The organism is Pantoea sp. OXWO6B1, assembly GCF_001641135.1.
GTDB lineage: Bacteria > Pseudomonadota > Gammaproteobacteria > Enterobacterales > Enterobacteriaceae > Pantoea > Pantoea allii.
This window is the reverse complement of record NZ_LWLR01000001.1, coordinates 1,633,104-2,094,476: the sequence shown is the minus strand read 5'-3', so window position 1 is coordinate 2,094,476 and position 461,373 is coordinate 1,633,104. Positions and strand designations below refer to the sequence as shown.

Sequence of the window (461,373 nt, the reverse complement as noted above, 5' to 3'; positions counted from 1 at the left end):
CGCGCGCTGATGATGGAGCCGCAGGTGCTGTTATTTGATGAACCTACCGCCGCGCTTGATCCCGAGATCACCGCACAGATCGTCAGTATCATTCGCGAACTGGCGCAGACCCAGATTACTCAGGTGATCGTCACCCATGAAGTGGAAGTGGCACGTAAAACGGCCAGCCGCGTGGTGTACATGGAAAACGGTCACATTGTGGAACAGGGCGATGCCAGCCGCTTTACACAGCCGCAAACCGAGGCGTTTGCACACTATCTTTCGCACTAAGTCAGGATGCTAACAATGAAAAAAGTCGTACTTGCTGCACTGCTTGCCGGATTAAGCCTGAGCGCTTCCGCTGCCGAAACCATTCGTATTGCTACCGAGGCTTCCTATCCTCCTTTTGAGTTTGTTGATGCGAATAACAAAATTCAGGGCTTTGATGTCGATCTGGCTAATGCGCTGTGTAAAGAGATGGATGCGACCTGTACGTTCACCAATCAGGCGTTCGACAGCCTGATCCCCAGCCTGAAATTTCGCCGTTTTGATGCGGTGATGGCCGGCATGGACATTACGCCTGAACGTGAAAAGCAGGTGCTGTTCAGCAAACCTTACTATGACAATTCTGCCACCTTCGTTGCGCAGAAAGGCAAAGTCGCCAGCATTGAAGCGCTGAAAGGCAAGCGCGTGGGCGTACAGAACGGGACCACCCATCAAAAATACCTGACTGATAAGCATTCGGATATTACCGTGGTGCCCTACGACAGCTACCAGAATGCGGTGCTGGATCTGAAAAATGGCCGCATTGATGCCGTTTTTGGCGACAGCGCGGTCGTCAACGAGTGGCTTAAGCAGAACGCAAACCTGGCCCCGGTGGGTGAGAAAGTGACCGATAAAGACTATTTCGGAACCGGTCTGGGCATTGCCGTTCGTCAGGGAAATACTGAGCTGCAAAGCAAATTCAATGCCGCGCTTGATAAAATCAAAGCCGATGGCACCTACAAAACCATCTACAGCAAATGGTTCCAGCAGTAATTTCTGATGAATGAAATAATCCCGCTTGCAAGCGCCGCCGGTATGACCGTCGGCCTTGCTGTTTGTGCCCTCATCGCTGGCCTGGTGCTGGCGATGATTTTTGCCGGCTGGGAGTCAATGCGGCTGAAGCCGCTGGCATGGATCGGTACCGCTCTGGTCACGCTGATTCGCGGCCTGCCGGAAATCCTGGTCGTGCTGTTTATCTACTTTGGCGCATCACAGGTGTTACTGACCTTATCTGATGGCGTTGTCCTGAACTTCGGCTTTTTCAGGCTGCCGGTTCAGATGCAGATTGAAAATTTTGACGTCAGCCCGTTTCTCTGTGGCGTGATGGCGCTGGCGATGCTCTATGCCGCCTATGCGTCGCAAACGCTGCGCGGCGCGCTGAAAGCCGTGCCGATTGGGCAGTGGGAATCAGGCCAGGCGCTCGGCATGAAAAAGTCAGCGATTTTTGTCCGCCTGATCATGCCGCAAATGTGGCGTCATGCGTTGCCAGGCCTGGGAAACCAGTGGCTGGTGTTGCTGAAAGATACCGCACTGGTGTCGCTGATTAGCGTTAACGACCTTATGTTGCAGACCAAAAGTATCGCGACCCGAACCCAGGAGCCTTTCACCTGGTTTTTAGTGGCGGCGGCCATTTACCTGCTGATCACGCTGTTCAGTCAGGCCGTGCTGCGTCGAATTGAACGGCGCACCACCCGTTTTGAGCGGGGGGACCGCTGATGCTGCACTATCTACCCGAACTGCTGAAAGGGCTGAATACCAGCCTGAGCTTAACCGCCGCTTCCCTCGTGACCGCGCTGCTGCTGTCGCTAATGTTTACCATCGTGCTGGCCTTGAAAACGCCGCTGTTTTCACCGCTGGTAAAAGGCTTTATTACCCTGTTTACCGGCACGCCGCTGCTGGTGCAGATCTTCCTGATCTATTACGGACCGGGGCAGTTTCCTAGCCTGCAAACGGTGCCCTGGTTATGGCACCTGCTGTCGCAGCCATGGCTGTGCGCCATGCTGGCGTTGTCACTCAACAGCGCGGCCTATACGACGCAGCTGTTTTACGGTGCCGTTCGGGCGATTCCTGCTGGTCAGTGGCAGTCCTGTGAAGCGCTGGGCATGACGCCCCGGCAAACCCTGCGTATTCTGCTGCCTTATGCGTTTAAGCGCGCGCTTTCTTCCTACTCCAACGAAGTGGTGCTGGTGTTTAAAGGCACATCCCTGGCGTTTACTATTACGCTGATGGAGGTGATGGGGCATGGTCAACTGCTGTATGGCCGAACCTATGACGTCACGGTTTACGCGGCTGCGGGGCTGATTTACCTGTGTGTTAACGGTCTGCTTACCCTCATGATGCGCCTGATTGAAAAACGCGCCCTGGCGTTTGAACGGCGGAATTAATCCTTTGGCAGGGCAACCTGCCTGATTAATTTTATAATCATATTTATTGCATAAAAATTCATTTACTGGCATCGTGTGGCGCATTCACTTGCTGTGTTATTGATGGCTAACGGGAGCCTGTAATGAAAAAATGGATGATTGCCGCTGTACTGGCAAGCCTGGCGGTAAGCGCCCAGGCGGCTGACAAGATTCGCTTCGCCACCTCTGCTACCTACCCTCCTTTTGAATCGCTGAACAGCGACAACCAGATTGTGGGTTTCGACATTGACCTGGCGAAAGCGCTGTGTGCGCAGATGAAAGCGGAATGCTCATTTACTAATACAGCGTTTGACAGCCTGATCCCTTCGCTCAAGTTCCGCCGCTATGACGCCGTCATTGCGGGTATGGACATCACTGCCGAACGCAGCAAGCAGGTTGATTTCACTCAACCCTATTACGCGAACTCCGCCATCGTGATTGCGCCGAAAGGGAAGTTCAGTTCTGTCGATGCGTTGAAAGGTAAACGAATTGGCGTTGAGAATGGTACGACGCACCAGAAATATCTGCAGGACAAGCACCCAGAAATTACAGTCGTGGCGTATGACAGCTATCAGAATGCCATTCTGGATATGAAAAGCGGTCGCCTTGACGGCGTATTTGGTGACAGCGCAGTCGTCAATCAGTGGTTAAAAAGTAACAGCGAACTGGCCAGCGTCGGTGAGCACGTAACGGATGCCGATTACTTTGGTACCGGCCTGGGCATTGCAGTACGCAAAGGTAATGACCCACTGCGCGATAAATTTAATCAGGCTCTGACGGCGTTAAAAGCGAACGGTAGCTGGCAGAAAATTAATCAGAAATGGTTCCCTGAATAAGTATTATGGGCCAGCGGCGTGTTCTGCTGACCGGTTCTGCACTGTCCTCAGTTCAGCAGATTACCTGACTGGCCCACCCAGCCGTTGATGCGTCAGTAGCGTCAGCACTTCAAAATGCGCCGTATGCGGGAACATATCGAACAGCTGTACCTGAGTCACATCGTAATCGCTCAGCCGGGCAATATCCTGCGCCATCGTCTGCGGATTACAGCTTGAATAGAGCACATAGTCAGGCGCCATCGTGCGAAGATAATCACACAGCCCCTTTCCAATCCCCCGGCGCGGCGGATTCACCAGCACCAGCTGCGGCACCGCATCACGCTCAGTGGCAAAGGCGGTGGAATCGAGTGCGGCAAAACTGACGTTATCCAGACCCAGCATTTGTGCTGAGCGTTGCGCGCAGGCAATGGCTTCAGCACTGATCTCGATCCCGGTCAGCTGTACCTCTGGTGAAGCGCAATGCAGGCCAAATCCTCCCACGCCGCAAAACAGATCCCACATGCTGGTAATCGGAAGCTGACGCACCCAGTCGCGCGCCGTCGCGTACAGCGCACTGGCCACCTGGGGATTGGTCTGGAAAAAACTTTGGGGCCGTATCCACAGCGGAACACCGTTAAAAACGTCGGCCAGCGACTGCGTTGGCGTCAGCGCGATCTCCTCATCCCCTTCCAGAATGGCCATATGAACCGGCTGAATGTTGGCTGAAATCACTCTCAGCTGCGGCAACTGCTGCTGTAGCCAGGGCAGTGCGTTTCGCAGTTGCTCCAGCTTGGTGTGCGATCGCAGAACAAAGCGCAGCATCATCCCGCCCTGGGTACTTTCGGTCAGCAGCAAATACTTGAGTTCACCGCGCTGCCGTTCGATGTTGTAAGGGGTTAAGCCTGCGCGCGCGATAAAGGGTTTTAAGCTCGCCAGTACCGGGGAAAAGCTGTCGGGATAGAGCGGACAGGCGCAAAGATCCGTCGCCTCACCGTTACGCTGTACGATACCGAAAATCGGGCGCTCAACGCTGCCGCTCACCACCATCTTTGCCTTATTACGGAATCCTTGCTGAGCCGATGTGACCGGCGGCAGCCAGTGTTTAACCGGGAACGCGGCCAGCAACTGGGTCAACTGGGACTGTTTCTCATCAAGCTGCTGGGGATAGGGTTTTTCGAGCCACTGGCAAGAGCGGCAACGGTTAGCGTCATAGAGCGCGCAGTGCATGGTAAAGCCTGTGTTAACGGTCGGAAGGGTTGGCGGAGCGCGATTGTATCACCGCTTACGGAAAAATGCGCGGCTGCTGGCGGGGAGAAAAAGCAGCAACAGCACCACCAGATCGGGCAGTTTTTGCAGCAGCGTGCGATGGATAATCTGCAGGTTATTATCCCCTTGAATGCTGAAGATTTCCGGGTAGATCCAGCCGGTGGAAGCCATGAGCATATAAAACAGCACCACGATTTGCGCCACCACGAATCCCCAGCGTCCCCGGTTGCTGCCGCGCATCAGGGTAAAAGCACAACGCAGTTCAAATAAGAAAATGACCTGACTGGCGATAAAGATCAGCGTGGAATCCCATGACTGCGCACTGCGGTGCACAAAGTTAGCTATTTCGGCGTAACCCAGCGCATTCGCCAGCATCAGCACGCTCAGACAGCGCGTGGCAATAATCGCCACGCCAGCCACCGTGACGGGCACCGGGGCAGAGGGTAAAACAGAGCCGTGCTTAAGGGTTTCCGACATGCCTTTTACTCCACCATGACGATAAAGAGGCTGGATTAACCAGCCTCGTCACAGAATGGCAAAAGTCGGCGGTTTTAGCCACGTTTCGCTTTCTGAATATCGCTTATACGCTGCTTTTCTTCATGAGCCATCACGCGCCAGGCAATAAAGCCCACGATGCCCACAACGAACAGGATCAGGGAAGCCAGCGCGTTAATCTCCGGATTCACCCCACGTCGCACCGTGGCGAAAATAGCCATCGGCAAAGTGGTGGCGCCCGGCCCGGTCACAAAGCTGGCAATCACCAGGTCATCCAGTGACAGCGTAAAGGCCAGCAGCCAGCCCGTCACAATCGCTGGCGCAATCATCGGCACCGTAATCACAAAGAAGACTTTCAACGGCGTCGCGCCCAGATCCATCGCCGCCTCTTCGATAGATCGGTCCAGCTCCCGCAGGCGCGAGTTAATCACCACCGCCACATAAGCGGTACAGAACGTCACGTGTGCCAGCCAGATGGTAAGCGTACCGCGTTCCGTTGGCCAGCCCAGCGCATTTCCTAAGCCGACAAACAGCAGTAACAGCGACAGCCCGGTGATCACATCAGGCATCACCAGCGGTGCGGTCAGCATAAAGGCAAAGCCGTTATGACCACGAAAGCGCCCAAACCGCACGATAATCACCGCCGCCATCGTGCCCAACACCACCGCCATCGAGGCTGAAAGCCCGGCAATGGTCAGGCTCAGCAGCACCGCATCGATCATGGCATTGTCCTGAAACAGCACCCGATACCAGTTGAATGAAAAGCCTTCCCAGACCGTCACCAGCTGCGAACTGTTGAAGGAGTAAACCAGCAGCAGCAGCATCGGCGCATAAAGAAACAAAAAGCAGCAGGCTAAAATCGCCGTACGCCAGGGAGAGCGGATCGTTGGCAGATTGTTCATCCCTTCTCTCCCATTTCACGGTTTTGATGTTTGTGGAACCAAATAATCGGCAGAATCAAAATCAGCAAAATGATCACCGCCAGCGCAGAGGCTACAGGCCAGTCACGATTGTTAAAGAACTCCTGCCAAAGAATACGGCCAATCATAATACTGTCCGGACCGCCCAGCAGTTCGGGGATCACGTACTCGCCCACCGCCGGGATGAACACCAGCATGGAACCGGCAATGATACCGCCCTTTGTCAGGGGCACGATCACGCTGAAGAAGGTTTTCAGCGGGCGCGCGCCCAGATCCAGTGAGGCTTCCACCAGCGAATAATCGATTCGCGTCAGCGCGGTATAAATAGGCAGCACCATAAAGGGCAGATAGCAGTAGACAATCCCGATATAGACCGCCGTATTGGTATACAGAATCACTAACGGATGGTCGATCACGCCTGTCCACAGCAAAAAACGGTTAAGAATACCGTTGTTGTTCAGCAGTCCCATCCAGGCATAAACCCGCACCAGAAACGACGTCCACGACGGCAGGATCACCAGTAACAGCAGGACAGAACGCATCGAAGGCTTGCTGTGCGCCACGGCCCACGCCAGCGGATAACCAATCAGCAGGCAGATCACGGTGGAGATAGCCGCCACTTTTAACGACTGTAAATAGGCGTCGATATACAGCGGATCGTCGCTCAGCGTGACATAGTTGCCCAGATTCAGCACCAGGCTGAGTTGATCGTCAGCCCAGTTGACCAGCTCGGTATAAGGCGGAATCGCCCGGGCAATATCCGCGAAGCTGATTTTCAAAACAATCAGGAACGGCAGCAGAAAAAAGAGAATCAGCCACAGGTAAGGTAATGCAATGACGAGCTTGCGCCCGTGCTGCATCTTTATGCGCGTTGCCCAGCGCTGCAACGGCGTACCGAGCAGCTTAGCCGGGGCTTTCGTGCGTTGAAAAATCTGGTTCATCGCGCCTCCTTAAACCGTCAATACCACGCAGCTGTCACTGTCCCAACACAGACGCACTTGATCGCCCCAGGTCGGTAACCCTTTGCGGTAGCGATGTGCATTTTGTAGCTGGGCACTAAGCATCTGGCCGCTGTGCAGGCGAACATGGTAAATGGAGAGATCGCCCAGATAGGCAATGTGGACCACCTCACCGTCAGCAAAGTTACAACCATCGGCAGGCACGTCTTCACACAGCATTACTTTTTCAGGGCGCAGGGCGACGTGAACCGGCACGTTATCCACCACCGATACGTCTGAATCGACTTTAAGAGGATGCTTCAGGCCGGGGCTGTCAATCACCAGACCGTCTTCCTGACGTTCGCGCAGCAGGCCTTCAAACACGTTTACCGAGCCGATAAACTCGGCGCTGTAGCGGCTGGTAGGATGCTCGTAAATCTCTTCCGGCTCACCGATCTGCACGAATTTGCCGCGGTTCATGATGGCAATACGCCCTGCCATCGTCATGGCTTCTTCCTGATCGTGCGTCACCATTACACAGGTCGCCCCAACGCGCTCCAGAATGTCCACCACTTCCAGCTGCATGCGGTCGCGTAGCTTTTTGTCCAGCGCCCCCATAGGTTCATCCAGCAGCAGCAGTTTCGGCCGCTTCGCCAGGCTGCGCGCCAGCGCCACGCGCTGACGTTGACCACCCGAAAGCTGGTGCGGTTTGCGTTTGGCAAATTCCTGCATGTGTACCAGCGACAGCATTTCTTCGACGCGTTGGGTGATTTCCCCTTTTGCCAGTTTGTCCTGCTTCAGGCCAAAAGCAATGTTCTGCTCTACCGTCATATGGGGAAACAGCGCGTAGCTCTGGAACATCATATTAATAGGACGTTGATAGGGCGCGACATGCGACAGATCGTGACCATCCAATACAATCTGGCCGCTGGTGGGCTGTTCAAACCCTGCCAACATGCGTAACAGGGTTGATTTGCCACAGCCGGACGCGCCGAGCAGGGCAAAAATCTCGCCTTTATAAATGGTCAGGCTGACGTCGTCCACGGCATGCTGGCCGTCAAAGGATTTGGTCAGATTACGAATTTCCAGCAGCGGCGTTAACGCTTTTGCTGTTTTATTTTGCGGGCGAGGGATGGCATCGTTCACGAATGTAGTTCTCCGGAGCCAGGCGGAACAACGCGGCAAACAGTGCCGCTAAAAATGGCACAACAGAGGCCTGTACTGCGCCTCTGTTGCTGTTGCATAACATATGCTGTCGAATTACTTACCGCTTTTAACCTTAGTCCATGCACGTGTGCGCACGCGATCCAGTTTCGGGTCCTGAATCTTCAGCACAAACAGTTTGGCCATCGCATCCGGTGTGGGGTAAATACCCGGGTTGTTACGGATATCGGCATTAATTAACGGCAGTGAGGCTTTATTGCCGTTGGCGTAATTCATTTTATTGGATACGTCAGCAATGACTTTCGGATCCATGATGTAGTTCAGCCAGGCGTAAGCCGCATCAATATCTTTTGCGTCTTTAGGAATCGCCATCATATCGAAGAACGCGAGTGCGCCCTCTTTCGGTACGCTGTAACCAATGTTGACGCCATTCTTCGCTTTCTCCGCGCGGTTTTTCGCCTGAAGAATATCGCCCGACCAGCCAATCGCCACACAGATATTGCCGTTCGCCAGGTCGTTAATATATTGCGAAGAGTGGAAGTAACGAATATTGGGACGCAGCTTCAGCAAGAGATCCGTCGCGGCACCGGAATAATCTTTCGCATCGCTGCTGTTAGGATCTTTGCCCAGGTAGTTAAGTACGGTGGCAAAGATCTCTTCGGGCGCATCCAGGAAAGAAACGCCACAGCTTTTCAGTTTTTCCAGGTTTTCTGGCTTCATCACCAGATCCCAACTGTTTACCGGCGCATCAGCGCCCAGCGCGGCTTTAACTTTTTCGACGTTATAACCAATTCCGGTGGTGCCCCACAAATATGGAATGGCATATTTATTATCCGGGTCATGCTGGGCGACTTTCGCCATCAAGGCAGGGTCCAGATTTTTATAGTTTGGCAGTTTGCTTTTATCCAGCGGCTGAAACACGCCAGACTGAAGTTGACGTCCCAGGAAACTCGATGAAGGCACCACGATGTCATAGCCGGTGCTACCAGCCATCAGTTTGCCTTCCAGGACTTCATTGGAATCAAACACGTCATAGACCACTTTAATACCGGTCTGCTTTTCAAAATTAGGCACGGTATCTGGCGAAATATAATCCGACCAGTTATAAACGTGCAGCGTCTTATCTTCCGCCATGGTACTGGCTGAAGCAGCCATCAGCACCCCAGCCACCACACCTGACAACCATTTTTGACGTTGGTTGAACATGCTTTTAATCCTCCTGAGCGGGTTATAACAACGCTGCACATCAGTGATTCGGTTTTGCGTTTAGTGATTAAAAATCAGTTACACAATGAATCATTATTCAGTGGACGTTTAATAGTAAAAACCTATACCTGCACGGCATTCTCACTGTTGTCGCCGCCCCGCAAGCATAGCCCCCCCGTTCAGGGTTAACCAGATCTCAGCGTAAAAAACGCCTGAACTCAATATTTTATGCATGTTTAAGCTATGAGGTTCGGCTTTTATGGCATAAACAACGTCATTAATCTGGCAATTAAGGGCTTAATGCAGAATAAAACATTACGGTTATAAATTAACCTGTGTTGTTCACAATTGATAACATTAAGAATTACAGGCGCTGAACCGCAAAAATCGTCGTTGTGGCGTCAGCCAGGAGGGGAAATACGCGGCAGGTAACAAAGGGCGCGTCGGAAATAAAAAAGCCGTCAATGATGACGGCTTAATCAACGCAGGTGCTTAATGCAGGACAGAATGCATGGCGCTGCTTGCAACATGCTCTTCATCTTCACCTATCATCAGCAAATTATTGGCAAAGGCTTCCATGATGACCATGGAAATCTCTTCTTCACTCTGCTTCATAAAATGCGAGAACTGACCGAAGGTTAACCCGGCCGTGGTCATCATTGACTGGCAAACAATAAGCTTAGGCAGATTGTCATCCTGTATATCGATGAACGCCTTAACCGTCAACGAACTGGCGTTGATTTGCGATAAGTCACCCACCAGCGGAATTAATGCGGTCGGTTTGACTTCCGCCAGTGCTGAAAACAGAATGACGTTATCGACCAGGTCGATTTTAGCGTCAAACACCCCGTCGAAGTTTTGCATATGCGGCAAATGAAGCGCCTGGCAAGCATCACATTCAAACCAAGTGATATTTTGCTGATCCAGCCAACGACGCAGCAGGTCGATATCCGGAACGACAAGAGAATCCATTGTAAAATCCCATGGGGTGATAAATAAGCGACCTAGCTTACGGAAAAACCGGGTGAGATTCCACGAAAACCACTGGAAAACGCGGGTCAACCCGCGGTTTTAGGACGGAGCCCGGGGGTAGCATGCCGTTCAATGTGGTCGATCATCATGCCTGCAATGTCCAGACCGCTTGTGGTTTCAATGCCTTCCAGGCCGGGAGACGCATTTACCTCCATGACCAACGGGCCACGTTTTGAGCGCAGAATATCCACGCCAGCCACATCCAGCCCCAGTACAGCGGCAGCTTTTACCGCCATCTCACGTTCCTGCTCGCTGATGTCAACCGTACAGGCGGTACCGCCTCGATGTAAATTCGAACGGAAATCCCCTTCTTTCGCCTGACGTTCAATGGCTGCCACGACACGATCGCCGATCACCAGGCAACGCACATCGCGCCCACGCGCTTCCTGGATAAACTCCTGCACTAAAATATGTGCATTAAGCCCGCGAAAGGCATCAATGACGCTTTCTGCCGCCTGGCGCGTCTCGGCCAGCACGACGCCAATGCCCTGGGTTCCCTCGACCAGTTTCACCACCAGCGGCGCACCGCCCACCATGGCGATCAGGTCCTGAGTATCATCCGGAGAAGAGGCAAAACCCGTTACCGGCATATCTATCCCGTCCCGGGCCAGCAGTTGCAGGGAACGCAGTTTGTCGCGCGCGCGGGTCACAGCGGCGGATTCGTTTAACGGATAACTGCCGCACATTTCGAACTGGCGTAACACCGCGGTGCCATAAAAGGTAATACCGGTGCCAATGCGCGGAATAACGGCATCGAAATGCCCCAACAGCTCGCCGCGGTAGTGAATACCGGGCGAGGCGGGGTTAATGTTCATATAACACGAGAGAGGATCAATGATCTGCACAAAATGACCGCGCTGTTCGGCGACGTCACGTAAACGGCGACAGGAATAAAGCGTTCCATCGCGCGACAGAATGGCCATTTTCATCCATCAAAATCCTTGCGTTAAATTAGCGTGTTGCCCAGCCCTGCTGATGCAGGTAATCCAGCATAAACGGGCGGGTTTCTTTGATGATCAGGCGCTGAATCAACTGGCTCCAGGTTTCGCTACGCTGATTGCTGTCGCGTTGTTCATAGTAGATCGCCGTACGGCTATCGTAATCAGCCAGCACAGCCGGGTCCACAGGTTGATAACGATTTTCATGTACCAGCATCGACTGCGGAATACGTGGTTTCACATCCGGCACGGATTCAGGATAGCCCAGGCAGAAACCAAACAGCGGCAGCACAAACTTTGGCAGCCCCAGCAGCTCGGTTACCTGGGCGATGTTGTTACGAATACCACCAATAAATACGCCGCCCAGCCCCAGGGATTCTGCTGCTACCATGGCATTCTGCGCCATCAGTGCTGTATCCACACAGCCGAGCAGCAGCTGTTCTGCCCGGCCTAACTGGGCATCCGGGCAGATTTGCAGATGACGATTAAAGTCCGCGCAAAATACCCAAAATTCCGCCGCATCGGCCACCCACGTCTGGCCGCCCGTCAGGGTGACCAGTTGATCGCGTAACGCCGGATCGGTCACGCGTACAATGGATGAGCACTGCAAAAAGCTGGATGTGGACGCCGATTGCGCCGCAGCAATAATCGCGTCACGCTGTTCAGTACTCACCTTCTGGTCAGTGAAAGAACGGATTGAACGGTGGCTGCACAGTAAATCGATAGTCGGTGTCATAAAATCTCCAGCTAATTATCTTTTTTTTCAGATTGGTTGAACAACTGCGGCGCCAGTGCTTTGGCACAGCGCCACATCAACAGCCAGGCGGCAGGTAACATCAGCATAATGCCGATGATAAACAGCGCGGTCGCTAAGTGCTTACTTCCGGCACCGTTGGGCAGGCCAGGTAACCAACGGTTAACCACGACCAGCGCGCCGACAATAAGCAAACCGCCCAGCGCTTCCATTGCCAGTATGGTCTTAGGCAACGTTGCGATGTTCCGCATAGCTTTCTCCTGCCTCAAGGCTAATTGACTCTCAATTATGGATAACATCCCTTAAATTGCACATCAGTGGTTTCAGCTCGCGCCCTGACTCACTTTGTGGATTCATAGGATGCAGGCATCAGACTAACAGGTAAATCCTGCTTTCTTTAAGCGCGACGAGCGGGCATCATTACCGGCTTTCCTGACTTTGTCGTGTGATCATCATCACACAACGTACCTCGCAAGGAGTTCTCAATGATTGCTGTTATTTTTGGTCGTCCCGGCTGCCCTTACTGCGTTCGCGCCAAAGAACTGGCGGATAAACTGCAGGCCGATCGTGATGATTTCAACTACCAGTATGTTGATATTCAGGCGGAAGGCATCACCAAAGCCGATCTCGAAGCCAGTGCGGGCAAACCGGTCAGCACCGTACCGCAGATTTTCCTGGACGATCAGCATATCGGTGGCTACACCGAGTTTGCGGCGTGGACAAAAGAGAATCTGGGATTTGTTGCCTGAGCAACAGAGGCGGTAACCTGAATGTGCGCGCTGGCGTAATGCCAGCCGCGCCTTAATGAAATGGCTGACCTGACTCAACAGGATAACGGGCAGTACATAACCCCGTCTAAGCATTTAACGTCTGGACGCAGCGATCAGTCGCAGCAACCGCACGAGTAGTGCACCGCATCCCGCCCAAAACATGCCACTCAGGCTCCAGATAGCAATATAATCCCATCGGGTAGGCTCAGCGAAAACGCCATGCAATAACAGCGCGGCCAGTAGCGTCCCGGTAAACGCCATAATCAGCGTGCTTTTTAGCGGTGCCTCTTGCTGCATCAGCGCCATTAATGCACCAGGTAGCAAAAAAAGCAGCAGTTCAGGCTGGCTGTGTAACACCTGCTTATCTAACAGCCGGAAATCCTGGGTAAACATAAAGACTAAACAATAAAACACGCCACCTGACAGGCAGGTTGCCCAGAAATAATAACGCTGCGGCATAACTCCCCACTCATTAAAAACTCGCCAAAACATCGTCTGTGACCTTGCTGAGCCCGGTGGAAATAAAAATAAACAGCCGTTTGCCATACGAATGAAAGTCGCCAATGGCTGAGAATGGTTTTTCTGATTAGAATATTGGCCTCGTTACCTTTTCAGAAATCGATGATCGCTGAAGGTAATCTTACGGCTTGCTCAAGATAGCGAAAAACAAGCCTCTCTTCAATAGGTTACAAGTAAACAAGAAGTTAAAATGTTGAATGTTAACATCGCAGAATTGTTAAGAGGTAATGACATTCTGTTATTATTTTTCGTGCTGGCTCTGGGACTTTGTCTGGGGAAATTACGTTTTGGCTCGGTGCAACTCGGCAATTCCATTGGCGTATTAGTGGTTTCGTTATTATTAGGCCAGCAGCACTTCTCGATGAATACGGATGCCCTAAGCCTGGGCTTTATGTTGTTTATTTTTTGTGTGGGTATTGAAGCGGGTCCCAACTTTTTTTCTATTTTCTTTCGGGACGGCAAAAACTATTTCATGCTCGCCATCGTGATGGTGGTCAGCGCCCTGCTGTTGGCCCTGGGATTTGGCAAATTCTTTGGCTGGGATATCGGGCTGACCGCGGGCCTTCTGGCCGGTTCCATGACCTCTACGCCGGTGCTGGTCGGTGCAGGTGATACGTTGCGCCAGAGCATCAGCGATCCTAAACAGCTCAGCATGATGCAGGATCAACTCAGTCTGGGCTATGCCGTTACCTACCTGATAGGGTTAGTCAGCCTGATTTTTGGCGCTCGCTATCTCCCCCGTCTGCAACATCAGGACTTACCCACCAGCGCACAACAGATTGCACGTGAGCGCGGCCTTGACGCAGACAGCCAGCGCAAAGTGTTTCTGCCGGTGATTCGTGCTTATCGTGTGGGGCCGGAGCTGGTGGCATGGAGCGGCGGTAAGAATTTACGCGAACTCGGGATCTATCGCCAGACAGGCTGCTATATCGAGCGTATCCGCCGTAATGGCATCCTCGCCAGTCCGGATGGCGATGCGGTGCTGCAACTGGGGGATGATATTTCGCTGGTGGGCTATCCGGATGCGCACGCGCGACTGGATGCCAGCTTCCGTAACGGAAAAGAAGTCTTTGACCGCGATTTGCTGGATATGCGGATTGTGACCGAAGAGATTGTGGTAAAAAACCACAACGCCGTAAACAAGCGGCTGAGCAAACTCAATCTTACCGATCACGGCTGCTTTTTAAACCGCGTGATTCGCAGCCAGATTGAGATGCCAATTGACGACAATATCATGCTCAATAAAGGCGATGTGTTGCAGGTCAGTGGTGAGGCACGGCGGGTAAAAAGTGTGGCGGATCGCATTGGCTTTATTGCGATTCACAGCCAGATAACCGACCTGCTGGCATTCTGTGCCTTTTTTATCATCGGCCTGATGGTCGGGTTGATTACGTTTCAATTCAGCAACTTCAGTTTTGGCATCGGTAATGCCGCAGGGTTACTGTTTGCCGGCATTATGCTGGGCTTCCTGCGCGCTAACCATCCCACCTTTGGTTATATTCCGCAAGGTGCGCTGACGATGGTTAAAGAGTTTGGGCTGATGGTGTTTATGGCAGGCGTTGGCCTGAGTGCCGGGAGCGGTATCGACCATGGCATATCGGCTAACGGCGCGCTGATGCTCTTGTGCGGTCTGTTGGTCAGCCTGTTACCGGTAGTGATTTGCTACCTGTTTGGCGCTTATGTTTTACGCATGAACCGAGCGCTGCTTTTCGGGGCCATTATGGGTGCACGCACCTGCGCACCGGCTATGGAGATTATCAGCGATACGGCGCGCAGTAATATCCCTGCGCTGGGCTATGCCGGCACCTACGCCATCGCGAACGTTTTGCTGACGCTGGCGGGCACATTAATCGTTATTATCTGGCCGTTACTGTCCTTATAAAATTTTTTTACTGACGTCCAGAACTTTTTTTACCGACCACAGTCTGAATAAGTGCCACTGCTTTTCTTTGAAATCCCCAAATTGTGGAGCCCGCTGGTCTTTTTCCCAGCGGGTTTTTTTATGCCTTGCATCCTGCCCGCCCCACTTCAACATTAAAACTTCACCAAACTTAAACCATTTTGCAACCTTAGTGCAGATTAAGAACCTAGTGATGGACTCTCTGCCCGTCTGCACGCAGGATAGGCAGCTTATTTTGTTAGCAACATGTGCTAGCAGATGCGACAGACTCAATCTGCTTTTGCCCGTTGGCTTAAGCCCTTTTTCCGGGATTGAGAGAATCTGAACATCAGTAAGAGGAACCGACCACGTAATGGAAGAATTGAACCGCACACTATTTATGGCGATTAACGCTACCTCAGACTCACCTCACTGGTTATTGCAGCTTGCCCTCTTCATAGCCAAAGACGTCATTGCCATTGTCCCGCTGCTGATTGTGGCATTGTGGCTGTGGGGACCGCGCGATCAGGTGGCGTCACAGCGAGTGCTGGTGTTAAAAACCGGCATCGCGCTGCTCTATGCATTAGCCATTTCCTGGTGCGTGGGACAACTGTTCCCGCATCCGCGTCCGTTTGCGATCAACTTCGGCCATCAGTTTCTGGCACACGCTGCCGACGACTCGTATCCCAGCGATCACGGCACCACGATTTTCACCTTTGCGCTGGCTTTCCTGTTCTGGCACCGACTCTGGTCGGGCATTATCCTGATGGTGGTCGCCACTGCGATTGCCTGGTCGCGTGTTTATCTTGGCGTGCACTGGCCAATGGATATGCTGGGCGGTTTTCTGGTGGGAATGCTGAGTTGCCTGGCGTCGCACCTTGCCTGGCAGCTGTATGGCGAACGTCTGCTTAATATCATTAACCCGTTCTATCGGGCGCTGTTCGCTTTACCGATACGTAAAGGCTGGACACAAGGTTGACTGGCCCCGGCATAGGTTGACACGTTATGCTTTTTGAAGCGCCTGATGCACTGCATCAGGCGCTTTGTATTTCAGCGACAGGTGGGGGCGCTGACCGTTGCAGATTTTACCGATTCCTCCACGGGCGCTACGCTGCTTTGAAGAGTGCCAGTCAGGTTGGTCATATTTAAGCAGCCAGTTCAGGACGGTGGAGCAATCCTGAAGACCATAGCGTTCCTGAGCCTGAGTGTATGTCATTCCGCCTTTTTCAACCTCCTCAACAACAGTCAGTTTAAAGGACCGAGAGTCGTCCCGTTATATACGTTTAATAAACGCATCACATTCTGCTGAAAACCCAGGGAAACCGTGTCAACGCTATTCAGGACGGTTCAACCGTATAATTTAATCAACGGCATAAAGAACAGAGGTCTGCCTGTGAAACCGAAAATATGCTACGCCAAACCTCACGTTAAGTGTCCGGTAAATGCCATTTTTCCATTAAAAAGACACCATTTTTAGCGTGTTTGTAACTGCCCATAATATTCGTATTTATAGGGGAAAAAAGTTGAGCGTGTGAAATCGTTCAGTTGAGTCTCAAATCCTGTCTATATTCTCTTTAAACTTTCGGCTGTTAGTTATAACTGATAAAGCTGCCCGTCTCTGAAACCAAGATTCTGTCAAATCAATATAAAAAAGTGCAAGTGCATGGATCATTTTACTCGTTGGCTTTACTTCGTTATTCAGCCTCGAAAAAAAGACCCGACCGCCGCCAGTCATAGGCCTGTCATGATGGATAGAACTGATAAATGAATATTTTCTTAACAGGTGTTCAGTTAGTACAGCCGTAACAGTAAGAGAAAATGTTTTCGCAGGGCACATGCGTTTGCCAACGCCAAAAGGTATATAGCAATTGTCAGAGGTACTTATGTTATTCCACCTGTCCGGATCAAATCTTTCAGGATCAGTAAATCCCACTTGATGTAGCTTAACGAAGTCAAAAATTAAATTAGTCCCTTTATCAATCGTTAATCCGTTCACCATAAACTGTTTTTCTTCTGTGACTCTGTTAGTCACGCCGAAGAGAGGATACAACCGCAGAGATTCGTTCAATACATTTTTCATTGATGCTTTGTCAAAGTTTCGCCGTCGTATCTTTTGCTGCTCAACGGGGTTTTGAGCAAGACTCACAATGGTATGTGCAACAAACTCTGCAATCTGTAGCACCCCGGTATGAAAAAACGCCCCCATTAATATTTTGGCGACCTGTTCATTGGTCACATCCTCAGATACTTTGCCGCGCAGGGTAGTGATAATATCAGGTGAAAATTGAGCAGTGATATGTCTGAGGACCTTTGCTCTGAGCTTTTCATCAGGCATTTTAATAAATGAAATACTTTCTTTAAAAGAGATAACATTTTGACTAAGAAAATCACGCTCTTCAGGTGATGGTAACCTGGCGAAGAGTTTAAGATGAAAAAAATCGACCATCAGCATTATTATTTCATTCCTGATAATAGCAAACCCATATTTCTTTTCTGATAACAGGCCAGAACCGCGCTGACGTATAATATTAGTGATACACTCTTCAATATCAGCCCTTGTCATCATTAATTTCGGATAAACTATTTTCAGCAGTTCAGTGTATAATGGCGATTCATCCATATTTTCCACATGCCAGTCTACCGGCATATGAAAGTATTCAATAAGCTTGCGGGTTGTACCTTTTCCTTTATACGAATTATTCTTTAGCAGTAATTTAACCTCATCGCTGCTAATCTCTGAGCAGGGCAGCCGGATGCATTTACTGGATTCAATGAAGACTTTTTCCCTCTCTCTTATAGCCTTATCTTTGATATTTTTGTAAAGCCAATGCATAATAAAAACCCTCAGAATATGATCAATGAAAAGTGAGTCTACAGATTATCAGGCTACATCAGGGGAGAGGCCATACAGGTTCATAATCGTCGAAAAAAGTGTGCAATCCAATTTCGCTCATTTCAAGTGGCGGACGATCATCCTTTATAGGTTTGAATGCCGGAAGTTTGTCACCCCATTCGATAGCACGCTGAATGCATTCTGCTGCCCACTCATAATGTGGTTCGAAATAGGTTCGGCGTGGAATTGCACATCGAATTAATTCGTAGGGTGCTTTGAGCCGACTTGCCGCATCCATGGGTTTACTGACATCAATGCGACCTCGTTGCAGAGAATCCATAGCCGTTGAAGCAAATCCTCCCTCAATAAAAGCCTGGGCAGATAAACACGTTGCTGGTCCCTGCGTATAATCAAGATGAGGAAGGCAGCGACCAGCGTCAATATATACCGCAAAGCAGCTGGCGGGTTCCAGAATATGAATACCTCTTTTTTTACAGGCATTGGCAAAGTAATCGACCTGGCGCTGTCGATCCTGGAGATAATGATCGTTAACCCCTTCAAGCAACCCGACTGCAAGACATTCAAGGTCACGCCCGGCAAGCCCACCATAGGTAATATAACCGTCAGTACGAATAGTTTTAGGGTGCATTTTTTGCCAGTAATATTTGTTTCTTAAGGCAATGAACCCACCCATGTTAACCAGGCCCCCTTTTTTTGCACTCATATGGCAGCCATCAGCATAGGAAAGCATCTCGTTAACAATATCCAGACAACTCCTGTCGCTGTAACCCTCTTCATGCTGTTTTATTATCCATGCATTCTCCGAAATCCTGGCGATATCAAGATATAACTGTGTGTCTCTTTTATTATATTTATCAATGATTTTACGCACCTTTTTAATATTATCCATTGAGACACATTGCCCACCATTAAGATTATTAGGGACAACCAGTTCCACCAGAGGTATTTTTTCAGCATGTTCAATAAAGTACTGTTCAAACTTTTCAAGATCCATATTACCTTTGAACCAGCCATTATTTTTCCGGTCAAGGTAGTCGGGGCAGAGAAAATCGACAGGTTCATCACCTCGCTGAAATGTCCACGCGCTGGTAGTGGTGAAATGAGTGTTCGATGGCACCTTATCACCGGGATTGACAAAAATTTCATAAATTGGCGCTTCTGCTGAACGCCCCTGGTGAGAAGGGATGATATAGGGCATGCCCGTAAAGCGCTGGCATACCTCTTCTAAATGCTCATAGCTCCTGCAGTTAAAATAAGATTCATCACCCTCCATCATTGCTGCCCATTGCCTGTCGCTCAACGCACCTGTTCCGGAATCTGTCACCATATTGATGAACACATATTTTGCAGGTAATAATCTCCCTGAATACCCGTACTGCTGCATGATTTCTTTTCTTTTTTCTCTGGTGGTAGGGATAGAATATTCAATCGTTTTGATTCTGTAAGGAGGAGCCTTATCAAAAGGTAAATCGGTCTGGAGCAGCATGTCTTGCGCACTTATTCTCATTTTATTCTCCGATTAAAAAAGGGATATTAAGGATGATCAAACAGGGGTTCATACTCATCGAAGAAAGCCCGTAGACCGATATCCTTAGGATCTAAAGCGGGTCTGATATCACTCATTTTTTGACGAACATAGGGCGGAATTTTCTCTCCCCAGCACATCGCTTTGTAGAGTGATTCAGCGCACCACTCATAATGCGCATCGGTATAAACCCTTCTGGGAAAGGCGCAGCGAATTAATTCATAAGGCGCCAGCTGTATTTTTTGTGTATTAGTCGGATCTTTACTGTCTTCACGCCCCCGATGCAGCGAGTCCATAGAGGTAAAGCCGACACCGCCTTCAATAAAGGCCTGTACACACAATGCCGTACCCGGCCCATTTTCTTTTCGTATATGCGGCAGGCAATGCTCCGCCATTATCCATACGCCCAGCGTACATGCTGGATTATACGTCGCGACACCTCTGGTCCTGCACGCATTGGCAAACAGGTCACACTGCCTTTGTTTATCCTCCAGATAATAATCATTGACGCCTTCTACCAGCCCAACAGCCAGGGCTTCGAGATCGCGTCCTGCCATGCCGCCATAAGTCATGAACCCATCAATACGTATGAGCTTTGGCTGCAAACGTTGACAGTCCGTCTTATTTCTTAATGAGATGAATCCCCCCGTATTAACGAGCCCTGCTTTCTTCGCGCTCATATGGGCGATATCGGCGTAAGACATCATTTCACGTACAATTTCCTTACAGCTTTTATGCCCAAAACCCTGCTCATGTTTCTTTATTATCCAGGCATTTTCTGATATTCGGGCAGAGTCAAGACATAGCAAAACATCTCTTTTTTTGTACTTATCGATGATATCCCTGACTTCTCTTATATTTTGCATCGAGACAGGTTGCCCTGCACACAAGTTATTTGGCACCACAAGCTCAACCAGGCCAATGCGCTCACCGTGCTCAATAAAAAGGGCTTTCATTTTTTCTGTATCGATATTACCTTTAAACCATGAAGAATTATTCTCATCGAAATATTCAGGGCAGGTTAAATCTACCGGCTCGGCTTCCTGGTAATAGCAATGGGCGCGGGTAGTTGTGAAATGACAGTTTGAGGGTACAAGATCGCCTTTTTTCACAAAGGCCTCGTAAATTATTGCCTCACCAGAGCGTCCCTGATGGCAGGGCATAACAAAATCCATACCTGTAAATTTTTGCAATACATCCTGCAGAGGATACCAGCTCTTTGAGTTGAAATACGACTCATCCGCCAACATCATGGCAGACCACTGGCGATCGCTCATCGCATTCGTACCCGAATCGGTACACATATTCACATACACATACTCAGCAGGCAGATTTGGTACCGACCAGTTGAATTGCTTAATAAGTTCTTTGCGCTGAACTCGGGTCGTTGGAGTAACATATTCAACAACCTTGACTCTCCAGGGCGGGACTTTGTCATATGGGATATCGCTGGGGAACAACATCTCTTCATCTGTTATTTTCATTGCTTATTATTCCATTAAGTTAAGCAGACAAATTAAATTTATCTAAAATGCAAAGCCATGATTCAGTATTTAAACTAGAAACGACGTTGGCCAATACAGGTGAGCATTCCGGGTGAGAGCGTGATGAACTCTCCATTTTTTAACTTAGTTAAAACCTCATCAAAAACACGCTCTTCCAGACTGCTTCCCTGAAGGATATGGTTTCTCAAATCATTTAATGTTAAATACCAGAACTCACTCATTGGCGTGTTGCGACTTATCGGGGGAAAGAATACTTCTTCTTGAATATTGACTATTCCTGACGATTTAAATTGAGACTTAAGGCTTTTGGACCAGTTAACATCGGTTCCAATTGAGTCGATTAAGACTCTCCACATTACGGACATAAGTTGATGGAACGCTGGCTCTTCCGGATCTTCTGCAGGGGCGACAATATCAGAAACAACGAGCCAGCCTCCGGGCTTTAACAATTCGGATATTTCTTTTAAAATTCGCTTCCGCTCGCGCAAATGCATCAATACAAACCTGACATTAATGATATCAAATTTTTCGATATCCATGACCTCGTTAATATCATGCTGGATTACTTTTACTTTATCAGAGAGAATAAATTTCTCTTCAAGTAAATCAACCAAATGATCAACAGCGACAACCTCGCTAACGTTTGGTTGTTCGGCCATCCATTTAACTATACTCCCGCTTCCTGAACCTATATCGAGGCATCGCATTCCCGGACGGGTAGTTATTTTTGAAAGCTGCTTTTTTGTTAAAAAATCATAGGTTTTTGAAACCAACTCAAGGCGATGCATCTCCTTAAGATTATCCTGCCGGAAAACATGCTGACCGTAGTTTCCTTTCATATTTTTGTCCATATAAAATCTGCCTCAGGATATTATCTGCGATTTATATGCGTTGCTGTTAGTGGTATCTATTACAGTTTTAAATGCTAGTTAAGTTTTTTTGTATAATAAAGTGAAAGAACCTACTTTTCTTTATTTCGTGATTAACATCCCAAATCCTCTCTTTAAAACCAATATCACCTGTTACCAATATAAAATATTTTTGTTTATTAAATATAATATAAGTGAAAGAAAAATGTTGCTTTGAGTACCGAGCGAAAAACAGGCGTTAATGGCTACGTTATCAGAATGTCAATATGACGTTCGAATGATTGAGTGACGTGATGGTTATACTTTATCTGGAATTGCAGAAATTTGTTGCTGCTATGTGAGAAATAGCTATCGCAGGCAGGGAACAGGTAGTTATTTACTCACTTTTGCTAACACAGTTTGTTGGCGGCAACGATATAACACCTTATATAGCAATCACTATTTTTAGTTAAAAACAATTAAACTGAGCATAAATATTGATCAACATCAATAAATTATCATTTAAATTTATATTATTCATGCATACGCACTTGATAAGCAATTTGCATATAATTGTTTGTATTTTATTACTAACTTAATATGGCCTTCATTCATACAGTGGGTTATTTCCAGCGTGATGATTTATACAGGTGCAGGCGGTTGCATGTATAGCCGTTGCTCTACGCAACATAACCAATTCATAAGCATCAACTGCATTAATGTAGACTTGCCGCAAAAAAAGGACAGGGCCCTGAAATGTGGTTGTAAGATTTTCGCCGTGATCGCGCGAGCTTAGCGATTTTGTCAATGGTGCTGTACTGGCCGTTTATCAGGGCTCGTACTGAGCACGTCGAACGTCTTTCCATAATCTGACCGGCGGACTTTCATCCGGGTATGAAACAGAAGACATGGAGATTTAAAATGCAGCGTCGGATGTTCCGACTGGCTGCACTATAGGATGTACTGGCGATATCACCTGCGATGAAGACAGATGCCCGGCCAGCGCAACAGGCGCCAGCCGGTCAACCCGTTCTGCCAGGTCCCGCTGATGAAGATGTTTTTACGACCATGTCAGTGCAGCCCTACTGCAGTGTTCTGCGATTGCATCACCCGGAATGACGGTATAACAACAATCAGCGGGAAAGCACTGCTGTAGCGTTTTGCTGCCAGAGCAGGTCCGTAAAACTCACCCAGCCATCGGGTGGAATACGGATTTACCGGTACAGAACAGCACAGATATCATCAATGGCAGTTTCTTATGTCCAGATTCAAGATGCCTCTGCATGGCGGCCACCGCATATCGGATGAGGCGAAATGCCCTGTGTTTATCGAGTGACGACTGATGCGCAATGAGCAGGTGGGCGTAACCATCACCTGCGTTAGCTGAACCACTTCCCGAACCAGCCGTTAAACTTCATCATCACAAAATCAATGATACGGTTGAAGAAGCCGCCTTCCGGCACATCCTGCAGCACCACCAGCGGACGCTGTTCAATCGTTTTGCCGTCCAGTTGAAAATCAATGGTGCCGACCACCTGGTTTTTCTTCAACGGCGCCTCTAGCTGCGGCGATGTCAGGCTGTAGCTGGCTTTCAGGTTTTTCATCTGCCCTTTAGGAATGGTCAGTGCCGCGTCTTTTTCCACGCCAAGGTTGACCTGATTCTGTTCGCCAAACCAGACGCGCTGCTGGGCAAAAGGGGCATCCGCTTTAATTGGGGTCACGGTTTCAAAAAAGCGAAAACCCCACGTCAGTAATTTTTCACTCTCGCGGAAGCGAATGGCATCGCTGGCGGTTCCCAAAACAACCGAGATCAGCCGCATATCGCCTTCGGTGGCGGAGGCCACCAGATTATTACCGGCACCTGAGGTGTGACCGGTTTTGATACCGTCCACCTTCAGATTGCTGCTCCAGAGCAGACGGTTACGGTTTATCTGACGGATGTTGTTAAAGGTAAACTCTTTTTCCTTGTTCAGGGCATACTCTTCCGGCACATCGCGAATCAACGCCTGACCAATCAGCGCCATGTCGCGCGCGGTACTGTACTGCCCCTCGGCATCCAGGCCATGCACCGTCATAAAATGGGTGTTTTTCAGGCCAAGCGCGTTGACATAGTTATTCATCAGACCAATAAAGGAATCCTGACTGCCAGCCACATAGTCCGCGAGTGCGATGCAGGCATCGTTCCCGGACTGGATCACAATGCCTTTGTTCAGCTCATGCACCGGAATGCGGTCACCGGGCTTAAGAAACATCAGCGAAGAACCGCGCAGTTTGGGATTGCCGGTAGCCCAGGCATCCTGCCCCACCGTCACCATATCATCGGGTTTAATTTTGCCGGATTTGATTGCCTGCCCAACCACATAGCTGGTCATCATTTTTGTCAGGCTGGCAGGATCGAGCCGCTGATCGGCATTCGACTCTGTCAGAACTTTACCGCTGGCGTAGTCAATTAAGATCCAGGCCCTGGCATCAATTTGAGGCGCGGCGGGTGCCTGTTCAGCAAAAACAGCCATCGGCGCGATGAGTAACAACGAGGTCGCAGCGATGCGCCGCAGGGGAGATGAAAAGCAAGTATTTGTCATGGGCTTGGCCGGATTGTCCTTAGTAAAACGAAAGTCAAAGGCTTAACACCTTCTGTGAGAACGCTACCCGCTGGCGTCAATGAAAAAAACCGCTTAATCGTAAAGTTTTATAGATTTTAGTAGATTAACCCTGGTCTGAGCGCCGCGCGCCTGCCATTTTCCCTCACGAATGTCGCACATAAAAATGCGCTAAATTCTGATTTTTTAATCAAAAAGTTAAGGCCGTCACAAAACTGGGTTAACCTGACTTTATTCAATCGAGGAGAACCCCCTATGGATTTAGCCCTGTTTGATCTGGATGAAACGCTGATTAGCGAGGACAGTACCGGCCTGTGGCTGCGCTGGCTGGTCTCACAAGGCTTCGCCTCCAGTGACCTGCTTGATGAAGAACAGGAATTAATGCGCCAGTATTACGCCGGAACGCTGTCCATTGACGAGTACATGCGTAAAACCCTCTCCCCTTTAGCCGGGATGGCAACGATGACGGTGGAAGGATGGGTTCGGCGCTTTATTCACCGCGATATTATGCCGCGCGTCTTTCCTGAAGCGCGGGCGCGTCTCGACTGGCATCAGGCGCGCGGAGACAGAATTATCGTCATTTCCGCCAGCGGCGAGCATCTGGTGAATCCAATTGCCAGCCAGCTTGGTGCCTGCGGCGCGCTGGCTATTGGCGTGGAAGTGGTGGATGAGCGCTACAGCGGCAATACCTATGGCACCATGACGTTTCAGCAGGGCAAAGTGAAACGGGTGGAAGAATGGAAGGCTGAACGCCCTGCGGAACAGTACGCACATACCTGGGCCTACAGTGACTCCATGAATGACCTGCCCATGCTGGCGCAGGCCGATTATGCACACGTGATAAACCCGGCCGAGCCGCTGCGCCAGGAAGCCGAAAAACGCGGCTGGCAGGTCTGCCACTGGGTCCGCTAATTTAACCGCGGGACGCGCTGGCGTCCTGCTTCAACCCTACCTTCAGCAATTTACCCTCGGCTTCATCTGTTAAGACATAAAGATAGCCATCTGGCCCCTGGCGGACATCGCGGATGCGTTCATTTCGCCCGTCCAGTAAGCGTTGCTCTTCCACCACTTTCTCGCCGTTAATGTGCAACCGAATCAGGTTCTTCTCTTTCAGCGCCCCGATAAACAGGGAGTTTTTCCACTGCGGGAAACGCGCGCTGTTATAAAACGCCATACCACTGATCGCCGGTGAGACTTTCCAGTAAAACGCGGGCTGTTCCGTGCCCTCAACGTGCGTGCCTTTAGATTCCGGGACCTTACTGCCGTTGTAATCAATACCGTAGGTGGCCAGCGGCCAGCCATAGTTTTTGCCCTTCTGGATGATATTCACCTCATCTCCACCGCGCGGACCGTGTTCACTTTCCCACATCGTCTGCGTCCAGGGATTCAGCGCCAGACCTTGCGGATTGCGCAGGCCATAGGCCCAGATTTCTGGCCGCGCGCCCTGCCTGTCAACGAAAGGATTATCTTTTGGCACGCTGCCGTCCGCGTTCAGGCGCAGCAGTTTGCCCTGAAGTTTATCGAGGTCCTGTGCGGCGCTGCTGACAAAGTTGTCGCCAAAGGCAATCCATAAAAAGCCCTGACGATCAAAGGCCAGTCGGGTCCCGATGTTGTTACCGCTTGAGAGGCGCGGCGTTTGCTGAATTACCGCATGAAAATCGGTTAACTGGCGATTGTCGTTACTGAGTTTGCCGTAGCCCACCACAGCGCCGGCCTTGCCGTTGCTGTCCGCTTCGGTATAGCTGAGCCAGACGCGGCGGCTCTGCGCAAAATCGGGTGCCAGCACCACGTCCAGCAGTCCGCTCTGACGCTGCGCCCAGACCTTCGGCACGCCCTGAATCGGTTCGGACAAGCCGCTGTCTGGCCGCCAGCTGCGCAGCTGACCGGATCGTTCGGTGATCAGCAGGGTTTGATTATCCGGCAAAAACGCCACTGACCAGGGATGATCCAGCTTATCCTGGAGCACCTCAACCTTGAGTTCATCAGCCCACAGCGGGCTGGAAAAGAGTAGCGCGCCACTGAATAACAGCGGGATCGAAACACGGGACATAGCCTTCTCCTCACAGGGTGCAGTGTTGTTAAGCGTAGTCAGCGGGTCGGGGATGCTGTTGAGGATTTACAAAAGATTAAACAAGGTGTTGGCAACAGGATGCGCAATGGCAGGCGCGGGAGAAGCCGACCGAAAAAGGATCGTGAAGAGAAGAGACCGCCCGCAGTAAGATAGCGGGCGGAAGCGGTTATTCGAAACAGGTGTCCGGGTTTTCCGCCAGTGAGATAAACTCTTTACCGCCTGGCGTCAGAGCCAGAATCGTGCCGCTTTCAATATCGTACACCCAGCCGTGCAGCCGCAGTTTACCCTGACGTAACCCGACCGATACCGACGGGTGAGTTTTCATGTTGTTTAGCTGGGCAATCACGTTTTCCTGCACCATTTCGTTGAGTTTTTTCTCAGGCGAATCGTATTCACGCTGCTCAACCACCGCTTTTGCCGCATCGGCATAACGCAGCCAGTGCTCAACGGCTGGCATCGAATCCATGCAGGCACAGGAGGCGATGGCGTTCATTGCGCCACAGTTGGAGTGACCACAGATGATGATGTCAGAAACGCCCAGCGCCATGACCGCGTACTCAATGGTCGCTGACACACCGCCCGGCTCCGGGCCAAAAGAGGGCACAATGTTGCCCGCATTGCGGATAACGAACAGCTGCCCAGGTTCCTGCTGCGTCACCAGTTCCGGCACCAGACGGCTGTCTGAGCAAGAGATAAACAGCGCTTTTGGATTCTGGTTTGATGCCAGACTTTTAAAAAGCGCTTTTCTTTCGGGAAAGACTGTCTGCTGAAAACTCAGAAACCCGTTGATGATCTCTTTCATTATTTCGCTCTCACATTATCCACGTCATGATCTGAAGAAACGGTGCCTTCAGTACTTGTTAAGCGATTCATTATTAATGAAAACAAGCAAATATCAACCGAGAATCTGGGCAAAAGCCCGCCAGTAAAGTCAGGATTGTTAAATATTTATTCCCTCCAGTTATTAGGTGTTTATTGGAATTTCTTTTACAGAACGGTGAGTTAGTGCTTTCCCCCCGCCCGCCTGCTCTGCCGTTTCGTCAACGGCAACCGCGCCTGACCTTTACCGGTTTTTGCGTTACTTTACGCTTAACCAATCCCTTACAGATAACGCTACAATTTTCATCACAACACAGGTAAAATCGCGCGCCATTGCTGTGCTGAACCGGAAACCACCTTATGTCCACTACGAATACACTGCCGCCGCGCGTAGGATTTGTCTCGCTTGGCTGCCCAAAAAACCTTGTCGACTCCGAGCGCATCCTGACGGAACTGCGCACCGAGGGCTATGAGGTGGTGCCACGCTATGACGATGCTGAAATCGTTATCGTCAACACCTGCGGATTTATCGACAGCGCCGTACAGGAATCTCTGGAAGCGATCGGTGAAGCCCTGAACGAAAACGGCAAGGTCATTGTGACCGGCTGTCTGGGCGCTAAAGTCGACCAGATTCGTGAGGTGCATCCAAAGGTGCTGGAGATCACCGGCCCACACAGCTATGAACAAGTGCTGTCGCATGTCCATCGCTACGTGCCAAAACCGCAGCATAACCCGTTTCTGAGCCTGGTGCCGGAACAGGGCGTGAAGCTGACGCCGCGCCATTACGCCTACCTGAAAATTTCTGAAGGCTGTAATCATCGCTGCACCTTCTGCATCATCCCTTCAATGCGTGGCGATCTCGACAGCCGGGCCATTGGTGAAGTGCTGGATGAAGCGAAGCGCCTGGTTGAAGCCGGCGTCAAAGAACTGCTGGTGATTTCGCAGGATACCTCTGCCTATGGGGTGGATGTGAAACACCGTACGGGCTTCTGGAACGGTGCGCCGGTTAAGACCAGCATGGTGAGCCTGTGTGAGCAGTTAGCGAAACTCGGCGTTTGGGTTCGCCTGCACTATGTTTACCCTTATCCGCACGTTGATGACGTCATTCCACTGATGGCGGAAGGCAAAATTCTGCCGTATCTGGATATCCCGTTACAGCATGCCAGCCCGCGCATCCTGAAGCTGATGAAACGCCCTGGCGCGGTAGAACGTACGCTGGAGCGCATTAAGCGCTGGCGTGAAATTTGTCCTGAATTAACGCTGCGCTCAACCTTTATCGTCGGCTTCCCCGGTGAAACCGAAGAAGACTTCCAGATGCTTTTGGACTTTATTAAAGAAGCCCGTCTGGATCGCGTTGGTTGCTTCCAGTACAGCCCGGTTGAGGGCGCAACGGCTAACCAACTGCCCGATCCGGTCGATGAAGCCGTTAAGCAAGCACGTTATGACCGCTTTATGCAGTTGCAGCAGCAGATCTCTGCCGAACGCCTGCAGGAAAAAGTGGGACGTGAAATTATGGTCATCATTGATGAAGTGGATGAAGAAGGCGCGATTGGTCGTAGCATGGCAGATGCGCCTGAAATCGACGGCGCCGTCTACCTGAATGGTGAAAGTAATGTTAAGCCGGGCGACGTCCTGCGCGTGAAGGTTGAACACGCGGACGAATACGATTTGTGGGCCAGCCGCGCTTAACCGTACTTCTGCTGGTGCGCTTTCTTGCGCGCCAGATAGTCATCGTCTGCACGTAACCTGTCCCAGTACGCTTTGAAAATGGCCGCCGCAGCGGCCTTTTCTTCGTCCCTGCCTCGGGGCAGCTCTTTGCCATCCGCAGCGTATTTACGGCCGCCTTTGTGGTTGCTGTAGCGACGGGCGCGGGTATAACCCATCTGGATAAATTTGCGCGCCATGTCCATCCCCACAAAGTCATCCTGCTGGCGATAGGCTTCGAACAACGTCATGATTTCTTCTGCAGACGCTTTCGCCACCTCAACGGTGCGAAAACGCCAGTGCGGTAAGATTTCGTCTTTATAGGGCTGGACCATCAGCACGCCCTGCTCCCCGCGGCCCACCTGATAACGTTCAGGCTGCTTGCGAAAATCGATGGTGCTGAAGTCTTGTTCGTAATCAAAAGGTTTCATGTCTTGAGTTTAGGATCAAGTGCGTCACGTAGCCCGTCACCAAGCAAATTAAACGCTAAAACAGTGAAAAAAATCGCCAGCGCCGGAAAAACCGCCACGTGAGGGGCGATCACCATATCGGCTCGCGCTTCGTTCAGCATCGCGCCCCACTCGGGTGTCGGCGGCTGCGCGCCCAGCCCCAAAAACGACAGGCTCGCCGCCGTGATAATCGAGGTGCCGATGCGCATGGTGAAATACACCACAATGGACGATACCGTGCCGGGTAACAGGTGGCGCAGAATGATCGTCCAGTCGGAGGCGCCAATGCTTCGTGCGGACTCGATATAGGTTTGATGTTTCAACACCAATGTATTGCCGCGCACCAGACGGGCAAAGGCCGGAATGCTGAAGATTGCCACGGCGATAATCACATTGCTGATACCGGTGCCCATAATGGCCACCACAGCAATGGCGAGCAGAATACCGGGGAAGGCAAACAGCACATCGCATACGCGCATGGTTATCCTGTCCCACCAGCCTTCGTAGTAGCCCGCCAGCAGGCCCGCCAGGGTGCCAATAAACGCGCCTATCGCCACGGAAACAAAACCGGCAATCAGCGAAATTCGGGTGCCCACCAACACACGACTAAAGATATCGCGCCCCAGTGAATCCACCCCAAACCAGTGCATCAGCGAAGGGCCGTCGTTCAGGCGGTCATAGTCAAAGTAATTTTCTGCGTCGAACGGCGCAATAGCCGGAGCCGTAAAGGCCAACACAATCAGCACCAGCACGAAGACGCCAGCCAGCAATGCCACGGGTTGATGGCGAAAACGCCGCCAGAATTCCCGCCACGGTGTTCTTACCCGGTTGCCGTTTAACAGCGGCATCGTTTTAAGTGCCGCTTCCCGTCGCCAGTTTTTCATCAGGTGTCCTTAAAGCGAATCGCCGGGTTAATGACGGCATATAACATATCGACAAACAGGTTAATCAGGATAAACTCCAGCGAAAACAGCAGTACCTCCGCCTGAATAACGGGATAGTCGCGCATCTGCACCGAATCCACCAGCAGACGACCCAGCCCCGGCCAGTTGAATACCACCTCGACCACAATCGAGCCGCCAAGCAGGAAACCAAACTGCAGGCCCATCATGGTGACAACCGGAATCATGGCATTACGTAACCCGTGTTTAATCACCACACGCGACTCACGCACTCCTTTGGCTCGCGCGGTGCGCATGTAATCTTCCTGCATCACCTCAACAAACGAGGCGCGGGTAAAGCGCGCCATCACCGCGGCGACCGCGGCACCCAGGGTAACAGACGGCAAAATATAGTGCTGCCAGCTATCGGCACCCACCGTGGGCAACCAGCCCAACTGCACCGAAAACACCTGCATCAGCAACATGCCCAAGGCAAACGCCGGAAAGGAAATGCCCGACACGGCCAGCGTCATTCCCAGGCGATCCGGCCAGCGATTGCGCCATACCGCAGAAACAATGCCAATCGCCATCCCCAGAATCACCGCCCATACCATGCTGACTAATGTCAGCCACAGGGTCGGCATAAAACGCGCGGCAATCTCCGCTGATACCGGCCGTCTTGACACCAGCGACTGACCAAAATCCCCCTGCAGGGCATTCACGATAAAATGCCAGAACTGCAGCGGCAGCGGCTGATCCAGTCCCAGTTCCTGTCGCACCAGCGCCACAACCGTGGCATCCGCGTCCTGACCCGCAATCAGGCGCGCCGGATCGCCCGGCAGCAGGTGCACAAACATAAACACCAGCACCGCCACGATAAGCAGGGTGGGAATCAGTCCCAACAGTCGTTTAAGAAAATAGTTAAACATGTCACATCCTACACAGCAGCCAGCCGTCGTGGCTGACCTGCCCGGTATCGTCAGCGCAGCTTCAGCACGCACTGAAACAGCGGGCATCAAAAAACCCGCTCAGGTTTCAACCCTGGGCAGCGCCCAGTTGTCGACAACCTGAACGGGCGCGCCGGATTACTTCAGCTCGGCATCGTCAAAACTGAATGACGTATCCGGCATCACATAAAAGCCACTCAGGTTTTTGCTGTGGGCTGAAACCAGCTGCTCCACCACCAGTGGAATCCACGGATGATCGTTCCAGATAATATCCTGCGCATCTTTATAGCGTTCGGCTTTTTGCTTGCTGTCGGTGGTTTTCAGCGCATCCGCTAAATCTTTATCCACTTTAGGGTTGCTGTAGAAGGCCGTATTAAAGATCGCCGGTGGCCAGGCAGCCGTGGCAAACAGCGGCGTTAATGCCCAGTCAGCTTCTCCTGTGGAGGCTGACCAGCCGGTATAAAACATGCGTACACCGCTCTCTTTCTGACTTTTGCCTTCCACTTCCGCCGCACGCTGTCCCGCATCCATCGCCGTCACTTTCACCTTAACGCCCACCTGCGCCAGCTGCTGCTGAACAAACTGCAGGACTTTCTGTGCCGTACTGTGATTGTGAGATGACCAGAGCGTGGTGTCGAACCCGTTCGGATAGCCCGCTTCTTTCAGCAAGGCTTTCGCTTTGGCGGGATCGTAAGGAATGGGTGGATAGGTTTGTGCGTACTCAATTGACGGCGGTACCACCCCGGTGGCCGGAGTGGCATAACCGGCAAAGGCGACTTTAACTAATGCCTGACGGTTAATCGCGTATTCCAGCGCTTCTCGCACCTTGGGGTTATCAAACGGTTTTTGCGTCACATTCAGGCTGATATAACGCTGCATGATCGATGGCGTGGTGACAACATCAAGCTTGCTGTTTTTCTCCAGCAGTTTGGCCTGCTCATAAGGCACAGGAAAGGCAAAATTCGCCTCGCCCGTTTGCAACATAGCCGCACGGGTATTGTTATCCACCACCGGACGCCAGGTGATGCTGTCGAGTTTTGGATAGCCTTTTTTCCAGTAGCCATCCCATTTTTTCACCTTAACAAAATCGGTCTGGTTCCAGGTCACAAGCTCAAACGGCCCGGTTCCTACCGGATGGAAACCAATGTCCTTGCCATATTTTTTCAGCGCTGCAGGCGAGATCATCACCGCAGCAGGGTGCGCCAGGTTGTTAATAAAGGCTGAAAAAGGCTGCTTGAGTGTGATTTTCACCGTCGTAGGATCGACAGCTTCAGTGCTGGCGATGTATTTGAACAGGTTATAGCGTTTTAGATGATTATCAGGATTGCTGGCGCGATCGAGGTTGGCTTTAACCGCCTCGGCATTAAAGTCGGTGCCGTCCTGAAATTTCACGCCTGAATGCAGCTTAATCGTATAGATCAGGCCGTCTTCGCTCACCTGGTAGCTGTCGGCCAGCACATTGATGCGCTTCATATCTTTATCGAAGCCGAACAGCCCCTGATAAAAGGATTTCGCTACCGCCTGTGACAAGGTGTCATTGGCATCGTAGGGATCAAGCGTGGTGAAATTAGAGGCAACGGCAATCACTGCATCCTGTGCTGCCCACGCGGGTAACGCCATTGCGCTGCTCAGTACGCCCGCAGCCAGTAACCCTTTACGCATCGTTATCTGCATTGTCTTCTCCTTGTAATCCCTGTCTGATTTGTCGCCGCAGCGACCGCTTAATTATTCAGCTCGCGCTCAGGGCGTGACGCGCCACAAAATGGCCGGGGGCCACTTCCCTGAGCGAAACCGTTTCGGGTTCATCGCCCAATGAACGAATTGGGCTGGGAATCTCATCGACTAATAAACTACGCTCGCGCTGTCGGTGCGCGGGATCGGCAATCGGCACCGCGGCCATAAGCTTTTGGGTATAGGGATGCTGCGGATGTTCAAACACCGCCTGGCGCGGCCCCATCTCGACGATTTGTCCCAGATACATCACCGCCACACGGTGACTGATGCGTTCAACGACCGCCATATCATGGGAAATAAACAGAAAGGCGATGCCAAACTCGCGCTGTAAATCGAGCATCAGGTTGATGATCTGCGCCTGAATGGAGACATCCAGCGCAGAAACCGATTCATCGGCAATCACGACTTTGGGGTTGAGCGCCAGCGCCCGTGCAATGCAAATACGTTGACGCTGACCGCCGGAAAATTCATGGGGATAGCGCCTTGCGTGCTCCGGTAATAATCCCACTTTCTCCAGCAGCCACGCGACGCGCTGTTCCGCCTCACGGCGCGGCATGACCTTGTGCACCAGTAACGGCTCCATAATCGAGAAGCCGACGGTCAGGCGCGGGTCCAGCGACGCATAGGGGTCCTGAAAAATAAACTGAATATCGCGCCGCAGATGCGCCAGCGCGGGGCCTGACAGATCGTTGATACGTTGACCGTTAAAGGTGATGCTGCCGCCCTGGCTGGCAACCAGCTTCAACAGGGAGCGTCCGGTGGTGGATTTACCGCATCCGGATTCCCCCACCAGCGCCAGGGTTTCGCCCGCATAGAGGTCAAAACTGATATTTTCGACCGCGTGTACCCGCCTTGTCACCCGATTCAATAAACCTGAGCGGATATCGAAACGGGTGACCAAATTACGCACCTGTAAAATCGGTGGCTGGTCATGGCGTACGGTATTTTGCGGCTCGTCCGGCTTTTCATCACTGTCAATCAGGGGAAACTTCGCAGGCAGCGGCTGGCCCCGCATCGCCCCCAGCGCCGGGACGGCGGCAAGTAAAGCACGGGTATAAGGCTGCTGCGGCGCGCTGAACAGTTGCACCGTCTCGGCATTCTCGACCACTTCTCCGCGATACATCACCTGCACGCGGTCAGCCATTTCAGCCACCACGCCCATATCATGGGTGATAAAAATCACCCCCATCTGCATCTCTTTTTGCAGTTCACGAATCAGCTGCAGAATCTGCGCCTGAATCGTCACGTCAAGCGCCGTGGTCGGTTCATCAGCAATCAACAGCGCAGGTTTGCACGACAGCGCCATGGCAATCATCACACGCTGACGCATACCGCCTGAGAGCTGGTGAGGAAAACGCCCCAGAATGTTTTGCGCGTCGGGGATGCGCACCCGATCAAGCATGCGCCGCGCTTCTGCCTGCGCCCCGGCGTGGGTTTGGCCTTGATGTAAACGAATGGATTCGGCGATCTGTTCACCCACCGAGAACACCGGATTCAGCGAGGTCATGGGTTCCTGAAAGATCATCGCCATATCGGCCCCGCGCACCTGGCGCATCTGGCCGCGTGGCAGACGCATCAGATCCCGTACCTCGCCGTTGCGGCGGCGCAGCATGATCTCGCCACTCACCTCACCGCCGGCCTGCTCAATCAGGCGCATCAACGCCAGCGAGGTCACGGACTTGCCCGAGCCGGACTCTCCCACCAGAGCCAGTGTCTTTCCCCGGTAAACGTCGAGTGAAAGGTGGCGCACCGCCTCCGTCACGATGCCATCGTTCTGAAAACGCACGTTGAGATCGCGTACGGCCAGTACCTGATCGTCGGTTAACGGTGTTGCGCCGGGCGGCGTGTTCTGGGCGGTCTCGCGGTCAGCTTTCACGGTAAATTGCCACCTCTGCGGCCTCATCTGTGCGGGCGAAAGCCCGGTACATGCCTTCACTGTTGAAGGGCAGCGCCACGTTGCCATCACGATCGATCGCAATCAACCCACCGCTGCCGCCCAACTCCAGCACGCTGTCGTGAATAACATTCACGCTGGCCTGTTGTAACGAGCGCCCGCCATAACGCATTTGTGCCGCCACATCGTAGGCGGCCAGCGTGCGAATAAACACTTCACCGGTGCCGGTACAGGATACGGCCACGCTGTCGTTGCTGGCATAACAACCTGCACCGGGTAACGGCGAGTCGCCAATCCGGCCCACGTGTTTATTGGTCATACCGCCGGTTGAGGTGGCGGCGGCAAGGTTACCCTCATTGTCCAGGGCGACGGCTCCCACCGTGCCGAACTTACGATCCGGATCAAGCGGATCGCCACTTTGCGCCGCGCCATCATGATCCAGCAGCGCGGTGTCGCTGCCGAGCGCGCGCTGCAGCTGCTCCCAGCGTTCGGGCGTAGAAAAGAAATCAGGTTCAACCTGTTCAAGGCCTTGCGCGCGGGCAAAATCTTCAGCGCCCGCCCCCGTTAACAAGACATGAGGGCTGTTATCTAACAGCGCACGCGCCGCCAGTACGGGATTACGAATCCGGGAAACGCCTGCGACGGCTCCGGCCTGTAACGTCCTGCCATCCATGATGCTGGCATCCAGCTCATGCGTCCCCTGCTGCGTAAACACCGCACCTTTACCGGCGTTGAATAATGGGCACTCTTCAAGCCGACGTACCGCCTCCGTCACCGTATCCAGCGCAGATGCGCCTTGAGCCAGCATGTTCTGCCCATGCGTTACAATCTCGTAAAGCGCCTGACGGTATGCCTGCTCTTTTTCTGCGCTCATCGCCGCACGGGTTATTGCCCCCGCACCACCATGAATGGCGATCGCTGCTTTAGCCATAGCGTTACCCTGTGGTTGCATCAGAAGGAAAAACACTGATTTTGAATGGTTTTAAGTCAATTTAGACCATTTTTGAATATAGAAAGCCCGTTAAAGGTTGTAAAGCGGAAACTGACATTGCGCTAATAACCTTTCGTTGTGGCTTATGCCGATGTGACTCTGAAAGGAAAAGTCACCATAATAGACAGCCATTGCAACAGACAGGCTAAGAATAGAATGGAAAGCTTTACTGCCGGACTGATTTCCCTTGAGGACGCGCAACATAAGATGCTGGCGCAGCTGACGCCCATCACAGAGTCGCTTGAGCTGACCCTGCCAGAAGCCGCCGGGCGCATCACAGCCTGCGCCATCACCTCACCGATAGACGTACCGCCCTTTAACAACGCCGCTATGGACGGTTACGCCGTCAGGCTGGCGGAGGTTGCCAGCGGACAGCCTTTGCGGGTGGCCGGTAAGGCTTTTGCCGGCGCGCCGTTTAGCGGAGAGTGGCCAGCGGGAAGCGTCATCAGAATTATGACGGGCGCGCCTGTTCCTGCCGGTTGTGACGCGGTCGTCATGCAGGAGGAAACCCGCCTGCAGGACAATAATATTGTCATCACCGCGCCGGTCAACGCCGGACAAAATATTCGACTGACGGGTGATGATATCCGTGCCGGTCATCAGGTTCTGGCGGCAGGCGTGCGCCTGGGCGCGGCCGAACTGCCCCTGCTGGCTTCGCTGGGCATCGCCACGGTAAAGGTTTTGCGTAAACTGCGCGTCGCTATTTTTTCAACTGGGGACGAGCTGCAACCTGTGGGCCAGCCCTTAGCGGCCGGGCAGATCTACGATACCAACCGCTTTGCGATTTCGCTGATGTTGCACAAGCTGGGATGCGAGGTCATCGATCTCGGCATTATTAAAGACGATCCCACTGCACTGCGTAGCGCCTTTACTGAAGCCGATCGCCAGGCTGATGTGGTCATCAGCACCGGCGGCGTCTCGGTGGGTGAAGCCGACTTTACCAAATCGATGCTGGAAGAGCTGGGGGTGATTAGCTTCTGGAAGCTGGCGATGAAACCCGGTAAACCTTTTGCTTTTGGTCGCCTGGCGAACAGTTGGTTCTGCGGCCTTCCCGGCAATCCGGTTTCTGCCGTCGTGACCTTTTATCAACTGGTGCAACCGCTGCTGGCCACCCTGACGGGGCAAACCGCCTCCGCTCTGCCCGCTCGCCTGCGCGTACGTACGGCGACCGCGTTGAAAAAATCGCCCGGTCGACTGGATTTTCAGCGCGGTGTTCTGCGTCAGAATAGCCAGGGTGAGCCAGAGGTGATCAGCACCGGTGCGCAGGGCTCCCACGTTTACAGTTCTTTTTCTCAGGCCAATTGCTTTATTGTACTGGAACGCGAGCGCGGCCCGGTTGCAGCAGGTGAATGGGTGGACGTCGAACCCTTTAACCCGTTGCTGGAGGGATAATGTTGCCCGAACTGAGCCACGACGAGATGCTGCGCTACAACCGACAGATTGTGTTGCGTGGTTTTGACTTTGACGGTCAGGAAGCCTTAAAGGCCAGCCACGTGCTGGTCGTGGGGCTGGGCGGTTTAGGCTGTGCAGCCTCGCCCTATCTGGCAGCGGCGGGCGTAGGGAATCTTTCGCTACTGGACTTTGATACGGTATCGCTCTCTAATTTGCAGCGACAGATTTTGCATCATGATGCGGATATTGGTCGCAACAAGGTGGAATCGGCCCGTGAAAGCCTGGCGGCCATTAATCCTCACTGTCAGCTGCATCCGGTGCACGGCCAACTGGACGATGAGGCACTCAAGGCGCTTATCGCCCAGCAGCAGGTGGTCGTGGACTGCACGGACAATGTGGTGGTGCGCGAGCAAATCAACCGGTTGTGTTATCAGTTGAAAGTGCCGCTGGTATCGGGTGCGGCGATCCGTATGGAAGGTCAGCTCAGCGTGTTTGACTGGCAACCCGGTGCGCCCTGTTACCGCTGCATCAGCCGTTTGTTTGGATCTCAGGTGCTGAGCTGTGTGGAAGCGGGCGTCATGGCGCCGCTGGTGGGCGTGGTGGGTGCAATGCAGGCGATGGAAACCCTCAAGCTGCTGACGCACTTCGGCTCTCCTGCTCGCTCACGTTTGCTGATGTACGATGCGCTGAGCGCTGAGTTTCGCACCATGAAGGTATCGCAGGACCCCGAGTGTGAAGTGTGCGGTCATCATGATTGAGCCGTTAATTGATAGGGTTCATGCGTAAAGCGGAGGGGGCTACAGGTCAGGTAAAGAAAGGATGTTAAGCCGGATCGTCGCAGGCAATCCCACCTGACGCACAGACCCAAACGATAACGGGGTAGCTATCGCTACCCCGTTATGTTTATACGATGCCCTGACTGCGCAGGTAATCTTCGTAATTACCGGTGAAGTCCACAATACGATCGGCTTTCATCTCTATCACGCGCGTCGCCAGTGAACTCACGAACTCACGGTCGTGAGAAACGAAAATCAACGTTCCTTCATACATTTCCAGCGCCATATTTAATGACTCAATGGATTCCATATCAAGGTGGTTGGTTGGTTCGTCCATAATCAGGATATTGGGCTTTTCCATCATCAGCTTGCCAAACAGCATGCGTCCTTTCTCACCCCCGGACAGCACTTTGGCGGGCTTTTTAATATCGTCCTGTGAAAACAACAGACGGCCAAGGATGCCACGTACGGCCTGCTCATCATCGCCCTGCTGTTTCCACTGGCTCATCCAGTCAAATACCGTCAGGTCGTCGGCAAAATCGTCTGCGTGATCCTGGGCGTAATAACCAATTTTGGCATTTTCAGACCATTTAACGCTGCCGCTTTCCGGCGTCAGTTCGCCGACCAGGGTTTTTAACAGGGTGGATTTACCAATACCGTTAGCCCCTAATATCGCCAGTTTTTCACCGACTTCCAGCAGCAGATTTAAATTTTTAAACAGCGGACCATTATCAAACCCTTTGGTGATCGCTTCGACTTCCAGCGCATTACGGAACAGTTTCTTGTCCTGCTCAAATCGAATAAAAGGGTTCTGACGACTGGAGGCTTTGACCTCTTCCAGTTTTATTTTGTCCATCTGTTTGGCACGTGATGTCGCCTGGCGCGATTTAGAGGCGTTAGCACTAAAACGGCTGACAAAGGATTGCAGATCGGCAATTTGTGCTTTTTTCTTGGCATTGTCCGATAACAGTCGCTCGCGCGCCTGGGTGGCAGCGGTCATATATTCATCATAATTACCAGAATAAACACGCAGCTCACCGTAGTCCAAATCGGCCATGTGGGTACAGACCATATTGAGGAAGTGACGGTCATGCGAAATGATAATCATGGTGCTGTCGCGTTCGTTTAACACCTGCTCCAGCCAACGAATAGTATCGATATCCAGGTTGTTGGTCGGTTCGTCCAGCAGCAAAATATCAGGATTAGAGAACAATGCCTGTGCCAGAAGAACACGTAATTTAAAGCCCGGTGCAATTTCGCTCATCGGGCCATAATGCTGCTCTACCGGAATACCCACACCAAGTAATAACTCACCCGCACGCGGTTCAGCACTGTAACCATCCATTTCACCATACAGGACTTCAAGGTCAGCGACTTTGTAGCCTTCCTCTTCCGTCATCTCGGGTAACGAATAAATACGGTCACGTTCCTGCTTCACTTCCCATAATTCATGGTGCCCCATGATTACCGTATCCAGCACGCTATATTCTTCGAAGGCAAACTGATCCTGGCGTAATTTACCAATACGTTCATTGGGATCGTAAGAGACATTGCCGCCCGATGGCACCAAATCGCCACCCAAAATCTTCATGAAGGTGGATTTTCCGCTGCCGTTCGCACCGATTAAACCGTAACGATTACCGCCGCCAAATTTTACGGAGATATTTTCGAACAGTGGCTTGCTGCCAAACTGCATGGTGATATTGCTGCTAACTAACACGGCATTGACCTTAGTGAAGAGAGTGGATGGAAAAACGGCGGCTATTATGCCAGATGTGACGTAGCGCACGCCAGCCTCCGGCAAGGATTGCCTGAATGCCCCTTGAAAACGCGACGCTTTTAATTATTGCCCCTGCCGATTTTCGCCTGCGCAGCACCGCGCAAACGCAAGCCGCGGTGGCATTCGTTGACGGCGCGGCTTCTGCCTGGCCCAGCAGGCGATTAATTAACAGGCCGATGCCAGAAATAGTCAGAGAGTACAAAGGGGTTTTTTAAATAAAAAAAGCCGGAGACATAAATGTCTCCGGCTACCGCTTACAAGGATTGTGTCGATTAATCGATCAGGAAACTGTCCAGGCTTTTACCTTCATCCAGCGCTTTTTTAATTGCTGCTGGGGTACGGCCCTGGCCGGTCCATGATTTCTTCTCACCGTTTTCATCGGTATAAGAATATTTAGCCGGACGTGGCGCACGCTTAGTGCGTTTTTTACCCTGCTCCAGGGCACCTAATAATTCATTAGGATCGATGCCGTCAGCCAGCAGCATTTCGCGATATTTAGATAACTTCTCTTCTTTTTCACGATTCTGTTGTTCTTCAGCATGAGCTTCTTCACGGCGTTCAGTTACAACGACCGTCAATTTCTCAAGAATTTCTTCCAGATCGCTCAGTGGCAGTTCACGAGCCTGGGCACGTAATGTGCGAATGTTGTTTAGAACTTTAAATGCGTCACTCATCACAATATCCTTGATTAAGGGGGTTTAATTAAACTGTAGCGACAAGATTACCTAATTCAAATAAAAAAATAAATTAATTTATTGCTACAGATAATTCCGATAGGTTTTTTAAATGCTCGTGAAGTATTCAGGATGCTTATGTGGAGAGATTATTAACCACTAATTAACACTAAATAGCGGCTATCCCCGCACAATGTAAACGATTTCATTGATTACGCTTACTGCATGAATCATGCCTCAGATTTTATAACGTTCTTGCCGGCTATTTTTATCATCCTCAACGAATTTGGATTAAATGCCTTGCCCGGCTGCCCGTTTTTCTTGCCGTCGCCAGAGTGAATTCCACTGAAATAGCCAGCGTATAACGGGGGATTTATCCCGTGGCTCGCGGATAATAGCGGGGTTAATTTTTCTAACTACGTTGTTTATGCCGCCCTTCTCTGGCGTGTTGCTGACATAAAAGCACGTGGGCGCGTCAGACAGAAGATAAAGGGCTGGCAGGTCTGGCACTCACACCCGCCGCGCATTTTTTTGCTGGGTAACGTTGTAAAGATAAATAGCAGAGGCTATTTCGGATGCGGGTTATCACGGGACTGCACAGGGAAGTTTGATGATTTTTATTTGACGATGTAACGCATAAATAATACATCGCGGGTATCAGTACGGTTTTTTCCGGCCGTGTCCCGTTACAGGGCCACGGCCGGACCGGTTAATTCACCTGCGTTGCCGGACCAAATACGTCGTACTGCGGCAGTTGCACGTTCTGGTAGGTTTCCCAACCACCGCCTAAGGCTTTGTAGAGGGCGACAAGATCCAGTCCACTTTGCATGCGCGCCTGAGTAGCCTGTTCCTGCGCCTGCGCCAGTTGGCGCTGGGCATCAAGTACCTCAAGGAAAGTCGATAATCCCTGGCGATAGCTGTCACTGGCGAGATCGAAGGTGCGTTGCAGCGCGCCAGTGGTTTCATCCAGTGCGGTGACGCGCTGCTGGTCGGCACGGTAACTGACCAGGGCATTTTCCACATCCTGCAGAGCCGTCAGCACCGTCTGACGATAGTTGAGTGCCGCGTTGGCCTGCTGAGCACGCGCCAGCTTCACGCTTGAAACCAATCTTCCACCCTGGAAAATGGGAATGGATAACGACGGCCCCACGCTGTAGAAATGGCTGCTCCAGTCGTCAAGGTAGCTGACGTCAGTGTTACGGACACCCAACTGACCGGTCAGCGACAGACTGGGGAACAGCTGGGCGACAGAAATGCCAATCTCGGCGGTTTGAGCATGAAGTGTGGCTTCTGCCTGACGAATATCGGGACGACGTCGTGCCAGCGTAGAGGGAATGCCGACAGAGACAAACGCGGGTAATGTGGGCAGCGCTTTCGGCTCACTCAGTTCGGCATCCAGCGCACCCGGCGTTTTACCCAGCAGTACAGCCAGACCGTTCATCGCCTGGCGCGTTTGTGCCTGATACTGCGGCAACTGCGCCTGCAGGCTGCTTAACTGCGCGCGGGCATTTTCCACATTGGTCACCGGTGCCAGGCCGTTACGCTGCTGGCTTTCCGTCAACTGCCAGGTCTGATCGGCCACGGCAATCTGTTGTTGCAGCGTATTTACCGTTGCCTGCGCGCCGCGCAGCTGAAGCCATGCGCGCACCACTTCCGCTTCGAGCGACACCAGTGCGTCGTTGCGCTGCTCTATAGCCGCCTGCTGCTGGGCATTGGCTGACTCCACCTGGCGCCGCACTTTGCCCCACAGATCCAGTTCCCAACTGGCGTCGAAACTGCCCTGATACAAGGTGACCGGTTGCATCAGCCCGTTCAGCTGGCTGGCAACGTTGCTGTCGAGCTGGTCGGCACCGTTCGCTTTCAGCAGCCCTTCCAGCCCCAGTTGCTGTCGTGTGACCTTGGCTGAACCGTTAAGGCTGGGAAATAATCCGCCCTGCGCCTGCGACAGTTGCTCACGCGCGCCGGCAATCCGCAATACCGTCTGTTGTAAGGACAGATTACCTTCGATAGCGCGTGCAATCAGGCTGTCGAGTTGCGGGTCCTTAAAGTTACGCCACCAGCGTGAATCCACCGCTGACGTTTGTGGCTTCGAATTTTCCTGCGAATCCAGGGCGTGATAGCTGCCCGGCATCTGGGGCTTAGGTGCCTGATAGTCGGGGCCGACGCTGCAGCCCGCCAGCGCTAACACCAGCATCAGGTTGAGCGGATTCAGGCGATGCGTACTCATAACTTTCATGTCAGTGTGCTCCTGCACTGCCTTCGCTTTTGACAGGCGACAGCAGCCAACAAAATGGAATCAAAATCAGGGCAACGATACTTAAGCCTGAAAAGACGTCGATATAAGCCAGAATGCGTGACTGGACAATCATCTCTTTATAGAGCTGACCGGTTGCCAACGTGACGGGATCGCCCACCGCAGAGGTGAAGTCGCGGATCGCCTGTGCCCAGTGCTGAACCGTAATATTGAACTGTTCATTCAGCGGCGTCATGTTGTGCACCATATGGGCCGAGCGCGCCTGTTCTCGCTCTGTAATCGCCGCCGTGGACAAGGAGATGCCAATCGACCCCGCGACATTACGGAACATGGTAAACAGCGCCGAGGCGTCCGCGTTTAACCGTTGGGGGATCGTAATAAAGGCAATGGTGGTCAGCGGCACAAACAGGAAACCCAGGCCAATGGATTGTGCACTGCGCATCAGCACCAGCGTGGTGAAGTCCACATTCGGCGTTAAGCTCGCCGAATAGAAAAAGGCTAATGCCAGGCAGCTAAAACCAAAGGCAATAATATAGCGGGTCTGCACCACCGGCATCAGTTTCAAGACCAGCGGAATGGTCAGGACAATCAACACCGCGCCAGGGGACAGCACCAGTCCCGACCAGGTGGCGGTATAACCAAGATCCTGCTGTGCCAACTGCGGCAAGACCACCGAGCTGCCGTACAGTATCATCGCCATCCCGGCCATTAATAAGCCTGCGACCCAGAAATTGCGATCCTTCATCACCAGAATGTCGACCACGGGTTTGCGTGCATACATTAACCAGTAAATAGCCCCGACGATGCCCACAAGCGCCAGCACGGCAAACAAAACGATAAAGTGCGAGGCGAACCAGTCTTCGTCTTCACCGCGATCCAGCATGACCTGCAAACAGCCCAGGCCCAGCGTAATCAGGCTGATGCCGATATAGTCGATCTTGAGTTTACCCTTGGCCCATTTACGCTCCCATGGCGGATCTTCCAGCAAAGGTAAAATGGCCATGATGGTCAGCACGCCGACCGGGATATTGATAAAGAAAACCCAGCGCCAGCTGTAATTATCCGTAATCCAGCCGCCCAGCGTCGGGCCAATAACCGGTGCCACGATGATGGCGATAGAAGAAAGGCCGAAGGCTTTGCCCCGATCTTCCGGTTTGAAATAGTCAAGCAGCACCGACTGTTGTACAGGCTGGAGGCCACCGCCAAAAAAGCCCTGCAGGATGCGAAACAGAATGATCTGCCAGAGTTCAGTGGCGATACCACACAGGAATGAACAGATGGTAAACATCACGATGCAGATTAAAAAAAACTGCTTACGGCCAAACAGACGGCTGAAAAAGGCAGAGATGGGCAGCACGATACCGTTCGCCACCAGATACGACGTCAACACCCAGGTCGATTCATCGTAACTGGAGGAGAGTGAACCCGCGATATGCGGCAGGGCCACGTTTACGATGGTGGTATCGAGAATTTCCATAAATACCGCCAGCGTGACCGTAATGGCCACTAGCCAGGGATTACTGGCGGGTTTCCAGCTCTGCGATTCGCTCATTCCACGGTTACCTTCGGTTCAACCGATAATCCCAGTGGCAGCGGCCGGTTTGGATCCAGTCCTTTATCAATCACGATTTTTACCGGTACGCGCTGAACAATTTTCACGTAGTTCCCGGTGGCATTCTCAGACGGGAAGGTTGAGAAACGCGATCCTGTGCCCATCTGAACGCTGTCGACATGGCCTTCCAGCTTCATATCCGGCCAGGCATCAACGCTGATCGTCACTTTGTCACCCGGATTCATCCGCTCCAACTGCGACTCTTTAAAGTTGGCGGTAATCCAGATATCCGGAGAAACCAGCGAGAACAAGGCGCTGCCTGCCTGCACCAGGGTGCCCATCTGCACGTTGCGCTTCGTCACAAAGCCATCGTAAGGCGCACGAACCTGGGTATAAGAGAGGTTTAGCTCCGCCACGTTGAGCTGGGCTTTTGCCTGCTCAACCTGTTCCTGACGTGCTTCAACATTGGTTTCCTGCTGGCGGATTTGCAGCGCAACCTGCGAGGCAACTTCCACCTGCGCTTTGGCACTCTGCAACTGGGCCTGCGCAGAACGCAACTGAGCAGAAGCCGAGTCAATATTGCGTTGGCTGGTAGCGCGAGGATCAACGCCACGCTGACGACGGTAGTCAGCCTGCGCATTCAGGTAATTTGCTTCGGCTTTTGCCTGGTCTGCCAGAGCCTGATCGCGCTGGGCCGGGTACTGAACACGTGAGAGCGCGAGCTGCGCCTGGGCCTGATGCAGTTGTGCCATTGCCAGACCAAGCTGAGCTTTAGCCTGGGCGCGCTGGGCTTCGTTGTCGCTGGGGTCGATTTCTACCAGTAAATCGCCCTTCTTCACCCGTTGGTTATCTTTCACCAGTAACTTGACGACATAGCCAGACGCTTTAGCGGCGATAGTTACCGCATTGCCTTCAGTGAAAGCATCGTCAGTGGTTTCTTCGTTACGGGTGGTAAACCAAAAGAAAAAGGCCACGATCACCATCACCACCACGATAACGGCCAAAATAATTAACGGTTTTTTACCGGGGCGTTTGCGCGGTTTTTCATCGTTATTACTTGGGTTGTCGTGGGACTGGCTGTTGTTATCCGGCGCGTGTTCTGCGTCTTCCTGATGTGAATCGCGGTTGTTGTTCTCGCTCATAGTTTCCGTCGCTGGCTAAGGCCCTCTATCCTGGGCGTAGAAAGTCCACTAAACATTAGATCGAAAACTGACAAAATCCAGTACAACTTTACGTAACTTGAGAAAGGCAGCACATCCTGCACCGTGGCAGGATGTGTCTGGATCAGGCGACGAGTTTTAGCAACAGCCAGCCGGTGAGCATGGACCAGGCGAGTAAAGGAACGGAGAACAGGTGGAAACGCCACCAGATGGCGCGGTCTTTGGCCATACGTAACGCAATAAGGTTAGCGAGTGAGCCGGGTAACAAACCGAATCCACCGATATTAACCGCCCAGGCGAGCGCTTCCGTTGGCGGCACTTTTTGCAACAGCAGGATCGTCGCAGGGACATTACTGATGATCTGCGACAAGCCGATAGCCAGCAGATAGAGTTCCCCTTTGCCAAGATGGGTAATGGCATCGAAATGTGCCTGCATTACCGGTAAACGCGTCAGCAGGAAGACATCCAGGAACATCACGATGAAGACCACCAGCAGGCTCCAGTCGATATTCAGCAATACCTGACGTGCCATAATCAGGAAACACACCAGAATCAGCAACAGCGCCCAGCCGGTGACATGCCATTCCAGCGCGGCAATAAACAGCAGATACAACACCACACTCACGGCAAACAGGGGTTTATGCCAGCTGTGCTGTTCACTGTTGTCATGCTTTTCAATGGTGCGTTTGGCAAAGCTGAACCAGGTGACGACCAGCAGGCTGAGCAGAAGCCACACCGCCAGCGGTGTCATTTGCAAAATAAAACCGCCCACGCTCAGTGAGCCGTGGCTCCACAACAGAATATTTTGTGGATTGCCCACCGGCGTCAGCAGCGATCCGGCGTTTACCGCCAGGGCTTCAAAGATAATCAAGCGCGAGATAGGTAAATGCGAAAATTTACGTAACGTCAACGTGAGTGGCACCAGAATAAACAGCGCCACATCGTTGGTTAAAAAGGTCGACAGCAGGGCCGCCGCCAGCACCATAAACAGCGCCAGCGTACGTTCATGCTTGAAGCCCGCAATTAATCGGCCACCCAACACATCAAAATAACCGCTGGTTTCCAACCCCTTCGTCAGGATAAGTAATCCACTCAGGGTGATGATGGTATGCCAGTCCACCGCGGCGGGAAGATCAGGCCAGCGATAATCAGCAAGAAACAGCAGAACAACCCCAACAACGACTAACAAGTGCAATATATGGTCATGCAAAAATGAGCGAAGCACGATGGGCATGATGTCCGGCGCCTTAACTGAGGGTTAATTGTTTTCGTAAAATTTCTGGAATACAGCCAGCGTTTCATCACTCACGTGATGTTCAATGCCTTCTGAATCGCGACGGGCCGTTTCCGGACTGATACCAAGCGCTAACAGGAAGGTTTCAACAATATGATGGCGGGCACGGCTCTCTTCAGCCAGCTTTTCCCCCTCACGTGTTAAAAAGACACCGCGATAAGGCACCTGCTCAACCAGTCCGGCAGTACCTAATCGCTTTAACATTTTTGCTACGGTAGGTTGCGAAACACCTAAACGTGCGGCCATATCGACCTGACGTGCTTCACCAAATTCACCAATTAAATCAGAGATTAGCTCAACATAGTCATCAATTAGCTCACGACGATGCGCCTCGCGCACCTGCCGAAAACCTTCGACATGCTCTTCAATATCTTTCAGTGGTCCTTGCGGGGCAGAAACCACGCTTTTGGCACGACGACTCATTCAGCTTCCTCTTTATTTTTTCCACACCAGGCCTGCCATGTGGTTTTAGCTGCGCTCATTGTAAACCAGGCGCAAATAAGCTCAAATTTTTCGTCGTTAGCCTTGGCTAAATGATATAGCCAATGCTATATTTGTCGATAATGTAAACAGAGTGATGCATTAAAGCACGATTAGGCCGCTCTGCTTACCGTTGCGTTAAATTTATTGGGAGGTGATGTTATGAGCACCCTGAAAAGCTGTGTTGACTGCAGCAAATGCTTCCAGGCAGAAAAATCAACATCAGGTATGAAATCCTGGTGGTGCCTGCTGACCCGTTCCCCTTTTACACTGCGCCTGATGTTGATAAACAAACTTCTGGGGAATGAACCGGAAGAACGTCACTGTCAAAAACTGATCTGGCGCGGCTGATAGCTGATATCGCCTTTTGGCTGACCGCCTGAAGGCGCGGGCTTCTTCTGTTGCCGCGCTGACCCCGCCTGCCGTTTATCTGTGCTCCCCTCGTACGTCTGTACTGCTTCCGTCCCCCTGAATCATCCCTTATCTGCGCCCTTTATAACAGGCAGAGACCGTCGCCTGCGGTAGCGCGCCCTTCTCTGGCATCGGCGAAGTCCAGTTGCGGATGACGGTTGCGCCAGCGGCAGATTTCTCCGACGGGGCAGCACTCATGGGCAGGCAATCAGCCACTGTGATGCTGTAGCATCTGTGCGCAGGTCTTTATGCCCTATCGTGCCTCTAAGGCTACAGTGATGCTGTGGCATCTGCACTCAGGTCTTCACACCCTATCTGGCATTGCCCTATGGCTACTCAGATACTCTCTGACGGCTTATTTTTCGTTACCAATAAAAACGGCCCTGAAAAGGGCCGTTTTTTAAAACTCGACTACGCTAACTTAGAAGCTGTAACCTACGCCAGCGATCCAGGTGCCAACGTCAACGCTACGGATGCGGCTCTGCTCATAGCCAACGTCCAGTGCAACGTTTTCCATTGGGTTGAACTGCATACCCGCGCCGTAAGAGAAACCGTAATCGCTGGTGTCTGCTTTGTCGCGTGACGTGGTGTCGTTAGCCTGGTATTTACCGTAGCCAACACCAACCACACCGTAGATGCTTGCCCAGTCATTCAGACGGAATGCTGGACCACCGGTGATACCGTAGTACTGGCCTTTATTGTAGATGCCATCTTCGGTACGATCTTTCTCGGTGTAGGTGAATGAGCCGATCCAACCCAGTGGGTTAGAACCGTCTTCATAACGATATTTCAGGTTGAAGCCGTTTGCTTTGTTAGCAACGCCCTGGTAGTCGCTCTGTGCGTAGCCACCGGTTACGGTGCTCTGTGCCATGGCGGAACCTGTTGCTACTGCTAACACACAGGCTAATGCTGAAAGACATGCAATTTTTTTCATAACCACCTCAAATGTGAAAGTACTTCTCTCCTGACAACGCTGAAAATATAACAAAAAATAGCGAGAAACTCTGCCCGCATTTTGTTGTCTAACACATAGTTTGGTGTAACAGGAAGTTAATGAAGTATCCTATGTCATTCTTTTTTCTTATAAAATACGTCATATGATTGCAACAAACCTCTTAAACAAATTTTCATGCTTTAAGTTAATTCCTAAAAAATCCTGACATTAATTTACTTATCTGCCCGTAATTTTGCTCAAAAACCAACCAAACAGAAAAAATTAAAATCACTTTGCGCCCTCTTTTTGACCTGCATTTCCATTACACTGGTCATCTTGTTAGCTAAATTGATCGGGAAGCGCCTACAGGATGTCAGCCACTTCGTTAAAGTCATTTACGCCAGTCTTCATTCCTGTCGTCGTTCTGCTCATCTCTATGCTGTCACTCCAGGGCGGCGCTTCACTGGCGAAAACCCTGTTTCCCACTGTCGGTGCCACCGGCATTACTGCCCTGCGTCTGGGATTTGGCACGCTCATCCTGTGCGTCATATTTAAACCCTGGCAGTTGCGTTTCAGCCGGGAGCAACGCACGCCACTCATTATTTATGGCTTGTCGCTGGGTGCAATGAACTTCCTGTTTTATCTCTCTATCCGCACTGTCCCGCTGGGCATTGCCGTGGGGCTGGAGTTTGTTGGTCCATTGACGCTGGCGCTGCTCGGCTCACGCCGTGCACTGGACTTTATCTGGGTCATCCTTGCCGTGGCGGGACTCTGGTTTCTGCTGCCGTTTAGCACCGGCATTGCCTCCGTTGATCCGGTGGGCGCGCTGTTTGCGCTGGGTGCGGGTGCCTGTTGGGCGTGCTATATCTTATCGGGACAGCGGGCGGGCGCAGAGCACGGTGCTGCCACCGTTGCTATCGGCTCCTTAATTGCCTCCCTGGTGTTTGTCCCCGTCGGGCTGACATTTGCGGCAAGTGGCATCTGGCAGTGGAGCGTCATTCCCGTCGCGGTTCTGGTGGCGTTTCTTTCCACGGCGCTGCCCTATTCGCTGGAGATGATTGCGCTAACGCGCCTGCCAGCGCGGATCTTTGGCACGCTGATGAGCCTTGAACCCGCAGTGGCGGCCCTGTCGGGCATGATGTATCTGAACGAGAGCCTGTCGGGAACGCAGTGCCTGGCGTTACTGGCAATTATCCTGGCGTCTGCAGGTGCAACCCTGACGATGCGTCCCAGAAAGAGCCAGCTGAATGAGATTGCAGTGACGGATAACGTTAAAAAATAATGCGCGTCACCCTGTTGAAAAACAGGCTAAATAACACTAAAAATCATCCTGATAATTATTTTCATCTAAAATGTAATAGAAAGTTAATATTTAGAACATCTACAACCTGCTCATTGAATAATTATTTAACCTTATGATTTTATAATACTTTTACTTGCTGGTAAATTTAACACTTTATTAACTCGTTTACGCACTGTCTGACCGTTGCGAAGGCGAATACTATTTCAGCCATTGATTAAGCCAATCCTGCAAAGCCCTGAATCACTGCTATACTCAATCTCGTACTTGATTAGGACAACCATTGAAAGAGAGGACCGAAACAATGAGTACCGCTAAACTGGTTAAAACAAAATCTTCTGATCTACTTTACACCCGTAATGACGTGGCAGATGACGAAAAGAGAGCCACCATTGAGGTGCTCAATCGCCTGGTAGTGGAGTTCATTGATCTGTCACTGATCACTAAGCAAGCCCACTGGAACATGCGTGGCGCAAACTTTATCGGTGTGCACGAAATGCTGGACGGCTTCCGCACCGCGATTACCGATCACCAGGATACCATCGCAGAGCGCGTGGTACAGCTGGGTGGCGTCGCACTGGGTACAACCCAGGTGGTGAACGACAAGACGCCACTGAAAAGCTATCCGCTGAATATTCACAGCGTTCAGGATCACCTGAAAGCGCTGGCCGATCGCTACAGCGTTGTCGCTAACGACACGCGCAAAGCCATTTCTGAAGTGAAAGATGAAGATACCGCAGATATTTTCACTGCCGCATCGCGTGACCTTGATAAATTCCTGTGGTTTATCGAGTCCAACATTGAATAATGTCAGACAGTAGACTGTAAACAGGCGGGGAAACCCGCCTTTTTTACGTCTGTGTTATTATAATTTTATGACTTTGTTAACAGTTTTCACTTCCTGCTCTTCCTGTTTTTCCCTTCTGATGCACACTACCTCTGCACCACCGTAGCACTATGCACCACCATGAAGCACTCAATTAGTGCAAACTCACTTCCCCGTGCAGAATCGTGTCAGCGATTTTGTGTCAGGCAGTCGATTTTATGTATTTTGCAAAGTTGGCATATTTTTTTCATATGATAGCTCGCAAACCTGGGCCTTGACGCCTGGTCGTAATAAGGAAAAATGATGAAATCGTTGTTTAACATCTCTGTGGCCGCGCTGGCGCTGGCCTTCTCCCTCTCTGCTACCGCCGCCGAAAAGAAACTCATCGTCGCCACCGATACTGCATTTGTCCCTTTTGAATTTAAACAGGGTGATAAGTATGTTGGTTTTGATGTGGATTTGTGGGATGCAATCGCAAAACAATTGAAACTGGATTATACCCTGAAACCGATGGACTTCAGTGGCATCATCCCTGCACTACAAACGCGCAACGTTGACCTGGCGTTAGCCGGTATCACCATTACGGATGAGCGTAAAAAAGCGATCGAATTTTCTGATGGCTACTATAAAAGTGGTCTGCTGGTAATGGTTCGCAACAATGAAAATGACATCAAAAGCATTAACGACCTGAATGGTAAAGTGGTCGCAGTGAAGAGCGGTACGGGTTCAGTGGATTACGCTAAGAGCCACATCAAAACGAAAGACCTGCGTCAGTTCCCTAATATTGATAACGCCTATATGGAACTGGGTACCAACCGTGCTGACGCGGTACTGCATGATACGCCAAACATCCTTTACTTCATTAATACTGCCGGTAAAGGCCGCTTCAAAGCGGTAGGCGAATCGATTGAAGCACAACAGTACGGTATTGCCTTCCCGAAAGGCAGTGACGAACTGCGTGAAAAAGTAAACGGCGCGCTGAAAACACTGAAAGAAAACGGAACCTACAACACGCTTTATAAAAAGTGGTTTGGCACCGATCCTAAATAATAACTGAGTCTGCGTTCATTTTTCAGCAGGGAATATTTCCCTGCTTTTTTCCATCGCAACACAAGTGGAGTTTCACCATGGAGTTTGACTGGAGCGTCATTTGGCCAGCCATGCCAGCGCTGCTCGAAGGCGCGAAAATGACCTTAATTATTTCCATCATTGGCCTGGTGGGCGGGTTAATTATCGGTCTGGTCGCGGGGTTTGCGCGCGCGTACGGCGGCTGGATAAGCAATCATATTGCCCTGGTCTTTATTGAAATTATTCGCGGCACGCCTATCGTTGTGCAGGTGATGTTTATTTACTTCGCCCTGCCAATGGCCTTCCCGGATTTGCGTATCGATCCTTTCACCGCCGCCGTGGTGACCATCATGATTAACTCTGGCGCTTATATTGCCGAAATTACGCGCGGTGCGGTGCTGTCGATCAATAAAGGTTTTCGCGAAGCCGGACTGGCGCTGGGCCTGTCGAGCCGTGAAACCCTGCGCTATGTGATTATGCCCTTAGCGCTGCGCCGTATGCTGCCCCCGCTTGGCAACCAGTGGATTGTCAGTATTAAAGATACGTCCCTGTTCATTGTGATTGGTGTGGCCGAACTGACGCGTCAGGGCCAGGAAATTATTGCCGGTAACTTCCGTGCACTGGAAATCTGGAGTGCGGTCGCGATTATTTATCTTGTGATTACGCTGGTGTTGAGCTTTGTGCTGCGCCGCATTGAGAAAAGGGTGAAAATCCTGTGATTGAATTTAAAGACGTCTCAAAGCATTTTGGCAAAACCCAGGTGCTACACAATATCGACCTGAATATTAAGCAGGGCGAAGTGGTGGTGATTATTGGTCCATCCGGTTCCGGTAAATCTACCCTGCTGCGCTGTATCAATAAATTAGAAGAGATTACCAGCGGCGAGCTGATTGTTGATGGATTGAAAGTTAACGATCCTAAAGTCGACGACCGTCTGATTCGTCAGGAAGCAGGCATGGTGTTCCAGCAGTTTCACCTCTTCCCACAGATGAGTGCCCTGGATAACGTTGCATTCGGCCCGATTCGGGTGCGCGGTGCCAGCAAAGAAGAGGCGCATAAACTGGCGCAGAGCCTGCTGGCTAAAGTAGGCCTGGCCGAGCGCGCCCATCACTTTCCTTCAGAGCTATCCGGCGGCCAACAGCAGCGTGTGGCGATCGCGCGCGCGCTGGCGGTTAAGCCCAAAATGATGCTGTTCGATGAGCCGACCTCGGCACTGGACCCGGAACTTCGTCATGAAGTATTGAAAGTGATGCAGGACCTGGCTGAAGAAGGCATGACGATGGTTATCGTCACGCATGAAGTCGGCTTTGCGCAGAAAGTGGCATCACGGCTGATCTTTATCGATAAAGGCCGTATTGCCGAAGACGGTGATCCTGACAGCCTGATCAGTCACCCTCCCAGCGAACGTCTGCGCGAATTTTTACAGCACGTCACCTGAGTGATTAACACAGCAGCCCGTTGCGGGCTGCTGTGTTAGCGAGACAGCCGTTGTGCGCGCTGGGCGGCGGGCATAAAGCTCCACGCCAGAAAACGGCTCTGCTTCTGCCCCTGCGCCATATTCACCACGCGCACGACTTCGGTCTCCAGTGCTTTTAGTTGTTTTTCCAGGGCAGGCAAATGCTCTTTACGCGATACCAGCGAGGTAAACCACACCACCTGGTTCGCCATGCCGGCGCTTTCCGCAATCATTTTCCCCACGAAGGCTTTTTCACCGCCTTCACACCACAGCTCATTGTGCTGACCGCCAAAGTTAAGCGGTGCGGCAGGCTGTAAACCCAGATTACGCGATTTGCGCTGTGAACCTGCCGCCGCCTCTTCGGCCGACGCATGAAACGGCGGGTTACAGATGACCGCATGGAAAAACGCATCTTTATTCACCACGCCATTCAGCACCGCCTGCGGATTTTTTTGTCGGCGTAAGCGGATCAGGCGCTGCATACCGGCGTTGGCGGCAACAATTTTACCGGCAGCTTTCAGCGCGGCTTCATCAATTTCGGTCCCGGTAAAACGCCAGCCATATTCAGCGGCCCCAATCAGCGGATAAATGCAGTTTGCCCCGCACCCAATATCCAACACGTCCGCCGAAGGGATCTTGCCTTGGTTATCCAGTGCCAGTAAATCTGCCAGATAATGCAGGTAGTCAGCACGTCCCGGCACGGGTGGACAGAGCGATCCCGGGGCCAGTTGCCAGTCAAGTCCGTAGAAAAGTTTGAGCAGCGCCTGGTTCAGCAACATCACCGCCTCAGGATCGGCAAAATCAACCGACATCACGCCATAACCATTTGGCCGGACTTTTGCGGCCAGCGGCGGATGTGCCGCCGTGAGGGCAGCAAAATCATATTCACCTTGATGGCGGTTTCGGGCGTGGAATAGCGACGGGCTGGCTGACTTTTTCATACGTTCTCTCATGTTTTCAGGCGCGCGTACAATACGCTGTGGCTGGCAGAAAATAAACAGCATTCTCGGCTGCATGAAGACAGGGTGGCGGATAAGTTAATGTGCCCTGTGCGGTGGAATCGCCTGTTTGCGGTATCAATGACAGGGAATAAAAGCGCAGGCAAAGAAGGAAGACGTTAGCTTAGCAATAAAAAATGCGCCACCAGCAAACGTGCTGGTGGCGCATCATAAGCCTGCGGGATTATTTAAAATCGACGCGCATTAAATCCTGGATTGGCATACCTTTCGTGGTTTCTACGCAACGATCGATATAGCTGGTAAAGCCTGGCGGTGAACTCATACCCAGGCGCAGCAATTTGTCGTTAGAGAACACCACATTCAGGCGGGCGAACTCACCGTAAAGGCGCATCGCGCGCAGCATCAGGCGTTCATTACAAGGCCCATAAATCTTTTTGAAGTTCTTGCGCTCTTTAACGATCTCGCTGAAATCAACCTGCAGATAGTTAGGTGCCAGCGGTGCACTTTTTTCTGCTGTGGCAAACGCCGAATCAATTTCAGAGAAGGTATTGCTGCTGCGTTCACCGGCAGAAATGTGATAAACCATCTCTTTGGTACAGCCATGATCCAGCAGGAAAACCAATGATTTAGCACAGTAGTCCACGGGAATCACATCGACGCGGTCGTCAAGTGAGCAGAGGAATTTTTCCAGCTTCATCACCATCTTGAATACCCAGAAAATACTGCCTGACGGCGTACAACCTTCCTGAGAATGGCCAACCACGATGGATGGGCGGGCAATGATCAGCGGCAAATGAGGCAGTTCCTGCTTGATCTTGTTTTCAATGTAGGATTTGGAATAGGTGTAATCGACAATGTGATCTTCACGGGAAGACAGCACCAGATCCTCTTTTACGATTTCACCCTGATCCGGCGCGGAAGACATGGCCGTACCAACGTGGACAAATTTCACGAACGCAGGCAGTGCTGCCATTCTGGCGGCCAGTTTGAAGGTTCCTTCAACGTTAACCCGCCAGATATCGTTATTTTCACCAAATGACGCAATCGCCGCGCAGTTAATGACGTGGCTGACCTGATCGATGCGTGCATCATCCAGAAACAGTTCAGGCGCCAGGAGATCGCCGACCAGAATCTGATCTGCGGTCAGGCGCTGAATAGCCTGTGCCGAACATGAAAACTTAGATAAATTATCTTTAACCCTCTCCAGTCCCTGGGTAGCATCGCTGGCTCTGACAAGCAGCAGCAACTCAACATCCTGGCGCATCAGCAATTCTGCCACGACTGCACCACCAACGAATCCAGAAGATCCTGTAACAAGAATTTTTTTCATATCGACCACGAGAACAATTGATGAGGTTGTATATTGCGCTATTTTCGTTAAACAAATACGAAACCTTTGCTAGCACGAAATGTATAAAATGTACTCGTTTACTTTTCGTTTACTTTTGCACCACCTGTTTTCAGTAGCAAAATCGGTAAATAATATTTAACTAACTGATATAAATAAAAATTCACCCGTTAGCACAGAAAGTAACGGCTGTTATTATTCAGGAATAATCCGGTGCCTGATCGAGGCCTTTTTACAGGTTTGCCACGGCAACAGCCATTTACCCACTACGCTTGAATCAGCTTTTACAGGGAGACAACCATGAACAAACGTTATTCTTATCAGCCTCGCGCCGGACATGGGCTGCCGCACGATCCGCTCAACGCCATTATCGGCCCACGTCCCATTGGCTGGATTAGCTCCATCAGCGCCAAAGGCATCCGCAATCTTGCGCCTTACAGTTTTTTTAACTGTTTCAATTACCAGCCACCCATTATTGGTTTCGCCAGTAGCGGCTGGAAAGACAGTGTACAAAATATTGCTGAAACCAAAGCGTTTGTCTGGAATCTGGCAACCCGGCCGCTGGCTGAAGCCATGAACGAAAGTTCCATTTCTGCACCCGCCGATCAGGATGAGTTTGCCCTTGCCGGTTTAACGCCCCTTGCCGCCTCGCAGGTTGAAGCCAGTCTGGTGCAGGAAAGTCCGGTGAATTTTGAGTGTAAACTGACGCAGCTTATTCAGTTGCAGGATGCGCACGGCAACGCCCTCGACAGCTGGCTGGTGCTGGGTGAAGCCGTCGCCATCCACATTGATGAAACGCTACTGGAAAACGGCATTTATCAGACGGCGAAAGCCGAACCGATTTTGCGCGCTGGCGGCCCCAGCGCTTATTACGGTATCAGTGAGGCGCAGCGCTTTGATTTGGTGCGCCCGGATGCGCGTCGGGGGTAAGCGTCAGAGTGCATCCGCGGGATGCGCGCGGATGACATTTACTGCGCGGGCAATCTCTGGTGCCAGCCAGCGATCGTCCTGCCAGCTCGGCACCACCTGACGCAGTTGGCACCAGGCCTGAAGGGTTCTGCGTGCCAGCTGTTCTTCACCGTGAAACTCCAGCGCCTGGGCGGCCAGCAGGTATTCAATCGCCAGAATTTGATAAACGTTATTCACGGTCTTGAGCAATTTCAGTGCCGCACCGGTCCCCAGACTCAGGTGATCTTCCTGTAGCCCGGACGTAATGTAGTTATCCAGCACGGCGGGCTGCGCCAGCTGGCGGTTCTCAGCACAGAGCGAGGCTGCCACGTATTGCGCAATCATCATGCCGGAGTTGACGCCGGGTTGGGCAACCAGAAAAGGCGGTAAGCCGCTGACCAGTGGATTCACCAGACGGTCCAGACGTCGCTCCGCAATACTGCCCAGCTCTGCCAGCGCAATCGCCAGCAGATCGCAGGCCATGGCAACGGATTCACCATGTGGATTGGCTTGCGAGACCACGCGCCAGGCCTGGGGTGTGCCCAGTACCAGTGGATTATCGGTGCAGGCGTTCAGTTCGGTTTCTATCTGACGCTCTGCATGTGCAAACTGATCGCGACAGGCACCGTGTACCTGCGGCATGGATCGCAGGCTCAGTGCATCCTGCGTCCGAATGCCACTGCTTATCTTTAACAGCGGGCTGTCGCCCAGTAACCGCCGTAACCGCTCGCCACTGCGCTGGATACCCGGGCTGGCTTTCAGGGACAGCACCTCTTCGTCAAAAGCCACCAGTTGCCCTCTTAACGCTTCAAAACTCATGGCCCCCGTGACATCGGCCCAGTCCAGCAAACGCCGCGCATCGTCCAGCGCCAGGCAGGCCAGTCCGGTCATGCACGGCGTACCATTAACCAGGCTGAGTCCCTCTTTTGCTCCGGGTCGATAAGGCGTGAGTCCGGCTCGCGTCAGGGCCTCACTGGCGGGCAGGATCTGCCCTTGGCATTCCGCCTCGCCTACGCCAATCAGCGTCAGGCTAATGTGTGCCATATGAGTCAAATACCCCACCGACCCCTGTGAGGGCACCTGAGGAGTAATGTGCTGGTTCAGCAACGCCAACAGCCGTCGCACCAGTTCAACCGACACGCCGGATTTCCCGTGGCTGTAATTCGCTATCGCGGCGCATACGATGGCGCGGACTTCCTGCTTCGCCAGCAGCGGCCCGACGCCGCAGGCATGACTTAATAAGGTATTGCGTGACAGCTGACTCAATTCTTCTTCCGCCAGCATGATATTGCACAGCGCACCCAGCCCTGTGTTAATGCCGTAGGCTATCTGACCACTCGCGACGATGTGTGTCACAATCTCCCGGCCCTGGGCAATGCGCTGCCAGGCATGCTCGCTCAGCACCAGTTCGGCATCATGGCGGGCCACCGCGACCACCTCCTGCCAGGTTACGGGGGCATCCCCCCAGATAACAACGCGACTCATAACACAGACTCCGGTGTATGGTGGCTGGAGATAAACTGCCTGAAGCGCGCCGAGCCGCCCTCGCCGAACATCTCATCTGGCGTGCCCTGGCAGTCAATGCTGCCCTGATGCATAAACACCACGCGATTAGACACGTGACGGGCAAACCCCATTTCATGCGTCACCACTAACATGGTGCGTCCCTCTTCTGCCAGACTGCGCATGACCTTCAGCACTTCCCCCACCAGCTCCGGGTCAAGCGCCGAGGTCGGCTCATCAAACAGCATCACTTCCGGGTCCATGGCTAGCGCGCGGGCAATGGCGACGCGCTGCTGTTGCCCGCCTGACAGTTGGGCCGGATAAAAGCCTTTGCGATTAAGCAGGCCGACGCGTTCCAGTAATTGCTCGGCCTGAGCGATGCAGGTTTTCTTATCGCGTTTCAGGACATAGTGCGGCCCTTCAATCACATTTTGCAGCACGGTCATATGCGACCAGAGATTAAAGCTCTGAAACACCATGCCAAGGCGTGAGCGCAAACGTTCGACCTGTTTGGGATTAGCGGCCAGTTGATGCCCGCGCGCATGGCGCTTCATTTCAATGGTTTCCCCGCCGACGCTTACCACGCCGGAATCGGGCGTTTCCAACAGGTTAATGCAGCGCAGCAAGGTGCTTTTTCCCGATCCACTGGCCCCGAGAATAGAAATCACATCACCTTTATGGGCCTGTAATGAAATCCCTTTCAGCACCTCCATGGTGCCGAATGATTTATGAATATCGCTGGCGGACAGCGTAACGGTGGATGAATCCTGCATCTCATTCCCCTCCAGTGATGGGCTTAACGGCCGCTAACGGCTTCTTTGCTGGCTGATGAACCGGCGTCAGACGACGCTCCAGCAGGGCATACAGCTGCACGATAATAAAATTAAGGATCAGATAAATCGCGGCGGCACACAGGAACACTTCCATCGTGCGGTAGGTGCGCTGAATAATCTGCTGCGCCACCCCGGTGACATCCCACACGGTGACCAGGCTGGCAAGTGCGGTGGATTTGACCAGCAGAATGGCTTCCGTCGAATAGGCGGGCAAGGCATAGCGCAACATGACCGGTGCAATAATGCGCCTCAGTAGCAGCCAGCGCGACATACCACATGCCATACCGGCTTCCACCTGCCCGGCTGGCACCGCCAGCAACGCACCACGCAATATTTCTGCCGTATACGCTGCGGTACAAAGCGATAGCGCCAGCACGGCACAGCTGAACGGCTCTCGTAAAAATGGCCAGACAAAACTGTGCCGAATCACGCCAAACTGCCCCAGGCCGTAATAGATTAAAAACAGCTGGATCATTAAGGGCGAGCCCCGAAATACCAGAATATAGCCACGGGCAAAACCGCTCAGGATACGCCAGCGGCTCATCCGCAGTGCCAGAATGCCCACCGCCAGCACCCCGCCGCACAGGAATGAACTGATGAACAGGCCGAGCGTGACCGGCAGTGCGGCGCTTAACCTAAGAAAGGTATCAGCAAGAAAGGCAAAATCGATCATGGTGCAGTTCCTTAATGCTGTGCCGCTGTCCGGCTTAACCAGGCACGGCCCAGCCGGGCTTCCGCGCGCAGAAAAGCCCGATTCGACAGTATGGTTAACAACAGATAGCATCCCCCGCCGATCAGGTAAAAGGTGAAGTAGTCACGCGTCGACCCGGCCGCTATCTGACTGGCGCGCATCAGTTCCACGATGCCGGTCACCGAGACCAACGCAGAGTCTTTCAGGCTCATTTGCCAGACATTGGATAAGCCCGGCAGCGCATAGCGCGCCACCTGAGGCAGCAGGATGCGCTGGCGAAGACGCCAGCGTGACATGCCTATCGCCAGCGCCGCTTCCACTTCACCGTGGGAGAGCGCCAGCCGAGCCGCACGATAGACTTCTGCCTGATAGGAACCTGAAATAAGCCCGATCGCCAGAGCACCGATCAGAAACGGCGGCGCTTCAATAAACCCTTCCGCACCGAATAACTGACCGATCTGCGTGATCAGGCCCGATCCACCGAAGTAGAACAGGTAGATCACTAACAGCTCCGGGATGCCGCGAAAAATCACCGAATAGCCCTCGCCTAACCAGCGTAAAGGGCGATGAGACGACAGTTTCGCGGCGGCGATGGCTGAGCCCACGATGGCACCGACCATTAGCGCGACCAGCGACAACAGCAACGTGGTAAGCGTTGCGCTGACAATCAGCCATCCCCAGCCCTCTGCGCCAAAACCCAGCAGGTTCATCATGCTCGACCTCACTTATGGCGTAACGTCAGTTTTAAACCATTTTTCGCTAAGTTCTTTCACCGTGCCGTCAGCCAGCGCAGCCTTAATCGCGTCGTCCAGTTTGGTCTTCAGGTCGTTGTCCGCCATGCGCACACCCATAGCTTCGCCTTCACCCCAGATGGGACCGCCGAGCTGTGGACCGCTGAAGGTCAGGTTGCTGTTGTCTTTACGTGTCAGCATCGATTTGGCAAAGGTCACGTCATCAAACACCGCGTCAATACGTCCGGCCTGCAAATCCAGAATGGCATCGGCGGAGGTGGTGTACTCGCGTATGTCAGCCACGCCCTTGAAATATTTGTCGATAAAAGGCGTATATACCGTGCCGGAAGCAATACCGATGGTTTTGCCTTTCAGCGCGGCTTTTAACGGTGCCAGCGCGGCTTCAATCTCTTTCTCATCGTCATGCAACTTCGTCACGCCCTTGCCCGGCGGCAACAGCGTGCCTTTGACGGTAATAAAGGTCGCGGGTGTGGAGGCGTAAGGCAGGGTGAAGTTGACCACTTTTTTACGATCCGGCGTGATCACGATGGCATCCATGATGACGTCATATTTGCCGGCATTCAGCCCGGCAATCATGCCATCCCAATTCTGAACCACCAGCTTGCACTCCATGCCCATACGTTTGCACAGGTTGGCCATCAGCTCAGGCTCAAAACCCCCAAGTTTGCCGCCGGGCAGCGTCAGGTTCCAGGGTTCATAGCTGCCTTCCGTGGCTATCGTGATCGATTTCCACTCTTTAGCCTGCACCGCAACGGTGCTGAGCAGCAGGCTGGAAAACAGGGTCGTGAGGCAAAAACGGCGAAACGCTACGTGGTGCTTCATACGGCTTCTCCTGGATGAAAAAGGTTTTAACAGCATCGATGTTGTTTTAACAAAAAATTCACAAGATGATGAGTCATGTATATACAAGTTAACGTTATCGAGTTCATTGTCGGCTTGATGTTTTTGTGAGCCAGACACGATAAATAACAACGGGGTTTCGTTCAGAGGTTACTTGTACATACAAGCTAGCAAAGGCCGTGCCAGATTGGTCGTTATTCTCCCCAGCAGCACAAGGGTTGGGTGTTGCAACAGCCGACAGACGGATGCACAACAAACGTGCAAAGGCTGCACGAATTTAGCGCAAAAACCGTCTGGCGGCAGGTTGTGGGTTCATGTTAAGCGGCGCGGATAAGCACCCTGGGTTTCTGTCAGCACTTCTTAGGTTTTTTGGGGAACCGTCTCAGGGTTTAACCTGACCGCTCAGGCCACCCGCCACCTGCGGACAGTACCTGAACGGGCGGTATCCCACGTGCAGCACGCTGTGCTGAGCGTCATCGTTCCGCGTTATCGGGAAAGGCGTAAAAAGCGGCTGCCGGTAGGCGCGCGTCACGCCCGGCGAGGCAATGCCATGACAATGGGACTGGCGTGACAGACACACATCACGCCCGTTAGTCTCATGTCGCCGAAACAACCCGCCTGGCTGTTTCGGTTGCTCGGATTACGTCTCAGCCCATTTTTCCCTGTTCGAGAAAGCTATGCAGCAGCGGCTTTAACACCTTCTTCAGCTGCGCAGCGCGCGCTTCATGCCAGGTAAACGGCGGGCTTTCATCCATATAGTTGATTTGCGACAGCTCCAGCTGCACGGCCTGAACCTGCTGCTGTGGCTGGCCGTAGGCGCGCGTGATATAGCCACCTTTGAAACGACCGTTGACCACCCAACTGAACTGATCCTGCGCACTGCACACCGAGGTCAGCCCGTTAATAACGGCGCTGCTGCAGCTGGCCCCGTCGTTCGTGCCGATATTGAGATCCGGCAGTCGGCCCTCAAACAGACGCGGGATTTCACTGGCAATGGAATGCGCATCAAACAGTAAGGCGTAACCAAACTGCGCTTTCATTTGTGCCAGCGTCTGCTGGATCTGCTGATGGTAAGGCTGCCAGATAGTCTGAACGTAGCCCTGGCGCTGCGCCTGCGTGGGGGTTTTACCTTCAGCAAAGGTGGGCGTACCGTCGAACAGGGTTTCGGGAAAGAGCCCGGTCGTGGCGGTGGTATAGAGCGGTTGATTATCGGAAGGGCGATTGAGGTCGATAACAAATCGTGAGTAGCGGCCAATGATAATACTTGCCCCCATATCACGGACAAAATCATAAAGTTGAGGAATGTGCCAGTCGGTGTCAGGTAAACTGCGGGCGGCCTCGCTCAGTCCGTCCTCAACGTCCGGCGTCAACAGCGTACCGGCATGGGGAATGCTGACCAGTAAGGGAATGCTGCCCTGCGTGAAATGAAAAGGGGTCATTGTGTTTCTCCGCGATAGATGACGGTACAGGGCAGTTCGCCGCCCAGCCAGTAAACGAGTTCCGCCGGACGTGCCAGCGGCCAGTGGACAAAACTGGCCACTTTGCCCGCTTCGAGCGAGCCGTGACTCGCCTCCAGTCCCAGTGCCTTCGCCCCCCACAAGGTGACGCCTGCCAGCGCCTCTTCCGGTGTCATGCCAAACAGGGTGCAGCCCATATTCAGCATTAAACGCAGCGACAGGGCCGGAGAGGTGCCCGGATTGGCATCACTCGCCAGCGCCATGGGCACGCCATAGTGTCGAAACAGCGCCACAGGCGGACGCTGCGTTTCCCGCAACAGGTAAAATGCACCGGGCAACAGCACCGCGACAGTACCCTGTTCAGCCATCGCCTGAACATCCTCTTCGGTGGCATATTCCAGATGATCGGCTGAGAGTGCGCCATAGCGCGCGGCCAGCGCCGCACCACCCAGCGCAGACAACTGCTCCGCGTGAAGCTTTACCGGTATCCCCAGTGCCTTAGCCCGCTCAAACACCTGCGCAACCTGCTGAGGTGAAAAAGCCAGATGTTCGCAAAAGGCATCCACCGCATCAGCCAGGCCTTCGGCTTTGACCTGAGGCAGAAGGCGTTCGCAGATAATTGCGATCCAGCCATCAGGATTCTGTTTAAATTCCGGCGGGAAAGCGTGCGCGGCAAGGCAGGTTGCCTGCACATCTGCGGCCACCGTGTTACGCAACTGACGAATAGCGCGCAGCATGCGTAATTCACTCTCTTTATCCAGACCGTAGCCGGATTTGATCTCGACGGTGGTCACGCCCTCGGCCAGTAAGCGATTCAGCCGCCAGCGGGCCGATGTAACCAGTTCCGCTTCACTGGCTGCGCGCGTGGCCCGAACGGTAGAGAGAATCCCTCCGCCCTGTGCCGCAATGTCCGCATAACTGACTCCGTTGAGACGTTGTTCAAATTCCTGACTGCGGTCCCCACCAAAAACCAGGTGAGTATGGCAATCGACCAGTCCCGGTGTGATGATACCGCCCGCCAGCCGGTGATGTTTTTGCGCGATAAAGGCAGGCATATCGGCTGCGGCCCCTACCCACACCAGCTTGTCTGCCTTCACCGCCAGCGCGCCCTGTTCAATAATCGCGTAGCGGCCGCCGCGCATGGTCACCACATCGGCACCGGTCCACACACTGTCTACCTGGAGTTCTTCTGCCATTCCTGCCTCTCGTTGTTCTCGCCGTTTACAGTCTGTTTTAAAGTATGTATATGTATATACAACTACATCCCTTGAGGATCAACTATGGCAATTTTTTTTGCGCCCCGCGCACTGCTGGCGGATGGCTGGCATAAACAGGTCCGCATCAGCGTCAGTCCCGCTGGATTGATTGATGCCATCACGCCCGACAGTGATGACAGCCAGGCAACACGTCTGGACGGCGAGGTGATCCCCGCTATCGCGAATCTGCACTCCCATGCGTTTCAGCGCGCCATGGCCGGCCTGGCGGAAGTGGCGGGCGATCCGCAGGACAGCTTCTGGACCTGGCGTGATCTAATGTATCGCATGGTACAGCGCCTGACGCCACAACAGGTCGGCGATATTGCCGCCCTGCTGTACATCGATATGTTAAAAGGTGGCTACTGCCAGGTCGCAGAGTTTCACTACCTGCATCACGACGTTAACGGCCAGCCCTATGCGGATGATGCGATGCTGCAGCAGCTGATTGCCGCCGCCGATATCGCAGGGATTGGTCAGACGTTACTCCCGGTGCTTTACAGCTACAGCGGTTTTGGCGCGCAGCCTCCTGTGGCGGGACAGAAACGCTTTATTCAGCAGACCGACCGCTACCTGCAACAGCAGTCGCGCCTGCAGGCGTGGGTGAAAGACAAGCCGCTGCACAACGTGGGCCTCTGTTTCCACTCGCTGCGGGCAGTGAGCGAGGCGCAAATCCACGAGGTGTTAACCGCCAGCGATCGCTCGCTACCGGTTCACATTCACATTGCCGAGCAGGAAAAAGAGGTCAACGACAGCCTGGCCTGGAGCGGCGAGCGTCCGGTGAGCTGGCTGATGAATCGTTTTGAGGTCGATGCACGCTGGTGCCTGATTCACGCCACGCATCTTGATGACAGCGAAATCACGCGCCTCGCTGACAGCGGTGCGGTAGCCGGGTTGTGCCCGACCACCGAAGCCAATCTTGGCGACGGCATTTTCCCGGCGGTGGACTATATCGCCCAGGGCGGCCGCTGGGGAATTGGCTCTGACAGCCATGTTTCGCTCAGCGTCCAGGAGGAGCTGCGCTGGCTTGAATACGCTCAGCGTCTGCGCGACCGCCGCCGCAACCGCATTACGCTGGCAAACCAGCCCTCGGTTGGCGATTTGCTGTGGCAGCAGGCGGCGGCGGGCGGCGCTCAGGCCTGCGGGATTAAGAGTGGTTCCCTGGCCGTCGGGCAGCGCGCCGACTGGCTGGTATTACGTGATGCAGCCTGGCTGGGCAGCGTGGATGAACGCGCCCTGCTCAACCGATGGTTATTTGCGGGCCAGCGCGATCAGATTCGCGACGTGTATGTGGCGGGCAACCGGGTGATTAGCGACGGGCATCATGCTGCAGAAGACGCCTGCGCAGCCCGTTTCGCCCAGGCAATGGCGGCCCTGCGATGAGACGTGTTTTTTCTCTGCAAAGTTTACCCGTTAGCCGCTGGCGCAACGGCGGGGGCGAAACACGCGAAATTATCCGCTTTCCCCCTGATGCCGCCGACTTCGCCTGGCGAGCCAGTATCGCGACCATCGCCTGCGACGGCCCGTTTTCGACCTTCAACGGGGTGGATCGCACTATTACGCTGCTAAACGGCAGCCCGGTCCTGCTTCACGGCGCGACATGCGAACACCGCTTGCTGCCTGAAGTCCCCTGGGCTTTCGCGGGTGAATGGGCGCTGGAGGCCAGTCTGCAAGGCAACGAGCCGAGTCAGGATTTTAACGTGATGACGCGGCGGGGTGAATGGCGGGCGCAGGCCCACGTCGTGACGGAAGCCGTGGTGAGCGAGCACGGCGTGGCATGGGTTTTAGCCGGAAAATGGCACATCGCAGGTGACACGCGGTTAGACGCACAGCAGGGTGCATGGTGGGTGGATCACACCACCCTGTTACAACCCGACAGCAGCGATGCCAGGCTGTTGTTCGTACGCCTTACCCGTGTGCTTTGAAGCGCCCAAGCAGCTTGTAACGCGAGCCTGGATAAAGCAAGCGCGCGTAGGTCACAATCTTATTGTCGCTCCAGGTCTGGCGGCGGATCAGGAGGCACGGCTCATGCTCATCAATCGCCAGGTGTTTACGTTGACGCGCATCTGGCATCACCGCCTCAACAATGTGTTCGCCTGCCGTTAACGGCGCAGCCCGCATCAGGTAGGTATAAGGCGTGAGCGTATGGTAATCCTGGGCCAGATAGTCCGGGGCCAGCTGTGGATTGACCAAACGGTCCTCTAACTGCACCGGCAACTCGTTTTCGTAATGCACGATGAGCGAATGAAACAGCGTTTGCCCGGTGGTCAGCCCCAGCAAAGAGGCCTGCTCAGGATCGGCTTTGTTCTGGCCCATCGTCAGGATTTTGCAACTGTGCTGATGACCGCGCTGGGCAATTTCATCGGCGATGTTGTGGACTTCGAGCATCGCCGTATAGCCTTTCATTTCGGCGACAAACGTCCCCACGCCCTGCATACGCACCAAAAACCCTTCGCTGGTCAGCTCACGTAAAGCACGATTGATGGTCATTCGGCTTACGCCAAGCTCATTGACCAGCTCGCTTTCGGAGGGGACCCGCTGATTGGCTTTCCAGTGTCCTTCACGAATCTGGCTGACGATGGCCTGCTTGACCCGCTGATAAATGGGCGCCGGTTCATCGCTCATGGCGGCCGCCAGTTGTGCAATTGCCGTATGCTCGGCCATAACGTCTTCCTTTCACTGATAATGCTCAGAGTTTACTGCCTGAAGGGCTGGATGTATATACATTCAGGCGCGCCATCAGCACTTTATCCGTGCACCTGTTGCCTGATAAAGGTGCAGGAATAACGGTGATCATTTGTCCTCCCCAGAACTGACGCCCGATCATTTTTGTGATCGGTTTGGCACGCCGCTTGCAACTTGTATAGACAAGAATAGACAGTTATGTTTCACTCGCTTTATTCAGTTGATCAGGGTCAATAAAGATGCCCTGTGGCAACCCAACCCTTGTATAGACAGGAGCAGGTTATGTCAGGTTCGACTCAGGTATTACACCTGGTTCCAGGTAACGTCGATCTCGCGACGTTACGCGCAATTTATCAGGGCAACGTCACCCTCAGCCTTGACGATGATGCCCGCCGCGCCATTGCCGAGGCGCACCGTACCGTCGAAGCGATCGTTGCCTCCGGCAGTGTGGTTTACGGCATTAATACCGGTTTTGGCAAACTGGCACAGACACAAATCCCTGCGGCTCGTCTTGCAGACCTGCAACGTAACCTGGTGCTGTCTCACAGCGTGGGGTTAGGGAATTTACTGCCCGATAGTGTGACGCGGCTGGTTGTGGCCAGTAAAATTATCAGCCTTTCGCGAGGTCATTCCGGCGTGCGCATTGAGCTGGTCGACGCCCTGTTGGCTCTGTTTAATGCCGGCATCATGCCCTGCATTCCGGAAAAGGGCTCGGTGGGCGCCTCGGGCGATCTCGCGCCGCTGGCACATATGTCGCTGATGCTGCTTGGTGAAGGTCAGGTGCGGGTCAAGGGCGAACTGATCCCCGCCACAGAGGGCCTGGCCAGCGTCGGCCTGACGCCTTTTGTACTTGGCCCTAAAGAAGGCCTGGCATTGCTCAACGGCACTCAGGTTTCCACGGCCCTGGCGCTGCGTGGCCTGTTTGAAGCCGAGAACCTGTTTGCCGCAGGCTTAATGGCGGGCGCGCTGTCATTAGAAGCCATCAAGGGGTCGTTAAAGCCTTTCGATGCGCGTATCCATCAGGCGCGCGGCCAGCATGGCCAGATTGCCGTCGCCGCCGCGGTCACCCACCTGATTGAAGGAAGTGAGATCCTGGGATCACATACACACTGTGGCCGCGTACAGGACCCCTACTCTATCCGCTGCGTACCGCAGGTGATGGGCGCCTGCCTGGATAATCTCACACATGCCGCCCGCGTCCTGCAGATTGAAGCCAATGCTGCCTCTGATAATCCGCTGGTTTTCAGCGAAACCGGCGAGGTGATCTCCGGTGGCAACTTCCATGCTGAACCGGTGGCGTTTGCGGCTGACATTATTGCGTTAGCCATTGCCGAGGTTGGGGCGATTTCTGAACGTCGGCTGGCCCTGCTGCTGGATACTGGCCTGTCCGGGCTGCCGCCTTTCCTGGTGCGCGACGGAGGCGTCAACTCCGGCTTTATGATTGCCCAGGTTACCGCAGCGGCGCTGGCATCCGAAAACAAATCGCTGGCCCATCCCGGCAGCGTAGACAGCTTACCGACCTCGGCCAACCAGGAAGATCACGTTTCCATGGCGACCTATGCCGCTCGCCGTCTGGGCGAGATGTGCTTTAACAGCGCCGCCGTGGTGGGCATTGAAGCGATGGCGGCCGCACAGGGCATTGAGTTTCATCGTCCCTTGCAAAGTTCTGCCCTGATAGAGCAGGCCATCGACAGCATCCGCGAACGCGTGGCCTTCCTTGAGGAAGACCGCCTGCTGGCTCCGGACATCGAGGCGATGCGTCAGTGGGCAAGCCGCTGCGACTGGCCGCAGGCACTCACCGCATTGTTACCCAGCATGGGCACACATTCAGTTAAATAAGGAATCCGTAATGAGCGAAACCCTGACAAAAGCGGTGGCACGCGAGATTCGTGCGCCGCGTGGAAATGAACTGCACTGCGCCAACTGGTTAATTGAAGCGGCTTACCGCATGATCCAGAACAACCTGGACCCCGACGTGGCAGAACGCCCGGAAGACCTGGTGGTGTACGGCGGTATCGGTAAAGCCGCGCGCAACTGGGAATGTTTTGAGCAAATTTTACGCTCGCTCCAGCTGCTGCAGCCGGACGAAACCCTGTTGATCCAGTCGGGCAAACCCGTGGGTGTATTCCGTACCCATGCCGATGCGCCCCGCGTCCTGCTGGCCAACTCCAATCTGGTTCCCCACTGGGCCAACTGGGATCACTTCCATGAGCTGGATAAAGCCGGGCTGATGATGTATGGCCAGATGACCGCTGGCTCCTGGATTTACATCGGTGCCCAGGGGATTGTTCAGGGTACTTATGAGACCTTTGTCGAGGCAGGACGGCAGCATTACAACAATGATTTAAGCGGACGCTGGATCCTGACCGCCGGTTTAGGCGGCATGGGCGGCGCACAACCCCTGGCAGGCGTGCTGGCGGGTGCCTGCGTGCTGGCGATAGAGTGCCAGGAGTCGCGTATCGATTTCCGTTTACGTACGCGTTACGTCGATCATAAAGCCACCTCGCTGGATGAGGCGCTGGCCCTGATTGACGCCGCCACCCAAGCGAAAAAAGCGATCTCCGTTGGCCTGCTGGGCAACGCCGCAGAGATTCTGCCAGAACTGGTGAAACGCGCGAAAGCTGGCGGACCTAAGCCCGATATCGTCACCGACCAAACTTCGGCCCACGATCCCATCAATGGCTACCTGCCACTGGGCTGGGACGTTGCACGCTGGCAGCAGGAGCGGGAAACCCATCCCAAAGCCGTAGAAAAGGCCGCTCGCGCGTCCATGGCGGTACATGTACAGGCGATGCTCGACTTTTGTCATATGGGCATTCCTACCGTGGATTACGGCAATAACATTCGCCAGGTCGCGCTGGATGAAGGCGTCAGCAACGCGTTTGACTTCCCCGGCTTTGTGCCTGCCTATATCCGCCCTCTGTTTTGCGAAGGCAAAGGGCCGTTCCGCTGGGTGGCGCTGTCTGGCGATCCTGAAGATATCTACAAAACGGATGCCAAACTCAAAGAACTCTTTCCTGAGCATAAGACGCTGCATCGCTGGCTGGATATGGCGCAGGAACGTATCGCCTTTCAGGGCTTACCGGCTCGCATCTGCTGGCTGGGGCTGGGTGAGCGCCATCTTGCCGCGCTGGCGTTCAATGAAATGGTGCGCACTGGCGAGCTGAAAGCGCCGATCGTGATTGGTCGCGATCACCTGGACTGTGGCTCCGTCGCTTCGCCAAACCGTGAAACCGAGGCCATGAAAGATGGGTCGGATGCGGTGTCAGACTGGCCGCTGCTCAACGCTCTGCTCAATACGGCGGGCGGCGCGACCTGGGTGAGCCTGCATCATGGTGGTGGCGTGGGCATGGGATTCTCACAGCACTCCGGTGTGGTCATTGTGTGCGACGGTACGGAAGCGGCTGATGCCCGCCTTGGCCGCGTACTGTGGAACGATCCCGCGACTGGCGTGATGCGTCATGCCGACGCGGGCTACGAGCTGGCACAGAATTGTGCGACAAAACATGGTCTGAACTTACCCATGCAATAAACCACAACGCCGGTATTTTTAGATACCGTTAAGCTGAAAAACGCTGTTCCGGGGCATGCATGTCCGGAACAGCGGAGTAAAACGCATGAACAGGTTTACTCAGACTTAGCGGAGTTCAGCGTAATACGATCTACAGGCCCGACAATAAAGGTAGGTGGGGAACCAGGTCAGAAAGAACCGGGTAAGTGAGGTTACGCAGAACGGCCCAATATCACCCCCTATCATCATGCGGTTGACACAAACGTTTTTGAACTGGGCCAGCGTGATTTTCTCTGAGACTTTTTTGCCGCCAGCAATCGGCCTGCCATCACCACCATTAGCGTCGATCGGGTGGCTATGGGCCAACGCGCCGCAACCCTGCTGGCTGACCGTATCGAGCAGCGCCCGGTTGAAGAGCATTATTGATATCGGCTTTCATTTAATAAAACGCGCATCGGCATAAAATCTGCCATGCCTGCACGCTTGTTTATTACTTATTCCTTTTTGATTTAGCGCATTGTCCATTTTATCGCTTCTGGCGATAGACGCGCTGTCGCGCGGCCTCTAAAGTGAAGCTTCCTGAATGATATGGAGCGCGATACTGCATGACTCTTTCCTCTGCCCTACTCGATGATGCGCTGCGCTGGCGCCACCAGTTTCACCGCGAACCCGAACTGGGCTATCAGGAACATCAGACCAGCGACAAAGTTGCTCATGAACTTGAGCAGGCGGGCTTACAGGTGTTTCGCGGTCTTGCGGGTACGGGTGTGATTGGCACGCTGGAAAATGGCACCGGGCCGGTTATCGGCCTGCGGGCGGATATGGACGCACTGCCAATTAACGAAAAAGGCGATACCGCCTGGCGCTCGAGTAAACCCGGCGTGATGCATGCCTGCGGGCATGATGGTCACACCGCCATTTTGCTGGCGGCGGCGAAACAACTGGCGGCCACGCGCCAGTTTAGCGGCACAGTTCATTTTATCTTTCAGCCAGCGGAAGAGAACCTTGGCGGTGCCCGCAAGATGGTTGAAGAGGGGTTGTTCACACGTTTCCCTATGGATGCCGTTTACGCCATGCACAACTGGCCGGGCTTACCGCTGGGTTCGCTGGCGGTGAACGCCGGTGCGATGATGGCCTCGCTGGACGCCTTTGAAATTACCCTGAGTGGTAAAAGTTGCCATGCTGCTATGCCGGAAAGCGGCGCCGATCCGATGGTGGTAGCAGCTGAGCTGATCCTGGCCCTGCAAACCATTCCGTCACGTCGCCTGTCGCCGCTGTCTTCTGCCGTGGTGAGCGTCACCCAGATTCACGGCGGCGAAGCGATTAACGTCATTCCAGAACAGATTGTTCTGCGCGGCACCGTGCGTTGTTTGCAAGACGATGTACGCAATCGGGTTCATACGCTTATCGATGATTTTGTGACGACGCTGCCGAAACCCTTTGGCGTTTGCGGGGCGATTCGCTGGCTGCCTGGCTATCCGGTGACCACCAATCATGCCGGCCCGGCTCAGCAGGTGCATGACGTCGCCGTCAGGACTTTGGGCGAAGAACAGGCGCGCTGGCAGGTGAATCCCTCTATGGCTTCGGAAGATTTTGCCTGCATGCTGGAAGCCTGCCCCGGTGCCTATTTCTGGCTTGGCGCAGATGGTGCCACCCCATCCGCACCGCTACACAATGCCCTCTACGATTTCAACGATGCGCTGATTCCCACCGGTATTCGCTTTTGGCAAAACCTGGTGGAACACGCACTGCCGCAGGATCGCAGTTAAAAACCGGCCGCCGTCAGTCTTTCCAGACCCGCGTCCAGCGACGCACACTGAGCGCTGGCGCGCAGGCAGCAGGCAATTTGCAGTCGGAGAGCCTCAGGAAGAGGACGCTGATGATTCAGCACCTCTTGCGTCCAGCGGGCCGTTTCGGCTGCGGATTTGTCAGTTGGCAACGACACAGCGACTTCCGGCTGTCTCTCCACCCAGACTTCGGCCTGCTGCCCGTCGCCACCCACATAGCTGATGGCCGGGCAGCGCTGCGGATTAGCATAAACCTCGCCTTCTGTGCCGTTCAGCAGAATCGCCGGCGCATCAATCGCGCTAAAAAAGGTTGCGACGCGCGGTACATACTCCGGGTGAGACACACTCGACAGGCGCAGTGCCTCGCGTTCAGCAAACGGCGTTGCCAGCTTCGCCAGCGTATGGGCGCTGTTACGTACGCCCATCCGCCAACGTAACGACAGCTGTTTTGCCATGGGCGGACAGAGGTTATCGATGGTGATAAAGACCAGCTCACCGTTGTCGAGTTTTGACTGGGCCTGCTCAGCCGTGGCGACCGGCGCGATGCCCAGCGCCGCAAAGACGGCTTCACTGGTGACACGCGTTGCATCCTCACTCACACCGTGAACCAGCACGGGAAAACCGAGCCTGTTAAGCACCAGCGCCAGTAATGGCGTCAAGTTGCCCTGACGCCGCGCGCCGTTATAGCTGGGGATGACGATAGGCATCGGCCGACCGGCTGGCGCATGCAGGCGCATCACCCGCGACTGCATCGCCTGATAAAACCCGCGCATTTCCGCTTCGCCTTCGCCCTTGATTCGCAGAGCGATTAAAATGCTGCCCATTTCAAGATCCGGCACTTCGCCGTCCAGCATCGCGCCGTAGAGTGCCACAGCACTGTCGAAATCAATATCACGGGCGTGATTCTTACCCCGCCCCACTTCTTTGATAATTTTATTCAGTTCCATCACGCATTTCCGGTCAGTGGCAACGACTTAACGCCGCTTCGCACGCGGTTTACGCGTGCCGGTATGGGGTTTGGTGCTTATGGCCTCGGGTTCGGGCGTTACCGGCTGCTCAATCGAAAACACCGGCAGCGCCGCTAACAGTCGGCTCCCGTAAGCTTTACTCAACAGGCGGCGATCGTAAATAACGATCTCACCGAAACACTGATGGCTGCGGATCAAACGTCCTACCTGCTGAATCAACGTAAAAGAGGCGCTGGGTAAACTTTGCACCTCAAACGGATAACGCTTTAGGCTCTTCAGCCATTCACCCTCGGTTAAAATTACCGGACTGTCTATGGGTGGAAAAGCAATTTTATGAATATGGACCTGGCTAAGCAGCTCGCCTTTTAAATCCAGCCCTTCTGCAAACGACTGCAGGCCGATCAAAATGCTGGTATCGCCCTGTTCTACCCGTTTACGGTGCAGCGCGATCAGGCGGCTGCGCGGCTGATCGCCCTGTACCAGCATCGTCAGACGGAATTCCGGTAGCGCCTCGACAAACTGCTGCATGGCGCGTCCGCTGGCAAACAGTACCAGCACTCCTTTATGCTTTTCAGCCTGCATTTGCTGGCGAAAAAAAGCCGCCATTTCCGCGATATGTTCCGCTTCATTTGCCATCAGAGGTTCGTAGCGCATCTGCGGGATCACCAGCTTGCCTTGATCGACATGGCTAAACGGCGACTCCAGCGCCACAAAACGGTCGCCCGCCTTTTCATTTAGCCCGGACATCTCCTGCAGACGGCTAAAGCTGTTTAATGAGCGCAGCGTGGCGGAGGTCACGACGACGTGAGGGATCTTACGCCAGAGCATTTTTTCCAGCTGATCGCAGACGCGAATCCCCGCGCAGTGGAACAACAGATGTGCCTGACCGTCACGCAGTTCCCGGGTAATCCATTTTGAAACTGGCGCACCAGAGGCTTTTTCCATGGCGGCCAGCCGCCACAGTTTGCTGATGGATTCAAACCAGCCAAAGTGGCGATTAAGCTGTAATAAATTGCGGTGTAAACGCACCAGATCGACGCTCCCGGTTTGTTCACTCAGGGCGTTAATCAGCCCTTCACTCAGCCCGCGTAGCCCGTCGCTCAGCTTGAACAGCCGCGCGCACAGCGCCAGCAGCTCGTCAGGTAATGCGCCCAGGACAAAGCGAAATTCGCCCGGCTGATTGTGCGGCGGGAGTAACGGGTTTAACGCCTCACCGATGGTGGCTAACAGTTCGCGGAGTTCATCGCAATGGGCTTTAAGACGTTCGGGGTTAGCCAGCGGTGGCGGCGATTTAGGCCGCATCTGGCTCATTATCGCCTCCACCAGCTTCACAAACAGATCAAGCTGCAGGCTGGTCCAGCCCGGCGTGATATCTGCGCTCATCTCCAGCGCATCACGCGCCACTTCCGGCAGATGGTGCCCTTCATCCAGGACCAGCATCAGGTTTTTAGCCGGAGGCAGCACCGACTCGTTTTCCATGGCCGCCATCACCAGCGCGTGGTTGGCGACCACCACATCGACCTGTTCGATTTCCCGACGCGCAATGAAGAACGGGCATTCGCGGTACCAGCGGCAGTGCACGCCAAGACAGCTGGCTTTGTCAGTGGACAGACGTTGCCACAGGCTGTCACTGACGTTTTCCTCGCTGTGATCGCGCAGGCCGTCCCACTGGTAGCGGTCCAGTGACTTTTGCAGCCGTCCGCACTGGATCTGTTCTTCTTTGGTGCTGCTGATCGCCTCATCGTCCAGATAGAAAAGCAGGTCGGCCTGCTGATTATCGTCTGCCACCAGCGCAGCCAGATTGCGCGGGCAGACATAGCGCCCGCGCCCAAAGGCCGCAGTAAAGGTTAAATCCGGAATGATTTTCTTGAGCAGCGGCAGATCTTTGCTGAAGATTTGATCCTGCAACGCCACGTTTGCCGTGCTGATTACCAGCCGCTTCTCTTCTGCGCGGCTGACGGCGATGCCGGGAATAAGATACGAAAGGGTTTTGCCCACGCCCGTTGGCGCTTCTACTGCCAGATGGCGGCCGTCATCGCCCGACAGGCATTTCGCGACCTCCGCGATCATCTGCCGCTGGGCCGGGCGAGGAATAAAGTCTGGCACCTGTTGCTGCAGCGCTTTATACCACTGTGCTATCTGGCTTTTTAATGCTGCTGTCAGGGCCATGTTAAGATTACCGCTTTACTAAATGACCTGTATTTTTACACAGTATCGCAGTGCCGTCAGCTTTCAGGTCTGTTTTTTCGTGCTGGCTTCCGAAACGGCGGCGCATGCTATTGGCTAAATGCCAGGATGCACACTGCCGGTGAGCGTTGCCCAGGGCTTCAGACTGCATGAGGCTGACGCACCCGTTCCGCGCGCAGGCTTTTATTGCAGCAGCTTGAACATCACCGTTGTCGCGTCCAGTTCGCCGTGAATGGATTGTGCATAGGATGGAATCGACCCCGCGACCTGCCAGTGCAGGGCACGATAAAGATCGCTGGCGACATCGCCCGTTCGCGTATCCAGTACCAGTAAATTTTTCCCCTGCTGGCGTGCCCGTTGTTCGGCCTGCTGCATTAGCCTGCGCGCAATCCCCTGCCGTCGCGCCTGTGGGTGCACCAGCAGCTTGCTGACTTCGGCCCGATGGCCCCCATTGGGCATGGCGCTGTAGTTGAGCATAACGGTCGCCACGACGCGGTCATGCTGGCGGGCGACCAGCAGTTCACTTTGGCCTTTTTCCAGCCCATCAAGCTGTCTCTGCCAGAAAAGCTGCATGACCGCAGTGTCGTCAGGATCGATAAAACCCACGCTGGCCCCGTCGGCGACACAGGCCTGTAAAACCTGAACCAGTTCGGGTAAGACCTGCAGTGCCTCACCGGCACTGAGTTGCTGATATGTCATCATGATTTACACACCACCAGTAAGTAGCGAGCGCCTTCGGTAAGATGCGCCTGAAAAGCAGACGCGCCGGTCAGATGGAAGCGCAGGCTGTCGCCCGGCCCCAGTAACCAGCTCTGGGCACCCATCGTTATGGTCAGTTGCCCCTGACGCATCCAGATATGTTGCTCCATGCCTTGCAGCGGTGGGGCATCATATTCGATGCGCGCGCCGGGCCGCAGCGTGCCTTCTATAAGTTCACAGCGAAAATTATGGGCGGGCGGTGAAACGTTGCGGCGGCTAAATCCTGTCGCTTCATCGTTCCATACCGGCTGATGTTCACGGGGGATCAGCAGATCGCTGCCCTCTTCGACTTCGCTCAGCAGGCGCGACATCGTCAGGCTATAAGCAACACACAACCGGTTAAGCAGTGCGGCCGTTGGGCTGGTTTCCCCGCGCTCGATACGCGATAATGTTGGCCGGCTAATGCCCGTGGCGGTAGAGAGTTCATCCAGTGACCAGCCCTGTTTGAGACGCAATTCTGCCAGGCGAGCCGCTAACCGCTGTTCCGTATTATCAAAAGACATTCTTATCTCACTTATGAAAATAAAATCTCATAATTGAGATAGAACAACATTTAAGCGCAGCCGTCAAGTTGTACACCTAAAAATTGGTTGTACAACTTAACAGGCTTCGTTATGGTGGTCTCACTCAGGTCAGTGAAAGAGGTAAATATGACCGTATACAGTATCGGCGATGTCGCCGAGCGCTGTGGCATAAACCCGGTTACCTTACGCGCCTGGCAACGACGTTATGGGCTCTTGAAGCCACAACGCACCGAAGGCGGTCATCGACAGTTCGATGAAGAAGATGTTCAGCGTATTCAGGAAATTATGCGCTGGATTGAAAGTGGAGTTCCAGTGGGCAAAGTCAAAGCGCTACTGGAAGGTGGAGATGTTGACGCCCATGATGGCTGGACGGCCATGCAGGACGAACTCATCAGCATACTGCGCCATGTAAGGCCGGCTAAGCTACGCAATAAAATCGCCTTAATTGGTCGCGAATATGCGGTCGATGCCCTAATCGATCATGTTTTTATGCCTATAAGGCAGAAGCTCAGTCTTGATCAAAATACCGCACGCACCATGTGCAGCCTGCTGGACGGCATTTTGATCGACTATGTGGCGTTTTGTCTGGCTTGCAATCGTAAAAAAGCCGGTCAGGAAGCGCTGATTATTGGCTGGGGCATTGAAGATCGTACGCGCATCTGGCTGGAAGGCTGGCGTTTATCCCAGCATGGCTGGCGCATTGATGTGCTCGCAGAACCCCTCGACGTTCCCCGTCCGGAGCTGTTCCCGGGGCTGAATATGTTTGTTTTTACGGGTAAAAGACTGACGCGCCGCCAGCAGGAACAGTTGGCACACTGGCAGGAACAGGGATTCTCTGTGCGTTTGCACGACGTACACTGAGACAAAAACGCACGCTCGGCACTATGACGGCTGCCTTGCGCGCGCTATCATCCCCGCCTCGACGTCATCACCCTCAGGTTATTTATGAACTGGAAAAAAACCTTTTTTGCCACGCTGTTCGCCATTATGGCTATCGGCGGCACCAGTGGACTTATGCTGGTTGGCTATTCACTTATCGTTCATTCACGCTAAAACGGCGCTGGAGCCGCTCAAAAAGCCGATCGCTAACGATGGCCAGCAGCGCCACCAGCAACGCTCCCTGAATCACGTAGGCCGTATTAAAACCACTTAAACCGATGATGATGGGCGAGCCCAGGCTTTTTGCCCCGACCGTGGAGGCAATCGCGGCCGTGCCAATGTTGATAATGACGGCGTTGCGTATCCCCGCAATAATCACCGGCGCCGCCAGCGCAAGTTCCACCTGCCACAAGCGCTGCCAACTGCTCATGCCCACACCGACTGCGATCTCACGGCTGCTGGCTGGGACACCATCAAGCCCCGCTAAGGTTCCGTGCAAAATCGGCAGTAACCCATAAAGCAGTAATGCCACAATAGCAGGCCATGCGCCAAACCCCATGACGGGCACGGCAATCGCCAGGACCGCGACCGGCGGGATCGTCTGTCCGGCAGCGGCAAGGGTTTCCAGCAGCGGCCGGAAAGCCCGCCCCGCATGGCGAGTCACCATTACGCCACTTCCCACGCCGAGCATAATGGCCATCAGGCTGGCGGTCACCACAAGAAACAGGTGCGCCAGGGTGAGCTGCCAGAAGCTATCCTGCTGATAGAGCGGACGGGCAAGATCGGGAAACCAGGCGGCGAACAGCGGACCGCTGTAAGGCATTGCCGCCAGCAGCCCCAGATAGAGCAGCACCAGCCACAGCAGAGGATCGGCTAACCGTCGCATCACTGGCCCTCTGAATGATGAAGCAGGTCGCTAAAGTAGAGAACGCCCAGGGGTTGCTGATGCGCATCCACCACCGGCAGTTTATCCGTGCCGCGGCTGATAAATTGCGATAGCGCCTCACGTAGCGTCAGTTCAGCGGTGACCGGCTCGGCCTCCAGCCATTCCCCACGGCGCACCGCACTTCCCACTTGCCCAAGCGCCAGCCGCCGCAGCCCCATTTCACTGCGCCCCAGAAAATCACGCACAAAGTCATTGCCTGGCTGGGTCAGCAGTTCTATCGGTTTGCCCTGCTGTACAATCTCACCATCGTGCATCAGTACGATGTTATCGGCCAGGATCAGGGCCTCATCGATATCGTGCGTGACCAGCACGATAGTGCACCCTGAGAGATGGTGAATGCGCAGCATCTCCTGTTGCAGGGCACTGCGCGTCACCGGGTCCAGTGCGCCAAAAGGCTCATCCATCAGTAGCACCTCCGGATCGGCCGCCAGCGCCCGCGCGACACCAACGCGCTGCTGCTGTCCACCTGAAAGCTGATGCGGATAGCGGCTGAGTAAGGCAGGATCTAAATTCAGTAGTGCGATCAGCTCGGCAATGCGTTCACGCCGCCGCGCTTTTGACCAGCCCAGCAAAGCGGGCACGGTGGCTATATTCTTTTCAATCGTCCAGTGTGGAAACAGACCAATCGACTGAATGGCATAGCCCATACGACGGCGCAATGCCTGCGCATCCAGTTGGCGAATCGACTGGCCCGCAAAACGGATGTCTCCCTGGTCATACTCCACCAGGCGGTTAATCATTTTCAGTGTGGTCGACTTACCGGAGCCTGAGGTGCCCAGCAGCACGCTAAAGGTGCCCTGTTCGACGGTCAGCGACAGGTTTTTCACCGCGGCTTTACCGGCAAAAAACGTGGTGACGTTATCAAACTGAATCATCTTTTCTCTCCAGCAGGGAAATCAACAGTCGAAATAACGCATCCAGCGTCACCGCCATCGCGATAACCGGTATCACGCCCAGCAGCACTAAATCCAGCGCGTTGCTCAGCAGCCCCTGGAAGATAATCGCGCCGAATCCGCCGGCACCGATAAGGGCTGCCACCACCGCCATGCCCAGCGTCTGCACCACCACCACTCGCACACCTGCCAGCCATACCGGCAGGGCCAGCGGCACATCCACCGCGAAAAACTGTTGTCTGCCAGTCAGCCCCATGCCGCGCGCACTTTCGCGCACCTCCGGCGGCACCTGTTGCAGTCCGGTGACTACGCTGCGTACCAGCGGCAACAGCGCATACAGCACCAGCGCAATCAGCGCGGGCGCCATGCCAATGCCGCTGATTCCCCACGTGCCTGTCCATGGAAAGCGTTTTGCCAGCCCCGCCAGCGGGGCGATTAATAAACCAAACAGCGCCACGGAGGGCACCGTCTGAACCACATTCAGCACGCCGAATACGCTGCTTTGCCAGCCAGGATAGCGGTAAAGTGCACTCCCCAGCGGGAAGGCGATCAGCAAAGCAGGCAGCACGGTCGCGGCTAATAGCGTCAGATGACGCAGTAAGGCCGCATCAAACACCGCCTGGCGATTGGCATACTCTTTCAGTAAGGAAAGATGGGCCAGCTGGCCGCTGAACAGCAGCCAGAGGGGAAGAAGCCATACCAGGAGATTCAGTAACAGCTGCCACACTTTATGACGGGTTAACGCCCGTGCGGTGTCCGTGATCAGCAACAACGTGACGGCACTGGCGCACCACATGCCGCTTGCAAAACGGGTGCGCGCTAACCGGCTGCCCTGTTCGGCCAGTATCCTGGCCTGATCGCCGCTGAGCCAGATCATCGCGGCCAGCAGCAGGGCTGCGCTCATTAACTGCAGCGCAAAACGGACACGCGTTGGTCTGGCCCACACCAGCAACCACAGCAAAGCCAGCAGGGGCAGAATCACCATGCCATGCGCCGTTTGCCAGAACATCAGCGGCTGCCCTGCCACCAGACGATTGGCGGCAAAACTGACAAACGGCAGGCAGCTCAGCATCAGGCTCAGTAACAGAACCAGCACCAGGGCCACCGGCTGTCGCCTTGACCGGTTTAGCGCCTCCCGCGATAGCAACATCGGCTACAGCAGCTTGTTCTGAACTAACCACGCTTTCGCCACGCTGTTGGCATCCTGGCCCTCGACTGCGATTTTGGCGTTCAACTGCTGCAATGTTTTTTCATCCAGCGCGCTGAAAACGGGCTTTAGCCACGCGTCCATTTGGGGGTAAGCCTTGAGGACCGCTTCACGCACGACCGGTGTGGGAGCATAAATGGGCTGAACGCCTTTAGGATCGCTCAGGGTTTTCAGACCCAGCGCGGCAACCGGGCCATCGGTACCGTAAGCCATGGCGGCGTTGACGCCGGAGGTTTGCTGCGCGGCGGCGCCAATAGTGACGGCGGTATCGCCTCCCGCCAGCGACAGCAACTGATCCTGCTTAAGCGTAAAGCCATAGGCTTTTTCGAATGCGGGCAGTGCATCGCCGCGTTCGATAAATTCCGCTGAAGCCGCCAGCTTAAAGGTGCCGCCTTTTTTTAAATAGGCGCTGAGATCGTCCAGGGAGTTAAGCTGGTTTTTCTCGGCTACATCATTGCGCACCGCGATGGTCCAGGTGTTGTTAGCCGGTGCGGGCGTCAACCACACCAGATGGTTTTTCTCGGCATCCAGTTTTTTGACTTTTTCATAGCCTTCCCGGGCATTTTTCCAGGCACTGTCTTTTTCGTCGTTAAAAAAGAAGGCGCCGTTGCCGGTGTATTCCGGATAGATATCCAGCTCTCCTGCGGTAATTGCCCCCCGCACCACCTGAGTGGCACCGAGCTGGATTTTATTGACAGTTTTGACGCCGTGCTTCTCCAGCACCAGCAGAATGACATTGCCCAGCAGGGAACCTTCCGTATCAATCTTGGAGCCCACCCGTACCGGATCGGCAGCGTGCGCCATCCCCAGACTAAGCAGTAAAACGCTGATGCCGACCAAACCGCGCATGTTTGCCATGTTACTTTCCTTATTAAATCATTCACCTGGAGTTGCGGTTGGCCGTGTGAATACCGTAACAGGCGCGCCCACCGTTTTTATTTGCTGCAATAAAAGCGTAGCCTGGCAATCGCATTGCGCGACCTGTTTTGTCCTGAAATCAGATACCGCTAAACCCTGACCGCACTGGTCAGGGTGCGCAGGTTAGGCCGGGAAGTTGAAACGGTCGAGATAGGCAGGAATACGGGGAAACGTATGGAGGAACCAGGGCGTAAACTGCTGCGGCTGCTGCTGCATTTGCTGTGTAATGTCCTGCATCGAGCGATAATCAAATGCGTCCGCCTCTTGCGGATTAAGCTGTGGCAGCTCGTCGCTGACCGCGAAAAACACATGACCGTACTCATGCTCTGTCAGCCCGTTACTGAGCGGCAGGTTATAGCTCAGCTCAAAGATGGGGGAAAGCGACAGCGTCATCCCCATTTCTTCACGCAGGCGACGTTCGGCCGCATCTTTGGTGGATTCATGAGGATAAGGATGTCCACAGCAGGTATTACTCCACAATCCGCCGCAGTGATATTTATCACTGGCGCGACGCTGAAGCAGTAGCTCTTGCCGGGCGTTGAAAACGTACACCGTTACCGCGCGATGCAGTAATCCTTTTTCATGCACTTCCAGCTTTTCCATTTTGCCGGTGGGACGATCAAGATGGTCGACGAGGATAACTTCAATAGCAGACATGAGGATTCCTTGAGTTTATTCCTCATTATTCTGGCACAAGATCGGAGGGGTTGAGGGGATAAAATTGTGCTGTTTATGCACAAATCTGTCAGAGGACGGCCCTGACGGCAGAAAACGTCAGGCCAGCCGAGGCTGGCCTGACTGTCGATTACAGTTTGAAACTCTGTACGACCTGTTCCAGTTGAAGACTCTGCGCTTCCATCGCCTGAGCGGCAGAAGACACCTCTTCCACTAACACGGCGTTCTGCTGAGTCGTCCCGTCAAGCTGTGTGATCGCGACGTTAACCTGCTCGATGCCCATGCTCTGCTCACGGCTGGCGGCCATGATCTCGCTCATCAGCGTCGTCACGCTGCTTACGCCCTGCACCAGTTCGTCCATGGTCTGGCCTGCCTGTTCAACCAGTTGACTGCCTGCATCGATATTAGCGACTGACTCTTCAATCAGTTTTTTAATTTCGCGGGCTGAGTTGGCTGAGCGCTGCGCCAGGTTGCGCACTTCCGATGCGACCACGGCAAAACCCCGGCCTTGTTCGCCAGCACGTGCCGCTTCAACAGCGGCGTTCAGGGCCAGGATATTGGTCTGGAAGGCGATGCTGTCGATGACGCTGATGATATCGACCACCTTACGCGAAGAGTGGTGAATCTCGCCCATGGTCGTTACCACCTGACGGACAACCTCCGTTCCGCGCGCCGCAACCTTCGAAGCCTCACCGGCCAGCTGGTTAGCATGGGTAGCATTGTCGGCGTTCTGGCGGACGGTGCCGGTCAGCTGCTCCATTGAGGCCGCCGTTTCAACAATCGAACTGGCCTGATCTTCCGTTCGTGACGAAAGGTTAGTGTTGCCGCTGGCAATTTCACGCGACGCTGCGGATATGGCCAGCGCACTGCTGCCCACCTGCTGCATTAACCCCTGTAGGTAACTGATAAAGTGGTTAAAGCTCTGCGCTACCGCATTAAACTCCGGGCTGTTACTGGCTGGCAGACGCTGGGTTAAATCGGCACCGCCGGTCGACAAGGCTTCGATATTTTGGTTGAGCATGCTCAAACGCTTCATCATTGCGCGCATAAAACCCAACAGCACCAGCAACAGAATAATGGCCAGTGGGATCTGCACCAGACCCAGGCGCATCAGCATATTGTGAGACTGGGCTTTCAGCAGGCTGGACGATACGCTACTGGCCAGATACCACGGGCTGCCCGGAATGGCCTGCAGAAACAGCGTTTGCTCGCCGTCATTGCCGCTGTAAGTGGATTCGGTTGACTGCGTGCCTGCACTGGCAAGCAGCGCTTTGAGCGGTGCAGCCATGGGGTTTTGCAGGTCGCTCAGGTTTTCGAGTTTTGGCGTGCCGTTAACCAGCGCCGCATTTCCCACGACTTTGCCGTCGGCCTCAACGATCAGTACGTCTCCATGAATCGCCTCGCCCATTTTTTTAGCCAGTTGGTTGAAGAAACCCAGCGTAACGTCGATGGTTGAAACGCCCCAGACGGAGCCGTCGCGGTAGATTGCCATGGCGCAGTTGGTACGCGGCTGTGGGCTGGCGGCGTCCTGATAGGCTTTTGCCCAGGCGCACTGCCCTTTTGGTGCCGCCATACCGTCTTTATACCAGGGCTGCTCCCAGTATTTGTCGGCTGCATCAGAGTTCCAGTAGGTATTAACCTGCAGCTTGTTGCTGGTATCGCGTGCAAAAAAGCTGCTGTCTTTCTCTTTACCCGCCTCCCGACGATTGGGTAAAGGCCAGATCCCGCCGCCGAAGACGTTACTGTCCTGATACTGGTTGACCAATGCTGGTAATAAGGTGTCGATGGCGGCGCTGTCGATCACCGACGCGGCCTCGGTGATGGCACGTTGCTGTGCCTGCACACGGTTCATTTGCTCAACAATGCCCGTTGCCAGGGAATCCACCTGATAGCGAATCAGGCGGCTTTCATTGTCGACCAGTTGCGGTGCGACAAACTGGTTGATCACCCAAACAGTGATCAACACTAGCGCAACAAAGAAGCCGATGAGTGTTGCTGTGAAGCGGGATTGCGTGGTCTTTAACATCATTGTTCCCCTGGACCTTTCGTGGCGCTATTGCCTGATCGGGGTTAACGGCACGGCAAAGGGGAACTTGAGTAGACCAGATCACAAATTTAACAAGTCATTTAACAATAAAGAAATTTAATTACGCCAGGTCAGTAACTTTTTTTTAACCCAGGCGGTATCACCGCCCTGTCTGCGGTGATTATTCTGTCTTCACGACCTGCTCGCGCGGGCGGAATATATGCGTATTCCCGCTGGCGGAGAGCCGCTCACGCAGGTGCTGCCCGCCCTGGGCTTCGCTCTGGGCAAACTGGCGTTCCGCTTCGGTGACTGGCGTGGCCCACAGCAGCGTTGGCCGGTCACCCTCGCGCCGCGGCAACGAAAACTGGGCACTTTCCGGGGCCAGTTCGTTCGCTAACAGGTAACTTTCAAACCCCACCGGTGCCACCTCGGACGCCAGCGTATGTCCCTCACCCAGCCAGGTCAGTCGCGCCCAGGGCAGATGCACAAATTCCGCCAGTGCACTGGCCATCTGTACCGCATTGCTTTCTGTCATCACCTCGCCATCGACCGCCATCGCCAGCTCTGCGCGGCGATACTGTGGTGCCAGCTCATCAAACAGAAAATCGACCTGCGGCATGGGACGAATGCTCATACCCAGCGTCAGGAAATACCAGATTCCCTGGTGATAGTGCTGAGACAGGGCCATGGGCGGCCAGTTACCCTGATCGATAGCATAGTATTTTACCGACTCACCAAACTGCGCCTGATAGCAGCCCAGTAAATCCTGTTGCACCTTGTCCCATTCACTTCCGTCGTGCCATTCACGCCAGAACTGGCGCTGCTGTTCGGCAAGCGCATAGTAATGATTGGTGGAGGCAGACCCGAGCGGTGCGGTAAGGCGGTTCTTTTTGATACAGCCCGCTGAAAAGCTGACCTGTTTATCCTGATACAGGCTCCAGCCTGGGATCACCGCCAGCAGTTGCCCGTAGTACCACAGTGCCGCACCCGCATCGCCCGGTTCCCAGAGTATTTGCAGGCCCGCCGCATCCAGTGGCGGTTCAGCGTCCAGATTACGGCAGTATTCCGCACTCAGCAGAGGGGCAATGCCCTGCTCCATGGCCTGATGATCTTCCTCGACAGGGGCAGGTAGCAGGTTACGTAACCAGCAGCCACGCACCGCAAACTGGCTACGAAACAGATCGGTGGGCCAGATATAGAAATAAGCAGTACGCGCATCCTGTTCGACAATGGCCGTCAGGGTGCGCTGCTGATTGTGGACTTCAGCAATCAGTGGTTGATACGTCATAGCGCCTCGACAATACTTGAGGAATCCATTTTCCCCGAGGTTAGAGCAGGATCACGTCTGTCGCTATGACAGGCAAGGGTAAAACTCTCAAAGTGGATGTGTTCAGGCAGGATGAGAAGCAGAGGTGTAAGAACCGCTCCCCGAAGGGGAAACGGTTCTTACACCTGCAAGGCCAGGGAGGCTGGCCGTGCTGAGGATTACTGGTAGGTAAACTGGGTGTTTTGCGTACGGACAGAGTCCAGACCAATCATCACGTTGAATTTGCCCGGCTCGGCAACCTGCTTCATCTGCTGATTCCAGAACTTGAGCGCATCAACGTCAATCTTGAAGGTGACCTGCTGGGATTCACCCGCTTTCAGCATAATGCGTTTAAAGCCGTGCAACTCTTTTACCGGACGGCTGATGCTGGCAACCGGATCGTTCAGGTAAAGCTGAACTACGGTTGCACCATCCACTTTTCCGCTGTTAGTTACGGTGACGCTGGCATCAATGCTGCCGTTGTGCGCCATCGTTTCTGATGACAGCGTGACCGGCGATACGGTGAACATGGTGTAGCTCAGACCATAACCAAACGGATAAAGCGGGCCGTTTTCCGCATCATAATAGTGTGATGTGTACTTGTTCGGCTTGGCAAAATTGTAAGGACGACCGGTTGGTAAATGGTTGTAATAGATCGGAATCTGTCCCACTGAACGGGGGAAGGACATCGGCAGTTTACCCGATGGGTTGTAATCGCCAAACAGCACATCCGCGATAGCATTGCCCCCTTCCGTGCCGCTGAACCAGGTTTCCAGCATGGCATCGGCCATTCTGTCTTCATCAACCAGCGTCAATGGGCGACCATTCATCAGCACAATCACCAGCGGCTTGCCTGTGGCTTTCAATGCGGCTAACAGCTTCTGTTGCGAAGGTGGGATCATCAGATTACTGCGGCTGGACGCCTCGTGCGCCATGCCCTGCGCTTCCCCTACCGCCGCCACGATCACATCGGCCTGCTTCGCCTTTTCGACGGCCTCATCAATCATGGCCTGCGGCGAACGCGGATCGACGGCTACGGCCGGTTCATACATGTTGAGGAAGTCCTGAATGCCTTTGTTATCTGACACATTGGCACCTTTGGCATACAGCAACGTGGCTTTGCCTTCCGTCGCGTTTTGCATGCCCTGCAGCAGCGAAACTGACTGTTTGGCGACGCCCGCCGCCGACCAGCTTCCCATCACGTCACGCTGGCTGTCGGCAAGCGGTCCGATTAAGGCAATGGTGCCAGATTTCTTCAGCGGTAAGGTATCAAGGCGGTTTTTCAGCAGCACCATACTTTTGCGCGCCACGTCACGGGCTTCAGCACGGTGTAAACGGCTTTCCGCGTTAGTGTCCTGCGGATCGCTCTCTTTCGGTCCAAGGTGACTGTAGGGATCGTTAAATAATCCCATATCGTATTTCACGTTTAATACGTGCCGTGCCGCATCATCGATTTCGGCTTTGCTGACGACGCCACGCTTCACTAAGTCGGGCAAATACTGGCTGTAGTATTCATCGCTCATACTCATATCGACGCCAGATTTAATGGCGATACGTACCGCGTCCTGCGGATCGCTGGCCACACCATGCTTGATCAACTCTTTGATTGCACCGTGGTCGCTGATGGTGATCCCTTTGAATTTCCATTCATGACGCAGCAGATCTTTTAGCAGCCAGCTGTCGGCCGTGGCGGGCACGCCATTAATTGAATTCAGCGCGACCATCACGCCGCCGCTGCCGGCATCCAGCGAGGCTTTATACGGCGGCAGGTAATCCTGGAACATGCGCTGCGGGCTCATATCCACGGTGTTGTAATCCCGTCCGCCTTCCACCGCGCCGTAGAGCGCAAAGTGTTTCACGCTGGTCATAATGTTGTAGCGGTCCGCGGGGCTTTTGCCCTGCATCGCCTGCACCATGGTGCGTCCCATGGCAGAGGTTAAATAAGTATCCTCACCGAAGCCTTCTGAAACCCGGCCCCAGCGTGGTTCCCGGCTGACGTCAACCATCGGTGCCCAGGTCATGTTTAACCCATCGTCCGCCGCTTCATAGGCGGAGATACGGCCCACATCGTGCACGGCGTCGAGATCCCAGCTTGATGCCAGTGCCAGCGGGATAGGGAAAATCGTTCGCTGCCCGTGTACCACGTCATAAGCAAAAAACAAGGGAATTTTCAGGCGACTCAGCTGCATGACCTGATCCTGCATCGCGCGAATATCCTGACGCGTTACGGTATTAAAAATGGCGCCAACCTGACCTTTATGGATCATCTCACGCACGGCTTCTTTTGGCGTATCCGGCCCCACGCTGATTAACCGTAGCTGGCCGATTTTCTCGTCCAGGGTCATTTTTTTCAGCAGGTTGTTCACGTAGGCATCACGCGCCTGTTCAGTCATGGGATGGTGAGCGGTGGGCTCCCCGGCAAATGCAGGTTGCATAGCAAGGGAAACAGCGAGGCTAACAGAGCAAATCCATTTCATCAGGTTGGGTTCTCTTAAGTAACTGCGCAATATCGACTAAATGCAGGATGCCATCTTCAGAGCATAGCATGTAGCCTGCCGCTATCACACTGCGCCCAATGCAACTCACGTGCTACAGTAATGACGCATGCATAAGACAAGGGAATTGCCCATGATGACACCTTCTGCCCTGATCGCCGATCTCCGCCGCCTGGTCGGCTCTGGTAACCTACTTACCGAGGCTGCTCACACCGCCCGCTATCGCAAAGGCTTCCGTTCTGGTGACGGAGATGCTCTGGCCGTGGTCTTTCCTGCGACGCTGCTGGAACTGTGGCGCGTACTGCAAACGCTGGTTAATGCGGATGCCATTATTCTGATGCAGGCAGCCAATACCGGCCTGACTGAAGGATCGACGCCGCAGGGGAACGACTACGACCGCCCGCTGGTGATTATCAGTACTCTGAGGCTGGATAAGCTACAGCTGATCGATAAGGGCAAACAGGTGCTGGCTTTTCCCGGCAGTACGTTGTATCAGCTGGAAAAAATACTTGCGCCGCTGGGCCGTGAACCGCATTCCGTGATTGGATCATCCTGCATTGGCGCGTCGGTGCTGGGCGGCATCTGCAACAACTCCGGCGGTTCGCTGATCAAGCGCGGCCCGGCGTACAGTGAGATGGCGTTGTTTGCCCAAATTGATGCCCAGGGACGGCTGAAGTTAGTCAACCATCTCGGTATCGATCTGGGTACCTCGCCGGAAGAAATTCTGGGACGGCTGGACGATGACCGCTGGCAACCGAACGACGTTTTGCATGACGGCCGCCATGCGTCCGACCACGACTATGCCGAACGCGTGCGCGACGTCCATGCCGATACGCCCGCCCGCTTTAACGCCGATGCCCGCCGCCTGTTTGAAGCGTCCGGCTGCGCAGGTAAGCTGGCGGTGTTTGCGGTGCGCCTGGATACTTTTGCGCGCGAACCTCAGCAGCAGGTGTTTTATATCGGCACCAATGATGCCAGCGTACTGGGCGATCTGCGCTGTCATATGCTGGCGAATTTTAAAAACCTGCCCGTCGCCGCTGAATATATGCATCGGGATATTTACGACATCGCCGAAGTGTATGGCAAAGACACCTTCCTGATGATTGATAAGCTCGGCACCGACAAGATGCCGCTGTTTTTCACGCTCAAAGGCCGGGTTGATGGCTGGTTAAGTAAAGTATCGTTTATCAAACCCCATTTAAGCGATCGACTGCTGCAACGCCTCAGCCGTCTCTTTCCTGTCCATCTTCCCAGGCGCATGAAACAGTACCGTGATAAATACCAACATCATTTGATGCTGAAAATGTCGGGCGACGGCATTGCGGAAGCACGCGACTACCTGCGTGAGTTTTTTCGCGAGGGCGGTGGCGAGTTTTTCGAATGTGAGGGCAAAGAAGGGGCGCACGCCTTCCTGCATCGGTTTGCCGCAGCAGGCGCGGCGGTGCGTTATCACGCGGTTCATGCTGATGAGGTGGAAGATATTCTGGCGCTGGATATTGCTCTGCGTCGTAACGATAAAGCGTGGTTTGAAAACCTGCCTGATGAGATTACCCAGTCATTAAGCCATCGCCTCTATTACGGGCACTTCTTCTGTCATGTCTTCCATCAGGATTACATTGTGAAAAAAGGCGTTGACGTGCATGCGTTAAAAGAAAAGATGTTGGCCATTTTGCATACTCGCGGCGCGGAATATCCGGCAGAGCATAACGTCGGGCATCTTTATGAAGCCCAGCCGCAGCTGGCCTCGTTTTATCGCAAGCTCGATCCGACAAACAGCTTTAATCCGGGAATTGGTAAAACCAGTAAACTGAAAGGCTGGGCGGTAAAGCAGCCCTGATTGCGCAAAAAGCATATCGACACAGAGAAATACGGGCGGCTGGCAAAAACGGCCGCCCGTTTATTTAGCGAGGCTGCTCGTCTGACGTCAGGTCAGAAGCCGCGTCAGCAGCAACCAGCTGGCGGCGCTCAATAATCATGGTTTGCGGCGTAGACAGGACAATGCCCTCTTTGCGTAAGCGGGTCAGAATATCGAACAGCAGATCGCTCTTTGCCCCGGCGATCTGGCGCTGACTGGCGACGTTGCCGGTGACGCTCAGCACAATGCCCTGGGACGTAAGATCTTTGAAAGACACCGAGGGTTCCGGGTTCTCCAGGATGCGCTCGTTTTCCTCATATACCTTCAGCAGGATCTCCCGTACCCGCACCGGATCAATATCCAGCGGGAACGTTAACGTAATGGTCACTACGCCCTGAGCATTGCCCATGGTGGCGTTACGCACGTTCTGAGAGATGAACTGTGAGTTAGGTACGATCACCGTCGATTTATCCCCTAACTGAATTTCGGTGGCACGCACGTTGATGCGGCGAATATCCCCCTCAACCCCGCTGATCGTCACCAAATCCCCGACTTTGACCGGACGTTCGGTCAGCAAAATCAGACCGGAAATAAAGTTTTTAACGATTTCCTGTAGACCGAAACCAATACCTACCGACAGGGCACTGACGATCCAGGCCAGTTTATTCCACTGTAGCCCCATGATTGACAGCGTCAGCAAAATAATCAGGACATAGCCTACGTTGCTGAACAGCGTCACCAATGACATGCGCATGCCGCTGTCCATCGTGGTCTTTGGCAGGAAGTCGTTATCAAGCCAGCGACGTACCGAGCGCAGGATGTAAATGCCGACGATCAGGCACAGCAGCGCGTTAACCAGGTGCGCCGGGACAATATTCAGCGACTCAAGGCCCTTACCGCCCCAAAACTCAATCGCCTTTTGCAGCAGTTCAATCGGGGTTGAGGAGGCAAAGGTGCCGTTCAGCAACGCCAGGGCCACGAACAAGATCAGGAAGGTTTTGCCGATCGCCGCAAGAATGATGGCAACCTGCTGCAGGTGGCGCTCATCAATATTCAGTGAGCCCTGAATGCGCTTGCCCGTGGTGTTATTGACTGAGAACAGGCTTTCACAGCCGTCGTTAATCAGGTGACTGAGTATGTAAAACGAACCAAACAAAATGCCACACCACACCAGCTCGTAGCTTAAAAACCGCGCCAGCGTGACGTAACCAATCACCAGCGACCCCAGAATCGTCAGGGAGGTCAGCGTCAGGGCCATCTGAATCAGCCCGACCAGCGTAGAGCGCGCTTCCGGCGGCGTTCCTTCCTGCGCCAGACGCCGACGTACGCGCTTGGTGCGCATGCTGATTGCCAGCGCCGTGCTGCCGATGAGCAAGGCGGTCAGGCCATTGGCAAAAATACTGGTATTCAGGCTGGTGCCGGCGGTGTAGTTAAAGGACTCCACCGTCTGGAAAATAAACACCAACAGTGCGGTGATCGGCGGGAAAGGTTTCAGGGCCAGCGCCACCTCATTGGAAATGGTGGGTAAACGCCAGCTTGGGCGACGCGTGGACAGGAAGGCACGCCCCAGCCCGGCAATCAAACCGCTATAAACGCTTAATTCGACCAGGCGGTAAATAAAATCCTGCACGTCGCTGGACACTTCATCACGGCGGGTAAAGGCCTGGGACACAAACGCAAAGGTCAGTACCACCGCCGCCAGGCTGGTCAGGGCCACGGCGGTCGCTAAAAAGCTACGGCGCAGGCGTCCTTCCGGCAATTTGTTGATGCTGACCCAGGCTAAAAACTCTTCACCATAGCGGCGTCCCAGCGTCATCACCAGCACGGCGGCCAGCAACCAGCCAATCGTGCCAAGACGCCAGCCCGATTCCCAGGACAACGAGGCGGTATTCTTGAGCTCACTTAAGAAATCGCCAATTTTTTCATCGTCAAGATCCTGGCTGCTAAATACCGGCGACCAGAAACGCGGCCCAAAAATACTGCCGGAGTTAAGTGCCAGTTTGTTTTTTAGCTGATCGCGACGCAGGTTGACGATTTGCGATGACAGCATCAAGGCACTGTTTTTAATGCCTTCCGCCTGCTTAATCTGATCGTCGAGCTTACTTTTCTGACTTTCCAGCGCGCTGCGTTTGCGCGTGACGTCTGCCGTCTCTTTTACGCCACTCTCCGGCTTGGGTGCCGGACCAAGCACCGCCAGCTGAGCTTCGAGCTGCTGACGATCGGGCTGCAAAGCCTGAGCAAGCGTATCGGTATTGCCTGACAGCTCCAGCGCCATTTCATTAAGTCGGCTGAGCTTGTTCTCGTCACTTTCAACGGACACCTGGCTCTTAATTTTGTCGAGGATTTTCTGCATTTTGGGCAGATCGACTGACGCGTTGACCTTGGGCTTGTCATCGGGCTGCTGCGTCGCGGGGGTCGCCTGAGCCGGATCATCCGCGGCAACGCTTAACGCAGGCGCAAGGGTGAACGACGCTAAAAATATCAGAACAATAAACGATCGTAACGTAAGCATATGAATGAGATTCCGGCACAGTAATCAGGCGAATCACCCTCGCCATTTGCGGGTAGTTTAGGTGGTCGCCTGCCATGAAACTATAGGAATACCGATCAATATCGACCGGGCCGCCAGCAACGACCCGGCGAGGTTTTATTCTTCAGTAGAACCGCTGGCGGCGTTGCTGGCAACCTCACCCGCTTTCTGTTTTTTGTAGGCCAGCGCAGCAGCCGGAACCGGCGCAGCTTTGCCCGTTTCCAGCCAGTCACGCAGACGATTAGCATCGGCAAAATGAGTATATTTACCAAATGCGTCCAGTACCACCAGCGCGACCGGCCGGTTTTTAATCATGGTGCGCATGACCAGACAGTGTCCCGCTTCATCGGTGTAGCCCGTTTTGGTCAGCTGAATGTGCCAGCCATTTTTATAAACCAGATGATTGGTGTTACGGAACGGCAACGCATAGCTGGGGTGCGTAAAGACGGCGGTTTCTTCTTTGGTGGTACTCAGTTCGCCCATCAGAGGATACTCGCGCGTGGCTTTTAACAGCTTCACCAAATCCTCTGCGCTGGAAACGTTCTGGATCGACAGACCCGTGGGTTCCACGTAGTGCGTATGGTTCATCCCGAGCGCGCGCGCCTTGGCATTCATCGCCTTAATAAAGGCATTGTATCCGCCGGGATAAGCATGGGCCAGGCTGGCCGCCGCACGGTTTTCTGATGACATCAGCGCCAGCATAAGCATGCTCCGGCGGCTGATCTGGCTGTTCAGCTTCACGCGTGAAAACACCCCGCGCATCTCCGGCGTCTGACTGATATCAACCGTGACCATCTCGTTCATTGGCTGATGCGCATCCAGCACCACCATCGCCGTCATCAGTTTCGTGATCGAGGCAATAGGTCGCACCCGGTCGGGATGACTGGAGAATAAGGTTTTGCCACTCGTCAGATCGACGATCAGGGCACTGCCTGAGGCGATTTGCGGCTGAGCAATGGGGGCCATTTGCGACAGCGTGGTGGTCGCCTGTGCTGGAAGTGAGAAAACCTGCCCGGAAACGAGCAGCGCCAGCGTTAACAGTGAAAAGCGAATTTTTGCAGGCATCGTGGAAAAAAGACCCGGTTAAGATTGTGCGCTGTGAAAACACAGGCCGCCGACGACTGAGCAGGCAGAGCGCGGGCTGGCCGCAGCATCATACGCTGAAGCCGTGAACTTTTCCTGGTGAGATTGTTTCTGAGCGTTAAAAAGATGTTGCCGCTGGTGAAGCGGCAACAGGGTGCTAAAACAGGTTCGGGCCGTAGCCCCACAGAATCACCGTCAAGGCCAGTAAAACTTCAAACACCAGTACGCCGATGGCCAGCGTGGAACTGGAAAACCGCAGGCTCTCATCCCGGTCGATATTCAGAAACAGCGGAATGCCCACGTACAAGAGATAACCGGTATACAGCAACGCCAGCGCGCCCGCAAATACACACAGCCATACCAGTGGATAGAGCGCCACCAGGCCGCTTAAAAACAGCGGTGTCGCCACGTAGCCCGCAAACACGGTACAGCGCTGGACGCCGGGACGCTGAGGATAGTCACGCGCCATCCAGTGGATAACCCGCCCCATCACCGCCACGCCGCCCAAAATCAACAGATAAAACAGAATACCTAAGCCCAATGCTGTCAGCATATTCAGCTGTACATACTGCCCCTCACCCAGGTTCCAGCCTGACTGCGTGGTTCCGATCATGGCGCAGATGACCGGAATGGCCGCCATCAACAGAACGTGGTGAGTGTAATGGTGCGAAACCGTTTCGTTCTCTTGCTTGATAGTGCGCATTTCCTGATTAGGATGCGCTAACAAACCCCAGACATGGTTCATACGCTTACTCCTCTGATGCAGTTGGGCTACCCCGTTCTGATGCAGGAACCACGTAAGGGCAGCATTGCTTACAGTATAAACGGCAAGGCAATTTCTGTGGGCTTTGTGCAAAAAAACGGCAAAAAAGATCGCTTATTAACGCGTAAACGGATGACGTAACAAATCAGGTATAAACTGAAAGAAAATGTCTTCACACAGGGAGTGCATCTTGCATTTGGATATCAACGGATTAATTACGCAGTATGGCTATCTGGCACTGTTTATCGGCTGTATTGCCGAAGGAGAAACATTCTTATTGCTGGGCGGCGTGGCCGCTCATGAGGGGTTACTGCATTATTCCGGCGTGGTGCTGGCGGCAATGGCGGGCGGCATTATGGGCGATCAGCTGCTGTACTGGGTTGGCAGACGCTTTGGTACCCGTATTTTACGGCGCTTTAAAAAGCATCAGGACAAAATTGTTAAAGCCAACCGGTTGATCAAGCGCCGCCCCAGCCTGTTCGTGATTGGCGCGCGCTTTATGTACGGCTTTCGCCTGATTGGCCCGATTATTATTGGTGCAAGCCGCCTTAATCCGCTGAAGTTTCTGGTGCTCAACATCATCGGGGCGGCTATCTGGTCACTGCTGTTTGTCACGCTCGGCTATTTTGCAGGCGGCATTATCGCCCCCTGGCTGCACAAGCTCGATCAGCACTTTAAACACCTTTTATGGCTGGCTGCCGCCGTGGTGTTTGCCTTCGTACTGCGCTGGGCGATTCGCCACTGGAATAACCGTCGAGCTGACGATCAGTAACCCTTGAACTGCGGGTTCGCCAGCATAAAGCCACCGTCAATAATAAAGGACTGACCGGTGGTATAGGTGGCCCATTCGGAGCTAAGCCAGGCTACCATACTGGCAATTTCATGGGTATCACCTGGGTGGCCCGCAGGAATCTCAGGCATTTTGACGTTATGAGCATCGGCATCGGTCATTTTATTCATCGGCGTGGCAATCGCGCCCGGTGCCACCGCATTCACCAGAATATTGTGCGGCAGCAAACTCAACGCCATCGACTTGGTTAATCCGCCTGCCGCATGTTTTGCTGCGGTGTAAGCGACGGAACCCGGCAGCGGCGTATGTTCGTGCACGGAGGTGATATTAATGATGCGTCCGCCCTGCCCCTGCTTAATCATGTTGCGTGCCGCCACCTGCCCGCAGATAAAAACGCCATCCACATCCACGCTAAAGGTCTTACGCCAGTCTTCCCAGGTCACGTCCATAAAGTCGGCTTTGAAATTTGCTCCGGCATTGTTGACCAGAACGTCGATGCGGCCCAGCTTATCGATCAACTGCTGCAGCACCTTGCCTCCGGCGGGTGGATCGGCCAGGTCGAGCTGGATCATCTCGGCGCGTTGCCCACTATCTTCCACCCGTTTTGCCGTTCGCAGTGCGCCTTCTTCGTCCGACCGCCAGGTGATGCCAATATCGAATCCCTGCTCTGCTAACATTTCAGCACAACGACTGCCAATGCCTGAATCCGACGCGGTAACGATTGCCACTTTTCGTTGTGGTGTAGTCATGACGGTCTCCTCTGGAAGTGTATGAAAAGTATATACCGCAATGAAAATTGTGCCCTTAGCGGGCGGAGCAGCGGGCAGGTTAACGATCTGTGCCAGAACGAAGCGGTATGCAGGCGCCCGGCTATAGTTAAGGCTGACACTGACAGGGAGAAACCGATGAGTAAGGTTAAACGTAAGATTGACGATCATGGCGTAATAGGCGATTTACGCACCTGCGCGCTGGTCGCAAACGATGGCACTATTGACTACCTCTGCTGGCCGGAACTGGACAGCCCGTCAGTGTTTTCAGCCTTACTGGACAGCGATGAGGCAGGCCTGTTTTCCCTGGCACCCGACTGGCAAAACGCCCGTCGTCAGCAAATTTATCTTCCTGATACCAACATTTTACAGACCCGCTGGCTGTCTGAAGAAGGCGTGGCCGAAATCACCGATTACATGCCGATCTGCGATCGCGAGGATAAGCTGCCGCGTATCATCCGTCGGGTAAAAATGGTACGCGGCCGGGCGCGCTTTAACATGGTCTGTTCCCCGCGTCATGATTACGCCCGTGCAGACACGCGCGCTGAGGTACAACGTGGCTGTATTGATTTTCACGCCACCGATCAGCCGTCGCTGCGCCTGGCGGCGACGGTGGTGATGACGCTGGAAGGCAATCACGCCACCGCCAGCTTTGAGCTTAAAGCCGGTGAACATGCCGAATTCGAATTTGGCAGCGTACACGATGCCCACATCGAAAAGCTGGCCACCGCTAACTGCTTTGAAGAAACGCTGAGCTACTGGCGTGAATGGAGCAGCCGCAGCACCTATCACGGTCGCTGGCAGGAGATGGTACAACGCTCTGCACTGGTACTTAAACTGTTGACCTCCTGGCAACACGGCTCCATCGCTGCGGCTGCCACCTTTGGCCTGCCCGAGGAACTGGGCGGCGAGCGCAACTGGGATTACCGTGCCTCCTGGATACGCGATGCCTCATTCAGCATGTACGCCTTGATGCGGCTGGGTTACGTGGACGAAGCCAGGCACTTTACGGAATGGGTCGGTCGCTGTGTAGAGAACAGCCACCATGATGAAATGCGGCTGCAGGTGATGTACCGCCTGGACAGCAGTACGGATCTTCAGGAGATGTCGCTGCTTAACCTGTCCGGCTATGCCAACTCCAGTCCGGTGCGCATTGGTAACGGTGCCTGGCGGCAAAAACAGTTAGATATTTATGGCGAACTGATGGATGCCATCTATCTTTCAAATAAATACGGCGAAGCCATTTCTCAACGTGGCTGGAACCATGTGTCAGAGATGCTGGACTGGCTGTGCGATAACTGGCATCAGCCGGATGCGGGGATCTGGGAAATGCGCGGTGAGCCCGAGCACTTCCTTCATTCCCGCTTGATGTGCTGGGTTGCCCTGGATCGTGGCCTGCGCCTTGCGATGAAACGTTCACTGCCGATGCCCTATGAGCGCTGGGACAAAACCCGTCGCGAGATTCGTGATGATATCTGGAAAAATTTCTGGAACAGCGAACGCGGGCATTTTGTTTCTACCCGTCACGGTGAACACCTTGATGCCTCAATGCTGTTGATGCCGTTAGTCCGCTTTGTCGGTGCGACCGATCCCGACTGGATCGCAACGCTGGATGCCATCCAGGTGAACCTGGTGAGCGATGGCATGGTACGCCGTTATAACATCCATGAAACGCCAGCAGATGGGCTGACGGGCGCAGAGGGCTCTTTCGGTGCCTGCTCGTTCTGGTATGTGGAATGTCTGGCGCGTGCCGGACGCATTCGCGAGGCACATTTTGAGTTCGAGAAATTACTGAGCTACGCTAATCCGCTGGGTTTATATGCTGAAGAGTTTGACAGTCATGGCCAGGCATTAGGCAATACGCCCCAGGCGCTGACGCATCTTGCGTTGATCAGTGCCGCGTTTTTTCTCAACCGTAAGCTGAACGGGGACATTACCTTATGGCAACCATAAGGGCCTGTTTCCGCCCAAAATGGTAAAGAACAAAGGCGGATAACGCAGGTGAGTCAGGTAAAGTATTTCAAAGTGGTTAAAATCCTGATTCACAACATCAGTTTAATGAACATATAATGCGCAGCAGGTCATAGTGACCAGCATGGGTTCGATACATTGACAAGCCTGAAACATGGCGATAAAGACTTGTAAAATATGAAAAAAAGCATTCGCGCGTTCGCTTCACTTGCATTGGCTTTGGCGGCATTCAGTCAGTCAGCCCTTGCTGTTGTTTACCCTTTACCGCCGGCTAACAGCCGTCTGACCGGGCAAAACGTTGAAATTACCATTCCTGAGGACAGTAAATTGCCTCTGGAAGCTTTTGCAGCACAGTTTCAAATGGGCCTCAGCAATATGCTGGAAGCCAATCCGGGCGTTGACGTTTATCTGCCTAAACCTGGCAGCAAACTGATCATCCCACAGCAGTTACTGTTACCTGACGCACCGCGTGAAGGCATTGTGATTAACAGTGCTGAAATGCGGCTTTACTACTATCCGAAAGGCAGCAAAACGGTTGTGGTGTTGCCTATCGGTATCGGTGAACTGGGTAAAGACACGCCGCTGAACTGGACAACGACCGTTCAGCGTAAAAAAGATGGTCCAACCTGGACGCCAACGAAAGCGATGCATGCTGAGTACGCGTCTCGGGGTGAGAACCTGCCTGCTGTCTTCCCGGCTGGCCCGGATAACCCAATGGGGCTGTATGCGCTCTATATCGGTCGTCTTTACGCCATTCACGGTACCAACGCCAACTTCGGTATTGGCCTGCGTGTGAGCCACGGCTGCGTGCGTTTACGTGCCGACGATATCAAGTGGTTGTTTGACCACGTGCCGGTTGGCACGCGCGTACAGTTTATCAACCAGCCGGTAAAAGCCTCGGTTGAGCCAGACGGTTCACGTTGGATGGAAGTCCATAATCCACTGTCTACCACGGAAGAGCAGTTTAACTCTCGTGAGCTGGTGCCGATTACGCTGACCCAGGCCGTTGGCAAAGTGCTGGTCGATGGCAGCATCAACCAGTCTCAGGTGGATAAAGCCATTCAGAACCGCTCTGGTATGCCCGTTCAGGTTAACGCACCCGAAAACAACGTCGTGCCCGCGCCCGTTCAGATGACCGAAGGTGAAGATGCCGAGCCGAAGGAAGGGCCAATGACGCCGCTGACGTCACAGCCTGCTAATCCGGCCGCTGTACAGCAGGAACCTGCACCTCAACAGTCGCAGCCTGCCCAGCAACAGCCCGTACAACCGTCGCAACCGGCTCCAGCGGGTAACGGTAGCCTGTAAGGCTGTCCGTCTTCAGGTTGTTAAAAAGCCAGCGCAGGATAATCCGCGCTGGCTTTTTTTATGACGTCACCCCGGCCCGATCTTACGCGCTCAGGCCGCTACGCCGAGGGTCGTCGAAAGGTCAGCCAGCCTGCCAGCAAGGTAAAAACGAATACGATCAGCACCAGCAGTAAAAAACCGTGCGGATTCGAGGCCAGCGGAATCCCGCCCACGTTCATACCAAAAAACCCCGCCACGATATTAATCGGCAGCGCCAGCACCGTAATGACGGTTAACAGGTAAAGCGTCCGGTTACTCTGCTCCATCAGGCGAGCCGCAATCTCTTCCTGCAGAAGCCGGATGCGCTCCATCAGGCTGGCAAGATCGTTAAGCACCACGCTGAACTCTTCCGTAAACGCACGCAGCTCGCGAAGCGTGTCGCGGTTTAGCCAGGCCGGAGGCCGGTTGAGCAAGCGAAACAGTGCCGCCGGTTCCGGTGCCAGAAGACGCTGAATCCGCAAAAGCATACGTCGGTAATGCCCCAGCTCACTGCGGTTAGCTTTAATCGCCGTACTTAATAAGCGCTCTTCTATGCTGTCGACCACCTGACTGATACGCCGCACCACCTGTTCCAGCTGTAACTCCTGCTCGCCAAGAAGATAAAGCAGCAAGGCTTCTGCACTGGGAAAGCTGTGTCGGGTTAACCCCTGCTGCATCTTTTCAATCATCACCGACGGGCGATAACGGGCGCTCACCACCAGATTGCGCCGACACCAGATCCACAGGGTCGCATTTTGCGTACTGCGGTTTTCCTGATTGAGCGTGACATCGTTTAGCACCGCCAGCAACGCGCTACTTTGCTCCGCCAGTCGGGTACGCGGTGAGGCAGAGTGAATTTCGTCGAAGAAGTCATCATCCACCTGGAAGTGACTCTGCACCCAGTTCTGCGCGCGGGCATGATTCAGGTTGATATGCAGCCAGAGAAAGCCGTCGTCAGGCAGCGCCTCCCCGAGTTTGACCGCTTCACGGGCATTCAGGCGGACAGGGAGAGCGTCGGGAGAAAAGAGATAACCATGGATGAGTCCGGCCACATCATCATCAAAATCACGTTTTTGTGGGGGAAGAACAACGTCTGTCGCCATGGCAATCCTGTCAGCATCATCAATAAAGACTCCCAGCCTGCTGCAGTTTTGTTACAGCAAAATGACCTCGCACGGCGTAGATCATTTTTTTGTCACAAAAAGCGGGTATCAAACAGCGTTAACCAGATGTAAATCCGCATCTGCATCCGCTAAGAGGTTTTGCATGAGCGAAAACAGTTTACCCTCTTCAGGTTCGACTCATGGACGCCCTGATTTCAATGGCAAAGGTAGCCGCTTCACAAAAACGATCTTCATTGTTCTGCTGATCGCCGGTCTGGCTTTTGCCGGGTTTAACCTGTTCCACGATGTTGAAAAAACCAATACGCCCGTCACCAGTTATTTGCCGTTCTTTCTGCTAGGCCTGGCGTTGCTGATTGCGCTGGGCTTTGAGTTTGTGAACGGCTTTCACGATACCGCCAATGCGGTCGCCACGGTCATCTATACCCACTCTCTGACGCCCGGTGTTGCCGTGGTCTGGTCAGGGCTGTGTAATTTTCTTGGCGTGATGCTCTCCAGCGGCGTGGTCGCCTTTGGCATTATTTCATTGCTGCCCGTCGAACTGATATTGCAGGCCAGCAGCGGTAACGGCTTTGCCATGATTTATGCCCTGCTGTTCTCGGCGATTATCTGGAACCTGGGGACCTGGTATCTCGGCCTGCCCTCCTCCTCCTCGCACACCTTAATTGGCTCCATTATCGGTGTCGGCGTCGCGAATGCTATGCTGCACGGTCGCAGTGGCTTGAGTGGCGTTGACTGGGAGCAGGCCCTGAAAGTCGGTTATGCCCTTCTGCTGTCGCCGGTGGTGGGATTTGTCTGCGCCGCCCTGCTGCTGTGGACGATGAAGCTGTTTATTCGTAACCGCCAACTTTATCAGGCTCCGCAGAGCAACGAGCCGCCGCCCGTCTGGATTCGTGGACTGCTGATTCTGACCTGTACCGGTGTTTCGTTTGCCCATGGGTCGAACGACGGACAAAAAGGCATGGGACTGATCATGCTGATTCTGGTCGGCACCATGCCGATCGCCTATGCCCTGAACCGTTCTCTGCCGTCCGACCAGATACCCCGCGTTGCCGCACTGACCGAAGTCACGGCACAACAGCTGTTGCATATTCAGCCTGCCGCCACGCCCGCGCCTGTTCCACGCGACGTGTTAACCGCGTTTGTCAGCAGCGGGAAACCCAATCCCAACGTTCTGCCTGCGCTGGCCATGACACTGCACGACGTGGGCGATCAGATTCGCCGTTACGGTTCCATGGAAAATATTCCGGCGCAATCCGTAACCAATACCCGAAATCAAATGTATCTGGCTTCGGAGTCCATTAAGCATTTGCAAACCGCTAACGTCGCCCTACCGGATCAGACGCAACGTAACCTGAAAGCCGTCAAGACCGAGCTGGACAGCGCCACGCGCTTTATTCCGATGTGGGTGAAGGTGGTCGTTGCTATCGCGCTGGGGCTGGGCACCATGGTTGGCTGGCGACGAATTGTGGTCACCGTGGGCGAGCGTATCGGTAAAACACATCTGACTTATGCCCAGGGTGCCAGCGCCGAAATGGTGGCGATGGTGACCATCGGTGCGGCCGACGCATTCGGTTTGCCGGTGTCCACCACGCACGTTCTCTCGTCCGGCGTAGCAGGAACCATGGCGGCAAACCGTTCAGGCCTGCAAATGTCCACGCTGCGGAATCTGGCTGTGGCCTGGGTATTAACGCTGCCGGTTTCCGTCTTACTTTCGGCCCTGCTCTACGGGCTGTTTATCCACATCTGACCAGGTGAATCGTCATGGCAACACACGATAACAGTTTCAACCGCGACGCGTTTAATCAGCGTTTATTGCAGGAGTTCTACGACAGCTACGATGAAGAACTGGAGCTGGAACTCGACGATCTGCGTTTTGGCGATACCACGCCAGCCGGAACGGATGAAAAGGCCTGGCGTCGTCACTATTTTCGCGAACTGCTGCGCCTGCAGGGTGAACTGGTTAAGCTCCAGGACTGGGTGATGCGCACCGGTCACCGCCTGGTTATCCTGTTCGAAGGCCGCGATGCTGCCGGTAAAGGTGGCGTGATTAAACGCATTACGCAGCGCCTGAACCCGCGTACCTGCCGGGTTGCCGCACTGCCAGCGCCTAACGATCGCGAAAAAACGCAATGGTATTTCCAGCGTTACATTGCGCATTTACCTGCTGCGGGCGAAATGGTGCTGTTCGACAGGAGCTGGTACAACCGGGCGGGCGTGGAACGCGTAATGGGCTTTTGTAATGAGGTGGAGGTCGAGGAGTTTTATCGCAGCGTGCCGGAGTTTGAAAAAATGCTGACTCGCAGCGGTATTCAAATCGTCAAATACTGGTTTTCCATTACTGACGAGGAGCAGGAGTTGCGCTTTATGAGCCGCATCCACGATCCGCTCAAACAGTGGAAACTCAGCCCGATGGATCTGGAAAGTCGCCGCCGCTGGGAAGACTATACCGAAGCAAAAGAAGAGATGCTGAGCCGCACCAATATCCCGGATGCGCCCTGGTGGGTCGTTCAGGGCGTGGATAAAAAGCGTGCGCGTCTGAACTGCATCAGCCACCTTTTGCAACAGGTGCCTTATGAAGACTCTCCCCATGATGAAATCGTTCTGCCACCGCGCGAACGGTCTGAGGATTACCGTCGTAACGACGTGCCGGACAATATGATCGTGCCTGAAAAGTATTAATGGTCTGCGCGGCAGGACGCTGCGCTACCCGTTGTTGACGCCACAAAACGCCGCACGATTAATGACAGGTCTGCCCGTGCCATTCGGCATAACGGTCAATCGCTGTGGCAATCTCCTGAGAAGATTTTAACGCGCGAATCTCTCCGAACAGCTCGCCGGCCTCACCGTAGGCTTTGCGCAGATAACCCAACCACTGTTTGATACGTGCCACATGGTACATGCCGGTATCGCCCTGCTTTTCCAGCCGGGTGTACTTTTGCAACAGCGCAACCACCTCCGGCCAGGGCAGCGGGGCTTCATTGTATTTGATGACCCGACTCAGGTTAGGCACGTTGAGCGCACCACGACCAATCATCACGGCATCACAGCCGGTCGTCTGCAGGCAATCCTGGGCCGTTTGCCAGTCCCAAATCTCACCATTGGCGATAACCGGAATACGTAGGCGCTGACGGATTTCCCCGATGGCCTGCCAGTTAATCGCCTCGGCGCGGTAGCCATCTTCTTTGGTACGGCCATGTACCACCAGCTCGCTGGCACCGGCCTGCTGGACCGCATCGGCAATTTCCATGCTGCGTGCGCTGGAATCCCAGCCAAGACGGACTTTCACCGTGACCGGCAAAGCGTCAGGCACAGCGGCGCGCATGGCTTTCGCCGCGCGGTAGATTAAATCGGGATCTTTTAACAACGTGGCACCGCCGCCACTGCCGTTGACCAGCTTTGACGGACAACCACAGTTGAGATCGACGCCCCAGGAACCCAGCGTGACCGCGCGGGCGGCATTTTCCGCCAGCCAGTCAGGATGCTGTCCGAGCAACTGCAGACGGACCAGCGTGCCCGATGGCGTCCGGCTGGCATGGTGCAGTTCTGGACAGAGACGATAGAAGGATTTTACCGGCAGGAGCTGGTCAACGACACGCAGAAACTCTGTAATGCACAGATCGTAGTCGTTGACCTCCGTCAACAGCTGGCGTACCAGGGAATCCAGTACGCCTTCCATTGGTGCCAGCAAAACCCGCATTGTCAGGCGTTTCCGCTACGCTTAGGCGCAGGGCGACGTGGGCGAGCAGCAGGCTTATCAGACTGGCTCGTTGCCGGTCCCTGACGACGCGGCTGGGAACGTTTATCCCCTTGTGAACGCGCACCACCCGCACCCTGTCCACCCTGGCTACGACCACGGGGTTGCTGCGACTGACGGCCATTCACAATAGGCTCAGCTTTGATGCTCGGATCGGGCTCATAGCCAGGCACGGCCAGACGCGGAATCTCACGCTTAAGCAGACGCTCGATATCACGCAGCAGCTTGTGTTCATCCACGCACACCAGTGACAGCGCGACGCCAGTTGCCGCGGCACGACCGGTACGACCAATACGGTGCACATAGTCTTCAGCCACGTTGGGGAGCTCGTAGTTCACGACGTGTGGCAGTTCTTCAATATCCAGGCCACGGGCCGCAATATCGGTAGCAACCAGTACGCGAATCGAACCGGATTTAAAATCGGCCAGTGCGCGCGTACGTGCTCCCTGACTCTTATTACCGTGAATCGCCGCTGCGGTAATGCCGTCTTTACCCAACTGCTCGGCAAGGTGGTTAGCACCATGCTTGGTTCGGGTAAACACCAGTACCTGCTGCCAGTTACCTTCACCGATCAGCTGCGACAGCAATTCCCGTTTGCGTTTCTTATCAACAAAATGCACCTGCTGAGAAACCTGCTCAGAGGCGGTGTTGCGGCGCGCCACTTCCACCTGCTCTGGGTTATGCAGCAGTTTTTCTGCCAGGGTTTTAATCTCATCTGAGAACGTCGCCGAGAACAGCAGGTTCTGACGTTTGGCAGGCAATTTTGCCAGCAGGCGACGAATGTCATGGATAAAGCCCATGTCGAGCATGCGATCGGCTTCATCCAGTACCAGCACTTCGACCTGGGAAAGGTCAACCGCGTTCTGATGGACCAGGTCCAACAAACGGCCTGGCGTTGCCACCAGAATATCGACCCCGCCGCGCAGCTTCATCATCTGCGGGTTAATGCTTACCCCACCGAAAACCACCAGTGAACGAAGCGGTAAATACTTACTGTATTCAACCACGTTTTCACCGACCTGGGCGGCCAGTTCACGGGTTGGCGTCAGGATCAGGGCACGCACAGGACGGCGTCCACGCACCGCGCCCGCATTTGCCGACAGCTTCTGTAATAAAGGCAGCGTAAAACCGGCCGTTTTGCCGGTGCCGGTCTGCGCGCTTGCCAGCAGATCGCGACCGGACAGCACCACAGGAATAGCCTGGCGCTGGATAGGAGTGGGTTCGCTGTAGCCTTGCTCAGCAACCGCACGCAAAATATCGGCACTCAGGCCGAGAGAGTCAAAAGACATGACGAGTATTACTCCGGTCCACTCTGACCGTGTTTCACGGTGTAGTTTTCAGAGGGATAGTGACGCCAGCTGACGCTGACGCGTGAAAAGGGTGCAAACTACGATGCATAAGCGGCGGAGTGTAACAGCTTTAACGTCTCTGTGCGAGATAGCTCACAATTGATTACATAACCCCTAAAACAAGAAAGCCACCTTGCGGTGGCTTTTCATTGGGCGGCTAACTTAGCTGCGTTTTTTCTCAATACGTCGTGCGGGCTCTTTCACCAGCAGAGAAACCAGCGCCGGGCCCAGCAGCATAACCATGCCAAGGCTGGCTAACAGCAGGTTGTTGTGGAAGATGCGCGAGACCAGGAACAGCATCATCATGGCGGCGCCAAAATAGTAGGTGGTGGTCGCCTCTTCCAGGTAATCACCGAGGGTGCGTAAACGGGCACTACGCTGCGTGATCAGCATGGCGATAAACACCCCTGCATACGTCACCACCAGGGTACTGCACACTTCGACCAGTGCTTTATGTTTCCAGCCCCATACCAGCGCGGCAATCACCAACACGTGCATAGCGATGTGGGCCCAGGTTTGACCGGTAATAATTTGAAAGCGATTAGACAATTTCATATTTTTCTCCTGCAGACCTGGCGAGTTGCTCAAATGCAACCGAATCCGGCCAGGGACGGTTTCCTCAATGTAAAGCAAATTTCAGATAACGCCTTAATTATTCCTCTTCTTCACCCTCCATTTGTGACAAAGACTACACTTTGTCGTTAACGAAGATGAAAAGGAGCGCGTCGCGAGTATGCCACAAATTAAGCAAGGATTTTCAATTAAAGTCCTGACGATCAATACCCACAAAGGTTTTGCCCCGTTTAACCGACGCTTCATCTTGCCTGAATTGCGCGACGCGGTACGTGCAACATCGGCAGATATCGTCTTGTTACAGGAGGTGATGGGAACACATGATATCCACCCACTGCAACATGAAAACTGGCCCAATACCTCACATTATGAGTTTCTGGCTGACACCATGTGGAACGATTTCGCCTATGGCCGCAACGCCGTCTATCCGGAAGGACACCACGGCAACGCCGTGCTGTCGCGCTTTCCTATTGCCGACTATGAGAACCGCGATGTCTCTGTTGCCGGGAGTGAAAACCGTGGCATGTTGCACTGCAAAATCGCGCTTCCCGAGCCTTACGGCACGCTGCACGTCATCTGTGTCCATCTCGGCCTGAAAGCGGCCCACCGTCGCGCCCAAATGGCGATGCTGAACGAGATGGTCAAAGCGCTGCCGCCCGATGCTCCGGTTGTGGTGGCCGGCGATTTCAACGACTGGCAAGGCCGGGCCAATAAAATATTGCAAAAAGGGGCGGGACTGAAAGAGGTGTTTAGCCTCAAAAATGGCCGACCGGCGCGCACCTTTCCGGCACGTTTCCCCCTTCTGCGACTGGATCGTATTTACGTCCGCAACGCCACGGTGAGTCATCCCTGGGCGCTGCCGCGTAAACCCTGGTCACACCTTTCCGATCACGCGCCGCTGGCGGTGGAGATCCATCTATGAATTTTGAATGGCAAGAAGGCAACAAACTGCGCTTGCTGGAAAATGGCGATACGTTTTTTCCTCGGGTGTTTGGCGCCATTCAGCGCGCCGAACGCAGCGTGCTGCTGGAAACCTTTATCCTGTTTGAAGATGATGTGGGCAATGCCTTGCACCGTGAACTGCTGGCGGCAGCAGAGCGCGGCGTAAAGGTTGAAATGATGGTGGATGGCTACGGGTCTTCCGAGTTGTCAGACGACTTTGTGAACAGCCTCACCCGGGCAGGCGTCCGCTTTATCTATTACGATCCGCGTCCGCTGGTGATGGGCATGCGCACCAATGTCTTCCGCCGCCTGCATCGAAAAACCGTGGTGGTTGATGGGGTTATCGCGTTTGTCGGTGGTATCAATTTCTCTGCCGAGCACAACACGGATTACGGTCCTGAAGCGAAACAAGACTACACCGTGGAGGTGAAAGGCCCGGTGGTGGCCGATATTACCCGCTACCTGCAAGAAGCGATTGGCAGTGAAGCCACTACGCGCCGCTGGTGGGGACAGCGCTCACATCGCCCGGCGAAAAATGCCCTGCCCGGCGACGCGCAGGTGCTGTTCGTTTATCGCGACAACAATGAGCACCGGGACGATATCGAACAGCACTACCTGGACATGCTGCGCAGTGCCAAACAGGATGTGATCATTGCTAATGCTTACTTTTTCCCCGGCTATCGGTTGCTGCGGGAAATGCGCAATGCCGCGCAGCGCGGGGTTCGGGTCCGTTTAATTGTGCAGGGTGAACCGGATATGCCGATCGTTAAAGTGGGCGCAGAACTGCTCTATAACTATCTGGTGGATGCGGGCGTTGAAGTCTATGAATATTGCCGTCGGCCCCTGCACGGTAAAGTGGCCGTGAAAGATCAGCAGTGGGCGACAGTGGGTTCCAGTAACCTTGATCCCTTAAGTTTGTCGCTGAACCTCGAAGCCAACCTGATCATTCACGATCGCCACTTTAATGAAACATTACGCGACAATCTTGAGCATTTACTGGCAGAAGATTGTCAGCGTGTTCAGGAGGACAAACTGCCGCCGCGCACCTGGTGGCAACTGACCAAAAGCGTGGTCGTGTTCCACTTCCTGCGGCACTTCCCTGCTATCGCCGGATGGCTACCTGCACATACCCCTAAGCTGGCCCAGATCGATCCGCCTGTTCAGCCTGAAATGGAGACGCAAGACCGCGTCGAAACCAATAACGAAGGAGCGAAATCCTGATGGCAAATACGCATCCGCGCTGGAAGCTGGCGAAAAAGATTCTTACCGGCCTGTTCTTTGTTGCCGTCATTGTGCTGCTGGTCATCTATGCACGTAAGGTGAACTGGGGTGACGTTTATGACGTCATCGTTAACTATAACCGCTATGTGGTGCTGACCGCGGCCGCCCTGGTCATTGTCAGTTACCTTGTCTATGGCTGTTACGACCTGATTGGCCGGGCCTACTGCGGCCATAAACTGGCAAAGCGTCAGGTGATGTTGGTGTCGTTTATTTGCTATGCCTTTAACCTGACGCTCAGTACCTGGGTTGGCGGTGTGGCGATGCGTTACCGGCTCTATTCGCGCCTTGGCCTGGACAGCGGCACTATTACGCGCATTTTCTCACTCAGCATCGCCACCAACTGGCTGGGCTATATCCTGCTGGCGGGCGTGGTATTCAGCGCTGGCATGGTTTCTATACCCAGCGGCTGGTTTATTGGCGAAACCACGTTGCGACTGATTGGGGTTGTCCTGCTGGTGCTGGTGGCGTTCTATCTCTGGTCCTGTGCCTTTTCTAAACGTCGCCGCTGGACGGTCAAAGGCCAGACGCTGCAACTGCCTTCATTGCGCATGGCGCTGTTTCAGTTTGCCGTTTCCTGTGCCAACTGGATGGTGATGGGCACCATTATCTGGCTGCTGCTGGGTCAGGATGTCGGCTATCCGATGGTGCTGGGCGTTCTGTTGATCAGCAGCATTGCGGGGGTGATTATTCATATTCCGGCGGGGATTGGCGTGCTTGAAGCGGTGTTTTTAGCGCTGTTGAGCGGCGAAGATCTCTCTCACGGTACGATTATTGCGGCCCTGCTGGCCTACCGGGTGCTCTATTTTATTTTGCCCCTGCTGCTGGCACTGGTGCTGTATCTGGGACTGGAGAGCCGCGCGAAACATATGCGCCATAAAAACGAGCAGAAACTGCAGAAGTCATAACCGAGGAGCGGCTGCTCTGGCAAACCAGAGCAGCCTGTTTTATTAACGGCGGTTACCGAAAATACGCAGCAGCATCAGGAACAGGTTGATGAAATCAAGATAGAGCGTCAGCGCGCCCATGATCGAGTAGCGACGCAGGTTTTCCGTGTCGCGCGCGTCAATCTGCTCACCAATGTTTTTCAGCTTCTGCGTGTCATACGCCGTCAGACCCACAAACACCACCACGCCGATGTAAGTAATCGCCCACATTAACGCCGGGCTTTTCAGCCAGAAGTTCACCAGTGATGCCAGCAGGATACCAATCAGCGCCATAAACAGCAGGCTGCCCAGGCGACTCAAATCGCGTTTCGTGGTGTAGCCGTAGAAACTCATGGCACCAAACATCCCCGCCGTCACAAAGAACGTACTGGCGATAGACGAATAGGTATACACCAGGAAGATACTGGCCATGGTTAACCCGGTCAGCGCCGAGTAAAGCATGAACAACCCGGTCGCCACGGCACCGCTCAGGCGATGCACCATGCCGGAGAGGAAGAACACCAGTGCCAGTTGCACAATGATCAAGCCGAAAAAGGTTATCCGGTTTGCAAAAACCAGCTCCATGACCGCTGGCGTGCGGGCGGCAAACCAGGAAACGAACGCGGTAAGTAATAATCCGCAGGTCATCCAGCCATAAACCTGTGCCATGTAAGCCTGCAACCCGCGAGATGCAGGCTGAACTATTGAATCATTCTGTGGATATCGGTCCATGATGCACCTCTTGTTAAACGAATGGGTTATTCCCCTCACAGGGGAGCCTGGTTAAGTGTGGCACAGCTCTGTTCAACTGCGCCACAACGCCGTGCTTATCGACGTGACATGCACTGCTGATACCGGCTGTCGACGCGCTGTGCGAACCACGCCGTGGTTAAATTGCGGGTGATTTTGGGACTTTCAAGCTTGATTCCCGGCAATATTTCACGCGGCAATCGCCGTCCGGCCATTTTATCCGCCAGCGCAAAGACCTGCTTCCACACGTCGCTGTCGCTGAATTCAGCCTTTTCGCCCAGCTCAAGATCGTCGCGAATTTCGCTGTTGCTCATATCGAGGCGCTTCGCCAGGGTACGCACCGCCAGTTCCGTCGATCCCGCGTTGTCGGAGCCATACTGAATCAGATCGCCATCCAGCGCCAGTTTCATGCCTGTGGCGCGGGACACCGCCGCCTGGAAAGCGGCATTGCGGCTGGCGAACCAGCCCGCGTTATAGTCCGCGAAACGGTAAAGCGGCTTGCTGTAATCGGCGGGATAGCCCAGCAGGTGCATCGTGCCGAAGTAAACCCCGCCATGACGGGTGAACACTTCACGTCGTATCGATCCCTCTACCGGCCACGGATAGCCTTTGGCATGTGCCTCAGCAAAGGCAATACTGACCTGCATCGGCCCGCCGGTGTGCACAGGATTGAGGTTGCCAAACAGCGTTTGCCCCATGGGCACCATCTCAATAAAATCGTCGAAAATATCGCTCAGATCTTTTTCACTTTTCGCTTTATCCAGCCGCGCGGCATAGCTTTCGCCGTTGGTGGACTTAATTAACAGCGCGGTGCGCACTAAAAACGCCGGAACATGGACGTTAGCCGCCCGACGGTCAATCTCATCCCAGGCAATTTTTGACATCCCGGGTACATTCCCACTGGCATCAAAACCTGACTCCTGCCCCGCGACGGCAATAACCGCGCACAGGTTGCTGTCGCTGGCCTCAAGCCCCTGGGTACGGAACGAGGTATAGATATCATCAGCCCAGCCTGATTTGTTGCTGACATTGGCAGGCAGCAGGCGCTGAATCTGTGCTTTCACATCCTCAGGCTGCGTTGCAGGCGCTTCCGGCGTTTTTTTACTGCTACAGCCCGCCAGGATCAGTATGGCGAGCAGCGTCAGACGTTTTGGTAATGAAGTGAATGACATACCTGTCCTCTGAGGGGGAAAAAACCTAGCTTAACACTGCCCCGCTTCGCAGGGCAGGTTTGATTATCTGAACTAAGGTTATCTCTTTTAGCGAAATTAGCGAAAAAGGGATGCTTTATGTCAAAACTCTGGACAGTTACCCTACTCAGCCTGTTACTGGCCGGTTGCGGCGGTAACACAACGCCCGCCCAGGTCCGTTCGCCTGGCGCCCCAACCTCTCCTGGCCTGAAAGCGCTGGACAGCGGTGCCGCCCTGCTGCAATCACGACCGCCGATTGACGCGATCAATGCCTATCTGGATGGTTTTCACTTCTATAACGGCGACAAAAACGGTCAGATGGAAGCGCATCACTATGTCACGGTCTTAAATGATGACGTTATGCAGGCGGTGATTTATGACGGCAACACGCGCGATGCGCGCCTGATGGGCGTAGAATATATCATCAGCGAACGGCTGTACCGGACCTTGCCCAACGAGGAAAAGAAGCTGTGGCACAGCCATCAGTACGAGGTGAAATCCGGTTCGCTGGTCGCACCCGGCCTGCCTGCCGCCGCGGAACATGCGCTGATGACGCGCATCGTCAACACCTACGGTAAAACGTGGCATACCTGGCACACCGACCGTGACAAACAGTTGCCGCTGGGGATTCCGGCGTTGATGATGGGCTTTACCGCCGATGAGCAAATGGACTCGCGCTTACTGGCCGATCGCGATCGCCGTTTTGCTCTCGACAGTCACAAAATTCGTGCTGAACGGGCCGATATTGACGCGCACCCGGTGGTTCCCGGTGCCAACGCCTGGCAGGACGGTGACGTCATTCAGTTGCAACGTGGCAAGGGCGGAGGCGAACACGCACATGGCAAGACCCAGTTTGCCCCCGCAGAACAGCTTTCAACGCCTTAATCCCAGCGCTGAGCGGCCTCGCGATCGCTGTTGCGCGCATCGACCCAGCGATCGCCCTGTCCGGTGGTTTCACGTTTCCAGAACGGCGCGCGGGTTTTCAGGTAATCCATAATGAACTCCGCGGCGGCAAATGCACTGCCGCGGTGTGCACCGGTGACGCCGACAAACACAATTTCATCGCCGGGGAAGAGTTCACCGATGCGGTGAATCACTGAAACGCGCTGCAGCGGCCAGCGCTGGCGTGCCTCATCGACGATTTCCTTGAGTGCCTTTTCCGTCATGCCGGGATAATGTTCCAGCGTCAGGGCGGCGACATCATCACCCAAATTATGGTTGCGCACTTTGCCGGTAAAGGTCACCACGGCGCCATCTTCTTTACATGCCGCCAGCCACTGGTACTCCTGGGCCATATCAAAAGCAGCCGGGCCCACCCGAATTTGCGTTTCCATTTATCCTCCGGTGACCGGTGGGAAAAAGGCCACTTCATCCCCGTCCTGCAAGGGATGACTCATCGCGGTCAGCGTCTGGTTAACGGCGGCGAGTAAACGTTCACTGTCCAGCGCCAGCGCCCAGCGATCGCCCTTCTGCGCCAGCGCAGCGCGCAGCGCAGCCACGTTGGGGTACTCCGCAGCCAGGGTGAGCGAATCGGTTCCCACCAGTTCCCGCACCTGGGCAAAAAACAGCACCTTAATCATGGGCAACCGCCTGAAAATCGCCGCTTTTGCCGCCGCTTTTATGCAGCAAACGCAGTTGATCGATCACGATGTCTTTTTGTACAGCTTTGCACATGTCATAGATTGTCAGTGCCGCTACGGAAGCCGCAGTCAGGGCTTCCATTTCCACGCCGGTTTTCCCGCTGAGCCGACACAGGGACGTAATGCGCACCCGGTTCGATTCCGGTTCCGCCACCAGTGCGATTTCCACTTTGCTCAGCATCAGCGGATGGCAAAGCGGGATCAGCTCCCAGGTGCGTTTTGCTGCCTGAATGCCCGCGATGCGCGCCGTCGCGAACACATCCCCTTTGTGGTGACTGCCCTCGATGATCATCTGTAACGTTTCTGGCTTCATCAGCACCAGCACTTCAGCCTGGGCTTCGCGTACGGTGTCATTTTTAGCGGAAACATCCACCATGTGGGCTTCACCGGCGGCGTTAATGTGTGTGAGTTGTGACATGCTTAACGTTTCTTTAAATGGGTGACAAAGTTGCAGGGACGCGTACGGGCATCCAGTTGATCGGCGATGATGCGCTCCCAGGCACTGGTGCAGGCCGACGTCGAGCCGGGAACGGCAAAAATCAACGTCTGGTTTGCCAGGCCGGCGACCGCACGGGACTGTAAGGTCGATCCGCCAATCTCTTCATAGGAAATCATGCGAAACAGCTCGCCAAAGCCTTCGATTTCCCGATCGAACAGGGGAAGCAGCGCGTCGGGTGTGCTGTTTTTCAGGTTAAAACCGGTTCCGCCGTTAACGATCACCACCTGCACGTCTTCACTGGCGATCCAGCGTGACACAATGGCCCGGATACGGTAGAGATTGTCTGGGACGATGGCGTGGTCGATAACGCTGTGTCCGGCTTCGATCGCGGCTTCACGCAGATAATCACCGGATGTATCGTTGCCGGCATCGCGGCTGTCTGAAACCGTTAACGTAGCAAGCTGTAACGGTTGAAACGCGCTGGCTGGTTTACCCATATTTGCTCCTGCAATTAACCGCCAATATAAGAAAGATTCTGTGTAATACCGGTATTCCCCTGTAACAGGAAATGCGTCTGTTTCTTCTGTCCCAGACTGCTGGCAATACGCGCCTGCAGTTCCTGCTGCTGATCGTCTGACGCGAGCAGATCCCGTAACGGAATCCCGCCGTCACCAAACAGGCAGAGGTGCAGATTGCCCTGCGCGGAAACCCGCAGGCGGTTACAGCTGGCGCAAAAATCTTTGGAATACGGCATGATCAGCCCGATTTCACCCACGTAATCGGGGTGATAAAACACCTGGGCCGGGCCATCGCTGCGACCGCTGATGCGGCGCTGCCAGCCCTGCGCGATCAGCTTATCGCGGATCACCTCGCCGGACACATGCTGCTCGCGAAACAGCGCACCGCCGTCACCGGTTTCCATCAGCTCAATAAAACGCAGCTGAATGGGGCGGGTACGAATCCAGTCAAGAAAGGTCGTCAGATTATGGCTGTTCACATCGCGCATCAGTACGCTATTGACTTTGACCTGGCTGAACCCAGCCTCAAACGCCGCGTCAATGCCCGCCATGACCTGATGGAATTTATCCTGGCCGGTAATGGCGTGAAACTGGCGTGCGTCAAGGCTGTCTACGCTGACGTTAAGGGCGGTAAGCCCGGCATCGCGCCATTGCTTAACGTCACGCGCCAGCCGGTAACCGTTGGTGGTGACGGCGATGTGACGAATCGCCGCGTTTTCCCTGACCGCCGCAATGATGTCGGTAAAGTCGCGGCGCAGGGAAGGTTCGCCACCGGTCAGGCGCACTTTTTCTGTGCCCGCCGCCGCAAAGGCGCGGGTGACCCGACGAATTTCATCCAGCGAGAGAAAGCTTTTATTGCGGATACCATTTGGCTGGTAGCCATCCGGCAGGCAATAGGTACAACGGAAGTTGCAGACATCCGTGACCGACAGGCGCAAATAGTAAAATTTGCGCGAAAATGCATCAGTAAATTGTGACACCAGAACACCTTTCCAGTTCGGGAGATGCAGTCATTTCTTCCTGCACCCTGGCAGCGCGAAGGCTACGGCCTGAATCCCCTATCCGCAGACGTAGGCATTCAGGCTTGAGTGTACGTTAACCGGCTGGTCAACGCGGTCTACAGATGGTAGCGCGATTAGTGATTATGCGCCATCCACGGCTTTTACTCTCTGTGCTCCCGTAACGTTAACTTTCACCGTATTTCGCCCACAGGATAAGTTAACATGGCCGGTAAGCATTGACGTAAATCACCCTCGTCTGCATCAATAGTGCGCATAAGCGCCGCAGACGCGAAAAAGGAGAAGTATGAATCGAACACTGGCGGACCTTGATCGCGTGGTGGCCTTAGGGGGCGGACACGGATTAGGACGCGTGATGTCTGCCCTGTCTCCCCTGGGTTCACGCCTGACAGGCATTGTCACCACCACCGATAACGGCGGCTCCACAGGCCGCATTCGTCGCGCCGAAGGCGGTATTGCCTGGGGCGACTTGCGTAACTGTATTAACCAGTTGATTACCGAGCCGAGCGTGGCATCCGCCATGTTCGAATACCGCTTTACCGGCAACGGTGAACTGGCCGGACACAACCTGGGCAACCTGATACTCAAAGCGCTGGATCACCTTAGCGTACGCCCGCTGGAAGTGGTTAACATCATCCGAAACCTGCTAAAGGTCGACGCCTTTTTAATTCCTATGTCTGAACAGCCGGTTGATTTAGTGGCAACCGATGTCGAGGGCAATGCCGTTTACGGTGAAACCGCCATCGACGAGATGAAACTTCCGCCTCAGGAACTGATGCTGCACCCTGCCGTACAACCCACCCGGGAAGCGCTCGACGCCGTTGCAGAGGCCGATCTGATCCTGATTGGGCCTGGCAGTTTTTACACCAGCCTGATGCCCATTTTGCTCATGAAAGAGATGGCCCAGGCGTTACGGCGCACTCCCGCCAATATGGTGTTTATCGGCAATCTGGGCCGGGAGTTGAGTCCTGCGGCAGCCACACTTACCGTGGCCGATAAACTGGCGATGATGGAACACTACATTGGCAAGCGGGTGATTGACGCCATCGTGGTTGGCCCGTCCACAGATGTCAGCCGGGTGGAAAACCGCCTGATTATTCGTGAACCGCTGGAGGCGGCCGATATCAAGTATCGTCACGACCGCCAGCTGCTCCGCGCAGCGCTGGAACACGCTATTCAGGGGTTTAACTGAATTACGACACCGCAATAAATAACGTGCGCAATTCTTGCAGTTGATCGCGCAGGCCAGCCGCCTGTTCGAACTCCAGGTTTTGCGCATGTTGCTGCATCTGCCCTTCCAGCTCGTGAATCTTTTTCTGCAATGCCTGCGGCGATAACGCCAGGTAATCGGCGTTGCTTTCGGCCGCACCGCGTTTGCTGGGTTTGGCTTTGCCGCGGGTTTTCACCACGTTATTGCCCAGCTCCAGGATATCGGTGATTTTCTTATTCAGGCCCTGCGGCACAATGCCGTTTTCTTCATTGTGGCGCTGCTGCTTTTCACGGCGGCGATCGGTTTCTTCAATCGCCCTCGCCATTGAAGGTGTGATTTTATCGCCATAGAGAATCGCTTTACCGTTGATGTTACGCGCCGCACGACCAATGGTCTGAATCAGCGAGCGTTCCGAACGCAGGAAGCCCTCTTTGTCCGCATCCAGAATCGCCACCAGCGACACTTCGGGCATATCCAGCCCTTCTCGCAACAGGTTAATCCCCACCAATACGTCAAATTTACCCAGACGCAGGTCACGGATGATTTCCATACGTTCCACGGTATCAATATCCGAGTGCAGATAGCGCACTTTTTCGCCGTGCTCTTCCAGGTACTCGGTCAGGTCTTCGGCCATGCGTTTGGTCAGGACGGTAACCAGTACGCGTTCATTGACGGTGACGCGTTTGCGGATCTCTGACAGCAGATCGTCAACCTGGGTCGCGACGGGCCGCACTTCGAGGATCGGGTCCAGCAGGCCGGTCGGTCGCACCACCTGGTCAATCACCTCGTCGCCGGATTTTTCCAGCTCGTATTTGCCTGGCGTCGCCGATACATAAATCGTTTGCGGTGCCAGTGCCTCGAACTCTTCAAACTTCATTGGGCGGTTATCCAGCGCCGAGGGCAGACGGAAACCGTATTCCACCAATGTCTCTTTACGCGCCCGGTCGCCACGGTACATGCCGCCAATTTGCGGAATCGTCACGTGGGACTCATCCACCACCAGCAGGCCATCCGCCGGAAGATAGTCAAACAGGGTCGGCGGCGCTTCTCCAGGCCCACGGCCCGAAAGGTAACGCGAGTAGTTTTCGATGCCGGAGCAGTAGCCCAGCTCCCCCATCATCTCCAGATCAAACTGGGTACGCTGGGTGATACGCTGCTCTTCCAGCAGTTTGTTATTTTCCAGCAGGTTTTTACGCCGGTCGGCCAGCTCGACTTTGATGTCTTCCATGGCCTGTAAAATGCGCTCACGCGGTGTGACATAGTGCGTCTTGGGATAGATCGTAAAGCGCGGCACCACTGACTCAACCTGGCCAGTGAGCGGGTCAAACAGTGACAGGCGCTCCACCTCTTCATCAAATAATTCGATCCGTAGCGCAATGTCGTCGGATTCCGCAGGGAACACATCGATAACCCCGCCGCGCACCCGGAAGGTTCCGCGCTGGAACGCCTGATCGTTGCGGGTGTACTGCAGCTCTGACAGGCGGCGCAGGATGCTGCGTTGATCGATGATCATGCCGCGCGTTAAGTGCAGCATCATTTTCAAATAAAGATCGGGATCGCCCAGGCCATAAATCGCCGACACCGATGCGACGACGATAACATCGCGCCGCTCCAGCAAGGCTTTTGTGGCGGAAAGACGCATTTGCTCAATGTGTTCGTTAACCGAGGCATCCTTTTCGATAAAGGTGTCGGAACTCGGCACATAGGCTTCAGGCTGGTAGTAATCGTAGTAGGAGACAAAAAACTCCACGGCGTTGTCCGGAAAGAACTCTTTCATCTCACCATACAGCTGCGCCGCCAGGGTTTTGTTGGGCGCTAATACCATGGTGGGCCGATTGAGATCGGCGATTACGTTAGCGACGGTAAAGGTTTTACCCGATCCGGTGACGCCTAATAACGTCTGGTGCGCCAGTCCATCTTCCAGTCCGGCTTCCAGACGACGAATCGCTTCCGGCTGATCGCCAGAAGGCTTGAAAGCGGAGTTCAGTTTAAAATCTTTACTCATGAATACGGTTCCTGCAGAAGAAAGACGGCGGGCAGCCCATTATTTTACTCTGCTATGCCGATTTTGCCAGAAAAAAATACTGGATATAATAACAGTAATGATGCACAGTAACGGACATCACTTTCCGCTTGACTCTTTGGCTTTATCCCTTGCTGTCAGCTGTTTTTGTTGCGCCAGGTTATCCCCAAGCCAGGCCCTGATTTAACATTTGTCAAGCATGTGTCATAAAATTGCAGTTTGATGAATCGGCACCAATCCGGCAGGCTTGTTTTTTGATAACCCATTGATTTATAGCCGCTACTTTAAAAAGCCCAGATTCTCATCATCCAGTTACCAGGCCCCGTATTTCCTCGCTTCTAACCTGTTTTCATTATCTAATGCACAAGGTTATCCACAGGAATAGTGGATAACTGATGACAGCCCTTTGCACATCAGCTGTGTATAATTTTTTTCGTCGTCATGGCGGCCCTAAAAAAAATTTTTTTTCGCTTAATTTCTGACACTAACTGGCAGGATTGAGCTACCGCAGCGGCGCTTGCCTTGATCTGCGACAGCCCCTTTTCTTTTTTTATTTTTTGTGGTCTGGCACCTGCCCCATTAGCGAGCAGACGCACTTCATCACGCCTTTCGCCTGCACCGCCGTTGCACCGCGCCTTAAGCTAAGGCTGGTATTGTTCATTTTTCTTTATCTTTAAATGATGGTATTTCCGCAGGTTAAGCCAGCCACAGGGGGCAATAATGACTCTGGCCTGGGAATTGCATAACGTTTTACCAGCGTAGTACAGGCAATAGCGGTGTTGAAGATCCCGCTATCTCATTAGAGCGATTTACCAGAGATGAACGGCGAAAGCATTCAGGTTAATTATCTGGAAGGAGCGCGTCAGATGTTAAGTTTACGGTCGGTGAATCAGTTTTACGGTAAAAATCATATTCTCTGGAATGTGGATCTGGACCTGCCTCCCGGCACCTGCACCGGCATACTGGGACGGCCAGGCATGGGGAAAACCACCCTGGTCAACTGCATTATGGGGAAGCTGCCTATAAACAGCGGGACCATTAGCTGGCAGCAGGATGGTTCGCCGCCTGAAGACCTGTTGTCGCAGCCTGCAGAGCTGCGCGCCCGTCAGGGCATTGGCTATGTTCCGCAGGGGCGACATATTTTTACTCAGATGAGCGTCGAGGATAATTTACTCATTGCTTTACTGGCAGGCGCACAACCGCATGACGGCTATCGGGCTATCCCGGAAATGATATTCGACCTGCTGCCGGCGCTTTATTCGTTGCGTCAACAGCGTAGCGGCGATTTGCCCGTCTATCAGCAGCAGCAACTGGCGCTGGCCCGTGCGCTGGTCTTACAGCCGCGCCTGCTGATTCTGGATGAGCCTGCCGACGGTATGGCACCCTGGCTGGAAGAAGAGATGGGGAATCTGATTCGTCGCCTGAACCGCGACTACGGCCTGACGATTTTGCTGCTTGAACAGCGGGTTTCATTGATTCGCCGTGTGGCTGACAACTTTTTACTGCTGCATCGCGGCCGCAATGTGGCTCAGGGCAACGTCACCCAGTTGGATGACGGTACCCTGGATAAATGGTTAACCGTGGCCTGATTCGCCAGGCAGCGTCAGGTACTGACCACAGTCAGCCTGCTGGTCCTCATCCGTTAACCAGGGAATCACACCCAGACAAGGTGCCGGAAGGCGCTGTGTTAAGGCCGTGAGGTATTCCTGATAGCGCCGACCGGGCGGCTGTACCGTATTGGCGATCCAGCCCGCCAGTCGCAAACCGCGTGCGCGGACAGCATCGGCCGTCAACATGGCATGGTTAATACATCCCAGCTTAACGCCCACCACCAAAATCACCGGCAGTTGCTCCGCCTCTACCCAGTCTGCATAGGTTTGCGTCGCAGAAAGCGGCGTGTACCAGCCGCCTGCTCCCTCGACCAGAATCCACTCGGCCAGCGGCTCAAGTTCACGCAGCCCCGCCGACAGGGTGGCAAACTCAATCGGTCTGCCCTCATCCGCGCTGACGATATGCGGCGAGGTTGGCTCCATAAACGCCAGTGGATTCACCTGCTCGTAGCGCAGCGCGACGTTGCTGTAACGCTGTAACGCCAGCGCATCGCTGTTACGCACGCCTGACGCAGTTAACTCGCAGCCCGAGGCAACAGGTTTATAGCCTGCACAACGATAACCTGCAGCCGTGGCAGCCTGCAGCAGCGCCGCACTGGCCACCGTTTTACCGACTTCGGTGTCGGTGCCGGTCACAAACCAGCGTTTCATGATTTCGTCACTCCAAACATCACATGGTAACTGAGGCGAAAACCCTGCTCATCCCGGGGCCAGTGGGCTTCGAGTTGAGCAAGACGTTGACGCGTCAACAAACAGGCGGATCGCCCGCTATGCAAATGGGTTGCCCCGATGCCTTTCAGAGATCGCATCGCGCTGAGGGCATCGGGGAAATGCAAGATAAAGGTTTGTGCATGGCAGTGCAGATGCTGAGCTTCACAGGCGGCGGCAATCTCCTGTGCGGGCAGGAAGCGATTAGCGTGCAGGCTGCCATCCAGGTGCGACCAGGCCTGATGGACTTCGTGCAGAGAGCCCGCGCTCAGGGTGGAAAACAGCAAACAGCCGCCGGGCTTTAGTACCCGGTTAAACTGCGTTAGCGCCCCCTGCAAATCTTCGCTCCATTGCACCACCAGGTTGCTCCATACCAGGTCAATGCACTGGTTTGCCAACGGCAGCGCATCGATATCCCCTGCCAGATAGTGATGCGCGACGCCATTTTGCCGGGCCTGGTGCAACATCTGCGCCGACAGGTCCAACGCGGTAACCTGTTTGCCCCGCTCGTGCCATATCCGGCTGTACCAGCCGGTCCCACAACCGGCATCCAGCACCTGCAGGCCAGTGTGCGCGGGTGCCCACGCCAGCAGTGCATCACCGCTCAACCGTTGGAGTTCGGCATGGTGATCATACTGGGAGGCCGCGCGACCAAAGGCTCTGGCAACGGCGCGTTTATCAACCTGCAGCGTCATGCAGCGCCTCCATTAAGACGTCAATATCGTCTGGCTGATGGGCGGCCGTCAGCGTAATACGTAAACGCGCTGTACCCGGTGGCACCGTTGGTGGCCGGATCGCACTGACCCAGCAGCCCGCACGGGCTAAGCGCGCAGACAGCGCCAGCGCCTGCCCGTTATCGCCGACGATCAACGGCTGAATCGCGCTGGACGAATCCATGAGCGCCCAGGGCAATGAGGCTGCCCCGCGACGAAAATGGGCGATATTGTGAGCAAGACGTTGGCGATATTCATCGCCCACCTGCACCTGTTTAAGCGCGGCTAACAGCGCGCTGGCCTGGGCCGGCGGCATCGCGGTGGAGTAAATCAGATGGCGGGAAAATTGCTGAAAATAATCGGCGGTAGCCTCATCACACAACAACGCGGCGCCACTGACGCCGAAGGCTTTGCCAAAGGTCACCACCAGCAGGTCAGGTTTAATGCCCTGCGCCCAGCAACTGCCCCGCCCCTGTTCGCCGGTGACACCAATGCCGTGCGCATCATCGACCAGCAACCCCGCGCGGGCCTGTTTCGCCTGAGCAGCAATCGCCTGTAAGGGCGCGCTATCGCCATCCATACTGAAAATGCCTTCGGTGACCACCAGCGTTTGCCCCTCGCAGGGCGCATCCAGCCGGGCAGCCAGGCTCTGTGGATCGTTATGTGCAAAACGGCGCAGCTGCGCCGGGCTGTGGCTGGCGGCCTCCAGCAGCGAAGCATGAGTGAGTTTATCGGCCAGGATGCGGTCATTTTTCTCGGCTAACAGGTGAATGATCGCCTGGTTGGCCGCAAAGCCCGAAATAAACAGCAGTGCGCGCGGATAGCCCAGCCAGTCCGCCAGTTGGGCTTCCAGCTCGGCATGGAGCCGATGATAGCCAGTGACATGGCTTGATGCGCCCGCGCCAGCTCCCGCCTGCGCCGCGCCCTGTTGCCAGCCCGCGATCACGGCAGGATGCTGGCTCAGTCCAAGATAGTCGTTACTGGAAAAGTGGCGATACATCTGACCGGCATGGCGGATCAGGCGCGTTTGGTTCTCCTCAATCACCCGCCGTTCACGCCAGCCATCTTCAGCCCGGCGCTGCGTCAGCGCCTGCTGCATGCGTTGCTGCCAGCTCATTACAGCGCCGCGTTATAGAATTTTTCTGTATCGGCGTGAAGCAGTTGCTCCGTTAGCTGCTGCTGTTGTGCATTGTCGCCGTTGTCAGTCTGGGTATGTTCAGGATTCAGCCCCAGCTTGCGGAACAACAGCATATCTTTATCTTCTTCCGGGTTCGGCGTAGTCAGCAGTTTGCATCCGTAGAAAATGGAGTTCGCACCTGCCATAAAGCACATCGCCTGGGTCTGCTCGCTCATCTGCTCACGGCCCGCCGACAGGCGAACATGCGAGGTCGGCATCATGATACGGGCGACGGCGATGGTGCGGATAAAGTCGAAGGGTTCAACGTCATCATTCTCTGCCAGCGGGGTGCCTTTGACCTTCACCAGCATGTTGATCGGCACGCTTTCCGGCGGCGTAGGCAGGTTCGCCAGTTGCACCAGCAGGCCCGCGCGATCGTTCACCGTTTCACCCAGGCCCACAATCCCGCCGGAACAGACTTTAATGCCCGCCTGGCGCACTTTACCCAGCGTATCCAGGCGTTCCTGATAGCTACGTGTAGTAATGATATTGCCGTAAAACTCCGGCGAGGTATCCAGGTTGTGGTTGTAGAAATCAAGTCCGGCACTGCCTAAACGCTGGGCCTGGCTGTCGCTCAGCGTGCCAAGCGTCATACAGGTTTCCATGCCCATCGCTTTAACGCCTTCCACCATTTTTTCCAGGTAAGGCATATCGCGGTCGCTGGGGTTTTTCCACGCGGCACCCATGCAGAAGCGGCTCGAACCGGCAGCTTTGGCCTTTTGCGCGGAACGCAGTACCTCATCCACTTCCATCAGGCGCTCCGATTCCAGACCGGTCTTGTAACGGGCGCTTTGCGGGCAATATTTGCAGTCTTCAGGGCAGGCCCCGGTTTTGATCGACAGCAGCGTGCTGACCTGAACCTGACGGGGATCGAAGTGCTGGCGATGCACCTGCTGTGCCTCAAACATCAGTTCAAGAAAAGGCCGATCGAACAGCGCCTGTGCCTGGGCTATAGTCCAACGTTGTGACATTACATACTCCAAAAAAGGTGTCATCCCGACAGTTAACGTGGTTATACTTGTAAACTAAATCTTTTTATTTTGGTTTACAACTCCAATGTTTACTCCACAGGACGCTGAATTTGATCGCCAGCATATCTGGCATCCCTATACCTCAATGGCGCAGCCACTGCCCTGCTATCCGGTTGTTGCGGCTCGGGATTACCATCTGCAACTGGCAGATGGTCGCGAGCTGGTGGACGGGATGTCGTCATGGTGGGCGGCGATACATGGCTATAACCATCCGCGCCTGAATCGGGCGCTGCAACAGCAGATGGCGCAGATGTCCCATGTGATGTTCGGCGGCATTACCCATCCTGCCGCCGTGGCCCTTTGCCGCCAGTTAGTCACCATGACGCCAGACGCGCTGGAGTGCGTGTTTCTGGCGGATTCCGGCTCCGTTGCCGTCGAAGTGGCGATGAAGATGGCGCTGCAATACTGGCTGGGGCGAGGAGAAACACGTCAGCAGTTTCTGACGCTCAAACGGGGTTATCACGGCGATACCTTTGCCGCGATGTCGGTATGCGATCCGGATAATTCCATGCACAGCCTGTGGCGCGGCTACCTGCCCGAGCACCATTTCGCTGAAGCACCGCAGTGCGGGTTTGATGATGAGTGGGAGGCGCGCGATGCTGAGGATTTTGTCCGGCTGATCCAGCAACATCAGAGCCAGTTGGCGGCGGTGATTCTGGAACCCGTGGTTCAGGGCGCAGGCGGGATGCGGTTTTATCATCCGCGCTATTTGCAGGTCGTGCGCGAATGCTGTGACCGCTATGGCATCCTGCTGATCGCCGATGAAATCGCCACCGGCTTCGGCCGCACTGGTAAGCTGTTTGCCTGCGAACATGCGGCGATTACGCCGGATATGATGTGTGTCGGAAAAGCCCTGACCGGCGGCACCATGAGCCTGGCCGCCACCCTCACGACGCGGGAGGTGGCCGATACCATCAGCCACAGTCCGGCGGGCTGTTTTATGCACGGCCCCACCTTTATGGCGAACCCGCTGGCCTGCGCTGTCGCAACAGAAAGCCTGGCGATAGTGCAGGAAGGCGACTGGCATCATCAGGTTGCCGCAATAGAACGTCAGCTACGTGACACGCTGCTGCCCCTGCGCCATGCCCCCGAAGTTGCGGATGTTCGCGTGCTGGGAGCCATTGGCGTTGTTGAAACCCATCGCCCGGTCAACATGGCAGCCTTACAGCAATTTTTTGTCAGCCAGGGCGTCTGGATTCGGCCCTTTGGTCGCCTGATTTATCTGATGCCACCTTATATCATCACGCCTGAGGCGCTGAATGCGCTGGTCAATGCGATAGGTGCGGCGCTTGAGAAGCCGGCACACTTTCTTTCTTAATGTTTCAACGGCTGGACGTAAACCGGCTTTTGGTTAAGATGAAAAGGCAGTGACCATTAACGCAAGGAGATGTGATGCGAGTTTACAGCCAGGATTTACATGACGGCGACAAAATGCCGGAAAAACACGTTTTTAACGGAATGGGTTATCAGGGCGATAATCTTTCACCCCACCTGGCCTGGGAAGACGCGCCAGAGGGCACCAAAAGTTTTGTGATCACCTGCTTCGATCCGGATGCGCCTACAGGCTCAGGCTGGTGGCACTGGGTGGTGGCGAATATTCCGGCCGACACGACATCGCTGCCGCAGGGAGCGGGTTCCGGTAAAGCCGCGCTGCCAGCCGGCGCGCTGCAGACACGCACCGATTTTGGCCAGGCTGGCTACGGCGGCGCGGCACCACCCGCCGGTGAAACCCATCGTTATACCTTCAGCGTTCATGCGCTGGATGTGGATAAAATCGAGGTTGATGAGGGTGCCAGCGGCGCGATGGTTGGGTTTAACGTGCACTTTCACGTGTTAGCCAGCGCAGCGTTAACTGTTCATTACGTCTGATCGTCGCCTGACAATGCCGCTTCCGGTTAAACGTCTTACCGGAAGCGGCCATCCTGAACGTTACCCTGCCAGTTGATGAACCACCACCCACATTGGACCTTGTCCAACGGCGTAGCGGCCTACCGGCTTCAGTAATCCCTGTGGCGAGGTAATGTTATACACCTCAATGTGGTGCGACTTCTGCCCTGCCGCCACCAGGTACTGACCCGTATGATCGATATTGAACCCGCGCGGCTGGGTTTCCGTAGGCTGGAACCCTTCCCGCGTCAGAACGGCGCCGTCTTCGCTGATGCTGAACACCGTTAACATGCTGCTGGTGCGATCGCAGGCATACAGGAAACGGCCATCTGGCGTCAGATGAATATCCGCAGCCCAGCGGGTACCGGTAAAATCTGGCGGCATGATATCCAGCGTTTGCACCGACTCGACCTTGCCATGCGCATTGTTCAGCGCCCAGACCTCGACCGTGCTGTTGAGTTCATTGACGCTGTAGGCGTACTGTCCGTTGGCATGAAACGCCATGTGCCGCGGCCCGGCCCCTTCCGCCGTCGTGACCTGCTCTTGTGCATGCGGGGTTAACTGACCGTCAGCGCCAAGATCAAACAGGCAGATGCGATCCTGCTTCAGCGCAGGTACGTACAGCGTGCGATCGGCATTGTCGATATTGGCGGAGTGGCATCCCGCCAGACCGTTAATCACCTGGCTCGGTGCCTGTGGCACGCCGTCTTCGCCTATTGGGCTGATACTGACGCACGCATCGTTATAGGAACCACAAAACAGGAACCGGCCAGCATGGTCGGTGGAGATATGGGTCGGGCTTCCCGGCAGCGGTGCCTGTCCGGCTTCGGTCAGCGTGCCGTCCGGGGCGATGCGAAACGCCAGTACGCGGAAGTCGGGACGCACGCCTACATACAAGAAATCTTTTTTCGGACTCACCACCATAGGCTGAACCTGACCCGCAACGTCCGTAACCTGTAGTAGCGTCAAGGTGCCATCTTCATTCAACTGCCAGACATGGATTTGTTGACTCTCAGGACTGGCGGTGTAGACAACTTGCTTCATGTATTCTCCTTTTTCGCTGACTCATGTTGTTCTGCAGGTCACTGTAGCGCGTTTTTTTCTGTCTCGCAGGAATGATTTGTGCCCTGATTTTTGTTTCCGTACCCAGGTCGGGTGTAGACTTGCTGCTCTGCTAACCCATTCCGATGAGAGGATTAATGAGCTATCGTGTAATCGCCCTCGACCTTGACGGCACGCTGTTGACCCCGACGAAAACCATTCTGCCACAATCCGTGGAAGCGATTACGCAAGCGCGCAAGGCTGGCGTCAAGGTGATTATCGTGACCGGACGTCACCACTGCGCCATTCATCCTTTCTATCAGGCCTTAAATCTGGATACACCCGCCATCTGCTGTAATGGCACCTATCTGTATGACTATCCCGCCAAAAAAGTGCTGGCTTCTGACCCGCTGGATGCGCAGGTTGCGCTACGCGTGATTGAGATGCTGGACGAACATCAGATTCACGGCCTGCTGTATGTGGACGATGCGATGCTGTATCAAACTCCGACCGGTCATGTGATTCGCACGCTGAAGTGGAGTGAGTCGCTCCCGCCGCACCAGCGCCCCGTATTTACGCAGGTGGACAGCCTGGCGCAGGCCGCCAAAGAGGCGCAGTCGATCTGGAAGTTTGCCCTTTCCCACGAGAACACCGCAGAACTGCAGCAGTTTGCCCAGCGCGCAGAAGCCGAACTGGGGCTGGCCTGCGAGTGGTCATGGCACGATCAGGTTGACGTTGCGCGCGGCGGCAACAGCAAAGGGAAGCGCCTGGCGCAGTGGGTCGAGTCTGTGGGGCTGACGATGGACGACGTGATTGCGTTTGGCGATAACTACAACGACCTGAGCATGCTGGAAAACGTCGGGCTGGGCGTGGCAATGGGCAATGCGGACGACGTCATTAAGTCGCGGGCAAAAATGGTGACTGGCACCAACCTTGAAACCGGTATCGCCGACACGCTTTATCAGCACGTCCTGTCATGATGTCTGCCCCGGTGGAACAACATGCCACCGGGCACCTCAGGTCGTGACCGACACGCTTTTAATCTGCGCATACAGCCACTGTTGGGGCCGGATATTAAGCTCGTCGCGCGCCCAGGGCGTGATACGCGCCCACAGCTCACTGATGCCAATACGCAGCTTCACTTCAACCTGATCGCCTACCTCAATAAGCTCGACGACCTGCGCAGGCAGCACATTTCGGATGGAGCTGTTTTGCGCGGGTTGCAGCGTCAGTGAAACATCCGCCGAGGCAATGCGTATCCGCAACGGCGATTTAACCGGCAAATTGACCCGGCTGACCCAGATATGTTGATCGCCCAGAGACAGCGCCGACATGGGATAGTCCGGATGATGCTCCAGTACCTGCACACGCAGCACGCTGGTCAGATCGCTTGCGGGCAGCCATGGCCGCATCGCGCTGCTGCTCCAGACACGTTCCAGGGGACCAAAGGCTTTTACCTTTCCCGCATCCAGCACCAGCACGTTATCCGCCAGCTGCAGTATCTCCTCCAGGCTATGGGAAACATACAACACGGGAATATCGACCTGCTTCGCCAGCGTCTGCAGGTAAGGCATCAGCTCACGCTTACGCGGCAAATCCAGTGACGCCAGCGGCTCATCCATGAGCAGGATGTCGGGTGCGCTGAGCAAGGCGCGTCCGATGGCAACGCGCTGCTTTTCTCCGCCCGAGAGCGACAGCGGGAAACGGTTCAGTAAGGGGTTAAGGCCTAATAACGCCACCAGCGAATCGAACTGGCTTTTCATACTGGCCGAGAGGCCGTAGCGTAAATTGCCCCGCACGCTGTAGTGCGGAAACAGCCGTGCGTCCTGAAAAACATAACCAATGTTGCGCTTTTCCGGCGGCAAGGCGACCTGCTGTTCTGCATCGAACAGTATCCGGTCATTAAGCTGAATGCGTCCACGCTGGGGCCGGGTTAAGCCGCCGATGGCATTAATCAATGAGGTCTTGCCCGCACCGGATACGCCGAATATCGCGGTGATGCCGCTGGCGGGAATCGTCACGTCAATCTCAAGCTGGTGTTCGCCCAGCCGTTGAGCAAAATTAAGCGTCAGCATCAGGAGCCCATCCGTTTCCGGCCCCACTGCGCCAGCCATTCAGAAATCAGTAACGAGGCCAGCGCCAGAACGATCGCGATCACGCACAGACGTGCGGCGGCGCCTTCGGCACCCGGTGTTTCAATCAGCGTATACATGGCCAGGGGAATCGTGCGGGTTTCGCCAGGAATGTTAGACACAAAGGTGATAGTGGCACCAAACTCGCCAAGGGAACGGGCAAAGGCCAGCACCGTACCGACGATGATACCGGGCAGGGTTAAGGGCAGCGTAATGGTAAAAAAAACCCGCCAGCGCCCGGCACCTAACGTCCGCGCCGCCTGCTCCAGCCGGATATCCACCGCCTCCAGCGCCAGACGAATGGCACGCACCATGAGTGGAAAGGCAATCACCGCCGAGGCCAGCGCCGCTCCACGCCAGCTGAACGCGAAGCTAAAGCCAAACCAGTCATACAGTTTTTCACCGATGATACCGCGTCGGCCCAGACCTATCAGCAACAGATAACCCACCACCACCGGTGGCAGCACCAGGGGTAAGTGGATCACACTGTCGAGGATGGCTTTGCCGGGGAAGCGGCAACGTACCAGCACCCATGCCATCAGGATACCGAATGGCAGACTGCACAGCACGGCTATGCCTGACACCTGCAGACTGAGCATGACCGCCTGCCATTCAACATCGCTGAGTATCATTTTTTAGGCGTGAATCCGTATTGTTTGAACACTGCGGCCGCTTCCGGCCCTTTCAGGTAGTTATAGAAAGCCTTAACGGCCGCGTTGTCGCGATCTTTAACAATCGCCACAGGATATTCGACCGGTTTGTGACTGTCTTCCGGAAAGGTGCCCACCACCTGGACTTTTTTACTGGCCACAGCATCTGAGCCGTAAACAATGCCGTACGGGGTTTCATTACGCTCGACCAGTGCCAGTGCGGCACGCACATTATTGGCGCGCGCCAGTGACGGGGACAGGGAAGACCAGGCACCCAGTTTCTGCAGCGCCTCTTTGGCATAGATGCCGGCCGGTACATGATCAGGGTCGCCCACGGCCAGGCGTTCACCTTTCAGCAGGCTTTTCCAGTTGGTGTTATCGTTAATCGTCACCGGCTTGGCACCGTCGCTGCGCGGTGCAATCAGCACCAAATCATTACCCAGCAGCGTATAACGGGTGGTGTCGATCATACTTTTTTTGGCAACGGCATCGTCCATCCACTGCTGATCGGCTGAGATAAACAGATCGGCTGGCGCGCCCTGCTCAATCTGACGCGCCAGCACAGAAGAAGAAGCAAAAGATGACACCACCTCCGTGCCGTGCGCTTTTTTGTACTGTGCGGCTATCTCTTCCAGCGCGTTGGTTAATGAAGCGGCGGCAAAAACAGTAACTTTTTCGGCGGCCAGCGCCTGGCTGCTCAGGGAAACCGTCAATACTGCCGCCATACTCAAACGATAAAATGCGAAACGCATGATTTCTCTCCAGTGATCGTTATATATCGGATAATACAACGCATTATCTGACACCAGGACCAAATTAGCAAAAGCGGAGAGGAGACGTGATGCGGGGTAAAAACCACAACGTCCGCGCTGAGGCGGACGTTGCAGGAGAATTAATGCTGAGAGCGGGTCTTGTTATCGTCGCGGCGACCCGTTTTAGAGATGAGGTTGAACACTTCACCCAGGCCGTAAATCAGGCCTAACATGATTGCCATAACCACAGGTACCATGATCACCGCCACGGCGAGGCTTTTAATAAGTTCCAGCATGGAAAGTCCCACTTTGCGTATAAAGATGGGATTGTAACGGCTCAGTAAAATTTTGCGCAGTCCTTTTCGTGCTTTTACTTTGAGACGGAAAGCTCGCTATCATCTGCCCGATAACGCGATTCACTCTTTGCCGGAGCCACCATGCAAGCCGAACTCACCCTTCATATCCGCCTGCAGCAAAAACTGTTTGCCGATCCACGCCGCATTGAACTGCTAAAACGCGTGCAGCAAACCGGTTCGATCAGCCAGGGGGCGAAACTGGCGGGCATCAGTTACAAGAGCGCCTGGGATGCCATCAACGAGATGAATCAGCTGGCTGAACAGGAAATCGTGGCGCGCGCAACCGGCGGAAAAGGCGGCGGTGGCGCGCAGTTAACCCGCTATGGCGAGCGCCTGGTACAGCTGTTTGGTTTGATGGAAAAGATTCAGCAATATGCCTTTGATGCTTTGCAGCAGGATAGCCTGCCGCTGGACAGCCTGCTGGCCGCTATTGCCCGCGCCTCGTTGCAAACCAGCGCGCGTAATCAACTGTTTGGCACGGTAACAGACAACGACGCACAGCACGTTGTGCAGCACCTGACCATTCTGCTCTCCGACGGCCTAACCCGGCTCAAGGTCGCCCTCACCGAGCGCAGTGCGGAACGCCTGCAGCTCAAGAGCGGTAAAGAGGTGCTGGTGCTGATCAAAGCCCCCTGGATCAGCCTTCATACTCAACCCACTCAGGCGGAGAATCAGCTTGCCGCCACGATAAGCGCTATCGAGCGTGGCGAGCAGGTCAGTGAAGTCCTGATGCGCCTGCCAGGCGGTGAAACGCTGTGCGCCACGCTGGATAACAGTGAAATCGAACGGCGGCAGTGGCAGCCCGGCAACGCCGTGATCGCCAGCTTCAGCGCCAGCCATGCCATCGTCGCGTCGTTGCGTTGATCTGTTATCCTGGTTTGACTTCATCCGATGCAGTGGCTAAAACAACGGTTAACGCTGCAAAAAATGGAACGAATCATGGCTTCATTGCAAATTTCGCAAGGCATATTTCATCTTAATGATACCCGGGTGCTGTCTCTGGCCGATGTTCATCTGCAACGCGGTGAACGCTGGGCCTTTGTTGGGGCCAACGGCAGCGGCAAATCGTCGCTGGCCCGCGCCCTGTCAGGTGAGCTACTGCCGCTGTCAGGTGAGGTTACGCGTGATTTCCAGCGTCCCAGCCGCCTGTCTCTGGAGCAACTTCAACAGCTGGTCGCCGATGAATGGCAACGAAATAATACCGATCTGTTGAGTGAGGGTGAGGATGACACCGGCCGCACCACGGCTGAAATCATTCAGGATGAGGTCAAAGACAGGACGCGCTGTGAACACCTGGCGGCGCAGTTTGGTATCACCGGCCTGCTTAACCGCCGTTTTAAATACCTGTCTACGGGTGAGACGCGTAAAACGTTGCTGTGCCAGGCGTTAATGAAGCAGCCTGACCTGCTGATCCTGGATGAGCCTTTTGACGGTCTGGATGTGGATTCACGCGCCAACCTGACAGCCACCCTGAATAACCTGCAGCAGGCGGATTTTACCCTGGTGCTGGTGCTTAACCGCTTTGACGATATTCCGAATTATGTTGACCAGGTTGGCGTTCTGGCCGAATGCAGCCTGACGCACGTCGGGCCGCGCGAGGCGATTCTGGCGCAGGCGCTGGTCGCACAGCTGGCACGCAGTGAGCAGTTGGACGGGATGGCACTGCCAGAGGCCGATGTCGCGGATGCACTTCCCCAGTTGGCCGATAATGCGCCACGGGTCATCCTGCGTAACGGCGTGGTGTCCTATAACGACCAGCGCATCATTGACGGGCTTAACTGGCAGGTTAATGCTGGTGAGCACTGGCATATTATTGGGCCAAACGGCGCGGGTAAATCGACATTGCTCAGCCTGGTCACCGGCGATCATCCGCAGGGCTACAGCAATGATTTAACTCTGTTCGGCCTTCGCCGTGGCAGTGGGGAAACCATCTGGGATATCAAACAACATATTGGTTATGTCAGCAGCAGCCTGCATCTTGATTACCGGGTGAGCGCCAACGTGCGCACCGTGATTTTATCCGGCTTTTTTGACTCTATTGGGCTTTATCAGGCCGTCTCCGATCGACAAATGGCCCTGGCGCGTCAGTGGCTGGCGCTGCTGGGTATGGATTCAGCGATGGGCGATATGCCCTTCCATGGTTTATCCTGGGGACAACAACGGCTGGTGTTAATCGCCCGGGCGCTGGTTAAACATCCTACCCTGTTAATACTTGATGAACCATTACAGGGATTAGATCCGCTTAATCGTCAGTTAGTGCGACGTTTTGTCGATATCTTAATTGGTGAAGGACGAACCCAGTTGCTGTTCGTGTCCCACCATGCGGAAGATGCCCCCCAATGTATTACTCACCGGCTGCATTTTGTGGCGCAGCCCGAAGGCGGTTATCGCTACCGGCAGGACAGCGTTTGACCTTATCAACGCCGTCACCCCGGCGTTGTTTCCCCTACAATGTAAGCGTTACCATTTAAACCCACTTTTTATGTGCGAAATGTGCCACTTCGCCTTTAAATAAGAATATTCAGCTTGTGTAAACGATACCACTTATCCAGGCTGGATCACGTTTTCAACGCGGCTGATGTGCTACGTTTTAGCGATGCCTTTTTTTATTTTGACGCTGACCAGGATGCAACATGGAAAAATTTAACCCGGCCGATCATCCCCATCGCCGTTACAATCCCCTGACTGACCAGTGGATTTTGGTTTCTCCTCATCGTGCCAAACGTCCCTGGCAGGGTGCTCAGGAAACGCCTGCGGTGAATACGCTGCCGTCGCACGATGCTGACTGTTTTCTGTGTGCGGGCAACACGCGTGTCACAGGTGATGTGAATCCTGATTATCAAGGCACCTACGTTTTTACCAATGACTTCGCGGCCTTGATGACGGATACGCCAGACGCGCCAGAAAGTGATGACATGTTGATGCGCTGCGAAAGCGCGCGCGGTACCAGCCGTGTCATCTGCTTTTCGCCCGATCACAGTAAAACGCTGCCAGAAATGTCCCTGAGCGCACTGGAAGAAGTCGTCCGCACCTGGCAACAACAAACGGCAGAACTGGGTCAGCACTACCCGTGGGTACAGGTCTTTGAGAACAAGGGCGCCGCCATGGGCTGCTCCAATCCCCATCCACATGGACAAGTCTGGGCCAACAGCTTTCTGCCTAATGAAGCCCAGCGTGAAGATGATCTTCAGCGCCGCTACTTTGCCCAAAAGGGCTCGCCGATGCTGATGGATTACAGCGCGCGTGAACAGCAGGATGGCAGCCGTACCGTGGTAGAAACGGACCACTGGCTGGCCGTGGTGCCGTGGTGGGCAGCCTGGCCGTTTGAAACCCTGCTGTTGCCAAAAACCCATGTTAAGCGCCTGACCGATTTGACCGATGCGCAGCGTGACGATCTGGCTAACGCCATCAAGCGCCTGACCAGCCGTTACGACAACCTGTTTCAGTGCTCCTTCCCCTACTCCATGGGCTGGCACGGCGCGCCGTTCAACGGTGAAGACAATGAACACTGGCAGTTGCACGCCCACTTTTATCCCCCGCTGCTGCGTTCAGCAACGGTGCGCAAATTTATGGTCGGCTACGAGATGCTGGCTGAAACCCAACGCGATTTAACCACAGAACAGGCAGCAGAACGCCTGCGTTCCGTGAGCGATATTCATTTCCGTGAGGCACAACAATGAGCTTAAAAACCATCACGCAGCAGGTTTTTACTGAAACCTTTGGCTATGCGCCAACCCACGCGATTCAGGCCCCAGGCCGCGTCAATTTGATTGGCGAGCACACCGACTACAACGACGGTTTCGTGCTGCCTTGTGCCATCGATTACCAAACGGTTATCGCCTGTGCGAAGCGTGACGACCGCCAGGTTCGTGTCGTCGCCGTCGATTACGATCAGGCGCAGGACACCTTTGCGCTGGATGCGCCGATTACCAGCGTAAAAGAACCCATGTGGGCGAACTATGTTCGCGGCGTCGTGAAGCATTTACAGCAACGCGCGCCGGATTTTAGCGGTGTCGATATGGTGATCAGTGGCAACGTGCCACAGGGTGCGGGCCTTAGCTCTTCTGCCTCGCTGGAAGTGGCTGTCGGGACGGTTTTCCAGCAGCTGTTTAACCTGGCGCTGGACGGTGCGGCGATTGCGGTGAACGGTCAGGAAGCCGAAAACCAGTTCGTGGGCTGTAACTGCGGCATCATGGATCAGCTGATTTCCGCGCTGGGTCAAAAAGATCATGCCATGCTGCTGGATTGCCGGACGCTCGGCACCCGGCCGGTTTCTATGCCGGACGATATTGCCGTGGTTATCATTAATTCCAACTTCCGCCGGAGTCTGGTGGGCAGCGAATACAATGTCCGCCGTGAGCAGTGTGAAACCGGCGCGCGCTTCTTTAACAAAAAGGCGCTACGGGATGTCGAACTCGCTGAGTTTAACGCCGCGGAATCTCAGTTAGATCCCCAGGTCGCTAAGCGCGTACGTCATGTCATCACCGAAAATGCCCGTACGCTGGAGGCCGCCGAGGCGCTCTCTCGTGGTGATTTAGCACGCATGGGCGAACTGATGGCCGAATCTCACGCATCAATGCGTGATGACTTTGAAATTACCGTGCCACCGGTCGATACGCTGGTCGAGATTGTTAAAGCCGAGATCGGCGATCGTGGTGGTGTCCGTATGACCGGCGGCGGTTTTGGCGGTTGTATTGTTGCTTTGATGCCGCTTGAGCTGGTGGATCAGGTGCAGGCCGCCGTCGCCAGCCAGTATGAAGCCAAAACGGGCATCAAGGAGACCTTCTACGTTTGTAAAGCATCAGAAGGAGCAGGCCAATGTTAAGCGATGTCAATTCCCATGCGCCGGACGGTCAGCCGTGGCGCATCACCGTGCTGCGCAATGCCAATGGCATGATTGCCACCTTTATGGACTGGGGCGCGACCTGGTTATCGGCGCGGGTGCCGTTGCAGGATGGTCACGTACGTGAAGCATTGCTTGGCTGCGCAACGCCTTCCGATTACCTGCATCAGGATGCCTATCTGGGTGCCACGGTAGGCCGTTATGCTAACCGTATCGCCAGCGCAAAACTGGCTAAAACAGGCCGGCAGTTGGCCGCGAATCAGGGCGACCACCAGCTACACGGTGGCCCTGAGGGGTTTGATAAACGCCGCTGGCAAATCGTCAGCCAGTCAGAAAGTGAAGTGCATTATCGACTCGACTCGCCCGATGGCGATCAGGGCTATCCCGGCAATCTTATTGCTGATTTACGCTATGTCCTGGATGACGATAATTGCCTGTCGATTCACTATCAGGCGCAGTGCGATCAGCCCTGCCCGGTCAATCTGACCAATCATGCTTACTTTAATCTTGACGCGCATCATGGCGATGCACGTCAGCATCGATTACAACTGCACGCCGATCGTTACCTGCCCGTGGATAGCGAGGGGATTCCCAACGGACCACTTAAGGCGGTGGACGGCACCAGTTTCGATTTCCGTCAGGCCAAAAGCATTGAGCAGGATTTTCTTGCCGATGACGACCAGAAGGCGGTTAAAGGCTATGACCATGCTTTCCTGCTCAACAGCGCAGGCGATGACAGTCAGCCTGCTGCTGAGTTGTGGTCGCAGGACGGTAAACTGCAGTTAAGCGTCACCACCTCGGCGCCGGCATTGCAGTTCTACAGCGGTAACTATTTGGCCGGCACGCGCGCCCGGGAGCAGGAACGCTATACTGCGTTTCAGGGGATCGCGCTGGAGAGTGAATTTTTACCGGATTCACCTAATCATCCCGAGTGGCCACAGGATGATTGCTGGTTACAGCCGGGAGATCGTTGGGAATCCGTCACGCGCTATCGCTTTACGCCACGCTGAGCAACCGGGTGAAAAACGCGCAGTGCGTCACAGACAGACTTACGCAGTGCGCTGTTTTCCGCTATGGTAGAACGCAATTGGTCAGCCAACGGGCTGGCGACAGCAGGTTTCCATTATCTCAGAAACATCAAGTATTAAGGAGTTAAGCTATGGCTGTAACTAAGCTGGTTCTGGTGCGACACGGCGAAAGCCAGTGGAACAACGAAAACCGCTTCACCGGATGGTATGATGTAGACCTTTCTGACAAGGGCCGTACCGAAGCTAAAGCAGCCGGACAGCTGCTGAAGAAAGAAGGTTTCGTGTTTGATTTCGCGTACACCTCCGTGCTGAAACGCGCCATTCACACCCTGTGGAATGTGCTGGATGAGCTGGATCAGGCCTGGCTGCCCGTTGAGAAATCCTGGCGTCTGAATGAACGTCACTATGGCGCGCTGCAGGGTCTGGATAAAGCAGAAACCGCCGCCAAATACGGCGACGAGCAGGTAAAACAGTGGCGCCGTGGCTTCGCGGTAACCCCGCCAGAGCTGGATCGTAGCGATGAGCGTTTCCCTGGACACGACCCGCGTTATGCTTCACTGAAGCCTGAGCAGCTGCCGACCACCGAAAGTCTGGCCCTGACCATCGAACGCGTCATTCCTTACTGGAACGAATCCATTCTGCCGCGTATCAAAAGCGGTGAGAAAGTGATTGTTGCTGCACACGGCAACTCACTGCGTGCCCTGGTGAAATACCTGGACAACCTGAGCGAAGATGAGATTCTTGAACTCAATATTCCGACCGGCGTACCGCTGGTTTATGAGTTCGATGAAAACTTCAAACCGATCAAACGCTACTACCTGGGTGATGCTGACGAGATCGCAGCTAAAGCCGCAGCTGTAGCGAATCAGGGTAAAGCGAAGTAAGTTTTGCTTCTCTGTGAAAAGGGCCAGACACTGTCTGGCCCTTTTTTATTGCGCCCTGTTAACCGCGACGCTGTTTGACCGCATGGGCCAGTTGACGCAGGACCTTCTCGGTATCGTCCCAGCCAATACAGGCATCCGTCACGCTCTTGCCGTATACCAGCGGTTCGCCGCTTTCCAGGCTCTGATTCCCTTCAACCAGATGGCTTTCAATCATCACGCCGATAATGCCGCGCTCGCCATTGATCATCTGTTGCGCCACATCATCTGCCACCAGCATCTGTTTCTGAAACTGCTTGCTGCTGTTGGCATGGCTGAAGTCGATCATCACCTGCTGCGGTAAACCGGCTTTTTCCAGACCGGCTTTAACTGCACTGACGTGCGCGGCGCTGTAGTTCGGTTCTTTACCACCACGCAGAATAATATGGCAGTCGCCGTTGCCGCGGGTTTCCACGATCGCAGAGTGCCCGTATTTGGTGACTGACAAGAAACAGTGCGGTGAACTGGCGGAGTTAATGGCATCAATCGCCACTTTGATGGTGCCGTCCGTGCCGTTTTTAAACCCGACCGGGCAGGAAAGACCAGAAGCCAGTTCGCGGTGAACCTGCGATTCGGTGGTGCGTGCGCCGATCGCGCCCCAGCTCATCAGATCGGCAACGTACTGCGGCGTGATCATGTCCAAAAACTCGCCAGCGGCAGGCAGACCAGAATCGTTAATCTCTACCAACAGCTTACGCGCCAGACGCAGGCCGTCGTTCAACTGGAAGGAACCATCCATATAAGGATCGTTGATGAGCCCTTTCCAGCCGACAGTGGTACGCGGTTTTTCGAAGTAAACGCGCATCACGACTTCCAGTTCACCCTTAAGCTGTTCCCGCAGGGTTAACAGACGCGCAGCATAGTCTTGTGCGGCTTCGGTATCATGAATGGAGCAAGGCCCAATCACCACCAGCAGACGATCGTCTTCCCCTTTCAGAATCTGGTGAATCGCCTGGCGAGCCTGCGAAACGGTCTGCGCAGCGCGGTCGGTTGCAGGGAATTTTTCCAGTAAGGCTACGGGTGGCAGGAGTTCTTTGATCGCTTTAATGCGTAAATCATCGTTCTGGTAATTCATACTCATTCCATATAATTTCTGGCCCGGCGCCCGCCGGACACAACCCAGCCAATGTAGCCCGAAGCGCACGGGGTGTAAATTCCTGATGAACGTATAATGTATGCGTGAAATTTGCATAAATGGGTTATGCGTCTAGACTTTTAAAGGTAACCACTGAGGAACGGTGGCTTACTTTTATTAATACCTGTCTTTAAGCTAACCAGCGAAATTTTATTTCGCTCAGGGCGCTTTTTCTCTGAACCAAACATCGCAGCGGGTTAGAGACAGCAAATATCATTTATTAACGGGAGCATAATGATGAATAAGTTTGCAATAATTTTTCTGACGGCAGCAATGACTCTGGGCAGTGGCGCAGCAATGGCTGCTAACGGAAACTCTAACCAGGCCGCCGCCGCAGGCGCAGTAGCTGGCGGTGCTAACGAGAACCTGCCACCGAACAAAGTCGATAACAGCAAAATTAATAACACAGGCACCGAGAAATCGTCTCCGACCGCTGACAGCACGTCCAGCAGCAAACATATGACGGCTGACGAGATTGATAAGAATACCCAGTGTAAAGACGGCAAATGCCCTGATATGAATAAAAAAGTTCATACCAAAAAAGGTGGCGGTCACGTTAATACCAAAACCGACGGCACCACGCAGTAAGACCGGACGGTTGAGTTGATAAGGAGAGCCTGGCTCTCCTTTATTTTATCCTGCCGTAACTTCCGCTATGCTGAGCCTGTTAAATTAACAGGGAAATGTTCATGGCCTCACTGCTTCTGATTGACGATCATCCACTGGTTGAAGTAGCACTTGAAGCTGCGTTGGCTAAATCACCGATTCTCATGCAACTTTTTTCCGCCAGCAGCGAACAGTCCGCCCGCCCTTTTCTGCAATTGCCACCCGATATTATCGTGCTGGACATCGGCTTACCCGATGGTGACGGGCTGGAGATCTTGCGCCGCCTGAAAATCCATTTACCCGACTGCCCGGTTCTGATTTATTCAGCCCAGCAAACCCGCCACTACGTCAGGCGAGCCCAGGCGCTGGGTGCCGCTGGCTATGTGGTGAAGAGCCAGCGCATGGAGCAGTTGCTGAGTGCGATTCTGGCGGTGCTCGGTGGACATGCCACCTTCCCCGACTGTCCCGACGAGCCGGAACTGCCGTTAACCAGTAAAGAACGTCAGATACTGGCTTTGCTGGCCAGTGGATTATCCAACCTGCAAATTGCCGAGCGACTGCATATCAGTAACAAAACCGTCAGCACCCATAAAAAGAACATCCTGGAAAAGACCGGTGCCCACTCTGTGGTTGAGTTAGCCGATTTGTGGAAAGCACAGCAGTGATACGCTGGCTGCTGCTCCTGCTGCTCTTTACCTCGCTGGCCTACGGCGACGTGCGCCCGGTCAGCAGCATCAACTTGCCCATGATGATGCCGGTGAAAGGTGCTGAGCTGATGCAGGGCAAAGTGCTGCGAGTCGGTCTGCTGGAGGAGAATAACGCCCCCTGGACGATGCTGGTCGGTAAAGACCTTTATGGCATCGATGCCGATTACCTGGCGGCGCTGCATCAGTTAACTGGTGCGCAGTTCACGCTCCGTTTATATGCCACTCAGGCAGACTTATTGCGCGCGCTGCACGACGGACAGATTGATTTTGCGTTGGGAATGATAGCCCCGCCTTTAGCCATGAATACGCTGGCCAGTGACAGCTGGTTTAGCAGCCCGTTGCGTATTTATCGTAACCAGCAGAACCAGCGTGCCGTGATGTTCAACAGTCATAATGCCCAACTGGCAATCAGCCAACTCACGCTGGCACAACTGCCACCGGCGCTGGCAGCCCGCCATCAGTGGCGCACCTACGGCAGCGATCTTCAGGCGCTCTATACGTTGCTGAATCAGCAGAACGATTATGTGGTGGCAGATGAAACCAGCGCCGGTTTCTTGCTAAGCCAGTTACAGCAGGGGCAAATTTATCAGATTGCCTCCGGTATCGATGCCGGACAGCTCAACCTGCGCGCCGTCGCACGCGATCCGGCGCTTATCGAATGGCTGAATCAAAGCCTGCGCCAGCTTCCCGCTGAGCTGATGAGCACCCTGCAGGCGCGCTGGAGCAGCAACCTTCCCCGCTATCAGGACACGCAGACCCTGATGCTCAGCGCCAGCGAGCGCGAGTGGATGACGAACCACCCAATCGTTGCCTACGCGGCTGAAGCGGATAACTATCCCTGGAGTTACCGGGACAGTAACGGCACTGCCCGCGGCTACGGGATCGACCTGCTTAACGCCATCGCCCAAAGCACAGGATTACGTTTTACCCCGCGCTGGGTCAGTAACCCTCAGCAGGCTGCCAGCCTGCTGGCTCAGCATCAGGTTATGTTGCAGCTGATGCAGCCGCTTAACGGCGAAACCCAAAGCACCAGCCTGCCCGTCTGGCGCGCGCTGTGGGGCATTTATATCCGCCAGCCAGCTGGCTGGTCGCACTGGAGCGATGTGGCGGGCAAGCGCATAGGTATTCTGCAGGATGACCTGGCGCAACGCCTTATCCCTGAGAATATGCAGGTTCAACGTTATGTTGACCGAAACAGCCTGTACGATGCGCTGGCAGCCGGTCAGATTGACGCCTTAGTCGATAATGTGCTTTCCGCGCGCTGGCGGATTGCCAGTCGTAACGATCCGCAGATTCATCTGGCCTTTGCCGCCAGCGATATTGCCTGGCCCATTGCGGTTGGCATCGCATCCGATCAACCCGTACTGCGTTCACTGCTGGATCGCGCGTTGCAGCAGATCCCCGTTGAGACACAAAATCAGATGCGCGATCGCTGGTCAATGCCACCTCAGCCTGGCAGCGTTACCGCCATGCGCGTCCTGCCGGTAGCCGTTCTGGTGGCGGCCGGTGTTGCCATCATTATTTTGCTACTGCTGCTTGCCCGACGTTACTGGCAGCAGCGGCGCGATCGCCAACAGCGTGAGCAGGCCGAACGCGCCAACGCCATGAAAAGCCAGTTTTTAGCCACGGTCAGTCACGAGCTGCGCACGCCCATGCAGGCGATACTGGGCTTGCTGGAGCTGGAAAAACAGCAGCGATCCAGTGAAAATCTGCAGCTTCTGCACCGTAGCGCGCAGTCACTGATGACGCTGCTTAACGATCTTCAAGATCACGCCCGTATTGAAAATAACAGCTTTACCCTGTCGCCGCGTCCGCTGGCGCTGGCCCCCTGGCTGGCGCAGCAGCGCCATTTTTATCATCCGTTGATGCGCCCGGACGGTCCGCGTCTGCAGGTTGAAGCCCTCACGCCACTGCCTGACGCGGTGATGATGGATGCCGATCGCCTGCAGCAGGTGGTGAACAATCTCATTACCAACGCATTTAAATTTACCCGCCAGGGCCTGATTCGTCTGACGCTATCGGCCACGGACATGCTACAGCTAACCGTCAGCGACAACGGCAGCGGAATCCCGCCGGAGGAGCAGCCTAAACTGTTCGATCCCTGGTATCAGGCACCCTCGGGTAAAACCGTATCGGTCCAGGGCAGCGGTTTAGGGTTGTTTATTTGTCGGGAGATGGTGCAACGCATGGGTGGCGATATTTCCCTGCATTCTGTGCCTGGCAAAGGCACGGAGGTGACCATCACCCTGCCGCTGATCCCCTGCGATCGGCTTCCGGATAGCGATCCAACTGCCCTGCCGGGCTTTCCTGGTCTGCGCGTGGCGGTGGTAGACGATCATCCTACGAACCTGATCGTGATGGAGCAGCAGCTTGCCCGCTTCGCGATTCAGGCGGATTGTTTTGAACAGGGTCGCGACCTGCTGCTGGCCGATGCGCAGCGCCCTTACGACCTGCTGTTTATCGATCAGATGATGCCGCGCCCTGATGGCACGCTCCTGTTGCGCCTGTTGCGTCGTCGCCAGCGTCAGCGCGGCGGCGTGCAGTTACGGGTGCTGTGTTCAGCCGATGCCCAGTTACTTAACGTGCAGTTGGGTGAGCATGAACGCGTGCTGATTAAACCGGTGCAGCTACAGGATATCGGCGAGGTGCTGACGGCCTTTCATGACGATCCACTGGCATCACTGGATGACAACCTGTGGCAGCTGGCGCAGCAAAACGAGAAATTTCTTAACCGCCTGGGCAAAACGTTACGTGATACCCTGGAGAAGGACCTGGCACAACTGCACGCCGCACATCAGGCAGGTGACGCTATGCAGTTAGCCGAGTCAGCACACCGTATGAAAGGAAGCTGGCTTTTGATAGGTATTGAAGAAGGGGCAACGCTTTGTCAGCAGCTGTCGGACAAGGCGAAGCAACATCAGGCTCTCTCCGCTGAGTGGCAATTGCTGATATCATTGACCGACAGGTTATTACTCAAACTGGAAACATATGGCACACACGCACTCTCATAGCGGTCATGACACCAACCGTAAGCGCCTGATGGCGGCCTTTGCCGTGACGGCCCTCTTTATGGTGGCAGAAGTCATTGGCGGCTGGATTTCTGGCTCGCTGGCCCTTCTGGCCGACGCCGGTCATATGCTGACCGATGCCGCTGCGCTGCTGATGGCCTTACTGGCAGTCCAGTTCGCTAAACGCAAACCCAGCGATCGTCATACTTTTGGTCTGCTGCGGCTCACCACACTGGCAGCCTTTGTTAACGCCATTGCCCTGATCCTGATCACCCTGCTGATCGTCTGGGAGGCCATTGAGCGCTTTTCCCATCCGCAGCCAATTACCGGCGGCCTGATGCTGGGCATCGCCATTGGCGGTTTACTGGCTAATATTCTCTCGTTTTGGCTGCTGCATCACGGCAGTGAAGAGAAGAACCTGAACGTGAGGGCGGCAGCCTTACATGTGATGGGCGACCTGCTGGGTTCGGTTGGTGCCATCATTGCCGCGGTGATCATTCTGCTCACGAACTGGACGCCCGCTGACCCCATTTTATCGATTCTGGTGTCACTGCTGATACTGCGTAACGCCTGGGCATTGCTGCGGGAAAGTTTTCACGAGCTGCTGGAAGGCGCACCTGATTCACTGGACGTGAATCAGCTCAGACGCGATCTGAAGCGTCAAATCGCCGAAGTGCGCGATGTTCATCATGTGCACGTCTGGCAGGTAGGCGAGAAGCCGGTATTAACGCTGCACGTGCAGGTTATCCCGCCACGGGATCATGACGGCCTGCTGCGCCGCATTCACACTTACCTGCACGACCATTACCAGATTGAACATGCGACGGTACAGATGGAGTTTCAGCCCTGTGTCGGACCGGATTGCGCACTGAACACGCCGGTAATTGAGGGTGCTCACCACCATCACGAGCACGGTGAGCACGCGCATCATCACTGAGCAGACAGCGCACGAGAACCCTGTTTTCGTGCGCTGATTATCCACATCCTTGAGCCGTTCAGCGCAATCAACGTCAAAATGGCATATTCCAGCGCCATGGCGTAAACCCCCTGGCGGGCAAAAATCATCACGCTAATCACGTTGATAATCACCCACAGCAGCCAGTTCTCCACGTACTTCCGCGTCATCAGCACCATGGCCACAATCGACAGCACCATCAGGCAGGAATCCCAGAACGGAAACGCATCCGGCTGCAGTGTCGGCATGGCCACGGCAAAGCCCGCCGCGTTCATAATGGCGACCGTAATTCGGGTAAGAAATGCAAATACCGGGTCGATATACACCGTCATTAAGGCCACCGCGATGACGCAGCCAACAGCCCAGCCGATGGCTTTTGTCCGCGGCAGCCAGCGTATGGTTAACGCCGCCTGATTGTCAGATGTTTGTCGACTCCAGGCGTACCAGCCATAGACATTGGCCGCGAAGAAAAATAGCTGTAGCAGCAGGCTGGCGTAGAGTTGGATCTGAAAAAAGATCACCGCAAACAGCGTGACGTTGATCAGACCAAAGGCGTAGTTAACGATCTTTTCCAGGCTGGCCAGCCAGATGCACAGCAGGCCAGCGAGCGTTCCGACGGCTTCGATCCATGACAGATCGTACCCCGTGGCGCCAAGAGGGATGTGAACCAAAATATTCTGCGTGCTAAAAAAATCCATATGAGGCACCTGTTAACGACGCGCGTTACGCGTTTCCTTTCACGTTATGTTTAAGGTCTGCTGCAAAGGATAGCATACGGTTAAGCGGCACCAGCGCGGCTTCCCGCAGGGCCGCCTCCACCTGAATCTCATGAGCCTGACCACCCGACTCCAGCGCATCGGCGATGGCTTTCAGGCCGTTCATCGCCATCCAGGGGCAGTGCGCACAGCTGCGGCAGGTGGCGCCCTCACCGGCTGTTGGCGCTTCCAGCAATATTTTGTCGGGCACCGCCTGCTGCATCTTATAAAAAATGCCGCGATCGGTGGCGACGATCATCTGGGGATGGGGCAAGGTTTTGGCGGCCTGAATCAGCTGGCTGGTTGAGCCAACCGCATCGGCCAGATCCACGATGGCCTGGGGTGACTCGGGATGAACCAATACCGCCGCATCGGGATACAGCGCTTTCATCCGCTGGAGTGCCTGGGTTTTGAACTCGTCATGGACAATACAGGCACCCTGCCAGCATAAAACATCGGCGCCGCTTTTCTGGGTGACGTAGCGCCCCAGATGCCGATCGGGTGCCCAAATAATTTTTTCCCCCAGGCTATCCAGATGTTCTATCAATTCCACGGCAATGCTGGAGGTGACCACCCAGTCGGCGCGCGCTTTTACCGCCGCCGAGGTATTGGCATACACCACCACCGTACGATCGGGATGGGCATCACAAAAAGCGTTAAATTCGTCAATCGGGCAGCCCAGATCAAGCGAGCACTCGGCTTCCAGCGTGGGCATCAGTACCGTTTTTTCCGGGCTGAGGATTTTGGCCGTTTCCCCCATAAACCGCACCCCGGCCACCAGCAGCGTACTGGCGGTGTGATGGCTGCCAAAACGCGCCATTTCGAGCGAGTCAGAGACACAGCCGCCGGTTTCTTCTGCCAGGGCCTGAATCTCCGGATCGGTGTAGTAATGCGCTACCATCACGGCATTGCGGGCTTTCAGCAACGCTTTGATTTTTTCCCGATAAAAGGTTTTTTGCTCGTCGTTCAGCCGGGCAGGCTTGGGCGGAAAAGGATAAACCGCGTTTTCAGGATCGAAGATTGTACTCATGACACCGCTCTCGTTCTGTAAAATTAACGAAAATCGCCGGTTATGGCTTAACAGGACGTAAATACTGCCATCGTGTTTTATATGCTAAACACGATAGCGGAAAAGCGGCGGAGTGTCGTGTTTTATTTCGCGGTCATGTTGAAGAGAGCCCCACCAGGCCCGGCTGTGGTGCTTCCAGCTGGAGTAAAAACGCTTTGACCGCCAGCCCGCCTGCAAAGCCGGTCAGTTTGCCGTTGGTCCCAATGACACGATGACAGGGCGCGACAATCGACAACGGGTTTTGACCGTTAGCTGCCCCCACCGCGCGCACCGCGGCAGGATGACCAATCTGCTCGGCAATTTGCCGATAGCTGCGCGTTTCACCAAAAGGAATGTTCAGTAATGCCTGCCACACTTTTATCTGGAATGCCGTGCCGGCGAAATCCAGTGGCAACGTAAAGCGCTGGCGCGTCCCCGCAAAATATTCGCGCAACTGGGTTTCCGTTTCCTGAAGCACCGGATGGTTATCGTCCCGCTCTACGGGCGATAAGCGAGGATGCCTGCGTACTTCGTCTTGCCACAAAATAGCCGCCAGGCCACGATCGCTGGCAATCAGCGTCAGCTCTCCCACCGGGGTTGTTACAGGTTTGCAGTAATACATGCGGTTCCTCCCATCACAATTCTGTCTGGCATTATCGCATTTTTTTAGCGCTAAACTGGCTGTTTTCGGTCATTACAATAAACTGATGTGCTGTCCGAAAACAGCCAGTCAACCCTTTCTGCCAGCGCTACGCTGTCGCTATTTGCCGGAGAGAAACCATGTTTGATCCAGATACGGCTTACCAGGCGCTAACGTCGCGGGATACGCGTTTTGACGGCGTATTTTTTGTTGGCGTAACCTCAACCGGCATTTACTGTCGCCCGATATGTCCGGTTAAGCCGCCGATGAAAAAAAACTGTCTGTTCTTCAGCAGCGCGGAAGCCGCGGAGAAAGCCCGTTTTCGCCCCTGCCTGCGCTGTCGTCCTGAGCTGGCACCGGGCAATGCGCCCGTAGACAATGCGCACAGAGTGGCCGATCGCCTGGTGCAGCGCATCGAAGAAGGTTTGCTGGAAGAGCATACAGGGCTGGACGATATCGCCACCGAGTTTGGCATCAGCGCACGTCAACTGCGCCGGATTGTGCACCAGGAGCTGGGCGTTACCCCGCTGGAGCTTAAACAGACACGTCGCATGTTACTGGCTAAACAGCTGCTGACCGAAACCACCCTGTCGGTGACCGATATTGCCTATGCCAGCGGTTTTGGCAGTTTGCGGCGCTTTAATGACGTGTTCCAGGCCCGCTATCGTATGACGCCGGGTGCTTTACGTAAAACGGCTGCGCAGTCCGTTCAGCAGCCTGGCAATACCATGCAGTTACAGCTCAGCTATCGTCCGCCTTACGACTGGCAGGCGATGCTGGATTTTTTGCAGTTACGGTTGATGAAAGAGATCGAGAGCGTTGAGGGGCAAACCTATCGCCGGACGGTCGTGCTGGGTCAATATCGTGGCTGGGTCAGCGTGTCGAACCTTCCGGCTAAGCAGGCGCTCAAGGTCGAGTTCACCCCGTCTCTGACGCCTGTACTTCCAGCACTATTGCGCCGCCTGCGCGATCTTTTTGACCTGAACGCCCAGCCACAACGCATTGCTGCCCACCTGCAGCAGGACCCGCTGCTGGCACAAAGCCTTCATGACTTTCCCGGCCTGCGCGTGCCCGGTGCGTTCGACAGCGTTGAAATGGGCGTCCGCGCCATTCTGGGCCAGCAGGTCACCGTTAAAGCAGCGACAACCCTCAGCAGCCGGTTTGCCCAGGCGTTTGGTGAGCCTTGCTCGACGCCTTTCGCGGACCTGTCTCGCTACTCTGCCCAACCGCAGCGCATTGCGCAGGCGACGGTCGATGAGATTGCCAGCCTTGGCATTGTCAGCGCACGCGCCAGAGCGATTCTGGCCTTCGCTGACGCCTGTGTGGCGGGCAGCTTACGGTTTAACGCCACGCTCACGCCTGATGACATCATGGCGCGTCTGGTGGCACTTCCGGGCATTGGTCCCTGGACGGCCCATTATATCGCCATGCGCGCTCTGCGCTGGCCGGATGCTTTTCCAAAAGAAGATATCGCCATACGGAATAACCTGGGTGGCCTGACGCCCAAGGCCGCAGAAGCGCGTTCACAGCAATGGCGCCCCTGGCGCAGCTATGCTGTGATGCATATCTGGAAAAGCCTGTGATGATCGCGCAGCGATTTTGCGATTACGCATAATCAGAAAAATAACCGCATCCTCACTAAACTCCTGTGCCGTGCAACCGATAACCAATTTGGCTTAACATCGTTGACATGGGCAGGAGGCAGCAGTCATGGCGTTGCGGTTAGAAAATACAAAAATAGCGCATAAACTCAGTTTGGGATTTGGACTCGTTTTATTGTTAGTCGTGGGATCGGGCAGTATTAGCGTATTACGCTTTAAAAACATCCATGACGTTTATGAACAGAGCAACGTGATTTACGACATCAACATCGATGTATTCCAGGCAAAAATAAACCGGCTGAAACTGCTGTATGGGGATGAAAAAGCGGGAAAAGTCATGGCTGATTACATTGCTCATGCCTCTCTGCTCACCCAGGATGCTCAGCAGTACCCGTGGCAGCCGGAACAGCAAACCCAGCTTCAGGATATCGCCAGCCAACTCAGCCACTTTCAGAGCAGTATCACCGCGATGACGCAAGCCATGCAGGCGCTGGCGGCAACGGGAAAACAGCTTGATCAACGCAACATGCAAAGCCAGTCAACACTGTATGAAGCGTTGATTAAGACCCAGGTGACTGATGCCAGCGTGCTGTTCCAGCAACTTCTTGCCATCAGCCAGTTACGCGACCAGCTTCAGTTACTCCGTTACGATCCCGCTAATGCTGCCGCGCTAGACGTGCAGCTTCAACAGCAATCCAACGCGATTCAGTCCAGCATCACGGCCTTGTTACCGCAGTTGCCGCCAGAAGCACAGACGCAGTTGAATGCATTGTGGAGCGCGACTCTCGACGTCAAGCAACTCAGTGAGCGTTATGCAGCGGGCTTTCGTGCCCTCAACGTGGCGGAGAGCGCGGTTAAAGCAGACGGCGATAAAAGCAGTGCCATTATCAAAAATATTCTGCAGCAGATGAAATCGCAAAACAGCAGCCTGACCAACGGCGCTATCAACCTGACACTACTGACGGTGAGCATTGCGGTGCTGCTGGGCATCCTGATCGCCTGGCTGATTAGCCGCCAGATTACACATCCGGTGAGAAGAAACCTGATGCTGGCAGAGCGCATCGCCAGCGGTGATTTAAGTGCCACTATCACGCCTGGCGGCCGTGATGAGCTGGGCAAACTGGCGGGGGCAATGGGGGCAATGAATCACCGTCTGCGGACGATTATTCAGGAAGTGCGCGACAGCGTCTTCACCGTCTCCCAGGCGGCGAGCAGTATCAACAGCGACAATCACAACCTTTCTTCACGGACTGAGCAACAGGCCGCGGCCGTAGTGCAGACCGCGGCCAGTATGGAGCAGCTGACTGTTACCGTTAAGCACAACGCCGACAACGCCCGCCATGCCAGTCAGATAGCGGCTGAAGCCTCTCTGCAGGCTGAACAAGGCGGTGCCGCGGTCAGCGAAGTCGTGCAAACCATGGGCGACATCTCGGCCAGTTCAAAGAAAATTGCCGAAATCACCGCCGTCATTAACAGCATCGCGTTTCAGACCAACATCCTGGCGCTCAATGCGGCAGTTGAAGCGGCGCGTGCCGGTGAACAGGGACGCGGATTTGCGGTGGTGGCCAGTGAGGTACGCAATCTTTCGCAGCGAAGCGCTCAGGCAGCGAAAGACATTGAACGCCTGATCAGTGAGTCAGTCGGTCAGATTACCGAGGGCAACAATCGTGTGGCGCGTGCGGGTGAAAGAATGGGACAGGTGGTGAATGCCATTTCCCGCGTCAATCACATTGTCGGTGAGATCTCTTCTGCTTCTGACGAGCAAAGCCGCGGTATTGAGCAGATTGCCCGTGCAGTATCGGAGCTGGACAGTACCACGCAGCAAAATGCCACGCTGGTCTCCGCGTCTGCCCTGTCCGCTACGGCGTTGGAAGATCAGGCACTGCGGCTTGAAACGCTGTTAAAACAGTTCAATCTGGAGCCGGGTCAAGCGATACAGCGCTAAGCGACTCGCAGTAACACCACGACTACAGGCGCCCGTTGGGCGCTTTTTTTATGGCATTAACGGTGAGGTCGCCCACTGGTTAAGGCTGACGCATCAGCCTGAATCGCTTTGCGATTCAGTCGACCCTGCACGTTTTACGCATAGCAAAAAGGCGCCTTTAGGGCGCCTTTCAACATTGGTGGGTCGTGCAGGATTGCCTCGGCCCGTCCGGGCCTCGCCCTTCGGGTGATGCTGGCGCATCAGCCTGAATCGCTGCGCGATTCAGTCGACCCTGCAGCAGGTTCTCATCCTGCACGTTTGACTGCGCAGCCTACAAACGAAAAGAGCGCCCAGTGGGCGCTCTTTTCTGTATTGGTGGGTCGTGCAGGATTCGAACCTGCGACCAATTGATTAAAAGTCAACTGCTCTACCAACTGAGCTAACGACCCGCTCGGGGCTTACAACCGCTCAAACACATTCACCAATGATGCCTGAGATTAAGATGGTGGGTCGTGCAGGATTCGAACCTGCGACCAATTGATTAAAAGTCAACTGCTCTACCAACTGAGCTAACGACCCATCTTAATGGTTGTGAAGCAATACTGAAGGTTCTCTTGGGGAACAACGTCCTGCGGGAGATGGTGGGTCGTGCAGGATTCGAACCTGCGACCAATTGATTAAAAGTCAACTGCTCTACCAACTGAGCTAACGACCCATCTTCAGGCTTGCCAGACACATCTGCAATGTGTCCCGGCAACGGCGGCATATATTACTGATTTACCGAGGTAGCGCAACCCTTATTTTCTGTTAAGGGGTTCAATTGCCTACCTTTCATGCGGCAAGACCAGAAATCACACGATATCCGGTCAAACCTGCACAAATTACATACCAGACAAACGTTTTTGCGCCTGCTTAGCAGATTCGGTATCAGGGTAAAGTTTGATCACCTGTTGATAAACGGCTTTGGCTTTCGCCGTGTCGTTTTTCTCCTGCATGATCACGCCAACCTTTAACAACGCTTCAGCAGCCTTGGGGGATTTTGGATACTGCTTCACCACCGTGGCGTAATAATACGCCGCGTCGTCTTTCTTGCCTTTGTTATAAAACAGTTGTCCCAGCCAGTAATTGGCATTCGGCTGATACGTCGAATCCGGGTAGCGCTTCACCCACGCCTGTAGCGCAGTGATCGCCTGGTCGTACTGTTTTTTCTCCAGAATAAGCGCGACAGCAGCATTGTAATCGCTGTTGGCATCGCCGCTCTGGACCGGCGCACTACCACCGGCTGCCGCTGCACCAGACTCCGTGCCAGAGGCTGCAGCACCTGCACCGGCGTTATCGCTGGCACCGGCGGCTGGCTGACTGGCATTGCTGTTGTTGCTGCTCAGACTGTCGATCTGCTGATAGATCTGCTTCTGGCGCTCAACAACCTGGTTCAGCTGATAGGTATTTTGCTGGATTTCCCCACGTAATGAGTCGATATCCCGCTGGTTATCGCTCATCTGCTGCTGCAGTTGCTGCATCAGCTGTGCCTGGGCATTTGAGATTCTTTCAAGACTGGTGACACGGTCTTCGACCGAGCCGGAGCCAACGCTACTGATTGACGCTTGGGCATTAGCGGCCCAGGGGGCCGCTACGCCAATCAGTAACGACAGACTCAACAGGTGATGTCTGAAGTTACTAACCATGTGATTCTCTTAGTATACCAGTACGGCACGACGGTTTTTAGCGTAAGCCGCTTCGTCGTGGCCCAGAACAGCCGGTTTCTCTTTACCGTAAGAAACGATAGACATCTGATCGGCTGACACGCCTTTACCTTGCAGGTACATCTTAACAGCGTTAGCACGACGTTCGCCCAGGGCGATGTTGTACTCTGGCGTACCGCGCTCATCCGCATGACCTTCGATAGTCACTTTGTATGATGGGTTGCTACGCAGGAAGTTAGCGTGCTGATCCAGCATCTGAGCGTAGTCAGACTGCACATCAAATTTGTCCAGGCCGAAGTAAACGATGTTGTTCTGTTGCAGCTGTTGCATCTGCAGACGCGCCTGCTCATCAGAAGACATGTTACCGTTGCCGTTCATGCCTGAGTTCGCACCGTAAGCGCCATCAGCACCTGCGCCAGACTGGTCGTTGTTGTTATTTTTGTGTGAGCTACACGCCGCAACTGCCATGATTGGCAGAGCCAGCATTAAACCCTTCAGTACTTTGTTCAGTTGCATTTGAAAATTCCCATTATTGTTTATTTTTTTGTAATGTCAGAAAGCTCAAACATTACAGGTACGGCGACCAGGCAGGAAATTTGACCTGTCCATCAGTTGCCGGAAGACGCGCTTTGAAACGACCGTCAGTGGAAACCAACTGCAACACAGAACCCATACCCTGAGTAGAGCTGTAGATTACCATGGTGCCATTGGGTGCCATGCTCGGCGTTTCATCCAGGAACGTGTCCGTTAACGTTTGAACGGCTCCCGTTACCAGATCCTGTTTGGCGACGTGTTGAGCACCGCCACTGGTGCTAATCATCACCATTGATTTACCATCGCTGGCCACATCAGCATCCTGGTTTTGAGCACCTTCCCAGGTAATACGCTGTGGTGAACCACCATTGATACCAATCTTATAAATTTGTGGTGCGCCAGCCTGATCAGAGGTGTAAGCCAGGGTCTGGCTATCCGGGAACCAGGTCGGTTCAGTACTGTTGTAGCGACCGTCGGTGATCTGGCGAATCTGACCCGAGCCCAGATCCATCACGTACAGGTTGAGGCTGCCGGTTTTCGATAACGCAAACGCCAGCTTAGTGCCGTCAGGCGAGAACGCCGGTGCACCGTTGTGACGTGGGAATGAGGCAACCTGACGTACCGCGCCGTTAGCGAGCGTCTGGATAACCAGCGCTGACTTACCGCTTTCAAAGGTCACATAGGCCACTTTGCTGCCGTCTGGCGACCAGGCTGGAGACATCAACGGCTGCGGTGAGCGATGCACGACAAACTGGTTATAGCCGTCGTAGTCGGCAACGCGCAGTTCGTAAGGGAACTGACCACCGTTGGTCTGCACGACATAGGCGATACGAGTACGGAACGCACCTTTAATGCCCGTCAGCTTCTGGAACGCTTCATCACTGACGGTATGCGCCGCATAGCGTAGCCACTGTTTAGTGATTTTATAGGAGTTTTGCGCCAGTACGGTGCCCGGTGCACCTGCAGTATCGACCAGTTGATAAGAAACCTGATAGCTGCCGTCGGCGTTTTGCTGAACCTGTCCTACCACGACAGCATCAATACCCAGCGCGCTCCATGCAGCAGGCTGCACTTCCTGGGGGCTGGTCGGCTGCTGTGGCAGACGAGAGCGGTCGAGCGGATTGAATTTACCGCTGTTACGCAGGTCAGCCGCGACGATGCCACCGATATCTTCCGGTGCCGCGCCTGAGCCAACCCACTTGAACGGAACCACACCGATTGGACGCGCGCTGTTTACGCCCTGGGTGATTTCAATGCGAACCTCTGCATGCAGCATCGCTGCCCACAACAGGATAAAAAAGCCTAACGTTACGCGAAGAGCTTGCTTCATTTTATCTCCCTTATCTGAACCTGAGTCCGCGATAATTGGCACTGTTCCTGAAAACCACGAGTACAACTAGAGTACGGCAAGCTAACCATAGATCAACCTGCCGCAGGTTACTGCATTATTGCGGTCTGAAACGCATCGGTGCGTTTTTAAACACTTCGTACACCGCTTGTGAAGGCGGTTTCGGAATACGTGCCTGCTTCGCCGCTGCGATTGCGGCCTGGCAGAGAGCCGGATCGCCCCCTTCTGATTTCACATCAATCAGCATACCGTCAGGCGCTAGTTTAATACGTAAGTCACAGCTTTTACCGCTATAAAGATCCGCATCGTAAAAACGGCTCTGAATAGCACTGGTAATCTGCCCAAGATAGGCATTTACCTCGGCCCCAGAGGCACCCGCTTTTTTCTGGTTGCCCTGTCCGGCTGCTCCACCGGACGCCCCGCTTTTCGGCGCATTCTTACCGGACGCTAAGCCGCCCAGCAGATCATCAACGTCGCTGTCATTGGCTGCATCCGCTGCGGCTTTGGCCTTGGCCTCCGCTTTGGCTTTCGCGTCGGCTTTCGCTTTCGCGGCAGCCTCAGCTTTGGCTTTTGCTGCGGCTTCCGCTTTTTCTTTCGCTGCTTTTTCTTTGGCTTCCTGAGCTGCCGCGGCTTTGGCTTCCGCGGCAGCTTTGGCTTCTGCGGCCTTAGCTTCTTTGGCCGCTTCCGCTTTAGCCTGCTTCGCCGCTTCGGCCTTGGCTTGTTTAGCGGCCTCGGCTGCCTCGGCTTTGGCCTGCTGTTCAGCCTGCTTCTTCGCTTCTGCCGCCGCGGCTTTCGCCTGTTGCTCGGCCTGCTTCTTCGCCTCTGCTGCGGCCTGCTTAGCGTCTTCCTGAGCCTTTATTTTCGCGTCAGCGGCCGCTTTGGCCTGCGCATCGGCTTCCGCTTTAGCATCCGCTTTGGCTTTCGCTGCAGCCGCTTCTGCGGCTTTCTGCTGTGACTCGGCCTGTTTCGCGGCGGCTTCCGCCGCCTTCTGCTGTTCAGCCTGGGCTTTCGCCTGCTGTTTCGCGTCTTCCTGTGCCTGTAAGCGCTCTTTTTCCAGCTCTTTCAGCCGCTGCTGTTCAGCCGCCTGTTTCTGCTGTAGCTCTTCGGCCTGCTGCTGTGACTGTTTCTGGCGCTGCTGTTCGGCGCGCTGACTGTCACTTTGCTGATTCTGCTGACGATTATATTGATCAACCACCGCACCGGGATCGACCATCACCGCCTCGATATCGCTACCGCCGCCACCGCCGCTGGCTTCAATATGCTCATTAAACGAGCTCCATATCAGCAGGGCAATCAGCACGATATGCAGAATCACCGAAATGATTATCGCGCGCTTTAACTTTTCGTTTTGCTCGGTTGCCTTCGACACACTCGGTTCCCAAAAACGGTTCGACTTTAAATCGGCTGCGTCATCAAACCGACAGATTTAACCCCAGCCTGATGCAACAGGTTCAGCGCCTTAATGATTTCATCATAAGGCACCTCTTTCGCACCGCCGATCAGGAAGACGGTTTTCGGATTCGCTTCCAGACGACGTTGCGCTTCACTAATCACCTGTTCCGGTGGTAGCTGCGATAAACGAACGTGATCCACCACCATGCTGTATTGGCCGACACCCGACACTTCTACAATCACGGGAGGATTATCATCGCTGGAAACCGTTTTAGAATCCGTCGCATCCGGCAAATCCACTTCCACGCTTTGGGTTATGATTGGGGCTGTCGCCATAAAGATCAGCAACAACACCAGCAGAACGTCCAGCAGCGGAACAATGTTGATTTCCGACTTTAGCTCGCGGCGACCGCGACCACGCACTCGGGCCATCATTTACCTCTGTTTACTTAGCGCTGTCGCTGGAAAAGGCCTGACGATGCAGGATAGCCGTGAACTCTTCCATGAAGTTGTCATAGCCCTGTTCCAGTTTATTCACGCGCTGGTTCAGTCGGTTATACGCCATCACCGCTGGAATCGCCGCGAACAAACCAATGGCAGTAGCGATCAAGGCTTCTGCGATACCTGGCGCAACCATCTGCAACGTTGCCTGTTTTACTGCTCCGAGGGCAATAAAGGCATGCATGATCCCCCACACCGTACCAAACAGACCGATATACGGGCTGATGGAACCGACGGTGCCAAGGAAAGGAATATGGTTTTCCAGCGCTTCCAGCTCACGATTCATGGAAATGCGCATTGCCCTGCTCGCCCCTTCCACTGCGGCTTCAGGTGCATGGTTGTTGACTCGATGCAGACGCGCAAATTCTTTGAAACCGGCGTAAAAAATTTGCTCTGAGCCTGACAGCTCTTCGCGACGCGCCTGGCTTTCCTGGTAAAGGCGAGAAAGCTCAACGCCGGACCAGAATTTGTCTTCAAAGGCGTCAGCTTCCCTTCCCGCCGCATTCAGAATACGCGTGCGCTGGATGATGATTGCCCATGAAGCAATCGAAAAGCCGATCAAAATCAACATGATAAGTTTGACCAGAAGGCTCGCCTTCAGGAACAAATCAAGAACGTTCATGTCAGTCACTGCTTGAACTCCGCGACAATAGACTTGGGAAGCGCAATCGGCTTCATTAGGTGTGGGTTGATGCAGGCAATCAGGACCTCTGCCTCATTGAGCACTTTGCCTTCTGCATTCACGATACGCTGGGTGAATGTCATCGTCGCCCGGGTCATTGATGTCACTTCGCTCTGAATTTCCAGAAGATCGTCAAGACGCGCCGCCGAAAGATAGTCCACCGTTATGCGCCGTACCACAAAAGCAATCTGCTGTTCTAACAGCGTCTGCTGATTGAAATGATGCTGACGCAACATTTCGGTACGTGCTCGTTCATAAAAAGCGATATAGCTGGCGTGATAAACCACACCACCGGCATCGGTATCTTCATAGTAGACCCGAACCGGCCAGCGAAACAGCGTTGTACTCACTCTACATCCCGGCCTCGTTTTAAACGTTGCTACTATACGCAAGACAATTGGGGTTGGGAATGGGCTGCCAGGGCCAGGAGAAAATAATTATCAGTTGGTTACAACCGGAAGGCTTTAATGGAGGCTTCTTGACCAGACGCTGAAGTAAACTCACGTTTCAGCGCGTTATGCTGCCAGGCAGTCAGAGATAAAACCGGCTCACCCCCCACAAGAGTACCACCAGGGCAGGTAAAGGGGTAAAAAAAGCGCGCCAGCGCAATCGTCGCGGCTGAAACCCGGTGCCGTGAATAACGCCCGTGCACACCGCCCAGATAAGCAACATCCCCTGCCACAGCAGAATGCCGCCTGAGCCACTGGCAAAGCGCGCGGGATTCCATAACAGGCATCCCGCCAGCCAGAGTGCCAGAATCAGTGAAAGGGCCCGAAACAGGCCCTTATCCATCAGACGATACGCCGTCTGAATCAACCGGCCCATCAGGGTTGCCGATCCGACGTCGCGCCATCTTCAATATGCTCTATGGCCAGCGCCGTGATGATACCAAAGGCGCACGCCAGCAAGGTGCCAAGAATCCAGGCAAAATACCACATGTGTTGACTCCTTAATCAGTACAGTGAGTTGCTGTTGCTTTCAACATGCTCTTTGGTGATGCGGCCAAACATCTTCCAGTAACACCAACTGGTGTAGAGCAGGATGATGGGCACAAAAATTATCGCGGCAAAGGTCATGGTTTTCAGCGTCAGCAAACTGGATGTCGCATCCCACATAGTCAGACTGGTGCCCGGTACCGTGCTGGAAGGCATAATGAACGGAAACATGGCAATACCGGCCGTCATGATGACGCAGGCAAGCGTCAGTGAAGAGAACACAAACGCCCATGCGCTTTTGTTCATCCGTGAGCACAGCACCGTCAGCAGGGGCAGCACAACGCCCAGCAGAGGGAACAGCCACAACACAGGATGCTGCTGGAAATTCACCATCCAGGCACCGGCTTCACGCACCACGGTTTTGCCCAGCGGATTAGAAGCGGCATAGTGATCAAGCGTGCTGGTCACCACATAACCCGCAATACCGTACTTCACCCACAGACCAGCCAGCGCAAAACACACCATCATCACCAGCGTGGCGATCTGTGCGGTGGTACGTGAACGCAGATAGAGTTCGCCGGTTGTCCGCATTTGCAGATAGGTTGCTCCCTGCGCCAGTATCATCGCCACGCTGACCACACCGGCCAGCAGGCCAAACGGGTTCAGCAACTGAAAGAAGTTTCCGGTGTAGTAAAGGCGCATATACTCATCGGCGTGAAACGGCACGCCCTGCAACAGGTTGCCAAAAGCCACGCCAATCACCAAAGGCGGCACGAAGCTGCCGATAAAAATGCCCCAGTCCCAGGCCCCGCGCCAGCGCTTGTCTTCAATCTTAGAGCGGTAATCAAAGCCTACCGGACGGAAAAACAGCGAAGCCAGCACCAGGATCATCGCCACATAAAATCCTGAAAACGCGGCGGCATAAACCATCGGCCAGGCAGCAAACAGCGCACCACCTGCAGTAATTAACCAGACCTGGTTACCGTCCCAGTGCGGCGCAATGGTGTTAATCATTACCCGACGCTCGGTATCCGTTCGGCCTAACAGGCGCGTTAACATGCCGACGCCCATATCGAAGCCATCAGTGACGGCAAAGCCTACCAGCAAAATGCCGATCAGCAGCCACCAGACAAAGCGCAGAACTTCATAATCAAACATGGCGGTTCTCCTTATCCACGTACCGGCTGAACATTTTTCGCCATCTGCTCATGGTGATAACGACCCGTTTTCAGGCTGCTTGGCCCCAGGCGGGCAAATTTAAACATCAGATACATCTCGGCCACCAGGAACAGCGTATAGAGGCCGCAAATCAGCCCCATTGAGAACAGAATATCCCCAACGGTGAGCGACGAATTCGCCACGGCCGTAGGCAGCACCTCACCTATCGCCCAGGGTTGACGGCCATATTCTGCGACAAACCACCCTGCCTCAACCGCAATCCACGGCAGCGGAATGCCATACAGCGCGGCTTTAAGTAACCAGCGATTTTTGCCGATGCGATTACGAATGACGCTCCAGAACGACAGCGCGATAACGCCGAGCAACAGCACCCCACAGAGCACCATGATACGGAAAGCAAAATACAGCGGTGCCACGCGCGGAATGGAATCCTGCGTTGCCTGTTTGATTTGCGCCTCGCTGGCATCAGAGACGTTTGGCGTATAGCGCTTCAACAGCAGGCCATAACCCAGATCTTTTTTACTGTGATTAAACGCCTCACGCACGGCCGGGTCGGTATTGCCGCTGCGCAGCGCGTTTAGCAGTGCATAGGCTTTCATGCCGTTTCGAATGCGCACTTCATGTTGGGCCATCAGTTCTTTCAGACCGGTTACGGGCGTATCCGTTGAGCGGGTAGCAATCAGCCCCAACAGATAGGGAATCTGAATGGCGTAATGATTCTGCTGCGATGCCTGATCGGGCAAACCGAACAGGGTAAACGCGGCCGGTGCGGGCTGGGTGTCCCATTCGGCTTCAATGGCAGCCAGCTTGGTTTTCTGAACATCCCCCATCTCGTAACCTGACTCATCACCCAGCACGATGACGGACAGTATGGCTGCCATACCAAAACTGGCGGCGATGGCAAAAGAGCGTTTAGCAAAAGCCAGATCTCGCCCTTTCAGTAAATACCATGCGCTGATGCCCAAAATGAACATCGCACCTGTGGTGTAACCCGACGCGACAGTGTGAACAAATTTCACCTGGGCAACCGGATTTAACACCAGCTCCGAGAAGCTCAGCATCTCCATGCGCATGGTTTCAAAATTAAACTCAGAGGCGATGGGGTTCTGCATCCAGCCGTTTGCTACCAGAATCCACAGTGCAGACATGTTGGAGCCCAGCGCCACCAGCCAGGTGACAGCCAGGTGCTGAACTTTACCCAGACGATCCCAACCGAAAAAGAACAGGCCAACAAAGGTAGACTCAAGAAAGAATGCCATTAATCCTTCAATGGCCAACGGCGCACCAAAAATATCGCCGACATAATGAGAATAGTAAGACCAGTTGGTGCCGAACTGAAACTCCATCGTCAGCCCGGTTGCCACGCCCAGCGCAAAGTTAATACCAAATAACTTGCCCCAGAATTTCGTCATATCCTTATAAATTTGTTTACCGCTCAGCACATAGACCGTTTCCATTATTGCCAGCAAAAACGCCATACCGAGCGTTAATGGGACGAAAAGGAAATGGTACATCGCCGTTAAGGCAAACTGTAAACGCGACAGCTCGACAATATCTAGCATAATGACTCCTTGCTCCTCACCTTAACTCTGTATCCGTACAGACTGAATAAGAGTCAGGAACGACTGATTATTGATTCCAGTTTTGTCATCGACAGGACAGATCTGTGTGCGGCCTGGGATGAGGGCGTAACGGTTAACAGAAACCTGTGAAACACCAATGCAGCAGCGTGGCTCAAACGTTTAACGAGTAATAAATGAAAAATTGATGCTTTCCCGTATTTGTACAAACGTATGAATATTTTTTTAAAAGGCTGGATTGATGCAGCGCAATTTAAGCGCTTAACCGCATCCTTTGCTAGCAGTAAAGTTTGTTATAAATGACAGAAAATTGATTTGGAATAATGAAAAGAGATGAGAAATATGTTCTCACGAAGACTTTGTTAAAAAACTGTCATCGGGCAATTTGCTTTTCTATAAATATTTAACTTTATATCTTATTGAATAACTTTTTTTGCGGCCAGGATGAAATCCTAAGCCAAATTAATAATAGCAAACATCACAGGAATACTTAAGATTATTTTATGTTATTTATGGGCGGTACTAAAATTAAACACGCGGTGCCGTGGATTATTCAATGCAAAGACGTAAAAAAGCCACCCGAAGGTGGCTCTGTGATAATACTCAGGCCTGTTATTTGGCTGGCAGGACGGCTTTAACGGCATCGCCGATATCAGCCAGACTGCGTACGGTTTTCACGCCTGCCGCTTCGAGCGCAGCAAACTTCTCGTCTGCTGTACCTTTACCACCGGCAATGATGGCGCCAGCGTGGCCCATACGTTTGCCTTTCGGGGCCGTTACGCCGGCAATGTAGCCGACAACCGGTTTAGTCACGTGCTCTTTAATAAAAGCAGCGGCTTCTTCTTCAGCGCTACCACCGATTTCACCGATCATGACGATCGCTTCCGTCTGTGGATCGTCCTGGAACATTTTCAGGATGTCGATGAAGTTAGAACCTGGGATCGGGTCACCGCCAATACCAACGCAGGTTGACTGACCGTAACCGATATCGGTGGTCTGCTTAACGGCTTCATAGGTCAGGGTGCCTGAACGCGATACGATACCAACACGGCCCGGCTGATGAATGTGGCCCGGCATGATACCGATCTTACATTCGCCTGGGGTGATCACACCTGGGCAGTTTGGACCGATCATGCGTACGCCCGCTTCATCCAGCTTCATCTTCACGGTCAGCATGTCCAGCGTCGGGATGCCTTCGGTGATGGTGATGATCAGCTTGATACCGGCATCGATGGCTTCCAGGATACCGTCTTTGCAGAACGGTGCCGGAACATAGATGACGGTTGCCGTTGCGCCGGTCGCTTCCACCGCTTCACGTACGGTGTTAAAGACTGGCAGGCCCAGATGCGTGGTGCCGCCTTTGCCTGGCGTAACGCCGCCAACCAGTTGCGTGCCGTATGCCAGCGCCTGCTCAGAGTGGAAAGTCCCTTGTCCGCCGGTGAATCCCTGGCAAATGACTTTGGTGTTTTTGTCGATCAAAATGGACATTATTTACCCTCCGCAGCAGCAACAACACGCTGTGCCGCGTCTGTCAGACTGGTTGCTGCAATGATGTTCAGACCACTGTCCGCCAGTTTCTTAGCGCCCAGTTCAGCGTTGTTACCTTCCAGACGTACCACCACCGGTACGTTAACACCCACTTCTGCTACTGCACCGATGATACCGTCTGCGATCAGGTCGCAACGTACGATGCCGCCGAAGATGTTAACGAATACCGCTTTCACGGCGTCGTCAGACAGGATGATTTTAAAGGCTTCGGTTACGCGCTCTTTGGTCGCGCCGCCGCCCACATCCAGGAAGTTCGCTGGCTGGCCACCGTGGTGCTTAACGATGTCCATGGTACCCATTGCCAGGCCTGCGCCGTTAACCATACAACCGATGTTGCCTTCCAGCGCAACATAGTTCAGTTCCCACTGTGTCGCGTGCGCTTCACGAGGATCTTCCTGGCTTGGATCGCGCATTTCACGCAGCTCTGGCTGACGGAACAGGGCATTGCCATCGGCACCCAGTTTGCCATCCAGACAGATCAGGTCGCCCTGCTTGGTGATCACCAGCGGGTTGATCTCAACCATCGCCAGGTCACGCTCCAGGAACATGGTGGCCAGACCCATGAAAATTTTAGTGAACTGGCTGACTTGCTTACCGGTCAGGCCCAGTTTAAAGGCTAACTCACGGCCCTGATAAGGCTGTGGACCGGTCAAAGGGTCCAGCGCCATTTTGTGGATCAGGTGTGGCGTTTCTTCAGCCACTTTCTCGATTTCCACGCCGCCTTCGGTCGAGGCCATAAAGATGACACGACGCGTCGCACGGTCAACCACGGCGCCCAGGTACAGCTCCTGATCGATATCGGTCGCGGCTTCAACCAGAATCTGGTTTACCGGCTGACCATTGGCGTCAGTTTGGTAGGTTACCAGACGTTTGCCCAGCCAGTTTTCGGCGAAAGCACGGATGTCTTCTTTACTGTTAACCACCTTCACACCGCCCGCTTTACCGCGGCCACCGGCATGAACCTGACATTTAACTACCCACGGGCCTGCACCGATTTTCGATGCTGCTTCTTCTGCTTCACGTGGTGTAGTACAGGCGTAGCCGGTCGGTGCTGGCATGCCATACCGTGCAAACAGCTGTTTAGCCTGGTATTCGTGTAAGTTCATGATGTTCTATCCATTCAGATCTGAAAAGAGTATTGAGGTTGGGCACGCAACGCGTGCCCAGTGATGAATCAGACATCCAGCAGCAGACGCGCCGGATCTTCCAGCATCTCTTTCACTGCGACCAGATAGCCGACAGATTCACGGCCATCGATTAAACGGTGATCGTAGGAGAGAGCCAGGTACATCATTGGCAGGATCACAACCTGACCATTGACCGCCATTGGACGATCTTTGATGGCGTGCATGCCCAGAATCGCGCTCTGTGGCGGGTTGATGATTGGCGTAGACATCAGTGAACCAAACACACCACCGTTGGTGATGGTAAAGTTACCGCCAGTCAGATCCTCAACCGTCAGCTTGCCGTCACGGCCTTTTAGAGCCAGTTCTTTAATTTTCTTCTCGATGTCAGCCATGCTTAACGCATCAACATCACGCAGTACCGGTGTCACCAGGCCACGTGGCGTAGAGACGGCAATGCTCACATCGAAGTAGTTGTGGTAAACCACATCTTCGCCATCGATAGAGGCGTTGACTTCAGGGTAACGCTTCAGCGCTTCCACGACGGCCTTGATGTAGAACGACATAAAGCCCAGACGCACACCGTGACGCTTCTCGAACGCATCGCCGTACTGCTTACGCAGGTCCATAATGGGCTTCATGTTGATTTCGTTGAAGGTCGTCAACATGGCGGTGCTGTTCTTGGCTTCCAGCAGACGCTCCGCAACACGCTTACGCAGACGCGTCATCGGTACACGTTTTTCGCTGCGGTTAGCCACTGGCTGCTGAGCAGCAGGTGCCGCCGCAGGTGCTGCAGTTTTATCTGCCTGCGGTTTGTTCGCCAGATGCTTTTCAACATCTTCACGGGTTAAACGTCCACCCACGCCGGTGCCTTTGATCTGCGAAGCATCAAGATTATGCTCGGCAATCAGGCGGCGGATAGCCGGGCTCAGTGCGTCACTGCTCTCTTCTTCCAGAGAAGCCGTCTGACGCTGAGATGGCGTCGATTCATTGCTTTCCGCTTTGGCACTGCTTTCTTTGCCAGCACTGTTGCCTTCTTTCAGGCGACCCAGGATCTGACGGGAGGTAACCGTTGCCCCTTCGTCTTCCAGCACCGCTTCCAGCACGCCATCGGCAGAAGCTGGCACTTCCAGCACGACTTTGTCAGTTTCAATTTCGACGATGACTTCATCGCGACTTACTGCATCGCCTGGTTTCTTGTGCCAGGTTGCTACTGTGGCATCTGCAACCGATTCAGGCAGGTCGGGAACGAGAATATCTACGCTACTCATTATCTTTCCTTTTAATTAATTGACGTTCAGAGCGTCATTAACCAGGTCTTGCTGCTGTTGTTGGTGTACGGACATATAACCCACGGCCGGTGAAGCCGATGCCGGGCGACCTGCATAGCGCAGCGTGGCACCGAACGGCACGACATCACGGAAATGATGCTGGCTACAGTACCAGGCGCCCTGGTTCAGCGGCTCTTCCTGGCACCAGACAAAATCCTGTACGTGAGAATAAGCTTTTAATGCTTCCTGTACCGCCTGATGCGGGAACGGGTAAAGCTGTTCGATGCGCACGATGGCAACATCGTTTTTCTCGTCTTTACGACGCTGTTCCAGCAGATCGTAGTAAACCTTACCGGAACACATCACGACGCGCTTAACGCCTTGCGGGTCCAGATCGTCGACTTCGCCAATCGCTGGCTGGAAACTGCCATTCGCCAGTTCTTCCAGAGAAGAGATAGCCAGCGGGTGACGTAACAGCGACTTCGGCGACATCACCACCAGCGGACGACGCATACCACGCAGCGCCTGACGACGCAGCATGTGATACACCTGAGCCGGTGTTGATGGGACACAAACCTGCATGTTCTGCTCGGCGCAGAGTTGCAGATAGCGTTCCAGACGTGCAGAGGAGTGCTCCGGGCCCTGACCTTCGTAGCCATGCGGCAGTAACATCACCAGGCCACACATACGGCCCCACTTCTGTTCGCCAGAGCTGATGAACTGGTCAATAACAACCTGAGCACCGTTAGCAAAGTCACCAAACTGCGCTTCCCAGATGGTCAGCACGCGTGGCTCTGCAGTGGCATAGCCATATTCAAACGCCAGCACCGCTTCTTCAGACAGGACCGAGTCCCACACTTTGAACTCGCCCTGGCTGTTATGAATATGATGCAGCGGCGTATAGGTTGAGCCGTTCGCCTGGTTGTGAACAACTGCATGGCGATGGAAGAAGGTACCGCGACCGGAGTCTTCACCCGAGAGGCGAACCGGAATCCCTTCATCAACCAGGGTTGCGTAGGCCAGATTTTCTGCACCGCCCCAGTCGAACGCTTTCTCGCCTTCGGCCATCAGCTTACGATCGTTGTAAATCTTGGCAACGCGTGCCTGTACTTCAATCTGTTCAGGGACCTGGCTGATGCGTAATGCCAGTTCCTTCAGGCGTTTCATGTCAACCTGTGCCGGGTAAGGCTCATCCCACTCGTGGTTCAGGTAAGGCGACCACGTGAACGAATGCAGACTCATTGGACGCCATTCAGGCACCACGCATTCACCCGCATCGAGCGCATCGCGGTACAGATTCACCATTTCGGTGGCATCTTCCTGAGAGGCAACACCTTCACCTTCCAGACGATCGGCGTAGATTTTACGCGGCGTCGGATGCTTTTTGATTTTCTGGTACATCAACGGCTGCGTTGCACTTGGCTCATCCGCTTCGTTGTGACCATGACGGCGATAGCACACCAGATCGATAAACACATCGCGTTTAAAGGTATTGCGATAGTCCAGCGCCAGACGTGTTACAAAAGCCACTGCTTCCGGGTCGTCAGCATTGACGTGGAAAATCGGGGCCAGCACCATTTTGCCGATGTCAGTACAGTACGGGGTTGAACGCGCGTCTTTCGGGTTGGAGGTGGTAAAACCAACCTGGTTGTTAATGACGATGCGAACCGTACCGCCGACTTCATAGCCGCGCGCCTGAGACATGTTCAGCGTTTCCTGAACGACGCCCTGGCCAATAACCGCAGCATCACCGTGAATGGTGATAGGCAGAACTTTATTACTGACCGGCTCAGCCAGACGATCCAGACGAGCACGCACCGATCCCATGACCACCGGGCTGACAATTTCCAGGTGAGACGGGTTAAACGCCAGCGCCAGATGCACCAGGCCGCCTTCGGTTTCAATATCCGAAGAGAAGCCCATGTGATATTTCACATCACCAGTGCCCAGATGCTCTTTGTGCTTGCCAGAGAATTCGTCAAACAGATCCTGTGGCTTTTTACCCAGTACGTTAATCAGTACGTTAAGACGGCCACGGTGCGCCATCCCCAGTACCACTTCACGTGTGCCGTTTTTGCCCGCATGACGAATCATTTCGCGCAGCATGGGCACCAGCGCATCACCGCCTTCCAGCGAGAAGCGTTTCGCACCCGGGAATTTCGCGCCCAGATATTTTTCAAGGCCTTCTGCCGCGGTCAGCTCTTTCAGGAAACCTTTTTTCTCTTCGCCACTGAATGAGGTCTGGCTTGCACCGGATTCAATACGCTGTTGAATCCAGCGTTTCTCTTCGGTGTTATTGATGTGCATGTATTCTGCACCAATAGAGCCACAGTAAGTCTGCTTCAGCGCGTCGAACAGATCGGCCAGCTTCATGGTTTCTTTGCCAATGGCAAAAGAACCTACGTTAAAGCTTTCCTGAAAATCGGCGTCGGTCAGATCGTGAAAGGCGGGATCGAGATCGGCAACACGGTCCTGTTTCCACAGGCCAAGCGGATCGAGATTGGCTTCCTGATGTCCGCGAAAACGAAACGCGTTTATCAGTTGCAGCACTTTCACTTGTTTGGAGTTGGTTGCCGGATCGGTGACTGAGGAGGTGTAACGAGATGCGTCTTTCGCCAGGCGACGGAAATATTCGCGAGTCGCGGAGTGGAACTGCTCAGGTTTCACTCCCGTGCCTGGTAACTGTTGGAACATCGAGCGCCACACTGCATCCACAGAGTCAGGATCGGTCAGGAAATCCTCATAGAGTTGCTCTATGTAAGACTGATTCGCGCCGGCCAGCCAGGAGGAGTCCAGCCAGGGCTTCATCGCGCTGTTCTGCATTGTGATCCCTTAAGCAATGTTATGCTTTTTTGAGGTTTCATTTGTTGCCGCTTTCGCGGTTAGCCGTAGTGAGTTCAGCGATACGAGCACTGTGCGCAGCGCGCGCCCGGCCCGTAAGGGAACCTTTGTAAACGTGGTCGGAACCGCGTTTACAGAGGCTTCCGTAAAACACCGGGAACCTGAGGTTCCCGGTGGTACAACTAGGCGCCGCGTTGCAGCAGCATCGACTTGATATGGCCGATAGCGCGTGTCGGGTTAAGCCCTTTAGGACAAACACTTACACAGTTCATGATGCTGTGACAGCGGAAAACGCTGAAGGCATCACTCAGATTATCCAGACGCGCATCGGTTTCGGTGTCGCGGCTGTCAATCAGGAAACGGTAAGCGGCCAGCAGGCCCGCAGGACCGATGAACTTGTCCGGGTTCCACCAGAACGACGGGCAAGAGGTGGAGCAGCAGGCGCAGAGGATGCACTCATACAATCCATCCAGATGTGCACGCTCGCCCGGCGACTGCAGATGCTCACGCGCTGGCGGGTTTTCACCGTCGTTTAATAAGAAAGGCTTAATTTTCTCATACTGGGCATAAAACTGCCCCATGTCCACCACCAGGTCGCGCACGACAGGCAGGCCCGGCAGAGGACGGATAACGATTTTCTGCTTGCCATTGCCCAGTGCCGAAACCGGCGTGATGCAGGCCAGGCCGTTTTTACCGTTCATGTTCAGACCGTCTGAACCGCACACGCCTTCACGGCATGAGCGACGGAACGCCAGCGTAGGATCTTTCTCTTTCAGGCGGATCAACGCATCCAGCAGCATCATGTCACGGCCGTCTTCCGCTTCCAGGGTATAGTCCTGCATCCGCGGTTTGTCATCGACATCCGGATTGTAACGATAGATCGAAAATTCAAGTCTCATGATGATCTCCGCAATTAGTAGGTACGCGCTTTAGGCGGGAAGGCCGCACGCAGTTTCGGTTGCATGTTCACCTCACGGCGCGTCATGCTTTCCGTTTGCGGAACATAGAGGCTATGGCACAGCCAGTTTGCATCATCACGTTCCGGATAATCGAAACGGCTGTGTGCGCCACGGCTCTCGGTGCGGTAGTTGGCCGCCACAGCAGTGGCGTAAGCCGTTTCCATCAGGTTGTCCAGCTCAAGGCACTCAATACGTTGGGTATTGAAGTCAGGTGAACGGTCATCCAGACGGGCCGACTTCAGACGCTCACGGATCTCTTTCAGCTCAGCAAGCCCTTCACGCATCGCATCGCCTTCGCGGAAGACCGAGAAGTTGTTCTGCATACAGCGCTGCAACGCTTTACGGATTTCAACCGGATCTTCACCCGTCGTGTTGTTTTCCCAGCGATTGAAGCGCGCCATCGCAGCATCAATGTTTTCCTGGTTGGCTTCGCGCAGTTCGCCCTGCTCTTCCAGACACTCAAGCAAATGCACGCCAGCCGCACGGCCAAATACCACCAGGTCCAGCAGCGAGTTACCGCCCAGACGGTTGGCACCGTGTACTGATACGCAGGCGATTTCGCCCACGGCGAACAGGCCCGGGATTACTTCATCTTCGCCCTGCTCGTTAACGCGCAGCGCCTGGCCCGTCACTTTGGTCGGCACGCCGCCCATCATGTAGTGGCAGGTTGGAATGACCGGAATCGGCTCTTTAATTGGGTCAACGTGAGCAAAGGTACGGGACAGCTCAAGGATACCTGGCAGACGGGATTCCAGCACTTCCGCGCCCAGGTGATCAAGTTTCAGCTTGATATGCGGGCCCCATGGACCTTCACAACCGCGACCTTCACGGATTTCCACCATCATCGAACGCGCCACAACGTCACGACCGGCGAGGTCTTTGGCGTTAGGGGCATAGCGCTCCATGAAACGCTCACCGTGTTTGTTGAGCAGATAACCGCCTTCACCACGACAACCTTCTGTTACCAGTACACCTGCACCGGCAATACCGGTCGGGTGAAACTGCCACATTTCCATGTCCTGCACGGGCACGCCAGCGCGCAGCGCCATGCCGACACCGTCGCCGGTATTGATGTGGGCGTTCGTGGTGGACTGATAAATACGTCCTGCACCGCCGGTCGCCAGAATGGTGGCTTTCGCTTTGAAGTAGACCGTTTCACCGGTTTCCATGCAGATTGCCGTACAGCCTACAATCGCACCGTCGTCATTCTTCACCAGATCCAGTGCATACCATTCGGAAAAGATCGTCGTTTTATTTTTCAGGTTCTGCTGATACAGCGTATGCAGCAGAGCGTGGCCAGTACGGTCGGCCGCTGCGGCAGTTCGCGCCGCCTGCTCACCGCCGAAGTTTTTCGACTGACCACCAAACGGACGCTGATACACGCGGCCGTCATCAAGACGGGAGAATGGCAGACCCATATGCTCCAGTTCCAGAATCGCTTCCGGGCCGACGTGACACATGTATTCAATGGCGTCCTGGTCACCGATATAGTCGGAACCTTTGACGGTATCGTACATATGCCATTCCCAGTTATCTTCATGGGTATTACCCAGCGCAACGGTGATACCGCCCTGCGCGGATACCGTATGAGAACGGGTCGGGAAGACTTTAGACAACAGGGCACAGGTCTGGCCCGATTGGGAGATTTGCAGTGCCGCGCGCATACCTGCGCCGCCTGCGCCGATTACCACGGCATCAAATTCTCTGATTGGTAAACTCATTTACACACCCCACACCACAACAAATCCATAAATAGCATATGACAACAGCGCCACTACGATAACCAACTGTAACAGCAGACGCGCCGCCACTGATTTAACGTAGTCCGTTAACACCTGCCACATACCAATCCAGCCGTGGATCAGAATGGAAAACAGCGTCAGGAGCGTGAACACTTTTGTAAATGCAGAAGCGAAGAAGCCACGCCAGATGTCATACGTTAGCGTGTCTGTCATCACCACGAAACCCAGGATGTAGATGATGTAAAGCGTAATGAGGATTGCCGACGCGCGCAGCAACAGCCAGTCCTGAATGCCATTGCGACCCAACGCGGATGCATTGCTTACCATACGAGGACTCCTGCTAAAATTGAAAGCACGACAGTAATACCAAACGTCACCTGCGCAGAAAGCTTGCCCGCTTCCAGCGTTTCGGCCAGATAACCAAAATCCATTAACATATGACGTATCCCGCCCACTGCATGATAGGCCAGCGCAGTTAAAATGCCCCACATGATAAACTTCGCAAAGAAGCCATTCATGATAGACGCTGCGTGCTGGAAACCTTCAGGAGAAGAGAGAGAAAGACCGAGAAGCCATAACAGGATGCCGAGAGCAACCAGAGTGATGACGCCGGAGACGCGATGAAGAATGGACGATATTGCAGTAACGGGAAACCGGATCGTCGAGAGATCCAAGTTGACAGGTCTTTGTTTTTTCACGGTTTTGCCCACACAGCTCTTTTTTATTTTGCTTCCTCCGGACATAAGACCTGAACCGCAACGCTGTTCAGACTTTATCCGTCACCAAAATAGCAACATCCAGTGTTAAATGACGTGGTACAAACGCTGGGTGGCTCCTGGTGTCAGGGTATTCCGGAGACCTGGCCGGAAGTATAGGACGATCACATTCTGATTACAATTCCCCTACAAACTCTTTGGAGAATTTTGGGTAGAACAGTGATCATTCTCACGTTTTTCACAATTCATACAAATTTAATTATCTGATTTGACAATAGTTCAACAATTCAGTTACAAACTAATCCGATAAAATCCTATGATGCACAAAAGTTATGGGGATACACTTTCTCCTAAGCTTAAGTTATGTAACATTGCCAGTAACAGTTTTTAAAACCATCAGGTTATTGGTTACAAAGAAGTTATGTCCTGACCGGATCTTTAACAACCGCGATATGCACATGTCACGGCTTTACATTTCCTGTGGAACGCGCCTCTCACTCTGTACCCTTCACTGCTTATAATGCAGAGTGACACCGTGAAGTACTGCCTAAATGCAACATGCACGCGTTTCAGGTGTCGAAAGATCCTTACCTGCCCAAGGCGCTATGGAGACGAAAATGACAGATAAAAAAGTGACGCTAACCCTACCCGACGAAAAGCCTATTGAACTGAGTGTGTTACAAGGCACGCTGGGCCAGGATGTCGTTGATGTCCGCGAACTGGGTTCTAACGGCCTGTTTACCTTCGATCCTGGTTTCACGTCTACAGCGTCCTGCGAATCAAAAATTACCTTTATCGATGGCGATGAAGGTATCCTGCTTCACCGTGGCTTCCCAATCGACCAGTTGGCAACCCACTCAAACTACCTTGAAGTGTGTTATATCCTGCTGAATGGTGAAGCACCGTCGCAGGAACAGTTCGAAGACTTTAAAGTCACCGTCACCCGCCATACCATGATTCATGAGCAGATTACGCGTCTGTTCCACGGCTTCCGCCGCGATTCGCACCCAATGGCCGTGATGTGCGGCGTGACCGGCGCACTGGCGGCGTTTTACCACGACTCGCTGGACGTGAACATTGAACGCCATCGCGAAATCGCCGCGTTCCGCCTGCTGTCGAAGATGCCTACCATGGCAGCGATGTGTTACAAGTATTCAATCGGTCAGCCGTTCGTTTATCCACGTAACGACCTTTCTTACGCGGGTAACTTCCTGCACATGATGTTTGCGACACCTTGCGAAGAATACAAGGTTAACCCTGTGCTTGAACGCGCCATGGATCGCATTCTGATTCTGCATGCCGATCATGAGCAGAACGCATCCACCTCTACCGTGCGTACCGCCGGTTCGTCTGGCGCTAACCCGTTTGCCTGTATCGCTGCAGGTATCGCCTCCCTGTGGGGACCGGCGCACGGTGGCGCAAACGAAGCCTGTCTGCGCATGCTGGAAGAGATCAGCACCGTTGAGCACATTCCAGAATTCGTACGTCGTGCAAAAGACAAAAACGACTCCTTCCGACTGATGGGCTTTGGTCATCGCGTTTACAAAAACTATGACCCACGCGCAACTGTCATGCGTGAAACCTGTCATGAAGTGCTGAACGAGCTGGGCATGAAAGATGACCTGCTGGAAGTGGCACTGGAGCTGGAACACATTGCGCTGAACGACCCGTACTTCATCGAGCGTAAACTCTATCCAAACGTGGACTTCTACTCCGGTATTATCCTGAAAGCCATGGGCATTCCGTCTTCCATGTTTACCGTGATTTTTGCCATGGCACGTACCGTTGGCTGGATCGCCCACTGGAAAGAGATGCACGACGAAGGCATGAAAATTGCCCGTCCTCGTCAGCTGTATACCGGTTATACCGAGCGCGACTTTACGTCACAGCTGGATAAATAAGCCTGTCGCCTGGGCGAATATCGCACCGGGCCATCGACGACAAAACGGCTATGCTGACAACGCATAGCCGTTTTTTTGTGCCCGAAGGATGCAGGTTCCGTTGAGGACGGACAGGTTTAACCTTATCGCTAAAGATGCTGTCTGATCACGGCACAATGTTACTTTTTCGCGGCTGTTTCGCCAGCCTGAGCCGCTCTGAATTTGCGCCACTCATCCCGCGTCACTTCCCAGAGTTCGGAGTCATGTTCGCCTGAAACATAGCGTTGCTTTCCCGTTCTGATACAACGCATACCGCTTTTAACCGAGATAGCGACCGAACGTTGATTTGGCGCGGCTTTGGGTGTTCTCAGTACCGTTTTTTGCAGCACATTGAACCAGAAATCAGTAACGGCATTGCTGGCCTCAGTCATGTAACCCTGCCCCTGCCATTCCGGTACCAGCCAGAAGCCGCGATGGTTGTCCGGCGTGTCCATCAGGGAGATCGCCCCAATCATCACCTGTTCTTCTTCCCGGCGGCGTAACGTCCAGTACCAGCCCTTTCCCGCGGCGACGGCGGGTAATGCCACATTGGCGATATAGTCTCTGGCGGCCCCGTCCGGATAAGGCCAGGGAACCGAATCGATCAGGTAGCGGACGATTTCCCATCGGGGAAACGTCGCTTGCATCGCGTCAGCGTCCCGCAACGTCAGCGGTTTTAATATCAGTCGTTCAGTCACAATTTCAGGCGTCATCGTGATGTCCTGCAACAGAAACCTGTGAATTAACCTGAGCCATCGTTTTGCTGCCGCGCTGTCGGTCAGAGCCGCCTGGCGTTTACATCTGACAGCCCGGGCACCAGTAAAACGGTCGGGAGGATAACACTCCCTTTTCAATCGTCTCACCGCAGCGCCGACACCGCTTACCCTGACGGTGGAACACCTCAAAGCGAAAGGCCGCTTCGCTGTGATACTTTTTCATTGTCCCGCGCATACGATAGGCATGACGCGGCACAGAGAGCAACGCATCACTGAAGGCAGCAAGCTGTGACCCGGTCAGTGACTGCGCGTTGTGGTGTGGCAGCAGCTGTGCCAGCCAGAGGATTTCCGCACGCAGATAGTTACCCAATCCAGCCAGAAACGCCTGATCCAGTAATAAGCCGCTGAACTGGCGACGACGAAACCGCGCTGAAAGCAGCCGCTGCGTGACGTTCTCCACCGTCAACGCGTGGCTTAACACATCTGGCCCAATGCGATTGAGAAACGGATGGCTGGCCAGCGTTTCCGCATTCAGCAACGCCATATCTGAGGCGCTGTACAACAATATCGCCTGGTCTACTGTCGCCAGACGCACGCGCAACTGTCGCCGGGTCTCTGGCTGCACGTCGGGCGGCACAATGCGCCAGACGCCGTAAAGCTGGTTGTGAGAATAGAGCGTCAGACCGTTGCTGAAGTGTGTCAGCAGCGCTTTACCGCGCGTCTCAATTGACGCCACCTTTTCCCCCACTAATGCTGGCTCGTAGGTTTTTAACGCAGGAAAAGCAAACCAGACGTCGGTTAAAGGCTGACCGACAATGGCAACTTCAAGCTGATCCGCCACGCGGCGGATCTCCGGTCCTTCTGGCATCACTTGTCCTCTTAATGGGTTGCGCCACCCGCTTCCTTGAGATCCTGGGTGGTTTCCAGCGTGGTGTGTACAGCAATTTTCAGCGCCTCGATCACGGTTGCGGCGGCCATGCTGGGTTGGCCTGGATGATGCGCTGCCTGCTCAGGCAGGTAAGGAATATGGATAAATCCCGCCCGTGCCGCACTGCCGTGTTGGTGCAGCCAGGGCAGCAAACCGTACATCACCCGGTTACAGGTGAAGGTGCCGGCGGTTTGCGACACTGAGGCCGGAATTCCGGCTTTGCGCACAGCAGCCACGATGGCTTTGATCGGCAGGCGTGAGAAATAGGCAGCCGGTCCATCCTGCACAATCGGCTCATCCACGGGTTGATGACCCGCGTTATCGGGGATGCGCGCGTCATCAACATTAATGCCAATGCGCTCGACGGTGATATCGCTGCGGCCACCGGCCTGTCCGACGGAAATAATGGCATCCGGCTTAATCTCATCCAGCGCCTGATACAACACGTCCAGCACCTCGCTGAACACGACCGGTAACTGGCGCGTGATAATACGCGCACCGGCAATCTGCTGGCCTTCCAGCGCACTCACCGCCTGCCATGATGGATTAATGGATTCGCCACCAAAGGGTTCAAACGCCGTCATTAATACCGTTCTCATGCTGCCTCACAGAAACATCAGGAAATAGAGTAAAAAAACGTTAACGATTAACAGTAGCACACCGGTCGGGACCTGAGCTTTGATAACCGCATTACGATCTGGCAACTCCAGCAGCGCCGCAGGCACGATATTAAAGTTGGCCGCCATCGGGGTCATTAGCGTACCGCAGTAGCCTGAAAACATACCGATTGCCGCCATCACCGCCGGATTACCACCATGCTGCAGCACCAGAATGGGAATACCGATGCCCGCCGTAATAATCGGGAAGGCAGCAAAGGCGTTCCCCATGATCATTGTCAGCAGCGCCATACCGACCGCGTAAACGGTTACCGCAATGAAGCGGTTGTCCACCGCCAGATACTGTTCGGTAATATGGGAAATGGCACCGCCCACACCTGCAGCAGTAAATAACAGCCCCAGCGTGGCCAGGATTTGCGGTAAAAGAAAGGCCCAGCCCACACAATCCAGCAGGCGTCGGGTTTCCTGCATCGACTGCACCGGCTTTTCATGGGTCAGTTTCATGGCAATCAGCCAACCCAGCAGGCAGCCCACCGTCATGGAAAACAGCGTGACCAGGGTAGAGTGGTTGCCTGGTCCAAATAACCCGCTCTGTAAACCGGGAATATTATTAAAGGCCAGGACGCCAATAACCGTTACGACAGGAATCGCTAAGGCGGGCAGAAAGAGTTTATTTTTGAGGCGTTGTGCGCTGGCCTGCTTTTCCTCTTCGCTGCGCTGATGATAGCGCCCGAGCTTTACGCCCCCACATCCGGCAATCAACCCCATCAGCACGACCGCAACGCCGACGGTAATATGCAGGGTGCGCGTACCGCTCTCTGTTGACCCCATGAGCTGTGACATCCAGCGCGTGGTCCAGTCACCCACCAGAAAAATCAGGCTGTACAGTCCCCAAAACAGTCCGGTAGTAAAACGGCGCGGGTTCGCGCTGTCGCGCCAGGACAACAAGGCCACCACCAGCAAGATAACGCCGGCCAGCCACATCAAATACTGTTGCTGGAACATTAGCGAGCTCCTTTGGCTTTGCTGGTCTGACTGTTAATAGCGCTCAGTTCACGTGCCAGTTGACGATCCAGCCTTAACAGACGCGCGGAGTGAATCAAAAAGGCAGCGACAGCCGTCGGAATACCCCATAAGGCGATATGCAGCGGCTCGGTCTGAATACCGGCGGATTCCTGCATAAAATTGTGCATGAAGATGATGGCACCGAAAGCGACAAAGATGTCCTCGCCAAAGAATAAACCGACGTTATCCGTTGCGGCAGACATGGCTCGCAGGCGGTGGCGTATCTCAGGAGACAGCGCGCCGTACCGGCTTTCGCTGGCACCTTCGGCCATCGGAGCCAGCAATGGCCGCACCATTTGCGGATGCCCACCGAGGCTGGTCAGCCCCAGCGCCGCAGTTATTTCGCGCACAAACAGATAGACGATAAGCAATCGCCCCGCCGTCGCGGTTTTAATCTGAGCAATCCACGTCTGGGCACGCTGTTTCAAACCATGGCGTTCCAGTAAGCCGATCACCGCCAGCGGCAACAGCAGGATAAGCGGCAGATTGCGGGTATTCAGAAAACCTTCACCCAGTTTTTGCAGAATATCGCCCAACGGCATCATGGCGGCAAGTCCGGTGACAAAGCCCGCGACGATCACCACCAGCACCGGATTAAAGCGCAAAACGAAGCCGACTACGATGGCAGCAATGCCCAGGAGTGGCCAGAGATTCACTACGCTATCCATATTTTCCCCTCGTAAGATATGAAAAAAAGCCTGAGCTTATCAGCCCGGCTGTGCCGCTTTATTGACTGGTTACAGCAATATTGTTATTGGCGAAGCTGGCACGTAATCGTTGCGCAAACTGCAGTGCATGTTCCCCATCACCGTGCACACAGACGGTTTGAGCATTGACCGCAACCCACTCACCACTCAGGCTTTTTACCCGCCCCTGCTGCACCATCGCCAGGGTCTGGTCGATAGCCTGCGCTTCCTCTTCAATTAGCGCGCCAGGTTGACCCCGTGGCACCAGGGCACCGCTACTGAGATAACCGCGATCGGCAAACACTTCTTCGCGGGTTTTCAGGCCGTAGTGGGCCGCCGCCCGAATAGATTCGCTGTTCGCCAGCCCCACGACAATCAGTCCGGCATCGACGGCCTTAACGGCGCGGGCAATGGCGTCCGCAAGCACGGCATCGGCGGCAGCCTGGTTGTACAACATTCCATGGGGCTTTACATGGACCAGCGATTGCCCTTCGCTCTCCGCCAGGCTTTTCAGCGCGCCCACCTGGTAGATAATTTGGGCGTAAACGGTTTCGGGCGGCAGTTGCATGGCGCTGCGGCCAAAATTCTCACGGTCAGGAAAGCTGGGATGCGCGCCTATCGCCACACCAAATGCGCTGGCCCAGCGCACGGATTGCAGCATCGTCTGTGCATCGCCCGCGTGAAACCCACAGGCGATATTGGCGGAGCTCACCAGTTGCAACAGCGCACGATCGCTGTCGCCGCCCTCGCCCAGATCGGCGTTTAAGTCAATTTTCATTAGCCAGTCCCCATGCTATTTGATCCAGTGCGTGCTGCTGTTGCCGTTTTGCTGCCCGCGCCTCCTGTGGCGTACAGGGCACAAAATGGATCGGTTCCCCCAGACGGATCTGCGCCAGATGGTAGAGATCGCTCTCTATAATGCAGGCAATGCGCGGATAGCCGCCGGTCGTTTGTGCATCGGCCAGCAATACGATAGGTTGCCCGCTACCCGGCACCTGAATGACGCCCGGCACCAGGCCATGGGATAACAGCTCGCGTGAGGTTTCACGTTGCAAGGCAGGCCCCTGCAAACGGTAGCCCATGCGGTTACTTTGTGGATTGAGTGTCCATGCCGCTCGCCACAGCTTTTGCTGGGCCTCTTCACTGAATTCGTGATATTCCGGCCCCGGCAGCGCGCGAATACGGTTGCCCCACAGCAACTGCTTTACACCTTTTTTATGGGTGAAAGGCTGCCCCGGCTGGCCTAAAGGAAGACGATCGCCATCCTGCAAGGTGCGCCCCTGAAAACCGCCAAATCCGGCTTTCAAATCCGTGCTGCATGAACCCAGCACGTCCGGCACATCGAACCCGCCCTGTATTGCCAGATAACTGCGCATCCCGTGGACCGGTTTCTTTAGCACCAGCACCTGACCTTTTTTGACCGGCAGCCGCCAACCGGTCCAGACGGGCTTGCCATCCAGTTCGGCCTGACAGCCGGCCCCCGTTAAGGCGAACCAGCCATTACGTCTGAATTCTGCTTTGAACTGACCCAGGACAATTTCCAGCACGGCGCTGCCCGGCGGATTACCGACCAGTAAATTTGCCGTGATCATGGCGGGCTGATCCAGAACGCCACTCACGCCGATACCGTATTGCCGCCAGTCATTGCGGCCAAAATCCTGAATACTGGTTGCCAGCCCCGCCCGAAGAATTGTTAACATATGCCTTCCTTTTGCGGAACAAAACGGACTTTATCGCCCGGATGCAGCAACGTGGGTGGCTGCTGCTGTGGCGTGAAGAGCGCCAGCTGGGTTTGACCAATGAGCTGCCAGCCACCGGGCGAAGCTAACGGATAAACCCCCGTTTGACTCCCGCCAATCCCTACCGAACCGGCAGGGACAACAACGCGGGGTTCCGCACGGCGTGGCATGTGCAGACGAGGATCAAGCCCGGCCAGATAGGGAAATCCTGGCTGGAAACCAATAAAAAAAACGTCGTAATCGCGACTGCTGTGTAACTCCACCACCTGTGTTACTGACATGCCGGCGTTTTCCGCCACCAGCGTCAGGTCTGGCCCCACCTCACCGCCGTAGATAACCGGTATCTGCATTACACGGGACTCGATGACCTGTGCCTCACTTTCCTGCCACCAGTCGTTGAGCTGTTCGATCGCCTGCTGCGCATCAGCGGGCGCATCGTGCAGCAGCAAGGTGAGATTGTTCATACCGGGAATCACGTCCCGTATCGCATCATGTGACTGCACGCGGTGGCTCAGGTGCCATATTCGCTGCTGGCTTTCCAGTGAAACCGGCGGCGCCAGTTCCAGCACCACCGCACGTTCGCCCAGCATATAGCATCGTGTTTTTTGCAACACGCACCTCCCGGTAAACTGAATGATTGCGCTCAGGCATCATGCTGGCGTCCAAAAGCAGGCCCTGGTGTTGCGGCCTGAAGAAGGTAGTTATGCGAAAGTGACAGAGATGTGTCAACAGATTTGGGTTCTGTTGCGTTATACAGAACCCACAGGATCAGGCAGGATTAGGGATATCTATAAAGGTCACATCAAGGCCATGTTCTGTCGCCAGCCACTCACCCAGCGCCCGGATGCCGCACCGTTCGGTCGCATGATGACCGGCGGCGAAAAAGTGCAGGCCCTGCTCGCGTGCGCTGTGAATGGTTTGCTCAGACACTTCACCCGTAATAAAAGCATCCACACCAAAGGCAGCCGCACTGTCGATAAACCCTTGACCGCCACCACTGCACCAGGCCACACGGCGGATTTCAGCAGGCGCATTATCGCCGCAGTGCAACGGCTCACGCCCCAGCACCTCGGTAATGCGCTGGGCCAGTTGCTGACCTGTCACTGGCTGGGTAAATTCGCCCCAGGGCACCAGCGGCATGATCTCGCCCATCACCTTGATGTCCAGCAGTTTAGCCAGCTGCGCGTTATTACCCAGTTGAGGGTGCGCATCCAGCGGTAAGTGCCAGCCATAGAGATTAATATCGTTAGTCAACAGGGTACGCAGCCGTTGGCGCTTCATCCCTTTAATAACCGCAGGCTCGTTTTTCCAGAAATAACCGTGATGCACCAGCACCGCATCGGCATGACGGGCCACGGCTTCATCCAGTAACGCCTGGCAGGCGGTGACGCCGGTAATCACCGTTTTTACCTCGGCGCGCCCTTCTACCTGAAGGCCGTTTGGCGCGTAATCGCTGAAGCTGTGGGTGTCCAGCTGCTGGTTGACGATGTTTTCTAACTCATGATGATTCATTTCTGCTCCTTGCCGCCTCAGGCCGCGTTCTTCGCGCGCTCAAAGGCGTCGAGTGTCTTTTTACGTGCGTCTTTATGTTCCACGATTGGCGCTGGATAATCGAGTGTCTTGTTATTTTTCTGCGCCCACTGATGCGGCTGATGAATATCACTATCAGGGACCGCGCTCAGCTCAGGCAGATAGCGGCGGATAAACTCACCCACTTTATCAAAGCGCTCGCCTTGGGTGGTCGGGTTGAAAATGCGGAAATAGGGTGCAGCATCCGTTCCGGTTGAGGCCGCCCACTGCCAGCCGCCATTGTTGGCGGCCAAATCACCGTCTATCAGTTGCTGCATAAAGTAACGCTCGCCTTCCCGCCAGTCGATAAGCAGATCTTTAACCAGAAAACTGGCCGTAATCATACGCAGTCGGTTATGCATCCAGCCAAGCGTATGCATCTGGCGCATGGCCGCATCCACGATGGGATAACCGGTTTTACCCGCTTTCCAGGCCTCGAAATGCGCACTGTTGCGTTGCCACTCCACATTGCGCGTCCAGTGGACAAAGGGCTGATGTTTACACAAACGCGGGTGCGCCACGATGAGATGGCGATAGAATTCACGCCATATCAGTTCATTGATCCATACGGTAGCCGGGCTGTTATCCAGTGCCTTCGGCTGTTCATGGAGGATGCGATGCAGGCATTGCCGTGGCGAGAGCACGCCGACAGCGAGATAGCCCGACAGACGACTGGTACTGTCCAGCGCAGGCAGATCGCGCTGCGTTGAATAATCGAGAACCGCTTTTTTGGCGAACTCACGCAATCGCTTAATCGCCGCCTGTTCACCGGGCGGAAACAGCGACGCGTCAATATCGGCGTGGGGATAATCGAAAGGTGGGATACTTTCTTGTCCGCTAAGCGGCGCACCTGCGCGGGCTTTGGGGGCGGGTACGCACTCAGGTAGCCCCTGCTGTAACCGACGGAGAAAGGCGCGGCTGAACGGCGTAAACACTTTGTACATCTCGCCATCACCGGTTTGAATACTCCCCGGCGACAGCAGTACGCTGTCATCAAAGCCCTGACAAACCACGTCCATTTCATGCAGCCGTTTTTCAGCCCTGGCGTCCCGCTCACGTTCGTTAACTTCGTACTGATAGTTATAAAACAGCCGATCAACCTGCTGCTTTTGGCAGAATTCGACCAGGAACCCGATGCTGGCCGCAAAATCATCACACTGATGAAAATGCAGCGGAATGCCCCGCTCCGCCAGGGAAGACTGAAGTATGCACAGATTCTGGTGAATGAAAGCGGCCTGTCGGGGCGCCATCTCATGTTGTTGCCACTGTCCCGGCGTTGCGATAAACAGCGCAATCACGTTGGCATCCGGTTGATTGCAGGCCGCGTGCAGTGCCAGATTATCGTTAATGCGCAGATCGTTTCGCAGCCAGACTAAATGGGTGGTCATAATGCTCCTGAATCATTGTCCATATCGCAGGCGCAGGGCTTCGGGATAAGGATCGAAGTAACGCTGCTGCGTCAGCCACGGATGTGGGTATTCCGCCATGTAGTGTTTGAGGATGGTGATGGGCGCTAACAGGGGTTGCGTTCCCTGGCGGTAGCAGTCAATCAGCGACGTCAGCTCTTTACGCTGAGGCGAGCTTAACTGACTACGAAAATATCCCTGAACGTGCATCAAAACATTGGTGTGGTTGGTGCGAGAGGCGGGCTGAGACATCAAATCCATCAGCCGGTTGCGGTACTCAGAGGCAAAAGCCTCCAGTGATTCCCACTGGTTCATTGAGGCGACAAAGGGTCCCAGCTCACGGTATTTTTTTTGCGAATGGGCCAGCAGCAGCAGCTTGTAGCGGCTGTGAAAGGCAATCAGGCTGTGGCGCGTCAGGCCCGCTTTCCACATCTGATAAAACTCATGGAGCGCGCAGATGCGACCAATAAAATTTTCGCGTAGCGCCGGATCGTTCAGGCGTCCATCTTCTTCAAGCGGCAACCAGGGCATTTCACGTTGCAGAAATTCGGTAAAAATGCCGGTCCCCGCTTTGCGATTATTGTTCGTGGCCGGTTCATAAATGCGTACGCGTTCCATCCCGCAGCTGGGTGATTTTGCACACAGAATGTAGCCGCAAAGATGATGGAGAGATTTAACCCGGTTTTCGGACCAGTTGCGCATTTTATCGGTGATATCTTCCCCGCCTTCTTTGCTAAAACACAGGTGAAGATCGTCATCATCGCCGGTTTTAACGAGGCGAAGCGCTGGACGCGGCGTAGGAAGGCCGATCGCCATTTCAGGGCAGACAGGTTCAAAACGCACGAATGGGGTAAGTTGCTCAGTGGCGAAAGCCAGGCGTTTGTGGCCGCCATCAAATCTGACGCTCTCACCCAGCAAGCAAGCGCTGATTCCAACCGGAATTTTTTCGCTCATACTTGTACAACCTCCGAAAACTTGTAGAGGTTTAAGTGTAGCTCAAAAAATAACGGAAATCAGCCTTCACCATGAAGCAGAGTGCGATAACGCCTAAAAAAAAGCCCGTTCCCTTCGAGTCGAGCAAGAGAACAGGCCTCTCGGTGAGCAGATGGATGCGGTTAGCGCAGCCTGCTTACCAAAAAATACCGGCTGCGGCCTCAGACTGCGCCAGCCAGACCGGTTTTGCACTGGTTTTACACCACATACGATGCAGATAGCTGTAAAAACGTGCGCGATCCTGGCGAAACAGCATGACCGGCAGTGCCAGCAGGCCCAACAGGATAACCAGCGTACGGCGCAAAATGATTTTATGGCGTGAATAGGTCCGGTACATGGATTCCTCCTGGCGCGAAATCGGGGTTAAATGTGATCTGCGTCTAATATTACGCCTGATTGTGTAATTTTACTACTCATCTGACCACTATATTTGAGCTTTTTTTGTTCTTCCTTCGGCAATTTGAAAATTAGTTACATTTTGGTTAAATAACGGTTGTAGCGATGATCTTTGAGGCAGGTTTATGGCAACACGGACGAACGACTGAAAAGTTGGTACAGTGTGTTTTCCCTTTTCAGGCAATGGCAGGCTTGGTGTGACCACGGTTTTAATCATTGAAGATGAGAAAGAAATTCGCCGCTTCGTGCGCATCGCGCTGGAAAGTGAAGGCCTGAAGGTTTTCGATGCCGAGACGCTGCAGCGCGGGCTGATCGAGGCAGCGACGCGAAAACCCGATCTGGTCATTCTCGATCTCGGGCTGCCTGACGGCGACGGCAAAACCTTTATTGGCGAACTACGCCAGTGGAGCGCGCTGCCCGTGATTGTTCTGTCGGCCCGAATCGACGAGCAGGATAAGATCGATGCGCTGGACGCAGGCGCTGATGATTACCTGACCAAACCCTTTGGCATTGGTGAACTGCTGGCACGAGTGCGCGTTGCTTTGCGTCGCCATGCCGGGCAACATGCCGATCCAAAAGTCAGCTTCGCCGATGTCACCGTGGATATTGCGGCGCGCAGAGTGCTGCGCGGCGGAGAGGAAGTTCATCTCACCCCTATAGAGTTTCGCTTGCTGACGACCCTGCTGAACAACGCGGGTAAAGTGTTGACCCAGCGTCAGCTGTTAAGCCAGGTCTGGGGGCCGAACGCCGTCGAGCACAGCCACTACCTGCGCATCTATATGGGACACCTGCGACAGAAACTGGAGGCGAATCCTACTCAGCCAGTACATCTGTTAACGGAAACCGGCATCGGCTACCGCTTTATGCCATAAAAAAAAGCGCCAGCGGCGCTTTTTTCATTTAACTGACTTATCAGGCGTTTTTCAGCACTTCGCTGACAATCTCTACCGCTTCTTTTTCGATCTGTGCACGGTGCTCTGCGCCCAGGAAACTTTCACAATAGATTTTGTACGCATCTTCGGTGCCCGATGGACGGGCAGCAAACCAGCCGTTTTCCGTCATGACTTTCAATCCGCCGATAGACGCGCCATTACCTGGCGCAGCCGTCAGGCGCGCGGTAATCGGATCGCCCGCTAACGTATCCGCACTGACCATTTCAGGTGACAGCTTAGACAGCGCCGCTTTCTGCGCCGAGCTGGCGGATGCCTGCAGACGGTTATAGCTTGGTGCACCAAAGCGTGCGGCCAGTTCATCATAGTGCTGCTGCGGGTTCTTGCCGGTAACGGCCGTAATTTCCGCAGCCAGCAGGCACATGATGATGCCGTCTTTGTCAGTTGACCATGGCGTACCGTCAAAGCGCAGGAAGGATGCGCCCGCGCTCTCTTCGCCACCAAAGCCAAAACTGCCGTCAAACAGGCCATCCACAAACCACTTAAAGCCAACCGGCACTTCCACCAGCTTGCGGCCTATGTCGTTAACCACGCGGTCAATCATGGCACTGGATACCAGGGTTTTACCCACGGCAACGTCTTTGCCCCACTGTGGACGATGCTGGAACAGATAGTTGATCGCCACCGCCAGATAATGGTTCGGATTCATCAGCCCGGCAGGCGTGACGATACCGTGGCGGTCGTAATCCGGATCGTTACCAAAGGCAAGGTCGAACTTGTCTTTGTACGCCAGCAGGCCCGCCATGGCACATTCGGACGAGCAGTCCATGCGCACCACGCCATCTTTGTCCAGATGCATGAAGCGGAAAGTCTGGTCAACTGCGTCATTCACCAACGTCAGGTCAAGTTTGTAGTGCTCCGCAATACGCTGCCAGTAGGCAATACCGGAACCACCAAGCGGATCGACGCCAATTTTCAGGCCGGCTTTTTGAATCGCCGGAAAATCGATGATCTGTGAAAGCCCTTCAACGTAAGGCTGGATCAAATCTTTCTCGACCACGCGACCGCTGGCCCAGGCCTGGTCCAGTGGCAGACGTTTGACGTCTTTTAAGCCGTCTTTCAACAGCTGATTGGCGCGGTCTTCGACCACTTTGGTGACGTTGGTATCGGCAGGTCCACCGTTCGGCGGATTGTATTTAATCCCACCATCTTCGGGGGGATTGTGCGACGGCGTAATCACAATACCATCCGCGAGCTGACCACCCGATTTGTTGTGCTCAAGGATGGCGTTTGAAATCGCCGGCGTTGGCGTGTAGCCATTGTCCTGCTGAACAATCACGTCCACACCGTTTGCGGCCAGCACTTCCAGCACGGACAGCAGCGCAGGTTCAGAAAGCGCATGCGTGTCTTTGCCTACGTAGCACGGACCGGTGATCCCGTTCTTGCTACGCTCTTCCGCAATCGCCTGGGCAATCGCCAGAATGTGCTTTTCGTTAAAGCTGTGGCGTCCTGCGCTACCGCGATGGCCTGATGTGCCAAATTTCACCGCATGTTCTGGGTTCGCCACATCGGGCTGCAGGACATAATATTGTGAAGTTAATTGTGCAACGTTAATCAAATCGCTCTGCTGGGCAGGCTGCCCGGCACGGGGGTGATTGGCCATTGGCGCTTCTCCCTGACGCTTCAGTTTAAATGGTGCCGCAAACTTTCTCTGTCAGTTCCGAAGGGAACTGCATCGACAGCATGATGTGTTCGACCATGCTGCGTTTACGACCGGTATTGGTATTGGTGATGACCCAGTACGGCGTGCCGGGTACGTGCTTCGGCTTAGTATGGGTACCGCCTTGTAGCAGCGTGTGTTCATCGCCCGCGAAATAGATGCGCGTGCGGCCCTGCAGCGACGTTGTCGCCTCGGCAAACGCCGCCGTATCCAGACGATAGAGCGTTGACAAGATTAGCATAAAGCGATTAACCGCCCGCTTCTGCTCAGCATATTCATCAGAAAGCAGTAATTCACGCACCGCACGTACACGATCCTGGGGACGCGATTCATTACCCGCCGACTGTGCCGCTTTTGATGGTGCCGATGCGGCAACGGGCTGCGCGTCAGTCACAGTCGCTGACTGACCGGCCGTGAACTTCAGCATACGGCGCAGAATATCGGATGCACTTTCGCCAATATGTTGCGTGTGGCTGGCAATATAACGGTAGAGCTCTTCGTCAACTTCGATCGTTTTCATCTTATTCCGTACGGTTTTTTTGCTCACGACAGAACCAGCGATTTTCTGAAAATCCCGACGTGCTCGCAGGCATTTCAGAAAGGGGGCAGGTTCTAACATGAAGATTATAAAGTTAAATTCAGACAGGCTGATAGCATTCAAACGGTTTATGGGCAAAAGTCAGAATATGTCCTAATGCCGCTGGAAGCAGCGCGCCTGAAAAGGTGAAACCATGATAACCTAAGCTCAGGTCTCACACTTAAGAACTTTGCTATGATTTTGAATGCCCGTCTGCAAACTGAACAATCTCCTGCTGATTCCACGCCTGTCCTGCTTATTCACGGTCTGTTTGGCAGTCTCGATAACCTTGGCATACTGGCCCGTGGGCTTAAAGACGATCGCCCCTTAATTCAGGTTGATGTGCGTAATCATGGGTTATCGCCGCGCGCTGACGAGATGAACTACACTGTCATGGCGCAGGATATGCTGGACACACTGGATGCGCAGGGGATCGCTCAGGTTTCAGTCATCGGTCACTCCATGGGCGGTAAAATTGCCATGACGATGAGCGCACTGGCACCGGAGCGCATAGAACAGATGGTGATGATCGATATTGCCCCGGTTGATTACCAGACACGTCGGCACGATGAGATCTTTGCCGCTATCCGTGCGGTCACGGCGGCGGGCGTCACCCTGCGCAGTGAAGCCGCAGAGGTCATGCGTACGTATATCCATGAAGACGGCGTGATTCAGTTCATCCTGAAATCCTTCAGCAACGGCGAATGGCGTTTTAATGTGCCAGTATTGTGGGACAACTATGCGTTGATCGCCGGCTGGCAAGACGTGCCGGCCTGGCCCCATCCTGCGCTGTTTATTCGCGGTGGCGATTCGCCCTATCTGGATAACCAGTACCGTGATGCGATACTCCGGCAGTTTCCCTCCGCCCATGCGCATGTTATCGGCGGTGCCGGGCACTGGGTGCACGCTGAAAAACCGGATGCGGTTTTACGCAGTATTCGACGCTTTTTTGCACTTTAAAACGGCTTAACTGGCTGTAAAAGTTTAAGATTGGCGTCCGTGGTTAGCCTGGAGTATGATGGCGCGCTAAATTTTTGCCGTGGGGCAACTTACCCGCGGGAAGAGTCAATAATTTAATCTGCGCAGCGGAAACGCCTCGTTCGCGCCCATTCAGTTGTATTAAGTCATGGCAAAAGAACACACTGACCGCACCACGCTCGATCTGTTCGCTAACGAGCGTCGCCCTGGTCGCCCCAAAACCAGTCCGCTCACGCGCGATGAACAACTGCGTATCAACAAACGCAATCAACTGAAACGTGACAAAGGGCGCGGGCTTCGCCGTGTCGAACTCAAAATGAACAGCGACGCGGTGGAAGCGCTGAACATGCTGGCTGAACAGCGTAATCTCAGCCGCAGCGAATTAATTGAACAAATGCTGTTGGCACAGCTCAAACTGGACTAACGCGCGTAAACCGCACACAGAAACAAATGTCGCGGCTTTACACGTTCCGCCTGTTTGCCCGGTCTGCTATTATTTGCTGAATAGGCTTCGGCATTCATTCTATCATCAGGATTTAAGAGGTTATTTTACCCATGGCAATCGTAGGCATCTTCTTTGGCAGCGATACCGGTAACACCGAAAACATTGCAAAAATGATCCAGAAACAACTGGGTAAAGACGTTGCAGAAGTTCACGACATCGCGAAAAGCACTAAAGAAGACTTAGAAGCCTTTGACATCCTGCTGCTGGGCATTCCCACCTGGTACTATGGCGAAGCACAGTGCGACTGGGATGACTTCTTCCCTACTCTGGAAGAGATCGACTTCAACGGTAAGCTGGTTGCACTGTTTGGCTGTGGCGATCAGGAAGACTACGCAGAATACTTCTGTGACGCCATGGGCACCATTCGTGACATCATCGAACCTAACGGTGCCATCATCGTGGGTCACTGGCCGACCGAGGGCTACCATTTCGAAGCCTCAAAAGGTCTGGCAGACGATAACCATTTCCTTGGCCTGGCCATTGACGAAGATCGTCAGCCAGAGCTGACAAACGAACGCGTTGAGAAATGGGTGAAGCAGATTTTTGATGAGCTGCAGCTGAAAGAAATTATTGAAGCCTGATCGCGCTGAGCTCAGTGTGGACGCAGGTTCACACTGGGCGAATGTCTTTTCCTATAAAAATAATAGCTACATTTTTGTAACTTTCCCCATTTAATCTGTAGAATACCCGCATCGATCATCTGCTTATTTCCCTGGAACTGAGATGACAAAACGCGAAATGCCAGCATCCGCTCTCCATGCCATGTGCAGCGAACATCGCCGCTGGCGCACCGCAGGAGCATCGGTTTTCATTTCAGCGCATCAGTTCTATAATGAGACGCAAATGAGAATGGCGGTCGATCGACATACAGGCTACGTGCCACAAGAGTGACTAAAGTAACAGGACAATATCCGCATGACTGACAACAATACCGCATTAAAGAAGGCTGGCCTGAAAGTCACATTGCCCAGACTTAAAATTCTGGAAGTGCTTCAGGAACCTGCATGCCATCACGTCAGCGCGGAAGATCTGTATAAACGCCTGCTCGACATGGGCGAAGAGATCGGACTGGCCACGGTTTACCGTGTCCTTAACCAGTTCGATGATGCAGGCATCGTAACCCGCCATAACTTTGAAGGCGGTAAATCGGTGTTTGAGCTGACACAGCAGCACCATCACGATCACTTGATCTGCCTGGATTGCGGTAAAGTGATTGAGTTTAGTGATGAATCTATTGAGACGCGTCAGCGTGAGATCGCGACGCGTCACGGTATTAAGCTCACCAACCACAGCCTGTACCTGTACGGTCACTGTGCACTGGGCGACTGCCGTGAAGACGAAACACTGCACGACAAATAACCTCTTTCCGTTTTGAAGTAAAAAAGCCGATGCTTGCATCGGCTTTTTTATGCCTGTCAGTCAGGCCACCAGCGTTTCCTGCAGATAGCGCCAGCGAGGAACAGAGGTGGTGCAATCCAGAATCGCCAGCGAAATACGGCTTTTGTTTTCTCCGTTCATCATTTGCAATTCACGGTACTGAATCGTCACTTCGTTGGCATGCTCTGAAAGAATCACGTGTTCGCTGGTCGCAATGCGCATCCCCTCCCTTGCCCCCTGCAATCGACGAAACAGATCTTCAACTTCATTCAGATTAAGCTGCTTTCCCTGCGGCGTGACCATGCGAAAGTCAGGATGAAAGTGAGAGAGCAGCAGGTGAAAGCTGTCGCCACTGTCATAACGATGATTAAAAATATGTTCAATGAGCTGATGCAACACGATAACGCTGTGTTTAGCTTCCTGTGCGAAAACCGTCATTTTTTCCTTTTAAACCCGCAAACTGAGACTTCAGAGGGTTAGCGTACCTGAAAAAAAAGAATTAACATCTGGAAATTTATTAAAAAAATTAAACTGAGAGCGGTTCCACAAAAATAAAATTAATGACTGTTGATGTGCTCAGAAGAAATGTCGGCGTTAAAAAAAATATCCATAACAAAAAAGGGCGATAAGTCGCCCTTTTGATTATCCAGTGATGAAAATGACGCGTCGGTTATTCGCCGATTTTCGTCCAGGTATCGCGTAAACCGACGGTACGGTTAAACACTAACTGCGCCGGCGTGGAATACAGGCTGTCGGCACAGAAATAGCCTTCACGCTCGAACTGGTAAGGTGCACTGGCTGCCGCGTCACGCAGGCCGGGCTCAACAAAACCTTGTTTGATTTCCAGCGAATCCGGATTGATTGTGGTCAGAAAATCGTCTGCCGCACCGGGATTGGGCACGCTAAACAGGCGATCGTAGAGACGAAACTCTGCAGGCAGCGCATGTTCAGCAGAAACCCAATGGATAACGCCTTTAACTTTACGGCCGTCAGCCGGATCTTTACTCAGCGTATCCACATCACAGGTGCAATAGATGCAGGTAATATTGCCCTCTTCATCTTTTGCAACGCGCTCAGCACGGATCACGTAGGCATTACGCAGGCGAACCTCTTTACCCAGAACCAGGCGTTTATATTGCTTGTTCGCCTCTTCACGGAAATCGGCCCGATCGATCCAAATCTCACGGCTGAATGGCACTTCACGTGTACCCATTTCAGGTTTGTTCGGATGCTTAGGCATGCTGAGCACTTCGTTATGACCCGCAGGCAGGTTTTCCAGCACCAGCTTTACCGGCTCCAACACCGCCATCGCACGAGGTGCATTTTCATTGAGATCGTCGCGGATACAGGATTCCAGCGAGGCCATTTCAACAATGTTGTCCTGCTTGGTGATGCCAATACGGCGACAAAACTCACGAATCGAAGCCGCGGTATAACCACGGCGACGCAGGCCGGACACCGTTAACATACGCGGATCGTCCCAGCCTTCGACATGCTTTTCACTGACCAGTTGCGTGAGTTTGCGTTTTGACATCACGGCATATTCCAGATTCAGACGCGAAAATTCGTACTGACGCGGATGAACCGGAATCGTGATGTTATCGAGCACCCAGTCATACAGACGGCGGTTATCCTGGAATTCCAGCGTACATAGTGAATGCGTAATGCCTTCCAGCGCATCGGAAATACAGTGGGTAAAATCGTACATCGGGTAGATGCACCACTTGTTGCCGGTTTGATGATGTTCGGCAAACTTGATGCGGTACAGCACCGGATCGCGCATGACGATAAAACTTGAAGCCATGTCGATTTTTGCGCGCAGACAGGCTTTGCCTTCTGCAAATTCACCGTTGCGCATCTTTTCAAACAGGGCGAGGTTTTCTTCCACGCTGCGATCGCGGTAAGGGCTGTTTTTGCCCGGTGCGGTTAAGGTGCCACGGTATTCACGGATTTCTTCCGGGGTCAGTTCATCTACGTAGGCCAGGCCTTTGCCAATCAGTTCCACCGCATAGTGGTAAAGCTGATCAAAATAGTCAGATGAATAACGAACGTCGCCGCTCCATGTAAAACCCAACCACTGCACGTCGCGCTTGATGGATTCAACAAATTCCATATCCTCTTTAACCGGATTGGTATCGTCAAAACGCAGATTGCACTCACCTTGATAATCTTGAGCAATTCCAAAATTCAGGCAGATTGATTTAGCATGACCGATGTGCAGATAACCATTTGGCTCTGGCGGGAAACGGGTGTGCACAGTGCTGTGCTTACCGCTTGCCAGATCCTCGTCAATAATCTGACGAATAAAGTTAGTTGGGCGGGCTTCAGCCTCACTCATCTCAAAATCCTCAACGCGTAGAATGGGTGGTTTATACCACGTAATATCCGGGTATGATCCACAAAGCGTTGCAGAGAAACAACCGTTTGTTGGGCGTTTAAAATAAAAAAGGCAGGAATCGCTTCCTGCCTTTTGTTGTGGATACAGCGAATTAGCCTTTTATTTCATACAGCGGCGTTTCGCCTGCTACGACCTGGCCCTGAGTCAACAGCGTCAAACCCGAGAAGTCTTCGATATTACTGACCACCACCGGACTGATCATCGAGCGGGCATTCGCATTAAGGTAGTCAAGATCCATCTCCAGTACCGGCTGGCCTGCCGTCACCTGAGCGCCCTCTTCCACTAACCGGGTAAAGCCCTGACCGCCGAGCGCAACGGTATCCAGCCCCATGTGCACCACGATTTCTACGCCGTTTTCGCTTTCCAGACAGAAGGCGTGATTGGTGTTGAAGATTTTCACCACCGTACCCGCAATCGGGGCAACGACGCGCTTATCGCTCGGTTTGATCGCTACACCGTCGCCGACCGCTTTGCTGGCGAAGGCGTCATCCGGTACCGCATCCAACAACACGACTTCACCGCTCACGGGTGCCACTAAAGTCGCGATAACGCGTTTTTCGCTGTTCAGTACGGCCTGCGGTTTCACGTCGCTGGTCGCTGCTGGCGCGCTGGCGCTACTGGCTGCTGCTGCCGCGACCGGACCTTTCACCAGCACTTTTTTCATCGCCATAGCAATGCTTTCCGCCTGCGTACCCACGATAATCTGGACACTCTGTTTGTTCAGACGGATTACACCTGACGCGCCGAGGCGTTTTGCCACGCCTTCATTGACCTGGCTGGCATCCTTCACATTCAGGCGCAAACGAGTAATACAGGCATCAATAGCGGTTAAGTTTTCTGAACCGCCCACCGCACCGATATAACGACGCGCCAGCGATTCGGTCGCACTTTCGCCATTATCGGTGGTGTCGACATTCACGTCATAACCATCGGTTTCATCCCCGGCAACCGCCAGCTCACGGCCAGGCGTCATCAGATTGAATTTTTTGATGGTGAAACGGAACACAACGTAATAGATGACGAAGAACACCAGACCTTGCGGAATCAGCATGTACCAGTGGGTTGCAAGTGGGTTCCGGGTAGACAGCACCAAATCCACCAGCCCCGCGCTGAAGCCAAAGCCTGCAATCCAGTGCATGCTGGCCGCAATAAACACGGAAATGCCTGTCAGCACGGCATGAATCACATACAGCACGGGTGCAACGAACATAAAGGAGAATTCCAGCGGCTCGGTAATACCGGTGAAAAACGAGGCGAAGGCCGCAGCCAGCATGATACTCCCGACTTTCACCCGATTTTCAGGACGCGCGCAGTGGTAAATCGCCAGTGCGGCACCAGGCAAACCGAACATCATGATTGGGAAGAAACCTGCCTGATAACGACCGGTGATCCCAGGTATTGCCGTACCATTCGCCAGCGACTGAGCGCCGCCGAGGAACTTAGGAATATCGTTAATCCCTGCCACGTCAAACCAGAAAACGGAGTTCAGCGCATGGTGTAAGCCGACCGGAATTAACAGGCGGTTAAAGAAGGCGTAAACCCCCGCGCCCACCGATCCCAGCTTCTGAATGTGCTCACCAAAATTGACCAGACCATTAAAAATTAATGGCCAGATATACATCAGGATGAACGCCACCAGGATCATCAGGAAAGACACAAGGATGGGCACCAGGCGACGACCACTGAAGAACGAGAACGCTTTCGGCAGTTCAACATGGCTAAAGCGGTTATACACTTCTGCCGACAGTACCCCGACCAGAATACCGACAAACTGGTTACTGATTTTACCGAAGGCAGGCGGTACCTCAGCCACCGGTATTTTCTGGATCATCGCCACAGCAGCAGGTGAACACAGCGTGGTGACCACCAGGAAGCCGACAAAGCCAGTGAGCGCGGCCGCGCCGTCTTTGTCTTTTGACATGCCATACGCCACGCCAATCGCGAACAGAACCGACATGTTTTCGATAATCGCACCACCGGACTTGATCAGCAGTGCGGCAAAGGCATTACCCGCCCCCCAACTGTCCGGATCTATCCAGTAGCCGATCCCCATTAATATTGCTGCAGCAGGCAAAGTGGCGACCGGCACCATTAGCGCCCGCCCCACTCGTTGTAAGTAACTTAACATTGACCCATCCCCCTTTAAACTGACTTTATAGCTTTGCTGCCGCTTAATGTTGTTATGTCAGCAGCAAGCCTCTGACGGCATTACACTCAATGCTGTAGAGTGTAATAATAATTTAATTCGCTTCACAAATTAATAGCTACTATCTGTGACAATTATCACCAAAAATCGATTTTTAAGGACGTTCTTACTGGCTTTAAGGACCGACTTATTTTATGATGCGAAATATCAAGACGCGCTGATTCCTCTGCCTTTGAGCCTGTATTTTAGGCTTCACCCACATGTTTACTGCGCGTCAGATCATTAACTCACATTCGAGGTGCAACATGAGACTGATTCCTTTATCCACACCCACGCAGGTCGGCAAATGGGCAGCGCGCCATATTGTGAATCGTATTAATGCGTTTAATCCGAGCGCTGACAAGCCTTTTATCCTGGGATTGCCAACCGGCGGAACCCCACTTGAAGCCTATAAACACCTGATTGACATGCACAAATCGGGCCAGGTTAGCTTTAGACACGTCGTGACCTTCAATATGGATGAGTACGTTGGCTTGCCTAAAGAGCACCCGGAAAGCTACCACAGTTTTATGTACCGTAATTTCTTTGACCACGTTGATATACAACCAGAAAATATCAACCTGCTGAATGGTAATGCGCCAGATATTGACGCAGAATGTCGCCGTTACGAAGATAAAATTCGGACACTGGGTAAAATTCACCTGTTTATGGGTGGCGTTGGCAATGATGGACATATTGCGTTCAATGAACCGGCCTCCTCTCTGTCTTCCCGGACCCGAATCAAAACCCTGACTCACGATACGCGCGTAGCAAATTCGCGCTTTTTCAACGGTGATGTGGATCAGGTGCCAAAGTACGCGCTTACCGTAGGCGTTGGCACGCTGCTGGATGCCGAAGAAGTGATGATCCTGGTCACGGGTCATGTTAAAGCCCAGGCGCTGCAGGCAGCCGTGGAAGGTAATGTCAACCACATGTGGACGATCAGCTGTCTCCAGCTTCATGCTAAATCCGTGGTGGTCTGTGATGAACCCGCCACCATGGAGTTGAAAGTCAAAACGGTGAAATACTTCCGTGAAATGGAAGCGGAAAACATGCAGGGCGTTTAATACAGTCATTACGTCACCTGCGGTTAGACGCATTAACGGCAGGCAAGCCGGGAGAATAAGATGTACGCATTAGTGAACGGCCGTATCTATAGCGGCGATGACATTTTTGATAATCATGCCGTGGTCATCGCTGACGGCAAAATCGAGCGCGTTTGCCCGCTGGCAGCGTTGCCGCCAGGCATTGAACAGCAGGATGTCGGAGGCGCAATTATCGCGCCCGGCTTTATTGATCTGCAGCTCAACGGCTGCGGAGGTGTGCAGTTTAATGACGACATCGATGCCATTAGCGTGGAAACGCTGGAAACCATGCACCGGGCCAACGTTAAGTCCGGTTGCACCAGTTTTCTGCCGACGCTGATTACCAGCAGTGATGAACTGATGGTGCGCGCCGTGGAAACCATGCGCGCCTTTTTGCAGAAATATCCCCACCATCTGCTGGGATTACATCTGGAAGGTCCCTGGCTGAATGTGGTTAAAAAGGGAACGCACAATCCTGCGCTCATCCGTAAGCCAGATCCGCGAATGGTGGATTTCCTGTGTGACAATGCTGATGTGATTAGTAAGGTTACGCTGGCACCGGAAGTTGTCGGAAGCGCCGTGATTCGTCAACTCAGCGAAGCCGGCATTGTGGTTTCAGCGGGCCATTCCAATGCTACCTTTGAAGAAGCCAAGGCGGGTTTTGCTGCCGGTATTCGCTTTGCCACGCACCTTTATAATGCTATGCCGACCTTTGCAGGACGTGAACCCGGCCTTATCGGTGCGCTGTTTGATGCGCCTGATGTATACTGCGGCATTATTGCAGACGGTTTACATGTCCATTACGCTAACGTTCGTAATGCCAAGCGCATCAAGGGTGACAAGCTGGTTCTGGTGACCGATGCCACTGCCCCCGCAGGTGCCGCAATCGATAAATTTATTTTTGCTGGTAAAACAATATATTATCGTGATGGATTATGCGTTGATGAGCATGGCACGCTAAGCGGTTCAGCATTGACCATGATCGAAGCCGTGCAAAACAGCGTTGAGCATGCCGGCATTCCACTGGATGAAGCGCTGCGTATGGCCTCACTTTATCCGGCACGGGCAATGGGCGTAGAAAAGCAGTCAGGCTCCCTTCAGGCAGGAAAAATCGCCAACCTGACCGTCTTTACACGCGACTTTAAAATTATAAAGACGTTAGTCAATGGAGATAACGTCCTGAGCGAGTAAGCACTGAATGACCACTGGCGGCCAGACACAAATTGGAAATGTCGATCTTGTCAAGCAACTGAACAGCGCAGCCGTCTATCGGTTAATCGATCAACAGGGACCGATTTCACGCATTCAGATTGCGGATCTCAGCCAACTCGCTCCCGCCAGCGTGACGAAAATCACTCGCCAGCTTATTGAGCGCGGCCTGATCAAAGAGGTGGAGCAACAGGCATCCACCGGCGGTCGCCGCGCCATTTCCATCGTCACTGAAACACGTCACTTCCATACCATTGGTGTGCGCCTTGGCCGCAACGATGCGACCTTAACGCTGTTCGATCTGAGCGGTAAATCACTGGCTCAGCAGGATTACCCCCTGCCGCAAACCACGCAGGAAACGCTGGAGCTGGCACTGTTCGAGGCCATCGCGCATTTTATTCAGCAGAGCGAAGCCAAAATTCGTGAGCTGATCGCCATTTCAGTGATCCTGCCAGGCCTGGTCGATCCCCTTAATGGCGTTATTCGCTATATGCCGCACATTAATGTGGATCAGTGGCCCCTGGTGGCAAACCTGAAAAACCGCTTTAACGTTACCAGCTTTGTTGGGCATGATATCCGCAGCCTGGCGTTGGCTGAGCACTATTTTGGGGCAACGCGTGACTGCGCCGACTCGATATTAGTGCGGCTGCATCGGGGAACCGGTGCGGGGATTATTGCCAATGGACAGATTTTTCTGGGCAGTAATGGCAACGTCGGTGAAATCGGTCATATTCAGGTCGATCCGCTGGGCGAGCGCTGTCATTGCGGTAACTTTGGCTGTCTCGAAACCCTCGCGGCTAACGGCGCCATCGAACACCGCGTCAGAGAGTTGCTGAATAAAGGTTATCCCAGTGTACTGACGCAGGACGCCTGCCAGATGCCACAAATCTGTCAGGCGGCTAATCAGGGCGATGCGCTGGCAAGTGAGGTCATTGAGCACGTCGGCCGCTATCTGGGTAAAGCCATTGCCATTGCCATTAACCTGTTTAATCCGCAAAAAATTGTGTTGGCCGGCGAAATCACTGAAGCTGAACGCGTGTTGCTGCCGGCCATTGAAAGTTGCATTAATACGCAGGCACTGGCAGCCTTTCGTAAAAATCTGCCTGTAGTGCGCTCTCAACTTGATCATCGCTCCGCCATCGGGGCATTTGCCCTGGCAAAACGGGCGATGTTAAACGGCATTCTGCTGCAACATCTTTTGGAAGACTAAGCGCAGCCTGACGCATGGCTGCGCGCATCGGAACCCATTTATGACGATTAAAAATGTAATTTGTGACATTGATGGCGTGCTGATGCACGACAATACGGCGGTACCCGGCGCGCAGGAGTTTTTGCAGCGCATTCTGGCGAAAGATATGCCATTGGTGGTGCTGACTAATTATCCTTCACAGACGGCGCGCGATTTAGCGAACCGGTTTTCCTCGGCAGGCATTGAAATACCGGATTCGGTGTTTTACACCTCCGCTATGGCTACGGCTGACTTTCTGCGTCGGCAGGAAGGCAAAAAAGCCTATGTGATTGGCGAGGGCGCGCTGGTACACGAGCTGTATAAAGCCGGTTTTACCATCACTGATGTCAACCCGGACTTCGTGATTGTCGGTGAAACCCGCTCATTTAACTGGGATATGATGCATAAGGCGGCCTTCTTCGTGGCAAACGGTGCGCGTTTCATCGCAACGAACCCGGATACCCACGCCCGGGGCTTCGTGCCAGCCTGCGGCGCACTCTGTGCCGGTATTGAGAAGATCTCCGGTCGCAGGCCGTTTTATGTCGGGAAACCCAGCCCCTATATTATGCGTGCCGCGCTGAACAAGATGCAGGCCCATTCAGAGGAAACGGTCATTGTGGGCGATAATCTTCGCACCGATATCCTGGCCGGTTTTCAGGCCGGTCTGGAAACGATTCTGGTGCTTTCAGGGGTTTCTACCCTTACCGATATCGATGCTATGCCTTTCCGCCCCGACTGGATCTTCCCGTCTGTCGCGGATATCGACCTGTTTTAATGCCTTTCTCTTATGACGCACTGGCAAAACAGGCGGTGCGTCTCCCCTTTCTGGCCCGTTAAAGCCATTACCAGCGTTCAAAAAGCGTGCTGAAATTCCATTTCATTGCCGATCCATCAATAAAAACCTTATTTCATTAGATGAAATTCAATATTAGTCGCTCGCCACCAACATTTTCATCAGCAAAAGACGATTCCTCTTGCATTGAGGGTGGGAAATAACGCATTTTCTTATACATCACGCAGCGACAGGCTGCCGGACAAACGTAAAATTACATCGCCGCAGGTGAGTTCAGGAGTCAGATATGTGTTCTATTTTTGGTGTGCTGGATCTGAAAAGCGATCCCGTTGAGTTACGCAAAAAAGCATTGGAAAGCTCACGTTTGATGCGTCACCGTGGGCCGGACTGGTCAGGCGTTTACGCTGACGATCATGCCATTCTTGCTCATGAGCGCCTCTCAATTGTTGACGTGAACAACGGCGCACAGCCGCTGTATAACGCTGACCACACCCACGTACTGGCAGTGAATGGCGAGATCTATAACCATCAGGCTCTGCGCGCAAAATTAAGCGATCGTTATGCTTTTCAGACCGGATCAGACTGTGAAGTGATTCTGGCGCTGTATCAGGAGAAAGGCGTCGATTTCCTTGACGAGCTGGAAGGCATGTTTGCCTTTATCCTGTATGACAGCGTAAAACGCACCTATCTGATTGGCCGTGACCATATTGGCATCATCCCGCTTTATATGGGCAACGATGAGCACGGTAACCTGTTTGTCGCCTCTGAAATGAAAGCGCTGGTGCCGGTGTGTCGTTCAATCAAAGAATTCCCGCCAGGAAGCTACCTTTCCAGCACCGATGGTGAAATCCGTCGTTACTGGCAGCGTGACTGGATGGAATACCAGAACATTGAAAACAACGTGACTGATGCAGCCGAGCTGAAACATGCGCTGGAAGAATCCGTAAAAAGCCACCTGATGTCAGATGTGCCTTATGGTGTGCTGCTGTCAGGCGGTCTGGACTCCTCCATCATTTCAGCGGTGACCAAGCGTTTTGCCGCTAAGCGAGTGGAAGATCAGGATAAGAGCGATGCCTGGTGGCCGCAGCTGCACTCCTTTGCCGTCGGCCTGGAAGGCTCGCCGGACCTGAAAGCTGCAAAGCTGGTGGCCGAGCATTTAGGTACGGTTCACCATGAAATTCATTTCACGGTGCAGGAAGGCCTTGATGCCATTCGTGACGTGATTTACCACATCGAAACCTATGATGTGACGACGATTCGTGCCTCCACGCCGATGTACCTGATGTCGCGTAAAATCAAAGCGATGGGCATCAAAATGGTGCTGTCAGGCGAAGGTGCTGACGAAGTCTTTGGCGGTTATCTGTACTTCCATAAGGCACCGAACGCGAAAGAGTTCCACGAGGAAAACGTTCGCAAACTGCTGGCCCTGCACATGTTTGACTGCGCACGCGCCAACAAAGCCATGTCGGCCTGGGGCGTTGAAGCCCGCGTGCCTTTCCTGGATAAGAAATTCCTTGATGTGGCTATGCGCATCAACCCACAGGACAAGATGTGCGGCAGTAACGGTAAGATGGAAAAACACATTTTGCGTGAATGCTTCTCGTCCTACCTGCCAGAAAGTGTGGCATGGCGCCAGAAAGAGCAGTTCTCCGACGGCGTTGGCTACAGCTGGATCGACACGCTGAAAGAAGTGGCGGCGAAACAGGTCAGCGATCAGCAGTTGGCGACGGCGCACTTCCGTTTCCCACACAACACGCCGGGCTCAAAAGAAGCCTACCTTTATCGCGAAATCTTTGAAGAACTGTTCCCGTTGCCGAGCGCGGCTGAATGCGTCCCGGGCGGCCCGTCTGTTGCCTGTTCATCGGCGAAAGCCATTGAGTGGGATGAGGCATTCAAAAACATGGATGACCCGTCAGGACGCGCCGTAGGCGTGCACCAGTCCGCTTATAAATAAGTGCTATACTGAGTGCGTAATGGGCCGAATACGGCCCATTTTTTTTGTTATTGGCGTTGTATTCACTGAAAAATTGCCGAATAAAGCATCAGCCTGGTTATAAGCCAGACAAACAGGCGTTTGAAGGCAAAAAACGGCAAAAAACTTGTTGACGCTGTGTAGTCAACTCCGCATAATGCGCCCCGCAACGCCGATGAAGGTTGCGCGAAAAAAAGATGGCTACGTAGCTCAGCTGGTTAGAGCACAGCACTCATAATGCTGGGGTCACAGGTTCGATTCCCGTCGTAGCCACCATCTTTTTTCTGCGGGAGTGGCGAAATTGGTAGACGCACCAGATTTAGGTTCTGGCGCCGCAAGGTGTGCGAGTTCAAGTCTCGCCTCCCGCACCATTTCATGATTCGGCAGCATGGATGGGGTATCGCCAAGCGGTAAGGCACCGGTTTTTGATACCGGCATTCCCTGGTTCGAATCCAGGTACCCCAGCCAATTTCGATGAATCTCGTGGCTGCGAGTGGACGAATGGGATATCGCCAAGCGGTAAGGCACCGGTTTTTGATACCGGCATTCCCTGGTTCGAATCCAGGTATCCCAGCCATCATCGAAAGGCAGTACAATTTGGCTACGTAGCTCAGCTGGTTAGAGCACAGCACTCATAATGCTGGGGTCACAGGTTCGATTCCCGTCGTAGCCACCATTTTTTTGGGGTGTCGCCAAGCGGTAAGGCACTGGTTTCTGATACCAGCATTCCGGGGTTCGAATCCCTGCACCCCAGCCATTTTAAGACAATTTGATTTGACACCATTGGGGTGTCGCCAAGCGGTAAGGCACTGGTTTCTGATACCAGCATTCCGGGGTTCGAATCCCTGCACCCCAGCCAAATTAAGCAACAAAGCCCGCTTTTGCGGGCTTTGTTGTTTTTGGCATCTGGCATCTGGCATCTGGCATCTGGCATCTGGCATCTGGCATTTGCTGATACAGCCACGCATCACCTCAGTGCAACGCGTGGCGAGCGCTTACAATCCTAATGCGTATCGTAATACCTGACGCTTCAGCACGCCCGAATGTTCAGCGGCAATCAATCCCAGATTACGTACCAGCTTTAACGGCCCAATGCGGTTACTGAAGGTAAAATAGAACAGGTCCATCCCGCTCTGCATCAGCAGGTTATCGTTGCGACGCTGGCGCTGATAACGCAGCAGCACCCGTTCCGATGACCAGGCTTCTGCTTTACCACGCGCGTCAATCAGCACATCCATCAGTGCGTCGATATCCCGATAACCCAGGTTCACGCCCTGCCCTGCTAACGGATTAATGGTATGCGCGGCATCGCCCACTAAAGCCAGCCCTGGCAAGACATAGCGTAAGGCGTGACGACGGACCAGTGGAAAGCCTCCTGCTGCGTGCGCCTGAAAACGCCCCAGCCGTGCCGGGAAGTGGCTGGCGATCTCTTTTTCCAACTGCGGCATCGGCATGGCCTGCAACTGACGAATGCGTGCAGCAGAGTCATACCACACCAGAGAAGCATGATGACCAAACAGCGGCAGAAAAGCACGAGGGCCCTGAGGGGTAAAGTGCTGCCAGGTGGCGTCACCCGCAGGATGTTCACAGGTCACACTGATCAGTAAACAGGACTGCGCATAGCGCCAGCCATGAATACCGATGCCGGCCATCTGTCGCACCTGCGAGTTAGCGCCGTCTGCGCCCACCACCAACGCTGCCGTCACCGCGTTCCCATCGCTTAAAGACAACGTCCAGCCACCATTGCAGGGCTGGAGATCGTCCATGGTCGCCGGACAGAGTAACGTAACCCCGCGCTGTTCCATTTCTTCCCACAGGGCGCGTTGCAACACGTTATTTTCAACCATATAGCCCAGTTCAGGCAGCCCCAGCGACTCTGCATCGAAATTGACCTGCGCCGTTTGCCACTCCCAGGTTTCAAGTTTGCGATAAGGCGCACAGCGCATCGCTTCAACACGTTGCCAGACATTCAGTTGCTTCAGGAGTGCCACAGAAGAGGAACCGACAGCGGAGATACGCACATCGGGCAGGCTGTGTGGATCAAAAGGTGGCGGCGTTGCCCGCTCCACGACCGCCACACGGAACTTGTGCTGCATCAGCCCACATGCCAGCGCGGCACCGACCATGCCACCGCCCACAATCACCACATCAAACTGGTTATCCTGCATAACTTGTATCCCTCTCATATGCCGTCACTTTTCAGCGCGGTTGTCTTACTGCAAAGTGTACCGGAAAAATCAGGCACGATCAGAAAAGCCCTCAGGCTGGTCACATCCGCAGCAAAGCATTACAATACGCCCCCAGCACTTCACTGCACTGATTTAATGGCTAGCTCGATGACAAAAAAACTGCATATCAAAACCTGGGGATGTCAGATGAATGAGTACGATTCATCTAAGATGTCTGACCTGCTGAACAGCACGCACGGCTACACCCTGACAGAGGAAGCTGAAGAGGCGGATATTCTGCTGCTCAACACCTGCTCTATCCGCGAGAAAGCGCAGGAGAAGGTTTTCCACCAGTTGGGGCGCTGGAAAAAACTGAAAGAGCGCAACCCGGATTTGATCATCGGCGTTGGCGGCTGCGTCGCGTCGCAGGAAGGGGATCATATTCGCCAGCGTGCGCCTTGCGTGGACATTGTCTTTGGTCCACAAACCTTGCACCGTCTGCCCGAAATGATCAACACCGTGCGCGGCAGCAAAAGTCCGGTTGTCGATATCAGCTTCCCGGAAATCGAAAAATTTGACCGTTTGCCTGAACCGCGCGCCGATGGGCCTACCGCGTTTGTCTCCATCATGGAAGGCTGCAACAAATACTGTACTTTCTGCGTGGTGCCTTACACCCGCGGTGAAGAAGTCAGCCGTCCCTCAGACGATATTCTGCTGGAGATCGCGCAGCTTGCCGCGCAGGGCGTACGCGAAGTCAATCTGTTAGGTCAGAACGTTAACGCCTATCGTGGCGCAACCTTTGATGGCGACGTATGCACCTTTGCTGAACTGTTGCGCCTGGTCGCGGCCATTGATGGCATTGACCGTATTCGCTTCACCACCAGCCATCCGATTGAATTCACTGACGACATCATTGAAGTTTATCGCGATACGCCAGAGTTGGTGAGCTTCCTTCATCTGCCCGTACAGAGCGGCGCTGACCGTATTCTGACGCTGATGAAGCGCGCCCATACCGCGCTGGAATACAAAGCCATCATTCGTAAACTGCGTGCGGCGCGTCCTGATATTGAAATCAGCTCTGACTTTATCATTGGCTTCCCGGGTGAAACCCAGCAGGACTTTGAGCAAACCATGAAGCTGATTGGCGATATCAACTTTGATATGAGCTACAGCTTTATCTACTCAGCGCGCCCTGGCACGCCAGCGGCGGACTTGCCTGACGACGTCAGCGAAGAAGAGAAGAAGCAGCGTCTCTATATTCTGCAGGAACGCATTAACCAGCAGGCGATGGCGATCAGCCGCCGCATGATGGGCAGCGTGCAGCGGATTCTGGTGGAAGGCATCTCACGTAAAAACGTGATGGAGCTGACAGGCCGGACCGAAAACAACCGCGTGGTGAACTTTGAAGGGTCGGTAGAGATGATTGGCAAATTTGCCGACGTCGAAATCGTGGACGTGTATACCAACTCCTTACGTGGGAAGCTGATTCGCACGGAAGATGAACTCGGTTTACGCGTTGCGGAAAGCCCTGCGTCTGTTATTGCCCGTACCCGTAAAGAAAATGACATCGGCGTCGGGGTCTTCCAGCCCTGATCCCTCGTTATGTGCGGCGGCGCAGCACTGGCTGCCGCACATTCTGCTGTTTTGCACTTGGTTTCTGCCTGTGCCGCCCAAATATCACTTCATACGCTTGCGCCCCGGCGCTACCGCATAAATAATTTCGTTACGATGCATCCGCTTAAGGCGTTTGATGCAGCAGCAAACCCTCTCAACTGGCCCTGAGTGACCCAAAGGATTCGTTTGAATATTGAAACCCGTGAAATCGCCCTTGAACCGGCTGATAACCGCCGTCTGATGAGCCTGTGTGGTCCGTTTGATGACAATGTAAAACAGCTGGAACGTCGTCTTGGCATTGAGATTAATCGCCGCGACAACCAGTTCAAACTGGTTGGTCGGGTGCTGTGTGTGAATGCCGCCGTTGATATCCTGAAAACGCTCTATGTCGATACCGCGCCCGTGCGCGGCGCGATCCCGGATATCGAACCTGAACAGATTCATCTGGCCATCAAAGAGAGCCGGGTGCTGGAACAAACAGCGGAAAGCGTGCCGGACTACGGCAAAGCGGTCAACATTAAGACCAAACGTGGCGTGATTAAACCGCGTACGCCGAACCAGGCACAGTACATCGCGAATATCCTCGACCATGACATTACCTTTGGTGTCGGTCCTGCGGGTACCGGTAAAACCTATCTGGCCGTGGCAGCCGCGGTCGATGCGCTGGAACGGCAGGAGATTCGCCGCATCCTTCTGACGCGCCCTGCCGTAGAAGCGGGTGAGAAACTCGGCTTTCTGCCGGGCGACCTGAGCCAGAAAGTGGACCCGTACTTGCGCCCCCTCTACGACGCCCTGTTTGAGATGCTGGGATTCGAAAAGGTTGAGAAACTGATGGAGCGCAACGTGATTGAAGTGGCTCCGCTGGCTTACATGCGTGGTCGTACGCTGAATGACGCGTTTATTATTCTGGATGAAAGCCAGAACACCACCATCGAACAGATGAAGATGTTTCTGACGCGTATTGGCTTCAACTCTAAAGCGGTCATTACCGGTGACGTGACGCAGATCGACCTGCCGCGCCACACCAAGTCCGGTTTACGCCATGCAATAGAGGTGCTGTCCGAGGTTGAAGAGATCAGCTTCAACTTCTTCCACAGCGAAGACGTCGTGCGTCACCCGGTTGTGGCACGTATTGTTACCGCCTATGAAGCCTGGGAAGAAGCCGATCAAAAACGTCGTGATCAGCAAGCTGAAGAGCGTAAACGCGACGCCCTTGCGGCCCAACACAGCGCCCAGGAGAATTCATGAGCGACGTGATCCTCGATCTGCAACTGGCCTGCGAGCAGACCGATAATTTACCGACGGAAAGTCAGTTTCAACACTGGCTGGAAGCGGCAGTCATGCCCTTTCAGCCGGAAAGTGAAGTGACCATTCGTGTGGTGGATGAATCCGAAAGTCATGAGCTTAATTTGACCTACCGTGGCAAAGACAAGCCGACCAACGTGCTGTCATTTCCCTTCGAAGCCCCGCCCGGCATCGAATTACCGCTGCTAGGCGACCTGATCATTTGTCGTCAGGTGGTTGAGCAGGAAGCGCAGGAACAGGGAAAAACCACAGAAGCCCACTGGGCGCACATGGTGATCCATGGCACGCTGCATCTGTTGGGTTATGATCACATTGAAGACGGCGAAGCCGAAGAGATGGAAGGTATTGAGACAGAGATAATGCTTGCTCTTGGTTATCCTGATCCGTACATTTCGGAGAAAGAAAACACCTGAAGCTGTGATTCAGGCCATCCTGCTGCTGGCGAACAGGCCGGCAGCGTAATTTCCTTACCAGAGAGATCTTTAAAAACCGCCATGAGCGACGACCATTCTCAAAACAGCGATGCACCCAGTAGTAAAAAGGGATTTTTTTCCCTACTAATCAACCAACTGTTCCACGGTGAACCTAAAAACCGTGATGAGCTACTGGGTCTTATCCGTGACTCCAATCAAAAAGACCTGATTGATCAGGATACCCGGGACATGCTCGAGGGCGTGCTGGATATTGCAGAACAGCGCGTGCGGGACATCATGATCCCACGCTCCCAGATGATTACGCTAAAACGAAATCAGAACCTGGAAGAGTGCCTGAGTGTAATTATCGATTCAGCACACTCTCGCTTTCCGGTGATCAGCGAAGACAAAGACCATGTTGAAGGCATCCTGATGGCGAAAGATCTGCTGCCGTTTATGAGCAGTGAATCTGAAGCTTTCAGCGTGGAAAAAGTCCTGCGACCGGCGGTGGTTGTCCCTGAGAGCAAGCGTGTTGATCGCATGCTGAAAGAGTTTCGCTCGCAGCGCTATCATATGGCGATTGTGATTGATGAGTTTGGTGGTGTGTCCGGACTGGTCACGATTGAAGATATTCTGGAGCTGATCGTTGGCGAAATCGAAGACGAATATGACGATGAAGAAGATCGTGATATCCGTCAGCTTAACCGTCAGACCTATACCGTTCGTGCACTCACGCCGATTGAAGATTTCAACGAGGTGTTTGGCACCCAGTTCAGCGATGATGAAGTGGACACCATTGGCGGGCTGGTCATGCAGGGCTTTGGTCATCTACCGGCGCGTGGCGAAAGCATCGACATCGATGGTTACCAGTTCAAAGTTGCCATGGCTGACAGCCGTCGTATCATCCAGGTTCATGTAAAAATTCCGGAAAATTCGGCGCTACCTCAACTGGATGACGAATAATTTTATGGCATTAGCCTCACTTTACCAGCGGCAGCGGGTACGTCTGCTGCTGGCTTTACTCAGCGGCGCCTGTGGCACGCTTGCCTTTTCCCCTTATGATTTCTGGCCTGCCGCTCTGCTCTCGCTCTGCGGGTTGCAAATCCTGACCTTAAACCGTACCAGCCCACAAGCCAGCGCCATCGGTTTCAGTTGGGGATTTGGCCTTTTTGGCAGCGGCATCAACTGGGTTTATGTCAGTATTGCCACCTTCGGCGGAATGCCGGGGCCGGTTAACGTATTCCTGGTCGTGCTGCTGGCGGCGTATCTGGCGATTTACCCGGCCCTGTTTGCCGGGGTGCTTAACCGCATTTGGCCACGAACCACCTTGTGGCGGCTGGCACTGGCGGCCCCCGCATTATGGCAGGTAACGGAGTTTTTACGCGGCTGGATATTAACCGGATTTCCGTGGTTACAGTTTGGCTATAGCCAGATCAACGGCCCGTTGAAAGGTATTGCGCCTCTGGCGGGTGTGGAAAGCATCACCTTCCTGATGATGATCGTTGCCGGGTTACTGGTGTACGCCCTGCAGCAGCGCAATATTAAAAGCCTGGTGGGTGCGCTGGCATTACTGGCCCTGTGCTGGCCATTACGCTATCTGCAGTGGTATCAACCACTGCCAGCACGGGCAGTCAATGTGGCGCTGGTGCAGGGCGACATTCCCCAGTCAATGAAGTGGGACCCGCAACAGCTGCTGAATACCCTGCGTATTTACAGCGATCTGAGCCAGCCACTAATGGGCAAAGCCCCCATTATTATCTGGCCGGAGTCGGCCATTACCGATCTGGAAAGTAACCAGAAACCTTTCCTGCGTTCGCTGGATAATGAATTACGCGCGCGCGGCAGTTCGCTGGTCACTGGTATCGTGGATTCGCGTCTGGAGCAGAATCGCTACCATGACTACAACACGGTAATCGTTCTGGGCGGACCGAAGCCTTATAACTACTTCAGCCCCAACCGCTATCAGAAACACCACCTGGTGCCCTTTGGTGAATTCGTTCCCATGGCTGACCTGCTGCGACCGCTGGCCCCTTTCTTTGATTTGCCGATGTCTGCCTTTAGTCGCGGCGCTTATCTGCAGCCTCAGCTCAACGTGGCAAATTATCATCTGACGACGGCCATTTGCTATGAGATCGTTTTAGGGGAACAGGTGCGCGCCAACTTCCGTCCGGATACCAACTTTCTGTTAACCGTCTCGAATGATGCCTGGTTTGGTCACTCGATTGGCCCCTGGCAGCATTTCCAGATGGCGCGCATGCGCGCACTCGAACTGGGCAGGCCACTGCTGCGCGGCACGAATAACGGTGTGACTGCCGTGGTGAATGCCGATGGCGATGTGGAGAAAGTTCTGCCGCAGTTCACCCGGGATGTTTTAGTGGACAAGGTAACGCCCACCCGCGGTGAAACCCCCTATTCCAGAGCCGGTCTCTGGCCGGTATGGTTAGCCACCCTGTTGGCCGGGCTGATCGCCTTTATCAGGCGTCACCGCTAATTCCCTGTGGCGAAGCGCGGCTTCGCCACATCTTCTCTCCCTGCTCTTCCTGCTTCTGCTTCTGCTTCTGCTTCTGCTTCTGCTTCTGCTTCTGCAATAAAACTAACGTTTCACCGGATTGTCATTTTATTTTGGCACGATGATTGCAAAATGTTTCTGTATTCACTGGCATTCAGGCCTGTTAGCGGGCGCGGCGCACCAAAAAGAGTCCTGATGCGCACCCTTTATGTGCATTGGCCTTTATTTGCCTTTTTTTGGTGCGAATGACATCGCAAAAAAGAAACTTTTTTGTTTCATTGAGTTAACAATCCGCTATGTTAGTGAATATTCTCAGCGCTTAAGCGCGAAGGGATAACAAGAAAAGCAGCGCAAAATACACACAACATCACAATCAGTACAGGGGTAGATCCTGTGCAATTTCCACATGAAGGAGTTGGAACATGCAATTACGCAAAGTGGCATTATCTCTTCTGCTGTTAAGCGCAGCAGCGGGAGCGGCCCAGGCGGAAGATCTGAGCGGTACCCTGAAGAAAATCAATGACAATGGCGTCATTGTCATCGGGCATCGTGAATCATCAGTTCCCTTTTCTTATTACGACAACCAGCAAAAAGTGGTTGGTTATTCTCAGGCTTATTCCAATGCCATTGCAGACGCGATTAAAGCCAAACTGAATAAGCCCGATCTGCAAATTAAAATGATCCCTATTACATCGCAAAACCGTATTCCGCTGTTGCAGAACGGCACATACGATTACGAATGCGGTTCCACCACCAATAACCTTGAACGCCAGAAACAGGCGGCATTCTCCGATACCATTTTTGTTATCGGCACCCGTTTGCTGGTCAAGAAAGGCGGTCCGATTAAAGATTTCGACGATCTGAAAGGTAAGACTGTCGTCGTGACCTCAGGCACCACCTCAGAAGTGCTGCTGCACAAACTGAACGACGAGAAAAAAATGGATATGCGCATTATCAGCGCGAAAGACCATGGTGACTCGTTCCGCACGCTGGAAACCGGCCGTGCCGTGGCCTTTATGATGGACGATGCGCTGCTGGCTGGCGAACGTGCCAAAGCGAAAAAGCCTGACGACTGGGAAATCCTGGGTACGCCGCAGTCTAAAGAAGCCTATGGCTGTATGCTGCGCAAAGACGATCCACAGTTCAAAACCCTGGTGGATGACACCATTGCGAAAGCCCAGACCTCAGGCCAGGCAGAAAAATGGTTTGATATCTGGTTTAAGCAGCCTATCCCGCCTAAAAACCTGAACATGAACTTTGAACTGTCTGATGACATGAAAACGCTGTTCAAAACGCCTAATGACAAGGCACTGAATTAACAACGATAACAAGGGCGGCATTGTCGCCCTCTCGATTGCTGAAACTGCGACGTGGACAGACAGCCTGCACGGGTCGTTCCCCCGAATCAGGCGAATTAAGTCGCTCATCAATCTTCAGGGTAGCTCTGCTACCCTTTTTTACCGGAGCTCGTTATGGGTATCGATTGGAACTGGGGCATATTTCTCGAACAGGCCCCGTTCGGTAATACCACCTATCTCGGCTGGTTGTGGTCCGGTTTTCAGGTGACGATAGCCGTCTCCTGCTGTGCCTGGATTATTGCTTTCTGTGTAGGTTCATTTTTTGGCATTCTGCGTACTGTCCCTAATCGCCTGTTATCCACGATAGGAACCTGCTATGTAGAACTGTTTCGTAATATCCCCCTTATCGTTCAGTTCTTCTTTTGGTATCTGGTTGCGCCAGAGCTGGTGGGACAGAATCTCGGTATGTGGTTCAAGTCAGAACTGGACCCTAACCTGCAGTTCTTTATCTCCTCAGTCATCTGTCTGGGCTTGTTCACCGCTGCACGCGTTTGCGAGCAGGTACGTGCCGCCATTCAGTCGCTGCCGCGCGGCCAAAAGAACGCCGGGCTGGCCATGGGGCTGACGCTGCCACAAACCTATCGCTACGTGCTGTTGCCCAATGCTTATCGGGTTATCGTGCCGCCGATGACGTCAGAGATGCTTAACCTGGTTAAAAACTCGGCGATTGCCTCGACGATCGGTCTGGTTGATATGGCGGCACAGGCAGGAAAACTGCTGGACTATTCCGCGCACGCCTATGAATCCTTCACCGCGATTACCCTGGCTTACGTGGCAATTAATCTGGTGATTATGTTGCTGATGGGCCTGGTTGAACGCAAAGTGCGTCTGCCTGGCAACGCGGGAGGCAAATGATGTACGCATTTGACTGGAGTTCTATTCCTCCCAGCCTGCCCTATCTGCTTAGTGGCCTGGTCATCACCTTCAAGATCACCATAACCGCCGTTGTGTTTGGCATCCTCTGGGGCACGCTGCTGGCGGTAATGCGCCTGTCCACCTTCAAGCCCATCAGCTGGTTTGCCAGGCTGTATGTCAACCTGTTCCGCTCGGTGCCGCTTGTGATGGTGCTGCTGTGGTTCTATCTGGTTGTACCCAGCTTTTTACAGCAGGTGTTGGGGATTTCGCCCAAGACCGATATCCGTCTGATCTCAGCCATGGTGGCATTCTCCCTGTTCGAAGCCGCCTATTACTCTGAAATCATTCGTGCCGGGATTATCAGCATCGCACGGGGGCAGTCCAGCGCTGCGCTGGCGCTGGGAATGACGCAGTGGCAGTCGATGAGACTGATTATTTTACCCCAGGCGTTTCGCGCCATGGTTCCGCTGTTACTGACTCAGGGCATCGTGTTGTTCCAGGATACCTCGCTGGTTTATGTCCTGAGTCTGGCTGACTTCTTCCGCACCGCGTCCACTATTGGCGAACGTGACGGTACCCAGGTAGAAATGATTTTGTTTGCTGGTCTGGTCTACTTTGTGATCAGCCTGAGCGCATCACTGTTGGTCAGCTATCTAAAAAGAAAAAGGACGGTTTAAATGATTAACCTGAAAAACGTTTCCAAGTGGTATGGTCAATTTCAGGTGCTGACCGACTGCTCTACCGAGGTACAAAAAGGTGAAGTGGTGGTGGTATGCGGGCCGTCGGGTTCAGGCAAATCAACCCTGATTAAAACCGTCAATGGTCTGGAGCCGATCCAGCAAGGCAGCATTACGGTGAATGGCACCGAAGTGAACAATAAAAAAACCAACCTGGCTACGCTGCGCAGCAAAGTCGGCATGGTGTTTCAGCACTTCGAGCTGTTCCCTCACCTGAGCATTATCGACAACCTGGTACTGGCACAGGTAAAAGTGCTGAAGCGGGATAAGGCGGCTGCCCGCGATAAAGGTCTGAAGCTTCTGACCCGCGTGGGTCTGTCTGCTCATGCCGACAAGTTTCCCGGACAACTCTCGGGAGGTCAGCAACAGCGCGTGGCGATTGCCCGGGCGCTCTGCATGGACCCCATTGCCATGCTGTTTGATGAACCGACATCGGCGCTCGATCCTGAGATGATCAATGAAGTGCTGGACGTCATGGTGGAACTGGCGCAGGAAGGCATGACCATGATGGTCGTCACCCACGAAATGGGCTTTGCTCGTAAGGTGGCGAACCGGGTCATTTTTATGGACGAAGGCAAAATTATCGAAGACACCAAAAAAGAGGACTTCTTTAATAATCCGCAGTCTGAACGGGCGAAGGATTTCCTGGCAAAAATTCTGCACTAAAAACCAGGCGGGCACGGTGCCCGCCTGTTTCTGTCAGGGCTCAAATGGCTGGCGATAAAACTGATCGTGATTGCATTCCGGACAGCGTGACAGGGTTTCCGCCGTATAAATCGCGCGAGTAAAGTGACATTTTTCGCACACCAGATTGCCCAGCCCCACCACCTCACCGCTTTGGTAAACGCCGTGATGTTGTAAATCCTGGAAGACTTCGCGCCACTCCAGCTGGCTTTTATCCGTGATGTCTGCCAGCTCTTTCCAGATACTTTCGCGGATCACGCGCATAAAGACCGAATCCGCCACCGGTTCTTCCGCTTCTGCATAGTTACGACCGAACTCGGCTAAATCGCGACGCACCGAGGCCAGTGCCCGATCGACTTCATCTGGTGTCAGATCTGAGTGCGCACGTAAATGACGACGCCGATCTTCCACCAATGTATCCAGATCGCGATCGCCGTGGCGAAGACGTTCGGTTAATACCGCCAACGAATCGTGATACTCCTGTGCCACTTTATTCATTTTATTCTCCTTTTTGCGCTCAGTACCTGTACTAAGTTTAGCTACTTTGTCACATTTGCCCGGTTCACTGGGTAAGGAATGGTAAAAGAGTGAAAACGCTGACGCTTTAGCGATAAATCGCCCCTGCATAAAGTGGGAAGTGTTGTTGATGTGCGGCCTTATGGGTATGCTATGCGGATCGTAAAGTCAGCAAAGTGTCATTTATTAAGGACCACAGGCAGCCATGCAAGAGCAATACCGCCCGGAAGAGATTGAATCCCGCGTTCAGCAGCAGTGGGATGAAGACGAAACGTTTAAAGTGACTGAGCAGGAAGGCAAAGAGAAATATTATTGTCTGTCCATGTTGCCCTATCCTTCTGGCCGCCTCCATATGGGCCACGTTCGTAACTACACCATCGGCGACGTCATCGCGCGTTATCAGCGCATGCTCGGCAAAAACGTGCTGCAGCCTATCGGCTGGGATGCATTCGGTCTGCCTGCGGAAGGCGCGGCGGTAAAAAATAATACCGCACCGGCGCCCTGGACTTATGACAATATCGCCTACATGAAAAACCAGCTTAAACTGCTGGGTTTTGGCTATGACTGGAGCCGCGAGCTCGCCACCTGCCAGCCAGAATATTACCGCTGGGAGCAGTGGTTCTTTACCAAACTCTATGAGAAAGGCCTGGTATACAAAAAAACCTCGGCGGTGAACTGGTGCCCCAATGACCAGACCGTTCTGGCTAACGAACAGGTTATCGATGGCTGCTGCTGGCGCTGTGACACCAAAGTTGAGCGCAAAGAGATTCCGCAGTGGTTTATCAAAATTACGGATTACGCTGAAGAGCTGCTGAACGATCTGGATACGCTGGAAGAGTGGCCTGAGCAGGTCAAAACCATGCAGCGTAACTGGATTGGCCGTTCTGAAGGGGTGGAAATCACCTTTGACGTAGCGGACAGCAACGAGAAAGTCACGGTCTATACCACGCGTCCGGACACCTTCTATGGCGCAACCTACGTTGCCGTCGCGGCAGGCCATCCGCTGGCCCTGCAGGCTTCCGCAAGCAACCCTGCCCTGGCTGATTTTATTGCCGAATGCCGCAACACCAAAGTGGCTGAAGCTGACATGGCCACCATGGAAAAGAAAGGGATGGCTACCGGGCTGTTTGCTGTGCATCCATTAACGGGTGAGCCTGTTCCTGTCTGGGTCGCTAACTTTGTGCTGATGGAGTACGGCACGGGTGCCGTCATGGCGGTGCCGGCCCATGACCAGCGTGACTGGGAGTTTGCCACTAAATACGATCTGCCGATCAAACCGGTTATCCTTAACCTGGACGGCAGCGAGCCAGATGTCAGCGCTGCCGCGATGACCGATAAAGGCGTGCTGTTTAACTCAGCCGAGTGCAGCGGTCTGGATCACAGCGCCGGGTTCAACGCCATTGCTGATGCGCTGGCCGCGAAAGGCGTTGGCGTGCGCAAAGTCAATTACCGCTTACGCGACTGGGGTGTTTCCCGTCAGCGTTACTGGGGCGCGCCGATTCCTATGGTCACGCTGGAAGACGGCACCGTGATGCCCACGCCAGAAGATCAGCTTCCGGTTATCCTGCCTGAAGATGTGGTGATGGACGGCATTACCAGTCCGATTAAAGCCGATCCAGAGTGGGCGAAAACCACCGTAAACGGTCAGCCTGCACTGCGTGAAACCGATACCTTTGACACCTTTATGGAGTCTTCATGGTATTACGCGCGCTACACCTGCGCCGATTATAAAGACGGCATGCTGGACCCGGCGGCGGCGAACTACTGGCTGCCGGTGGATCAGTATGTGGGCGGTATCGAACACGCCATCATGCACCTGATGTATTTCCGTTTCTTCCACAAACTGCTGCGCGATGCCGGCCTGGTGAATTCGAATGAGCCCGCCAAACGTCTGCTGTGTCAGGGGATGGTGTTAGCGGATGCGTTCTATTACGTGGGTGTTAACGGTGAACGTAACTGGGTTTCTCCTGTTGATGTGACGGTCGATCGTGATGAGAAAGGCCGCATCGTGAAAGCAGTAGACACGCAGGGCCGTGACGTGATCTACGCAGGCATGAGCAAAATGTCGAAGTCGAAAAACAACGGCATTGATCCACAACTGATGGTTGAGCGCTATGGCGCAGATACCGTACGTCTGTTCATGATGTTTGCTTCCCCGGCTGATATGACGCTGGAGTGGCAGGAATCCGGTGTTGAAGGCGCTAACCGCTTCCTGAAACGCGTCTGGAAACTGGCCTACGACCATTCGCAGAAAGGGGCTACCGTTGCCCTGGACGTTGCCAGCCTGAACGATGATCAGAAAGCCTTGCGTCGCGATCTGCACAAAACCATTGCCAAAGTTTCCGATGATATTGGCCGTCGTCAGACCTTCAACACCGCGATTGCGGCCGTGATGGAGCTGATGAATAAGCTGGCGCGGGCGCCGCAGGACAGCGAACAGGATCGTGCCCTGATGCAGGAAGCGTTACTGGCCGTGACGCGTTTACTGTATCCGTTCACACCACATGCCTGCTACGTACTGTGGCAAACGCTGGGTGGTGAAGGCACTATCGACAATGCGGAATGGCCGGTGGCCGATGACGCCGCGATGGTTGAAGATTCTCTGCTGGTCGTCGTTCAGGTTAACGGTAAAGTCCGTGGTAAAATTACCGTACCCGCCGATGCAACCCAGGAACAGGTTCAGGCGCGTGCGGCTGAGGAACCATTAGTAGCGAAATACCTTGATGGTGTTAGCATTCGTAAAGTCATTTATGTACCGGGCAAACTGCTTAACCTGGTTGTGGGTTAAGTTCAGGAGGAACTGTGCGACATCCGATTATCAGGTTGTTTGTCATGCTGGCGGTGGTCATCACCGCTGGCTGTGGTTTTCATCCGCGCGGCACCACTCAGGTGCCAACCGAACTGAGAACGCTGGTTTTAGACAGTGGTGACCCTTACGGCCCTCTGGCGCGTACCGTACGTCAGCAGTTGCGTCTCAACAACGTGAATATTGTTGAAACTACGCAGAAAAACAGCATGACCGTGCCAACGCTACGTCTTGGCGGAGAAGGACAAAGCCGTAGTACCGCCTCCGTATTTATCAGCGGTACCACAGCTGAGTATCAATTGACGATGACGGTCTCTGCTCAGGTGCTGATCCCGAATAAAGGGATCTACCCTATCAGTGCAACCGTTTACCGCTCGTTCTTTGATAACCCTAACGCGGCACTGGCGAAAGACGCTGAGCAGGACATGATTATTCAGGAGATGCGCCAGCGCGCAGGCGAACAGTTGGTGCGTAAGCTGCTAACTGTTCATGCTGCGCAGATGGAATCTCAGCAAATGTCGTCCAAATCGACGATTTCCAAACCGGTTCAACCTGCTGCGGAGGTTTCTTCTTCCGCCACGCCAATGCCGCAATGATCAGGATTTACCCGGAACAACTCAGCGCGCAGCTCCGTGAGGGGCTGCGCGCCTGTTATTTATTAACCGGTAATGAACCCTTGCTGTTGCAGGAAAGTGCAGATGCGATTCGTGCCAGCGCCGTGGCGCAGGGTTTTGAAGAGCATCTGAGTTTTACGCTCGATGCGCAAACGGACTGGGACAGCCTGTTTGTTAGCTGTCAGTCAATGAGCCTGTTTGCTCAACGCCAGACGCTGACGTTACAGTTTCCTGAAAATGGACCGAATGCGGCTATCGCGGAGCAACTCATCAAGCTGGCCCCGCTGCTCCACGCCGATATTCTACTGATTTGCCGAATGGCAAAACTCAGCAAAGCGCAGGAAAACAGCGCCTGGTTTAAAACGCTTTCGGCCCATGCCGTGCTGGTCCCCTGCCAGACGCCAGAACAGGCTCAGCTCCCTCGCTGGGTCGCCAGCCGTGCAAAAGCCCTTAAGCTCGACATCGATGATGCTGCCGTCCAGCTACTCTGCTACTGCTATGAAGGTAACCTGCTGGCGTTGTCCCAGGCGCTTGAACGACTGTCACTGCAGTGGCCCGATGGCAAACTAACGCTGCCACGCGTTGAAGCCGCCGTCAGCGATGCCGCTCACTTTACCCCTTATCACTGGGTTGATGCGCTGCTTGGCGGCAAAAGCCGACGCGCACTGCATATTCTGCAGCAGCTTGAAAGAGAAGAGAGCGAAGTCGCGATATTACTGCGCACCCTGCAGCGCGATTTGCTGACCCTGTTGCATCTGCAGCGCCATCAGTCACAACAGCCGCTGCGTACACTCATGGATCAGCAGCGTATCTGGCAGAATCGCCGCAACCTGTTTACCGAGGCACTGCAACGCCTGGATGCAGCGCGATTACAGCAGGCTATTCACTTGTTGATGCAAATCGAGATCACGCTGAAACAGGATTATGGTCAATCGGTCTGGCCACAGTTGCAGACGCTGTCAATGCTGATCGCGAATCGCGCGTTCCCTGCGAGCCTTGCCCATGTCTGACTTACATGCCCTGTTTGGCGGCACCTTCGATCCGGTTCATTTTGGTCATCTCCGCCCGGTAGAAAAACTGGCCGAACAGATTGGCCTGTCCCGGGTTACCCTGCTGCCCAATAATGTGCCACCGCATCGGCCACAGCCCGAAGCCAGCCCGCAACAGCGGGTTGAAATGCTTGAGTGCGCCATAAAAACGTTGCCACTTTTTGACATTGATACGCGGGAATTACAACGTGATACGCCTTCATGGACGGTGGACACCTTAGAAGCGCTGCGGGCCGAACGGGGCGAACAACCGCTGGGCTTTATTATCGGTCAGGACTCCCTGCTGTCGCTGAACAAATGGCACCGCTGGCAGGACCTGCTCAGCCTGTGCCATCTTTTAGTGTGTAAGCGGCCAGGCTATCCGACGGAAATGGCGTCGCCAGACATGCAGCGCTGGCTGGATCGCCACGTCATTCAGGACAGCCAACAGCTCAGGCAACGCCCGGCTGGGGCGATCTGGCTGGCAGAAACCCCGCTGTATGCCATCTCTGCCACCGAGATCAGGCAGCGTCGCCATCAACATCTCGCCTGTGACGATTTACTGCCTGCCTCCGTGATTACCTACATAGACCGCGCCGGCTTATATCGCGACTGATATGGGCGTGATATACTGCGCCGCTAAATTTTTCGGCTGTCTTCCGGGTTTCAGCCAGCCCGCTCTCATCCAGTTTTAAAGGGGAACCTTTTGCAAGGTAAAGCACTCCAAGAGTTCGTTGTTGATAAGATTGATGATTTGAAAGGTCAGGACATCGTTACCCTCGACGTACAGGGTAAATCGAGCATCACTGATTTCATGATCATCTGTACCGGTACCTCCACCCGTCACGTGACCTCTATCGCAGAACACGTCGAGCAGGAATCCCGTGCTGCCGGTCTGATGCCACTGGGCGTGGAAGGCAAAACGGCCGCCGATTGGGTCGTTGTGGATCTCGGTGAAGTGATTGTGCACGTGATGCAGGAAGAGAGCCGTCAGTTGTATGAACTGGAAAAGCTCTGGGGTTAAGCGGTGAAATTGCAGCTTGTTGCCGTCGGTACCAAAATGCCTGACTGGGTTCAGACCGGTTTTATGGAATACCTGCGTCGTTTTCCCAAAGACATGCCGTTTGAATTAACGGAAGTGCCTGCGGGTAAACGAGGGAAAAATGCCGACATCAAACGCATTCTGGAAAAGGAAGGCGAAGCGATGCTGGCAGCGACAGGTAAAGGCAACCGCATAGTGACGCTGGATATTCCCGGACAGCCCTGGGAAACCCCGCAGTTGGCGCAACAGCTGGAGCGCTGGAAGCAGGATGGACGTGATGTCAGCCTGCTGATTGGCGGCCCTGAAGGATTAGCGCCAGCCTGTAAAGCGGCGGCGGAACAGAGTTGGTCTCTCTCGGCGTTAACGTTGCCTCATCCGCTGGTGCGCGTGCTGGTTGCAGAGAGCCTTTATCGTGCATGGAGCATTACGACAAATCATCCTTATCATCGTGAATAACCGATAAGCTCACTCCAGACATTACAAGTAGCGGATGAAATTACAAAGCAACGCCTTTCGCGATTACAGCGCCGAACAAAAAGTCTTTGTCCGCAGGGCTTTTATCGCTTTTGTCGGCATCTTACTGCTCTCCTCCGTGCTGGTGGTCAATCTCTATCATCTGCAGATTCTCCGTTTCGACGACTACAGTACCCGGTCAAATGAAAACCGTATAAAGCTGGTGCCGGTTGCGCCCAGCCGCGGCATTATTTATGACCGTACCGGTACGCCACTGGCCCTGAACCGCACGATTTATCAGGCCGAACTGGTGCCGGAAAAGGTCGACGATCTCAAGCAAACGCTGCAAAATTTGCGCCCGGTGCTCGACCTCACCGATGACGATATTGAGGCGTTTGAAAAAGAGCGTAAGCGCTCACGTCGCTTTACCTCTATCCCGGTAAAAACCGGCCTTAATGAGGTGCAGGTTGCGCGCTTTGCCGTGAATCAGTACCGCTTCCCCGGCGTAGAAGTCAAAGGCTATCAGCGCCGCTACTATCCCTTTGGGCAAACCCTGACCCACGTTGTGGGCTACGTCTCGAAAATCAACGATCGGGATGTGGCGCGTCTGGATAAAGAAGGGAAATGGCCAAACTATGCGGCTACGCACGATATCGGTAAACTCGGTATCGAAGCCTATTACGAAGACCTGCTTCACGGTAAAACCGGTTATGAAGAGGTTGAGGTAAACAACCGTGGCCGGGTGATCCGTCAGTTGCATGAGCAATCCCCGCAGGCCGGGCGCGATATCTATCTGACGATTGATCTGAAACTGCAGCAGTACATTGAAACGCTGTTAGCCGGTAGCCGTGCCGCCGTGGTAGTGAGCGATCCCCGCACCGGGGAAATTCTGGCGATGGTGTCAACGCCCAGCTACGATCCGAACCTGTTCGTTGACGGCATCTCCAGCAAAGACTATCGCGGATTGCTGGAAGATGAGAACCGTCCGCTGTATAACCGCGCCATCCAGGCCGCCTATCCGCCTGCCTCAACGGTTAAACCTTATGTCGCCGTGTCCGCGCTCAGCGCTGGCGTCATCAATCGAAATACCAGCCTGTTCGATCCCGGCTGGTGGCAACTGCCCGGCTCCGAGAAGCGCTATCGTGACTGGAAAAAATGGGGCCACGGTCGTCTGAACGTCACCCGGTCGCTCGAAGAGTCTGCGGATACGTTCTTTTATCAGGTTGCCTATGACATGGGCATCGATCGTCTGTCCGAATGGATGACCAAATTCGGCTATGGATCGCGTACGGGGATTGATTTACCGCAGGAAAGTGCGGGCAATATGCCGACGCGCGACTGGAAGATGCGCCGCTTTAAAAAGCCCTGGTATCAGGGCGATACCATTCCTGTCGGTATCGGTCAGGGCTACTGGACGGCAACACCGCTGCAGATGAATAAAGCGATGATGATTCTCATCAATGACGGGGTTATCAAAGTGCCGCATATGCTGCGCGCTACCCGCGAGGGCCGCACCCTGGTGCCTTACCGTCAGCCCCCTTCCCAACCGATTGGTGACATCCATTCAGGCTATTGGGAAATTGCCAAAGACGGCATGTATGGCGTTGCCAATCGCCCTAACGGTACGGCCCACAAAAGCTTTGCCGATGCGCCTTACAAAATTGCCGCCAAATCAGGTACGGCTCAGGTCTTTGGCCTGAAAGAGAACGAAACCTATAACGCGCATAAAATCGCAGAACGCCTGCGTGACCATAAGCTGATGACCGCATTTGCGCCATATGATAAACCGCGTGTTGCCGTGACGATGATTCTGGAAAACGGTGGGGCCGGACCGGCCGTGGGTACGGTAATGCGTCAGATACTGGATCACATAATGTTAGGTGACAATAATACTGTCCTGCCAGATGCGGCTCCTACACCGCCAGGCTATGAAGGTGAATAATCATGTCGATGAATGACAGCCCGCAGAAGCGGACAATCTGGATGCGCATGCACATTGATCCGCTCTTTATGCTGATTATCCTCGCGCTGCTGACCTTTAGCGCCATTGTTATCTGGAGTGCCAGCGGCCAGGACCCCGGTATGATGGAGCGTAAGCTGGGTCAGATCGCCATGGGATTGGTTATCATGCTGGTGCTGGCACAGGTTCCGCCCCGGGTGTACGAAGGCTGGGCCCCCTATTTGTATATTGTCTGTGTCATCCTGCTCGTTGCCGTGGATGCCTTTGGGCAAATCAGTAAAGGCGCCCAGCGTTGGCTGGATTTGGGTTTTGTCCGCTTTCAGCCCTCTGAAATTGCCAAAATCGCGGTTCCCTTGATGGTGGCCCGCTTTATCAACCGCGACGTGTGCCCGCCGACGTTAAAAAACACCGCAATTGCGCTGGTGCTGATCTTTCTTCCTACCCTGTTAGTCGCGGCGCAGCCTGACCTTGGTACCTCTATTCTGGTGGCGGCATCGGGTTTGTTTGTGCTCTTCCTGTCCGGGATGAGCTGGAAACTGATTGGTATCGCCGTACTGCTGGTTGCAGCCTTTATTCCCATTCTGTGGTTCTTCCTGATGCATGATTATCAGCGCGACCGCGTGATGATGCTGCTCGATCCCGAGACCGATCCGCTTGGCGCGGGTTATCACATCATTCAGTCGAAAATTGCCATCGGCTCTGGCGGCTTGCGCGGTAAGGGCTGGTTGCATGGAACCCAGTCACAGCTTGAGTTCTTACCGGAACGCCATACCGACTTTATTTTTGCCGTGCTGGCTGAAGAGCTGGGACTGGTAGGCGTACTGGTGCTGCTGGTGCTGTATCTGCTGTTAATTATGCGCGGACTGATTGTGGCTGCCCGCGCACAGACGACCTTTGGCCGCGTGATGGCCGGGGGGTTAATGTTGATTTTATTCGTCTATGTTTTCGTTAACATTGGCATGGTTAGTGGTATCTTACCGGTGGTTGGCGTTCCGCTGCCGCTGGTCAGTTACGGCGGATCGGCGCTTATTGTACTTATGGCAGGATTTGGCATCGTCATGTCGATCCACACACACCGAAAAATGTTATCTAAAAGTGTTTAAGAGGTCGCAGATGCGTAAGGACTGGCTTGGCGTTGTATTGGCTTCATTGGTTTTAGCTGCATGTTCTACCCAGGAACCGCAACAACAAAGTGCGCCACCCCAGCCTGCCTATAACGGCCCGGTGGTTGAAATTCCTGGCGTTGAGCCTCGTTACGAGCCGGTCAATCCGTCGACCAATCAGGACTACAGCGTCAACGGTAAAAACTACCGCATCATTAAAAATCCGGCCAACTATAGCGAAGTGGGTCTGGCTACCTGGTACGGTGAAGAAGCGCAGGGTAATCGCACTGCGACGGGGGAAACCTTTGATCCCGATGCCCTGACCGCCGCCCACCCGACGCTTCCTCTGCCAAGCTATGTGCGCGTCACTAACCTGGCAAACGGACGTCAGATTGTCGTGCGCGTTAACGATCGCGGCCCTTATACGCCGGGGCGCATTATCGATCTGTCTCGTGCCGCGGGTGACCGCCTGAACATCTCCAATAATTCCCGCGTGCGCGTTGATTACATCAGCGTCGCGCCAGACGGCACGCTCTCCGGTCCCGGCACCATCGGCACCGTGGTCGCCAAACAGAGCTATGCCCTGCCTTCGCGTCCCGATTTGAACGGCCCGGTCATGAGCAGCCCACCCGTGATGAACGGTAACGGTGGTGGTAGCCAGCCGATGATGAACGGTAGCAGCCAGCCAGTGATGAGCGGTGGCAGTCAGCAGCAGACAGCGCCGACGACTGAACCCGATGCGCAGGATGTCTCGCCGGTGAGCAATGCCACTCTGCAAAGTCATGATGCCATGGGCGCACCAGTGCAGAGCGGCGGTTTTCTGGGTGCCCCGCAGCCGTTAGCGAGCGGCGTGCTGGAAGGTAGCGAGCCTGCCGCCAGCGCACCTGCTGCAGCGGCTCCGGCAGCCGCAGCACCGATTGCGGCCAGTGCCGCGACCTCTCACCCGGCACCCGCGACTCAGGGCGGATCATCGCTTTCAGGCTATGTGGTTCAGGTCAGTGCCATCAATGATGCTGCACGTGCCCGGCAGTTGCTCGCCAGTCTGCGCCAGCGCTTCGGTGTCCCCGGTGCAGTGGAAAATGCAGGCAATGTCTACCGCGTACAACTTGGTGGTTATAAAACCCGTGCTGAAGCCGTTGCTTTACAGCAACGCCTGAGCAGTGAAGGCCAGAGCGCGGCCTTCGTTACCACAGCAGGCCGTTAACCGACAGGGATGCTCTGATTGGTAACGTCTGCTAACAACCCAGTCATTAAGCCGGATGCCTGTAAATCAGGCATTTGTTATGATGAGTGACTTTTTTAAACCCTAAACCCATGGATGTTGTCGTCCCACACATGAACACGCTGAAACCTTCTCGTTTGTTAAAACGCCTGACAGTGGGATCACTGATCGCTTTCTCTCTCAGCCATGTTGCTATCGCTGATGATGTTAATCTCAAGACCATGATTCCGGGCGTACCGGACATTGATGCCGAAGCCTACGTTCTTATCGACTACAACTCAGGAAAAGTGCTGGCAGAGAAAAACGCGGACGCCCGTCGCGACCCAGCAAGCCTGACGAAGATGATGACCAGCTACGTTATCGGTCAGGCAGTGAAAGCCGGAAAAATCCATCAGGACGACATCGTTACTGTGGGTCAGGATGCGTGGGCAACCGGCAATCCGGTGTTCAAGGGTTCATCGTTAATGTTCCTGAAACCAGGCGACCGCGTACCGGTTTCTCAGCTCACCCGTGGCATCGTATTGCAGTCTGGTAACGATGCCTGCGTAGCGATGGCGGACTATGTCGCCGGCAGCCAGGATGCTTTTGTTGGCCTGATGAACAACTACGTCAAAGCGCTGGGTCTGCAAAACACCCATTTCCAGACGGTTCATGGTCTGGATGCGGAAGGACAGTACAGCTCGGCACGTGACATGGCGCTGATCGGCCAGGCGCTGATCCGTGATGTGCCGGAAGAGTACGCGGTTTATAAAGAGAAAGAGTTTACCTTTAACAATATCCGTCAGATGAACCGTAACGGTCTGCTGTGGGATACCAGTTTGACGGTCGATGGCATCAAAACCGGCCATACCGCGGCAGCAGGTTATAACCTGGTCGCCTCGGCGACAGAAGGCCAGATGCGTCTGATCTCAGCGGTGATGGGCGGACATACCTATAAAGGCCGCGAAACCGAAAGTAAAAAGCTGCTGACCTGGGGCTTCCGCTTCTTTGAAACCGTCGCGCCGCTGAAAGCCGGAAAAGAGTTTGCTTCTGAACCGGTATGGTTTGGTAACAGCGATCGCGTACAGTTGGGCGTCGAGAAAGATGCTTACCTGACGATTCCGCGCGGCCGCATGAAAGATCTGAAAGCCAGCTATGTGCTGACCAATACTGAACTGCATGCACCGCTGAAGAAAAATCAGGTGGTAGGCAGTATCAATTTCCAACTGGATGGCAAAACGATCGATCAGCGTCCTCTGGTGGTGCTGAACGAAGTTTCTGAAGGCGGTTTCTTCAGCCGTATCGTTGACTACATCAAACTGATGTTCCATCACTGGTTCGGTTAATGGCGCAGGGCGGTTGAAAAACCGCCACCTTGCCCCCATTACAGGTTAATATGATGCTCCCGCTTCGGCGGGAGCCTGTTTTTTATGTACCGGAGTGATTATGAAAACCAAACTGAATGAACTGCTCGAATTCCCTACCCCGTTTACCTACAAAGTGATGGGGCTGGCACAGCCGGAGCTGGTTGATTTGGTGCTTGAGGTAGTGCAACGCCATGCACCCGGCGATTACAGCCCAGAAGTGAAACCCAGCAGTAAAGGTAACTATCACTCGGTCAACGTCACGATCAACGCCACCCATATCGAACAGGTTGAAACCCTGTATGAAGAACTGGGCAAAATCGAAATCGTGCGGATGGTGCTGTAACCTCCTCAAAAAAGGGTAAACGGGTCAGGCTGCGGATAACGCACTGACCCGTTTTTATTGGCTGGCGATATGCCAGCACCGATCCCACCCTCAATCTCTCTGCGCCGCGATAACCGCCTCATCGCGAAGGCGTTTAACTTCAGCGCCGCCAGCGTTATACTCAGCCTCTCGCCTTTTAACGGATACTCGTTTTGTCAGCTGACACGCTTCTTATTCGCCAGTTTGGTTTATGTGACTGGCAATCGACCTCAGACGCCATGCACCACTATACCGACCAGCGCACTGCCGAAAGCCGGGATGAAGTCTGGCTGGTTGAACATTACCCGGTATTTACTCAGGGCCAGGCAGGAAAAGCCGAGCACCTGCTGATGCCCGGCGATATTCCGGTGGTACAGAGCGACAGAGGCGGCCAGGTGACCTACCACGGCCCCGGACAACAGGTTATGTACGTACTGATTGATGTTAAACGCCGCAAAACCGGTGTGCGTCAGTTGGTTACCGCCTTAGAGGAAACCGTGATTGCCGTGCTGGCGCGCTTTGGCGTGGCTGCCCGAGCCCGTCCCGATGCGCCTGGCGTCTATGTGGGTGACGAGAAAATCTGCTCGCTGGGACTGCGTATTCGTAAGGGCTGTTCTTTTCACGGACTGGCGTTAAACGTGGCGATGGACTTGTCACCTTTTTTACGTATCAATCCTTGTGGCTATGCCGGAATGAACATGACGCAGTTGCAACACTTTCGGCCTGAGGTCACGCTCGCCGATGTCCAGCCGTTGCTGGCGGAGACGTTTGCCCAGCAGTTGGGTTATCAACAGGTCGAATGGCACCCGGTTAAGACCACGGACTGAATTAACTGTGAATGCGTATTTACAAATATGTAACTTATCGGCTCTGTCTTTGGCTGCTTCCTGGTCGATGAGATGATATAATTTTTGCACTTTTTTCAAATAAAGTTGAAAGCCGCCTTCTCGGGTTGAGTGAGACAGCTTTCAAATCGCAATCCGACCGGAACCTGCTGATTTATGAGTAAACCAATTCAGATGGAACGCGGCGTCAAATATCGTGACGCAGACAAAATGGCGCTGATCCCGGTGAAAACTGTGGCTGTCGACCGGCAAGAGATTTTACGCAAGCCGGAGTGGATGAAAATCAAACTGCCTGCGGACTCCAGTCGTATTCAGGGCATAAAAGCGGCAATGCGTAAAAACGGACTCCACTCCGTTTGTGAAGAAGCCTCCTGCCCTAACCTTGCCGAATGTTTTAACCACGGTACGGCAACCTTTATGATCCTGGGCGCAATCTGTACCCGTCGCTGCCCGTTCTGCGATGTTGCACACGGTCGTCCTAACGCGCCTGATGCGAACGAGCCGGGTAAACTCGCCCAGACCATCGCCGATATGGCCCTGCGCTATGTCGTTATCACCTCGGTGGATCGTGACGATCTGCGTGATGGCGGCGCGCAGCATTTTGCCGACTGTATCACCGCTATCCGGGAAAAAAGCCCCAGCATTAAAATTGAAACCCTGGTGCCTGACTTCCGTGGTCGTATGGATCGTGCGCTTGAGATTCTGACTGCAACCCCGCCGGATGTGTTTAACCACAACCTTGAAAACGTGCCGCGCGTGTATCGCCAGGTGCGCCCGGGCGCAAACTATGAATGGTCGCTGAAACTGCTGGAGCGCTTTAAAGAAGCCCATCCAGAAGTGCCGACGAAATCCGGTTTGATGGTAGGTCTGGGTGAAACCAACGCTGAAATCGTTGAGGTGATGCGCGACCTGCGTCGTCACGGTGTGACGATGTTAACGCTGGGTCAGTATCTGCAGCCCAGCCGTCACCATCTGCCCGTTCAGCGCTATGTCAGTCCAGCGGAATTCGATGAGATGAAAGAAGAGGCAATGGCGATGGGCTTTACTCATGCGGCCTGTGGTCCTTTTGTCCGCTCGTCTTACCACGCCGATATGCAGGCAAAAGGCCTGGAAGTCAAATAGCGTTCGCTCACCCCGCCGTCATTAAAAAACAAAAAAACCAGATTGTCCGCAATCTGGTTTTTTTTACTGCGGTCAGAAATAAAAATTAACACTTTTCTAAAACTGACGTGGCATTAGTCTTTGTGAGAAACGCGTTCTGCAGGTGTTTCTTCCGCTGTGGTGCGTGCTGCACTGGAATCTTCGTCTTTCATGGCCTTTTTAAAGCCTTTGATTGCAGAGCCCAGATCGCCACCCAGAGAACGTAACTTATTGGTGCCGAAAAGCAGTACGATAAGCGCACCGATAATCAGCAGCTTGGCAATACTGATACCTTCCATATTTAACCTTTATAATCTGGCGAATAACGGTAACCCCTATTTAGGCGCAGTTTAGCCCTAACCTCAAGCGTAATCTGTAACAGAGTAAGATCGCGGTGGCCCTCCTTCAGGTCCCAGGCCCCGTCCTGCCGAATAACGCTTAGCGCGACGCATCCAGTTCAGGCCGACTAAACCGGCGGTTATCCAGCACCGGTAACATTGCGCGTGCCGTAGCGATTCTTTGCGGGTCAAGCTCGGCGAAGATCAGTGCGTGAGACTCGGCCGCACGGCTTATTGGCACACCCAGCGGATCAACCACCATGCTGTTGCCAATATTACGCGTCCCGCACTCTCCAACGGCGACCACATAACAGGTATTTTCCAGCGCACGCGTGCGGGTAAGTAAATCCCAGTGCATCTCTTTTAACGGCCCTTTGACCCAGGCTGAAGGTAAGACCAGCACGTCGGCACCATCCAGCACAAGCCGCCGTGCCAGCTCAGGGAAACGCACATCGTAACAGGTCATCAGTCCTACTTTCATGCCCGCCACGTCCACCAGAGGTGGAACCTGTTCACCCGCTTCAACCCGCGTTGATTCCTGCATGGCAAAGGCATCATAGAGATGCAGCTTGCGATACTCTGCCACGAGCTTCCCGTCGCGAATCACCACCAGCACGTTGAAGACTTTATGGTTATTACCTGGTACATGCATTCCCAGGACCGTCGTCAGTCTGGTGCCCTTACTGGCGACCAGCAATTGCGACAGGAATGGTCCATCCAGCGGCTGTGCGGCTTCCAGAATTAAATCGGGGTTTGTGATGTCACTGGCCAGCACCGCCTCAGGCAGGACTAACAGGTCGGCATCAGCACGGCTGGCCTGATCCATCATGCTCAGGCAGGTTGTGGCGTTTTCCTGCCATTCACGCTTAACTGCAAATTGCCCTAGCGCGACTTTCATTATCCCTTCTCCAGCGACGCCGTGTCGCTCTGTGAGCCCAATGGTGAGCCTGTCATCTTACAGAGGCTGTAATGCTTTCACATGATAGCGTGGCGATTCAACATAACCTTCACGGCCATAAAACTGGTTTGCTTTGAGGCGCGAGGCATGACAGTGCACTTCCATGCGATCACAGCCGTGCTGAGCCGCCAGCGCTTCTGCGTGCTGCAGGAGTTTCTGTCCGACGCCTTTGCTACGCTCACCTTCGGCAATGCACACGTAGCTGATGCGAGCAAAATCACCCGCCAGCGCCAGCTGAGGAATAAAATGGAGAGAGATAAATCCCAGCACCTGATTGCCGTGCTCTGCAACCAGCAGCTTCTCATTCGGATCGGTCATCAGTTGAGCAAGACGTTGCTCAATAAAATGCTCTGTACCGCCATAACCAAGTTCACTTAACAACGCGCTCAACACGAAGCTGTCCTTCGCCTGAGCTGGACGAATATTCATCCTGTCACCTCTTTATCTGCGATGCGGAGAGTCAGTTATAACCCGAGACGCCGTAAAATGCTGCTCCTGCGAGTTGTTATGATTATGTTACGGGGATTATCTGTGACTCGCTCCGCAGTTTGCCAGTCGTTGTAGTGCTGCAGAATGGGCCTGAGTCCGATGTAGCAGTAGAACCAGGTGCGGCCCGGGTTAACGCGAGAACGTGATGATGCGAGGGAAAGTGCGGTGGGATAAGAGCGAAGCCATTGTGTAAGTGTTCCGCATAAAGCCGGGCTGAAAACCAACGGTGTGGTTGCGTGCAGCCATAAAAAAACCCGCCAGAAGGCGGGTTTTTAGAATTCTGACTGTTAACTTACAGACTGATAACGTTAGCAGCAGATGGGCCTTTTGCGCCGTCAGTGATTTCAAACTCTACACGCTGACCTTCAGCCAGAGTTTTGAAGCCATTGCTCTGGATCGCAGAGAAATGTACGAATACATCTTTGCTGCCATCTTCAGGAGTAATGAAACCGAATCCTTTAGATTCATTAAACCACTTAACGTTACCTTTAATCTTAGACATCTATATTACCTTTACATGAAAAATGGACACTAAACTGTGTCGCCATCTAGTACAGCAATTGCTGAGGGTTTTGTCCAGCCTGAATTGATGAAAAAGTGATAAATATCGCTATTATTTTCCCTTTAGTGACTTATTCAGGGGTTCTGAGGCTTAAAACTGCCAGCGCAGCCAGGCAAAATACACGTTACCGTTGTTGTAAGTACCTGGAATATAAGTCATTTGAAAATTAACTGGCCCATAACCTATGGATGCTAACGGCAATAAAGCCGGCACAGGATAGTATCCCCAGTTATTCCTCGCCGTGATGCCAGCGGTAAAGCCCAAACCATAGTGAAAATTCTGATCCGCCAGTGGTCGCCAGGTTGCTTCCCAGCCATAGCCGCCAAAGGGTTCCCACTTGTTAAAGGAATCTTTAAACGCCATCAGGTAAAGGCCGTGCCAGTTACCTTTCTCATCGTAACGTGAAACCCCACCACCCGCTCCCCAGGGACGTTCGTTATATCTGTGGATATGCTCATCATCATACGTCCAGCGGTTATGCCAGGTGATGGCGGGCACATAAACATCAATGGAGTCAGGCTGTTGCCAGGTTTGCTGGACATTATCAGTGAAAGTGTCCCAGCCCGATTTTATCTGCTGGGTCAGCATGACCGCCTGGAGAGAAAATGAAAAAAATAGCGCCAGTAAGGGCGCTGATAAGCGTGCGATAAAAGACCTGTTCACTTCGGTATTACCTTTATTGTATTGGCTAAATCCAGCGTTCCATACTGAAAACAACAACGTAAAAACCCGCCTGCAGCAGAGAGAGCGAAACCCTTCTGGCGGCTGTTCGGCATGCCGTTATGCTCAACGAGCTAAAGCGTGAGGGATTTTAAAACAGGGAAGATGAACCAGAGCCAAACAACCAGCAATTGCCACATTCTCGCTAAATGAGGTGATTATCCTGCCTTTATTAAACGCCACCGATTACCCGCTGCGCCCGCTAAAAAACAAAAAACGGGCGCAATCGGCGCACGAATAAACGCCGTTTAATCACTCGATTAATAAAGAAATAATTAATAGTTTGGGATGTAAATTATTGCATCAGGGACAAACCTGCCTAGACCAGCGTGACGGGCAAAGACGCCAGAGAGATAGCGATGAAGGTAGAACTTACAGGCTTACAGGCTTACAGGCTTACAGGCTTACAGGCTTACAGGCTTACAGGGAAGAGGATAAATAGCGCGGCTTGATGCGACAAAGGTGGTCAGAAAGGATTTGGGCACCGTTGAGGTGCCCATAGAATCAGAAAATCAGTTTAAATACCCCTGTCAGGGTCAGTAGTCCCACGATAAAAATAATGGCGATAATCCACAGAATTATTTTCATTTCCTCTCCCTTACCTAAAAAAACATTCCCATAACAGTATAGGCAAGATTTGAGGCTGTGCTTTTTGCTTATTGCGATCTCATCTATCGAAGCAACATTCAGCTTTAATGGTTATTTTCTGTGAGAAGCATCGCATAGCAGGTTTTTACCTGCCTTGCCGCTTCGTTTTGCGGATTAATCCTGGCTAAAATTTATGCGGACAGGACAGCTCGACGGTTTTGACACTAAAAATGCAAAGCAGGGAGAGACCTTATGAGTAGCATAAATACCAGTATGGGCCGCTATAGCCTCAAGGCAAAATACAGCGGTGATCAAATCAAAGGTTTTTTCGCCATCAATGATGAAGGCGGCACGCAACTTACCCGACAGGAGTTTGCGGTGCACTATCTTGACGATGTCGTTAATAACGTGATTTATCCGGTGACCGGCGGTAACCGTGAAATTGCCCGCGCATTGCGAGAACAGATGGTAAAAGCGGGATTTGAAGATTCAGATTAACAGTACGGGCCGCCGGTCCTGCGCGGCCCTACTGCTTTATGCAGGCACCCTTACACCACGTAGGAAAGCAGTAAGCATCCCACCAAACCACATACCGAAATAATGGTTTCCAGTGCCGACCATGACCGAATAGTTTCGCCAATCGTCAGGTTGAAATACTCTTTAAACAACCAGAAACCGGGGTCATTCACGTGTGAAAAAATCACGCTGCCAGAACCCACAGCGATCACCATTAACTCCGGGCTCGCCCCGCTGGTTGCAATTAACGGAGCCACAATCCCCCCTGCGGTAATCGCCGCCACGGTTGCAGAACCCAGGGCAATGCGCAGCACGGCAGCAATAGACCAGGCCATAAACAGCGGCGACAGATTGGTGGCATGCATCATATTGGCAATGTATTTATCCACGCCGCTGTCTACCAGAACCTGCTTGAAGGCACCGCCGCCACCGATAATCAGCAGCATCATCGCGATAATTTTGATGGAGTCGCTTAGCGTATCCATCACCTGTTCCATGCTGCGTCCACGGTTCAGACCAAAAGTGAAAATCGCAATCAGCACGGCAATCAGCGTCGCCATAATGGGATCGCCAAAGAACTCGGCATAAGGCAACAACGCATGGCCTTTGGGCAGCACCATTTCGGCTACCGCACGCAGCGCCATCAGGACGACGGGAACAAGGGATGTCCAGACGCTGACGCCAAAGCTGGGCATTTCCGCTTCGCTAAACGTTTTGGGGTTATAAAGCCCTTCTGGAATAGGTTTATCAATTCCTTTCAGGAAACGTGCATAAACTGGCCCGGCGAGAATCACCGTTGGGATGCCCAGTAAGGTTCCAAACAGCAGTGTTTTGCCCATATCGGCATTAAACAGTGTGGCAATCGCCGTGGGGCCGGGATGAGGCGGGAGAAAACCATGGGTCACGGACAATGCCGCCGCCATAGGAACGCCGACAAACAGTAGCGGTACGCGTGCCGATGCGGCAACGCTGAAGACCAGCGGCAGCATCAAGACAAAGCCCACTTCATAGAACAGGGCAAAACCCACAATAAATCCAGTCAGCACCAGTGCCCATTGGATGTGCCTTGTGCCGAACTTGTCGATCAGCGTGGTCGCGATACGTTGCGCGCCACCGCAGTCGGCCAGTAACTTACCGAGCATTGCGCCAAAGCCCATAATCAGCGCCAGGCCGCCCAGCGTCCCACCGACGCCATTTTTAATCGAAAGAATCACTTTGTTGACCGGCATGCCCTGCATGACGCCAACTGCCAGAGCGACTAAAATCAGCGCGATAAAGCCATTGAGTTTAAAGCGAATCATCAGCAGTAACAGTAATGCCACGCCAATCGCCACATAGAGTAATGGCATAATTTTTCTCCACCTGATGCCCTGAATTGTTTCAGTGCCGCTTTGTTATCGTGGTCCCTGAGGACATGTAAAACCGGGGTTCTGCAAAAGTAGTAACATTTTGACAACCCCTGTTACCGATAACATGTTAAGGGTAACATCCTTGTTAAAGCATCACCCCACCGTGGATGAATTTGCGTTTTGCGAAGGCGATCAACTTTTCCTCTCTACGGAATAAGAAAGTTTCGCGGGGCCGATCGCCGGCTTTTGGTTACACTCAGATTTTAGCGAAGATATAAAAGGATGCGCTGGTGAGTGAGAATCTGAGTGAGCTGTACAGCAATCAACAAACCTTTTTTGGCCGGGGAAGCCTCAATAAGCTGATTCCCCTGCTGGCTGCCCAACCCCAGGCTACCCTGCTCTTTTGCGGTCGTTCATTTTTACAGGGTGAAGCTTACGCCCGGCTCAAATCCACGCTCAACGATCATATTGTCGGTTATGAGATTGTGAATAACGAAGCCTCACCTGGCGATATTGATGCCTGGGTCGCGCGCTGGCGTGGTCATGTTGACAGAGTCGTGGCGGTGGGCGGTGGCAGCGTTCTGGATGCCGCTAAGGCTTTTAGCGCCATGATTCAGCATCCGTTACCGACAGCACGCTATCTGGAAAAGGTCGGAGATACGGCGGTCAGTGCCATCACATTGCCCCTGATTGCGGTCCCTACCACGGCGGGCACCGGCAGTGAAGTTACGCAAAACGCCGTCGTTACGGATCAGCGGGATATTCAGATCAAAGCGTCGCTGCGTCATCCGGTATTTGTGCCACAGGTCGCCATCCTCGATCCCGACTTGCTGAAAGGCGCCCCCGATAAGGTGCTGGCTACCTGCGGAATCGACGCATTTACCCACCTGTTCGAAGCCTATCTGTCCAACAAGGGCAACCTCTTCACCCGCCAGTTAGCCCTCACCGGATTGCGTCAGTTCATTCAGGGCTGGCCTGCGCAAAACCAGCAAGATGAGGCTGGCGATCGCGCGCGTGAGGCGATGATGATGGCGTCCTGGCTGGGCGGGATCAGCCTGAGCAGCGCGGGGCTGGGCGTCATTCACGGGATTGCGGGCGAACTGGGCGCGATTAAGCCCTTCCACCACGGCGAAGTATGCGGAAGACTGCTCTTTACGTTTCTGGATCATCTGGCAGACAGTCAGCACCCGCAACAGTGTCAGTTGATGGCCGACATGCATCAACAGCTTTTTGACGCGCACACCGATTCTCCGGCGCACTACCTGAAAGCCTGGCTACAGCGCTCAGCCATTACGGCTTTCTGGCAGGACGGTCCAGCGCTCAGCCCGTCAGACATCGACTGGGTACTGGCCCGGGCTAACAGTAAAAACAGCCTGGTGAGTTACAGCAAAGATGAAATGCGCGACATGATGGTTCGTGCCTGGCCGGTTAGCGCATAGTCCTTGTGCGGGCTTATCCACCGCCCGCACAGTTAACTCCCGGTATTTGTAGCCTGGTGCCCGTCACTATGCCGGCGTAAAAGGCGGTTCGCCTGCCAGCATCTGCTCAATGACCTGTAACACACCTTCATCATTGTTGGCAGGTGCCAGGAAACGCGCGGTCTCTTTTACCCGCTGCGGGGCATTGCTCATGGCGAAACTGAAGCCGGACTGCTCCAGCATCTCCAGATCGTTGCCGCCGTCACCGAATGCCAGTACCCGATCGTGAGAAATGCCCCAGCGCTGCGCCAGCAGGTTCAGGCCGTTTGCTTTGTGCTGACCAGGAACGATTAAATCTACCGAACCGTGACCGCTGGAGGTGGCCGCCGCAGCGCCTTGATGCAGGCGCTGAATATCTGCCATCAGGGGTTCGACATAATCGTCTGACAGATTAAGCGCAAACTTAAGTATCTTGTCCCCGGCAACCTCATCAAGAGAACGAATGGGTCGGAGGCGATGGCAATAATGTCGCATCTTGACCAGCCACTTCTCATCCATTCCTTCAAAATAATAGGCGCTGTCACGCCCGCAAAGCAGATAGCGCAGGTCGGGATAGTGACCATTCTTTAACGTATCCAGTACCGCATCTATGTCATCACGCGTAAACGCGCCACAGAACAGCTCCTCATCACGATCGATAATTAATGCGCCGTTTTCTGCCACAAAGGCGATCTCGCTGGCGATTTCAGGAAAAAACGATCGGAGTTGGTGATACTGGTTACCACTGGCAACGACAAATTTGATATTTCGCTGAGTGAGCTGGTGGTAACAGGCGAGGAAACGCGAGCGGTTGTACTGTTTTTTGTCATCCAGAAATGTGCCATCCATATCAACAGCCACCATCTTAACCGTGGTCATCAGAACTCCTTAGCCGGTGAACGTTCAGAATTTACTGTCAGAATAGCCTGGTAACGGGCAACAGGGTGCACAAAAAAAAGGGATGGCCGATGCCATCCCTGTGTCTCTACTGAAAGGCGTTATTCAGTATCAGTGAGGTAATAATGCCGGTTGCGGCGGCAATCAGCACATAGTTACCGTCAATGTCGGCCCAGTGCTGGCCCGGAGGCGGTTCTCTCAGGCCGCGCTCACGCCAGTCGTCAATACGGTAATCCTCGCCACAATATTCCCGTGGAGCCGGGCCGCCACGGCGGAACTCATGACCACGCCAGGCAAAACGATCCGGGTGATAATCACGGCGCACATCGGGCGGTGGCGGTCCGCCAGGTCCTGGCCGACGGCCGGGAGGCCCATCGCGATCGAGGCCGGGCGGGCCGTCGCCGTCGGGACCTCGACCGGGGTGATGCCACGGCCCGTCGGGTCCACCTGGGCCGCCTGGCCCTTGTGCCAGAGCGGAACTGCTGTACATCGTGCTGTATGCTAAAAGGGCGATAATCAAACCAGATTTTATTTTTTTCATGGTACTGCCTCCAGTGGTAACGGCGCTTACGCACCGTTACCACTACTATTGTCTCGGCAGAAAAAAATAAGAATCACCAAAACTCTTAAAAGTCAGCGCCAGTAAACCAGCGCGGTCTGGTCTTCATCCTTTCGGCAGGCATACAGTAAACCGCGTGAAACAGAGATACAGTACGGATGACATAACAGACTGCGGGTATTAAGGGAATCAGGGCAGGCGTGACATAAAAACTAATAAAAAATAAAGCCCCGATCCGCAGATCGGGAAGTCGTCTTTAAAACCAGTTAACTGGAAAATGCCCCTTAACATGCATCAGGGAAAAGCAAAGCAGACAACACCACATCACCAGTGTCGCGATGAAATAATAACGCTTCGTTAGTGACAGTTCGATGAAAAATGGCACGCTTATTTTTAACAAAGCGCTTTATCGTTAAGAAAAATAACCCAGTGCAGATGACTGACAGACAAGCTAAAGCGGTTAAGACCGTGGTCTGCGCCATCAAGGTCAGGCGTCATTCGCGCCTGACCTTGATGAGAATTACGGGTAACTCAACAGCACAGGCGCGTCCGGTAATTTTGTAAACTGCCGGATGATCTGATGGTAATCCGCAACCGGATCGAGCTGACTAAACTGTTTTGGGTAGAGATCTTTGGCCAGAATCTCCATCCCGATAATGTTGTAAGGATGGTTATAAAAGTGGTGATAAATACCGTACGTGCGTCCCTGTTTGACCGGCTCTATTTGCGACAAGCCGGTGCGCTTTAATAAAGTCGTAAAGGTTGCCGCCACGTCTTTCCTGTCCGCCCCGTAACCAAATGGCAGCACATTGCTGTTTGGACGTTTTGAGCCGGTCATGATGTAAACATCCGGTTTCATGGCGATGATTTTTTCCAGGGAAACAAAGCCAGCGTTACCCGGCAGCAACGCTGATCCGATATTTTTGCCGCCTACCGCTTCAACCAGTCCACCCCAACCGCTATGGCTATGGGTAAAGCAGCAACTGTCGCTGTTACCGGCTATCGGTTCAATAAAGACGGTGGGTTTGGTTTTTACCTGGTCAATGCCCTTCTGCAGCTTCTGCCAGTGCTGCTGATAAAAATCGGTGTAAGCCTTCGCCTCGGCTTCGCGGTTCAGCACTTTACCCAGCAGAGTAATCCCGGGCACGGTGTTTTCTTTAGGATGCAGTTCGTAGTCAACAAACACGACCGGGATATTCAGGCTTTTGAGCGTGGTCAGAACACCAGACTGCATAAGAGCAGGTTTAGCACGTAACTGCGCAATCATCATGTCCGGCTTCTTAGCCAGCACGCTTTCAAGATTTACCTGCCCCTGGTCGTTGAACCCCATATCCACAATGTTTTCAGCCTGTGGCCAGGTTTTCTTCAGAAGCGCCCAGGTTTGCGTGTCCTGTTTTTTGGGCAGGTTGTTCCATGCCACAACACGTTTAAAAGGATCGTTACGATCCAGCAGCGCCAGCGCCATGATATCTCGCCCATCCTGTAAAATGATGTGCTGAGGCTCTTTCTGCAGCGTAATAGTTTGCCCATCCACATCCGTTACGGTCAGAGGATAGGTGGTCGCCGAGCAAACCGCTGACGCCAGCAACGTTGCTGCAAAAATACCGAATTTCATGTTTGTTAACCCTGTTAAGAAATAAGAATTATTCTCGTTAACTTTAACATGCTAATTCGTAACAAATATAAACCTTTGTTTAATGAATACGTCTGAGCCCTCGCCTCAGCTTGAGACCGCCTCGGCTAAAGACAGGAGGGCGCGCCAGAAGCGTCGACTATCAGACCTTGAGGAGCGAATAGAAAATAGCAGAAATGGCAATCAGGCCCGCGACCACCACAATTCTGGTGCCAGGCATGATGCCAACCCAGGCGACGCTGTCAGCGAGACGGGCGAGATGTCCCGCCCGTTTTTTTTATCAGTGTGACTTAGCCTGTGCATAGGCCGCGTCCAGATCCAGTCGCTGCCAGAACGCCTGGTCCGCCCCCGGTCCAGCCAGTGGATAACCGGCGGATAACGCACTTTTCACCATCAGCTCACGTCGCTGCTTTGCCGACAGCTGCGGCAACGCCGTTTCCAGCAATACTTCTGCGCCATCCGGCACCGTGAATCTGGCTTTGTTGTCTGCCAGCTTCGGCAGGTTATAGCTCATCGTGAAGCGATAAAACGGCTTCATGCTGCCTGTGCCGTAGGGATCATCACGACCGGCGGGTTTTGCGCACGCCGCTAAGGTTGTTCCACACTCTTTTTCCAGCGCGCTGCGCAGTTGCTGGCGGGCATCATTGAATAACGCGCGATAAGCGGCATCGTTCAGATAATGTGCAACGTTATATTGTGCCACCATGCGTGAACCCATTACATCGAGCGGATAGTGCACACCCAGAACCAGTCGCGAATAGCCGTAGCGTGCGCCGCGCTGGAGTAAGGCTTCAAACCGCTCCGGGACCATCTCGGCTAACAACAACGCATCGGTATAACCCGTATTGGTGTGTCCGCTGGGGAACGAACCGCCATCGGCCGTATAGGGATGATTGTCTTTGATCACCGTATCATCCGGCACCAGATGAATCGTATTGCCTGTGTGCAGGAAAGGACGCGGATAGTTAAAGTGTTTTTTCGCCGCACCGGTGCTGACTTCACTGGCTTTGATCAGGGCTGCCGCCTTGTTAATCTCGCCTTTATCATAGGCCGCCAGAAAGGCTTTACCTAAACGAGGTCCCAATGCGTCGGCAAGGAAATAGAGGTAGCTGATTCCTTCTGCGTCTGCCAGCGCCTGATGGCGTTCGCCCTGGGTTGCATTGAGGTTAATTGATGTGACCGTGGCCCGATTGGCCTCCAGAACCTTATCCGGCAGCGTGCTGAATCCTGACAACAGCGCAATGCCCGCCTTCTGCAACGCATCACTCTGGAAATCATAACCACTGGCTTTTAGCCACTGATAGTCGGCAATGCTGTCACTCTGCTTAGCCTGCTTAAGCTGATCGCGACTGAGCGCTGGCGCGCCCTTTTGTATCGCCGCCCGCTCTGCGGTCAGCGCCTGTAATTCAAGTGCGTTAAATGCCGGACTGGACGATCCCTGTGACGTTTGATTCGCCAGTGCACTGGCCTCGGACAACGTCATTGCCTGTGCCTGTTGCGCCACCAGCAGTGCGACCGCAATCAGGGTGAATTTCATTTTCATTATTATTCCTTTGGTCTCTGATTATCTCTGATCTTGCCGGATTTCACGCTAGCATTGCCGTATGACAGTTTTATTTCAGCCGTTCCGCCAGGGGTTTACTCTGGGTTTACTTTATTCCACAAATAAACCGCCGATCGTTGGCGGCAAAAACGGCCGAACCCGCTACGCTAAGGTAGGACGGGCAGATGTTATCAACAGATAACAAGGTATTACCTGACTGTGGTATTAAAGGGCCTGCTTATGGCATCGGGCGCTTTGCCGCAGAAATGCCGTCTGGCGATGATTAAAAACAGAATTGATCGTTGATTACCGATGCAACATTCATACACTCTCGGGTTGCGAATGCCCGCATCGGCATGCGTGCTTATCAAGGGATGTTTACATGAGGTTATCCAATGCGCTTTAAAGGACTTACTGTCGGGTTTTTCCTTCTGATTTTGGCAATGACTACCGTTGCCTTTTTCGAGGTATTATCGCCCTACTTCTCTGCCATTTTGTGGGCAGCGGTGCTGGCTGTGATCTTCCATCCGCTTAAAACGTTTTTGCGTGGCAAGCTGGGCGATCGTAACGGTCTTGCCGCGCTGCTGACGCTGTTTTGCATCTGCCTCATCGTCTTTACCCCGTTAGCGATCATCGCCTCATCGATGGTAGTGGAGGTGAACACGGTTTATCACAAACTGCAGACCAACTCCGCCCAGTTCCCTGTCGTCTTCGCCGATCTGTTACAGCATTTACCGGGCTGGGCCAAACACTACCTGGCTGAAAATAACCTGGACAATGCCACGCAGATTCAGCAAAAGCTGTCGGCATTTGCCCTTAAAGGTGGTCAGTACCTGGCGGGCAGCGCGTTTATCATCGGTAAAGGCACGTTCAGCTTTACCGTTGGCTTCGGTATCATGCTTTACCTGCTGTTCTTCCTGCTGAAGGATGGTTCCTATCTGGTGCATCTGATTCTGGAAGCGCTACCGCTGTCCACCTACGTTAAACATCATCTGTTTATGAAGTTTGCCGCCGTATCGCGTGCAACCGTCAAAGGCACGGTAGTCGTTGGCGTGGTACAGGGGATTCTGGGCGGTCTGGCCTTCTGGTTTACCGGCATTGACGGCAGTCTGCTGTGGGGTGCATTGATGGGCTTCCTGTCACTGGTTCCTGCCGTTGGTTCCGCCATCATCTGGGTGCCGGCCACGATCTTCTTCTTCGCCACCGGTGCACTGTGGAAAGGCTTGTTCCTCGTCGGCTTCTTTGTGGTGATTGTCGGCCTGGTGGATAACATCCTGCGCCCGTTGCTGGTAGGCAAAGACACCAAAATGCCCGACTACATGATTTTGATTACGACGCTGGGCGGCATGGAAATCTATGGGATCAATGGCTTTGTGATTGGTCCGGTGATTGCCGCCCTGTTTATTGCCTGCTGGAATCTGCTGTCCGGACGCGATAACCGTGAAAACATCGAAGAGATCGATGAAGAGTTTATCGAAGAAGGGAAAAAACAGTCTGATACCGCACAACAGGACGCGGCAGATGCAGAAACCGCGAAGGCTGAGTCATTAGTTGCTAAAACGGAAGCCGCAAAGGCCAGGTCATCAGAGCCGAAAACGCTGCCGGCCCAGCCAGAATAAAAACAGGTCATAAAAAAACCCACCAACGGTGGGTTTTTTCATAGTAAAGCGGCTTAGTTAGTCGCTTTATTTTTCAGGTCTTCAGCACCCTGCTTGGTTTTATCCCAGCCTTTCTCGGTGCCTTCTTTCGTTTTGTGCCAGCCTTTCTGGGTGCTTTCAGAGATTTTGCTGGAGGTCGAGTTACTCTTACCTTCCGCAGCGTGCTCAGACTTCAGCTTCAGCTCTTCGCCTTTGTGCTCAGTCTGATGCAGTTTTTCTTTCGCGGTATCTGCGCCTTTATGCGCTTCAGCGACAGTTTCATCCGTTGTGGTAGCAGCGAAAACTGGCGAGGCCAGTAAAACAGCAGACAGTGCAATAATTGCTTTCTTCATCGTAATTCCCTCTTGTGTGAAATTTGTCGTCTTACGTGATTATCCTGGCACAGGAGACCAAAGAACGATTTAAGAATAGACCTGAAATGAAATATGGCTAACCTGACTGGTTAAAAGTCCATCAGCCAGATAATCTTTTTCTACCAGAAGTCCAGTTGCGGGCTGTCCGGCAAACACGATGTTGTGTTTGCCCTGGTTTTGCGCGCACGCGGTGCCGGAGCAGGTTGCGTCATGGCCCTGTGTATCCAGTGCATGATCACCGCCACCACGTAAGCCTGTTGTTTATCGTCCAGCGCCTGATGCTGGGCAATACCGTGCCATTTCGCCAGACAGCCACGACAGCAGGTCGCCGTGGCATGCTGAGCGATAAAAACCGGATGCCCGCGCATCGGCGTTTGCTTGCCGTCGTTGTGGGGAGCCATAGCAGAGAGTCGTTGCTGAACAAACGCAGCCGCATGCGCCGCCACATCGGCTTCGCCCTTTGTCAGGCAGTAATCATATTCATTCCGCCCCAGACGGAAGCGCTGACGGAAAGGGGATTGGGCTAATCGCTGAAAAAGCGCGTCGAAAGTCTTCATCACAGGCTCATCGACCGGATCAGCTTTTTCTGCCTGACAGATAGCGAACACCCCGATCACCAAACGTCTCGCGGTGCGGCTGCCCTGCCTGCAGATGAAAGACATCGCCTTCCCGATAGGTGGCAGCCTGATTTTCTGTGTACAGGGTGATATCACCACTCAGGATCAGTGCCATTGCCTCAAACGGATGCTCATGGTGATCCAGTTCGCTGTTTGCCCCCCGCTCTACCATCACCGGCTCTGCAAAGCCTTTTTCTGCCAACAGGCTTCTAAATTGTTGTTCTGTCATCGTTGCTCCCATGAGTCGTGCCGTTTCTGGCAGTGTAGACAACCTCGACCCAGTTTGTCAGGTTCCCCCTGCCGTCCTGCACTTACGTAAAGTAGCGCAAGCAAGGTTGTAACGGATAATCCCGCATGTTTACTTTCTGGTTACTTCATCATTATTACTTCATCAAAAAATGGACGAAGCATGTCGCAAAGGGTAAAGACAGCGTTACTTTTGATCAACCAACGCTCACGTAAAGGTCGTATTGATGCCACGCGCGCCACGCAGTTGCTGCAGCAATCCGGTTTTACCCTGCTGCAACCCGATCCTGACGACAGCCGCAGCTACACCGAGCTTATCATCGCGTATGCCCATCGTGTTGAGCTGGTGATCGTCGGCGGGGGCGACGGCACATTAAATGCCGCAGCTTTAGGCCTGTTGCAAACCGGTTTACCTCTGGGCATTTTACCCCTGGGCACCGCCAACGATTTTGCCCGTACGCTCGGGATTCCGCCTCAACTGGAGCAGGCTGTCAGCATCATCAGCCAGGGACAGACCCGTTTTGTTGACCTGGGCGAGGTAAACGATCACCTGTTCCTGAACGTATCCAGCATTGGTTTCTCGGCGGAGCTGGCGCGCAATCTCACCGCCCAGGCCAAAAAGCGTTGGGGCGTTCTGGGCGATGCCTTTGCCGCACTGCGTATTCTGCGGCAAAGCCGGCCCTTTAGGGCGACCTTACATCATGAGGGAGAGGCTATCGCGATCAAAACCGTGCAGGTTTCAGTTGGCAACGGCCGTTTCTATGGCGGCGGTATGACCGTTGAGCAAAGCGCGGCACCGGATGACGGGCTACTGGATGTTTACAGCCTTGAACTGAAAAGAAGCTGGCATTTGCTGGCGCTGTTCCCCGCTCTGCGTCGCGGGACACATGGCCGCTGGCGTAACGTTCGCGCCTTTAGCACCACGGCACTGACGCTGCATACACGCCGTCCGCACTCTATTAATGCCGATGGCGAGATTATTGGGCAAACGCCTGCCCACTTTCGCCTTATCAATAATGCGCTTAAGGTGCTGACTCCCGAACACCGGCATCCTTAACGGGCCACATCAGCAGGCTGAGGCTTGAGCATGGCGGCCAGCGCCAGGCCCATCAGCCCCAGACCGATCAGCACCAGAAAATAGTAGTTCAGCGCATGCCAGAGCCAGATGCCCGCCACACCGCCCGCCAGAAAAGCAAGAATGGTATAGGTATGCAGACGCAGGCGCTCCAGATAGAGCGGCGCATCTTTGGGGGATTCTTTGCGCCGTAGCACATCGAACAGCATGGCGAGTTCGATACCGATATCTGTGGAGGTGCCGGATACGTGCGTAGTCCTGACGCGCGCATTGGAGATGCGCGTGACGACCGCATTTTGAAGCCCCATTAAAAAACTCAGGCTCAGGATAAGCAGGACGCCTGACGCGGCAATGGGGAAGCGGGCTTCAATCACGCCCAGCGCCACCAACGCAATGCCCTCTATCAGGATATTCACCGCGTAAATCGTGCGAATTTTGCGTCTGCGCCCGGCATTGATAATCATTGTGGAAACGAGCGCCCCCACAATGAACATACAAAGGATAAACAAGAAAAAGAGGCCGCTGTGGAGGTTTGCCTTCGCCAGAAAATCGGACAGCGAAGAGACATTGCCGGTCATATTGGCGGAAAAGAATCCCACAATTTCAAATGCTGCGGTGTTTAACGCGCCCGCCACGGCGGCAAGGGTGCAGGCGAGACGGCTGTCAGCGATATACGTCCGTTCGGTTTCCGTGCTGATTAGCATAATGCCCACTCTGCAAGACAATCCACTTTGGTTCGCCGATTTTACGCCAGTCGCCGGTGGTCGGGAAGAAACGGCAGGACAATTTTTTTAGGCGGTCTGGGTGAGGCGAGCGAGAGCTAAGGGCGACTATGTCATCACCACTGCCAGCCTGCCTTGTTTTACGGGCACCCGCTCTGGCTGGTGCGCGTAAATACGCCGTGGATAACGGCATGTTGCTGCTCCACCTGGGCGCGTGCGCCAATCAAGACATCTTTTAACGCAATGACCAGCGGCAAGGCGTCACTGTAGCCCAGCAAGGTGATTTTTCCGTTACCCGCACGAATATGCTCAAACGTGATGTCCTGATAGGTTGGTATGAGTGAACCACTAACGTGGGGATCGTAATGCGTATCCATGACTATCGGGTTTTCAACGTTATCCATGCAGACGTTTTGATAATGAACGGCACTTACTCGTCCGCCGCGTGAGCGATCGCTTTTAATCCGCAGACCATTGGTTGTGCCGGTTAGCGTCAGTCCATCCACCCGCACGTCACTGACGCCACGGTTGATCTCGCTGCCAATTGACATGCCGTGCCCGGCACCGAAATGGTTGTTCAGTACCGAAATATGCGCAGCCGGCGCGTTGCCTGCCTTAATCGCCACGTTGTCGTCGCCCGTGCTGATATCGCTGTTAATCAGGGAAACATCCGTCGACCCCATGGGATCTACGCCATCGGTATTGCGCGCCGTGGCGGGCGTAGCGATCGTAATGCCCCACAAAGTAACGCCCTGACTGTTATTGATCACCACGTGAAAGTTAGGCGCATTCTTCAAGGTGATTTGATAAAGCGTGATATCGCTGCTGTCATCGATTTGAATCAGGCGAGGCGCATTTTGTTTATCCTCACTGTTTTTGGCGCTGGCTGCCAGTTGCCACCAGGTCTGAGATTGCCCCGTCATCAGGTTGCCGCCCTGACCATCAATGACACCCTGGCCGTAAATACCGCTGTCTCTGGCATGCTTCAGGGTAATAAAGGGCACGCATCCATTTCCCTGACGATCCAGTGCGCCACAGGTTTGGTGCCCGTTATCGTATAAATGTGGATCGGCAATCGCTTTTAGCACCGCGCCTTTACCTATCGCCAGACTCACGCCCGAGGGCACCTGCAACGGTCCACTAAAGAACACACTGGCCTGGCTGGAAGGCTGTAACATCACCATGTTACCTTTTGGGCAGGTATCCAGCGCCTGCTGAATCAGCTGTGCCACATTGACATCAGAGCCAGCACTTAGCCGCTGGCAGACGGGCGGCAGGCGCGGCTGAGTCACCACGCGCCGGTCTCCTGACTGTGCCTGGCTGGCCGCACTTATCAGTAATAAAATGCCGACGAGCGGCCGAATACGTCTTATCCAGTAAGCAGCAGTGAGCAGGATCATAATAGCGAGTGAGTGAACAGACAGGCAGTAACAGTACTCAGGGCGATTCACCTGGGTAAAGCACTTTAGCGTCAGGCGCTTGAGAAGTGGTCAAAATGTTAAATTCATTCATCCAGGCAGGCTGAGTCAAAACAGCCATAAGATAATGACAGGAGGCGTTGCGTTAGTGTGGAAAGCTATGACGATATCTATCAGCACCTCAAAAATGGAGGCTATGAAGCCTGGACAGGAAGTGGCTTCACGCGGGCTCGGCAGCAGCTAAACGAGGTGCTTCATCAGCTTGAAGAAACACCATACCTTCCCGGCAGTGGAACCGTTCTTGAGCTTGGCTGTGGTAATGGCGCCATGGCCTCCCACTATTTTGCCAGCAGATCGTTTGTCATTTACGGGGTCGATATCTCAGACGTCGCCATCCGCTGGGCCCGAGAACGTTTCAGTCAAGCGGGTCTGGTCGGTCATTTTGACCGGGGCGATGTATGTGATCTTTCCCGGTATCAAGATGCTCAGTTTGATGTGATATTTGATGGCAGCTGCTTTCATTGCCTGACGGGAACACAGCGTAGTGATTGCCTTAAAGCCGTGCGCCGTATATTAACCCGTGATGGGACTTTAATTATCAGCAGCATGTGTGGTTTGCCCAAACACCTGGGTGATCATATCTGTTATGACCGCATCCAGCATCTGTTACTGAAAGACGGCACGCCCTGGCGCACCTTGAAACCGCTGGAAGCGTTGACCGCGGAAATAGCAGCCGCTGGTTTTAACGTTAGCTGTTTCTCAGTTAATCAGAATACGTGGTGGGATCACGCAACGCTTGTTTGCCGCAAGACATCGTAATGACGGTAGCCAGTAGAAGAAGGTTTGCGTTATTTATCCATACGGGAATATTTATCGTTTTTATGCAAAGCGGCTAATCGATTACTGTTGGTAAAAACGCCAATACATCGTCGGCCTCAACATTAATCCTTTCATCCAGACTTCGGCTACCGGCTTGTAACCACGCATCAACCAGGTGCCAGCCCAGACTGTATCCCAGCCATTGGGGGTGATCGCCCTGCCCGAAAAACCATTCAGCATGGTTGTATGACTGTGACCTGAGAAGCTCATCAGAGAGCGGCAGATTTTTTTAATCTTTCCTTGCCAACGGCGCACTCCCATATTTCTGGCGGCGATCCAAAAGTCATGCTGGCAAAGTGCCCGGCAAGCCCCTCGCTAACCAGCGCTTCACCCAGACTAAAACCATATCCCGTGCCCGCCATACGCAGGCAATGGTGCGTCTCATGCGCGAACTGCCGAGCCAGGTCATAACGCGCCAGGCTGCTCTGCAAATTTGGGCTGTCAGTATCAAGATAGAATGACATCAGATGCGGTCCCCAGGCTCTGCCTGAAAAGCCCATTTCCTCAATTACCTCGAACGTCGTTCTTTGCACCAGAACGTCGATATCGGGCAGCGTAAGCTGGGTAGCTATGCGTGATATCGCAAGATCGATATTCGCTTTTATCCCTTCTCGACAGGAAGCAAGGCTTCCCGATGCATTCAACCAGTGCAACGTCACCATTAAAATCCCCCCTGCAGCGTGACTCGCGTACCTGTGGCACTACGCCAGTAAAGAACAAGCCCCACTGTTTCATTATGCCTGACATAGATTAGTGGCATAAAAAAGAGGCCTGCAAAACAGGCCTCTTTCATGCAGCAACCGTTAAATCAGACCTCACGCAACAGGCTGGTCTGAGATAAAAACGCGCTCAGCTTAGTTGGCCGTGCGGTCTTTTTTAATCTTATCTGCATACTCAATGACTTCTTCACCGGTCTTGCCAGCCAGCGCGCCTTTAATCTTTTTATCAATCAGGGCACGTCCGCCTTCATCACCGCTGCCCGCCTGCATCAGCTCTTTCATGCTGACCTGGCTGAAGGCGACAACCTGAATCGCATCGTTAAACGCGGCGCGTTTATCTTCCGCGAGTGAGTCTCGAACTTTTTGAAGCGATGTCTTAAAAGCCTCTTCTGAAGAACCATCGATCTTAGGCTCTCCACATCCAGTGAGGGCGAATGCTAATAAAATGACTGCGATTGCCTTTTTCATATCGTCTTTATCCTAAAAAAATTCTTATGTATCGTAAGTTTTTATGTGTTTTTTTAAAAGAATTTTTCACTGACAACGGCAGAGTTGCTTAAAAAACAAACGAATCAGGTCGACTGTCCTGTCTGCTGATGTTTAATTACCCAGACTACCGTTAATGGTGATGTGGTTTGCGAACAAAACAGGCGCAACACTCTCTCAGACGAGCGCTCAATGGCCGTAGACGATCTGCATAGTAAAGAGCACATCTTCATACAGGTTATGCATTTGTCTGTGTGCTTTGGGTTTCATATTTATGCGCAACAGAAAAATGGTGAGGTGATTGTTGTCTGTTTCTGTTTCTGTTTCTGTTTCTGTTTCTGTTTCTGTTTCTGTTTCTGTTTCAGGTTTTAACAGAATTTATTGGGCACGCGCATATATACTTTTTCTTCAGGCCACAAAAAGCCTTGCCCATATCGTGCATCGGTGAGCATGATTTTTTTCTTTTCTGCTTCTGTTTCTATGCCTTCAACAAGAATGTAAGGGGAAAGAGTAGATGCTTGTAGAATAAGCCTGTCAATGCTAAAAGGTTTTTTTATCTCCTTACGATCAATTTTTATGCCGTTGACATTCACTGAAACTTTTTTAACTAATGCTATAAGCTTTGACGTAATGTCATCAAGCCATATATTCCACCCAGCGCGTCTAAGTAAAAAGATGCCCTCTTCAAAAGAAATGAGCTTCCCGTAAGGATAGCTGAGTAATCTTTCAGGGTCCTGAATTTCCAGAACAATACGTTCGTCATGCTCTATCGTTAGTATTTTATTTACCTTGTCCATATCACTAAAAACGTCAACCGGTAGATTAAGCCAGTAATTACCCGGGATATTGAGTGCGAACTCTACCTGCCATAAGAACAAAGAAAATATCTTTTCAGGAGACAGTTCAGAAAACCACTTTTCGGCATTGTGATTCCTGATACTTGACAGTATCTCATGCGCAATAACCTCTCCTGTTTTAAGCGCAACAAGAGGTTGTAACCTGATTCCGTCAATAGCACTAAACATAATAAACCTATAAAATCATTTAGATAAATTTCATTAATCTAACCACTTCTTCTGAATCATTTTCTCAACGAAAATGTTATCAATTCCTTGTCAATTATTTACCTTTTATATATTGCTAAGAAAATCCAAAAATAAACAGTTGGATAAGCGGTTTTTATAAAGCACATCACTTCACATAATTGATTAACGTTATCCTCACTGGGGAGCTAATCAGTCTTCTGTCAGAATCATTACAGAACTCGCGCTAAATGGACCTAAAGGAATATCTTTTACTTTTACATCCGGGTCACGGAAAAGATAAAATCGAACGTTTTTTTCGTGAATACCGTATTGATAAACGGTGCTTTCACCTTGATTATTATCACTATCCTGAGAAAAATGCCCGTCATAAAAAGGAATGATATTCACACCCGTAGCTGTCGTCGAAATGGTATGATACTGTCCAACTAAAGACGTAAAAAGAATAGCCATTTTTAATGATATTCCTGCATCACGCGTACACGTAATCGGAATATTAATTTCTTTATAAATAGCCGCTGGCGCTTCAGGGCTGTCAGTCAGATCCGTTCTTTTAATATCCCCAAAATGGACCTGAATATCTTTCCCCCGATTAATATAACACGTCGCTGCTTCAACAGGCAGTGGAACACCATCACTACAAGAATAGGGCTCCTTGGGATCAACATAATATGCATCGTCAGTGCCATTTGTATTTTGCAACGCAACACAAAATGATGCTGAAGGCTGATTCTCTAATGCATTGGCCGCCCCACCAAAATTAGGTTTGGTTTTCGATATAGTTTTAGTTGTATTAAGTTGATTAACTGTACGAGTATGTATTTGATAATTTGCCGTTGAAATAGTGCATTTTAGTGCCGTTGTACTCTGACAAAAAAACATCACTGCATTATAATTCCCACTATATTGCGGATAGACTTTATAACCATCTAATTCAGTCACGTGGCTAGTGCCTGTAGGCATAGACCATCCATCACCAATCAAAAAGCCTGACTCAAGCCCTTCGCTGGTTGGATGGCAGTCACCAAAACCCAGTAACCCGTCAGTCATGTGTACTGAGCCTTTGGTACAGCTTTTAGGTAAGGGAATACCTTTGACTTTTGCCTGAGAACAAGTAGATATACCCAGTAACAAAAATAGCATTACTGTCAGAATAAATCCCAAATTATAGCGCTTAATCATAAACCACCGTCATACTGGCCGTTCCAGAAAACTCATCGCCTTCCAGGGTTTTAGTCGGTTGTCTGACTAAAAGCACTTCAAGTAGAGGCGGTGAAACCATATTAATTAGTTTTTTCTCATGAACCTTCATTGGTATACCGTCCATCAGAATTTGCATGCCTAACCCATTAACGCTGGTCTGAATTGTTTGCTCATCCTCAAACCCTGCGGCATTAATGCCTTCTAATTTAAAAAAAACGTTATAACCCGGAGTCGCATCTGAGCAGATAAAGTCGTATTCCAGTGTTTTTTTATATAGCCCAGATGAAATTTTGTAGGGATCAACAGCATCAAACACAACATTCATGGATTCATTATTATTGATAATGCACCATGGTGCGGTTTCAAGTTTCGTCTTCATCACAACAAAAGCGGAAAAACCACATGACCCCGTTACAATACCATCACTATCTACCTGATTCTGGCAACCATCATTAATGCCATCGCTCATTGAGTTTGAAAAAGCGAAACTGTTGCTGGAAAACTGAAGCATCATCAATATAGCAATTAAAAAAACACGCCTCTTCTTTTTCATTTTATTTTTAACCGCTAATTAGGTTGTACAATGACATTGATAACTGAAAATAAAATAGCGTCATCTTTTAAGTCTGAGCCTAAAGGATCAAGCTGAATTAATTGAAAAGACATACCTGTTTTTTTTCCTACACGCAACCAGTGGGACCGCTGTGTTGTCACCGGGTTTCCATTAACCAATAGCTGCAAGCCCACTGATTCAATATGCTTTAGAAAAGGTAAAGACAACATTCTAATCACGCTATTTTTTTGTCCCTCAACGGTACCGTAGACTGGATAAATCCGCACTAACATATGGCTTTCAAGTGCAAGTTCCCCGGTACAGTTGAAATCGACATTGAAGTTTTTACGGTATTTTTTATCCAGTACATAACGCCCATTATATGAACGAAAAACGACTTCGCCAAAATTATAGTTGTATATATCGTCATCTTCGACAAAGCCTTCCAGTAAGTTACCAGGCCCGGGATTCAACCCTTCAACATCAAAATAACACATTCCGGGATCGGCAATAATATTCCCATCAAAATTGATATTAGCTCTGAAGGTTTCTCCGGCAAAGGAGAAAAAAGAACAAAGCGGAGAGCCAAAAATTAGTATTAGAATAATCAAGCCTGCCTTTCTAAAAGAGGTTACTGACATCATTCATACCTCAATATAAAGTTTGCTGTTGCTGAAAAATTCCCGAGTACAATGTTTTTGTCTTTAACCGCCTGTGGCTCACCTTTAATATAGGCACCCAATATAAAGACAATGTCCTCTCCGCGTACAGCACTGGGTAAGTTTGAGTGACTATTTACTGAAACCGGCACACCATTGATACCACCTGACTTCAGACCAATACCGATACCCTGCGCATCACCAGATATATTAAGTAAACCGGGAAGTGCTTCGTTTTCTCTACCACTGAAATTTATAGTCAAATCATTTTCCGGTTGACAGTTTTTGGCAATAATAACAAATTCTTTTGCTAAACCGTGTGAGTTGGCATAAATATCACTTACATTAACGTTTGAGAAATCGACAACGTGATTTTCATCAGCATTGATCACGTCACAGGTAGAAGCAATCAGTTTCCCTGACACATTAATATTATCAACGTCGGCAAACCCATCGCTTGCTTTGGCTGGCCCTGACGATAAAATTAAAAATAAAACATAAAAAAGTAACATTAAAAAAATTGAATTAAGACATGATAAACTGTTATTCATAATCGACCTTAAAGCTGGCCACTGCCCAAAATTCACCGAACACAAGGTGAGGCTTTGTTTTTACAGCTGAGACAAAGTAGTCAAAACGCTCAGTCTTATGGGATATAAAGTACTTTCTTCCCTGTTGATTAAGCGGGACCATCTTCATATCTTTATCGCTCACCTTTAATGCGATGCCCTTTACGCCCTGTACCTTCAATAAAGAGGGATAGTCGTCATCGGCTAATCCTGAGAATGAGACAGTGGCCAACGGTTCGATATAGGAAAACAGATTGTTTCTTCCCGGCATTACAGACTGATCTTTATACGATCGGTAACAATCAGTAAGCCGAATGCTAAACCGGACGGGTATCGTTTCACTTCCTGGCTCGATAAGGTCGGCAGGATTGAGTATGCCCAAGTCGATTTGTTGTAAGGCTGAATTAAGATCCAGACGGCACGCACCTTCACTTAGCAAACCATTCACAACGATCTGGCCATGTTCTCCGTCCATTTGCCAGGTATCCTGCACTGCAGGTGCAGCGCTGACTAAACACGAAACAGCCATGAGGCACATTGTGTAGTAGCACGATAATACTTTATTGTTTAGATGCTTCAGGAGAACGATGAACAAAATATTCACCCTGCTTTTTTATCGGTAACCTTGCATGCATTACCCGAGCAGCTAAATATGAGTTTTGGACGACCGCCCCAGTCATTAATGTAAGTCAGTACCGGTTTCGTTCCCAGACTTGCCGCGCTCACCTCAGCCAACTCACTGCTTTTTGGGGCGACCATTACTGACTTAAACTCGTTACTGTTCCCCTGAGTCGTAGAACTCATATTCACGATGGTGACATAGTAACCCGTTGGGTTAGTAATACGGTAACGATCCCCCTCACGGGTTAATGTCAATGCCGTCTGGGGAACATCCCCGCTGGCTAACTTAAGCCCTGCGGGGCGATAAAACATTTTTATACGGGTTTGTAATGCAATTTGTAGCGTATTTGGTTTTTTACTTTTGGGTGGAATTTCCCGAACATTAAAATAATACAGGGACTCTCTGTCCTGGGCATGTGAATCCTTCCCCATTACTTGTACTTTTATTTGTCCTTTGGAATTAGGCTCTATACGTTGTAATGGCGGTAATGCAATAAATTCATTTTCGAGCTTTTTACCGGATTCATCTTCAACCCATGACTGGGCAAGATAAGGCGCCTCTTTATTATGATTGGTGACGGTTAATGTTTCAGATTTTTGGTCGCCATTGATAATCAGACGCGTCCGGTCCAGACCAACCGCTGCATTCGCAGCAGGAACAGTCGCAGCCATCATTAATGTCATCAAACTCAGAAAAAAAGCTCTATTTATCGTAAACATATCAACCTCTAATCTTGTAATATAATGAAAGTGGTGTTGCAAAAGATAAAAAGAAAAACCGGTCATCGCTTTTCGTTTTTTCTGTTATTAATTAATTTTCAACGCAGGGAAGTAACAGGCTACCTCTATCCTCATGTAAGCTTTCAGGTAAAGTAAAAGAACATTGTTCTTTCCCTCCCCAGCTTACATTCATTTTTTCACCCGGTTTCATACCCGATAGCCAGACTTTTCCATCTTCAGCAATAATACCCGTCTGTATTTTATCTGCATTCCTCACCATCGCACCAAAAGGCGGCACTGAACCTTGTTGAAGCTTAACGATCGCCATGCCTTTTTGTCCGGCTAAAATACCAAATTTACGATATCCAATAGCGCCTTTAGTCAGCGTATCTTCGACAACAGAACGCGTTGCTTCGACATCATCAGGCAATTCATCCAAATCAATATTGACGTTACTGCGGTAATAACTATTTACGTCAGTCACGACTGCCTTACCAAAATAGTTAGTTTTAATATCGCTTCCGCCATCCGATACGGCGACACCGCTAACTCCCGCCGTGTCTACCATCAGTCGGGTACCATCCGCTCCAGATGAACGGTGCAGCGCAGCCCCCTGTGAGGTTGCTGTCATTCCACCTTCTAAAGAGAGCCCTAAAGAGCGATATCCGTTATTTTCAAATCCGGCAGAAACCGTCATGTCAGCCAGACTGCCATTGTAATCGTAATAGCCATTAATCGAATGTTCGCCATCTGAAGAGGTACCGACATCGATATCGTAGTTACCATTCTCACCAATGTTGTCACGCCAGCCCACGCTCTGGCTTTGCGTTCCACCGGAGGTTTGACCGCTATAAGAGAGTGTTCCTTCGCCGAAAGGCAGTGACAAACTCAGGTAAACACCGTCATCTTTCGTGTGATCGTATTGCGTGCGATATCCGGTAAGGCTCACGCTGGCATTTTTAAACCGCCCCATATCGAAACTGCTCGAAAGCGAAAGATTCCACGTATTCGTCGCCGCCCGCTCCCAATAAGTCTGGTGGTTATAGCTCAGATATATCCCTGTATTGAGCTTTCTGAGTTGCTTTGCCACCGTGATGGTATATAACTCTTTTCCGTTCCCAGGATTGCTATAAGTTGACGTTTTAGCACTTAAAAACTGTGACATCGTCATATAGTTACGGTCAGAAAAGCGATAACCTGCAAACGTAATTTGGCTGTCGTAATCATCAAAGCGTTTGGAGTAACTCACACGGTATGAATTACCTTTTCGGGTAACGCTTTCACTTAATGTTGCTTTGGCTGAGGTAACATCCAGCGAGATTGCGCCAAAAGCGAGCAAATCTCGTCCCATACCCGCCGCAATGCTCAGATAGTCATCGGCAAAAAGCCCACCACCATAAACAGACCACCCGTTTGAAATCCCCCATGACACTTCACCCGTTATAAAATTAATATCTTGTGTATGGTGGTCGTAATCTGAAGGCTTACCCAATGCCAGCTTATAGCGGACGCTGCCGGGCCGCGTCAGGTAAGGTATGGTTGCTGTATCAACCTGAAACGTACGTTTAGTGCCGTCCTGCTCCTGAATAGTGACATCCAGCTTTCCCATTACCGCATTGTTCAGATCCTGAATACGGAAAGGTCCGGATGCTACCGTCGTTTCATAAATGACGCTGCCCTGTTGACTCACGGTTACTTTGGCATTGGTTTTAGCAACACCGACCACTTCAGGGGCATAACCCCTTAGGTTGGGTGCAAGTTGCGCATCATCAGATGTTAAGCTGGCACCGGTAAAACGAAACGCGTCAAATAACGTTGAGGGTAAATAGGCTTCGCCTACCATCAGTTCAGATTTAAGCGACTTTATGGCGCGAAAGAGATAAAACCGGTCCCACTTGAAATTTTTCTTTGTGGTGCCAGTTACACCAGATTGACGATCATAATCGCCCTGCCAGTTTGCACGTAAGCGCCAGGCGCCCACGTTTAATCCCGTCACTCCATTTCCACTCAAAGACTGCGCATCGGAACTGGTTCTTGACTGGGTATGTCTGGCGTTTAAATAGTAGTCAAGAATAAAACCGGGTACGCCATCATCCCAGCGTGAAGGGGGATCCCAGCTTTCAGATGTATATTCCAACAACGCCTGAGGGATACTTATTTTTAATACTCCGGTACCCAGATCTGGCCTGACAGTCATTCCTGGAAACGAGCTGACATCGAGGCATTGTTCATTGTGCCACCAGTGTGCTTTTTTTAATTCATTCTCTTTAAAGCCAAACCGACTGACTAAATCAGGTGATAAACAAGCCAGTGAATCATCAGGTTTATTTTCAGGAGCAATATAATTGATTTTTTCTTCAGGAAACTCTGATCTATTGGCAACCACATTAAACAGATAATCACCTGGCATTAAATAACCTGCACGAGAAAACCGATTAATATCTACCTCACCACGTTCCTTAACATCCAGCACATCGATATTAAATTCAACATCATCATTTTCTGCCATCACATAACCAGGTGAAAAAAGGACAGCTAAAACGGCCAGGGCGACAGGACAAAGAGATAGCCTGAGCGTGCTATTTTTATAATTTTGTTTTCTCATGATATTAATCGTCGAAAAAAACTCAGTAATAATCAACTTTGAAACGCACTACAGCATGAAATTTCCCAGAATGCATAGGGTGCGCATCGCCAACTAACCTCATTTGATAATTGAGTGTTTGCCGCCCTTTGGTTAGCTGGCCTGCCGGCATGGGTTCACCGGGAACAGCAAAATTGCCTGCCATATCCTGAATTTCAATTCCTATCCCGGTAACACCATTAACGCCAAATAACTTTCCGTCAGGTAATCCGTCAAATGTCACTATAAAATGACTTTTGTCTCCTCCTGGCGTACTGGCATCTGAAACAGAACAATTAATAAGGTGAATTGAAAAATTCCTGACAAAACCAGCACCATCGTGGATCAGCTCGCCTGTCGTTAATGCAGGAATATCGACGAGCTGCTCTCTGTCATTAACGGCTATAGCACAAGGTGCGTCGAGGATACTGCCTTGCATACCGACAACGCCATGTGCGTGATCCTGTGTAAAACATATTCCATATTCAGGTGCACAGAATGTCAGTATGAAAGGCAGCATCCAAAAATAAGTCTGCGACTTTATCTTCATAGAAAGTATTCCCTTCAAGGAACAGCATGAGCAGATCACTCTGCTCATGCAGACGAATGTTAATGAAAATATTAACGCTCGCTTACTGCCTTATTTATAAGCCAGAGTAAAGTTCGCTACAGAAGTGAAGTCACCGGGAACGATGGTCGCGGCTTTACCTTCAGTACCAGAAGCAACGTCACCCTGCAGGTAAGCTGAGAACGCCAGTGAGTTCACGCCGTCCTGAATATTCTGAGCAGGTGATGCTTCACCCAGTTTGATGATTTGACCTGCACCGTTAGTAATAGCGATTGATGCGCCACTTGCGGTACCGGTAATACCCAGCAGATCTTTGTTACCTGCAGATGCTGCCCCCGTGAAGGTTGCTGTTACGCTGCTTGAGGTTGCCGTGTCGCATTGTTCAAGTTTAATATTGAATGCTTTCGGTGCAGATTTTCCACCGTTTTTCAATGCAGCATTTGTTACTTCACCTAAATCAATAGTCTGGTTTGCAGATTCAGCCGCAATTGAACAAGGCGCATCAATAATTGAACCTTTGAAATTAATTTCACCATTACCTTGATCGGCAGCACTAGCGCCAAATGCAACCATCACTGCACACAGACCGATTGATTTAACCGCTTTATTCAATTTCATTACAACAATCCCTTAAACTTAGATTTTTTATAATGCGTCAAACGCATTCGCCGCTCATACGCTTAATAAAGAAGCGTGGTTGCAGAAGAGAACAATGTGCTTCTGAACGCAGAGAATATTAATCCTGTGCCCAATGAAATTGTCACCTAACCGAAGGAAACACTGAATAACGAGATATTCATTTATTGTTTTATTTTGGATGCAACAGCAACAGATCAATAGCACCACAAAAAACACTTAAAATAGAGTAAAATATCGCAAATAACTCAAAATACAAACAACAACCAAGCCATTAGACAGAAAAACCAGTCATTTTAACTTAAGTTATTCAAGGTAATTTAATTAACATAAATAGAACATCTTAATTAATAGATGGCAACATTGTTATTAGGATGTTTTCCCGGTTAAAGCCAGCCTGGACCGTAAAGGAGTACGCGCACCATTGCAGCGCTTTGAAAGGAAAAGTATTCCCTTCCAGCCTGGATGGCATTCAGAAATTTTTCATGCTCAGGTTTAGGACATGCTGTAAAGAATCCCCTTCTTTTTATGTCAGGTGAACGAAAGGGGAAGCGTGAAAGAAATAGCACATGCCTCAATAACGCGGTGTATGACCGCTGCCTGTGGAGAATATGAACAATAACGCTTTGGCAGGAACAGCTAACAACCCAGCAGCAGTGACCTGTGCCGAGCTGTTAAGAAACAGACAGATGTGGATACCTCAATAGTGGGTGCTAGCGTCCCAAATCCCGCAGCTTCTCACCCGCCATCAAATTCTTCTCAATCCGCTCCAGGGTCACATTCTTGGTTTCCGGCACCAGGTAAACCGTGATAACAATAAACAGCAGGTTAAACCCGGTATACAGCCAGAAGGTGCCCGCCGCGCCGATACTGCCCAACAGCGACAGAAAGGTCGCGCCGATAATCATATTCGCTACCCAGTTCGTGGTGGTCGAGCAGGTGATACCAAAGTCACGGCATTTGAGCGGCTGAATTTCAGAACACAGAATCCAGACGACAGGCGCTGCGCTCATGGCATATCCGCCAATACACAGCATGGTCATACCAACGGAAACCCAGGATAACCCGCTGCTGATCTCACCCTGCCCCGCTTTCATCAGGCAATAACCCAGTACCAGGGTGGCAAACGCCATGACGGAAAAGCCGATTTTCAGGACGGGTTTTCTGCCTGCTCTGTCCACCGTAAACACGGCAATAAAAGTGGCAAACATAAACGTCAGGCCGACCACGACCGTGGCAATCATTTGCTCCTGGGTACTTTTAAAGCCCGCCATTTTAAAAATCTGCGGCGCGTAATACATGATGATGTTCATGCCGGTAAACTGCTGCATGCCCTGTAACAACATCCCCAGGAATACCGCCCGTCTGACGTTGGGATTACGTTTGAATAATGCAAAGCCGCCCTGCTTCATGCGCAGGCTTTCACGTATTTCATTCAGCTCCTGGCGGGCCTTTTCTGAGGTATCCCGCAGCATCCGCAGCACTTCCTCTGCCTCCACATGCAGGCCTTTTGCCGCCAGCCAGCGCGGACTGTTAGGCAGGAAGATAACCATAATGAACAGGATAACCGCCGGTAAGGCCAGCACGCCCAGCATGGCGCGCCAGTTGCCACTGTAGCTGAACGCGGTATCGGACAGGAAAGCCAGCACAATGCCAAAGGTAATCATCAGCTGATAAAGGCTGATCATTTTTCCCCGCACGTTCTCCGTGGCCATCTCGGACAGATATAACGGTGCGGTATAAGACGCCACGCCCACCGCAACCCCCAGTAATACCCGAAAGCCCAGCAGCGCTTCCACACTGGTGGCAAAGGCAGAGCCAAGCGATCCCAGAATAAACAGCACGGCCCCGGCCATCAGACTGTATTTTCTGCCCAGGCTGTGTGACACCCAACCGTTGCAGATGGCACCAATAGCCGCCCCCAGCATCATGCTGCTCACCACCCATTCCTGCTCATGACTGCTTAAACGGAAGTGCTGAGTGATAAAGGGCAGTGCGCCCGAGATAACGCCGATATCCAGGCCAAAAAGCAATCCGGCCAGCGCCGCCGATATGGAGATAAACAGGTTCATACGCCGAACTTTTTGCTGGTGTTGGCTATTAATATTCAAAGTATTTACATGAGACATCATTAAGCTCCGCTTATACAGCATGCAATGTCCATACAGGATATAAAGCGGTGGCAAAGAAGGATGAGGGGAAATTCGTCCAGGATATGGACTATCCTACTGAGGCGAATATAAGTGTGACGGAGATCGCGCTAAGACGCGGCCTGTGTTTTTTGCATTTTATTTCAATCAGTTAAAAAATTTACATCTGACCAGTTATAGGTCGTTGCGGCCAGTCTGATTGTGCCCCGCACCGAACCGTAGCACTGATGCTGGTTGGCAATAAAAAACGCGCGCAGGCTGGCTGGTAAGGTCGCGGCCTGATAACGCAGCAAGGTGGTGTGCCAGAACACTGGCGGGCTGCTTTTTCCCGCATGCCTTTCTTGTAGCGGTTCACGCCATTCTCCCGACATTAATGTTTCCCAAAACAGCGCCCTTTCTGTCACGGCGAGCTCATCGGGTACGCCCGCCAGCAATAACTGGTCAGGAAGCGCCACCAGCCGCAGCATATCGACCTGCAGGTGGCGATGCTTAACGCTTTGATTGAAGGCTTTTTCCAGGCTTAGCGTAGCAGGCATCGCTTCACGGCGCTGATACTGTGCAGGCGTGACGGGAAGAAAGGTCACATGGAAATTATCTGGATGCATATTATCCGCCCTGGGATCTCCTGCAGTCAGTGCGCCCAGCTCGTGGAGTAATGCGATTATTGCCGGATTCAGTGCAGGCTGGATGCCGCTGGTCAGTGCGTATAAATGTTCCGGGTAAAAAGATTTCGTTGCCGTACACGCCGAAGACGCATTCGCGCCCTGCCATTGGGTCAGCGTTTGGCGGGATCGTGCCGCGTAAATGCTTTCAAGATGATGACACAGTTCCAATACATTCTCCTGATAAGCGTGAAGTGAGGCGGCATCATGTTATCCCCTCATTGATGACAGCCTTAATACTCCCGCTGAATTTTACACGCTTTTTGCAGTAACGTGCGTTTGCTTAGTCCATGACATTATGGCTCCCGCCGGTTATGTAATACCCGGCATTTCCCGGCTGCCGACAGGCAGGATTGATGTCCTTCTTAAAGCCGAAACGTTTATTTTTAAACGATCGCCCAATGATATAGTGCTGACATCCTGAAATAAGCGGCGACTACCCGATGGAAAACAGGCTTTTTTCGACAGCGCGTATTCGAATTTGCGCACCCAGAGCGGAAGATATCGACACCATGGCATTGTGGTATCAGGACGATGTCTATCTTCGTTGCGTAGACACAGAGCCTGCTTTTCCGCTTTCTGCAGAGAAACTGGCCAAAATCATGCTTCCCGCTGACAACGATTTTTATTTTCATATCAGAACAAAGGCCGATGACCGCCTGATTGGATTTGTCACATTGCACAGTATTGAATGGAATAATCAGCAGGCAAGCCTGGCAATGGGTATTGGACAGGCAAAAGATCGCGGACAGGGTTTTGGTGATGAAGGCCTGAAATTAATCATGCGCTATGCCTTTATGGAACTCAATTTGCATCGTCTGAGTCTGGAAGTCATTTCCTGTAATGCTCATGCGCTGAGTCTTTATGAAAGGAATGGGTTTGTTAAAGAAGGCGTGATCAGGCAGGCCGTTTATCGTGATAATAAGCGCTCCGATCGCGTGGCGATGGGTATTCTTCGCCCTGAATGGCTTGAAAATAATGGTCTGAACCCTATTAACTGAGCATAGTCAGTTCACCCACATCAAATAGCCGATGAGTCATCAGGCATTTTTTCTCCTGGCTTAAAACGGACAACGCGGTGCCGTCTGGTTAACCTTAACGTGCTGGCGGACAGCCTGGTCGCGTCTTAACTGATCCTTACATAACCCTTCTGCCGCACGCCATGGCGCATATTTTCTGTATCCTCCTCGCAGTGCCATTTTTCATACCGGATCATCGCCGTGCTAAGGCAATCTGACCCGCTATTCGGGTGAGGCTGAGCAGATTCAACGGTTGAACTAAGCGGCGCGCGAAATCAGGCTGATTTTCCCGTCCTTCCTTTGCCTGAGCCCTGATTCTGCTGCCGACATCCTCGAACGCTGTAATGCGGGATTCGCGATGCGGCCTGCGTTTGCCATCTTCAACACAGACAGCCATCGCCGCATTGACTTCGCGGAAATACAAACCAGGCTTAAGAGGTCATTTTATTGTCCCTTTAATGCTCAAGAGGAAAGCCATGAAAAGCGTATTTGCCGGTTTATTCATCATCTCCAGCCTGCTCGTCATGTCAGGTTGCCAGCAGGAAAGCGGCGCCATAGGTAATGATGGTCGTCCTCACGCGCCAAGCGGACAATCCGTTCCCGGCGGGCCATTAGGCAAAGGGCCGGTAGGCCAACCGCAGTCTTAAGAAAATCCGGCCCTGAGCCGGTTTTTTCTTTCCCACCTTAATTTCAGCTTACCTTTTCTCTTCGTCCAACTTGCCACGCTCGGTGCCTGACAGCCGCTGCGCTTAGTTTTCACGCCTATCCTTAGCCCGCGCAGTTCTGGAATAGTCGAGTAAACTTGATGATACCGGCGAGGAGAAAAACGTGCATGAATGCGTCGCCTTTCCTGCAGCATGCGCAAAACACAGCCTGTGACCGAACCCCATAACAATAACAAGGTGCGAACATCGATGAAAAAGATCGCGATAATCGGCGCCGGGCCAACCGGCATTTACACGTTTTATTCACTTCTGGGCCATAACGTGCCGCTTGCCATTTCCGTTTATGAACAAGGCGACGAGGCCGGCGTCGGCATGCCTTACAGCGATGAAGAGAACTCCCGGATGATGCTGGCAAACATCGCCAGTATCGAAATTCCCCCGGTGTTTATGACCTATATCGACTGGCTGCGCGCCCAGAGTGACAGCCATCTCAGGCGATATAATGTCGATCCCGGCGCTCTGCATATTCGCCAGTTTCTGCCGCGTATCCTGCTTGGCGAGTATTTCCGCGACCAGTTTCTGACACTGGTTTCCCGCGCCACAGAGCAAGGCTTTGAGGTAAAAATCCATGAGCGTTGTCAGGTCACCGATCTTGAGGCGACCGATGCAGGGGTAAAACTCTGGACGCAGGGCGAAGACTCACCTGAAACCTTTGATCAGGTGGTGATCGCGACAGGTCACGTCTGGCCGGACGACAGTGCGTCTACCCGCACCTATTTCCCCAGCCCCTGGTCTGGCCTGATGGAGGCCAGAATACCGGCCTGTGATGTCGGCATTATGGGCACCTCGCTGAGCGGCATTGATGCCGCCATGGCCGTGGCGATCCAGCATGGTGAGTTTGTGGAAGCCGATGATGAAGAGATCACCTTTACGCTGGATAAAGGCCATGAGGCGCTGAAGATCGTCCTGATGTCCCGTTCGGGCATTCTGCCGGAGGCCGACTTCTATTGCCCGATTCCCTATGAGCCGCTGAACGTGGTAACAGAGAGCGCCATCGACGACGCGATTGCTGCGGGCGCAGAGGGATTGCTCGATCGGGTGTTTGCGCTGATGGTGAAAGAGCTTGAAGAGGCGGCACCTGCGTGGAGTGAAGCGATTGCGTTGAAAACGCTTGATGTCGACCGTTTTCCGGAAGCCTGGTTTGCCAACCGACAGAAGCAGGACCCTTTCCACTGGGCCAGCACCAATCTGAATGAAGTTGAACGCAATAAACGCGACAGGCGAACCGTGCCGTGGCGCTATACCATTCTGCGGTTGCACGAAGTGGTTGAGGAAATCGTTCCCTTTCTTAACGAAAGTGACAGTAAACGCTTTTCAGGCGGCCTCGCCAAAGTGTTTATCGATAACTACGCGGCGATTCCTTCACAGTCGATCCGTCGGTTGCTGGCACTACGCGAGGCCGGCATTATCAGCATCCTTGCACTCGGCGAAGAGTATGAACTGCAAAGGCAGCAGACGAAAACGCGCATCGTTACCGGGGAGCAACAGCTCACGTTTGACGTGTTTATTGATGCGCGAGGACAGAAGGCGCTCAAAACTAAAGATCTGCCATTTGCCACACTGAAACAGCAGATCCAGCGCTGCGGCGATGAGATTCCTGATGTGGGTGATGATTATACCTTGCTGTCTCCCGCTTCCGCCCGGGGACGCATCGCCTTTGCCGCATTGCCCTATTTGATGCATGACCAGCCCTTTGTGCAGGGGCTGACGGTCTGTGCCGATATCGGGGCGGCCATTGCCAGTGCAATCGTTGAAACGCCCTCGCGCTCGCGGAAACGGCTGGCGTATGTTGAACTTTGAGCACAGTGTTTGCGATACAGACAGTCATTTTGCCGTGCAATTTCTGGTTGACCGCTTCATGCTTTGTACTGCGTTTACATAAGCTTTCGGATACGGGCATATCGCTATGAAAAGATATGCCCGCTAACGAGAATTCAACTTAGCTGCGCCTGGCCCTTTAACGCGTATGTTTAGCCGCACGCTATCCGGTCTGATGTGTGAATCGGTCTGATACAACAAATAGTAAAACAATGCTCCTGGAGGCTGTCATCACCGTGACGGAATTCATAGCTTATATACTGAATAGCCGGCCCCGGCATTCGCCTAATGGCGAATAAAATGTAGTGAGACGGGCCACCTTCCCTGTGTTGAGCTTAAGCCTTATTAGCAGCCCCAGCTTTTACCCTTCTCTTTACCTTATGCTCACGCATTTCTCTCGATTCCCTCAGATCAATTGACCGTTAAGCCTGGTGGTACGTACGTAAGCATTGCTCATTCACGCTCTCGAACGGAAACAGTTAGAGTCACTCTTACTCCTCACTAAACCAGAGAGGCTTAATAGAAAAAATCATCCACATTATTTACGAAGATCATTATCAGAAAATTGAAAACCGTGTTGGCTTCATAAAACTTCACCTGACATTGAAACAAGGATATTTTGTATGAAAACCAAAATTAATGCCTTATTACTATTATCCCTATTTTCTTTTGGCAGCCAGGCTGCATCATTTACAATTAATGCAAAAGATCACTGCATCTACCCGCCATTAAGTAACGTCAGGGTGCAATCAGGTACCGCATTACAGTTTCAGTTGCAACCGGGTACCTATACTATGTCCTTGCTCTCAAATAACATGAGTTGTGCAAATGGTTCATTAAGCGATGGCTGCCAAATCAGCTCCGTCTATTTACAAGGCGGTTTAGGTAATGCTCGCTGGGGCACCACCGTTGGTAGCGCGCCCATCACCGTCAACGTGCCTACTACCGCAACCTTTATGGCGTTTGTGACAGACGATAACTGCGTTGACAATACAGGTAGTGCAACCATACAAGCAGATAAAGTTTCAAATTAATATATTCCGCGAGCTGTCTTATTGAGGCGACTCGCGGAATTTTTTTAAACTTAAGCCTTTTAAATAATCTATAAAAAAATCATTTTATATAATTTTCACGCCGATTTAATCAGTGCTGCGCCGCAATATTAGCCTCTTAGCAGCTAAAAGAAATTTTGATTATTCCAGCCTCAACAACGGCCTGTAACCCAACATATCCCGGAACGTACAAAACTCAGGCGCGCCCAGCTTAATAACCGGGGAAACCCGCATCAGTTTTTCCAGATACGTTGCTCTTAACATCTGCAGCAGGCAGAGCTCCTCATCGACCGGTTTGTGGATGAGGTAGGACACGCTGATATGAAACTCGTAGACATCGTGATTGCTTCGTCTGCAGTGTAGTGTGCTGCTGAGCGCGTTCCGGAGTGAACGTATTTTGCTATTTTCCGCCCAGTCCAGGGGTGCCAGCGACAGGGAAACACCTTGCTTTAGCGCAATTCCGCCAATGCGCATCTGCAAAGGTAAAGAAGATGTTAGCCTGAAATCTGCCAGTTTTGCGGCAAACAGCCGATCGCACTCATCCATCGAAACATCAAGATTCAGATCTTGTGGCCAGGCCGGATGATACCGTGCCCGATCGTTGGCACCATTAAACACCGTCATGTGATAGCTCGACGGCGGCAGAAACGCATAACAGCGACCCAATCCTGCGGCTTTCATCGCGTCCACCATTTCGCCAGTTACACCGACCATCTCACTGTCCTGGGCCAGATGACAAATCAGCGTGTTTCCTCTGAAAGGCAGTACCTCACCTTTAGCGTTAAACTTTTCACCGATGGCATTCTCTTTCCACCCTTCCTGCTCCAGCACTTCTGACATGATTTAGGCTCCCGCGCATGATCGTGAACGCTTATCTGTGGCGTTTTAATGTCTGGACTGGCATGACCACAGGCGATGTTATGACGTGAGGCCACAACGCTCTTTATGGCTCCCCATCTTCAGGATACCGCGCGATCATGACCGTTATCAGACAGCAGTGCCGGTGGAACAGGAGCGGGTAAGCAAGGCGTGGTTTTAAACGCACGGGTTCAGGACAGCGAGCGGGGGTTAACCCAGAGCAGGCAAAAAAACAAAACGGGATGTCATGCCATCACCGCCCAGCGCTATCGACGTCCTGACTATTTTTTCCGTAACAGAAAAACAGCAATTGCGGTTAGCACGCCCATCAGTGGCATAGCGATAGCGCCCGAGAAAAAGTCGTAATGGTCATGGCGATTACTCCGGCGAATATCAGCAAAGCGGTTAAGCGCCTGATTGCTGTTAATCGCACTCACCTCTTCAAATTGTTTTTCATAGCCCTTTTCTTCCAGCAGATAAGCGCCGTCCGCATCATTTCTTTCCAGAACAACGATGTGCTGACCTTTTTGATAGAAACAGTAATCGGGCATTTTACGATTCGCCTGAAAGGGAAGTGAGAAATGAGGCTATCCTGCCCGGGCTGATGGTGTAAATACATATTCTTCCCCTGTGCGTCAGCCACCAGCCTGAACCGGATTACACATTATGCGCTGAGACCGAATGATGCTCACTGCTGAAGGTATTACCGGCCTGGGCATTTACTCTTTGAAAATGCGGTTCGGCATGATTCTCCCTGGGCGTTACAACGACGGGCTTACCGGATGTTAATCCAGTGATAGTGTTTTGCGAATTGCCGGATTCACCCGCGTCCGCTTTCGCGGGAATGGATTTTACCGAATCCTCAGAAGGCGTATAAAGCGCCTGCTGCAGGGTGCTTTCATTTTGTGAAAGGCTCTCATCCACCTGCGCCAGCTGGCGGCGCATAACGTTGAGCTTAACGGCGGTCGCCAGGGGTATTTGAAGCTGTTGATCGTTCAATACGCTTAACTGCTGGCGGGCACCATACTGCTGCTGTAACAGCGCACGGTACTGGCTCTCATAACCCCATACGGTCGATTGCTCCTGCTCAAACTGAAGCGTGGAGATGTACCCCTTTGCTAACAACGGCCGCCATTTGTTGACCAGCTTTTGAGCCATACCGATTTGCGCCGATTCAATTTTAATTTGCTCTGCCAGCTGTGCAAGTTGACCATTCAGCATGGCTTGCTGGAAACGGCTGTCGCTGACCTGCTGAAACGCGAGTTGTTGGGTATGATCGATGTCCTGAAGCAGGCTGCTCTGTTCAAGCTTTAGCTGCGCACTGACCAGCCGAATCTTTTCCGCCGCCAGTTTAGCCTGGGCAGAGGCAAGCTCAAGTGAAGCTGTGGTGAGCGCAGCCTGGCGCTGGCTCAGCGTGGCATCTGAAGCTGCGCTGGAAGTAGGCGGTCGTGGTAGCGTGGCATGCGTTGCTGCCGCCAGCCGCGCGTGCAGAGGGTGGCTTTGCACGAAGCAGATCACGGTCATACTTCCCAGTACAAAAGACACCCAGTTTCGCCGGAGTAAAAGCACCCAAGGGGACAGCGTTTCACCGCACTCAGCGCTGGAAGAGTCAACTATCTGCTTCTTAAAAAATGGCTTTTCCATTTTTTACCTTCAAATAAGTGCGTGGGGATATTACTGGGCAAGGCACCCGGTCACAGATGTTTTATACGTGCAGTTTATTCAAGGTGGATCGGATCATTGATTTACCTCAGCGCATAACATCCCATTTCCGCATGCAGTTTTAAAACAGAAGAACATTTCCAGTCGTTACCTTTTGCAAGCGAGTTTCAATCGGTGGGATTTAGCTGGGCGAAAATGTGCGTTGACTGCGTGGTGAAAGGGCGTTTTCCGTCGCTGACAGGAAAGGCCGGAGATTGCACCAGGCGATCAGGGGCCAGAATCTGGCCCCTGATGAGTTAAAAGCGCCGTCCGGATAAGGGCGAGCAGCGACCAGCCTTACTTAACAAGATAAAGGTCCTTGGTGTAGTAGAACCCCAGGTGTGAGGGTGCATAACCGCCGACCTTTGGATTGACCAACTTGTTGAGCGCACCATAGAAAACCGGTATGACCGGCGTATCTTTCGCGATAATGTCGCTGGCTTTCTGGTAGTCCTGGGTTACAGCATGGGGATCGGTATCCATCCCCGCGGCTTTTACGGCCGCATCAAACCCTGTGCTGGCATAGCCTGAGCTATTTTGGCTGTCGCCACTGCGGAAGGTATTTAAAAAGGTAGAGGGCTCACTGTAGTCACCAATCCAGGTATAGCGCACCAGATCATATTGTCGCTGATGCATGGTATCTAACATGGTTTTCCATTCCTGGTTTTGCAGAGTGACCTTTGCACCTAATGTTTTACCCCACATGGAGGCCGCGGCAATAGCGATACGTTGGTTATCCTGATTGGTGTTGTAGAGCAGAGTAAAACTCAGAGGATGACTGGCGGAAAAACCGGCTTCATTGAGCAGCACCTGCGCTTTTTTTACCCGTTGCGCCTGCGTCCAGCCGGCCCACTCAGGCGGCGACAGCGTGACCTCCCCCATGGACAGAGGGAGAACGGTATAAGCCGCTTTATGTCCCATGCCAATGACTTTATCGGCGATGATGCCTTTATCCAGTGCCAAATCCAGCGCCTGACGCACGCGAGCATCGGTAAAGGGCGGTTTATGCGTATTAATTTGAAAGTAGAACACGCTATAAACAGCCGTGCTGTGAACCTCTTTGGGCCGCTCTTTTTTCATCCGCGCAAAATCAATGGCGGGAATATTCTCCGTAATCGTAATACCGCCAGCCAGGTAGCGGTTAAGCTCGGCTGAAACGTCGTGAATGGGTAAAAACGTCACCCGGTTAATTACGGTATGGGCATTATCCCAGTAACGATCGTTACGGGTCAGCGTAATTTTTTCATTTACCACCCACTGATCCAGTTTATACGCCCCGCTGCTGACCATGTTGCCCGGTCTGATCCAGGCATCGCCAAACTTTTTAATATTGTTTTCGCTGACCGGGAACAGGGAAGGATGCGCAACAAACTGCAGAAAATAGGATACCGGTTGATCCAGGGTAACCTGCACGGTGTGAGCGTCTAACGCTTTTACGCCCAGGCTGTCAGACGGGCTTTTACCGCCCGTTACCGCATCGGCATTAAGGATGTGCGCATAGTTAGCAAAAGACGCATAAGGCGAAGCGGTTTTTGGATCGGTCAGACGACGCCAGCTGAAGACGACATCTTCGGCGGTGAGAGGCGATCCGTCTGACCATGTCAGCTCAGGGCGAAGATGAAAGGTCCACACTTTGTTGTCGGTCGTTTCCCACGAACTCGCCAGTCCTGGCATGATTTTGCCCTCAGGATCTGTCCGCACCAACCCTTCAAACAGATCGTTAATCACAGCAAAAGCATCATTGGTTTCGGCTTTATCGACATCCAGAGTTGAAGGCTCATCACCGTTGCCCCGCACGATCTCCTGCACAGGGGCCAGCGCAACGCCATTGGGTACATTTGCCCCAAAGGCCACCGAAGAGAACGACAAACTCGTAAAAATTGCAGGTAAACACAGGCGGGCAACATATAAACGGCTCACGGACATTCGTCTGATTCCTTTTTTGCTAAGTGATAATGTGACTTCGTACCACGACCATTGCAATTTGTGGGCCAGGGGCGAGGGTTTGTGCCATGCCAGTCTGCGGTCGGTTCACGACTAAAACCGCGTAGCGGTGCACACTTCTGATGCAAAGAAGCACGTCACCGCTCAAATGTGACGCCGGGGTGAACCCTGGATTGCGTTACTCCGCCTCACGGGCGCATCTGTTTTGTGCACCGAGACAAATATGTGCACCGGGACAAATAAGGGCGGCCTGCGGTAATACACGCCGTGGTCTGCTTTTAAGATGATGGGCAACACCGCTAACAGCTTGCCCTGACCTTCATAAGGTAAAGCCCGCAACACAGGCAGATAAAACAAGTTGGCTGTCGGTCTGCGCCCCGCACACGTAGGTTAACGAAACTTTTACGTTATCCTGCCGAGCCTTTTTCATCCGCCACATACTTGTACAGGCAGGGCCTGATAGAGTCATTCACATCAATCAGGAGCCCGTATGAAAAAAGTGATTCTGTTCGTTATCGCGTTAGCAAGTGTTTCTGCCCTGTCGGGCTGCATCTGGCCATACTGGGGACCCGGCGGCGGCCCGGGACAGATGGGACCAGGTGGCGGTGGCGGTCCTGGCGGCGGTCCGCACAGGTAACCCATAATGGCCTCGCCTTGAGGCCATTATCCCTTTGCCGATAAGGATTATTCTGACATTCCAGCCAGGCCCTCTTCCCGCCCTTGCCTTTGCTGGAGATTCCCCGCTTTTCATGACAAACTTGAGCACATCTTAAGGATAAGGAATGTGTACGATGTCAGGCTCAAACATCGCTTGTCTGTTTACGGAAGGTCAAATCACACTGCCTGAGGATTATCAGGACCGCACGGTTAATGCTTTCACCGCTTCTGCTGCCAACGCCCCCGCTTTTACTCTCTCACGCGATACGCTCGCCGACGGTGAAGCGCTGCCTGCGTACATCGATCGTCAGTTAACGCTGATGCAAAAACACATTAAGGGATGGAAACAGACTGAACGCGGCCCTGCCGTACTGGGTGACGATCTGCTTAAAGGCGAATGCGTGCACGCTAATTTTTTGCGTGACGGCAAACGCACCTGGCAACAGCAGTCGGTCTTCACGCCGGATAATCACAAAGTGCTGGTCTTTACCATGACCTCCATGTCCGCCATCAGTGACGCTGATCAGGCACAGTTTCAAACGCTGCTTAAAAGTTTTCGCTTTAACGCTTAACGACAAGGGCAATCATCATGTTTGAAGCTGCACGCCTCGGCGATGATATCGGTCACTCTCATGCGCTGGCAGGCATGATTGCGGGTACCCTCGTCGGTGGATTGATCGCTGCGGCAGGCGGTATTGCGGCGGGTGCATTGATGGTCGCCGGCCTAGGCGCATCCTGTCTCGGCGTTGGCGTATTGTTGGTTGGGCTCAGCATCGGCGTGGGTTATCTCACCGGAGAACTGGCTACCGCCGCCCGGGATGGGATAGCGGATGCTGGCGCGGCCAGCATCACCAAAAAAGGCACGATTACTACCGGCTCACCCAACGTGTTTGTTAACAGTAAACCTGCCGCTATGGCCACCAACAGCATAGTGGCCTGCTCGGACGATGGTCCGCAGCAGATGGCGGAAGGTTCCTCCCGGGTTTATATCAACGGCCTGCCTGCAGCACGTATCGACGATCGCACCACCTGCGATGCAAAAGTGATGACGGGCTCTGACAACGTCTACATCGGCGGCGAACCTGAGCAAACGCTCCCCATCAAGCCTGAAGTGCCTGAATGGGCCTATAAAGCATCGGACCTCACTCTGCTGTTTGCCGGCCTGGCCGGTGGCGTGGGCGGTGCGGCTGGCAAAGTCGGGGCGCTGGGTAAATTACTGAGCAAGATTCCCGGCATCAACAAAATCGCCCGAGTGGCCTGCCGTGCTGGTGCCTTGATGACCGGTGTGGCGGCCGCAGGTATTGTTGCCCGTCCGGTGGATATTGTCAGCGGCCAGAAATTTCTCAGCGGCGACGATGAGCTGGATTTTGTGCTCCCTTCCCGGCTGCCCGTTAGCTGGCAGCGTTACTGGCGCAGCGGTAATCCCGGCGACAGCATATTGGGCCGTGGCTGGAACCTGTTCTGGGAAACCCGGCTGGAGCGCTATCAGGATGGACTGGTCTGGCGCGCGCCCTCCGGCGATTACGTCTCTTTCCCTCGGGTACCAAAGGGACAGCGGACTTACTGCGAAGCGGAAAAACGCTGGCTGGAACATCACCGTGACGACAGCTGGTCGCTGTATGACATCAGCGGCGAGCGCTGGCATTTTATGCCATTGCCCGACGACGGCCCCTCTCTTCCCCTTTGCCTCACCGACCCCTGCGGCAACCAGATAACCTTTGACTGGAACCCCGATCATACGTTGAACGCGCTGACAGACAGCGCCAGTCAGCGCGTGGTATGTCGCTATGCCGATAACAGGCTTAGCGGAGCCTGGCTGGATGACGAAATTTGTCTGGTCAGTTACGCTTATGACGATATGGGCCAGCTCGTTACGGTAACGGGCCGGGGCGGTAGCGTGCGTCGACGCTTCCAGTGGCGCGACGGCCTGATGGTCGCTCATGAAGATACAAACGGCCTGCTGAGTGAGTATCGCTGGCAGACAATTGATGGTTTGCCCCGTGTGGTGGCCTTCCGTCACAGCGGCGGCGAGCAGCTGGATTTTGAGTACGATTTTGATAATGGCACCCGACGCGCGCGGCGTGATGACGGCGTTGAGGCGCACTGGTTGATCGACGATGACGATAACGTCGCCCGCTTTACCGATTTCGATGGTCGCCAGACAATGCTGGTTTATCGCGCGGGCGAGCTGTGCGATGTCATTATGCCCGGCGGGGCTATGCGCTGCAGCAACTGGGACCGCTATGGTCGCATGACGCAGGAGATCGACCCGGTTGGACGACGAACCACCCGGCACTGGTTCCGCATGACCGATCGTATCCTCCGTACCGATTATCCCGATCTTACTGCTACCCAGGCGGCTTACGATCTTAACGTTCGCCTGCTCAGTGAAACTGATGCGCTCAATAACATCACCACCTATCACTATCCTGATGACACAGAAGTGCTGCCAGACAGCATCATCGATGCAACGGGCGGCGTGGTAAAGCTGGAATGGAACCGGCAAGGGCTGCTGACACGGCGTACCGACTGCTCCGGCAGCGTAACGACGTTCAGCTATGACCGATTTGGTCAGCTTATCCGCAGCGTAGATGCTGAAGGCCATGTTACAGCGCGCGAATGGAATGACAGTGGGCAACTGTGCGCCATCATTCATCCGGACGGCAGCCGTGAAACCCTGCACTGGAATCACCAGGGGCAGCTCAGCGCGTGGCGCGATCCGCTGGAAGCCGAGGTGCGCTGGACCTATAACGCGCTGGGTTTACCGGTGAGCCTGACAGACCGGATTGGTCGCACACGTCGCTGGCATTATGATGCACGTGGCAATGTGCTCCGTCTGGAAAACGGCAACGGCGGTGAATACCGATTTACCTGCGATCCGCTCGGTCGTCCATTGAGTGAAATCCGACCCGATAAAACCTCGCGTAATCTGGAATGGAACGCGCAGGGTTTTCTCAGCGGTTTACAGGAAAACGGCAAGCCCGCTCTCGATGGTGGCGCAGCCCGTCGCTGGCAGCACTTTCGCTACGACGACAGCGGCCTGATGACCGGACGCACGACGCAGCATGCCGAATACCACTATCGCCGCCACCGGAGCGGACAGCTCGCCGGCCTGGTTCGTATCCCGACCGCAGAGGGGATCGCACTCGGTATCGAAGAGGATGAAATCGCCTTCACCTATGACGCAGCAGGCCAGTTATTATCCGAATCCGGTATAAACGGAAAACTGGATTACGAATGGGATGCCCTCGGCAACCTCACCCATCTGACCCTGCCGGGGGAACAGCAGCTTGCCTAGCTGCATTATGGCTCTGGCCATGTCAGCGCCATCCGCTTTAATCAGCAACTGGTCAGTGAATTTACCCGCGACCGCCTGCACCGGGAAATTCGCCGCAGTCAGGGCGCAAGGGAGCAGGCGCGCCAGTACGACAGCCTTGGCAGGCGCACGATGCAGCGCAGTGAATTGCATAGCGAGGTGCTCCTACCGGAAAAAGCCATTCTGGAACGCGCTTTCCGCTATTCGGCACGCAGTGAACTGGAGTCTGTCAGTGATACGCTGCGCGGCGACATTATCTATGGTTACGATGATGAAGGCCGCCTGCTGAAGCACTATGAAGCCAGACAGGGCCACAGCACGTCGCATTTTGCTTACGATAACGCGGACAACCTGGCGGCAAACGACGATGCACTGCACGCGTTGCCGGTTACCGACAACCGGCTGCATCACTGGCAGAATCTGTTTATGAAATATGACGGCTGGGGCAACCTGGTCCGTCGCCGTAGCGGCCTGCATGAGCAGCATTTTACCTATGATGCCGAAAACCGGCTCATCACCGCCAAAGGCAATGGTCCGGACGGCGAATTTACCGCACACTATCATTACGATGCGCTGGGCAGACGCACCCGCAAAGTAGTCAGAAGCCGGCACGATCGCAAAGAAACCCGTTTCCTCTGGCAGGGCTATCGTCTGTTACAGGAGCAGCAGGATAACGGCCAGTGCCAGACCTATGTGTATGATCCCAACGAGGCCTGGAGCCCGCTGGCGCGCATCGACCATATGGCAGACGGCGGTCGGGGCGATGTATTGTGGTTCAATACCGATCTCAATGGGGCACCGCTGGAGGTAACCGATGAACGCGGCGACATCCGCTGGAGCGGCCAGTACGGCAGTTTTGGTGAAGTGCGCCGGCAGACAGAGGGCTTTACCCGGCTGGCGAAACAGTCTGCCCTGCCCCATCAGCCGCTGCGTTATGCGGGCCAGTATGCGGACAGCGAAACCGGTCTACACTACAATCTGTTTCGCTATTACGACCCGCAGGTGGGACGGTTCACGGTTCAGGACCCGATAGGGCTGGAAGGCGGCTGGAACCTGTATCAGTATGCACCGAACCCGCTGAGCTGGGTGGATCCGCTGGGGTTGAGTAATATTCCCACAACCTTCAGGGCTATGTTTAGGGAAGCTAAAAGGAAATTAGGTATACCTAAAAATACGAATACACCACAAGCTGTAAAGGTTTTCGACGCTAAATATGAAAACAGAACAGTATGGGAATTTAACCACAACGGCGATAAGAAATATATCATTATGCATGAAGATGACAAATTTGGCCGGGGGCCTCATTTACACACTGCTGATGATTTGCATGGGAATCCATTAGAGAAAAATGTTCGTTACAATCAGCACTCCGGACATATACCTGAAAGTAAAACTGGAATCACAAATATGCGAGAAAAAAAAAGATGCCCCTGACATTACAAGAGAAATTAAAGGAAGCAAAAAAAAAGGGTCAGTTAAAGAAATTGATCGAACTTATAACTTCAGAAACTGGATGCAGGCAAGATAGCATCGAAGTTAGTAGCATCTCTTATCAAGAGGTAGTAGATCATGTTTACGATCTCTTAGTGCTTGAAAAAGATATATTTGACATTAACCCGCAAAAAGAATGCTTTCTAAAATTCATCAATTCGATCCCAAGTATTGAATATCTGATCACATACTTCGTTACTGAAAGCAATGTATTTTTTTTAAAAATAAAATGTGGAATTATCAAAGATAATCCAGAATTTTTTTTGAGTGGCGTTGACACTATGAAAAATAGTAGAGACAGAATCTTTATCAAAGAGGATTTCAGCAGAGGCTTTGTTGTGCTTAGTAGCGAATATGGCATTGAAAAAGCCAAATGGTAGTTATTGAAATTATTATCATTAAGGTAAAATTTAAATATTCATCTCAAATCAATATCAAATATTTTTTTATAAATTATATAAGGGTTCTTTGCCACACTCAGGAGCAATTAATTTATTTTATGGAAAAATATTACAGAAACCCGATTACTCTGGCAGGGCTATCGTCTGTTACAGGAACAGCAGAATAGCGGCCAGTGCCAGACCTATACGAGGCCTGGAGCCCGCTGACGCGCATCGACCATATGGCTGACGGCGGACGGGGCGATGTATTGTGGTTCAATACCGATCTAAATGGGGCGCCGCTGGAGGTAACCGATGAACGCGGCGACATCCGCTGGAGCGGCCAGTACGGCAGTTTTGGTGAAGTGCGCCGGCAGACAGAGGGCTTTACCCGGCTGGCGAAACAGTCTGCCCTGCCCCATCAGCCGCTGCGCTATGCGGGCCAGTATGCGGACAGCGAAACCGGTCTACACTACAATCTGTTTCGCTATTACGACCCGCAGGTGGGACGGTTCACGGTTCAGGACCCGATAGGGCTGGAAGGCGGCTGGAACCTGTATCAGTATGCGCCGAACTCGCTGAGCTGGGTGGATCCGCTGGGGTTGAGCAATTGCGGTGCTCCAAACAAAAAGACATCTTATGAAGGTATCAGTCGCAGAGATGCGTTCAGGCAAGCTAAAAGGGATGCTGGAATACCAAATAATCAGCAACCAACTAAAATTCTGCGGCCTGAATTAAGGGATGGTAACGGCAATGTAGTAATCGGCAAAGATAATCTGCCGATAAGAACGCGAGAATATCATTTTGAAAACAAAGACAATAAAACTGTGTTGATACAGGAGCACAGTTTAGGCCACCAAAAAGCCCCCCCTGGACATGGTGCAGAACCTCACTTTAATACCCGAACCATTGAAAGGCCAGATGCCGGAAACTTTCCTGGAACGCATGGCCACTATAATTTCCCGTGGAGTAATTAACATGAACCTAATAGATTTAATTAGTTACAATAATTTTTTAAAAAAAATATTCCCTGATGGAATTGAAAGTAATGTTCTTATTGGAAAACTATCACTCGAGTTAGGAGGCCGCCTTGCATTAAACATTCATACCAAACAGAAACCTGCATTTGAAATAGCCAAATGGGGAAAGTGGGGTGTTGATTACAATGTAATTGTCATACATGCTTTAGGTGGAAAGGGTGATATTGTTAACATAAAGAAATGGAGTAAAATAGAATACGCTCATTTATCAATAAATAAAAATGGTAGCGTATATGACTTACAGCAAACTGGCCTTCATCATGAACTATTCTTTTCCGTCGATGTTTTAACTTTTCAAAATTGCACTACATACTTAGAACAAGAAGACATCTTATAAAGGGGGCAGCCGCAAGGATGCCTTAGGCAAGCTAAAAGGAAGACTGGAATAACAATGAATCAACACTATGGCCCTATCACAAAATCCGATCTATTAGATGGGAGTGGTAAAAAATCATTAGGCAGTACTGGCCAGCCAATTAAAAAAGGCATTCCGAATTTGTTGGTAAAAAAGGTCAGTCCGTTCTTCTACAAGACCATAGTTTAGGACATGCCAAGGCTACTTCTGGTCATGGGGCTCAACCTCATTTTAAGGTCAGACCTCTTAAAAACCTGAATGCTAGTTCAGTTCCTGGTACTCATGGCCACTATAATTTCCCGTAAGGTATTTCTATGTGGTTTAAAAATGCGATAGGTAAAGAAAAAATTCAATTCATTTTCGGCAATGAATTGAACATTAAAAACATCGAAATTTCAAGTTTTTCATTGGAGCGCTTTTCAGACTTAAAAATTCATTTCTTTTGTAGGGAAATACCGAAAAAGCATCCTGAAAAATGGAAGAAGGATGGATTCAATGCACTTAGCCTGGTGATTAACTTTGGAGATGTTATCCATTTAAATGCCACTGGTTCTGGAATCGGCTTCTTTGCTCCCCGAAAATAAAGTCCTTTGAAAATTATTCAGAAATAAAAATAAAAAATAACGAGCTCGATTTTTATTGCAAATCAAAGTTTTTAACAATTGAAAGCATCACACCATATATAGATGAACGATGGGACTAAAAACGAAGCCAGCAAGGCTGCTGGCTTCCTTTTCAAGCGAACATTTCGTTATTAAAAGACAATCATCGGTCAAAATTGACACACCATTGCTGAGCTAAACTAATAACAAAAATATTAAAGAAATCCGTTTCCTCTGGCAGGGCTATCGTCTGTTACAGGAGCAGCAGGATAACGGCCAGTGCCAGACCTATGTGTACGATCCTAACGAGGCCTGGAACCCGCTGGCGCGCATCGATCATATGGCAGACGGCGGACGGGGCGATGTGTTGTGGTTCAATACCGATCTCAACGGGGCACCGCTGGAGGTAACCGATGAACGCGGCGACATCCGCTGGAGCGGCCAGTACGGCAGTTTTGGTGAAGTGCGCCGACAGACAGAGGGCTTTACCCGGCTGGCGAAACAGTCTGCCCTGCCCCATCAGCCGCTGCGCTATGCGGGCCAGTATGCGGACAGCGAAACCGGTCTACACTACAATCTGTTCCGCTATTACGATCCGCAGGTGGGACGGTTCACGGTTCAGGACCCGATAGGGCTGGAAGGCGGCTGGAACCTGTATCAGTATGCACCTAACCCGCTGAGCTGGGTGGATCCGCTGGGGTTGAGTGTTGATAAAATCAATATATAAAGATGCTCCATATCATAGCCCCTCAGATAACACCGTAAAAAATAGAGTACCCATCAACGGCCAGTCAGCTTTGGACAATTCTGTTCAGGTAACCAACGTCTCTAAGAAGCGTCAGGACTGATGTAAAAGACAATAAGATTTTTATAATAGATTAAACGCAGTTTTTATCTGATTTAGGCGATGAGCATCTGGCCAAATAGATGAGTGGGATGCTTTAGATAACAAACAATAATCCACGTTTAAATCCGGTAAAACGACGAGAATAGCCATTTAATGAATGTCACAGCAGTATTTTCCATGTCTTTATTAACAGTATGTACTTTTTTACCCGCCAGCCCTATGATTTGGCTGTGTCACCTGGACACGGTGGAGGTCGATATGAGAAATTTCGGTTTCGTCGTTCTTGGTCTGGTGGGTTTCTCTGCATTCAGCGTTGCGTTTTGCACACTTTGTTTATCCACTGCCGGTGTGTTGCATTAATCGCGTCTGAATTCCTCGACATGGCCCTTTGTGGCCATTTTTGTTTTCACTGCATCAAACGTAAGTTCTGCTATTTTGCTTTCTCCGCTTCATAAAAACGGCATACTGCACAGCCCAACTTTGCAGGGCACTACGCAGCGGCACTGAAGCAGTAAAACCCAAAACTGTTTTTTTACGTCCGAAAGCGGCTGATTATGCTTGCAACCTTTGCCGCACGAGTTCCTTCTGCTAACGTTGTTATGATAACGACACTTTCGGACAAGGTAAGCTATGAATCAGTATGACAATCTCTGGAATGCTATTGAGACGCGCGTCAAGCAGAACAACGATGCCACGACGCTGGATATGGGCAATTCCGAAAATGTTTTTGTTAATCAGATCAGGCAACGTACGGCTCAAATATTCATTCTTGAAATCATTCTGGACAAACACCGCAAACAATTTGGTACGCGCTATTTTCCTTTATCAGGAGAGGAGGCGCTTTATCACCTGATCTTTACGCGTACAAACTGGCTACCTGCTCAAATCAGAACGCTGTCACTTTCCGATGCGCTGTTTGTTATTGCCGAACTTTTCCGAGACGGAAACCTTCAGGAAGGCGTCAAAAACTTCCTTGGCACCCAGGGGCTGCGCAATGTTTCCCATTCTGTTGATGAATTCTCGGACAGGGACTGGGCGCCAAAGGAAAATGAAGTTCATCTTTCACTCCCCTGAATGACGATAGCGTCAGTGTGGAATATTAACAGCGCCTGCAGGATGAACGCAGGCGCGTTAAGTCCGTAATATTTCGGTTTACCTGTTCAGTCGGTAAAGCTGGTAGTTCTCTTCATTATCCGCAGGCCTTTCCCCCTGCCAGACCAATGTTCCGTCGACATACTCTTCAGGGTGCTTTTTATCATGCTGCACCAGCAGCCAGTGACAACGATAAGCACCTCTGTGCTTCCCTTCTCGTAATGTTATCAGCCCGTCATAATATTCCAGTAAAGCTCGCTGCGGCTCGCCAAGGTGCTTGCTTGCCACACACTCATCCTTCGGCAACCAGGCCCGCAACGGGATAAACACATCAGAATAGCGCTTAGTATAATCCAGGTACGGCATGCCCAATGTCATGGCTAAAACCCAGCACAGCGTGATGCAGCTGGTAAAAACAGCTAAAGGACATTGCCGACAGGTGCGGTTAAGCAACACCAGCCCGCTGAGCATCAGCGTTGCCAGTAATGCCACAATAAGCATCACCGGAGAGAGCTGCGGCGTGAAGCCAGGTGCGCCGTGCAAGACCCATTTGTTCCACAACGGTGCAGGCCAGCCAGTCATCAGGATGATCCCTGCCCCCCACATAACCGCAGGGAGCAGGCAGAATAGTCCAAGTGCCCAGGGGCGTAACTTTTCTGTCCAGGTGCTTTTCTGCTGGCAGGCTCCAACGGCCAGTATGGCCAGCGGCAGAAGCAGCGGCATGGCGTAAAGCTCACGCGCATCGGAAGCGACTGACAACGTAACGAAACCGGCAGAAAAAAACGTTACCAGCACCTTCGCAGGGGCACTAATGCCGGTTTTCCATGTGCGCCAGAGCCACCATGAAGCCATCGGCAATGCAGGAAAGGCATACCAGGGAAGCAGTTTGAAGTAAAAAAAGTGTTTCGCTTTGGGGCCAAGTTTAGCGGTGCCATCGAAACGGCCAACGTTATTCACCAGCAGCCAGGTTGAAAACAGTTTTTCTGAACGCATCCAGAGCGCATATAACCACGGTGCAACCAGCGGGCAAAAGACCAGCACCGCGATGGCACAAAATATGGCATAGCGTCTGCTACGACATTCTGCATTCAGCAAAGGTAGCGCCAGCGCAGTTAGCCCAAGAATGCCGGGGCCGAGAAGCCCTTTTGACAGGAACATGATGGCTGCGCCAACGCCCAATATCGTTCCTCCCAACATGTGGCGGCGAATTCCCAAAACGAAACCGTAAATGCCAATTGCACCGCCTGCCAGCAAAGCAGTGTCCGTAATCATCTGGTGAGCCCGGACAGGAAAACCGACACAGGCAAACAGAATAAGCACCGCCCAGCGGCCCGCTCCCCTGCCAAACAGCTCCCGGGACGTCAGCGCGATGGCGTAACAGGTGATCAAGATAAACAGGCCCGTTGTCAGACGCGCTGCATCCGGTTCGCCCAGTAGTGGACTAAACAGCCGGAGGAAGAACGAGGCCACAATGAAATAGAGCGGCGGCTTTTCCATAAAGGGTTCGCCCGCCAGCGTAGGTACTACCCAGTCACCGGTTTGGGCAATATGACGGATCAGCCCAAAGGTATAAGCCTCATCCGGCTTCCACGGCTCATGACCCACAAGCCCCGGTAGTAACCAGAAGGTGAAGACAACCATGCACAACAGGAGTGAGATTTGCTGAGATGCAGGTAAAAAAGGTCGGGTCGGGTATATGTAAGTCGCACTTTTACTGGCAAATGTTTGAGGTAAAAAGCTTTCCGGGCCTGCAGCCCGCGTAACAGGAAAGCCCCTCTGGCAATGTCTTGTATTCACGATTTACTGGCCTGCCCTACCGGTTTTTACGTTAATGGACTGATTTAAACTTCACCCTGTCCATGCTGATTCAGTCATAATGTTCGTGCGTAAGCTGTACAGATGAGACCTTCACCCGGTTCGTCTCAGACATATGCCTCATTGTTCATGCAATGTTTCTCTCAATTTCACTTAAAACTGGATGAACTCATTACGAAAAGGGAGGCCTATGCGCTTACTGGTAATGAATAAGGTAAAGAAAGCGGAATAAACGAGGAATAAACATACTGTGCTTTAAGCTGAGATTTCAGACAAAAGCCATTAGCGACTGTTTGTTTAAAGAATAGTTAATGTTCAGTGAAAATAACGCATAAATAATTTTTCTGCCAAACGGTTTAGTTCATAAAAACATCATAAGCCAGAGGAACCTTTCGCACTGGCTCAGCCTCAATAAGGCCGTTATCAGAAATAACATTCACTTTTTACGCGCTTGCAAAAGCATTAATAAAGCTAAATAAACCATCCTTTTCCAGGGTTAGTACTTATCAATTTGATGTATAATAACCCGATAAAAAATCATCAACCAAAAGGACTTAACTTTATGAATGCAAAACAGTATGGCGTCCCATTGCTCGTATCATCTCTTATTCTGGGCGGTGCCATTTTCTGTGCAGCGATGGTTAACAAAGGACTCATCCTTCAAGAAAAACACGTCATTAAGACTACGTCAGGTAGTGTGAACCTCGGTGAAATTTATAGTGAAAAACGTGGGATGGATATTACCTTAGCGGCTGCATCGGATAACGCACCAAAAGAAATAAACCTGACTAATTTAGATCCAAACAATTTCTCAGGCGATATTCATAATGCGTTAACCAAAATAGCAAATCGGGCTAACGAGCAACAAGGTTTATCCGGTGATAAAGCAATAAAAGTGGATAAACTATCCTCTAACTTACCTTTTAAGCTGCACGTAACAACTTATATTCAGTACATATCTGAACACATACCTAATTACAAACTGGTTATTGAGGAAAAAGATTTCATTATCGAGAAAGAAGTATTTGAACATCGTATTAATACTGAAGCAGAGAAGATGGTAAAAGAAAGCGCTCCAGTATTTTCTGCAAACAGTTTTATCAAAGATTAAAGTTTATCTTTTCCCGGTTCTCAGGAAAATTATTGAATAAAAGCTGGTCTTTCCACAGACCAGCTTTTACTATTTTTTATTGTAGACAACGCGCATGAGGAAAACGCTGGTTTTATTTCTTTGCATTTAAAAAGCAGGTTCTGGTATTTTTTTCGCCTAAGAATATTACACACATCCTCAATATTTTTGTCATACAGCAATGTTGAGTTGATGCATACCGTACCACTGACTTCCCCCATATTGGATAAGAACGCAACAGGTGACCCTGAACCGAAATGGACCAGTTAAAAGATTTATGTTCTGATTTTTAAGGGAAAAGTAGACTTTAAGGGATGTAAACAGAAGAGAAAGTGGCGCGCCCTACAGGATTCGAACCTGTGACCTACGGCTTAGAAGGCCGGTGCTCTATCCAACTGAGCTAAGGGCGCGGAGAGGTTGCGTCGAATTATACGGTTGAACGCTGTAACGTCAACGTTTTTGCCGCGGTGGCGCGGTAAGTGCCCAGGTAATAACCAATTTCCACTAATGGCGGTCGCGCCAGGCACTGAGCGACACCAGATTACTCACCTCGGTAGTTTCCCCTTCCAGCTCAATGCCCTGCTGCGTGACGCGCGCATTATACTGCTCGCGCAGTTCGTTCAGCTCCTGGCTGTCGGGTTCGAGCTGACGCAGAAAACCCAATGCCAGTAACAGTTGCTGACGAGTGAGCGTGGCAGAAAAACCTGCGCCGGTTAACACGCTGTGCCAACGCCGGATATTTTCGTCGCTGCCATCCACAATCAGTACCTGCCAGATCAAAAGTACCGCCGCGCCATTATTTAAATGCGCTTCGTTATCGCCGGCGATGTAGTCGGTAAACTCTTTCGCCGCCTCTTTACCCATCTGCGACAACATAGATTCAATATGGACCGGCGGCAGTTGCAGCCGCTTGCTGAGCGCCTGCGCAGCATGGCGAGAACCCGCAGTCAGCAACTGAAATCCTACAACAAACACCACAGCCAGGGTGGCAATCATTAACCAAATCATCACGTCATCCAGTAAATTCCCTGTCTGGCATCATAAGCGTTAACCCGCACTTTCGTCACGGCTAAATATTGTCAACCACCCTGCAACAAGAATCTCTACCTGACAGCCGGACGCGCTTCTGACAAAATAGGTGCCATCCCCGACTTAAACTCAACACAGTGGATTTACGCTCTGATGGCAGCAAAAATTATTGACGGTAAAACGATTGCGCAGCAGGTACGGCTTGAGGTTGCAGAAAAAGTAAAGCAGCGCCTGGCCGCCGGAAAACGTGCACCGGGTCTGGCAGTCGTTCTGGTGGGTGAGAACCCTGCATCGCAGATCTACGTCGGCAGCAAACGCCGCGCCTGTGAAGAAGTGGGCTTTATCTCCCGCTCTTACGATCTGCCCGCCACCACCCGCGAAGCCGAGTTGCTGCAGCTGATCGATAAACTCAACAACGATACAGAAATTGACGGCATTCTGGTGCAACTGCCGCTCCCGGCAGGCATTGATAACGTCAAAGTGCTGGAGCGCATCACGCCCGATAAAGATGTAGACGGCTTCCATCCCTATAATGTTGGTCGCCTGTGTCAGCGCGCCCCCAAGCTGCGTCCGTGCACGCCGCGCGGCATCGTTACGCTGCTGGAACGCTACAACATTGATGCGTACGGCCTGAATGCCGTGGTCGTCGGTGCGTCGAACATCGTGGGTCGTCCAATGAGCATGGAACTGCTGTTAGCGGGCTGCACCACAACCGTGACGCACCGCTTTACCCGCGATCTGCGCCATCACGTTGAGCATGCCGATCTGCTGATCGTGGCAGTGGGTAAGCCCAACTTTATTCCGGGCGACTGGATCAAACCGGGTGCGATCGTTATCGATGTCGGTATTAATCGTCTCGAAAACGGTAAAGTCGTCGGTGATGTGAATTTTGACGCCGCCGCTGAGCGCGCCTCTTATATCACGCCCGTCCCTGGCGGCGTGGGGCCGATGACGGTAGCAACCTTAATCGAAAATACCTTACAGGCATGTGAAGAGTTTCACGATGGAGAGCAGGCATAATGGCGACTTTTTCTTTGGGTAAGTTCCCACACGTTGATCTCTGCGATCTGCTGAAACTTGAAGGCTGGGTGGAAAGCGGTGCACAGGCCAAAGTGGTGATTGGTGAAGGTGAAGTCCTGGTCGATGGGGAAGTCGAAACCCGTAAGCGCTGCAAAATTCATCAGGGGCAAACAGTTGAGTTTGCCGGGCAGCGCATCACCGTCGTTGCCTGATCGTCAGGTGCCCCGCCCGGGGCGCCTTAAAGCTGTGCTTCTCCCACTATCCGTGTTTCCCCATTAATCTGCTCAAGCTCAATGTGATTCACCTCTGCATGCTGCGCAATCAGCGCGGCCAGTCTGGGTGAATGGCTGGTGATCCACAACTGACTAAACTGACTGGCTTCGGCAATCAGTGCCGCCAGGGCCGGTAGCAGATCCTCATGCAGGCTGTTCTCGGGTTCGTTGAGCGCCATAAAGGCTGGCGGGCGCGGGCTGAGCAGCGCGACCACAAGGCACAGGAAACGCAGCGTCCCGTCAGAGAACTCGGCGCTTTCCAGCGGACGCAAAATGCCTTGTCGCCGCATCAGCATCTGGAAACGACCGTTCTGGACATCCACCTGAAATTCGGTATCAGGGAAGGCTTTAGCTATCACCTTATAAAGCAACTCGTGATGACCCCGTTCGACAATGGTTGCCCATGCCGCCGCGAGGTTAGCGCCATCGTGCGCCAGAATGGGGGCGCGCACGCCAATTTGCGGCGCACGAATCGGCGAACCGGGCCAGACGGCAAACTCATGATAGAAGCGCCACTGGCGCAGACGTTCACGCATCTGAGAAAGTTCGGGATAGCGGTGTGGCTCACCAAGTTGACCAAACAGGGACTCTTCGGGATGCAGTACCGCCGGATAGCTTACGCGCTCTCCCTCTACATTGTGTAAAAAGGCGGTCTGATTCGTGCGCTGCATAATGCAGGAAGAAGGACGTCGCTGCTGGCCACTAAGCCAGATGTGTTCTTCTTTGACCAGCGGATCGAGGTTGAACAGGCTGGTCTCAAGCTTCTGAGGAAACCCCACCGCAAGCTCAAAATCCATGTCATCCATCAGGACCGAGAGGATGAGTCGGCTGGCATCCTGACGACGAGCGCTGCGATGTAGTTCCCCTGCCCACATGACTTTTTGAATACCGCCCTCTTCTGCCAGCGCTAACGCCAGGCGACCATTGGCGGCCTCGTGCAGCAGGCGCACCGCCTTATAGAGGTTGGATTTGCCACAGCCGTTCGGTCCACTTACCACGTTCAGTTGCTGAAGCGGCAGAATCAGATCACGTACCGAACGAAAACCACGAAGGTGAATCTGTTTTATCGTCATAGACAAAAAAGGGCGATGCCTCGCCCTCTCCTGTGTTGCCTGTTATTTGCGTCGCCAGCTGGAGCCCTGGGGGCCATCTTCGACAATCACGCCAAGCGCGTTCAGCTTGTCGCGGGCCACATCGGCCTGCGCCCAGTCTTTAGCCGCGCGCGCATCAGCACGGGCTTTCACCCAGTGTTCGATTTCCGCCACTTCATCATCATTGCCCTTTGCGCTGCTTTGCAGAAACACTTCTGGCTCCTGTTGCAGAATACCCAGCACGTTGGCGATTTCACGGAGCTTAGCGGCCAACGCATTGGCTGCCGTCATGTCTTCGCTTTTCAGACGGTTCACTTCACGCGCCATGTCGAACAGCACGGAATAGGCTTCCGGGGTGTTAAAATCATCGTCCATCGCCTCGCGGAAACGGGCCTCGAAGGCTTCGCCGCCGTGGGCGACCACGTTACGATCGGTATGACGTAGCGCGGTATAAAGACGTTCCAGCGCCGCGCGTGCCTGGTTCAGGTTGTCTTCGCCATAGTTGAGTTGGCTACGATAGTGACCAGACATCAGGAAGTAGCGCACCGTTTCGGCATCGTAATGCTGCAGCACGTCGCGCACAGTAAAGAAGTTATTCAGCGACTTCGACATCTTTTCACGGTCAATCATCACCATGCCGGAGTGCATCCAGTAATTCACATACGGGCCATCGTGGGCGCAGGTGGACTGGGCGATTTCGTTTTCGTGATGCGGGAACATCAGGTCAGAGCCGCCGCCGTGAATGTCGAAATGCGCACCAAGCTGTTTGCAGTTCATGGCGGAACACTCAATGTGCCAGCCCGGACGACCCTGGCCCCAGGGCGAAGGCCATGAGGGTTCGTCCGCTTTAGACATTTTCCACAGGACGAAATCCATGGGATTACGCTTCACATCCGCCACTTCGACGCGGGCACCGGCCTGAAGCTGGTCCAGATCCTGACGCGACAGCGCACCGTAGTCCACGTCACTCAGCACATCGAACATCACGTCGCCGTTATCCGCAACATAGGCATGCCCCCGGGCAATCAGCTTTTCCACCAGTTCGACGATTTCAGGAATATGGCGCGTGGCGCGCGGCTCTAAATCCGGCGGTAAGATGCCCAGTGCATCAAAATCGCTGTGCATTTCGGCGATCATACGATTGGTCAGGGTTTCGATGCTCTCGCCGTTCTCGTTGGCGCGCTTGATAATTTTGTCATCGATGTCGGTAATATTGCGCACATAATTCACGTCATAGCCGACGTAACGCAGATAGCGCGATACCACATCAAAAGCCACAAACGTGCGCCCGTGCCCAATGTGACAGAGGTCATACACCGTGATGCCGCAGACATACATGCCGATTTTGCCAGCATGAATAGGGGTAAATTCCTCTTTTTGTCGACTCAGGGTGTTATAAATCTTCAGCATTGGGGTTTCCGTAGTAAGCGTGCGTAACGCACCGTTTTAAGTATCCTGATATTGTGCCGTATTTTTATCTGTCACGCGATGCAAAGCAAGCCAACTGCGCAGCCTGGCTGACGTATTATCGGAAATTATGATATAAGAACGTTCGAGAAAAAGGCGTGTGCACCCTAACAGCGCACCCTATGCTACTGACGACAACCTTTACAGGACGAAAAAAATGGTAACTTTCCAGACTAACCATGGCGATATCGTGATCAAGACCTTCGATGACAAAGCGCCCGCAACCGTAAAGAACTTCCTGGATTACTGCCGTGAAGGTTTCTACGACAACACCATTTTCCACCGTGTGATTAACGGCTTTATGATTCAGGGCGGCGGTTTTGAGCCTGGCATGAAGCAGAAAGCCACCAAAGAAGAGATCCGTAACGAAGCCAGCAACGGCCTGAAAAACACCAAAGGTACGCTGGCGATGGCGCGTACCTCTGCACCGCACTCTGCGACCGCACAGTTTTTCATTAACGTGGCTGACAACGACTTCCTGAACTTCCGTGACGAAAGCCTGCAGGGCTGGGGTTACTGTGTGTTTGCAGAAGTGGTTGAAGGTATGGATGTGGTTGAGAAAATCAAAGCCGTTTCAACCGGCCGCAGCGGTATGCACCAGGACGTACCAAAAGATGACGTGATCATTCAGAAAGTGACCGTCAGCGAGTAATGCCGCGCACGCTGTTTATCGCAGATCTTCATCTGTGTCAGGAAGAACCGGCGATCACCGCCGGTTTTCTGCATTTTTTACAGCGCGAAGCCCCCCACTGCGACGCGCTCTATATTCTGGGCGATCTGTTTGAAGCCTGGATCGGCGATGACGATCCTAATCCTCTGCATCAACAGGTCGCTGAAGCCCTGCGTGCCGTGCCCGTTCCACTGTATTTTATCCACGGCAACCGCGACTTCTTGATCGGCCAACGCTTTGCCCGCGCCAGTGGCATGACGCTCTTGCCTGAAGAGCGCGTGCTGACGCTTTACGGCCATCGACTACTGATTATGCACGGCGACACGCTGTGCACCGACGATGTTGGTTACCTGAAATTCCGCGCTAAAGTGCATAACCCCTGGATTCAACACCTGTTCCTGGCGCTGCCGCTGTTTATCCGCAAACGCATTGCAGAACGCATGCGCGCCAACAGTAAACAGGCCAATCAGCATAAGTCGCTGGAGATTATGGATGTGAATCAGCATGCCGTCGTGGAGGCCATGTTGCGTCAGCAGGTGCCGTTGCTGATTCATGGTCATACGCACCGCCCGGCGATTCACGATCTGTCGCTAAATGGCGAACGCGCGCAGCGTGCCGTACTGGGTGCCTGGCACAGCCGTGGATCAATGATTCAACTGGATGCCAGCGGGATTCAACTGATCGATTTCGACTTCTGACAGGGCCAATCGGTTAGCTTCTCATCCTGGAAGGGATGGGGATAGTCTGCGCCAAATTGTTCGCGCCATGTGCGCTCAATTCGTGCTCTGTCCGTCTGAATGATCTCTTCCCGCGCCAGGTATGCCATGGCTTCATGCGCATGGCGCAACGCTGCAGCCTGGTACACATCAGGCCAGGCGACAGACAACATTCCCAGCGCCTTAAGTAACCGTAACTGCACCTCTTTTATCGCCGCGCCGTCTCGCGCTACAGGTGAGAAAAAATCATCGAATAATGCGTCTACTGACAAGGGCGCGACGTGAATGGCGGGGTAGATCACCGTTGGCACCGCACATTCGCGTGCATAGCAGGAGAGTATTCTGACGGCTCGCCCGATCACATCGATGGCGGTGCCAGGGTCATTAGTCGCAGGCGACAGCGCACGCGAGGCGATTTCTGCCATCACGCACAGGCAAAAACGTGGATCCTGCGCGAAAGTGCGAGACGCGGCTATTGTCAGGGCAGACAACATCAGTTTGCGTTGTTCCGCAGACAGGGCGTGGGTGACAAACATGGCCGGGCGGGCGGGATGAACAAAAAATCCGGGTTGCGCGACCAAGTAAATATGTACAGGGCTGTCTTTAATCGCCTTATGTAGCCTGTCCATATCAATATGCTGAACATAGCCAATAGCGTCCGAATAAACAGCAAACGTGCCCGCAGGTTGACGATCGCTTTCCCGCCAGGGCCTGGCGCCGAAACAAGAGGATTGAGCACGCGCGCTAAAAACATCAAGCGCCATGCGTTCCACACGTGAGGTCGTTTCATCTACGCTGCCAAGCGAGGTGAGATGGTGAATCCAGCGCAGAAGCGTCACCAGAATTAATGCAATGACCACCAGCGTGACCGCAAACAGGATCACTCGCCCCTGTTCACCATAAGCTCCCATATTCAGTGCGATGATGCCGACCAGACTAAACAGGAATGAGCCAATAAAGGTCGCGAGAACATTTTGTGTTGTACTGTCTTCAACGACCAGTTTCGTGGCTCGCGGCGTAACATGTGTGGTTGCTGAACCAAACGCCGTTACCATCGTACTTAAGGAAAACGTGGTGACCGCCAGCATGCTGGACGCCAGAATATTCAGGATATTGTCCACCGCGTCAGCACCGACTTTTACCGAAACCGAGGGTGGAATCGCAGATTTAAAGACAATGGAGGCCAGGGCGCTGACAACTGCAGCAAGGGCAAATAAAGTTGCCCTGAACCACAGTTTCCTGCCTGTTTGTCTGAAAATCAGTTGCCAGCGTGAAATCATCCTGTTCCTCTTTGTGTCAGTTAACGTCATTTCTTGCCAACCGGGTGCAGCACGGCTCATCATGTCAGTCACCTTGCAACACTGTTAACTAAAGTTCAGCGTTTCTCGCGCGTCAACGTCAGAGAACAGAATGTCGATAAAACCCTAAAAGCACCACGTGTAATCCCGACGCAACCGTTTTCCTTGTGCGCTTCCCATGCTATTCTCTGTGCCCTTCAAAACCTGTCCGCCTGGTCAGGTGTGTTTTCATTCACAGGAGTTGACCGCATGTCGTCGAATGCCGCCCCGGCCCGCATCGCTGTTGTTATGGGTTCCAAAAGTGACTGGTCCACCATGCAGTTCGCTGCGGAAATCCTCTCCAGCCTGGACGTGCCCTTCCATGTGGAAGTGGTTTCAGCGCACCGTACCCCAGACAAGCTGTTTAGCTTTGCCGAAACGGCCGCAGATAACGGCTTTCAGGTCATTATTGCCGGTGCCGGTGGCGCGGCGCACCTGCCTGGCATGCTGGCGGCAAAAACGCTGCTGCCGGTGCTGGGCGTGCCGGTACAGAGCGCGGCACTGAGCGGCGTCGACAGCCTCTACTCTATTGTGCAAATGCCGCGCGGCATCCCGGTGGGTACGCTGGCGATTGGTAAAGCCGGTGCCGCTAATGCGGCATTGCTGGCTGCGCAGATTCTGGCGATTCATGACGACGCACTGGCGTCACGTCTGGCCAACTGGCGTCAGGCGCAGACCGATGAGGTGCTGGCTAACCCGGACCCGCGGGAGGAAGCATGAAGCCGGTTTGTGTACTGGGAAATGGTCAGCTTGGCCGCATGTTACGCCAGGCGGGCGAGCCGATGGGCATTGCTGTGCATCCGGTGGGCCTGGATGCCGATCCCGCCGCCCTGCCTATAGCAGAAAGCGTGATTACCGCCGAGATCGAACGCTGGCCGGAAACGGCACTGACGCGTGAACTGGCGTCTCATTCAGCCTTTGTGAACCGGGATATTTTCCCGCGTCTGGCCGATCGCCTGACGCAAAAACAACTGCTGGACCAGCTCAATCTGGCCACCGCGCCCTGGCAACTGCTGGCAGACAAGAGCGAATGGCCCGCCGTTTTCAGTCGTCTGGGTGAGCTGGCAATTGTTAAACGTCGCACCGGTGGCTATGACGGCCGCGGTCAGTGGCGATTACGCGCCAACGAAACAGCGACCTTACCCGACGACTGCTACGGCGAGTGCATCGTCGAGCAGGGCATTAACTTCTCAGGTGAAGTGTCGCTGGTCGGCGCGCGCGGTCACGATGGCAGCACCGTATTTTATCCCCTGACACATAATCTCCATGAAGACGGCATTCTGCGCACCAGCGTCGCCTTCCCGCAGGCGGATGCGCTACAGCAGCAACAGGCTGAAGCGATGCTGAGCGCTATCCTGCACGAGCTGAACTATGTTGGCGTGATGGCAATGGAGTGTTTTGTCACACCGCAGGGGTTGCTGATCAATGAACTGGCTCCCAGAGTGCACAACAGCGGACACTGGACGCAGAATGGCGCATCAATCAGCCAGTTTGAACTGCACCTGCGTGCGATTCTGAATCTGGCCTTACCCCAGCCGGTGGTGATTGCGCCCTCGGTGATGGTCAATCTGATTGGCACCGCCATCAATCCAGACTGGCTACAGCAGCCGCTTGTGCATTTGCACTGGTACGACAAAGCGGTGCGGGAAGGACGTAAGGTAGGTCATCTCAACCTTACCGACAGCGATCACTCCCGACTGAAAGCCGCACTGCATGCGTTGCTGCCCCTGCTGCCTGCTGAATACGCCAGCGGTCTTCACTGGGCCACAGCCAGGCTGTAAGGACGATAATCGCCGTGCGCAGCATGAGTGCGCACGGCGTTTTTATGCGGCGTCGAATTTCCTGAACAACGCGTTGCCTTTCAGCAAACGCACGCCCAGCCAGCCCCCGCACAGCGACAGTAACAACGCGCCACACAAGGGCAAAGCCAGCCACAAAGTCCAGTCGGGCTGCCACGGGAAATCAAAGATTTTACGCTGTAATCCCCATAACGCCGCTTCGGCACCCACCGCCGCTGCCACGCCGGAGACCACGCCGATCAGCGCAAACTCCCACCACAATGTCGTGCGCAACAGGCGCTTGCCGGCCCCCAGCGTGCGGTACACGACCAGTTCCTGACGGCGCTGGCGCATGCCCACCTGAATCTGAGCCATCAGCAGCAATATGCCGCAGGCGGTCACCAGCACCACCATAATTTCCAGCGCCTGACTGACCTGCGTCAGCACCTGGCCGATCTGACGCATAATGCTGCCAATATCCAGCAGGCTCAGGGCCGGAAACTCGCGGTTGAGCTGCGCCAGTAGCCTGGGGTTGTTATCCAACCGGAAGCTGGTGAGCCAGGTTAGTGGCTGGCTGTCGAGCGCGCCCGGCGGAAAGATAAAGAAGAAATTGGGCCGCAGACTTTCCCAGTCGACTTTACGCAGGCTGGTGATTTTGGCACTGAGCTGTTGCGTATCCCCCTCAAAGGTTAAGCTGTCCCCCAGCGTTACACCGAGCCGATCCGCCAGGTCGACCTCCATCGATACTTCGCCCGCTTTCGGCGGCCAGCTGCCCGCCACCAGCGGATTATGCTGTGGGATAGCCGCCAGCGAGGTCAGGTTCAGCTCGCGGTTGAGCGCATTATCCCGTTCGGGATCGGCCGCTTTGCCATTTAGTTCGCTGAGGCGCATGCGGGCAATCGGATAAAAGGTTTCCGGTTTCACCTGATGCGCCTGCAGGAAGTCACGTACCTGCGGCACCTGATCGGCCGTCATATTGAGCAGGAAAAAGTTTGGGCTGTCGGCGGGCAACTGCTGTTGCCAGCGATCCAGCAGATCGCCACGCATCACCAGCAACAGCGCCAGCAGCATAAACGACAGGGAAAACGCGGCCAACTGGCTCAGCGTCATGGCGGGCTGTCGCAGCAGGCGATTAATTGCCAACCGCAGCGCCAGACTTCGCACCGTCAGACGGCGCAGAAGCAGTAACGTGCCCCAGCCAAGCAGCGCCAGCAGGCCCGCCAGTATCACCACCCCCGCCAGCAGCGCCCACAGCATTTTACTGCCGCCGACCAGCGCAGCCAGTAGCGCCACCACCACGGCCCCCATCGCTGGTAAATATATTTTCAGCGGCCAGACGGTGGCAACGGCATCACGCCGTAATACGCGTAAAGGCTGAGTCGCCAGCAACAGGCGGTAAGGACGTAATCCCACCAGCAGGGAAATCACAAACAGCGATCCGACGGCCCACACCCACGGCCACAGGCTGGCATCAGGTAAGGATGCTGGCAGAACGGGTTTGAGCATCGCCATCAACAGGGCTTCGACCGCCAGTCCCACCGCGCCGCCCGCCACGGCTGCCAGCAGTAATACCGCCAGCCACTGACCGATAATCAGCTTTTGCAACACGCCGCGCGTGGCGCCCAGGGTTTTCAGCACCGCCACCAGATCATACCGGCTACGGCAATAATGACTCATCGCCACCGCCACAGCCGCAATCGCCAGCATCAGCGTTAACAACGCCGACAACAGTAAAAACTGCTGCGCGCGCTGCATCGAACGCCCCAACGCATCTTCGGAATTCTCGATACTGATCCAGCGTTGGCCGGTTTTAATTTGTGGCGTTATCCAGCGATCGTAATTTTCCAGCTGCTGCGGGTTACCAGAAAACTTATAGCGCCAGGTAATACGGCTGCCGGGCTGGATCGCCCCGGTCTTATCGGCATCGGCCAGGTTAATCAGTAAACGCGGTGCCATCTCAAACGGATTGAAACCGCCATCCGGCTCCTGAATCACCTCTCCGGCAATGCGCAGCGTCGTGTCGCCGACATCAAGTTGATCGCCCACTTTCAGATTGAGCAGCGCCATTAAGCGCGGGGCGGCCAGCGCAGTGCCGGGCTGGGGCTTTACGCCTGGCGGACGGGTTTGCAATTCACCAAACATCGGATAGTGGTTATCCACGGCCTTCACCGACGCCAGCTGCGGCGTCTGGTCAGCAAACGTCATGGTCATAAAACTCAGCTGACGGCTGACCGATAATCCCGTTTCCTGCGCTTTCGCCAGCCAGTCAGGCGGGGCCGCCGTGCTGGTACGCAGGGTACGATCGCCCGCCATAAAGTCGCGGCTCTGCTGACTCAGCCCCTTTTCCATGCGGTCGCTGATCGATCCCAGCGCCAGCACGCAGGCCACTGCCAGCGTTAGCGCCAGCCAGACGATTAACAATGAGGGCGAACGCCACTCACGCCAGAACCAGCGCCAGATCATTGCGCCTCCCACAGTTTACCGTCACGCAGACGCAAGCGCCGGTTGCAGCGCGCCGCCAGCTGCTCGTCATGGGTAACCAGAATTAACGTCGTGGCAAAATCGCGGTTCAGGGAAAACAGCAGGTCGACAATACGATCGCCGGTTTTACGATCCAGATTCCCCGTGGGTTCATCGGCAAACAGCAGGCCTGGACGACCGCTGAATGCCCGGGCAAGCGCGACGCGTTGCTGTTCGCCACCGGATAACTGTGCAGGCAGATGCTGCAAACGCTCGCCAAGGCCTAACTGTGTGAGCAACTCTCGAGCCTGGTCGCGGCTCTGACGGTCGCTCTCACCGCGCAGCAGCGCAGGCAACTGAACGTTTTCCAGCGCATTTAACGTCGGCACCAGCATAAAAGACTGGAACACAAATCCCACCTGCTGCGCTCGTAAGGCTGCCCGCTGCTCTTCATTCATTTTATGCAACGGCTGGCCTAGCAGATGCACCTCGCCGTCGCTGCCGTCATCCAGACCGGCCAGAATACCTAACAGCGTGGATTTACCCGATCCCGACTCGCCAATCAGGGCGATTGTTTCAGCTGGTTTGACAACTAACTCAACTCCGGTAAGGATGGTTAACTGATGCTCTCCCTGACCCACGGACTTAGTAAGATGATGAACTTCAAGAATGTTTTCCGCTGGCATTATCCTTTCCTGTTATTGTGCTGTCTGTTGGTGTCCCGTCTTGCTGCGGCCGATACGTTGCTGGTACTGGGTGACAGCCTGAGCGCAGGCTATCAGATGTCGGCCAGTAAGGCCTGGCCCAGCCTGCTCGATAAAACCTGGCAGCAGCAGCCCAGAGTGATTAATGCCAGTATTAGCGGCGATACCGCCGCACAAGGACTGGCGCGCTTACCTGCCCTATTAAAACAGCATCAACCGCAGTGGGTGTTAATCGAATTGGGCGGTAACGACGGCTTACGTGGCTTTCCCCCGAAGGATATTGCACAAACGTTAGGTACAGTCATTGAGCAGGTCAAAGCCGCCAGGGCTAAACCGATTCTGATGCAGATCCGTTTACCGGCTAACTATGGCCGTCGCTATACGGATGCGTTCAGCGCGATTTATCCGCAACTGGCGAAACAGCATGACATTCCTTTACTGCCCTTTTTTATGGAGCAGGTTTATTTAAAACCCGAATGGATGCAGCAGGATGGTATTCATCCCAATCCTGATGCCCAACCCTTTATCGCCGGACTGATGGCGAAAGAACTGACCCCATTAGTTAAGCAGTAGTTGTGCAAAAAAGGTAACACATGCAAAAAACCATTTTGATCACGGGCTGTTCGAGCGGCATTGGCCTGGTGGCGGCTAATGATCTGCTGGCGCGCGGTTATCACGTCATTGCGGCCTGCCGTAAAGCTGAAGATGTGGCGCGAATGCAAAGCCTGGGCTTTACCGGGCTGCTGTTGGATCTGGACGATCCTGACAGCGTTGACCGCGCCGCCGATGAGGTTTTGGCGCTCACCGATAACCGGCTGTTTGCCCTGTTCAACAACGCCGGCTTTGGTACCTATGGTCCGTTAAACACCATTACGCGTCAGCAATTCGAACAGCAGTTTTCCAGTAATGTGTTTGGCACCCATCAGCTTACTGTGCGGCTGCTCCCTGCTTTAAAGGCGTTTGGCAATGCCCGCATCATTAATACCAGTTCGGTGCTGGGCTTGATTTCCACGCCGGGGCGTGGCGTTTATGCTGCCAGTAAATACGCGCTGGAAGCCTGGAGCGATGCATTACGCATGGAGCTGCACACCAGCGGCGTGCGCGTCAGCCTGATTGAACCGGGTCCAATCCAGAGCCGCTTCACGGATAATGTGACGCAGGGCGAGCAGGATAATCCGGTGCTGAATCCCGGTCTGGCGGCGCGATTTACGCTGCCGCCTGAAGCCATTTTACCTAAGCTGCGCCATGCGCTCGAAAGCAAACATCCACGTTTACGTTATCCGGTGACGCTGGTCGCACACGCGATGGGCCTGTTGAAACGCCTGCTGCCAGGCTGGATACTGGATCGCATAATTCGCAGTCAGTAAAGGTATTGCGCGAATACAACTTGAAGCAGGGGCGGTCGGCCCCATATTCTTTAAACATTTTCTGCAAAGAGACTTAGTCATGTCACCACACGCTTCGATTATCGACATTAACGAATCCAACCTGCAACAGACCCTTGAGCAGTCAATGCAGATACCGGTGCTGTTCTACTTTTGGTCGGATCGCAGCCAACATTGCCAGGAACTGACGCCTGTGCTGGAACGGCTGGCTCAGGAATATGCGGGCCAGTTTATCCTTGCCAAACTGGACTGTGACAAAGAACAAAGGGTGGCGTCCCAATTTGGGTTGCGCTCCATCCCCACGGTTTACCTGTTCCAGAACGGCCAGCCTGTTGACGGTTTCCAGGGACCACAGCCGGAAGATGCCGTGCGCGCACTGCTGGAAAAAGTGCTGCCGCGCGAAGAAGAGTTAAAAGCTCAGCAGGCCATGGCGCTGATGCAGGAAGGCAAACCGCTGGACGCATTACCTCTGCTAAAAGAGGCCTGGCAGCTTAGCAACAAAGACAGCGAAATCGGTTTTCTGCTGGCAGAGGTGCTGATTACCCTTAACCGCAGTGATGAGGCTGAAACGGTACTCAACGCCGTGCCGTTGCAGGATCAGGACACCCGTTATCAGAGCCTGATCGCCCAGATCGATTTACTGAAACAGGCGGCTGACACACCCGAAATTCAGCAACTGCAATCCCAACTGGAAACTGACCCGGAAAACGCCGAACTGGCGACCAAACTGTCGCTGCAACTGCATCAGGTCGGTCGTAATGAAGAAGCACTGGAACTGCTGTTTAACGTTATTAAGCGTGATCTGAACGCCGCTGACGGTCAGGCGCGTAAAATGTTGCAGGAGATTCTGGCGGCATTAGGCACAGGCGATGCGCTTGCCGCACGCTATCGCCGTCAGCTTTATTCCCTGCTTTACTGATGTAAGCAGAAAACGGGCCGAACGATTTGGCCCGTTCATCTGACAACCTGGAGGTTATATGCTCACCGTCATTCCTGTACTTATCCTGGTCGCCCTGGTCACCGTCTGGTCCGGTGTGAAAATTGTTCCACAAGGCTATCAGTGGACAGTCGAACGCTTTGGCCGTTATACCCGCACGCTTCAGCCCGGCCTGAGCCTGGTTGTCCCCTTTATGGATCGTGTCGGCCATAAGATTAATATGATGGAACGGGTGCTGGATATTCCCTCTCAGGAGATCATCTCCAAAGACAATGCCAACGTCACTATTGATGCTGTCTGTTTTGTGCAGGCTATCGATCCGGCGCGGGCAGCCTATGAAGTCAGCAATCTGGAACTGGCGATCCTTAACCTCACTATGACCAATATGCGTACCGTGCTGGGCAGCATGGAGCTGGATGAAATGCTGTCTCAACGTGACAGTATCAATACCCGCTTACTGCATATTGTTGACGAAGCCACCAATCCGTGGGGCGTGAAGATCACCCGAATCGAAATTCGTGATGTCCGCCCACCACAGGAACTGATTGGTGCCATGAACGCACAGATGAAGGCGGAGCGGACCAAGCGTGCCGATATTCTGACGGCGGAAGGCGTGCGTCAGGCCGAAATTTTACGTGCAGAAGGTGAAAAGCAGGCACAGATACTGAAAGCCGAAGGGGAGCGGACCTCCGCCTTCCTGCAAGCTGAAGCGCGCGAACGCCAGGCTGAAGCGGAGGCCCGCGCCACGAAGATGGTGTCAGAAGCCATTGCCGCTGGCGATATTCAGGCGGTGAATTATTTTGTGGCGCAGAAATACACGGATGCGCTGCAAAAAATTGGTGAATCCAGTAACAGTAAAGTCGTCATGATGCCGCTGGAAGCCAGCAGCCTGCTGGGTGCGATTGGTGGTATCAGTGAGCTGTTAAAAGAAACCCGCAACGAGTCGAAACGCTGATGGTGAGCGAGATCGTCGCACATCCGCACTGGTTCTGGCTGACGCTGGGCGGGTTATTACTGGCGGCAGAAATGCTCGGCACGAACGGCTATTTGCTCTGGAGCGGGCTGGCCGCCATGCTGGTCGGCATCACGGAATGGTTTTTGCCACTGAGCTGGACCGCACAGGGCTGTCTGTTTGCCGTGCTGACGCTGGCCAGTGTATTTATCTGGCATCGCGTGATGCGTTACCGTGAGCGCAACCAGCAGCCAAACTCACTTAATCAGCGCGGCAACCAGATGATCGGCCTGCAGCTAACCCTGGACAGCACGTTGCAAAATGGCATTGGTCATGTTCGCATCGGCGACAGCAGTTGGCGTGTTCAGGCAGACCAGAACTTGCCGGCCGGCGCGCTGGTCGAGGTCGTCGCAGTGGAAGGGATCACCCTGCGCATTCAGTCACGCTTGCCGCCAACCTGACTGCAGCAGCCTGCCAGGTTATTAATGATGGGGCAGTCCGCGCTGTCGTTGCCCGGGCATGCCGCCGCCAGCGCCAGCAGCCGAGCGCGCATGGCGTGCAACTCTTCAATATGTGCAGCAATTTCATCGGCTTTTTGCAACGTGCGGGCTTTCACATCCGCGCTGTGGCGATCGGGATCGTTAAACAGCCCGACCAGCTCGCGGCACTCATCCAGGGTAAAACCCACCTGGCGTGCCTGCCGCAATAAATTCAGTTCATCAAGATGGTGCGAATTATAATGCCGGTAGCCGTTATCGCCGCGTAATGGTGGCGTTACCACGCCCTTTTCTTCATAGAAACGGATGGCCTTGCTGGTTAATCCGGTCTTTTTTGCCACGGCACTAATGTTCATAATTGGTTCCTTGACCTTCCCCTTGATGGAAGGTTTAACCTTAGCACCAATCCCATTTGAATGCGCAATCATGCACATCCGACAAAGGAGTCAACCATGTCAAACACGATTGTTCTGGCGCTGGACGGATTGTCCTGCGGCCACTGCGTAAAACGCCTCAAGGAAGCGCTCGAAGGCCGCGACGATGTCGAGCAGGCTGAGGTTACACAGCAGGAAGCCAGCGTGTCGGGCTATGCAGAGGCGACAGCCCTGATCGCCACCGTTGAACAGGCGGGCTACCATGCAACATTAAAAGCTGCGGGCACCCGCCCAAAGCCTGAGCCGTTGACAGCAGCAGAGCCGCCGCCGGAGGCGCTGACAACGGAGTCCCCTTCTCTTCCGGCAACCGAAAACCTGGCCGCTCACGTGCTGCTCATCGAGGGGATGAGCTGTGCCAGCTGCGTCAGCCGGGTAGAGAAAGCCCTTGAGCAGGTCAGTGGCGTGCAGCAGGCCCGGGTGAATCTGGCCGAGCGCAGTGCGCTGGTGATGGGTAACGTTGAACCCCATCAGCTGGTCGCCGCCGTGGATGCAGCCGGCTACGGGGCTGAAGTGGTCGACGACGAACAGCAACGCCGCGAGAAGCAGCAGCGCAGCGCCCGACGTGCCATGCAACGCTTTAGCTGGCAGGCAGGTATCGCACTGTTGTTTGGCGTGCCGCTGATGATCTGGGGCATGCTGGGCGACAATATGATGCTCACTGCGGATAATCACACCACCTGGCGGGTGCTCGGCATCGTAACGCTGCTGGTGATGATGGCCGCAGGCGGTCACTTCTATCGCAGCGCCTGGCGCAGCCTGGTTAACCGCAGCGCAACGATGGATACCTTAGTGGCACTGGGCACGGCCGCCGCCTGGATCTACTCCTTCAGCGTGGTGATCTGGCCTGATTTTTTTCCGCAGCAGGCGCGCCATCTCTACTTTGAAGCCAGCGTGATGATTCTCGGCCTGATCAATCTGGGTCATGCGCTGGAGCAACGTGCACGTCAGCGCTCATCCCGAGCCCTGGAGCGCCTGCTCGATCTGACACCGGATCAGGCCAGAGTGATAACAGACCAGGGGGAAACCCTGATGCCGGTCAGTGCGGTACAACCCGGTATGACTCTGCGGCTGGTGGCGGGCGATCGCGTACCCGTCGATGGCGAAGTACAGGAGGGCGAGGCCTGGTGCGACGAGGCAATGCTCACCGGTGAGGCGGTGCCGCAAAGTAAAACGCAGGGCGATAGCCTGTTTGCCGGCACGCTGGTGCAGGACGGAACGGTACGCTTTATTGCCCGCGCAACCGGCGGCAACACCACGCTGGCGCGCATTATTCAGCTAGTGCGTAAGGCCCAGAGCAGTAAGCCGGATGTGGGCCGTCTGGCCGATCGTATCTCTGCCGTGTTTGTGCCGGTGGTCGTGCTTATCGCTCTGCTCAGCGCCGCGATCTGGTATATCGCGGGGCCAGCGCCACAAATGGCCTATGCTCTGGTCGTGGCGACCACGGTACTGATTATTGCCTGTCCCTGTGCGCTGGGCCTGGCCACGCCGATGTCGATCATCGCCGGTACCGGACGCGCCGCCGAATATGGTGTGCTGGTGCGCGATGCGGATGCACTGCAGCGCGCCAGCCATATTGATACGCTGGTGTTTGATAAAACCGGAACGCTGACAAGCGGCACGCCGCAGGTCACCGACGTGGTGAACTGGAACGGCAGTACGCGTCAATCGGTGCTGTCTGCGGCGGCAGCGCTGGAGCAGATGTCGGGTCATCCGCTGGCGAAAGCAATCCTTGCAGAAACAGGGGAGACTGTTCGAGCCGATATTGCGCAATTTCGTACAATACGCGGCAAAGGCGTAAGCGGCATACTCAACAACAGGACGCTATTACTCGGCAATGTCAGCCTGCTGACTGCGCACGGCGTGGATTGCCAACCGGCTCTGGCAGAGATTGACAGACTCACCCGGCAAGGCGCGACGCCGGTATTGCTGGCAGAAGACGGGCAGCTTACGGGACTGATTGGCTTGCGTGATACGCTGCGGCCCGAGGCAAAAGCGGCCTTGCAAAGGCTGCATCATGCGGGCTACCGACTGATTATGTTGACCGGGGATCATGAAAATACGGCCCAGGTTATTGCTCATGAGGCCGGTATTGATGAGGTGATTGCTGGCGTGCTGCCCGAAGGCAAAGCCGATGCGATTAGCCAGTTGCAGCAGCAAGGGCAACGCGTCGCGATGGTGGGCGATGGCATTAATGATGCCCCGGCGCTGGCGCAGGCTGATGTCGGTATTGCGATGGGCGGCGGCAGCGACGTGGCTGTGGAAACCGCAGCGATTACCCTGATGCGAGCCGATCTGCATGGCGTGGTCGATGCCTTGAAAATTGCCTCCGCCACTCTGGGCAATATCCGGCAGAACCTGTTTGGTGCGTTTATCTATAACATTATCGGCATTCCATTGGCAGCGGGCGTGCTCTTTCCCTTTACTGGCCTGCTGCTCAGCCCGGTGTTTGCCGGGGCAGCGATGGCGCTGTCGTCCATCACCGTGGTGAGTAATGCTAACCGCCTGCTGCGCTATAAGCCCCGCGTTTAGCAATAACTGCCCTGCTCTGTCTTTCGTGACGCGATCCCGCTAGCATGGTTTCTTTAACACAGTGAAGGACAGGGAATGACAGCGCGCCTTTTGCAACGTTTACGTAACTGGATTAACCCGCTTTTCCCTACCAGTTATCGTTGGCCAGCCGTAGATATTCAGTCTGGCGAATGCCGGTTTCATCTGGTAGGAAGCATTCATATGGGCACTCGTGACATGCAGCCCCTGCCGGTCCGGCTGCTACAGCAGTTACAAAAAGCCGACGCGCTGGTTGTTGAAGCGGATATTACTCAGGGAGGATCGCCGTTTGAAAACACGGAGGAACGTCCGCCACTGACCGCCAGAATGGATGATGAGGCGCTGGCGAAGCTTGAAACACTGTGTAATGAAACCGGTTTATCCCTGAGCCAGTTCGATACGTTACCGGCCTGGCAAATTGCCCTGATGTTACAGGCGCAGCAGGCGCAGCGGCTGGGTTTGCGTCCTGATTACGGCATTGATTATCAGCTACTGCAGGCGGCGCGGGCGATGGATAAACCCGTGATTGAACTGGAAGGTGCGCAGGCACAAATCAGCCTGCTGAAATCATTACCTGACGACGGCATGGCGCTGCTGGCAGATACGCTCACCCATTGGCACACTAACGCGCGCATGTTGCAAACGATGGTGAGTTGGTGGCTGGAAAGCCCGCCGCGCGAGCCGCAAATTGCTCTGCCTGCGACCTTCAGTCAGACACTGAACGACACGCTGATTAGCCAGCGTAACAGCCAGTGGTGCGATTATTTACGCACTCTGCCTGCTGGTCAGTACGTGGTAGCGGTCGGAGCACTGCATTTATACGGCGAGAACAACCTGCCGGGCTTGATGCGCGCGGAATAAAACGCAGAAAAAAAGAGAGCCGACAGTCATATCGGCTCTTCAAAGAGGAATGTGTTAATGATTTTAGTTGTCGCCAACAACAGGATTGCTGGCGCGAGGCAATTCTCGCCTAAAGCACATTATTTCGCCACATTTATTGTTCAATAATACGTAATAAGATTTTTCCGAATAAGAGAATACTATGACGCCTGCGGTAAAACTGCTGGAAAAACAAAAAGTCAGCTTCACTTTGCATCCTTATGAACATGACAGCAACGAAACCAGTTTTGGTGACGAAGCGGTCCGTAAGCTAAATCTGGATGCCCGGCAGGTGTACAAAACCTTGCTGGTGGCGCTGAATGGCGAGGCTAAGCACCTTGCTGTGGCGGTTACGCCTGTCGCCACCCAGCTCGATCTCAAGAAGGTGGCAAAGGCGTTCAATGCCAAAAAAGCCGAGATGGCCGATCCCATGCTGGCGCAGCGCATCACCGGTTATCTGGTGGGCGGCATCAGTCCGCTGGGGCAAAAAAAGCGGTTGCCAACGGTGATCGACAGCTCGGCTAACGACTTTGCCACGCTGTTTATTTCAGGCGGTAAGCGCGGGCTGGATATTGAATTGAGCCCACAGGATCTCTCCCGGCTGTTGGATGCCCCGTTAGCGGATATCGCCCGGCGCGATTAAGCCGGTGGCAGCGCACAGAGTTGATCGATCATCCAGCGCCCAGCGGGACCGGGCGGATTGCGGCGTGACCACACCACTTCGACGGCAATGCGCTGCGGCCATCCCGCTATTGGCAGTTCCCGCAGTACACCGTGCCCGCACTGTTTCACCAGCCAGCGGGGTAAAATACTCCAGCCAAAACCCTGTTCCGCCATTTCCAGCAGCACATAATAGGTTTGCGCAGACCAGGCGCGCCCTTTCGGCGCACTCTCACGTTTCGCTGTCCAGGTATTAAGACGAAGATGACGAAGCGGTTCAAGCTGACTTTCGTTTACCGAGGATTGTTGGGCCACGGGATGATCCCGATGCAGGTAAATACCTAACTCGGCATCGACCTGTAGCCGGGCGACCGCGATGTCGGCAGGAAGCGTCGGCTGGGCACGTATCACTCCAATGTGGGCCCGTCCCTCTTGCAACAGCTCCAGGACATCCGCATCTTCCGCCGCGATCCCTTCCAGCTCCACATCCGGGTAGTGCGCCTCAAACTGCTTCAGTAAACGCTGGTGGTAGTCGGTTTGCCAAAAGTCTGACACCGCCACGCTCAGCCGCGGCTCAACGCCTTCAGACAGCCGCGTTGCCAGCGCGTCCAGTCGCTCACTGGCGGCAAGAATTTGCTGCACCTGAGGCAACACGCGTTGCCCCTGCTCGGTGAGCTGTGGCTGGCGACCGCGCCGGTCAAAGAGGGCAAAACCCAGATCTTCTTCCAGATTGACCACGGCCACACTGATGGTGGACTGGCTTTTTTTCAGTGCACGAGCGGCGGCAGAAAACGATCCGCTGGCCACGGTCTGTACAAAAGCTTCCAGAGATTCCGGTGAATAACGCATGTAAACCATCGCTTTTATCGATAGATGATCATTTTATCTTAGCATTTTGACGTGGGAGAATGCGCAACCTGAACAAAGGAGATCGAAATGCAAACCCGTTCAATCACAGAACGCATCGCACATGCCACCCTGTTTGAAGGCCTGGCCATCGTCACTATCGCCCCGCTGGCGGCATGGATTATGGATAAACCCCTGTTTCAAATGGGTGCGCTGGCGATCATGTTGTCTACGGTGGCGATGCTGTGGAATATGATTTACAACAGCGTGTTTGATCGGTTTTACCCGGCCGGGCAGAAACGCAGCGCCCTGCTTCGTATCCTGCACGCGCTGGGTTTTGAGGGCGGTTTTATCCTGATAGGTTTGCCATTGGCCGCCTGGATGCTGGAGATTTCGCTGTGGCAGGCCTTTTTGATCGAAGTGGCGTTTTTTCTGTTCTTTCTGCCCTACACCTTTGTCTACAACCTGGTCTGGGACAAGCTGCGTCCGCACTGGTTAGCCCGCAAATCCTGCCGCGCCTGATAAACAGCAGGGAGGCCGCCTCCCTGCTCGTGCTTAATGCTGCGTCGCGCTTTCACTGTTCCAGTGTCGGATCCATGTCAGCACCATTTTGGGATAGCGCCGAAGCGGCGTCGCTTCTTTCGCGCCGTTCTGCGGCGTTGCCGCGGGCGCAGCCTGATAGATAACACTTTCATGCGGCTGGTAGTCGTTGACGTTCACCGGAGAATGCGTGCTCACCCAGTCTCGCAACACCTGGGCATCTGGCTTGCCGCTGTTAACATAACCCGGATGCGTATCAATTCGCGGATAGCCATCACCGCCTGCGGCATTAAAACTGTTCGTCGCCATACGGTAGGTTTTTTCATCCGCCAACGGCTGGCCGTTGATGCTCACCTGACTGACTGCATTGCCGTTAGCGATGAGGCTGACATTGGCTAACTGGGCGAAGCCGCCTGAATCGGGTTTGATATTTGCCACCACCGCCAGATAGCGTCTGATTTCTGCGCCCGTCATCGTCACGGAAACCACATGATTGCCGAAAGGTTGTACCTGTAACAGATCGCGCCAGGTTACCGGGCCTGATTTAAGCGAAGTGCGGATACCGCCGCCGCTCATCACAGCAAAGTCAGCCTGCGTCGCCGCCATCTGTGCACGCAATATCAACTGCCCGATAGCGCTTTGTGTAAAGCGCACTGTCTCTTTTTCGCCGGGGAAATCCCCTTTCATGCTGCCGACATTCACCAATAGTTTGGCATCAGCTCGCTTTTGAAAAGGCGTCAGTAATTTCATCATTGCGGTGTTATTGGGGATCGCTTGCTGCCAGGTAAGCCAGGACTCACTGCCATCATGGTTTTTGATTTTGTGCTTGAGGTTAACCGGTATGAGTTGATAGGCCTCCAGGGTTAATTCCCCATTGCGATAGATAAAATCGCCGCGGCCCACGTATTTGCCCCATTTTTCCGCCTGCATAATCCATACGCCGTTCTGACGGTCAGGCTGACAGGGTTGGCCTGGCAGGTAGTCTTTACGACTGACATTCTCTTTTTCCATACATACCGCATCATGAGAGTGCCCGCCGACGATCACATCAAGTGTGCCTTTCGGCAGACTGCGCGCCAGCGTCACGTCACCTATACCGTTACTGCCGTGCTTACCATCGTCGTAATGACCAAGATGAGTTAATGCCACGATAACGTCTGGCTTGTCGCTGGCACGCAGCTCGGCCACGGCCTTTTCTGCTTCGGTAACGGGATCGCGGAATTCGATGTCGGTTAGCTGTGCAGGGTTCGTCAATTTGGCGGTATCTGGCGTGATCAACCCGAGCACAGCGATTTTCAACCCCATGCGCTGAAAGACAGCCCAGGGTTTAAACAGGCGTTTACCAGTGCTTTTTTGGTAGACGTTAGCTGCCAGGAAAGGGAATTTAGCCCATTTTTCCTGTTTACGCAGGACGGCGAGCGGTTTATCAAACTCGTGATTACCCAATGTCATGGCATCATAGCCAATCAGGTTCATACCGCGGATATCCGGTTCAGCATCCAGTTCATCCGATTCAGGCACGCCGCTGTTAACATCGCCCGCAGACAAAATTAGCGCGCCACCGCCTTTGGCCTGGATGGCGTAACGTTGCGTATCCATCAGCGTTTTTTGCGCAGCCAGCCCATATTCGCCCTGCTCATTAAACCAAAAATGACCATGCTGATCGTTGGTGTGCAGAATGCTGAAACGGTAGCTCCGGTCAGGCTGGGCGGCCTGGGTTAATATGGATGACAGCATCACCAGTAGTGCCAGACCTGCTCTTGCCCATCGAGATAACACCACAGCCCTTCTCCTTTAATGATTGTCCGTTTAATCCTGCGGGAAACAGGCCCTTTCTGTATCCGCATCTTAACCGCGGTGGCCCAGAGTCCATAAGGCGTTGTCTGTTCCAGTATGGCCGGTAATGTGGCCTGACAGGCAACCCCAGTGGTTCGATTTTAGCTGCCGCGCACTCTAACACCGCAAATACAGGACGCGCGTATGTTGCCGTACCGTTATTCTGTTGTTTATTAAATAACCAACAGGGTTAACAGCTTCATCGTTATGTTGATGAAGTTAACATCATAATGATTTTCCGCATTGATGCGTACGTCGTAAAAATAAACATACCCGAGATCTTCACCGCGCGGTTCCGTTATGCCATCACAATAGATTGTTTTAGCATCACTTCCACGACAGGCAGCTATACGTCAGGTCGGTGCGTAATCTGCCCCTCCGACCCAGGCGGCTAAATGGCTTCAGCAAATCCCGATCTGGTTGCGGTTAGTGACTGTTGTCAGCGCATTAGCGCGTCATCGACGTCACCTCTGTGTCATTTAAGGGGAGTAAAATTTTAATGTTGTGCTCTCGGCTCAGCGCTGAATCAGTCGATAAGCGGGATAAGTGATAAAAACAGCCTTTCGATTGCATTTTTCTTGTATTTGCATATTTTTTTCTGTTAATCCCACAAATTATTCAGCGATCCTTTCCGATATGCATTAAACTCATTTGTTACAACCGGATACATTTACATCCAAGGAGACTGGCATGCATCACACCACACCGTTGATTACGACTATCGTCGGGGCTCTGGTCCTGGCTTTTCTCCTTGGCATGCTGGCAAACCGATTACGAATTTCACCCTTGGTGGGTTATTTAGTCGCCGGCGTACTGGCGGGGCCTTTTACGCCGGGGTTCGTGGCAGATACCAATCTGGCACCCGAACTGGCGGAACTTGGCGTTATCCTGCTGATGTTCGGCGTCGGTCTGCACTTCTCACTGAAGGACCTGATGTCGGTAAAGCGGATAGCCATTCCCGGTGCTATCGCGCAGATCGCCGTGGCGACCTTGCTGGGAATGCTGATGTCGTGGGCGATGGGCTGGTCATGGATGACGGGGTTAGTGTTCGGTTTGTGTCTTTCTACCGCCAGTACCGTGGTGTTGCTGCGCGCACTGGAAGAACGCCAGCTTATTGAAAGCCAGCGCGGCCAAATCGCGATTGGCTGGTTGATTGTTGAAGACCTGGTAATGGTGCTCACGCTGGTCCTGTTACCCGCCATTGCCGGCATGATGGAGCAGGGAAATGCCAGCGCCAGCCTGGTGATATGGGATCTGGTCTGGACCATCGGTAAGGTTGCCGCCTTTATGGTGTTAATGATGGTGGTGGGCCGCCGTGCTGTGCCCTGGATTCTGGCGAAAAGTGCCGCCACCGGCTCGCGTGAGCTGTTTACGCTGGCCGTATTAGCCCTGGCGCTGGGGATTGCGTTTGGTGCCGTCGAGTTCTTTGATGTTTCCTTTGCCCTGGGCGCTTTCTTTGCCGGTATGGTGCTGAATGAGTCCGAGTTAAGCCAGCGCGCTGCCCGTGACACGCTGCCGCTTCGTGATGCCTTTGCGGTGCTGTTCTTTGTCTCTGTCGGGATGCTGTTTGATCCGATGATTCTGGTAAAAGAGCCGCTGGCGGTGCTGGGTGCGCTGGTGATTGTCGTCATAGGGAAATCTGCGGCAGCCTGGCTGCTGGTATCGCTGCTGGGCCATTCGCGCCGAACCGCAATGACCATCTCGGTCAGCCTGGCGCAAATTGGTGAGTTTGCCTTTATTCTCGCCGGGCTTGGCATCTCGCTCGGCCTGCTGGATGAAGAAGGGCGTAGCCTGGTGCTGGCCGCCGCGATCCTCTCGATTATGATCAACCCGGTCCTGTTTACGTTGCTGGGCCGTTACCTGTCCCGTAACGAAACGATGGAGCAACAGACGCTGGAAGAGGCGCTGGAAGAAGAGCAGCAAATTCCCGTTGATGTCTGTCAGCATGCGGTGATTGTCGGCTATGGCCGCGTAGGCAACCTGCTGTGTGAACAACTGACGGCGCTCAATATCCCGGTAGTCGTGGTTGAAAGTTCGATTCCACGCGTGAAAGCGTTACGCGATCAGGGTGTCCGGGCGGTGCTGGCCAATGCTGCCCGTGCCGACACCATGGCGTTAGCCCGCGTAGACTGTGCGTCCTGGCTGCTGATCACGATTCCCAACGGTTACGAGGTGGGAGAAATCGTCACCGCCGCCCGCCAGAAAAAAGCGGACATCAACATCATTGTGCATGCACATTACGACGATGAGGTGGAGTACATTCTGGAACGCGGCGCAAACTATGTGGTGATGGGCGAACGCGAGATTGCCGCCAGCATTATTCAGAAACTGCAGGACGACATGGTGCAGGAGCAGCACAAGCTGGCCAGTGAAGGCCACTGCTAAGCGCCGCAGCCTGACTCACGCCCCGTATCACATTGCGTCGATGCGGGGCGGTTTATCTCTCCGGACTTAACGATCCCAGTAAGACTCTTCCAGACTGTCTTCCCGCTCGGGTAAACCGCGCGTCAGTCGGGGCGAGTGCTGATTCAGCACCTGATAACTGACCCGATTCGCATATTTACAAACCTGAGCCAGCGACGAATAGGTCAGATAAGCGCGCGCATGTTTACTGGAATTGGGCACATTACGGCGATGATAGTTATTTGCCGTAATATCGTGCAGTAACGCCGCGAGCGCGCCATCCCCTGCCCCGTTAGTATTCATTATCTTCTCCGGCCCGCCCATATAAGGGGCGATATGAGAGAAAATGCGTAACGGCTGCTGGCAATCCTGTTTGCGCATCGCGCGGCTAAATTCGTACAGGTTGAATTCTGCAATCGCGCCTGGCAAGAGCGGATGATTCGTTTTGCGCTTAAACGCGTCTTCGGTATAACCGGCCATATACAACCCGGTCGGTCCTGCGGTACACAACACCAGATCAACCCATTCCAGTGCGATATCCGATGCCAGCAGAGGATCGGCTTCGCCCGTCAGCGCCAGGGCTTCTTCTTCATTCATCGCCACAATAGAAACATGATCGCGCAGAAAATCGCGCCAGAACTGTGGATTGTCGCCAATCACATGTTTGGTGCCCAGCGTCAGTACCACGGGCACGTTATGGCGCTTCGCGTATTCAATCGCTTTTAACGTTGCCTCTGGCATGGGCTCACCTGCTTCACAGCGGATGAGATAGGAGGTCAAGACCAGGGCAGAAGCGCCTGCGATAACGTCTTCCGGGACGTTTTCCGCCTTAAGCTGGTTCATTTGCCCCGGGCTGATGGCAAAGGTACGATCGCCCTGATCGCCAATCAGCGTAAAGCAGCGACCTATCGCGCCGTCTACGCCCTGCAGATAGTTAAGGTCCATTCGGCTGGAGGTATTACAGAGATAACGGTAGGCATAACCGCCAATCTGGATATTGTTACACATCACGCCCAGCAGGACGGAACGGTCATCCGCCAGCACCGAGAAATTATGCAGCGTATTACCAATCGTGCCGCCCGCGAACTGATGGGTCACCAGTTCATCACGCATGAGTTCAGCATACAGCGCTTCCGCAACGGCATCGTCAATCACCAGCGAATGACCGGCGCTCAGGCCGTAGCGAACAAGAAAAGCATCATCGACTTTAGCTTCGATATCGACCAGCGTCTGATCGATGCCGACCACCCAACTGCCGTCTTCACTATCAAACGGGGAGGACTGCAACAGCGGATCGCGGGCGCTAACGGGGAAGTAGTGTTTGGATTTACGTTTGCCGGGAAATTTCATGGTAACTGCCGTGAGGAAAAACAGGCAGAGAAGCATATCACATTCTCTGCCATGACTTTAACGGCGCGCGTTGACCCATTGCATCATCATCTCAATGTGTTCTTCATCGGCATTCAGCACAGAGATATCTGCACGTTTCAACCCAACGTCGTGCACCACGTTTTCACTGCGCACCTCTGTCAGGGTTGCCAGACTGCCTGCTGACAAGCAGGACGCATTCTGGCACTAAATTAACCCGTCGCAGCCGGGCTTATCTTGCTGATTATGGTTTCTTGATGAGGGGATGCGAGAAAACGAAGGGAATGGTCACGGAGAGGCAGGAGAGAAAAGCGATAACGGCAAAAGGGGCCAGCGAACCCGGCCCCAATAAGCTTAGCCGAGAATCTTAGCCAGCTCTGCACTCACGTCGGCCACATTGCGTGTACCGTCAATTTTGTGATACTCGGTGTTGCCCGCTTCCGCTTCTTTACTGTAGTAAGCAATCAGCGGCGCAGTCAGATGATGGTATTCCACCAGACGTTTGCGAACCGTTTCTTCCTGATCGTCTTTACGTGTGGTCAGCTCATCACCGGTCACGTCATCTTTGCCTTCCACTTTCGGTGGATTGAATTTGACATGGTAAACGCGGCCTGACGGCGCGTGAACACGGCGGCCCACAATACGCTCAACAATCAGTTCATCCGGTACGGCGAACTCCAGCACATAATCCACTTTAATACCGGCTTCTTTCATTGCGTCAGCCTGAGGAATGGTGCGTGGGAAACCATCAAGCAGGAAACCGTTTTTGCAATCTTCCTGCGTGATGCGCTCTTTAACCAGCGCAATGACCAGCTCATCAGTAACCAACTTGCCGGCATCCATGATGGCTTTCGCCTGGTTGCCAAGTTCGGTGCCAGCTTTAACCGCTGCACGCAGCATGTCGCCAGTGGAGATCTGCGGAATGCCGTATTTCTCCATGATGAATTGGGCTTGAGTCCCCTTACCTGCGCCCGGAGCTCCGAGCAGAATAATACGCATTGCGTAAATCCCCTTGCGAATCGCATTGATGAATCTGAGAAGCGGAAGAACATACCATTATGACCCGCCCATCACAAGAAAACGGCGGGTCAGGAAAAACTAGTGTACTGGCTTTAGCGCGCGATAGCAGTGCGTCAGGTCAGTCAAAGGCCATTTTCGGACTGGTGGCCGAAGCTGAAGGGATTTCGTGGCGTTTGCGCAACAAAACCGCTCACCGACAGCCGGCCAGCGTCGCAGAAAGAAAAAAACCGGTGAGGTTATCACCGGTTTTATCGTTTTACGCCGTCAGTAACTGGTTCATACGGCGGATAAACTGGTTAGGATCGTCCAGCGTACCGCGCTCTGCCAGCAGTGCCTGATCCAGTAACAGCTCAATCCACTCACCAAAGCCAGTTTCATCCTGCGTCTCCGCCACGCGTTTCACCAACGGATGATCGGGATTGATTTCAAAGATGTATTTCACTTCTGGCACGTCCTGACCTGCTGCGGCGAACAGTTTAGCCATTTGGGTGGTCATTTCGTTCGCATCCGTGGTCACAATCGCTGGCGTATCGGTCAGACGGTGCGTGAGGCGCACGTCTTTAATTCGCTCACCCAGCAAGGTCTTCACGCGCTCAACAAACGGCTCCAGAGCTTTTTCGGCTTCTTTCTGCTCTTCCGTCTCTTCGTCAGCCAGTTTATCCAGCGTATCATCAGCTTTGCTGACAGACTGGAAGGTTTTACCGTCGAACTCGGTCAGGTAGCTCATCATCCACTCGTCAATGCGATCGGACAGCAGCAGAACTTCGATACCTTTCTTACGGAACAGCTCCAGATGCGGGCTGCTGTTAGCGGCGGCATAGCTGTCGGCCGTGATGTAGTAGATCTTCTCCTGTCCTTCTACCATGCGGCTGACGTAGTCTTCCAGCGAGACAGTTTGCGCCGCGCCTTCGCTTTGGGTACTGGCAAAGCGCAGCAGTTTGGCAATCGCTTCTTTGTTTGCGTGATCTTCCGCCGGACCTTCTTTCAACACCAGACCGAATTCTTTCCAGAACGTCTGGTATTTCTCGCTATCGTCTTTCGCCAGTTTATCCAGCATCTGAAGAACACGTTTGGTCAGCGCGCCACGCAGGCTCTGGGTTACGCGGCTGTCCTGCAGGATTTCACGCGATACGTTAAGCGGCAGATCGTTTGAGTCAATCAGGCCACGCACGAAGCGCAGGTAATTCGGCATAAACTGCTCAGCGTCATCCATGATAAACACGCGCTGCACGTAAAGCTTCAGGCCGTGTTTATGATCGCGGTTCCACATGTCAAAGGGCGCGCGGGCCGGGATGTAAAGCAGGCTGGTGTACTCCTGTTTACCTTCTACGCGGTTGTGGCTCCAGATAGCCGGGTCGCTGAAATCGTGGGCGATGTGTTTATAAAACTCGTTGTACTCTTCATCGCTGATTTCTGATTTGTTGCGGGTCCACAGTGCCTGGGCTTTATTGATTTTCTCCCAGGTGGTGGTGCCGGTTTCTTCATCTTTGCTTTCGATTTCTACCGGCAGGGCGATGTGATCGGAGTATTTTCCAATAATATTGCGGACGCGCCAGCTGTCGAGGAACTCATCTTCGCCTTCGCGCAGGTGCAGGGTAATTTCAGTACCGCGCTCGGCTTTGCTGATATCGGCAATGGTGTAATCCCCTTCGCCAGCCGATTCCCAGAAAACGGCTTCGTCTTCTGCCGCGCCCGCCGCACGGGTGCGCACAGAGACTTTATCTGCGACGATAAATGCAGAGTAGAAACCCACACCAAACTGACCAATCAGTTGGCTGTCTTTTGCCTGGTCTGAACCCAGAGATTCCAGGAAGGATTTGGTGCCTGACTTAGCAATGGTTCCCAGGTTTTCAATCACTTCATCACGACGCATGCCGATACCGTTATCGCTGAGCGTAATGGTCCGGTTGTCCTTATCCACAGAGAGACGCACACGCAGGTCGCCATCGCCTTCATACAGGCTGGCATCAGACAGCGCGCGGAAGCGCAGTTTATCTGCCGCATCCGAAGCATTGGAAATCAGCTCACGCAGGAAAATCTCTTTGTTTGAATAGAGAGAATGGATCATCAGGTGCAGAAGTTGTTTTACCTCTGACTGAAAGCCACGAGTCTCTTGTCCTTTCATGGTCATTGCTACCTCAACAGAATCAGATTTAACGAACGTTGAGGAGGATGTGGGGATAAATGAGAGGTTTTCAAGCCGGTGTCTTTCACAACACCGGCAAGCGTTTAAAATTTAATCTTTTGCCGACCGGCCAGCGAGTGGGACAGCGTGGTGCCATCCACCATTTCCAGCTCACCGCCCATCGGAACCCCATGCGCAATACGGGTGGCATCAACGCCATACTGACCGCACAATTCAGCGATGTAGTTCGCGGTGGCTTCGCCTTCCACGGTAGGATTGGTGGCCAGAATCACTTCATGAAGCGTTTCTTTTTCCAGCCGTTGTTCCAGTCGGTCAAGACCGATATCGCCCGGACCAATGCCGTCAAGCGGCGAAAGATGGCCCATTAACACGAAATAACGGCCGGCAAATTGCCCGGTTTGCTCAATAGCATGGATGTCGGCCGGACTTTCCACCACGCAGATTTGACCATTTTGCTGACGCCGTGGATTGGCGCAAATGGTACAGATTTCCTGCTCGGTGAAGGTGCGGCAATCGGCACAGTGGCCGATTTCCGACATGGCCCGGGTCAGTGCCTGCGCCAGCCGCATTCCGCCACTCCGATCGCGCTGTAGCAGTTGAAACGCCATGCGTTGTGCCGACTTAGGCCCAACGCCGGGTAAACAGCGCAATGACTCCATTAATGACTCTAGCAGTGGGCTGGTTTGCATCAGAACGGCATCTTGAAGCCTGGTGGCAGCTGCATACCTGAAGAGACAGAGGCCATTTTCTCTTTCTGCACTTCATCAATGCGGCGAGCGGCGTCGTTGAACGCGGCGGCAATCAGGTCTTCCAGCATATCTTTGTCGTCCTCAAGCAGGCTCGGATCGACTTCTACCCGGCGGCAGTTATGGGCACCGTTGATCGTGACCTTAACCATGCCAGCACCTGATTCACCCGTGACTTCCAGGGCGGCAATTTCTTCCTGAACCTGGGCCATTTTGTCTTGCATCTGCTGGGCCTGTTTCATCAGGTTGCCCAATCCGCCTTTACCAAACATAGTTTTCTCTCTCTGCTGAGGCTACAACGCGGTTTATTCAGACCGTTGCAGCGTGTTCAAACGGGTCGAATGCTTTCCTCATCCAAATCGGCATCAAAAAAGCGACGAAGGGTTTGAATGTGGGTGTCACTCAAGATTGACTGACGCGCCTGCGCCAGCTTCTCTTCATAAATGGCCTGACGCCACTCCAGTGGCGTCAATACCGTAGAATTATCGTCTTCAATTACCGACAGTTCAACCTGATGCCCTGCTGCCTGACTCAATGCGGCGCTCAGGGCCTGCTGCGCCGACGCAGAATTCAGGTGGCGCTGGCTGGAACGTAAATGCAGGCAAATGCCGTTATCCGTGGTTTCTTTCCATGCATTCAGTGCCAGTTGCTGAACCAGCTTAGGCAGCGGTAAACCTGCGACTTCTGCCGCCCATTCATCTCGCTGCTGGGCTTCCTCCGCCAACCGCGCGGCCAGCTCAGGATTTTTCTCATGCTCTAGCGCAGAACGCAAGGCTTTTGGCGTCGCGACCGGCTCGACGACGACCTCGGTCACCGGCGTTTGCGCTTTCCAGCGGTATGCCTCTTTTTTTACCGGTGCCGCAGGCGCGCTGTCCCGCACGCGCTGCTGGCTACGTTCGGTAACAGAGGCCAGTCGTTCCAGCGCGGAGTTGGCCGGCCGCGCACCTGGCGCTGCCGGCTCACTCTTTTTTGCTTTGTTTGCTCCCTGGCGCAGCAACTGGGTGCGCGCCTGCAGGAGCTGGCTGGTGGAACTGGATAGTGAGGGATCGGGCGACGCAGGCGGCACAGCCTGCTGAGTGACAGCCGGTTCCGGTGCTGCCATTTGCGGCTGCGCGGCGGGCGTTTTCTCTGTAGGTTGAGCCGCCACAGTCTGCACTGGTGCCGGGGCAGACTGCGCGGTCAGCGTAGGACGCGCAACCGGTTCGGCGATTGCCGCCTTAGGATGAAACGCCAGTGCACGCAACAGCGTCATCTCGATGCCCATGCGCCGATCGGGCGCGAGTGGTAAATCTTTGCGCCCCATAAGCAGGGTTTGGTAATACAATTGAAGATCGGCCGGTGGCACGGCGCGCGCCAGTTCACGCAGGCGCAGCGCATTACTCTCTTCGTCGTCATTGAGCGACGCAGGCAGTAGCTGCACCATAGCAATGCGGTGCAGCAGGCGCAGCATCTCAACCAACAATGCTTCCCACTCAACGCCGCGTGATGCCGCCTGGGCCAACAGCGCCATCATGTGCTCTCCGTTGCCTTCGACCACCGCTTCAAGCAGACCCAGCGGCTGTTCATCGTCAAGCGTACCCAGCATCGTACCCACGGTGGCGCTGGTCACGCTGCCCTCGCCCATCGCAATCGCCTGATCGGTGAGGCTTAACGCATCACGCATACTGCCATCGGCGGCTCTGGCAAGCAGTTGCAGGGCACGCGGCTCACGCGAAATCTGCTCCTGCTCTAAAACACGATCCAACTGCTGGCGAATCTGATCGACGTCGAGCGCTTTGAGATGAAACTGGAGACAGCGCGACAGAATCGTCACCGGCAGCTTCTGGGGATCGGTGGTCGCCAGCAAAAACTTAACGTGTGAAGGTGGTTCTTCCAGGGTTTTCAGCAGCGCATTAAAGCTGTGGCGCGACAGCATGTGCACTTCATCGATCAGGTAGACCTTGAAGCGGCCACGCGCCGGCGCGTACTGCACGTTGTCGAGCAGATCGCGCGTGTCTTCAACTTTGGTGCGCGAGGCGGCATCAATTTCAATTAAATCGACAAAACGCCCCTGCTCAATCTCGCGACAGTTATCGCACTGGCCGCACGGCGTGGCGGTAATGCCCGTTTCGCAGTTAAGGCCTTTCGCCAGCAGACGGGCAATGGTCGTTTTCCCTACGCCCCGCGTGCCGGAGAAGAGATAAGCATGATGGATGCGTCCCAGAGACAATCCATTCGCCAGCGCCGTCAGAACGTGTTCCTGACCGACAACATCAGCAAACGCCTGTGGACGCCATTTTCGGGCAAGTACCTGATAGCTCATGTGGTTTCGACGAATTTGGATGGAAATGTGAGCGCAGACGCACTGCAACCCCTGTATATGATTGCAGTAGTCTACCAGCTACGCTTTCACCTATCACTCGTTATCTTGAACAGGGAAAGATGAACGGCCTCAGCAGATTGTGAGGCCATAAGCGAGGCTTAGTGGCCGGGGAAATTGACCAGGCTGTAGCTGTCAACGCCCAGCGCCTTGAGACGTGCTTCACCTGCCAGATCGAACAGGTTGATAATAAATGCCGCATCTTTAACTTCACCGCCGGCACGACGAATCAGTTTGATGGTCGCTTCGAGCGTTCCGCCGGTGGCGAGAAGGTCGTCGACCACCAGCACCACATCGCCTGGCTGGATAGCATCTTTGTGCAATTCCAGCCGATCGGTGCCGTACTCCAGCTCGTAAGCTTCGCTGTAGGTTTCACGTGGCAGTTTGCCCGGCTTGCGTACCGGTACAAAACCCAGTTCCAGCCCCAAAGCAACCGGTGCCCCGAACAGGAAACCGCGCGCTTCCGTGCCGACTACTTTGGTGATGCCTTTATTACGGTACCGTTCCACCAGCAGTGAGATAGACGCCGCATAGGCGACAGGATCTTCCAACAGGCTGGTGACGTCACGGAAAAGAATACCCGGCTTCGGGTAATCAGGAATACTTTTGATACTGTTTTTAATCAGTTCAAGCTGCTGCGCAGTGTCGGTCATAATCTTAAGCCTGGTAAAAAAATTCTGTTCTGTTTTGCGCAGCTTCAATAGCGCCAATACCGGGGTAAAGGCTCAGCGGAGATACATCAATAATGGGAAGCTACGCACGAAGAGGCCCAAATCTAAGCAAATGGCCAGCTAATTGCAACTTTATCGCGGTGGTAAGGGTTCATCCGCTGTTTCTGCCACCACCGGAATACGCCACATAAACAGCAATAGCAGACACAACATAATAAGTAGCATGATACGTACCCACCACAGCGGCACCAGCCAGAGCGAAACCGCAAAGGTCACCACAATCAGTAGCATCGCCCGGCTTTTTGCACCAGGCGGCATGCCACGGTGTTGTTGCCAGTGCCGGATATAACGGCCAAAAGGGGATGACCAGAGCAGCCAGTGATGAAAACGGGGAGAAGAACGCGCAAAACACCATGCCGCCAACAGCATAAATGGCGTGGTAGGTAATAAAGGTAATACAATGCCCAGTATGCCAAGCACAATCGCCAGCCAGCCAAGGGTTAATAACACAATGCGTTGCATAAAGGTCGCTCAGCGCGTTTCCAGTCCCATAACCTTAGCATACCTGAGTGCCGGGCGATGAGTAACGCCACGGCATCACAACGACTGCTTAACTGTATTGTGGCCCTGCGCCAGGATATCGCGCGCCAGCCAGATGGGCGCTGCCGTTCACCCCGCTTTGACAGCCAGCTCTTTACCACTAAAGGCACCCGGCTGGCGGATTATTTGCAGGAGATAGAACAAAATTACCAGCGCCTTTGCCAGCACAGCGGTGATGTCGATCGCAGCCAGTGGCTGGCAAGCCATTTGGTGGATCAGATTGCCGCGCTACAACGCGAAGCCAGCACACAGCAGTTGCGCAGCCGACAGGAACGCGTTCAGCCCTCATCGCGGCAGTTAAAATATCAGGAATACTGCGAATATGCGCGTCGACTGCAGGAGATGATTGATCAGCGTGAACAGCGAATGGCGCAGGCAGAAACGCTGGCGGTCCAGCAGCAGTTGAAGAAAGACCTGGAGGTGCTGGAAGGTCGGATGGCACGCTGTAAACAGGCTATTCGTTCAGTGGAATGGGCGATGTCGTTATCAAACAGCCCCTTTAGCAGTTAATGCGCTATCTTTGCTGGACGGTATTCCCAGATGGCACGCTTATCTGGCCCATGATACAACTGCTCTGGAGGAAAGATGTCCCTGGATACGGCACCTGAAGAGGTCAAGCTGGCAGTGGATTTAATTCAGCTTTTTGAAGAAAATCAGCTCGCTGTAGAAACCGTGCTGTCTGCATTAGCCATTGTTCAGCGCGATTATGAAAGGAAGCGTGACGCGCAGCGTAAAGATTAAGCTTTTTTTGCCAGCGTCGGACTTAAGCGCAGCATATCAATCAGCGCATCAACCAGCTCAGGCGCATCGGCAACCAGATCAAATTTATCGGGCGTAAACAGCCAGCTCTCCATCATGCCATTCACATAGCTGCGCATAATCAATGCAGCCTGACGTGTCTGGAAAGTTTCTGGGAGTTGTCCGGCATCAATGCACTGGCGCAGAACATCTTCAATCTCATTGTAGAGCTCCAGTAACAGGCTTTGCTGAATGCTTTTTAACGCCGCCATTTCACCCACAAACTCGCATTTGTGGAAGATGATTTCCATCAACGCCCGGCGCTGTGGATCTCTGGCGGTTGCCTGGAAGACATACACGAGCATCGCCCGCAAAATGGAGAGTGGATCACCGGGGTATTTTGTTTGATACTCAAGTTTCACGTCATCCAGCCCTGCATCACTGCGAAGCCATATTTCGTTCAACAGGTCGGCTTTGTTTTTGAAATGCCAGTAGATTGCTCCCCGGGTTACGCTGGCTGCGGATGCGATATCCGCCAGGGAAGTGGCTGAAACCCCCTCTTTTGAAAACAGGGCAAGTGCAGCGTCAAGAATTTGATGCCGGGTTTCAAGTGCTTGCGCTTTGGTTTTTCGTGCCATAGGGGACTTTTTTTACAATCGAGTAAGTTTACATACATTTGTGAATGTATGTACCATAGCACGACCTACACTCTTACGCAGCAATGGGTTCCTGGCTTTGTGATCCATTGATCATTTGATATCGGACTCTAGAGGTTTATTTATGACTAAATTCAGAGGGTTAACGCCTCTGGCGGCCGTCCTGATGCTATCAGGCAGCTTTGTGTTAACAGGATGTGACGGAAATAAATCCGACCAGGCCGCTCAACAGCAACAGCCGCCAGAAGTGGGTGTTGTTACGGTTAAAAGCGAACCGTTAAACATTTCTACTGAACTGCCTGGCCGCACGTCTGCTTATCGCATCGCTGAAGTCCGCCCGCAGGTTTCCGGTATTATTCTGAAGCGTAACTTTATTGAAGGCGGTGAGATTAAAGCCGGTGAATCGCTGTATCAGATCGATCCCGCTACCTATCAGGCGTCCTATGACAGTGCAAAAGCCGATTTAGCCAAGGCAGAAGCGAATGCGCGCATTGCTCAGCTTACGGTGAATCGCTACAAGCCGCTGCTTGGCACTAAATATATCAGCCAGCAGGATTACGATACGGCTGTCGCTACCGCCGCGCAGAACAATGCTGCGGTTCAGTCAGCCAAAGCCAATGTGGAAACAGCACGCATCAATCTTGCTTACACCAAAGTGACCTCGCCAATCAGCGGCCGTATCGGTAAGTCTTCCGTTACAGAGGGCGCACTGGTGCAAAGTGGACAGACTACGGCGCTGGCGACCGTACAGCAGCTTGATCCGATGTATGTCGATGTTACCCAGTCCAGTGAAGATTTCCTGCGGTTACGCTCGGAACTGGAATCGGGTCAGCTTAAGCAGAACGACGGTAAAGCGAAGGTCACCCTGCTGATGCAGAACGGCAAGGACTATTCTCAGCCCGGTACGCTGGAGTTTTCTGACGTCACCGTTGATCAAACCACTGGCTCAATTACCCTGCGCGCCATTTTCCCGAATCCTGACAAATCACTCCTGCCAGGCATGTTTGTGCGTGCCCGTCTGGATGAAGGCACCAATCCGAATGCCTTGTTAGTGCCACAGCAGGCGGTTAGCCGCACGCCAACGGGCGATGCGTCCGTGATGGTCGTGGGTGCGGATAACAAGGTTGAAGCGCGTAAGATCAAAGCTGCCCAGGCTATTGGGGACAAATGGCTGGTCACCGAAGGGCTTAAAGCGGGCGAGCGCGTGATCTTTACCGGTCTGCAGCGCGCGAAACCGGGTGCACAGGTTACGCCTAAAGAAGCCACAGATGATGCCAAAGCCGCGAGCGGTGATCCGTCCAAAGCGCAGTCTGCTAAAACATCGTCATAACAGGAGCCGTTGATACATGGCTAAGTTCTTTATCGATCGCCCCATCTTTGCGTGGGTCCTTGCTATTATCGTGATGCTAGCGGGCGCGTTATCGATTCTCAAATTACCGATTGAGCAATATCCCAATGTTGCGCCACCGGCAATTGAGATTCAGGCCAACTACCCCGGTGCTGACGCCAAAACGCTGCAAGACTCGGTGACGCAGGTCATCGAACAAAATATGAATGGTATTGATGGCCTGATGTATATGTCATCAAGCAGTGACTCATCAGGTGCACTGACGCTGACGATTTCGTTTGAGTCAGGTACCGATGCAGACATCGCCCAGGTCCAGGTGCAGAACAAACTGCAGCTGGCCATGCCGTTGCTGCCTCAGGAAGTGCAACAACAGGGGATTCAGGTTAAAAAATCCTCCAGTAGCTTCCTGATGGTCGCCGGTTTTATCAGCGATGACGGCAGCATGACGCAGAACGATATTTCTGACTATGTGGCCTCCAATATCAAAGATCCTATCAGCCGTACGCCTGGCGTAGGTGACACTCAGGTATTTGGTGCGCAGTATGCGATGCGTATCTGGATGGACCCCAACAAGCTTAATAACTACCAGTTAACCCCTTTTGACGTTATTAATGCGCTGAAAACTCAGAATGCCCAGGTGGCTGCCGGTCAGTTAGGCGGCACGCCACCAGTACCGGGACAGCAGTTAAACGCCTCCATCATTGCGCAAACCCGTCTGACCTCCACCAAAGAGTTCGGCAACATTTTACTGAAAGTGAACAGTGATGGTTCTCAGGTCCGCCTGCGCGATGTGGCGCAGATTGAACTGGGGGGTGAAAACTACGAGATCATCGCGCGTTATAATGGCAAACCGGCTTCCGGTATTGGTATCAAACTGGCCACCGGCGCGAATGCCCTTAATACGGCAGATGCGGTGAAGGCGGAGCTGGCAAAACTGCAGCCCACGTTCCCGGCAGGCATGAAGGTTGTTTATCCTTATGACACCACACCTTTCGTAAAAATCTCTATTTTCGAAGTGGTGAAGACGCTGATGGAAGCCATTCTGTTAGTGTTCCTGGTGATGTATCTGTTCCTGCAAAACTTCCGTGCCACACTGATTCCGACAATTGCCGTCCCTGTTGTATTGCTGGGTACCTTTGCGATTATCAGCGCCTTTGGCTACTCGATAAATACCCTGACGATGTTCGGGATGGTGCTTGCCATCGGCTTGCTGGTGGATGATGCCATCGTGGTGGTCGAGAACGTCGAGCGCGTCATGGTGGAGGAAGGGCTACCACCCAAAGAAGCCACGAAGCGGTCGATGGGACAGATTCAGGGCGCGCTGGTCGGTATTGCCCTGGTGCTGTCAGCGGTATTTATTCCGATGGCCTTCTTTGGTGGCTCAACCGGTGTCATTTACCGTCAGTTCTCTATCACCATTGTGTCCGCGATGGCGCTGTCGGTGCTGGTCGCATTGATTCTGACGCCGGCACTGTGCGCCACCATGCTCAAACCGGTGAAAAAAGGCGACCATGGTAAAACCACCGGTTTCTTTGGTTGGTTTAACCGTCTATTCGACAAGAGCACGCATCACTATGTCGATAGCGTGGGCCATATCGTTCGCGGCACCGGTCGTTATCTGCTGCTTTACCTGCTGATTGTGGTGGGAATGGCGTTTCTGTTCCTGCGCCTGCCCTCCTCCTTCCTGCCGGAAGAAGATCAGGGCCTGTTACTGGCTCAGGCACAGCTCCCTGCGGGTGCGACCCAGGAACGTACGCAGAAGGTACTGGATCAGGTTTCTGACTACTTCCTGACAAAAGAAAAGGACTCGGTGAAATCGGTCTTTACCGTTGCCGGGTTTGGTTTTGCGGGTCGTGGACAGAACACCGGTATCGCCTTTGTCAGCCTGAAGCCCTGGGATGAGCGTACCAGCAGCAACATGAAAGTTCCGGCTATCCAGGGACGTGCCATGCAGGCTCTCGGCCAAATCAAAGACGGTATGGTGTTTGCGTTTAACCTGCCAGCGATTATTGAATTAGGTAACGCCACGGGCTTTGACTTTGAGCTAATCGATCAGGCAAACCTTGGTCATGAAAAACTGACGCAGGCGCGTAACCAGCTGTTAGGCATGATTGCCCAGCATCCGGATACGTTGGTCGGTGTCCGTCCAAATGGTCTGGAAGATACCCCGCAGTTCAAACTGGATATTGACCAGGAGAAAGCGCAGGCATTGGGCGTGTCACTCAGTGACATTAACACCACGCTCGGCGCATCCTGGGGCGGCTCTTACGTCAATGACTTTATTGACCGTGGTCGTGTGAAGAAGGTCTACGTGATGGGTAAAGCCGACGCACGTATGCTGCCGGACGACATTAATAAGTGGTTCGTCCGTAACAGCAACGGCGAGATGGTGCCCTTCTCTGCCTTCTCCTCCGCTCACTGGCAGTATGGTTCACCGCGTCTGGAACGCTATAACGGTTTGCCAGCCATGGAAATTCTGGGTCAGCCTACACCGGGCAAGAGTTCAGGTGAAGCCATGAACATGATGGAAGAGCTGGCCTCTAAGCTGCCAACTGGCATCGGTTATGACTGGACGGGAATGTCCTATCAGGAACGTCTGTCAGGCAACCAGGCACCGGCTCTGTATGCCATTTCGCTGATTGTGGTATTCCTGTGTCTTGCCGCACTCTATGAGAGCTGGTCAATTCCGTTCTCCGTCATGCTGGTCGTGCCGCTTGGCGTGGTCGGTGCGTTACTCTTCACCACCTTACGTGGCCTGAGTAATGACGTTTACTTTGTCGTGGGGTTACTGACAACCGTTGGCCTCTCGGCGAAGAACGCCATCCTGATCGTGGAATTCGCGAAGGATCTGATGGAGAAAGAAGGTAAGGGTCTGGTGGAAGCGACGCTTGAAGCCTGTCGTATGCGTCTGCGTCCTATCCTGATGACCTCGCTGGCCTTTATTCTTGGCGTACTGCCTCTGGCCATCAGCACCGGTGCAGGTTCAGGTGCGCAGAATGCGGTCGGTACCGGCGTAATGGGCGGTATGGTTACCGCTACCGCGCTGGCTATCTTCTTTGTACCGGTATTCTTTGTTGTGGTGCGCCGTCGCTTCGGTAAGAACAAAGCGGACATCGAAAAGGATCATCCTGTCGATAACCACACGCATTAATCTGTAAACATAAAGGCCGCGTCAGCGGCCTTTTTTAATCCCTTCACTGTTTACCGCCACGCTGACTTCCCTCGCCACAGATTGATCTCTGCCAGCCTTCACGTGCTTTAGCTTGCGCCTCTGACCTTCGTCGGAACATCGCCGGTATCAACCTGCCTTTACGCTTTTCGGTTTGCTTGCGTTGGCTTGTCACCTGCATGCGGTTTTCTCCCTGCCTCGACGCTGTTTGCCCCTGGTTTTTCGAGGGTTGCATTCGGATCAGGTGCAGCGCATAATATTGTTATATTATAACATTACATTGGTGACAATTATGAAAGCAGGTATTCATCCCTCGTATCGTGCCGTGGTGTTCCATGACACCTCTGCTGACGTGTATTTCAAAATCGGTTCAACCATTAAGACTGACCGCACCGTTGAGTTTGAAGGCGAAACCCTGCCTTACATTACACTCGACGTCTCGTCGGCATCCCATGTGTTTTATACCGGTAAACAGAAAGACTTTGCTAAAGAAGGCAGTACCGCGCGCTTTAACCAGCGCTTCAGCCGTTTTCTGGGCCGTCGATAAGAGAGGACATCATGCAGGTATTGAGTTCGCTGCGTTCCGCCAAGAACCGGCATCGGGATTGTAAAGTGGTACGCCGTAAAGGCCGCATCTATGTCATCTGCAAAACGAATCCGCGCTTTAAAGCCGTGCAGGGAAGAAAGAAAAAACGTTGATGTGTCGTGAACCTTAGCCGGAATGTCGCTCACCCGCCATTCCGGCTTTTTTTATGCTCAGGGCATGCTTTTGAGCATGACCTCAACATTGTGTTTAAACGCCGCTTCATAGGTGGGCGCAGGGCCGGAAGCCGTTGACAGCGCTTCAGGATACAGCTCACCCCCAGGTTTAGCACCGGTGGCGCTGGCAATCTGTTTCACCAGGCGAGGATCGGTCTGGTTTTCCATAAAGTAGGTTTTAATATGTTGCTGCTTAAGCTGGGTGATCAGGCTGGCCACATCGCTGGCGCTGGCTTCCGCTTCCGTTGAGAAACCGACAGGTGCCAGGAAGGTAACGCCATAGCGTTGCCCGAAGTACCCAAAAGCATCATGACTGGTCAGCACTTTACGTTTTTGTTGTGGAATTGCCGCGAAAGACGTTTTGGCCCAGCTGTCCAGTTTCTGTAGCTGCTGAATATAATTTTCGCCGCGCTTACGGATATCATCAGCATCCTGCGGGTCAGCCTTAATCAACGCATCCATCACGTTTTTGGCATAAATCGTGCCGTTATACATGCTGTTCCACGCATGGGGATCGGTGATGGTTTTGCCATCCTCTTCCATCGTCCGTGTTTCAATGCCCGTCGAGGCCACAACAGGTTGCCCTTTATAGCCCGACGCACTCACCAGACGATTCATCCAGCCTTCCAGCCCCAAACCACTGACAAAGACAACGTCGGCTTTTGCCAGTGCTTCGCTGTCTTGTGGCGTGGGTTCAAACGTGTGGGGATCACCATTCGGCCCTACCAGGCTTTTTACGTGAACGTGATCGCCCCCAATTTGTTTCACGATATCGGCCAGCACGGTAAAACTGGCTACCGCATCTACCGTTTTTGCCATTGATAATGGACTGATGACTAACGCCCCAATTGCCAGACTAATGGGTAATATCTTCATAGCTACCTCTGATTAATGGCGGCGCAGAATGCCACCGCACGGCCCTGTTAAGATGGAGAGAAAAAACAGCATCGCGGCACTTAATACCACCGCCGGGCCTGCCGGCAGTGAAAAGTGCCAGGAAAGTACCAGCCCCGCAAACGCAGACAGCACGGCCATCAACATGGCTGAGCCCAGCATGACGACAAGGTGACGACTCCAGAAGCGTGCGCTGGCGGCGGGCAACATCATCAGCCCGACCGACATTAATGTGCCCAGCACCTGAAAACCCGCGACCAGGTTAAGCACCACCAGCGTCAGGAAAATACCGTGCACCAGCGGCGCACTCCATTTGCCCTGCGCGCGCAGAAAATCTGAATCGAATGCATCAATGACCAGAGGACGGTAGATGACGGCCAGCATTAGCAGCGTAAACGCGGCGATACCGCCGACCACCGCCAGTGCAGGATTATCCACCGCCAGCAGCGATCCAAACAGAACGTGCAGCAGATCGACGCTGGAGCCACGCAGTGAAACCAGCGTGACGCCCAGCGCCAGCGAGCCGAGGTAAAATCCGGCAAAGCTGGCATCTTCTTTAAGTGGCGTATAACGACTGACGGCCCCCGACAGCAGCGCCACCGCCAGGCCTGCAATCAGTCCGCCAACGCCCATCGCCACCAGGGACAAACCCGAGATTAAATAGCCGATGGCGGCACCGGGCAGCACGGCATGGGATAAAGCATCCCCGATTAAGCTCATCCGGCGCAGAGACAGGAAAACGCCCAGCGGCGTGGCACTGAACGCCAGCGCGACACAGGCCACCAGCGCCCGTCGCATAAAGCTGAACTCAATGAAAGGTTGAATAATTGTCACGGCGCGACGCTCCGTAACGGAGCGGTATCGACCATGCTACGTCGATGAGAACCATCATCCATAGACAGAACATCCGTGAAGTAGCGCTCCACCAGGGGATGGTCATGCAGCACCACCATGAGCGTGGTACCGGCCTGCTGCTGCTGCTGCAAAACAGACATCAGCAACGTCACCGTCTTGCTGTCTATGCCGTTAAAGGGTTCATCAAGCAACCACAGGCGACTGCGTTGCAGCATGAGCCGGGCAAACAGCACGCGCTGCAGCTGCCCACCAGATAAGGTGGAAGGTTGAGCATCGGCATAGTCGCTCATCTGCACCGCATCCAGCGCGTCGCTGATCTCTTTGCGTAATGCCCGGTTGATACCACCAAACCATCCACAGCGCGGCCAGCAGCCTATCGAAACCAGTTCATAGACGGTCAGCGGGAAACGTGTTTCCAGCTCACTGCGCTGAGGTAGCCACCCGACTTCGCGACGTGGGACATGCAGCTCACACTGTCCTTTCACCGGCGGCAATAAGCCGGCAATGGTTTTAATCAGCGTGGATTTTCCGCTCCCGTTCGCTCCCATCAGAGCGGTCATGCTGCCCTGAGCCAGCTCCGTCGTCACAACGGGCGTCACCGATTGCCCCTGATAACCCACCTGCAAATTTCTGAACGCTATCACGGCTGCATTCCCCACCACATCGCTATTGCCAGAACAGCGATTAACATGAGTGCTACGACTAACCGCCCACCGAGTGACATTAACAGCCCACTTTGATTCATCACTGCACCAGGAAAAATGTTATAACATAACAACCATGATATCCGATGTTGTGGTGCCAGAGGCACAGCAATGTGTTTCAAAAAATAAATCAGCGCACAAATTGCCTGTAAAGCCACGTTTGATAAGCAGTAACGAATCAATCACTTGCTTAAAACTGGCACTACTAATCTCTTATTACAGGCGCACTGCTACTTGCAAACCGCCAGAAGAACATCAATGATGGGTTTACAGGCGTTATTTATGAGCAGGCCATGTCAGTAAGAATTGAATGCAATGTCGCGCAGGATGAAACGGATTGCGCAAAATTAGCCACAATTATTGGGCGGAATATTCTCAAAATAACAGATTCTCTGGTTGGCGATTTACAATGGTATTCAGCTAATGCCATGTTAGTGCCAGACAGTTTAAAAGTTATTGCTGTTGAGATGACGGGGTCGAATAGATTTAAGTTACTTTACGATTTTCAGTGGAATGTATTTAATCCCTGCCTGGATTTAAATGAAACCATTACGCAGAATGAACAAGTCAGCTTTCATATCAGCCCTGCTGCGCTTGTGTTTGAGCCGATCGAGAATCAGCGCCCCTCACCTGGCGATGAATTGTAATATTTAGTAATGGAGGTGAGCAGAACTAATGATTTTACACTATTCTTAACTCAGTCCGTTATTTACAAACCCGACAACCACTTCTTTGCCACTTCACCTAATCTTGCCGCATTGCGGTAACTTTGCTTGCTACGGAGGGGAAAAAGATGGACGAATACTCACCGAAACGGCATGATATTGCCCAGCTTAAATACTTGTGTGAGAGTTTGTTTGACGCAAGCATGGCGACATTAACTGACAGTCATCATGGCTGGGTTAATGATCCTACTGCCGAAAGCAATTTACAGCTAAACGATCTGATTGAGCATATCGCCTCTTTCACCATGAATTACAAAATTAAGCATGTTGAAGACGAAGCACTGATTACCCAAATCGATGAATATCTTGATGATACCTTTATGCTGTTCAGCAACTATAGTGTAAACACTCAGGACCTTCAGCGCTGGCAACGCTCAGCGAAACGTTTATTTAATCTGTTTACTGAAGAGTGCGCTTTTCTTCAACAGCCAAGCCATTCATTATAGTACTGACGTGAGAACGGTTTATTTATGAACAAAACCCTAACTAAAACTGATTATTTGATGCGACTGAGGCGCTGTCGTTCAATTGACACGCTGGAAAGAGTGATTGAAAAAAATAAGTACGAATTACCCGATGACGAATTAGCAGTATTCTACTCAGCAGCCGACCATCGTCTGGCGGAACTGACCATGAACAAGCTTTATGACAAAGTACCGGTCTCAGTCTGGAAATTTGTACGCTAAGTTATTTTTGCTTTACGTTTAATCTGATTTCACCAGCCAGTATCTGCATAACTCGCCTGCCGGCAATGGAACGGCCCAGGCGAGCTTCGGCTGTTTATCATTTGAAGAAAGGGATGTGACAGAGATGAAATGGTGGAGGCCCTGCCAGCTACATCCCGGCACACACGTCACCTGCTGCGGCTGCTTCCTTCCGGACCTGACCGAGTTCACAAGCTAGCATTGCGGGAGAACCAACAGGGCCTCCATTGACTAGCCCTCATTTCGAGAGCGGAGGCATTATCGGGGAAGCCCCCGGCAATTGCAAGCCTGGTGGGGATGACCGTTGGTTTCTTGTACGATCGCCGATAATTAACCTGCATTGTGATAAAATCATCGTCTTTTTTTGGGCAGGGTACGCCGATGGACAGCACTGACAGCTTTAAACAGCGAATCTGGCAAATCGTCGCCGCGATTCCACCCGGTAAAGTCACCACCTATGGTGACGTCGCATTGTTGGCCGGCTCGCCCAGAGCAGCACGTCAGGTCGGTGGCGTACTCAGTCGCTTACCCGAGGGCAGCACGCTTCCCTGGCATCGGGTGATTAACCGTCATGGCACGATTTCGTTGCAGGGTGACCGTTTATTCCGTCAGCGAGACGCGCTGGAAGCAGAAGGCGTTGAAGTGAGTGACGGCGGTGAGATTGATTTAGAAAAATATCGTTGGCGGTTTTAATGCATCAGGGCGACAACGAGGTCGCCCTGAACATATCGCCCTAAGGCATTACATGGTCGTCGGCGCAGGCACGGCGGCTGACGGGGTAACCTGAGTCGGTGAGGTGGACGGCACGCTGGTCGCTGCACCAGGTTGTGTCGCCATCGCCATTGATGGTACCGGCACTAACACCAGATCGGCTTTCGTTCCGCCCTGATTAATGACCGGTTTAACCTCTTCAGTAATAAAGGCCATTTTGCCGTCAACGGTAATCGCGGCGCTCAACAGGATACGTGCATTTGGCTGAATATCCGCTGGGTTGAAAGGCAGCACAAAGTGGAACGGTGCCTGTTTCCCATCCGTACGTACGACGCGCTGTGCCAGCACTTTTGACGGTGCGTCAGACACCGACGCATCGGACAGCGTCACGGTCAGCGCCGCATTCGGTGGAAGCGCGATACGCTGGCGGATATAGACCGATCCGCTGACATTAGGCTGAGCAATCGTTGCTGTTTGTCCTGCAACCGCCGAACCCAAGGTCGGGGTTGGCACCGGTTTGCCTTTGTGTGCACAACCTGCGAGAGCCATTGCCATCGCTACGCCACTTAACACATGCCAGAATTTCATTGATGTCGTCTCCTTTTGATCAAAATGATTTTTAGCAGTGAATCTTCATTACAGCGTTTCACTCGCCGTATGCCTTAATGTTGGCACAAAATCAGAAGTTTGCCTGGTTGGATGAAAGACAGAAAGTCTGATTGACGGAAACTGGTCGGATCTTTCACACTGAGGTAAATACTGATAATCAGGAAAGCGCCATGAGTCAGGCACTCGAAAATTTGCTTACTTTAATCCATCTGGAAAAAATCGAAGAAGGTCTGTTTCGCGGCCAGAGCGAAGATCTGGGACTGCGTCAGGTCTTTGGTGGTCAGGTCGTGGGACAGGCACTCTTTGCGGCCAAACAGACTGTCCCCGACGATCGCATTATCCATTCCTTCCACAGCTATTTTCTCCGCCCTGGCGACAGCCAGAAGCCCATTATTTACGATGTGGAAAGCCTGCGCGATGGTAAAAGCTTTAGCGCCCGTCGGGTTAGCGCCATTCAAAACGGCCAGCCGATTTTTTATATGACGGCCTCCTTCCAGGCACCGGAGAGCGGGTTTGAACATCAAAAGCCGATGCCGCAGGTAAAAGGGCCCGATAACTTACCTAATGAACAGCAGATGGCGCAAAAAATGGCCCATATGCTGCCAGAAAAACTGCGTGAAAAATTTATTGCCGAACGGCCGCTGGAAATTCGCCCGGTGCAGATCCACAACCCGCTGAGAGGTCATGTTGATAAACCACAGCGTCAGGTATGGATTCGGGCCAACGGAACGCTGCCAGACGATTTGCGCATCCATCAGTATCTGCTGGGCTATGCCTCCGATCTCAACTTTTTACCGGTGGCGCTACAGCCACATGGTAAAGGTTTTCTGGAAGCCGATATGCAGGTAGCGACGATAGATCACTCTATGTGGTTTCATCGTTCGCTGAACTTCAATGACTGGCTATTGTATAGCGTGGAGAGTACTTCCGCGTCAGGTGCGCGTGGCTTTGTACGTGGCGAATTTTATAACCGGCAAGGCGAGCTGGTGGCGTCAACGGTGCAGGAAGGGGTGATGCGCCAGCGTCACGAATAGCAAAAGGGGCGAAATCGCCCCTTTGTTTTATCGGTATCGCTGTAGAGATAACTTATTGGTTGTAAGCGTTCTCGCCATGGCTGTTGACGTCCAGGCCTTCGCGCTCATGCTCTTCTGGTACACGCAGACCCACAATCATATCCGCCAGTTTGAAGCCAATGAAGGCCACCACACCGGACCAGACAATGGTGACACCCACGCTCAGCAACTGAATCGAAACCTGATGACCCATGGTGACGCCTGGGGCATAACCTACGCCGCCCAGCGAGGAAGACGCGAATACACCTGTCAGGATACAACCGATGATGCCACAGACGCCGTGAACACCGAATACGTCGCAAGGATCGTCAACCCGCAGCCATCTTTTCAGCGTTGTCACGCCCCAGATGCCAGCCAGACCACCCACTAAACCGATAATTAACGCGCCACCGACACCGACATACCCACAGGCTGGAGTGATGGCGACCAGGCCAGCAATGAAGCCAGAACAGGCACCTAACAGCGAAGGTTTGCCGCGCATCGCCCACTCACCAAAGGTCCATGCCAGCACGGCACCCGCAGTTGCAACAACGGTATTCAGGAAGGCCAGTGCAGCAATTTCGTTAGCGGCAGACGCCGACCCTGCGTTAAAACCAAACCAGCCGACATACAGAATCGCCGTACCGGTGAACACCATCGGCAAGTTATGCGGTTTAAACGCCTCTTTACCAAAACCGGCACGTTTACCCACCAGGTAAGCACCGACCAGGCCTGCAACCGCAGCGTTAATGTGCACCACCGTGCCGCCTGCAAAGTCCAGTGCGCCATCCTGAGCCAGCAAACCGCCCGCCCATACCATATGTGCGATAGGCACATAGGCCAGCGTGAGCCACACCAGGACAAAAATCAGTACCGCGGAGAAGCGAATACGTTCAGCAATAGCACCGACAACCAGCCCTACGGTAATACAGGCAAACGAGGCCTGGAATGCCACGTGGATATATTGATAAAAGCTGCCCATCACCGCTGTCAGAGCAATGTTTTTCAGCATCACCCAGTTAAAGCTACCAAAGAAGGCGTTACCTTCACTGAAAGCCAGTGAGTAGCCATAAATGACCCACAGCACGCACACCAGCGAAAAGGTCACAGCCACCTGGGTCAGCATAGAAAGGACGTTTTTACCGCGGATCAGGCCACCGTAAAACAGCGCAATCCCAGGAATTGACATAAACAGCACCAGCGCGGTGCAAATCATCATAAAGGCGTTATCGGCTTTGTCTGCAACGGCAGGTGCAGCAGCCATTGCCAGCGACGGTAACAGTGCCAGGCTGGTGAGGCCCAACTTGGTCAGCATTTTATTCATTTTTTTCCATCCCATCACATTACTGAGTCTTGTTTACAGTGCGGCTTCGTCGGTTTCGCCGGTACGTATGCGAATCACGCGCTGCAGTTCAGCAACGAAAATCTTACCGTCGCCAATTTTTCCGGTGTAAGCCGATTTACTGATTACGTCCACCACTTCGTCCAGTTGGTCATCGGCAATGGCGATATCAATTTTTACTTTAGGCAGAAAGTTCACGCTGTATTCCGCCCCACGGTACAGTTCGGCGTGCCCTTTCTGACGCCCAAAACCTTTCACTTCGGAGACGGTCAGTCCCTGAATACCAATTGAGGATAATGCCTCTCGCACATCTTCAAGCTTGAACGGCTTAATTACGACGGTAACCAGCTTCATAGCCTCTCCTTAAGGGTTTGAAATAAGTAAGTCTCATGGACACGCAGAGACTTAAGCAAAGCCTGTGCCAGATGTAATTAAAGGATGAAATCAGTTATCAGGCCGCGACGGAATAAGGCTCAGTTAATGCTGAATATGTGGACAGGAAAGGTAAGAAGGACAGATAAGCGAAGCGGATGCACATCTTTGGTGCGCTCAGGCTCAAAGACGTGCATCCAAACGGATCAAGGGAGAAAATATGTGCAAAAAAGGTGCAATCAGACTGCGCTGACTAACGGCGCGGCCAGTTCCAGCTCCTCACCTGCCTGTTGCAGCTGGTACATTTGCCAATAGCGCCCCTGTAATGCCAGGAGTTGCTGATGCGTCCCCTGCTCCACCACGTTACCGCGGTGCAGCACCAGAATGTTGTCGGCTTCGGTGATGGTCGAGAGGCGATGAGCGATCACCACCAGCGTCGTATGCTGGCGCAGGGTGCGCAGAGTATGCTGAATCGCCTGCTCTGTGCCGGAGTCGATATTGGCAGTGGCTTCATCAAGAATCAGAATCTTCGGCAACTGCACCAGCACACGCGCCAGCGCCAGTAACTGCTTTTGCCCCACGGACAGGTTATTCCCCTGCTCGCCCAGTCGGGTGTGAATGCCGTCGGGCAAGGCGCGGGCCAGCGGTGCCAGTTGCACCTGCTCCAACGCTGTCCACACCGCGTCTTCACTGATATCCCGGCCCAGACGCACGTTGGCCAGCAGCGAATCGGCCAGCACCACCGGGTCCTGCTGCACCATAGCGATATCGCGTCGTAGCGCGTGGTGGGAATACTCGCCCAGCGGGCGATCGTCAAGCCTGACCTGGCCGCGCGTCACCGGGTAGTAACCCATTAACAGGTTTGCCAGCGTGCTTTTACCGCTACCGGTATGACCGACCAGGGCAACAAAACCGCGTGAGGGGACATCCAGACTAATATTGCTCAGCACGTCGCGATTATCGCGATAGGCAAAACTGAGGTTATTCAGCGTAATCCGCCCGGACGTCATCGGCTGGTCACTGTCACCATAATGCTGTTGCGGTGCATCCATCAGTTCAAAAATACGTTCGCCCGCCACGACCGCCTGCTGCAACATGGACTGCTGCGTCGTGAGTTCGATCAGCGGCTCGTTAAGCCGTCCCAGATAGGTGATAAATGCGTACAGTACGCCGACTTCGAAAACACCCGGCATCGAAAAACTGAATAACAGCAGTAAGCCACACAGCACCAGTGCTGAAAACAGGCTTAAGAGTGGCCGCAGCAGGAAACCATCAAGCCGCAGCGTTTGCATGCGCGCCAGATAATGAGAGCGGCTGGCCTCACCCATGCGTTCGCCAAAGCGCGCCTGCTGGCGAAACTGCTGTATCACGCTCATCCCACTGATCACTTCGTTAAAGCCGTTATTGATATCGGCCAGATAGCTGCGAACGCGCCGGGCTATCGGCGTGCTGAAGCGCTGATAAATCAGCATCACGATAAGCACCATAGGGAAAATCAACATAGCCACCAGCGCCATGCGCCAGTCCAGACTGAACATGGCCACCATCATTGCGCCCACCAGTGCCGCACTGCGCAGAACGGTTGCCACAACGGTCACATACAGATCCCTGACGACTTCGGTGTCGTTGGTCACCCGGGAAATCAGTTGTCCAACCGGCTGGGTATCAAACGCGGCAAGGGGCTGACGCAGAGCCGCGTCCATGGCATCGGTGCGTAAACGCTGCACCACGCCAATAGCGGCTTGGTTAAACAGCAGCGCCTGGCCGTAATGCAGCGCAGCGGCCAGCAGTTGCAACAGAATAAAACTTACCACCAGGCCCGCCACAATGCCCCAGGGCATGTGATGCTTCGCCACCAGATTATCGATGAAATAACTTACCAATACGGGGCCGGTGACTTCGGCGGCGGCGGCCACCCACAGCATTAACACCGCCAGCGACAGGGATTTGCGCCAGGGTTTACCGTAACTCAGCAGGCGTTTGAGTGTTGGCCACATCGGTTGTGACTTAGTCATGTGGCGCTCCTTTTTCAGTTTCATCATCATCCAGCGCGGCTTCCAGTTGCTGATAGCGGTACATATCCCGATACCAGCCCGCGTTGTTGCTCAGGGCGGCATGGTCGCCGCGTTGCGCTACGGTTCCCTGATGTAACACCAGAATCTCACTGGCTTCAGTCAGTGCGGATAAGCGATGGGCGCTAATGATCAACGTTTTTCCTTTCCCCCACTGGCGCAGATTATGCAGAATGTCATGCTCGGTGCGCCCGTCAACCGCCGACAGTGCATCGTCCAGAACCAGGATCTCTGCATTGAGCAGCAGGGCACGCGCGATTGAGATACGCTGCTTTTGGCCGCCCGACAGCATGACACCGCGCTCCCCGACTTCGGTTTCATACCCTTGCGGCAGGCGTAAGATATCGTCATGGACGCAGGCCATTTTTGCCGCCTGCTCGATATCCTCCTGACGGGCATCGGGCTTGCCCAGCGCGATGTTATTGGCCACGCTGTCGGAAAACAAAAACGGCGTCTGGCTGACCACCGCCAGGCGGCTGCGCCAGCTGTCCAGACGCAGTTGCGGCAGCGGAATCGCATGATAGCGAATATCCCCTTGCTGAATATCGAAGTGGCGCTGAATCAAACTCAGCAAGGTGGTTTTACCACTGCCGGTCGGGCCACACAGGCCCAGCATATCGCCAGGCTTAAGCTGAAACTCAACGTGGCTCAGGATCGCGCCCGAGCTGGCGGGATAGCGAAACTCACGAATGGCAACCTGCAGCGTCCCTGCCCGCTCGGGCAACGTTTTATCGCCGTCTTCAACCACCGGTGCCTCAGAGAGTAACGCACGAATCCGGCTCCAGGCAGCACTGCCACGCTCAACAATGTTGAACATCCATGCCAGCGCCAGCATCGGCCAGATCATCAAACCAAGATACATCACAAAGCTGGTGAGCTGCCCGAGCGTCATTTGCTCATGCCACACCAGCCAGCTTCCACCGCCAATCGCCAGCAGGTTGGCAAAGCCAATCGCGATATAAATGGTGGGATCAAAACGCGCGTCTACCCGCGCAACACGCAGGTTTTTCTCGCCGGTGTCGCGGGCAATATCGGCAAACTGCTCTGACTGATGCTGCTCCAGGCCAAACGCCTTGATCATTCGGATACTGGTCAGGCTCTCTTGCGTCTGGTCGTTCAGACTGGAAAAGGCTGCCTGCGCCAGTTTGAAACGGTTATGCAACTGCTCGCCATAGCGGTGAATGACCAGCGCCATAAATGGCATGGGTATCAGCGACACCAGCGTCAACTGCCAGCTGATTTGGGTACTCATGGCAATCAACACCACGCATCCCATCACCAGGGAATCCACCAGCGTCAGCACGCCTTCACCGGCGGCAAAGACCACACGATCGACATCGTTGGTGGCGCGGGCAATAAGATCGCCGGTGCGGTGACGCAAATAAAAGGCTGGCTGCTGACGGCTGAGCTGACGATAAAAATCTTCGCGCAGCTCAACGGCCAGCTGGTAGGATGCCCCAAATAACAGCACGCGCCAGACATAGCGCAGCAGATAAACCACCACGGCCGTCAGCAACATAATGCCAATCCACATCATTATGTGGCGGGCGCTCATGTTCTGATGGGTGACACCGTCAACAATCACGCCCACAACCCAGGGCGGCAGTAATTGCAGTACGGCAATAACGATCAGTAAGGTCACGGCGCCAAGGTAGCGTCGCCACTCACGAATAAAATACCAACTTAACTGGCTGAATAATCGCACAAGGCTGCTCTCAATCTCTGGTACTCAAGGGCCAACAGGCAGGGCTGTCGTGTATTTAATCTCTTCCATCGCAAAGCTGGAGGTCACATCGATCAGGCCTGTTACACCATTAACTAAACGCTTATAAAAGGCATCATAACTTTTCATGTCGGCAACCTGAATACGCAGTAAATAATCGTACTCACCGGCCATACGGTAAAAGCCCATCACTTCCGGCATGCTCTGCACCACCGAGACGAACTCCTGATACCAGGCTTTACTGTGCTGGGTGGTTTTGACAAACATAAACGCCGTCAGGGAAAGGCCAAGTTTTTCATTGTCCAGCAGTGCAACCCGCCCGCGAATAATGCCATCTTCTTCCAGCTTTTTCAGGCGCTTCCAGCAGGGCGTGGTAGTGAGATTCACCGCGTCCGCCAGCACCTGGAGCGAGGTAGTGCAGTCCTGCTGCAACATAGCCAGCAATTTAAGGTCAATTTTATCTGGCATATGGGCCTCCGGTAGAATTATTTTCTCCATTACCGCCATTTTAACGCAAAACCTGCAAGCTCTTTTTCCTGCACGTGCCTTAAGATAGTGACTTTCACCCGAGCGGAAATGAACCCTATGTCAACATGCTGGATACGCCACGCGATTAACGAAATAAACGCTGACTTTCAACGCTCAGCGGACACGCACTTAATTCGCTTCAGTTTGCCGGATTTTCCGGGCATTGGGTTCTATCTGAAAGATGAAAGTACGCATCCCAGCGGAAGCCTGAAACATCGCCTGGCGCGTTCCCTGTTTCTTTATGCGCTTGCCAATGGTTGGATCAAACAAGGCACGCCTGTTATTGAAGCCTCTTCTGGCAGTACCGCCGTCTCTGAAGCCTATTTTGCTCGCCTGTTGGGCTTACCCTTTATTGCCGTGATGCCAGCCAGCACTGCAAAGCGGAAAATTGAGCAAATTACCTTCTACGGCGGTCAGTGCCATTTTGTCAGCGATCCCTGTCAGCTCTATGCCGAATCCGAGCGTCTGGCCCGGGAACTGAACGGCCACTTTATGGATCAGTTTACCTATGCTGAACGGGCAACCGACTGGCGCGGCAACAACAATATTGCCGAAAGTATTTTCCGCCAGATGGCGAACGAGCCTTTTCCTGTTCCTCATACGTTAATTATGAGCGCGGGCACCGGCGGTACGTCAGCCACATTGGGGCGCTATATCCGCTATCAGGGATGCGATACGCGCTTACTGGTGGTCGATCCGCAGCATTCGGTTTTTTATGACTACTGGCAAAATCGTGATGCCACTCTGACCAGCAATCGCGGCAGCATGATTGAAGGTATTGGTCGCCCACGCGTTGAACCCTCCTTTATGCCTGATGTGATTGATGAAATGATCAAAGTGCCCGATGGCGCAACAATTGCCGCCATGCTGAAGCTGGAAACCCTGTTGGGACGTAAACCTGGCCCCTCTACCGGCACGAATTTTTGGGGCATGATGCAGGTAGCAAAACGCTTACGCGATAACAACGAGCAAGGCTCGCTGGTGACGCTCCTGTGCGACAGTGGCGAACGTTATCTTGATACCTACTATCAACCCGAATGGGTGGCTCAGCATATTGGCGAGATTGCGCCATGGCAGCATGAGCTGGCCTGAGGTGGCGATCAAGCCTGTCTTCTGGCATGCGGGTTGGATAACAGCGGCCGGAGTAACCAGGGTGCCGGGGTTCGTGGCTCGTGTCTGGCAGGCTCAGCGATGACAAGTCCATCCTGTTGACGCTGCCGGCCTCAATCTGTTTAGCGCCCATTCCACTGACGTCACCTGACGCCCTCACCTGCCCCTTTCCGCTGACGCGGTTAGGCTTCTCGCCAGCCCCACGGTACTAATCTGAGCGCGTGCTGTACCCGTTACCAGGGGACCGCCGCGCTGCGGAAACCGTTGAGGACCAGCGTTCATTGGTATTCTCCTGATAGTGACCGCCGCTTGCAGCTGTTCAGCAACGCCCTGAGGTATTACCATAAGCACCAATTTTTGTTATTAGGACGAGCCATGAAACGCGCCGTTGTGGTATTTAGCGGTGGACAAGACTCCACCACCTGCCTGGTTCAGGCTTTACAGCTTTACGATGAAGTACACTGCGTGACCTTCGATTATGGTCAACGTCACCGTGAAGAGATTGAGGTAGCGCGTGAGCTTGCGTTAAAACTGGGCGCCCGGGCGCATAAAGTGCTGGATGTGACCATGCTGAATGAGCTGGCCGTCAGTAGCCTGACGCGAGACAACATCCCGGTTCCTGCTTATGACCCGCAGGCAACGGGCCTGCCAAGCACATTTGTGCCGGGCCGCAATATTCTGTTCCTGACTCTGGCCTCCGTTTACGCCTATCAAGTTGAGGCTGAGGCGGTGATCACCGGCGTTTGCGAAACGGACTTCTCCGGTTATCCCGACTGTCGCGATGAGTTTGTTAAAGCGCTTAACCACGCCGTCACGCTTGGCATGGCGCGCGATATCCGCTTTGAAACCCCGCTGATGTGGCTCGATAAGGCCGAAACCTGGGCGCTGGCCGATTACTGGCAGCAGCTCACGCTAATCCGTGAAGAGACGCTCACCTGCTATAACGGCGTGAAAGGTGACGGCTGTGGCGAATGTGCCGCCTGTCATCTGCGCGCAAAAGGTCTGAAGGCTTATCTGCAGGATAGTCCCGGCATCATGTCAGCCATGAAGGCAAAAACCGGTTTACAGTAAAGACGTGAGCGGCGGCTAACGATTGCCGCCGCGTTGATCCTGTCAGTCAGGTTATTAATTTTTCCAGCCGCTGCCGTACTTCGCCTTCAAGCGGAACGGCTTTTTGTGAACGAAGATCGATACACACGAAGGTCAGTGCCGCATCCGCAACCACGGTATCCCCACCGGCTAAAAGAATACGTTGAGACATAATGCCGCTTTTTCCATTGAGCTGCGTCATCTCGCTGCTGATCTCCAGAACATCGCCCAGCACCGCCGGGCGACGATAGTTGATGTTGATGTTAACCACCACAAAGGCCAGTTTTTGCTCAAGCAGCCAGTTAAAAGCGTCTGCTTCCTCCAGCCATTGCCAGCGCGCTTCTTCTAAAAACTCCAGATAACGAGCATTATTAACATGCTGATAAACATCCAGATGATAACCGCGCACTTTTATTGTGGTCTGCATTCCTGTTCTCCTGCTGCTAAAGATTAACTGGTTGGACCTGTTCACTTTAGCAGAGTCCGGCCAGGCCAGCAGGTTAAGCATCAGAGTTGCGCCTTACCTCACAATTTCAGACGCGACGCATTTCTCTCGACCAGAGCATTACCAAAGCCGGGCACATCTTTAAGTTGATCGATGGCCGTGAACGGGCCGTATTCTTCACGATAGCTGACGATGGACTGCGCCTTTTTCAGACCCACACCGTTCATCACCGACGAGAGCTGTTCTGCCGTCGCGTCGTTGATACTGACCTGCTCCTGATGCGGCAGGGAAACCTGAGCGGCCTGCGTTTCACTTGGGGTTTCTGCCGCTGACAGTGGCATTTGATACAGTGCGCCACACAGAGCGAGGGAAAGATAAAAGGCCTGTAAGTTGGTTTTAGCCATGCTGTGTTTCTCCTTGTGTTAAACAGCAGGCTCAGGTTGTCATGTCGGTAAAATGGACTCAAAGCGCAAACGACAGAAATGGAAAAGGCCGCATAAGCGGCCTTTAGTCGTTTCAGTGATTACCTGAATTTTGCGAGGATTACTGCATCTGGGCAGCAGCACCGTATTTAATTTTGGCCTCTTTGCGCAGATTTTGCAGCAATGCTTCAAAGGCAAGTTGCGCATTGTTCTGCGTGACACCTTTGACCATTTCATCAATCTGAGCCTGAGGCATGCTACCGGTGCTGACTTTATTAACCGCCACCAGTACCACATTGCCCTGCATATCTTCGCTTACGCCCCAGGACGGTTTGTTATCCGCAGGCTGTGGCAGATTAAACGCCGCCTGCGCCACCGGGTCCTGAGAATTACGATCAACCGTTTTGCTGGCGCTCAGCGTCAGGCCTGCGGCTTTTAGCACATCCTGTTTTCCGGCTTTCAGGTCGGCTAACAGTTTATCTGCCCGGGCTTTTGCCTGCTGCGTCGCTTTATCGTGTTTCAACGTATCGACAATCTGTGCTTTAACCTTTTCCAGCGGCTCTACCGCTTCAGGTTTATGCTCGCTGATACGCAACACAAAAGCGCGATCGCCATCGACACTGATGATGTCAGAGTTATTCCCCGGCGCGCCATTTTGACCAACAAGGCCGCCGTTAAAAATAGCCTGCTTCACCGCGTCGAAGTCGAGATCTTTTGGCACGTCATCACGGTTAAACCAGCCTGTTTCTGTGGCTTTAATGCCTGACGCCTGCTCAGCACCGGCCAGCGACTCATTGTCATTGCTGGCTGCTTCGCTCACCTTCTGCTGCAGTTTATAGAAAGCGTCCAGCGCTTTTTCCTGCTTAACTTTATCCGCCACTTCGCTGCGCACATCAGCCAGCGGCTTGATTTGCTCAGGCTTGATATCGTCAAGGCGCACAATCAGGAAGCCAACGGAAGACTTAATCACACCTGACAGCTGGCCTTTCTCTTTCAGCCCTGCATTTTTCAGCTCATCCGGCGTGGTTGACGGCTCCAGCCAACCCATGTCTCCACCTTTACGGGCAGAAATCGGGTCGATGGATTTGGTCTTCGCCAGCCCGGCAAAATCAGCACCGCTCTTCAGCTGAGCCAAAATCGCATTGGCATCGGCTTCCGTTTTGGTCTGAATCACGCTGTAACGATCGCGCTGTGGCTGCGTGTAGTCCGCTTTATTTTTATCATACCAGGCCTGAATATCCGCATCGCTGGCATTTTCCTGCATACCGGCGGCATCCAGTTTGATATAGCTGACCCGGAACTGCTCAGGGGCCATAAAGCTGTTTTTATGCTGCTGATAGTACTGGCTGGTTTCGTCATCGTTAACGGTTTGCTTTGCCGCCAGCGCATTCACGTCGATCGTCGCGGTCTGAATATCACGCTTCTGTGCCACCAAATCCACCAGCTTGCTGGTTTCATTTTTAAGCATAAAGTCGGTGTTCGCGATGGCGTTAATCAACTGCTGGGTGGCCAGTTGTTTACGCAGCGCTTCCGCGTACTGGTCAGCGTTGAAACCCATATCGGTAATCATCGCGTTATATTTGGCGTTATCAAACTTACCGTTGGTCTGGAAAGCGGCCTGATTGAAAATAGCCTGCTTGACCTGATCGTCACTGATGGCGATGTGCAGATCTTTAATGTAGGTGTCCAGTAAAGCCTGATCGATCAGCTGAGACAGCGCCTGCTGGCGCATCTGCTGCATGTAACCGTCGTTACCCGCCAGTTGTGAAAACTGATCGCCCAGCATCTGCTGCTGACGGTTTCGTTCGCTGTTAAATGCCCGATCTAACTGCGCCCGGCTGATCTCCTGACCGTTAACTTTGGCCGCATAATCATTGTTGCCGCCAATCAGATAGTTGCCAACGCCGGTCAGCACAAAGGAGAGAATGATCAACCCCAAAATAATCTTGAGCACGACATGGTTCGACGCCGCGCGTAAATTGTCCATCATGGTATGACAACACTCCGCTGTAGTGTGAATGTAAAGCCCTGTCGCAATAACGCCATCTTCCCGGCGCATTACTCAGCTGCAAATCTGGCTGGCAGCAATAATCCTGTTGAGACAAGCCTTGCGACCTTTACTGCCTCTCTGGATATAAAAAAGGCACATCTCATCGATGTGCCCGTATGTTACATGAGAACGCGTTAACCGTCCTCTAATCCACTCAAGAAAATGTGTTAATGAGTGGTGGCGTTGTCATTAGTTGACAGCGTCTTTCAGTGCTTTACCTGCACGGAAACCCGGTACTTTACCTGCCGGGATAGTAATCTCTTTACCGGTTTGCGGATTACGGCCTGTGCGCGCTGCGCGCTCACGTACTGAGAAAGTGCCGAAACCCACCAGCGCCACTTCATCTCCGCCTTTCAGCGCATCAGAAACAGAGCCCATAAATGCATCTAACACACGTCCTGCTGCTGCTTTAGAAATGTCGGCATCGGCAGCAATTTTATCGATCAGTTGTGACTTATTCACTCTATTCATCCCCTCTTTATTATTTCACATCGTACCCACGCTTCCTGTCGGGTACGAACGCGCAGCAAGTTATATCAAGCCTTATTAGCTGAAACAACGGTAATCCTCTTATAACGTCAGTCCAGCAGCAACCTAAATTAACGGCACAAAAAAAAGCTGGCAAGCACCAATTGGTGTTGCCAGCTCTGCTTTTTAACGGTTTATGCCATTAATCACTATTTTGCGGTAGCAACCTGCATGCCGTAAGGCGCATTTTCCAGTGCCAGATTCAGCACTTCTTCAATGCGCTTGACCGGATGGATTTCCAGATCGGCAATCACGTTCTGTGGAATTTCTTCCAGATCGCGTTTGTTCTCGTCCGGGATCAAAACCACTTTGATGCCACCACGGTGTGCTGCCAGCAGCTTCTCTTTCAGCCCGCCGATAGGTAACACCTGACCGCGTAAGGTGATCTCACCTGTCATCGCTACATCAGAGCGCACCGGGTTACCGGTCAGACAGGACACCAGTGCAGTACACATCGCAATACCGGCACTTGGACCATCTTTTGGCGTTGCCCCTTCCGGTACGTGCACATGGATATCACGTTTTTCATAGAAATCGCCGTTGATACCCAGTTTTTCTGCACGTGCGCGTACCACGGTCAAGGCTGCCTGAATGGATTCCTGCATCACTTCACCCAGCGATCCGGTATAGGTCAGTTTCCCTTTACCAGGCACACAGGCGGTTTCGATAGTCAGCAAATCACCGCCAACTTCCGTCCAGGCCAGACCGGTAACCTGACCAACACGGTTTTCGCTGTCGGCACGGCCATAGTCAAAGCGCTGAACCCCAAGGAAATCCTTCAGGTTTTCACCATTAATGGTGATGTGCTTTTTGGTTTTATCCATCAGCAGCGTTTTCACTGCTTTACGGCACAACTTGGACAGTTCACGTTCCAGGCTACGCACACCGGCTTCACGCGTATAGTAACGAATGATACCGACGATCGCGCTGTCATCGACGCTGATCTCTGACGCTTTCAATGCGTTGCGCTCAATCTGCTTGGGCAGCAAATGCTGTTTCGCAATGTTGAGCTTCTCATCTTCGGTATAACCCGACAGACGGATCACTTCCATACGATCCAGCAGCGGTGCCGGGATGTTCATGGAGTTAGAGGTCGCCACAAACATCACATCGGAGAGATCGTAGTCCACTTCCAGATAGTGATCGTTAAACGCGATGTTCTGCTCCGGGTCCAGCACTTCCAGCAGGGCTGATGCCGGATCGCCGCGCATGTCTGATGACATTTTGTCAATTTCATCTAACAGGAACAGGGGGTTTTTCACGCCCACTTTCGCCATTTTCTGAATCAACTTGCCCGGCATTGAACCGATATAGGTACGGCGATGACCACGGATTTCCGCTTCGTCACGGACGCCACCCAATGCCATACGAACGTACTTACGCCCGGTGGCTTTCGCAATGGACTGACCCAGCGAGGTTTTACCGACGCCCGGCGGCCCCACCAGACAAAGGATAGGTCCTTTGATTTTGCTGACGCGACTTTGCACCGCAAGATATTCAAGGATGCGGTCTTTAACGCGTTCCAGACCGTAGTGGTCAATGTCCAGGGTTTCCTGAGCCTTGCGCAGATCTTTCTTCACTTTGCTGCGCGCGTTCCATGGAACCTGCACCATCCAGTCGATATAGCCACGCACCACCGTCGCTTCCGCAGACATCGGTGACATCATTTTCAGCTTCTGCAGTTCAGCTTCCGCTTTTTCACGCGCTTCCTGCGGCATTTTGGCCGCATCGATTTTGCGTTTTAATGCTTCGTACTCATCAGGCGTATCATCCATCTCGCCCAACTCTTTCTGAATGGCCTTCATCTGCTCATTCAGATAGTACTCACGCTGGCTCTTTTCCATCTGCTTTTTAACGCGGTTGCGAATGCGTTTTTCAACCTGCAGCAGATCGATTTCAGATTCCATCATCGCCATCAGATATTCCAGACGTTCGTTCACGTCTGACATCTCCAGCACTGACTGTTTATCTGCGAGTTTCAATGGCATATGCGCCGCAACCGTATCCGCCAGGCGTGCCGCATCGTCAATATTATTCAGTGAGGTTAAGACCTCAGGTGGGATCTTTTTATTCAGTTTGATGTAGCCTTCAAACTGATTGATCGCCGTGCGCACCAGCACTTCCTGCTCGCGCTCTTCGATCTCTGGTGAGACCAGATATTCAGCCTGGGCCACAAAGTGGTCGCCGTTGTCAGCAAGCGTAGTGATGTTGGCACGCTGCAAGCCTTCAACCAGCACTTTCACCGTACCGTCTGGCAGTTTTAACATCTGCAGGACGGAGGCAATTGTACCCACTGAAAAAAGATCGTTTATGCCAGGTTCATCCGTTGAAGCCTCTTTCTGTGCGACCAGCATGATCTTTTTATCATGATCCATTGCGGCTTCGAGGCACCGAATTGATTTTTCCCGGCCAACAAACAACGGAATTACCATGTGCGGATAAACTACCACGTCGCGCAAAGGCAAGACGGGGATTTCAATGCGTTCAGAACGCTCAGGATTCATAGAGCTCTCTCTTAGTTTAGTGTCCGCCAGGTGATGGGTACCGCATCAGGCAGGTATGCGGTCAAACCCACAGGTGTCTGAGTATATGGGGATGATTGTCAGACATTCAATGTCACAACGGTGAGAAATGCAAAAGGGGAAAGATTTTCCCCTTTTTAGATGGCACAATGTGGACGATTTGTTTATTTATTCGCCAGAAGCCTGAGCTTCATGCTTGCCATAAATCAGCATAGGTTCGGACTGACCTTCAATAACTGACTCATCAATCACCACTTTCTCGACGTCGTCCATAGAGGGCAGATCGTACATCGTTTCCAGTAGCGCACCTTCCACTATCGAACGCAGACCACGCGCACCGGTTTTACGTGACATCGCCTTTTTAGCAATCGCCGTCAGGGCTTCATCACGGAATTCCAGATCCACGCCTTCCAGGTTAAACAGCGCCTGATACTGCTTGGTCAGTGCATTTTTTGGCTCACGCAGGATCTGAATCAGCGCCTCTTCACTCAGTTCATTGAGCGTTGCGACGACGGGCAGACGACCAATGAACTCGGGGATCAGACCAAATTTGATCAAATCTTCCGGCTCACACTGCGCCAGCAGCTCGCCTTCCGTTGCTTTTTGCGATTTGCCTTTTACCGTTGCACCAAATCCGATGCCCGAACCGGTTTCAACGCGCTGGGAAATCACCTTGTCCAGCCCGGCAAACGCACCGCCACAGATAAACAGAATCTTCGAGGTATCGACCTGCAAAAACTCCTGCTGCGGATGTTTACGGCCGCCCTGCGGAGGAACCGCAGCCACTGTCCCTTCAATCAGCTTCAGTAACGCCTGCTGTACCCCTTCGCCCGACACATCACGGGTGATAGAAGGATTGTCTGACTTACGTGAAATTTTGTCGATTTCATCGATGTAGACAATACCACGCTGTGCTTTCTGCACATCGTAGTCACATTTTTGCAGCAGTTTCTGGATGATGTTTTCAACGTCTTCACCCACATAACCGGCTTCGGTTAACGTGGTGGCATCCGCCATGGTGAAAGGCACATCCAGTAAACGGGCAAGGGTTTCTGCCAGCAGCGTTTTACCGCTACCTGTAGGACCGATGAGCAGGATATTACTTTTGCCCAGTTCGATTCCGTTGCTGGTATCCCCGTTGCGCAGACGTTTGTAGTGGTTATACACCGCCACGGCCAGGACTTTCTTGGCCCTTTCCTGACCAATAACGTAATCGTCGAGGTGATGGCGAATCTCATGCGGCGTAGGCAGTGCACTACGTTCGCGATGCGGGGCAACCTCTTTAATCTCTTCGCGAATAATGTCGTTACACAGATCAACGCACTCATCGCAGATATACACTGACGGCCCGGCAATCAGCTTACGCACTTCATGCTGGCTTTTGCCGCAAAAAGAGCAGTACAGCAACTTTCCTGAACCGTCTTTGCGCTTATCTGTCATCAGTTAACCTCTTCTTGTTCTCAGGCCGTACCAGGGGTACAGCACTGGCCGTGGGTACACGGCCGATGTTCATTCAACCCATTATAACCCTGTCCTGTTAACTATAGACCAGAGACAAGGCGAAGTTAGGGCTTATTGGCGATGGGTCAGGATTGAATCGACCAATCCATACTCTACCGCTTCGTTGGCGGAGAGGAAACGGTCACGCTCGGTATCACGCTCAATTTCTTCCAGTGACTTACCGGTGTGCTCCGCCATGAGTTCATTCATGCGCTGCTTCACTTTCAGGATTTCGCGCGCATGGATTTCAATGTCACTCGCCTGTCCCTGATAGCCACCCAGCGGTTGGTGAATCATTACGCGTGAGTTTGGCAGACAGAAACGCTTGCCCTTAGTCCCGGCCGTCAACAGGAAAGCCCCCATTGAACAGGCCTGGCCCATACAAATTGTACTGACGTCCGGCTTGATAAACTTCATGGTGTCATAAATTGACATCCCTGCCGTAATCACGCCACCCGGTGAGTTGATATAAAGGTAAATATCTTTTTCCGGATTCTCTGCTTCCAGAAACAGCATCTGGGCCACAATCAGGTTCGCCATGTGATCTTCTACCTGACCGGTAAGGAAGATTACGCGCTCTTTAAGCAGACGGGAATAGATGTCGTATGAACGCTCGCCGCGCGAGGTTTGCTCGACCACCATTGGCACCAACGCATTGTGCGGTGCAGTAAACTCACGATCGCCACTGTATGACATTACCGTCTCCTGGATAAATTTCATTGGCAACATTCTGTACCGATTTTACGTAAGACGAGCGTCAAAAACTATGCTCTGCCTCTTACCGACAACTCAAGGACGGTTAATCAGTCAGCCGAACTGTTTTTTGCATACTCCCTGTATCTTGGGATGCTGCTCAGTTGTTTCAAGCATAACAACCTTTTCATCAATCGCTAACCCGGAAAAAGCGATGCGTGAACAATTTGCCCAAAAATTAACCAAATAGCGGCAAACCGGCAGACAGCAAGCCTGATACAGAAAAAAGCCCGCGACTTTTCAGGCGCGGGCTTCAGCACAACCGGTTAAACGGACGATTAGGCCTGAGCGGTCTGATTCATCAGTTCCTGGAAGTTAGTTTCTTTCTCAGAGACTTTGGCTTTTGCCAGCACGGCTTCAACAGCCTGCTCTTCCAGCGCGACATTGCGCATGTTGTTCATCAGCTCGTTATTTTTGCTGTAGAACTCGATCACTTCCTGCGGATCTTCATACGCAGAAGCCATCTCTTCGATCAGCACTTTCACGCGATCTTCGTCCGCTTTCAGCTCGTGGGTGCGAATCACTTCGCCCAGCAGCAGGCCGACAACAACGCGACGTTTCGCCTGCTCTTCGAACAGTTCACGTGGCAGTTCCAGCGCCTGCTTCTCATCACCACCGAAGCGCTGTGCAGCCTGACGACGCAGAACGTCAACTTCGCTGTCGATCAGTGCAGAAGGCACGTCGATTGGGTTAGCGTCAACCAGACCGTCGATAGCCTGCGTTTTCACGCGGTTACGAATAGCGCCTTTCAGCTCGCGTTCCATGTTTTTACGCACTTCGGCACGCAGACCGTCAACTGAGCCATCTTCTACGCCGAAACGTTTGATGAAGTCTTCAGTCAGTTCTGGCAGTTCGCGCGTTTCAACTTTCTTCAACACGATTTCGAACTTAGCGTCTTTCCCTTTCAGGTTTTCAGCATGGTAGTCATCAGGGAATTTCACATCGATAGTGAAGGTTTCACCTGCTTTATGACCCACAACACCTTCTTCAAAACCTGGGATCATGCGGCCCTGGCCCATTGCCAGAACGAAATCTGAGGCTTTACCGCCTTCAAACTCTTCGCCGTCAACTGAACCGGTAAAATCGACAGTCGCGCGGTCTTCTGCGCCCGCAGCGGCGTCGGTTTCAATCCAGTTAGCCTGCTGCTTACGCAGGGTTTCCAGCATGGTATCAACGTCAGCGTCAGTGACCTGAACCTGTGGCTTCTCGACTTCGATGTTTTCCAGGCCTTTCAGCTCAACTTCTGGATACACTTCGAATTCTACCGCATAGGTAAAGTCCTGACCTTCAGTGTATTCGCCTGGCACGTAGTTAGGTGCGCCAGCCGGATTGATTTTCTCTTTGATGATGGCGTCAACAAAGTTACGCGTCATCAGATCGCCCAGCACGTCCTGGCGCACAGACGCACCGTAGCGCTGTGCCACGATGTTCATTGGCACTTTGCCTTTACGGAAACCATCGATACGGACTTTCTTCGCCACATCCACCAGTTCTTTTTTAACAGCGCTTTCGATGCTGTCAGAAGCGACAGTAATCGTAATGCGACGGCCCAGGCCCTGAGTGGTTTCTACAGAAACTTGCATCTTGTTACCTCAAAAAATCACGTGCTCGGTCAACTTCAGACACCACACATTGGTTAATGCGCCGTATCTAACAACCGGGACGGCTTCCGTGAAGAGAACCTGATCCCTGTTACCAGAAGCGTCCCGAAGACATTCCGGAAAAATAGACGCAGCATTATAGCGGCATCGCTGAGATGAGTCGAGGATGCTAAGTCACCACTTTTTAGGGAGTTTGCTGCTTTTTTGAGCCGCAGATCGCGTTTAGCCACAATTAAACGCCAAAAACGGTGCACTCAGGCTAGCGTTCCGGCACCGCGGCAGTTGGGTGACGCCAGGACCGTATCCTGCAATCCTTCCCACTCTTTAAGCGTGTACGTATGCAGCGCTAAGGCATGAACGCTTCCCGCCAGTTCTGCACTGAGTTCGCTGTAAATCGCCCGATGACGCGCCAGGAAACGCTGGCCGGTAAAACTGTCACTGACGATCACAACTTTAAAGTGGCTTTCCGAACCCGCAGGCACATTGTGTCGGTAGCTTTCATCGTGGACCTCCAGATGAGCCGGCGCAAAAGCCAGCCGCAGCTTTTCTTCTATCTGTTCTCGAATCATGGTTTTACCCTCAATGGCGAGCGCGGTGCCCCATCTGTTTAAATATTAGTCGGTTTTCTGCCACACTACGCGATGGCGCGCAGAATATTATCATTCCCGCGGTTTCTGCGCGCGCGCCTTATCGGGTCGTCGTTTTACGCAACACAACGCGGACGAAACACCGTTGCGTGACTTTACCTCGCGCTGGGGGCTTTATTCACTGCACCGCTTTGCTATGATGGCCGCAGTTTTTGCACACCAACCCATTACATTAACGAGAAAGCGTATGTTGAAAAAACTGTTATTCCCACTGCTGGCTGCTTTTATCCTGGCCGGCTGTGCTTCCAGCAACAACACACTGACGATTCAACCTAAAATTCAGCTGCCGCAACGCGATCCCAGCTTGATGGGCGTCACCGTAAGTATCAACGGTGCTGACCAACGCCGCGATCAGGCGCTGGCAAAAGTGAACCGCGACGGGCAACTGGTCAGCCTCACACCGTCCCGCGACCTGCGCTTCTTACTGCAGGAAGTGCTGGAAAAACAGATGACGGCACGCGGCTATATGGTCGGCCCCAATGGCGCAGTCGATCTGCAAATCATTGTTAATAATCTGTATGCCGACGTGACCCAGGGTGACGTGCGTTACAGCATTACGACCAAGGCAGATATCTCTATTGTTGCCACCGCGAAAAACGGCAACAAGCAGATTAAAAACTACCGTCAGACCTACAGCGTAGAAGGTGCCTTCAGCGCCAGTAACCAGAAAATCACCAACGCGGTGAACTCAACGCTGAGCGATGTGATTGCCGATATGGCGCAGGACACCAGCGTCAACGAATTTATTAAACAAAACTCTCACTAATTTTGCCCCTCGCCCGGCATGATGCCGGGCGCTTTTCAAGGTCAGTATGAATCACTATTTCCGCGTCTTCCGTCAAAAAAATGCCGCTGTGTTGCTCCTTCTGGGATTCGCGTCAGGTTTGCCCCTGGCATTAACGAGCGGGACCTTACAGGCGTGGATGACCGTTGATAATATTGATCTGAAAACCATCGGTTTCTTTTCCCTCGTGGGCCAGGCTTACGTGTTTAAGTTTCTCTGGTCACCGATGATGGATCGCTACACACCGCCGTTTCTGGGCCGTCGTAAAGGGTGGTTATTGATCACCCAGCTAGCGCTGGTCGCCAGCATCATCGCGATGGGATTTATGCAGCCCAGCCGGGATTTGACCCTGATGGCGGCACTGGCGGTGTTGATTGCGTTCTGTTCCGCGTCTCAGGATATTGTGTTTGACGCCTGGAAGACGGACGTTTTGCCACCGGAGCAACGCGGAAGCGGCGCGGCTATCACGGTGTTAGGCTACCGACTGGCTATGTTGATATCGGGTGGACTCGCCCTGTGGCTGGCCGATCGCTATCTGGGCTGGCGGGCAACTTACTGGCTGATGGCGCTGTTACTGGTTCCCTGCATCGTCGCAACCTTTATGGCTAACGAGCCGGATAACCGACAGTCCGCGCCCCAGTCGCTTCGTCAGGCGGTGGTCGATCCCCTACGAGACTTTTTTAACCGTAATAATGCCTGGCTGCTGATAACGCTGATCATCCTTTACAAGCTCGGCGATGCGTTTGCCGCCTCGCTCACTACCACCTTCTTAATTCGCGGCGTGGGCTTTAATCCGGGCGATGTCGGGTTGGTTAATAAGACACTCGGCCTGCTGGCGACTATCATCGGGGCGCTGTATGGCGGCGTGCTGATGCAGCGCCTGAGCCTGTTTCGCGCGCTGATGATTTTTGGCCTGCTACAGGCGGTATCTAATTTTGGCTACTGGCTGCTGGCAGTCACCGACAAGCATCTGTGGAGCATGGCAGGCGCAGTATTTATCGAAAACTTGTGTGGCGGTATGGGCACGGCTGCGTTTGTCGCGCTGCTGATGACGCTGTGCAATAAGTCCTTTTCGGCAACGCAGTTCGCGCTGCTGTCGGCCCTGTCGGCGGTAGGTCGGGTTTACGTTGGCCCTGCGGCGGGCTTCTTAGTTGAACTGTGGGGCTGGCCGACCTTCTATGCGTTTACGGTACTGGCTGGCTTACCGGGTCTGGTGCTGTTAGCATTTTGCCGTGGCACGCTGGATTTCACACAAACAACCGGGCAGTTTTTGCCGCGTACCCGTTTCGCAGCGGGCTACCGCTGGACAAACCGGCTGTTCGCCAGCGGCTGCGGGTTGCTGGCTTTATGGCTGCTGGCACTGGCGCTGAATGCAGCGGGCTTACCCCGTCTGTCGACAGCACTGGTCCCGCTGTTTGAAGCCGGCATGACGTTGGCACTCTGTGGTGTACTCTGCGGCGTGGTGCTGGATTATCGCTCGCTGCATCAGCGTGATGATCTTCCCGGCATTCGCTAACAGGGTGGGATTTTGGTTAAATTTCGCACAGTCGGTTAAGCGCGCCTAATTTGTCTTTGCGTGTCAATTTACAAAAAAATATTTCGGTCAGTGGGTGCATTCGATCAGAATATTTAAAACCGGTGCGCAATTAATTAGGTTAAAATTAATCGAATAAATGATGCAATATTGTTAAATAATTGGGTGATTAAAGTCAGGGTTATACCATTACCACTTTTGTTTAACCCTATATCCATCTCTTTTTGTTATATTGCCGCCAACTGCTTGTCCACGTTAATAATTTGTCACCGAGAACAACATCTGTGACACCCTTAGCAAAAGGTGTCAACATGGTTCTGACACATCCTTAAGCTGGTTTACACTGCATAAACCTTCCCGTAAAATGCGCGCACACTTAAACGACAATAGAGCCCTTTGTCATTGAGGTCGTTAAATGAGACTCAGTAAATACAATAAAAGTTTGGGGATTTTGTCATTAATCGCAGGCACTTTATTAATGAGTGGCTGCGATAATGCATTGTTAAATCCCAAAGGACAGATTGCGCTGGAGCAACGTTCGCTGATACTGACCGCTTTTGGTCTGATGATGATCGTCGTGATACCTGCAGTCTTGATGGCCGTGGTGTTTGCCTGGAAATATCGGGCGTCGAACACTAATGCCAAATACAGCCCTAACTGGTCACACTCTAACAAAGTGGAAGCCGTGGTCTGGACCATTCCGATCCTGATCATCGTTTTCCTTGGTGTGCTGACCTGGAAATCAACCCACGCCCTGGAGCCGAGCAAACCGCTGGCGTCAGACGTGAAACCGGTTGAGATTGATGTGATTGCCCTGGACTGGAAATGGCTGTTCATTTATCCAGAACAAGGTATTGCGACAGTTAACCAGATTGCCTTCCCGGCAAACACACCGGTTAACTTCAAAATCACCTCTAATTCCGTTATGAACTCCTTCTTTATTCCTACGCTCGGTAGCCAGATCTACGCGATGGCAGGCATGCAGACTAAACTGCATCTGATTGCCAACGAGCCAGGAACTTTCGACGGTATTTCCGCCAACTTCAGTGGTCGCGGTTTCTCTGGTATGAAGTTTAAAGCCATTGCCACCAAAGACGACGCGGAGTTCCAGCAGTGGGTTGCTAAAGTTAAAGCGGCACCTAACACGCTGACAACGATGGATGATTTCGAGAAAGTAGCCGTACCAAGCGAAAATCACCCGGTGGAATATTTCTCTTCTGCTAATCCTGAACTGTTCTTGCAGGTCATCAACAAGTTCATGCATAGCCACGGGAAGATGGACATGCCTGAGCATAAAGGCATGGACATGAGTCACACCGCTACCGCGGGAGCCGAGGAATAATACGATGTTCGGAAAATTAACACTGGATGCGGTACCGTTCCATGAGCCGATTGTCATGGTCACGGTTGCCGGTATCATCATCGCAGGTCTGGCGCTTGTCGCTGCCATCACTTATTTCGGTAAGTGGAAATATCTGTGGTCAGAATGGTTCACATCCATCGACCACAAAAAACTGGGTATCATGTACATCATCATGGCGTTCGTCATGTTGCTGCGCGGCTTTGCCGATGCGGTAATGATGCGTACCCAGCAGGTTCTGGCTTCGGCCGGGGAAGCAGGCATACTGCCGCCGCATCACTACGACCAGATCTTCACCGCGCACGGCGTGATCATGATCTTCTTCGTGGCGATGCCGTTCGTCGTGGGCCTGATGAACATTGCCGTACCTTTGCAAATTGGTGCGCGTGACGTTGCCTTCCCGTTCCTGAACAACCTGAGCTTCTGGTTTACCGCGATTGGTGTAATCCTGGTTAACCTGTCTCTGGGTGTCGGTGAATTCGCACAAACTGGCTGGCTGGCCTATCCACCGCTGTCGGGGGCAGAATACAGTCCTGGCGTGGGGGTAGACTACTGGATCTGGAGTCTCCAGCTCTCCGGTATTGGTACCACGCTGACCGGTATTAACTTCTTCGTGACCATTCTGAAGATGCGTGCGCCGGGCATGGACCTGTTCAAAATGCCGGTATTTACCTGGGCTTCCCTCTGCACCAACGTCCTGATCATCGCTGCGTTCCCGGTTCTGACCGTAACGCTGGCACTGTTGACACTTGATCGTTACCTCGGCTTCCATTTCTTTACCAATGATATGGGCGGTAACATGATGATGTACGTCAACCTGATCTGGGTTTGGGGTCATCCAGAGGTGTACATCCTTGTTCTGCCGGTCTTTGGTGTCTTCTCTGAAGTCACTGCGACCTTCTCGAAAAAACGTCTGTTTGGTTACACCTCACTGGTATGGGCAACTATCGCCATCACCGTGTTGTCGTTCATCGTTTGGCTGCACCACTTCTTCACCATGGGTGCGGGTGCGAACGTAAACGCCTTCTTCGGTATTATGACGATGATTATCGCCATTCCTACCGGGGTTAAAATCTTTAACTGGCTGTTCACCATGTACCAGGGCCGCATTCAGATGCACTCTGCGATGTTGTGGACCGTAGGCTTCCTGGTCACCTTCTCTGTTGGTGGTATGACCGGTGTTCTGCTGGCGGTGCCAGGTGCGGACTTCGTGCTGCACAACAGTCTGTTCCTGATTGCTCACTTCCATAACGTGATTATTGGTGGTGTGGTATTCGGTTGTATGGCAGGCGTGACTTACTGGTTCCCGAAAGCGTTCGGCTTTACGCTGAACGAAACCTGGGGCAAGCGTGCCTTCTGGTTCTGGATTATCGGCTTCTTCGTCGCCTTTATGCCGCTGTACGTTCTGGGCTTTATGGGGATGACGCGTCGTCTGAGCCAGGACATCGACCCGCAGTTCCACCCTCTGTTGGTGGTAGCGGCAGGCGGTGCGGCACTGATTGCATGCGGTATCCTTTGCCAGATCATTATGTTCTACGTTTCTGTGCGTGACCGCGACCAGAACCGCGATCTGACCGGTGACCCATGGGGCGCGCGTACGCTGGAGTGGGCAACCTCTTCACCACCGCCGTTCTACAACTTTGCTGTTATCCCGCATGTGCATGAGCGTGACGCTTTCTGGGAAATGAAAGAGAAAGGCGAAGCGTACAAGCAACCGGCTCATTATGAAGAAATTCATATGCCGAAAAACAGCGGTGCTGCGATTGTTATTGCCGCGTTTGCGACCATCTTCGGTTTTGCGATGATCTGGCATATCTGGTGGCTGGCAGGTCTTTCTTTCCTCGGCATGATCGTAACCTGGATCGTGAAGAGCTTCGACGAAGACGTGGATTACTACGTTCCGGTTGCCGAAGTAGAGAAGATTGAAAAGCAGCACTTTGACGAAATCAGCAAAGCAGGTCTGAAATAATGTCAACTGAAACCGTAAAACACCACCACGACGCCCATGCGGAGCATGGGCATCACGATGCAGGAGCCAATAAAGTCTTTGGCTTCTGGATCTACCTGATGAGTGACTGCATTATCTTCGCAACGCTGTTTGCGACCTATGCAGTTATGGTTAACAGCACCGCCGGTGGTCCGGCAGGCAAAGATATCTTTGAACTGCCGTTCGTGCTGGTTGAAACCGCCCTGCTGTTATTAAGCTCCATCACCTACGGCATGGCAGTTATCGCCATGAACAAGGAAAACAAAGGCACCGTTATCGGCTGGCTGGCGTTGACCTTCCTGTTTGGTGCTGGCTTCATCGGGATGGAAATCTATGAGTTCCATCACCTGATTGTTGAAGGCTTTGGTCCTGATCGCAGTGGTTTCCTGTCTGGCTTCTTTACGCTGGTCGGTACTCACGGTCTGCACGTAACCTCTGGTTTAATCTGGATGGCCGTGCTGATGTTCCAGATCGCGAAACGCGGTCTGAACGCCACTAACCGTACCCGTATCATGTGTCTGAGCCTGTTCTGGCACTTCCTGGACGTGGTTTGGATTTGCGTGTTTACCGTAGTTTATCTGATGGGAGCCATGTAATGAGTCATTCTGTTAACGAACATGGTGCATCACACGGTAGCGTGAAGTCTTACATGATCGGCTTCATCCTCTCTATCATCCTGACGGGAATCCCGTTCTGGATGGTAATGGATGGCAGCGCTTCTCATGGAACCATCCTCGGTGTTGTGCTGGTCTGTGCAGTAGTTCAGGTGCTGGTTCACCTGGTTTACTTCCTGCATCTGGACAGCAAATCTGAAGGTGGCTGGAACATGGTGGCCATTGTCTTCTCAGCAATCATTATTCTGATTGTTGTCGTTGGCTCACTGTGGATCATGTGGAACCTCAACTACAACATGATGCCCCACTAAAGAGTCTGTGTAATGTTTAAGCAATACCTGCAAGTTACAAAGCCAGGAATTATTTTCGGGAATTTAATTTCTGTGATCGGCGGATTTTTGCTGGCCTCTAAGGGCAGCATTGATTACGCCCTGTTTCTCACCTCACTGGTTGGCGTGTCGCTGGTTGTTGCATCAGGTTGTGTTTTCAACAACGTGATCGACCGTGACATTGATATCAAGATGGAGAGAACCAGGAATCGGGTGCTGGTAAAAGGCCTTATCTCCGCGAAAGTTAGCCTGGTTTACGCCACTGTGTTAGGTATTGCTGGCTTTGCACTGCTGTATTTCGGTGCTAACCCGCTGGCCATGTGGCTGGCGGTGATGGGCTTCGTGGTATACGTTGGCATTTACAGCCTGTATATGAAGCGTCACTCCGTCTACGGTACGCTGATTGGTAGCCTGTCCGGCGCTGCGCCGCCGGTCATTGGCTACTGTGCAGTGACCAATGAGTTTGATGCCGGTGCCTTAATCCTGCTGGCTATCTTTAGCCTGTGGCAGATGCCGCACTCCTATGCGATTGCCATCTTCCGCTTTAAAGATTACCAGGCTGCCAACATCCCGGTGTTACCGGTGGTGAAAGGCATTTCCGTGGCAAAAAATCACATTACGCTCTATATCCTGGCGTTTATGATTGCCACGCTGATGCTGACGCTGGGCGGCTACGCGGGCTACAAATATCTGATCGTCGCGTCTGCTGTTAGCGTGTGGTGGCTGGGAATGGCGCTGTCAGGCTATAAAACCTCAAACGATCGGGTTTGGGCACGTAAGCTGTTCGTCTTCTCGATTGTGGCGATTACGGCCCTGAGCGTCATGATGTCGGTTGATTTTATGACGCCAGCCTCGAAAGACCTGCTGACCTACGTGCGTTAATGTGTACTAAAACAGCATGAAACGGGCGCGATTTTCGCGCCTTTTCTTTTTGTTACCACTGCTTAAGAACTATTGTTTTACCCGCCCGCTCTCCCTCCCTAGAATAAACGCAGCACAACAACAGAGGTTGGAATGAACGATAACAAAATGACTCCGGTGGAGCTGCGCGCCACGTGGGGCCTCGGCACGGTCTTTTCCCTGCGTATGCTGGGAATGTTTATGGTCCTGCCGGTATTGACCACCTATGGCATGGCACTCCAGGGCGCGAGTGAAACCTTAATTGGCCTGGCCATTGGCATCTACGGCCTGGCACAGGCGATTTTCCAGATCCCCTTTGGCCTGCTGTCCGATCGCATTGGGCGTAAGCCCCTGATTGTGGGCGGCCTGCTGCTGTTTGTACTCGGCAGCGTGATTGCTGCCAGCACGGCGTCCATTTGGGGCATCATACTGGGACGTGCACTGCAGGGTTCCGGGGCGATTGCCGCCGCCGTCATGGCACTCCTGTCTGATTTGACCCGCGAACAGAACCGCACCAAAGCGATGGCGTTTATCGGCATCAGCTTTGGCGTCACCTTTGCCATTGCGATGGTCTTAGGTCCAATAGTGACCCACAAGCTGGGCTTACATGCCTTGTTTTGGATGATCGCGCTCCTTGCGACAATGGGGATTGCGATTACCTTATGGATCGTGCCCTCCTCCTCTCATCACGTGCTTAATCGTGAGTCGGGCATGGTGCGCGGCAGCTTTAGCAAAGTGCTGGCCAACCCAAGGCTGGTCAAACTGAACCTGGGCATTTTCTTTTTGCACATTCTGCTGATGTCGAGCTTTATCGCCCTGCCCGACCAGTTTGAACAGGCTGGCTTACCGCCGTCGGAACACTGGAAAGTGTATCTGACCACCATGCTGATTGCGTTTGCGGGCGTCGTGCCCTTTATCATTTATGCAGAAGTTAAACGCCGCATGAAGCGGGTTTTTGTCGGCTGCGTCGGCATGATGGTCATCGCAGAAATTGTCTTATGGGGCGCGCAGGGGCATTTCTGGACGCTGGTCGTCGGCGTGCAGCTGTTCTTCCTGGCGTTTAACCTGATGGAGGCGATTCTGCCTTCGCTGGTCAGTAAGGAGTCACCTGCCGGTTATAAAGGCACCGCAATGGGGCTTTATTCCACCAGCCAGTTTTTAGGCGTCGCCATCGGCGGTAGCCTGGGCGGTTGGCTGTTTGGCCATTTCGATGCGCAAACCGTATTTATGGTGGGGGCGATCGTGGCCGCGGCCTGGCTGTTTGTCAGTATGACAATGCAGGAACCGCCTTATGTCAGCAGTTTGCGCCTGGTGTTGAGCGATGCCGCACTGGCTGTGCCTAATCTGGAAAAGCGGTTAAAAGCACAGCCTGGCGTCTCATCGGTGCTGATTGTGCCGGAAGAGAAAAGCGCCTACATCAAGATAGACAGTAAAGTCACCAGTCGTCCTGAACTGGAAGCACTCATCGGCAGTTGTTAAAACGGGCTGCAAAGTCTGTGTTGGCAGGGGAAGATTACCTCAGTTGCCGTCAGATACGCGGTAACAGCCCAGATGCATTAAGGTGCCGCGTTTAACGCTGGCACCTTTTTTCATCAGGTAGTCATCGCATCCTGCCTCGGGTTTACAATGACATATCCACCACAATACGGCCTTCAATCTTGCCTGCATGCATCCGGGCAAAGATATCGTTAATATTGCTGAGCGGTTCAATCGCCACGCTGGCTTTCACTTTATGACGGCTGGCAAAATCCAGCGCCTCCTGTAAATCCTTACGCGTTCCGACGATAGAACCGCGCACCGTAATGCCGTCCAGCACCATATCGAAAATAGACAGATCGAATTTGCCAGGCGGCAAGCCATTTAACACCATGGTGCCCCCGCGACGTAACGTGCCGATCGCCTGCTCAAAGGCTTTAGGCGACACCGCCGTGACCAGCACGCCGTGCGCGCCGCCAAAGTGCTCATGAAACACCTTGGCCGGATCGACGTTTCTGGCATTCGCCACCACGCTGGCACCAAGGCGTTGGGCAAAGGCCAGCTTATCGTCATCGATATCGACAGCCGCCACGTTCAGCCCCATCGCGACGGCATACTGTATAGCCATGTGCCCTAACCCACCGATGCCGGAAATCACCACCCAGTCACCGGGTTTGGTGTCGGTCATTTTTAAACCTTTATAGACCGTCACGCCCGCACAGAGCACCGGTGCCACCTCGTTGAATGCGAGGTTTTCGGGGATGATGCCGACATAATTGGCGTCCGCCACGCAGTATTCGGCAAAACTGCCGTTCACCGAATAGCCGGTATTTTGCTGGCTATGGCACAGCGTTTCCCAGTTATCGAGACAGTGCTCGCAGTGACCGCAGGCGGAGTAGAGCCAGGGCACGCCGACCCGATCGCCCACCTTCAGATGATGTACGTTATCACCCACCGCGACCACCTGCCCGACGCCCTCATGTCCCGGGATAAAGGGAGGAACGGGCTTCACCGGCCAGTCGCCCTCTGCCGCATGCAGATCGGTGTGACACACGCCCGTCGCCGCGATTTTCACCAGAATCTGTCCTGCGCCCGGCTGTGGCACGGGGACCTGCTCAATGACTAACGGCTCACCAAAGGCCTTCACGACCGCGGCTTTCATCATCGTGTTGATTTTCATCGTCATGATTTACGCTCCAGATAGGTTACGGACTTAAAACAGCCCCAGCGGTGCCGTGTCATAGCTGACCAGCAAATTTTTCGTTTGCTGATACTGGCTGAGCGCCATTTTATGGGTTTCACGGCCAACACCGGATTGCTTGTAACCGCCAAAGGCGGCGTGGGCCGGATAGATGTGGTAACAGTTGGTCCAGACACGCCCGGCTTTAATGGCGCGCCCCATACGGTAGGCTAAATTGCTGTCCCGCGTCCAGACGCCCGCGCCTAAACCAAACTGCGTTTCATTGGCGATGCGCAAGGCTTCTGACTCATCTTTAAAGGTAGTCACACCGATAACCGGGCCAAAAATTTCCTCCTGAAAGCAGCGCATGTTGTTGCTGCCTTTAATCAGCGTAGGCTGAATATAGAAACCGTTATCCAGTTCGGACGATATCAAGGCCCGCTCACCCCCGGTCAGGATCTCGCCCCCTTCGTTGCGGGCAATCTCGATATACGACAAAATTTTATCGAACTGCTGACGCGAAGCCTGCGCGCCAATCATGGTGTCGGTGTCGAGCGGATCGCCGCGCCGAATCGTCGCCACTTTAGCCATCACCCGCTCCATGAAAGGCGCATACACAGACTCATGAATGAGCGCGCGGGAAGGACAGGTACAGACTTCGCCCTGATTAAAAAAGCCTAGCACAAGCCCTTCTACTGCCTTCTCAATAAAATCTGGCTCGCCGTTCATAATGTCGGCAAAGTAGATGTTGGGGGATTTCCCGCCCAACTCTACCGTACAGGGGATAATATTTTCTGCGGCACAGGCCATAATATGACGCCCCACCGGCGTTGAACCGGTAAAGGCGATTTTGGCGATACGCTTACTGGTCGCCAACGCTTCCCCCGCCTCACGGCCAAAGCCCTGCACCACGTTGAGCACCCCGGCAGGAAACAGATCGCCGATCAGCTCCATCAACAGCGTAATGCCCAACGGGGTTTGCTCAGCAGGCTTCAGCACCACACAGTTACCGGCGGCCAGCGCAGGGGCCAGCTTCCATGCCGCCATCAGCAAGGGAAAGTTCCAGGGGATAATCTGTCCCACTACGCCCAGCGGCTCATGAAAGTGATAGGCCACGGTTTTCTCATCGATCTCGCCGGTGCTGCCCTCTTGCGCACGCAGGCATCCCGCGAAGTAGCGAAAATGGTCGGCGGCCAGGGGCAGATCGGCATTGAGCGTTTCCCGAATCGGTTTGCCGTTATCCCAGCTTTCCGCCACGGCCAGCTTTTCCAGGTTGGCATCAATGCGGTCAGCCACCTGAAGCAACAGGTTGGATCGGGTTTGTACCGAGGTTTTCCCCCAGGCTTCTGCAGCACGATGCGCGGCATCCAGGGCCAAATCAATATCGCGTGCATCGGAGCGCGGAAAGTGAGCAATATCACTGCCGTTGACGGGCGAGGTATTCATGAAATATTGCCCGTTCAGTGGCTCAATAAATTTGCCATCAATGTAGTTGCCGTAGGCAGACTGGAACGTGACTAACGCACCTGGTGAACCGGGATGGGCATAACGCATTGCAAACTCCTTCTGTAGGGTAGACAGGCAGCGGCATGATGTTTTTTTAACGGACAGCTCGCTGTAACCTGACGCTTGCACGGCCTGTGCCAACTCCGGGCCGAAGCGGGGAAGCGCATTAAAACAGAGAATAATCAGGAACCTGCACATCAGGCAAACCAACGTTCAGTGCAGAATCAGGGGTTTCATCCGGCTTTGTGTTGCAAATCGCAACACTGGAAAAACCAAGACGCTACAATTCCGCAACACTTTTCCGAACGCACGAGGTCATTCATGCAGGACAAGGTTTCCGATGCCACACTGCCCGCTATCGACAATAACCCACTGCTGAGTGATTCCTGGTTACGCAGCCAACTCTACGGGCTGGAGCGTTCGGCCGATGATTTTCCTCGCCTGCCCCAGACAGAGCTGACAGAACTGGTCGCCAGCAATACCGACCTGCAACAGTTTTCTCAGCCGGTGATGCGCAAGCTGGCACAGAAGGTGGCACCGATGCAGTCGGTGGTCATTCTGTCTGACGCTGCGGGCCGGGTGCTGCATACGTTTGGTGATATGCAGGCGATGCAAAAGGCACAGCGCTTTGCCCTCGCTCCCGGCAACATCTGGAGCGAATGTGGCCGGGGCACGAACGCCATTGGCACAGCCCTGGCGATAGACGATGGATGCGAAGTTGACGGTAATCAACACTTCCTGACCCGCAACCAGGGCCTTTACTGTGCCGCGATGCCGCTGCAAATGCCCAACGGACACATCGCGGGCGTGCTGGATATCTCCGGCCCCGCCCATTTCTCCCACGATCACAGCTTTGCCTGGGTAAAGCAGGCCGCGCGGCAGATTGAGTACCTGTGGGTTAAGCAAAGCCTGCATCCGCAGCAGTGGCTGATGAGCCTGCACCCCGATGTGCATAAACTCGACAGCCTGGATGAGTTGCTGCTGGTGTTTTCGGATAACGTACTGACTGCCGCAAACCGCCTGGCGATGCGTGAACTGGGTCTGCACGCCGAGCAGCTTGGCATCACGACCTTTGAGCAGTTGTTTCCCCAGCGTAACCTGCAGGCCACGGCCCTGCCGACGCCGGTAATAACCGGCCATCAGCCTTATTACTATCGTCTGCGGGCACCGACCCGGACGCGCTTCAGCGTCGCCGCACGTCCTGCGCCACCGCTTCCTTTCTCCCTGCAAAATGAGGGCGACAAAATGGTGCGCCTGTTGAATGCCGGAGTGGCATTGTGCATTCGCGGGGAAACCGGCAGCGGGAAAGAGTACGTGAGCCGCGCGTTGCATCAGCAGAGCCGCTGGCGTGCGGGCAAATTTGTGGCGATTAACTGCGCCGCGATTCCAGAATCGCTGATTGAATCCGAGCTGTTTGGCTATCAGCCCGGGGCGTTTACCGGGGCCAGCAAAAATGGCTATATCGGCAAAATTCGTGAGGCCGATGGCGGCGTCCTGTTTCTGGATGAAATTGGCGATATGCCGCTGGCGCTGCAAACCCGACTCCTGCGGGTGCTTCAGGAAAAAGAGGTCGCACCGTTGGGTTCCAGTCAGAGCTGGCCGGTGAACCTGGCCGTGATCAGCGCAACGCACCGGGATTTGGCCCAGCGCGTCAGCCAGGGCACATTTCGTGAGGATCTTCTTTATCGCTTACAGGAGTTTTCATTAACCATTCCACCGCTGCGTGACTGGCCTTCGCTATCGACCTTTATCACACAGCTCTGGGGTGAACTGGGCGGCGATGCGCGCCAGATTGGGTTGTCACCTGAGGTCATGACGACATTAACGCGTTACCGCTGGCCGGGCAACGTACGCCAGCTACGTAGCCTGATGAAAGTCTTGCTGGCGCTGGCTGAAGATGGGGAAACCGTGGGGATAATGCACCTGCCGGAAGCGTACCGTAACGAGGAAGCGCCGGCGTTACCTGCGCGTCAGCAACATGACGATCAGCTGATAAACGCCACGCTGCAGCAGTTTAACGGCAATATCAGCAAAACCGCACAGGCGTTAGGCGTTGCGCGCAGCACGCTGTATCGCCGCGCTGCACGCAATAAATACGGTTAATCGCGGAAGTTTTTAAACTGGAACGGCTGCCCCAAATTGCCGCCGCGCACCAGCGCCATCGCGCCTTGCAGATCGTCGCGTGACTTACCGGTGACGCGCAGGGATTCCCCCTGAATCTGCGTCTGCACTTTGAGCTTGCTGTCTTTGATCAGTTTCACCAGCTTTTTCGCCACATCGGCTTCAATGCCTTTTTTCATTTTGGCATCCAGGCTCCAGCTCTTGCCGCTGTGTTCAATCTCTTCTGGCACGTCCAGTGCCGCGCCTTCAATGCCGCGCTTGAGCATTTTTTCGCGCAGAATATCGACCAGTTGCTTAACCTGAAAGTCAGATTCACTGATGACTTTAATGGTTTCATTTTTTTCATTGAGTTCATAACTGGCGGTGACGTTGCGAAAATCGAAACGCGTTGCCAGTTCACGGTTAGCATTCTCTACCGCATTGCGAACTTCCTGCATGTCGACTTCTGAAACGATATCGAAAGATGGCATCTCTTCTTCTCCTGAGGCTAAACTGGCATGCATAATACGCGTCTTACGGCACTAAATAAAATCACGCTGTGCAGCGCTATACTTAACTCATTGTCACAGCGCATAAATAATAAGCCCGCGAGCGGGAGGCAGCATGAAAATAACCGTATTAGGATGTGGTGCGCTAGGTCAGGTCTGGCTCACCGCCCTTGCCCATTGCGGACACGATGTTCAGGGATGGCTGCGCGTCCCTCAGCCCTACTGTTCCGCTAACGTGATTGATCCGTTGGGCCGCGTGTCAAACCGGACATTTATCGCTAACGATCCGCTGTTTCTGGCCCAGAGCCAACTGCTGTTGGTGACGCTTAAAGCGCCACAGGTGTCGACCGCCGTTAAAAATCTGGAAAGCGTGATGTCGGAAAACTGCCCCGTCCTGCTGCTGCACAACGGGATGGGCACGCTGGGAGAACTCAAAGGGCTTCGGCAACCGCTGCTGCGCGGTATCACCACGCACGCCGCTATGCGAGACGGCACGGTGATCAAGCATGTCGCCAACGGCGTCACGCACATTGGCCCCGGCAACCGTAAAAGCGAGGGCGGAAGTGAGATTGCCGACATCCTGCATGACGCACTGCCCGACGTCGCCTGGCACGACAACATCCGCGCCGCCTGCTGGCGCAAACTGGCGGTTAACTGCGTGATTAACGCCCTGAGCGTGGAGCACGACTGTCAGAACGGTGCGTTGCGTCATTACAGCGGTGAAATAACGACGTTATGCGATGAAATCAGTTGGGTGATGGAACGCGAAGGCCAGTCCGTTGCCAGTCAGAGCCTGCAGGATCACGTCTTTGATGTGATTGAAACCACGGCGGCCAACACCTCATCGATGTTGCAGGATATTCGCGCACAGCGGCTAACGGAAATTGAGTACATTACCGGTTTTCTGTTGCGCCGCGCACGCACGCACGGCTTAGTGTTGACAGAAAACACGCGCCTGTATGACATGATTAAACGCAAGGAGTCTTATTATGGGCGCGAGCGCCTCAGTACTGGTCTGTCTGGCTCATGGCAGTGAAGAAATCGAAGCGGTGACCACGCTAGATCTCCTGGTTCGCGGCGGTATAAAAACCCTCACCGCCAGCGTAGAAAGCGACGGAAGCCGGGAAATTGTCTGTTCCCGCGGCGTAAGGTTGCTGGCCGATGTGCCGCTGGTTGAGGTCGCGGACAATGACTATGACGCCATTGTGCTACCCGGTGGCCTGAAAGGAGCCGAGACGTTTCGCGACAGCCCGCTGCTGGTGGAAACCGTCCGCCAGTTCCATCAGTCTGGACGCATTGTTGCCGCCATCTGCGCGGCGGCCGGCACGGTGCTGGTGCCGCACAACCTGTTTCCGGTAGGAAATATGACGGGCTTTCCCGGTTTGAAAGACAGGATACCGGAGGATAAATGGATGGAGCGTCGCGTCGTATGGGACTCACGGGTTAATCTGTTAACCAGCCAGGCTCCGGGCACGGCGATGGACTTTGCGCTGAAGTTAATTGATTTATTAGCAGGCAGTGATAAAGCGCGTGAGGTTGCAGCCCAGTTGGTACTGGCACCCGGCATTTATGATTATCAGGCAAGTTAGGATTGGGCGTTAAGACAGCAGATACAGCGGGCACGGTGCCCGCATCACTCTCAGGTGGACGCGGGCACCGCCGAAACAGTCATACTGTCTCGGATCGCCTTACGGGCGGTAAACTTTGACGTTTTTAAAACCCTGCTCATGCAGGTACAGCGCCTGTAACTTGCTCATCACGCCGCGATCGCAATACAGCAGCCAGGTTTTGTTCTGATCGAGATCGCCAAACTGCGTGCTGAGTTTATAGAACGGCATCGATTTCACTTCGGTGCCCACCAATTGCAGCGGTTTGTCTTCCTGCTCATCCACCGAGCGAATATCCAGCACGCTGTCGTTTTCGTTCAGTAAGCCGACCGTTTCCACCTCGACGACGTCTTCCTGGGTCTGCTCAGCGATGTCGCGAATATCAACGTTAGTGGCTTCGGCCACCATGCGTTCCAGAATCGAGAAGTCAAAATGGCTTTCTTCGGCTTCGATTTTGCCTTTTACCGCCCTAACCGTCGGGCTTTTGGAAATCACACCACAATATTCCGGCATGGTGCTGGCAAAATCTTCGGTGCCGATCTCACGCGCGACCTTAATGATGTGTTCTTTATCATGGGAGATCAGCGGGCGCAGAATCAGCGTATCAGAGGCATTGTCGATCAAACGCAGGTTAGTCAGCGTCTGGCTGGATACCTGCCCCAGCGCTTCACCGGTCACCAGCGCCTGTACGCCATAACGTTCAGCCACCATCGACGCGGCGCGAACCATCATGCGCTTCAGCACCACGCCCATTTGGCCATCGTCGACTTTTTCTAAAATTTCGCCAACGACCGGCTCGAAGTTAATCGCCACAAAACGGACCCGATGCGAACGGCCAAAACGGTTCCAGATATAATGCGCCACCTGACGCACACCGATTTCATGCGCTGCCCCACCAAGATTAAAGAAGCAGTAGTGCACCCGGCAACCGCGACGCATCAACATGTAGCTTGAAACGCCGGAGTCAAAGCCGCCCGAGATCAGCGACAGCACGTCTTCCTGCGTGCCGATCGGGAAACCGCCCAGCCCTTCATAGCGTGCGGTGACCAGGGTTAAACGGTTTTCTTCCACTTCCAGATTGACCGTCACCTGCGGCTTTTTAAGCTGTACCGTCGCGCTGTCGATGTGCTGATTCAGACCACCGCCCACATAGCGCTCCACATCCTGCGAACTGAAGCTGTGTTTGCCCCGGCGCTTAACCCGCACGCAAAACGTTTTGTTTTCAAGAGCATCGCGATACTGCGCCAGCGTCTGCTCAAAAATATGGTGGATATCGGTATATTCACGATCTTCAACCGCAAGGACATGATGAATACCGGGGATGCGCATGAGCTCATCAGGAATGACCCTGCGCATGGCTTCATCTTTACAGCGCACTTCAATATGATCCCAGTGACGCACGACCGCGATCTCATCGCTGACCGTTTTGAGCACGTTACGGATATTGCTGGCAAGAATCTTAATAAAGCGCAGGCGCACCGACTGACTCTTGATGGTGATTTCGGGAAATAACTTGATGATAAACTTCATGGCGATACAGCTTCGTTGGGCAAATAAGTGCTAAAACAGGCTGCACTTAGCTGGTAAGATCATAAAATTGCGGGGTGCCAGGCGCATCCGCATCCGAGGCGCGAGAGTATATCACCTTTACCCGGTGACTGCTTCTGCAACAGCATGCGCATTGATTATTTTGCTAATCATTCTCTGTCAGCTACCATGACCGATTGCAAGATAACGTCCCAACCGTGAGTCGATCCTAACTATGCCGAAAAAAGCCGAACAGCCAGCCAGCTTTGAAACGTCATTGCAGCAGCTGGAACAGATTGTCAGCCGTCTGGAAAGTGGTGAACTGCCGTTGGAAGAGGCACTCAATGAATTTGAGCGCGGCGTGCAGTTAGCACGCAACGGCCAACAGACGCTGCAACAGGCTGAGCAGCGCGTTCGTATTTTACTCAGCGATGATAAAGACGCCGACCTCTCCTCCTTTACGCCGGAAAACAGCTAATGGATTTTCCTGAACTGCTCGACGCCTATCACCGGCAGGTGAACCGCGCGTTGACGGGCTTATTAGATGCTCTGCCTTTTCAGAGTTCTCCTCTGGTGAATGCCATGCAGTATGGGGCATTATTAGGCGGAAAACGCCTGCGCCCGTTTCTGGTCTACGCCACCGGCGAAATGCTTCACGCCGACAACGCCAGCCTGGATGCGCCCGCTGCGGCAGTTGAGTGTATTCATGCCTATTCACTGATTCATGACGATCTTCCGGCAATGGACGATGACGCCCTGCGTCGTGGTCAACCGACTTGCCATATCAAATATGGTGAAGACACGGCTATCCTTGCCGGGGATGCGCTGCAAACGCTGGCCTTTTCGATTCTTGCCGACCAGCCGATGCCGGGCGTAAGCGCGGAATACCGACTGGCCATGCTGTCCGAGCTGGCAAAAGCCAGCGGCGTAGCCGGCATGTGCGGTGGACAGGCGTTAGATCTGGCCGCTGAAGGTCAGTCAGTGGGCCTGACCCAACTTGAACAGATTCATCGTCATAAAACCGGGGCGTTAATTCGCGCAGCCGTTCGGCTCGGCGCCTTTGCCGCCGGGGAAAAAGGTCGTGAAGCGCTCCCGCATCTTGACCGCTATGCCGATGCGATTGGCCTGGCTTTTCAGGTGCAGGATGACATCCTGGATGTGACGGGCGACACAGCTGTCATCGGAAAACGTCAAGGTGCCGATCAAGATCTTGGAAAAAGCACCTATCCTTCACTGATGGGTCTGGATAATGCCCGCACTAAGGCACTGGATTTGTATCAGGAAGCCGTCGATGCTTTGCATATGCTCTCTGCAAAATCCTATAACACTAAGGCCTTGAAGGCGCTGGCGAGCTTCGTAATTGAACGCGATAAATAACTTCCATGATGAGTCACTGATGAGTTTTGATACTACAAAATACCCGACACTGGCGCAGGCAGAAACGGTTCAGGCGCTGCGAGCCCTGCCTAAAGAGAAATTGCCTGCGCTTTGCAACGAGCTGCGCCAGTATTTATTAGACAGCGTGAGCCGCTCAAGCGGCCATTTTGCGTCGGGCCTGGGCGTGGTCGAGCTGACGGTGGCGCTGCATTACGTTTATAACACACCGTTCGATCACCTGGTCTGGGACGTCGGTCATCAGGCTTATCCGCACAAAATTTTAACGGGTCGTCGCGATCGCATTGGCTCTATTCGCCAAAAGAACGGCGTGCATCCGTTTCCCTGGCGCGGTGAGAGTGAATACGACGTGCTGAGCGTGGGCCACTCCTCCACCTCCATCAGTGCCGGACTGGGGATGGCTGCGGCTGCCGAACGTGAAGGCAAAGGCCGCCGCACCGCCTGCGTTATCGGTGATGGCGCAATCACTGCCGGCATGGCGTTTGAAGCCATGAACCATGCGGGCGATATCAAGTCCGATATGCTCGTCATTCTGAATGACAATGAAATGTCGATTTCCGAAAACGTGGGTGCCCTGAATAACCGACTGGCGCAGATTTTATCCGGCAAAACCTATGCCCGTTTGCGCGAGGGCGGTAAGCGCGTCCTGACCGGCCTGCCACCGATCAAAGAGTTAGTCCGGCGCACCGAAGAGCACCTGAAAGGCATGGTCGTGCCCGGTACGCTGTTCGAAGAGCTGGGATTTAACTATATCGGCCCGGTTGACGGACATGATGTCCTGACGCTGGTGAATACGCTGAGCAACATGCGCAGCCTGAAAGGCCCGCAGTTCCTGCATATTATGACCAAAAAGGGCAAAGGTTATGCTCCGGCGGAGCAGGACCCTATCGCCTGGCATGCGGTGCCAAAATTTGACGTTGCCAGCGGCGAGCTGCCAAAAAGCGCCGAAGGTTTGCCGAGCTATTCCAAAATTTTCGGTAACTGGCTGTGCGAGATGGCCGCTGACGATGCGAAACTGATGGCCATTACGCCAGCCATGCGCGAAGGTTCCGGCATGGTGGGTTTCTCTCGCAAGTATCCCAATCAATATTTTGATGTCGCTATTGCGGAACAGCATGCGGTAACCTTTGCAGCGGGCCTGGCCATTGGCGGCTATAAACCGGTGGTGGCTATCTATTCCACCTTCCTGCAGCGCGCCTACGATCAGGTGATTCACGATGTGGCGATTCAGAAGCTGCCGGTGTTGTTTGCTATCGATCGTGGCGGCATCGTGGGTGCTGACGGTCAAACGCACCAGGGCGCGTTCGATCTCGCCTACCTGCGCTGCGTTCCGGACATGGTGATTATGACGCCGAGCGACGAGGACGAATGTCGCCAGATGCTGTATACCGGCTATCACTATCAGGATGGCCCGGCTGCGGTTCGCTATCCGCGCGGCACCGGCACCGGCGCGGCATTAACGCCGCTGCAAAGCCTGCCGCTGGGTAAAGGCGTGGTAAAACGTCAGGGCGAAAAACTGGCTATCCTCAACTTTGGTACGCTGTTGCCAGAAGCGAGCCAGGTGGCGGACGCACTCAATGCCACGCTGGTTGACATGCGCTTTGTGAAACCGCTGGATACGGCACTGATCACTGAGCTGGCGGCCCGTCACGAATCCTTGATTACGCTGGAAGAAGGCGCGATTAAAGGCGGCGCAGGTAGCGGCGTGAATGAGTATGTCATGGCTAAGCGCCTGGGTGTGCCGGTGCTGAATATCGGCCTGCCTGATGAGTTTATTCCACCCGGCACGCAGGAAGAGATGCGTCACGTCTACCAACTGGACGTTGACGGTATTCAACAGCAAATCAGTCGCTGGCTGGCGCAATAGTTCCCTGCCCCGCTCTCTGCGGAGAGCGGCATTCCTGCTATGCTTGATCCCCTGGGAAAGACATAGCAGGAGTCATCATGAAAACCATTCAATTAGCGAATACCGACTTAAGGGTTTCACGGCTTTGCCTGGGCTGTATGACCTTCGGCGAACCCGATCGTGGCAAGCACGCCTGGACACTGCCTGAAGAGAGCAGCCGTCCGCTCATCCGCCAGGCACTCGACGCCGGGATCAATTTTTTCGATACTGCGAACAGCTATTCGGATGGCAGTAGCGAGGAAATTTTAGGCCGGGCGCTTCACGATTTCGCCCGGCGTGATGAGGTGGTGGTCGCCACCAAAGTTTTCTTTCCCATGAGCAATCTGTCGCAGGGCTTATCCCGTCAAAATATCCTGCAATCCATTGACGACAGCCTGCAACGGCTCGGCATGGACTATGTCGATCTGCTGCAAATTCACCGCTGGGACTATGACACGCCGCTGGAAGAGACGCTGGATGCGCTTAACGAGGTGGTGAAATCCGGAAAGGCGCGTTATATCGGTGCCTCCTCAATGCATACCAACCAGTTTGCTCAGGCCCTGGCATTGCAGGACCAGGAGGGCTGGGCGCGCTTTGTCACCATGCAGGATCAGTACAATCTGATTCAGCGTGAAGAAGAGCGTGAAATGCACCCCTTGTGCCAGCGGGAAAACATTGCGGTTCTGCCCTGGAGTCCGCTGGCGCGCGGCAAGCTTACCCGTCCGTGGGGAGAAACGACCGCACGCTCCGTGTCGGATGAGGTCATCAAATCGCTCTATGCCTCAACCGAGGAAAACGACGCCGTAATAGCCGAGCGCCTGGCGCAGGTTGCGGCAGATAAAGGCGCGACGCGTGCACAGGTGGCTCTGGCCTGGTTGCTTAGCAAGCCTGCCGTCACCGCGCCGATTATCGGTGCCTCCCGTGCAGAGCAGTTTGCCGATCTGGTCAATGCGGTAAACGTCGAGCTGACGCCAGATGATATCGCCAAACTGGAAGAGGCTTATCAACCGCATCCGGCAACGGGCTATCAGTAAGGAACTTTCAGGGAGGCGCGCTATCCGGGCAGCGGCATTGTCTGTTGAATATGCGCTAATCTGAGCACTGATTTGATAGTGACGACCGTTCCCGCGATTGCACGGGAACGGTCGTTGTGCTGTAAAGCAATATGCAGGTTAAGACGATGTTGTTTTGCGTCACCCGGCAAGGTTATCCCGCCAGATAAACGCCTGTACCGTACAGCATCGCCGCCGCGATAATACCTGCGATAATATCATCCACCATGATGCCCATACCGCCGTGCACGTTGCGGTCAAACCAGCGAATCGGCCAGGGCTTCCAGATATCCAGCACCCGGAACAGGACAAAGCCGCTGACCACCCATTGCCAGCTGTTAACCGGAATCGCCATCAGGGTAATCCACATCCCGATAAACTCATCCCAGACAATGCTACCGTGGTCATGCACGCCCATATCTTTGGCGGTGCGATGGCAGAGGTAAACGCCCACGCTAATGCCCAATAACACGACCAGCGAGTACAGGTCATGAGGGAGAAAGGTCATGAGCCACCAAAACGGGATGGCAGCCAGCGATCCCACCGTACCCGGCATAAACGGGCTGAGTCCGCTGCCGAAGCCGGTCGCCAGTAAATGCCAGGGATTGCGCAGGCGCAGGCGACTTTTGGCGAGGGTTTTATCTGTGGTCAAAATGGTCGAATCCTTTATGGCGGAATTCTGTCGGTTTGCCGTTGTCCAGCAGGGACAGTCCTTCTGACTCCGGTGCCATCTGGCCGATACAGGTGTAAGGCACGCCAAGATGACCCAGTGCTACGTCCAGCGCGCCGCGATTGACTTCCGGTACGCTAAAGCACAGTTCGTAGTCCTCTCCGCCGCTCAACGCCCAGCGCAGTACCTGTACGGCATCAAAGTTTTCACGCAGTGCAGAAGACAGCGGCAGCGCATCAAGATTGATCCTGGCACCACAGCCGCTGGCTTTCAGCACATGACCCAAATCGGAGATCAACCCGTCCGATAAATCAATGGCCGAAGACGCCAGGGAACGCAACGACTGCCCCTGCAGAATGCGCGGCATCGGGCGCAAATGGCGCTTGATCAGGGCTTCATGTATCGCCGGATCGTCAATGCGACAGTGATGTTGTAATAACGCCAGTCCGGCGGCACTGTCACCCAGCGTGCCGGTCACGTAGATCCAGTCGCCCGGTTTAGCGCCCGATCGTTTCAATGCTTTGCCGTGCGGGATCAAACCATGAATTCCCAGCGTCAGGCTGAGCGGCCCGCGCGTCGTGTCACCACCGACCAGTTGCATGTCGTAATATTCCAGCAGGTCGAACAGGCTTTCGCTGAAGCTGCTTAACCAGGCTTCATTGACCTCAGGCAAGGTCATCGCCAGCGTCAGCCAGGCAGGATCGGCCCCCATTGCAGCCAAATCGCTCAGGTTAACCGCCAGAGATTTATAGGCTAAATCGGCAGGATGGATAGAAGGCAGGAAGTGGACGCCTGAAACCAGCGTATCGGTGCTGACCGCCAGCGTCTGTTTTTCGGGCACGCTAAGCAACGCGCAATCGTCGCCGATGCCGAGTTCGACATCACGGCGGCTCCGCGTTCTGCGGTTGAAGTAGCGTGCGATGAGTTCAAATTCACCACATGACATAATTGCGTTCCGCTTAACCATTAATGAAAAAGGCCGGCAAGCCGGCCTTATTGATTATTTGCGTTGGGGTCTAATCTGTGGACCAGCTTTATCCAGTACGCCGTTGACAAATTTATGGCTGTCTTCGGCACCAAATACTTTCGCCAGTTCGATACCTTCGTTGATGGCCACTTTGTAGGGCACATCAGAACGCTTGCTCAATTCATACAGCGAAATACGCAGAATGGCTTTTTCCACCTGCCCCAGCTCTTCCAGCTGACGCGACAGATAGGGCTTCATTAAGCCATCCAGGTACGCGCTGTTGGTCGCCACACCGGTCAGCAGTTCGCGGAAATAGGTAATGTCGACGTCTTTGACGTCTTGTTCCGCCAGAAACTGGTATTCCACATCGGCAATGTCGTTGTTGGACAACTGCCAGGAGTAAAGCGCCTGGACAGCGCACTCACGGGCGCGACGACGAGCAGCAGGTTTCACAAAATTCCCCTTACAAAAATCAGGCTTTAATGGCTTTCAATACGTTGATCATTTCAAGCGCGGTCAGGGCCGCTTCGGCACCTTTATTACCCGCTTTGGTTCCAGCACGCTCAATGGCCTGCTCGATATTTTCGGTCGTCAGTACGCCAAATGCCACAGGAATATCACAGTCCATGGCAACGCTGGCAATACCGGAGCTGGCTTCGCCTGCGACATATTCGAAGTGCGCAGTGCCACCACGAATCACGGTACCCAGAGCAATAACGGCATCGTATTTGCCGGTTTTTGCCAGCGCACGCGCTGCCAGCGGCAGTTCATAAGCACCTGGCACCCAGACAACAGTGATATTGTCATCGCTGACCTGGCCGATGCGCTTCAGGGCATCGACTGCGCCGTCTAACAGGCTGTCATTGATGAAGTTGTTAAAACGCGCGATAACGATGGCAAGGTTTGCCTCAGGCGTTGCAACGGCAGCTTCGATAACTTTCATACATATCCTTTCAGGGGTTTGTTTGGCCCCGCGCAGGGGGGCGGATTCTAACATACTCTTTGGCGGCGTGCTCTCGCTTTTCCGCCTCTGTTATTGCGGTGTCAGGGTCAGGCGCACATCGCTGCCGACCTGACGGATATCGCTGAAGGCAAAGACCGGCGCATCGGCCAACGCTGTCAGGCCCGCCAGCTGGCACAAACCACGCGCGTCATTGCCGAGTAATTTCGGGGCGACATATAAAATCAGCTCATCAACCAGGCCTGCCTGAAGTAGCGCACCCGCCAGCGTGGCACCCGCTTCTACCCAGACGCTGTTAATTTGCCGCTGGCCCAGCACCATCATCAGGGCCACTAAATCCAGCTGGCTGTCGCGCAGCGGAACAGGAATTTGCGTGACCGTTTCGGGCCAGCGCAGATCGTCGGCCTGCTGACGCATCAGCCAGGTTTCGCCCAATTGTTCAATAAGTTTGTGCTGAGGCGTTACGCGATTCTGGCTATCGACGATCACTCTGACCGGCTGACGCAGCTGTGCTTCATCCACCAGGCGCTGGCTGTCGCTGTCCAGTTCTGACCAGCGCACCGTTAACGAGGGATCATCCGCCAGAACCGTTGCGCTCGTGCTGAGGATGGCAGAGCTCTGGGCGCGCAACCGCTGTACATCCCGCCGGGCAGCCGCCGAGGTGATCCACTGGCTTTCACCGTTTGCCATTGCTGTGCGGCCGTCCAGCGATGCGCCCAGTTTTAACTGTATCCAGGGAAAGCCGGTGCGCATGCGTTTCAGAAAACCGCGATTCAGGGCTTCCGCTTCCTGCATCATCAGTCCGTGGCTGACCTCAATGCCCGCCTGGCGCAGACGATGCAATCCCCGCCCAGCCACCTGCGGATTGGGGTCCTGCATGGCAGCAACTACCCGCGTTACGCCAGCGGCAATAAGCGCGTCGCAACAGGGCGGCGTGCGGCCGTGATGGCTGCAGGGTTCCAGCGTCACATAGGCGGTCGCCCCCCGGGCGCGGTCACCCGCCATACGTAGCGCATGCACTTCTGCATGGGGTTCACCGGCGCGCTGGTGCCAGCCTTCTCCAACAATCTGGCCGTCGCGTACAATCACGCAGCCGACATTCGGATTGGGCGTGGTCGTAAAGCGGCCGCGCCGCGCCAGTTCCAGCGCGCGCGCCATAGCGTGTTCATCAGTCATGATTTAATCCTGTAATCTGGCAATCTCTTCGCCAAAATCACGCACATCTTCGAAGCTGCGATAAACGGAAGCAAAGCGAATATAGGCCACCTTATCGAGCTTTTTCAGTTCATCCATGACCAGGTTCCCAATCAGCTTGCTGGGGATTTCACGTTCACCGGTCGCGCGCAACTGGGTTTTAATATGGCTTACCGCACTCTCTACCGCATCCGCACTGACCGGACGCTTTTCCAGCGCTTTCATCATGCCGCTGGCGAGTTTGTCTTCATTGAAAGGTTCACGCACATCGTTGCTTTTCACCACGCGCGGCATCACCAGCTCAGCCACTTCAAACGTCGTAAAACGCTCATGGCACACCAGACATTGACGACGGCGCCGCACTGATGAACCCTCACTAACCAGACGAGAATCAATCACTTTAGTGTCTACAGCGGAGCAGAATGGGCAATGCATGACGTTTCCTGACACGAGATAAATAGGTCATACAGTGTAGCGCGAACTGCAGGTCAACAAAATCGATTCCCGTGCTTTACCCTGTCGTCCTTACAGCCTGAGGGAGCAAAACGCTCACGAAGACAAAAAGCAGGCCGCTTACCGCGTCATGCGCTAAATGTTATCCCCGGCAGCAGGCGTTATCTTTGCAAAGAAGCTGGCACAAACGCCGGTGCGGCTTGCTTATTGGCGATAACCCGGACGCAACGCGGCAGTGGGTTTACACGGCCGGATTACCCGACAGAAAGAATCTGGATGGGGACGTCAAGGGTGAACCTCAGGTCGTCAGACTATTCCGTTAACGGAAAAAGAAACGCCTGGTCGCTAAAGGCAGTCTTGACGCCATCGCTCACGTAGAAGATAACGTGATATCGGCAACGGTCAGGTTAAAAGGCACGACCGGATACGTGAACGCCATTGATTTCGATAAATCATTGCAGCCCCACGGACAACCTGTGCCGGGGCGGTTTTTAGGTATTTCTCTATAACGGAAAAGGATAAATGATGATCAGGACGGTTTGGGCACCTGCGGCCCTGTCGCTGGTTCTGTTGAGTGGTTGCAGCACAACGCAACAGCCGCAGGTGAAACAGCTCCATCAGGAAGTCAGCCAACTCAATCAGCAGATGCAGCAGCTCACCAGCCAGGCAGGCGCGGTGGAGATTCAGGGACAGCTTAACGCGCACTCACAGCAGGGCGCATGGCTATTACCGCAGGCCAATACGCCTGTTGAATTGCAAACCCAGGCCGGTACGTTGCGCTTATCGTTATCACAGGTTGAGGCTGAAGCTGGCGGATCACGCGCTAACCTGACTCTGCAGACACGCGATAATCAGCCGCTGCCTGCGCTGGAGGCCACCGTGGTATGGGGCCAGCTTGATCCCGCAACGGGCAAGCCGCTTGAAGCCGACAGCCTGACACAGACCATCACGGTGCCGACCGCGCTGACGCCGCGCAGTTCGGTCACGGTTCCGTTACGTTTGAGCGGTATTACGCCAGAGCAGCTCGGCTATGTCCGGGTTCATCAGGTGCTGGCCAAAACGGCTGCGCCCAGGTCTTAACGACAAAAAAAAGCCGCCAGATTGCGCTGGCGGCTTTTCCATGATGCACAGATTACGGCAGGATGGAAGGCTGGTCTGCGCCCTCTTTCTCGACTTTCTGCACCAGCATGTGTTCGCGTTTCATGCCCAGCTTCAGCGCCAGCGCTGAAGAGACGTAAATCGACGAAATCGTACCAATAGTGACACCGATCAGCATGGTCAGCGAGAAGCCTTTCAGCAGCGCACCACCAAAGATGAACAGAATCAGGATCATCGCCAACGTCGTCAGCGAGGTGATCAAGGTACGGCTCAAGGTCTGGGTCAGGGACACGTTGGTAATATCGTAAGAGGACCCGCGGCGGATCTTGCGGAAATTCTCACGAATACGGTCCGACACCACGATTTTATCGTTAAGCGAATAACCGATAACCGACATCAGCGAGGCCACAATGGTGAGGTCGATCTCCACCCGGAACAGCGACAGCAGGCCACAGGTGATGATCACGTCATGTGCCAGCGCCAGCACCGTACCCAGCGCCAGACGCCACTCAAAGCGAATACCGATATAGATCAGAATCGCAATCAGTGCCGACATCAAAGCTAACGCACCGGCCTGCGCCAGATCGCTGCCTACGCTGGGTCCAACAAACTCGATACGTTTTACCGTCGCATTTTGCTGCGTGGTCTGGTTAATTACCGTCACCACTTTATTACCTAACTCGGTGCCTGCAGGGCCAGTAACCGGTGGCATACGCACCATCACGTCACGGCTGCTGCCAAAGTTCTGGATCAGCGGCTCCTGGAAACCGGCCTTAACCAGCTCGCCACGAATTGTGTCGAGATCGGCAGGTTTCTCCAGGTTGATCTCAATCACCGTACCGCCGGTGAAATCGAGACCCCAGTTAAAGCCACGTACGCCAACAATGGCAATCGAGATGATGATTAACAATCCCGAAATAATAAATGCCAGCGTATCCCAGCGCATAAAGTCGACGACTTTACGGCCGTGGTTTAACTGCTCAATGTTATATTCCTGTGCCACAACGCACTCCTCAGATAGACAGCTTTTTGACGCGCTTGCCACCGTACATCAGGTTAATGATGGCGCGGGTACCGACAATCGATGTGAACATTGAGGTTGCGATACCAATAGCCGTTGTAATCGCAAAGCCCTTAATGGACCCCGTACCCACCGCATACAGAATCACCACTTTGATCAGGGTGGTTACGTTAGCATCGACAATACTGGAGAAGGCGCCTTTATAGCCCTCATGGATTGCCTGCTGTACGGAACGCCCGTTGCGCAGTTCTTCTTTAATACGTTCATTAATCAGTACGTTAGCATCGACTGCCACCGCCAGCGTTAGGACGATACCGGCAATGCCTGGCATCGTCAGCGTCGCACCCGGTAACAGGGACATAATACCGACAATCAGCACCAGGTTTGCCAGCAGCGCGCTGGTGGCAATCAGGCCCACTTTCTTGTAGTACAGCACCATAAACAGGATAGAGGCGACCAGGCCCCACAGGCAGGCTTCCAGACCCTGAGTAATGTTCTGCTGACCCATGGTTGGACCGATGGTACGCTCTTCCACAATCTGGATAGGCGCAATCAGCGCACCGGCGCGCAGCAGCAGCGACAGCTGACGTGCTTCGTTCGGGTTGCCGATACCGGTAATACGGAAGCTGTTGCCAAGGCGCGACTGGATATTGGCGACGTTAATCACCTCTTCCTGTTTCACCAGAATGGCTCGACCGTTAGCATCTTTCTTACCGCTGTCTTTGTACTCCACAAACAGGGTCGCCATCGGCTTACCGATGTTGTCCTTGGTGAAGTTAGACATAATATTACCGCCCGCGCCGTCCAGTGAAATGTTCACCTGAGGCTGGTTGTACTCATCCATGCTGGATGTGGAGTCGGTAATATGGTCACCCGTCAGGATGACACGCTTATAGAGCACCACAGGGCGTCCGTCGCGCGTGTCTTTCACTTCCGAGTCGCCCGGTACGCGGCCACTGGCGGCAGCGCTTGGGTCCACGCTGGTGTTAACCAGACGGAATTCCAGCGTCGCTGTCGCGCCCAAAATCTCTTTGGCACGTGCGGTGTCCTGAATACCTGGCAGTTCAACCACGATGCGGTCAGAACCCTGACGCTGTACCAGGGGTTCAGCAACGCCCAGCTGGTTGACACGGTTACGCAGAATAGTGATGTTCTGTTGAACAGCGTATTCACGTGCTTCGCTGAGACGCGCATCGGTCATGGTGGCACGCAGCGAATCATCGCCGCTGCTGTTGATGACCAGGTCCTGATGACGGGATGACAACCACTTCACCGCAGCATCGCGGCTGGCAGCATCACGGAAACGAATTTCCACGCCGTAGTTAGCAATCTTGTTGACGTTGGTATAGGGAATATTTTTTTCGCGCAGGTCGCTGCGCAGGCTGTCAGCATTCTGCTCTTGCAGTTTGCTCAGGGCAGTATCCATATCCACTTCCATCAGGAAGTGCACACCACCACGCAGATCGAGGCCAAGCTTCATTGGCTGTGCCGCCAGCAGAGCCAGCCAGCGCGGCGTTGCCGGTGCGAGGTTCAGGGCAACCACATAGTTTTCGCCCAGCGCTTTCATGATCGCTTCACGGGCGCGCAGTTGCACATCCGTATTGGCAAAACGCGCAGTGATCGCGCCATTTTCCAGGGCAACAGACTTAGTTTGAATATTGTCTTGTTTTAATACGTTCTGAATTTGATCCAACGTTTGGTCACTGGCGGCGCTTCCGCGCGCGCCAGTGACCTGAACAGCCGGATCCTCACCATAAAGGTTGGGAAGTGCATACACCAGGCCAATGACAAGCACCACGACCAGCATTATGTACTTCCACAAAGGATAACGATTTAACACGGCAGTTCCCTTAGGGAAGTAAAAATTACAGCGCCTTCATAGAACCTTTCGGCAGGACGGCAGCCACGAAATCACGTTTGATAACCACTTCAGTAGTGTCGTTCAGCGCAATAGCAATGTAGCCGGTTTCTGCCACTTTTGTTACGCGACCCACCAGGCCACCGTTCGTCAGGACTTCATCACCCTTGGAGATAGAATCCATCAGCTTCTTGTGCTCTTTTGCACGCTTCTGCTGCGGGCGCAGGATCATGAAGTAAAAGATCAGGCCAAAGACGACCAGCATGATCACCAGAGAATACGGACTTCCCTGAGACGGTGCGCCTGCTGCAGCCACAGCGTCAGAAATGAAAAAGCTCATTAAATTTCCCTCATTGATGAATTATCAGACGTTAAAGGCGGAACCGCTTTGCCCGTCCGTTGGTAGAACTCGCTAACAAAGCGCTCTAATTTACCCTCTTCGATAGCCTGGCGTAAACCCGCCATCAAACGCTGGTAATAGCGCAGGTTATGAATCGTGTTCAGACGTGCGCCCAGTATTTCGTTACAGCGATCAAGATGATGCAAGTACGCACGGCTGTAATTGCGACAGGTGTAACAATCACACTCCGCATCCAGCGGCGAAACATCGTCTTTATGCTTCGCATTGCGAATTTTTACCACGCCATCGGTCACAAATAAGTGGCCATTACGCGCATTACGCGTTGGCATGACGCAGTCAAACATATCCACGCCGCGACGCACGCCTTCAACCAGATCTTCAGGTTTACCGACGCCCATCAGGTAACGGGGTTTGTCCTCGGGAATCTGCGGGCAAACATGCTCAAGGATACGGTGCATATCCTCTTTAGGCTCACCGACCGCCAGGCCGCCCACAGCGTACCCATCAAAGCCAATCTCTACCAGACCTTTCACAGAGACATCACGTAAATCTTCGTAAACCGAGCCCTGAATAATGCCAAACAGCGCATTTTTGTTCCCCAGGCTGTCAAAACGGTCACGACTGCGTTGCGCCCAGCGCAGAGACATCTCCATAGAGCGCTTGGCATAATCCCAGTCTGCCGGGTACGGCGTGCACTCATCGAAGATCATCACGATGTCCGATCCCAGGTCGTACTGGATCTCCATCGATTTTTCCGGATCGAGGAAAATCGCGTCGCCGTTGATCGGATTGCGGAAATGAACACCGGCTTCGGTGATCTTACGAATGTCGCCCAGGCTAAACACCTGGAAGCCGCCAGAATCGGTCAGAATGGGGCCTTTCCACTGCATAAAATCATGCAAATCGCCGTGCAGCTTCATGATTTCCTGGCCGGGACGCAGCCAGAGGTGAAAAGTGTTGCCCAGAATAATTTGCGCGCCGGTTTCCTGCACTTCTTCCGGCGTCATGCCCTTCACGGTGCCATAGGTACCCACGGGCATAAACGCCGGGGTTTCCACCACGCCACGATCGAAAATCAGACGACCGCGACGCGCGCGACCGTCTGTGGTATCAAGTTCAAATTTCACAAGACCTCCATTGGAGAAACAGTCCAATGTTTAAATTAAAACAGATCAGGCACCCACTTTTTCCCGCGGAGCCTGTGGGTTTTTGCTGATAAACATCGCGTCGCCGTAGCTGAAGAAACGGTATTCTTCCGCCACCGCCGCACGATAAGCAGCCATCGTGTGCTGATAACCGGCAAAGGCCGATACCAGCATGATCAACGTCGATTCGGGCAGATGGAAATTGGTGATCAACGCATCAATCACCTGATACTCATAGCCCGGATAGATAAAGATTTGGGTGTCATCGAAGAACGGCGCAATCAGCGCATCCTGGCTGGCTTTGGCTGCACTTTCCAGCGAGCGTACTGAGGTTGTCCCCACCGCGACGACTTTATTGCCACGGGCTTTACAGGCCAGTACCGCATCCACAACCTCCTGCGGAACTTCCGCATATTCGGCGTGCATATGGTGTTCTTCAATCGTTTCTACGCGCACCGGCTGGAACGTCCCTGCCCCGACGTGCAGGGTAACAAAGGCCATTTCAACGCCTTTGTCTTTCAGCGCCTGAATCAGGGGTTCATCAAAGTGCAGACCGGCGGTCGGGGCCGCGACGGCCCCCGGACGGGCGCTGTATACCGTCTGGTAAAGCTCGCGATCCGCCTCTTCATCGGGACGATCAATATACGGCGGCAGCGGCATATGGCCTACACTGTTGAGGATGTCCAGAACGGCCCGATCGTCCTCAAACGCAATCTCAAACAGGGCATCGTGGCGCGCGACCATCGTGGCGTTAACGCTTTCATCGTCGCCCAGCAGCAACGCTGCGCCAGGCTTTGGCGCTTTGGACGCCCTTACGTGTGCCAGCACGCGCTTGTCATCAAGCATGCGCTCAACCAGCATTTCGATTTTACCGCCGCTTGCCTTGCGACCAAACACCCGGGCCGGGATCACGCGCGTGTTGTTAAACACCAGCAGATCGCCAGGTTGCAGCTTGTCCAGCACATCGGTAAACACGCCATGGCTCAGTGCACCACTTGACCCGTCCAGCGACAGTAAGCGGCAACCGCTACGCTGCGCCTGGGGATAATGGGCGATAAGGGATTCGGGCAATTCAAAAGCAAAATCGGCGACACGCATGACAGACTTCTTACTCAGAAAAACAGGCGGCACAGTTTAGCGGAAAATCGCTCAATTCTGAACAACTGGCTGCGCAAAGCGAGTTGCGCTTATAATAGCGCATGAATTTTCTTGCTCATCTTCACTTAGCCCATCTTGCAGACAGCTCGCTACTCGGCAATCTGATGGCGGATTTCGTTCGCGGTGCGCCGCATCAACACTGGCCCAAACCGGTGGCCGACGGCATTCTGATGCATCGTCGCCTGGATGTTATGACCGATGCCTTGCCGGAAGTGCGAGAGGCGCGTCAGCGGTTTCGGGCTGAAACCTACCGTGTCGCACCCATTACCCTGGATGTTATCTGGGACCATTTTTTGGCACGCCACTGGGATCGCTTTCATCAGGCACACACGTTGCAACAATTTACCGCCAAAGCCGAAAGTGAAATTGTTCCGCAACTGGCGGCCACGCCTGACGAATTTAAAGCCCTCAATGCGGTGATGTGGCGTGAACGCTGGTTCGAGCATTACGCTGATCCACAGCGTCTTGAACGGGTGCTGAACGGGATGGCGAGCCGTCGGCCAAAACTGGCCGCTCTGCGCGACTCTTATCACGACTTTAGGGCGCATTATGCTGCGTTTGAAGCCTGCTTTTTCCAGTTCTATCCGCGCCTGATGACCCTGGCTGTTGAGCAGCAGCTATAACCTCCCCTCCTTTTTACATCGGGTTTGTGAGCGCTTTTCATTGCACCATCAACCTGTAACGCTGAAAAAGCGCGCAGTCAGTCATACAGCCGTATTGCCATTACTTCCGGTCTGCGGCTTAATAAGCCTTGCTTAACTATGATTTACGTTGCTCTCACTGTCAGACCGCCTGTTCAGGCGCTTCCTTTATCCGATATGGTTTAAAATCATAAGAGGGAAACATGTCATCCGCTTCGCATTCTGAAATTGACGCGCGCTATCATTACGCCTGCGAAATCGCCCGTGCGGCGGCAAGCCGCGCCTGGTCATGGTATCAACAGCGTCAAAAACTGGTGGTGGAACATAAAAGGGATCTTCAGGATGTGGTCAGTGAAGCTGACCGCAACGTTGAAGAATTAATTAAATCATTGATCTCAGAACGTTATCCAGATGATGCCGTTTTAGGCGAGGAGAGCGGCGGTGACACGCAAGGTGCCCGTATTGTATGGGTGATCGATCCCATTGATGGCACAGCCTGCTTTGTTAACGGCCTGCATAACTGGTGCGTCTCGCTGGCGATTGTGTGCGATGGCGAACCGGTCGTTGGCGTGATTTGCGATCCCAATCATCACGAGCTGTTTCACGCCCGCAAAGGGAATGGCGCCTGGCTCAACGAGACCCGGCTCGAAGTGCATAAAGCCCGGCACCTCAATGAAGGCCTGCTGGGGATCAGTAACTCCAGCCGTGTTCCCGGTGAAAAAGTGACGCAGCTCATCGATGCCCTGCTCAGGGAAGGTGGGATGTTTATTCGCATCGGCTCCGGGGCTTTAACCAGTGCCTGGGCCGCCGCAGGCCGTCTGATTGGCTATTATGAAGCACATATGCATCCCTGGGACAGCCTGCCCGGCATCGTGTTAATGCGTGAGGCCGGCGGGGTGACCAACGATTATCTGCGCAACGACGGTCTGAAAAAGGGCAATCCTGTTTTGCTGGCGAATGCGGTAATCTATCCGCAAATTAAAGCGCTGCTTGCGACGCATGAAATTGAGGATTGATGATGCCTGCCCATGTTCCCCGGCGCTTGATTGCGCTCTGCGCGTTGTGGTTGTTGGCGGGGCCGCTGCACGCGGCCCCGGAATACCAACTTGAGAAAGTGGTAGAACTGAGCCGACACGGGGTACGTCCGCCGACGCCCGGTAATCGTAAAGAGATTGAAGCGGCAAGCCAGCAGCCATGGTACGTCTGGATCACGGCAGACGGTGAACTGACGGGCCATGGCTACAGCGCGGTGGTGAATAAAGCACGCTGGGAAGGGGAGCACTATCGCCAGTTGGGTTTACTCAACGCGGGTTGCCCTGATGCGACAGCGCTCTACGTGCGCGCCAGCCCGCTGCAGCGAACGCGCGCTACCGCCGAGGCGCTGGTGGACGGTGCCTTTCCCGGCTGTGGTGTGGCGGTTCATACCGTTAAGGGCGATGTCGATCCGCTGTTTCAGACGGAGAAGCTCCCCTTTGCCCAGACCGATCCGCAGCGCGAACTGGCGGCAAAACAGCGCGTGGCGGGCGATTTAGCCCAACGCCAGCAGCAGCTTCAGCCTGCGATTGCGCTGCTTAAACAGTCGGTATGTCCGGCCAGCAGCGATTGTCCGTTTTTCGATCGCCCCTGGCAGTTCAAACAGACAAAAAGCGGCAGCGTTTATGTTGAAGGCTTAAGCGCCATGGCCGCCATGGTCGAGACGCTGCGGCTGGGTTACAGTGAAAACTTACCGTTCGCGAAGCTGGCCTGGGGGCACATTACGTCCGCCCAACAGATCACCGCCCTGCTCCCGCTGCTGACAGCCAATTATAATCTCAGCAATGATGTGCTCTACATGGCACAACGTCACGGTTCCCTGCTGCTGTCACAGATGCTTGAGGCTATTGAAGGTAATGATCCGGACGTGCGCTGGCTGCTTCTGGTGGCACATGACACCAACATTGCGATGGTGCGCCGCTTAATGGGATTTGACTGGCAACTGCCCGGCTATACGCGCGGTAATATTCCACCGGGAAGCAGCCTGGTGCTGGAACGCTGGCGGGACCGAAATACGCATCAGCGCTACCTGCGCCTCTATTTTCAGGCACAAAGTCTGGATGGCCTGCGTCAGTTGCAACCGGTGAGCGACAGCCATCCCCTGTTGCGTCAGGAATGGCGGCAACCCGGATGCAAAATCACAGCGGTCGGAACACTTTGCCCGTTACAGGCGGCCGTTACGCAGTTGGGTAAGCAGACAGATAACAGCGCGCGCGTTCCGGTCAGCATGATATTGCCGTCTTCGGACGGATAACGTACGCGGCCCGGACGGTTTCGCCGGGCGTAGCGCTGGCCTTTGTCTTATTTTACGGCAACTTATTTAATGGCGGCGCGTTTTGCATTAGCATGATTTCGTCAATCATCCCTCTATTTGTTTCATTTGCCATATCTGTTTTCGGCGAGTCATTTCGCCGATTTTATTTTGCCTTACCGCCAATCCTGTTTTGCCCCAACCCGTTGATATCCGGGCTGGGACAAATCAACCGCGTTATTTACGCACCAGCTTATAGCCCAGCAGCAGTACCACAATCCATACCATCCCGACATACAGTGAAATGCGGGTGTCCGGGAAGTAGCCGATCAGGCCAATAATAAAACACAGAAATGCCACGCCAAAGCCTGCTGTCCAGCTTCCGCCAGGCAACGCAAAGGTTAACCCACGGGCGGCGGCTTTGCCGATCTTGCGTCGAAACGCCATCTGTGACAGCAGAATCATGATCCAAACCCAGACGGTGGCAAAAGTCGCCAGCGAGGCGATAACCAGGAAGACTTTTTCTGGCATCAGGTAGTTGAGATACACCGCAATCAGCATGGCAAACATCATCACCACCACCGTCACCCAGGGAATACCGCGCGAAGAGACCTTCATAAACATTTTGGGTGCATGGCCCTGCTGTGCCATGCCATGCAGCATACGTCCGACGCCAAACACATCGCTGTTGATCGCCGACAGCGAGGCCGTCAGCACCACAAAGTTCAGGATAGACGCTGCCGCCGCAATCCCCATATGCTGGAATGTCAGAACAAACGGGCTGCCGTTGGTGCCCACCTGATTCCAGGGATAAATCGACATAATGACAAACAGCGTACCCACATAAAAAACCAGAATACGCATCGGGACGGAGTTGATAGCGCGCGGGATAGAGGTGGCCGGATCGTTGGCTTCACCCGCCGTGATACCGATGATTTCAATGCCACCGTAGGCAAACATCACCATCTGCAGCGACAGCAACATTCCCACGAGACCGTGCGCAAAAAAGCCGCCATTGGTCCACAGGTTATGAATGCCGGTGGGCTGGCCACCGTTGCCTATCCCCCAGATGATCATGCCAAACCCGGCCAGGATCATCACAACGATGGTGGCGACCTTGAAGAAGGAGAACCAAAACTCCACTTCACCAAACACCTTCACGCTCATTAAATTGACCGCGCCGATGATCAGCACCACGCTGAGCACCCAGATCCAGTGCGGGACCTCCGGAAACCAGACGCCCATATAGATACCGAACGCCGTTACGTCCGCGATAGCCACGATCAGAATTTCAAAGCAGTAGGTCCAGCCGGTGATGTAGCCCGCCAGCGGACCAAGATAATCCTGCGCATAGCGGGAAAACGAGCTGGCCTGCGGGTTGTTGACCGACATCTCACCCAGCGCGCGCATGATGATGTACGCCACCGCGCCACCAATGATATAGGCAAGCAGTACGCTCGGTCCTGCCATCTTGATGGCGTCCGCCGAGCCGTAAAACAGCCCGGTGCCAATCGCCGATCCCAGCGCCATAAAACGGATGTGGCGCGTGCTCAGTCCGCGTTTGAGCTTGTTGGTTTCTTGCATAACAACCTGTACCTGTGAAATGAAAAAACCACGGGCAAGCCCGTGGTTAAAGAAGAATCAATCTTAGCCGTTACGAGTGAACCGACACCTGTTCTGGCCCTTTCAACCGATCGACCAGCGCCACAGCCAGCAACATCACCAGCGATGGCGGCAACCAGGCAAGGCCCTGGTCGGCTAGCGGCAGATGCTGGCTAAATGCGGGTAACGCCTCTTTAAACCCGGTGGTTTTGATGGCGTCAAGGATACCAAATAGCAGGCTGACCAGCATAGTCGGTGCGATGATACGACTGCTTTTGTTCCACCAGTTCAGCGTAAAACTCAGTACGACCAGCACGATACACGGCGGATAAATGGCCGTCAGCACCGGAATGGAAATCTGAATCAGATGGCTCAGCCCCAGGTTAGACACCACCATCGAGAACAGGCCCAGTACAAAGACCAGCGTTTTGTAAGACAAGGGCAGATATTGCGCAAAAAACTCTGCGCAGGCACAGGTCAGGCCCACAGCCGTCACCATACAGGCAATGAAAATCAGTGCGGCAAGGAAGAAGCTGCCCATGTCACCGAAGGTCTGCTGGACGTAAGCATGCAGAATCGCCGCACCGTTGGCATTCTGATCCACTAACGCACCGCTGCCCGCGCCCAGCTTAAACAGGCTGAGATAGACCAGCGTCAAACCGACGCCAGCGATCACCCCAGCTAAAACCGTGTAGCGGGTTAACAGCGCTGCGTTATCAATGCCGCGCGAACGTGCCGCGTTGACGATGACAATGCCGAAGACCATCGCGCCCAGCGTATCCATGGTGAGATAGCCATTCACAAAACCACTGGAAAATGCGGCGCGCTGATAGTCCGCCGTCGCGGGAATCGTTCCGCCCGCCGGCCACAGCAAAGCCGCGACGCCCAGCAGCGTCAGGGCTGCAATTTTCAGCGGGGCCAGAAAATGGCCGACCGTATCCAGCAATTTACCCGGATAGAGGGAAATCACCATTACCAGCGCAAAGTAAATCAGGCTGTAGATAAACAGCGGCAGCGGGCCATCGCCAGTGATAGGTGCAATGCCCACCTCAAATGAGACCGTGGCGGTGCGCGGCGTGGCAAAAAGCGGCCCGACCGCAAGGTAGCAGACCGTTGCCAGCACCACGCCAGCAACTTTGCCAATGGGCGTGCTCAGCGCATCAATACCGCCGCCGACGCGCGCAAGGGCGATGACGGTGATAACAGGTAAGCCCACGGCGGTAAGCAGAAAGCCCACAGCGGCCACCCAGACATGTTCGCCTGACTGAATACCGACCATGGGAGGAAAGATGATGTTACCCGCGCCAACAAACAGGGCAAACGTCATGAAGCCCAGCGCGAGAATGTCTTTAACGGTTAAACGATGTGTCATACGGCCTGTCACTGATGTTGCGATGAAAGATAAGTTTGCGTTGTCCCCTCGCTGCGTTAATACGACGACTTGCCAGACAATAACAGCGCATTATGCGTAGCGTCTGGTTTAGCGCAGGTGATTTGAGCTGCTTTTTTTCTGTTCACAGAGGGATAAATCGACAACGGCGGTAAGTAAAACGTTTATAGCGGAGAAAGGCAATACAGGATCGGAAAACCAGAGGCTTATTTCGCAATTTAAACCAATATCAGAGGATCACATCAATATTCGCAGAAAGTGCATCAGATGATGTGCTTTAAAAATAAACAGGCGATGGGAAATATCAGCATACATGCGGGTTTTTGTGCACAAGTGGCGCATGTATTGCGCCACGTTGCACAGATTCAGCGATTACCACACCTGGCTGGCGACATCCACCACCAGACGAATCTTCTGCCACTGTTGCTCTTCGGTCAGGCTGTTGCCCTCTTCCGTTGAGGCAAATCCACACTGCGGGCTGAGGCAAATCTGGTCGAGGCTGATGTACTGCGTCGCTTCCTGTAAACGCGCTTTTACCTGCGCGGCGTCTTCCAGTTCACCGACCTTGGTGGTAATTAAACCCAGTACCGCCTTCTGGTGGCCAGGCTTGATGAAACGCAGCGGTTCGAAGCCGCCAGAACGGTGATTGTCATATTCAAGGAAAAACGCATCTACATTGACAGAGCCGAACAGGATTTCAGCCACCGGCTCGTAGCCCCCTTCAGAAATCCAGGTCGAGCGGAAATTGCCACGGCACACATGCAGACCGACGGTCAGGTCGGCCGGTTTGCCTTCTAACGCCTTGTTCAGTACACGTGCATAGGTGCGGGCCAACTGCTCGGGATCGTCGCCGCGCTCACGGATCTCACGCTTTTGCTCCTCTGAACAGAGATAGGCCCAGACGGTATCGTCCAGTTGTAAATAGCGACAGCCTGCATCGTAAAAGGCTTTAATCGCCTCTTTGTAGGTCTGCGCCAGATCGTCAAAGTACACATCCAGATCGGGGTAAACCTTTGCGTCGATCACTTTACGTCCGCCGCGAAAATGCAGCACGCTTGGGCTGGGGATGGTCATTTTTGCCACCGCATCCCCCGCTACGCTCTGCAGGAAGCGGAAATGCGCCAGCATTGGATGCCCATCAAAACCCAGCTTGCCGGTAATTTTTACGCCGTGCGCTTTGGTCTGAACACCGTTGAACTGAATGCCCTGATCCGCTTCATAGTGTTCAACGCCTTTCAGGCCGTAGAAAAAGTCAAAGTGCCACCAGCCACGACGAAATTCCCCGTCGGTAACAACCTGAAGGCCATTTTCACGCTGCTTCGCCACCACGTCACGAATCGCTTCATTTTCAACATCACGCAGTTCGTCAGCGCTGATCTCGCCCGCATGAAATTTTTCACGAGCCTGCTTAATGGCGACGGGACGAAGGAAGCTGCCAACAGTATCGGCACGAAACGGGGCGGTTTGTCTTTGCATAATGACTCCTGATCACCCGCCAGATCAGTAGATAATTTCGGGCGGGAATAGTTACACAATGTAATTTTAGCCTTCCAGATGGCTAAACGTCTGAATGCAGATTGTCATGTGACCTGCTTCTGCGCAAACGAAAAAAATTCACTGGGGATGAAAAAGATTCATGTTGCGACGAGAAGAGCGGATTTCGCGGTTATCCTTTTACGCATCAGCATTCTTACCCGGCGCAACTGACGCTGTGGAATCTGTGGATGCTATGGACGCTGAACAGCATAGCCAGGATGTAGCCCGCACAGGGCGCGCGGCTAAAATGGAGAACGTTCTTTATCAAGGATGCCTGGTGATCCTTGGGTTCTGCACAGTCAGGAAAGCCTACTGGAGAGCCTTACGCGCCCCGGCCATTTGCGTCTCAGACAGCGGCAGATAACCCGCTTCACTCACGCGCTGCTGGCCCGCTTTAGACAGCACCTGTTGTAAAAAAGCGGCTAACAGCGGCGGCAAGGGCTTACCGGGGGCTTTATTCACATACAGATAGAGCGGGCGCGCCCAGGGATAGCGGCCACTGCGTATAGAATCCGGATCGGGTGCAACCGCCTCACCGCTTTTTGTCATCACCGGCAGCAATTTTACTCCGCTCAGGTGAAAACCAAAACTGGCATAGCCAATGCTGCGCAGATCGCCGGCGACGGCCTGAACCACCGCCGCCGATCCGGGAAATTCCGCCACGTCGTTGCGAAAATCGCCCTGGCACAGTGCCTGCTGTTTGAAGAATCCCCATGTCCCGGAGGCCGAGTTGCGGCCATAACGCTGGATAGCGCGCTGCTGCCACTCTGCCTGATGCAGGCCCAGATCGCCCCAGCGCTCAGGCACCTGCTGCGCGCCACAGAGACGGGTGACAGAGAACAGGGCATCAAGCTGGCGGGGATCGACAGACTGCAGCGGATTGCGCTGATTCACCACCACCACCAGCGCGTCCATCGCAACCGGTACTGCCAGCGGAGGATAACCATATCGCGCCTCAAATGCCTGGCGCTCATCCGCCTGCATAGGCCGGCTCATGGCCCCAATCTGCACGCTACCGGCGGTGAGCGCGGTGGGCGCGGTTGACGAGCCCGATGCCTGGACCTGGACGTTTACGCCGGGCGACTGACGGCTAAAGTCATCGCCCCATAAGGTCATCAGGTAGCCGAGCGTGTCCGAGCCTGCGCTGCTCAGATTGCCTGAAAGCATAACAGGCTGCGCCTGCACCAAGGCAGGCAACAGAGAGAAGAGCAGCAAAAAAAGCGCGCGCATTGTTCCGATCCGTCAGCAGTTAATGGACGGCATTCTCCTGCATCCCGTTAGTAACAATCAACCGTGGTGCCAGGGTAAACGTAAAACAGGTTTCCTGATGCGGGATGCTGGTGATCTCCAGCCGCGCATTATGATGGCTCAGCGCATGCTTCACGATGGCCAGCCCAAGCCCGCTGCCGCCGGTGGCGCGTGAACGCGCTTTGTCCACGCGGTAAAAACGTTCTGTCAGACGTGGGATATGCTCAGACGCAATGCCGGGGCCGTTATCGCACACCTTGAATACCGCGCCCTGCTTGCTGCGTAGCCAGCTGATATCGATGCGCGTGCCCTCTGGCGTATGGTTAACCGCGTTGTAAACGAGGTTGGAAATGGCACTGCGTAATTGCTCATCATTGCCAAACACTTTCAAATGGGGATCGGTATGAAAATGGATAGCGTGACGTCCGCCGCTCAGGGTTTCAGCCTCATGCTGCAGCAGTTTTAGCATGACGGGCACATCAACCTTTTCTTTCATGTTGATGACCGGGGCAGCCTCAATACGCGACAGCGTCAGGAGCTGTTTGACCAGGCTATCCATCCGTCGGGTTTGCTCCGACATCGTGTGCAACGCTTTGTCCCGTGAGCGCTGATTCATCACAGAGTCGTTCATCATTTCCAGATAGCCCTGAAGCACCGTTAAAGGCGTGCGCAGTTCGTGGCTGACGTTGGCGAAGAAGTTACGCCGTGCTCCCTCAAGCTGATGCATCTGGGTAACATCGCGCGCCACCATTAACCACTGGCCTTCGCTGTAAGGCATGACACGGAATTCCATATGGTGCTGGTTATTCAGCACCAGCGTCAGTGGCTTATCGAAATCCCGCTGGCGAAGGTAACGTGAAAACTCAGGATAACGCAGCAGGTTAAGGATATTTTGCCCGTTATCCTCTGGCCAGCGCAGCCCCAGGTGCTGCTGTGCCAGGCCGTTGCACCAGAAAATGGTGCCCTCTTCCGTGGTCAGGATTACGGCGTCAGGCAGCGACTCCGCGCCGCTACGAAAGCGCTTAATCAGATTACCTAACTCGCGCCGCCGCCGCCGGTTGCGCAGTTGCATTTGATACAACCCGTAAAACAGTGGCTCCCAGCTAGCCTGGCCTGAAGGCGGCGTCATCGTGCGATCGAGCCATAGCCAGTGAGAAAGGCGCATCAGGTTGTAAAAATGCCACAATAACATGCCGACGACGCTAAGTAACAAGAGCCACGGCAAATAGCCAAACAGCAGGCCAAGCACCAGCGCAGGCAGACACGCCAGCACCAGTTCGGACAATAATCTCTTCCAGGAGAGGCGTTCCAGCACGGTTAAAGCTCCGTTTAAAAGCGGGCAGAGAAACGATAGCCTGTTCCGCGTACGGTTTGTACCATGCGATCGTGGCCGGTCAGTTCCAGCGCCTTACGTAAACGACGAATATGAACGTCAACGGTGCGATCTTCAACATAGACGTTGGTGCCCCAGACGTGATTGAGTAGCTGCTCACGGCTGTAAACACGCTCAGGATGGGTCATAAAGAAATGCAGCAGCTTGTACTCTGTCGGCCCCATTTCCAGCGGTGTGGTTTCTGACATCACGCGGTGCGATGACGGGTCCAGGCTCAGGCCCTGCATTTCAATCACGTCTTCAACCGCCATCGGCGAAATACGACGCATAACCGCTTTGATGCGTGCCATCAGCTCTTTAGGCGAAAAGGGTTTAGTGATGTAATCATCAGCCCCGACTTCCAGCCCACGAACCCGATCTTCTTCCTCGCCGCGCGCGGTCAGCATCATAACCGGAATATCGCGCGTCATGGCTTCACGCTTAAGATGTTTAATAAATTGTATGCCGCTACCGCCGGGTAACATCCAGTCCAGCAGGATCAGATCAGGCCAGGGTTCAATCAGCTTGCTGACAGCACTGTCATAATCTTCGGCCTCAATCGGCTGATAATCGTTTTGTTCCAGAACAAAACATAACATCTCACGGATTGGAGCTTCATCTTCCACAACTAAAATGCGCTTAGCCATTATTACTCCTGCAGGTAGGACGGCTTTCACTGATATTTGCGGCGTCATTATGCGTCAGTTTTGTGACAGTTTTATGAAAAAGTTAGCCATAAAAGTCGGCTTGCAACAACCATTTATGACAACATGACGACATGTTTTGTGGCTTTAGTGATAGAGCCAGTATAATTGCCGGGCAAATTGTTATGGCAGGGAGTGTTATGCGCATTATCCACACCGCGGACTGGCACCTGGGGCAGTTCTTTTATAACAAGAGCCGTGCCGCTGAACACCAGGCCTTTCTTGACTGGCTGTTAATCCAGATCGAGCAGCACCAGGTTGATGCCCTGATTGTGGCGGGCGACTTATTCGATACCGGTACGCCGCCCAGTTATGCGCGTGAAATGTTTAACCGCTTCGTGGTGGCATTACAGCCCAGCGGCTGTCAGCTGGTGGTGCTGGCAGGTAATCATGACTCGGTGGCGACGTTAAACGAGTCGCGTGAACTGCTGGCCTGTCTGAATACGCGAGTGGTTGCCACGCCGCAAGAAAATGACGATGTGCTGATGTTGACCACCCGTCAGGGCGAACCCGGCGCGCTACTGTGCGCGATTCCTTACCTGCGTCCGCGCGACATCATGCGCAGCCAGGCCGGCCAGTCGGGGCGGGACAAACAGATCAGTCTACTGGAAGCGATTGCCGCGCATTATCAGCGCAGTTTCGCGGCGGCGCAGGCGCTGAATATGGACCTGCCGATCGTGGCGACCGGCCACCTTACGGCCCTTGGCGTCAGCAAAAGTGATTCGGTACGTGATATCTACATCGGTACGCTGGACGCCTTCCCTGCCTCGGCATTTCCGCCAGCGGATTACATCGCCCTTGGGCATATTCATCGTGCTCAGCGCGTGGCTAACAGCGACCATATTCGCTACAGCGGTTCCCCTATTCCACTGAGCTTTGACGAGCTGGGCAGCGAAAAGAGTGTGTATCTGCTGACGTTCGGCTCCGCAGGCCTGGAGATCGATGCCCTGCCCATTCCGCTATTCCAGCCGATGAAGATGCTCAAAGGTTCACTGGCGCAAATCAGCCAGCAGCTAGCCGACTTTTCTCATCCGAGCGGCGAAAAACCGGTCTGGCTGGATATTGAAGTCACGACTCAGGAGTACTTAAGTGACCTGCAGCGCCAGGTGGAAGCCCTGACCGCAGATTTACCGGTGGAAGTGCTGCTGTTACGGCGCAGTCGTGAACAGCGTCAGCACAGCCTGACGCAAACGGACAATGAAACCCTGAGCGAACTGAATGTTGAAGAGGTTTTTGCCCGACGCCTGGCACTAAACGATGCGCTTGACGATGAGCAGATTGCCCAGGTTACAACGCTGTTCAGGCAGACGCTGGCCGAGCTGGAGGAGAACCCATGAAGATCCTCACGCTGCGATTCAAAAACCTTAATGCGCTGAAAGGGGAATGGTTTATCGACTTTCGCACCGAGCCTTTCGCCAGCAATGGTCTGTTTGCCATTACCGGGGCGACGGGCGCGGGTAAAACCACCCTGCTGGATGCGATCTGTCTGGCGCTGTATCACCAGACGCCGCGCCTGGGCATGCTCTCTCAGGGGCACAATCCGCTGATGACGCGTGACTGCGCAGAATGCCTGGCTGAAGTCGAATTTGAAATTAAAGGTGAAGCCTGGCGGGCATTCTGGAGCCAGAACCGCGCACGAGGTACGGCAGACGGCAAACTGCAGGCACCGCGCGTCGAGCTGGCACGCTGTGCGGATAACCAGATTGTTGCAGATAAAGTGGGCGACAAACTCAAGCTCACCGAAACGCTCAGTGGTCTGGATTTTGCGCGCTTTACCCGCTCAATGATGCTGTCACAGGGCCAGTTCGCCGCGTTTCTCAATGCCAAAGCCAACGAGCGCGCGGAGTTGCTGGAAGAGCTGACCGGCACGGAGATTTACGGTCTGGTTTCTATGGCCGCGTTCGAGCGCCATAAAGAAGCGAAAAATGCGCTGGAGTTGCTGCGCAGCCGGGCGGGCGGCATAGCACTGCTTGATGAGGCGACCCGAACCGGGCTGCAACAGCAGCAAGCTGCACTGACGGAAGCCGAGCAGCAACTCAGCCGCCAGCTTGACACCGCTCAGCGCCAGCAGCACTGGCTGCAGCTGGCACAGCAGCTTAGCGCGGACAGTGAGCAGGTGAATGCCGCCCGTCAGGCAGCAGAAACGGCAAGTCAGGCGGCAGAAGCCGATCGCCAGCGCCTGGCCCGAAGTGAACCGGCAGAAAAACTGCGCGGTGCGCTGCAGCAGCGCGACAGCCTGCAGGCTGAACGTCATGAGGTGCAACAGCGTCAGCAGCAGGTCAATCAGCAGATGCTGGCCACGGCCCATGAGCAGCAGCAGTTGCAGCAGCGCTATCAGGAAATGGAAACGGCCCGCGAGCAGGCGCGTCAGCAACAGCGACAACAGGAAACCCTGTTGACCGAACAGGTGATCCCGCTCGATCAGGCGCTTTCCGCCTTAGCACAGCAAATCCAGCAGTTGCAGCATGAAACGGATCAGCAGCAGGCAGGCTGCGCGCAGCGCGAACAGGCGATGCAAGCCGAGCGACGCCAGGTGAGCGATCTGCAACAGGCGATGACCCAGCAGCAGACTCTCCGACAGCAGCTTGCAGAGCTGGCGTTGTGGGGCGAAAACCTGCCACTGTGGCAGGACCGCTTTGCTCAGCTGGCACGGTATGAAACCGAACAGGTGGCGTCAGCGCAACAGGTGCAGCAACAGCAACAGCAAATTCATCGATGCCAACAGCAGATCGAACAGCTCGGGCAGCAACTGGCTCCCCTGAATCAGGCCGGGCAGCAGGCTCAGCACGCATTATCTGACGCTGAGCAAGCGCTAACTTCGCTACAGAAAGCCCATCCTCCCGAAGCAATACGTCAGGCGTTAAAGCAGTTAAATCAGCAGCGTGACGCACGTCAGACGCTGACGTTACTGGCTACCCAGTGGCAGCCGCTGCATCAACAGCGTGGTCAGTATGAAAAACGACGCCAGGATCTTGAAAAAGCCAGCCTGCAGGCTGAGGCAGAATTACTGACGCTGCGGGAAACATGGAAACGGGAAAAACAGCAGCTCACCGACGTGGAGAAAATTTGCCAGCTCGAAAGCCACATTGCCGACCTGGAGGAGCATCGGGCGCGGCTGGAGGCCGGACAACCCTGCCCTCTGTGTGGCTCCTGCGAACATCCTGCGGTTGAAACCTACCGTGCTCTGGAAGTCAGTGCCAACCAACAGCGAAAAGCTGACCTGCAAAAGCAGGTAGAGGCACTGAGTGAAACCGGCACGGCAAAAAAAGAGCAGATAAAACACCTGAAGGTGCAGCAGCAGTCTCTGCAGGACGAAATCGCCAGTCTGACGCAGCAACTTGATGGGTTAGCCCAGCGCTGGCAGGCCTTGAGCAGTGAGCTTGCGCTTACCTTCACGCTGAACGATGCCGAAGAACTCGCCAACTGGCAGCAGGCCCAGCGCCATCAGGAACAGGCATTAATCGCACAGGTCGAGACGCTGGAAAGCGCAGAACGGGCTTATCAGGAGGCAAAAGAGCGGCATCTGCAGCAGCAGCAAGCGTTACAGAAGCATCAGCAAACGATCCAGTTGACCCAACAGCAGCTGGAGAATGAGCAACAGGCATTGCTACGCTTACAGCAGCACCAACAGCAGACCCAGGCGAGCGCTCAGCAGCTTCAGGAAACGCTGAATCAGCAGTTCAAAGACTATCACCTGGCGTTGCCTGACAGTGCCCAGCGCGAAAGCTGGCTGGCGGAGCAGCAACAGCGCTGGCGGCGCTGGCAGGAAAGTGAGCGGTTGCTTGCTAACTTACAGCCTCAGTTGGCACGTGCGGAAAGCCAGGCAGAAGCCCTGCAACAACAGTTGCTGCTTGAGCAGCAACGCCTGACTCAGCTACAGCAGCAGCTCGCCTCACTGGATCAGCAGCACCAGGAAAAATGCCAGCAGCGCGCGGCGCTGTTTGGCGATCGCGAGGTTACCCAGGCCCGTCAGCAAATGCAGGAAAGTGTCGATGGTCACGAGATGCTGTTGACGCAGCAACGTGAGCGGCTGCAGCAGTCTCAGGCAGAGGTCAGTCGTCTTACCGGCCAACTGACGCTACTGGAAAGCCAGCTGCATACGTTGAGCACACGGTTAACCGAGGCTGAGCAGCGCTTCAGTGCCGCACTGGCGGCGGCCGACTTCCCGGACGAGGCGAGCCTGCGGGCCGCACTGCTGGACGAGCAGGAAGCGCAACAACTGCGCCAGCGACTGCAGCAGATTGATCAGCATCTGCTCCATCAACAGTCACGTCTGGCAGAGTTGCAACAGCGGCTGGCTGCCCACCAGCAGGCGAAACCCGATAATATGCCCGACTCCGCCGATGCGCTGGTTGCACAGCTGGAAAACTTACGGCTGTCACTCAGGGATAACGCCAGTCAGCAGGGGCAGTTGCAGCAGCAGTTACAAAGCGATGCCAGCCTGCGGACGCAACAACAAACCTTACTGGCGCAGATTGCTCAGGATGAAACCGAACTGGCGCAGTGGGCCTTGCTTAACGAGTTGATTGGCTCGGCAACCGGCGATAAATTCCGACGCTTTGCGCAGGGATTAACGCTTGATCACCTGGTAGCCCTGGCTAATCGTCAGCTGGATCGCCTGCATGGGCGCTATCTTTTACAGCGCCGTGCTATCGATGCGCTGGAGCTGGACGTGGTGGATACCTGGCAGGCGGACAGCGCGCGGGATACGCGTACGCTGTCGGGTGGAGAAAGCTTTCTGGTGAGCCTGGCGCTGGCACTCGCGCTATCCGATCTGGTTAGCCATAAAACGCGTATCGAATCGTTATTTCTTGATGAGGGCTTCGGTACGCTGGATGCGGAAACGCTGGATACCGCGCTGGATGCACTGGATGCACTCAACGCCAGTGGAAAAACCATTGGCGTCATCAGCCATGTTGAGGCGATGAAAGAGCGTATTCCCGTGCAAATTAAAGTACGTAAAATGAATGGACTGGGTTACAGCAAGCTGGAATTGCCCGGTCTGTAAGAGGTAATGCATGTTGAGATGTACAGGATTTATTGCGGCCACGATGCTGCTGTTAGCAGGATGCAGTCATCATCCTGAGGCGAAAGAAGCGCGCTGCACGGCCGATCTGTCTCAGGCACAGTGCCAGGACGTGAACCGTTATATTCATCAGATCAATGCGTTGGTCATGCGCAATTTTCACGATGCGCCAAAATATGCGGGCCAGCGCTGCCTGGTGACGGCACAGCGTCGCCCGGACGGACGCTATAACGTGATGCGCACGGAAGGAAACGAGTCGCTGTGTCTGAAAGCCTGGCAGAGCGTCAGTAGCGCACGCGATATGCCTTTACCCCCGCAGGGCGCACCGCAGCAAATCGTGTTTGCTTTCGCCCCGGCTCGCTAAGCCAGCAGAGAGTGACCCTGGGCATCCCACAGTCAGTTGCACAAGGTCACCGCTTGCCTGATGCATTTACTCCGGCCACAGCCAGGCAGCCCCGCGCACGCCACTTGAATCCCCGTGCATCGCTTTCAGCACCGGGGTTTCACACTCACCGCCGAAAACCCATTTTTTCATCAGCGCTGGCACCGTCTGGTAAAGACGGTCCACGTTGCTCATGCCGCCGCCCAGCACGATCACGTCCGGATCAATCAGGTTAACAACCTGAGCCAGGGATTTTGCCAGCCGTATTTCATAGCGGCTCATCGCCAGTGCTGCCACAGGGTCCTCCTGTTCCAGCAGGGTAATAATCTCTGCGCCTTTGCGCGCCACACCGCTTAAACGCTGATAGTCGATGGCAAAACCGGTACCGGAAACAAAGGTTTCAATGCAACCCTGCTGTCCGCAATAGCAAGGCACTTCAGCGCGGTAACGCAGTTCATCTTCATCCATCCACGGCAGAGGATTATGGCCCCACTCGCCTGCATTGCCGTTGCCGCCAATGCGCGACGCGCCGTTTATCGCCACGCCCGCGCCCGATCCTGTCCCGATGATGACGCCAAACACCAGCGCCTGCCCTGCGCCGGCACCATCGACCGCTTCGGACACGGCCAGGCAATTCGCGTCATTGGCGATGCGGATGTCACGATTCAGCGCCTGCGCCAAATCTTTGTCCAGCGGCTGCCCGTTAAGCCAGGTGGAGTTGGCATTTTTCACCCGCTGCGTGTAAGGCGAGATCGTCCCCGGAATACCCAAGCCTACCGTCCCGGTTTGCCCGGTCTTTTCTTCGGCCAGACGCACCAAATCAACGATAGCCTGTACGGTCGCCGGGTAGTCGTTGCGCGGCGTGGAAATTCGATGACGAAACAGCGCGTTCCCCTCGCTGGACAGCGCAATGACTTCCGTTTTGGTGCCGCCCAAATCAATGCCTATACGCACAGTTTATTCCTCATTATTCGTTAAGGTGTTTTCTACACTAAAAGGCGATTGCCTGAAAGGCAATGAAACCGCTCCGATGTTTCGCTATCATGCGCACACTTAGTGAGACTTGTGCGCCCGATCGCGCCACGGTAAGGAATCCCGATGTTGTGGTTTAAAAATATGATGGTTTATCGTCTGAATCGTGACATTCCTTTGTCCGCAGACGAAATGGAAAAACAGCTGGATGCGTTCACCTTCTCTCCCTGCGGTAGTCAGGACATGAGCAAGACCGGTTGGGTGTCCCCGATGGGCAATCGCAGCGATGCACTGACCCATGTGAACAACGGTCAAATTGTCATTTGCGCGCGCAAAGAAGAAAAAATCCTGCCTTCTCCGGTTGTGAAGCAGGCGCTGGAAGCCAAAATCGACAAGCTCGAAGCAGAACAGAGCCGCAAGCTGAAAAAGACGGAAAAAGATTCGCTAAAAGATGAAGTGCTGCACAGCCTGTTACCGCGCGCATTCAGTCGTTTTAGTCAGACGTATATGTGGATCGACACCGTCAACAACCTGATCATGGTGGACTGCGCCAGTGCGAAAAAAGCGGAAGATACGCTGGCCCTGCTGCGTAAAAGCCTGGGATCGTTACCGGTTGTGCCCTTGACGCTGGAAAGCCCGATTGAACTTACCCTGACCGAATGGGTGCGTTCGGGTGATGTGCCTGCCGGTTTTGCCCTGATGGATGAAGCCGAGCTTAAGGCCATTCTGGAAGATGGTGGTGTGATTCGCTGCAAGAAACAGGATCTGGTGTGCGATGAAATTGCCAACCACATTGAAGCCGGCAAGCTGGTGACCAAACTGGCGCTCGACTGGCAGGAGCGTATTCAGTTCGTGTTATCCGACGACGGTTCGGTGAAACGCCTGAAGTTCAGCGATACCTTGCGCGACCAGAACGATGATATTGACCGGGAAGATTTTGCGCAGCGTTTTGATGCAGACTTTATCCTGATGACCAGCGAACTGGCCGCCCTGACCAGCAATCTGGTTGAAGCCTTAGGTGGCGAAGCCCAGCGTTAAAACAATCGGCCGCAGGAGACATGCGGCCGTTTTATTAGTCTTTCAGATAGCGGCAAAGATAAGCGCTTGGCTCGCCTATCTGCAGATGAAACTCGCTGTGACCCGGTACGTTAAACACCGACCCCGCCTCAAACCATGCCCACTGTGTTTCACCCGGCAGCAACACTTTCATTGAGCCGCTGACCACGGTCATCTCTTCCGGCTGGGCCGTTCCAAACGTGTATTCGCCTTCAGCCATGACACCAATGCTGGCACGACCGGTGCTCGCACTGTCAAAACCGATGGATTTAACTTTTCCGTCAAAATACTCACTAACATTGAGCATAATACTTCCTCACAGCACATTAAGGTGTCTGGCAGTGTAGAAGGGAACTTGCTGATCTGTCACGTGAAATAGTGAGTGATTGTGATCCTCACGCGGCGAAGGCTGGCAGAAGAAAAAAAGCAGGACCGATGGCATCCTTGCCAGAGCGACGGCTTACTCTTTTTCGACGTCTTCATAACGCGCTTTTGCGTCATGCGCTTCCTGCTCAGAGTCGTGCTCACTGATTAACGAGTCAGGCTTAGGATGATCGGCCCGCAGTTGCCAGGACATGACTTTTTTGCCTTCGGGGCCTTTTTCGACAGTCACAACGCGCGCTTCTCGGGGGTAAGGAGGTCTTGTCGGCATAATGTGTCCCTCTTGGCTGAATGACATTCCACACGACAGGCGACCGCCTGTCATGGGTTAAGTATAGTCAAAACGGCGGAAATGGCGGCCAAAGGGGGATAAATCTGAGGGCTAGCTGGCACGCGCCAGGGATAACGACTGCAGTATCTGCTCAACGACGCGTTCTGGCGCTTGCATGGCATTCACCTCATGATGGGCGGCAGCCTGATACAGATGGGCGCGGGCGCGCAGCACTTCACTCATTTCTTCAGCGATTGGACGCCCGGTTAAGGTCGGTCGCTGAGCGGCTTCCGGCTGGCTTTCCAGACGCCGGGCCAGAATATCAGGCGGTGCACTTAACCAGATCACCTGACCGTGCTCACGCATATACCGCCGGTTACCTTCTGCCAGTACCATTCCGCCGCCCGTGGCGATAATGGTTGAGGGCGCAGTCACAGCTTTAAGCGAGTCGGTTTCACGTGCACGAAAGCTTTCCCATCCTTCCGCCGCCACAATTTCCGCCACGGTACGTTGGGTCGTGAATTGCAGGTGATGATCGGTATCACGAAACGCGTAACCCAAGGCCTGAGACAGGGCTTCACCAATGGTGGTTTTTCCGCATCCGCGCGCACCGATCAAAAAAATGGACAAAGACATCAGGGCAGTTCCTCCGCCGCGCAGCCCATCACAGCTGCTGGTTAGGCTCAATAATAGGACGCATCATAGCGGGAATTTATTTCGCGCTCTACTCATTGAGCGTATTTTACGCATGATTGCGCCCTGCTCTCCGACAACACAATGAAATACAGGCAGTTACCCATGCACATTTTGTGCATCAGGCAAAAAAGTTTACGTCAGCAACATTTGCTTACCGCCACGAATTTACATTGCGGCTCATCGCCCCCATATACTGTTAACAGTCGCAACCGGAGAGTCATCATGCAACGCGAAGAACAACAACTGATTGAAAATCTGTTTAGCCGTTTGAAACAAGCTGAAAGCCAGACTGCGGCACGCGATGCTGCAGCCGAACAACTGATCAAACAACACCTGCAGGAGCAACCAGGTGCGCCCTACTATATGGCTCAGGCCATTTTGATTCAGGAAGCGGCACTTAAAAAACTGAATGAGCGGGTTCAGGAGCTGGAAAATCGTCTTGCTCAGCAACAGGCGCAACAGCAGCAGCAGCCCAAGAGCAGCGGTGGATTTTTATCCAGCCTGTTTGGCGGAGGCAGCCAGCAGCCCCAACCGGCTCAGCAGCAGCCTCAGTGGAACAGCGCGCCGCAGCAGCCACCTCAACCACAGCAGCCTTATGCCAGCGCACCTGCGCCACGCGGCAGCGGTTTCCTGGGTGGTGCACTGCAAACCGCAGTGGGCGTGGCAGGTGGCGTGGTCATGGCCGACATGCTGACCAGCATGTTCCATCAGTCGCAGCCGCAGGAAATCGTCAACATCATTAATGAGCAGCCGCCGCTGCCCCAGGTAGACGACAGCCTCAATACCTTTAACGGCGGCAACGATCAGTCGTTTCTCGATCAGGGCACCGGCGCTGATAATCAGTCATTCCTTGATCAAAGTAACGGCTGGAGTGATACCTATGCCGATAACGGCGACCTGAATGATTTTGGCGGCAATGATTACGACGATGACGACAGTTTCGTCTGATTCAGCGTCGCCGTTGTCTGAGCCAGCTGTCGAGTTCATTGGCAAACTGCTGGCGGTCCCGCGGGCTCATGGCGGCGGGACCGCCTGTCTGTACGCCGCTGGCACGCATGGTGTCCATAAAATCACGCATCGTCAGCCGCTCGCGTATGGTCGCGGGAGAGTAACGCTCACCGCGTGGATTGAGCGCCGCCGCGCCTTTTTCAATCACCTCTGCGGCCAACGGAATATCCGCCGTAATCACTAAATCCCCGATCTGCACACGTTTCACAATTTCATTGTCTGCGACATCAAACCCGGCCGGCACCTGTAGCGTACGCAGCCAGGGCGACGGTGGCACACGTAAAAACTGATTCGCGACAAACGTCACCATGGTTTGCGTTCTGTCCGCCGCCCGATACAGCACGTCTTTAATGACGTTGGGGCAGGCGTCCGCATCGACCCAGATAAACATGGTTGTTCCTTCTGCTGGAAAATAGCGACGATGGTAACCTGGTTTCCAAAAGGGGGTTAAGTAAAATTCCCCGCGCCCTCAGGGTTCAGCTTATCTCTGCTTTGGCGCGTAAGCCAGGCGGACAGCGCTTGCCCTGCCCGCCAAAACACGCTGCATTTGCCGGGCCTGACTCGCGGAACCCTATGCTGTAGCCGCTTGAGAGCACTCCCGCGTGCGGGGCAGTATCGCGGCGATAGCGTTCGGCTTTCCCGCCCTCCCACCGCCGGGTGCCGGTGCCTGTCTGTGACCGCTAACTTGTTATTAATCCTGTCTGCAGTAAGCTACATCGTTGATAAAGGCGAAACAGTGACAGTTAAGGAGACGGTGATGCTGGACAAGACAATCGGATTTATTGGCGGTGGCAACATGGCAAAGGCCATCATTGGCGGGCTGATAAACAGCGGACAAATTACACCGTCGGCTATCTGGATTTACGATCGCAAACCAGACACCAATCAGCAAATGGCCGAGCAGTACGGTATTAATGCCGCGGAAAGTGCAGAGGCCCTGGCCCAGCATGTGGATATTCTGTTTGGCGCGGTTAAACCGAATGTCATCCTCAAAGTCCTCAAAGAACTGGCTAACAGCCTGAAGAAAGACGCATTGGTCGTTTCTATTGCCGCCGGCGTCACGCTGGATAATCTGGCTTCCGTGCTGGGCCACGATCGTAAAATCATTCGGGCGATGCCGAACACACCTTCTCTGGTGGGCGAAGGCATGACCTCAGTCACGCCCAACGTTCTGGTTGAACAGAACGAAACCGATGAAGTGGTCGCCATATTTGAGAGCTTTGGTCAGGCGGCGGTGGTCGATGAATACCTGATTCATTCGGTGGTGGGCGTCAGTGGTTCCGCCCCGGCTTACGTGTTTATGTTTATCGAAGCCATGGCCGATGCCGCCGTCGCGGGCGGTATGCCACGCGCGCAGGCTTACCGCTTTGCCGCCCAGGCCGTGAAAGGGTCCGCGCAGATGGTACTGGAAACGGGCAAACATCCCGCCGAGTTAAAAGATATGGTCTGTTCGCCCGGTGGCACCACGATTGAAGCGGTAAAAGTGCTGGAAGAAAAAGGCTTTCGTTCCGCCGTGATAGAAGCCATGCAACAGTGCATGGCGAAGTCGGACAAGCTGAGCCGCAGTTAAATCTGGCGCGTCTGGCAAACATGCCGTTTGCCAGACCGTCTCGCTGGCCTGCTATTCTGCAGAACGCTGGGCCTGATACAGCTCAAGTGCCTGTTTTATTGTCATCGGTTGCTGCATCTTTTCAACAAGCGCCGCCGTCAACGTGTACATTCCGCACGAGAAAACCGCCGCCAGCTTCCCCTCTTTGCCATAAAAGGCCATAAAGACCTTATCTTCCAGCGATCCCACCTGCTGGTAGTCGTCCCAGTCGGTAGCATGACCTAAATATTCATAGCGGGTACCGTAATGCGCGGTCCAGAAAAACGGAACGCGGTCATAGTGATGAACATTCCCCATCATGTTCATCGCCGCGGTCTGGCCCTGCTGCTCTGCTACGCGGAAATGCTCGATGCGAAGCGGCCCCTGCGCGGAGGGATAGGTCGCGATATCACCCGCCAGCCAGACGTTTTCTGCTACGCGCAATTGCTCGTCGGTTTGCAGGCTACCGTCCTCCACTAACGGCAGATCGTGAATAAACGACGTGGCCGGTTTAACGCCGGTGGCGAACAGCAGCACGTCGGCGGCAATCTGCTGACCGGATTTCAGCCGAACGCTGGTAACGTGGTTTTCACCCTGAAGCGACGCGGCTTCACCTTCCACAAACTTCACGCCATTCGCCTGATGCAATTCATAAAAATAACGACCGACCGCCTCACCAAACTGTTTTGCAAAGGGTAACGGATTGCGGGCGATAACGGTCACGTCGACATCACGGTTGCGCAGTGACGAGGCCAGTTCCATGCCAATAAAGCTGTTGCCGACAATGACAATCTGCTGGCTTTGATCGACCGCCTGTAGCAGTGCTGCCGTGTGCTGCTTGTTACGCAGAATATGCACGCCGGCTAAATCAGCGCCAGCCAGTTCAGGTTTCACAGGTTCTGCGCCCGTGGCGATTAATAATTTGTCGAACTGCAATGTATTGCCGTCGGCAAACACCAGGCGATGCTGTTGATTATCGACCCGCTCAACCCGCTTCTGAATACGCTCGACGTGATCCAGTACGTCACTGCCAAGCAGCGACGGTACATCGTCAATATCCATTTTTCCAGACGGCACAAATTTCGTCAGCGCCGTACGGTCGTAAGGGGCTTCCGGCTCACGCTCCACCAGCACCAGGCGACCTTTGAAACCATCGTGACGTAATCGCCACAGCGCCGCGCTCCCGGCCGCGCCTCCGCCCAGCACCACAAAGACCGGTTCTGTGGCACCGCTGCCCATGGGAGAAGCCGGTGACATCGCTTTGGGGTTAACCAGAACATTGTCATTTTCGATTCGCAGGGGATACTGTTTCAGGTCAGCCAACGCCAACGGCTCACACATTTTACCGCTGCTCAGTTCAAATGCCGCTTTATGCCAGGGGCAGATAAGCCTGTCGCCACAGATGGCACCCTGCTCAAGCGGCGCACCTGCGTGAGGGCATTTGGCCTGAAAAGCCTGGACGCTGTCACCCTCGCGGATCAGTAACAGCTCCGTTTCACCGAGCTTCTTTTTGACTGGCTGACGTTGCGGTAAATTCTTGAGAGCAACAACAAATTGATAGTTCACGACATGGCTCCTTTTCCGACCGTCACTGTTGAAAGCGCAGCGCATAATCACAGGCTACGCAATCCCTTATAAACAGTAAGTGTGGCAAAGGATCGCAGAGGCTTAGGTCCTGATGTCGATTTTTTTGGCTAACGGCCTGTTTAATCAGCCATTAAAAGTGTGACCGGCATGTAGGGCGGGGAACAGAATGAAGCGGCCACCGAAATGGCCGACATCGTATTAGCTTTTCTTGAGGCACTGACTCATGAAGGTTTTACGCGCATCGCCAGCCAGCTTTTTATCACCGGCCTGCAGGTTACAGGTTTTCATTTTTATCTGTTGTGGCGACATGTCAGCCACTTTGCTGTCTTTTTTCAGGCAATCGCTCATAAATTGCTTACGCACATCGCCTTTTAGCGCTTGCGAACTGGCATGTTGATTACACATGGCCATTTTTTGCTGCTGCGGCGTTTTATCGGCTGCACTGACATTGCTGCTCATCAGCATTCCCGCTAACACCATCATCATAAAACTGCCTTTCATTGTCTTTACTCCATTGTGATGAAGACACTATTCAGTCTGGCACGCGACAGGCAACGTCGATCACTTTTGCCCAGGAATAAGGCAGGGATCGCACTTTTACAGGTAGAAAAAGGGGATTCAGGCAGAGGGGCGCTTAAGTAAGCGACTGACATAATGTTTTAGCAAGGCACCATTTTGCTCATGGTTATCCACACCGGCATGAACCATGGCCGATTCAATGTTATTAACAATGGACTGATGCTGTTCAGGCGGCATCATGCGCAACATGGCGGTGATGACGATCTCCAGCGCTTCAATCTGCGCCACCTGCTCTTTAGACGCTTCTTCTTTTTCTGCCAGAGTAATCAGTAACTCAGCGATGAGATTTTTCATGCCGATGCCCCTTCAGCCAGGTGCAGAAAAAAATATCACCCGTCGGAATAAAAAAAAGGAATTTTTCATTGGGTTTATCAGGCGGTTAAAATAATCAGCCGGCTGCGATGTTATGTTATTTCATTTATTGAATCGCGAAACCGCTTATCTACTCGAAACCCAAGGCATGACTATTTTATTTTGATGACACCGATATGAAAGATGCAATATTTCCGCTTCAAATAACAGGGTGCTTTTACGCGAAAATATAATCGGAACGGTTTTCAGGAAACAGATAATACGTTCCCGCGAGGCCAGTCCTCCCTCAGCTTTTCATGCTCACTTGCCCCCACTCTGCTCACGCCGTCAATGCACAGGCGATCGCGAAAAACACATTTGCCGCCACGGCTCTTACCTGGCCTATAGCGCGTCTCAACGCGCGCGTTTGACGACCGGTGATGTGCTTAAAAAAACTTATTATTCAAAGGAATAAAACCCTAAACGCTCTCATAACATATCGTCATTATTCAAAAACCATTCATCACATTTGAAAAATATTGCAGGTTGTTACTGACAAGTCCTGATGACCGACCTATGTTTAAAAAACCGCCAGTTTCGTGCGGTACGTGGGCTGTTCTGACCCGCGTAATGCTCCCGATAAAACTGCCACCGTTCTTTTTGGGAGCCACTAACTCAGTTGACTCTGCCTGCTGCGCATCTCTGCATCGGGCGGGCTGTCTGTTCGCGGAGAGGGAGAATGAGAGTGCAACCTAACAGCGCCAGCCGTGCTATCACCGATTACTTCAACAGCCCGGACTGGAATGTTCCGCCCGAGTCCGATCTGCTGGCCGTGATAATGCGGGAACTGATGGAAGCCGGTCAGCCAACCACCAATAAGGCCGTTATCGCGCGCGTCATCAATAAGCTGGAATTTGAAGGGGATGAGCAGCGACTGCAACGCTATCGCGCCCTGCTGGACCGGCTGATGGAAACGCGGCCACGTGAGTGAGCCGCATTCCGGTTACTTAACCCATCGGAGCTGATTGGCTTCGCTTACGCTGGCCCGACCGCTGCTGCGCTGAAACAGGCAAAGCTCTCGTCCACGCCGGTTTTTCATCTGTTGCTGTGGATAATGCCCTTCGAGCAGTAACGCGCTATAGCCTACGCTGTCGTCATACTCAACCGCCTGCCCCAACACCTTTACCTTGCTTAAGGTGCTGGCATTGATGCACGCCTGGCGCATCACCTGCTGGCTTTGTTGCCATGCGTCAGGACTGGACGCCAGCGCAAGCGGGCTGACCAGAAGTAAAACTGACAGTGAAATCCGCTGGAGAGGTACCATGCATTGCTCCTTCTTTCGGCCTGAACCAGAAAAAAATTCCCGCCTGAGCGGGAATAAACAAGACGAGCATTGCATATTGAAGTGACGAGGAAATCCTTACCCTGGTGGTTTAACGCTACCGATCGCGGTTAGCGCGGCCCGACAGGATACAGGCGCTATCTTCGCCTGACGCCATGACAACTCTATGACAATGCGTTGTTTATTTGACACTTACCCACAATAGACGCGGCTAATATTACCGTTTTTGTCTGCCATAAAGTTCAGGCGAGTGAAATTAAAGTCCATTGTTACCGCAGAATTCCACGGGATGGCGCGCACCTTCTGAGTGAAACGCTGATTATCGATGGCGGACAGCGGCTTACCGACGAAATGTTGATACTGGGACGCACCACAGCTGTCCGCTTGCGCGTCGGGCAGCCTGGCAGCCTGGTCGGGTTGCGTGGCCGACTGGCAGGCCGTAAGCAGTAAGAAACCGGTGGCCATCAGCGCTTTTCCATAGTGATTCACGTGTTTTCTCCTCATCGACGTGTAAAACCTGACATCGAAGAGTAACAAGCCTGACTGCAGGTATGAACCGTTAAAATCAAACTTACCGCACAATATTAAGCATTAAATGCTGGCTAATAACGCTATTTGTAGATGAATCACAGCTGCTGGCTGAAATCACGATAATAAGCCGCTGAGACAGTCGGCAGATTATTCCTGCGGGAATAACAAAGCCGCTCTTTTTTATCGGCGTTGCCGCGTCAATTACCCTGACGGCATCCGCGTCCGGTAATCTGTCATCACGCCCGATTGACTGTGGGCCTTATTCTCGGGCCAGGCGAACAAGCGCCTGACGCCCGGTTGCAACACCGCAGGGCAATTAGTTAACAAACTGATATTATTCACTTAAAATTCGCACAAACCTGAAACGATCATAAACGAATAATATTGTGTCGTCCGTTCTCTCGACAGCGATCCGACGCGTTGCTACTATGCGCTTATCGTTGCTGGCTGGGTCGCCTATGAACACCAATTCCGACAGAGTGACGCTGACACTGTTTTATGTCGGCAGCTTTGTTGTCTATTACCTTGTTACCATGCTGATTACCTTGTTCCCTAATTACGGTATCCTGCGTAATGACGGTTTGCTGGTGCCCGTGCTCTGCCTGTTTGAGTTTGCAGTTATCTATCCGCTGTATCGTTTTTACTGCCAGCGTCGCACGGATATTCCCCTGGGGTTTTTACGCTCCGGCCAGACGTTACTGTTTATTGGCGCCCTGTTTATTTTAATGGCGGCACAAACGCAGTATTTACAGCCTGAAGGCTGGCTGGTGGCGCAATCACAACAGGGACGCAGCTCAATGCTTATCCTGTTACTGACCGCCGTGTTGCTGGCCCCCGTATTTGAAGAAGTGATGTTTCGCGGCTTTTTGTTGCAAGGCTTCCTGCTGTGGGCCCCCAACAGCCGCTTTGCCTGCATGCTACTCACTTCCCTGCTGTTTGCGTTGATGCATACTCAGTATGTCCACTGGGAAACGGTGGTGGCGCTGACGCTTTTCTCTTTGCTGCTCTGCTACGCGCGCCTGCGCAGCAATACGCTGGCCCTGCCGGTCTTCCTGCATACGTTGAACAACCTGATTGCCATCCTGCCCGCCTGGTATTTCGCCTGACAGGCTTCACTTTTTTATTACCTGTCCTGCAATAACCTGCGAAAAATCAGCTAGTATCGTTTTTTACCCACAGGGATGGATGGTCTGCAAGCCAATGATTACCATGCTGGATGTGGCCCGTAAGGCCGGAGTCTCTAAAGCCACCGTCTCACGCGTGCTGGCCGGAAATCGTTACGTCAGTAAGAGTACGCAACAGAAGGTCTTTCAGGCCATCGCCGAAACCGGTTATCGCCCAAATCTGCTGGCGCGAAGCCTGGCGACCCAAAAATCCCAAAATATTGGCCTCATTGTTACCCATTCACTCTTTAATGGCCCCTACTTCAGCGAACTGCTGTTTCAGGCGGCCACGCTGACCAATAACTATGGTCGGCAGTTAATTCTGGCTGATGGCAAAACCTGCGCTGATGATGAGCGGGCCGCGATTGAGTTTTTGCTCGACCTGCGCTGTGACGCCATCATCATCTATCCCCGCTTTCTGGATACCGAGGCGCTGGACGCCATTATTGAACAGCATGATATTCCCATCATGGTGGTGAACCGCCAGCTTAAGCGCCATCCTGCCCACTGCGTTTGGGCCACGCATCAGCAGAATACGTTTGACGCCACGCGTTATCTGATTGAACGCGGCCACCGCGAGATTGCCTTTATTCGTGGCCTGGCCGGTTCACCGACCGCTGACGCGCGTCTGGCGGGCTATCAGCAGGCGCTGGTCGAGCATGGCATCGCAGATAAAGCCTGCATCGTGCAGGGCGCCTGGACGCCAGCCAGTGGGATGGCGGCGGCAAAACAGCTGCTGGATTCGGGAGTGACCTTTAGCGCGCTGATGGCCAGTAACGATGATATGGCGATTGGTGCCGCGCTGGCTCTCAATGCGGCGGGAAAACGGCTGCCAGAAGATGTCTCACTGCTGGGCTTTGATGATATTCGCATGGCTGAATTTTTCCTGCCGCCGCTCACCACGGTGCATGTGCCGGTCGCGGAGATGATTCAGCACACGCTGGCGCAGCTGGTTGCCATGCTGGAAGGCGAAGCGGTCACGGCCCTGCCGCCATTTAGCGGTCACCTGATCGCGCGCGCATCGGTGACGGACGGCCCTTATAAGCAGTAAGACGCGGCCTCCCTGCCGCGCCACCTCAGTAGTCCACTGACGCGTTCAGCGTGGCTCCATTACTGCGAATCAGCTTTTGGTACCAGAAAAAGCTTTTTTTGCGGTAGCGCGCCAGATCCTTGAGATCTTTCTCATCGCGGTTCACATAAATAAAACCGTAACGCTTGCTGATGCCCTGATGGGTACTCACCAGATCAATTGCCGACCACGGGCAATAACCGAACAGCTCAACGCCATCGGCAATCGCCAGCTGCAACTGAGCGATATGCTCGCGCAAATAGTCGATACGATAATCATCATGCACTTTATTCTCTGCATCCAGGGTGTCAAAAGCCCCTAAACCATTTTCGGTCACGATGAGCGGTAAGGCATAACGCGCATAAATCTGTCGTGCGGTAATGCGGAAGCCGACAGGATCGATATACCAGCCAAACTGGTTTTGTTTCAGATGCGGATTATCGCAACCGACATACACAGACCGGTCAATTCCGGCCATTTGTTGATCGGCATGTGGCCTGCTGTCGGGCGTATTATGCTCTCCTTCTGCGCCTACCGTGGCGGAAGCATAATAGTTAAAAGCGATAAAATCAGGCTTACCGGCGGCGATGATGGCCATATCCTCCGCCTCAATGGTGGGTAGCCAATCTCGCTGCTTCAGAAAAGCCCATACCACGTGGTTGTAGCGCCCGTGAACGGCCAAATCGAGGTAGAGCCAGTTACGGATTGCCGAGAAATTATCAGCCGCCAGCACATCCTCTGGCCGGGAACTCGCGGCATATACGCAAGAGATATTGGGTGCCGGGCCAATTTTCGCCTCCGGCAGCCGTTCATGACAGGCAATCATCGCCTTGGCCTGCGCCAGCATCATGTGATGGTTTTGCTGGTACAGGGTTTTCTGCGGATCGGCGGTACCCGGCGGCAAGGTGCCAATCACGTCCCCTTTCAGGATCATCATGTTCTGTTCATTGATGGTCAGCCAGTAGTTGACCTGGCTGCCATAGCGCTCAAAACAGGTGATGGCAAAACGCTCAAAAGCCGCCACCGTACGGCGAGAAGACCAGCCACCGGCCTGCTGCAGCGCCCAGGGCAGATCGAAGTGATAAAGCGTCACCAGTGGCGTGATGCCCTGTCTGCAGATCTCATCAATCAACTGCTGATAAAAGGCCACGCCCGCCTCATTTACCGGGCCATCGCCGTCGGGATAAAGGCGGCTCCAGGCGATGGAAAAGCGGTAGGTTTTCAGGCCCATCTCCGCCAGCAAGGCGATGTCTTCTTTGAAGCGGTGATAGTGGTCGCTGCAAACGGTAAAGTCCGTGATGTCCTGATGGAACGTTGCTTTGTCGATAACAGATGGCCCTTTGCCATCGCTATTCCATCCGCCCTCAACCTGATAAGCCGAGGTCGACGCGCCCCAGAGAAAGCCTTCTGGAAACGCGGTCACTGTCGAATGTTGCATAACACCTCCTTTTTAGCGTGCGGCTAACTCCCGGCGCAGTTGAATAATTTCTTCCGCCAGCTCGCGGCAGAGCATCGCGTTCATCAGATGATCCTGGGCATGAACCATAATCAGGTTGACCGGGATCTTTCCGCTGCCCTCATCGGCACCGATAAGCTGCGTCTGCGTCTGGTGCGCCGCCTTTGCCGCCGCAGTCGCGGCGCTGAGCAGGCTGTCTGCCTGCTCCCAGTTTTGCAGGCGGGCCGCGCGCAAGGCTTCCATTGAGCAGGATCGCGCTTCGCCCGCCTGGATAATCAGTTCGATGACCGTGCTTTCATCAATTTCCATGCATTACTCCTTTACCGGTTGCGCTGCGGCCAGTTCCTGCTGCAGCAATTGACGCTCGTACATTTTGAAAAACGGGTAGTAAATCAATGTGGCAATCGTCACCAGCAGGGCAATCAACACGATGACGCGCCAGTCCCAGCCGGTTGACCAGGCTGCCCCAATCGGTGCTGGCGTCGTCCAGGGTGCCAGCGAGATCACGTGATTGATCAGATTGGTTTTCGTGGCGGTCCAGGCAATGACGGCATTGACTAGCGGGGCAAGAACGAAGGGAATAAACAGAATGGGGTTCATCACCACGGGCGAGCCAAAAATAACCGGTTCGTTGATGTTGAACATGCTGGGCACAATGCTGAGCTTACCAATTGAGCGCAGATGGGCAGACTGACTCCGCAAATAGAGCAGCACCAGCCCCATCGTGGAACCGGAGCCACCAATCACGATAAAAAATTGCCAAAAGGGTTCGATAAACACATGGCTGACAGGCTCGCCTGCGTTCAGCGCCTGCTGATTCAACCCAAGGTTGGTCAACCAGAATGCCTGTAAAATGCCACCGACAATCACGGCGCCGTGAATACCGGCGAACCACAGCAGATGACACAGCAGCACCGCGATCAATACGGCGGGCAGAGAATCTGAGGCAGAAATAATCGGGGAAAAGATCGCCATAATGGCCTGCGGCAGCAGCATACCAAACTGTGCCTGTACCCACAGGCTGAGCGGAAACAGGGTAATAAAAATGGTGATAATCGGGATCAGCAGATCAAACGACTGACGGATTTTCGGCGGTACCTGTTCGGGTAATTTGAAGCCGATATTGTGTTTCTGCAGAAAATGCATCAGCTCCGTAGCAAATAACGCCACCAGAATGGCGGTAAAAATCCCCTCACCGCCCAGCGAACCTACCGGCAGCGTTTTGCCCGTTTGCGGCGCAGCCACGACCAGAAACGCCATCAGCGACAGGCTGGCGGCCATAAAGCCGTTCATTTTGTAGCTGTTCGCCAGGTTGTAGGCGATAGCACTGGCAATATAGAGCGCCATAATGCCCATCGTCATGTTGTAAGGCATCATGATTTGTTCTTCATACGCCTTCACCATGCCGAGCCACCACTGTGCGAACGCCCAGCTACTGTCTGCCGAAAAAGGCGGATGGGCAAACAGCAGCATAAATGAACCGACAATCAGGAACGGCATTGAGGCAATAAAACCATCACGGATGGCGATGACGTGGCGCTGGCTGGAGAGGCGGCCAGCCAGCGGACTAATACGATTTTCGATGACACCGAATAAAGATTCGCTCAAGCGACTCATCCCGTCACTCCTTGCTCAGGCAAAAGAGAATAACCCTGCATAAAGTGAATGCAGGTTTGCGCTATATTTTTCAGTTCTTTAGCGATCAGCCAGGAATAAGCTTGAGCGCGGCACTTAATATCTTTTCGCCATTCATCATTCCGTAATCCATGCTGTTAATCACCGCGACGGATTTACTGTACTGCTGAGCAATCGGCTCGAAATCGGCCAGCTTGTATTTAATTTGCGGCCCCAACAGGCAGCAGTCATAGTCGGCAATTGCCTCGCTAAACTCTTCAATTCCTACTGCTTTTATCTCTACATCCATTCCCTGCTCTTTCGCAGCTTTTTCCATTTTTTGCACCACCATACTGGTGGACATTCCGGCGGCACAGCACAGTAAAATTTTGGGCATGGTTCATTCCTCCGTGTGATGAATAATTAACGAATACACAGGGGAAAGATTTTCTGCAACCGGTTTCAGATTTGCATGTCAGAAGTGTGAGAAATATCAAAACGCGTTGCCTTAAGGGATTACCGCCAAACTAGTCAACGGGTATGAAAATTTACCGATTTTAAAATTCGTTATGGCAGGAATGAAAAGTCGCCCTTGTAGCTGGTCAGAAATGCAGCGCGAACGATGCGTTGCCCATTGCAGCGATGGGTAAGATTTCACTGCTGTACGCGTCCGGAAGGCGTATAATCGCTCAGAGCAATCCGATACCGCCCAGCGTGATGATTGTCCCTTCCGGCAATTAGCTATACTGGTTTTATAAAAAGGAACATTCACCCCTCTCGTGACGTGCGCGACGGGAGAAGGAGTCGGTTATGTTAATTGGTTTTGTATTGTTGGTAAGCGCCTGTGGACATGATGCCTGTGAAGCGTTGCCGGTATCAGAGCGCATTTACCCAACGAAAACCGCCTGCGAAGTGATGGCAAACCGCATCCACAAGGTCCGTCCCAACGTGGTACTGATGTGTGGTGAAGTGCATCGTTCAGATAACTGAACAGGTCAAGGACACAAAAATGCACATACAACATTGCAAGCTTGCAGGTTAGCGTTCAAAATATAAGCTGTTTTACACCAACATAGTTGTGAATCCCATGAAAACTACTCGTCCCCGCCGTCCAACTGGGCGTTGGGTTTATTACATTTTGTATGAAGGCATTATCTGGCCCTGCCCGGTACGCTGGGAATGGGAAGGCGCTTATGGCGGCTGGCTCCCGTTCTACTATTCACCTACCTTTGAATTTCTGGCGGGCGATCCCGGTAAGGCTTATCGGATTGCACGCAGCGACGTGCGGGCCAGGCGCGCAGAAGAGATTTACGCCTGACGTTTAAGACGCGTTCCAGGGTAACCAGGAAGCGGTAACCAGCAAACAGAGTAACGCCCGCAGTAACACCACCATCAGCAGTACGCCAGGCTTATGGCGAGAAAGCCACGACCTCATGCTCATATCATCGCCGCCTGACGGATTACCATGCGTGCGCCACAGATTTCCAGCAAGACCAGCCGCCTTTTCCGTGTTTGTTTGCCGAAACGCGTTTGTCATCTCCGCGTCCTTCTGCACAACGCAAAGATGCGCCCGAAGGCGCATCTGGGTAAGGCAAGATTCGCGTCAGCATCACGTAAAAGTGATGCCGGTCCGCAATCAGTTGTTCAGGGTGTAATCCAGCGTAATTTCAGCATTCAACACCTGAGAAACCGGGCAGCCCGCTTTGGCTTTGTTGATGATCTCATCAAAGGTATCGTTATCAATACCTGGCAGAGAAACGGTGCTGGTTAAGGCGATTTTGGTGATCGCAAAACCTTCACCTTTTTTATCCAGCGACACATCTGCGCTGGTATCAATGCTTTCCGCTTTATGACCGGCATTGCCCAGCATTAGCGACAGTGCCATAGAGAAACAGGCCGCATGTGCCGCACCAATCAGCTCTTCCGGGTTAGTGCCTTTTTGCCCTTCAAAACGGGTATTAAAGCCGTAGGGCTGCTGGTTCAGTACACCACTTTCGGTGCTGACTGTGCCTTTGCCTTTGATGTCGCCTTCCCAATGCGCCGAACCTTTCTTATGAATGGTCATGTCATTCCTCCTGTTGGTAAAGAAGGTAAGTATAGACAACACCTCTGATTTCGCCGCAGGCAACTATGCCGGGCGCAGGTTTGCTTCCTGCAAGAGGGCATTTGCCTGCACCAGCGAATCCTGTGTGATATCGGCAATGCGCTTCGCGCCGGTTAAGGTCATCGCGACTTTCATCTCCTTTTCAATCAGCGTCAGTAAATGCTCAACGCCGCGCTGTCCATGTGTTGCCAGCGCATAGATAAAGGCGCGCCCCAGCAGGACGCTGTCTGCGCCCAGCGCAATCATACGCACCACATCCAGTCCGTTACGAATGCCGCTATCAGCAAGGATCGTGATATCGCCTTTGACCGCATCCGCAATCGCAGGTAAGGCACGGGCCGAGGACAGGACACCGTCCAGCTGGCGACCGCCATGGTTAGAAACCACGATACCGTCAGCACCAAAGCGCACCGCGTCACGGGCATCCTCAGGGTCCAGAATGCCTTTGATCACCATCGGGCCATCCCAGAAATCGCGAATCCACTCCAGATCCTTCCAGGAAATGGAAGGATCAAAATTATTGGCCAGCCAGCCGATATAGTCTTCCAGCCCGGTAGGCTTGCCGAGATAGGTTGAGATATTCCCCAGATCGTGCGGCCTTCCCTGTAACCCCACATCCAGCGCCCATCTGGGATGCGTGATGGCCTGCCAGTAGCGCCGCAGCGCCGCATTTTCCCCGCTCATGCCTGAATGCGCATCGCGATAACGCGCGCCCGGCGTAGGCATATCCACAGTAAACACCAGCGTAGAGCAGCCCGCCGCTTTGGCGCGCTCCAGCGCATTACGCATAAAGCCACGATCGCGCAGAACATAGAGCTGGAACCACATGGGGCGGTTAATCTGCGGCGCAACTTCCTCAATGGGGCACACGGAGACGGTGGACAGCGTAAAGGGAATGCCTTTCCCTGCCGCCGCGCGGGCGGCCTGTACTTCGCCTCGTCGTGCATACATGCCACACAGCCCTACCGGTGCCAGCGCCACTGGCATCGACAGCGTTTCATTAAACAGGGTGGTTTCCAGACTGAGTTCAGACATATTACGTAAGATGCGCTGGCGCAGCGCCACGTCCGAGAGATCGGTCACGTTGCGGCGTAGCGTGTGCTCCGCATAAGCCCCGCCATCCAGATAGTGAAACAGGAAAGGCGGCAAAATGCGTTGCGCGGCGGCGCGGTAGTCACTGGCAGCAGAAATAATCATCAGCGTGTCTCCTTGTGATTGTGCAAGTCATGGCCAGGTAAACGTGTAATACGCGCCTGTCTGGCTTCGTCTTCATCTCGCGTTTTCATCGTGGTATGCACAAAACCAAGATGATCCATCGCCGCTAAGCGCGCGGCCTCGGCATCGCCGAGTAAAATGGCGTCAAGCATGGCACGGTGTTGATCTGTCAGCTGGTCAAAAATGATCGGGCTGGTGTACATCAGCCTGCGGCTGTGCAGCATCGACGACTGGAGCAAATCAAAAAAACCGCGCATGGTTTGTAACAGCACCACGTTATGTGAGGCTTCCGCGATAGCGAGGTGAAACCGCAGGTCGGCCTGACCGGCCAGATGGGGATCGTCGCTCTCTTTTAACGCCAGCGTGGCGTCAAACGCGTACCTTAGGCGTTCTTTATCGGACTCTGTCGCCCGCAGTGCGGCATGCCATGCGGTGCTGGCTTCAATGGCGTAACGCGCTTCCAGAATGTCGTAGCGGTAATCCGGATCGTTGGCCAGCAGCTGACGAATCGGTTCCACAATGCGCTGTTCAGACCAGGGTTCCTGAGGTTGACGCAGCCAGGTGCCGTCGCCGCGTCGGCTCGTCAATATCCCGCTGCTGATAAGCTGCTGAATGGCTTCGCGCAGCGATGAACGGGAGACGCCAAGCGCGGCGGCGAGCTGGCGCTCGGCAGGCAAACGCATGCCGGGTTCAATCTGATGCTCGCGAATATACTGTTCGAGCCGAACCCGCAGCGGATCGGCGTGCGGCGATAAACTGGTTTTCATGGGATCATCCAGGGGAAAACGTAAGCCTGAAGCGTGGTAATGATGCCCACCAGGCAGGTAAATATCAGGCTGTGCTTGACGGTAAAGCGGAACAGATCGGACTCTTTGCCCACCAGACCAACAGCGGCACAGGCAATGGCTATCGACTGCGGCGAGATCATCTTGCCGGTCACGCCACCGGTGGTATTTGCCGCCACCAGCAGAATATCGGAAACGCCAATCTGCTGCGCGGTCGCCGCCTGTAAGGCGGCAAACAGCGCATTGGATGACGTATCCGAGCCAGTCAGAAACACGCCAAGCCATCCCAGGAAAGGCGAGAAAAAGGTAAACGCATGACCGGTATGCGCCAATGCCAGCGCCAGGGTGGCAGACAGGCCGGAGTAGTTAGAGATAAAGGCAAACGCCAGCACCATCCCGATCGAGTAGATGGGAAGCATAAGTTCTTTCAGGGTTTCTGCAAAGGTCACTGCCGCAGCCTTAGGTTTCATCTTCAGAAAAACGATGGAGACGATGGCGGCGACCAGGATTGCCGTGCCGGTTGCCGACAGCAGGTCGAGTTTGAAAATGGCTGGCCAGTTGCTGGGTTGCGCGACCACCGGCGGCATCCGTGTTATCCCTCCGTCCAGCCCCGGCACGGGAAGGCTGAAAACCCAGTTTGCGAAGGCCCCGCCTTTTGCAAACAGCGCTTTAAAGGGTGGAATGCTCCATAACGTGACGGTCGCGGTCAAAAAGAGGAACGGCATCCAGGCACGCACCACCTGCCCGGTAGTGTATTTTTGTCGGGTCAGCGGCTGCTTTTCCTGCTGGCTTTCTGCTTCGCTGAAGCGAAAGATGCGGACCGGTTGCCAGACGCGTAAAAACAGCGTCAGCGACATTAAAGAGACCAGCGAGGAGATGATATCGGGCAGCTCTGGGCCAAGAAAATTCGAACTGAGGAACTGGGCAATCGCGAACGATCCCCCCGCCACCATCACGGCGGGCCAGGTCTCTTTCACGCCGCGCCAGCCATCCATGATCGCCATGATCCAGAACAGCACGATGATTGTCAGAAACGGAAGCTGTCGACCTGCCATCTGGCCAATAGCGAAGCTGTCCAGCCCGGTCACCTGCCCGGCCACAATAATCGGGATTCCCATCGCGCCAAACGCCACTGGCGCGGTATTCACGATCAGACACAAGCCCGCGGCATAGAGCGGATTAAAACCCAGCCCCACCAGTAGCGCGGCCGTGATCGCCACCGGCGCGCCGAACCCTGCCGCACCTTCTAAAAAGGCGCCAAAGGAGAAGCCTACAATCAGCATCTGTAAGCGCTGATCGGGCGTGATCGATAAAATTGAGGCGCGGATAATGTCGAACTGACCGGTCTTAACCGAGATCCTGTAGACAAAAACCGCCGCGACGATGATCCAGGCGATGGGCCACAGGCCGTACATAAAGCCGTAAACCGCTGATGCCAACGCTTGCTGTAGCGGCATTTTATACAGCAACAGCGCCACAAGCAGCGCAAGGATGACCGTGATGGTCGCGGCCTGATAGCCTTGCATCTTTAGCTTGATTAACGCAAAGAAGAAAAACAAAACAGGAAGCAATGCAATCAGGCTGGAGAGCCAGATGTTGTTGAGCGGATCGTAATGTTGTTGCCAGACCTGCATGCCATTATCTCCATGGGATGATGAAAGCGATGCGCGATCGGCAAAGGCGGGTGGCGCATCTGTCACCTCTGATGCACCAATTGGTCCTACCAATCAGGCGATCAGGGTTTGCTCGTTACAGATACTTAACCCACTGTTAACTCTAGGCAACAGTTGCGGCACTATTTTTAACGTTATGTGAGCCGCTGAAAACGTTTTGCCGGGTTGGTAGGACCAATTAGTGCTGCGGAAAGGCTTGTTGGTAGCTTCGGGGGTGAAAACGCAGATTCAGGCCAATCAGGATCACCGTTACGCTGCCCTGTAGCAGCCAGATGCTGGAAAAATGGCCTGTCAGGTTATGCAGTTGTCCGGCAAGAAAAGGCATACTGCCCGCGATGATAAACCCCGCACCCTGCATAAATGCCACCAGACGCGCACCGGCCTGCGGATGCGCCAGGTGATCCAGCGCCAGCACCATGGACAGAGGGAATGCGCCACCCAGGCCAATGCCCGCTATCCCTGCCCACAGCCAGGGATGGTAGAGCGGTGCCACCAGCAGACCGAGCATACCGCCAAGCTGTAATACCAGCGTCAGCAGGAGCAACGGTCGTCGATCCGCCCCCTTTACCAGCATGGGAAACACCAGGGCACCGGCAACCTGACAGGCAATCATCACGCCCAGCAGGCCGCCGCCCGCCTGGGCGCTCCAGCCCAGTTGATGATAAAAATCGGGCAACCAGGCGACACAAATAGCATAACCGCCGTTCACTAACCCAAAACTCAGCGCCAGCATCCATGCGCGCGTATTGCGCCAGACTGATGGCATGGCTGTCGATGTCTGCGGTGGCGGAGACGCCGCCGGAATCCACCACCAGAACATAACGGCCAGCAGCGCAGGCGCAGACCAGCTGCTGAGCGCGCCGTGCCAGCCCAGATGCAGGCTGATCCATGGCGTCAGCGCAGCGCCCAGTCCACCGCCACCCATTAATGCCGCCGCCCATAGCCCGGTGATCATGGCACTGCGCTGCGCAAAGCGCTGGCGAATCAAACCCGGCATGGCCATTTGTACAATGCCGATGCCGATACCACCGGGGACCGTGCTCCATACCAGCCACTGGCCTTGCGAGATAAAAAACCGGCTGGCCAGCGCCAGCGCCAGCAACGCCAGCCCGCCACAGAGCAGCCCACGCAGTCGGATACGTTGCAGGAGCGGCGCGCTCACTAACGCGATGGCGCCCATCATCATCATCGGAATAGCTGGCAGGAGTGAGGCGGCGAGCGATGATAATCCAATGTTTTCACGCAGCTCATCCAGCAGCGGACTGACGGAGGTCATCAGAGGACGCATGTTCAGTCCCGCCAGTATCAGGGCGGCAATAAGTAATAAGTGATCTTTTTTCATGGGCAATCCTGGAATTAAACATTGTCAGCCTGACAGCAGCCATTACTATTTGGAAATGAAATATCAGGATGACAGGCAGTGGAAAAATGAATCGCCAGCCCATGTTTACGCCTCAGCAATTGCTGAGCTTTGTCGCCGTATGCGAAACCGCCAGCTTTACGCGCGCCGCTGAACGGGTTCACCTGTCACAGTCGACCGTGAGCCAACAGGTACGGCGGCTGGAAGAGATGGTCGGCAAGCCTTTGCTGGCACGCTCGTCCCATCAGGTGCAGATCACTGAAGAAGGGGAAAAATTGCTGGGTTATGCTCGCCGGATTATTGCCCTGAACGGTGAAGCCCACGATGTGCTGAGCGATAAGTGGCGCGATGGCGTCCTGCGGCTGGGCGTACCGGAGGATTTCGCTGCACCCACCGCCGGGCTACTGGCGCTGTTCAGTCGCGAGCATCCCCACCTGCGGCTGGATGTGATGAGCGGGATGCAGGTAGAACTTCGTCGTGCCTGGCAACGGGAAGAGCTGGATATCATGCTGATCAAACAGCCCTACGGGGAACGCCCGCTGGCTTCCCGACCGGAGCCGTTACTGTGGCTGGACAGCGCTGCCCATCCCTGCTTCGAACAGTCCCCCATTCCCTTAGTGCTGTTTCCGCAACTGGGGCTGTATCGGGAGGAAATCTGCCAGACACTGGATTTACTTGGCCGCAGTTGGCGAATTGGTTACAGCAGCGCCAGCCTGGTGGCGCTGTCCGCCGCCAGCGCGCAGGGCTTAGGGATAACGCTGTTACCGGCCAGTTGTCGCTTACCTTCGCATCGGGTGCTCGGCAGCCAACAGGGCTTGCCGGTAATCGATACCTTTGAGCTGGCGCTGTTTTGCCGTCAGCCAGAAGATGGCCTTCAGCGCCAGCTGGCCAACGCTCTGGCCGATTTCGCCGGCCTGAGCTGGCAGTGAGTTTTTAAATAGCAGGCAGTGAAAAACTCCTCAGCAGAGAAAGCCGCGGTTTGTCAGATTAAGCCTTCACTTACTTTCGCAGGAATCGCTGATGCAGACCGCCTCTTCCACCAGCCGCCGCCGCTTTCTCCGTCAGGGGGTTCGCCTGACCGCCGCCAGCAGTATGAGTATGATCATCGCCGGGATCGCGGCTTCCGGTGTTGCCGCCAACGCTAACGCAACGCCCGTCCTCTCACCTGGCGCGTTGCCCCAGAGCAACCACTATGTTTTAGGCAATGTATTGCTCGAAGAGGGTTTCGCACGCGAAGGTAGCGAGATTGTTGCAACGAAAACAGCGCGCTACGACATCACCCTTCGCGATGGCCACTTTCACCAGTTCAGCCCGGCCGGGCAAGGTACGCGTTCATTGCCGTTCTGGGATGCGCAGGGTGCCCTGCTGCTGCCGTCCACGCAGGATATGCACATCCATCTCGACAAAACCTTTTATGGGGGCCCCTGGCAGGCACCTCGCCCGCGTAAAGGCAAAACGATTATGGACATGATTGCCCGTGAGCAGGTGCTGATTCCACAGTTGCTGCCCACTTCTCAGGCGCGGGCCGAAGGGCTTATTGCCCTGCTGAATTCCAGGGGCACCACCCGGGCGCGCAGCCACTGTAATATCGACCCGGTCAGTGGTCTCAAGAGCCTGGAACATTTACAGGCTGCGCTGGCACTGCATCCCGATTTCCCCTGTGAGATTGTCGCCTTCCCCCAGCATGGACTGCTGCATTCTCAGGTCGACGGGCTGATGCGTGAAGCCATGCAACGTGGCGTGCACTATGTCGGCGGTCTTGATCCCACGAATGTGGATGGTGCGATGGAGAAATCCCTGGATGCCCTGTTTCAGATTGCGCTCGACTACCAGCGTGGCGTCGATATTCACCTGCATGAAACCTCTGCCGCTGGCGTTCAGGCTATCCGTTACATGATTAAAACCGTGCGGGAGAATCCCGTCTTACGCGGTAAAGTCACCCTCAGTCATGGTTTTGCACTGGCAACCTTACAGGGCGCTGAACGGGATAACCTGATTGCCGACCTGGCGGAGCAGCAGTTCAGCATTGCCTCCACGCTGCCCATCGGCAAGCTGACCATGCCCGTGCCGCAGTTACAGGCGGCAGGGATAAAAGTCATGACCGGCACCGACAGCGTGATCGATCACTGGTCGCCGTTTGGCACAGGCAGCATGCTGGAAAAGGCCAATCTCTATGCCCAGTTGTACGGCGGTTCTGATGAGTTCTCATTGAGTCGCGCCCTGGCGATTGCCACCAATGACGTGCTTCCTCTCTCTGCCAGTGGCGAACGTCAATGGCCCCGCATCGGAGACAGTGCCGATATGATGCTGGTTCAGGCCAGTTGTTCAGCGGAGGCGGTAGCGCGGATTTCGCCCGTTACGGCGACCTTCTCGCGGGGAAAACCCCTGTTTATGCAACAGCAGGTGTAACGCAGATGCGCCTCACTTTAACGCTATTGCTTAAAGTGAGGCGCAGACATCTGAGGCACAGCGATGTTAAACCCGGCTTGCCTCACTTTTCTTTGACATCAACTCCATGGCCAGCGCATACAGATGCGCGCCGTCAGGGGCAACGGGATCGTCTTCGGCATAACATTCGATCATGGAGGCAACCTTATCAGCCGATAAGCTTTCGCCATAAAGATGCAATGTCAGGACAGCACGACCAACGATTTTAAGTATGTCTTCATGCAATATCTTCGGGATATTATTCAATGAAAAACCCTCTGCCAGTGGTTATATCGATCTATGTTGCTCAATATAAAGGAGTTAATGAATGATTTTTACAGGGGTTTAAGCCCATACTGTTACATTATTAATGCTATTTTCAATGCGAAAAAAACGGGCTTCTCCGATAACCTCAATATTCGCTCTTATAAACAAAAGATTATGAATTTATTAACGTTCTCAGACGTTTATCAGGCTTCCCTTTTGGCTTTTTTTTCCGCAGCCATTCATTAAAATAATCCACCTAACGCACGTAATCTTCAGTTTATTCCTAAAAAAAAGCGGGGTGAAATGGATATTATTTATTCAGGCAGTTAACGTTGCCGTTGTGCTCGCTTTCTGACAGACTTGCACACGCAATGATGCCCCCACTTTTAGCCGCAGAGGCCGCACCCGTGACCGCTTTTTCCTCGCTTAATTCTCTTCCCGATAGCCAGCTCGATAACCTGCGCGAGATGGGCTATACCAGCATGACACCGGTTCAGGCCGAAACGCTGCCCGCTATTTTAGCCGGACGCGACGTGCGCGCTCAGGCAAAAACCGGCAGCGGTAAAACGGCCGCCTTTGGCATTGGCTTGCTGCAACATATCGACAGCGCTCTTTTTCAGACGCAGGCGTTAATTTTGTGCCCCACCCGGGAGCTGGCCGATCAGGTCAGTAACGTCCTGAGGCAGTTAGCCCGCTTTACACGCAACATTAAAATTTTAACCTTATGTGGCGGCCAGCCAATGAGCGCCCAGCGCGATTCGCTGGTGCATGCGCCTCATATCGTCGTCGGAACGCCAGGCCGTATTCTGGACCACATTAAGCGTGAGACGCTGAAGCTGTACAGCCTGCGTACGCTTGTACTGGACGAAGCCGATCGTATGCTGGAAATGGGCTTCCGCGACGATATGGAAACCATCATCGCTGCCACGCCCGCTTCGCGTCAGACGTTGCTGTTTTCGGCAACCTGGCCGGAAGGGATTGCCGCCCTGAGCCAGCGCTTTCAGCGTGAAGCGCTGAGCGTGGTCACAGAAGAAGTGAGTGAACTCCCGGCTATCGAACAACAGTTTATTGAGGCCAGCCACGATGAAAAACTCTCGCTGCTGATCAGTCTGCTGAGCGAACGCCAGCCCTCTTCCTGCGTCGTGTTCTGCAACACAAAACGTGAATGCGACGATATTGCCGCTGCGCTGAATGCGCGCGATATCAGCGCCCTGCCCCTGCATGGCGATCTGGAGCAACGCGATCGCGAACGGGTGCTGATTCGTTTTGCTAACGGTAGTGGTCGCGTACTGGTGGCCACCGATGTTGCAGCCCGTGGGCTGGACATTAAGTCACTGTCGCTAGTGGTAAACTATCAACTGGCATGGGACCCGGAAGTGCACTTGCATCGTATCGGCCGCACCGCACGCGCTGGCGAAAAAGGCGCTGCCGTGAGTTTTGTTGCCGCAGATGAAATGGCGCGCGCGCACGCACTTGAAGACTTCCTGCAACAGAAACTGCCCTGGATTGCCGCCAGTTCGCTGAAGAAAAGCAGTCAGCCATTACCCGCCGCAATGATGACGTTGTGCATTGATGGTGGGCGTAAAGCGAAAATTCGTCCCGGCGATATTCTCGGCGCGCTGACGGGGGAAGCCGGTTATCGTGCCGATCAAATCGGTAAAATCGATCTCACGCCTACCCACGCTTACGTCGCGATAGAAGCGGCTCAGGCTAAAAACGCGCTGGTGAAGCTTAAGCAGGGTAAAATTAAAGGTAAAACCTGTCGGGCTGTGCTGTTAAAAGACTAAAAAAATGGGCGAGAGTCACTCTCGCCCTTACTCTGACTTATGGCTCATCAATCCGCGTTACGTGCAGCGTCGTTTTATCGCCTTTCCCATGAACCTTGCCGCTCACCCGAACCTTGTCGTCAGCGGTATAGGTTTTACCATCGAACGTTTTCTTCGGCGCAATAATGGTCAAATGGCCGGTTTCGTCACGAAACTGATAATTATCGCCCTTTAATTTTTTAACGATATAGCCTTCCAGCGTCACATAACCGCCCTGACGGAAGTCACGGATCTGATCGATGTGGGTTTGCCCTGTATCTTCCGAACCTTTATAACCCGCATCCTGCTTGTTCTGTGGCGGCGGCGTATCGCCTGCTTTGAAGCCGCCTTGTTCTGCATATGCGCCGGAAGTGGCCATCACCAACAGCGTTGCCAGTAACACTTTCTTCATCTCGTACTCCTTTAAGGGGAAAGGTGTCCATGTTTAGTTATCACTGTTAAGCCTGGCACAAGAATAATATGCTGCTGTTGGATTTTCCCCTCTCACCTTTTTTCACTTGCTGCCGATAACTTCATCACACCCCTTTTCACCTGCTGCGCTGATGCTGAGGCAACAATGGATAATTTTCAGAAAGAGATCGACGAGAGAGCGAATCTCGCGCTATCGAACAAATTTGAGCTGCTGCTGTTTCGCCTGGGCTCTGACCAGTTAAAAGGTAAATCAGAGCTGTTTGGTATCAACGTATTTAAATTGCGTGAAATTGTACCGATGCCGCCGATTACCAAAGCAGCAGGCATGCGTTCACCGTTGCTCGGCATGGCCAGCATTCGTGGGCAATTTATTCCGGTGATTGATTTACCTGCCGTAGCAGGCTGTGTTCCAGAAACGGGGCTGAACCTGCTGCTGGTGACTGAGTACGCGCGTAACACCCAGGCGTTTGCCGTTGAGTCAGTAGAAAACATCGTGCGCCTTAACTGGAGCCAGGTGCATACGGCGGAAGCCGGGATCGGTGGTCGTAATATCACCAGTATCGCCTGCCTTGATGACGATGAACAAAAAAGCAATCTGGCTATGGTGCTGGATGTTGAGCAAATTCTGTATGACATCATCCCCTCGGTGCGCGGCGTTGAGCCTGAAGCGCCTAAAGAGCGTCAGTTCAAAATGAAGCCGGGTTCAGTGGCGATTGTGGCAGAAGATTCTAAAGTTGCCCGTCAGTTGCTGGAGCAGGGCCTGAAGAGCATGGGCATTCCTGCCATCATGTGTAATACCGGCCTTGAAGCATGGGAAAAAATTAAAGAGATGCACCAGCAGGCTCAGGCGCAGGGCGAATCCATCCATGACAAGATTGCGTTGGTGTTAACCGATCTGGAAATGCCGGAGATGGACGGCTTTACGCTGACACGTAACATCAAGCGCGATACGACACTGCGCCATATTCCGGTGGTGATCCACTCATCACTTTCTGGCAGCGCGAACGAAGATCACGTGCGCAAAGTGGGTGCCGATGGCTATGTCGCTAAGTTTGAACTGAATGAGCTGTCTGACGTGATTTTTAAAGCAATGGAAGCCGCGAGCTAAGACGTAACGGGCAGCTTACCCCTGCCCAGTGAGGCTTGATATCCACCACTTGAGAATATAAATATGCATAGTGAAGCGCTACCCGTTGCTCGTAAGCCCTTGTTTCGCGGGCGTGCACGTCAGTTGAGTTGGATTGCGGCTGTTGTTTTTTGTCTGCTGTTTTGGGGCGGCGTTCTTGCCCTGATGGTTTAGTAAATAGCAGCGGGAAAGGGGTCAGAAGGGAAATAAAAAAGGCTGCCAATGGCAGCCTCTTATTACGGTAAATGCAACAACGCTATAGAGCTCTTTAGCCTTTTCAGAGTGCCTGTGGCTGACTCTGAGCTGCAATCCTGGTCGTGTTGATTTGAACAACGATCGTTTTGCAAAAAATGCATTTCGCTCCATGCGGGTTGGCTCTTGTCACATCGAAATGTGATTTTCTGTACTGCGAGCCACTACAGTGAGGACATTTAAAACTCGTAATTTTCAGTCCTTAGAGACCAACAACGTTCGCAGCAGCTGGGCCTTTGGCACCATTTTCTACTGTAAACTCAACTTGTTGACCTTCATCTAATGAACGGAAATCTGTGCCCTGGATTGCAGAGAAATGTACGAATACATCTTTGCTGCCGTCCTGAGGAGAGATGAAACCGAAGCCTTTCTCTGCGTTGAACCATTTAACGGTACCGCGGATTTTGTTAGACATGTTTAATTCCTTAATAATAGAGCCTTCCGGCGTAATGGCCTGAGAACAGATTTTAATCAGAACGTAAGAGAAGACTCAAAAAGAAGGAATGTCTCGCGACAGGCTTAGAGATGAGAACTGCTTTGGTTACTTACTTTGATAGTGTCTGTTAATCAAACCGACGATTCATTAGGTCATATCCTGCTGATGCATGCAAGGCTTATTTTGAAAAAAATGAAGGTGGGCCAGACGAGCCCGCGAGCGGCAATCTGACCCAATCGTCTATTACTGTTTGCGGAGATGAACCTGGTGCCCCTGTTCACCGGCGGCGAGATCGTCACGCAAAGTCAGAGACGGTATCGTGTAATCGCCGTCGTTTTGCCGATAATAGGCAACAGGTTCGGTCACAAACAGATTATCCAGCCGCTCGCCCAGTTCTGCACACGCTGCTGCAAAGCGCGCGCTGTCGGTGCGGCCGGTGCGATAAAGCGTAAAAGGCGGCAGGACGTCAAAACCGGGATAAAACAAGATGCCGTGCTGAATAGGGAACAGGATGTCATCAATATGGCCGTTGATGCCGCGTGGGCTGTAGTGGGACTCCCATCCGCCCATCGTGACAACCAGCATCGCACGCTTCCCTGCCAGCGTACCTTCGCCATAGCGGTCGCCCCAGTGCGTATCTGAGTGCTCCCCCACACCATAGGCAAAGCCGCAGGCGTAAACACGATCGATCCAGCCTTTCATGATTGCCGGCATGGAAAACCACCAGAGCGGAAACTGTAAAATTACCGCATCGGCCCACAACAGTTTTTCCTGTTCCTGCACAATATCTTCACTCTGGAAGCCGCCTTCAAAAGCCTGGGTGGATTCAAAAGAGGGATCAAACCGTTCGGCATTCTGGCGATGCTGCGTATCAGCGGGCGATACGCGCGCCTCCCAGTTTATGGCATAGAGATCGGAAACGCGCACCTGATGACCCAACTGCTCCAGGTGGCTGACGGAGAAACGCGCCAGCGCGCCGTTAAGGGAATTGGGTTCGGGATGGGCAACAACGATTAACACATTCATAAAATCACCTGCTTTGATGGGAATCTGAGATGTAGCCTGCATCCGAATGTGCTATCAGTAAAAGTAAATGAATGGATATTCACTATAGGCAAGACTGATACCATGAAACCCGATCTCAACCTGTTAATGACCCTGAATGTGCTGTTACAGGAAAACAGCGTGAGCCGGACCGCGCAGCGGCTTAATCTTTCTCAGCCTTCTGTCAGTGCCCGGCTTGAGCGCCTGCGTGAGTGGTTTAACGATCCCCTGCTGATTCCGGTATCTCACGGCATGCGCCCCACCGCGCGCGCCGAGGCGTTACGCCTTTCGCTGGCGCAACTGAGCGGCATGATCGATGAGGTGATTGCTGCGCCAGGCCCGTTTATCCCTGCCGACGCCGTTCAGGAGTGGCGCGTAGCGGCCACGGATTACGGTGCCCAAACTGCACTGGTTCCCCTGATGGCTGCATTACGTCAGGACGCACCTGGCACCCGGCTTGCCATTCTGGATATGAAACCCGCGTTGATCGCCCAGCAGTTGGAAAAAGGCACGGTCGATCTGGTGCTTCATTTGCGTGACGGCGTGCCAGACGGGCTGCATATCCGCCCGCTGTTTCAGGAACGCTATGTTGTAGCAGGACGTCAGGGTCATCCCGCCCTGCACTCTGATATCACCGCCGAAGCGCTCTGCGCGCTGGAGCATGTAGTGGTATCGTCCGACGGCGGCGGCTTTCGCGGGGTGACGGATAGCGTGCTGGAAGCCAGAGGGTTGAGCCGGAAAGTGGTGCTGTCTGTGCCCCACTTTTTGCTGATGGGCAGCGTGCTAAGCACCAGCGATTTGGTGGCGTTGATGCCAGAGAGAGTGGCGGCGATGATGCCGGGATTGATGACCGTGCTACCGCCGATGGCGATTCCGGGCTTTGAGCTGGTGATGCTGTGGCATGAGCGATCGCACCGGGATTTGGGGCATAGGTGGTTGAGGGAGCGGGTGGTGGGGAGGTTTTAAAATGGGTGTTGGGATGGTGGGGTTTTGTGTTGGTGCTGAGTCTACGTAGTGCTGAACTTTTAACAACGATGCTGCTTTGCCATTCTTTCGCAAAGTCATATATAAGAGATGTTACGGCTCGCTCGGTTCGGGGTTTGAGATAAAAACCTTTTGGTTTTTAGCCAATTTTTGACATATTTTTCTGCACATTAACGATAATGTCGTGCACGCAAAAATTTATTATTTGAAAAATTTAAATTAATACAAAATCAAATCCCTTTTAGCTCAATGGATTCACCATCTTTTAAATTCATTAGCTGTAAAGCTATGTTTGCTCTCATTCTCATAGCATAATCTGACTTTTCCATATATAGATTATTTATATCAAACTCCCCACCTAATACAAACGGGATTTTTGGAATTAGTCTATGACCCGGTAAAAGCCTTCCGTTTTTCTGTTGCCATGCATGTGAAAGTGTATAACCTGTCATGAAATCATAATCCCTGATAATCGCATCGCACCATCCCTCTAGGTCATCGGATATTTTCTCACTTAATGCTGTTTCTGGATCAAAGGAGTAAACACCATCCTTTTTTAAACAAAACTGTCCACCAAACAAATCCTCTGCAAAAAAAATACTATCCGAAGCAAGGTTCTCATATGCATCAATCCAAAGATATTTTTTATTCCACTCAATCAAACCAATTTCTGAACCTATTGATTGTGAGGGATAAACATGTAACGCAGACTCAAAGCCATAAAATCCATTTTTGATGTTTAGTAACTCATGTAACTCATTGACAACTGGTACTGTAAGCATCCCGGTAAACCGAACCATTCGCTTTTAGAGATCTTCCGACATACTGATTATGTCCTGTGAGGAGATCACCATGCGTAAAGCCCGATTCACCGAACACCAGATCATTGCCGTTCTGAAGTCCGTCGAAGCCGGACGTACCGTTAAGGATGTCTGCCGTGAAGCCGGTATCTCTGAAGCCAGCTATTACAACTGGAAAGCGAAGTTTGGCGGTATGGAAGCCTCTGATATAAAAAAGATGAAAGACCTGGAGGATGAAAACCGTCGCCTCAAACAGATGTTTGCTGATCTCAGCCTTGAATGCCGGGCACTTAAAGAAGTCATCGAAAAAAAGCTTTAAAACCAGCGATAAAGCGTGAGCTCGTCGGTTACCTGACTGCGCAATTTACCATGAGCATTCGCCAGGCCTGCAGGACGTTATCGCTGAGCAGGACGGTCTATTTTTACCAGCCCGATACCCGGCGTGATGAACCGGTGATCCAGGTGCTGACTGAGCTGGCAGAGCGCTACCCGCGATACGGCTTCAAAAAACTGTTCCAGCTGCTGCGCAGGCAGGGTAACACCTGGAACCATAAACGCGTTCACCGGATTTACTGCCTGCTGAAACTGAATTTTCGTCGCAAGGGAAAACAGCGTTTACCCGCGCGTAACCCGGCGCCACTGGCTACGCCGGAAGCGCTTAACCAGAGCTGGTCCATCGATTTTATGCATGATGCGCTGGTCTGCGGCAGACGCTTCCGGACCTTTAATGTGGTTGATGACTTTAACCGCGAGGCCCTCGCCATAGAAATCGATCTGAATATCCCGGCACAGCGGGTGGTCAGGGTGCTGGACAGAATCGTGGCAAACCGGGGTTATCCACTGAAACTGCGGATGGACAACGGACCAGAACTGGTCTCACTGACGCTGGCACAGTGGGCTGAAGAGCATAGAGTGATGCTGGAATTTATCAAGCCGGGAAAACCAACGCAAGAACGCCTTTATCGAACGGTTTAACCGGACGTACCGAACAGAAATCCTGGATTTTTACCTGTTCAGAACGCTGAATGAAGCTCGGGAAATCACAAGTCGCTGGCTGATGGAATACAACAGCGAGCGGCCTCATGAATCCCTGAATAACCTGACACCGGAGGAGTACCGGCTGATGGCCGTAAAACCGGAAACCTCAAAAAGTGCGTGGAACTAAAACGGGTGTGCTTACAGTACTACATCAGAAATTGATAAATTTATATCTGCATATGAATCAGAAATCTGCCCGCTACATATTGATAATAAATTTTCAGTTGCATGTTTCATTTCTGGTCCTTTGTGCTGTTAGATTTAATTATTACAGTAGTGCCATCAGGCAATCCTCTGCATTTCATTCAAATCCGTCCGCGCGATACCCGGATACATCTCCTGAGCGATAAATTCGCCCAGCGCTGCGCCACTTGCACCGGACAGCGCGCTATTGTCTTGAGCCTGTGCAATGACGGCGCCCACAACCGCATGAGCCATCTGATTTACTGCGGTATTCACCACTTGCTTGCCATCCGGGCCTGTGATTGTGGTCATTTTAGGAATCATTTCAGCAAGGTAGGGTGCTGATGCGCCTGCTAATGCTGCTTTAAAATCTCCGCTTACAAGTCCCTGCACTGCTGCGATGGCCGCCAGAATCCCCTGCTGTAATGAACTTCCGGTGCCGGAGTCAGCGATTGCTTTTTTGTACTCAGGTGTCGCTTTAAGGCTCTTAATATAAGCTTTCCGCTCTTTCTCAGACGCGTGCGGGGCCTTTTACCGTCTGGGCTTTCTTCAGCGCACCAATCTCGCCCTGTGTACGAGCAATATCCGCCACCTGGCTGCCAATCTCGCCAATCATCTGCGCGGTTTGCAGTCGTTGCTGTTCTTTCTCTTTGTTAAAGATCGGGCTGATGCTGTCGTTGGCATGTGCCGTGTCACGACTCAGCGTGGCGGTATCCTGCTTCTGGTCAGCCTGATCGTGCACCACTATCGTACCGTTAGCCACAGCTGACTGGGTAGTCCCTTCAGCATGGCCTTTATCGCCTGCACCTGCCAGCATAGTGTTTGCCATATTACCGGCAAACTGACCGCCCAAGCTGGCACCTGAACTCATGCCTATGCCCTGGTGTTCGGTTTCGTAGTCGGCCTCGTTATGCAGATCGGTAAAGCCCAGTGTACCCGTATCCAGACGGTTTTTATCCGCATCGGCCTGACTGGCGATGACCGCACCGTTAAGCTGTGTATGGTTGCCCACCGTGACACCAATGCCGCCTCCACTGCTGCTGTTTTTACCTGTGGTTTGCTGGGTGTTTGCCGCACCGGTTAACTAAAATGCAGCCCTCCCTGGTATTCCCCAATAAAAATAAACATGAAATTTACAGGCAACCGCTGCCTGAGATGCATTGATGAAAATACATTTATTTATGTTTTCTGCTTGAAATATCGAGTGATTACTGGCTAAAAATGCGTCAGAACGTAAAGGGATGCGTTGAATTTAAAAGGACGGGAGAGAGAAATCTGACTAAAAATTTGAGTGACAGCCAAATAAAATAAAGCCCCTGAGGCACGCATCAGAGGCAAATAAAAACCGAGCTATAAGCTGCTCACGCGCGGTCCATCGGCATCAATCATTAGCCTGTCCCCTGGCTGAATAATATCCAGTACCGCGCCCTGCTGGCAGATAAAAGCGATCCCGGCCTGCTGAGCAATAATCGCAGCATGAGAAAGCGCACTGCCTTCCCGCAAACAAATGCCTTTTACCTGTCGCGCATCCAGACTGACGACCGCAGAAGGAAAGATGTTGTCGGCAACAATAATTGCCGGGACGTCCGGGGTCGGCAGCCTGATGTCACTGCCTTTCAGATGGCAAAGGCTACGATACAGGATGTCTTCGATATCAATAAAACGCGCTTGCAGGTAGGCATCGTCCAGTTGCTGGTATTGCTCGCTCAGTTCCATAAGCACCTGATACCACGCAGATTCCGCGCAGCACTGGTCGTTGCGAATGACCTCACAGGCAGCGTCAAACAGGTCGTCATCGTCCAGCAACGTATGGTGGCCTGAGAAAATAGCGGCCACCGACGAACCATATTTTTTCTCTGCCAGTGTAGCCAGCGCATTCAGGTCGCTGAGCGTAGCCGCGATTGCCTGTTGCAGCCGCCGATGCTCATCCCCGACATCGCTGCCGTGATACCTGGCAGGCTGCGCCAGCGGCAAGGGATAAAACACCGCCTTACCCTCGACCTTTTCGATGGCGGAGGCCGATGTTTTTAGTAACATCGACTCGGGATGTTCGCCAAAGTTTTCCGCCGCAAGGGATGCAAACGCCGCCAGGGCGCGTTCGGCATCGGGCCCACTCGCCGACAAGGTGACGGCATCATTACAGCGCACCTGCAGCAAGGCGATTTGATTGATACTGTCTGGTTTAACGCACTGGCCCTGCTTCTCTAATACGAGTTCCGCGTTGAGTCCTGCCAGGGCAGCAACCAGCCGTGAGGCAGGACGAACGTGCAGGCCATGATGATTCTTGATGATGACCGTGACCGAACGGGCATCCGGATCGCGAGCCGTTGTGGTCAGTGTGGCGGTGTGCACGGCGGGGATTATGCCCAACTGGGCCTGCTTAGCCTCCAGCGCATGCATGGCAACCTCAATAACCTTATCGATGTCGGCACCTGCGGCAGCACTGACGGTCGCCGCCAGTGTGCCCTCCACCAGCGGTGCCGCACACAGGCGCACTTTGGCAGCGATGGCAGGATCGAGCAGATCAAGTGCCGTTTCAGCACTTAACAGAGCACTTCCCATATCCATCATCACCAGAACATGATCGGTATCCGCCGCAACAGATTCGATGGCCGCCATGACTTTCAGCGGATCCGTGCCGATGGGATGATCAGGATCGTCAATGCCGGCGGCGACGGCCAGCTTGCACTTATCGCCGGTTAACATTTGCCGGGCCAGCATTTCTACGCCTTCCCCCAACATCGCACTGTGGGACACGATCACCAGGTTTACCATTCGCTTCTCCTTACTCCCTGGCGGCGGCGGCCAGCATTTGCACCATGAACATGACCGAGGTTGCCCCAGGGTCCTGATGACCAATACTGCGCTCGCCCAGATAACTGGCGCGCCCTTTACGGGCCTGCATCGTAATGGTGGACTGGGCGGCTGACTCTGCCTGTTCGCAGGCGGCATCCAGTGCTGCACTCAGCGACACATTCTGCTCACTGGACTGACGCAGTGATTCCACCACGGCGAGCCAGACGTCACACATGGTTTTATCACCCGGCTCAGCTTTGCCGCGGTTGATCACCCCTTCTGCGCCCTCACGTATCATCTGATACAGTTCTTCCAGCGTCAGGCTCTGATGCGCCTGGGTAACCTGAGCCGCACGAATAAAGAACGTACCAAACAGCGGCCCGCTGGCTCCTCCTACGTTTGAGAGCAGCGTCATACCGGTATTTTTGAGAATAAAACCGATGTCTTTATCTTCAATAGAAGGCAGTTTCTCAACAACCTTGCTGAAGCCACGATGCATATTTAAGCCGTGATCGGCATCGCCGATTTCGCGATCCAGGCCGGTAAGAAAATCACTTTCGCGGGTAAAAACCTCGCCACAACGGTAAAGCCAACGCACAATTTGGGAGCGGGTAAGTGACATGTCGAACTCCTTAATGGCCCCAGTTCAGGGCAGGTGTATGAACCGGCGCATCCCACAGCGCCAGAGAATCATCATCCACACTCAGCAATGTGATGGAAAAGCCCACCATATCCAGTGACGTGCAGTAACTGCCCACCAGGCTCCGTGCGAGAGTGATGCCATGTTCTTCACAGCGTTGCGCCAGGCGGTTATAAACACCATATAGTTCTGACAGCGGCGTCGCGCCCAGGTTATTGACCAGCGCAATGACGTTGTCGCCGCGCGTCAAGGCCTGCTTACTTTGCTGCACCTCTTGCCAGGCGCCGGCGTTTAAATCCCAGTGACGCAATGTGCGGCTGTAGGTGCCATTCTCCAGCAAAGTTTCGAACATCTCATCGACGGTGTTATCCAGCGAAGTAAAGGTGCGGCGATCGATACCGGGTTCACCATGAATCCCCACACCAAACTCCATTTCATTATCCTGGAGTTCAAACGAGCGTTTTCCTGCGGCAGGCACGGTGCAGGCACCCAGTGCGATGCCAATGGAATGACCACAATTGTTGAGTTTTCTCCCCAGCGCAGCGCAGGCCTCAAGTGAATCGCCTCGCTCTGCGGCGGCCCCCACCAGTTTTTCAATCAGCACGGTGTTCGCTACGCCACGCCGTCCCGCCGTATACAGGCTGTCTTTGACGGCAACGTCATCATCCACAACGATCGTCGTCACTTTTACGCCACTTTCATGCAGTAACTCGGTTGCCGTTTCAAAGTTGAGGATGTCGCCAGTGTAATTTTTGATAATCATCAGCACGCCTTCACCGCCGTCAATCTTCATGGCGCACTCAAACATTTTGTCTGGCGTGGGCGAGGTAAAGATTTCGCCGGGACAGGCACCGGACAGCATGCCATGGCCAATAAAACCACAGTGCATTGGTTCATGACCGCTGCCGCCGCCGGAAAGCAGCGCAACCTTGCCTGCCACAGGCGCATCGGCTCGCGTCATACATACCGGGTCCTGATGAAGCGTCAGTTCAGGATGGGCCAGCGCCAATCCTGCAAGTTGTTCACTCAATACATCTTCCACTCGGTTAATCAGCTTTTTCATTATTCATGCTCCGTCGGAGGCGGTGTGCTGTCGTCTGTGCCTGAGGCAAAGACAACCCGATTGTTGGGAAATCCTGACGGCGGGAGGCCGCTCGTCGATGCACTGATTCTCAGGGAGTTCAGGATAAAAAAAATGTCAGCCAGAAGGGTTTCATAACGGAACAATATGATGATTTTTATGTTCCATAATGAAACATCATGCGCGGCTATCGGGTAAAAATGAGAGGCAAAGCAGGTAATGATTCCCGTGGTGACAGGCAAATCCCACTGACTAAGCACGATTTTTTGGGCTGGCTATGACATTGGCGTTTTAACCGCGCTTATCGCGGTATCGTTTTGCCATTTTAACATTGCCGGGGACGATCCCGATCGCAACATCACTTTTTACCGTGGTTTATTGTTCCAGTATGAAACATGGAGGGCGGCAAGGTGTTCCATATAAGAACGTTGCCCGCAAAACTTTTTCACCCCACCGTCGATCGTAGAGTGAGTAGCGACGTCGGCCATCATCCGGCTTTCATGTCCAGTTAAGCCAGAGAGACGCCAGCGTACACCATGCGAACATGTTCTTACTTGAGGGTGAAAGGAATGCCAAAAATTATCCAGTCTCCAGCCAAATATATTCAGGGACCCAATGCCGCCCTGTCCTTTGGTCAGTATGCAAAGGATCTGGCCGATCGTTTTTTTGTGATTGCAGATGATTTTGTAATGAAACTGGCGGGCGATAAGGTCTTGAGCGGCCTTGCCGACCATGACGTCAGTTGCCATGCAGAGCGCTTCGGCGGGGAATGTTGCCGAACTGAAATCGACCGCCTGATGGCGTTAGCAGAACAGAACGGCTGTCGTGGCGTGATCGGCTTAGGCGGTGGTAAAACGCTGGATACTGCCAAGGCGATTGCCTGGTATCTCAAACTGCCTGTGGTGGTGATTCCCACTATCGCTTCAACCGATGCGCCCACCAGCGCACTGTCTGTGATTTATACCGAAACCGGTGAGTTTGCAGAGTATCTGATCTACCCCAAAAATCCCGATATGGTGGTGATGGATACTACGATCATTGCTAAAGCACCGGTACGCTTACTGGTAGCAGGAATGGGCGATGCCCTGTCGACCTGGTTTGAAGCAAAAGCGTGTTATGACTCTGGCGCAACCAGCATGGCAGGCGGCAAATCCACCGCCGCCGCATTAAGCCTGGCGCGACTGTGCTATGACACGCTACTGGCTGAGGGCGAAAAGGCACGCTTTGCGGCCCAGGCCGGTGTAGTGACAGAGGCACTGGAACGTATTGTTGAAGCCAATACTTATCTTAGCGGTATTGGCTTTGAAAGCAGTGGCCTTGCCGCTGCGCATGCCATCCACAATGCGTTTACCGTGCTGGAGGAGTGCCATCATCTTTACCACGGTGAAAAGGTCGCTTTCGGTACGCTGTCACAGTTAATTTTGCAGAACAGCCCGACAGAAGAGATCGAAACCGTGCTGGCCTTCTGCCAGAAAGTAGGACTGCCTGTTACCCTGGGGCAGATGGGCGTGAAACAGGATATCGAGAGAAAAATTCGGGCGGTTGCCGACGCGGCCTGTGTGGAAGGGGAAACCATCCACAATATGCCGTTCCCGGTTACACCAGACAGCGTTTATGCGGCGATTATCACTGCCGACCTGCTGGGACAGCAGTGGCTGTCGCGTTAATCTGTCACCGGTAAACCGCTGGCCCAATCAGTAAGGGCACCAACTTCCCCTTAGCCGCGTCTGCTAAGGGGATTTTCTATGGTCTTTTAGCGGAAATGGATATGACAGCGTTAACTCCCGATAGCGATAAGGACGTTTCTGCGGTGATCACTCAGTCATGGCAGCGTTGCAGTAAATATATGCAGCGGGGTAACTGGCAAACGCCACATCAGGCACAGGGATTAACCTACGAATCAATTTGTCGGCGCAAAACTGCCTTACTCACCCTTGGTCAGGCAACACTTGAGGATGCGTGGGAGTACATGGAGAACCGGCCTTGTGCCCTGTTTATCCTGGATGAATCCGCCTGTATTTTGAACCGCTGTGGTGATGCACAGACGCTGATGCAGCTTGAGGCATTAGGTCTGCACGACGGCAGCTACTGTGCTGAAAGCATCATTGGTACCTGCGCCCTGTCGCTGGCGGCTTTAGAAGGCCAGCCAGTAAAAACCCACGGCGAACATCACTTTAAACGGGCGCTCCATGCCTGGTCTTTCTGCTCAACCCCGATATTTGATAATCATGGCCGTTTATTTGGCTCTATCGCGCTGGCCTGTCTGCGTCAGGATCAGGCGTCCTCTGATCTTTCCCTCACGCTGTCTATCGCCCGGGAAGTGGGTAATTCGCTATTAACGGACAATTTATTAGCCGAGTCCAACCGCCATCTGAACCAGCTTTATGGCCTGCTGGAGAGCATGGATGATGGTGTTATGGCGTGGAATGAGCAAGGCGTTCTGCAATTTCTGAATGCACAGGCAGCCCGGCTGCTGCATCTGGATGCCTTAAGCAGTCAGGGGAGGAACATTGCTGACCTTATTACTCTGCCCGCCCTGTTGCGCCGGGCAATTAAGCAGGCGCAGGGATTAAAGCATGTGGAAGTCACCTTTGAGAGCCAGCATCAGTTTGTTGATGCGGTGATTACTCTGAAGCCTATTGTTGAAGTTCAGGGCAACAGCTTTATTTTACTGCTCCACCCTGTTGAGCAGGTTCGTCAACTCATGACCCGCCAACTGGGAAAAGTCAGCCACACTTTTGAACAGATGCCAGAACAGGATGCGGACACGCGGCGTTTAATACATTTTGGTCGTCAGGCCGCCAAAGGCAGCTTTCCCGTACTGCTGAGTGGGGAAGAAGGCGTGGGCAAAGAGCTGCTGAGTCAGGCTATTCATAACGAAAGTGACCGGGCGAGCGGGCCCTATATTGCCGTTAACTGTCAGTTATATGCCGACAGCACGTTGGGAAAGGATTTTATCGGTAATGCGCCCAGCGAGGAGGAAAATGGTCGGCTGAGTCGTCTTGAGCTGGCACACGGCGGTACGTTGTTTCTGGATAAAATTGAGTATCTGGCTCCTGCCTTGCAATCGATTCTTTTACAGGTGATCAAGCAAGGGGTTTTGACGCGTCTTGAGGCACAGCGGTTAATCCCCGTTGATGTGAAGATCATTGCCACCACGTCGGTCGATTTAGCACAACGGGTGGAACAAAATCGTTTTAGCCGCCAGCTCTATTACGCTCTGCATTCGTTTGAAATCGTTATTCCTCCTTTACGGGCGCGGCGTAACAGCATTCCCACGTTAGTCACTCACCGCCTGCGCCGACTGGAAAAACAGTTTTCATCCCGGTTTAAACTTGATAACGACGCGATGGCAAGGTTAGTCAACTATGGCTGGCCGGGTAATGATTTTGAATTAAACAGCGTCATTGAGAATATCGCTATCAGTAGCGAGCACGGTCACATTCGGTTGAGTAACCTGCCTGAGTCTTTATTCGCTGAACAGCCTTATAGCGAAACGTCCTCTTCGTTATTACCGGATAATTTATCGTTTAGCGCGATTGAAAAAGAAGCCATTATTCATGCCGCCCGTGTTACCCACGGTCGGGTGCAGGAGATGTCGAATCTGTTGAATATTGGACGCACGACCCTGTGGCGAAAGATGAAACGCTATGCCATTGATGCGAGCCAGTTCAGGCAAAAATAGTGGGGGAATTAGCCTGAGTGGGGGCTGTTCATGGTATGAACGTGGCTTTGGATGGTGGCCTGGGCGGCGGCATTCATGGCATGAACATGGCTTTGCCTGATCACCTGAGCGGTGGGCCTTTATTTAGCGTTGAGAGGGTTGCGTTCGCCAGGCAGTAGAGAGCTTCAGCCAGCTCCATGCGGGAACCCGGGTTGCCAGCCTGAGCGGCGTCCAGTCATTTAACTCTGAGAAGGTTTCGCTCGCCAGGCGTCGGGCAGTTTCAGCCCGCCCCGTGCGGGCGACCGACAAGGGGCCGCCAGTCGCCGCGGCCCCTTGCCCCCGGGCTGCCGGGCTGCCGGGCTGCCGGGCTGCCGGGCTGCCGGGCTGCCGGGTTGCCGGGTTGCCAGCCTGAGCGGCGTTCAGTCATAAAGCTCCGGGAAGGTTTCGCTCGCCAGGCGGCGGGCAGTTTCAGTCCGCCCCGTGCGGGCGACCGACAAGGGGCCGCCAGTCGCCGCGGCCCCTTGACCCCGGGCTCCCGTCCTGCCCACCCGCCGCTGCGCGGTCCCTTCGCGGCTTCAGGATTTCTGCCGGACCGCCAGGACGCGCCATCCCTGGCGCGGCCTGGCTTTCGCCGACGTCCTGTCGGCTCATCCGGAAATCCTGCATCCGCTCAGCGGGACGGGAAGGCCGGCCCAACTCCCCCGCTTTGATAACTGTGTGAAAACCAACGCCTGTATCGCTTCAGATGTCAGAAAACATCGCTTCAGATACCAGAAAAGCATCACAGCTTATTGCTGTTCATTTTTTCATTTTCGTCAGGTTTCCCTGTCTTCAGTTCTGATTACGCATGTTAATAACAGGCGAAGCAGTATTTCGGAAAAATATAAGCCCTAACAGGCGAGGGTTTGCTGGAGGCATCCGGCGCGCTGAGGAAAGAACGGAGGCCAGGACGGCGCGGCAGGGACGCCGCGACGAGGACGGCTGCGCCACGGAGGGCGCATCCGGACGGTCCGTCAGGCCGCAGTGAGTGACGAAGGGACAGCGACGGCTGCCGGACGCCGGGATTGTTAAGGGGCTGGCGCGAGCCCCTTAACCCGAACGCCTGCCCGGACAGGCTGAAACTCCCCGACGCCTAGCGGGCGGAACATACTCAGTGCAAAACCGTATCCCCACCGCCTCGCGGGCGGAACATGCTCAGAGCAAAGCCGCATCCCCACCGCCTGCCGGGCAGAATATGCTTAGTGCAAAACCACAAATCCCCCCGGCGGGCAAAACCCATTCAATACAAATCCTCAGGCAAAGCCGCACCAAATAAAGAACAGGTTCCCACAGGCGAGGGTTTTCCGGAGGCATCCGGCGCGCTGAGGAAAGAACGGAGGCCAGGACGGCGCGGCAGGGACGCCGCGACGAGGACGGCTGCGCCACGGAGGGCGCATCCGGACGGTCCGTCAGGCCGCAGTGAGTGACGAAGGGACAGCGACGGCTGCCGGACGCCGGGATTGTTAAGGGGCTGGCGCGAGCCCCTTAACCCGAACGCCTGCACGGGCAGGCTGAAACTCCCCGACGCCTGGCGGGCGGAACATACTCAGTGCAAAACCGTATCCCCACCGCCTCGCGGGCGGAACATGCTCAGAGCAAAGCCGCATCCCCGGCACCTGGCGGGCAGAATATGCTTAGTGCAAAACCACAAATCCCCCCGGCGGGCAAAACCCATTCAATGCAAATCCTCAGGCAAAGCCGCACCAAATAAAGAACAGGTTCCCACAGGCGGGGGTTTGCTGGAGGCATCCGGCGCGCTGAGGAGAGAACGGAGGCCAGGACGGCGCGGCAGGGACGCCGCGACGAGGACGGCTGCGCCACGGAGGGCGCATCCGGACGGTCCGTCAGGCCGCAGTGAGCGACGAAGGGACAGCGACGGCTGCCGGACGCCGGGATTGTTAAGGGGCTGGCGCGAGCCCCTTAACCCGACCGCCTGCACGGACAGGCTGAAACTCCCCGACGCATGGCGGGCGGAACATGCTCAGTGCAAAACGGTGTCCCCACCGCCTCGCGGGCAGAACCATTGCAAAACCGCTATCGACACCGCCTGGCGGTCTCCACCGCCGCCTTCTCCGTCGCCTCCACCTCACGATACCAACGCGGATGGTGCTTCCGCGCCCAGCGACGACTGACTTTACCCTCAATCATCCCGGTAATTGAGCCTTTAACCCAAAACGCCATATAGATATGAATCAAAATGGCATGGATCAGCACGATCGCGGCTGCGGCATGGATCAGCAGGCTCCAGCGGATAACCGTGATGGGGAAATACGCCGCAAAGTAAGGTCGCCAGATAATAATGCCCGTCACCACCAGCACCACGATCAAAGACATAATGGCCCAGAACATCATTTTCTGGCCTGCATTATATTTACCTACATCGGCCACTTTGTGCTCATTGCCCTTGAGCACTTCGACAATGCCTTTTATCCACGGCATATCCTGCCTGTCTGGGATGTTGTGACGAACAAAGCGCACAAACATCACCATCAACAACACGAAGATCAGTACACCAAAAAACGGATGTAAAATCCGTCCCATCTGCGGTGTGCCGAAGGTTGCAGTGAGCCACTGTAGTGTTGGAAAAAACAGCCCAAGGCCGGAAAGCGCAACCAGAAAAAAGCTGATCACCACGGTCCAGTGGCAGGCGCGGTCGATAAATCGGGTACGCAGGATCATGTTGCGCTTACTCATGATCGTTCTCCTCTTCATTATCCGTCTCGTTATTCGGCCCTATGCCCACATAGTGATAAATAAGCGCGGCAAAGGTCGCAATAAATCCCGCAGCGGAAAGCGGTTTGAGCACGCCCTTCCATACATTAACTGGCGTAGCGATTTTTGGATCGGCGGGAAGATGGTGGTAAAGCTCTGGCTTGTCCGCATGGTGCAGAACATACATCACGTGCGTCCCCCCGACGCCTGGTGGGTTATAGATACCCGCATGGGCATAGCCACGTTTTTTTAGCTGTGCCACGCGCGCGTCTGCCACGCTCAACATCTCTTTTTTGCTGCCAAACTGAATGGCACCTGTCGGGCAGGTTTTTACACAAGCCGGTTCCTGACCCACACTCACCCTGTCCACACAGAGCGTGCACTTATAAACGCGATTATCATCGGGATTCAGCCGTGGCACATTGAACGGGCAACCGGCAATGCAGTAACCGCAACCGATACAATGCTCAGACTGAAAATCCACGATGCCGTTAGCGTACTGAATAATCGCGCCAGCAGAAGGGCAGGCTTTGAGACAGCCCGGTTCCGCGCAGTGCATACAGCCATCTTTGCGAATTAACCACGCCAGTTTGCCCTCCTGCACAGTTTCGCTGAAGCGCATTACCGTCCAGGATTTTGCACTTAAATCCATCGGATTATCGTAGACACCCGTGCAGTGACCGACTTCATCACGGATATCATTCCATTCTGAGCAAGCCACCTGACAGCCTTTGCAGCCAATGCAGGTGGAGACGTCGATAAGTTTTGCCACTTCGGCCTGAAAGTCCCGCGCCTGCGGGGGCGGCGTTAAGCTGTTGGTCGCCGAGCGTTGAATAATATCTTGAGATTGCATAGACATGGGTTCCCTCCTTACGCCCGCTCAATGTTGACCAGAAACGCTTTGTATTCTGGCGTATGTGAGTTGGCATCACCCACCGATGGCGTCAACGTATTGGACAGAAAGCCTTTGCGCGTTGCACCTTCAAATCCCCAGTGGCAGGGAATCCCGATGGTATCTACACGTTTTCCGTCGATCGTTAACGTCTGCAAACGCTTTGTCACCACGGCTTTCGCCTTGATATAGCCGCGTTTAGACATCACCTTAACCATGTCCCCTGCGGCAATACCTTTCTCATTGGCCAGCGATTCGCCAATCTCAATAAACTGCTCAGGCTGCACGATGCCGTTAAGCCGGGCGTGCTTTGTCCAGTGACGGAACAGCTCGGTAATGGAATAGGTGGTGGCGACATAGGGAAACGCATCGGCTTTGCCCATATTGGCGATATCGTCACTGAAAATACGCGCTACCGGGCTGGAGATGACCGCTGGATGCAGTGGGTTCGTTCCAATGGGTGATTCAACCGGCTCATAATGCTCCGGAAAAGGGCCATCATTCATTTTGTCGATCGAGAACAGGCGTGCAACGCCCTCCGGGTTCATGATAAATGGCCCGACATGGCTGTCTGGCGGAGACGCGTTGTAATCCGCAACGTCCATCCCTGCCCATTTTTGACCATCCCAGTGCAGCAGTGCGCGTTTTGCATCCCAGGGCTTACCGGACGGATCGGCAGAGGCCCGGTTATACAGAATCCGGCGGTTGGCTGGCCACGACCATGCCCATCCTGGCGTACAGCCCAGCCCATAAGGATCGCTGTTATCGCGATTCGCCATCTGGTTACCCTGCTCCGTCCAGCTGCCGCAGTAGATCCAGCAGTAACTGCTGGTAGATCCATCATCACGAAGCTGGGCAAAGCTGCTGAGCTGCTCCCCTTTTTTCGCGATTAACCGACCCTCTGCGTCATACAGATCCTGAAGCGCCATACCATTTGCCTCACGAGCAAGCTCCTCAGGATGCGGATCGTAGGGATCGTTATAATTCCAGTTGAGATTGAGTAAAGGCTGCGGATTAGCCCCGCCCTCTTGCTGGTAAAGCTCTCGCAATCGCATAAAGAGCCGTCCCAGAATTTTACCATCATGTAATGCCTCGCCCGGTGGCTCTGCCGCCGCCCAGTGCCACTGTATCCACCGGCCGGAATTCACAATCGATCCGTTCTCTTCGGCAAAGCAGGATGACGGCAAACGGAAGACTTCGGTCTGGATCGTCTCTGGCTTAACATCATTCATTTCGCCGTGGTTTTGCCAGAAGTTGGAGGACTCTGTTACCAGCGGATCAATGACCACCATGTATTTGAGCTTTGAAAGCGCGCGAGACGATTTGTTTTTATCGGGGAAGGCAGCAAGCGGATTGAAACCCTGAACAATATAGCCGTTGATTTTGCCCTCCAGCATCAATTCGGCCTGCGTCATCACATCATAAAGACGATCCCATTTCGGCAACCAGTCATAGCCCCAGTTATTTTCCGCAGTGGCATGTTCCCCCCAGAAGCTTTTCATCATACTGACGAAAAACGTCGGCGTGTTCTGCCAGTAGTTCACCTCATTAACCCCCAGTGCAGGCGGTGTAATCTGTGAAATATAGGTCTGATAATCTGGCTGATGCTCTGAAGGCAGAGGCATGTAGCCCGGCAGATTGGTCGACAGCAATCCCAGATCGGTGTAGCCCTGAATATTCGAGTGACCGCGCAGCGCATTAATACCGCCGCCCGCCATACCGATATTGCCGAGCAGCAGCTGCAACATGGCCGCCGCCCGGATAATTTGCGCACCGGAAGAGTGATGAGTCCATCCCAGCGCATACAATATCGTTGCTGTGCGATTCGGCACGCTGGTGCTGGCCAGCATTTCACAGATACGGGTGAAGTCTGCGACTGAGGTCCCACATAATCGATTCACCATCTCTGGCGTATAACGTTCGACGTGCTTTTTAAGCAGATTCCACACACAGCGCGGATGACGCAGTGTGGAATCCCGTCGCGCATTTCCCTGTTCATCGAGCTGATAGAACCAACTGGATTTATCATACTGCTTCTTATCCGCGTCAAAACCGCTGAACAAGCCGTTATCAAAGGCGTAATCATCGCGAATCAGCAGGCTGGCATTGGTGTAATGCCGGACATATTCATGTTGAATACGGTCATGTTCAATCAGGTAGCGGATGACGCCAAGCAGGAACACGTTGTCCGAACCGGCGCGAATCGGCGCATAGACATCGGCAACGGCGGCGGTTCGGTTGAAACGCGGGTCCACCACAATCACCGTGGCGTCATTTTTAGTCTGCGCCTCAATAACCCATTTAAACCCCACCGGATGCGCTTCAGCCGCATTGCCCCCCATAACCAGCACAACGTTGGCATTTTTGATATCGACCCAGTTATTGGTCATGGCGCCGCGGCCGAACGTTGGAGACAGCGCAGACACCGTGGGCCCATGACACAAACGTGCCTGGCAGTCTATCGCGGTCATGCCTAAACTGCGGGCAAACTTACCATCGAGCATGCCCGTCTCGTTACTGGCCGCCGAGGAGCACAACATGCCCGTTGTGGTCCAGCGGTTAACCGTGACGCCTTGAGCATTTTTCTCAATAAAATTCGCATCGCGATCGTCCTTCATCAGACGGGCAATACGGTTGATGGCCTCATCCCAACTGATGCGCTGCCAGGTGTTTGATCCCGGCGCACGATACTCGGGGTACTGCAAACGGGTTTCACTGTGAATATAATCCAGTACACCGGCCCCTTTCGGGCAGAGCGAGCCACGACTGACCGGATGGTCCGGATCGCCCTCTACGTGGTAGATACGTTCTCTCACGTTTTTAGCGGTGTCGCCCAGGCTGTAAATCAACATGCCGCAGCCGACAGAGCAGTAGGTACAGTTATTGCGTGTCTCTTTCGCTTTTATCAGTTTGTATTGACGGGTTGCTGCCTGCAAAGAGAAAGAGGATAAAAATCCGAGAGATGCAACAGTGGTTCCGGCCAGGCCGCCTGCGCAGATGCGGAAGAATTTTCTTCGGCTGAGTTCCATGTAGCCTCCAGAGTAAAAGAACAACAACAAAAAGTTGCACAGACTATAAGGTTATTTAGCCCCGAAAACCATTGTCTCTGTATGGTTATTGATGCAGCGCAATATTCTATTTTTTAAGCCCGATCGCAGTGTTGATTAAAACGGGTGCAGAAGCTGTTTTACGCTATCTGCGGCACACTCTCAGATAGTGCTCACAGTGAAGAGAAGCCTGGGAGCCGCACAATGCTGGGCACAACGCAAAAAAAAAGCGAGGCCGAAGCCTCGCGTAGGGTTGCCGACGTTAATCGTAATAAGGCACCTTACGATCGGTACCGTTAATATTGATGAGCACAAAACCGGTCGGCGTCGTTTTGTTGGTCGGTGTGCCCACCGCGGTAGCGAGGGTCACCACGCCTTTTTCATTGGCTCCCAGCCCTGCCACGCCATTGTGCAATCCAAAGCGTGCCGCTGGCTTGAGCGTTCCCACCTTCGATACGTCATCAACCAGCGACATATCACTTTGAAACAGGGAACAGGAACCCGTATCAAAGCGCGTTGGTCCGGTGGTTTTCAGGTTAAACATGGTTTCGCCGCTGTTGGCTCTTAGCTTAACCCACACGCCAGCATAGGTGGTGCCCACCCGGTTGTAACGGATATCAATAACCGCTGGCTGCCCCATATGACAGGCATCAGCCCAGACCGTATCCAGTCGTTGCAGGTTGATCCAGGTCTTCCCGGTGCCGGGCATGTTGATGGGCGATCCTGCTGTCCCCGAAGGCGTGGTGTTATCCGCTTTACCGATCAACTCAATGACCCATTGCTGATTGGGTGACGGAAAAAACACCTGACCTAAACGGTACCAGTTATCCGTCTCGGTGTTATTCACCACCTTGTAGCCGCTAAAGTACCCTGCCCGCAGCGAACCACTCATAAAGGTGCCGTAGTTCTCGTCACGGCGGTAACCATACTCAAAGGTGGAAAGCCATTTCCCCCCGACCAGATCCTGACTGAGTTTGGAGCCTGACTGCAGGTTAATATGACGCATTACCACACGTGCATTATTCAGGATTAAAGGCGCACTACAGTTCTCGACATTGAGCGTATCAATGGTCCAGCCGCCATCGGATAAATCGCCGGGATTGCGCGTATGTTCGATCCATACGTTGCGCATGATCGCCTGCGTCATGCGCGGCATATACAGCGTGGCATCGCCATAGCCCGTCTGGAAATTGGCATTACATAACTCAATGGCTGTGGAGTGATCCCAGACGCCTTTGGGTGAACCTGACCAGCCGATATCGAAAACGCGCGAGTAGGTGGTATTGGTATAGATTTGCTCAAACTTACTGTCGAGCGTGTCCTGCAGCTTAAAGATGGTTCCGCCGCTGCGCTGCCCCCGAAAGCAGCTGATATTAACGATTTGCCCTGCCATACAACTGTTTTCAAAAAACGCCTGAACATTGCTGCACATTTCAGGGGTAATGGTTGCCGTGTTGGTGACAGTATCGGCACTGGCCTGTCCGTCCCAGGTAATCCCGCGAATGGTGGTACGCCGAGCCTGAACTTTGAACAGGGTATTGGCACTTTTATCTGACACGATGGTGGTGCCGGGCAGAGAACCCAGCGCCAGATCGTCCCCGGCCAGACCAAAGAAGGGGATTTCCGTCTCACTCAAGTCCATGGGCATAATCAGGAAACGCCCGCCAGGGAAACGTACCGGCAATCCCTTCATATTCTGGCTGTAAGTTTGTGACCAGCCGAGAATACGTTTAAACGCATCGGTGTCATCCGTGACGCCATCGCCCTTTGCACCAAAATGCAGGATGTTCACTTCTCGCGGATCGTTGATTGAACGTTTCCAGTAGAAGCCGTTTCCTATGGCTACCGTACCGCCATCATCTTTTAAAATCGTGGTGCCGGTAAATCCCACAAAATCGCCGCCGCCACGAAAGCTGGAATCTTTATCGTAGTAGCGTTTCAGTACGGCAATTTCACCTGGTTTTGACGGCATGGTCGTACGAAGCTCAGCAAATGAGTTAACTTCAATCATGATATCCTCCTCAGGATAATAGGCTGTAAATCAGAAAGTTAAAGAATCTTCGGCAGCGGAATGACCACACAGGACATCCCATAAATCGTTGTGGCTGTTAATGGCGCGCACGGTGCGAATATCTGCTTTGTGAGCGTCATCGCCATGGGTGTAGATGGGGGAAAAGAGAATGCAGGCTGAATCGCTGTAGGTGGCAGGTTTAAGGTTGGTGGTATTTGGACTGCTGCAGCTTGTCGCGAGCAGCAGCGTCATCAAGATTAAGGTTATCAGTCGCCACACGCTTCGCCTCCTCACTATTGCGTTGCTGTTGATGAGTAACATTCGCCATGCGATTTGCCTCTTGCCTGGCGCTGTCGGCTTCCGACCGGGCTTGCTGTTGCACCTTGCCGATCTTCTTACCTCCCACGTAGCTGGCAACGACGGCGATGATCAGTGCACCCATCGCCGCCAGCCCGTGCCAGCCGCTGGTAAACAGAGAAATAAACGTCATGATGTCTCCTTATTGCTGGGGCGCTTTTCATTCAGCAGGTTTTTCTGGCGAACAAATTGCGCGATGACGCCCATCGCCACCATGAAGGCGCCGATGAGACCAAGGTAATTGTGGGGAAGGATGCTCTTCACATCGTCAGGCAACGTTTGCCAGGCATTCAGCGCAGACGACGGAAATGACTGAACCCAGGCGCTGAGCATTGACCCCAGCGAAGCCAACCATACAGACCAGGTTTTAAATAACAATTTGGCGTGAGAAACAAACTGCAGCGTGGTGAAGCGCTGCATTAACAGCAGAATAATCACGACAACTAATACCGCGATAATAAAAAACAGCCATCTCATAACAGCCCCCGATAAACGTCATAGTTACCGCTGCGCATAACGTCAGCATGACGTCTCACTCGACCGGGCGTTTGCCGTGCCCACAGGCTGTTAAGCATGGCATCGCCCGCCTCCGTAAAGTGTTCACGAGCGATTGCGCTGAGCATATTTTTAAACTGTAAAACCCCATCAACGCCCAACTGGTACGCCATGCTCAACAGCACGTCGGTACGCGCATCATTGCACTTTGCCAGCACCTGTTTCAGGGGAGCGCGACTCTGCATATCTGTCATCTTGTTTTCCAGAATGCATTGCTTCCAGACATCGCCTACGCGGCGCGGCACCCGCAGGACATAATTGCTTAACGATGCGCCTTTAGGGCCAATCCGGATGCCGGCGGCGACCGTGGGGAACCCCAGGGTGTCGAGATAAGGCATTTCAGCGTAACCTTCTTCAAAATTCAGAATTGCAATAATCTGGCTCATAAAAACTCCTTAGTAAGGGTGCAGGCAACCCATCCCGTGCGGGAAAACATAAAACAAACTGATTAGTGCCAGAGATAAACGCAGCGGGAATTGCGATTAAAGGTGCAGCAGCACTAAAGCATTTGCGCAAAGGTCAGGCTCAGGAAGGAAGGATGGCGTTACCTGCGACAGGCAGTGAATCAACAGCGGTCACACGATTCAGCGAACCGCGTAGAGATGAACATGGGGCAGACAACAGTTATCAAAACCCGAGACGTCTTTATTTCTCAGGCGCGGCGCGGTTACAGCACGATCGACCGCTGGGGTAACCTGCCGCTGACAAATTTGTTCAGCACGCCGCAAAGGACGCGTTTCGGGTGGGTAGTTAAGTGCTTCGTCAATGCTTTGTTTAAGACGGTTGAGAGGTTGACGCCGCTGATGGCGGCGGGTACGTGCATTGCCCATAAAAACGCTTTTGCCATAATGAATTATCGCCATAACTCCTCCTGTGAATGAGTCTTTGGCGATAGGGTGGCAGGCGAGCGTTTTGGGTTTGAAGAACAAGCTCGAATGTCGCTGAATGGTGTTCACAGGCTCTCCTCCCGGCTGAATAATCAGTCAGGTGGAAGGGTCAGCAAAAGGGTACAGGCGGCATCTGACGACGCTGCATTATGCGCATCCACCCCATCCCAAAGCTCATTGGCTTTTGGGGGGTTTGATTCGCGCTTGTGCAGCGCCTCAATTGTTTAAGAGCGTTTCATCCATGTGGTAACACGTTCTTTCATCCATGTTCAAATTATTAACAGGTTCTTATGCTTTATCAAACACCACTGGTTAATTTATTTTTTACCACAAGTTAACTTTTTGAATTTAGACCGATTATTTTTTTGCCTTACAGGTGGCCCAGCCTGCTGAATTGTCTATCCCAGAATGTGATACTGCCCGGCCTGACTCATAATGACTTTTGCCAGCACGTTTAAATTCCCCGCCTCATTCCTGTCCAGATACCAGGTTTCATAACGCTTATTATCTGATATGACGGCAATTCTTTTGTGTTGCAGTTGCAGCCGCTTGAGATACAGCTGTTCATCCAGGGTAAAAATATAGATACCGTCGCCGTCAAACTGCTGGACGCTTATGTCCACAAACAGCTGATCGCGTGGTGCAAAAGTGTCGGACATGGCATCGCTGTTGATCGCAATTAATCGAATATGATCTGCCGGACGGCCGCTGAACAACACGCGGGCTTCATCCTGACCGTATTCGATGGCCTGAATGGTTTCGACAAAATCATCCCCCACAGGCAGACCTGCGCCTGACTTCTGCCCTAAATCAAAACTGTTCACGCGGAAGGTGTTTTTTTGGCAGGGGACGTCGTGAAGCGGGTAAGGTTCTGGATGCTGATCCATACCATATTGCAACCACTCTACCCGCACGCCAAGCAGCTGGCTGAGCGCCAGTAAATTGCCATTATCAGGCACAGACTGAGCGTTAAACCATTTCCACACGCCCGGCGCTGAAATCTTACAACCCTGGCGTTGTAACGCACAGGCGACCTGTTTGTTGCGTCCGTGTCCTGTAATGCCCGCACTTTCACAAGCGGCTATCAGCCTGGCGGTGAAAGCTTGTCGGGTACTCTCTTTTTTAACCATCAGTTAATAATCGACCATTGAAGAGGAGCTGAATGTTATTTTCATTATTGCTACCAGTTCATTTTATATTACCGCCAGTTTACTACCTAACCGCATTACTAAGCATTTCTGATTATTATTTGCAGTTTTACCGCACAGCGAACCATAAAACAGGGCGCAAAGCCGCGTACCGTCTCACCTTTCAGCAATCTTTTGTAAAAAATTGCACCGCGGCCGACTCATCCCCGCAGTAAAAAATAATCCCCACCGCTTAAAAAGCCATCAACGGCGGAAAAACTCTACCATTGAGTGGTGCGGAAAAAAGCAGCATGAAAAAAAACGGGGGCCTGAATGGGCCCCCGTTTGTTTAAAAAATACCGTTATGCACGCAGGGTATCATCACCCCAGGCAATCCATTTGTAGGTGGTCAGCGCCTCCAGCCCCATAGGACCACGGGCATGCAGTTTTTGCGTACTGACCGCCACTTCTGCGCCCAGACCAAACTGCGCACCGTCGGTAAAACGGGTACTGGCGTTTACGTACACGGCCGAAGAGTCGACCTGCTTAACGAAACGCGCCGCGTTTTGCGTGCTGCGGGTCAGGATAGCGTCTGAATGCTGCGTGCCGTGCATACGAATATGCGCAATCGCCTCATCCATATCTGCGACCCGCTTGACGTTAAGATCAAGCGACAACCACTCATCGTCATAGTCGCCCTGTTGCACGGCAGTAACGCTGGCCGGCCCCTGCTGCAGCTGCGCCAGAATATTGGCATCGGCATGCAGAGGGATATTCTCTTCAGCCATGCGGGCAGTAAAAGCGGGCAGGAAACGGTCAGCAATAGCGGTGTCAATCAACAACGTTTCCAGAGAGTTGCAGGCACTGGGGCGCTGCTTTTTCGCATTGACGATGATGTCCAGCGCTGGTGCGATTTCCATCGTCTCATCGATATAAATATGACAAACCCCAATCCCACCGGTAATGACCGGGATGGTCGCGTTCTCGCGACAGAGCTTATGCAGACCCGCCCCGCCGCGCGGAATCAGCATATCCACATAACGATCCAGTTTGAGTAGCTGATTCACCAGTTCGCGATCCGGATTTTCGATAGCCTGAATCGCTGCCGCCGGTAAACCATGCTGCTGGAGTGCGTTCTGAATCACCCGCACTGTAGCCGCATTGGTGCGCCACGTCTCTTTCCCACCGCGCAAAATGGCTGCGTTACCGGTTTTTAAGCACAGGCTGGCGACATCCACGGTGACGTTTGGACGCGCTTCATAAATCACGCCAATCACGCCCAGCGGCACCCGGCGGCGCTCAATCCGTAGCCCGCTGTCCAACTGACCGCCATCCATCACCTGCCCGACCGGATCGGCTAACTGGCAGACCTGGCGAACATCGCTGGCAATCGCGCTGAGGCGTGCAGGCGTTAAGGTCAGACGATCGAGCAATGCCTCGCTCATCTTGTTCTGCCGTGCCTCAGCCAGATCCTGCTCATTTGCGGTCAAAATAACGCTGCTTTCCGCTTCAAGTCGGTCAGCAATCGTCAGTAAAACCTGATTTTTTTCGGCTGCAGACAGATCCGCCATTGCCCAGGCCGCGGCACGCGCCGCCTTTCCCATTTCTTCAAGCATATTCGTTCCTTAGCTGACGATCATGTCGTCACGATGTACCGCAACCGGCCCGTACTCATAGCCCAGAATGTCGCTGATCTGTTGACTGTGGTGACCTGCGATCATGCGCATCGCGTCGCTGTTGTAGCGCGAGACGCCGTGGGCGATATCGCGCCCCTGCAGGCTGCGAATACGGATCACTTCTCCGCGAGAGAAATTGCCCTGAATATCGCGAATACCTTTAGGCAGCAGTGAGCTGCCGCGCTCAATAATCGCGGCAAGCGCGCCGTCATCCACGGTGATCTCACCGGCCGGCGGCGCACCAAAAATCCAGCGCTTACGGTTTTCAAGCGGCGTTTGCTGAGCATGAAACAGGGTGCCCACCGGCTTGCCCGCAATTACGTCACTAATGACGTCGCTTCGGCTGCCCGCAGCAATAATCACGTCAATACCGGCCCGGCAGGCGACATCTGCAGCCTGCAGTTTAGTCGACATCCCGCCCGTACCCAATCCTGATACGCTGTCGCCCGCCAGGGCACGCAACGCGTCATCGATGATATGGACATCGCTGATTAATTCAGCATCCGGATTATTGCGTGGATCGGCGGTAAAGAGTCCCAGCTGGTCGGTCAGCAAAAGCAGTTTGTCCGCGCCGCCCAACATTGCTGCCAGCGCAGAGAGGTTGTCATTGTCACCCACTTTGATTTCAGCGGTGGCAACGGCGTCATTTTCGTTAATGACGGGCACGATGTGGTTGTCCAGCAAGGCACGCAAGGTATCACGCGCGTTCAGGAAGCGTTCGCGATCTTCCATATCGGCGCGGGTCAGTAACATCTGACCGATATGAATGCCGTAGATGGAAAACAGCTGTTCCCACAGCTGGATAAGACGACTTTGCCCCACCGCAGCTAACAGCTGCTTTGAGGCGATGGTCGGCGGCAGTTCGGGGTAACCCAGATGTTCACGACCGGCTGCCATCGCGCCAGAGGTGACAATCACAATACGATGGCCGGCGGCGTGCTGTTGCGCGCACTGACGCACTAATTCCACCATGTGCGCTCTGTTTAACCGACGTGAACCGCCGGTAAGAACGCTGGTACCCAATTTGACCACAAGGGTCTGACTGCCACTCATGTTGTCCTGCCGTAAAAAATTTCTGTGAACGGACTTTTTAACAGGTGCAGTGAGGGAAGCCAACAGCCTGTAAGGGAAAAACTGCAAATTTCGCAGAGCGTCAATTAGACCAAAAGTTCCCCATTAACAACAAAACATCAAAATTGTCATAAAAAGTTCATCATTGATCGGTAAAAAGTCCGTGTTTTACAAACTTTTTCATTAATGCCTCAAAAGTTTTCTTGTTGTAACAAGGCGGCAACTGAATGCCCCCCGGCCTGTTGACTGAGCATCCGGAGAATAAAGGCAGCCATGCCTGTAACAAGAAGACGTTGAGGACAAAAAAATTTTACTCATTGGGATTGATAGCAAATGAAGAAAAGTACACTGGCAATCGTGGTATCTGCTCTGGCCCTGACCTCTGCTGCTCAGGCCGCTGAAGTTTATAACAAAGACGGTAACAAGCTGGATTTCTACGGCAAGGTTAAAGCTGAGCATTACTTCAGCGATAATGCCGGTGCTAATGGCGATAAATCTTACGTGCGTATTGGCTTTAAAGGACAGACGCAGATTAACGATATGATGACCGGTTACGGCCAGTGGGAATATCAGTACAACGCGAACAACTCAGAAGGCTCCGATGCGAACAGCGGCAACAAGACCCGTCTGGGCTTTGCCGGTCTGAAGTTCTCTCAGTACGGTTCATTCGACTACGGCCGCAACTATGGCGTGCTGTATGACGTTGAATCACTGACTGACGTCTTCCCGGAATTTGGCGGCGATGGCACAGCACGTACTGACAACTTTATGGCACAGCGCGCCACTGGCGTAGCGACCTACCGTAACAACAACTTCTTTGGTCTGGTGGATGGCCTGAAGTTTGCCCTGCAGTATCAGGGTAAAAATGACGATAAAAGCGCGAACACACGTGGCTTAGGAACGAATAACGCCATCGATACAAGTCGTCAAAATGGTGACGGCTACGGCGCGTCACTGGGCTATACCATTGCTGATTCTGGCGTGAGCGTACTCGGTGCTATCACTTCTTCTGACCGTACCAACGCACAGCAGGCGGGCACATATGGTCACGGCGATAAGGCCACTTCGTGGGGCACAGGTCTGAAATATGACGCTAACAGTGTTTATCTGGCGGCTATCTACACCGAAACGCGCAACATGACACCAATCAGCGGAACAAACCGTGTCGCGGGTGGTGGTGTTTCTGGATCTGCCAACAAAGCAGAAAACCTGGAACTGGTTGCTCAGTACCAGTTTGACTTCGGTCTGCGTCCATCCATTGGTTACGTTCAGACCAAGGGCAAAGATATCGAAAACGGTATTGGCAACGAAGACCTGGTTAAATACATCGACGTGGGCGCGACCTACTACTTCAACAAAAACATGTCGACGTTTGTTGATTACAAAATTAACCAACTGGATAAAGACAACAAGCTGGCACTTAACAACGATGACATCGTTGCAGTCGGCCTGACTTACCAGTTCTGATGAATCTGAGTCTTGCCTGACGAGAGGGACGGTCGAGGGATTGACGGCCCGCGTGATGGACAGACTTAGTGCTTTACCCTCAATGTGAATGTGTCTGTTAAAAGGGCGAGTTGCAAAACTCGCCCTTTCCTTTTGTGTTCCGTCCCACCGCTCTGTCCGCTTTCCGGCACGTCGATGCGTAGGCAAACGTTCCCGCCCGGCCTATAAAAAAAGGCCCCCGCAGGGGCCTGATGTCAGGCGCTGAGTTTTATCGGTTTTTCATCAAAGTCACTGGCTGGCACCAGATCCAGTTCAAACTCTTTCAGCATCGTTTTTAAACGGCCGTGGAAATTACGTAAGGTTTCTTCCACGCGGGCATTGTTATCTTTGCCTTTGATCGTGGCAACTGACCAGTCGCCTTCTTTATCAAACAGGCCGATGTGATAAACGTAGGTAAAGTGATCGGCTTGCGCTTCCAACTCCATCCACCAGCCCCAAAATTCACGCAACTCGGGCGCAGGCTTTACATTCACGCAGGCAGCCAGGCAGTCGAAGAAAAAACGGGTTTCGCTACACTTTCCATCGCGTATGTAAGGTCCCAGTTCCGTGAAGCGTTTAAGCAGGCGACTGCGGGGATGACCACTCGGTAACGTCATGCTAATTCTCCATAAGGACAGGCTTGATATTCCGAACCGTAGCAGCCGTGCTGCACTCTCTTTTGACGATCCGAATGATTCCAGCTAGTAGTTGTAGCAAACACTGTAAATTTTGCCAGCTATCTTTTCAAACGCTGGGCCAGCCAATCGCAGATTTCATTAAGCCCTTTATCAAAACTGGCGATGACCGGTTTTACGGGAATTAACAAGGCTTTACCTTGCGACGAGGAGTTAGCGATTAATTTGCTCTCTTCCTCGGGGCTGAAGAGATCGTTCGGCCAGTGTGCAGACAGCATCGGCGTTGACGTTCTTCGTCCCAGAAGCCCCTGATTTTTCAGCGAGTAGCTGAGCAACTCAGCCCGTAATGCGCTGTCCGTTGTGCCAGTCATGCCAAGTCGGCTCGCAAGCATGTCCATGTACATATCCGGCACCTTGTTCTGCAGCGTGGCCTGCGTCAGCAGACTATGCACAATCGGCCCCAGACAGGCCACCGCCCGCAGCCGCGGTGCTTCCAGATAGGCCAGACGAACCGCGACATTCGCGCCAAAGCGGAAGCCCAGCGCGGCAACGCGCGTATGATCGATCCACGGTACGGACGCCAGATCGCGCAGTACCTGCTGATGCAGAAAGCTGGTGTCCTGGCTGAGCTTCCACTTCATTGAATTCCCGACGGAAGGCATATCAAGCGTCAACATGGCGATACCACGCGGTGCCAGATAGTCATGGAACAGACGATAATGATCGGTTTGCAGCGAATCCAGCGCACCACAAAACATCACCGTGGGATAAGGTGCCTCCACAGCAGGCGGCATGTGCAGAAAACCACTGACCGGGCTACCGCCTTCAATGGGGAAGGTCAGCGTTTTGAGTTCTCCGGGTAGCCGGCGGGTTGCCTCGTCATAAGCGCGGCTGGCGAGCGTTTGTGCCTGATCAGCCAGTTCATCGCCTTTGATATAAGGATACGCCGCCACGCTATAGAGGTGAGACGCATGAAGCCAGTCATGACCGGCCCGATCGTGTTCACTTTCGTTCGCCTCAAGCGCCCGCTGCTGCCAGAAGCCCGCCTGCCTGCTCCACTCGAAATTCCAGTTGCCATTACGGTAACCAATGACCGTATCCAGCAGCGCCGGATGGGTGTGCTCAGCGTCGCTGATTGCGATACGCGCCAGCACCTCGCTGACCTCCTGCGATGGCAAACCACGCCAGGCCCACATCAACTTGTTAAGCATGCGATACCAGCCACGCTGGCTATCGCCATCCAGGGCGGAGTGCACCTCATGCGTGGCGTGACGACGCAGTCGTACCAGAGATGAGGTTTCGGGGTGTTTAAAACGAGGCTTGAACAGCTCAACGCTCAGGTTTTTGCCAGGCATGTTACCTCTCTGACAGCATTAACAGCGGTAAGTAAGTGTACTGTACCGCAAAACAAGTCGCGAGGCGTAGAAAGCACAACGCCCGGAAAACCGGGCGTTGTTTGTGTTACATCAATCAGCTTTTCACAATCGGCGGAATGTAAACCACGCCCATGTCCCACGGCTGCTCAATCCAGGTGTTCTGCGGAATATCAACAACATAATCGTCCACCAGCTCGCGACCAGCAGGCTTAGCAAAGATGGTGCAGAAACGGGCTTTTGGGTACATTTCGCGGATGGCTTGTGCGGTGCCGCCGGTATCAACCAGGTCGTCAATAACGATAAAGCCTTCACCGTCGCCTTCAGCGCGTTTCAGGACTTTCATTTCACGCTGGTGATCGTGGTCATAGCTGGAAATACACACGGTATCGACATAGCGAATACCCAGTTCACGTGCCAGCAGCGAAGCCGGTACCAGACCGCCGCGGCTGACTGCAATAATGCCTTTCCACTGTTCAACAGGAAGCAGGCGTTGAGCCAGTTTGCGGGCATGAATCTGCAGCATGTCCCAGGTAACAACGTATTTTTCGCTCATAAATAGGTATCCCAGCCAGTCAGTGTGGCTTAAAAAATGTGCAACGGGGAAAAGGTTGCGCGAGATTATAAGGACATGACGCGCTAAAAACCAGCACCTGGCTTCTGGTTGCGGTTTTTTAGCGCGTTGAATAACACACCGAGTCAGAAACAGTGATATTCTCGCCCTATCTCGTCAGTTCTCTGACGGCGATCTTTTACTGGAACTTCGCAATGTCCGGCCCGGCCGGCGCACTGACACAGGAGACTTGTCGTGTCTGAATTGTCCCAACTCTCTCCACAGCCACTGTGGGATATTTTCGCTAAGATTTGCTCTATTCCGCATCCCTCTTTCCATGAAGAAGCGCTGGCAAGCTATATCGTTGGCTGGGCCAAAGAACAAGGTTTCTGGTGTGAGCGCGATCAGGTAGGCAATATTCTGATCCGTAAACCGGCCACGCCAGGCATGGAAAAACGCACGCCGGTTGTGCTGCAGGCCCACCTTGATATGGTGCCGCAGAAAAACAACGACACCGTACACGACTTCACCAAAGATCCTATTCAGCCTTATGTTGATGGCGAGTGGGTCAAAGCGCGCGGTACGACGCTGGGTGCCGACAACGGTATTGGTATGGCATCTGCGCTGGCCGTTCTGGCGGACAGCAGCCTGACCCACGGTCCGCTGGAAGTGTTGTTAACCATGACCGAAGAAACCGGCATGGATGGCGCGTTTGGCTTACAGCCAGGCTGGCTGCAGGCGGATATTTTGATCAACACCGATTCGGAAGAAGAAGGTGAGATCTATATGGGTTGCGCAGGTGGTATCGACTTCGTCACCACGCTTCCGCTGACGCGTGAGGCGGTGCCGGCTTCCCACGAAAGCCTGAAGCTGACCCTGAAAGGCCTGCGTGGCGGTCACTCCGGCGCGGATATCCACATGGGCCTGGGCAATGCGAACAAATTGCTGGCGCGTTTCCTGGCGGCCCATGCGGCAGAGCTGGATCTTCGTCTGGTTGAATTCACCGGTGGTACGTTGCGTAATGCAATCCCACGTGAAGCCTTTGCCACCGTGTCTGTCGACAGCAGCAAAGTAGACAGCCTGAAATCGGCCGCCGCCGGCTTCCTGGCTGCGTTGCAAAATGAACACGGCGTAAAAGAGAAGAACATTGCCTTTGTCAGCGAGCCGGTTGCCCATCAGGGTGACGCGCTAACCACAGAGAGCCGTGACCGCTTCCTGAATCTGCTGAACAGCACGCCAAACGGTGTTATCCGTAACTCAGACGTCGCCAAAGGCGTGGTCGAAACCTCGCTGAATGTGGGTGTGGTCACGATGGAGGCAGATAAAGCAGAAATTAACTGCCTGATTCGCTCACTGATCGATACCGGGCGTGATTACGTCGTGCAGATGCTGACCTCACTCGGTCAGTTGGCAGGCGCACAAACGAAGCCAAAAGGTGGCTATCCCGGCTGGCAGCCAGACGCGGACTCGCCGATTATGGCGCTGACCCGTGAAACCTATGTCGCGCTGTTTAATAAGACGCCTAACATCCAGGTGATTCACGCAGGTCTGGAATGCGGCCTGTTCAAAAAGCCTTATCCTGACATGGATATGGTTTCGATTGGACCAACGATTACCGGCCCTCACTCACCTGATGAGCAGGTGCATATCGAGAGCGTGGGGCTTTACTGGAAACTGCTGACAACGCTGCTGAACGTGATACCTGAAAAGTAATTCAGGCGCGTTAATCTCTCTGAGGGTTTATGTTCAACATAAACCCTTTTTTTATCGGCTATTTCGGCCTGACGTCCTTTCATCGCCAGCCACTAAGCATTAGCTTTCGCCACCGCCCGCTAAAACAGTAAAAAGCGTTTATCCGCCCCCCAGATTGACATTTTCTGTCGTGCTGCCGGTGCAATAATGTCCCAAAGCCAACCTTTCTCTGACAACGGCATCAGGTCATCTGTGTACCGGAGAGCCGTTCTTCACAACGTGATTAGAGGGTGCATGAAGACGTTATTGCTCACCAAACAGGAAGTCAGTCAGCTCATCAGCACCGACGACGTGATTGATGCGGTGGAAGAAGCCTATAAAGCCTTCAACAGCAATCTGGTGGAACAGCCGGCTTATATCGGTTTGCACCTTCCCGCGCCGCGTGGGGAAATAGACTTTAAAACCAGTTATTACAAAAGCAACGAACTGATTTCGATGAAAGCCTCCTCTGGCCCCTTTCCACAGAACCCTGTGGAATATGGCCTGCCGAGCGGCATGGGAACGGTAATATTGTTTGATGCCCGGACCTGTGCGCTGTGCTGCGTGATGGATGGTAGCCTGATTACCGGTCTGCGCACTGGCGCATCGGGTGCCGTTTCCGTGAAGGCACTGGCACGCACAAGCGCCAAAAAATTGACGATGATTGGCACAGGTAATCAGGCCAGGATGCAGGTAAGAGCCATCGCCAGGGTTATGCAAATTGAAGAGATCCATGCCTGGAGCCGCACGCCAGCATCCCGGCTGGCCTTTAAAAATGATATTGAAAGCGAGTTTGGTATCCCGGTCACTGTGGCGGATTCCTGCCAGGCGGCGGTAGCGCAAGCCGATATCTTGATTACAACGACCCGGGGCAAAGGGCCGCTGCTCGAAGCCAGCTGGATTAAGCCTGGCACACATATCATCGCCATTGGCACCGACCAGCAGGGTAAACAGGAATTTGATCCTCACATTTTCAGCCGGGTAAAAGTGGTCGTGGACTCCCTGTCTCAGTGCACGCAAAAGGGTGAAACCTGGCACGGGCTGAACAGGAATATCATCCGTGAAAACGACATTCATGCTGAAATCGGTGAGATATTACTGGGGAAGAAGCCAGGCAGAGAAAGCGAGGAGGAAATTACCTTTTTTGACTCCACCGGCCTTTCCATACAGGACAACACGACCGCCGGTAGAATTTACCGCAATGCCCTCGAAAAAGGTGTCGGTACGTATTTTGCATTTTTTGAATAACGTTTTTCCTTCAGATAAAGGTAACCGTGATGACGCATCAGTATCCGACCCTGCAAGATATTCATGAAGCGCAACAGCGTATCGCTGCGCATATTCGTCACACACCGTTGTTGCGCGCCGATAAAATCGAAAAGCAGGTGGGCTGCCAGCTTTATCTCAAGCCGGAGACGCTGCAAATTACCGGTGCGTTTAAAATTCGCGGTGCGCTAAATAAAGTGCTCTCCCTGCCCGTTGAGGCTTTTGCCAACGGTATTATTTCCAGTTCGTCAGGCAATCATGCTCAGGGTCTGTCGTACGCAGCCAGAATGCTGGGTGTAAAAGTTGTCCTGGTCTTGCCGGTCACCACGCCAAAAATCAAAATCGAGAATACCCGCGCGCTGGGAGCAGAGATTATTTTGTTTGATGGCGACAACGCCTCGCGCTGGAAAGAAGTGTATGAAATTGCCGAAGCCAATAACTATGCGGTGGTGCATGGCTTTGAAGATCCGATGGTCATGGCCGGACAGGGTACGATCGGTTGCGAAATATTAGATGATTTACCGGATGTGGATACCGTCATTGTGCCGCTGGGCGGCGGCGGTCTGCTTTCTGGTGTCGCCACGGCGCTGAAAGAAACCCGTCCGGCGGTCAGAGTCATTGGCGCTGAGCCGGCCCTGACGCCTAAATATTATCAAAGCCGGATCAATAAACAGCCTACTTCCCTGCCGCTGCAAAACACCATCGCTGACGGATTAAGACTTAGCGTACCAGGACGCAATCCCTACCCGATTATTGAGAAGTATGTAGACGAGATTATTCTGGTGGATGAAGAACACATTATTCAGGGCATGCGCGTTCTTGCCAGGGATGCAAAATTAATTGCGGAACCGGCGGCCTCAATTGGTCTCGGTGCACTACTGGCGGGTTCGGTGAGTCTGAAACCCGACGAGAAAGTCTGCGTCCTGCTGACGGGCGGAAACTGGGATCTGGCCGACTTAGCCGAGGTCTACGCACTGAAATAACCGGTTCTGTCACCCTGTTCTGCAGGTTAACACCTTATCTGAAGCCTTACCCTGTCTGCCACATTCAATAAATCTCCCTTGAATCGTGAAAGCGCATGACTGACTTAACAATTTTCGGTTAGTCATTCGCAGCATAATCCGCTGGGGGAATGCCGCTTCCTACCGCTAAATCACCAACTTACTGCGCTTAACCAGCTTTAGCCGCCATTATGTCCAGATGTCTGGATGGCTAATAAGTTTCTGTGCTAACTTATGCGCTTTCGGCTGTTGCCGTGCCTGATGCTTCAGGAAAAAATGTGGTCAGTGACTTTAATGGAGATCCCTGCAATGCATGCTTTAAATCGCCTTGAGATGCGTAACATCTCCATCGATTTTGGCGGATTTGCCGCGTTAACGTCGGTGGATTTTCTGAGTGAAGGTCACTCGATTCATGCGCTGACCGGGGCCAATGGGGCCGGTAAATCCACGCTGATGGCAGTGCTGTCAGGTGCACATAGTCACTACAGCGGTGAGATTCTCCTGGACGGTAAACCGGTTTCGATTCGCAGCCCGCGGGACGCCAAACAGTTGGGTATTCACCTTGTTCAGCAGGAGGTGGATGTGGCATTAGTGCCACAGCTCAGCGTAGCGGAAAACATTCTGTTGGATCAGTTAGCAGAGCCAGGTCACGGTTTCCGCTGGAGCGATATTCGTCGCCGGGCTCGCCATCTGCTGGCCCAGCTGGATGCATCAATAGATGTTAAACGCCCGGTAGAGCGCTGCTCGCTGGCGGAAAAGCAGCAAATTCTGCTGGCCAGAGCCCTCTCCCATCACTGCCGCTTTCTGATTCTTGACGAACCCACTGCGCCGCTCGACCAGCACGAGAGCGAACGCCTGTTCGCTGTCGTCCGTCGTCTGCAAACCAGCGGCATAGGTGTCGTGTTTATTTCTCACCGTATCCACGAGCTGAAGGCCATTTGCGACCGCCTGACGGTGCTGCGCGATGGACGACTGATTGAAAGCGGCCCGATGGCGGCGCTGAGCGGTGAGCAGATTGTTGAAAAAATGCTGGGGCATCCGTTAACCGATATCTATCCACCGCGGCGTCCACCTCAGCCGCAGCCCGTGATCATGGCGGTGGACGGTTTGCATGATGAACACCTGCTGCAGGATATTTCACTGCGTTTGCATAAAGGCGAGATTCTGGGCATTGCCGGTCTGGCGGGCGCGGGGAAAACCGAACTGTGCAAGGCGCTGTTTGGTGCCAGTAAGAGCCGCGTTTCACGCGGTGAGTTGCACGGTAAACGCTGGAAGCCGCGATCGCCACACGACTCGGTGCAACAGCGCATGGCGCTGGTGCCTGAAGAGCGCCGTAAAGAAGGCATTTTTATTGATGAGTCGGTGGCGATGAACCTCAGCATCAGCGCAGACGACAGCTTTTCCCGCTGGAGCCTGTTTGGTCATCGTCAGGCCTGGCGCTGGGCAGAAGCGGTGATTCGCCGCCTCAGCGTGCGTACCACGGGCCCGGCGCAGCAACTGCGTCGGCTCTCTGGTGGCAATCAGCAGAAAGTGGCGATTGGCAAATGGTTGCGCAATAACGCCGATGTGCTGATTTTTGATGAACCGACCAAGGGCGTGGACGTAAAAGCGAAAACAGAGCTGTTCACGCTGATCAGCAACCTTGCCCATGAAGGCAAAGGCATTATTTACGCCTCTGGCGAATTTTCTGAACTGGTCGGCTTATGCGACCGTATTTGTGTGCTCTGGGATGGACGTATTGTGGCGGAGTTAGAGGGACGGCAAGCCACAGAAGAGACACTTTTGCTCTATTCCACCGGAGGAACCCCTGCGTGAGCAGTAGTAAAGACTTATCCCTGAAGCCAGCATCTTCCTCGCTGCGCCATCAGCTGTTCGATTTCCTGTATAAGTGGGGCATGCTGCTAACGGTGGTGATATTGATCGCCGCTTTTGGTTTGGCTTCCGACAGTTTTCTGGAGCCGAACAATATCATCAATATTTTACGCTCCATCGCCATCGTAACCGTCATTGCGGTGGGCGTATCCGTTTCGCTGACCGTCGGCGGCTTCGATCTGTCCGTTGGTTCTACCGCCTCACTGGCCAACGCCCTGGTGATTTCGCTATTCGTCTGGTACGGCTTTGATACGACGGCGGCCATTGCCATCACGCTGGTGCTTTGTACATTGGTCGGGCTGTTCAATGCGTTTCTGATCGTGGTGCTGCGGATTCCCGACATGCTGGCGACACTGGCCACCCTGTTTGTGATTCAGGGCGTGGCAATGACCTACAGTTTTGGTGGCTCCATTACGGAAAATATGGTGCTGCCAAGCGGTGATATGGCTGAAGGCACAATTCCGGCAACGTTTAACCTGCTGGGTCAGGTGCCGACAATCGTTATTATCATGCTGGTCGTCACGGTCGTGGCACAGCTCGCATTATCTTTGACAAAGCACGGTCGGCGCATGTACGCGCTGGGCGGTAATCCCGAGGCAGCCAGGCTTTCCGGTATTCGCACGACACGTTATCGCGTACTGGCCTACGTCATCGCGTCATTGTTAGCCGGGCTGGGCGGTATTTTACTGGCATCACGCATCGGATCGTCGCAGGTTAACGCGGGTGGCGGTTATCTGATGGATGCGGTTGCGGCAGCCTGGATCGGCCTTTCTCTGGCCGGTTCCGGTAAGCCGAATGCGCTGGGTACGCTGGTGGGTGCCGTCATTCTTGGCGTGCTGCAAAACGGTCTGGTGATGCTGTCGGTCCCCTATTACGCCATGGACATTATCAAAGGGCTGGTGCTGGCATTAGCACTGGCTATCACTTACGTACAGCGCCGCTAAGGCGCATCCCCAACTGGAGTTAAGAATAATGAAAAAGATAACACTCTCGCTGCTGGCATTCAGCCTGTTAAACGCCAGTGCAGCGTTTGCCGACACCGTCACGCCGGTTCCTGCCGCTATCGCTAACCATGAAGGCCCGATACGCATTGCCGTCATCCGTAACCTTGGCTCAGACGACAACACCACACAGTTTGTTGCGGGAGCCATTCAGCAAGGCCGCCAGTTAGGCTTTAAAGTCAGTACGTTTCTCAGCAACGGCGACGATGCGCGCTTTCAGGATTTCGTGAATCAGGCGATCAGCCAGAAATACGACGGTATTGTGCTGTCCCACGGCAAAGCGCCGTACGCCAGTGCGCTGGTAAAACGCATTGCGGACGCCGGCATTAAGGTATCGGTATTTGATACGCCCGTGGACAACCCGATTCCGGGTGTCACGGTCACCGCGCAGGATGATGCGTCTCTGGCCCAGTTGTCGCTGGGACAGTTAATCAAGGATTTCAACGGCAAAGCCAACATTGTTAAATTATGGGTTGCCGGTTTCCCGCCGATGGAACGTCGTCAGGTTGTTTATGAGAAATTGCTGAAAGAGAACCCTGGCATTCATCAACTTGAGTCGATTGGCGCGGTATCAACGGATGTTCAGGGCGACACCGCCAATAAAGTTGGCGCTATCCTGGCGAAATACCCTAAAGGCAAGATTGACGCCATCTGGGGTGCATGGGACGCGTTCAGCCAGGGCGCTTACAAAGCGCTGCAGGAAAATGGCCGTACAGAGATCAAACTGTACAGCATCGATGTCTCGAATCAGGACTTGCAGTTGATGCGTCAGAAAGGCAGCCCGTGGGTACAGACTGTCGCGGTCGATCCTAAAACCATCGGGGCCGTCAATATGCGCCTGGTGGCAAACAAGATTGCCGGTGAAACCACGCCAGCTACCTATGAATTTAAAGCCGCTTCGATTTCTCAGCAGGCGCTTAACAGCCATCCTGGTGCGGTGAACGTAGCGTCGTTGAACAAAATCATTCCAGGCTGGGGCAGTAATGAGGATTTCGTCCAGCCATGGTTTGCGACGCTGGAAGCAAAATATAAGAAGTAAGGGCTGGCGCCTGGGCGGGTGGCGTTCATGGCATGAACGTGGCTTTGGATGGTGGCCTGGGCGGCGGCGTTCATTGCATGAACATGGCTTTGCCTTCCTGGGC

General features: G+C 53.6%; 437 protein-coding genes, 11 tRNA genes, 2 other RNA genes, 9 pseudogenes, 1 riboswitch and 1 other annotated feature (1 of these 461 cut by a window edge). Of the genes and pseudogenes, 189 read left to right on the top strand and 270 right to left on the bottom strand.

The window, feature by feature from the left end; translation table 11 throughout:
• From artP to artJ (A6A26_RS11995), 5 genes are all read left to right on the top strand, one after another.
• Window positions 1–270: the 3' end of an arginine ABC transporter ATP-binding protein ArtP gene (gene artP / locus A6A26_RS25485; RefSeq protein WP_156506657.1), read on the top strand. The gene continues 459 nt to the left of window position 1, outside the view; only the last 270 of its 729 coding nucleotides appear in the window; the start codon falls outside the window, past its left edge; it ends in the stop codon at window positions 268–270.
• A 15-nt stretch (window positions 271–285) separates the two neighbouring features.
• Window positions 286–1,017 (top strand): arginine ABC transporter substrate-binding protein, encoded by a 732-nt coding sequence (gene artJ, locus A6A26_RS25480; protein ID WP_063878927.1) that lies wholly within the window; start codon window positions 286–288, stop codon window positions 1,015–1,017.
• A 6-nt stretch (window positions 1,018–1,023) separates the two neighbouring features.
• Window positions 1,024–1,740 carry an arginine ABC transporter permease ArtQ gene (gene artQ / locus A6A26_RS12005; protein WP_063878926.1) on the top strand — a complete coding sequence of 239 codons (717 nt, stop codon included), beginning with the start codon at window positions 1,024–1,026 and terminating at the stop codon, window positions 1,738–1,740.
• Window positions 1,740–2,408 carry an arginine ABC transporter permease ArtM gene (gene artM / locus A6A26_RS12000; protein ID WP_063878925.1) on the top strand — a complete coding sequence of 223 codons (669 nt, stop codon included), beginning with the start codon at window positions 1,740–1,742 and terminating at the stop codon, window positions 2,406–2,408. Before artQ ends, artM begins: the two co-directional genes overlap by 1 nt.
• 122 nt (window positions 2,409–2,530) lie before the next feature.
• Window positions 2,531–3,262: an arginine ABC transporter substrate-binding protein gene (gene artJ / locus A6A26_RS11995; protein ID WP_063878924.1), complete on the top strand. Its 732-nt coding sequence runs from the start codon at window positions 2,531–2,533 to the stop codon at window positions 3,260–3,262.
• Window positions 3,263–3,322: 60 nt separating this feature from the next.
• Here artJ (A6A26_RS11995) and rlmC read toward each other — a convergent pair whose 3' ends face one another.
• The 10 genes from rlmC to A6A26_RS11945 all read right to left on the bottom strand — a co-directional run bounded on the left by rlmC (window position 3,323) and on the right by A6A26_RS11945 (window position 12,205).
• Window positions 3,323–4,468: a 23S rRNA (uracil(747)-C(5))-methyltransferase RlmC gene (rlmC, locus tag A6A26_RS11990; protein ID WP_063878923.1), complete on the bottom strand. Its 1,146-nt coding sequence runs from the start codon at window positions 4,466–4,468 to the stop codon at window positions 3,323–3,325.
• Between the two features lie 48 nt (window positions 4,469–4,516).
• Entirely contained in the window at window positions 4,517–4,984 is a 468-nt protein-coding gene (locus tag A6A26_RS11985) for a YbjO family protein (RefSeq protein WP_063878922.1), read from the bottom strand.
• A gap of 74 nt (window positions 4,985–5,058) precedes the next feature.
• Complete coding sequence (gene potI / locus A6A26_RS11980; protein ID WP_063878921.1) at window positions 5,059–5,904, bottom strand: putrescine ABC transporter permease PotI; 846 nt, start codon at window positions 5,902–5,904, stop codon at window positions 5,059–5,061.
• Window positions 5,901–6,863, bottom strand: coding sequence for a putrescine ABC transporter permease PotH (potH, locus tag A6A26_RS11975; RefSeq protein WP_063878920.1), 963 nt, complete (start codon window positions 6,861–6,863; stop codon window positions 5,901–5,903). Before potH ends, potI begins: the two co-directional genes overlap by 4 nt.
• Before the next feature lie 9 nt (window positions 6,864–6,872).
• On the bottom strand, window positions 6,873–8,006 hold the full coding sequence (gene potG, locus A6A26_RS11970; protein ID WP_063878919.1) for a putrescine ABC transporter ATP-binding subunit PotG: 1,134 nt from the start codon (window positions 8,004–8,006) through the stop codon (window positions 6,873–6,875).
• A gap of 114 nt (window positions 8,007–8,120) precedes the next feature.
• Entirely contained in the window at window positions 8,121–9,230 is a 1,110-nt protein-coding gene (gene potF / locus A6A26_RS11965) for a spermidine/putrescine ABC transporter substrate-binding protein PotF (protein ID WP_063878918.1), read from the bottom strand.
• A gap of 492 nt (window positions 9,231–9,722) precedes the next feature.
• Window positions 9,723–10,202, bottom strand: a complete 480-nt coding sequence (locus A6A26_RS11960; protein ID WP_063878917.1) for a type III secretion system chaperone family protein — start codon at window positions 10,200–10,202, stop codon at window positions 9,723–9,725.
• A gap of 86 nt (window positions 10,203–10,288) precedes the next feature.
• On the bottom strand, window positions 10,289–11,191 hold the full coding sequence (gene rimK / locus A6A26_RS11955; RefSeq protein WP_063878916.1) for a 30S ribosomal protein S6--L-glutamate ligase: 903 nt from the start codon (window positions 11,189–11,191) through the stop codon (window positions 10,289–10,291).
• 22 nt (window positions 11,192–11,213) lie between these two features.
• Entirely contained in the window at window positions 11,214–11,936 is a 723-nt protein-coding gene (gene nfsA, locus A6A26_RS11950; protein ID WP_063878915.1) for an oxygen-insensitive NADPH nitroreductase, read from the bottom strand.
• Between the two features lie 11 nt (window positions 11,937–11,947).
• On the bottom strand, window positions 11,948–12,205 hold the full coding sequence (locus A6A26_RS11945; protein WP_063878914.1) for a DUF1418 family protein: 258 nt from the start codon (window positions 12,203–12,205) through the stop codon (window positions 11,948–11,950).
• A 234-nt stretch (window positions 12,206–12,439) separates the two neighbouring features.
• Between A6A26_RS11945 and A6A26_RS11940 the strand changes: the two genes are divergently transcribed.
• Window positions 12,440–12,703 carry a GrxA family glutaredoxin gene (locus tag A6A26_RS11940; protein ID WP_063878913.1) on the top strand — a complete coding sequence of 88 codons (264 nt, stop codon included), beginning with the start codon at window positions 12,440–12,442 and terminating at the stop codon, window positions 12,701–12,703.
• A 114-nt stretch (window positions 12,704–12,817) separates the two neighbouring features.
• Here the strand turns inward: A6A26_RS11940 and ybjM are convergent, their stop codons facing one another.
• A complete protein-coding gene (gene ybjM, locus A6A26_RS11935) occupies window positions 12,818–13,183 on the bottom strand; it encodes an inner membrane protein YbjM (RefSeq protein ID WP_063878912.1) in 366 nt (121 codons plus the stop codon).
• A 253-nt stretch (window positions 13,184–13,436) separates the two neighbouring features.
• Here ybjM and A6A26_RS11930 point away from each other — a divergent pair, with 253 nt between their 5' ends.
• Window positions 13,437–15,125 (top strand): aspartate:alanine antiporter, encoded by a 1,689-nt coding sequence (locus A6A26_RS11930; protein WP_063881139.1) that lies wholly within the window; start codon window positions 13,437–13,439, stop codon window positions 15,123–15,125.
• Here the strand turns inward: A6A26_RS11930 and A6A26_RS25475 are convergent.
• A complete protein-coding gene (locus tag A6A26_RS25475) occupies window positions 15,120–15,278 on the bottom strand; it encodes a hypothetical protein (RefSeq protein WP_156506656.1) in 159 nt (52 codons plus the stop codon). The two genes, A6A26_RS11930 and A6A26_RS25475, sit on opposite strands and share 6 nt — an antisense overlap.
• 217 nt (window positions 15,279–15,495) lie before the next feature.
• Here A6A26_RS25475 and ybjG point away from each other — a divergent pair, with 217 nt between their 5' ends.
• A complete protein-coding gene (gene ybjG, locus A6A26_RS11925) occupies window positions 15,496–16,101 on the top strand; it encodes an undecaprenyl-diphosphate phosphatase (RefSeq protein ID WP_063878911.1) in 606 nt (201 codons plus the stop codon).
• Window positions 16,102–16,125: 24 nt separating this feature from the next.
• Here ybjG and A6A26_RS26290 read toward each other — a convergent pair whose 3' ends face one another.
• The 5 genes from A6A26_RS26290 to A6A26_RS11900 form a co-directional block, all read right to left on the bottom strand.
• Window positions 16,126–16,338 (bottom strand): hypothetical protein, encoded by a 213-nt coding sequence (locus tag A6A26_RS26290; protein ID WP_063878910.1) that lies wholly within the window; start codon window positions 16,336–16,338, stop codon window positions 16,126–16,128.
• Between the two features lie 336 nt (window positions 16,339–16,674).
• Entirely contained in the window at window positions 16,675–17,955 is a 1,281-nt protein-coding gene (locus A6A26_RS11915) for a cytochrome P450 (RefSeq protein WP_063878909.1), read from the bottom strand.
• Window positions 17,956–18,013: 58 nt separating this feature from the next.
• Complete coding sequence (locus A6A26_RS11910) at window positions 18,014–19,483, bottom strand: tryptophanase (RefSeq protein ID WP_082875174.1); 1,470 nt, start codon at window positions 19,481–19,483, stop codon at window positions 18,014–18,016.
• A gap of 26 nt (window positions 19,484–19,509) precedes the next feature.
• The gene (locus A6A26_RS11905; protein WP_063878907.1) at window positions 19,510–20,985 is read right to left on the bottom strand and encodes a tryptophanase; all 1,476 of its coding nucleotides are present in this window, start codon (window positions 20,983–20,985) and stop codon (window positions 19,510–19,512) included.
• 74 nt (window positions 20,986–21,059) lie between these two features.
• A complete protein-coding gene (locus A6A26_RS11900; RefSeq protein WP_172823891.1) occupies window positions 21,060–21,845 on the bottom strand; it encodes a class I SAM-dependent methyltransferase in 786 nt (261 codons plus the stop codon).
• Between the two features lie 343 nt (window positions 21,846–22,188).
• Here A6A26_RS11900 and A6A26_RS26285 point away from each other — a divergent pair, with 343 nt between their 5' ends.
• Window positions 22,189–22,323, top strand: coding sequence for a GNAT family N-acetyltransferase (locus A6A26_RS26285; RefSeq protein WP_371560301.1), 135 nt, complete (start codon window positions 22,189–22,191; stop codon window positions 22,321–22,323).
• A 456-nt stretch (window positions 22,324–22,779) separates the two neighbouring features.
• On the opposite strand, the pseudogene A6A26_RS24785 reads toward A6A26_RS26285, so the two are convergent.
• Window positions 22,780–23,232 (bottom strand): annotated as a pseudogene (locus A6A26_RS24785) (Rpn family recombination-promoting nuclease/putative transposase); the annotation flags it as partial.
• A 1-nt stretch (window position 23,233) separates the two neighbouring features.
• On the bottom strand, window positions 23,234–24,436 hold the full coding sequence (locus A6A26_RS11895) for a serine hydrolase (RefSeq protein WP_063878905.1): 1,203 nt from the start codon (window positions 24,434–24,436) through the stop codon (window positions 23,234–23,236).
• A gap of 273 nt (window positions 24,437–24,709) precedes the next feature.
• On the opposite strand from A6A26_RS11895, the gene A6A26_RS11890 reads away from it, so the two are divergent.
• Window positions 24,710–25,366 (top strand): HAD family hydrolase, encoded by a 657-nt coding sequence (locus A6A26_RS11890; RefSeq protein ID WP_063878904.1) that lies wholly within the window; start codon window positions 24,710–24,712, stop codon window positions 25,364–25,366.
• Window position 25,367: 1 nt separating this feature from the next.
• On the opposite strand, the gene A6A26_RS11885 is transcribed toward A6A26_RS11890, so the two are convergent.
• Both A6A26_RS11885 and A6A26_RS11880 read right to left on the bottom strand, forming a co-directional pair.
• The gene (locus A6A26_RS11885) at window positions 25,368–26,504 is read right to left on the bottom strand and encodes a PQQ-dependent sugar dehydrogenase (protein ID WP_063878903.1); all 1,137 of its coding nucleotides are present in this window, start codon (window positions 26,502–26,504) and stop codon (window positions 25,368–25,370) included.
• A 187-nt stretch (window positions 26,505–26,691) separates the two neighbouring features.
• Window positions 26,692–27,327 (bottom strand): carbonic anhydrase, encoded by a 636-nt coding sequence (locus A6A26_RS11880; protein ID WP_013025190.1) that lies wholly within the window; start codon window positions 27,325–27,327, stop codon window positions 26,692–26,694.
• Window positions 27,328–27,704: 377 nt separating this feature from the next.
• On the opposite strand from A6A26_RS11880, the gene rimO reads away from it, so the two are divergent.
• Complete coding sequence (gene rimO / locus A6A26_RS11875) at window positions 27,705–29,033, top strand: 30S ribosomal protein S12 methylthiotransferase RimO (protein ID WP_063878902.1); 1,329 nt, start codon at window positions 27,705–27,707, stop codon at window positions 29,031–29,033.
• Here the strand turns inward: rimO and A6A26_RS11870 are convergent.
• The 3 genes from A6A26_RS11870 to gsiC are packed head-to-tail and all read right to left on the bottom strand — an operon-like array spanning window position 29,030 to window position 31,307.
• A complete protein-coding gene (locus A6A26_RS11870) occupies window positions 29,030–29,479 on the bottom strand; it encodes a DUF4385 domain-containing protein (protein ID WP_063878901.1) in 450 nt (149 codons plus the stop codon). The genes rimO and A6A26_RS11870 overlap by 4 nt on opposite strands.
• Window positions 29,476–30,381: a glutathione ABC transporter permease GsiD gene (gsiD, locus tag A6A26_RS11865; protein WP_063878900.1), complete on the bottom strand. Its 906-nt coding sequence runs from the start codon at window positions 30,379–30,381 to the stop codon at window positions 29,476–29,478. Before gsiD ends, A6A26_RS11870 begins: the two co-directional genes overlap by 4 nt.
• Complete coding sequence (gene gsiC / locus A6A26_RS11860) at window positions 30,381–31,307, bottom strand: glutathione ABC transporter permease GsiC (RefSeq protein WP_063878899.1); 927 nt, start codon at window positions 31,305–31,307, stop codon at window positions 30,381–30,383. The genes gsiD and gsiC overlap by 1 nt, the downstream gene beginning before the upstream one ends.
• Here gsiC and A6A26_RS25470 point away from each other — a divergent pair.
• Window positions 31,306–31,449 carry a hypothetical protein gene (locus A6A26_RS25470; protein ID WP_156506655.1) on the top strand — a complete coding sequence of 48 codons (144 nt, stop codon included), beginning with the start codon at window positions 31,306–31,308 and terminating at the stop codon, window positions 31,447–31,449. The genes gsiC and A6A26_RS25470 overlap by 2 nt on opposite strands.
• A gap of 14 nt (window positions 31,450–31,463) precedes the next feature.
• Here A6A26_RS25470 and gsiB read toward each other — a convergent pair whose 3' ends face one another.
• From gsiB to A6A26_RS11845, 3 genes are read right to left on the bottom strand one after another with little or no spacing between them, the layout of a single operon-like run.
• Window positions 31,464–32,999: a glutathione ABC transporter substrate-binding protein GsiB gene (gene gsiB / locus A6A26_RS11855; RefSeq protein WP_063878898.1), complete on the bottom strand. Its 1,536-nt coding sequence runs from the start codon at window positions 32,997–32,999 to the stop codon at window positions 31,464–31,466.
• A gap of 55 nt (window positions 33,000–33,054) precedes the next feature.
• On the bottom strand, window positions 33,055–34,962 hold the full coding sequence (locus tag A6A26_RS11850; protein ID WP_371559162.1) for a dipeptide ABC transporter ATP-binding protein: 1,908 nt from the start codon (window positions 34,960–34,962) through the stop codon (window positions 33,055–33,057).
• Window positions 34,925–35,884: an isoaspartyl peptidase/L-asparaginase family protein gene (locus A6A26_RS11845; protein WP_063878897.1), complete on the bottom strand. Its 960-nt coding sequence runs from the start codon at window positions 35,882–35,884 to the stop codon at window positions 34,925–34,927. Before A6A26_RS11845 ends, A6A26_RS11850 begins: the two co-directional genes overlap by 38 nt.
• Window positions 35,885–36,100: 216 nt before the next feature.
• Here A6A26_RS11845 and moeA point away from each other — a divergent pair, with 216 nt between their 5' ends.
• Together moeA and moeB are read left to right on the top strand one after the other, a co-directional pair.
• Window positions 36,101–37,336, top strand: a complete 1,236-nt coding sequence (gene moeA, locus A6A26_RS11840) for a molybdopterin molybdotransferase MoeA (protein WP_063878896.1) — start codon at window positions 36,101–36,103, stop codon at window positions 37,334–37,336.
• Complete coding sequence (moeB, locus tag A6A26_RS11835) at window positions 37,336–38,094, top strand: molybdopterin-synthase adenylyltransferase MoeB (RefSeq protein WP_063878895.1); 759 nt, start codon at window positions 37,336–37,338, stop codon at window positions 38,092–38,094. Before moeA ends, moeB begins: the two co-directional genes overlap by 1 nt.
• 145 nt (window positions 38,095–38,239) lie before the next feature.
• Here the strand turns inward: moeB and A6A26_RS11830 are convergent, their stop codons facing one another.
• Window positions 38,240–39,832: an ABC-F family ATPase gene (locus A6A26_RS11830; protein WP_063878894.1), complete on the bottom strand. Its 1,593-nt coding sequence runs from the start codon at window positions 39,830–39,832 to the stop codon at window positions 38,240–38,242.
• Between the two features lie 95 nt (window positions 39,833–39,927).
• Here A6A26_RS11830 and A6A26_RS11825 point away from each other — a divergent pair, with 95 nt between their 5' ends.
• A complete protein-coding gene (locus A6A26_RS11825) occupies window positions 39,928–40,107 on the top strand; it encodes a hypothetical protein (protein ID WP_063878893.1) in 180 nt (59 codons plus the stop codon).
• Between the two features lie 57 nt (window positions 40,108–40,164).
• Here A6A26_RS11825 and A6A26_RS11820 read toward each other — a convergent pair whose 3' ends face one another.
• The 7 genes from A6A26_RS11820 to ompX form a co-directional block, all read right to left on the bottom strand.
• Window positions 40,165–40,566: an H-NS family histone-like protein gene (locus A6A26_RS11820; protein WP_014606234.1), complete on the bottom strand. Its 402-nt coding sequence runs from the start codon at window positions 40,564–40,566 to the stop codon at window positions 40,165–40,167.
• Window positions 40,567–41,275: 709 nt separating this feature from the next.
• Window positions 41,276–42,802, bottom strand: coding sequence for an efflux transporter outer membrane subunit (locus A6A26_RS11815; protein WP_063878892.1), 1,527 nt, complete (start codon window positions 42,800–42,802; stop codon window positions 41,276–41,278).
• 1 nt (window position 42,803) lies between these two features.
• Entirely contained in the window at window positions 42,804–44,372 is a 1,569-nt protein-coding gene (locus A6A26_RS11810) for a DHA2 family efflux MFS transporter permease subunit (protein ID WP_063878891.1), read from the bottom strand.
• Window positions 44,369–45,514 carry an HlyD family secretion protein gene (locus A6A26_RS11805; protein ID WP_063878890.1) on the bottom strand — a complete coding sequence of 382 codons (1,146 nt, stop codon included), beginning with the start codon at window positions 45,512–45,514 and terminating at the stop codon, window positions 44,369–44,371. The genes A6A26_RS11810 and A6A26_RS11805 overlap by 4 nt, the downstream gene beginning before the upstream one ends.
• A gap of 142 nt (window positions 45,515–45,656) precedes the next feature.
• Complete coding sequence (locus A6A26_RS11800) at window positions 45,657–46,766, bottom strand: SLC13 family permease (protein ID WP_063878889.1); 1,110 nt, start codon at window positions 46,764–46,766, stop codon at window positions 45,657–45,659.
• A 24-nt stretch (window positions 46,767–46,790) separates the two neighbouring features.
• Window positions 46,791–47,249: a manganese-binding transcriptional regulator MntR gene (gene mntR, locus A6A26_RS11795; protein ID WP_013025174.1), complete on the bottom strand. Its 459-nt coding sequence runs from the start codon at window positions 47,247–47,249 to the stop codon at window positions 46,791–46,793.
• An 889-nt stretch (window positions 47,250–48,138) separates the two neighbouring features.
• A complete protein-coding gene (ompX, locus tag A6A26_RS11785; protein ID WP_033737684.1) occupies window positions 48,139–48,651 on the bottom strand; it encodes an outer membrane protein OmpX in 513 nt (170 codons plus the stop codon).
• Window positions 48,652–49,021: 370 nt separating this feature from the next.
• Here ompX and rhtA point away from each other — a divergent pair, with 370 nt between their 5' ends.
• The 5 genes from rhtA (at window position 49,022) to glnQ (ending at window position 53,283) form a co-directional block, all read left to right on the top strand.
• Window positions 49,022–49,933: a threonine/homoserine exporter RhtA gene (gene rhtA / locus A6A26_RS11780; protein WP_063878887.1), complete on the top strand. Its 912-nt coding sequence runs from the start codon at window positions 49,022–49,024 to the stop codon at window positions 49,931–49,933.
• Window positions 49,934–50,255: 322 nt separating this feature from the next.
• Window positions 50,256–50,759 carry a DNA starvation/stationary phase protection protein Dps gene (gene dps, locus A6A26_RS11775; protein ID WP_063878886.1) on the top strand — a complete coding sequence of 168 codons (504 nt, stop codon included), beginning with the start codon at window positions 50,256–50,258 and terminating at the stop codon, window positions 50,757–50,759.
• Between the two features lie 321 nt (window positions 50,760–51,080).
• The gene (gene glnH / locus A6A26_RS11770) at window positions 51,081–51,827 is read left to right on the top strand and encodes a glutamine ABC transporter substrate-binding protein GlnH (RefSeq protein ID WP_063878885.1); all 747 of its coding nucleotides are present in this window, start codon (window positions 51,081–51,083) and stop codon (window positions 51,825–51,827) included.
• 77 nt (window positions 51,828–51,904) lie between these two features.
• On the top strand, window positions 51,905–52,564 hold the full coding sequence (gene glnP, locus A6A26_RS11765; protein WP_014593272.1) for a glutamine ABC transporter permease GlnP: 660 nt from the start codon (window positions 51,905–51,907) through the stop codon (window positions 52,562–52,564).
• The gene (gene glnQ, locus A6A26_RS11760; RefSeq protein ID WP_063878884.1) at window positions 52,561–53,283 is read left to right on the top strand and encodes a glutamine ABC transporter ATP-binding protein GlnQ; all 723 of its coding nucleotides are present in this window, start codon (window positions 52,561–52,563) and stop codon (window positions 53,281–53,283) included. The genes glnP and glnQ overlap by 4 nt, the downstream gene beginning before the upstream one ends.
• A gap of 35 nt (window positions 53,284–53,318) precedes the next feature.
• On the opposite strand, the gene rlmF is transcribed toward glnQ, so the two are convergent.
• Both rlmF and A6A26_RS11750 read right to left on the bottom strand, forming a co-directional pair.
• Window positions 53,319–54,242 carry a 23S rRNA (adenine(1618)-N(6))-methyltransferase RlmF gene (gene rlmF, locus A6A26_RS11755; RefSeq protein WP_063881137.1) on the bottom strand — a complete coding sequence of 308 codons (924 nt, stop codon included), beginning with the start codon at window positions 54,240–54,242 and terminating at the stop codon, window positions 53,319–53,321.
• Between the two features lie 241 nt (window positions 54,243–54,483).
• Complete coding sequence (locus A6A26_RS11750) at window positions 54,484–55,590, bottom strand: SDR family oxidoreductase (protein ID WP_063881136.1); 1,107 nt, start codon at window positions 55,588–55,590, stop codon at window positions 54,484–54,486.
• A gap of 318 nt (window positions 55,591–55,908) precedes the next feature.
• Here A6A26_RS11750 and A6A26_RS11745 point away from each other — a divergent pair, with 318 nt between their 5' ends.
• A complete protein-coding gene (locus tag A6A26_RS11745) occupies window positions 55,909–56,538 on the top strand; it encodes a flavin reductase family protein (protein WP_063878883.1) in 630 nt (209 codons plus the stop codon).
• 3 nt (window positions 56,539–56,541) lie between these two features.
• On the opposite strand, the gene hutH (A6A26_RS11740) is transcribed toward A6A26_RS11745, so the two are convergent.
• From hutH (A6A26_RS11740) to hutI, 8 genes are all read right to left on the bottom strand, one after another.
• Window positions 56,542–58,041: an HAL/PAL/TAL family ammonia-lyase gene (gene hutH / locus A6A26_RS11740; protein WP_063878882.1), complete on the bottom strand. Its 1,500-nt coding sequence runs from the start codon at window positions 58,039–58,041 to the stop codon at window positions 56,542–56,544.
• Entirely contained in the window at window positions 58,038–58,832 is a 795-nt protein-coding gene (locus A6A26_RS11735; protein ID WP_063878881.1) for an ABC transporter ATP-binding protein, read from the bottom strand. The genes hutH (A6A26_RS11740) and A6A26_RS11735 overlap by 4 nt, the downstream gene beginning before the upstream one ends.
• Window position 58,833: 1 nt before the next feature.
• Window positions 58,834–59,565: an ABC transporter permease gene (locus A6A26_RS11730; RefSeq protein WP_063878880.1), complete on the bottom strand. Its 732-nt coding sequence runs from the start codon at window positions 59,563–59,565 to the stop codon at window positions 58,834–58,836.
• A gap of 11 nt (window positions 59,566–59,576) precedes the next feature.
• A complete protein-coding gene (locus A6A26_RS11725; protein WP_063878879.1) occupies window positions 59,577–60,296 on the bottom strand; it encodes an ABC transporter permease in 720 nt (239 codons plus the stop codon).
• Window positions 60,297–60,308: 12 nt separating this feature from the next.
• Entirely contained in the window at window positions 60,309–61,157 is an 849-nt protein-coding gene (locus A6A26_RS11720) for a transporter substrate-binding domain-containing protein (RefSeq protein ID WP_063878878.1), read from the bottom strand.
• Window positions 61,158–61,557: 400 nt separating this feature from the next.
• Window positions 61,558–61,755 carry a hypothetical protein gene (locus tag A6A26_RS25465; RefSeq protein WP_156506654.1) on the bottom strand — a complete coding sequence of 66 codons (198 nt, stop codon included), beginning with the start codon at window positions 61,753–61,755 and terminating at the stop codon, window positions 61,558–61,560.
• Window positions 61,756–61,822: 67 nt separating this feature from the next.
• Window positions 61,823–62,614, bottom strand: coding sequence for an N-formylglutamate deformylase (hutG, locus tag A6A26_RS11715; RefSeq protein WP_063878877.1), 792 nt, complete (start codon window positions 62,612–62,614; stop codon window positions 61,823–61,825).
• The gene (hutI, locus tag A6A26_RS11710) at window positions 62,611–63,828 is read right to left on the bottom strand and encodes an imidazolonepropionase (protein WP_063878876.1); all 1,218 of its coding nucleotides are present in this window, start codon (window positions 63,826–63,828) and stop codon (window positions 62,611–62,613) included. The genes hutG and hutI overlap by 4 nt, the downstream gene beginning before the upstream one ends.
• 84 nt (window positions 63,829–63,912) lie before the next feature.
• Here hutI and A6A26_RS11705 point away from each other — a divergent pair, with 84 nt between their 5' ends.
• Together A6A26_RS11705 and A6A26_RS11700 are read left to right on the top strand one after the other, a co-directional pair.
• A complete protein-coding gene (locus tag A6A26_RS11705) occupies window positions 63,913–65,268 on the top strand; it encodes a formimidoylglutamate deiminase (RefSeq protein ID WP_063878875.1) in 1,356 nt (451 codons plus the stop codon).
• Window positions 65,265–65,810 carry a HutD/Ves family protein gene (locus A6A26_RS11700; protein ID WP_063878874.1) on the top strand — a complete coding sequence of 182 codons (546 nt, stop codon included), beginning with the start codon at window positions 65,265–65,267 and terminating at the stop codon, window positions 65,808–65,810. The genes A6A26_RS11705 and A6A26_RS11700 overlap by 4 nt, the downstream gene beginning before the upstream one ends.
• Here the strand turns inward: A6A26_RS11700 and hutC are convergent.
• Window positions 65,794–66,549, bottom strand: coding sequence for a histidine utilization repressor (hutC, locus tag A6A26_RS11695; protein ID WP_063878873.1), 756 nt, complete (start codon window positions 66,547–66,549; stop codon window positions 65,794–65,796). The genes A6A26_RS11700 and hutC overlap by 17 nt on opposite strands.
• Before the next feature lie 303 nt (window positions 66,550–66,852).
• Here hutC and hutH (A6A26_RS11690) point away from each other — a divergent pair, with 303 nt between their 5' ends.
• Together hutH (A6A26_RS11690) and hutU are read left to right on the top strand one after the other, a co-directional pair.
• Window positions 66,853–68,409 carry a histidine ammonia-lyase gene (hutH, locus tag A6A26_RS11690; RefSeq protein ID WP_063878872.1) on the top strand — a complete coding sequence of 519 codons (1,557 nt, stop codon included), beginning with the start codon at window positions 66,853–66,855 and terminating at the stop codon, window positions 68,407–68,409.
• Between the two features lie 10 nt (window positions 68,410–68,419).
• Window positions 68,420–70,102 (top strand): urocanate hydratase, encoded by a 1,683-nt coding sequence (gene hutU, locus A6A26_RS11685; RefSeq protein WP_063878871.1) that lies wholly within the window; start codon window positions 68,420–68,422, stop codon window positions 70,100–70,102.
• 144 nt (window positions 70,103–70,246) lie between these two features.
• Here the strand turns inward: hutU and A6A26_RS24780 are convergent.
• Window positions 70,247–70,414, bottom strand: a pseudogene (locus A6A26_RS24780) (MFS transporter); the annotation flags it as partial.
• Between A6A26_RS24780 and A6A26_RS24775 the strand changes: the two are divergent.
• A pseudogene (locus A6A26_RS24775) lies at window positions 70,385–70,544 on the top strand (substrate-binding domain-containing protein); the annotation flags it as partial. The pseudogenes A6A26_RS24780 and A6A26_RS24775 sit on opposite strands and share 30 nt — an antisense overlap.
• A 142-nt stretch (window positions 70,545–70,686) precedes the next feature.
• Window positions 70,687–71,850, top strand: a complete 1,164-nt coding sequence (locus tag A6A26_RS11675) for a M20 aminoacylase family protein (protein WP_063878869.1) — start codon at window positions 70,687–70,689, stop codon at window positions 71,848–71,850.
• Here A6A26_RS11675 and ybiB read toward each other — a convergent pair.
• The 4 genes from ybiB to A6A26_RS11655 all read right to left on the bottom strand — a co-directional run bounded on the left by ybiB (window position 71,847) and on the right by A6A26_RS11655 (window position 76,285).
• Window positions 71,847–72,815, bottom strand: a complete 969-nt coding sequence (gene ybiB, locus A6A26_RS11670; protein WP_063878868.1) for a DNA-binding protein YbiB — start codon at window positions 72,813–72,815, stop codon at window positions 71,847–71,849. The genes A6A26_RS11675 and ybiB overlap by 4 nt on opposite strands.
• Before the next feature lie 27 nt (window positions 72,816–72,842).
• Window positions 72,843–75,005, bottom strand: coding sequence for an ATP-dependent DNA helicase DinG (gene dinG, locus A6A26_RS11665; protein ID WP_063878867.1), 2,163 nt, complete (start codon window positions 75,003–75,005; stop codon window positions 72,843–72,845).
• Between the two features lie 201 nt (window positions 75,006–75,206).
• Window positions 75,207–75,725 carry a GNAT family N-acetyltransferase gene (locus tag A6A26_RS11660; RefSeq protein WP_063878866.1) on the bottom strand — a complete coding sequence of 173 codons (519 nt, stop codon included), beginning with the start codon at window positions 75,723–75,725 and terminating at the stop codon, window positions 75,207–75,209.
• The gene (locus tag A6A26_RS11655; protein ID WP_063878865.1) at window positions 75,722–76,285 is read right to left on the bottom strand and encodes a helix-turn-helix domain-containing protein; all 564 of its coding nucleotides are present in this window, start codon (window positions 76,283–76,285) and stop codon (window positions 75,722–75,724) included. The genes A6A26_RS11660 and A6A26_RS11655 overlap by 4 nt, the downstream gene beginning before the upstream one ends.
• 147 nt (window positions 76,286–76,432) lie before the next feature.
• On the opposite strand from A6A26_RS11655, the gene A6A26_RS11650 reads away from it, so the two are divergent.
• Entirely contained in the window at window positions 76,433–77,167 is a 735-nt protein-coding gene (locus tag A6A26_RS11650) for a MerR family transcriptional regulator (RefSeq protein ID WP_063881135.1), read from the top strand.
• A 172-nt stretch (window positions 77,168–77,339) separates the two neighbouring features.
• Here A6A26_RS11650 and A6A26_RS11645 read toward each other — a convergent pair whose 3' ends face one another.
• From A6A26_RS11645 to bglX, 8 genes are all read right to left on the bottom strand, one after another.
• Window positions 77,340–78,071 (bottom strand): ABC transporter permease, encoded by a 732-nt coding sequence (locus tag A6A26_RS11645; RefSeq protein ID WP_063878864.1) that lies wholly within the window; start codon window positions 78,069–78,071, stop codon window positions 77,340–77,342.
• Window positions 78,071–79,006 (bottom strand): ABC transporter ATP-binding protein, encoded by a 936-nt coding sequence (locus A6A26_RS11640; protein WP_063878863.1) that lies wholly within the window; start codon window positions 79,004–79,006, stop codon window positions 78,071–78,073. Before A6A26_RS11640 ends, A6A26_RS11645 begins: the two co-directional genes overlap by 1 nt.
• Window positions 78,993–80,174, bottom strand: coding sequence for an ABC transporter permease (locus A6A26_RS11635; protein WP_063878862.1), 1,182 nt, complete (start codon window positions 80,172–80,174; stop codon window positions 78,993–78,995). Before A6A26_RS11635 ends, A6A26_RS11640 begins: the two co-directional genes overlap by 14 nt.
• Window positions 80,175–80,177: 3 nt before the next feature.
• Entirely contained in the window at window positions 80,178–81,080 is a 903-nt protein-coding gene (locus A6A26_RS11630) for a glycine betaine ABC transporter substrate-binding protein OsmF (protein ID WP_241567315.1), read from the bottom strand.
• A 192-nt stretch (window positions 81,081–81,272) separates the two neighbouring features.
• A complete protein-coding gene (gene idi, locus A6A26_RS11625) occupies window positions 81,273–81,806 on the bottom strand; it encodes an isopentenyl-diphosphate Delta-isomerase (protein WP_063878860.1) in 534 nt (177 codons plus the stop codon).
• Between the two features lie 148 nt (window positions 81,807–81,954).
• Window positions 81,955–83,850 (bottom strand): methyl-accepting chemotaxis protein, encoded by a 1,896-nt coding sequence (locus tag A6A26_RS11620; protein WP_063878859.1) that lies wholly within the window; start codon window positions 83,848–83,850, stop codon window positions 81,955–81,957.
• 181 nt (window positions 83,851–84,031) lie between these two features.
• A complete protein-coding gene (locus A6A26_RS11615; protein WP_063878858.1) occupies window positions 84,032–85,138 on the bottom strand; it encodes a suppressor of fused domain protein in 1,107 nt (368 codons plus the stop codon).
• Between the two features lie 197 nt (window positions 85,139–85,335).
• The gene (gene bglX / locus A6A26_RS11610) at window positions 85,336–87,633 is read right to left on the bottom strand and encodes a beta-glucosidase BglX (protein ID WP_063878857.1); all 2,298 of its coding nucleotides are present in this window, start codon (window positions 87,631–87,633) and stop codon (window positions 85,336–85,338) included.
• 151 nt (window positions 87,634–87,784) lie between these two features.
• On the opposite strand from bglX, the gene dld reads away from it, so the two are divergent.
• A complete protein-coding gene (gene dld, locus A6A26_RS11605; protein WP_063878856.1) occupies window positions 87,785–89,488 on the top strand; it encodes a D-lactate dehydrogenase in 1,704 nt (567 codons plus the stop codon).
• Between the two features lie 64 nt (window positions 89,489–89,552).
• Here the strand turns inward: dld and A6A26_RS11600 are convergent, their stop codons facing one another.
• From A6A26_RS11600 to A6A26_RS11590, 3 genes are all read right to left on the bottom strand, one after another.
• The gene (locus tag A6A26_RS11600; protein WP_063878855.1) at window positions 89,553–92,018 is read right to left on the bottom strand and encodes a DUF3772 domain-containing protein; all 2,466 of its coding nucleotides are present in this window, start codon (window positions 92,016–92,018) and stop codon (window positions 89,553–89,555) included.
• Between the two features lie 135 nt (window positions 92,019–92,153).
• Window positions 92,154–93,101 (bottom strand): D-alanyl-D-alanine endopeptidase, encoded by a 948-nt coding sequence (pbpG, locus tag A6A26_RS11595; protein WP_063878854.1) that lies wholly within the window; start codon window positions 93,099–93,101, stop codon window positions 92,154–92,156.
• A gap of 175 nt (window positions 93,102–93,276) precedes the next feature.
• Window positions 93,277–93,864 (bottom strand): Yip1 family protein, encoded by a 588-nt coding sequence (locus A6A26_RS11590; RefSeq protein WP_063878853.1) that lies wholly within the window; start codon window positions 93,862–93,864, stop codon window positions 93,277–93,279.
• A 208-nt stretch (window positions 93,865–94,072) separates the two neighbouring features.
• Between A6A26_RS11590 and A6A26_RS11585 the strand changes: the two genes are divergently transcribed.
• Window positions 94,073–94,654: a DedA family protein gene (locus A6A26_RS11585; protein ID WP_063878852.1), complete on the top strand. Its 582-nt coding sequence runs from the start codon at window positions 94,073–94,075 to the stop codon at window positions 94,652–94,654.
• Here the strand turns inward: A6A26_RS11585 and A6A26_RS11580 are convergent.
• On the bottom strand, window positions 94,648–95,421 hold the full coding sequence (locus A6A26_RS11580; RefSeq protein ID WP_063878851.1) for an SDR family oxidoreductase: 774 nt from the start codon (window positions 95,419–95,421) through the stop codon (window positions 94,648–94,650). The two genes, A6A26_RS11585 and A6A26_RS11580, sit on opposite strands and share 7 nt — an antisense overlap.
• A 156-nt stretch (window positions 95,422–95,577) precedes the next feature.
• Between A6A26_RS11580 and A6A26_RS11575 the strand changes: the two genes are divergently transcribed.
• Complete coding sequence (locus A6A26_RS11575; RefSeq protein WP_063878850.1) at window positions 95,578–97,392, top strand: glycoside hydrolase family 15 protein; 1,815 nt, start codon at window positions 95,578–95,580, stop codon at window positions 97,390–97,392.
• A 195-nt stretch (window positions 97,393–97,587) separates the two neighbouring features.
• Complete coding sequence (locus tag A6A26_RS11570) at window positions 97,588–98,715, top strand: L,D-transpeptidase family protein (protein ID WP_063878849.1); 1,128 nt, start codon at window positions 97,588–97,590, stop codon at window positions 98,713–98,715.
• 98 nt (window positions 98,716–98,813) lie between these two features.
• Here A6A26_RS11570 and A6A26_RS11565 read toward each other — a convergent pair whose 3' ends face one another.
• A complete protein-coding gene (locus A6A26_RS11565) occupies window positions 98,814–99,836 on the bottom strand; it encodes a transporter (protein ID WP_063878848.1) in 1,023 nt (340 codons plus the stop codon).
• A gap of 163 nt (window positions 99,837–99,999) precedes the next feature.
• Between A6A26_RS11565 and A6A26_RS11560 the strand changes: the two genes are divergently transcribed.
• Window positions 100,000–101,604, top strand: a complete 1,605-nt coding sequence (locus A6A26_RS11560; protein WP_063878847.1) for an inorganic phosphate transporter — start codon at window positions 100,000–100,002, stop codon at window positions 101,602–101,604.
• A 14-nt stretch (window positions 101,605–101,618) separates the two neighbouring features.
• Window positions 101,619–102,536 carry a polyphosphate kinase 2 gene (gene ppk2 / locus A6A26_RS11555; protein ID WP_063878846.1) on the top strand — a complete coding sequence of 306 codons (918 nt, stop codon included), beginning with the start codon at window positions 101,619–101,621 and terminating at the stop codon, window positions 102,534–102,536.
• 58 nt (window positions 102,537–102,594) lie between these two features.
• Here the strand turns inward: ppk2 and dusC are convergent, their stop codons facing one another.
• The 3 genes from dusC to A6A26_RS11540 all read right to left on the bottom strand — a co-directional run bounded on the left by dusC (window position 102,595) and on the right by A6A26_RS11540 (window position 105,515).
• Complete coding sequence (gene dusC, locus A6A26_RS11550; RefSeq protein ID WP_063878845.1) at window positions 102,595–103,554, bottom strand: tRNA dihydrouridine(16) synthase DusC; 960 nt, start codon at window positions 103,552–103,554, stop codon at window positions 102,595–102,597.
• Between the two features lie 2 nt (window positions 103,555–103,556).
• On the bottom strand, window positions 103,557–104,900 hold the full coding sequence (rhlE, locus tag A6A26_RS11545) for an ATP-dependent RNA helicase RhlE (RefSeq protein ID WP_063878844.1): 1,344 nt from the start codon (window positions 104,898–104,900) through the stop codon (window positions 103,557–103,559).
• A gap of 222 nt (window positions 104,901–105,122) precedes the next feature.
• Entirely contained in the window at window positions 105,123–105,515 is a 393-nt protein-coding gene (locus A6A26_RS11540; RefSeq protein ID WP_063878843.1) for a YbhQ family protein, read from the bottom strand.
• A 178-nt stretch (window positions 105,516–105,693) separates the two neighbouring features.
• Here A6A26_RS11540 and A6A26_RS11535 point away from each other — a divergent pair, with 178 nt between their 5' ends.
• The 3 genes from A6A26_RS11535 to A6A26_RS11525 are packed head-to-tail and all read left to right on the top strand — an operon-like array spanning window position 105,694 to window position 108,661.
• Window positions 105,694–106,455, top strand: a complete 762-nt coding sequence (locus A6A26_RS11535) for an endonuclease/exonuclease/phosphatase family protein (RefSeq protein ID WP_063878842.1) — start codon at window positions 105,694–105,696, stop codon at window positions 106,453–106,455.
• On the top strand, window positions 106,452–107,696 hold the full coding sequence (gene clsB / locus A6A26_RS11530) for a cardiolipin synthase ClsB (protein WP_063878841.1): 1,245 nt from the start codon (window positions 106,452–106,454) through the stop codon (window positions 107,694–107,696). Before A6A26_RS11535 ends, clsB begins: the two co-directional genes overlap by 4 nt.
• A complete protein-coding gene (locus A6A26_RS11525) occupies window positions 107,696–108,661 on the top strand; it encodes a lysylphosphatidylglycerol synthase domain-containing protein (RefSeq protein WP_063878840.1) in 966 nt (321 codons plus the stop codon). Before clsB ends, A6A26_RS11525 begins: the two co-directional genes overlap by 1 nt.
• A 42-nt stretch (window positions 108,662–108,703) precedes the next feature.
• On the opposite strand, the gene A6A26_RS11520 is transcribed toward A6A26_RS11525, so the two are convergent.
• Both A6A26_RS11520 and A6A26_RS11515 read right to left on the bottom strand, forming a co-directional pair.
• Window positions 108,704–109,411: a Bax inhibitor-1/YccA family protein gene (locus A6A26_RS11520; protein WP_014593230.1), complete on the bottom strand. Its 708-nt coding sequence runs from the start codon at window positions 109,409–109,411 to the stop codon at window positions 108,704–108,706.
• Window positions 109,412–109,506: 95 nt separating this feature from the next.
• Complete coding sequence (locus A6A26_RS11515; protein WP_063878839.1) at window positions 109,507–110,601, bottom strand: DUF1615 domain-containing protein; 1,095 nt, start codon at window positions 110,599–110,601, stop codon at window positions 109,507–109,509.
• Window positions 110,602–110,718: 117 nt separating this feature from the next.
• Here A6A26_RS11515 and A6A26_RS11510 point away from each other — a divergent pair, with 117 nt between their 5' ends.
• Window positions 110,719–111,504, top strand: coding sequence for an OBAP family protein (locus A6A26_RS11510; RefSeq protein ID WP_063878838.1), 786 nt, complete (start codon window positions 110,719–110,721; stop codon window positions 111,502–111,504).
• On the opposite strand, the gene moaE is transcribed toward A6A26_RS11510, so the two are convergent.
• From moaE to moaA, 5 genes are all read right to left on the bottom strand, one after another.
• The gene (gene moaE / locus A6A26_RS11505; protein ID WP_063878837.1) at window positions 111,501–111,953 is read right to left on the bottom strand and encodes a molybdopterin synthase catalytic subunit MoaE; all 453 of its coding nucleotides are present in this window, start codon (window positions 111,951–111,953) and stop codon (window positions 111,501–111,503) included. The genes A6A26_RS11510 and moaE overlap by 4 nt on opposite strands.
• Window positions 111,954–112,199, bottom strand: coding sequence for a molybdopterin synthase sulfur carrier subunit (gene moaD / locus A6A26_RS11500; RefSeq protein ID WP_063878836.1), 246 nt, complete (start codon window positions 112,197–112,199; stop codon window positions 111,954–111,956).
• Window positions 112,192–112,677 carry a cyclic pyranopterin monophosphate synthase MoaC gene (gene moaC / locus A6A26_RS11495; RefSeq protein ID WP_063878835.1) on the bottom strand — a complete coding sequence of 162 codons (486 nt, stop codon included), beginning with the start codon at window positions 112,675–112,677 and terminating at the stop codon, window positions 112,192–112,194. The genes moaD and moaC overlap by 8 nt, the downstream gene beginning before the upstream one ends.
• Before the next feature lie 2 nt (window positions 112,678–112,679).
• Window positions 112,680–113,195 carry a molybdenum cofactor biosynthesis protein B gene (moaB, locus tag A6A26_RS11490; RefSeq protein ID WP_063878834.1) on the bottom strand — a complete coding sequence of 172 codons (516 nt, stop codon included), beginning with the start codon at window positions 113,193–113,195 and terminating at the stop codon, window positions 112,680–112,682.
• Window positions 113,196–113,209: 14 nt separating this feature from the next.
• Window positions 113,210–114,199 carry a GTP 3',8-cyclase MoaA gene (gene moaA / locus A6A26_RS11485; protein ID WP_164484295.1) on the bottom strand — a complete coding sequence of 330 codons (990 nt, stop codon included), beginning with the start codon at window positions 114,197–114,199 and terminating at the stop codon, window positions 113,210–113,212.
• A riboswitch (molybdenum cofactor riboswitch) is annotated at window positions 114,186–114,319 on the bottom strand. Its footprint overlaps the gene before it by 14 nt.
• Before the next feature lie 202 nt (window positions 114,320–114,521).
• Between moaA and yvcK the strand changes: the two genes are divergently transcribed.
• Window positions 114,522–115,427 carry a gluconeogenesis factor YvcK family protein gene (yvcK, locus tag A6A26_RS11480; RefSeq protein WP_063878832.1) on the top strand — a complete coding sequence of 302 codons (906 nt, stop codon included), beginning with the start codon at window positions 114,522–114,524 and terminating at the stop codon, window positions 115,425–115,427.
• A 1-nt stretch (window position 115,428) separates the two neighbouring features.
• On the opposite strand, the gene uvrB is transcribed toward yvcK, so the two are convergent.
• Complete coding sequence (uvrB, locus tag A6A26_RS11475; protein ID WP_063878831.1) at window positions 115,429–117,450, bottom strand: excinuclease ABC subunit UvrB; 2,022 nt, start codon at window positions 117,448–117,450, stop codon at window positions 115,429–115,431.
• 431 nt (window positions 117,451–117,881) lie between these two features.
• Window positions 117,882–118,064 carry a hypothetical protein gene (locus A6A26_RS11470; RefSeq protein WP_063878830.1) on the bottom strand — a complete coding sequence of 61 codons (183 nt, stop codon included), beginning with the start codon at window positions 118,062–118,064 and terminating at the stop codon, window positions 117,882–117,884.
• 270 nt (window positions 118,065–118,334) lie between these two features.
• Here A6A26_RS11470 and A6A26_RS11465 point away from each other — a divergent pair, with 270 nt between their 5' ends.
• Window positions 118,335–119,057, top strand: coding sequence for an ABC transporter ATP-binding protein (locus tag A6A26_RS11465; RefSeq protein WP_063881134.1), 723 nt, complete (start codon window positions 118,335–118,337; stop codon window positions 119,055–119,057).
• On the opposite strand, the gene bioD is transcribed toward A6A26_RS11465, so the two are convergent.
• Genes bioD through bioB form a run of 4 tightly spaced genes read right to left on the bottom strand, consistent with a single transcriptional unit; the run spans window position 119,043 to window position 122,647 of the window.
• Window positions 119,043–119,729, bottom strand: a complete 687-nt coding sequence (gene bioD / locus A6A26_RS11460) for a dethiobiotin synthase (protein WP_063878829.1) — start codon at window positions 119,727–119,729, stop codon at window positions 119,043–119,045. The genes A6A26_RS11465 and bioD overlap by 15 nt on opposite strands.
• Window positions 119,726–120,481: a malonyl-ACP O-methyltransferase BioC gene (gene bioC, locus A6A26_RS11455; protein ID WP_063878828.1), complete on the bottom strand. Its 756-nt coding sequence runs from the start codon at window positions 120,479–120,481 to the stop codon at window positions 119,726–119,728. Before bioC ends, bioD begins: the two co-directional genes overlap by 4 nt.
• A complete protein-coding gene (bioF, locus tag A6A26_RS11450; RefSeq protein WP_063878827.1) occupies window positions 120,465–121,616 on the bottom strand; it encodes an 8-amino-7-oxononanoate synthase in 1,152 nt (383 codons plus the stop codon). Before bioF ends, bioC begins: the two co-directional genes overlap by 17 nt.
• On the bottom strand, window positions 121,616–122,647 hold the full coding sequence (gene bioB, locus A6A26_RS11445; RefSeq protein ID WP_063878826.1) for a biotin synthase BioB: 1,032 nt from the start codon (window positions 122,645–122,647) through the stop codon (window positions 121,616–121,618). The genes bioF and bioB overlap by 1 nt, the downstream gene beginning before the upstream one ends.
• Before the next feature lie 85 nt (window positions 122,648–122,732).
• Between bioB and bioA the strand changes: the two genes are divergently transcribed.
• The gene (bioA, locus tag A6A26_RS11440; protein ID WP_063878825.1) at window positions 122,733–124,025 is read left to right on the top strand and encodes an adenosylmethionine--8-amino-7-oxononanoate transaminase; all 1,293 of its coding nucleotides are present in this window, start codon (window positions 122,733–122,735) and stop codon (window positions 124,023–124,025) included.
• A 74-nt stretch (window positions 124,026–124,099) separates the two neighbouring features.
• Window positions 124,100–124,576 carry a kinase inhibitor gene (locus A6A26_RS11435; RefSeq protein ID WP_063878824.1) on the top strand — a complete coding sequence of 159 codons (477 nt, stop codon included), beginning with the start codon at window positions 124,100–124,102 and terminating at the stop codon, window positions 124,574–124,576.
• 60 nt (window positions 124,577–124,636) lie between these two features.
• Here the strand turns inward: A6A26_RS11435 and pgl are convergent, their stop codons facing one another.
• Window positions 124,637–125,638, bottom strand: a complete 1,002-nt coding sequence (pgl, locus tag A6A26_RS11430; protein WP_063878823.1) for a 6-phosphogluconolactonase — start codon at window positions 125,636–125,638, stop codon at window positions 124,637–124,639.
• Window positions 125,639–125,793: 155 nt separating this feature from the next.
• Between pgl and A6A26_RS11425 the strand changes: the two genes are divergently transcribed.
• Window positions 125,794–126,615: a pyridoxal phosphatase gene (locus A6A26_RS11425; RefSeq protein ID WP_063878822.1), complete on the top strand. Its 822-nt coding sequence runs from the start codon at window positions 125,794–125,796 to the stop codon at window positions 126,613–126,615.
• A 36-nt stretch (window positions 126,616–126,651) separates the two neighbouring features.
• Here the strand turns inward: A6A26_RS11425 and modC are convergent, their stop codons facing one another.
• From modC to A6A26_RS24770, 4 genes are all read right to left on the bottom strand, one after another.
• Window positions 126,652–127,710, bottom strand: coding sequence for a molybdenum ABC transporter ATP-binding protein ModC (gene modC / locus A6A26_RS11420; protein ID WP_063878821.1), 1,059 nt, complete (start codon window positions 127,708–127,710; stop codon window positions 126,652–126,654).
• A complete protein-coding gene (gene modB / locus A6A26_RS11415; RefSeq protein WP_063878820.1) occupies window positions 127,710–128,399 on the bottom strand; it encodes a molybdate ABC transporter permease subunit in 690 nt (229 codons plus the stop codon). Before modB ends, modC begins: the two co-directional genes overlap by 1 nt.
• On the bottom strand, window positions 128,396–129,169 hold the full coding sequence (gene modA / locus A6A26_RS11410; protein WP_063878819.1) for a molybdate ABC transporter substrate-binding protein: 774 nt from the start codon (window positions 129,167–129,169) through the stop codon (window positions 128,396–128,398). The genes modB and modA overlap by 4 nt, the downstream gene beginning before the upstream one ends.
• 140 nt (window positions 129,170–129,309) lie before the next feature.
• Window positions 129,310–129,465: an AcrZ family multidrug efflux pump-associated protein gene (locus tag A6A26_RS24770; protein ID WP_074181002.1), complete on the bottom strand. Its 156-nt coding sequence runs from the start codon at window positions 129,463–129,465 to the stop codon at window positions 129,310–129,312.
• Window positions 129,466–129,606: 141 nt separating this feature from the next.
• Between A6A26_RS24770 and modE the strand changes: the two genes are divergently transcribed.
• The 6 genes from modE to gpmA all read left to right on the top strand — a co-directional run bounded on the left by modE (window position 129,607) and on the right by gpmA (window position 136,280).
• The gene (gene modE, locus A6A26_RS11405; RefSeq protein WP_063878818.1) at window positions 129,607–130,389 is read left to right on the top strand and encodes a molybdenum-dependent transcriptional regulator; all 783 of its coding nucleotides are present in this window, start codon (window positions 129,607–129,609) and stop codon (window positions 130,387–130,389) included.
• Window positions 130,390–130,464: 75 nt separating this feature from the next.
• Window positions 130,465–131,937: a molybdate ABC transporter ATP-binding protein ModF gene (modF, locus tag A6A26_RS11400; RefSeq protein WP_063878817.1), complete on the top strand. Its 1,473-nt coding sequence runs from the start codon at window positions 130,465–130,467 to the stop codon at window positions 131,935–131,937.
• Window positions 131,938–132,158: 221 nt separating this feature from the next.
• Entirely contained in the window at window positions 132,159–133,205 is a 1,047-nt protein-coding gene (gene galT, locus A6A26_RS11395) for a galactose-1-phosphate uridylyltransferase (protein ID WP_063878816.1), read from the top strand.
• Window positions 133,202–134,350: a galactokinase gene (galK, locus tag A6A26_RS11390; RefSeq protein ID WP_063878815.1), complete on the top strand. Its 1,149-nt coding sequence runs from the start codon at window positions 133,202–133,204 to the stop codon at window positions 134,348–134,350. The genes galT and galK overlap by 4 nt, the downstream gene beginning before the upstream one ends.
• Window positions 134,344–135,378 carry a galactose-1-epimerase gene (gene galM, locus A6A26_RS11385; protein WP_063878814.1) on the top strand — a complete coding sequence of 345 codons (1,035 nt, stop codon included), beginning with the start codon at window positions 134,344–134,346 and terminating at the stop codon, window positions 135,376–135,378. The genes galK and galM overlap by 7 nt, the downstream gene beginning before the upstream one ends.
• Before the next feature lie 149 nt (window positions 135,379–135,527).
• Window positions 135,528–136,280, top strand: coding sequence for a 2,3-diphosphoglycerate-dependent phosphoglycerate mutase (gene gpmA, locus A6A26_RS11380; protein ID WP_063878813.1), 753 nt, complete (start codon window positions 135,528–135,530; stop codon window positions 136,278–136,280).
• Window positions 136,281–136,338: 58 nt separating this feature from the next.
• Here the strand turns inward: gpmA and aroG are convergent, their stop codons facing one another.
• Entirely contained in the window at window positions 136,339–137,391 is a 1,053-nt protein-coding gene (gene aroG / locus A6A26_RS11375; RefSeq protein ID WP_063878812.1) for a 3-deoxy-7-phosphoheptulonate synthase AroG, read from the bottom strand.
• 294 nt (window positions 137,392–137,685) lie between these two features.
• Here aroG and A6A26_RS11370 point away from each other — a divergent pair, with 294 nt between their 5' ends.
• The 4 genes from A6A26_RS11370 to zitB all read left to right on the top strand — a co-directional run bounded on the left by A6A26_RS11370 (window position 137,686) and on the right by zitB (window position 142,709).
• Window positions 137,686–138,039 carry a YbgS-like family protein gene (locus A6A26_RS11370; protein WP_063878811.1) on the top strand — a complete coding sequence of 118 codons (354 nt, stop codon included), beginning with the start codon at window positions 137,686–137,688 and terminating at the stop codon, window positions 138,037–138,039.
• Window positions 138,040–138,140: 101 nt separating this feature from the next.
• Window positions 138,141–138,722, top strand: coding sequence for a LuxR C-terminal-related transcriptional regulator (locus A6A26_RS11365; protein ID WP_063878810.1), 582 nt, complete (start codon window positions 138,141–138,143; stop codon window positions 138,720–138,722).
• Window positions 138,704–141,775, top strand: coding sequence for an ATP-binding protein (locus tag A6A26_RS11360; RefSeq protein WP_063878809.1), 3,072 nt, complete (start codon window positions 138,704–138,706; stop codon window positions 141,773–141,775). The genes A6A26_RS11365 and A6A26_RS11360 overlap by 19 nt, the downstream gene beginning before the upstream one ends.
• Window positions 141,753–142,709, top strand: a complete 957-nt coding sequence (gene zitB, locus A6A26_RS11355; protein ID WP_063878808.1) for a CDF family zinc transporter ZitB — start codon at window positions 141,753–141,755, stop codon at window positions 142,707–142,709. Before A6A26_RS11360 ends, zitB begins: the two co-directional genes overlap by 23 nt.
• Here the strand turns inward: zitB and pnuC are convergent.
• The 3 genes from pnuC to A6A26_RS11340 form a co-directional block, all read right to left on the bottom strand.
• A complete protein-coding gene (gene pnuC / locus A6A26_RS11350) occupies window positions 142,703–143,425 on the bottom strand; it encodes a nicotinamide riboside transporter PnuC (protein WP_063878807.1) in 723 nt (240 codons plus the stop codon). The genes zitB and pnuC overlap by 7 nt on opposite strands.
• A 25-nt stretch (window positions 143,426–143,450) precedes the next feature.
• Window positions 143,451–144,512 carry a quinolinate synthase NadA gene (nadA, locus tag A6A26_RS11345; protein WP_063878806.1) on the bottom strand — a complete coding sequence of 354 codons (1,062 nt, stop codon included), beginning with the start codon at window positions 144,510–144,512 and terminating at the stop codon, window positions 143,451–143,453.
• Between the two features lie 133 nt (window positions 144,513–144,645).
• Window positions 144,646–145,152: a methylated-DNA--[protein]-cysteine S-methyltransferase gene (locus A6A26_RS11340; RefSeq protein WP_063878805.1), complete on the bottom strand. Its 507-nt coding sequence runs from the start codon at window positions 145,150–145,152 to the stop codon at window positions 144,646–144,648.
• A gap of 158 nt (window positions 145,153–145,310) precedes the next feature.
• Between A6A26_RS11340 and A6A26_RS11335 the strand changes: the two genes are divergently transcribed.
• Window positions 145,311–146,753 carry an AlkA N-terminal domain-containing protein gene (locus tag A6A26_RS11335; RefSeq protein ID WP_063878804.1) on the top strand — a complete coding sequence of 481 codons (1,443 nt, stop codon included), beginning with the start codon at window positions 145,311–145,313 and terminating at the stop codon, window positions 146,751–146,753.
• Between the two features lie 127 nt (window positions 146,754–146,880).
• On the top strand, window positions 146,881–148,716 hold the full coding sequence (locus A6A26_RS11330) for a methyl-accepting chemotaxis protein (RefSeq protein ID WP_063878803.1): 1,836 nt from the start codon (window positions 146,881–146,883) through the stop codon (window positions 148,714–148,716).
• A gap of 176 nt (window positions 148,717–148,892) precedes the next feature.
• On the opposite strand, the gene A6A26_RS11325 is transcribed toward A6A26_RS11330, so the two are convergent.
• The 23 genes from A6A26_RS11325 to sdhC form a co-directional block, all read right to left on the bottom strand.
• A non-coding RNA gene (locus tag A6A26_RS11325) (RtT sRNA) lies at window positions 148,893–149,025 on the bottom strand.
• Between the two features lie 43 nt (window positions 149,026–149,068).
• Window positions 149,069–149,144, bottom strand: a tRNA-Lys gene (locus A6A26_RS11320).
• 54 nt (window positions 149,145–149,198) lie between these two features.
• Window positions 149,199–149,274 (bottom strand) — tRNA-Lys (locus A6A26_RS11315).
• A 60-nt stretch (window positions 149,275–149,334) separates the two neighbouring features.
• Window positions 149,335–149,410: transfer RNA gene (locus A6A26_RS11310), tRNA-Lys, on the bottom strand.
• A 166-nt stretch (window positions 149,411–149,576) separates the two neighbouring features.
• Window positions 149,577–150,380: a cell division protein CpoB gene (gene cpoB, locus A6A26_RS11305; RefSeq protein WP_063878802.1), complete on the bottom strand. Its 804-nt coding sequence runs from the start codon at window positions 150,378–150,380 to the stop codon at window positions 149,577–149,579.
• Between the two features lie 9 nt (window positions 150,381–150,389).
• The gene (gene pal, locus A6A26_RS11300) at window positions 150,390–150,914 is read right to left on the bottom strand and encodes a peptidoglycan-associated lipoprotein Pal (RefSeq protein WP_063878801.1); all 525 of its coding nucleotides are present in this window, start codon (window positions 150,912–150,914) and stop codon (window positions 150,390–150,392) included.
• Window positions 150,915–150,966: 52 nt separating this feature from the next.
• Complete coding sequence (tolB, locus tag A6A26_RS11295) at window positions 150,967–152,262, bottom strand: Tol-Pal system beta propeller repeat protein TolB (protein ID WP_063878800.1); 1,296 nt, start codon at window positions 152,260–152,262, stop codon at window positions 150,967–150,969.
• A gap of 115 nt (window positions 152,263–152,377) precedes the next feature.
• The gene (gene tolA / locus A6A26_RS11290; RefSeq protein WP_063878799.1) at window positions 152,378–153,649 is read right to left on the bottom strand and encodes a cell envelope integrity protein TolA; all 1,272 of its coding nucleotides are present in this window, start codon (window positions 153,647–153,649) and stop codon (window positions 152,378–152,380) included.
• A 26-nt stretch (window positions 153,650–153,675) separates the two neighbouring features.
• Window positions 153,676–154,104 (bottom strand): colicin uptake protein TolR, encoded by a 429-nt coding sequence (gene tolR, locus A6A26_RS11285; RefSeq protein WP_063878798.1) that lies wholly within the window; start codon window positions 154,102–154,104, stop codon window positions 153,676–153,678.
• A 13-nt stretch (window positions 154,105–154,117) separates the two neighbouring features.
• Window positions 154,118–154,804: a Tol-Pal system protein TolQ gene (gene tolQ, locus A6A26_RS11280; RefSeq protein ID WP_063878797.1), complete on the bottom strand. Its 687-nt coding sequence runs from the start codon at window positions 154,802–154,804 to the stop codon at window positions 154,118–154,120.
• Window positions 154,801–155,205, bottom strand: a complete 405-nt coding sequence (gene ybgC, locus A6A26_RS11275; protein WP_063878796.1) for a tol-pal system-associated acyl-CoA thioesterase — start codon at window positions 155,203–155,205, stop codon at window positions 154,801–154,803. The genes tolQ and ybgC overlap by 4 nt, the downstream gene beginning before the upstream one ends.
• A 181-nt stretch (window positions 155,206–155,386) precedes the next feature.
• Window positions 155,387–155,680 carry a cyd operon protein YbgE gene (gene ybgE / locus A6A26_RS11270; RefSeq protein WP_063878795.1) on the bottom strand — a complete coding sequence of 98 codons (294 nt, stop codon included), beginning with the start codon at window positions 155,678–155,680 and terminating at the stop codon, window positions 155,387–155,389.
• Window positions 155,680–155,793 (bottom strand): cytochrome bd-I oxidase subunit CydX, encoded by a 114-nt coding sequence (gene cydX, locus A6A26_RS11265; RefSeq protein WP_063878794.1) that lies wholly within the window; start codon window positions 155,791–155,793, stop codon window positions 155,680–155,682. Before cydX ends, ybgE begins: the two co-directional genes overlap by 1 nt.
• 15 nt (window positions 155,794–155,808) lie before the next feature.
• A complete protein-coding gene (cydB, locus tag A6A26_RS11260; RefSeq protein WP_063878793.1) occupies window positions 155,809–156,948 on the bottom strand; it encodes a cytochrome d ubiquinol oxidase subunit II in 1,140 nt (379 codons plus the stop codon).
• An 11-nt stretch (window positions 156,949–156,959) separates the two neighbouring features.
• Window positions 156,960–158,531, bottom strand: a complete 1,572-nt coding sequence (gene cydA / locus A6A26_RS11255) for a cytochrome ubiquinol oxidase subunit I (RefSeq protein WP_063878792.1) — start codon at window positions 158,529–158,531, stop codon at window positions 156,960–156,962.
• Window positions 158,532–159,161: 630 nt separating this feature from the next.
• The gene (gene sucD / locus A6A26_RS11250) at window positions 159,162–160,037 is read right to left on the bottom strand and encodes a succinate--CoA ligase subunit alpha (protein WP_013025067.1); all 876 of its coding nucleotides are present in this window, start codon (window positions 160,035–160,037) and stop codon (window positions 159,162–159,164) included.
• Complete coding sequence (sucC, locus tag A6A26_RS11245; protein ID WP_006118458.1) at window positions 160,037–161,203, bottom strand: ADP-forming succinate--CoA ligase subunit beta; 1,167 nt, start codon at window positions 161,201–161,203, stop codon at window positions 160,037–160,039. The genes sucD and sucC overlap by 1 nt, the downstream gene beginning before the upstream one ends.
• A gap of 68 nt (window positions 161,204–161,271) precedes the next feature.
• The gene (gene odhB / locus A6A26_RS11240) at window positions 161,272–162,492 is read right to left on the bottom strand and encodes a 2-oxoglutarate dehydrogenase complex dihydrolipoyllysine-residue succinyltransferase (protein WP_063878791.1); all 1,221 of its coding nucleotides are present in this window, start codon (window positions 162,490–162,492) and stop codon (window positions 161,272–161,274) included.
• A 15-nt stretch (window positions 162,493–162,507) separates the two neighbouring features.
• Window positions 162,508–165,315, bottom strand: coding sequence for a 2-oxoglutarate dehydrogenase E1 component (gene sucA / locus A6A26_RS11235; RefSeq protein ID WP_063878790.1), 2,808 nt, complete (start codon window positions 165,313–165,315; stop codon window positions 162,508–162,510).
• Between the two features lie 200 nt (window positions 165,316–165,515).
• Complete coding sequence (locus tag A6A26_RS11230; protein ID WP_063878789.1) at window positions 165,516–166,232, bottom strand: succinate dehydrogenase iron-sulfur subunit; 717 nt, start codon at window positions 166,230–166,232, stop codon at window positions 165,516–165,518.
• 14 nt (window positions 166,233–166,246) lie between these two features.
• A complete protein-coding gene (gene sdhA, locus A6A26_RS11225) occupies window positions 166,247–168,013 on the bottom strand; it encodes a succinate dehydrogenase flavoprotein subunit (protein ID WP_063878788.1) in 1,767 nt (588 codons plus the stop codon).
• Window positions 168,014–168,361 (bottom strand): succinate dehydrogenase membrane anchor subunit, encoded by a 348-nt coding sequence (gene sdhD, locus A6A26_RS11220; RefSeq protein WP_063878787.1) that lies wholly within the window; start codon window positions 168,359–168,361, stop codon window positions 168,014–168,016.
• Window positions 168,355–168,777 (bottom strand): succinate dehydrogenase cytochrome b556 subunit, encoded by a 423-nt coding sequence (sdhC, locus tag A6A26_RS11215; protein ID WP_162287606.1) that lies wholly within the window; start codon window positions 168,775–168,777, stop codon window positions 168,355–168,357. Before sdhC ends, sdhD begins: the two co-directional genes overlap by 7 nt.
• A gap of 590 nt (window positions 168,778–169,367) precedes the next feature.
• Between sdhC and A6A26_RS11210 the strand changes: the two genes are divergently transcribed.
• On the top strand, window positions 169,368–170,651 hold the full coding sequence (locus A6A26_RS11210; RefSeq protein WP_063878786.1) for a citrate synthase: 1,284 nt from the start codon (window positions 169,368–169,370) through the stop codon (window positions 170,649–170,651).
• Window positions 170,652–170,809: 158 nt separating this feature from the next.
• Here the strand turns inward: A6A26_RS11210 and A6A26_RS11205 are convergent, their stop codons facing one another.
• The 12 genes from A6A26_RS11205 to A6A26_RS11150 form a co-directional block, all read right to left on the bottom strand.
• On the bottom strand, window positions 170,810–171,382 hold the full coding sequence (locus A6A26_RS11205) for a GNAT family N-acetyltransferase (protein WP_063878785.1): 573 nt from the start codon (window positions 171,380–171,382) through the stop codon (window positions 170,810–170,812).
• Window positions 171,383–171,464: 82 nt separating this feature from the next.
• Entirely contained in the window at window positions 171,465–172,253 is a 789-nt protein-coding gene (gene nei / locus A6A26_RS11200; protein WP_063878784.1) for an endonuclease VIII, read from the bottom strand.
• 11 nt (window positions 172,254–172,264) lie between these two features.
• On the bottom strand, window positions 172,265–172,912 hold the full coding sequence (gene pcp / locus A6A26_RS11195) for a pyroglutamyl-peptidase I (RefSeq protein WP_063878783.1): 648 nt from the start codon (window positions 172,910–172,912) through the stop codon (window positions 172,265–172,267).
• A gap of 6 nt (window positions 172,913–172,918) precedes the next feature.
• Window positions 172,919–173,935 (bottom strand): DUF979 domain-containing protein, encoded by a 1,017-nt coding sequence (locus A6A26_RS11190; protein ID WP_063878782.1) that lies wholly within the window; start codon window positions 173,933–173,935, stop codon window positions 172,919–172,921.
• Entirely contained in the window at window positions 173,935–174,663 is a 729-nt protein-coding gene (locus tag A6A26_RS11185) for a DUF969 domain-containing protein (protein ID WP_063878781.1), read from the bottom strand. The genes A6A26_RS11190 and A6A26_RS11185 overlap by 1 nt, the downstream gene beginning before the upstream one ends.
• A gap of 58 nt (window positions 174,664–174,721) precedes the next feature.
• Complete coding sequence (gene pxpA, locus A6A26_RS11180) at window positions 174,722–175,459, bottom strand: 5-oxoprolinase subunit PxpA (RefSeq protein WP_063878780.1); 738 nt, start codon at window positions 175,457–175,459, stop codon at window positions 174,722–174,724.
• Window positions 175,449–176,381 carry a 5-oxoprolinase subunit PxpC gene (pxpC, locus tag A6A26_RS11175; RefSeq protein WP_063878779.1) on the bottom strand — a complete coding sequence of 311 codons (933 nt, stop codon included), beginning with the start codon at window positions 176,379–176,381 and terminating at the stop codon, window positions 175,449–175,451. The genes pxpA and pxpC overlap by 11 nt, the downstream gene beginning before the upstream one ends.
• A complete protein-coding gene (pxpB, locus tag A6A26_RS11170) occupies window positions 176,375–177,031 on the bottom strand; it encodes a 5-oxoprolinase subunit PxpB (RefSeq protein ID WP_063881132.1) in 657 nt (218 codons plus the stop codon). Before pxpB ends, pxpC begins: the two co-directional genes overlap by 7 nt.
• Window positions 177,032–177,188: 157 nt before the next feature.
• Window positions 177,189–177,932 carry a type 2 GTP cyclohydrolase I gene (locus tag A6A26_RS11165; protein WP_063878778.1) on the bottom strand — a complete coding sequence of 248 codons (744 nt, stop codon included), beginning with the start codon at window positions 177,930–177,932 and terminating at the stop codon, window positions 177,189–177,191.
• Window positions 177,933–177,949: 17 nt separating this feature from the next.
• On the bottom strand, window positions 177,950–179,377 hold the full coding sequence (gene phrB, locus A6A26_RS11160; protein WP_063878777.1) for a deoxyribodipyrimidine photo-lyase: 1,428 nt from the start codon (window positions 179,375–179,377) through the stop codon (window positions 177,950–177,952).
• A 12-nt stretch (window positions 179,378–179,389) separates the two neighbouring features.
• Window positions 179,390–180,349 (bottom strand): YbgA family protein, encoded by a 960-nt coding sequence (locus A6A26_RS11155; protein ID WP_063878776.1) that lies wholly within the window; start codon window positions 180,347–180,349, stop codon window positions 179,390–179,392.
• A gap of 175 nt (window positions 180,350–180,524) precedes the next feature.
• Window positions 180,525–180,725: a DUF2517 family protein gene (locus tag A6A26_RS11150; RefSeq protein ID WP_063878775.1), complete on the bottom strand. Its 201-nt coding sequence runs from the start codon at window positions 180,723–180,725 to the stop codon at window positions 180,525–180,527.
• Between the two features lie 256 nt (window positions 180,726–180,981).
• Here A6A26_RS11150 and kdpE point away from each other — a divergent pair, with 256 nt between their 5' ends.
• Window positions 180,982–181,656, top strand: coding sequence for a two-component system response regulator KdpE (gene kdpE, locus A6A26_RS11145; protein ID WP_063878774.1), 675 nt, complete (start codon window positions 180,982–180,984; stop codon window positions 181,654–181,656).
• Window positions 181,657–181,696: 40 nt separating this feature from the next.
• Here the strand turns inward: kdpE and pgm are convergent, their stop codons facing one another.
• Window positions 181,697–183,337, bottom strand: a complete 1,641-nt coding sequence (gene pgm / locus A6A26_RS11140) for a phosphoglucomutase (alpha-D-glucose-1,6-bisphosphate-dependent) (protein ID WP_063878773.1) — start codon at window positions 183,335–183,337, stop codon at window positions 181,697–181,699.
• A gap of 25 nt (window positions 183,338–183,362) precedes the next feature.
• Window positions 183,363–183,914 (bottom strand): replication initiation negative regulator SeqA, encoded by a 552-nt coding sequence (gene seqA / locus A6A26_RS11135; protein WP_063881131.1) that lies wholly within the window; start codon window positions 183,912–183,914, stop codon window positions 183,363–183,365.
• Between the two features lie 252 nt (window positions 183,915–184,166).
• Here seqA and ybfF point away from each other — a divergent pair, with 252 nt between their 5' ends.
• From ybfF to fur, 4 genes are all read left to right on the top strand, one after another.
• Window positions 184,167–184,931 (top strand): esterase, encoded by a 765-nt coding sequence (ybfF, locus tag A6A26_RS11130; RefSeq protein ID WP_063878772.1) that lies wholly within the window; start codon window positions 184,167–184,169, stop codon window positions 184,929–184,931.
• A 166-nt stretch (window positions 184,932–185,097) separates the two neighbouring features.
• The gene (ybfE, locus tag A6A26_RS11125) at window positions 185,098–185,373 is read left to right on the top strand and encodes a LexA regulated protein (RefSeq protein WP_063878771.1); all 276 of its coding nucleotides are present in this window, start codon (window positions 185,098–185,100) and stop codon (window positions 185,371–185,373) included.
• Between the two features lie 131 nt (window positions 185,374–185,504).
• Entirely contained in the window at window positions 185,505–186,035 is a 531-nt protein-coding gene (gene fldA, locus A6A26_RS11120) for a flavodoxin FldA (RefSeq protein WP_063878770.1), read from the top strand.
• Window positions 186,036–186,369: 334 nt separating this feature from the next.
• On the top strand, window positions 186,370–186,813 hold the full coding sequence (gene fur / locus A6A26_RS11115) for a ferric iron uptake transcriptional regulator (protein WP_063878769.1): 444 nt from the start codon (window positions 186,370–186,372) through the stop codon (window positions 186,811–186,813).
• Between the two features lie 60 nt (window positions 186,814–186,873).
• On the opposite strand, the gene A6A26_RS11110 is transcribed toward fur, so the two are convergent.
• From A6A26_RS11110 to nagE, 3 genes are all read right to left on the bottom strand, one after another.
• The gene (locus A6A26_RS11110; protein ID WP_063878768.1) at window positions 186,874–187,269 is read right to left on the bottom strand and encodes a hypothetical protein; all 396 of its coding nucleotides are present in this window, start codon (window positions 187,267–187,269) and stop codon (window positions 186,874–186,876) included.
• A gap of 232 nt (window positions 187,270–187,501) precedes the next feature.
• On the bottom strand, window positions 187,502–189,169 hold the full coding sequence (glnS, locus tag A6A26_RS11105) for a glutamine--tRNA ligase (RefSeq protein ID WP_063878767.1): 1,668 nt from the start codon (window positions 189,167–189,169) through the stop codon (window positions 187,502–187,504).
• Window positions 189,170–189,320: 151 nt separating this feature from the next.
• Window positions 189,321–191,357: an N-acetylglucosamine-specific PTS transporter subunit IIBC gene (gene nagE, locus A6A26_RS11100; protein WP_063878766.1), complete on the bottom strand. Its 2,037-nt coding sequence runs from the start codon at window positions 191,355–191,357 to the stop codon at window positions 189,321–189,323.
• Window positions 191,358–191,680: 323 nt separating this feature from the next.
• Between nagE and nagB the strand changes: the two genes are divergently transcribed.
• The 12 genes from nagB (at window position 191,681) to A6A26_RS11040 (ending at window position 198,560) form a co-directional block, all read left to right on the top strand.
• A complete protein-coding gene (nagB, locus tag A6A26_RS11095; RefSeq protein ID WP_063878765.1) occupies window positions 191,681–192,481 on the top strand; it encodes a glucosamine-6-phosphate deaminase in 801 nt (266 codons plus the stop codon).
• A gap of 60 nt (window positions 192,482–192,541) precedes the next feature.
• Window positions 192,542–193,690, top strand: coding sequence for an N-acetylglucosamine-6-phosphate deacetylase (nagA, locus tag A6A26_RS11090; RefSeq protein ID WP_063878764.1), 1,149 nt, complete (start codon window positions 192,542–192,544; stop codon window positions 193,688–193,690).
• Between the two features lie 7 nt (window positions 193,691–193,697).
• A complete protein-coding gene (locus A6A26_RS11085) occupies window positions 193,698–194,918 on the top strand; it encodes a DNA-binding transcriptional regulator NagC (protein WP_063878763.1) in 1,221 nt (406 codons plus the stop codon).
• A 40-nt stretch (window positions 194,919–194,958) separates the two neighbouring features.
• Complete coding sequence (locus A6A26_RS11080; RefSeq protein ID WP_063878762.1) at window positions 194,959–195,711, top strand: HAD-IIA family hydrolase; 753 nt, start codon at window positions 194,959–194,961, stop codon at window positions 195,709–195,711.
• A 304-nt stretch (window positions 195,712–196,015) separates the two neighbouring features.
• Window positions 196,016–197,683 (top strand): asparagine synthase B, encoded by a 1,668-nt coding sequence (gene asnB / locus A6A26_RS11075; protein ID WP_063878761.1) that lies wholly within the window; start codon window positions 196,016–196,018, stop codon window positions 197,681–197,683.
• 217 nt (window positions 197,684–197,900) lie between these two features.
• A tRNA-Met gene (locus A6A26_RS11070) sits at window positions 197,901–197,977 on the top strand.
• Between the two features lie 10 nt (window positions 197,978–197,987).
• Window positions 197,988–198,072, top strand: a tRNA-Leu gene (locus A6A26_RS11065).
• Window positions 198,073–198,094: 22 nt separating this feature from the next.
• Window positions 198,095–198,169, top strand: a tRNA-Gln gene (locus A6A26_RS11060).
• 34 nt (window positions 198,170–198,203) lie between these two features.
• Window positions 198,204–198,278: transfer RNA gene (locus A6A26_RS11055), tRNA-Gln, on the top strand.
• Between the two features lie 22 nt (window positions 198,279–198,300).
• Window positions 198,301–198,377: transfer RNA gene (locus A6A26_RS11050), tRNA-Met, on the top strand.
• Between the two features lie 6 nt (window positions 198,378–198,383).
• Window positions 198,384–198,458: transfer RNA gene (locus tag A6A26_RS11045), tRNA-Gln, on the top strand.
• A 27-nt stretch (window positions 198,459–198,485) separates the two neighbouring features.
• Window positions 198,486–198,560, top strand: a tRNA-Gln gene (locus tag A6A26_RS11040).
• A 136-nt stretch (window positions 198,561–198,696) separates the two neighbouring features.
• Here A6A26_RS11040 and ubiF read toward each other — a convergent pair.
• Entirely contained in the window at window positions 198,697–199,869 is a 1,173-nt protein-coding gene (gene ubiF, locus A6A26_RS11035) for a 3-demethoxyubiquinol 3-hydroxylase (RefSeq protein WP_063878760.1), read from the bottom strand.
• Window positions 199,870–200,037: 168 nt separating this feature from the next.
• Here ubiF and miaB point away from each other — a divergent pair, with 168 nt between their 5' ends.
• From miaB to A6A26_RS10990, 9 genes are all read left to right on the top strand, one after another.
• The gene (gene miaB / locus A6A26_RS11030) at window positions 200,038–201,462 is read left to right on the top strand and encodes a tRNA (N6-isopentenyl adenosine(37)-C2)-methylthiotransferase MiaB (RefSeq protein ID WP_063878759.1); all 1,425 of its coding nucleotides are present in this window, start codon (window positions 200,038–200,040) and stop codon (window positions 201,460–201,462) included.
• Window positions 201,463–201,669: 207 nt separating this feature from the next.
• Window positions 201,670–202,731: a PhoH family protein gene (locus A6A26_RS11025; protein WP_063878758.1), complete on the top strand. Its 1,062-nt coding sequence runs from the start codon at window positions 201,670–201,672 to the stop codon at window positions 202,729–202,731.
• Window positions 202,728–203,201, top strand: coding sequence for an rRNA maturation RNase YbeY (ybeY, locus tag A6A26_RS11020; RefSeq protein ID WP_063878757.1), 474 nt, complete (start codon window positions 202,728–202,730; stop codon window positions 203,199–203,201). Before A6A26_RS11025 ends, ybeY begins: the two co-directional genes overlap by 4 nt.
• 81 nt (window positions 203,202–203,282) lie before the next feature.
• Window positions 203,283–204,164 carry a CNNM family magnesium/cobalt transport protein CorC gene (corC, locus tag A6A26_RS11015; RefSeq protein ID WP_063878756.1) on the top strand — a complete coding sequence of 294 codons (882 nt, stop codon included), beginning with the start codon at window positions 203,283–203,285 and terminating at the stop codon, window positions 204,162–204,164.
• Window positions 204,165–204,168: 4 nt separating this feature from the next.
• Window positions 204,169–205,692: an apolipoprotein N-acyltransferase gene (lnt, locus tag A6A26_RS11010; RefSeq protein WP_063881130.1), complete on the top strand. Its 1,524-nt coding sequence runs from the start codon at window positions 204,169–204,171 to the stop codon at window positions 205,690–205,692.
• A 440-nt stretch (window positions 205,693–206,132) separates the two neighbouring features.
• Window positions 206,133–207,029: an amino acid ABC transporter substrate-binding protein gene (locus A6A26_RS11005; RefSeq protein WP_063878755.1), complete on the top strand. Its 897-nt coding sequence runs from the start codon at window positions 206,133–206,135 to the stop codon at window positions 207,027–207,029.
• Window positions 207,030–207,182: 153 nt separating this feature from the next.
• The gene (locus A6A26_RS11000; RefSeq protein ID WP_063878754.1) at window positions 207,183–207,923 is read left to right on the top strand and encodes an amino acid ABC transporter permease; all 741 of its coding nucleotides are present in this window, start codon (window positions 207,183–207,185) and stop codon (window positions 207,921–207,923) included.
• Window positions 207,923–208,600 (top strand): glutamate/aspartate ABC transporter permease GltK, encoded by a 678-nt coding sequence (gene gltK / locus A6A26_RS10995; RefSeq protein WP_063878753.1) that lies wholly within the window; start codon window positions 207,923–207,925, stop codon window positions 208,598–208,600. The genes A6A26_RS11000 and gltK overlap by 1 nt, the downstream gene beginning before the upstream one ends.
• Window positions 208,601–209,326, top strand: a complete 726-nt coding sequence (locus tag A6A26_RS10990) for an amino acid ABC transporter ATP-binding protein (protein WP_063878752.1) — start codon at window positions 208,601–208,603, stop codon at window positions 209,324–209,326.
• A gap of 33 nt (window positions 209,327–209,359) precedes the next feature.
• Here A6A26_RS10990 and A6A26_RS10985 read toward each other — a convergent pair whose 3' ends face one another.
• Entirely contained in the window at window positions 209,360–209,842 is a 483-nt protein-coding gene (locus A6A26_RS10985; protein WP_063878751.1) for a zinc ribbon-containing protein, read from the bottom strand.
• Window positions 209,843–210,065: 223 nt separating this feature from the next.
• On the opposite strand from A6A26_RS10985, the gene leuS reads away from it, so the two are divergent.
• The 13 genes from leuS to lipA all read left to right on the top strand — a co-directional run bounded on the left by leuS (window position 210,066) and on the right by lipA (window position 223,762).
• Entirely contained in the window at window positions 210,066–212,648 is a 2,583-nt protein-coding gene (gene leuS, locus A6A26_RS10980; protein WP_063878750.1) for a leucine--tRNA ligase, read from the top strand.
• Window positions 212,649–212,662: 14 nt separating this feature from the next.
• A complete protein-coding gene (lptE, locus tag A6A26_RS10975) occupies window positions 212,663–213,262 on the top strand; it encodes an LPS assembly lipoprotein LptE (protein WP_063878749.1) in 600 nt (199 codons plus the stop codon).
• A complete protein-coding gene (gene holA / locus A6A26_RS10970) occupies window positions 213,259–214,290 on the top strand; it encodes a DNA polymerase III subunit delta (RefSeq protein ID WP_063878748.1) in 1,032 nt (343 codons plus the stop codon). The genes lptE and holA overlap by 4 nt, the downstream gene beginning before the upstream one ends.
• Window positions 214,283–214,924, top strand: coding sequence for a nicotinate-nucleotide adenylyltransferase (gene nadD, locus A6A26_RS10965; RefSeq protein ID WP_063878747.1), 642 nt, complete (start codon window positions 214,283–214,285; stop codon window positions 214,922–214,924). Before holA ends, nadD begins: the two co-directional genes overlap by 8 nt.
• Before the next feature lie 90 nt (window positions 214,925–215,014).
• Entirely contained in the window at window positions 215,015–215,332 is a 318-nt protein-coding gene (gene rsfS / locus A6A26_RS10960) for a ribosome silencing factor (protein ID WP_063878746.1), read from the top strand.
• Between the two features lie 3 nt (window positions 215,333–215,335).
• The gene (gene rlmH, locus A6A26_RS10955; RefSeq protein ID WP_006118409.1) at window positions 215,336–215,806 is read left to right on the top strand and encodes a 23S rRNA (pseudouridine(1915)-N(3))-methyltransferase RlmH; all 471 of its coding nucleotides are present in this window, start codon (window positions 215,336–215,338) and stop codon (window positions 215,804–215,806) included.
• A gap of 34 nt (window positions 215,807–215,840) precedes the next feature.
• Window positions 215,841–217,745 (top strand): peptidoglycan DD-transpeptidase MrdA, encoded by a 1,905-nt coding sequence (mrdA, locus tag A6A26_RS10950; RefSeq protein WP_063878745.1) that lies wholly within the window; start codon window positions 215,841–215,843, stop codon window positions 217,743–217,745.
• Window positions 217,746–217,753: 8 nt separating this feature from the next.
• The gene (gene mrdB / locus A6A26_RS10945) at window positions 217,754–218,866 is read left to right on the top strand and encodes a peptidoglycan glycosyltransferase MrdB (protein WP_063881129.1); all 1,113 of its coding nucleotides are present in this window, start codon (window positions 217,754–217,756) and stop codon (window positions 218,864–218,866) included.
• A 10-nt stretch (window positions 218,867–218,876) separates the two neighbouring features.
• Window positions 218,877–220,070: an endolytic peptidoglycan transglycosylase RlpA gene (gene rlpA, locus A6A26_RS10940; protein WP_063878744.1), complete on the top strand. Its 1,194-nt coding sequence runs from the start codon at window positions 218,877–218,879 to the stop codon at window positions 220,068–220,070.
• Window positions 220,071–220,201: 131 nt separating this feature from the next.
• A complete protein-coding gene (gene dacA / locus A6A26_RS10935; RefSeq protein ID WP_063878743.1) occupies window positions 220,202–221,413 on the top strand; it encodes a D-alanyl-D-alanine carboxypeptidase DacA in 1,212 nt (403 codons plus the stop codon).
• 100 nt (window positions 221,414–221,513) lie between these two features.
• Window positions 221,514–221,777 (top strand): DUF493 family protein YbeD, encoded by a 264-nt coding sequence (gene ybeD, locus A6A26_RS10930; RefSeq protein ID WP_006118404.1) that lies wholly within the window; start codon window positions 221,514–221,516, stop codon window positions 221,775–221,777.
• A 191-nt stretch (window positions 221,778–221,968) separates the two neighbouring features.
• Window positions 221,969–222,622 carry a lipoyl(octanoyl) transferase LipB gene (lipB, locus tag A6A26_RS10925; RefSeq protein ID WP_063878742.1) on the top strand — a complete coding sequence of 218 codons (654 nt, stop codon included), beginning with the start codon at window positions 221,969–221,971 and terminating at the stop codon, window positions 222,620–222,622.
• Window positions 222,623–222,796: 174 nt separating this feature from the next.
• Complete coding sequence (lipA, locus tag A6A26_RS10920) at window positions 222,797–223,762, top strand: lipoyl synthase (RefSeq protein WP_063878741.1); 966 nt, start codon at window positions 222,797–222,799, stop codon at window positions 223,760–223,762.
• 113 nt (window positions 223,763–223,875) lie between these two features.
• Here lipA and tatE read toward each other — a convergent pair whose 3' ends face one another.
• From tatE to pagP, 5 genes are all read right to left on the bottom strand, one after another.
• On the bottom strand, window positions 223,876–224,079 hold the full coding sequence (gene tatE, locus A6A26_RS10915) for a twin-arginine translocase subunit TatE (protein WP_063878740.1): 204 nt from the start codon (window positions 224,077–224,079) through the stop codon (window positions 223,876–223,878).
• A 139-nt stretch (window positions 224,080–224,218) separates the two neighbouring features.
• Window positions 224,219–225,016, bottom strand: coding sequence for a deaminated glutathione amidase (locus A6A26_RS10910; RefSeq protein WP_063878739.1), 798 nt, complete (start codon window positions 225,014–225,016; stop codon window positions 224,219–224,221).
• Window positions 225,017–225,073: 57 nt separating this feature from the next.
• On the bottom strand, window positions 225,074–225,505 hold the full coding sequence (locus A6A26_RS10905) for a GNAT family N-acetyltransferase (RefSeq protein ID WP_063878738.1): 432 nt from the start codon (window positions 225,503–225,505) through the stop codon (window positions 225,074–225,076).
• A 352-nt stretch (window positions 225,506–225,857) separates the two neighbouring features.
• A complete protein-coding gene (gene cspE / locus A6A26_RS10900; protein ID WP_006118399.1) occupies window positions 225,858–226,067 on the bottom strand; it encodes a transcription antiterminator/RNA stability regulator CspE in 210 nt (69 codons plus the stop codon).
• Window positions 226,068–226,217: 150 nt separating this feature from the next.
• Entirely contained in the window at window positions 226,218–226,790 is a 573-nt protein-coding gene (gene pagP / locus A6A26_RS10895) for a lipid IV(A) palmitoyltransferase PagP (RefSeq protein ID WP_063878737.1), read from the bottom strand.
• A gap of 897 nt (window positions 226,791–227,687) precedes the next feature.
• On the opposite strand from pagP, the gene A6A26_RS10890 reads away from it, so the two are divergent.
• On the top strand, window positions 227,688–227,933 hold the full coding sequence (locus tag A6A26_RS10890; RefSeq protein ID WP_063878736.1) for a hypothetical protein: 246 nt from the start codon (window positions 227,688–227,690) through the stop codon (window positions 227,931–227,933).
• Window positions 227,934–227,983: 50 nt separating this feature from the next.
• Here A6A26_RS10890 and gntT read toward each other — a convergent pair whose 3' ends face one another.
• Window positions 227,984–229,300, bottom strand: coding sequence for a gluconate transporter (gene gntT / locus A6A26_RS10885; protein ID WP_063878735.1), 1,317 nt, complete (start codon window positions 229,298–229,300; stop codon window positions 227,984–227,986).
• A 290-nt stretch (window positions 229,301–229,590) separates the two neighbouring features.
• Here gntT and A6A26_RS10880 point away from each other — a divergent pair, with 290 nt between their 5' ends.
• The gene (locus A6A26_RS10880; RefSeq protein ID WP_063878734.1) at window positions 229,591–230,739 is read left to right on the top strand and encodes an iron-containing alcohol dehydrogenase; all 1,149 of its coding nucleotides are present in this window, start codon (window positions 229,591–229,593) and stop codon (window positions 230,737–230,739) included.
• Window positions 230,740–230,805: 66 nt separating this feature from the next.
• Here the strand turns inward: A6A26_RS10880 and A6A26_RS10875 are convergent, their stop codons facing one another.
• From A6A26_RS10875 to A6A26_RS10860, 4 genes are all read right to left on the bottom strand, one after another.
• Window positions 230,806–231,636: a Cof-type HAD-IIB family hydrolase gene (locus A6A26_RS10875; protein WP_063878733.1), complete on the bottom strand. Its 831-nt coding sequence runs from the start codon at window positions 231,634–231,636 to the stop codon at window positions 230,806–230,808.
• A gap of 106 nt (window positions 231,637–231,742) precedes the next feature.
• Complete coding sequence (locus A6A26_RS10870; RefSeq protein ID WP_063878732.1) at window positions 231,743–232,195, bottom strand: RcnB family protein; 453 nt, start codon at window positions 232,193–232,195, stop codon at window positions 231,743–231,745.
• 538 nt (window positions 232,196–232,733) lie between these two features.
• A complete protein-coding gene (locus tag A6A26_RS10865) occupies window positions 232,734–233,828 on the bottom strand; it encodes an ABC transporter substrate-binding protein (protein ID WP_063878731.1) in 1,095 nt (364 codons plus the stop codon).
• 298 nt (window positions 233,829–234,126) lie between these two features.
• Window positions 234,127–235,389 (bottom strand): acid phosphatase, encoded by a 1,263-nt coding sequence (locus tag A6A26_RS10860; protein ID WP_063878730.1) that lies wholly within the window; start codon window positions 235,387–235,389, stop codon window positions 234,127–234,129.
• Window positions 235,390–235,784: 395 nt separating this feature from the next.
• Here A6A26_RS10860 and A6A26_RS10855 point away from each other — a divergent pair, with 395 nt between their 5' ends.
• A complete protein-coding gene (locus tag A6A26_RS10855; protein ID WP_063878729.1) occupies window positions 235,785–237,008 on the top strand; it encodes an AI-2E family transporter in 1,224 nt (407 codons plus the stop codon).
• Between the two features lie 53 nt (window positions 237,009–237,061).
• Here A6A26_RS10855 and A6A26_RS10850 read toward each other — a convergent pair whose 3' ends face one another.
• The 3 genes from A6A26_RS10850 to A6A26_RS10840 all read right to left on the bottom strand — a co-directional run bounded on the left by A6A26_RS10850 (window position 237,062) and on the right by A6A26_RS10840 (window position 238,246).
• Entirely contained in the window at window positions 237,062–237,379 is a 318-nt protein-coding gene (locus A6A26_RS10850) for a hypothetical protein (RefSeq protein WP_013024991.1), read from the bottom strand.
• Window positions 237,380–237,519: 140 nt separating this feature from the next.
• Window positions 237,520–237,957 carry a DUF4186 domain-containing protein gene (locus A6A26_RS10845; protein WP_063878728.1) on the bottom strand — a complete coding sequence of 146 codons (438 nt, stop codon included), beginning with the start codon at window positions 237,955–237,957 and terminating at the stop codon, window positions 237,520–237,522.
• A 19-nt stretch (window positions 237,958–237,976) separates the two neighbouring features.
• Window positions 237,977–238,246, bottom strand: coding sequence for a cupin domain-containing protein (locus A6A26_RS10840; protein ID WP_063878727.1), 270 nt, complete (start codon window positions 238,244–238,246; stop codon window positions 237,977–237,979).
• A gap of 180 nt (window positions 238,247–238,426) precedes the next feature.
• Between A6A26_RS10840 and A6A26_RS10835 the strand changes: the two genes are divergently transcribed.
• Window positions 238,427–239,320 (top strand): lipid kinase, encoded by an 894-nt coding sequence (locus A6A26_RS10835; RefSeq protein ID WP_063878726.1) that lies wholly within the window; start codon window positions 238,427–238,429, stop codon window positions 239,318–239,320.
• Here A6A26_RS10835 and A6A26_RS10830 read toward each other — a convergent pair.
• Window positions 239,317–240,042, bottom strand: a complete 726-nt coding sequence (locus A6A26_RS10830) for a YoaK family protein (RefSeq protein WP_063878725.1) — start codon at window positions 240,040–240,042, stop codon at window positions 239,317–239,319. The genes A6A26_RS10835 and A6A26_RS10830 overlap by 4 nt on opposite strands.
• Window positions 240,043–240,200: 158 nt before the next feature.
• The gene (locus A6A26_RS10825) at window positions 240,201–241,355 is read right to left on the bottom strand and encodes a glycoside hydrolase family 28 protein (protein ID WP_253851885.1); all 1,155 of its coding nucleotides are present in this window, start codon (window positions 241,353–241,355) and stop codon (window positions 240,201–240,203) included.
• Between the two features lie 273 nt (window positions 241,356–241,628).
• Here A6A26_RS10825 and A6A26_RS10820 point away from each other — a divergent pair, with 273 nt between their 5' ends.
• Complete coding sequence (locus tag A6A26_RS10820) at window positions 241,629–242,297, top strand: class I SAM-dependent methyltransferase (protein ID WP_063878723.1); 669 nt, start codon at window positions 241,629–241,631, stop codon at window positions 242,295–242,297.
• 73 nt (window positions 242,298–242,370) lie between these two features.
• Here A6A26_RS10820 and A6A26_RS26280 read toward each other — a convergent pair whose 3' ends face one another.
• The 15 genes from A6A26_RS26280 to A6A26_RS10750 form a co-directional block, all read right to left on the bottom strand.
• Window positions 242,371–242,580 carry a DUF2268 domain-containing putative Zn-dependent protease gene (locus A6A26_RS26280; protein WP_082875230.1) on the bottom strand — a complete coding sequence of 70 codons (210 nt, stop codon included), beginning with the start codon at window positions 242,578–242,580 and terminating at the stop codon, window positions 242,371–242,373.
• Window positions 242,567–243,019 carry a DUF2268 domain-containing putative Zn-dependent protease gene (locus A6A26_RS10815; protein ID WP_082875173.1) on the bottom strand — a complete coding sequence of 151 codons (453 nt, stop codon included), beginning with the start codon at window positions 243,017–243,019 and terminating at the stop codon, window positions 242,567–242,569. The genes A6A26_RS26280 and A6A26_RS10815 overlap by 14 nt, the downstream gene beginning before the upstream one ends.
• Window positions 243,020–243,211: 192 nt before the next feature.
• Entirely contained in the window at window positions 243,212–243,544 is a 333-nt protein-coding gene (locus tag A6A26_RS10810) for a DUF6694 family lipoprotein (RefSeq protein WP_063878722.1), read from the bottom strand.
• 386 nt (window positions 243,545–243,930) lie between these two features.
• Window positions 243,931–244,587, bottom strand: coding sequence for an EAL domain-containing protein (locus A6A26_RS10805; protein ID WP_063878721.1), 657 nt, complete (start codon window positions 244,585–244,587; stop codon window positions 243,931–243,933).
• A 210-nt stretch (window positions 244,588–244,797) separates the two neighbouring features.
• Window positions 244,798–245,787 carry a hypothetical protein gene (locus A6A26_RS10800; RefSeq protein ID WP_063878720.1) on the bottom strand — a complete coding sequence of 330 codons (990 nt, stop codon included), beginning with the start codon at window positions 245,785–245,787 and terminating at the stop codon, window positions 244,798–244,800.
• Window positions 245,780–246,361, bottom strand: coding sequence for a fimbrial protein (locus A6A26_RS10795; protein WP_063878719.1), 582 nt, complete (start codon window positions 246,359–246,361; stop codon window positions 245,780–245,782). Before A6A26_RS10795 ends, A6A26_RS10800 begins: the two co-directional genes overlap by 8 nt.
• 14 nt (window positions 246,362–246,375) lie before the next feature.
• A complete protein-coding gene (locus A6A26_RS10790) occupies window positions 246,376–247,005 on the bottom strand; it encodes a hypothetical protein (protein ID WP_253851884.1) in 630 nt (209 codons plus the stop codon).
• Window positions 247,002–247,571, bottom strand: coding sequence for a fimbrial protein (locus A6A26_RS10785; RefSeq protein ID WP_063878717.1), 570 nt, complete (start codon window positions 247,569–247,571; stop codon window positions 247,002–247,004). Before A6A26_RS10785 ends, A6A26_RS10790 begins: the two co-directional genes overlap by 4 nt.
• The gene (locus A6A26_RS10780; RefSeq protein ID WP_244915440.1) at window positions 247,564–248,064 is read right to left on the bottom strand and encodes a fimbrial protein; all 501 of its coding nucleotides are present in this window, start codon (window positions 248,062–248,064) and stop codon (window positions 247,564–247,566) included. The genes A6A26_RS10785 and A6A26_RS10780 overlap by 8 nt, the downstream gene beginning before the upstream one ends.
• A 125-nt stretch (window positions 248,065–248,189) precedes the next feature.
• Window positions 248,190–248,930 (bottom strand): fimbria/pilus periplasmic chaperone, encoded by a 741-nt coding sequence (locus A6A26_RS10775; protein ID WP_063881127.1) that lies wholly within the window; start codon window positions 248,928–248,930, stop codon window positions 248,190–248,192.
• Window positions 248,931–249,021: 91 nt separating this feature from the next.
• Window positions 249,022–251,535, bottom strand: coding sequence for an outer membrane usher protein (locus A6A26_RS10770; RefSeq protein WP_063881126.1), 2,514 nt, complete (start codon window positions 251,533–251,535; stop codon window positions 249,022–249,024).
• Between the two features lie 22 nt (window positions 251,536–251,557).
• Complete coding sequence (locus A6A26_RS10765; protein WP_156506653.1) at window positions 251,558–252,103, bottom strand: fimbrial protein; 546 nt, start codon at window positions 252,101–252,103, stop codon at window positions 251,558–251,560.
• A 90-nt stretch (window positions 252,104–252,193) separates the two neighbouring features.
• A complete protein-coding gene (locus A6A26_RS10760) occupies window positions 252,194–252,739 on the bottom strand; it encodes a fimbrial protein (protein WP_063878716.1) in 546 nt (181 codons plus the stop codon).
• Window positions 252,740–253,470: 731 nt separating this feature from the next.
• Entirely contained in the window at window positions 253,471–254,889 is a 1,419-nt protein-coding gene (locus A6A26_RS10755) for a sugar porter family MFS transporter (RefSeq protein ID WP_063881124.1), read from the bottom strand.
• 161 nt (window positions 254,890–255,050) lie between these two features.
• Window positions 255,051–255,740: a hypothetical protein gene (locus A6A26_RS10750; protein ID WP_082875172.1), complete on the bottom strand. Its 690-nt coding sequence runs from the start codon at window positions 255,738–255,740 to the stop codon at window positions 255,051–255,053.
• Between the two features lie 272 nt (window positions 255,741–256,012).
• On the opposite strand from A6A26_RS10750, the gene A6A26_RS10745 reads away from it, so the two are divergent.
• From A6A26_RS10745 to A6A26_RS10735, 4 genes are all read left to right on the top strand, one after another.
• A complete protein-coding gene (locus tag A6A26_RS10745) occupies window positions 256,013–256,570 on the top strand; it encodes a GNAT family N-acetyltransferase (RefSeq protein WP_063878715.1) in 558 nt (185 codons plus the stop codon).
• 494 nt (window positions 256,571–257,064) lie between these two features.
• The gene (locus A6A26_RS25735) at window positions 257,065–257,235 is read left to right on the top strand and encodes a hypothetical protein (protein ID WP_164484306.1); all 171 of its coding nucleotides are present in this window, start codon (window positions 257,065–257,067) and stop codon (window positions 257,233–257,235) included.
• A gap of 267 nt (window positions 257,236–257,502) precedes the next feature.
• Complete coding sequence (locus A6A26_RS10740) at window positions 257,503–259,113, top strand: FAD-NAD(P)-binding protein (protein WP_063881122.1); 1,611 nt, start codon at window positions 257,503–257,505, stop codon at window positions 259,111–259,113.
• Window positions 259,114–259,754: 641 nt separating this feature from the next.
• Window positions 259,755–260,165 (top strand): hypothetical protein, encoded by a 411-nt coding sequence (locus A6A26_RS10735; RefSeq protein ID WP_063878714.1) that lies wholly within the window; start codon window positions 259,755–259,757, stop codon window positions 260,163–260,165.
• 159 nt (window positions 260,166–260,324) lie between these two features.
• Here A6A26_RS10735 and A6A26_RS10730 read toward each other — a convergent pair whose 3' ends face one another.
• The 4 genes from A6A26_RS10730 to A6A26_RS10715 form a co-directional block, all read right to left on the bottom strand.
• Window positions 260,325–261,023 carry a DUF1868 domain-containing protein gene (locus A6A26_RS10730; protein ID WP_063878713.1) on the bottom strand — a complete coding sequence of 233 codons (699 nt, stop codon included), beginning with the start codon at window positions 261,021–261,023 and terminating at the stop codon, window positions 260,325–260,327.
• Window positions 261,024–261,322: 299 nt separating this feature from the next.
• A complete protein-coding gene (locus tag A6A26_RS10725) occupies window positions 261,323–261,592 on the bottom strand; it encodes a hypothetical protein (protein WP_063878712.1) in 270 nt (89 codons plus the stop codon).
• A gap of 106 nt (window positions 261,593–261,698) precedes the next feature.
• Window positions 261,699–262,685 carry an HlyD family secretion protein gene (locus A6A26_RS10720; RefSeq protein ID WP_063878711.1) on the bottom strand — a complete coding sequence of 329 codons (987 nt, stop codon included), beginning with the start codon at window positions 262,683–262,685 and terminating at the stop codon, window positions 261,699–261,701.
• Window positions 262,686–263,039: 354 nt separating this feature from the next.
• Window positions 263,040–264,668, bottom strand: coding sequence for an ABC transporter substrate-binding protein (locus A6A26_RS10715; RefSeq protein ID WP_063878710.1), 1,629 nt, complete (start codon window positions 264,666–264,668; stop codon window positions 263,040–263,042).
• Window positions 264,669–265,176: 508 nt separating this feature from the next.
• Between A6A26_RS10715 and A6A26_RS25730 the strand changes: the two genes are divergently transcribed.
• The 10 genes and pseudogenes from A6A26_RS25730 to A6A26_RS10675 all read left to right on the top strand — a co-directional run bounded on the left by A6A26_RS25730 (window position 265,177) and on the right by A6A26_RS10675 (window position 274,448).
• A complete protein-coding gene (locus A6A26_RS25730; protein WP_164484305.1) occupies window positions 265,177–265,323 on the top strand; it encodes a hypothetical protein in 147 nt (48 codons plus the stop codon).
• A gap of 154 nt (window positions 265,324–265,477) precedes the next feature.
• Window positions 265,478–265,915, top strand: a complete 438-nt coding sequence (locus A6A26_RS10710) for a DcrB-related protein (protein ID WP_063878709.1) — start codon at window positions 265,478–265,480, stop codon at window positions 265,913–265,915.
• Window positions 265,916–265,932: 17 nt separating this feature from the next.
• Window positions 265,933–270,093: pseudogene (locus tag A6A26_RS10705) on the top strand (RHS repeat-associated core domain-containing protein).
• Window positions 270,084–270,530, top strand: a complete 447-nt coding sequence (locus A6A26_RS10700) for a hypothetical protein (protein WP_063878708.1) — start codon at window positions 270,084–270,086, stop codon at window positions 270,528–270,530. The pseudogene A6A26_RS10705 and the gene A6A26_RS10700 overlap by 10 nt, the downstream one beginning before the upstream one ends.
• 135 nt (window positions 270,531–270,665) lie before the next feature.
• Window positions 270,666–271,507 (top strand): annotated as a pseudogene (locus tag A6A26_RS10695) (RHS repeat-associated core domain-containing protein); the annotation flags it as partial.
• A gap of 1 nt (window position 271,508) precedes the next feature.
• On the top strand, window positions 271,509–271,907 hold the full coding sequence (locus tag A6A26_RS10690) for a hypothetical protein (RefSeq protein ID WP_253851881.1): 399 nt from the start codon (window positions 271,509–271,511) through the stop codon (window positions 271,905–271,907).
• Between the two features lie 206 nt (window positions 271,908–272,113).
• Window positions 272,114–272,230: pseudogene (locus tag A6A26_RS26275) on the top strand (HNH/endonuclease VII fold putative polymorphic toxin); the annotation flags it as partial.
• 9 nt (window positions 272,231–272,239) lie between these two features.
• A complete protein-coding gene (locus A6A26_RS10685; protein ID WP_253851880.1) occupies window positions 272,240–272,509 on the top strand; it encodes an Imm50 family immunity protein in 270 nt (89 codons plus the stop codon).
• Window positions 272,510–272,744: 235 nt separating this feature from the next.
• Window positions 272,745–273,233 (top strand): annotated as a pseudogene (locus A6A26_RS10680) (RHS repeat-associated core domain-containing protein); the annotation flags it as partial.
• 771 nt (window positions 273,234–274,004) lie between these two features.
• The gene (locus A6A26_RS10675) at window positions 274,005–274,448 is read left to right on the top strand and encodes an ECs1072 family phage-associated protein (protein ID WP_063878706.1); all 444 of its coding nucleotides are present in this window, start codon (window positions 274,005–274,007) and stop codon (window positions 274,446–274,448) included.
• Window positions 274,449–274,526: 78 nt separating this feature from the next.
• Here A6A26_RS10675 and A6A26_RS10670 read toward each other — a convergent pair whose 3' ends face one another.
• On the bottom strand, window positions 274,527–276,107 hold the full coding sequence (locus A6A26_RS10670; protein WP_253851879.1) for an ArnT family glycosyltransferase: 1,581 nt from the start codon (window positions 276,105–276,107) through the stop codon (window positions 274,527–274,529).
• A 736-nt stretch (window positions 276,108–276,843) separates the two neighbouring features.
• Here A6A26_RS10670 and A6A26_RS10665 point away from each other — a divergent pair.
• A complete protein-coding gene (locus A6A26_RS10665) occupies window positions 276,844–277,392 on the top strand; it encodes a hypothetical protein (protein WP_063878704.1) in 549 nt (182 codons plus the stop codon).
• A gap of 351 nt (window positions 277,393–277,743) precedes the next feature.
• Here the strand turns inward: A6A26_RS10665 and A6A26_RS10660 are convergent.
• Both A6A26_RS10660 and A6A26_RS10655 read right to left on the bottom strand, forming a co-directional pair.
• Window positions 277,744–277,820 (bottom strand) — tRNA-Arg (locus A6A26_RS10660).
• Between the two features lie 94 nt (window positions 277,821–277,914).
• On the bottom strand, window positions 277,915–278,418 hold the full coding sequence (locus tag A6A26_RS10655; RefSeq protein WP_063878703.1) for a DUF1198 family protein: 504 nt from the start codon (window positions 278,416–278,418) through the stop codon (window positions 277,915–277,917).
• Between the two features lie 174 nt (window positions 278,419–278,592).
• Here A6A26_RS10655 and folD point away from each other — a divergent pair, with 174 nt between their 5' ends.
• The gene (gene folD, locus A6A26_RS10650; protein WP_063878702.1) at window positions 278,593–279,459 is read left to right on the top strand and encodes a bifunctional methylenetetrahydrofolate dehydrogenase/methenyltetrahydrofolate cyclohydrolase FolD; all 867 of its coding nucleotides are present in this window, start codon (window positions 278,593–278,595) and stop codon (window positions 279,457–279,459) included.
• Window positions 279,459–279,671, top strand: coding sequence for a ribosome-associated protein YbcJ (gene ybcJ, locus A6A26_RS10645; RefSeq protein WP_063878701.1), 213 nt, complete (start codon window positions 279,459–279,461; stop codon window positions 279,669–279,671). Before folD ends, ybcJ begins: the two co-directional genes overlap by 1 nt.
• 26 nt (window positions 279,672–279,697) lie before the next feature.
• On the opposite strand, the gene A6A26_RS10640 is transcribed toward ybcJ, so the two are convergent.
• On the bottom strand, window positions 279,698–280,804 hold the full coding sequence (locus A6A26_RS10640; protein ID WP_063878700.1) for an AAA family ATPase: 1,107 nt from the start codon (window positions 280,802–280,804) through the stop codon (window positions 279,698–279,700).
• 42 nt (window positions 280,805–280,846) lie between these two features.
• The gene (cysS, locus tag A6A26_RS10635; protein WP_063878699.1) at window positions 280,847–282,232 is read right to left on the bottom strand and encodes a cysteine--tRNA ligase; all 1,386 of its coding nucleotides are present in this window, start codon (window positions 282,230–282,232) and stop codon (window positions 280,847–280,849) included.
• Window positions 282,233–282,446: 214 nt separating this feature from the next.
• On the opposite strand from cysS, the gene ppiB reads away from it, so the two are divergent.
• A complete protein-coding gene (gene ppiB, locus A6A26_RS10630) occupies window positions 282,447–282,941 on the top strand; it encodes a peptidylprolyl isomerase B (protein WP_063878698.1) in 495 nt (164 codons plus the stop codon).
• Entirely contained in the window at window positions 282,941–283,657 is a 717-nt protein-coding gene (lpxH, locus tag A6A26_RS10625; protein ID WP_063878697.1) for a UDP-2,3-diacylglucosamine diphosphatase, read from the top strand. The genes ppiB and lpxH overlap by 1 nt, the downstream gene beginning before the upstream one ends.
• Here the strand turns inward: lpxH and A6A26_RS10620 are convergent.
• Complete coding sequence (locus tag A6A26_RS10620) at window positions 283,633–284,955, bottom strand: DUF2254 domain-containing protein (protein ID WP_063878696.1); 1,323 nt, start codon at window positions 284,953–284,955, stop codon at window positions 283,633–283,635. The two genes, lpxH and A6A26_RS10620, sit on opposite strands and share 25 nt — an antisense overlap.
• A gap of 267 nt (window positions 284,956–285,222) precedes the next feature.
• On the opposite strand from A6A26_RS10620, the gene purE reads away from it, so the two are divergent.
• Window positions 285,223–285,732: a 5-(carboxyamino)imidazole ribonucleotide mutase gene (purE, locus tag A6A26_RS10615; protein ID WP_063878695.1), complete on the top strand. Its 510-nt coding sequence runs from the start codon at window positions 285,223–285,225 to the stop codon at window positions 285,730–285,732.
• A complete protein-coding gene (gene purK, locus A6A26_RS10610; protein WP_063878694.1) occupies window positions 285,729–286,793 on the top strand; it encodes a 5-(carboxyamino)imidazole ribonucleotide synthase in 1,065 nt (354 codons plus the stop codon). The genes purE and purK overlap by 4 nt, the downstream gene beginning before the upstream one ends.
• Before the next feature lie 42 nt (window positions 286,794–286,835).
• On the opposite strand, the gene ybbP is transcribed toward purK, so the two are convergent.
• Both ybbP and ybbA read right to left on the bottom strand, forming a co-directional pair.
• Window positions 286,836–289,253, bottom strand: a complete 2,418-nt coding sequence (gene ybbP / locus A6A26_RS10605; RefSeq protein ID WP_063878693.1) for a putative ABC transporter permease subunit YbbP — start codon at window positions 289,251–289,253, stop codon at window positions 286,836–286,838.
• Complete coding sequence (ybbA, locus tag A6A26_RS10600) at window positions 289,250–289,936, bottom strand: putative ABC transporter ATP-binding protein YbbA (protein ID WP_063878692.1); 687 nt, start codon at window positions 289,934–289,936, stop codon at window positions 289,250–289,252. The genes ybbP and ybbA overlap by 4 nt, the downstream gene beginning before the upstream one ends.
• Between ybbA and tesA the strand changes: the two genes are divergently transcribed.
• The 5 genes from tesA to A6A26_RS10575 all read left to right on the top strand — a co-directional run bounded on the left by tesA (window position 289,904) and on the right by A6A26_RS10575 (window position 293,689).
• Window positions 289,904–290,527, top strand: a complete 624-nt coding sequence (gene tesA / locus A6A26_RS10595) for a multifunctional acyl-CoA thioesterase I/protease I/lysophospholipase L1 (RefSeq protein WP_172823889.1) — start codon at window positions 289,904–289,906, stop codon at window positions 290,525–290,527. The two genes, ybbA and tesA, sit on opposite strands and share 33 nt — an antisense overlap.
• 20 nt (window positions 290,528–290,547) lie before the next feature.
• Complete coding sequence (locus A6A26_RS10590) at window positions 290,548–291,321, top strand: SDR family oxidoreductase (RefSeq protein WP_063878691.1); 774 nt, start codon at window positions 290,548–290,550, stop codon at window positions 291,319–291,321.
• A gap of 79 nt (window positions 291,322–291,400) precedes the next feature.
• Window positions 291,401–292,258 (top strand): thioredoxin family protein, encoded by an 858-nt coding sequence (locus tag A6A26_RS10585; RefSeq protein WP_063878690.1) that lies wholly within the window; start codon window positions 291,401–291,403, stop codon window positions 292,256–292,258.
• Window positions 292,259–292,316: 58 nt separating this feature from the next.
• A complete protein-coding gene (locus tag A6A26_RS10580) occupies window positions 292,317–293,231 on the top strand; it encodes an SPFH domain-containing protein (RefSeq protein ID WP_063878689.1) in 915 nt (304 codons plus the stop codon).
• A complete protein-coding gene (locus tag A6A26_RS10575; protein ID WP_063878688.1) occupies window positions 293,231–293,689 on the top strand; it encodes an NfeD family protein in 459 nt (152 codons plus the stop codon). The genes A6A26_RS10580 and A6A26_RS10575 overlap by 1 nt, the downstream gene beginning before the upstream one ends.
• Here A6A26_RS10575 and cueR read toward each other — a convergent pair.
• A complete protein-coding gene (cueR, locus tag A6A26_RS10570; RefSeq protein WP_063878687.1) occupies window positions 293,665–294,081 on the bottom strand; it encodes a Cu(I)-responsive transcriptional regulator in 417 nt (138 codons plus the stop codon). The two genes, A6A26_RS10575 and cueR, sit on opposite strands and share 25 nt — an antisense overlap.
• A 96-nt stretch (window positions 294,082–294,177) precedes the next feature.
• Here cueR and copA point away from each other — a divergent pair, with 96 nt between their 5' ends.
• The 3 genes from copA (at window position 294,178) to ybaK (ending at window position 298,228) form a co-directional block, all read left to right on the top strand.
• Window positions 294,178–296,688 (top strand): copper-exporting P-type ATPase CopA, encoded by a 2,511-nt coding sequence (gene copA / locus A6A26_RS10565; protein ID WP_063878686.1) that lies wholly within the window; start codon window positions 294,178–294,180, stop codon window positions 296,686–296,688.
• A 75-nt stretch (window positions 296,689–296,763) separates the two neighbouring features.
• Window positions 296,764–297,567, top strand: coding sequence for a TraB/GumN family protein (locus A6A26_RS10560; RefSeq protein WP_063878685.1), 804 nt, complete (start codon window positions 296,764–296,766; stop codon window positions 297,565–297,567).
• A gap of 181 nt (window positions 297,568–297,748) precedes the next feature.
• The gene (gene ybaK / locus A6A26_RS10555; protein WP_063878684.1) at window positions 297,749–298,228 is read left to right on the top strand and encodes a Cys-tRNA(Pro)/Cys-tRNA(Cys) deacylase YbaK; all 480 of its coding nucleotides are present in this window, start codon (window positions 297,749–297,751) and stop codon (window positions 298,226–298,228) included.
• Here the strand turns inward: ybaK and A6A26_RS10550 are convergent.
• On the bottom strand, window positions 298,225–299,094 hold the full coding sequence (locus A6A26_RS10550) for a LysR family transcriptional regulator (RefSeq protein ID WP_063878683.1): 870 nt from the start codon (window positions 299,092–299,094) through the stop codon (window positions 298,225–298,227). The two genes, ybaK and A6A26_RS10550, sit on opposite strands and share 4 nt — an antisense overlap.
• Before the next feature lie 87 nt (window positions 299,095–299,181).
• Between A6A26_RS10550 and A6A26_RS10545 the strand changes: the two genes are divergently transcribed.
• Window positions 299,182–299,613, top strand: coding sequence for a multidrug/biocide efflux PACE transporter (locus A6A26_RS10545; RefSeq protein WP_063878682.1), 432 nt, complete (start codon window positions 299,182–299,184; stop codon window positions 299,611–299,613).
• Between the two features lie 33 nt (window positions 299,614–299,646).
• Here A6A26_RS10545 and ushA read toward each other — a convergent pair whose 3' ends face one another.
• Window positions 299,647–301,368, bottom strand: a complete 1,722-nt coding sequence (gene ushA / locus A6A26_RS10540; RefSeq protein ID WP_371560290.1) for a bifunctional UDP-sugar hydrolase/5'-nucleotidase UshA — start codon at window positions 301,366–301,368, stop codon at window positions 299,647–299,649.
• A gap of 789 nt (window positions 301,369–302,157) precedes the next feature.
• Here ushA and ybaL point away from each other — a divergent pair.
• The gene (ybaL, locus tag A6A26_RS10535; protein WP_063878680.1) at window positions 302,158–303,852 is read left to right on the top strand and encodes a YbaL family putative K(+) efflux transporter; all 1,695 of its coding nucleotides are present in this window, start codon (window positions 302,158–302,160) and stop codon (window positions 303,850–303,852) included.
• 66 nt (window positions 303,853–303,918) lie between these two features.
• Here the strand turns inward: ybaL and A6A26_RS10530 are convergent, their stop codons facing one another.
• The 9 genes from A6A26_RS10530 to A6A26_RS10495 all read right to left on the bottom strand — a co-directional run bounded on the left by A6A26_RS10530 (window position 303,919) and on the right by A6A26_RS10495 (window position 312,702).
• Complete coding sequence (locus tag A6A26_RS10530; RefSeq protein ID WP_063881119.1) at window positions 303,919–305,220, bottom strand: inosine/guanosine kinase; 1,302 nt, start codon at window positions 305,218–305,220, stop codon at window positions 303,919–303,921.
• 57 nt (window positions 305,221–305,277) lie between these two features.
• Window positions 305,278–305,427, bottom strand: coding sequence for a hypothetical protein (locus A6A26_RS25460; RefSeq protein ID WP_156506652.1), 150 nt, complete (start codon window positions 305,425–305,427; stop codon window positions 305,278–305,280).
• Between the two features lie 165 nt (window positions 305,428–305,592).
• Window positions 305,593–306,237, bottom strand: a complete 645-nt coding sequence (gene adk, locus A6A26_RS10525; protein ID WP_063878679.1) for an adenylate kinase — start codon at window positions 306,235–306,237, stop codon at window positions 305,593–305,595.
• Window positions 306,238–306,514: 277 nt separating this feature from the next.
• Complete coding sequence (gene htpG / locus A6A26_RS10520; RefSeq protein ID WP_063878678.1) at window positions 306,515–308,389, bottom strand: molecular chaperone HtpG; 1,875 nt, start codon at window positions 308,387–308,389, stop codon at window positions 306,515–306,517.
• A 98-nt stretch (window positions 308,390–308,487) separates the two neighbouring features.
• Window positions 308,488–309,093 (bottom strand): recombination mediator RecR, encoded by a 606-nt coding sequence (gene recR / locus A6A26_RS10515; protein ID WP_063878677.1) that lies wholly within the window; start codon window positions 309,091–309,093, stop codon window positions 308,488–308,490.
• The gene (locus A6A26_RS10510; RefSeq protein ID WP_013024920.1) at window positions 309,093–309,422 is read right to left on the bottom strand and encodes a YbaB/EbfC family nucleoid-associated protein; all 330 of its coding nucleotides are present in this window, start codon (window positions 309,420–309,422) and stop codon (window positions 309,093–309,095) included. Before A6A26_RS10510 ends, recR begins: the two co-directional genes overlap by 1 nt.
• 56 nt (window positions 309,423–309,478) lie before the next feature.
• Complete coding sequence (gene dnaX, locus A6A26_RS10505; protein WP_063878676.1) at window positions 309,479–311,452, bottom strand: DNA polymerase III subunit gamma/tau; 1,974 nt, start codon at window positions 311,450–311,452, stop codon at window positions 309,479–309,481.
• Window positions 310,079–310,140, bottom strand: a sequence feature (DnaX frameshifting element). Its footprint overlaps the gene before it by 62 nt.
• Before the next feature lie 158 nt (window positions 311,453–311,610).
• Window positions 311,611–312,162, bottom strand: a complete 552-nt coding sequence (gene apt / locus A6A26_RS10500; RefSeq protein ID WP_063878675.1) for an adenine phosphoribosyltransferase — start codon at window positions 312,160–312,162, stop codon at window positions 311,611–311,613.
• A 150-nt stretch (window positions 312,163–312,312) separates the two neighbouring features.
• Window positions 312,313–312,702, bottom strand: coding sequence for a DUF454 family protein (locus tag A6A26_RS10495; protein WP_063878674.1), 390 nt, complete (start codon window positions 312,700–312,702; stop codon window positions 312,313–312,315).
• 57 nt (window positions 312,703–312,759) lie between these two features.
• Between A6A26_RS10495 and priC the strand changes: the two genes are divergently transcribed.
• A complete protein-coding gene (priC, locus tag A6A26_RS10490) occupies window positions 312,760–313,290 on the top strand; it encodes a primosomal replication protein PriC (RefSeq protein ID WP_063878673.1) in 531 nt (176 codons plus the stop codon).
• A gap of 75 nt (window positions 313,291–313,365) precedes the next feature.
• Window positions 313,366–313,521, top strand: a complete 156-nt coding sequence (gene rsmS, locus A6A26_RS24750; RefSeq protein WP_074180999.1) for a pleiotropic regulatory protein RsmS — start codon at window positions 313,366–313,368, stop codon at window positions 313,519–313,521.
• Here the strand turns inward: rsmS and acrR are convergent.
• Window positions 313,518–314,156, bottom strand: a complete 639-nt coding sequence (gene acrR / locus A6A26_RS10485) for a multidrug efflux transporter transcriptional repressor AcrR (RefSeq protein WP_063878672.1) — start codon at window positions 314,154–314,156, stop codon at window positions 313,518–313,520. The genes rsmS and acrR overlap by 4 nt on opposite strands.
• 142 nt (window positions 314,157–314,298) lie before the next feature.
• On the opposite strand from acrR, the gene A6A26_RS10480 reads away from it, so the two are divergent.
• From A6A26_RS10480 to ykgO, 4 genes are all read left to right on the top strand, one after another.
• On the top strand, window positions 314,299–315,504 hold the full coding sequence (locus A6A26_RS10480) for an efflux RND transporter periplasmic adaptor subunit (RefSeq protein WP_063878671.1): 1,206 nt from the start codon (window positions 314,299–314,301) through the stop codon (window positions 315,502–315,504).
• 16 nt (window positions 315,505–315,520) lie between these two features.
• Window positions 315,521–318,673 (top strand): multidrug efflux RND transporter permease subunit AcrB, encoded by a 3,153-nt coding sequence (locus A6A26_RS10475; RefSeq protein ID WP_063878670.1) that lies wholly within the window; start codon window positions 315,521–315,523, stop codon window positions 318,671–318,673.
• 310 nt (window positions 318,674–318,983) lie between these two features.
• The gene (locus A6A26_RS10470; protein ID WP_063881118.1) at window positions 318,984–319,238 is read left to right on the top strand and encodes a type B 50S ribosomal protein L31; all 255 of its coding nucleotides are present in this window, start codon (window positions 318,984–318,986) and stop codon (window positions 319,236–319,238) included.
• Between the two features lie 11 nt (window positions 319,239–319,249).
• A complete protein-coding gene (gene ykgO, locus A6A26_RS10465; protein WP_063878669.1) occupies window positions 319,250–319,390 on the top strand; it encodes a type B 50S ribosomal protein L36 in 141 nt (46 codons plus the stop codon).
• A gap of 57 nt (window positions 319,391–319,447) precedes the next feature.
• Here the strand turns inward: ykgO and A6A26_RS10460 are convergent, their stop codons facing one another.
• From A6A26_RS10460 to A6A26_RS10450, 3 genes are read right to left on the bottom strand one after another with little or no spacing between them, the layout of a single operon-like run.
• Complete coding sequence (locus A6A26_RS10460; protein WP_063878668.1) at window positions 319,448–320,326, bottom strand: metal ABC transporter substrate-binding protein; 879 nt, start codon at window positions 320,324–320,326, stop codon at window positions 319,448–319,450.
• 12 nt (window positions 320,327–320,338) lie between these two features.
• Window positions 320,339–321,178 carry a metal ABC transporter permease gene (locus A6A26_RS10455; protein WP_063878667.1) on the bottom strand — a complete coding sequence of 280 codons (840 nt, stop codon included), beginning with the start codon at window positions 321,176–321,178 and terminating at the stop codon, window positions 320,339–320,341.
• Window positions 321,175–321,843 carry a metal ABC transporter ATP-binding protein gene (locus tag A6A26_RS10450; protein WP_063881117.1) on the bottom strand — a complete coding sequence of 223 codons (669 nt, stop codon included), beginning with the start codon at window positions 321,841–321,843 and terminating at the stop codon, window positions 321,175–321,177. The genes A6A26_RS10455 and A6A26_RS10450 overlap by 4 nt, the downstream gene beginning before the upstream one ends.
• Before the next feature lie 353 nt (window positions 321,844–322,196).
• On the opposite strand from A6A26_RS10450, the gene A6A26_RS10445 reads away from it, so the two are divergent.
• From A6A26_RS10445 to A6A26_RS10435, 3 genes are all read left to right on the top strand, one after another.
• On the top strand, window positions 322,197–322,550 hold the full coding sequence (locus tag A6A26_RS10445) for a hypothetical protein (RefSeq protein WP_063878666.1): 354 nt from the start codon (window positions 322,197–322,199) through the stop codon (window positions 322,548–322,550).
• A gap of 146 nt (window positions 322,551–322,696) precedes the next feature.
• A complete protein-coding gene (gene tomB, locus A6A26_RS10440) occupies window positions 322,697–323,074 on the top strand; it encodes an Hha toxicity modulator TomB (protein ID WP_063878665.1) in 378 nt (125 codons plus the stop codon).
• A 24-nt stretch (window positions 323,075–323,098) separates the two neighbouring features.
• Entirely contained in the window at window positions 323,099–323,314 is a 216-nt protein-coding gene (locus A6A26_RS10435; protein ID WP_063878664.1) for an HHA domain-containing protein, read from the top strand.
• A gap of 139 nt (window positions 323,315–323,453) precedes the next feature.
• Here the strand turns inward: A6A26_RS10435 and ffs are convergent.
• An RNA gene (gene ffs / locus A6A26_RS10430) (signal recognition particle sRNA small type) lies at window positions 323,454–323,550 on the bottom strand.
• 163 nt (window positions 323,551–323,713) lie between these two features.
• Between ffs and A6A26_RS10425 the strand changes: the two genes are divergently transcribed.
• Window positions 323,714–324,025 (top strand): MGMT family protein, encoded by a 312-nt coding sequence (locus tag A6A26_RS10425; protein WP_063878663.1) that lies wholly within the window; start codon window positions 323,714–323,716, stop codon window positions 324,023–324,025.
• A gap of 48 nt (window positions 324,026–324,073) precedes the next feature.
• On the opposite strand, the gene A6A26_RS10420 is transcribed toward A6A26_RS10425, so the two are convergent.
• On the bottom strand, window positions 324,074–324,631 hold the full coding sequence (locus A6A26_RS10420; RefSeq protein WP_063878662.1) for a YbaY family lipoprotein: 558 nt from the start codon (window positions 324,629–324,631) through the stop codon (window positions 324,074–324,076).
• A 191-nt stretch (window positions 324,632–324,822) separates the two neighbouring features.
• Between A6A26_RS10420 and tesB the strand changes: the two genes are divergently transcribed.
• Window positions 324,823–325,686, top strand: coding sequence for an acyl-CoA thioesterase II (gene tesB, locus A6A26_RS10415; protein WP_063878661.1), 864 nt, complete (start codon window positions 324,823–324,825; stop codon window positions 325,684–325,686).
• A gap of 52 nt (window positions 325,687–325,738) precedes the next feature.
• On the opposite strand, the gene amtB is transcribed toward tesB, so the two are convergent.
• From amtB to A6A26_RS10390, 5 genes are all read right to left on the bottom strand, one after another.
• Window positions 325,739–327,028 carry an ammonium transporter AmtB gene (amtB, locus tag A6A26_RS10410; RefSeq protein WP_063878660.1) on the bottom strand — a complete coding sequence of 430 codons (1,290 nt, stop codon included), beginning with the start codon at window positions 327,026–327,028 and terminating at the stop codon, window positions 325,739–325,741.
• 33 nt (window positions 327,029–327,061) lie between these two features.
• The gene (gene glnK, locus A6A26_RS10405; protein WP_013024898.1) at window positions 327,062–327,400 is read right to left on the bottom strand and encodes a P-II family nitrogen regulator; all 339 of its coding nucleotides are present in this window, start codon (window positions 327,398–327,400) and stop codon (window positions 327,062–327,064) included.
• A 257-nt stretch (window positions 327,401–327,657) separates the two neighbouring features.
• The gene (locus tag A6A26_RS10400; protein WP_063878659.1) at window positions 327,658–329,433 is read right to left on the bottom strand and encodes a SmdB family multidrug efflux ABC transporter permease/ATP-binding protein; all 1,776 of its coding nucleotides are present in this window, start codon (window positions 329,431–329,433) and stop codon (window positions 327,658–327,660) included.
• Window positions 329,426–331,195, bottom strand: a complete 1,770-nt coding sequence (locus tag A6A26_RS10395; RefSeq protein WP_063878658.1) for a SmdA family multidrug ABC transporter permease/ATP-binding protein — start codon at window positions 331,193–331,195, stop codon at window positions 329,426–329,428. The genes A6A26_RS10400 and A6A26_RS10395 overlap by 8 nt, the downstream gene beginning before the upstream one ends.
• Window positions 331,196–331,219: 24 nt before the next feature.
• Window positions 331,220–331,681 (bottom strand): Lrp/AsnC family transcriptional regulator, encoded by a 462-nt coding sequence (locus A6A26_RS10390; protein WP_015700832.1) that lies wholly within the window; start codon window positions 331,679–331,681, stop codon window positions 331,220–331,222.
• A gap of 117 nt (window positions 331,682–331,798) precedes the next feature.
• Between A6A26_RS10390 and A6A26_RS10385 the strand changes: the two genes are divergently transcribed.
• Window positions 331,799–332,833: a PLP-dependent cysteine synthase family protein gene (locus A6A26_RS10385; RefSeq protein ID WP_063878657.1), complete on the top strand. Its 1,035-nt coding sequence runs from the start codon at window positions 331,799–331,801 to the stop codon at window positions 332,831–332,833.
• Between the two features lie 393 nt (window positions 332,834–333,226).
• On the top strand, window positions 333,227–333,922 hold the full coding sequence (gene queC / locus A6A26_RS10380; protein ID WP_063878656.1) for a 7-cyano-7-deazaguanine synthase QueC: 696 nt from the start codon (window positions 333,227–333,229) through the stop codon (window positions 333,920–333,922).
• A 46-nt stretch (window positions 333,923–333,968) separates the two neighbouring features.
• Here queC and A6A26_RS10375 read toward each other — a convergent pair whose 3' ends face one another.
• The 9 genes from A6A26_RS10375 to bolA form a co-directional block, all read right to left on the bottom strand.
• Window positions 333,969–334,367 (bottom strand): acyl-CoA thioesterase, encoded by a 399-nt coding sequence (locus tag A6A26_RS10375; protein WP_063878655.1) that lies wholly within the window; start codon window positions 334,365–334,367, stop codon window positions 333,969–333,971.
• A gap of 98 nt (window positions 334,368–334,465) precedes the next feature.
• Window positions 334,466–334,789, bottom strand: a complete 324-nt coding sequence (locus A6A26_RS10370) for a helix-hairpin-helix domain-containing protein (RefSeq protein WP_063878654.1) — start codon at window positions 334,787–334,789, stop codon at window positions 334,466–334,468.
• Window positions 334,790–334,928: 139 nt separating this feature from the next.
• Window positions 334,929–336,797: a peptidylprolyl isomerase gene (gene ppiD / locus A6A26_RS10365; RefSeq protein WP_063878653.1), complete on the bottom strand. Its 1,869-nt coding sequence runs from the start codon at window positions 336,795–336,797 to the stop codon at window positions 334,929–334,931.
• A 249-nt stretch (window positions 336,798–337,046) separates the two neighbouring features.
• Window positions 337,047–337,319: a nucleoid-associated protein HU-beta gene (gene hupB, locus A6A26_RS10360; protein ID WP_014606441.1), complete on the bottom strand. Its 273-nt coding sequence runs from the start codon at window positions 337,317–337,319 to the stop codon at window positions 337,047–337,049.
• Window positions 337,320–337,534: 215 nt separating this feature from the next.
• Window positions 337,535–339,889 carry an endopeptidase La gene (lon, locus tag A6A26_RS10355; RefSeq protein ID WP_063878652.1) on the bottom strand — a complete coding sequence of 785 codons (2,355 nt, stop codon included), beginning with the start codon at window positions 339,887–339,889 and terminating at the stop codon, window positions 337,535–337,537.
• A gap of 186 nt (window positions 339,890–340,075) precedes the next feature.
• Window positions 340,076–341,347 carry an ATP-dependent protease ATP-binding subunit ClpX gene (clpX, locus tag A6A26_RS10350; protein ID WP_063878651.1) on the bottom strand — a complete coding sequence of 424 codons (1,272 nt, stop codon included), beginning with the start codon at window positions 341,345–341,347 and terminating at the stop codon, window positions 340,076–340,078.
• Window positions 341,348–341,479: 132 nt separating this feature from the next.
• The gene (clpP, locus tag A6A26_RS10345; RefSeq protein ID WP_063878650.1) at window positions 341,480–342,103 is read right to left on the bottom strand and encodes an ATP-dependent Clp endopeptidase proteolytic subunit ClpP; all 624 of its coding nucleotides are present in this window, start codon (window positions 342,101–342,103) and stop codon (window positions 341,480–341,482) included.
• A gap of 335 nt (window positions 342,104–342,438) precedes the next feature.
• The gene (gene tig / locus A6A26_RS10340; RefSeq protein ID WP_063878649.1) at window positions 342,439–343,743 is read right to left on the bottom strand and encodes a trigger factor; all 1,305 of its coding nucleotides are present in this window, start codon (window positions 343,741–343,743) and stop codon (window positions 342,439–342,441) included.
• A 272-nt stretch (window positions 343,744–344,015) separates the two neighbouring features.
• Window positions 344,016–344,330: a transcriptional regulator BolA gene (gene bolA / locus A6A26_RS10335; protein ID WP_063878648.1), complete on the bottom strand. Its 315-nt coding sequence runs from the start codon at window positions 344,328–344,330 to the stop codon at window positions 344,016–344,018.
• A 265-nt stretch (window positions 344,331–344,595) separates the two neighbouring features.
• On the opposite strand from bolA, the gene A6A26_RS10330 reads away from it, so the two are divergent.
• The 8 genes from A6A26_RS10330 (at window position 344,596) to A6A26_RS10295 (ending at window position 353,395) form a co-directional block, all read left to right on the top strand.
• Complete coding sequence (locus A6A26_RS10330) at window positions 344,596–345,174, top strand: lipoprotein (protein ID WP_063878647.1); 579 nt, start codon at window positions 344,596–344,598, stop codon at window positions 345,172–345,174.
• A gap of 46 nt (window positions 345,175–345,220) precedes the next feature.
• A complete protein-coding gene (ampG, locus tag A6A26_RS10325) occupies window positions 345,221–346,708 on the top strand; it encodes a muropeptide MFS transporter AmpG (RefSeq protein ID WP_063878646.1) in 1,488 nt (495 codons plus the stop codon).
• Between the two features lie 433 nt (window positions 346,709–347,141).
• Window positions 347,142–348,068, top strand: a complete 927-nt coding sequence (cyoA, locus tag A6A26_RS10320; RefSeq protein WP_063878645.1) for a cytochrome o ubiquinol oxidase subunit II — start codon at window positions 347,142–347,144, stop codon at window positions 348,066–348,068.
• Window positions 348,069–348,072: 4 nt separating this feature from the next.
• Window positions 348,073–350,055, top strand: a complete 1,983-nt coding sequence (cyoB, locus tag A6A26_RS10315) for a cytochrome o ubiquinol oxidase subunit I (protein WP_063878644.1) — start codon at window positions 348,073–348,075, stop codon at window positions 350,053–350,055.
• On the top strand, window positions 350,055–350,669 hold the full coding sequence (locus tag A6A26_RS10310) for a cytochrome o ubiquinol oxidase subunit III (RefSeq protein WP_063878643.1): 615 nt from the start codon (window positions 350,055–350,057) through the stop codon (window positions 350,667–350,669). Before cyoB ends, A6A26_RS10310 begins: the two co-directional genes overlap by 1 nt.
• Window positions 350,669–350,998 (top strand): cytochrome o ubiquinol oxidase subunit IV, encoded by a 330-nt coding sequence (locus A6A26_RS10305; protein WP_013024878.1) that lies wholly within the window; start codon window positions 350,669–350,671, stop codon window positions 350,996–350,998. Before A6A26_RS10310 ends, A6A26_RS10305 begins: the two co-directional genes overlap by 1 nt.
• A 12-nt stretch (window positions 350,999–351,010) precedes the next feature.
• Window positions 351,011–351,898 carry a heme o synthase gene (cyoE, locus tag A6A26_RS10300; protein WP_063878642.1) on the top strand — a complete coding sequence of 296 codons (888 nt, stop codon included), beginning with the start codon at window positions 351,011–351,013 and terminating at the stop codon, window positions 351,896–351,898.
• 132 nt (window positions 351,899–352,030) lie between these two features.
• A complete protein-coding gene (locus tag A6A26_RS10295; protein ID WP_063878641.1) occupies window positions 352,031–353,395 on the top strand; it encodes an MFS transporter in 1,365 nt (454 codons plus the stop codon).
• A 142-nt stretch (window positions 353,396–353,537) separates the two neighbouring features.
• Here A6A26_RS10295 and adhP read toward each other — a convergent pair whose 3' ends face one another.
• Complete coding sequence (adhP, locus tag A6A26_RS10290; protein ID WP_063878640.1) at window positions 353,538–354,578, bottom strand: alcohol dehydrogenase AdhP; 1,041 nt, start codon at window positions 354,576–354,578, stop codon at window positions 353,538–353,540.
• A gap of 27 nt (window positions 354,579–354,605) precedes the next feature.
• Window positions 354,606–356,126, bottom strand: a complete 1,521-nt coding sequence (locus A6A26_RS10285) for an acetaldehyde dehydrogenase ExaC (RefSeq protein ID WP_063881116.1) — start codon at window positions 356,124–356,126, stop codon at window positions 354,606–354,608.
• A 273-nt stretch (window positions 356,127–356,399) separates the two neighbouring features.
• Here A6A26_RS10285 and A6A26_RS10280 point away from each other — a divergent pair, with 273 nt between their 5' ends.
• A complete protein-coding gene (locus tag A6A26_RS10280; RefSeq protein WP_063878639.1) occupies window positions 356,400–358,181 on the top strand; it encodes a sigma-54-dependent Fis family transcriptional regulator in 1,782 nt (593 codons plus the stop codon).
• On the opposite strand, the gene A6A26_RS10275 is transcribed toward A6A26_RS10280, so the two are convergent.
• Window positions 358,178–358,669: a YajQ family cyclic di-GMP-binding protein gene (locus tag A6A26_RS10275; RefSeq protein WP_063878638.1), complete on the bottom strand. Its 492-nt coding sequence runs from the start codon at window positions 358,667–358,669 to the stop codon at window positions 358,178–358,180. The two genes, A6A26_RS10280 and A6A26_RS10275, sit on opposite strands and share 4 nt — an antisense overlap.
• Window positions 358,670–358,802: 133 nt before the next feature.
• On the opposite strand from A6A26_RS10275, the gene panE reads away from it, so the two are divergent.
• Together panE and yajL are read left to right on the top strand one after the other, a co-directional pair.
• On the top strand, window positions 358,803–359,723 hold the full coding sequence (gene panE, locus A6A26_RS10270) for a 2-dehydropantoate 2-reductase (RefSeq protein ID WP_063878637.1): 921 nt from the start codon (window positions 358,803–358,805) through the stop codon (window positions 359,721–359,723).
• Entirely contained in the window at window positions 359,677–360,276 is a 600-nt protein-coding gene (gene yajL, locus A6A26_RS10265; RefSeq protein WP_063878636.1) for a protein deglycase YajL, read from the top strand. The genes panE and yajL overlap by 47 nt, the downstream gene beginning before the upstream one ends.
• 99 nt (window positions 360,277–360,375) lie before the next feature.
• Here the strand turns inward: yajL and thiI are convergent, their stop codons facing one another.
• Window positions 360,376–361,824, bottom strand: a complete 1,449-nt coding sequence (gene thiI, locus A6A26_RS10260; protein WP_063878635.1) for a tRNA uracil 4-sulfurtransferase ThiI — start codon at window positions 361,822–361,824, stop codon at window positions 360,376–360,378.
• 232 nt (window positions 361,825–362,056) lie between these two features.
• Between thiI and xseB the strand changes: the two genes are divergently transcribed.
• The 4 genes from xseB to A6A26_RS10240 all read left to right on the top strand — a co-directional run bounded on the left by xseB (window position 362,057) and on the right by A6A26_RS10240 (window position 366,135).
• Window positions 362,057–362,299 carry an exodeoxyribonuclease VII small subunit gene (xseB, locus tag A6A26_RS10255; protein WP_063878634.1) on the top strand — a complete coding sequence of 81 codons (243 nt, stop codon included), beginning with the start codon at window positions 362,057–362,059 and terminating at the stop codon, window positions 362,297–362,299.
• Window positions 362,299–363,198: a (2E,6E)-farnesyl diphosphate synthase gene (gene ispA, locus A6A26_RS10250; protein WP_063878633.1), complete on the top strand. Its 900-nt coding sequence runs from the start codon at window positions 362,299–362,301 to the stop codon at window positions 363,196–363,198. Before xseB ends, ispA begins: the two co-directional genes overlap by 1 nt.
• A gap of 19 nt (window positions 363,199–363,217) precedes the next feature.
• A complete protein-coding gene (dxs, locus tag A6A26_RS10245) occupies window positions 363,218–365,083 on the top strand; it encodes a 1-deoxy-D-xylulose-5-phosphate synthase (protein WP_063878632.1) in 1,866 nt (621 codons plus the stop codon).
• A gap of 77 nt (window positions 365,084–365,160) precedes the next feature.
• Entirely contained in the window at window positions 365,161–366,135 is a 975-nt protein-coding gene (locus A6A26_RS10240) for an aldo/keto reductase (protein ID WP_063878631.1), read from the top strand.
• Window positions 366,136–366,307: 172 nt separating this feature from the next.
• Here A6A26_RS10240 and pgpA read toward each other — a convergent pair whose 3' ends face one another.
• The 6 genes from pgpA to nrdR form a co-directional block, all read right to left on the bottom strand.
• Window positions 366,308–366,805 (bottom strand): phosphatidylglycerophosphatase A, encoded by a 498-nt coding sequence (gene pgpA, locus A6A26_RS10235; protein WP_063878630.1) that lies wholly within the window; start codon window positions 366,803–366,805, stop codon window positions 366,308–366,310.
• Complete coding sequence (thiL, locus tag A6A26_RS10230; RefSeq protein ID WP_063878629.1) at window positions 366,792–367,769, bottom strand: thiamine-phosphate kinase; 978 nt, start codon at window positions 367,767–367,769, stop codon at window positions 366,792–366,794. Before thiL ends, pgpA begins: the two co-directional genes overlap by 14 nt.
• Window positions 367,770–367,823: 54 nt before the next feature.
• Complete coding sequence (nusB, locus tag A6A26_RS10225) at window positions 367,824–368,243, bottom strand: transcription antitermination factor NusB (RefSeq protein WP_063878628.1); 420 nt, start codon at window positions 368,241–368,243, stop codon at window positions 367,824–367,826.
• A gap of 19 nt (window positions 368,244–368,262) precedes the next feature.
• On the bottom strand, window positions 368,263–368,733 hold the full coding sequence (ribE, locus tag A6A26_RS10220; RefSeq protein WP_063878627.1) for a 6,7-dimethyl-8-ribityllumazine synthase: 471 nt from the start codon (window positions 368,731–368,733) through the stop codon (window positions 368,263–368,265).
• A 90-nt stretch (window positions 368,734–368,823) separates the two neighbouring features.
• Window positions 368,824–369,927 carry a bifunctional diaminohydroxyphosphoribosylaminopyrimidine deaminase/5-amino-6-(5-phosphoribosylamino)uracil reductase RibD gene (gene ribD, locus A6A26_RS10215; protein ID WP_063878626.1) on the bottom strand — a complete coding sequence of 368 codons (1,104 nt, stop codon included), beginning with the start codon at window positions 369,925–369,927 and terminating at the stop codon, window positions 368,824–368,826.
• A 3-nt stretch (window positions 369,928–369,930) separates the two neighbouring features.
• Entirely contained in the window at window positions 369,931–370,380 is a 450-nt protein-coding gene (gene nrdR, locus A6A26_RS10210; protein WP_006117986.1) for a transcriptional regulator NrdR, read from the bottom strand.
• A 543-nt stretch (window positions 370,381–370,923) separates the two neighbouring features.
• On the opposite strand from nrdR, the gene A6A26_RS10205 reads away from it, so the two are divergent.
• Window positions 370,924–371,478 (top strand): SadB/YajI family lipoprotein, encoded by a 555-nt coding sequence (locus A6A26_RS10205; protein WP_063878625.1) that lies wholly within the window; start codon window positions 370,924–370,926, stop codon window positions 371,476–371,478.
• Between the two features lie 52 nt (window positions 371,479–371,530).
• Here the strand turns inward: A6A26_RS10205 and secF are convergent, their stop codons facing one another.
• The 5 genes from secF to queA are packed head-to-tail and all read right to left on the bottom strand — an operon-like array spanning window position 371,531 to window position 376,979.
• Window positions 371,531–372,499, bottom strand: coding sequence for a protein translocase subunit SecF (gene secF / locus A6A26_RS10200; protein ID WP_063878624.1), 969 nt, complete (start codon window positions 372,497–372,499; stop codon window positions 371,531–371,533).
• A gap of 10 nt (window positions 372,500–372,509) precedes the next feature.
• Window positions 372,510–374,357: a protein translocase subunit SecD gene (gene secD / locus A6A26_RS10195; protein ID WP_074180997.1), complete on the bottom strand. Its 1,848-nt coding sequence runs from the start codon at window positions 374,355–374,357 to the stop codon at window positions 372,510–372,512.
• Between the two features lie 25 nt (window positions 374,358–374,382).
• On the bottom strand, window positions 374,383–374,715 hold the full coding sequence (yajC, locus tag A6A26_RS10190) for a preprotein translocase subunit YajC (RefSeq protein WP_006117993.1): 333 nt from the start codon (window positions 374,713–374,715) through the stop codon (window positions 374,383–374,385).
• Window positions 374,715–375,863 carry a tRNA guanosine(34) transglycosylase Tgt gene (gene tgt, locus A6A26_RS10185; RefSeq protein WP_063878622.1) on the bottom strand — a complete coding sequence of 383 codons (1,149 nt, stop codon included), beginning with the start codon at window positions 375,861–375,863 and terminating at the stop codon, window positions 374,715–374,717. Before tgt ends, yajC begins: the two co-directional genes overlap by 1 nt.
• A gap of 45 nt (window positions 375,864–375,908) precedes the next feature.
• Window positions 375,909–376,979: a tRNA preQ1(34) S-adenosylmethionine ribosyltransferase-isomerase QueA gene (gene queA / locus A6A26_RS10180; protein WP_063878621.1), complete on the bottom strand. Its 1,071-nt coding sequence runs from the start codon at window positions 376,977–376,979 to the stop codon at window positions 375,909–375,911.
• A gap of 101 nt (window positions 376,980–377,080) precedes the next feature.
• Between queA and A6A26_RS10175 the strand changes: the two genes are divergently transcribed.
• From A6A26_RS10175 to A6A26_RS10165, 3 genes are all read left to right on the top strand, one after another.
• Window positions 377,081–377,662, top strand: a complete 582-nt coding sequence (locus A6A26_RS10175) for an ACP phosphodiesterase (RefSeq protein WP_063878620.1) — start codon at window positions 377,081–377,083, stop codon at window positions 377,660–377,662.
• Between the two features lie 221 nt (window positions 377,663–377,883).
• Window positions 377,884–378,696: an inositol monophosphatase family protein gene (locus A6A26_RS10170; RefSeq protein WP_063878619.1), complete on the top strand. Its 813-nt coding sequence runs from the start codon at window positions 377,884–377,886 to the stop codon at window positions 378,694–378,696.
• Entirely contained in the window at window positions 378,696–379,967 is a 1,272-nt protein-coding gene (locus tag A6A26_RS10165) for a histidine-type phosphatase (RefSeq protein WP_063878618.1), read from the top strand. Before A6A26_RS10170 ends, A6A26_RS10165 begins: the two co-directional genes overlap by 1 nt.
• Window positions 379,968–380,201: 234 nt before the next feature.
• Here the strand turns inward: A6A26_RS10165 and proY are convergent, their stop codons facing one another.
• From proY to phoB, 6 genes are all read right to left on the bottom strand, one after another.
• Window positions 380,202–381,548: a proline-specific permease ProY gene (proY, locus tag A6A26_RS10160; RefSeq protein ID WP_063878617.1), complete on the bottom strand. Its 1,347-nt coding sequence runs from the start codon at window positions 381,546–381,548 to the stop codon at window positions 380,202–380,204.
• Between the two features lie 70 nt (window positions 381,549–381,618).
• Entirely contained in the window at window positions 381,619–382,938 is a 1,320-nt protein-coding gene (gene brnQ, locus A6A26_RS10155) for a branched-chain amino acid transport system II carrier protein (RefSeq protein WP_063878616.1), read from the bottom strand.
• A gap of 390 nt (window positions 382,939–383,328) precedes the next feature.
• Window positions 383,329–384,432 carry a cobalamin-independent methionine synthase II family protein gene (locus A6A26_RS10150; RefSeq protein ID WP_063878615.1) on the bottom strand — a complete coding sequence of 368 codons (1,104 nt, stop codon included), beginning with the start codon at window positions 384,430–384,432 and terminating at the stop codon, window positions 383,329–383,331.
• A 369-nt stretch (window positions 384,433–384,801) separates the two neighbouring features.
• A complete protein-coding gene (locus A6A26_RS10145; RefSeq protein ID WP_063878614.1) occupies window positions 384,802–385,722 on the bottom strand; it encodes a PstS family phosphate ABC transporter substrate-binding protein in 921 nt (306 codons plus the stop codon).
• Between the two features lie 19 nt (window positions 385,723–385,741).
• Window positions 385,742–387,055, bottom strand: coding sequence for a phosphate regulon sensor histidine kinase PhoR (gene phoR, locus A6A26_RS10140; protein WP_063878613.1), 1,314 nt, complete (start codon window positions 387,053–387,055; stop codon window positions 385,742–385,744).
• 14 nt (window positions 387,056–387,069) lie between these two features.
• Entirely contained in the window at window positions 387,070–387,759 is a 690-nt protein-coding gene (gene phoB, locus A6A26_RS10135) for a phosphate response regulator transcription factor PhoB (RefSeq protein WP_014606457.1), read from the bottom strand.
• Window positions 387,760–387,956: 197 nt separating this feature from the next.
• Between phoB and sbcD the strand changes: the two genes are divergently transcribed.
• The 3 genes from sbcD to A6A26_RS10120 are packed head-to-tail and all read left to right on the top strand — an operon-like array spanning window position 387,957 to window position 393,206.
• Window positions 387,957–389,153, top strand: coding sequence for an exonuclease subunit SbcD (sbcD, locus tag A6A26_RS10130; RefSeq protein ID WP_063878612.1), 1,197 nt, complete (start codon window positions 387,957–387,959; stop codon window positions 389,151–389,153).
• Entirely contained in the window at window positions 389,150–392,824 is a 3,675-nt protein-coding gene (locus A6A26_RS10125) for an AAA family ATPase (RefSeq protein ID WP_063878611.1), read from the top strand. Before sbcD ends, A6A26_RS10125 begins: the two co-directional genes overlap by 4 nt.
• A gap of 10 nt (window positions 392,825–392,834) precedes the next feature.
• On the top strand, window positions 392,835–393,206 hold the full coding sequence (locus tag A6A26_RS10120) for a cell envelope integrity TolA C-terminal domain-containing protein (RefSeq protein WP_063878610.1): 372 nt from the start codon (window positions 392,835–392,837) through the stop codon (window positions 393,204–393,206).
• Window positions 393,207–393,272: 66 nt separating this feature from the next.
• Here A6A26_RS10120 and mak read toward each other — a convergent pair whose 3' ends face one another.
• The gene (mak, locus tag A6A26_RS10115; protein WP_063878609.1) at window positions 393,273–394,178 is read right to left on the bottom strand and encodes a fructokinase; all 906 of its coding nucleotides are present in this window, start codon (window positions 394,176–394,178) and stop codon (window positions 393,273–393,275) included.
• A 144-nt stretch (window positions 394,179–394,322) separates the two neighbouring features.
• Here mak and rdgC point away from each other — a divergent pair, with 144 nt between their 5' ends.
• A complete protein-coding gene (gene rdgC, locus A6A26_RS10110; RefSeq protein ID WP_063878608.1) occupies window positions 394,323–395,234 on the top strand; it encodes a recombination-associated protein RdgC in 912 nt (303 codons plus the stop codon).
• A 34-nt stretch (window positions 395,235–395,268) separates the two neighbouring features.
• Here the strand turns inward: rdgC and ppnP are convergent, their stop codons facing one another.
• The 3 genes from ppnP to aroL form a co-directional block, all read right to left on the bottom strand.
• Window positions 395,269–395,559 carry a pyrimidine/purine nucleoside phosphorylase gene (gene ppnP, locus A6A26_RS10105; protein ID WP_063878607.1) on the bottom strand — a complete coding sequence of 97 codons (291 nt, stop codon included), beginning with the start codon at window positions 395,557–395,559 and terminating at the stop codon, window positions 395,269–395,271.
• Between the two features lie 153 nt (window positions 395,560–395,712).
• Window positions 395,713–395,904, bottom strand: coding sequence for a YaiA family protein (locus A6A26_RS10100; RefSeq protein ID WP_063878606.1), 192 nt, complete (start codon window positions 395,902–395,904; stop codon window positions 395,713–395,715).
• Window positions 395,905–396,015: 111 nt separating this feature from the next.
• Window positions 396,016–396,540, bottom strand: coding sequence for a shikimate kinase AroL (aroL, locus tag A6A26_RS10095; protein WP_063878605.1), 525 nt, complete (start codon window positions 396,538–396,540; stop codon window positions 396,016–396,018).
• Between the two features lie 282 nt (window positions 396,541–396,822).
• Between aroL and A6A26_RS10090 the strand changes: the two genes are divergently transcribed.
• Complete coding sequence (locus A6A26_RS10090) at window positions 396,823–397,548, top strand: DUF2076 domain-containing protein (protein ID WP_063878604.1); 726 nt, start codon at window positions 396,823–396,825, stop codon at window positions 397,546–397,548.
• A gap of 1 nt (window position 397,549) precedes the next feature.
• On the opposite strand, the gene A6A26_RS10085 is transcribed toward A6A26_RS10090, so the two are convergent.
• Window positions 397,550–397,999 carry a YaiI/YqxD family protein gene (locus tag A6A26_RS10085; RefSeq protein WP_063878603.1) on the bottom strand — a complete coding sequence of 150 codons (450 nt, stop codon included), beginning with the start codon at window positions 397,997–397,999 and terminating at the stop codon, window positions 397,550–397,552.
• A gap of 366 nt (window positions 398,000–398,365) precedes the next feature.
• Between A6A26_RS10085 and proC the strand changes: the two genes are divergently transcribed.
• Entirely contained in the window at window positions 398,366–399,178 is an 813-nt protein-coding gene (gene proC / locus A6A26_RS10080) for a pyrroline-5-carboxylate reductase (protein WP_063878602.1), read from the top strand.
• A gap of 51 nt (window positions 399,179–399,229) precedes the next feature.
• Here the strand turns inward: proC and A6A26_RS10075 are convergent, their stop codons facing one another.
• The 3 genes from A6A26_RS10075 to iraP form a co-directional block, all read right to left on the bottom strand.
• A complete protein-coding gene (locus A6A26_RS10075) occupies window positions 399,230–400,762 on the bottom strand; it encodes an FAD-dependent oxidoreductase (protein WP_063878601.1) in 1,533 nt (510 codons plus the stop codon).
• 219 nt (window positions 400,763–400,981) lie between these two features.
• Window positions 400,982–401,284 carry a PsiF family protein gene (locus A6A26_RS10070; protein ID WP_063878600.1) on the bottom strand — a complete coding sequence of 101 codons (303 nt, stop codon included), beginning with the start codon at window positions 401,282–401,284 and terminating at the stop codon, window positions 400,982–400,984.
• Window positions 401,285–401,401: 117 nt separating this feature from the next.
• The gene (gene iraP / locus A6A26_RS10065; protein WP_063878599.1) at window positions 401,402–401,656 is read right to left on the bottom strand and encodes an anti-adapter protein IraP; all 255 of its coding nucleotides are present in this window, start codon (window positions 401,654–401,656) and stop codon (window positions 401,402–401,404) included.
• 736 nt (window positions 401,657–402,392) lie between these two features.
• Here iraP and A6A26_RS10060 point away from each other — a divergent pair.
• Window positions 402,393–402,644, top strand: a complete 252-nt coding sequence (locus A6A26_RS10060; protein WP_063878598.1) for a biofilm development regulator YmgB/AriR family protein — start codon at window positions 402,393–402,395, stop codon at window positions 402,642–402,644.
• 12 nt (window positions 402,645–402,656) lie between these two features.
• Here A6A26_RS10060 and A6A26_RS10055 read toward each other — a convergent pair whose 3' ends face one another.
• A complete protein-coding gene (locus tag A6A26_RS10055; RefSeq protein ID WP_063878597.1) occupies window positions 402,657–402,977 on the bottom strand; it encodes a hypothetical protein in 321 nt (106 codons plus the stop codon).
• Window positions 402,978–403,187: 210 nt separating this feature from the next.
• The gene (locus tag A6A26_RS10050) at window positions 403,188–403,484 is read right to left on the bottom strand and encodes an I78 family peptidase inhibitor (protein ID WP_063878596.1); all 297 of its coding nucleotides are present in this window, start codon (window positions 403,482–403,484) and stop codon (window positions 403,188–403,190) included.
• 500 nt (window positions 403,485–403,984) lie between these two features.
• Here A6A26_RS10050 and A6A26_RS10045 point away from each other — a divergent pair, with 500 nt between their 5' ends.
• Together A6A26_RS10045 and A6A26_RS10040 are read left to right on the top strand one after the other, a co-directional pair.
• Window positions 403,985–404,632 (top strand): CPBP family intramembrane glutamic endopeptidase, encoded by a 648-nt coding sequence (locus A6A26_RS10045; protein WP_063878595.1) that lies wholly within the window; start codon window positions 403,985–403,987, stop codon window positions 404,630–404,632.
• A 94-nt stretch (window positions 404,633–404,726) separates the two neighbouring features.
• On the top strand, window positions 404,727–405,740 hold the full coding sequence (locus tag A6A26_RS10040; RefSeq protein WP_063878594.1) for a LacI family DNA-binding transcriptional regulator: 1,014 nt from the start codon (window positions 404,727–404,729) through the stop codon (window positions 405,738–405,740).
• Between the two features lie 25 nt (window positions 405,741–405,765).
• Here the strand turns inward: A6A26_RS10040 and A6A26_RS10035 are convergent, their stop codons facing one another.
• The 4 genes from A6A26_RS10035 to A6A26_RS10020 all read right to left on the bottom strand — a co-directional run bounded on the left by A6A26_RS10035 (window position 405,766) and on the right by A6A26_RS10020 (window position 409,225).
• Window positions 405,766–407,196 (bottom strand): glycoside hydrolase family 1 protein, encoded by a 1,431-nt coding sequence (locus tag A6A26_RS10035; protein ID WP_063878593.1) that lies wholly within the window; start codon window positions 407,194–407,196, stop codon window positions 405,766–405,768.
• A 12-nt stretch (window positions 407,197–407,208) separates the two neighbouring features.
• The gene (locus A6A26_RS10030) at window positions 407,209–407,523 is read right to left on the bottom strand and encodes a PTS lactose/cellobiose transporter subunit IIA (RefSeq protein ID WP_063878592.1); all 315 of its coding nucleotides are present in this window, start codon (window positions 407,521–407,523) and stop codon (window positions 407,209–407,211) included.
• Window positions 407,524–407,526: 3 nt separating this feature from the next.
• Complete coding sequence (locus A6A26_RS10025; protein WP_063878591.1) at window positions 407,527–408,831, bottom strand: PTS sugar transporter subunit IIC; 1,305 nt, start codon at window positions 408,829–408,831, stop codon at window positions 407,527–407,529.
• Window positions 408,832–408,916: 85 nt separating this feature from the next.
• Window positions 408,917–409,225, bottom strand: a complete 309-nt coding sequence (locus A6A26_RS10020; protein WP_063878590.1) for a PTS sugar transporter subunit IIB — start codon at window positions 409,223–409,225, stop codon at window positions 408,917–408,919.
• Between the two features lie 413 nt (window positions 409,226–409,638).
• Between A6A26_RS10020 and A6A26_RS10015 the strand changes: the two genes are divergently transcribed.
• Window positions 409,639–409,818 (top strand): hypothetical protein, encoded by a 180-nt coding sequence (locus A6A26_RS10015; RefSeq protein ID WP_063878589.1) that lies wholly within the window; start codon window positions 409,639–409,641, stop codon window positions 409,816–409,818.
• 97 nt (window positions 409,819–409,915) lie between these two features.
• Window positions 409,916–410,146, top strand: coding sequence for a hypothetical protein (locus tag A6A26_RS10010; protein WP_063878588.1), 231 nt, complete (start codon window positions 409,916–409,918; stop codon window positions 410,144–410,146).
• 318 nt (window positions 410,147–410,464) lie between these two features.
• Here the strand turns inward: A6A26_RS10010 and A6A26_RS10000 are convergent, their stop codons facing one another.
• The 5 genes from A6A26_RS10000 to A6A26_RS09980 form a co-directional block, all read right to left on the bottom strand.
• Window positions 410,465–410,893 (bottom strand): OsmC family protein, encoded by a 429-nt coding sequence (locus A6A26_RS10000; protein WP_063878586.1) that lies wholly within the window; start codon window positions 410,891–410,893, stop codon window positions 410,465–410,467.
• A 63-nt stretch (window positions 410,894–410,956) separates the two neighbouring features.
• Window positions 410,957–412,129, bottom strand: a complete 1,173-nt coding sequence (gene lldD / locus A6A26_RS09995; protein WP_063878585.1) for an FMN-dependent L-lactate dehydrogenase LldD — start codon at window positions 412,127–412,129, stop codon at window positions 410,957–410,959.
• Window positions 412,129–412,914 (bottom strand): transcriptional regulator LldR, encoded by a 786-nt coding sequence (lldR, locus tag A6A26_RS09990; RefSeq protein ID WP_063878584.1) that lies wholly within the window; start codon window positions 412,912–412,914, stop codon window positions 412,129–412,131. The genes lldD and lldR overlap by 1 nt, the downstream gene beginning before the upstream one ends.
• Window positions 412,911–414,566, bottom strand: a complete 1,656-nt coding sequence (gene lldP / locus A6A26_RS09985; RefSeq protein WP_063878583.1) for an L-lactate permease — start codon at window positions 414,564–414,566, stop codon at window positions 412,911–412,913. Before lldP ends, lldR begins: the two co-directional genes overlap by 4 nt.
• 217 nt (window positions 414,567–414,783) lie before the next feature.
• On the bottom strand, window positions 414,784–415,947 hold the full coding sequence (locus A6A26_RS09980) for a cyanate transporter (RefSeq protein ID WP_063878582.1): 1,164 nt from the start codon (window positions 415,945–415,947) through the stop codon (window positions 414,784–414,786).
• Window positions 415,948–416,033: 86 nt separating this feature from the next.
• Here A6A26_RS09980 and A6A26_RS09975 point away from each other — a divergent pair, with 86 nt between their 5' ends.
• Both A6A26_RS09975 and A6A26_RS09970 read left to right on the top strand, forming a co-directional pair.
• A complete protein-coding gene (locus A6A26_RS09975; RefSeq protein ID WP_063878581.1) occupies window positions 416,034–416,894 on the top strand; it encodes a LysR family transcriptional regulator in 861 nt (286 codons plus the stop codon).
• Between the two features lie 91 nt (window positions 416,895–416,985).
• Complete coding sequence (locus tag A6A26_RS09970; RefSeq protein ID WP_063878580.1) at window positions 416,986–418,374, top strand: amidohydrolase; 1,389 nt, start codon at window positions 416,986–416,988, stop codon at window positions 418,372–418,374.
• Window positions 418,375–418,440: 66 nt separating this feature from the next.
• Here the strand turns inward: A6A26_RS09970 and A6A26_RS09965 are convergent, their stop codons facing one another.
• On the bottom strand, window positions 418,441–418,659 hold the full coding sequence (locus A6A26_RS09965; RefSeq protein ID WP_063878579.1) for a hypothetical protein: 219 nt from the start codon (window positions 418,657–418,659) through the stop codon (window positions 418,441–418,443).
• A gap of 407 nt (window positions 418,660–419,066) precedes the next feature.
• On the opposite strand from A6A26_RS09965, the gene dbpA reads away from it, so the two are divergent.
• Window positions 419,067–420,446, top strand: a complete 1,380-nt coding sequence (gene dbpA, locus A6A26_RS09955; protein ID WP_063881115.1) for an ATP-dependent RNA helicase DbpA — start codon at window positions 419,067–419,069, stop codon at window positions 420,444–420,446.
• Between the two features lie 37 nt (window positions 420,447–420,483).
• Here the strand turns inward: dbpA and A6A26_RS09950 are convergent, their stop codons facing one another.
• A complete protein-coding gene (locus A6A26_RS09950; protein WP_063878577.1) occupies window positions 420,484–420,876 on the bottom strand; it encodes a YgiW/YdeI family stress tolerance OB fold protein in 393 nt (130 codons plus the stop codon).
• Window positions 420,877–421,041: 165 nt separating this feature from the next.
• Here A6A26_RS09950 and A6A26_RS09945 point away from each other — a divergent pair, with 165 nt between their 5' ends.
• Window positions 421,042–422,004, top strand: a complete 963-nt coding sequence (locus tag A6A26_RS09945; RefSeq protein ID WP_013024807.1) for a chemotaxis protein — start codon at window positions 421,042–421,044, stop codon at window positions 422,002–422,004.
• A 295-nt stretch (window positions 422,005–422,299) separates the two neighbouring features.
• On the opposite strand, the gene A6A26_RS25965 is transcribed toward A6A26_RS09945, so the two are convergent.
• From A6A26_RS25965 to A6A26_RS09935, 3 genes are all read right to left on the bottom strand, one after another.
• A complete protein-coding gene (locus A6A26_RS25965; protein ID WP_096012037.1) occupies window positions 422,300–422,473 on the bottom strand; it encodes a cold shock small protein YmcF in 174 nt (57 codons plus the stop codon).
• 3 nt (window positions 422,474–422,476) lie between these two features.
• The gene (gene cspA, locus A6A26_RS09940) at window positions 422,477–422,689 is read right to left on the bottom strand and encodes a transcription antiterminator/RNA stability regulator CspE (RefSeq protein WP_009091867.1); all 213 of its coding nucleotides are present in this window, start codon (window positions 422,687–422,689) and stop codon (window positions 422,477–422,479) included.
• A gap of 264 nt (window positions 422,690–422,953) precedes the next feature.
• On the bottom strand, window positions 422,954–423,736 hold the full coding sequence (locus A6A26_RS09935) for an NAD(P)H-dependent oxidoreductase (RefSeq protein ID WP_063878576.1): 783 nt from the start codon (window positions 423,734–423,736) through the stop codon (window positions 422,954–422,956).
• A 102-nt stretch (window positions 423,737–423,838) separates the two neighbouring features.
• Here A6A26_RS09935 and A6A26_RS09930 point away from each other — a divergent pair, with 102 nt between their 5' ends.
• Window positions 423,839–424,720: a LysR family transcriptional regulator gene (locus tag A6A26_RS09930; protein ID WP_063878575.1), complete on the top strand. Its 882-nt coding sequence runs from the start codon at window positions 423,839–423,841 to the stop codon at window positions 424,718–424,720.
• A gap of 248 nt (window positions 424,721–424,968) precedes the next feature.
• Here the strand turns inward: A6A26_RS09930 and A6A26_RS09925 are convergent, their stop codons facing one another.
• Window positions 424,969–425,520 (bottom strand): SMI1/KNR4 family protein, encoded by a 552-nt coding sequence (locus tag A6A26_RS09925; protein ID WP_082875229.1) that lies wholly within the window; start codon window positions 425,518–425,520, stop codon window positions 424,969–424,971.
• 70 nt (window positions 425,521–425,590) lie between these two features.
• On the opposite strand from A6A26_RS09925, the pseudogene A6A26_RS25210 reads away from it, so the two are divergent.
• A pseudogene (locus A6A26_RS25210) lies at window positions 425,591–426,703 on the top strand (IS3 family transposase).
• Window positions 426,704–426,867: 164 nt separating this feature from the next.
• Here A6A26_RS25210 and A6A26_RS24740 read toward each other — a convergent pair.
• The 4 genes and pseudogenes from A6A26_RS24740 to dhaK all read right to left on the bottom strand — a co-directional run.
• A pseudogene (locus tag A6A26_RS24740) lies at window positions 426,868–427,789 on the bottom strand (hypothetical protein); the annotation flags it as partial.
• 320 nt (window positions 427,790–428,109) lie between these two features.
• Complete coding sequence (gene dhaM / locus A6A26_RS09900) at window positions 428,110–429,534, bottom strand: dihydroxyacetone kinase phosphoryl donor subunit DhaM (RefSeq protein ID WP_063878572.1); 1,425 nt, start codon at window positions 429,532–429,534, stop codon at window positions 428,110–428,112.
• 10 nt (window positions 429,535–429,544) lie between these two features.
• Window positions 429,545–430,177 (bottom strand): dihydroxyacetone kinase subunit DhaL, encoded by a 633-nt coding sequence (dhaL, locus tag A6A26_RS09895; RefSeq protein ID WP_063878571.1) that lies wholly within the window; start codon window positions 430,175–430,177, stop codon window positions 429,545–429,547.
• A 10-nt stretch (window positions 430,178–430,187) separates the two neighbouring features.
• A complete protein-coding gene (gene dhaK / locus A6A26_RS09890; protein ID WP_063878570.1) occupies window positions 430,188–431,258 on the bottom strand; it encodes a dihydroxyacetone kinase subunit DhaK in 1,071 nt (356 codons plus the stop codon).
• A 587-nt stretch (window positions 431,259–431,845) separates the two neighbouring features.
• Between dhaK and A6A26_RS09885 the strand changes: the two genes are divergently transcribed.
• On the top strand, window positions 431,846–432,943 hold the full coding sequence (locus tag A6A26_RS09885) for a glycerol dehydrogenase (RefSeq protein WP_063878569.1): 1,098 nt from the start codon (window positions 431,846–431,848) through the stop codon (window positions 432,941–432,943).
• Window positions 432,944–433,044: 101 nt separating this feature from the next.
• On the top strand, window positions 433,045–434,961 hold the full coding sequence (gene dhaR, locus A6A26_RS09880) for a dihydroxyacetone kinase operon transcriptional regulator DhaR (protein WP_063881114.1): 1,917 nt from the start codon (window positions 433,045–433,047) through the stop codon (window positions 434,959–434,961).
• Between the two features lie 123 nt (window positions 434,962–435,084).
• On the opposite strand, the gene A6A26_RS25455 is transcribed toward dhaR, so the two are convergent.
• From A6A26_RS25455 to proB, 12 genes are all read right to left on the bottom strand, one after another.
• A complete protein-coding gene (locus A6A26_RS25455) occupies window positions 435,085–435,249 on the bottom strand; it encodes a hypothetical protein (RefSeq protein WP_156506651.1) in 165 nt (54 codons plus the stop codon).
• Between the two features lie 1,764 nt (window positions 435,250–437,013).
• The gene (gene fdnI / locus A6A26_RS09870; RefSeq protein ID WP_063878568.1) at window positions 437,014–437,673 is read right to left on the bottom strand and encodes a formate dehydrogenase-N subunit gamma; all 660 of its coding nucleotides are present in this window, start codon (window positions 437,671–437,673) and stop codon (window positions 437,014–437,016) included.
• Window positions 437,666–438,550: a formate dehydrogenase subunit beta gene (fdxH, locus tag A6A26_RS09865; RefSeq protein WP_063878567.1), complete on the bottom strand. Its 885-nt coding sequence runs from the start codon at window positions 438,548–438,550 to the stop codon at window positions 437,666–437,668. Before fdxH ends, fdnI begins: the two co-directional genes overlap by 8 nt.
• Before the next feature lie 11 nt (window positions 438,551–438,561).
• Complete coding sequence (gene fdnG, locus A6A26_RS09860) at window positions 438,562–441,612, bottom strand: formate dehydrogenase-N subunit alpha (RefSeq protein WP_074180996.1); 3,051 nt, start codon at window positions 441,610–441,612, stop codon at window positions 438,562–438,564.
• Window positions 441,613–441,892: 280 nt separating this feature from the next.
• Window positions 441,893–443,641: a glycosyl hydrolase family 28-related protein gene (locus A6A26_RS09855; RefSeq protein ID WP_063878566.1), complete on the bottom strand. Its 1,749-nt coding sequence runs from the start codon at window positions 443,639–443,641 to the stop codon at window positions 441,893–441,895.
• Window positions 443,642–443,840: 199 nt separating this feature from the next.
• Complete coding sequence (locus tag A6A26_RS09850) at window positions 443,841–444,131, bottom strand: hypothetical protein (protein WP_028724061.1); 291 nt, start codon at window positions 444,129–444,131, stop codon at window positions 443,841–443,843.
• Window positions 444,128–444,475 carry a DUF7940 domain-containing protein gene (locus A6A26_RS09845; protein ID WP_063878565.1) on the bottom strand — a complete coding sequence of 116 codons (348 nt, stop codon included), beginning with the start codon at window positions 444,473–444,475 and terminating at the stop codon, window positions 444,128–444,130. The genes A6A26_RS09850 and A6A26_RS09845 overlap by 4 nt, the downstream gene beginning before the upstream one ends.
• Window positions 444,472–444,939, bottom strand: a complete 468-nt coding sequence (locus tag A6A26_RS09840; protein ID WP_063878564.1) for a lysozyme family protein — start codon at window positions 444,937–444,939, stop codon at window positions 444,472–444,474. The genes A6A26_RS09845 and A6A26_RS09840 overlap by 4 nt, the downstream gene beginning before the upstream one ends.
• A gap of 198 nt (window positions 444,940–445,137) precedes the next feature.
• Complete coding sequence (locus A6A26_RS09835; protein ID WP_063878563.1) at window positions 445,138–445,416, bottom strand: transcriptional antitermination N peptide; 279 nt, start codon at window positions 445,414–445,416, stop codon at window positions 445,138–445,140.
• Window positions 445,417–445,838: 422 nt separating this feature from the next.
• Window positions 445,839–446,570 (bottom strand): S24 family peptidase, encoded by a 732-nt coding sequence (locus A6A26_RS09830; RefSeq protein WP_063878562.1) that lies wholly within the window; start codon window positions 446,568–446,570, stop codon window positions 445,839–445,841.
• 359 nt (window positions 446,571–446,929) lie between these two features.
• The gene (gene proA, locus A6A26_RS09825) at window positions 446,930–448,183 is read right to left on the bottom strand and encodes a glutamate-5-semialdehyde dehydrogenase (RefSeq protein WP_063878561.1); all 1,254 of its coding nucleotides are present in this window, start codon (window positions 448,181–448,183) and stop codon (window positions 446,930–446,932) included.
• Between the two features lie 9 nt (window positions 448,184–448,192).
• Entirely contained in the window at window positions 448,193–449,296 is a 1,104-nt protein-coding gene (proB, locus tag A6A26_RS09820; RefSeq protein ID WP_063878560.1) for a glutamate 5-kinase, read from the bottom strand.
• Window positions 449,297–449,647: 351 nt separating this feature from the next.
• On the opposite strand from proB, the gene ompC reads away from it, so the two are divergent.
• Entirely contained in the window at window positions 449,648–450,781 is a 1,134-nt protein-coding gene (gene ompC, locus A6A26_RS09815) for a porin OmpC (RefSeq protein WP_063878559.1), read from the top strand.
• A 233-nt stretch (window positions 450,782–451,014) separates the two neighbouring features.
• On the opposite strand, the gene crl is transcribed toward ompC, so the two are convergent.
• The 3 genes from crl to gpt all read right to left on the bottom strand — a co-directional run bounded on the left by crl (window position 451,015) and on the right by gpt (window position 453,363).
• A complete protein-coding gene (crl, locus tag A6A26_RS09810; RefSeq protein WP_063878558.1) occupies window positions 451,015–451,416 on the bottom strand; it encodes a sigma factor-binding protein Crl in 402 nt (133 codons plus the stop codon).
• Between the two features lie 119 nt (window positions 451,417–451,535).
• Complete coding sequence (frsA, locus tag A6A26_RS09805) at window positions 451,536–452,789, bottom strand: esterase FrsA (RefSeq protein WP_063878557.1); 1,254 nt, start codon at window positions 452,787–452,789, stop codon at window positions 451,536–451,538.
• Between the two features lie 115 nt (window positions 452,790–452,904).
• The gene (gpt, locus tag A6A26_RS09800) at window positions 452,905–453,363 is read right to left on the bottom strand and encodes a xanthine phosphoribosyltransferase (protein ID WP_063878556.1); all 459 of its coding nucleotides are present in this window, start codon (window positions 453,361–453,363) and stop codon (window positions 452,905–452,907) included.
• A 252-nt stretch (window positions 453,364–453,615) separates the two neighbouring features.
• Between gpt and pepD the strand changes: the two genes are divergently transcribed.
• From pepD to A6A26_RS09770, 6 genes are all read left to right on the top strand, one after another.
• Entirely contained in the window at window positions 453,616–455,073 is a 1,458-nt protein-coding gene (gene pepD / locus A6A26_RS09795) for a beta-Ala-His dipeptidase (protein WP_063878555.1), read from the top strand.
• Window positions 455,074–455,346: 273 nt separating this feature from the next.
• The gene (locus A6A26_RS09790; RefSeq protein WP_063878554.1) at window positions 455,347–456,339 is read left to right on the top strand and encodes an ornithine cyclodeaminase family protein; all 993 of its coding nucleotides are present in this window, start codon (window positions 455,347–455,349) and stop codon (window positions 456,337–456,339) included.
• Between the two features lie 29 nt (window positions 456,340–456,368).
• On the top strand, window positions 456,369–457,340 hold the full coding sequence (locus A6A26_RS09785) for a threonine ammonia-lyase (RefSeq protein WP_063878553.1): 972 nt from the start codon (window positions 456,369–456,371) through the stop codon (window positions 457,338–457,340).
• Between the two features lie 327 nt (window positions 457,341–457,667).
• Window positions 457,668–459,173 carry a sugar ABC transporter ATP-binding protein gene (locus A6A26_RS09780; RefSeq protein WP_063881112.1) on the top strand — a complete coding sequence of 502 codons (1,506 nt, stop codon included), beginning with the start codon at window positions 457,668–457,670 and terminating at the stop codon, window positions 459,171–459,173.
• Complete coding sequence (locus A6A26_RS09775; RefSeq protein ID WP_241567281.1) at window positions 459,062–460,174, top strand: ABC transporter permease; 1,113 nt, start codon at window positions 459,062–459,064, stop codon at window positions 460,172–460,174. The genes A6A26_RS09780 and A6A26_RS09775 overlap by 112 nt, the downstream gene beginning before the upstream one ends.
• Before the next feature lie 28 nt (window positions 460,175–460,202).
• On the top strand, window positions 460,203–461,270 hold the full coding sequence (locus tag A6A26_RS09770) for a sugar ABC transporter substrate-binding protein (protein ID WP_063878551.1): 1,068 nt from the start codon (window positions 460,203–460,205) through the stop codon (window positions 461,268–461,270).
• Window positions 461,271–461,373: the final 103 nt, after the last annotated feature.

Bases quoted from the DNA above. Each gene is read 5' to 3' on its own strand.
- artJ (WP_063878927.1), top strand. From the start codon at position 286: ATGAAAAAAGTCGTACTTGCTGCACTGCTTGCCGGATTAAGCCTGAGC.
- artQ (WP_063878926.1), top strand. From the start codon at position 1,024: ATGAATGAAATAATCCCGCTTGCAAGCGCCGCCGGTATGACCGTCGGC.
- artM (WP_063878925.1), top strand. From the start codon at position 1,740: ATGCTGCACTATCTACCCGAACTGCTGAAAGGGCTGAATACCAGCCTG.
- artJ (WP_063878924.1), top strand. From the start codon at position 2,531: ATGAAAAAATGGATGATTGCCGCTGTACTGGCAAGCCTGGCGGTAAGC.
- rlmC (WP_063878923.1), bottom strand. From the start codon at position 4,468: ATGCACTGCGCGCTCTATGACGCTAACCGTTGCCGCTCTTGCCAGTGG.
- A6A26_RS11985 (WP_063878922.1), bottom strand. From the start codon at position 4,984: ATGTCGGAAACCCTTAAGCACGGCTCTGTTTTACCCTCTGCCCCGGTG.
- potI (WP_063878921.1), bottom strand. From the start codon at position 5,904: ATGAACAATCTGCCAACGATCCGCTCTCCCTGGCGTACGGCGATTTTA.
- potH (WP_063878920.1), bottom strand. From the start codon at position 6,863: ATGAACCAGATTTTTCAACGCACGAAAGCCCCGGCTAAGCTGCTCGGT.
- potF (WP_063878918.1), bottom strand. From the start codon at position 9,230: ATGTTCAACCAACGTCAAAAATGGTTGTCAGGTGTGGTGGCTGGGGTG.
- A6A26_RS11960 (WP_063878917.1), bottom strand. From the start codon at position 10,202: ATGGATTCTCTTGTCGTTCCGGATATCGACCTGCTGCGTCGTTGGCTG.
- rimK (WP_063878916.1), bottom strand. From the start codon at position 11,191: ATGAAAATGGCCATTCTGTCGCGCGATGGAACGCTTTATTCCTGTCGC.
- nfsA (WP_063878915.1), bottom strand. From the start codon at position 11,936: ATGACACCGACTATCGATTTACTGTGCAGCCACCGTTCAATCCGTTCT.
- A6A26_RS11945 (WP_063878914.1), bottom strand. From the start codon at position 12,205: ATGCGGAACATCGCAACGTTGCCTAAGACCATACTGGCAATGGAAGCG.
- A6A26_RS11940 (WP_063878913.1), top strand. From the start codon at position 12,440: ATGATTGCTGTTATTTTTGGTCGTCCCGGCTGCCCTTACTGCGTTCGC.
- ybjM (WP_063878912.1), bottom strand. From the start codon at position 13,183: ATGCCGCAGCGTTATTATTTCTGGGCAACCTGCCTGTCAGGTGGCGTG.
- A6A26_RS25475 (WP_156506656.1), bottom strand. From the start codon at position 15,278: ATGTTGAAGTGGGGCGGGCAGGATGCAAGGCATAAAAAAACCCGCTGG.
- ybjG (WP_063878911.1), top strand. From the start codon at position 15,496: ATGGAAGAATTGAACCGCACACTATTTATGGCGATTAACGCTACCTCA.
- A6A26_RS26290 (WP_063878910.1), bottom strand. From the start codon at position 16,338: ATGACATACACTCAGGCTCAGGAACGCTATGGTCTTCAGGATTGCTCC.
- A6A26_RS11915 (WP_063878909.1), bottom strand. From the start codon at position 17,955: ATGCATTGGCTTTACAAAAATATCAAAGATAAGGCTATAAGAGAGAGG.
- A6A26_RS11910 (WP_082875174.1), bottom strand. From the start codon at position 19,483: ATGAGAATAAGTGCGCAAGACATGCTGCTCCAGACCGATTTACCTTTT.
- A6A26_RS11905 (WP_063878907.1), bottom strand. From the start codon at position 20,985: ATGAAAATAACAGATGAAGAGATGTTGTTCCCCAGCGATATCCCATAT.
- A6A26_RS11900 (WP_172823891.1), bottom strand. From the start codon at position 21,845: ATGAAAGGAAACTACGGTCAGCATGTTTTCCGGCAGGATAATCTTAAG.
- A6A26_RS11895 (WP_063878905.1), bottom strand. From the start codon at position 24,436: ATGACAAATACTTGCTTTTCATCTCCCCTGCGGCGCATCGCTGCGACC.
- A6A26_RS11890 (WP_063878904.1), top strand. From the start codon at position 24,710: ATGGATTTAGCCCTGTTTGATCTGGATGAAACGCTGATTAGCGAGGAC.
- A6A26_RS11885 (WP_063878903.1), bottom strand. From the start codon at position 26,504: ATGTCCCGTGTTTCGATCCCGCTGTTATTCAGTGGCGCGCTACTCTTT.
- A6A26_RS11880 (WP_013025190.1), bottom strand. From the start codon at position 27,327: ATGAAAGAGATCATCAACGGGTTTCTGAGTTTTCAGCAGACAGTCTTT.
- rimO (WP_063878902.1), top strand. From the start codon at position 27,705: ATGTCCACTACGAATACACTGCCGCCGCGCGTAGGATTTGTCTCGCTT.
- A6A26_RS11870 (WP_063878901.1), bottom strand. From the start codon at position 29,479: ATGAAACCTTTTGATTACGAACAAGACTTCAGCACCATCGATTTTCGC.
- gsiD (WP_063878900.1), bottom strand. From the start codon at position 30,381: ATGAAAAACTGGCGACGGGAAGCGGCACTTAAAACGATGCCGCTGTTA.
- A6A26_RS25470 (WP_156506655.1), top strand. From the start codon at position 31,306: ATGTCACATCCTACACAGCAGCCAGCCGTCGTGGCTGACCTGCCCGGT.
- gsiC (WP_063878899.1), bottom strand. From the start codon at position 31,307: ATGTTTAACTATTTTCTTAAACGACTGTTGGGACTGATTCCCACCCTG.
- gsiB (WP_063878898.1), bottom strand. From the start codon at position 32,999: ATGCAGATAACGATGCGTAAAGGGTTACTGGCTGCGGGCGTACTGAGC.
- A6A26_RS11850 (WP_371559162.1), bottom strand. From the start codon at position 34,962: ATGAGGCCGCAGAGGTGGCAATTTACCGTGAAAGCTGACCGCGAGACC.
- A6A26_RS11845 (WP_063878897.1), bottom strand. From the start codon at position 35,884: ATGGCTAAAGCAGCGATCGCCATTCATGGTGGTGCGGGGGCAATAACC.
- moeA (WP_063878896.1), top strand. From the start codon at position 36,101: ATGGAAAGCTTTACTGCCGGACTGATTTCCCTTGAGGACGCGCAACAT.
- moeB (WP_063878895.1), top strand. From the start codon at position 37,336: ATGTTGCCCGAACTGAGCCACGACGAGATGCTGCGCTACAACCGACAG.
- A6A26_RS11825 (WP_063878893.1), top strand. From the start codon at position 39,928: ATGCCCCTTGAAAACGCGACGCTTTTAATTATTGCCCCTGCCGATTTT.
- A6A26_RS11820 (WP_014606234.1), bottom strand. From the start codon at position 40,566: ATGAGTGACGCATTTAAAGTTCTAAACAACATTCGCACATTACGTGCC.
- A6A26_RS11815 (WP_063878892.1), bottom strand. From the start codon at position 42,802: ATGAAAGTTATGAGTACGCATCGCCTGAATCCGCTCAACCTGATGCTG.
- A6A26_RS11810 (WP_063878891.1), bottom strand. From the start codon at position 44,372: ATGAGCGAATCGCAGAGCTGGAAACCCGCCAGTAATCCCTGGCTAGTG.
- A6A26_RS11805 (WP_063878890.1), bottom strand. From the start codon at position 45,514: ATGAGCGAGAACAACAACCGCGATTCACATCAGGAAGACGCAGAACAC.
- A6A26_RS11800 (WP_063878889.1), bottom strand. From the start codon at position 46,766: ATGCCCATCGTGCTTCGCTCATTTTTGCATGACCATATATTGCACTTG.
- mntR (WP_013025174.1), bottom strand. From the start codon at position 47,249: ATGAGTCGTCGTGCCAAAAGCGTGGTTTCTGCCCCGCAAGGACCACTG.
- ompX (WP_033737684.1), bottom strand. From the start codon at position 48,651: ATGAAAAAAATTGCATGTCTTTCAGCATTAGCCTGTGTGTTAGCAGTA.
- rhtA (WP_063878887.1), top strand. From the start codon at position 49,022: ATGTCAGCCACTTCGTTAAAGTCATTTACGCCAGTCTTCATTCCTGTC.
- dps (WP_063878886.1), top strand. From the start codon at position 50,256: ATGAGTACCGCTAAACTGGTTAAAACAAAATCTTCTGATCTACTTTAC.
- glnH (WP_063878885.1), top strand. From the start codon at position 51,081: ATGAAATCGTTGTTTAACATCTCTGTGGCCGCGCTGGCGCTGGCCTTC.
- glnP (WP_014593272.1), top strand. From the start codon at position 51,905: ATGGAGTTTGACTGGAGCGTCATTTGGCCAGCCATGCCAGCGCTGCTC.
- rlmF (WP_063881137.1), bottom strand. From the start codon at position 54,242: ATGAAAAAGTCAGCCAGCCCGTCGCTATTCCACGCCCGAAACCGCCAT.
- A6A26_RS11750 (WP_063881136.1), bottom strand. From the start codon at position 55,590: ATGAAAAAAATTCTTGTTACAGGATCTTCTGGATTCGTTGGTGGTGCA.
- A6A26_RS11745 (WP_063878883.1), top strand. From the start codon at position 55,909: ATGAACAAACGTTATTCTTATCAGCCTCGCGCCGGACATGGGCTGCCG.
- hutH (WP_063878882.1), bottom strand. From the start codon at position 58,041: ATGAGTCGCGTTGTTATCTGGGGGGATGCCCCCGTAACCTGGCAGGAG.
- A6A26_RS11735 (WP_063878881.1), bottom strand. From the start codon at position 58,832: ATGCAGGATTCATCCACCGTTACGCTGTCCGCCAGCGATATTCATAAA.
- A6A26_RS11730 (WP_063878880.1), bottom strand. From the start codon at position 59,565: ATGATCGATTTTGCCTTTCTTGCTGATACCTTTCTTAGGTTAAGCGCC.
- A6A26_RS11725 (WP_063878879.1), bottom strand. From the start codon at position 60,296: ATGATGAACCTGCTGGGTTTTGGCGCAGAGGGCTGGGGATGGCTGATT.
- A6A26_RS11720 (WP_063878878.1), bottom strand. From the start codon at position 61,157: ATGAAGCACCACGTAGCGTTTCGCCGTTTTTGCCTCACGACCCTGTTT.
- hutG (WP_063878877.1), bottom strand. From the start codon at position 62,614: ATGACCCCTTTTCATTTCACGCAGGGCAGCATTCCCTTACTGGTCAGC.
- hutI (WP_063878876.1), bottom strand. From the start codon at position 63,828: ATGGCAGAAGAACTCCAGGTAGACAGTGTGTGGACCGGTGCCGATGTG.
- A6A26_RS11705 (WP_063878875.1), top strand. From the start codon at position 63,913: ATGGCAATTTTTTTTGCGCCCCGCGCACTGCTGGCGGATGGCTGGCAT.
- A6A26_RS11700 (WP_063878874.1), top strand. From the start codon at position 65,265: ATGAGACGTGTTTTTTCTCTGCAAAGTTTACCCGTTAGCCGCTGGCGC.
- hutC (WP_063878873.1), bottom strand. From the start codon at position 66,549: ATGGCCGAGCATACGGCAATTGCACAACTGGCGGCCGCCATGAGCGAT.
- hutH (WP_063878872.1), top strand. From the start codon at position 66,853: ATGTCAGGTTCGACTCAGGTATTACACCTGGTTCCAGGTAACGTCGAT.
- hutU (WP_063878871.1), top strand. From the start codon at position 68,420: ATGAGCGAAACCCTGACAAAAGCGGTGGCACGCGAGATTCGTGCGCCG.
- A6A26_RS11675 (WP_063878869.1), top strand. From the start codon at position 70,687: ATGACTCTTTCCTCTGCCCTACTCGATGATGCGCTGCGCTGGCGCCAC.
- ybiB (WP_063878868.1), bottom strand. From the start codon at position 72,815: ATGGAACTGAATAAAATTATCAAAGAAGTGGGGCGGGGTAAGAATCAC.
- dinG (WP_063878867.1), bottom strand. From the start codon at position 75,005: ATGGCCCTGACAGCAGCATTAAAAAGCCAGATAGCACAGTGGTATAAA.
- A6A26_RS11660 (WP_063878866.1), bottom strand. From the start codon at position 75,725: ATGATGACATATCAGCAACTCAGTGCCGGTGAGGCACTGCAGGTCTTA.
- A6A26_RS11655 (WP_063878865.1), bottom strand. From the start codon at position 76,285: ATGTCTTTTGATAATACGGAACAGCGGTTAGCGGCTCGCCTGGCAGAA.
- A6A26_RS11650 (WP_063881135.1), top strand. From the start codon at position 76,433: ATGACCGTATACAGTATCGGCGATGTCGCCGAGCGCTGTGGCATAAAC.
- A6A26_RS11645 (WP_063878864.1), bottom strand. From the start codon at position 78,071: ATGCGACGGTTAGCCGATCCTCTGCTGTGGCTGGTGCTGCTCTATCTG.
- A6A26_RS11640 (WP_063878863.1), bottom strand. From the start codon at position 79,006: ATGATTCAGTTTGATAACGTCACCACGTTTTTTGCCGGTAAAGCCGCG.
- A6A26_RS11635 (WP_063878862.1), bottom strand. From the start codon at position 80,174: ATGTTGCTATCGCGGGAGGCGCTAAACCGGTCAAGGCGACAGCCGGTG.
- A6A26_RS11630 (WP_241567315.1), bottom strand. From the start codon at position 81,080: ATGCGCGGTTTGGTCGGCATCAGCGTTTTACTGCTTAGTCTGGGGATG.
- idi (WP_063878860.1), bottom strand. From the start codon at position 81,806: ATGTCTGCTATTGAAGTTATCCTCGTCGACCATCTTGATCGTCCCACC.
- A6A26_RS11620 (WP_063878859.1), bottom strand. From the start codon at position 83,850: ATGTTAAAGACCACGCAATCCCGCTTCACAGCAACACTCATCGGCTTC.
- A6A26_RS11615 (WP_063878858.1), bottom strand. From the start codon at position 85,138: ATGACGTATCAACCACTGATTGCTGAAGTCCACAATCAGCAGCGCACC.
- bglX (WP_063878857.1), bottom strand. From the start codon at position 87,633: ATGAAATGGATTTGCTCTGTTAGCCTCGCTGTTTCCCTTGCTATGCAA.
- dld (WP_063878856.1), top strand. From the start codon at position 87,785: ATGATGACACCTTCTGCCCTGATCGCCGATCTCCGCCGCCTGGTCGGC.
- A6A26_RS11600 (WP_063878855.1), bottom strand. From the start codon at position 92,018: ATGCTTACGTTACGATCGTTTATTGTTCTGATATTTTTAGCGTCGTTC.
- pbpG (WP_063878854.1), bottom strand. From the start codon at position 93,101: ATGCCTGCAAAAATTCGCTTTTCACTGTTAACGCTGGCGCTGCTCGTT.
- A6A26_RS11590 (WP_063878853.1), bottom strand. From the start codon at position 93,864: ATGAACCATGTCTGGGGTTTGTTAGCGCATCCTAATCAGGAAATGCGC.
- A6A26_RS11580 (WP_063878851.1), bottom strand. From the start codon at position 95,421: ATGACTACACCACAACGAAAAGTGGCAATCGTTACCGCGTCGGATTCA.
- A6A26_RS11575 (WP_063878850.1), top strand. From the start codon at position 95,578: ATGAGTAAGGTTAAACGTAAGATTGACGATCATGGCGTAATAGGCGAT.
- A6A26_RS11570 (WP_063878849.1), top strand. From the start codon at position 97,588: ATGAAAAAAAGCATTCGCGCGTTCGCTTCACTTGCATTGGCTTTGGCG.
- A6A26_RS11565 (WP_063878848.1), bottom strand. From the start codon at position 99,836: ATGGCGACAGACGTTGTTCTTCCCCCACAAAAACGTGATTTTGATGAT.
- A6A26_RS11560 (WP_063878847.1), top strand. From the start codon at position 100,000: ATGAGCGAAAACAGTTTACCCTCTTCAGGTTCGACTCATGGACGCCCT.
- ppk2 (WP_063878846.1), top strand. From the start codon at position 101,619: ATGGCAACACACGATAACAGTTTCAACCGCGACGCGTTTAATCAGCGT.
- dusC (WP_063878845.1), bottom strand. From the start codon at position 103,554: ATGCGGGTTTTGCTGGCACCAATGGAAGGCGTACTGGATTCCCTGGTA.
- rhlE (WP_063878844.1), bottom strand. From the start codon at position 104,900: ATGTCTTTTGACTCTCTCGGCCTGAGTGCCGATATTTTGCGTGCGGTT.
- A6A26_RS11540 (WP_063878843.1), bottom strand. From the start codon at position 105,515: ATGAAATTGTCTAATCGCTTTCAAATTATTACCGGTCAAACCTGGGCC.
- A6A26_RS11535 (WP_063878842.1), top strand. From the start codon at position 105,694: ATGCCACAAATTAAGCAAGGATTTTCAATTAAAGTCCTGACGATCAAT.
- clsB (WP_063878841.1), top strand. From the start codon at position 106,452: ATGAATTTTGAATGGCAAGAAGGCAACAAACTGCGCTTGCTGGAAAAT.
- A6A26_RS11525 (WP_063878840.1), top strand. From the start codon at position 107,696: ATGGCAAATACGCATCCGCGCTGGAAGCTGGCGAAAAAGATTCTTACC.
- A6A26_RS11520 (WP_014593230.1), bottom strand. From the start codon at position 109,411: ATGGACCGATATCCACAGAATGATTCAATAGTTCAGCCTGCATCTCGC.
- A6A26_RS11515 (WP_063878839.1), bottom strand. From the start codon at position 110,601: ATGTCATTCACTTCATTACCAAAACGTCTGACGCTGCTCGCCATACTG.
- A6A26_RS11510 (WP_063878838.1), top strand. From the start codon at position 110,719: ATGTCAAAACTCTGGACAGTTACCCTACTCAGCCTGTTACTGGCCGGT.
- moaE (WP_063878837.1), bottom strand. From the start codon at position 111,953: ATGGAAACGCAAATTCGGGTGGGCCCGGCTGCTTTTGATATGGCCCAG.
- moaD (WP_063878836.1), bottom strand. From the start codon at position 112,199: ATGATTAAGGTGCTGTTTTTTGCCCAGGTGCGGGAACTGGTGGGAACC.
- moaC (WP_063878835.1), bottom strand. From the start codon at position 112,677: ATGTCACAACTCACACACATTAACGCCGCCGGTGAAGCCCACATGGTG.
- moaB (WP_063878834.1), bottom strand. From the start codon at position 113,195: ATGGGTAAACCAGCCAGCGCGTTTCAACCGTTACAGCTTGCTACGTTA.
- yvcK (WP_063878832.1), top strand. From the start codon at position 114,522: ATGAATCGAACACTGGCGGACCTTGATCGCGTGGTGGCCTTAGGGGGC.
- uvrB (WP_063878831.1), bottom strand. From the start codon at position 117,450: ATGAGTAAAGATTTTAAACTGAACTCCGCTTTCAAGCCTTCTGGCGAT.
- A6A26_RS11465 (WP_063881134.1), top strand. From the start codon at position 118,335: ATGTTAAGTTTACGGTCGGTGAATCAGTTTTACGGTAAAAATCATATT.
- bioD (WP_063878829.1), bottom strand. From the start codon at position 119,729: ATGAAACGCTGGTTTGTGACCGGCACCGACACCGAAGTCGGTAAAACG.
- bioC (WP_063878828.1), bottom strand. From the start codon at position 120,481: ATGACGCTGCAGGTTGATAAACGCGCCGTTGCCAGAGCCTTTGGTCGC.
- bioF (WP_063878827.1), bottom strand. From the start codon at position 121,616: ATGAGCTGGCAGCAACGCATGCAGCAGGCGCTGACGCAGCGCCGGGCT.
- bioB (WP_063878826.1), bottom strand. From the start codon at position 122,647: ATGTCACAACGTTGGACTATAGCCCAGGCACAGGCGCTGTTCGATCGG.
- bioA (WP_063878825.1), top strand. From the start codon at position 122,733: ATGTTTACTCCACAGGACGCTGAATTTGATCGCCAGCATATCTGGCAT.
- A6A26_RS11435 (WP_063878824.1), top strand. From the start codon at position 124,100: ATGCGAGTTTACAGCCAGGATTTACATGACGGCGACAAAATGCCGGAA.
- pgl (WP_063878823.1), bottom strand. From the start codon at position 125,638: ATGAAGCAAGTTGTCTACACCGCCAGTCCTGAGAGTCAACAAATCCAT.
- A6A26_RS11425 (WP_063878822.1), top strand. From the start codon at position 125,794: ATGAGCTATCGTGTAATCGCCCTCGACCTTGACGGCACGCTGTTGACC.
- modC (WP_063878821.1), bottom strand. From the start codon at position 127,710: ATGCTGACGCTTAATTTTGCTCAACGGCTGGGCGAACACCAGCTTGAG.
- modB (WP_063878820.1), bottom strand. From the start codon at position 128,399: ATGATACTCAGCGATGTTGAATGGCAGGCGGTCATGCTCAGTCTGCAG.
- modA (WP_063878819.1), bottom strand. From the start codon at position 129,169: ATGCGTTTCGCATTTTATCGTTTGAGTATGGCGGCAGTATTGACGGTT.
- A6A26_RS24770 (WP_074181002.1), bottom strand. From the start codon at position 129,465: ATGCTGGAACTTATTAAAAGCCTCGCCGTGGCGGTGATCATGGTACCT.
- modE (WP_063878818.1), top strand. From the start codon at position 129,607: ATGCAAGCCGAACTCACCCTTCATATCCGCCTGCAGCAAAAACTGTTT.
- modF (WP_063878817.1), top strand. From the start codon at position 130,465: ATGGCTTCATTGCAAATTTCGCAAGGCATATTTCATCTTAATGATACC.
- galT (WP_063878816.1), top strand. From the start codon at position 132,159: ATGGAAAAATTTAACCCGGCCGATCATCCCCATCGCCGTTACAATCCC.
- galK (WP_063878815.1), top strand. From the start codon at position 133,202: ATGAGCTTAAAAACCATCACGCAGCAGGTTTTTACTGAAACCTTTGGC.
- galM (WP_063878814.1), top strand. From the start codon at position 134,344: ATGTTAAGCGATGTCAATTCCCATGCGCCGGACGGTCAGCCGTGGCGC.
- gpmA (WP_063878813.1), top strand. From the start codon at position 135,528: ATGGCTGTAACTAAGCTGGTTCTGGTGCGACACGGCGAAAGCCAGTGG.
- aroG (WP_063878812.1), bottom strand. From the start codon at position 137,391: ATGAATTACCAGAACGATGATTTACGCATTAAAGCGATCAAAGAACTC.
- A6A26_RS11370 (WP_063878811.1), top strand. From the start codon at position 137,686: ATGATGAATAAGTTTGCAATAATTTTTCTGACGGCAGCAATGACTCTG.
- A6A26_RS11365 (WP_063878810.1), top strand. From the start codon at position 138,141: ATGGCCTCACTGCTTCTGATTGACGATCATCCACTGGTTGAAGTAGCA.
- zitB (WP_063878808.1), top strand. From the start codon at position 141,753: ATGGCACACACGCACTCTCATAGCGGTCATGACACCAACCGTAAGCGC.
- pnuC (WP_063878807.1), bottom strand. From the start codon at position 143,425: ATGGATTTTTTTAGCACGCAGAATATTTTGGTTCACATCCCTCTTGGC.
- nadA (WP_063878806.1), bottom strand. From the start codon at position 144,512: ATGAGTACAATCTTCGATCCTGAAAACGCGGTTTATCCTTTTCCGCCC.
- A6A26_RS11340 (WP_063878805.1), bottom strand. From the start codon at position 145,152: ATGTATTACTGCAAACCTGTAACAACCCCGGTGGGAGAGCTGACGCTG.
- A6A26_RS11335 (WP_063878804.1), top strand. From the start codon at position 145,311: ATGTTTGATCCAGATACGGCTTACCAGGCGCTAACGTCGCGGGATACG.
- A6A26_RS11330 (WP_063878803.1), top strand. From the start codon at position 146,881: ATGGCGTTGCGGTTAGAAAATACAAAAATAGCGCATAAACTCAGTTTG.
- cpoB (WP_063878802.1), bottom strand. From the start codon at position 150,380: ATGGTTAGTAACTTCAGACATCACCTGTTGAGTCTGTCGTTACTGATT.
- pal (WP_063878801.1), bottom strand. From the start codon at position 150,914: ATGCAACTGAACAAAGTACTGAAGGGTTTAATGCTGGCTCTGCCAATC.
- tolB (WP_063878800.1), bottom strand. From the start codon at position 152,262: ATGAAGCAAGCTCTTCGCGTAACGTTAGGCTTTTTTATCCTGTTGTGG.
- tolR (WP_063878798.1), bottom strand. From the start codon at position 154,104: ATGGCCCGAGTGCGTGGTCGCGGTCGCCGCGAGCTAAAGTCGGAAATC.
- ybgE (WP_063878795.1), bottom strand. From the start codon at position 155,680: ATGGGCCGGTTGATTCAGACGGCGTATCGTCTGATGGATAAGGGCCTG.
- cydX (WP_063878794.1), bottom strand. From the start codon at position 155,793: ATGTGGTATTTTGCCTGGATTCTTGGCACCTTGCTGGCGTGCGCCTTT.
- cydB (WP_063878793.1), bottom strand. From the start codon at position 156,948: ATGTTTGATTATGAAGTTCTGCGCTTTGTCTGGTGGCTGCTGATCGGC.
- cydA (WP_063878792.1), bottom strand. From the start codon at position 158,531: ATGCTAGATATTGTCGAGCTGTCGCGTTTACAGTTTGCCTTAACGGCG.
- sucD (WP_013025067.1), bottom strand. From the start codon at position 160,037: ATGTCCATTTTGATCGACAAAAACACCAAAGTCATTTGCCAGGGATTC.
- sucC (WP_006118458.1), bottom strand. From the start codon at position 161,203: ATGAACTTACACGAATACCAGGCTAAACAGCTGTTTGCACGGTATGGC.
- odhB (WP_063878791.1), bottom strand. From the start codon at position 162,492: ATGAGTAGCGTAGATATTCTCGTTCCCGACCTGCCTGAATCGGTTGCA.
- sucA (WP_063878790.1), bottom strand. From the start codon at position 165,315: ATGCAGAACAGCGCGATGAAGCCCTGGCTGGACTCCTCCTGGCTGGCC.
- A6A26_RS11230 (WP_063878789.1), bottom strand. From the start codon at position 166,232: ATGAGACTTGAATTTTCGATCTATCGTTACAATCCGGATGTCGATGAC.
- sdhA (WP_063878788.1), bottom strand. From the start codon at position 168,013: ATGAGTTTACCAATCAGAGAATTTGATGCCGTGGTAATCGGCGCAGGC.
- sdhD (WP_063878787.1), bottom strand. From the start codon at position 168,361: ATGGTAAGCAATGCATCCGCGTTGGGTCGCAATGGCATTCAGGACTGG.
- sdhC (WP_162287606.1), bottom strand. From the start codon at position 168,777: ATGTCCGGAGGAAGCAAAATAAAAAAGAGCTGTGTGGGCAAAACCGTG.
- A6A26_RS11210 (WP_063878786.1), top strand. From the start codon at position 169,368: ATGACAGATAAAAAAGTGACGCTAACCCTACCCGACGAAAAGCCTATT.
- A6A26_RS11205 (WP_063878785.1), bottom strand. From the start codon at position 171,382: ATGACGCCTGAAATTGTGACTGAACGACTGATATTAAAACCGCTGACG.
- nei (WP_063878784.1), bottom strand. From the start codon at position 172,253: ATGCCAGAAGGACCGGAGATCCGCCGCGTGGCGGATCAGCTTGAAGTT.
- pcp (WP_063878783.1), bottom strand. From the start codon at position 172,912: ATGAGAACGGTATTAATGACGGCGTTTGAACCCTTTGGTGGCGAATCC.
- A6A26_RS11190 (WP_063878782.1), bottom strand. From the start codon at position 173,935: ATGTTCCAGCAACAGTATTTGATGTGGCTGGCCGGCGTTATCTTGCTG.
- A6A26_RS11185 (WP_063878781.1), bottom strand. From the start codon at position 174,663: ATGGATAGCGTAGTGAATCTCTGGCCACTCCTGGGCATTGCTGCCATC.
- pxpA (WP_063878780.1), bottom strand. From the start codon at position 175,459: ATGAAAATTGACTTAAACGCCGATCTGGGCGAGGGCGGCGACAGCGAT.
- pxpC (WP_063878779.1), bottom strand. From the start codon at position 176,381: ATGTTAACAATTCTTCGGGCGGGGCTGGCAACCAGTATTCAGGATTTT.
- A6A26_RS11165 (WP_063878778.1), bottom strand. From the start codon at position 177,932: ATGAATCATCATGAGTTAGAAAACATCGTCAACCAGCAGCTGGACACC.
- phrB (WP_063878777.1), bottom strand. From the start codon at position 179,377: ATGACCACCCATTTAGTCTGGCTGCGAAACGATCTGCGCATTAACGAT.
- A6A26_RS11155 (WP_063878776.1), bottom strand. From the start codon at position 180,349: ATGAGCGAAAAAATTCCGGTTGGAATCAGCGCTTGCTTGCTGGGTGAG.
- A6A26_RS11150 (WP_063878775.1), bottom strand. From the start codon at position 180,725: ATGTACCGGACCTATTCACGCCATAAAATCATTTTGCGCCGTACGCTG.
- pgm (WP_063878773.1), bottom strand. From the start codon at position 183,337: ATGGCCAATCACCCCCGTGCCGGGCAGCCTGCCCAGCAGAGCGATTTG.
- seqA (WP_063881131.1), bottom strand. From the start codon at position 183,914: ATGAAAACGATCGAAGTTGACGAAGAGCTCTACCGTTATATTGCCAGC.
- ybfF (WP_063878772.1), top strand. From the start codon at position 184,167: ATGATTTTGAATGCCCGTCTGCAAACTGAACAATCTCCTGCTGATTCC.
- ybfE (WP_063878771.1), top strand. From the start codon at position 185,098: ATGGCAAAAGAACACACTGACCGCACCACGCTCGATCTGTTCGCTAAC.
- fldA (WP_063878770.1), top strand. From the start codon at position 185,505: ATGGCAATCGTAGGCATCTTCTTTGGCAGCGATACCGGTAACACCGAA.
- fur (WP_063878769.1), top strand. From the start codon at position 186,370: ATGACTGACAACAATACCGCATTAAAGAAGGCTGGCCTGAAAGTCACA.
- A6A26_RS11110 (WP_063878768.1), bottom strand. From the start codon at position 187,269: ATGACGGTTTTCGCACAGGAAGCTAAACACAGCGTTATCGTGTTGCAT.
- glnS (WP_063878767.1), bottom strand. From the start codon at position 189,169: ATGAGTGAGGCTGAAGCCCGCCCAACTAACTTTATTCGTCAGATTATT.
- nagE (WP_063878766.1), bottom strand. From the start codon at position 191,357: ATGTTAAGTTACTTACAACGAGTGGGGCGGGCGCTAATGGTGCCGGTC.
- nagB (WP_063878765.1), top strand. From the start codon at position 191,681: ATGAGACTGATTCCTTTATCCACACCCACGCAGGTCGGCAAATGGGCA.
- nagA (WP_063878764.1), top strand. From the start codon at position 192,542: ATGTACGCATTAGTGAACGGCCGTATCTATAGCGGCGATGACATTTTT.
- A6A26_RS11085 (WP_063878763.1), top strand. From the start codon at position 193,698: ATGACCACTGGCGGCCAGACACAAATTGGAAATGTCGATCTTGTCAAG.
- A6A26_RS11080 (WP_063878762.1), top strand. From the start codon at position 194,959: ATGACGATTAAAAATGTAATTTGTGACATTGATGGCGTGCTGATGCAC.
- asnB (WP_063878761.1), top strand. From the start codon at position 196,016: ATGTGTTCTATTTTTGGTGTGCTGGATCTGAAAAGCGATCCCGTTGAG.
- ubiF (WP_063878760.1), bottom strand. From the start codon at position 199,869: ATGCAGGATAACCAGTTTGATGTGGTGATTGTGGGCGGTGGCATGGTC.
- miaB (WP_063878759.1), top strand. From the start codon at position 200,038: ATGACAAAAAAACTGCATATCAAAACCTGGGGATGTCAGATGAATGAG.
- ybeY (WP_063878757.1), top strand. From the start codon at position 202,728: ATGAGCGACGTGATCCTCGATCTGCAACTGGCCTGCGAGCAGACCGAT.
- corC (WP_063878756.1), top strand. From the start codon at position 203,283: ATGAGCGACGACCATTCTCAAAACAGCGATGCACCCAGTAGTAAAAAG.
- lnt (WP_063881130.1), top strand. From the start codon at position 204,169: ATGGCATTAGCCTCACTTTACCAGCGGCAGCGGGTACGTCTGCTGCTG.
- A6A26_RS11005 (WP_063878755.1), top strand. From the start codon at position 206,133: ATGCAATTACGCAAAGTGGCATTATCTCTTCTGCTGTTAAGCGCAGCA.
- A6A26_RS11000 (WP_063878754.1), top strand. From the start codon at position 207,183: ATGGGTATCGATTGGAACTGGGGCATATTTCTCGAACAGGCCCCGTTC.
- gltK (WP_063878753.1), top strand. From the start codon at position 207,923: ATGTACGCATTTGACTGGAGTTCTATTCCTCCCAGCCTGCCCTATCTG.
- A6A26_RS10990 (WP_063878752.1), top strand. From the start codon at position 208,601: ATGATTAACCTGAAAAACGTTTCCAAGTGGTATGGTCAATTTCAGGTG.
- A6A26_RS10985 (WP_063878751.1), bottom strand. From the start codon at position 209,842: ATGAATAAAGTGGCACAGGAGTATCACGATTCGTTGGCGGTATTAACC.
- leuS (WP_063878750.1), top strand. From the start codon at position 210,066: ATGCAAGAGCAATACCGCCCGGAAGAGATTGAATCCCGCGTTCAGCAG.
- holA (WP_063878748.1), top strand. From the start codon at position 213,259: ATGATCAGGATTTACCCGGAACAACTCAGCGCGCAGCTCCGTGAGGGG.
- nadD (WP_063878747.1), top strand. From the start codon at position 214,283: ATGTCTGACTTACATGCCCTGTTTGGCGGCACCTTCGATCCGGTTCAT.
- mrdA (WP_063878745.1), top strand. From the start codon at position 215,841: ATGAAATTACAAAGCAACGCCTTTCGCGATTACAGCGCCGAACAAAAA.
- mrdB (WP_063881129.1), top strand. From the start codon at position 217,754: ATGAATGACAGCCCGCAGAAGCGGACAATCTGGATGCGCATGCACATT.
- rlpA (WP_063878744.1), top strand. From the start codon at position 218,877: ATGCGTAAGGACTGGCTTGGCGTTGTATTGGCTTCATTGGTTTTAGCT.
- dacA (WP_063878743.1), top strand. From the start codon at position 220,202: ATGAACACGCTGAAACCTTCTCGTTTGTTAAAACGCCTGACAGTGGGA.
- ybeD (WP_006118404.1), top strand. From the start codon at position 221,514: ATGAAAACCAAACTGAATGAACTGCTCGAATTCCCTACCCCGTTTACC.
- lipA (WP_063878741.1), top strand. From the start codon at position 222,797: ATGAGTAAACCAATTCAGATGGAACGCGGCGTCAAATATCGTGACGCA.
- tatE (WP_063878740.1), bottom strand. From the start codon at position 224,079: ATGGAAGGTATCAGTATTGCCAAGCTGCTGATTATCGGTGCGCTTATC.
- A6A26_RS10910 (WP_063878739.1), bottom strand. From the start codon at position 225,016: ATGAAAGTCGCGCTAGGGCAATTTGCAGTTAAGCGTGAATGGCAGGAA.
- A6A26_RS10905 (WP_063878738.1), bottom strand. From the start codon at position 225,505: ATGAATATTCGTCCAGCTCAGGCGAAGGACAGCTTCGTGTTGAGCGCG.
- cspE (WP_006118399.1), bottom strand. From the start codon at position 226,067: ATGTCTAAGATTAAAGGTAACGTTAAGTGGTTTAATGAATCTAAAGGA.
- A6A26_RS10890 (WP_063878736.1), top strand. From the start codon at position 227,688: ATGAGTAGCATAAATACCAGTATGGGCCGCTATAGCCTCAAGGCAAAA.
- gntT (WP_063878735.1), bottom strand. From the start codon at position 229,300: ATGCCATTACTCTATGTGGCGATTGGCGTGGCATTACTGTTACTGCTG.
- A6A26_RS10875 (WP_063878733.1), bottom strand. From the start codon at position 231,636: ATGACCACGGTTAAGATGGTGGCTGTTGATATGGATGGCACATTTCTG.
- A6A26_RS10870 (WP_063878732.1), bottom strand. From the start codon at position 232,195: ATGAAAAAAATAAAATCTGGTTTGATTATCGCCCTTTTAGCATACAGC.
- A6A26_RS10865 (WP_063878731.1), bottom strand. From the start codon at position 233,828: ATGAAATTCGGTATTTTTGCAGCAACGTTGCTGGCGTCAGCGGTTTGC.
- A6A26_RS10860 (WP_063878730.1), bottom strand. From the start codon at position 235,389: ATGAAAATGAAATTCACCCTGATTGCGGTCGCACTGCTGGTGGCGCAA.
- A6A26_RS10855 (WP_063878729.1), top strand. From the start codon at position 235,785: ATGCGCTTTAAAGGACTTACTGTCGGGTTTTTCCTTCTGATTTTGGCA.
- A6A26_RS10850 (WP_013024991.1), bottom strand. From the start codon at position 237,379: ATGAAGAAAGCAATTATTGCACTGTCTGCTGTTTTACTGGCCTCGCCA.
- A6A26_RS10845 (WP_063878728.1), bottom strand. From the start codon at position 237,957: ATGAAGACTTTCGACGCGCTTTTTCAGCGATTAGCCCAATCCCCTTTC.
- A6A26_RS10840 (WP_063878727.1), bottom strand. From the start codon at position 238,246: ATGACAGAACAACAATTTAGAAGCCTGTTGGCAGAAAAAGGCTTTGCA.
- A6A26_RS10835 (WP_063878726.1), top strand. From the start codon at position 238,427: ATGTCGCAAAGGGTAAAGACAGCGTTACTTTTGATCAACCAACGCTCA.
- A6A26_RS10830 (WP_063878725.1), bottom strand. From the start codon at position 240,042: ATGCTAATCAGCACGGAAACCGAACGGACGTATATCGCTGACAGCCGT.
- A6A26_RS10815 (WP_082875173.1), bottom strand. From the start codon at position 243,019: ATGGTGACGTTGCACTGGTTGAATGCATCGGGAAGCCTTGCTTCCTGT.
- A6A26_RS10810 (WP_063878722.1), bottom strand. From the start codon at position 243,544: ATGAAAAAGGCAATCGCAGTCATTTTATTAGCATTCGCCCTCACTGGA.
- A6A26_RS10805 (WP_063878721.1), bottom strand. From the start codon at position 244,587: ATGTTTAGTGCTATTGACGGAATCAGGTTACAACCTCTTGTTGCGCTT.
- A6A26_RS10800 (WP_063878720.1), bottom strand. From the start codon at position 245,787: ATGATTAAGCGCTATAATTTGGGATTTATTCTGACAGTAATGCTATTT.
- A6A26_RS10795 (WP_063878719.1), bottom strand. From the start codon at position 246,361: ATGAAAAAGAAGAGGCGTGTTTTTTTAATTGCTATATTGATGATGCTT.
- A6A26_RS10790 (WP_253851884.1), bottom strand. From the start codon at position 247,005: ATGATGTCAGTAACCTCTTTTAGAAAGGCAGGCTTGATTATTCTAATA.
- A6A26_RS10785 (WP_063878717.1), bottom strand. From the start codon at position 247,571: ATGAATAACAGTTTATCATGTCTTAATTCAATTTTTTTAATGTTACTT.
- A6A26_RS10780 (WP_244915440.1), bottom strand. From the start codon at position 248,064: ATGGACGGAGAACATGGCCAGATCGTTGTGAATGGTTTGCTAAGTGAA.
- A6A26_RS10775 (WP_063881127.1), bottom strand. From the start codon at position 248,930: ATGTTTACGATAAATAGAGCTTTTTTTCTGAGTTTGATGACATTAATG.
- A6A26_RS10770 (WP_063881126.1), bottom strand. From the start codon at position 251,535: ATGAGAAAACAAAATTATAAAAATAGCACGCTCAGGCTATCTCTTTGT.
- A6A26_RS10765 (WP_156506653.1), bottom strand. From the start codon at position 252,103: ATGAAGATAAAGTCGCAGACTTATTTTTGGATGCTGCCTTTCATACTG.
- A6A26_RS10760 (WP_063878716.1), bottom strand. From the start codon at position 252,739: ATGAAATTGAATAAAGCGGTTAAATCAATCGGTCTGTGTGCAGTGATG.
- A6A26_RS10755 (WP_063881124.1), bottom strand. From the start codon at position 254,889: ATGATGTCTCATGTAAATACTTTGAATATTAATAGCCAACACCAGCAA.
- A6A26_RS10745 (WP_063878715.1), top strand. From the start codon at position 256,013: ATGGAAAACAGGCTTTTTTCGACAGCGCGTATTCGAATTTGCGCACCC.
- A6A26_RS25735 (WP_164484306.1), top strand. From the start codon at position 257,065: ATGAAAAGCGTATTTGCCGGTTTATTCATCATCTCCAGCCTGCTCGTC.
- A6A26_RS10740 (WP_063881122.1), top strand. From the start codon at position 257,503: ATGAAAAAGATCGCGATAATCGGCGCCGGGCCAACCGGCATTTACACG.
- A6A26_RS10735 (WP_063878714.1), top strand. From the start codon at position 259,755: ATGAAAACCAAAATTAATGCCTTATTACTATTATCCCTATTTTCTTTT.
- A6A26_RS10730 (WP_063878713.1), bottom strand. From the start codon at position 261,023: ATGTCAGAAGTGCTGGAGCAGGAAGGGTGGAAAGAGAATGCCATCGGT.
- A6A26_RS10725 (WP_063878712.1), bottom strand. From the start codon at position 261,592: ATGCCCGATTACTGTTTCTATCAAAAAGGTCAGCACATCGTTGTTCTG.
- A6A26_RS10720 (WP_063878711.1), bottom strand. From the start codon at position 262,685: ATGGAAAAGCCATTTTTTAAGAAGCAGATAGTTGACTCTTCCAGCGCT.
- A6A26_RS10715 (WP_063878710.1), bottom strand. From the start codon at position 264,668: ATGTCCGTGAGCCGTTTATATGTTGCCCGCCTGTGTTTACCTGCAATT.
- A6A26_RS25730 (WP_164484305.1), top strand. From the start codon at position 265,177: ATGAAAAAAGTGATTCTGTTCGTTATCGCGTTAGCAAGTGTTTCTGCC.
- A6A26_RS10710 (WP_063878709.1), top strand. From the start codon at position 265,478: ATGTCAGGCTCAAACATCGCTTGTCTGTTTACGGAAGGTCAAATCACA.
- A6A26_RS10700 (WP_063878708.1), top strand. From the start codon at position 270,084: ATGCCCCTGACATTACAAGAGAAATTAAAGGAAGCAAAAAAAAAGGGT.
- A6A26_RS10690 (WP_253851881.1), top strand. From the start codon at position 271,509: ATGAACCTAATAGATTTAATTAGTTACAATAATTTTTTAAAAAAAATA.
- A6A26_RS10685 (WP_253851880.1), top strand. From the start codon at position 272,240: ATGTGGTTTAAAAATGCGATAGGTAAAGAAAAAATTCAATTCATTTTC.
- A6A26_RS10675 (WP_063878706.1), top strand. From the start codon at position 274,005: ATGAATCAGTATGACAATCTCTGGAATGCTATTGAGACGCGCGTCAAG.
- A6A26_RS10670 (WP_253851879.1), bottom strand. From the start codon at position 276,107: ATGGTTGTCTTCACCTTCTGGTTACTACCGGGGCTTGTGGGTCATGAG.
- A6A26_RS10665 (WP_063878704.1), top strand. From the start codon at position 276,844: ATGAATGCAAAACAGTATGGCGTCCCATTGCTCGTATCATCTCTTATT.
- A6A26_RS10655 (WP_063878703.1), bottom strand. From the start codon at position 278,418: ATGATTTGGTTAATGATTGCCACCCTGGCTGTGGTGTTTGTTGTAGGA.
- folD (WP_063878702.1), top strand. From the start codon at position 278,593: ATGGCAGCAAAAATTATTGACGGTAAAACGATTGCGCAGCAGGTACGG.
- ybcJ (WP_063878701.1), top strand. From the start codon at position 279,459: ATGGCGACTTTTTCTTTGGGTAAGTTCCCACACGTTGATCTCTGCGAT.
- A6A26_RS10640 (WP_063878700.1), bottom strand. From the start codon at position 280,804: ATGACGATAAAACAGATTCACCTTCGTGGTTTTCGTTCGGTACGTGAT.
- cysS (WP_063878699.1), bottom strand. From the start codon at position 282,232: ATGCTGAAGATTTATAACACCCTGAGTCGACAAAAAGAGGAATTTACC.
- ppiB (WP_063878698.1), top strand. From the start codon at position 282,447: ATGGTAACTTTCCAGACTAACCATGGCGATATCGTGATCAAGACCTTC.
- lpxH (WP_063878697.1), top strand. From the start codon at position 282,941: ATGCCGCGCACGCTGTTTATCGCAGATCTTCATCTGTGTCAGGAAGAA.
- A6A26_RS10620 (WP_063878696.1), bottom strand. From the start codon at position 284,955: ATGATTTCACGCTGGCAACTGATTTTCAGACAAACAGGCAGGAAACTG.
- purE (WP_063878695.1), top strand. From the start codon at position 285,223: ATGTCGTCGAATGCCGCCCCGGCCCGCATCGCTGTTGTTATGGGTTCC.
- purK (WP_063878694.1), top strand. From the start codon at position 285,729: ATGAAGCCGGTTTGTGTACTGGGAAATGGTCAGCTTGGCCGCATGTTA.
- ybbP (WP_063878693.1), bottom strand. From the start codon at position 289,253: ATGATCTGGCGCTGGTTCTGGCGTGAGTGGCGTTCGCCCTCATTGTTA.
- tesA (WP_172823889.1), top strand. From the start codon at position 289,904: ATGATGAACTTCAAGAATGTTTTCCGCTGGCATTATCCTTTCCTGTTA.
- ybbA (WP_063878692.1), bottom strand. From the start codon at position 289,936: ATGCCAGCGGAAAACATTCTTGAAGTTCATCATCTTACTAAGTCCGTG.
- A6A26_RS10590 (WP_063878691.1), top strand. From the start codon at position 290,548: ATGCAAAAAACCATTTTGATCACGGGCTGTTCGAGCGGCATTGGCCTG.
- A6A26_RS10585 (WP_063878690.1), top strand. From the start codon at position 291,401: ATGTCACCACACGCTTCGATTATCGACATTAACGAATCCAACCTGCAA.
- A6A26_RS10580 (WP_063878689.1), top strand. From the start codon at position 292,317: ATGCTCACCGTCATTCCTGTACTTATCCTGGTCGCCCTGGTCACCGTC.
- A6A26_RS10575 (WP_063878688.1), top strand. From the start codon at position 293,231: ATGGTGAGCGAGATCGTCGCACATCCGCACTGGTTCTGGCTGACGCTG.
- cueR (WP_063878687.1), bottom strand. From the start codon at position 294,081: ATGAACATTAGTGCCGTGGCAAAAAAGACCGGATTAACCAGCAAGGCC.
- copA (WP_063878686.1), top strand. From the start codon at position 294,178: ATGTCAAACACGATTGTTCTGGCGCTGGACGGATTGTCCTGCGGCCAC.
- A6A26_RS10560 (WP_063878685.1), top strand. From the start codon at position 296,764: ATGACAGCGCGCCTTTTGCAACGTTTACGTAACTGGATTAACCCGCTT.
- ybaK (WP_063878684.1), top strand. From the start codon at position 297,749: ATGACGCCTGCGGTAAAACTGCTGGAAAAACAAAAAGTCAGCTTCACT.
- A6A26_RS10550 (WP_063878683.1), bottom strand. From the start codon at position 299,094: ATGCGTTATTCACCGGAATCTCTGGAAGCTTTTGTACAGACCGTGGCC.
- A6A26_RS10545 (WP_063878682.1), top strand. From the start codon at position 299,182: ATGCAAACCCGTTCAATCACAGAACGCATCGCACATGCCACCCTGTTT.
- ushA (WP_371560290.1), bottom strand. From the start codon at position 301,368: ATGCTGTCATCCATATTAACCCAGGCCGCCCAGCCTGACCGGAGCTAC.
- ybaL (WP_063878680.1), top strand. From the start codon at position 302,158: ATGCATCACACCACACCGTTGATTACGACTATCGTCGGGGCTCTGGTC.
- A6A26_RS10530 (WP_063881119.1), bottom strand. From the start codon at position 305,220: ATGAAATTTCCCGGCAAACGTAAATCCAAACACTACTTCCCCGTTAGC.
- adk (WP_063878679.1), bottom strand. From the start codon at position 306,237: ATGCGTATTATTCTGCTCGGAGCTCCGGGCGCAGGTAAGGGGACTCAA.
- htpG (WP_063878678.1), bottom strand. From the start codon at position 308,389: ATGACCATGAAAGGACAAGAGACTCGTGGCTTTCAGTCAGAGGTAAAA.
- recR (WP_063878677.1), bottom strand. From the start codon at position 309,093: ATGCAAACCAGCCCACTGCTAGAGTCATTAATGGAGTCATTGCGCTGT.
- A6A26_RS10510 (WP_013024920.1), bottom strand. From the start codon at position 309,422: ATGTTTGGTAAAGGCGGATTGGGCAACCTGATGAAACAGGCCCAGCAG.
- dnaX (WP_063878676.1), bottom strand. From the start codon at position 311,452: ATGAGCTATCAGGTACTTGCCCGAAAATGGCGTCCACAGGCGTTTGCT.
- apt (WP_063878675.1), bottom strand. From the start codon at position 312,162: ATGACCGACACTGCGCAGCAGCTTGAACTGATTAAAAACAGTATCAAA.
- A6A26_RS10495 (WP_063878674.1), bottom strand. From the start codon at position 312,702: ATGCAACGCATTGTGTTATTAACCCTTGGCTGGCTGGCGATTGTGCTT.
- priC (WP_063878673.1), top strand. From the start codon at position 312,760: ATGAGTAACGCCACGGCATCACAACGACTGCTTAACTGTATTGTGGCC.
- rsmS (WP_074180999.1), top strand. From the start codon at position 313,366: ATGTCCCTGGATACGGCACCTGAAGAGGTCAAGCTGGCAGTGGATTTA.
- acrR (WP_063878672.1), bottom strand. From the start codon at position 314,156: ATGGCACGAAAAACCAAAGCGCAAGCACTTGAAACCCGGCATCAAATT.
- A6A26_RS10480 (WP_063878671.1), top strand. From the start codon at position 314,299: ATGACTAAATTCAGAGGGTTAACGCCTCTGGCGGCCGTCCTGATGCTA.
- A6A26_RS10475 (WP_063878670.1), top strand. From the start codon at position 315,521: ATGGCTAAGTTCTTTATCGATCGCCCCATCTTTGCGTGGGTCCTTGCT.
- A6A26_RS10470 (WP_063881118.1), top strand. From the start codon at position 318,984: ATGAAAGCAGGTATTCATCCCTCGTATCGTGCCGTGGTGTTCCATGAC.
- ykgO (WP_063878669.1), top strand. From the start codon at position 319,250: ATGCAGGTATTGAGTTCGCTGCGTTCCGCCAAGAACCGGCATCGGGAT.
- A6A26_RS10460 (WP_063878668.1), bottom strand. From the start codon at position 320,326: ATGAAGATATTACCCATTAGTCTGGCAATTGGGGCGTTAGTCATCAGT.
- A6A26_RS10445 (WP_063878666.1), top strand. From the start codon at position 322,197: ATGTCAGTAAGAATTGAATGCAATGTCGCGCAGGATGAAACGGATTGC.
- tomB (WP_063878665.1), top strand. From the start codon at position 322,697: ATGGACGAATACTCACCGAAACGGCATGATATTGCCCAGCTTAAATAC.
- A6A26_RS10435 (WP_063878664.1), top strand. From the start codon at position 323,099: ATGAACAAAACCCTAACTAAAACTGATTATTTGATGCGACTGAGGCGC.
- A6A26_RS10425 (WP_063878663.1), top strand. From the start codon at position 323,714: ATGGACAGCACTGACAGCTTTAAACAGCGAATCTGGCAAATCGTCGCC.
- A6A26_RS10420 (WP_063878662.1), bottom strand. From the start codon at position 324,631: ATGAAATTCTGGCATGTGTTAAGTGGCGTAGCGATGGCAATGGCTCTC.
- tesB (WP_063878661.1), top strand. From the start codon at position 324,823: ATGAGTCAGGCACTCGAAAATTTGCTTACTTTAATCCATCTGGAAAAA.
- amtB (WP_063878660.1), bottom strand. From the start codon at position 327,028: ATGAATAAAATGCTGACCAAGTTGGGCCTCACCAGCCTGGCACTGTTA.
- glnK (WP_013024898.1), bottom strand. From the start codon at position 327,400: ATGAAGCTGGTTACCGTCGTAATTAAGCCGTTCAAGCTTGAAGATGTG.
- A6A26_RS10400 (WP_063878659.1), bottom strand. From the start codon at position 329,433: ATGACTAAGTCACAACCGATGTGGCCAACACTCAAACGCCTGCTGAGT.
- A6A26_RS10390 (WP_015700832.1), bottom strand. From the start codon at position 331,681: ATGCCAGATAAAATTGACCTTAAATTGCTGGCTATGTTGCAGCAGGAC.
- A6A26_RS10385 (WP_063878657.1), top strand. From the start codon at position 331,799: ATGTCAACATGCTGGATACGCCACGCGATTAACGAAATAAACGCTGAC.
- queC (WP_063878656.1), top strand. From the start codon at position 333,227: ATGAAACGCGCCGTTGTGGTATTTAGCGGTGGACAAGACTCCACCACC.
- A6A26_RS10375 (WP_063878655.1), bottom strand. From the start codon at position 334,367: ATGCAGACCACAATAAAAGTGCGCGGTTATCATCTGGATGTTTATCAG.
- A6A26_RS10370 (WP_063878654.1), bottom strand. From the start codon at position 334,789: ATGGCTAAAACCAACTTACAGGCCTTTTATCTTTCCCTCGCTCTGTGT.
- ppiD (WP_063878653.1), bottom strand. From the start codon at position 336,797: ATGATGGACAATTTACGCGCGGCGTCGAACCATGTCGTGCTCAAGATT.
- lon (WP_063878652.1), bottom strand. From the start codon at position 339,889: ATGAATCCTGAGCGTTCTGAACGCATTGAAATCCCCGTCTTGCCTTTG.
- clpX (WP_063878651.1), bottom strand. From the start codon at position 341,347: ATGACAGATAAGCGCAAAGACGGTTCAGGAAAGTTGCTGTACTGCTCT.
- clpP (WP_063878650.1), bottom strand. From the start codon at position 342,103: ATGTCATACAGTGGCGATCGTGAGTTTACTGCACCGCACAATGCGTTG.
- tig (WP_063878649.1), bottom strand. From the start codon at position 343,743: ATGCAAGTTTCTGTAGAAACCACTCAGGGCCTGGGCCGTCGCATTACG.
- bolA (WP_063878648.1), bottom strand. From the start codon at position 344,330: ATGATTCGAGAACAGATAGAAGAAAAGCTGCGGCTGGCTTTTGCGCCG.
- A6A26_RS10330 (WP_063878647.1), top strand. From the start codon at position 344,596: ATGTTGAAAAAACTGTTATTCCCACTGCTGGCTGCTTTTATCCTGGCC.
- ampG (WP_063878646.1), top strand. From the start codon at position 345,221: ATGAATCACTATTTCCGCGTCTTCCGTCAAAAAAATGCCGCTGTGTTG.
- cyoA (WP_063878645.1), top strand. From the start codon at position 347,142: ATGAGACTCAGTAAATACAATAAAAGTTTGGGGATTTTGTCATTAATC.
- cyoB (WP_063878644.1), top strand. From the start codon at position 348,073: ATGTTCGGAAAATTAACACTGGATGCGGTACCGTTCCATGAGCCGATT.
- A6A26_RS10310 (WP_063878643.1), top strand. From the start codon at position 350,055: ATGTCAACTGAAACCGTAAAACACCACCACGACGCCCATGCGGAGCAT.
- A6A26_RS10305 (WP_013024878.1), top strand. From the start codon at position 350,669: ATGAGTCATTCTGTTAACGAACATGGTGCATCACACGGTAGCGTGAAG.
- cyoE (WP_063878642.1), top strand. From the start codon at position 351,011: ATGTTTAAGCAATACCTGCAAGTTACAAAGCCAGGAATTATTTTCGGG.
- A6A26_RS10295 (WP_063878641.1), top strand. From the start codon at position 352,031: ATGAACGATAACAAAATGACTCCGGTGGAGCTGCGCGCCACGTGGGGC.
- adhP (WP_063878640.1), bottom strand. From the start codon at position 354,578: ATGACGATGAAAATCAACACGATGATGAAAGCCGCGGTCGTGAAGGCC.
- A6A26_RS10285 (WP_063881116.1), bottom strand. From the start codon at position 356,126: ATGCGTTATGCCCATCCCGGTTCACCAGGTGCGTTAGTCACGTTCCAG.
- A6A26_RS10280 (WP_063878639.1), top strand. From the start codon at position 356,400: ATGCAGGACAAGGTTTCCGATGCCACACTGCCCGCTATCGACAATAAC.
- A6A26_RS10275 (WP_063878638.1), bottom strand. From the start codon at position 358,669: ATGCCATCTTTCGATATCGTTTCAGAAGTCGACATGCAGGAAGTTCGC.
- panE (WP_063878637.1), top strand. From the start codon at position 358,803: ATGAAAATAACCGTATTAGGATGTGGTGCGCTAGGTCAGGTCTGGCTC.
- yajL (WP_063878636.1), top strand. From the start codon at position 359,677: ATGGGCGCGAGCGCCTCAGTACTGGTCTGTCTGGCTCATGGCAGTGAA.
- thiI (WP_063878635.1), bottom strand. From the start codon at position 361,824: ATGAAGTTTATCATCAAGTTATTTCCCGAAATCACCATCAAGAGTCAG.
- xseB (WP_063878634.1), top strand. From the start codon at position 362,057: ATGCCGAAAAAAGCCGAACAGCCAGCCAGCTTTGAAACGTCATTGCAG.
- ispA (WP_063878633.1), top strand. From the start codon at position 362,299: ATGGATTTTCCTGAACTGCTCGACGCCTATCACCGGCAGGTGAACCGC.
- dxs (WP_063878632.1), top strand. From the start codon at position 363,218: ATGAGTTTTGATACTACAAAATACCCGACACTGGCGCAGGCAGAAACG.
- A6A26_RS10240 (WP_063878631.1), top strand. From the start codon at position 365,161: ATGAAAACCATTCAATTAGCGAATACCGACTTAAGGGTTTCACGGCTT.
- thiL (WP_063878629.1), bottom strand. From the start codon at position 367,769: ATGTCATGTGGTGAATTTGAACTCATCGCACGCTACTTCAACCGCAGA.
- ribE (WP_063878627.1), bottom strand. From the start codon at position 368,733: ATGAAAGTTATCGAAGCTGCCGTTGCAACGCCTGAGGCAAACCTTGCC.
- ribD (WP_063878626.1), bottom strand. From the start codon at position 369,927: ATGACTGATGAACACGCTATGGCGCGCGCGCTGGAACTGGCGCGGCGC.
- nrdR (WP_006117986.1), bottom strand. From the start codon at position 370,380: ATGCATTGCCCATTCTGCTCCGCTGTAGACACTAAAGTGATTGATTCT.
- A6A26_RS10205 (WP_063878625.1), top strand. From the start codon at position 370,924: ATGATCAGGACGGTTTGGGCACCTGCGGCCCTGTCGCTGGTTCTGTTG.
- yajC (WP_006117993.1), bottom strand. From the start codon at position 374,715: ATGAGCTTTTTCATTTCTGACGCTGTGGCTGCAGCAGGCGCACCGTCT.
- queA (WP_063878621.1), bottom strand. From the start codon at position 376,979: ATGCGTGTCGCCGATTTTGCTTTTGAATTGCCCGAATCCCTTATCGCC.
- A6A26_RS10175 (WP_063878620.1), top strand. From the start codon at position 377,081: ATGAATTTTCTTGCTCATCTTCACTTAGCCCATCTTGCAGACAGCTCG.
- A6A26_RS10170 (WP_063878619.1), top strand. From the start codon at position 377,884: ATGTCATCCGCTTCGCATTCTGAAATTGACGCGCGCTATCATTACGCC.
- A6A26_RS10165 (WP_063878618.1), top strand. From the start codon at position 378,696: ATGATGCCTGCCCATGTTCCCCGGCGCTTGATTGCGCTCTGCGCGTTG.
- proY (WP_063878617.1), bottom strand. From the start codon at position 381,548: ATGCAAGAAACCAACAAGCTCAAACGCGGACTGAGCACGCGCCACATC.
- brnQ (WP_063878616.1), bottom strand. From the start codon at position 382,938: ATGACACATCGTTTAACCGTTAAAGACATTCTCGCGCTGGGCTTCATG.
- A6A26_RS10150 (WP_063878615.1), bottom strand. From the start codon at position 384,432: ATGCAAAGACAAACCGCCCCGTTTCGTGCCGATACTGTTGGCAGCTTC.
- A6A26_RS10145 (WP_063878614.1), bottom strand. From the start codon at position 385,722: ATGCGCGCGCTTTTTTTGCTGCTCTTCTCTCTGTTGCCTGCCTTGGTG.
- phoB (WP_014606457.1), bottom strand. From the start codon at position 387,759: ATGGCTAAGCGCATTTTAGTTGTGGAAGATGAAGCTCCAATCCGTGAG.
- sbcD (WP_063878612.1), top strand. From the start codon at position 387,957: ATGCGCATTATCCACACCGCGGACTGGCACCTGGGGCAGTTCTTTTAT.
- A6A26_RS10125 (WP_063878611.1), top strand. From the start codon at position 389,150: ATGAAGATCCTCACGCTGCGATTCAAAAACCTTAATGCGCTGAAAGGG.
- A6A26_RS10120 (WP_063878610.1), top strand. From the start codon at position 392,835: ATGTTGAGATGTACAGGATTTATTGCGGCCACGATGCTGCTGTTAGCA.
- rdgC (WP_063878608.1), top strand. From the start codon at position 394,323: ATGTTGTGGTTTAAAAATATGATGGTTTATCGTCTGAATCGTGACATT.
- ppnP (WP_063878607.1), bottom strand. From the start codon at position 395,559: ATGCTCAATGTTAGTGAGTATTTTGACGGAAAAGTTAAATCCATCGGT.
- A6A26_RS10100 (WP_063878606.1), bottom strand. From the start codon at position 395,904: ATGCCGACAAGACCTCCTTACCCCCGAGAAGCGCGCGTTGTGACTGTC.
- aroL (WP_063878605.1), bottom strand. From the start codon at position 396,540: ATGTCTTTGTCCATTTTTTTGATCGGTGCGCGCGGATGCGGAAAAACC.
- A6A26_RS10090 (WP_063878604.1), top strand. From the start codon at position 396,823: ATGCAACGCGAAGAACAACAACTGATTGAAAATCTGTTTAGCCGTTTG.
- A6A26_RS10085 (WP_063878603.1), bottom strand. From the start codon at position 397,999: ATGTTTATCTGGGTCGATGCGGACGCCTGCCCCAACGTCATTAAAGAC.
- proC (WP_063878602.1), top strand. From the start codon at position 398,366: ATGCTGGACAAGACAATCGGATTTATTGGCGGTGGCAACATGGCAAAG.
- A6A26_RS10070 (WP_063878600.1), bottom strand. From the start codon at position 401,284: ATGAAAGGCAGTTTTATGATGATGGTGTTAGCGGGAATGCTGATGAGC.
- iraP (WP_063878599.1), bottom strand. From the start codon at position 401,656: ATGAAAAATCTCATCGCTGAGTTACTGATTACTCTGGCAGAAAAAGAA.
- A6A26_RS10060 (WP_063878598.1), top strand. From the start codon at position 402,393: ATGAGAGTGCAACCTAACAGCGCCAGCCGTGCTATCACCGATTACTTC.
- A6A26_RS10055 (WP_063878597.1), bottom strand. From the start codon at position 402,977: ATGGTACCTCTCCAGCGGATTTCACTGTCAGTTTTACTTCTGGTCAGC.
- A6A26_RS10045 (WP_063878595.1), top strand. From the start codon at position 403,985: ATGAACACCAATTCCGACAGAGTGACGCTGACACTGTTTTATGTCGGC.
- A6A26_RS10040 (WP_063878594.1), top strand. From the start codon at position 404,727: ATGATTACCATGCTGGATGTGGCCCGTAAGGCCGGAGTCTCTAAAGCC.
- A6A26_RS10035 (WP_063878593.1), bottom strand. From the start codon at position 407,196: ATGCAACATTCGACAGTGACCGCGTTTCCAGAAGGCTTTCTCTGGGGC.
- A6A26_RS10030 (WP_063878592.1), bottom strand. From the start codon at position 407,523: ATGGAAATTGATGAAAGCACGGTCATCGAACTGATTATCCAGGCGGGC.
- A6A26_RS10025 (WP_063878591.1), bottom strand. From the start codon at position 408,831: ATGAGTCGCTTGAGCGAATCTTTATTCGGTGTCATCGAAAATCGTATT.
- A6A26_RS10020 (WP_063878590.1), bottom strand. From the start codon at position 409,225: ATGCCCAAAATTTTACTGTGCTGTGCCGCCGGAATGTCCACCAGTATG.
- A6A26_RS10015 (WP_063878589.1), top strand. From the start codon at position 409,639: ATGTTAATTGGTTTTGTATTGTTGGTAAGCGCCTGTGGACATGATGCC.
- A6A26_RS10010 (WP_063878588.1), top strand. From the start codon at position 409,916: ATGAAAACTACTCGTCCCCGCCGTCCAACTGGGCGTTGGGTTTATTAC.
- A6A26_RS10000 (WP_063878586.1), bottom strand. From the start codon at position 410,893: ATGACCATTCATAAGAAAGGTTCGGCGCATTGGGAAGGCGACATCAAA.
- lldD (WP_063878585.1), bottom strand. From the start codon at position 412,129: ATGATTATTTCTGCTGCCAGTGACTACCGCGCCGCCGCGCAACGCATT.
- lldR (WP_063878584.1), bottom strand. From the start codon at position 412,914: ATGAAAACCAGTTTATCGCCGCACGCCGATCCGCTGCGGGTTCGGCTC.
- lldP (WP_063878583.1), bottom strand. From the start codon at position 414,566: ATGCAGGTCTGGCAACAACATTACGATCCGCTCAACAACATCTGGCTC.
- A6A26_RS09980 (WP_063878582.1), bottom strand. From the start codon at position 415,947: ATGAAAAAAGATCACTTATTACTTATTGCCGCCCTGATACTGGCGGGA.
- A6A26_RS09975 (WP_063878581.1), top strand. From the start codon at position 416,034: ATGAATCGCCAGCCCATGTTTACGCCTCAGCAATTGCTGAGCTTTGTC.
- A6A26_RS09970 (WP_063878580.1), top strand. From the start codon at position 416,986: ATGCAGACCGCCTCTTCCACCAGCCGCCGCCGCTTTCTCCGTCAGGGG.
- A6A26_RS09950 (WP_063878577.1), bottom strand. From the start codon at position 420,876: ATGAAGAAAGTGTTACTGGCAACGCTGTTGGTGATGGCCACTTCCGGC.
- A6A26_RS09945 (WP_013024807.1), top strand. From the start codon at position 421,042: ATGGATAATTTTCAGAAAGAGATCGACGAGAGAGCGAATCTCGCGCTA.
- cspA (WP_009091867.1), bottom strand. From the start codon at position 422,689: ATGTCTAACAAAATCCGCGGTACCGTTAAATGGTTCAACGCAGAGAAA.
- A6A26_RS09935 (WP_063878576.1), bottom strand. From the start codon at position 423,736: ATGAATGTGTTAATCGTTGTTGCCCATCCCGAACCCAATTCCCTTAAC.
- A6A26_RS09930 (WP_063878575.1), top strand. From the start codon at position 423,839: ATGAAACCCGATCTCAACCTGTTAATGACCCTGAATGTGCTGTTACAG.
- A6A26_RS09925 (WP_082875229.1), bottom strand. From the start codon at position 425,520: ATGCTTACAGTACCAGTTGTCAATGAGTTACATGAGTTACTAAACATC.
- dhaM (WP_063878572.1), bottom strand. From the start codon at position 429,534: ATGGTAAACCTGGTGATCGTGTCCCACAGTGCGATGTTGGGGGAAGGC.
- dhaL (WP_063878571.1), bottom strand. From the start codon at position 430,177: ATGTCACTTACCCGCTCCCAAATTGTGCGTTGGCTTTACCGTTGTGGC.
- dhaK (WP_063878570.1), bottom strand. From the start codon at position 431,258: ATGAAAAAGCTGATTAACCGAGTGGAAGATGTATTGAGTGAACAACTT.
- A6A26_RS09885 (WP_063878569.1), top strand. From the start codon at position 431,846: ATGCCAAAAATTATCCAGTCTCCAGCCAAATATATTCAGGGACCCAAT.
- dhaR (WP_063881114.1), top strand. From the start codon at position 433,045: ATGACAGCGTTAACTCCCGATAGCGATAAGGACGTTTCTGCGGTGATC.
- fdnI (WP_063878568.1), bottom strand. From the start codon at position 437,673: ATGAGTAAGCGCAACATGATCCTGCGTACCCGATTTATCGACCGCGCC.
- fdxH (WP_063878567.1), bottom strand. From the start codon at position 438,550: ATGTCTATGCAATCTCAAGATATTATTCAACGCTCGGCGACCAACAGC.
- fdnG (WP_074180996.1), bottom strand. From the start codon at position 441,612: ATGGAACTCAGCCGAAGAAAATTCTTCCGCATCTGCGCAGGCGGCCTG.
- A6A26_RS09855 (WP_063878566.1), bottom strand. From the start codon at position 443,641: ATGATTGAAGTTAACTCATTTGCTGAGCTTCGTACGACCATGCCGTCA.
- A6A26_RS09850 (WP_028724061.1), bottom strand. From the start codon at position 444,131: ATGACGTTTATTTCTCTGTTTACCAGCGGCTGGCACGGGCTGGCGGCG.
- A6A26_RS09845 (WP_063878565.1), bottom strand. From the start codon at position 444,475: ATGAGATGGCTGTTTTTTATTATCGCGGTATTAGTTGTCGTGATTATT.
- A6A26_RS09840 (WP_063878564.1), bottom strand. From the start codon at position 444,939: ATGAGCCAGATTATTGCAATTCTGAATTTTGAAGAAGGTTACGCTGAA.
- A6A26_RS09835 (WP_063878563.1), bottom strand. From the start codon at position 445,416: ATGGCGATAATTCATTATGGCAAAAGCGTTTTTATGGGCAATGCACGT.
- A6A26_RS09830 (WP_063878562.1), bottom strand. From the start codon at position 446,570: ATGGTTAAAAAAGAGAGTACCCGACAAGCTTTCACCGCCAGGCTGATA.
- proA (WP_063878561.1), bottom strand. From the start codon at position 448,183: ATGCTTGAAGAAATGGGAAAGGCGGCGCGTGCCGCGGCCTGGGCAATG.
- proB (WP_063878560.1), bottom strand. From the start codon at position 449,296: ATGAGTGGCAGTCAGACCCTTGTGGTCAAATTGGGTACCAGCGTTCTT.
- ompC (WP_063878559.1), top strand. From the start codon at position 449,648: ATGAAGAAAAGTACACTGGCAATCGTGGTATCTGCTCTGGCCCTGACC.
- crl (WP_063878558.1), bottom strand. From the start codon at position 451,416: ATGACGTTACCGAGTGGTCATCCCCGCAGTCGCCTGCTTAAACGCTTC.
- frsA (WP_063878557.1), bottom strand. From the start codon at position 452,789: ATGCCTGGCAAAAACCTGAGCGTTGAGCTGTTCAAGCCTCGTTTTAAA.
- gpt (WP_063878556.1), bottom strand. From the start codon at position 453,363: ATGAGCGAAAAATACGTTGTTACCTGGGACATGCTGCAGATTCATGCC.
- A6A26_RS09790 (WP_063878554.1), top strand. From the start codon at position 455,347: ATGAAGACGTTATTGCTCACCAAACAGGAAGTCAGTCAGCTCATCAGC.
- A6A26_RS09785 (WP_063878553.1), top strand. From the start codon at position 456,369: ATGACGCATCAGTATCCGACCCTGCAAGATATTCATGAAGCGCAACAG.
- A6A26_RS09780 (WP_063881112.1), top strand. From the start codon at position 457,668: ATGCATGCTTTAAATCGCCTTGAGATGCGTAACATCTCCATCGATTTT.
- A6A26_RS09775 (WP_241567281.1), top strand. From the start codon at position 459,062: ATGCGACCGTATTTGTGTGCTCTGGGATGGACGTATTGTGGCGGAGTT.
- A6A26_RS09770 (WP_063878551.1), top strand. From the start codon at position 460,203: ATGAAAAAGATAACACTCTCGCTGCTGGCATTCAGCCTGTTAAACGCC.